The sequence below is a fragment of the Klebsiella sp. RHBSTW-00215 genome (assembly GCF_014103785.1).
In the GTDB taxonomy this organism is placed as follows: Bacteria; Pseudomonadota; Gammaproteobacteria; order Enterobacterales; family Enterobacteriaceae; genus Klebsiella.
The window spans coordinates 5,274,773-5,736,145 of record NZ_JABXQS010000001.1; the positions used below are offsets into that span (position 1 = coordinate 5,274,773).

Below are 461,373 nucleotides of genomic sequence, written 5' to 3' on the forward strand. Positions count from 1 at the left end.
CGCCACGCACAGCAACCCAAAACGGATCGGGGTAAAATTGGCGGCTGACTTAATTTTGTTCTTTTGCACCTTAGCTCCATCATTATTTTGCAACCCTCTGATTTAACAGAAAATAGGCAAAAAAGACTGCTAAACAATGCGAATAAGGGTGTTGTTTTGCAACAAAGCACAACGGAGGGGGGAAAATAGAAACGTTTTGCAATAGAGACTAAAAAGCCCCGCACAGGCGAGGCTTTCTTACAAGATTCAGTGGTCTTGAATCAGATAGCAGTTACGTTAACTGCTGCTGGACCTTTCTGGCCGTCCTGAATTTCGAACTCAACGTTCTGGCCTTCAGCCAGAGTTTTGAAGCCGTTACCCTGGATTGCAGAGAAGTGTACGAACACATCTTTGCTGCCATCAGCAGGAGTAATGAAACCAAAACCTTTAGACTCGTTGAACCACTTAACTTGACCTTTAATCTTTGCCATTTGCAAAATTCCTTAGACTGTTTTCTTTCTTCGCCCTTAGGCGCTTACATAGATAAAACTGACACATAACTGCATGAGGCACTAATATAAGGTTCGGCAGAGAAGCGGTATTCAACGACAACGTGTTTACTCAGGACTTCTTTACTGAAAATGCCACACATAAACAGAACTGTACCTCGTTTAACCCGAACGGTGTTATCACATACAACGTAAATAATGGCAAGCCATTTTTAGACGGGTCTCGATCCCTCGCACAGATTATAAGATAATCATTTGATCATCTGCACATTTATGCGTCTTAGCTCCCACAGACGAATCCTTCACTGTCATGCAGTTCTAGTAATAACAGATCCCCCATAACTGCTGCTTTTTCAACATAGCTCAACGACTTCAGAGTGTTGTCGTCGGTTCGCATACGAACTGCCAATTTTAGGGGTATACAAAGAAAACTGCATAATGATGCACATAAAAGTTCATATCGATAGTTGAAAATTCGCGTTAACTATGCGCATTCCATAATAATGAAACGCGTTAATTGAAGTGCTCAAAATATTGTCTACATTGCACGATAATAATGAAGTATTGATGACATGATGTTTGTTCTACAATTGACCCACATCATAATTCTTTTATTTGCGTGTCTAAACAAATCACAGAAGCATGCGGAGGAAATCATATCTTAACAGTTCAGACTGGCGCTGAAAGCGGGTAAATAGATAAGGATTAGTTATAGTCAGCTGATATGCAGGCGCACACCGCAGCGGTGCACACCTGTCAGTCGGATTACCGTTCTGCGACAAGGCGGATGAAGTCGTCGTCGCCTTTTCCCTTCTCGATTGCAGAAGGCTCGGCAACGTCCTCTTTCTCAGGCTCATTGGCTTCACACAGACGGCGGAGCAGCGCATTCTGCCGCTTTTGCTGATCCAGCAAGGCTTGCAGCAGAGCAATCTGCTCATTGGCGCGCGAGCTGGCGCGATTAACAAAAAACCACAACGACAGGCCGACAAGCAACAGCACAACCGACAATGCTACTGACGCCAGATTTACGATCCCAGGATTTAATAACTCACTCATTTCACCACCTCAAAGAGAAGGCGTTCATTCTACCACCCACGCAGCAGAAGAAAATCGGTCATATTAAAAATGTCTTACCAGGGTATAAACTTGTTGATAGTGCAGATGCCGCTGAAGAACTGTACATCCTGATCGCACATTACGTTAAGCATCTGAGTCCATAGCAGTAAACAACCCGCTATGATAACTATCAGCAAAACCCACCGTAATTTTTTCACTCCACTCTCCGCATCAGTATCAGATGTCGCCAGGATAACATGACCTTCTTAAACCGCGGCTAACTGTAATACGAAAGGCAAGTTTAGGAATCATAGACTTGTATCAACTCGTGTTCATGTCAGAATTAACGCAAGGATAATACAAATATTGAGGCAACAATGCGATTGATCATACGTACCATTGTGGTGCTGGCTATCTTGTGGATCGGCGTATTATTAAGCGGTTACGGCGTATTAATGAGCAGCAGTGAGAATGCCGGAGGACTAGGATTGCAATGTAAATATCTTACGGCTCGCGGCATCAGCACCGCACAATATGTTCATTCCAGTAGCGGTATTATCGGCATTACCGATTGCCCTATTCTGCGAAAAAGCGTCACGGTTGTTGATAACGGCTAGTTATGATTCGGGCTACAATGTCAGTAGCCCGAATTCACAACAATGAAGACCTGTCAGAACGGATAATCGTTGTAACCCATCTGCTCAGAAATCTTACGTGCTGCCGTGTGCAGCATCTCAACATACTCGTTCAAACGCTCTTCAGAAAAACGCAGCGTCGGAAAAGAGATACTCAGGCCAGCAATAACCACGCCAAAGCGGTCGAAAACCGGCACGCCAATACAGCGCAACCCTTCTTCCTGCTCTTCGTTATCTTCGCCATAACCCTGTTCACGGACCTTATCCAGAACCGATAACAACTCTTCAGTACTGGTGATGGTGCGGTCAGTGCTGCGCTTGTACTCTACGCCTTCGAGAATCTGCTCAACTTCTGCGCGATCGCGCCACGCCAGCAGAACTTTACCGATAGCGGTACTGTACAGCGGGTTGCGGCGACCAATGCGCGAATACATGCGCAAGTTGTACATTGAGTCGATTTTATGGATGTAGACAATACTGTCTTCGTCCAGAGCACCCAGGTGGACCGTCTCTTTCGTCAGGCGAGAAAGCTCGCGCATCTGAATATCCGCACTACGTACCAGATCAACATTCTGCAATGCCCGCGCGCCCAGTTCGAACAGCTTCAGGGTCAGGGAATATTTCTCAGACTCGCCTTCTTGTGCCACATATCCCAACGATTTCATGGTCTGCAAAAAGCGATAAACGGTGCTTTTTGACATCATGACGCGCTGGGACAGTTCGGTAATGCCGATTTCACGCTCTTCGCCAAGCGCCTGCAAAATGCCAAAAACCTTCAACACCGAAGAGACAGAATCTGGCTGTTTATCCAAATCTGCAACTGCCATTTATCACCTCATCGCAACTGTTTTATAAAAACTAGAACCGGTTTTTATTATAAATTCGCATGCCGATACCCGCAATCGTTCTTCTGCCTATTCGTTACAAATCTGCGACATGCCGCTGAATAATCAATGCTAAAATTATTGTCCAGTAAATAGTTTTCACTAAGACATAGATTTCACATGGATAAAAACACTCCCGATGGGCTGCCATTACCGCAGCGTTACGGCGCAATTCTGACCATTGTATTAGGTTTGACGATGGCGGTACTGGATGGTGCTATCGCCAACGTGGCGCTGCCGACAATCGCCAGCGATTTAAATGCTTCTCCGGCATCGTCTATTTGGATAGTTAATGCCTATCAAATTGCCATCGTTATCGCGTTACTACCGCTCTCTTTTCTCGGCGATATGGTCGGCTACCGACGCATTTATAAGATTGGACTGGTAGTATTTACCTTCACCTCGCTCGCCTGCGCGCTCTCCAGTAGTCTGGAAATGTTGACTCTGGCACGCGTCGCGCAGGGTCTTGGCGGTGCGGCGCTGATGAGCGTCAATACCGCACTGATACGCCTGATTTACCCTCAGCGGTTTCTCGGTCGCGGAATGGGGATCAACTCTTTTGTCGTGGCGGTATCATCCGCAGCAGGGCCGACAATTGCCGCAGCGATTCTCTCCGTTGCCTCCTGGCAATGGTTATTCCTGATTAACATCCCGCTGGGCATCATTTCACTGGTCCTCGCAATGCGCTATCTGCCTGTCAACGCCGGGCGGAGTAAAATTACCCGATTCGATCTGCCCAGCGCAATTATGAATGCGCTGACTTTTGGTCTGCTGATTACTGCCCTCGGCGGCTTTGCCCAGGGCCAGTCGACACAGCTGGTTCTGGCTGAGGTCGTGGCAATGCTGGTCGTTGGATTCTTTTTTGTTCGTCGTCAACTCCAGATGCCGGTCCCCTTGCTACCCGTTGATCTGCTGCGCATTCCGCTGTTTTCGCTTTCGATTTGTACCTCTATCTGCTCCTTCTGTGCCCAGATGCTGGCGATGGTTTCGCTGCCGTTCTTCCTGCAATCCGTGATGGGGCGCAGTGAGGTTGAAACCGGTCTGCTCCTGACGCCGTGGCCGCTGGCCACGATGGTGATGGCACCGCTGGCAGGGTATTTGATTGAGAGAGTCCATGCCGGCCTGTTGGGCGCAATTGGCCTGATTGTGATGGCCTGTGGTCTGTTCGGCCTCGCTTTACTGCCTTCTTCCCCTTCGGACCTTGATATCATCTGGCGAATGGCGCTCTGTGGCGCAGGTTTTGGTCTGTTCCAGTCACCAAACAACCATACGATTGTATCGTCAGCCCCTGCCCATCGCAGCGGCGGCGCGAGTGGGATGTTAGGTACTGCACGCCTGCTGGGGCAGAGCACCGGCGCGGCGCTGGTCGCATTGCTGTTTAACCTGCTGGGGAATAGCGGAACCCACACCGCACTTCTGCTGGCCGGCACGCTTGCCGTTGTCGCTGCCGCCGTCAGCGGCCTTCGCGTCACGCAGCCGCGCGCCAGACTGTAAGCCGCAACCAAAATCAGGCATAAAAAAATCCGCAGCCCGAAGGTTGCGGATTTTTTATTTTTATTACTGAAAACAGATAATTACTTCAGATATTCCCCGCTACGCAGGGCTTCAATACGTTTATCCAGCGGCGGGTGCGTCATAAACAGCTCGCTCATGGATTTTGCTTTGCCGTTGATACAGAAAGCCATCATGCTGCTGGCTTCCTGCGGCTCATAGCTGGTTTTCAAACGTTGCAGGGCAGCAATCATTTTCTCACGCCCAACCAGTTTTGCCGAACCGGCATCCGCATGGAACTCACGATAACGAGAGAACCACATGGTAATGATGCTGGCCAGAATACCAAATACCAGTTCCAGTACGGTTGCAACGGCAAAGTAGATCAATGGGTTGCCGTTGCTGTTCTCCCCCTCATCGCGGTTGCCGCCGAGGAAACCGGCTGCAATCTGTGCGATAACGCGGGAGATGAAAATAACGAAGGTGTTCACAACCCCCTGAATCAGCGTCATGGTGACCATATCACCATTGGCGATGTGGCTGATCTCGTGGGCAATAACAGCTTCCGCTTCATCACGGCTCATGTTTTGCAGCAGCCCGGTGCTGACGGCAACCAGCGAAGCATCTCGACGTGCACCCGTTGCAAAAGCGTTAATATCCGGCGCATGGTAGATAGCCACCTGCGGCATTCCAATACCGGCCTGCCGCGCCTGCTGTGCGACGGTGTTGACTAGCCAGCGTTCCGTTTCATTACGCGGTTGCTCAATGACTTCCCCACCCACTGATTTCAGCGCCATCCATTTCGACATCAACAGCGAAATGATAGAACCACCAAAACCAAACAACAGCGCCATGATCAGCAGCCCGGTCATACTGCTTGACTGAATTCCCGTCAGGCTTAGCACGAGCCCGAATACCACCATCACTGCCAGGTTGGTCAGCAGGAAAAGCGCGATTCGCATCATAATTTTCTTTTAACCTCGATTTAACAAAACGCACTATGCGATTACCCACATGGTGTGGGTAGAACGCCAATTTTCAACCATCATACCCCGCTAAGTCACGAAAAAAACACAACTTTACATTTTGTAGCACCTTGCTGACGCTCATCAAAAACGTTGACATTTTGTTGGATTCAGGCAAAAGCTGGCGGGCGGCAGAAATGAAAACGGGCACAATAACTTGTGCCCGTTGGGTGCTTATTTGCTAGCTGGCGGTTCCACCGCTGGCCTGTCTTTTTCCAGATGGGCCAGGTCGAGCGCGATATGAACCGTTTCATCGAGATACGGGTCCGGCTCCTGGTAATCCTTCGGCAGATCTTCCAGTTTCTTCAGCAGAGGTTTACCTTCGCGTTTCAGGCGATCGTTCACACGAGACAGGCGAATCGCATCATCTTCCTCATTCTCTTTCTCACGCTGCGCGTAGTTCAGGGAAACGATGTTGCGTTTGTCTTTCATCGCGTTGTAACGGGCAATATCCTTCATGATGTACTGGAATTCCGGATCTTTAACGATACGCTCATCGTGACGTTTCAGAATTTCCGCTTCAAATGGCGTCAAATCACCATATTTCACGAAGGTCGCGGCGTTAACGCTATCCCACGGCAGCGCGTTATCTTCATACTGCTCGCCGGTTTCACGCTCTTCGGTACCGGTCGGCATCATGATTTCCGGCGTGACACCTTTACGCTGAGTACTACCGCCGTTAATACGATAGAACTTCTGGATGGTGTACTGCACGGAACCCAGCGCTGGCCAGTCCGGACGCAGCATCTGATCGTAAATGCGGTTCAGCGAACGATACTGCTGGACGGTGCCTTTACCGAAGGTCGGTTCACCAACAATCAGTGCACGACCGTAATCCTGCATGGCGGCAGCGAAAATTTCAGACGCCGAGGCGCTGAAACGATCGACCAGCACTACCAGCGGGCCTTTGTAATACACCACGCCATCGGTATCGCTGTCTTCACGTACCTTGCCGTTGTTATCACGTACCTGAACAACCGGGCCGGATGGGATAAACAGGCCAGAAAGCGAAACAGCTTCGGTTAACGCCCCGCCACCGTTAGTACGCAGGTCTATAATAATGCTGCTGACGTTCTGTTTTTCCAGTTTCTGCAGCTGTACCTTAACGTCATCCGTCAGGCCAACATAGAAGCCAGGAATATCCAGCACGCCGATTTTTTCTTTGCCGACGGTTTTCACTGACATTTTAACCGCGCGGTCTTCAAGACGAATACGCTCGCGGGTCAGAGTAACAATGCGCGTTTTTGCACCTTTGCCAGCAGGTAGAACTTCCAGGCGAACTTTGCTGCCCTTCGGCCCTTTAATCAGCGCCACCACGTCATCAAGACGCCAGCCAATCACATCGACCATGCCTTTACCCGGCTGACCAACGCCAACAATGCGGTCGCCGACGCTGATAGCTTTGCTCTTCGCCGCAGGACCACCCGCGACCAGTGAATTAATCACCGTATAGTCGTCATCCATCTGCAATACCGCGCCAATACCTTCCAGAGACAGACTCATTTCGGTATTAAACTGTTCGGTATTTCGCGGGGAGAGGTAGTTGGTATGCGGGTCGATCTCGCGCGCAAAGGAGGTCATCGCCAGCGAGAAAACGTCTTCGCTGTTAGTTTGTGCCAGACGACGAATCGCAAATTTGTAGCGACGCGTTAAGGTCTCGCGGATCTCTTTGTCATCTTTACCCGTCAGCTTCAGGCTGAGCTGGTCAAATTTCACCTTGGCATCCCACAGCGCGTTCAGCTCGGCCTCATCTTTCGGCCAGGGGGATTTGCTGCGATCAAGGTTGAAGTTGTCATTGCCGGTAAAGTCCATCGGACGTTCAAGCACTTTCAACGCGTATTGATAGCGTTCGAAACGACGTTTCTGCGCCAGGTTATACAGGTCGTAAAAAACGTCCAGTTTCCCACTGCGCAGCTCATCGCCAATTTGATTCTTTTTACTAGCAAACTGCGCCACGTCGCTGGCCAGTAGCACGTTGTGGCTATAGTCCAGCAGATTCAGATAGCGGTCGAAAATTTTTGCCGAAAAGGCGTTGTCGAGATCAAACTGACGGTAATGAGAGCGGGTAAAGCGCGATGTCACGCGCTCGCTCACCGTCGCGTGCTGCGGCTCTTCTTTCAGCACGGGGATTTGATCAATCCGGGTAATATCGTCCACAGCAAAGGCCTGGCCAGCTATTGCTAGCAGGCCCGCAAGCGCGGTGAGCTTAAAGAATTTGTTCATGCCTGGCCCGGCCTCCGTTTCAGAACACCAGGTGTTCTGCGCGTACAATCATTGACATACCAGAAGTCAGCTGTACACGAACGCCATCTTTGGTGATTTCCAGGACGGTGGCGTCCATTGCATTATTGCCCGCTTTCACCTTCAGTGCCTGGCCAACGCTCAGTACAGACACATCCGATACCGGGGTATGACGCTCTTCACGCGGCGCTTTGGCAACGGCTGCCGGACGCGGTTTACGCTGCTCAGTGCCTTCTTTACGACGCACCTGAGGACGCGGCTTACGCTCGCGACGAACCTCCCCTTCCGGCTGACCCGCAGCGGCAGCGGCTTCGCGTTTCTTCGCTTGCTGGGCTGCACGCTGTACCTGAACGCGCGCTTTTGCTTCTTCAAGCTGCTGGCGGGCATGAGTGACGTGCTGTTCTTCCAGTTCACCGCACGGGTTACCGTCGAGGTCAACGCGGATAGCGCCAGGCTTAACGCCATACAAATAACGCCAGCTCGAAGTATAAAGACGTAGAGCGGCTCGAAGTTGGGTTTTACTGAGATTCATCTCTCCACCAACACGCTCAACAAGATCCTGAAAAATACCAATTTTCAGGGGGCGCGCTTCGCCTTCAGCGCTGAAACACTGAGGGAAACGTTCGGCCAGAAACGCGATTACTTCTTTACTGCTATTCAACTTAGGTTGATTTTCCATGAAATTTCCTGATTACAACGGACGTAGCCAACAAGCCGCAGGCATGAACAGGCGTCATTATAATGACGTCATCGCTAAATGCTACGTTATCCGTTGATTATCCTGCGACGTGGGTGAATATTTTTTGATAATCAGTCGCAGCAATGAGTTTTTCCAAATGCACGACCAGCTCAGTCAACCCTTTCTCATCTTCAATAGTGAAGCGAGAGTATGCCGTACTGTCGATGTCCAGAACGCCGATAACCTGATCGTTCACCCGCAATGGAAAGACGATTTCCGAATTGCTGGCGGCATCACAGGCAATGTGTCCGTCAAACGCGTGGACATCTTCCACTCGCTGCAGGCGATTCTCTGCAACAGCAGTACCACATACGCCACGTCCAACCGGAATACGCACGCAGGCCAGCTTGCCCTGGAACGGGCCAAGGACCAGCGTATCGCCTTCCAGCAAATAGAAGCCAGCCCAATTCACTTCAGCCAGGCGCTCAAATAGCAACGCGCTGGTATTAGAGATCATGGCCAGAAAACTGGTTTCGCCTGCCATTAACGCCTGAAAATCGCGATTCAGATCCGCGTAGAATTCTTGTTTGTTCATTTTATAATCACTTAGTTGTCTTACTACCTTACACTTACAGCCTACTAAAATAAGCTTTAAATGCATTCATGCTCAAGATGAATTCATTCCTGGGTTAAGATAGAGAGATACATTCATTTCCGTACGCTATCAATGCCACTAAAAACACCCCGGATTACGCCAGCGAAAAAAATGATCGTACATTCGGTCAGCGCCCCTATTGCGCACGCCCACTATCAACGCTGCCCGCAGTGCGACCTGCTATTCCGCTTACCGGTCCTCAAAAAGAGCCAAAGTGCCTGGTGCCCTCGCTGCAACGCTAAAGTGCGCGATGGTCGCGATTGGTCTCTTACCCGCCTGGGGAGTATGGCTATTACCATGCTGCTACTGATGCCTTTTGCCTGGACTGAACCGCTTCTGCGTTTGCACCTGTTGGGCGTGCGTATCGACGCGAACGTCCTCCAGGGGATCTGGCAAATGACCGGTCAGGGCGATCCATTGACCGCGGCAATGGTGTTATTTTGCGCCGTTGGCGCGCCGACCCTGCTGGTGATCTCTATCGCCTATCTGTGGCTCGGCAACGTGCTGGGGATGAATCTGCGACCGGTTCTGCTGATGCTGGAGCGACTCAAAGAGTGGGTGATGCTGGATATTTACCTGGTCGGCATCGGCGTTGCCTCTATTAAGGTTCAGGATTATGCATTCCTGCAACCCGGCATTGGGTTGATTGCGTTTATCGCGCTCACCCTGCTCAGCATCCTGACGCTTATCCATTTGAACGTTGAGGAGCTATGGGAGCGTTTTTATCCCGAGCGCCCGGCGCTGAGGCCGGATAACAATTTACAGGTTTGCCTGGGCTGCCACTATACCGGACACCGCGATTCACGCGGGCGCTGCCGCCGCTGCCACACCCCCCTGCGCCACCGACGCCGTCAAAGTTTGCAAAAAAGCTGGGCGGCGCTGATTGCGTCGATGATTTTTTTGATTCCCGCGAATCTGTTGCCGATATCAATTATTTACGTCAACGGCGCGCGTCAGGATGACACCATCCTTTCTGGCATTATGTCGCTGGCCAATAGCAACGTTGCCATTGCCGGGGTGGTTTTCATCGCCAGTATTCTGGTTCCATTCACCAAAGTTATTGTGTTATTTACGCTGCTGGTCAGCATACAATTCAAGTGTGAACAGGGGCTACGTACCCGCATCCTGTTACTGCGGCTGATTACCTGGATTGGCCGCTGGTCTATGTTGGATCTTTTTGTCATCGCATTAACCATGTCGCTGATCAACCGCGATCAGCTCCTCGCGTTTACGATGGGGCCCGCCGCGGTCTATTTTGGCGCCGCGGTAATATTAACTATCCTTGCTGTTGAATGGCTGGACAGCCGCTTACTTTGGGACGCACATGAGTCAGGAAACGCCCGCTTCGCCGACTGAGGCCAAAATTAAAACCAAACGCCGCATCTCGCCATTCTGGCTGCTGCCGGTCATTGCGCTGATGATTGCCAGCTGGCTGATCTGGACCAGCTATCAGGATCGCGGTACGACGATTACCATCGATTTCCAGTCGGCCAATGGTATCGTGCCGGGGCGCACGCCTATCCGCTATCAAGGGGTAGAAGTCGGCACCGTAGAAAATATCTCGCTAAGCAAAGACCTGAGTAAGATAGAGGTTTCAGCCAGCGTCAAAGGCGATATGAAAGATGCGCTGCGCAAGGATACGCAGTTCTGGCTGGTGACGCCGAAGGCTTCTCTGGCCGGCGTTTCCGGCCTTGATGCGCTGGTTGGTGGTAACTATATCGGCATGATGCCCGGCCAGGGTGACCCCGAGGATCACTTTGTCGCCCTCGATACTCAGCCGAAATACCACATTAATAATGGTGAGCTGATGATTCACCTCCAGTCAGCGGATTTAGGCTCGTTAACCAGCGGCTCATTGGTCTATTTCCGTAAGATTCCGGTCGGCCGGGTTTATGACTTCGCGCTTAATCCGAACAATCAGGGCGTCACTATCGATGTACTGATCGAGCGGCGATTCACTAATCTGGTCAAAAAAGAGAGCCGCTTCTGGAATGTTTCCGGCATGAAAGCGGACGTCAGCTTAAGCGGAGCAAAAGTCCAGCTCGATAGCCTCTCGGCGCTGGTGAACGGTGCAATTGCCTTTGACTCCCCTGATAATTCGCCAGAAGCTCAGCAAAACACCGATTATCACCTGTATGAAGATCTGGCCCACAGCCAGCGCGGCGTGGTGGTGAAGCTGGAGCTTCCCGACGGTGCCGGCTTAAAAGCGGGCTCCACGCCGCTGATGTATCAGGGCCTGGAGGTTGGTCAGCTCAGCAAGTTGAATCTCAACCCCGATGGCAAAGTGACTGGCGAAATGACCGTCGACCCAAGCGTCGTCAGCCTGCTGCGCGAGAAAACGCTGATCCAGATGAAGAAACCCAGGATTTCTCTGGATAATCCCAGCGTCAGCGCCCTGCTGACCGGTACAACCTTTGAACTGGTGCCCGGAGAAGGCGAACCGCGCAACCAGTTTGCGGTGCTGCCTGCCGATAAATCGCTGCTCGAAGAACCGGATGTCGCCACGGTGACGCTGAGTGCACCGGAAAGCTACGGTGTCGATGCCGGACAGCCGCTGATCCTGCACGGCGTCCAGATTGGCCAGGTCCTGGAGCGCAAGCTGAATGCCGATGGCGTCACCTTCCAGGTGGCGGTCATGCCCGAGTACCGTTCACTGGTTCATGGCGATAGCAAATTCGTGGTCAATAGTCGTATCGATGTCAAAGTCGGCCTCGATGGCGTGCAGTTCCTCGGGGCCAGCGCCAGCGAGTGGGTCAACGGCGGGATCCGCATTATTCCAGGCGAAAAGGGGGCGATGCAAAGCCGCTACCCACTTTACGCTAACCTGGAAAAAGCGTTGGAAAACAGCATGAGCGACTTGCCAACCACTACGCTCAGCCTCTCCGCCGAGACGCTGCCGGACGTACAAGCCGGTTCCGTGGTGTTGTATCGTAAATTTGCGGTGGGTGAAATCATCACCGTTCAGCCGCGCAAAAACGCCTTTGAGATCAACATCCACATCAAACCGGAATATCGCCATTTGCTAACCAGCAACAGCGTGTTCTGGGCCGAGGGAGGTGCGAAAGTACAGCTTAACGGCAGCGGTTTGACGGTCCAGGCCTCTCCGCTTTCCCGGGCGCTGAAAGGCGCAATCAGCTTCGATAACCTGAGTGGGGCCAGCGCCAGCGCACGTATCGACAACAAACGCGTGCTGTATGCGTCCGAAACCACCGCCCGCGCGGTGGGTGGTCAGATAACCCTACATGCGTTTGATGCCGGGAAAATGGCCGAAGGGATGCCAATTCGCTATCTGGGTATCGACATTGGTCAGATTCAGTCACTGAATTTGATTACCGCCAATAACGAAGTGCAGGCAAAAGCGGTGTTGTATCCGGAATACGTCAATACGTTCGCCCGTGCCGGGACGCGTTTCTCGGTGATCACGCCGCAGATTTCCGCAGCCGGCGTCGAACACCTGGATACCCTCTTCCAGGCCTACATCAACGTGGAACCGGGCCGTGGCTCGCCGCGTCGTGATTTCGAAATTCAGGAAACCACGATTAGCGATTCTCGTTATATCGATGGCCTGAGCATTATCGTCGAAGTGCCGGAGGCCGGTTCACTGGGTATTGGTACGCCGGTGCTGTTCCGCGGGCTCGAAGTGGGTACGGTAACTGGTCTGATGCTCGGCTCAATGTCAGACCGCGTGATGGTGCAGCTGCGCATCAGTAAACGTTATCAATATCTGGTGCGTAATAACTCCGTGTTCTGGCTGGCTTCCGGCTATAGCCTCGATTTTGGCCTGATTGGCGGCCTGGTGAAAACCGGTACCTTTAATCAGTTCATTCGCGGCGGTATCGCCTTTGCCACGCCGCCGGGCACGCCGCTGGCGCCAAAAGCGCAGGATGGTAAACATTTCCTGCTGCTGGAAAGCGAACCGAAAGAGTGGCGTGAATGGGGCACTGCCCTGCCGCGTTAAGCGTAAAAACGCTCCGGTGTCCGACGCCGGAGCGTTTATGGTAAACTGCGCACCCTTTTTTGTTGTGGTGCGCTCCCCGTGGCTCAAAACGCTGTCTATCTTCCTGAAGAATTCCTCGCTCAAATGCGTGCGGCCATGCCGATGCATCTCTCTTTCGATGACTTTATTGCCGCCTGCCAACGCCCGCTGCGCCGAAGTATCCGCGTCAATACGTTGAAAATCACCGTCGCTGACTTTTTACAGCTGGTGGCTCCCCACAGCTGGCAGCTGACGCCGATTCCGTGGTGCGAGGAAGGTTTTTGGATCGAGCGCGAAGATGAAGACGCCCTGCCGCTGGGCAGCACTGCTGAACATCTCAGCGGGCTGTTTTATATCCAGGAAGCCAGCTCCATGCTGCCGGTTGCCGCGCTGTTTACCGACGGAGAGATGCCGCAACGGGTGATGGATGTCGCCGCCGCACCGGGTTCAAAAACCACCCAAATCGCCGCTCGCATGGGTAACGAGGGGGGGATCCTGGCGAATGAATACTCTGCCAGCCGGGTCAAAGTCCTGCACGCCAACATCAGCCGCTGCGGGATAAGCAACGTCGCCCTGACCCATTTCGATGGTCGAGTCTTCGGTGCCGCGTTACCAGAGTGTTTTGACGCTATCCTGCTCGACGCCCCCTGCTCCGGCGAAGGGGTAGTGCGTAAAGACCCCGATGCGCTGAAAAACTGGTCGCCTGAAAGTAACCAGGAGATCGCCGTCACTCAACGTGAGCTTATCGACAGCGCCTTCCACGCCCTTCGCCCCGGCGGCACGCTGGTGTACTCCACCTGCACCCTGAATCGCCAGGAAAACGAAGAGGTCGTCAACGGGCTGTTAGCGCGCTATCCGCAGGCAGTAGAGGTGTTACCACTCGGTTCGCTGTTCCCGCAAGCCGGTGAGGCGTTAACCGAAGAGGGATTCCTGCACGTCTTCCCACAGATTTTTGACTGCGAAGGCTTTTTCGTCGCCCGCCTGCGTAAAACCGCGGCCATTGAGTCTTTACCGGCACCGGGTTATAAAGTCGGCAAATTCCCCTTTATGCCGCTGAAAACCCGAGAATCCGCCGCCATCATTGCCGCCGCGGCCGCCGTTGGCTTGCAATGGGATGCAAGCCATACCCTGTGGCAGCGTGATAAAGAGATCTGGCTGTTTCCCCAGGCACTCGAAGGTTTATTCGGTAAAGTTCGCTTTTCACGCATCGGAGTTCGTCTGGCTGAAACCTACAACAAAGGGTATCGCTGGCAGCACGAGGCGGTTATTGCTCTGGCCGCACCAGCCAGGCCTTTCGAACTGACCCCGGCCGAAGCGGAAGAGTGGTATCGTGGGCGCGATGTTTATCCTGAAACGCTCCCGCAACAGGATGATGCCATCATCACTTTCCAGGGCGCGCCGTTAGGTCTGGTGAAAAAAATCGGATCGCGTTTAAAAAACAGCTATCCCCGAGAGCTGGTGCGTGACGGAAAGCTTTTTGCCGACAAGTCGTGACAGAGTGCAAAAAAACAGCATTTTTTAACTGGCGGTTTACGCCCTGTTGTCTACGCTGAAAAATGTCGGCCTTAACTGGTCGTACCACAACTCAGAAGACAAACGGGGTGAATTTATGAGTAAAACCAATGTACGTATTGGCGCGTTTGAAATAGACGACGCCGTGCTGCACGGCGAACAGCAGGGAGAGCGAACGTTAAGCATTCCCTGTAAATCCGATCCGGATTTATGTATGCAACTTGACGCGTGGGATGCTGACACCAGCGTGCCAGCCATTCTTGATGGTGAACATTCCGTCCTCTACCGTAAGCACTACGACCGCCAATCCGATGCCTGGGTCATGCGCCTCGCCTGACTCAAATGAACCCGTCGCCTGAGACGGGTTATTTATTCCCCCCACGCCCTGACATCTCCTACACTTATCAATATGTTTTTCCAGACATGAGGCCAGGATGTTTGCCTTAGTGCTATTTATTTGTTACCTGGATGGGGGTTGCGAGGATATCGTGGTGGATATTTACGATAACGAGCGACAGTGCACGAGAGCGATGGACGACCAGCGGATACGCCATGGGGGCTGCTTTCCGGTAGAAGATTTTATAGATAGCTTCTGGCTTCCTGCCCGCGAATACAGCGACTTTTAATGAGTTAACTGTAGCGCTACCAGCGTTAGCTCCCCGCCAAACACCGCGCCGGTATCAATATAGTGCTGGTTATCGCTGTCATAACGCCGTTTGAGCGGCGTATGGCCAAACCAGAAATGATCCGCCCCGTCGATAGCACCATGACGGCCAGCAAAGTGATCGGTGAGGCGCTGTCGACTCCATAGCACCTGATGCTCATCCACCGACTGCTGCCAACGATAGACCCTTGCGGGATAATCAGCATGAGCAATCACATGTACCTGCTCTGCGCTGTGGAGTTCAATAATCAGCGGCAGGTATCGGCAGCGGGCAATAAGTTCCGCGAGGTGTCGCCGCTGATTCACTGAGCTTTGCGTATACCAGTTGCCGCCGTTCATCCCCCACAACATCATGTCGCTACCCTCGAGTACCTCCAACGCCATCTGTTCATGATTTCCACGCACCGCGTAAAACCACCGACAGCGCAGTAAATCCAGACACTCCGCGCTTTGCGGCCCGCGATCGATCAGGTCACCCACCGAAAGAAGCAGATCCTGATAAGGGTCAAATTTGCGCTCCCGAAGCGCTGCCGTTAGCCGCGCAAAGCAGCCGTGCAGGTCGCCAACTAGCCAGATATTACGCCAGGCGGAACCCTCAATACGCTGATACATAATATCGTCCTCCTGACACAATTATAGGAAAACTCCGCCACTGTTGCGCTCGTGAATTTATACCTCAATCAATTTTAAACGAAAACCAAATATAGTCCGCCGGGGCATTAAGCTCTCTACGATATATCCATAGAATAGAGGCCAGATAATAACGAGGTATTCATCGTGACGGATAACAGCCTGCATTCAGTCAGCGTACTTGAGCAACGTTCAAATCTTATTGCCGATCTGGTGATGGGCCGAATCACTCCTGCGCCAATTTGGCAAAAACGCAATTACCGGCTTAAGTTTTTACTGCGCACGGCCCTATTTTATACACCAACGCGCGACATGCTGGAGAACCTTTCAGCGCGTGCGGATTTCAATCAGCTACTGGCCGCGCAGGTAACGCTGCCGGGCAAAGTCCATCGTCAGTATCTGACGCGCGGCTTGAACGCCAGCCAGCGTGCGCAGGCGATTATCAACCATTATCAATTTATCGACTCGCTGCCCGGATCGCGCCTTGCCGCCGCTATGACTTCAGCAAAAGAGATCCCACTGCTGGCGCTTACAGGCAAAGACGATGCCCTGTTTACGCTTTTCGCTTCCTCTGCGGGCAAAGCCGAGCGTGAAGGCGAGACGACCTTATGGTTACGTGACAGCGATAATAACGTGCTTGCCAGCGCGACCTTTAGCGTCACCCGGCAGCAGGATCAATGGCAGCTAACCATCGGCGGTCTGCAAGGGCCGCGCAGTAACATCTCTCATGAGGTGATCAAACGCGCGACTCGCGCCTGCCATGGGCTGTTTCCCAAACGCCTGTTGCTGGAGTTTATTTGGCTGCTGGCGGCACGTTGTCATATTCACGACATATATGGCGTGAGCGATAACGGCCACGTATTCCGCGCACTGCGCTATCGTCTGAGCAAAGGACGTCACTTTCACGCCAGTTATGATGAGTTCTGGCAGTCCATTGAGGGTGTTGCCGACGGAGCCTGGCGCTGGCGTTTGCCACTACGGCTGGAACGAAAAAGTCTGGAGAGCATTGTCAGTAAAAAACGCGCCGAATACCGCCGTCGTTTCCAGTTGCTGGATGACATGGCCTTCCAGGTGACGACTCTTATGAGTTAATTTTCACGCTAGTTATCTACAAAATTAACGCCGTTTGGCATAGCGGCGTTTGCATCTTCTACTGTGCTTTCGTTACTATCATGGCTTCCTCGCACTCTTCCAGGCAGCTATTGAAGTTATGAGTAAAACAGAAATTTTCCTGCTGGCTATGCTGTTGATTATTTTAGCCGTTGCCGTTTGGTTTATTTTCAGCGATGAAATCTGGGTTTTAGTAAGCACTATCGAGACCTGGCTATACCCTTCCTTTGTGGCACCAGAATAAATATTCTATTGTTATTTTTGGACTAAAAATCGTCTTCTCACCCCCTTCAATCAATAAGTAGAAACAATCCATAACAAATAAAAGCAAATAAATTTTTGCTCATTATTTAATTTGTCATACAAATGTATATAATTAACCACTTCCGATGTAGGCCCGTAAACTTCACCTGCACCATGGGCCTGATTTCGTGCAGGTGTCTTCTCTCTTACCTACGCTAAAGCGATGCGTTCAGAGTCTATTCCTGCTTTTTTGTCCATATTTTTTGTTTCAAAATTTGCGCCTGATTGTGATTTTAGAAAAAATTTTTATTCTCCCCTCCAACATCACCACACAAAGAAAAAAAACAAAACACCAACAATAAATTAACATGCAGCATTTATGTCCAACATATTCAAATATAACAGATTTAAAAACTATAAAAATAAAAAATCCAGCTAATAATGCAATATTACGCTTATCTCGCAGAAGTAGTTATATGTTAATCAACTAAACCGGAGCGCATGTTCGGTGATAAAAGCATAAAGCTCCATCGTTGTTTTTCTTCCGCGGCTTTCCATCAAGAGGTTCTCCATGAACGTCAAAACGATATCGCGCAGTGTCTTAGGCGGCTTATTAAGCGCAATCGTCATCATTCAGCCATCTTTTGCCGCGGGCACGCTAAGCGGTCAGATTGGCGTTCAGCTTACGCTTGGTAGCGGATGCCGGGTGTCGAATGGTTCCAGAGAGGGAGAACTTAACAAATGGGGGAACATCAGTTTTGGCGCCTACGGCGATTTAGCCAACTCCATTGATGCCGGAATGGTCGGCAGCGGCGGAGCCACTGCGGTCTCCATCGCCTGTACTGCGGATCTGCAATCAACGCTGACGCTGGATGGCGGCCAGCAAGGGTCAGGAGATCTTCGTTATATGAAAAATACAACGGGTCCTGCGCTAATTGCCTATCACCTGTACTCCGATGTGGGTCGTAATAGCGAAATCCTGCCAGATGGTAGTATCGCTATCACCGGAACCGGCAGCCCGCAAGAAATCCCTATTTTTGCGCGTATCCGCCCTGAAGACCAGGATGCCCCTACCGCTGGCGACTACAGCGACATCGTCACCGCGACGTTAACCTGGTAACGACATAAGGGAAATGGGCGTCATGCTTCGACCAATGTGGCTTACATTATTTCTGCTTTTTGCCTCGGGCGCCCATGCAGCCACTGCCCAGAAGACGTTAAAAGTCTCCGCACAGATAACCGCAGGCTGTGCGCTTGGCGCCGGAGACGGCTCCCAAACGACGGATTTCGGCACGTTGAATTTCGGCACCATGTCATCGCTCTACAGCAATGTTGATGTCGCCAGTACGCCAGGCGCGGGGTCGATTATCGTGACCTGCACGCCAGGCACTGCTATTTCAATCGCTCTCGACTATGGCGTTAACGGTGGCTCAGCAGCCCAGCGTTATATGTCGAACGGCGGCGGTAATACCCTGGCGTATCAGCTTTATCAGGATAGCAACCGTGCCACCGTATGGGGTAACAGCACGCAGGCTTTGAGCATCGCATCATTTCCGAGCACCACGCAAACCTACACGGTTTATGGCCGCCTTTTTGCCACGAATGGCTTCCCGGCGGTGGGCTCTTATACCGACACGGTCACCGTCACGCTGACCTATTAGATAATGCACAGGTTAACTATGACTCGCTGTAGATTTGCGCTGTTTTTATTCGCTTTATCCGCCCCAGCTTCCGTTCTGGCCGCCAGTTCCGTACTAGTCTGGCCGATATTTCAAACTATCGAAAGCCACGAAAAAGGTTCTGAACTGTGGCTGGAGAATCGCGGCAACACGCCGGTAAATTTACAGCTGCGCGTTTTTTCCTGGGATCAAAAAGCGTCATCCGATGCCTATGCCGATCAAAACGATGTCGTCGCCAGTCCACCCTTCACCACAGTCGCGCCGGGACAGCGTCAGTTGGTACGACTGATGCGCATTGCTCCCGTCGCGAATGGAAAAGAAAAATCCTACCGCATCGTTATTGATGAGATCCCTCCTGCGCAACCGGCAGTGCAAACGGATAAAAACTCCGCAGGACTGAGAATGCGCATGCGCTACGTTCTGCCGCTGTTTACCTATGGGCAAGGCATCACGCCGCTAAAGAACGATGGCTCAGTCGAAGCGGTCAGGACAACGCTGCGCTGGTCACTTTCCCAGCAGAATAGCCGTCAGGCGCTTTGCATCGACAATACCGGCAATCAACACGCCCGACTTAGTTCGGTTTACTGGGCAAACGCCAGCGGTAAGAGTCAAATTTCTCAGGCTAACGGCCTTCTTGGCTACGTACTGGCGCAGAAAAAAAACTGTTTTCCGACCGCAGGCAAATCTGCTGTTCCGTCAGGGATGCATCTGTTTGCTAAATTAACCGATAACGGTCAGGCGGTGGAAATTCCGGCGAACCGTTAACCATGAGAGACCTGAAAAGGGCGACCTATGGGGGGCTGCTGGCGATTGCGTCGGTAACAGCTTACGCCGCAACCTACGATTCGTTGCCTGCGCCAGCGGCATCGTACAGCGAAAAGCAGGAATATGAGCTGTACCTCGGTTTATCGGTCAACGGTAATACCCCTGCGGGTACCGTTCCGGTCAAGGTCATCAATGGTCATTATTGGGTCTCAGCCAGCGTTTTGCAGCAGTCACATATCCCATTGAAGACCAGCGACACGCTGGTGGATATCACCACCCTCCCTTCAGTGAAGGTGGAATATGACCAGACCGGGCAAATGCTCAAACTGCAGGTCCCGGACAACTGGCTTCCTGAGCAGAAAATCGGCGAGGCATCAGGGCAAAATTACCAGGCCGCGATTAGCAGTCCAGGGATTTTATTTAACTACGATGCCTACAACCTTTTTTCATCCGACGGCACGCAAACCACCAGCACCTACAGCGAAACGCGTCTTTTTGGCCCGGCAGGTATCCTCTCCAATAATGCGGTAATCCGACAAAACTGGTCTTCAACAGGTTATGAGCAGCAGGGCTATATGCGCTACGACACCCTGTGGAAGTACAGCGATAGCGAGCGGATGATAAGCTACCAGGCAGGTGATGTGGTGAGCAACGCGCTCACCTGGAGCAGCTCCGTGCGTATGGGTGGACTACGCGTGAGCCGCAATTTCAGCGTTCGCCCGGATCTGGTGACATATCCGCTGCTCAACTTATCCGGCAGCGCGGCGGTCCCTTCAAGTGTCGACCTGTTTATTAATGGTTTTAAAACCAGCTCTTCGCAGATTAATGGCGGCCCCTATACGCTGACCAATGTGCCCTATATCAGCGGCGCGGGTGAAGCTACCGTGGTAACGACCGACGCCCTTGGCCGCCAGGTTTCCACCAATATTCCCTTTTACGTCTCAAATACCCTCCTGCGGGAGGGTCTAAGCGATTTTGATTTCACCGTCGGCGCCCTGCGCAACAATTACGGCATCAAAAATGCCGATTATGGCACCGGCGCAGTAAGCGCGATTTACCGCTATGGGTTAAACAATTGGCTAACCCTCTCAGCGCATAGCGAAGACCGCAAAGGATTAACCAATACCGGGGTTGGCGGCGATATCGGCGTGGGTAATCTGGGGACCCTCAGTCTGTCGACCAGCGCCAGCCGCGGCGAAGGAAATGGTAACCAGTTCACTGCGGGTTACTCCTACTATGGCAATAGCTGGGGGATTAATTACCAGCATATTCAACGCAGCGCTAACTATGACAACCTCAGCACCTACGGCTCGACCAGCATGCTAAGCCGCCAGTCAGACCAGGCCACGCTGAGCCTGAGCCCATGGGGACGCGTATTGGGCTCTTTTAGCATTGGCTACTTCGATATCAAGGCCGAGGATAATTCACGAACGCGCCTGATGAACTTCTCCTGGAGCCGCAGCCTGTGGAAAAGCAGCAGCTTCAGCCTGAGCGTAAACCGCGATCTGCAAGAAAATAGCTACGCCAGCATGCTGCAGGTCATCATCCCGTTCGATTCGCAAAGTTCAGTGCAGTTAAGCGGCCAGCGCTCCAGCTCCGGTCAATGGGGAGAAAATATCAGTGTGAGTCGCTCTGCCCCGGCAGAAGGTGGATTGGGCTGGAATCTCGCCCACTCGGTTGGCGGCGATAATTATAGCCAGGCGGATCTCACCTGGATCAACCGCGTATCAACGCTGAGCGGGGGTTACTACGGCTCACGTGACGATCATCACAGCTGGTTTGAAGCTACTGGTTCGGTGGTGCTGATGGATAACAGTCTGTTCTTCGCCCGGCAAATTAACGACGCCTTTATCGTTGTTTCCACCGGCAACTACCCGAATATTGCGGTTAATTATGAAAATCGTAAGGTCGGCGTGACGGATAAGAACGGTCATCTGCTGATCCCCTGGGCTGCGGCCTGGTACCCGGGAAAAGTCACCCTTGATACGCTTCCTCTGCCAACGGATACCGAAGCCGCCACGGTGGAGAAGCGTATTGCAGTCCGTGAAGGCAGCGGCGCGCTGGTTGATTTTCCGGTGAATCGCGTGCGCTCGGCGACGATTGTCTTCGTCGATGCCCAAGGGCAGCCGCTGCCGGTCGGTACGCCGGTTGAGGAGAAAAACAGTAAACAGCAAGGTCTGGTGGGCTACGACGGCGTGGTTTGGTTCTCGCATCTCACACGCAAAAATGACGTCACGATAAACGCCGGGGGGATGCGATGCCACGTGCAGTTCGAACTCCCGGAATCAACGCCCGTCCCGCAGCGGATCGGCCCGGTTAGCTGCAACTGATGACAACGGAGACAACGTTGAAACACCTTCTATTTTTATGTGTTGCGCTATTTTTGCTGACTCAATCGCTCAGCGCACTGGCTGCCTGCAACATCGTAGCCAGTTCGCCCAAAATCGGCCCGGTCGATTCATTTACGCTCAACAGCGCGCCGCAGGGCGTCCTGGCGGGCGCAGGCTTTTACTGCTCTCCAGAAGTGGCATCACTAAATTCGACCAATACCTTAACCGCCACGCTGTCTTCAACGAATCAGAGCAACAAAATTCCACTACTGCTTAATGGCGCCGGCGATGCGGTCCCATACAGCATCTGCGTTGACTCTTCATGCTCACCGGCCTATCAGGATGGCGGCGTGATTAGCTGGAGCAGAACCACGCTGCTCGATTTATTGGGGTTATTTAACACCAGCGACGGGACCATGCCGCTTTACTTCAGAACCACCCCCGGAGCAAATATCCCTGCCGGTACCTATACCGATACATTAAAAATTACCTGGGTGTATAGATTCTGCTACGTCGGGCTCGACCTGCTGGGCATTAAGATATGTATTCCAAACAACGGAACCCTGGTATCCACGGTGAATGTGTCATTACAGGTGACCAATTTTTGCTATATCGACAGCGCGCCGGAAGTCATATTTACCTCTGCCGCCCTGCCGTCCAGTTTTAGCGACTACAGCGGCCAACTCGCCATCCGCTGTACTAAAAATGCGGCCTATACCGTAAACCTCACCAGCATCACCAACACCAGCGTCGGCGACTGGCGGCGGATGAGCCTACCGCAACAGACGGCCTGGTTGCAGTATCAGTTTTACCAGGCTAACGGCAGCGCATGGACGGAGAGTAATAATCTCAGCGTCACCGGTTCCGGCACGGCACAATCTGCGAACTACACGGTAAAGATTAACCCAACGCAGAGTAACCAGCCTGCAGGTACCTATAGCGACACTATTCTGGTGACCGTCACTTATTGAAGTCCGGCAGGCAATTTTTTTGTAAAAGAAATGTTTGGGAAATTATTGTTGTGGTATAAGAAAAAAGTCCCGAAAAAACCATCCGGGATTTTGCAATGGAATCTGCGGCGTTCTGAATAATAGATAAAAAAAGACCGAACACGATTCCTGTATTCGGTCCAGGGAAATGGCTCTTGGGAGAGAGCCGTGCGCTAAAAGTTGGCATTAATGCAGGCTAAGTCGCCTTGCCTTATAAGAATAGTTTACCGTGTCAGGTTTTCCAGTCCGCGACAAAAGTGGACGAATAATTCCTGTCAAAATTGCGAATGCCAACAAAAAACCGCCACTCCCGGCAAGGGACGATGGCGGTTTTTTTCATGCAAATACAGTTGGATACTAGTACCGATCAGCAGAGTTTCTGCGCACGCTCAATAAATGGCGTCAGGCTCATTTTTTGTCCTGGCTGCTGCGGATCATCGACCTGGATCACAGAAATCGGCTGGGCGTTGGTCTTGCCGTCTTTCATCTGCTGCTCGGCGACTTCATTTAGCGGGTACTGCACCAGGGTGCTGGGGTTAATGGCAAACAGCGCATTGCCGGGACGGCAGGTCAGCATCACCTCTTCACGATTAAACGCCCAGCTCTCCTTACCCACTTCAAAGCGGCTCACGGTAATCACCTTTGGCGCCGCCAGCGCAGCGCCAGAACTTGCCAATAACAACAGTGTCAAAACGATTTTTTTCATGATTTAACCAGTTAATTCAGTAAGGTTCCCAGGTCGCAAACAGGCTGACGGCAAACAGTGCCAGCGCGCCCAATACTATTTCCATCTGCGTGGTTCGCACGATGAGCTGTTCCGCCCGCGTTCCGCTTGCCGAGATGCGTGGCACCAAAACATACCGGTTCACCAGCGCAATTGCCACCATTGCGGCCACCAGGGCACATTTGAACAACAGCATCCGCCCCCAGGGCGAGTCGCTGATGAGCCCTCCCTGGATAAACAGCGCATTCACTATGCCGCTGGCGATGGCTCCGGCCACCGCCAGATGCCCGTAACGCGAAAAACGCATCATGGTGTAAATAGCGGCCTGCCGCCAGCGCCCATGCGCCAGGCGTAAACAATAGATAAACGGCAACAAACCGCCAAACCAGCTGGCGACACAAAACAGATGCACTGCATGGTTTGTCCGTTGCAGTATCCCCTGCCAGCCTTCATTCATCGCGGCATGGCCAACACCTGCCAGCAGCAATAATTGTGCGCAAAGGAGGATCAGCAGCAAGCGGGCCGGATGCCGTGGTTTCAGCCATACCACCACCAGCGCGACCAGGGCCAACAAAATTTGCCACACCCACGCGCTGCCGAACTGCGTCCCGGCAACCGCCTGCCAGATGGCGGGTTGCCAGACATCCGGCCAACCGTTGCCCATTAACCCCCCCTGCGCCATCAGCATCAACAGCGCCGACAACGCGCTCGCCAACAATAAATGGCGCATCAGCGGATAGAAGCGCTGCATCAGCAAACGACGCAAGGTCACCGGCGCCCACCACGCGCCGTAAAGCACGCAGCCGAAGGCGATCATCAGCGAGATAAAATGGATAAAACGTAAGCTGACATAGACTCCGCTAAGCATCGGCTTACTTCACGGTAAAGGTGTATTGTCCTTTGGTCTTATGGCCATCTACGGAGACCACATGCCAGTCAACGGTATATTCACCCGGCGTTAACGCCTGCTCGACGGGCACCGTCAGTTGGGATTTGTTGCTCTCATCACGGGTGGGTTTGCCGAGGGCAACAGTTTTCTGCTGCGGCCCGGTCAGGGTCACGCCGCTAAATTGCGTTTCGATTCCTTCGGAGAAGCTCAGCGTCAGCACCTGCGGGGACGCATTCACCTCAGCGTTAGCTGCCGGAAGCTGCTGTTGCAGGTGTGCGTGGGCAAATGCACCTGCTGCAGTCAGGCTGCAGGCGAGAAATAGAGACAGACGCAGCGCGCGTCCGGCGATGATTGGCATAGTCGTCATTCCTTTTTGTTATGTATGTAGCACAGAGAATAACCCTGTATAATGACACAGTCGAGCTAAGCGTCTGAGACTTGCCTTTTTGCCGTATGCTTAGTACTTTTTGCGGCATTATCAAAGGAGAAACCGATGGAAAAGAACCTGGCTAAAATTTCCCAGGAGGAGATGGACAAAGTGAATGTCGATCTTGCTGCGGCCGGCGTCGCCTTTAAAGAGCGCTACAATATGCCGGTAGTCGCCGATTTAGTCGAAAGAGAGCAGCCAGCGCACCTGCGCGACTGGTTTCGCGAGCGGCTGATTGCCCATCGTCTGGCATCAGTTTCTCTTTCCCGCCTGCCGTATGAGCCGAAACAGAAATAATTCCCGTCCCCTGTGGACATCTGAGTTGGCAAGACCTGCGCATTCTATTACGCTGGTTTCTTTGGCCTGGAGCAAGCCATGCTGCGCGTAATCGATACAGAAACCTGCGGATTGCAGGGGGGCATTGTTGAAATTGCCTCGGTAGATATAGTGGACGGACAAATTACCAATCCGATGAGCCATCTGGTTCGCCCCGACCGCCCCATCAGCCCGCAGGCGATGGCAATTCATCATATTACCGAAGAGATGGTCGCCGATAAGCCGTGGATTGAGGAGATTGTGCCGCTGTACATGGGCAGCCCGTGGTACGTCGCCCACAACGCCAGCTTTGACCGTCGGGTGCTGCCGGAAATGCAGGGCGAGTGGATTTGCACCATGAAGCTGGCGCGCCGCCTGTGGCCGGGAATTAAGTACAGCAACATGGGGTTGTATAAATCGCGCAAGCTCAGCGTTACCACGCCACCGGGGCTGCATCATCACCGGGCGCTGTACGATTGCTATATCACCGCCGCCCTGCTGCTCGACATAATCAAAACTTCCGGCTGGTCGCCGGATGATATGGCCACGATTACCGGCCGCCCGGCGCTGCTATCCACCTTCACCTTCGGCAAATATCGCGGCCAGGCGGTCTCTGAAATAGCGGAAAACGACCCCGGCTATTTGCGTTGGTTATTCAATAACCTGGATCGTATGAGCCCCGAGCTGCGCTTGACGCTTAAACACTATCTCGGGGAGTAACCAGCTCTACGCTTGTGCCCGGCCTGGCAGCGTCCCCTGCGCCAGGCCAATCAGAAACGCGAACTCCAGCGCCACGCCCTCGTAGCTTTTAAAGCGTCCGGATTTACCACCGTGACCGGAATCCATATCGGTACACAGCAACAGCAGGTTGTCGTCGGTTTTCAGCTCGCGCAGTTTTGCCACCCATTTTGCCGGTTCCCAGTATTGCACCTGCGAGTCATGCAAACCCGTAGTCACCAGCATGTGCGGATAGGCCTGCGCCAGGATGCCGTCGTAAGGACTGTAGCTCTTCATATAGTGGTAATACTCTGCATCCTGTGGGTTACCCCACTCTTCAAACTCACCGGTGGTCAGCGGGATCGACTCATCGAGCATCGTCGTCACGACATCAACAAAAGGAACCTGAGCGACCACGCCGTGAAACAGTTCCGGTCGCTGGTTAATCGCCACGCCCATCAGCATACCGCCCGCGCTGCCGCCCATACCGTAGCATAAGTGGGGCGCGCCGTAGCCCTGCGCCAGCAGCGCATCACAGACGTCGAGGTAATCGTTGAAGGTATTTTTCTTGCATAGAAACTTACCGTCTTCATACCACTGCTGGCCCAGTTCGCCGCCGCCGCGAATATGAGCGATAGCAAAAACAAAACCGCGGTCGAGCAGGCTCAGGCGGCTGGCGCTAAAATCCGCATCCATGCTGGCGCCATAGGAACCATAGCCGTATACCAGCAGCGGGCTGGCTCCTTTGCGGAAATGTTCATGCCGGTAGACCAGAGACACCGGAACCTCAACACCGTCACGAGCTTTGATCCACAGGTGCTCGCTGCGGTAATGGCTGGCATCAAAACCTTTTACTTCCTGTTGTTTGAGTACCCGCCGCTCGCCGGTATTCATGTCCAGTTCAAATAGCGTATCCGGCGTGGTCATGGAGGAGTAGCCGTAACGCAGACGGGAAGTTTCTGGCTCCGGGTTATAAGAGAGCCAGGTCACATAGGCCGGATCGTCAAACGCAATGCCCTGTGACTCCCGCGTTTTACGATTGATCTGCCGCAGGCTGGTCAGCCCATGCTGACGTTCTTCGACCACCAACCAGTCGGTAAACAGGGTAAAGCCTTCCAGCATCACCTCGTGGCGGGCAGGAATTAATGTTTCCCACTGTTGCTCATCGCGCAGCGTGCTGCGATAAAGGCCAAAGTTCTTACCTTCACGGTTAGATCGCAGATAAAAGGCATGCTGATAGTGATCGAGACTGTATTCATGATCTTTGCGACGCGGCAGAAAGCAGATCGGCTCGGCATCGGTCATCTCTGCATTCAGCAGCATTACTTCGCTGGTGGTCGCGCTGGCCAGATAAATCACTACAAACTGTTGGGAGGTGGTTTTGTGAACGCTGACGTAGAAGGTGTCGTCCTGCTCTTCATATACCAGGATATCTGAACTGGCCGGGGTACCAAGACGATGGCGCCAGACCTGATACGGCAGCAGCGTGGTCGGGTGTTTACGCACATACCACAGGGTCTGTGAATCGTTACTCCAGGCAAAATCAGGCGAGACGTTTTCCAGCACCTCTGGGTATTCGTTATCGTTGTGCAGAGAGTACAAGCGCAAGCTATATTGCCGCCGTGAAAGATAATCTTCCGCGACCGCCATGATGTGGTTGTCCGGTGAGATCCCTAAGCCGCCGAGGGTATAGAACTCGCTACCGGCCGCCCGTTTGTTACCGTCAAGCAGAACGTCCCACTCATCCCACTCTTCTTTTAGCACCGACTGGCGTTGATAAATAGCGTATTCGCAGCCCGGCTCATAGACCTGACGGTAACGATAGCCATTTTTGCTGTACGGTGCCGATACTTCGCGCGGTGGAATACGATCAATAATTTCCTTCAGTACCCTGTCCTGCAGACTACTTTGCGAAGACATGACTTTTTTCCCGTACTCGTTTTCCTGGCGCAGATAATCAAGCACTTCCGGCAGAGAGCGCTCGTCATCACGCAGCCAGTAGTAATTATCAATTCGGGTATCGCCATGTAAGGTCATGGCATGAGGGATTCGTTTTGCTTTTGGTGGCATCTGCTTCGTCTTCTGCGGCTTATATTATTTATCCTTCAGCATGCCCCAAAGCGTGCTGAAGGATGACAGGTATATAAGGGTGGCAAAAGTCGCCAGCGATGCAAGCGAAACGTGAGGATTTAAGGCGCTATCCCCGTCATACTTCAAGTTGCTGGTGCGTTGGCTGCACTCGTTCGCCCGAATCACTTACTTAAGTAAGCTCATCGGGACTTTCTCACTTGCCGCCTGCCCGCAACTCGAATTATTTAGGGGATATAGCCTGTTTTTGCGCCTGAATATCCTGTTCGATATCTTTGCGAACGTCCTGCGGCAGGTTTAGCGCTTCGCCGAGCGCATTCAGATAGCTGCGCTCCATAAAGTGGTCAATATCAATAACCGCACAGCTGATGTAATACACTTCGAGCGCCTCTTGCTCGTTGCTGATGCCCTGCGCCAGGCGCTGAGGGTCGAGAGGCTGAGACAGCGCCCTGTCGATTAACACCCGCCCCTGCACGTCAATGTTTGCTGCGCGTAGCTGCTCTTCAATGCTGGCCCGTTCGCGTTCGTCAATATGCCCGTCGCTTTTGGCGGCGAAGACCAGCGCCATAATCAGCCGTTCACTGCGGGCGTCGAGCTCGACTTGCGTTGAAGATTGCGCCTGAATGGGCGCGGAGGCTGAAGGTGAGTAAGCCGGTTCTTGTGGCGAGCCTGCACGCATTTTTTGCTGGTATTTATTCCACAACACGCTGCCGGCGATCGCCCCACCGCCGACCAGCAGCGCGCCCGTGCCGTATTTAGCCAACAGTTTACGCGATGATTTGCTGGCAACCAGTAGCCCTGCCAGCCCGCCAAGCGCACCCGGCAACAGCAGATTTTTGCCGCTTGATTGATCGTCAGATGAAGAAGACCGCCCCTGCTGACCCAGCAGAGACTGCAGTTGATTAAGCCAGTTAGCCATACTTTCCCTCGTTGCGCGATAAGCGATACCACCAGCCTAAACGACGCGATGTCAGGAAATGTTATGGACTGCTAAAGAAGCGCAAATTTAGCCTCAGAAAGGGGCTTAACCGAATTTTTGCCGCCAGAGACCCCGGCGGCAGAGAGCACACTCAGGCGGCTTTTACTTTACGCGGTTTAGCCGGAACTTCAGCGGCAGCTTCAGGGACGGCGTCGGCGTCGGCGTCGGCATTATCCTCGACGACCTCCGCCTGGGCGTGTTGTTCATCAGCGCTGCTTTCGGCTTCCGGCAGTTTCCCGGACCGCAGAATATGATTTAAGGTCTCTTTGCGCTCTGCCAGCCACATTGACATGCTATCGCGCTGGGTTTCATCAAGCGTCAGCGGACAGTCAACTAGCCAGTCGTTGAGCACTTCCGCCAGATCGAGCATTTTGTCGTAAGCATCGGCCTCTTTTTTGCTGGCAAAAGACATTTTTTCCTCACCTTCGCGAATCACCACATATTTAATTTCAACCGCCATGATGCAGCCTCTTTATACTGTATTTTTATACAGTATAGCAAATTTTCACGCTGAACTCAAATTACGCATATAAAGACAGACGCAAACGTTTTCGTTTATAATGCGGCGCATGTTTTTTTACTGCGGAAGAGAGTTATGACTGTATTAGGCACGGCGCTGCGCCCTGCGGCAACAAAGGTAATGCTGTTGGGGTCCGGCGAACTGGGTAAAGAAGTGGCTATCGAATGCCAGCGCCTGGGGATTGAAACCATCGCCGTCGACCGTTACCCGGACGCGCCAGCGATGCAGGTAGCGCACCGTTCACATGTCATCAATATGCTGCACGGCGAAACCTTGCAGGCGCTAATCGAACAGGAAAAACCAGACTTCATCGTACCGGAAATTGAAGCTATCGCCACCGATACCCTGGTGGCGCTGGAGCAAGCCGGGCAAAAGGTCGTCCCTACCGCGCGGGCGGCAAAGCTCACCATGAACCGCGAGGGAATCCGTCGCCTGGCTGCCGAAGAGCTGAAGCTACCGACCTCAGCCTATCGTTTTGCCGATAGCGAAGCGGCGTTTCGTGAAGCTGTGGCAGGGATCGGCCTGCCGTGCATCGTCAAGCCGGTGATGAGTTCTTCCGGCAAAGGTCAGAGCTTTATTCGCTCCAGCGAACAGCTGGCTGAAGCCTGGCAGTATGCACAGCAAGGCGGGCGCGCCGGAGCCGGTCGCGTTATCGTTGAAGGCGTGGTGAATTTTGATTTTGAAATTACCCTGCTGACCGTGAGCGCCGTGGATGGCGTACATTTCTGCGCACCGGTCGGTCATCGTCAGGAAGATGGCGACTATCGTGAATCCTGGCAGCCACAGCAGATGAGCGATTTGGCGCTGGAACGTGCGCAGGAAATAGCCCGCGAAGTGGTGCTGGCTCTGGGCGGTCACGGCCTGTTCGGCGTCGAGCTGTTCGTCTGCGGTGATGATGTGATTTTTAGCGAAGTCTCACCACGCCCGCACGACACCGGCATGGTCACGCTGATTTCGCAGGATTTATCAGAGTTCGCCCTGCACGTTCGCGCCTTCCTCGGCCTGCCGATTGGCGCAATCCGCCAGTACGGCCCGGCGGCCTCGGCGGTGATCCTGCCGCAGTTAAGTAGCCAGAACGTCACCTTCAGTAATATCCAGGCGGCGGTTGGCGCAGGTCTGCAACTGCGTCTGTTTGGCAAGCCGGAAATTGACGGTTCGCGTCGACTGGGCGTGACGCTGGCGATAGCAGATAACGTTGATGAAGCGGTTGCGCGCGCCAAAACGGCGGCAGCGGCGGTCGTGGTGACAGGATAAAATATAAAAGCCCGGTAGCTTGCGCAGACCGGGCCTCAGTTTAAAGCGCGAAGATTACTTCGCGCCTTCTACCGCTTCGCGAGCCAGTTTGGTAATACGGTCGTAATCACCGGCTTCCAGCGCATCCGCTGGCACCAGCCATGAACCACCGATGCACATTACGCTGTTCAGCGCCAGATAATCGCGATAGTTAGCCGGAGAAATGCCGCCAGTCGGGCAGAAACGAATGTGCGCGAACGGGCCGCCAATCGCCTGCAGCGCTTTCACGCCGCCGTTAGCTTCAGCCGGGAAGAATTTGAACTCTTTCAGGCCATACTGCATACCCAGCATCAGCTCGGATACGGTGCTGATCCCCGGGATCAGCGGAATGGTGCCTTCGCCGGTTGCCGCTTTCAGCAGGGATTCGGTCAGGCCCGGGCTGATGGCAAACTGCGCGCCAGCTTCGGTGACTTCTTTCAGTTGCTCAACGTTAGTGACGGTACCCGCACCAACAATCGCTTCCGGGACTTCTTTAGCGATCGCGCGGATAGCGTCCATTGCGCAGTCGGTACGCAGAGTCACTTCCAGTACGCGTACGCCGCCTGCAACCAGCGCTTTCGCCATCGGCACAGCGTGTTCCAGTTTTTTCACCACGATTACCGGTACAACCGGGCCGGAGGTGAGGATTGCTTCTGCAGTTGTTTTCCAGTTTTTCATCAGATTTTCTCTCGCCAGATCTATAAATCGAATCGTCTTAAAAATTGATGCAGGTTGCGCCCTGTTCCGCTCCGGAGAGTTTCTCACGCAGCGCAGCAAACATTTCCCGGCCGGTTCCCACACGCGAACCGCTCAGGTCAGGAATATGCGGCTGACGCGCAGCCAGTTCAGCCTCATCCACCAGCAGCGTAAGTTCGCCGGTCTGGCCATTGACGCGGATGATATCGCCATCACGCACCTTCGCCAGCAGACCACCATCGTACGCTTCAGGCGTCACGTGGATTGCTGATGGAACTTTACCTGATGCGCCGGAAAGTCGACCATCGGTCACCAGCGCAATTTTGAAACGGCGGTCCAATAATACACCAAGTGGCGGCATAAGTTTATGTAATTCTGGCATGCCGTTCGCTTTTGGCCCTTGATGACGAACCACTACCACGCAATCTTTGTCCAGCAGCCCAGCTTCAAAGGCTGGCAGCACGTCATGCTGACTCTCAAACACAATCGCCGGCGCTTCAATAATCTGGTTTTCTACCGGTACAGCGGAAGTTTTCATCACCGCGCGACCAAGATTGCCGCTCAGCACTTTAGTGCCGCCATGGCGAGAGAACGGTTTGTCAAAGGTGGCAATAACCTGGTCGTCCAGCGGCGCGGTCGCCCCTTCGCGCCAGTCCAGTTCGCCGTTATTCAGCCACGGTTCCATGGTGTAGCGAGAGAGACCAAAGCCGGCCACGGTGTTAACGTCTTCGTGCAACAGGCCACCTTTCATCAGCTCGCGTACCAATACCGGTACGCCGCCCGCCGCCTGGAAGTGGTTGATATCCGCCGGGCCGTTCGGGTAAAGACGCGCCAGCAGCGGTACCACGTCTGAGAGGTCAGAGAAATCATCCCAGTTGATGATGATCCCCGCCGCACGCGCCATCGCCACCAGGTGCATGGTATGGTTGGTGGAGCCACCGGTCGCCAGTAGCGCCACAATCCCATTGACCACCACTTTTTCGTCAAACATTTTGCCCAGCGGCATCCACTCATTACCGTTACCGGTCAGGCGGGTTACCTGGCGGGCAGCAGCAGCGGTTAATACTTCACGCAGCGGCGCATCCGGATGTACGAATGATGATCCCGGCAATTGCATCCCCATAAACTCAACCACCATCTGGTTGGTATTGGCGGTGCCGTAGAAGGTGCAAGTGCCCGGTGCATGGTAAGAGGCGGCTTCAGACTCCAGCAGCGCCATGCGGTCGACTTTCCCTTCCGCGTACAGTTGGCGGATGCGTACTTTTTCTTTGTTCGCCAGACCGCTGGCCATCGGGCCGGACGGAATAAAGATGGACGGCAAATGACCAAATGCAAGCGCTGCCATGGTCAGGCCAGGGACGATTTTGTCGCAAACCCCCAGGTACAGCGCGCCGTCAAACATATTATGCGACAGGCCGATCGCGGCAGACATGGCGATAACCTCGCGGCTTAGCAGCGACAGCTCCATCCCGTCCTGTCCCTGCGTCACGCCATCGCACATCGCCGGAACGCCACCCGCCACCTGGCCAACCGCATTAGCTGAGTGCAACGCTTTACGGATAATATCCGGATAATATTCATAGGGTTGGTGGGCGGACAGCATGTCGTTATAAGAGGTGATGATGGCGATGTTATTGCGCAGCATGCTTTTCAGCGAAGCTTTATCATCCGCCTGACAGGCGGCAAAGCCGTGTGCCAGGTTACCGCAGGCCAGTTGGGCACGATGGACGGTGTCAGTTTTGGCCTGGTTAATCCGTGCGAGGTAGGCGCTGCGGGTGTCGCGTGACCGTTCGATAATGCGATTTGTTACCCGTAACATTTCAGAATTCATAAAGGCTCCTCAAATTTCATCTGTCCGGCCACAGCGTTCTGACGATGTCTCTTGGTGCTTAAGGCACCAGTACCGGGGCTCAGGGGCAAAATACTGAGTGCAGTGTAATAAAAAAAGCTCCGGGGGTGAATCCTCCCGGAGCTTAAAAGATTAAAAATTACGCGACTTTCTGCGTCAGATCATGTTACCGGTAAAATAACTCAACCGGATTAGCCTGTCGGTTACTCAAACTCGTTCCATGAACGGCCATCGCGGGTGATCATCGCCACGGAGGCGACCGGCCCCCAGGTGCCCGCCTGGTAAGGCTTCGGCGCATCACGATCGGCAGCCCAGGCTTCGGTAATGGAGTCAACCCACTTCCACGCCTCTTCCACTTCATCACGACGCACGAACAACGCCTGAATACCGCGCATGGTTTCCAGCAGCAAACGCTCATAAGCATCTGCCAGATGCGTTTGATTAAAGGTTTCTGAGTAGCTCAGATCCAGCTTGGTAATCTGCAGGTTGTGCTTGTGATCAAGCCCAGGAACCTTGTTCAGTACCTGAATATCGACCCCTTCGTCAGGCTGCAGACGAATGGTCAATTTGTTCTGCGGCAGCTCCTGCCAGGTTTCTTTAAACAGGTTCAGTTCCGGCGTTTTGAAGTAAACCACGACTTCAGAGCACTTGGTCGGCAGACGCTTGCCGGTACGCAGGTAGAACGGCACGCCCGCCCAGCGCCAGTTATCGATATCCACGCGGATAGCCACAAAAGTCTCGGTATGGCTGGCTTTATTCGCGCCTTCTTCTTCAAGGTAGCCCGGCACTTTTTTGCCTTGCGCAAAACCGGCAGAGTACTGGCCGCGTACCGTTTTTTCACGCACATTGGTGCGGTCGATACGGCGCAGAGACTTCAGCACTTTTACTTTCTCATCGCGGATGCTGTCAGCGCTCAGGTCCGACGGCGGCGACATCGCAATCATGCACAGAATTTGCAGCAGGTGGTTCTGGATCATATCGCGCATCTGCCCGGCCTGATCGAAGTAACCCCAGCGGCCTTCAATACCGACCTCTTCCGCCACGGTGATCTCGACGTGATCGATAGTGCGGCTATCCCAGTTATTGACGAATAGCGAGTTGGCGAAACGCAGGGCCAACAGATTCAGCACCGTCTCTTTGCCCAGATAGTGGTCGATACGGTAGACCTGGCACTCTTCGAAAAACTCACCGACCTGATCGTTGATCTCGCGGGAGGTTTCAAGGGAGGTACCCAGCGGTTTCTCCATCACTACCCGCGCCGGTTTGGCATTCAGTTTCGCTTCGCCCAGTCCTTTGCAAATCGCGCCAAACGTGCTTGGCGGCATGGCGAAGTAGTTGATGGTGACCCGCTCTTTCTGGTCGAGCATTTTACCCAGGCGGGTAAATGCTTTGGTGTCGTTGACATCAAGGTTACAAAAGTCCAGACGCCCGCTCAGGGTATCCCACAAACCTTCATCAATTTTTTCCTTCATGAAGGTTTCCATCGCTTCACGTACTACCTTGGTGTAAGCGTCTTTATCCCAGTCGGCACGCCCAACACCGATGATGCGAGTGTCAGGGTGAAGCTGGCCAGCTTTCTCAAGCTGATACAGGGAAGGCAGCAATTTACGTCGCGCCAGGTCACCCTTCGCGCCGAAAATGACCAGATCGCATGCCTGGGCCGTTTGCGTTACCGCCATGTCATTCTCCTTAGTTGATAGACTGGTGCTTGTGCCAGGCTATATTTGTAATTTTCTTTCACTGCATCGTACTGTGTTTACGAATTTCCCGAAACCCTCAGCCCCGGTTCCCGCGGCTAAATCGCACAGGGGGAAAAATAAAGGGCGACATTTTGGGCATACGGCTAATATTGTTCGTTGTTTCGACCGATTCTCAGTTACTAAAATACGACTCTGATCATGTAATGAAAAAAAACAACATTTTTTAAGGTCATTCCTCACCGTTTCCGACTACGGAGAGGTATATTCTTGCTAAAACGCCTGATGATTTCACCCATTAATGAAATCGTTTCCATTGATGAGCGCCTTGTTAATAATGAACATGCTGGAAAAAATCCAGTCCCGACTGGAACACCTTAGCAAATCTGAACGCAAAGTGGCGGAAGTCATCCTTGCAACCCCCGCGCAGGCCATTCATTCGAGCATCGCGGCCCTGGCCCTTGAAGCTGGCGTTAGTGAGCCGACTGTTAACCGTTTTTGCCGCAGCCTAGAAACCCGTGGTTTTCCGGATTTCAAACTGCATCTGGCCCAAAGCCTGGCACACGGGACACTCTATGTTAACCGCAACGTCGACGAAGACGACAGCGTAGAGGCCTACACGGGGAAGATTTTTGAATCGGCAATGGCCAGTTTAGATCAGGTCCACCATTCTCTCGACATGTCGGCCATCAATCGTGCGGTCGATCTGTTAACACAGGCCAAAAAAATCGCCTTTTTTGGCCTCGGCTCTTCAGCCGCCGTCGCCCACGATGCGATGAACAAATTTTTCCGCTTCAACGTACCGGTCATTTACTCCGACGACATTGTTCTGCAACGCATGAGTTGTATGAACTGTAATGACGACGACGTCGTGGTGATTATCTCACACACAGGTCGGACCAAAAGCCTGGTGGAGCTAGCGCAGCTAGCCCGTGAAAACGATGCTATGGTGATCGCTATTACCTCTCCCGGCACGCCGCTCTCTCGCGAGTCAACGTTAGCCATTACGCTGGATGTCCCGGAAGATACCGATATCTATATGCCGATGGTCTCCCGGCTGGCGCAGTTGACGGTGATTGACGTGCTGGCAACCGGCTTTACCCTGCGTCGGGGCGCAAAATTCAGAGATAACTTGAAGAGGGTCAAGGAAGCGCTCAAGGAATCGCGCTTTGATAAAGAGCTCAGTGTACACAGCAATGACCAATAAAAGTAGAAACAAAGCAGTAACCTATTACACCGTCGGTAATGTTCTGGCATAGCAACTTTGCTCGCTGGCGCTACCGAATCCATGTTCACGCAACACCAAAGTTGTTTCAGTCAACGGAGTATTACATGTCCAGAAGGCTTCGCAGAACCAAAATCGTTACCACCTTAGGCCCGGCAACCGATCGCGACAACAACCTTGAGAAGGTTATCGCCGCTGGCGCTAACGTGGTACGTATGAACTTCTCTCACGGTACCGCGGAAGATCACCAAATCCGTGCGGATAAGGTTCGTGAGATTGCGGCAAAACTGGGTCGTCATGTTGCGATTCTCGGAGACCTACAGGGTCCGAAAATCCGCGTATCTACCTTCAAAGAAGGTAAAATCTTCCTCAATATCGGCGATAAATTCCTGCTTGACGCTAACCTGGGTAAAGGTGAAGGCGACAAAGAGAAAGTCGGTATCGATTATAAAGGCCTGCCGGCTGATGTGGTTCCGGGCGATATCTTGCTGCTGGATGATGGTCGCGTACAGCTGAAAGTGCTTGAAGTGCAGGGTCTGAAAGTGTTCACCGAAGTCACCGTTGGTGGGCCGTTGTCCAACAACAAAGGCATCAACAAACTCGGCGGCGGCCTCTCAGCAGAAGCACTGACTGATAAAGACAAAGCCGATATTATTACCGCCGCAAAAATTGGCGTTGATTACCTGGCCGTCTCCTTCCCGCGCTGCGGCGAAGACCTGAACTACGCACGCCGCCTGGCGCGCGATGCCGGCTGCGATGCTAAAATCGTTGCCAAGGTAGAGCGTGCGGAAGCGGTTTGCAGCCAGGACGCAATGGATGATGTGATTCTGGCATCCGACGTCGTGATGGTCGCCCGTGGCGATCTCGGCGTAGAAATTGGCGATCCGGAACTGGTCGGCATTCAGAAAGCATTGATCCGCCGCGCTCGTCAGTTGAACCGTTCAGTCATTACCGCGACTCAGATGATGGAGTCAATGATCACCAACCCGATGCCAACCCGCGCTGAAGTTATGGACGTGGCGAACGCCGTGCTGGATGGGACCGACGCCGTAATGCTGTCAGCAGAAACCGCCGCAGGCCAGTACCCGTCAGAGACCGTTGCCGCGATGGCCCGCGTCTGCGTCGGTGCGGAAAAAATCCCTAGCCTCAACGTTTCTAAACACCGTCTGGACATCCAGTTCGACAATGTGGAAGAAGCCATTGCGATGTCAGCAATGTATGCGGCCAACCACCTGAAAGGCGTCACGGCCATTATCACCATGACCGAATCTGGCCGTACCGCACTGATGACCTCGCGCATCAGCTCCGGCCTGCCGATTTTTGCGCTATCTCGTCATGAACGCACATTGAACCTGACAGCACTGTACCGCGGCGTGACCCCGGTTCATTTCGACAGCGAAAGTGATGGCGTCGCCGCAGCCCATGACGCAGTGAATCTGCTGCGTGATAAAGGCTATCTGGTCACCGGCGACCTGGTTATCGTGACCCAGGGTGATGTAATGAGCACCATCGGTACCACCAACACCACCCGCATCCTGACCGTCGAGTAATTTTCTCTGCCATAAAAAAACCTGCCAGCGTTCGCCGGCAGGTTTTTTTTCGTCCGCAACGCGTAAACGCGGATTACTTCTTTTTCGGATACAGCTCTTTGCGCTTATATGGCTCAATTTCGCCCGGCTTACGGGTTTTCAACAGCTTAAGGATCCAGGTGTATTGCTCGGTATTGGGCTTGACGAAAATTTCGACTTCTTCGTTCATCCGCCGGGCGATAGTGTTATCGTCCGCCTCCAGCAGGTCGTCCATTGGCGGGCGCACCAGCACCGTCAGGCGATGCGTTTTGCCATCATAAACCGGGAACAGCGGCACAACGCGGGCGCGACACACTTTCATTAAACGCCCAATCGCCGGTAGCGTCGCTTTATAAGTGGCAAAGAAATCGACAAACTCGCTGTGCTCAGCACCGTGATCCTGATCCGGCAAGTAGTACCCCCAGTAGCCCTGACGCACCGACTGAATAAACGGCTTTATGCCATCATTGCGCGCATGCATTCGTCCGCCAAAACGACGGCGTACGGTGTTCCAGACGTAGTCAAATACCGGGTTGCCCTGATTATGGAACATCGCCGCCATTTTTTGCCCGCCGGAAGCCATCAGCATCGCTGGAATATCGACACCCCAGGCATGAGGTACCAGAAAGATCACTTTCTCATTATTACGCTGCATCTCGTCGATGATCTCTTTGCCCTGCCAGTCAACGCGGGAAAGAATTCGCTGCGGGTCACGCAGGCCCAGTTCAGCCATCATCACCATCGCCTGCGGCGCAGACGCATACATCTCATCAATAATTTCTTCGCGTTCCTGCTCGCTCTTTTCCGGGAAACAGTACAGCAGATTGATCTGCGCCCGGCGGCGCGAACTCTTTGCGAGGCGACCAACGAAACGGCCCAGCTTGCCCAGAATAGGGTCGCGAAACGAGGCTGGCGTCAGGGCAATACCGGCGAATGCGAAAACCCCCAGCCAGGCGCCCCAATAGCGCGGCAGTAAAAAGGATTTTTCAAACGTTGGAATAAACTCACTATTATTTTTTTTCGTTTCCATGCCCAATCCGCAGAAGTTCCGCTCAATAAAGATAATGGCTTAGTTTAGCGATACGTTGGGTAACGTACAAAAGAAAAAGCCGGCGCACTATGAGCACCGGCTTTAACTGGCGGGTTGTTAGTCAAATCGAAGCTGTGGGATAACCTCTTTTGCCTGCGCCAGATAATCCTTACGGTCGGAACCGCTAAGCCCTTCTGTACGTGGCAGTTTCGCCGTCAACGGGTTAACCGCCTGCTGGTTAATCCACACTTCATAGTGCAGATGCGGGCCGGTAGAACGCCCGGTATTGCCCGATAGCGCAATGCGGTCGCCGCGTTTCACCTTCTGACCGGGTTTCACCAGCAGCTTACGCAAGTGCATATAGCGCGTGGTATAGGTCCGACCGTGACGAACGGCAACGTAGTAACCTGCTGCGCCGCTGCGTTTAGCCACCACCACTTCACCATCACCCACTGACAGCACCGGCGTCCCCTGAGGCATCGCAAAATCGACGCCGCGGTGCGGGGCGACACGGCCAGTAACAGGGTTAAGACGACGCGGGTTAAAGTTCGATGAAACGCGGAACTGACGCGCGGTCGGGAAGCGCATAAAGCCTTTTGCCAGCCCGGTACCGTTGCGGTCATAGAATTTGCCATCTTCGGCGCGAATCGCGAAGTAATCTTTGCCGTCGGAACGCAAACGTACGCCAAGCAGTTGGCTCTGCTCGCGTTTGCCATCAAGCATTTCACGCGACATCAGGACCGAAAATTCATCGCCTTTTTTCAGTTTACGGAAATCCATCTGCCACTGCATGGCTTTGATGACCGCGCTGATTTCGGTGCTGGTGAGGCCTGCATCGCGGGCGCTGGAGACGAAGCTGCCACCAACGGTACCTTTCAGTACATTGTTGACCCAATCGCCTTTTTGCAGTTCGCTGCTCATTTTGAAAGCGTTGGCTACCCGGTCGTAGGTTCGGGTTTCACGGCGCGACATCTCCCAGGTCAGGCTTTGCAAATCGCCATCCGCCGTTAGAGTCCAAGAGAGTTGCTGGCCGATTTTCAGATTACGCAGTTCCTTATCTGCCGAGGAAAGCCGCGCGATATCGCCCATATCAATGCCGTACTGGTTAAGAATGCTGCTGAGCGTGTCGCCTGTGGATACCACGTACTCGTGACCACCAGAATCACTATCCGCTTTATCATCCAGTTCATCTTGTGGGATGGCTTCTTCTTCCTGCGCCGCCTGATCGATGGGTTCTGAGGCTTCCGGCAGCAGTGAGCGAATTTCGCTTTTCTCCAGCTCGATAGTTCTGGCAATAGGTGCGGATTCTGGATGGTGATAGATATAGGGTCGCCAGACGGCGACCGCTAAGGTAAGAACGCTAAGTGACCCCAGCATAACGCGGTGAGGTCGTGGCAGATTGTTAAATGCCTGAGTGACAGCGCGGGCTATCTGTTGCACGTATTCACTTCCTCGTTATTCTCCTTTCAGGCAGCTTGAATACTGATTCGCCATTTGGCTCAGGAATTGCGGATAACTTTCTTTACCCAGCTTAATTCCGATTCCAAGTGGATCCAGGGTTCCCATGCGCACGGATGTTCCCCTGGCGACAGCTTCTATAACCGCTGGCCTGAACTGTGGCTCAGCAAAAACGCAAGTTGCTTTTTGCTCAACCAGCTGTGTTCTGATTTCGTGTAAACGCTGCGCACCAGGCTGTATTTCAGGGTTGACGGTAAAGTGGCCCAATGAGGTCAAACCGTAATGTTTTTCAAAGTAGCCATAGGCATCATGAAAAACGAAATATCCCTTCCCTTTCAGCGGTGCCAGCTCGGTCCCCACCTGTTTGTCGGTTGCGGCTAATTTTGCCTCAAAATCCTTCAGGTTGGCGTCAAATTTGGCTCGACTCTGCGGCATAAGTTCCAATAATTTATCGTGGATTGCAACCGCCGATAGCCGCGCTATCTCTGGGGAAAGCCATAGATGCATGTTATAGATGCCATGATGGTGATCATCGTCACTTTTTTCACCGGCAGCATGATCGTGACCATCATGGTCGTCGTCATCGTCTGCCCCTTTCATGAGCAACGGTTTCACGCCGTCAAGTTGGGCAATCGTCACCTTTTTATTCGACGCAATGCTTTGCGTTGACTTATCCATAAACGCTTCCATCTCAGGACCAATCCAGACAACTAAGTCTGCGTTCTGTAAGCGTTTTGCATCTGATGGACGCAGTGAATAATCATGCTCTGAGGCCCCATCGGGCAGCAAAACCTGGGTATCCGTTACGCCATCGGCGATGGCTGAAGCGATAAAGCCGAGCGGTTTAAGCGAGGTGACAACTGCGGCATTTACCAACGGTGAATGGGCGAACAAAAAAGCGGCGCTAAGTCCAGCGCAAAGAAGCGTATTTTTATGTAACATAATGAGTCTAATCATCGTAATGAATGAGAAAGATGTGATATTATAACATTCACTCGCTTGTGCAACCCTTAATTTGACATGACAAATCTAATAACTCTGGAAAACGTCTCGGTGGTCTTCGGCCAAAGGCGCGTGCTGTCTGACATTTCGCTCTCCTTAAAGCCAGGCAAAATTTTAACCTTGCTGGGCCCTAATGGTGCTGGCAAATCCACCCTTGTGCGAGTTGTTCTTGGTCTGGTAGCACCAACTGACGGTGTTATCAAACAGGATGGTCACCTGCGTATTGGCTATGTCCCGCAAAAGCTTCACCTTGATGCCACCATGCCGCTGACCGTCAGCCGCTTTATGCGCCTGCGTCCGGGTACCCATAAACGGGACATTCTGCCCGCGCTAAAACGCGTTCAGGCAGGCCATCTGATCGACGCTCCAATGCAAAAACTCTCCGGCGGCGAAACGCAGCGCGTCTTGTTGGCTCGCTCTTTACTCAATCAACCGCAACTGTTGGTGCTCGACGAGCCGACCCAGGGCGTGGACGTCAACGGCCAGGTGGCGCTCTATGATCTGATTAACCAACTGCGCCAGGAGCTTAACTGCGCCGTGCTGATGGTTTCCCACGACCTGCATCTGGTAATGGCGAAAACCGATGAAGTATTGTGTTTGAACCAACATATCTGCTGTTCCGGCGCGCCGGAAGTGGTCTCCATGCATCCGGAATTTATCTCAATGTTCGGCCAGCGCGGCGCGGAACAGCTGGGAATTTATCGTCATAATCATAATCACCGCCACGACCTGCAGGGGCGGATTGTACTGCGTCGGGGAAATGACCGCTGATGATTGAATTACTCTTACCCGGTTGGCTGGCTGGCGTTATGCTCGCCTGTGCGGCAGGCCCGCTCGGTTCGTTCGTCGTGTGGCGCCGTATGTCCTACTTCGGCGATACTCTTGCTCACGCTTCTCTGCTCGGAGTCGCTTTTGGTTTACTGCTGAACGTCAACCCTTTCTATGCGGTTATCGTTGTGACGCTGCTGCTGGCGGGCGGCCTGGTATGGCTGGAGAAACGCCCTCATCTGGCAATAGATACTCTGTTGGGGATTATGGCGCACAGCGCGTTGTCGCTGGGTCTGGTGGTCGTCAGCCTGATGTCGAACGTGCGCGTTGACCTGATGGCCTACCTGTTTGGCGATCTGCTGGCAGTGACGCCTGAAGATTTGATTTCAATCGCTATCGGCGTCGTTATCGTGCTGGCGATTCTGTTCTGGCAATGGCGCAACCTGCTGTCGATGACTATCAGCCCGGATCTGGCTTTTGTTGATGGCGTGAAGCTACAGCGGGTGAAGTTGCTTTTAATGCTGGTCACCGCACTGACCATTGGCGTCGCGATGAAGTTTGTTGGGGCGCTGATTATCACTTCGCTGTTGATTATCCCCGCAGCGACGGCGCGTCGCTTTGCCCGCACGCCGGAGCAAATGGCAGGCGTGGCAGTTGGCGTGGGGATAATTGCGGTAACGGGTGGATTGACCTTCTCAGCATTCTACGATACCCCGGCGGGGCCTTCAGTGGTGCTGTGCGCCGCGCTGTTGTTTATTATCAGCATGAGCAAGAAATCCGCAACCTGACCTGCGAGCATTGACGCAAACCCGTTGTCCGGGCATCGCCCGGGCAACGATTACGGCATTTCCGGCGGCGTGATACCAAAGTGATTCCAGGCCCGTACCGTCGCCATCCGCCCGCGCGGTGTACGCTGTAAAAAGCCCTGCTGGATCAGATACGGCTCCAGCACATCTTCAATGGTTTCCCGCTCTTCCCCTATCGCCGCGGCCAGGTTATCCAGCCCCACCGGCCCGCCGAAGAATTTGTCGATTACCGCCAACAGCAGCTTACGGTCCATATAATCGAAGCCCTCAGCATCGACGTTAAGCATATCCAGCGCCTTCGCGGCAATATCTACCGAAATGGTGCCGTCATGCTTCACTTCGGCATAATCGCGTACGCGCCTGAGCAGGCGGTTGGCAATACGCGGCGTACCGCGCGCGCGGCGCGCGACTTCCAGCGCCCCCTCCTCGCTCATTTCCAGCCCCATAAAACGAGCGCTGCGCCCGACGATATATTGCAGGTCAGGCACCTGATAAAACTCCAGACGTTGCACAATACCAAAACGGTCACGTAACGGAGAAGTCAATGAACCGGCGCGGGTGGTAGCGCCGATCAGAGTGAATGGTGGCAGATCGATTTTTATTGAACGAGCCGCAGGTCCTTCGCCAATCATGATATCCAGCTGATAATCTTCCATTGCCGGATATAACACTTCTTCAACGACCGGCGAAAGGCGATGGATCTCATCGATAAACAAGACATCGTGCGGTTCAAGGTTGGTCAGCATCGCCGCCAGATCGCCCGCCTTTTCCAGTACCGGGCCGGAAGTGGTGCGCAGATTTACGCCCATCTCGTTGGCAACAATGTTCGCCAGCGTGGTTTTCCCAAGCCCTGGAGGGCCAAAAATCAGCAGGTGATCGAGCGCGTCACCGCGCAGTTTCGCCGCCTGGATAAAAATCTCCATTTGCGAGCGGACGTGCGGCTGGCCCACATATTCGGCCAGCATTTTAGGACGGATTGCACGGTCAGCCGCTTCTTCAAAACCGGTGCTGTCCGCCGATACCAGCCTGTCAGCTTCAATCATCCCTTACCTCACAGCGCAGCGCGTAGCGCTTCGCGAATTAGCGTTTCACTATTAGCATCCGGACGAACGATTTTGCTTATCATTCGGCTGGCCTCTTGAGGTTTATAGCCCAGCGCCACCAGCGCAGCAACCGCTTCCTGTTCTGCATCATCGTCAGCCGGACCTGCGGGCGATGTCAGTACCAGATCGGCCGCCGGAGTGAACAGATCGCCATGTAACCCTTTAAAGCGGTCCTTCATTTCAACGATCAGTCGTTCCGCAGTTTTCTTACCGATTCCCGGCAGTTTCACCAGCGCTGCCAGCTCTTCGCGTTCAACGGCACTAACAAACTGCTGTGCCGACATGCCAGAGAGGATTGCCAGCGCTAGTTTCGGACCAACGCCGTTGGTCTTAATCAGCTCTTTAAACAGCGTGCGCTCCTGTTTGTTATTGAAACCAAACAGCAGTTGAGCATCTTCACGGACGATAAAATGGGTAAAAATTATCGCCTCGTTGCCCACATCCGGCAGCTCATAAAAGCAGGTCATCGGCATGTGAACCTCATAGCCTACGCCTCCCGTTTCGAGTAAAACCAGCGGGGGTTGTTTTTCGAGAATGATGCCTCTGAGTCTGCCTATCACATGGAGCTCCTGGATTAAGGACTGAAAGTCTAATGCAGTATCATAAAAAAAGGCTGGATAGATATCCAGATGAAAAATGCGTTATCCCCTAACATCTGCTCTCAGCGAACACAGTTAGCGCTTTCCCCCACTCTTTGGGCCGCGCACAAAAAAAGTCGTACAATCAATGACCCCTCTTTTACAACCCGAGCCAATAATTTCCCGATGGCGATCAGTAGCACTAATCCGATAGCCGCTATTGATAAACTTTAGCGCCTCTTGCTCATCCGGCGTTTCCAGCACCAGAGTCCGCTTTTTATTGTAAACGCGAAAGAGAGCCTGAGCAGGCAATTTACTGAAATCGGGATGGCGCTTACGATAGACAAATAGCGTAAAGGAAATAAAAGCAACGCTTGCCCACATTGTAATTAAGCCAGATAACCAACTTGTATTAAAAAAGAAATAGTCGCAAGGCTTACCAATACCAGGCCGCCCCTGAACAATATTTATACAGATTGTTTTCGAGGGCTGTGTATGCTCCTTTTCAACATGATAGATGTAGGGCTTATTTCCCACCCACCAGGTAATGTCATATTCATAAAGCGCAGAGCAATCCGTTCTGCCACGAAATGAGGTACAGGTGTCGCTCGTTCTTCGCTCCGCGCTGCTGGTATATCGTATCGCTGAGACGACACCTGTGGTAACGGTACTGTCGCGGTAGTGCTGATACTCAGTCACCAGAACGTATCCACTCAAGAGGAGCCAAAAGACAAACACTATTTTTTTATTCTTATACAACAGTATCTCTTATATTATTAACAGATAGTTAATATAGTTTATTATTTTCACATGCTACCCGCGTGACAAAAAGTAAGAAAACTCCGCTATACGCAGGCTGTATGAGCCAAGGTAAAATAATAGCTGGCGTGACACAATATTTATCAATTCTTTACTCATGCTTTTCCATCAATGACGAAACGTCGGGATATGATAGCCATACCCCTCTCATTATATAAAGCCAAAGGAATGACAAAATGCTTATTAATTCCTCCGTTAAATATGAAACCGGAGATATTGTTTTCACCTGTATTGGCACGGCATTATTTGGCCAGATATCAACGGCCTCTCAGTGCTGGTGTAACCATGTGGGTATCATTATTGGTCATAATGGTGATGATTACCTGGTGGCGGAAAGTCGGGTCCCACTTTCGGGAGTAACCACCCTAACGCAGTTTATTCACCGCTCAGCCAACCATCGTTACGCTGTTCGCCGTCTGCGCGGCGGTTTAACCACCGAGCAAAAGCTCTCGCTCATGGAACAAGTTCCCTCACGTCTGCATAAGCTTTATCACACCGGGTTTAAATACGATTCATCGCGTCAGTTCTGTTCAAAATTTGTGTTTGATATTTATAAAGATGCGTTATGTATTCCGGTGGGCAATGTCGAAACATTTGAACAACTGCTGCACAGTAACCCGGAAGCAAAATTGCGATTCTGGAAGTTTTGGTTTTTAGGCTCTATTCCGTGGGAACGAAAAACGGTCACTCCGGCCAGCCTCTGGCTGCATCCAAATTTAGAGTTAATTTCAGCTAATGGAGTAGAAACGCCTCAGCCAGCAGTCGCCGAGGCGGTATAGATTAGCGTAACCGTCCACGCGCCAGATTCAGACGGCTTTCGCCTATCTGGGCGACGTTCTGGCTGACGTGGCAGTGGGTAATGGCGATAGCCAAAGCATCTGCCGCATCGGCCTGCGGGTTAGCCGGAAGCTTGAGCAACGTGCGCACCATGTGCTGCACCTGGCTCTTCTCTGCGCTGCCAATACCGACGACGGTTTGCTTCACCTGCCTGGCAGCATACTCAAACACCGGCAGATCCTGATTCGTCGCGGCGACAATTGCCACTCCGCGAGCCTGCCCAAGCTTTAACGCCGAGTCGGCATTCTTCGCCATAAAAACTTGTTCGATGGCGAAATAATCCGGCTGGAACTGAGTAATAATTTCCGTGACGCCCGCGTAAATCAGCTTCAGGCGAGACGGTAAATCATCCACTTTGGTACGAATGCATCCACTGCCCAGATAGCTCAGCTGGCGTCCAACCTGACGGATGACGCCGTAACCAGTGACGCGCGACCCCGGGTCAATACCGAGAATAATAGCCATCACGCGCCTCCGGTTAGTCGTTTAACGGTCGGCAACATTAGAGCGTTGCGGCGACCTCATCAGAGATCTCACCATTATGATAAACTTCCTGCACGTCGTCGCAGTCTTCAAGCATATCGATCAGACGCAGCAGTTTCGGTGCAGTTTCTGCATCCATGTCCGCTTTGGTTGACGGGATCATAGAAACTTCAGCAGCATCTGCTTTCAGGCCAGCAGCTTCCAGCGCATCGCGTACCGCACCCATCTCTTCCCAGGCAGTGTAAACGTCAATCGCACCGTCATCATAGGTCACAACGTCTTCAGCACCCGCTTCCAGCGCCGCTTCCATCACTGCGTCTTCATCGCCAGCTTCGAAGGAGATAACGCCTTTTTTGCTGAACAGATAAGAGACCGAACCGTCAGTTCCGAGGTTGCCACCGGTTTTGGTGAACGCATGACGCACTTCAGCAACGGTACGGTTGCGGTTGTCGCTCAGGCATTCCACCATAACAGCGGTGCCGCCAGGGCCGTAACCTTCATAAATGATGGTTTCCATGTTCGCGTCATCATCACCGCCAACACCGCGTGCGATAGCACGGTTCAGCGTGTCGCGCGTCATGTTGTTAGCCAGCGCTTTATCGATTGCCGCACGCAGACGTGGGTTAGAACCCGCATCGCCGCCGCCCAGACGCGCTGCGGTAACCAGCTCGCGAATGATTTTAGTAAAGATCTTACCGCGCTTGGCATCCTGTGCCGCTTTGCGGTGTTTGGTGTTGGCCCATTTACTATGACCTGCCATAAAATAATATCTCCAAAAAAGCCTTTTTCCGTCGCCTTTTAGCCCTCAGGCGCGTTGGCTACATTGGCCCTCACCCATCACTTACTCAAGTAAGCTCAGGGTGAAGTCCCAACTTGCCGCCTTCCTGATAACTAAAATTCTGGGGAAAATTAGTTGGCGTTAATTACAAATTCTTCAATCGCCTGCCGGTTGCTCCAGGACTTGGTCAACGTGGCGGCTTCCGACGCGTCAACCCAGCGGTAATCCAGATGTTCCGTAAAGACAATCTGGCGTTCATGGGGGAGCGCAAGACGGAACCAAAATTCCGTATTACGCTCGACGCCCGGCGCATAGCGATGACGTAAATGAGAAAATATCTCGAATTCTACCGTGCGCTGACAGTCAACCAAAGCCAGTTGCTCACAAGCAACGTCAATGGCAACCTCTTCCATTACTTCACGCGCGGCAGCCTGCGGCGCGGTTTCACCCTCTTCCAGGCTGCCGGTGACCGACTGCCAGAACGCAGGATCGTCGCGACGCTGCAACATCAGCACCCGCTTCGTATCTTCGGCATAAATCACCACCAGAACGGAAACGGGCAGCTTGAATGACATCTTACTTATTCTCCAGAGACTCTTTTGTCTCTTTCGCCACAACCTGAATACCCAGTTCGCCCAAGGACGCCGGATTCGCGAAACTTGGCGCTTCGGTCATCAGGCAGGCAGCTGCGGTAGTTTTCGGGAAAGCGATAACGTCACGGATATTATCGGTACCCGTCAGCAGCATGGTCAAACGGTCAAGACCAAATGCCAGACCGGCGTGCGGGGGAGTACCGTATTTCAACGCGTCCAGCAGGAAGCCAAACTTCTCGCGCTGCTCTTGTTCGTTAATGCCCAGAATACCGAACACGGTCTGCTGCATTTCACCACTGTGGATACGCACGGAACCGCCGCCAACTTCATAGCCGTTAATGACCATATCGTAGGCGTTAGCAACAGCGTCTTCCGGCGCCGCTTTCAGCTCGGCGGCAGACATATCTTTCGGCGAGGTGAACGGATGGTGCATCGCGGTCAGGCCGCCTTCACCGTCGTCTTCAAACATCGGGAAGTCGATAACCCACAGCGGGGCCCACTTGGCTTCGTCAGTCAGATTCAGGTCTTTACCCAGCTTCAGACGCAGCGCGCCCAGCGCATCGGCAACCACTTTTTTGTTATCTGCGCCGAAGAAGATCATATCGCCATCCTGCGCACCGGTGCGCTCAAGAATGGCTTCAACGATTTCGGCGTTGAGGAATTTAGCTACCGGGCTATTGATGCCTTCGAGGCCTTTCGCCCGCTCGGTCACTTTAATGTAAGCCAGGCCTTTCGCGCCGTAGATCTGCACAAATTTGCCGTATTCATCAATCTGCTTACGCGTCAGCGCGGAACCGCCCGGAACGCGCAGCGCCGCAACGCGGCCTTTGGCATCGTTAGCTGGACCCGCGAAGACCGCGAACTCAACGGATTTGACCAGATCGGCCACGTCCACCAGCTCCATCGGGTTACGCAGGTCTGGTTTGTCTGAACCATAACGGCGTTCGGCTTCAGCGAAAGTCATGATTGGGAAGTCACCCAGCTCCACGCCTTTCACGTCGTTCCACAGACTGCGCACCAGCGCTTCCATCACTTCACGCACCTGCTCGGCGGTCATGAAAGAGGTTTCGACGTCGATCTGGGTGAATTCCGGCTGGCGGTCAGCGCGTAGGTCTTCATCACGGAAGCATTTAACAATCTGATAGTAGCGGTCGAAGCCTGACATCATCAGCAGCTGTTTGAACAGCTGTGGAGACTGCGGCAGCGCGTAGAATTTGCCTTTATGAACGCGAGAAGGCACCAGATAGTCACGCGCACCTTCCGGCGTGGCTTTGGTCAGCATCGGCGTTTCGATATCAAGGAAGCCGTGGTCGTCCATAAAGCGGCGTACGAGGCTGGTGATTTTGGCACGGGTTTTCAGGCGCTGAGCCATTTCCGGGCGACGCAGGTCCAGATAGCGGTATTTCAGACGCGCTTCTTCGGTGTTGACGTGGTTGGAATCCAGCGGCAGCGCTTCGGAGCGGTTGATAATGGTCAGATCGGACGCCAGCACTTCGATTGCGCCAGTTGGCATATCGTTGTTGACGTTTCTTTCGTCACGCGCACGCACGGTGCCGGTTATCTGGATGCAGAACTCATTACGCAGTTCGGAGGCCAGCTTTAATGCATCCGCACGATCCGGATCGAAAAACACCTGCACGATGCCTTCGCGGTCACGCATATCGATAAAGATAAGGCTACCAAGATCACGACGACGGTTGACCCAACCACACAGAGTCACTTGCTGCCCTACGTGGGACAGACGGAGCTGTCCGCAATATTCTGTACGCATGAGATATCCCTTAACTTAGCCGCAGGCGGATTGTTGCCTGCCTTGCAGGCGACGAGGTCGCAGCTTTAGCTGATGTCACAACTGAATGAAAAAAGGCGGCTATTATACTGGAAATTATGCCGTACGATAAGCCCGGCACAGCGTGCTACGTTGCTTTGCCGTGCGCTTATTGCCTGTGCTCACAAAAATTAACAAAATTTGTTACCCTTGAGCAGGATCGGCAACGGTATTGTAGCGGCCAGACAACAAAAGAAGATACGGGGATATCATGTTAGAACTCAATGCAAAAAATACCGCGCTGGTGATCATCGACCTGCAAGAAGGTATTTTACCCTTTGCTGGTGGTCCGCACCGCGCCGATAAAGTGGTTGCCCAGGCGGCACGTCTGGCGCAAAAGTGCCGCCAGCAGGGTTCCCCGGTGGTGATGGTACGCGTTGGCTGGTCGGCTGATTTCGCTGAAGCACTGAAACAACCTGTTGACGCCCAGGCTGGCGCGCACGCATTGCCGGAAAACTGGTGGACCTATCCGCTCGCGCTGGGTAAGCAGGATAGCGATATTGAAGTCACCAAACGCCAGTGGGGCGCGTTTTACGGCACCGACCTTGAATTACAACTCCGCCGTCGCGGTATCAATACCATTATTCTGTGCGGTATTTCGACCAATATCGGCGTCGAATCTACAGCGCGTAACGCCTGGGAACTGGGCTTTAATCTGATTATTGCCGAAGACGCCTGCAGCGCAGCCTCCGCCGACCAGCACCAGGGCAGCATGACGAATATCTTCCCGCGTATCGCCCGCGTGCGCAGCACCGAGGAAGTCCTTTCGGCTTTATGATCTATATTGGGCTTCCCCAGTGGGCGCATCCGAAGTGGGTGCGCCTGGGTATCACCAGCCTTGAAGAATATGCTCGCCACTTTAACTGCGTGGAGGGCAACACCACCCTGTACGCCTTACCGAAAGCCGAGATTGTCCGCCGCTGGTATGAACAAACTCACGATGACTTTCGCTTTTGCTTTAAGTTTCCGGCCACCATTTCGCACCAGGCGGCGCTGCGCAACTGCGACGACTTAAGTCATGAATTTTTCACCCGGCTGGCCCCGCTGGCATCGCGCATCGGTCAATACTGGCTACAACTGCCCGCCACCTTCGGCCCACGAGATCTCCCCGCCCTCTGGCATTTTCTTGATAGCCTGCCACAGACGTTCACTTACGGCGTTGAGGTACGGCATCCAGAGTTTTTCGCTAAAGGCGAAGCGGAACAGCAATTCAATCGCGGACTACATCAGCGTAGCGTCAATCGCGTGATCCTCGATAGCCGCCCGGTTCATAACACCGTCGCCCGAACCCCGGCGATGATCGATGCGCAAAAAAAGAAGCCTAAAGTACCGGTCCATGCGCTGGTGACGGCCCACCACCCGCTGGTGCGTTTTATCGGCAGCGACGATATGGCGCAAAATCGCGATCTCTTTGGCGTCTGGTTGCAAAAATTACCGCAGTGGACGCAGACAACAACGCCGTATTTATTCCTCCACACCCCAGACATTGCCCAGGCTACGGAGCTGGTCGATACTCTGTGGAACGATCTGCGCTCTGCCCTACCGGAAATAGGTGATGCGCCGTCAATTCCGCAGCAAAGCACTCTTTTCTGATATCCTGCTATCCTGAATGGAGCCACCGGACGGAATGAAAGGGAGTTTTTAGTATGGTCAGCGCGCTGTATGCCGTTTTAGGTGCGTTATTGCTTATTAAGTTTTCTTACGACGTTGTCCGCCTGCGAACACAATATCGCGTCGGCTACGGCGACGGCGGTTTCAGCGAGCTGCAGGTTGCTATCCGCGTACATGGAAACGCAGTCGAATATGTTCCCATCGGACTGATTTTGCTACTGTTTATGGAAATGAACGGTGCGCAGATCTGGATGATTCACGTTTGTGGAATTTTACTGATTGCCGGACGCCTGATGCACTCTTACGGTTTTCATCATCGTCTGTATCGCTGGCGTCGTTCCGGCATGAGCGCCACCTGGTGCTCATTGTTGCTGATGGTGCTGGCTAACTTCTGGTATATGCCCTGGGAGTTGGTTTTCTCCGTCCGTTAGCGCACAATACGCCGTTTTCGATTTTTCGGGTTTAACGTTATGTCTCACCGCGATACGCTTTTTTCCGCGCCGATTGCCAGTCTCGGCGACTGGACCTTTGATGAACGGGTTGCTGAAGTCTTCCCGGATATGATCCAGCGTTCTGTTCCCGGCTATTCCAATATTATTTCGATGATCGGCATGCTGGCTGAGCGCTTCGTTCAGCCAGACACCCAGGTCTACGATCTTGGCTGCTCGCTCGGCGCGGCGACGCTGTCTATACGCCGCAACATTGCACATTCTGGATGCAAAATTGTTGCTATCGATAACTCCCCGGCGATGGTCGAGCGCTGCCGTCGTCATATTGACGCCTATAAAGCGCCGACGCCAGTCGACGTTATTGAAGGCGATATCCGCCACGTCACTATTGAGAACGCCTCAATGGTGGTGCTGAATTTCACGATTCAGTTTCTGGAGCCAGGCGAACGCCAGGCCATTCTGGATAAGGTCTATCAGGGGTTGAATCCGGGCGGCGCATTGGTGCTGTCGGAGAAATTCAGCTTCGAAGATGACAATGTCGGCGAGCTGCTGTTTAACATGCACCACGACTTTAAACGCGCCAACGGCTATAGCGAGCTGGAAATCAGCCAAAAGCGCAGCATGCTGGAAAACGTCATGCTCACCGATTCCGTAGAGACCCACAAAGCGCGCCTGCGTAAAGCGGGTTTCGAACATGCTGAACTGTGGTTCCAGTGCTTTAACTTCGGGTCGTTAATCGCCGTAAAATCCGGGGAAGTGGCATGATTGGTTTCAGCAATTTTTATCAGTTGATTGCCAAAAGCCCGCTATCGCACTGGCTGGAGACCCTGCCCGCGCAGGTTGCGACCTGGCAACGCGAAGCGCTGCACGGCAAATATCGTGAGTGGGAACGTGCCGTTGAATTTCTGCCTGAATTTGCGCCGTACCGCCTGGATCTGCTGCACAGCGTGACCGCTGAGAGCGAAAAACCTCTCGGCGAGGGCCACCGACTGCGCATTGAAAATCTGCTTAAGAATTTGATGCCGTGGCGTAAAGGGCCTTATTCGCTTTACGGCGTGAATATCGATACTGAATGGCGTTCCGACTGGAAATGGGAACGCGTGTTGCCGCATCTTTCCGACCTCACCGGGCGCACTATTCTTGATGTCGGCTGCGGCAGTGGCTACCACATGTGGCGCATGATTGGCGCCGGAGCCCATCTGGCGGTCGGCATCGATCCAACGCAGTTATTCCTCTGCCAGTTTGAAGCGGTACGTAAACTGCTGGGCAACGACCAGCGTGCGCATCTGCTGCCGCTGGGCATCGAGCAACTTCCGGCGCTGAACGCCTTTGATACCGTATTTTCAATGGGCGTGCTCTACCATCGCCGCTCCCCGCTCGATCACCTGTGGCAGCTAAAAGATCAGCTGGTTCCCGGCGGTGAGCTGGTACTTGAAACGCTGGTGGTTGAAGGGGACGAAAATACCGTTCTGGTTCCGGGTGACCGCTATGCCCAGATGCGTAACGTCTACTTTATCCCGTCTGCCGCCGCGCTAAAGATGTGGCTGGAGAAGTGCGGGTTTATCGACGTGCGCATTGTTGATGCATGTGTGACCTCAACTGACGAGCAGCGCCGCACCGAGTGGATGACTACCGAATCGCTGGCCGAATTCCTCGACCCGAACGACAGCAGTAAAACGCTTGAAGGCTACCCAGCCCCGCTGCGCGCGGTGATTATTGCGACCAAACCAGAAACGCAGCAGTCGTTAGCGGCGAAAGAAAAAAGCAGGATGATAAGCTAACGCGGATTTTGGATAAAAAAAGGCCCCTGTTTAATGGGCAGGGGCCTGGTACGGGCAATCATCATATTGGGCGACATGATGTGCAGCTAAAAACGATTTAATCTCTTTGCGCGGTAATAATACGCTTCATTTCCGCTACCGCTTCGCCATTCACGGCGTAGCGTAAGTATTCATCAGCGTCGGCATCCGTAGACATCGATAATCCGGGGTTGCGAAAGCGCATCGGCGACGGTAACCACTGGCCTGCCGAGCTGTGTACCTCTTTAACCCCCGCCTGCAAAAACACCGACAGGTTGGCAGCGCGGACTCCTGCACCAGCCATAATGATTGGAGTATCGCTTCGGGAAATAAGTTCCCTGATTAATGAAATTCCTTTTTCGGCGGACGCCTGTTGGCCTGATGTCAGGATACGTTTAATGCCGAGCTCTGACAGCTCAGAGCAGGCCTGGCGCGGGTCGGCGCACATATCAAAGGCACGGTGAAAAGTGACTGCAAGCGTTCCCGCTGCTGCCATAATTTTTTCCATTCGCGTCGTATCAATCTGGCCGTCGGCATCCAGAATACCGACAACCAGCCCGGGAAACCCTAATTCTCGTACAGCGATGACATCATCAAGCATCGCCGCAAACTCGCCTGCGGTGTAGCAAAAGTCACCGCCGCGCGGACGAATAATCGGATGAACGGGGATCGTTACCGTATCACGAACCGATTTAAGAACGCCCAGCGAAGGCGTCAGGCCGCCTTCCTGCGGCGCGGCGCACAGCTCAATGCGATCGGCACCGCTACGCTGCGCTTCTTGCGCGCACTCCATGCTGTAACAGCACACTTCCAGTAAAGTCATTCTTCTCTCCGTTCACATCGCAGGCACGACAGAATGTCACGATTTTTTGCTGCAGACGCCGCGTCACTTCACACTGTCACCGTTCAGATTGTTCGCTGGCGACAATTTGCTCAATCGACCACGGATGGAATTTGATAGTGACCTTACCATCCGTCACCGCCAGCGTCGGGTTCGGCAGTCGCTCGTGCTCCCCTTTCGGTGAGCTGGTTTTCACAAAAATCCCCGGCTGGCTGAGCCCTTCATCAGAAAGCAGCGCCAGCGCACGGGAATTCAGCGATTCAGGCTCACCTGGCAGGACGATTTCGACATGCTCCCAGCCCTCATGCGGATAGCGTTTTTCGCCCGGCCACGGCAGTTCAACGATGCGAAAATGCCAGTGTGCCACGCAAATTGGCTCATCCAGTTTAAATAAACAGATCGGGCGACCGTTGATGATATTCTCCGACAGCAGCGTACCGCATTGTTCAAAACCGCGCCTCCAGCGCTCCGCCGTCGTATTCTGGTGGCAGCGCAGGGAAATATGGTCGGCATCTTGCGGCGCAATATCGAGACCAAGCCGGCTAGCAAGCGCATTTAGCGCCTCGGTGAAACGCGGCAGGTCCGCGGAAATATCGTCCAGTTCATCAATTTGCTGCCAGTTTGCCATTGTAAGCCTCGGTACTCGCTAAAAAGAGCTAATCTAGCGCGTTTCCCCAGCCTGACCAACCCGCAATATTCAGCGACTGGCGCTGGGCAGCTTTTCGGTGAACGGGCCGCCCAATAACATATCCATTCGTAATGCTGACGAATCAAAAGTGTTAGAAAATTAAATTCAACGCGCGCGCAATACTGACCTGACTCGCGGGCGTAAATACAGTACAATTCCGCTCTTATTTGTCCACATTCCAGCGCCGCCCCGTCAGGGTCACGGTGTGTTAAACGTAAGGTATTTCGGTGAATATTCAGGCTCTTCTCTCAGAAAAAGTCAGCCACGCCCTGATCGCGGCAGGTGCGCCCGCCGATTGCGAACCTCAGGTTCGCCAGTCAGCAAAAGTCCAGTTCGGTGACTATCAGGCCAATGGCGTGATGGCCGTTGCTAAAAAACTGGGCATGGCGCCGCGACAACTTGCAGAGCAGGTACTGTCTCATCTTGACCTGAACGGCATTGCCAACAAGGTCGAAATCGCCGGTCCGGGCTTTATCAATATTTTCCTCGATCCGCTATTCCTGGCGGAAAACGTCAGCAATGCGCTGAAATCAGAGCGTCTGGGCGTAGCTCAGCCGCAGGCGCAAACTGTGGTCGTTGACTACTCCGCACCGAACGTGGCGAAAGAGATGCACGTGGGTCACCTGCGCTCAACCATTATTGGCGATGCCGCAGTGCGAACCCTGGAGTTCCTCGGCCATAAAGTGATCCGCGCTAACCACGTTGGCGACTGGGGCACCCAGTTCGGTATGCTGATCGCTTATCTGGAAAAACAACAGCAGGAAAACGCCGGTGAAATGGCGCTGGCGGACCTCGAAGGTTTCTATCGCGAAGCGAAAAAACACTACGACGAAGATGAAGCCTTCGCCGAACGCGCACGTAGCTACGTGGTTAAACTACAGGGCGGCGATGAGTATTTCCGCGAAATGTGGCGCAAGCTCGTTGACATTACTATGTCGCAAAACCAGATAACCTATAACCGCCTGAACGTGACGCTGACCCGTGACGACGTGATGGGTGAAAGCCTGTATAACCCGATGCTGCCGGGTATCGTTGCTGACCTGAAAGCCAAAGGTCTGGCTGTGGAGAGCGAAGGTGCCACCGTGGTGTTCCTTGATGAGTACAAAAACAAGGAAGGCGAACCGATGGGCGTCATCATCCAGAAGAAGGATGGCGGCTACCTCTACACCACCACCGATATCGCCTGCGCAAAATACCGTTACGAGAGTCTGCATGCCGATCGCGTGCTGTATTACATCGATTCACGCCAGCACCAGCACCTGATGCAGGCGTGGACCATCGTACGTAAAGCAGGTTACGTGCCAGATTCCGTGCCGCTGGAGCACCACATGTTCGGCATGATGCTCGGCAAAGATGGCAAACCGTTTAAAACCCGTGCCGGTGGCACCGTGAAGCTTGCCGATCTCCTGGACGAGGCGCTGGAACGCGCCCGCCGTCTGGTGGCCGAGAAAAACCCGGATATGCCTGCCGAAGAGCTGGAAAAACTGGCGAACGCCGTCGGGATTGGCGCGGTGAAATACGCCGATCTGTCGAAAAACCGGACCACCGACTATATCTTCGACTGGGACAACATGCTGGCATTTGAGGGCAACACCGCGCCTTACATGCAGTATGCTTATACCCGCGTGCTCTCGGTATTCCGTAAAGCGGATATTGATGAAAGCGCGCTGGCGGCGGCTCCGGTTATTATCACCGAAGACCGTGAAGCCCAGTTGGCTGCCCGCCTGCTGCAGTTTGAAGAGACGCTAACCGTTGTCGCCCGTGAAGGCACTCCGCATGTGATGTGCTCTTACCTGTACGATCTGGCGGGCCTGTTCTCCGGTTTCTACGAGCACTGCCCGATCCTGAGCGCCGAAAGCGAAGAGACGCGCAACAGCCGCCTGAAGCTGGCGCAGCTGACCGCGAAAACGCTGAAGCAGGGTCTGGATACGCTGGGTATTGAGACCGTAGAGCGTATGTAATTTGCAGGAAAAACCCGGCAAGCGCCGGGTTTGAGACCGATGACAGAGATTGCCCGGCGGCGCTTCGCTTGCACGGGCCTACAGATACTGCGTGTTTTGTAGGCCGGCGTAAGGCGTTAGCCGCCACCCGGCTAAAATGCTAATATCCTTTTCACAGCTCGCCTCCTCCCCGAATTTTCAAAAATATTTCCGTAAGTATTCCGTCAGGCACAGAATTGCCATCGCCTGGCCATACGGCATCGACGTGAGCGGAATTTCACGATAAAAATCGAGATTCGACCCCATCCCGGTACCGAATGAGGTTTGCAGCAATTCCCCTTCAGGGGAGATATTCTGCACGATACCGCGAATCGCTTTCTCCGCCACTTCTGCATATTCCTGGCTCACATAGCACTTGCGCACCGCTTTTAGGATCCCATAGGCAAAACCGGCGGTAGCCGATGCTTCCAGATAGGAGTTTGGGTCATCAAGCAGCGTATGCCACAGGCCGCTATCGTCCTGGCAACGGGACAGCGCCGCGATCTGCGCATTCAGCACCTGCACCAGATAACGGCGAACGGCGCTGCTTTCAGGTAGATCCACCAGCTCAAGGAAATCCGGTATCACAATCGTCAACCAGCTATTGCCGCGTGCCCAGCGAGCCCTGGCAAAATTATGCTGCCCCTGGTAGTTCCAGCCGTGGAACCACAGTCCGGTCTCCCGGTCCATCAGATTCTGTACATGCAGCAGGAACTGATACACCGCTTCCTCTACATATTCCGGGCGGTTGAGCAGTTTGCCGATTTTGGCCAGCGGCAGGACGGTCATCATCAACGTGTCGTCCCACATCTGCTGATGGTTCTCTTCCGCCAGGGTGATGTGCTGCATGCCGCCAAACTCGGTACGCGGCATATCGCGCATCGCCCACTCTGCCCAGCTATCGAGCCAGGGCAGATATGCGCTATTGCCCGTCTCTTCATAGCGGTAAGCCAGGGTCAGAAACGGCGCCATCGTGTTGACGTTTTTGGTGGTTGCTCCTTCAGCAAAGCGATCAGTGAACCAGCTATCGATAATCTCGCGCATCGCGATATCACCAGTCTGCTGGTAATACTGATAGATGCCGTACAGGCCAACCCCGTGGGTCCACTCCCAGCCGTTCCAGCCTTTGGTGTCAATGATGCGCCCATCGTCCAGCCGCAGTAAAAATTTCCCGCTTTCATCCTTAATATTGACCAGGTTGTGCGTTACCTTCTGGATCAGCGCTTGCAGCTCATTACGGGCGATAAAACGCTCTGGCTGACGCAGTAATGGGCTATGTTTGACAGGCCAAACCTTCATATCCTTAACCTCTGTTATATGTCGAATTCAATTCTGAACGTTGCTTCAACGGCGGCGCGGCAGGTTTATTGCGGTTCAGGTAGCCGATATTGTTGTTGCCCCACAGGGATTCGTACGGCATCCCGGCCAGCATCTCCACCACTTCACGATCCTGAGCGGTCGCCGTTTCCGGCTGTGCACGACCAGACTCGCGCATTTTGAGCGTTTCAGTACGCAGAACGCTGTGGGTTTGCAGGTTGAGCTTAAAACGCAGAGAGACAAGAAAACCGCAGGCCAGCACCACTAATGTCCCCACGCTGAGGATCAGCAGGATTGTGTGGCTGACTTCATAAGGCTGGGTTTTCTGTCCGGAGACAAAGCCGGAAAACTGCATAATGATCCCCACCAGCATCACCGCGCCCGCCTGGGAGGCTTTACGGGTTAGAGTCATGATCCCGGCAAAGATCCCTTCACGGCGCTGTCCGGTAATCACTTCATCTACGTCAGCAATATAGGTGTAGGTATTCCATGGTACATAGTTGATACCGCCGCGTCCCAGGCCTGCAACTGCGGAAATCAGCAACAGTAGCGAGTAAACATCGCTGAGTCCGGCGTAATACAGTACCGCGTAGGAGAGCGAGCTCAGACCAAACAGCACCACCACCATCCGGTACGATGGGGCAGGTCCGAAGCGGATGCACAGCGGGATCATGGCGATAACCGCGATAAACTGGAAGATAGCCATGGTGCCGAGCAGGTTAGAAGCCATGGAGGCTTCCTGCATCAGCACAAACACCACATAGTAGGTAAAGACCGCGTTGAACACGTCCTGAGCGATATAGCCTCCCAGATACATGCCCAGATGCTGGCGGAAAATCTTAATCCGCAAGGTGGAGCTTAACTCAATAAACAGGCGGTTAAGGCTCTGGGACAGGGTCAGGTTTTGCTTCTCCTCTTCTGCCCGTAGCGCCGCTTCCGTCCACTCTTCTCGCGGGCGCTCCCAGGTAAAGAACCAGACAAAGGTCAGCATCATTGCGCACAGTACCGAAAACACCAGACTCGCATAGAAGAAAGAGACCGCATTATCCTTACCGAAGATAGTCAGCAGGACGCCCGGCAGGAAGGAAGCCAGAATCGCCGACATCTGCGCCATCGAAATACGCGCGCCGGAGAATTTGGTTTTCTGTTTAAAGTCATCGGTCATTTCCGGCACCAACGTTTCATACGGCACCAGAATCATGGTGTAGACAATATCAAACAGCAGATAAGTCAGCAGGTAGTACCAGAAGCCCATGTCCCCTACCCACATAATGGAGTAGCTAAAGACGAGCGGGATACCCAGTAGGATAAAGAACTTACGTCTGCCAAAACGTTTACCCAGCCAGGTCGAACCGAAGTTATCCGTCAGGAAGCCCATCAGCGGACTGATCACTGCATCCAGAACCCTGGCAGTGGCAAAGATAAGCGTCGCCTCAATCGGGGAAAGACCGCAAAAGGTGGTGTAGAAGTAGAGCAGCCATGCTGCAGTCAGTGCTGTGGTCCCCGCACCGAGGAAATCGCCCGATCCGTAGGCAAGGTAGTTAACCAAACCGATTTTACGTGTTTTCATCGCCGTAAATCCTGTGTCTTTTTTTAGAGAACTCCGACAATCCTTTTGGCGACTTCAGCCAAAAATGGAGTTGATATAGGACTACAGTAAGAGCATGGAAACGGCGTTACCTTTTCATTTTTGCCAGCCAAAAGCGTTCGATGGCAAAAATACAAAGAGTAGAGGAACACGCTTCACTTATTTATAAAACAACGTTTCTTTTAATGCAAAAGATCGGACCATTAATGAAAAATAGCTCTTTTGCAGATGAAACATAGCTCTTTTTTCCGCTGCTGATAAACCTTGCGAAAGCTAAGGAATCGGAGTAAAGACAATATACCCGTCATACTTCAAGTTGCATGGGCGTTGGCTGCTTTCGTTCACCCCAGTCACTTACCTGAGTAAGCTCCTGGGGATTCGCTCACTTGCCGCCTTCCTGCAACTCGAATTATTTAGGGTATAGAAAAGGGTTATTTTGCGTATCTCAAGGAGGCTTGATGCCCTACTCACATCTGTTAGTCGCCGTTGCGCCGACCCCGGAAAGCCGGGTGCTGATTCAAAAAGCCGTTTCTATCGCCCGTCCGGTCAATGCCAAAGTTAGCCTGATCACGCTGGCGACGGACCCGGAGCTGTATAACCAGTTTGCAGCGCCGATGATGGAAAACTTACGGGAAATAATGCAGGAAGAGACGCGCGGTTTTCTGGCCGAACTCGCTCACCACGCCGATTACCCTATCGAGAAGACGATTATCGCCAGCGGCGGGTTAGGTCATCACGTGAAGGATTTTTGCCAGCAGCATCGCGTTGACCTGGTGATTTGCGGTAACCACAACCAAAGCCTGTTTTCGCGCGCTACCTGCTCAGCGAAGGATATCGTCGGCAGCAGCGGCGTTGACGTGCTGCTGGTTTGTCTTGAAAAGGGCTAGCGCCGGGGAGGCGCCAGCCGTTCAGCCTCTAGGCGAGTTTGGGGAAGGTCGCCACCTTGCGTTCTAAGCGGCTCTCCTCGCTCCTTGGCTCAATCTGCTTTAGATCGGCAATAAACCGCGCCTGCCAGTGGTGAATATCGTTCTCTTTAATCACCGCTAACATAGCCGAATGGCGCGTGATGCGTTCTGCCAGCGGCATGGTTAATGCCCGGTCCAGCGCGGCAGCGACCTCATCACGATCGTAAGGATTGACGATTAACGCTGTAGGCAGTTCATTCGCCGCGCCGGCAAACTGCGACAACACCAGCACGCCCGGGTTTTGCGGATCCTGGGCGGCCACATACTCTTTCGCCACCAGATTCATGCCATCGCGCAGCGGCGTGACCAGGCCAACGTCTGAATAGCGGAAGATTTTCATCAACAGCTTGCGTTCAAAATGCTGGTTCAGGTAATAGAGCGGCGTCCAGCCCAACTGACCATACTGACCGTTAATCCGTCCGGCTGCGGTTTCCAACTGATGACGAATATCCTGATAGGCCTGAACATCACCGCGCGAAGTCGGCGCAATTTGGGTATAGCGAATCTTGCCGTGATGCTGCGGATAGTTCTCCAGCAGCGCCTCATAGGCCAGAAAACGTTCCGGTAACCCTTTCGAATAGTCCAGCCGTTCAACGGAAAAGATATTTTGTACGCCCTTAAGTTCGCTTTTCAGTTGCGCCAGTTTTGGCGGTAACGGCCCTTTTGCGCTGCGCGCAATTTCATCGGGATCGATGCCTATCGGATAAACTTCTGTGTGGAAAGGCTTGCCCCACGCGAGATGCTTTTTCCCACCGCACGTCGTCACGCGGGTCTGCATTGATACGCTGTCGAGAAACGCCAGCCGGTCACTCTCGGTCTGGAATCCCAGCAGGTCGTAATCGCAAAGTCCCTCAAGCAGTTCAGCATGCGGCGGCAACGCATTAAAAATTTCGGGCGTCGGAAACGGGATATGCAAAAAGAAGCCAATGCGATTATTTACCCCGCGCTGACGCAGTTCACTGGCCAATGGCAGTAAGTGATAATCATGGATCCAGACGGTGTCGTCAGGTTCAATTAGCGGCAGCAGCTTATCAGCCAGCGTGGAGTTCACCCGCTGATACCCTTCCCAGGCCTCGCGCTGAAAATTCACTAAATCAAGGCGATAGTGAAACGCGGGCCACAATACGGCATTGGAAAAACGATTGTAATATTCGTCGTGATCCTGCTCGCTAAGGTTGAAAGAGGCCCAGGTAATATTCCCCTGAGTCACCTTTTTCAGCGGCTGCTGGTCGTCACCAATTTCCCCGCTCCAGCCGAACCACAATCCTCCCGCTGCTTTTAACGCCCCCATAATCCCCACGGCCAGGCCACCGGCGCTGGCCTTTTTATCATCCGGCGGGGCAATACGATTAGATACTACGACTAAGCGACCCATAGCCATCTCTCCTGTCGGTTAGCGCGTCTGGTTGTTGCCCATTATTCGCGATGTTATTTATCCAAAGATGTACTGCAGCCACGTCCGGCAGGCGCCAGCGCGCCTGCGTTTCGCCACCCGCCACTTTGACCGATACACCACCCAATTGATTGACGACGCCAAAACCCGCTTCATCGGTTAAGTCATCACCGACGAATACCGGTTTACGTCCCTTGAATGGCGCTTCCTGCATAAAAGCGGCAATCGCCTCACCCTTATTCACTCCGCGCGGTTTGATCTCCACCACGCATTTACCTGGCTGCAGCGCCAAAATAGGATGGTGCTGCACGATTTCTTGTGCCAGCGCTAGCACCGCGCTTTGCTGCTGCGGCGCCTGGCGATAGTGCAACGCGAAAGCCATCCCCTTACTTTCCAGCTCGCAACCCGGTAGTGCACCCATCGCCGTTGTCAGCTGTGTTGAAAGGGTCTTGAGGAGTGAGTCAGGCAGTGTGACGATATGTGTTTCACCATTGATGTCACGGCGCTCAGCCCCGTGGACGCCGGCAAGCGGCAGTCGGAAAGGATGGGTAAGCTCATCGAGCTCAGCCATTGAGCGCCCTGAAATCAATGCCACCGCTCCATTTTGCTGCTGCACAAGCTGGCGCAACGTTTGTAGAACATCAGCAGGAATAACCACCTGATCGGGATGAGGTTTGATACCGGCAAGCGTGCCGTCGAGGTCAAAGAAAAAAGCGTAGTTTCCGGTTAACGCAGGCGGTACGGAAATCTGGTCAGCCACCCTGGTTCCTCCTTATCATGGCCAGCACAATGCTGGGTGTTAACTAAATGTTAGCCATGTAAGTATAGACAGTGTGACCAGCCTCGCCATTTTTGATAGTCATTGCCAGCACAGCGGGCGCTGGCAATGGTTTAGGATTAGACTGAAAGGTTGGGGATAATCAAACCGTACGTTTCGCTTTTTGTTTGTAGCGGTCAAAGATTACCGCCGCCAGCAGAATCACGCCGCGCACCACATACTGCGAGAACGGCGAGATGTTCAGCAAGTTCATCGCATTTTCCACGGTCCCGAGGATCAGGATCCCGGCAACCACGTAGGAAATCTTACCAATCCCGCCTTTTAACGACACGCCGCCCAGCACGCAGGCCGAAATCACAATCAGCTCATAGCCAATCGAGGTCATCGGCTGACCGCTGGTCATACGCGAGGCCAGAATAATCCCTGCCGCTGCGGAAACCAGGCCGGAGAGGACAAAAATGATAATCTTGGTCCGCACCACCGGGACGCCTGCCAGACGCGCGGCTTCTTCGTTGCCGCCAATTGCCAGGGTATTACGGCCAAAGGTGGTTTTATTCAACAGCAGGCCAAAGATAATCAGGCAGCCAACCGTCAGCCAGATTGGCGCAGGCAGACCAAACCAGTTGGCATAGCCCAGGGTAAAGAAGCGCTCATCCTCAATCCCGACCGCTTTACCGTCAGAAATAATATAGGCCAAGCCGCGGACGATCTGCATCGTCGCAAGCGTTGTAATCAGGGCGTTGATCTTTAAGCGCGCAATAACAAAACCGTTCACCAGGCCGCTCAGTGCGCCCAGCAGCAGGCCAGCCGTAATGCCAATCCACATGCTTTCGGTCAGGTTAATCACCACCGCCGTGGTGACCCCCGCACAGGCGATAACCGAAGCAACCGACAGGTCAAAGTCACCGGATGCCAGGCAAAATAGCATCCCACAGGCCACCATCCCGGACATCGAGATAGCCAGCCCCAGACCTTTCATATTGATAAATGAGGCAAAATTGGGCACAAAAATCACGCAGCCGATAAACAGCACGGCGAAAACAACCAGCATGCCAAACTGATCCCAGATGCGGGAGAAGCTGAAAGCCGACCGGGAAGTACCTGAAGAGGTAACTGATGACATCATAAACTCCTTACTCAGGCGACCGCCTGGCTCACTTTGGGCATCGCAAGGCTCAATGCCTGCTGTTCATTCGCATGTTCATGCAACAATTCACCGGCGATTTCGCCCTCGCGCATCACCACGATACGGTCCGCGACGCCGAGAACTTCGGGTAAATCGCTGGAGGCAAAGACCACCGCGACGCCTGATGCCGCTAATGCGTAAATAACGTTGTAAATTTCATGCTTAGCGCCGACATCAATGCCGCGCGTCGGCTCATCGAGCAGGATCACTTTCATCTCTTCCGATAACCAACGGCCAAGAATGGCTTTCTGCTGATTGCCGCCAGAGAGATTCATAATCAGCTGCTCCGGGCCCGGCGTTTTGATGTTGAGCGATTTAATATGCTGGTCAGCGTTTTCCGCTTCCCAGGCGTTGTTAATCACGCATCCTGCAAGAATATGCTTACGACGTGCGCTGATATTGATGTTGTCGCGCACCGAGTGAACCGGAATAATCCCTTCGGCTTTGCGGTCTTCCGGACAGAGCATCATTCCAGCCTGAATCGCCTGCGCGGGTTTGCGGATGTCGATAGCCTGGCCGTCAATGTAGACCTGGCCACTGGTTATCCTGCTGCCGCCAAATAAGCCTTTCATCAGCTCGCTGCGCCCGGCCCCAACCAGCCCGAACAGGCCAACGATTTCACCGCTGCGCACCGACAGGCTGATCGGCTGACGCACGCCCGGTGCCTTCACCTGCTCCAGACGCAAGCGTTCGTTGCCGTATTCACGCGGTTGCCAGCCGTAGATATCGCCCAGTTCACGGCCCACCATCGCCTGCACCAGGGCGTCGTGGTTAACCTCTTGCATATTGTCAAATGTGCGCACGTAGCGACCATCTTTGAACACGGTGATGGCATCACTTAATGCAAAAATCTCTTCCATACGGTGAGAGACATAAATAATGACCCTCCCCTCCTCGCGCAGTTCGCGAATAACCCGGAACAGGTTTTCGATTTCCCGCGCAGACAGGGAGCTGGTTGGCTCATCAAAGGCGATGATTTTGGCGTTACGCGCCAGCGCTTTAGCAATCTCCACCATTTGCCACTGACCGATAGAGAGATATTTGAGCGGTGTTTCCGGGTCGATATCGAGTCCCAGATGCTCAAGCTGTAAGCGGGCTTCATAATTAAGTAGCGAGCGGTTAACGATCCCGCCCTTGTGTGGAAGTTGTCCGAGGTAGATATTTTCCGCCACGGTCATTTCCGGGATCAGATGCAGTTCCTGATAAATAATCGCCACTCCGGCATTCAAGGCTTCGGTGGTGTGGTTAAACGCCATCTGCTGGCCGCTGATTTGCAGGCTGCCGGCCGTCGGTATGTAGTTGCCGCTGAGCACTTTCAGCAGCGTAGATTTCCCGGCGCCGTTTTCTCCCATCAGGGCGTGAACCTGTCCGGCATAGCAGTCAAAGCTAATATCGGACAGCGCTTTAACGCCCGGGAAAGTCATGGTGATGCCGTGGAATGAGAGATAAGGGGTAGACTGTTGCATAACGACTCCGCTTTTCTGGACTGAGCCTCCCACTTAATACGAGAGGCCCGGTCAACCAGGCCTTACAGCCCTTTTTTCGCCAGCTCTTCTTTAAAGTTGTCGCGGGTAATCAGCACCACGTCGGTAACCGCAGTGAATTTCGGCGGTTCGACGTCCTTCGTTACCCAGTTGTAGAGCATTTCGCTGGTTTTATAACCGTGAATGTCCGGGCTCGGCAGCAGAGAACCATAGAAACCGGTGGCCTGCGCTTTGGAGAGTTCATTGACTGCATCCACGCCGTTAATGCCGATACCGATGACGTCAGCGGCTTTAAAACTCTGGCCCTCGGTCGCACGCACGCCACCCAGTACGGTGTTGTCGTTCATGCCGACAATTAACCAATGTTTAACCTGCGGATGTTGAACCAGCATGGAGTTACCGGCATCGAACGCGCCGGGGATATCGTTAGATTTGGTTGGCACGCGATAGATCTGATTTTCCGGGAAGCCAGCGGCTTTCAGCGCATCCATCGAGCCGGTGGTACGGCGACGGGCAGTGTCGAGCTCATCAGAGGTGATCGCCATGACCGCGGTATCTTTCACGTCCCACCCGCGTTTCTGCATCTCTTTGTACAGCTCCTGCCCCTGACGGGCGCCGATTTCGCTGGCAGCCATCATCACCAGCGGAACGCTGTCCATTGGTTTGCCTTTGGCGTTAACGAGCTGGTCGTCGACGGTGATCACTTTCATATCATAGCCGCGCGCTTTGGCGACAATAGCAGCCCCCAGTTTCGGGTCCGGGGTGCAGATAACGAAACCTTTAGCTCCGCTGGCTGCCAGGCTATCAATAGCATTCAGGGTTTTCTCGCCGTCAGGTACGGCAATTTTAATCACATCAAAACCTAAATCTTTACCGGCCTTATCGGCAAATTTCCACTCAGTTTGAAACCACGGTTCTTCGGGCTGTTTCACCAGAAAACCAAGCTTAAGCGTCTCAGCCATAGCTGATTGTGACATAACTGCGGCGAGACCAATCGCCGCCAGCGCTTTAGTAAATTTGTGCATGGTAAACTCCAGCTTTAATTCGCTTTTATGTAGGGAATAATAAGACTTAAATTTTTAATCGGACGTAAAACAAGGCATTAGGAAAATCTGATTCATTGCTGCCGTTGTTAAAATAGTATTAACCGGAAATTATTTCTCCATACGAGAGCGCTATCACATCGCGGAATTACAGTAATTGCGTGCATAAAAACAGCGAAAAAAGACATAAAAAAAACGCTAATTGTCAGACAATTAGCGCTCGCATTAGCAATATTATCTATATCACCAGCAGACTTATCCTTGTTTAGGGTATAGATTCAGATTCTCCATCACCAGCGGCAATAAATATGCTCGGCATGATTGCGCACGGGGGCTTCATCGCCCAACAAGCGTGCCGCAACGGTGAAAGAGAAATCAAAAACGTAACCAAAGCCTTTACCGCTGATCAGGTTGCCGTCTTCCACTACCGGCGCATCAACGTATTCTCCCCCGCTCACGTTCTGCCAGAGATCCCCGGAGCAGACATAGCGACGCCCCTTCAGCAAACCGTTGCCGCCCAATACCCGCGCCGCCGCCGAACAAATTGGGCAGATCAGCTTTCCGGCGGTGTCGTGAGCCGCAATAAACGCCACCACTTCCTGGCTGGCAGCAAGATTCACGCTTCCTTGCGGGCCGCCAGGCAGAACCACCGCGTCATAAAGCGTCTGTGCTCGTTCTGTTAACGTGCTGTCTGCGACCATAGGAATATCGTGATAGCTCACCACCGCGCGCGATTCGGCGCAGGACAGTAGTTCTACATTGATGTGCAAGCGACGAAGAATATCAATAATCACAATCGCTTCACCTTCCTCGAAACCAGGTGCCAACAGCACCGCTACTTTATTCATTTCTGACTCCTTCAGATAGCCAAATAACAATCATGTGTTTACAAAAGCAGTATTTTTTTAAATTATCGTTATACCTTGTTTATAAAATCACAAAAAACATGATCTAACGCAATTTACACCTTTTACGAAGAACAGATTAACACACAAACAAAACATCAATCCAATATAAATGAAACTCAATTTCACATACCCATTTAGAACTACTACAAACCAATGATAAAAACAATAAATATCAATTAAAATCATATAGATAAAAACAAAAATGACTTAATGAAAGTAGTTACCATTACATAAACACACTTAAATAAAGTTAATTACGGATGGTGTAACGAAACGTAAATAACATCATATGAGAGTTTCCTTAATCACCAAGTGGCGCTATTCTACATTCATCGGTAATCGCAATTTAATTACCCCTCATATATTTGAAGTACAGATAATTATTATTCTGGTACTTTACCTGCACGTCATGTGTCCCGAATTAAGACTCTCTAAGGAAGATGATTCAGGATGTAGCCAGGACTCCTTTACAGGTTAATAAGGATATTTTTATGATCGTCCCAGGAATGGTTAAGAAACTGAATAACCAAATGAATCTTGAATTCCATGCGTCAAACTTATATCTACATTTAAGTGAGTGGTGTACTCAGCAGCGGTTAAACGGTACCGCAACGTTTTTGCGCAGCAGGGCACAATCCAGGGTAACCCAGATGATGCGAGTTTTTGATTTTATGAAAAAAACCGGCGCCGTGCCGGTGGTGAAATCTGAAGGTTCCAGCCAACCAGAGTGTGCTTCCCTCGAAGATCTTTTTGCTACCACCGTTGCTGATTATCAGCAGCGCAGCAGCATATTGATCGACCTGACGGAAGAAGCTAAAGCGAAAAGCGACGATGCCACCTGACGTTTTTTAACTCTGCTGGAAAAAGAACAGCGCCAGGACGGTATCCTGCTGGAAACCATTCTCGATGAAGTGCGCAATGCGGATAAGGATGGAACGTGCGTGCAACAAACCGACCTTCGTTTGTTAGATCTGGTCAGCAACCAACATAATTAACGCTCGCAGCGAATGGTGTATCGCTGATAAATGCCCAAAAACCATATATTAATATCATCAATGTCCTTATAGACAATTCTCACCAACCTATCTTTTTCGGCGCTTCGGCGCCGTTTTTATTCCTAAAAAGCATTAAAAACTTTTAACTGGATCTCATTAATGCTCAGGCATGGGATTTAGCCGGTTTTTAGTGATGTAGATCACGTTCAAACCCATCACTTAAGAATATAAAAACGGTGTTTCAAAAATTTAAAACACGGAGTTTATTTTAATGGCAAGATACGCGGCTTCAGCCCCTCAGGGGCTGCAGGGAAGACCGATTTTGTTACGCCATCAGTTAGCCTACGGCGGCGGGAATTTACTGGGAAGCGGCGCGCTGGCGATCAGTGGCGCGTGGCTGCTTTATTTTTATACAACATTTTGTGGGCTGACGCTGATCGAGGCTTCGCTCATTTTCTCCGTCGCCAGTATTATCGACGCGATCAGTAATCCTCTTATGGGTTATCTCACCGATAATTTTGGTAAAACGCGTCTCGGCAAACGCTTCGGACGCCGCCGCTTCTTTTTATTAATCGGTATTCCGCTCATGATGTTCTACCCGCTACTTTGGGTAGAAGGTCTTGGGTTCTGGTACTACCTATGCACTTATGTAGTCTTTGAAATCATTTATACCTCGATCATGGTCCCTTATGAAACATTGGCGACCGAAATGACCGACGATTTTTCACTACGCTCAAAGCTTACTGGCTACAAAGCGATCTTCGGTAAACTGGCTAACTTCCTGGCAGCATTTATTCCAGGTCAGTTCATCCTGCTTTACGGCAAAGAATCCGCGACCCCATTTTTCCTGACCGGCCTGACCTATGGGGTCATTCTCATCGTTGCGATCTCCTGCTTGTGGTACTGCAGCTGGGAACGTCCGCGCGAAGAGGAAGTCAGCAATAGTGAGAAAAAAGGCTTACTCAATACTCTGCTTATGCTGGCGAAGGATATGCGTTCTACCTTCTATCTTCGCGTGTTCCGTAAACATCTGGGCATGTACCTCTGTGGTTTCGGCGCAGAATGGCTGTTTGCGTCTATCTTTACCTACTTTGTTATTTTCGTCCTGCAGCACGATCCGGCGATGGTCGCCGGGCTAAATAGCCTGAACTCCATCCTGCAACTGGTCTCTACGGCGCTGTTTATCGGCCTGTGCGTGAAAAAAGGGTTTAGTAAGCCCTACATTCTGGCGCTGAGCGTGGTTATTTTTGCCGTGCTGCTTTATACCTCGCTGTGGTTCTTCCATTTGCCTGCACATCTGGCAACCATCCTGATGTTTGGTATCACCGTCCTGTTCGGACTGGGCACGGGCGGCGTGTACTACATCCCCTGGACCGTATATACCTTTTTAGCCGACGTTGACGAGATCTATACTGGCCGTCGTCGTGAAGGTATCTATGCTGGCGCAATGACCTTTTCCGGGAAAATCCTACGCTCTATCATCGTCTTCACAATGGGCGCTATCCTCAGCTTCTACGGCTTCCAGTCAAAAGCGCATACGCAACCTGAAAGCGCGGTAACCGCTATTGCGGTCGTGTTCTGTGCGGGCGTGGTCCTGCTGGCTTTGGCGGCGATCGTCTTCAGTAAGCAGATGAAGCTGGATCGCAAAGCGCATATGGTGGTCTTGCAGGAAGTCGCGCGGATTAAAGCTGGCGGCAAAATTGCCGACATCACACCGGATGTGCGCCTCATCGTTGAAGATTTAGTCGGTCACCGCTACGAAGAGTGCTGGGGCAACAGCAAGTTATTTAGCAATACTCAGGAGACGCCGGCCCGTACCGCCGTTTCCCACTAACCACATAACGACGCCCCGCCATCACCTGATGGCGGGGCTATGTATTTAGTGTGCCTCACCTTGCGGGGTGAACTTCAGTTCAATTAAAGCAATGGCTTTTTGTACCGCCCGCAGCGTAACCGGATCGGCCGATGCAGGATGACTGGCAAAATCGATGGCTTTTAACTGAGTGGTCATTTTCTCGCGCACTTCGACAGGGGCGATGATATCAATAACGTCGAGAATCTGTTTGATGACCAGTTGGCAGGCAACCACGTCGGAAACCAGCTCGTCATTTTCGGTGAGATGTTGAGACATTTTTTACTCCTTTTTTCAGGAGCGTAATAGTAACCTAAATCTTAAGAGATAAAAAAACCTGCCGCAGCAGGTTTTTTTATCAGAACATACCGCCAGGGGGTACGTCTTTGAAGGTTTTGCAGTAGTTTTCAAACATGCTTTTGAGGATTTTGCGCAGCTTCATGGATTGACTCCGTTTTTGTTATGCAGGTGTTAATGTCTACAGGGCTATAATATGACTTACATCACAAAAATCAATATAAACATGCGTCAAATCACACTATTTTTACAAAAATAATTTAAATATTAAACAAAAATGAGCTAAATCGAACAGTTAGAGCAACATGCTCTGCGTCGAGTTTGGCCCCTCTTTGCTATGGCAGCGACACGACAATGAGCACAAACATCTCTTCCAGGGACGATCGTTCTTTTTCAGCACCCGCACTGCTGGTGGCTGGCGCGTTTTTTATGGAGTTCCTCGACGGCACGGTGATCGCCACTGCCCTGCCGGACATGGCGAAAGACTTTGGCGTCACAGCGGTCGATCTCAATATCGGTATCAGCGCCTATCTCATTACGCTGGCCGTGCTGATACCGGCCAGCGGCTGGATAGCCGATCGCTTCGGCGCACGCAAAATCTTCACTCTCGCGCTGGCGATTTTCACGCTGGCTTCTGTTTTTTGCGGGTTATCAACCAACGTCGACATCTTCGTGGCGATGCGAATTCTGCAAGGAATAGGCGGCGCGCTGATGGTTCCAGTAGGCCGACTGGCAGTTTTGCGAACGACACCGAAGCATCAGCTCATTAAGGCGATTGCTACCCTGACCTGGCCGGCATTAGTGGCCCCCATTATCGGCCCGCCGCTGGGCGGATTTATCACCAGCTATGCCAGTTGGCACTGGATTTTCTTTATTAACGTGCCCCTTGGGCTCATCGCTATGGCCCTGTCTTTGCGCATCATCCCAAACATTCGTGAAGATGAACCACGGCCTTTTGACCTTCCCGGCTTCCTTGCCACTTCAATCGCCATGATTAGCCTGGTCACCGCCATGGAATTTCTCGGCGATCGTCAACCTTTGAGTTGGCAAACTCCGGCGCTGCTGGTATTAGGCCTTGGCAGCATGTTGTTCTCACTGCGCCATTTCCGTCGCGCAGCCTGGCCGATGGTGCGCCTCGATGCGCTGCAAATACCGACCTTCAAGGTCACTATGTACGGCGGCTCGCTGTTCCGTGCCTCAATTAGCGCCGTCCCTTTCCTGCTGCCGCTGCTGTTTCAGGTCGGGTTTGGTATGGACCCATTCCACTCAGGGTTGCTGGTGCTGGCCGTTTTCGTTGGTAATTTAACCATCAAGCCCGCGACAACGCCGTTAATTCGCTGTCTGGGTTTTCGCCGCCTGCTGCTGATCAATGGTGCGCTGAATGTACTCTCGCTGCTGGCCTGCGCTTTTTTAACACCACAAACGCCAGTCTGGCTGATTTTCGTGATTCTCTATCTCGGCGGGGTATTCCGTTCTATTCAATTTACCGGCGTCAGCACCCTTGCTTTTGCCGATGTGCCTTCGGCGCAAATGAGCTATGCCAATACGTTGTTCAGCACCGCTTCGCAGCTGGCCGTTGGGCTTGGGATTACGCTCGGGGCGATCGGTATTCGTATTGGGGAGAAGTTCAGTGAATGGTTTAATCTCACAAGTCTGCCGGGGATCAGCTTCCGTCTGTCGTTTATTTTTATTGCGTTGATTTGTCTGGTGGGAATGATTGATAGCCTGCACCTGGCAAAAGATGCCGGTAGCAGCGTGTCGAACAAAAAGAAATAGCCCAAAAGAAAAGGCCAGCAGCGCTGGCCCTGGATATTTGCAGGAGATTAACCGACGATCTGGCGAACGAACGCTTCGATCTCTTTATCCTGGCAATTTTCGAAGAAGCACTGCTGGAAGCGCGGGCCAGACACGGCAGTTTTCACCAGCTCCGGGTCGATAGCACGCAGCGTATCCAGATAGTTATCTTTCACTACTGCGGCCTTAACGGTGTTCAGGATACCAGCGTTACGTACCTGAGGCTCTTTACGCTCCGGCGGATACCCTTCGCCATTACTCCCTGTGAACGCTTTCTCGAAAATAAAGCGTACGTTCAGCTCTGCGCCCCAGCCAAAACCTTTCGCGAATGGCAGAGAAAGCGCGTTACCGTTGTTGATCTGCGCAAACAGGAACGCATCAGCAGGATCAATACAGTAGCCACAAACTACGCCCGGATGGATGTTCAGAGACATCATTGCACCCTGGCCGGTACCGCAGCCGGTGATCACGAAGTCTACCGCTTTAGAGTTCAGCAGGATGCTGGCCATGATACCCAGATGGATATAGGTCAGGTGGTGATCGTTTTCATCGCTCATGCCGACGTTGTAAACCGGAAAACCTTTCTCGTCTGCAACAGCGTTTAACTCGTTGAGGATGATGGCGTTTTTGTTCGCCTGGCTGTTTTCCATCATCAGTGCGATTTTCATGCTTTACTCTCCTGAATGCTGTGCGGGTTTTCCCGCGATAGTTCGTTAACGTTGTGAAGAACAATACTACCTTACGAACATACTTTCAAATTTTATGAAAAGTTGTTTTATAAATTGCATATCGCCTCACACTTTCACCTCCCACAGCATCCGGGCGTTGCTTTCTTACCCCCACCCTTTCCTCACCAGGCTAACCTAAGCGCTCATAGCCACTCGAAGTCGCGCGTCCCCTTTTCAAGAATAAGTCGGACCCATAATTAATATTGATAATATTAAATTAAAACCATTCTCATTATTTATTAAATTGCCAATGCGTGTTATTCCCATTTGCATTAGTAATAAATGAATTTATTAATTTACTTTTTGCAAATAAATTAATAACAAATTATAGTGACGACACAATCACCTTTGACTTTATTTGCGGAGCAAGCCAGATGCTGAAAACTGAAATGATCGACAAGCTTAATGCACAGATGAACCTTGAACTTTATTCTTCTCTGCTTTATCAGCAAATGAGCGCGTGGTGCAGCTACCACAGCTTTGAAGGTGCCGCCGCGTTTCTTCGCCGCCATGCGCAAGAAGAGATGACCCATATGCAGCGTCTGTTCGACTACCTGACCGATACCGGTAGCCTGCCGTGCATCAATGCCATCGCCTCACCGTTTGCCGAATATACTTCACTGGACGACCTGTTCCGCGTCACCTACGAACACGAACAACTCATTACGCAGAAAATTAACGAACTGGCTCATGCGGCAATGTCCAGCCAGGATTATCCGACCTTTAATTTCCTGCAATGGTATGTTGCTGAGCAACATGAAGAAGAGAAACTGTTTAAATCCGTTATTGATAAACTGACCCTCGCAGGCAAAAGCGGCGAAGGCCTGTACTTTATTGATAAAGAGCTGGCAACGCTCGATACCCAAAATTAATGAAGACGGCGGCGACGCTTAGCGATCGCCGCCCTATTAATGGCGACAAATTTTACTTTCGTGCGTATTAAACCCTTCCTCTGCGGCAATAAATTTGCCCTTTTTCTGTAAGAATGCCACTAACTCCGCCGCACTCAGGTTTTCCGCCGAACAGGTATGGAATCGTGCATCCGTCCCGAAACGACTGGTAATCGCCGCTTCCAGACTGGCCACGGTGTAAGGTTCGCCTGAAGCGATCATCATCTGTAGAACTTCATGACCATGAATTGATTGCATAATATCCCCCATAAAACGCACAGGATAACCCTGCTTATTATTCCGATTCTTGCGCCAGCGCAGGCTTAGCGTAAACGCTCAAAATCGTAAACTTATTATTACACACACTGTAACCTGCATTTGACGAAATCACTGATTTCACATACTCTGCGCGGCATAATTCATTGTATAATCCGTCATGGATAGAGAAAAGCGTGAAGAACCGCACTCTTGGTAGTATTTTAATCGTCGCTGGCACCACCATCGGCGCAGGGATGTTGGCGATGCCTTTGGCATCAGCAGGCGTAGGCTTCGGCGTAACGTTAGTTTTGCTGATCGCCCTGTGGGCGCTGATGTGTTACACCGCGTTATTGTTGCTTGAAGTTTATCAGCACGTTCCGGCTGACACGGGGCTGGGCTCCCTGGCGGCGCGCTATCTGGGGCGTTACGGGCAGTGGGCCACCGGTGTTTGCATGCTGTTCTTACTGTACGCACTTACCGCTGCCTATATTAGCGGTGCCGGTGAACTGCTGGCTTCAAGTCTCAATCAATGGCTGGGCTGGACGCTACCACCTGCGGTTGGAGTACTGCTGTTTACAGGCATCGGCGGGACGGTGGTTTGTATCGGTACGTCACTGGTTGATCTCTTTAACCGCTTTCTGTTCAGCGCCAAAATCATTTTCCTCGCTATTATGCTGGCGCTTCTGCTACCGCACATTCATCAGATAAACTTGTTGACCCTGCCGCTACAGCAAGGGCTGGCGCTGTCGGCGATTCCAGTAATTTTTACCTCGTTTGGTTTTCACGGCAGCATACCCAGCGTCGTCAGCTATCTGAACGGGGATATACGCAAGCTGCGTCGGGTATTTGTCATCGGAAGCTTTATTCCACTGGTTGCCTATATTTTCTGGCAACTGGCAACCCTGGGCAGTATTGATTCTCCAACTTTTACCGCTCTGCTGGCACAAAATGCCGGACTCAACGGGCTGCTAGAAGCGATCCGTGAAGTCGTTGCCTCGTCGCACGTTGAGCTAGCGGTTCATCTTTTTGCAGACCTGGCGCTGGCGACTTCATTTCTCGGCGTCGCGCTTGGCCTGTTTGACTACCTGGCCGATTTGTTTCAACGTAAAAATGGTCCGGCCGGGCGTATACAGAGTGGTGTAATCACCTTTTTACCCCCTCTGGCGTTCGCCCTATTCTATCCACGCGGTTTCGTGATGGCCTTAGGTTATGCAGGGGTCGCGCTGGCGGTATTGGCGCTAATGCTACCTTCGTTATTAGTGATGAAAAGCCGTAAACAGCATCCTGACGCCGCCTGGCGAGTCGCTGGGGGGTCACCCGCGCTGTGGTTGGTTCTGCTGTGCGGAATCGGAATTGTGGCCATTCAGTTTGCTATCGTCGCAGGATTGCTGCCTGCGGTGGGATAAAAAATCAGGGGCCAAATTGGCCCCTTTACTTATTTTGCTAAGCAGCACTGCTTATATTTCTTACCGCTACCGCAAGGGCAAGGATCGTTACGCCCAATTTTCGCCTCATTTCGTATTGGCTGCTGGACGTCAGCCGGCTGAGCATGCTCAGTCCAGTAGTTGTAAAGCGCCAGAGCCGCCGGACGAATACGCTCTACGCTGGCAATGAACTCTTCAGCGGATAATTCATCAAGCGCTTCAAATCGTTCCTCGGTGCCGTGCAGGGCGATGGCATCCAGTTCAGCTTGTAGCTCAGTTGGTAAAGCAGACCAGTCACTGAGGCCGACGCCGCGCATATAACCGAAGCACCACTCTTCTACGATGGTTAACTCCTGTCCTTCCTCTTCACGGCAGCCAAACATGGGCTCGAACTGCTCAGGATAATCGCTTAAGCGCTCAGCAGTATCGCTCATATGTTGCAGCGTCAGGTTCACAAAGCGATCGCGTTCGCGATCGTTGGCCCAACGCGGTACTTTATCCGCCCCGCCCCAGATAGCCAACAACCACTGCGCAGGTTCAATTTCTGTCGGCCCGGAGAGAATTGCCGTCAGCAATCCATCAAGTTCGGCAACATCCATGATGGTGCCTTCATCTGCATATTTCGACAGGATCTCATCCAGCCATTCAACTTCGCTTTCGTTCAGGGGTCCGGTTTTCATAAACAGTCTCGTGGTCGTAGAAAAATGGCGCTTACAGTAGCGGAAATAGCGAGAGAAAACCACCTGACATCACCCATTCAGGAGAGTTAATCTTTTTAATAATAGACTGGGGACAAAAACAAAAAAACCACCCGGAGGTGGTTTCACGACACTGCTTATTGCTTTGATTATTCTGCTATATCCCAATGGTACCCGGAGCGGGACTTGAACCCGCACAGCGCGAACGCCGAGGGATTTTAAATCCCTTGTGTCTACCGATTCCACCACCCGGGCTCGGGATAGTAATTGGAGGCGCGTTCCGGAGTCGAACCGGACTAGACGGATTTGCAATCCGCTACATAACCGCTTTGCTAACGCGCCTTAATACTGCAACACCCGCAATTGCCGATGTTTTTATATTGGAGCGGGAAACGAGACTCGAACTCGCGACCCCGACCTTGGCAAGGTCGTGCTCTACCAACTGAGCTATTCCCGCATCATCAAGCTAAATTGCTAATCGCTTGATTTTGTTATCGTCTGGAAGACCGTGCTGCCGTTCGATGCGTTGCATTCTACTTACCTGGCGCAATGAGTCAACGTTATTTTTTAAAACCTTGTGTTGTTTGCTGAAAATTGCGCCGAAACGATCACTGATCAAGCAAATCGCCGCGTGCAGCGTTCAAATATTGCAGCATTGACCACAGCGTCAGCACCGCCGCTACGAGGAACAGGCCAATACCCGCCCATTCAACCCAGATATTTGGCCGCCACAGCATCCACACCAGTGCCGCCATCTGTGCCGTTGTTTTCACTTTACCGATCCACGAAACAGCCACGCTGCTGCGTTTACCCAGCTCAGCCATCCACTCACGCAAGGCGGAGATAATAATTTCACGGGCAATCATCGTTGCGGCCGGTAGCGTCACCCACCAGGTGTGATAATGCTCAGCGACCAGCACCATCGCGATCGCAACCATGACTTTATCCGCAACCGGATCCAGGAAGGCACCAAAGCGTGTGCTCTGATTCCAGCGACGCGCCAGATAGCCATCAAACCAGTCGGTTACGGCAGCGACAAAGAAAATCAGCGCGCAAGCAAAGGGAGCCCAAACAAACGGCAGGTAAAATGCCAGTACAAAGAAAGGGATAAGAATGACACGAAACAGAGTAAGCAACGTAGGGATATTAAATCGCATAGTAACGGGTAACTATCTGTTGTAAGTAAAAATTAGCCCTATGTTGCTACAGAGCCCCTAATGTTTCAACGAGTAGAAGATCTTTTCTGCCAGACCGTGAGATATACCCGGCACTTTAGCAATTTCTTCAACGCTGGCTTTCTGTAGCCCCTGCAGACCGCCCATATATTTCAACAACATCTGCCGGCGCTTTGGCCCCACCCCTTCGATGGTTTCCAGCGTACTGGTACTTTTCACTTTCGCCCGTTTTTTACGGTGACCAGTGATGGCATGATCGTGTGATTCATCGCGAATATGCTGGATGACATGCAACGCTGGTGAATCCGGCGGAAGACTAAAGCCCTCCCCTTCAGGTTCGAAGAATAACGTCTCCAGCCCTGCTTTACGATCGCTGCCTTTTGCTACGCCCAATAGCAGAGGGTGGTTTTTATCCCACGGCACATCCAGCTCGGCAAAGACCATTTTCGCCTGTCCGAGCTGCCCTTTACCACCATCTATCAGGATAACATCAGGAATTTTACTCTCTTCGATTGCCTTGCCGTAACGACGGCGCAGAACCTGGTTCATCGCGGCATAATCATCACCCGGAGTGATACCGGTAATATTATAGCGACGATATTCCGCCCGCAGCGGCCCATTGCTGTCAAAAACGACGCACGACGCGACCGTTTGTTCCCCCATCGTGTGGCTGATATCAAAGCACTCCATCCGATTGATGGCGGGGAGCTTAAGCAACGTCGTCAGTGCCTGTAAGCGTTGGGTAATAGTCGAATGCTGAGAGAGCTTGGTCGTCAACGCCGTGGCGGCATTGGTTCGCGCCAGTTTCAAATAGCGTGCACGATCGCCACGAGGCTTGGTCTGTACGTTAACACGGCGTCCGGCCAGTTCTGAGAGCGAATCAGCCAGTAGGGTTTTGTCGCCCAGGTTGAAATCCAGCAGGATCTCACCCGGTAGCGTTCGCATCTGGCTACCCTGTAAATAGAACTGACCGACAAAAGTTTCCACCACTTCCCCAAGCTCGGTTCCGCTGGGTACCTTCGGGAAATAGCTGCGGCTGCCCAGCACCTTACCCTGACGAATAAACAGCACGTGCACACAGGCCATTCCGGCCTCAAAAGCTACGCCGATGACATCAAGATCGTCACCGTTGTTAGAAACAAACTGCTTCTCCGTGACCCGGCGTACCGCCTGAATCTGGTCACGGATCCGTGCAGCTTCTTCAAACTCTAGCGACTGGCTGGCTTTCTCCATGCGAGCGATCAACTGCGTTAACACCTGATCGTCCTTACCCGCAAGGAACAAGCGCACGTAATCAACCTGCTGAGCGTACTCTTCCTCGCTGACCAACCCGGCGACACACGGCCCCAGACAGCGACCAATCTGGTACTGCAGGCATGGACGCGAGCGGTTGCGGTACACGCTGTTCTCACATTGACGGATTGGGAAAATTTTTTGCAGCAGAGCTAAAGTTTCACGAACCGCATAGCCGTTTGGAAATGGGCCAAAATACTCGCCTTTAGCGTGCTTTGCACCGCGATGCGTGGCCAGCCGGGGATGGGTATCACCGCTAAGGAAAATGAAAGGGTAGGATTTATCATCTCGCAGCAGCACGTTATAACGCGGCTGATACAGCTTAATGTAATTATGCTCGAGCAGCAGCGCTTCCGTTTCAGTATGCGTGACGGTGACATCAATTTGCGCGATAAGCGCCACCAACGCTTCGGTTTTACGCGAAGCCAGGTTGCTGCGAAAATAGCTACTGAGCCGCTTTTTCAGATCTTTTGCTTTACCCACATAGATGACAGTACCGCCAGCATCATACATACGATAGACGCCCGGCTGGCTGGTCACTGTCTTCAGGAAAGCTTTTGCGTCAAAAACATCACTCACTGACTTGCTAACGACTCCGCATTACACAGGCCATGGCGGATTGCCAGGTGCGTCAGCTCCACATCGCCATGAATATTCAGTTTGCTGAACATTCGGTAACGGTAGCTGTTCACCGTCTTAGGACTCAGATTTAACTGTTCTGAGATCTCATTGACCTTCTGACCTTTAGTGATCATCAGCATAATCTGCAATTCACGCTCAGACAAACTGGCAAACGGCGATTCTGCCTTTTCAGGCTCAATCTGGCTGAGCGCCATCTGCTGGGCGATATCTGAAGCTATATAGCGCTGGCCTGATGCCACAGAGCGAATCGCATTCACGACCTCTTGCGGTGCAGCACCTTTACTAAGGTAACCAGCCGCACCGGCCTGCATCACTTTCGCCGGAAGCGGGTTTTCGGTATGAACAGTGAGCATAATCACTTTGGCATCAGCCACGGAACGGGCAATTTTGCGGGTAGCCTCAAGCCCCCCGATACCCGGCATATTCATATCCATCAGGACAACATCGACGGGATTAGCGCGACACCATTTCACAGCGTCCTCACCACAGCACGCTTCACCGACAACTTTAATTCCTTTTATATCTTCCAGAATGCGTCGTATCCCTGCGCGCACTAGTTCGTGATCATCAACAAGAAGGACGTTGATCAAAGGAATAATCTCCAGAATTAGGGATAACGCTACTGATAGCTTATCGCATACATATTACCGGGTTTTATCGTAACTTTAAAAGCCAAACAATGTCCTATGAAGGATTTCTTACTGACTTATGGAAATCTGCCTGCACACTAAGTGGAAAGTCATACATAACAGTGATTTGCATTATGTAAATTTTTTAACATTCATCATACAGATTATGCAAGAACACAACACATCTCGCAGATGATAAATACGAAACAAGATATGTAACAATTATTAACGATAGAGTACTGGTGTAGAAAATTAACGCGCTTAGATCTCATGAATACGTATTATTCAGTGAATTAAATCATTCACAGCTTAGATGAAAGAACAGAAACCAAGCACTCCTTTTTTTCCCTTTGCTTGTGCTATACTTCGCCGCCTTCACTTTTAGTAATGCGCATTTGCGCAGAGAGCAAACGAGGATATCGATGAGCACACCAGATTTTTCCACTGCAGAAAATAATCAAGAACTGGCACAGGAAGTTTCCTGCCTGAAAGCGCTGTTAACGCTGATGCTTCAAGCCATGGGCCAGGCGGATGCAGGTCGCGTGATGATTAAAATGGAAAGGCAAATTGCGCAGATGGAAGATGAGGCTCAGGCCGCCGTATTCTCCAGCACCGTCAAGCAAATTAAGCAGGCATATCGTCAGTAACTATTCACCGGCTGAAAGTATTACTGACAGCCGGTATCACGTCTGGCACGCAGAACAAAGGATTAGCTCAAATTAACCCCGTTGCCACGGCATAGCAGGCAATCTGCGTTTTGTTTGGCGCATTGAATTTCCGTTGCATATTCTTTTGATGGAAATTGACGGTATTTTCTGAGATAGACAGAATCATAGCGACCTCAGCCGAGGTTTTTCCTTCCGCTGTCCATTTCAAAATCTCCAGTTCGCGTCGGCTAAATTTCATTTCCGGCGGCATGACCATCTCATCTTCCAGCCGTAATAGCGTCAATAAACTCAACTCAATCAGCGTTCTTAAGCGCATCTCCAGTTCATCTTCCGCCAGGGGGCCCGGACTGCGACTTTCGCCCGAAACGGATAAGAATCCCTGGGCATGGTTCGGTAGCGTCAGACACTGTGTCACGCCTTTTCGCAACCCATGATCGCGAGCACCGTTCCATAACTCAGGCGTATCATGGAATAATTTGTCGTCCCATGGCAAATGCCCGCGAAGGAAATTTTCGCTGCGTAGTACCGGGTCGATAGCAAAGTAATTCTCGGCTTGATAGTGCGACATCCAGGCCTGCGGATAAGTCGACTTCAGGGTCACCCGGGGGCGAGTAAAGGGCACGGGATGCCGTACGCAGAGCGCGAAGTAGTCATATTCCAGTTCTTCTGATTGCTGTTGAAGAAGATTATAAACGCTCTCTCCCGCAGCAACGGACTGGAATTGTTGCAGCATTTCCCGCCGCCAGCTGAAAAAATCATTGTCCCTCATAACTGACCAAATAACTCCTGATTGATAATCATTATTATAAATACATAAAGCTAACACATAAATCTTATTTATATGTATAAAATATCGTAGCCATCGCACTTATTAGATTGCAGTTGTCGCGACGGGAGGATTCTGTCGGAAAGTATGCCGACTGATGCCACTGGAATCTTTGATGTGCATAACAGGTCTGACTTCTTAGCGGTGCGAAAGCATTCAACTTTCTGATGAAAAGAAAAATGGGCAGAAACGTCGATAATCTGTCAGCGCCCGACCGTTTTTTTCCAGTCGTGACGCTGCCAGCGGATTAGGGGCTACTGCATCAGGAATTTTTCAAGAAACTGACGGGTACGTGACTGTTGAGGATTGGAAAATAGCGATTTTGCCTCACCCTGTTCAACAATACGCCCCTGATCCATAAAGATGGCTCGATCAGCCACATCGCGGGCGAAGCTCATCTCATGGGTCACGATAACCATGGTACGTTTCTCCTGCGCGAGTTGACGAATGGTATTCAACACCTCCCCCACCAGCTCAGGATCTAACGCCGATGTCGGCTCATCAAACAAAATCACATCGGGCCGCATCGCCAGCGCTCTGGCAATGGCCACACGCTGCTGCTGGCCACCGGACAAACGACGCGGATAGCTGTTTTCCTTCCCCGTCAGGCCCACTTTCGCCAGCAATTCACGTGCGCGGGTGATGGATTCATTTTTATCCTCCCCTTTCACGATGACCGGCCCTTCAATAATGTTTTCCATCACCGTGCGATGCGGAAACAGATTAAAGCTCTGGAACACAAAGCCTACATGCTGGCGCAGGCGGCGAATGGCCGTTTTTTGCTGACTGATGCTGCGCGCAGTATCAATAGTCACATCGCCAACACGAATCGTCCCGCTTTCCGGCTGTTCCAGCAGGTTAATGCTGCGCAGCAACGTGGTTTTACCCGAGCCGCTGGGACCGATGATCGCCACGACCTCACCTTCCTGTACTTCAAGATCGATACCGTGAAGCACTGTTTGACCATGGAACTGTTTCACCAGGTTTTTAACTTCGATGGCACTCATTTCGGATCACGCTCCTGGCGGTTCAGCTGGTTTTCAAAATAGTTCTGTAGCGTCGACAGCACCGTCGCCATCACCCAGTAGATCAGCGAAGCAGCCAGGTACATAGTGAAAACTTCCAGCGTACGCGAGGTAATCAGCTGGGCCTGACGGAATAGCTCAGGGACCTGGATGGTTGCCGCCAGCGAGGTATCTTTCACCAGGCTGATAAAACTATTAGAGAGCGGCGGCAGCGCCACGCGCGCAGCCTGCGGCAAAATGGCACGACGCATCGCCTGCCAGGGCGTCATACCGATACTTGCCGCCGCTTCCCACTGCCCTTTATCAATAGAGGCAATCGCCGCACGCAGCGTTTCTGCCGCGTAAGCTGCAGTATTGAGCGACAAGCCAATCATCGCCGCTGGAATAGGATCCAGTTCAATACCAAATTGCGGCAGACCGTAATAGATCATAAACAGCTGCGCAATCAATGGCGTGCCGCGAAAAATTGAGATGTACATCCGCGCCAGCCATTTGATTGGCCAGACGGGTGACATACGCATAAGCGCCAGAATAAACCCCAGTACCAGGCCGAAAAACATCCCGCCAAGACTGAGCTGTAGCGTAAATACCGCACCTTTCAGCAGAAAAGGTGCGGAATCAATAACCAGTTGGATACTCTCTTGCATTCTATTTGTTCTGCATTAGATATGAGGATGATAGGCGAACAGCGCGGGCGCACCGCCAGTATGAATAAACAAAATCGGCCCTTCATCCTTAAAGCGGTTTTGGTTGATACCATCAATAAGCCCGGCCATCGCCTTTCCGGTATATACCGGGTCCAGCAAAATACCTTCAAGCTGCGCCAGCAATCTTACCGCGTCCATCCCTTCATCGTTTGGCGTGCCGTAGCCAGGTGCAAAATAATCATCCCACAGCTGGATCCCTGCCCTGGCTTCCAGCTCCAGGCTGTTTGCCACCGCTTGCTGCAACGCAATCACTTTTGGCAGTTGGTCAGCAACTTTGCGCGAGACGGTCACACCGATCAATTCAGCATTCGGCATCAGTTGTTCAAGACCCACGGCCAGGCCGGCATGAGTGCCTGCGCTACCGGATGCAACAACCACAGAAGACAGCTCAACCGCCCCTTCACACTGCTGAGCAATTTCCAGCGCGCTTTCGACATAACCCAGTGCGCCAAGGGCATTAGAACCCCCAACCGGGATCACATACGGGCGATAGCCCTGGGCTTCAATTCGGGTCGCCAGTTCTTCCAACTGGGCATTAGGATCGGTCAGCGCATCACACATCTCAACCTGCGTATTAAACAGATCAAGCAGCAGGCGATTGCCGTTCGTCAGATAGTTTTCGGCGCGGGTCCCAATCGGGTTTTCCAGCAGCGCTACGCAGTGCAGGCCTAGTTTGGCCGCTACCGCCGCCGTCTGGCGAACATGGTTTGACTGGATTGCCCCTGCGGTAATCAGCGTATCCGCGCCCTCTCGCAGCGCATCTGCCGCCAGAAACTCAAGCTTACGCAGCTTATTGCCGCCCATCGCCAGTGGCGTAACATCATCGCGCTTGATAAAGATTTCACGCCCCAGGTGATCGGACAAACGCGGCAGATATTCCAGCGGCGTTGGCGCGCCAATCAGTTCCAGACGCGGGAAAAGGGTTAAATTTTGCAGTGACATAAGACCTCCAGACTGAGTTATCCCTAATTATGCACGCAGATACGCGCGAAATAAAAAAAGGCGCTATCAAGAGCGCCTTTTTTCACCGCTGGTCGTTATTTCGTCACGTCAGCGCCAAACCATTTTTCCGACAAAGCTTTGAGGCTACCGTCTTTTTGCATATCCGCAATGGCGCCATCAACCGCTTTCAGCAGGTCTTCGTTACCTTTACGCAGCGCAACGCCAGACTCCTGCCGGGAGAAAGCTTCACCGGTGACCGCCAGGGTATTGTTGGTTTTCTTCACCAGATCGAGCGCCGCCAGACGGTCAACCAGGATGGCGTCGATACGACCTACGCGCAGATCCTGGTATTTCGTCGGGTCATCATCATAAGTACGGATATCGACACCCTGTACATTCTGGCGCAGCCACTCTTCATAGTTGGTGCCCAGGCCAACGCCAACTTTCTTACCTTTCAGGTCGGCTGCGGTTTTAATCACGCCTTCGTTACCCTTTTTCACCAGCGCCTGAATACCGGATACGGTGTAGGGGGTAGAGAAGTCATATTTTTTCTTGCGCTGATCGGAAATGGTGACCTGATTAATCACCACATCAATACGTTTGGAATCCAGCGATGCCAGCATGCCGTCCCATTTTGTTGGCTTGAGATCGGCCTTCACGCCAAGATGCTTCGCCAGCTCATTAGCAAAATCCACTTCGAAACCGGTAAGTTTCCCATCATCACCCTGATAGCTGAATGGCGGATAAGTGCCTTCCAGACCTACACGCAGGGTGCCACGCTCTTTAACCTGATTGAGCAAATTTTCAGCAGCAAACGTTTTTGTGCTGACGCCAGCCATTAAAAAGACGGCCATCGCGCCCATCAGCGCCTGGCGACCCAGAAGTGCTAATTTCATAGAGACTCCTAACAGAGTGATATTTTGCTCTAGTGTAAGGCGTTTAGCCTCAGCTACCAACATCGATAAGCTACATCTTATTCCAAATAATTATATATGATGCCTTTTAGTACATAGTGAAAACGAAGCGTAAATTCCTCCATTTTGCTGGATATCTCTCATACTGCAATGGTCAGCTTGATGACGTCTGGAGCATGGAAGATGAAAAACCCCACGTTATTGCAGTGTTTTCACTGGTACTACCCGACCGGCGGTGAACTATGGCGTGAAGTCGAAGCCCTGGCACCAAATTTGAATGAAATCGGCATCAATATGATTTGGCTGCCACCTGCTTACAAAGGCGCCTCCGGCGGTTACTCCGTCGGCTACGACAGTTACGATCTTTTTGACCTCGGCGAGTTCGATCAAAAAGGCTCTGTTGCGACCAAGTATGGCGATAAATCCCAACTGCTGGCCGCCATTGCGGCTCTACGCCAGCACGATATCGCCATCCTGCTCGATGTGGTGGTCAATCACAAAATGGGAGCCGATGAAAAAGAGGCCGTGCGCATCCAACGTGTCGATGAGCAAGACCGCACGCAAATTTCGGAGGAGATAGTGGAGTGCGAAGCCTGGACGCGCTACACCTTCCCCGTTCGCGCAGGGCAATACTCTGAATTTATCTGGGACTACAAATGCTTTAGCGGAATCGACCATATTGAAAATCCGGATGAAGACGGCGTGTTTAAAATCGTCAACGACTACACCGGCGAAGGTTGGAACGATCAGGTCGATGATGAGATGGGTAATTTCGACTACCTGATGGGCGAAAATATCGATTATCGCAATCGGGCAGTAACCGAGGAGATTAAGTACTGGGCGCGCTGGGTCATGGAGCAGACCGGGTGTGATGGTTTCCGCCTTGACGCGGTTAAACACATTCCAGCCTGGTTTTATAAAGAGTGGATCGACCACGTCCAGGAAGTGGCGACAAAACCGCTGTTTATCGTTGCAGAATACTGGTCCCACGAGGTGGATAAGCTTCAGCAATATATCGCGCTGGTCGACGGTAAAACATTGCTGTTTGATGCGCCCCTGCAGATGAAATTCCACGAGGCATCGCGCCAGGGTCGTGACTATGACATGAGCCAGATTTTTAGCGGTACGCTGGTCGAAGCTGATCCTTTCCATGCCGTAACGCTGGTGACTAATCATGATACGCAGCCGCTTCAGGCGCTTGAAGCGCCAGTAGAACCGTGGTTTAAACCATTGGCGTACGCGTTGATTCTGCTACGCGAAAATGGGGTGCCATCGGTTTTTTATGCCGACCTCTTCGGTGCCAGCTATGAAGATACCGGAGGTGACGGCCAGACCTACGCCATTGAAATGCCGGTTATCGAGCAGTTACACGAACTGATCGATGCCCGTCAGCAATTTGCTCACGGTGTTCAAACGCTATGGTTCGATCATCCAAACTGTATCGCCTTCAGCCGCAGCGGCACCGAGGAAGATCCGGGCTGCGTCGTCGTACTTTCAAATGGCGATGATGGAGAGAAATCACTCCCTCTCGGCGCAAACTATGGCAATAAGCGCTGGCGGGATTTTCTTAACAACCGCGAGGAAGTGATTGAAACCGATGATGAAGGCAACGGAGTTTTCACCTGTAACGGCGGCAGCGTTAGCGTTTGGGTAATTGAAGAAGTGCTCTAGCAGAAAGGAAAATCGCGGGCTGAAAATGGAATCAGCCCGCTAATCAGCTATTGTTCGTTTTTATCCGTCACGGCCTTTTTCCACGCCACTTCGCACTCTGGAGTGAGGCGATCGACCCGCTTTAGCGTCATACGATCGTAACGTAACGTATTGCCTTCGCGTTCGACAGGATAAACATCCAAAGCAGAGGTCACGTTGTAGACCGCGTCATCGCGTTTCATTAATTTACCCGGCACGGTAATCACCCGCTGCCATTGTCGGCAGTCAAGGGTATCGCCATCTTTGGTCACAATCAGGCTAGCAATTGCATCAGGACTCATCATTTCACTCTGCGGACCCGCCGATTGCCAGTATCCTTCCAGCCCTGCGGGCGCTGGCGCCTTAACGACATCGCTATAGTTATCAACCTGAACGCATCCGGTCAGAGCCAACAACGCGCCAGCAAACACAATCTTTTTCATCATTCATCCCACAAACCGATAAAAAAGCATTGTGGCATTAAAGCGTTAAGCCCGCCACTCTTCCTGGGAGGAGGTGAATGAAGCAAGATCGTCGTACATAACAAGCAAGTGACATCAACATTCCATAGGCATATGTTAAATTATTCTTACCCATCAATTTCAACTCATCATTTACAAGGTGATAATTTAAGCACTCAATATAAGGATAATCCTATTTTAAAATAATCCAAAAATGGCAACCTTATATGTCACGGGTATTTATTGTTTTTAAATCTTCCACATAGCGATTCACAGCCTTTACTTTGAGAATATTCCTGGCAGATTATAGGCATTATTTCAAAATAGTTCAGACTGCTTAATGGTTCCAGCATAGCAGCTGTTTGTTTATGACTAACTAAAATGGACTTCATCGCGCTTGTTGGCGAAGGATAAATTATCGTTACGTGTTGATTGAGGATGGGCCATGTCAACGATTATTATGGATTTGTGCAGTTTTACCCGGTTGGGATTAACCGGGTATCTGGCTAGCCGGGGGATAAAGAAGCGCGATATCACTGAGGTACATAACGCCGCTAGCCTGAAAGCACTCTGCGAGGCGTGCCGCCCGACAGTGGTATTTATCAATGAAGATTGCTTTATTCACCAGCAAGAGAGTAACCAGCTTATCCGGCAAATCATCAATCAGAATCCAGGTACGCTTTTTTTTATCTTTATGTCGCTGGCGAATATTCATTTCGAACACTATCTGCTGGTACGCAAAAACTTGCTTATTAGCTCAAAATCACTGACTGCAAAAGACCTTGACGATATTCTGGCCAATCGCCTGAAGTATGAGAATTATCGCACTGCACGGATTAATATCCCAACGCTTACCCTAAGCCAGACTGAATCAAATATGTTACAAATGTGGATGGCCGGATATGGGACCACCCACATCTCCGCACAGATGAACATTAAGGCTAAAACCGTTTCATCGCACAAAGGCAATATTAAAAAGAAAATTCAGACTCACAATAAGCAGGTGATTTATCACATTGTGCGGCTGGCCGAGAACATTACTTCCGGGATCCACGTCAATGTACGTTGAAGAGTACTGGCGGCAGAAGCCGCCAGCGTGCCTGATTGAGCATTAATCTTCTTTTTCAACAAATACGCCGTCAGAATGCCCTATCTCGTTGAAAAACCAGATCCCCAGGGGATAGTCTTCCAGCGACACCAGATACATTACCCCCTCGCTAAACGACTCTATTGCCAGCACAACTCCCGATCGACGTGGGCCACCATCGGTCTTTACCGTGACACGATCGTTTACCTGCATAACTCATCTCCTCTATTTTTGAGCCAGTGTAGAACAAAACGGACGATCGCGCAGCGCTCACCCCCATAACTGATGTTTTTGTAAACCATCTATACTTAAACAGCGTATCCGGGTTAAGCGAGGTAGCCAGAATGAATACCGCCAAACAGAGCAAGGGCGGGGAAAGTGTCGATGTTGACGCCCTGCTGGCAGCGATTAATGAAATCAGTGAAAGTGAGGTACAGCGAGCGCGGGACGATCCGCATCATGTAAGCATTGATGGTCGTGATTATCACACCTGGCGCGAGCTGGCTGAAGCCTTTGAACTTGATGTTCATGACTTCAGCGTGACTGAAATCAATCGCTAATTCCAGGCGAAAAAAATCCCGACTCGCACGAGTCGGGATGAAACTTGCTAATGCAAGAAGCACTTGAAAATTCGTTACACCAGGAAATCCGATGCGTTGAAAACATTACCCTCAATTATTTTGCATGACAATAGTCATTCATGGAGTAAATTATTGAGAAATATCCCTAATATCACCATCACCGCTGGCAAGGCTTACCAGGCAAGGGATTGAGCGGTTCGTTCTTCTACGAACGGCGGTTCATAAGGAAATATTTTTTAAGATAAATCTCATCAAAGTAACTATCACAGATGACCTGGCGAACAATTCATCCACCATACAAATGTAACATTATCCTTCAGCACAGACCTGATTACGCCCATTTTGCTTAGCCAGGTACAGCCGATGATCGGCAATCGACTGCAAGTTTTCAAAGTTGAACTCATTTGAATCGTCACTACTACTTACGCCAAAGGAGGCACTAATACGCAGACTCGACCTGTTTCGCAGTAAAATCTCGCGGCCATTGATGCGAACTCGAATCCGTTCTGCAATGGCTGCCGCTTCATGTAGCGTCGTATTCGGCATCACAATACAAAACTCTTCTCCGCCGACCCGACCAGCAAGGTCGCCCTCGCGAATATGACTCGCGATAGTACTGCCCACCAGCGACAATACGCGATCGCCGGCCTGATGCCCGTGTCGATCGTTAACGCCTTTGAAATAGTCCAGATCGAGTTGAATCACCGCGATCGGTCGTTTCAGACGCTCGCTTAAGGTGGTCGCCTCGCTAGCGCGTTCGAACAGCGCACCTCGGTTTAACAAACGCGTCAGCGCATCATGCCAAGCTCGCCACTCAAGAGACGTTTGCAACACGCTCATATTGCGCACCATTCGGCGAATAACCAGCCAGGAGATCATCAGCATCAGGGTGAACATAAGCCACATCAGCATCAAAGCAATGGTGATGCGGCCAAAATCATCGCGAACACCTTCTTTAAGCGAGTGAATACGCAGCAGCACTCCGTCGAAGTTACGTAGTTTTTCCCAGCTGATATAACGGGTTAATAAACGAATCCCCCCCTGATTGCCATGGGAAAAAACGCTCCGCAGCTGTTCTTGTTCCTGCGGTGATAACAGGGTTAACACGTTATCAGATGCGGAAGACGCAATTAAATTGAGGTGATTATCATAAAGTTGATATTCACCTTCCTGGCCATTCTTTACTGCGTTAACAAGGAAGGTCCTCATTTCGCGTACGGAGAAATCCATCGCCAGTACGCCTAGCCAGTAGCGTTGATAATCAAGAGGGATAGAGGCCGTCACCACCTGCGCTTCGCGCTGCGGTTCATCACCAGGAAAAGTTTGCCAGACAATACCGCGAGCCGGGTTATTACGCTGCGTTTGCTGAATAAACCACGAAGCGCTAATTGCCCGTGAATACAGCCCCAGCGCTTGAGTCGAATTCTTCGGCGGTTCCGTAGTGATAAAAAAACCGCTGCGCGAAACGTACAGCATACGCTCGGTAAAGCCCCGGTTGTTATTGGCCAGGCGCAACAAATACCCGAGTTCAAGGCTCGCCATCAGCTCATTACCGGAAAAAGGAGTATCGCGAGAAAGAAGATCGTCACTATCGACAAAAGCATCGGCTACACCATACACGGGAAGCGTCCGCCGGTTATGTATCTCGACGGACCATATTGGCTCATGCCGCTTTTCTAAATAATCCTGCTCGGCCTTTCGCAGCACCGCAAAATCCAACGGAGTTCCCAGCGCCGACTGCATGCCGTTGCGAAAAAAGATCATTCTGTCGATATTGAACTGCAGCAGGCCATCCAGTTCATGGGTGACGTTTTCAAGATTGTTGCGCTGATTTGCAACGTACGCTTCTTCCAGGATCTTGACCTCACGCCATATCAGCAGCGTGGAAAAGCAGAAAACGATAAAAAAGCAGAGATTAACTACATATCCGGGGCTTAACACACGGCGAAGTTTTTTCACCCACATCGGCTTATCCATCGTTCTCTCGCAGCACGGTCAAAGAAGCAAAGGTCATCAACGTCCCATATTAGTCAGGTACTCAATCATATAAAAAACGCCCGACTCATGTCGGGCGCTTATCAGGTTCAGGAATGATTCGGCTTCCCTCCCCCTCCGCGGATTAATTCATCCTCGCGAAATGCTTCGCGCTTAACACCATGACCGTCATACCAACGACACTCAACCATACCGCTGGCGAAACCGGTCACGACCATGCGTGGGCCGCCATTTTTCCGCCTTACTTCATCACTGACCAACAAGACCATTTTTTGCCTCCGGTATCAGGAAGAAACAAACTTACCTTAGACGAAGCTGAGCCACTTTGCACAACCTGGAGCTAATTTACTCCGCAGGGCGACGCAAACTGGCGATGGCTTTCACGCCAGCCAGCACCACGGCACCAACGATGAACCCCAGTACCAGGTTCGCTACCATCGGCAGCAGCGAAGCAATCATACTATTCTGCCCCAGAGCCAGATTTTCGATGGCCAGGTACAAAGGGTGAATTCCATGAACCACAATGCCGCCGCCAACCAGAAACATCGCCAGCGTCCCTACTACAGAAAGGGTTTTCATCAGGCGCGGTGCAATAGCCAGCAGGGCTTTACCCAACCACTGCGCCAACGTACTGGTTTTCTCCACCAGCCAGTAACCCATATCATCGAGCTTAACAATGACCCCTACCAGTCCATACACACCCACGGTCACCAGCAGAGCGATACCAGACAGGATGAGAATCTGATTTAACAACGGCGCTTCGGCCACAATACCAAGGGTAATCGCGACAATTTCAGCTGAAAGGATAAAATCAGTGCGAATTGCCCCTTTCACTTTATCCCGCTCAAAGGCCATTGGGTCCTGGTTTGCCAGAGCCTCAAGCCGCTGTTGGCGAACCTGCGGATCTTCTTTATGTTTACGGGCCTGCAAGGTATGCAGCACCTTCTCAACGCCTTCAAAGCATAGAAACGCGCCGCCCAGCATGAGTAACGGCGTAATGGCCCAAGGAATAAACGCGCTGATTAATAACGCCAGCGGTACCAGAATCACTTTATTAATAAATGAACCTTTGGCAACTCCCCAAACTACCGGCAGTTCACGATTAGCCCGCACGCCAGTAACCTGCTGAGCATTAAGCGATAAATCGTCACCCAGCACGCCTGCCGTCTTTTTCGCCGCCAGTTTTCCCATGACAGAAATATCGTCAAGTAAAGTTGCGATATCATCCAATAAGGTTAAAAGACTACTTCCCGCCAAAATTGCATTCCTTCATTTATGGTTATTCCTCCTGAAGTATGAAGCAAAAGCGCTTTTTCGCCCACAGGTGTCTAGAGTCAACAAAAATTTAACCATAGCAGACGAATTAAAGCGCTCGCCAGCACGATAGTTTTCACGTTTACTATGTGTCCCCTTTCTATCTCTGCACCATCGTGAGGAAGTATGTCTACCCGTCAGCTGTTACCGCTCATCGGGGCGTTGTTTGCGCTGTATATCATTTGGGGCTCCACCTATTTTGCCATTGCTATTGGCGTGGCCAGTTGGCCTCCGCTGATGATGGCCGGTGTGCGCTTTCTTTCCGCAGGCGCGGTGCTGACCGCATGGCTGCTGGCAACCGGGCATAAGCTTCCTGCGCGAAAACCGCTGCTCAACGCAGCGCTGATTGGTATTTTACTGCTGGCCGTCGGTAACGGCTTTGTCACCCTCGCCGAGCACCAGCACGTACCATCCGGGATTGCAGCGGTGATGGTCGCGACGGTACCGCTATTCACGCTATGTTTTAGCCGCTTTTTTGGTATTGCGACTCGCAAGCTGGAGTGGTTAGGTATCGCCATTGGCCTCGCGGGGATTGTGCTGCTCAACAGCGGTGGCAACCTTAACGGCAACCCGTGGGGTGCGCTGCTGATTCTTATCGGCTCGATGAGCTGGGCCTTTGGTTCCGTCTACGGTTCGCGAGTTGAGCTGCCGACGGGGATGATGGCGGGTGCTATTGAGATGCTGGCGGCAGGAATTGTTCTGATGGTTGCCTCCGTGCTGACTGGCGAAAAATTAACCCAGATGCCATCCTGGTCCGGCATATTGGCCGTCGCCTACCTGGCTATATTTGGCTCTCTTATTGCTATTAATGCCTATATGTATCTGATTCGTAACGTGACGCCAGCCGTTGCAACCAGTTATGCCTACGTTAACCCGGTGGTCGCCGTACTGCTCGGCACCAGTTTCGCCGGGGAGAGCCTGTCGCCGGTCGAGTGGCTGGCGCTCGGGGTTATTATCTTTGCAGTGGTGCTGGTGACGCTCGGGAAGTACCTGTTCCCTGCACGCAGCGAAATTACCTCTTGTAAGGCAGAGAAGTAATCTTCAGCAAGCCAATGCCTTGAGTGTCGATCTGCGCGCTGTCGCCACCGCCGCAGATCCACTCTTCCAGACGCTCACCAAGCGCTTCATCACTTAACTTCTGCCGCCCACGTAGCGCGCACTCCCAAACCACCAGCACCCGCCATCCCTGCTCTGACAGCAGCCCAATATCGCGACCATCGCGCGTCACGTTCTTGCCGATCTTATCCAGCCAGAACCCAGTGCGCGTCGCGGGGACTTTAAACAGATAGCAATCATGATGATGCCAGAAACAGCCGTGGGTAAAGATAACGCACCGATAGTCGGTCACCACAAAATCCGGACGCCCCGGTAGCGCGGCATCCTGGACGGTAAAGGAAAACCCAGAGTGGGCCAGCAGCCCCGCCAGCCGTTTTTCAATCGCGGTATCGCGGGTGCCGATCGCGCGCATATTTTTGCTGCGGGTGGCTTTATCGTGGACGTCGGCCATGGTTATCCTCGCGCTCGCGCCAGGCCACCGCCAGCGCAATACGCGACTCCAGCAACTTCGCCACCGCGGCAAACACAGGCACCACAACCGAGTTGCCAAACTGGCGATAGGCCTGGGTATCCGATACCGGAATGCGAAAATGGTACCCCTGCGGCGTCTCAAACCCCATCAGACGCGCGCATTCGCGAGGCGTCAGCCTGCGTGGACGACGAAGCTGGTTTTCAGGGTCATCAAAATGCTTTTCACCCAGAGGACGATCCCAGCCGCGATCGATGAGGATCTCCGCACCATCTTTGTAGTAGCGCGCCGACAGCGTACGCGCCACGCTGTGCGGATTCATAGGGTCAACTAATCCGTAACCAAAGCCGTTACCCCGCTCCTGGTGCTTACGCGCATAGCGATAGAGATACTTCCACAGCACCTGGGTGAGAATAAATTTAGCATCCACCGCGGGCTCCAGCAGCTCGCCAAATGTCAGGCGCTTAGCCGGATAGAGCGTGGAGATATCACGTAGGGTAAACCCTTCATGCAGTTGCAAATCGCGACGGAAGCCAACCAGCACAATACGCTCGCGGTGCTGAGGTAAAAAATGGCGTCCATCGATGACCTTCGGATCGTCCGCTCCGGTATGATCGGCATCGGCGACTTCATAGCCCAGCTCGTCCAGCGTCTGCATAATGATGCGAAACGTCCGCCCTTTGTCGTGACTCTTTAGGTTTTTGACGTTTTCCAGCACAAAAATAGCGGGTTGCCTGGCGGCAATAATCCTGACAACGTCAAAAAACAGCGTCCCTTGCGTTTCGCAGGCAAAACCATGCGCCCGACCAAGAGCATTCTTCTTTGATACGCCAGCCAAAGAAAAAGGTTGGCAAGGAAAACCAGCCAGCAGAACATCATGCTGCGGGATAGCCTCGCGAATATGCTGTGCCGCTTCCTCATCGCTCACATCCTGACGATGGCTAAGGGTAATATCGCGAATATCCTCATTAAAACGATGCTGCTCGGGGTCGCAGTACCAGTTGGCTTTATAGGTACGCACCGCATGCTTATTCCACTCGCTGGTGAAAACGCATTGCCCGCCAATCGCCTCGAAACCATTACGAATACCGCCGATACCGGCAAACAGATCGACAAAGCGGAATCCGTAGTGCGGATGATGCGCTGGCGGCTGCGGCAGGAGAGTCAACAGATGGGCTCTCTCCTGTGCGTTTAAACGATTTGCTGCATGAGGCACCGTCGCTACGCGCTTCAGGATGGCCGGGCTCCAGTGCTGCTCACCAACAGAGATTAACTGTGCCACCAGCGTTTTTACATCGTATATCGCCATCATTTGACGCAACAACGCCTGGGCATCCTCTCCGTTATGCTCGGCCTTCAAAGATGGGGGACTTTCCTTGGATAAATTTTGCGCCATAACCTCAACCAGCCCGACTATTTTTGCAGAGGTTACCATAAATAGCGCAAGCCGTTTTATGCCAGTGGTTCAAAGCGCTGTAAAACCGCTTCATCAAGGGCCAGAGGGTCTCCGCAAAGCTCCGCACTTAACTTAGCCATAAACTGCACCAGAAAACGCGCATTGTGCACCGCCATTGTCCTGCCCTTTTCGGTTTGCATGGTTTCAGGCAAGCGCAACAACTTGCACTGGAAATGATCCAGCGCGTACTTCTTGTCATTTAATTCGCGTCTATCGGCAAAGGGATCGTCGGCATCAAACAAAATATTGTTGAGCGCGCCGGACACGGCAAAAACGCGCGCCAGGCCAATCGCCCCCAATGCTTCGAGTCGGTCGGCATCCTGGACAATCTTTGCTTCTTCACTCTGCGGGGGAATTGCAGCGCTAAAACTGTGCGCTTCTATAGCATGCAAGACCGCCGGATAGCGGTCTGCGGGGAAGTCAGGAAAAGATGACTGCAGGATGGCCAGCGTTTTTTCCGCCGCCATCGCCGAGGAGCGACTTCGTTCAGGATGATTTTTCGCCAGACTGATGATGTCATGAAAATAGCAGGCGGTCAGGATCACCAGCCGATCAACATCAGTATCTTTGGCCAACTGCTGAGCCGTTGCCCAAACCCGGCGAAAGTGTGAAATATCGTGAGCAGAATCCTCTTGCGAGTGATGCCCGATTAACCAGGATTCAAACCGTTGCTGCCAGCCAACAAGTTCCATGCGCGTTCCTTTGTGATAAGGCCAGAAACGAGCATAGCAACTTTAATCGTGATGTTCATACATCTGCGGATTAGGTCGCGTGTACCAGGCGATCGCACCGAGAACGACGCCAACGATACCCAACACCAAAAAACCCAGCAGCGCACCGATCCATTTACCTGCCGTAGAACCTAACTCGCCGTCAATCGTCACGCCTGGTACACTCTGGATCTGCCCAACAACCCACCAGTAGCGCGCCATCGCCCAGAGGAAGTAACCGCAAAAGACGTAAAATGCCCACAGCGCAAGTTTACCTCCAGGACTCCTTTTCGCTTTATCTTCCATTAGCTTACTCCCCATTTACTCAACAACAGATACCGCCGACGGCAGTCAAAAATAGTGACATTCGTCACATTATATAATAAAAATGCTTTCCAGACAGCAGATCTCTCTATCCTCTTTGAGCCTGGGTCTCGCTCCATGCGGCCTACTGCCAGCCGCCATATATTTTCAATGAATTCTATCTTATTTTAAATAATGCAAATTGATGAAAGCAGGTGAGAATTTCCCTGCACTTTCTGCTGATTCCATCTAAACAAGATTAATACCCTAAGTTTATTCCCCGTAAAGTCTCATCACCCCATCATTTTGAAATGGCGCATGCAAAAAACGAATTTACCCGTGGACATTAGTCACAAAAATATAAATTACAAAATCATTTAAATTGTAAATTTCATCAGTAATACAAATTGCTTATAAAAACACATAACTTCATGTTATTGAAAAACATAAACACAAGAAATAAATTAAAACGAATTAATTGATTTTAAATATAAAGAATCACCAAGAAACATTTTGTAATATTAGATATAATTTACTTACATCTTTCATTTAAAGAAAAATGAACTTAATCGCTAGTATCAAATAGTCTCCCCGGAGGGAATGACAACATTCATATTAATTATGATTAAAAGGGAATATATATAATGAAAAGAAAAGTACTGGCAATTCTGGTTCCAGCTTTATTAGTCGCTGGTGCCGCTAACGCAGCAGAAATCTATAATAAGAACGGCAACAAACTGGATTTCTACGGCAAAATGGTTGGCGAACACATCATGACCCATGATGGCGACAACAACAACTCTGACGATACCTCTTATGCACGTTTTGGTGTCAAAGGCGAAACTCAGATTAGCAGCGAACTGACCGGTTACGGCCAGTTTGAATACAACATCAAAGCGGACAAACCAGAAGGCCAGCAGGCTGATGATACTCGTCTGGCGTTTGCAGGCCTGAAATTCGCTGAATACGGCTCATTTGACTACGGCCGTAACTACGGCGTTGTTTATGACGCAGCGGGTTACACCGATATGCTGGTTGAGTGGGGCGGCGACGGCCTGGTCTACACCGACAACTTCATGACCGGTCGTACCAACGGCGTTGCTACCTATCGTAATACCGACTTCTTCGGCATGGTTGATGGCCTGAACTTTGCCCTGCAGTATCAGGGTAAAAACAACGACACTGATGCGAAAAAAGCCAACGGCGACGGTTTCGGTTTCTCTGTTAACTACAACATCGACGGCTTCGGCTTAGTAGGTGCTTATAGCAACGCTGACCGTATTGACGAGCAAGCTGCGGACGGTAAAGGTGAAACAGCAGAAGTTTGGGATCTGGCTGCCAAATATGATGCAAACAATGTTTACGCATCAGTTATGTATGGTGAATCCCATAACATGACCCCAATGGAAAAAGGTGGTTTCGCCAACAAGACTCAGAACATTGAAGCCGTTGTTCAGTATCAGTTCGACTTCGGTCTGCGTCCGTCTCTGGGCTATGTCTATGCGAAAGGCAAAGATCTGGGTCCAAGACAAGATACCAATGCTGATATCATGAACTACGTTGAACTGGGTACCTGGTACTACTTCAATAAAAACTTCAACGTATACACTGCATACAAATTCAACCTGATGGATGACGAAGATGCAGCTGTTACTGGCGCGTCTACCGACGACCAGTTCGCTGTAGGTATCACCTACCAGTTCTAAGTTTGTTAATTAATCTCAAGCCCGCCTCGTGCGGGCTTTTTTTGTTTTTGGCAACTCTGGAAGAGATGCTGGAAAAACTCTCTTCTGTCGCTGAAGATTGTCGTAAGGAAGAAAGTACCGTCCGTAAAGAACAAGAAGAACGTCAGGCTAAATTACAAGCCTTCCGCCAGAAACTGTTAGAAGATGGTATTGATCCTGCTGAACTATTCGCAGCGGTTGGTTTATCTCATCCTAAAACCAAATCGGCACGCACTCCACGCCCTGCTAAATACAAATATACAGATGCATTGGTGCTTTAGCATACCCGTTTGCATATTACGCTTTAGAAGTATCAGCACAGAGGATAGTGTCAAAAAAATCCTGGGACAGACATTTTGGTGATTTAGGTTCATCAAGGGGGTTGTTCTTGTCCATTTATATATTTTGTATATTATTTATCACTCCTCTCCTTACATTATATTTTTTCATATCAAATAAACACCAAAATATATTATAAGTTAAAATTAATTCAAATCACGACAACATAGCTTACCATTTTAAACGCTTTAAATTATTTTCATAACGATCGTAACCTTCCTTATTCCCATTCTTACATGCTAATCCAAACAATGTTCTTGATTGATCTGTGTAGATATTTTCTCCTTCACCCCGCTCATCCATCACACAACTATCGAACTGTGCCTGTGCATCGTTTTACACCTACCGCCTTTTCATACCAAGCATTTACCTGTAGATAATTCTGACTTAACCTTCCGCCATTTTCATATCTTACACCAAGGTTGTATTGGGCACTGGCACCTGGAGGTTTGCAGGTTATAGGCGCATAAAATATGATAACCATCACATTCATGATAAAGGTGCCAATTTTTGATATAGATGGTTTTTACTTTTTGCTACAGATGATAATGCACCCTAAAAAAGGAATTAACCATGAAAATGACAATAATATACACACTGATATCTGTAATTTTTGGAGTATATGGAACCACAGCCATTGCCGGTAACACAAATCGAGTATCACAAAATTTAGCAACCGTAGTTTCCCAAGAAAAGCAATCAGTTATAGGCAATTGGGACGAGTTCAACTCGAGAAAAATTGATAGACTAATTCAAGAGGCAAAGCAGAAGCCTGCACACTCTTTATATGCTGTTTTTGATTTTGACAACACGACAGCTTTTCTAGATATCGAAGAGGCAACTCTTATATATCAACTGGAAAACCTTAGATTTGCTATGAAACCTGAGATATTGAAAGAGATAATTTACAAAGATATACCGACCTCTAGCTTTAACTCTGATTATAATAATAAAAACAATCAAGCGGTTAATATAAATCTCATTGGTCAAGATATTGTTGATAGCTACACATGGCTATACCATAATTACAATGGATTTGAGGGTAATAAAACGATTGATGAAATTAAAACAAATCCTAATTATATGAATTTTATAGTAAAAATGAGATATTTATATGATGCAATAGGTGGATCATTCGACCATGAGGTATCTTATCCATGGGTAACGTATCTTTTTTCTGGTATGTCCAAAAAAGAAATATCTGATTTAGTAGACGATACTATTGAGTGGCAAAATAAACAGCCTATCACAAAGGTAACATGGGTAAGCCCAGCAGATATGGCAGGCCGGGCTGGTATGGTATCAGTAACATGGAAAAATGGATTTAGGCTGTTTCCAGAAATGCAGACATTATACAAAAACCTACAGGAGGCAGGGGTTGATGTTTATGTAATTTCCGCTTCTGCTTTAGACGTTATAAAAAGTATCGTTACTATAGATAAATATGGCTTTTCTGTTCCTGAATCTCATGTCTATGCAATGCATCCCTTATACGATAAAGAAGGTAAATTGACTCATAGCCTCGATCCGTACTATCCTCAAACGCAAGGAAAAGGTAAAACCGAAACCATAAAGAAATTTATACAACAACGTTACAAAAATACAGGGCCAATATTCGTTGCTGGCGATAGTGAAGGAGATCAAAACATGATGTCCGACTTTAATGACACAAAGTTAGTTCTCATTATTAACCGGCTACGTTCATCTGACACCATTATTGGTAAATTATCAGCTAAAGCTGTTCGTGACTATAATAAAAATGATGCAAAAATATTATTGCAGGGACGAGATGAAAATAAAGGAGAATTTTTACCATCACAGAGTAGCATACTAATGGGTACTAATAACGAAATATCTTTACCATAGTTGTCGATTTACAGCAATGTCTCTTTTCCAATTAAGAGGCATTGCTACCGAAAGGATATTAAATATTATATTTATAATAACGTCTCACTCCGATATTTCTTTACTTTTTCAACAAATATTCCTGACGTTTACAACCGTCCTTATGCCCATTCTTGCATGCTAGCCCAAACCAAGTTATCGCTTGCCCTGTGTTGATATTTCCCCCTTCACCACGTTCATTCATCACACCAAGATCGAACTGTGCCTGAGCATCATTTTGGACCGCTGTCTTTTCATACCAAGCCCTTGCCTGATAATAATCCTGGCTTACACCGAGACCATCGTCATACATCTCACCAAGCAAAAATTGCCCGTCTACATCATTTTGAACCGAAGCTTTGTCATATCAGGATTTTGCCAGTTGATAATCCTGATTCACCCCAAGACCATTTGCATACATCACACCGATTTTGACCTGCGCACGCGGATCATTTTGGGCAGCAGCTTTTTCATACCAAATCTTTGCCTGCTGATAATCAACATCCAGTATTTCTCCATATAAATACATGAGACCTAAGGCATACTGAGCTTCTACATCTCCATTTTCACCTGCCGCTTTTAACTTAGAAAGCTGAGAGTCCCTCTCACTGGTCGTGTAAGCACACCCTTTTTAGTTCCACGCACTTTTTGAGATTTCCGTGTTTTTGGCCATCAGCCTGTATTCTTCCAACGCTTTCCTGATTTCACTTCTTTTCATCCATACCCCAACAAACCATTCCCTTTAGACACCCTTACAGGTATCCGTATGAAACACATGTAGTTCAACAATTTTGTTATCCGAGATGCGAGATGGGCTAAGTTGTTGTTTAAGAGTGTGAGCTTGTGAACTAAAGAAGATAAAAGTGGATGCCCTACAAGGAGCAACATGGTAAAAATGACAGCGTTAGAGGTGAGAAAACAGAGCGATAGCAAGAAATTTTAATGCAGGGATTTATGCAGGGCAAAATCAAAAAATCTTCGCAAATTATTGATTTATTTTAATAATTGGCGGAGAGAGGGGGATTTGAACCCCCGGTAGAGTTGCCCCTACTCCGGTTTTCGAGACCGGTCCATTCAGCCGCTCTGGCATCTCTCCGCTGTTGAGGTTGCTATAATGCCAGGTTCTTTGGCATTTTAATAGTTCCTGTCTCTTTAATTCAGTTCAAGTGACGACTTTGCGAGCAATATGATGTTTAAATGGCCCTGGAAAGTAGATGAAGAGTCTGGCAACGCAGAAATCCCCTGGGAACAGGCGCTTGCCATTCCAGTTTTAGCCAATCTCTCCGAGCAGGAGCAGCGGCAACTTGCACAAATGGCAAACCGTTTTTTACAGCAGAAGCGTCTCGTTGCGTTACAAGGACTTGAGCTTACCCCCCTTCATAGCGCCCGTATCGCACTACTGTTTTGCCTGCCGGTTCTCGAAATTGGGATCGAATGGTTAGACGGCTTCCACGAAGTGCTCATCTACCCTGCCCCGTTTGTCGTCGATGATGAATGGGAGGATGATATCGGCCTGGTGCATAACCAACGAATCGTGCAATCCGGGCAAAGCTGGCAGCAAGGCCCCATTGTTCTCAACTGGCTCGACATCCAGGACTCCTTCGACGCCTCCGGTTTTAACCTTATCGTCCACGAAGTTGCGCATAAGCTGGATACCCGCAATGGCGATCGCGCAAGTGGTGTGCCATTCATTCCTCTCCGCGAAGTCGCAGGTTGGGAGCACGATCTTCACGCAGCGATGAACAATATTCAGGATGAGATCGATCTGGTCGGCGAAAGCGCCGCAAGCGTTGATGCCTATGCCGCTACCGATCCTGCCGAATGTTTTGCCGTGCTCTCTGAATATTTCTTCAGTGCCCCTGAGCTCTTTGCCCCGCGTTTTCCTGCACTTTGGCAACGTTTCTGCCACTTCTATCGCCAGGACCCGCTGGAGAGATTACGTGAAAATAACCCACAGAATGAAGGTGATAACCCAGCAGTACACTAAAACAACGGTTTGCACTAAATTTAACCATTTGAATCAGCAAGTTAAATTTAGTGTTGACACAAAAATACGAGGCCAGTAGTATTCGCCTCGTTCACACGATTCCTCTGTAGTTCAGTCGGTAGAACGGCGGACTGTTAATCCGTATGTCACTGGTTCGAGTCCAGTCAGAGGAGCCAAATTTAAAAAAGCCTGCTTAGGAAACTAAGCAGGCTTTTTGTTTTTCAACGTCATAACAACTCGCCCCCTTGTCCAACCCCTCCGTCAAACATTTCTCTGATTGAACCAGACGCCCTCCCCCACAGCCCGCATTCTGAATACAAACCGCGAAACTCCGTTTAATGAATTATGCTCATAGCGCCTATTTATTGAACGTAATTATTTTAGCCGCCAACTCCGTTACTCTGAACGCAGAGAAACGGCCAACCTCCTGATGAAGCTGGCCTTACGACTTAAATATTGCTATCGAAGAAGTTATCGAGCTTGCTCATGGCCTGGTCGACATAACGCGGCACCCAGTAGGTCTCGATATGCGTCGCTCCGTCGATAAGGAACAGCTCTTTATTTGCGGTACCGGTGGCCTTTTTAAACGCGCTTTCGGTCATATACAGCGAATCTGCTTTGGTACCGGCCATCATCAGCAGCGGCTGGTTGATAAGGTCCATATTGCTTTGCGCATCAAAGCGCATTAAATCGAGCAGGCTGCTGGTGGTATAGCGAAAGGTTGAGTTCGGATGAGCATGGGTTTTCCAGTAGTACTCGTAGCCCTGGCGATACAGATCAAATGGGAGTTTGGCGATTTGTTCATCGGTCAGGTTAGCATCACCGGAATAGCCGACCTCACCTGTAGTGACTTCTTTGGTACGCGCGTCGGTTGCCTGCTTCAGACGTTCCTGGATAGTGGAAATCTGTGAATCCTGATAGCCATTGCGGCGCACCAGCCCGGAGTCAAACATGCTGAGCGTCGCCAGCGCTTTAAAACGTTTATCGGTCTGCGCCGCTTTTAGCGAATAGCCGCCACCGCCGCAGATGCCCAGTAGGCCAATACGGGCGGTATCAACGCCGGGATACTGGCTGAGATAGTCAGCCATGCCGTGAATATCCTCAATGCGATTGGCTGGTTTATCCACGCTGCGCGGCATACCGCCGCTGGCTCCCTGATAAGCCGCATCGGCGGTAATTGTAATATATCCATGCTCCGCCAGGCGCTGAGCATATAACCCGGCAACCTGCTCTTTCACGCCACCATTAGGATGGGCAACAACCACCGCCGGATATTTTTTAGCCGGATCGTAATTGGCCGGGGTGTATACATTGGCGGCAATCTGGATGCCGTGCAGATCATATTTTACCGGGTGAATGTTGACCTTGCCTTTGACATTTTCAGTTATCGCTCCGTCATACACCAGAGTAAAAGGATTTTGTTTGTAATCAGCGGCATGCACCGATGAAACACTCATCATGGCCGTCAGTAAAACGGTATTTAAAAGCGTAATTTTCATGATCTCTCCCGAATAAATAATGGCCTGAATTCACCAGGCTGGCGATGGCAAATAACGTATTCAGATTAGGAAGAGAGAACTGTCAGCATCATGACGAATGAATAACAATTTTGTCAGAAATATCTTGCACAGGATTCTGACAACGCTGTCAGGAAACGGTCAGCTTTATGTTGGCAAACGGGAGTCAGAATAAGCGCAGGCCAAACTACCGAGAAAAGGAGCCTTTCATGAGCAATAAACAACGATTCACCGACGACGCAGACGTCCCTTCTATGCCAGCACGGCGTAAATTGCTGATTGCAGGGGCCGGGGTCGCTGCAGCCTCGCTGGTCTCTCACGTTTACGCGACAGAAAAAACCGCTAGCGCCGGAGGTCAAAGCAACCTGCATTCTGCCGCACCGGATAAACGCAAACTGGGCAACCTCGAAGTGTCCGCTATCGGTCTGGGCGTACAGAACATGAGCCGTAAATACGACACTTCCGTGCCCTGGCGTCCGGAGATGGTGAATATCATTCGCCAGGCCTTCGATCGCGGCATCACGCTATTTGATGCGGCGGAAGCCTACGGTCCGTTTGAAGTTGAAAAAATCCTCGGCGAAGGTGTGGCCCCTTTTCGCGACAAAATTGTTATCGCCACCAAGTTTGGCTGGAACATCGATCAGCAGACCGGCAAGCGCCTTCCTGGCCTAAACAGTCGCCCGGAGCATATCAAACAAGTCGTCGAAAACATGCTTAAACGCCTGCGAACCGATCGCATCGACCTGCTGTATCAGCATCGGGTCGATCCACAGATCCCGATTGAGGACGTCGCGGGCGCCGTAAAAGACCTAATGGATCAAGGAAAGGTACTGCACTGGGGATTATCGGAAATGGGGGTTAATACGCTAAGACGCGCCCACGCGGCATTACCGGTAACCGCAGTCCAAAGCGAATACTCGATGCTCTGGCGCGGCCCGGAAAAAAGCGCGCTGCCGGTATGCAAAGAGTTAGGGATTGGTTTCGTGCCGTGGAGCCCGCTGGGCGTGCAGTTTTTAACTGGCTGGATAGATGCCAATACCCGATTTGCTCCCGGCGATTTCCGCGCCACGGAATCTCGTTTTGCTCCGGATAATCTGGCGCACAATCTCCAGCTCGTCGAGTTACTAAAAAGCTGGGCGCTAAGAAAAAATGCCGCGCCGGGCCAAATTGCGCTGGCGTGGCTGCTGGCAAGCAAACCCTGGATTGTGCCAATTCCCGGCACCACCAACCGCGACCATATGCTGCAAAACACTGCCGCAGCAGCCATCAAGCTGACAAACGCTGAAATGACCGAGCTCACCCGTTCACTGGATGCCATAACCATCAGAGGCCAAAGGCTACCCGATGCGGTACAGGTTTATTCCGATGTCGAAGCCCCCTTAAAAAACGGATAAGGACAGGATTGCTATGCGCCTGCTGTTAGTGGAAGACGAAGAAAAAACATCAAGCTACCTGACGCGCGCGCTGGGCGAATCGGGGTTCACGGTCGATGTCTCTGCCGATGGAGCCGAAGGCCTGCACTACGCGCAGGAGTTCGACTACGACGCGATAATCCTTGATGTCATGCTGCCGGGCATGGACGGTTACCGGGTACTGGAAAACCTTCGCACCAGTAAACAAACCCCAGTACTCATGCTATCCGCCCGGGGGTCCGTCGATGAGCGAGTTAAAGGCCTGCGCCTGGGGGCCGATGATTATCTGCCCAAACCCTTTTCCCTGATTGAACTGGTGGCGCGCATTCAGGCGCTAGTGCGTCGCCGCTCAGCCGACGGTGCAGATATTACGCAGTTGCAAATACACGATCTGCACCTGGATCTGCTGGCTCGCCGGGTATTGCGCGCCGGAACGCGCCTGGAGCTGACCGCCAAAGAGTTTTCCCTGCTCAGCCTGCTGGCCCGTCACCAGGGAGAGATCCTGTCCAAAATGATGATCGCCGAGCAGGTCTGGGATATGAATTTCGACAGCGACGCGAACGTTGTGGAAGTCGCCATCAAACGCCTGCGTGCCAAAGTTGATGCACCGTTCGGGATCAAGCTGCTGCATACCGTGCGCGGCATGGGCTATGTTCTTGAAGTCAGGCCTGAAGAAGTGATGGAAAAACATGTTTAAGCGCGCCATCTCGGTACACCTGGCGTTGATGTTCGCGTTGTCCGCCCTACTGATCGTCTCGACCATCGGCATTTTGCTGCGAAGCTCGCTGCATGACTCACTGCAAAAACAGATGCATAACGAGCTACTGTTTCGCGAATCATTAATGAGCCCGCGGATCGTATCGCGCACCTCCGCCGACGGCTGGTCTACGCTTGCCAGTAAATTTACCGTTCTGGCCAACTCTGAAGGCGAGCGGGTTCGCTACTGGATAGTCAGCGATAACCCTCATTTTAACGTGGGCGGAGCGCCCCCCTTCGGGGTTCAGTGGTCTTCGCTGACGGAGGGTTTCAATAAAATGCCCGGCGCTTCGCAAGGCGCATGTTCGCTTTTTCTACTGGTCAAAACGATCCCCGCCAACGGTGAAAGACCGGCGCTACGCTATGTGGTCGCCATCGATTCCACACCATATATGGGCACGCTGGAGGCATTCACGCGCACGCTGCTGATTATTACCGCACTGGGCGTGGTTATTGTCGCGCTGCTGGGATACATGGTCGCCAGAATTGGCCTGCGCCCGGTTAGCGCCCTAAGCCAGCAGGCGCAGCATCTGGCACCGGGCGATCATGGTCAGCGGCTCGATAGCACCGCGCTGCCTGAGGAGTTGCAGCAGCTGGCACGGTCATTTAATGGTGTGCTGGAACGTCAGGAAATTGCCTGGCGGCAACTTGAAAGCTTTAACGCCGACGTGGCCCACGAGCTTCGTACCCCACTCACCAACCTGATTGGTCAAACACAGCTCGGACTATCGCGCCGACGCTCGCATGATGAACTTGAAGAACTGCTGGGTTCAAACCTCGAAGAACTTGAGCGGATGACGTCAATCGTTAACGACATGCTGTTCCTGTCACATGCCCACGCCGGTGTTCATGCCGCGCAGTTAAGCCGCGTCTCGCTACGTGAAGAGACGCTGAAAACGGCAGAATACGTGGAACCCTCCTTCGCTGAAAAACAGCTCACGCTGGAGATCGAAGGCGATGTCTCCGCCCATATCGACCGGCGGTTGTTCCACCGTTCACTGGCTAATCTGCTGGAAAACAGCGCAAGGCACGCGCCACTATGCAGTACGATTATCGTCCGCTTAAGCGAAAGTCAAAATCAGGCTTGTGTTGCGGTGTCGAACCCCGGCGAGCCGATCGCCTCTGCCCATTTACATCGCCTTTTTGAACGTTTTTATCGCGTTGACGCTTCTCGCGCCAAGAGCGATACCCATCACGGACTGGGGCTCTCAATCGTTCATGCCGTGGCCATTATGCATCGGGGCGAGGTTTTTGCGCGCAGCGAAGGGGGCCACAATACCTTTGGCCTCACCTTCGCCCTCGCACCGCCAACTGACAATAATGTCAGCCAACCGTCAGCCTGACGACATGGAACGCCCATTAGAATTATCGCAACGCAGTACCCCCTTCATTGACATAAAAGGACGCCCTGCATGATTGGAAAATTAGGTTATCTCGCGCTGTTACTACCGTTTATCGCTTTCTCTTCATTGGCCGAGGGGCAAAACGCCTCGGTGCAGATTACGCCCGCCGGGAGCCAAAGCGCGATGGCAGGCCCCGCTGAAAACTTCACCGGACGCGTGCGGGTCGACCCGTTGTTCAGCGCCGACAAAGACATCAGCGCCTCCGGCGCATACGTTACCTTTGAGCCCGGTGCGCGTTCTGCCTGGCACACCCATCCTGCCGGTCAAAGGCTAATCGTGACCTCCGGCGTCGGCCTGACTCAGGAGGAAGGACAACCCGTGCAAACCATCCGCCCCGGCGATGTCGTGGTATGCCCGCCAGGGGTTAAGCACTGGCATGGGGCCGCGCCCGGCAGCGCGATGACGCATCTGGCTGTAACGGGTACGGTCGCGGGTAAAAACGTTGAATGGATGGAGAAAGTGACGGATGAACAATACCACGCGCATTAAAACGCTAACGGCAGCGGCATTGCTGATTTTTGGTTGTAACCTTTCGGTAAATGCGGCCCCGACGACGCAAGGAGCCTCTACGATAGAGAACCAACAAACCGCCTCCACTACGCTATCTGCTCGCCAGCAGGCGATCCCACTGATCGCCGCATCAATGGCCAGCAGCCAGATGGACAAGCTGAACGCAGCGCTAAATCAGGGTCTGGATGCCGGGCTCACGATTAACGAAACCAAAGAAATCCTCGTCCAGCTCTATGCCTACACCGGCTTCCCTCGTAGCCTTAACGGATTGAATGAATTGATGAAGGTGGTTGAAACGCGTAAACAACGCGGCATCAATGACATCGAAGGAAAAGAGCCAGCCAGTCCGATTCCCGTCGGCGCGGAGCTGCGCGCCGTGGGTACCGCAAACCAGACCAAAATCTCAGGCGCACCGGTACAGGGGCCGCTTTTTGAATTTGTCCCGGTGATTAATCAGTTCCTGCAAACGCATCTATTTGGCGATATCTTTGCCCGCGACAACCTCGACTGGCAAAGCCGAGAGCTCGCAACGGTTGGCGCACTCGCCGCCACGCCGGGCGTGGAATCGCAGCTGCTGTCGCACACGCGGGCCAGTCTGCGGGTTGGACTCACTGCCGAGCAGCTACGCCAGTTGGCGCAGGTGCTACGAGAAAATGGCGAAAGCGAAGCGGCTATGCGTGCTGACCATGCGCTACAGCAGGCGCTGTCCAGCTGATCAAGCCCGTCGGTGCCAGCGCAAAGCGTCAACCACCAGCGTAAACGCCGCCGGGAGATGCTGGCGACCAGGGTAATACAGATAGTACCCCGGAAAATGCGGGCACCAGTCGGCAAGCAAGGGTATCAGCGATTTAGTGGCGATATCTTTCGCCACTAAATCGCGGGGCACATAGGCGATACCGGCCCCGTCCAGCGCAGCCTGAATCATCAAAAAGGTATTGTTAAAAACGGTTTGCCCATCGACCCGAACGTTAATTTTTTGACTGCCCTTTTCAAACTCCCAGGCATACAGCGCGCCGTGGGTGGGCAACCGCAGATTGATGCAGTTATGTGCCATCAGCTCTTCAGGGCGCGTCACCGCCGCCCTGCCGGAAAGATAATCGGGTGCTGCAACCACCGCCATCGGCACATCGGGGGTAATGCGCACCGCAATCATGTCTTTGTCAACCTGATCGCCCATCCGCACCCCGGCATCAAAGCGTTGGGCCGCAATATCGGTCAGTTCATAGCCGACGCTGAATTCAATGTTGATATCGGGGTATTCATTTAATAAAGGCTGAAGTCGGGGCCAGAGCACGGTGACGATGGCATGATCGTTGGCGGTAATACGCACCGTTCCGGCAGGCTTGTCACGTGAAGCACGCAGCGAGATCAATTCCGTCTCAATCTCATCCAGGCGCGGTGCGAGCACGGCCAGCAAGCGGTTTCCGGCATCGGTTGGCGAGACGCTACGCGTGGTACGGATTAATAATCGCACCCCCAGGCGCTCTTCCAGCCCCAGCAGCGTATGGCTCAGCGCCGAACGCGAGATGCCCAATACCGCCGCCGCTCGGGTAAAACTACGCTCCTGGGCCACCGTCACAAAAGCCTGTAAATCGTTTAATTTTTCTTTGCTCATAATTGGTGAATTTTTTGCACCAGTGTATTCACATTTGAGCATCTTATCATTTAATCAGGCTTTCACTACACTTTACACAGTGGATCCCGATGGACAACGTCGGGACGCTTAAATTAAAACGCGGAGACAACATGAACGAACAATTTGACGGTAACGGTATCTTCCCTAAAGGGGAGAAAAACGAAGCCTATGCGCAGTATTTTCAGGGCACCAGCTACCTGAGCATGCTCTCCACGGAAGGGGTTAATATCGGTAACGTGGTCTTTGAGCCAGGTTGTCGTAACCACTGGCATATTCACCATAAGGGCGGACAAATCCTGCTGGTGACCGGCGGACGCGGCTGGTATCAGGAGTGGAACCAACCGGCGCGTGAGCTGACCGCCGGGGATGTGGTCAATATCCCTGCGGGCGTCAAACACTGGCACGGCGCGGCCGCCGATAGCTGGTTTGCCCACCTTGCCGTGGCGGTTCCCGCTGAAGGTGCATCCAACGAATGGCTGGAGCCGGTGGCCGACGAAGAGTACCGTCAGTTGCCTTAAGAGCCTATCTCATTAGGGCTATTTTGCTTGCCACTTTGAACCTGGGCAGTGCTCAGAATCCTCACGTACTACGTGTACGCTCCGGTTCTTGCGCGCTGTCCGTGTTCAAACTGTCTGCGCCAATAACGCCTACTGGGATAGGCTCTAAGTTTCCCAATAGCAGGGTTCGCCAATTTATGAATCCTGCTAATTAACCCTAGAAAATTACGCCCTCTAATCGAATAAATCACTCTGCGCTATGCTTCTCTGACACAAAAGAGGAAGGATAACGTCATGCAAACGGTAACACTGAACAACGGTATTGAAATGCCCCTGCTGGGCTTTGGCGTCTTTCAGATGACGGATGCCGCAGAGTGCGAGCGCGCCGTTGTCGAGGCGATTGAAACGGGCTACCGCCTGATTGATACCGCCGCCTCCTATCTGAACGAAACTCAGGTCGGCAATGCGCTCAAGCAGAGCGGCATTGCGCGCGATGAGCTTTTCGTCACCACCAAACTGTGGATGCAGGACGCCAGCTACGAAGGCGCCAAAGCGCAGTTTGAGCGTTCGATAAATCGCCTGCAGTTGGATTACGTCGATCTCTATTTGATTCATCAGCCTTACGGCGACGTTCACGGTGCATGGCGCGCCATGGAGGAGCTACAGCAGGCCGGGAAAATTCGCGCTATTGGCGTGAGCAACTTCCACCCGGATCGCCTCGCTGACCTGATCGCCTTCAATAAAGTGGTACCGGCTGTTAACCAAATTGAGGTGAACCCGTTTAATCAGCAGCTCCACGCCGTGCCGTGGATGCTGACCCGCGGCATTCAGCCTGAAGCGTGGGCACCTTTTGCTGAAGGCAAAAACGGTCTGTTCCAGCATCCGGAGTTAACCGCCATTGGTGAAAAATATGGCAAAAGCGTCGGCCAGGTCGTCCTGCGCTGGATCCTACAGCGCGGCATCGTTTCGCTTGCGAAAACCGTACGTAAAGAGCGCATGGCCGAAAATATCAACGTGCTGGACTTCGAGCTGAGCGCCAACGAAATGCTGCACATTACCGCCATCGACACCGCCACCAGCGCCTTTTTCTCGCATCGCGACCCCGCCCGAGTGGAATGGCTCGCCGGTCGTAAGCTGGACGTTTAATCAGAAACCCACGGAGATGTAACGTAATGCAAAAACGTTTTCTTGGTCAGTCCGGGCTTGAAGTCTCGGCACTCGGCCTGGGCTGTATGGGCCTGAGCCACGGCTACGGCCCGGCGACCGATACCCGTCAGGCCATCGAACTGATTCGTGCCGCCGTTGAGCGCGGCGTAACCTTCTTCGATACCGCCGAAGTGTACGGTCCGTATCTGAACGAAGAGGTGGTCGGCGAAGCGTTAAAACCGTTCCGCGACCAAGTCGTTATCGCCACTAAATTTGGCTTTACCTTCGGCGATGACAACAAGCAGCAGATTTTAAACAGCCGCCCGGAGCATATCCGCGAAGCCGTCGAAGGCTCGCTGCGTCGTCTGAAAACCGACGTCATCGACCTGCTGTACCAGCACCGCGTTGACCCCGACGTGCCGATCGAAGACGTCGCCGGCGTGGTGAAAGAGCTGATTGCCGAAGGCAAGGTTAAACACTTCGGCCTTTCCGAAGCAGGCGTGCAAACCATTCGCCGCGCCCATGCCGTGCAGCCGGTTGCCGCGCTGCAAAGCGAATACTCAATGTGGTGGCGCGAGCCTGAGCAGGCGATCCTACCGGTACTGGAAGAGCTGGGGATTGGCTTTGTGCCGTTCAGTCCGCTGGGCAAAGGCTTTTTAACCGGCGCAATCAAAGCCGGTACCACGTTCGGTGAAGATGATTTCAGAAGCAAAGTGCCACGTTTTGCCGCCGAGGCTATTGCAGCCAATGTACAACTGGTCACCCTGCTTGGCGAGCTTGCTGCCGAAAAAGGCGTAACTCCGGCGCAGATTGCGCTGGCCTGGCTGCTGGCGCAAAAACCGTGGATTGTGCCGATCCCCGGCACCACTAAACTGCATCGACTGGAAGAGAATCTGGGCGCTGCTGAACTCGTCCTTTCAGCGGAGGATTTGCGTAAAATCACCCAGGCGCTGGAAACGGTGAAAATCGTCGGCGAGCGCTACCCTGCCGCCTTAATGGCCCGCGTCGGGCGTTAAGGTTAAATTCGGTCTGCGGGTTGCCGCAGGCCGTTTACTCAGAATAACGCAGCGCATCAATCAGCAGGGCAAAGGCCGGTGGGTGCTGTTTACGGCTGGGATAATAAAGGTAATATCCCGGAAAAGAGGGGCACCACTCATCGAGAACCTGAATCAGATCTCCTGATTTCACCAGACCCTCAATCGTATCCTCCGGCACGCAGGCAATACCGAACCCGGACAGGGCCGCGTCAATTCTTTCCGATAGCAGATTGAACGTCAGCTGCCCCTCCACCCTGACGCGCAGCGGCTTTCCGTCTCGCTCAAACTCCCAGTGATAGAGTCCCCCGGCGGTCGGCAGGCGCATGTTGATACAGCGATGATTTTGTAGTTCATGCGGGGTTTGGGGAATTTTATGTTCCGCGAAATAGCCGGGTGAACCCACCAGCGCCATGCGCATATCCGGGCCGATTTTCACGGCGATCATATCTTTATCGACGCTTTCGCCAAGGCGGATACCGGCGTCAAAACGCCCCTCCACAATATTCACAAAGCCATTATCCGCCACCAGCTCAACGTTGATTTCCGGATACTCCTTGAGAAAAGGCTTAAGCTTCGGCCATACCAGACTGCGCGCGGAGTGCTCGCCTGCCGAGAGCCGAATATTGCCAGATGGCGCGCGATTGAGCTGAATAACGGCTTCCAGCTCCTGTTCCAGATCGGCAATGCGCGGCTCCAGGCAGGCAATAATGCGCTCACCGGCTTCGGTCGGTGCGACGCTACGGGTGGTTCGGGTCAAAAGACGGATGTCTAAACGCTCCTCCAGGCCCTTTATGGCGTGGCTGAGCGCCGACTGCGAAACGCCAAGCTTACCCGCCGCTTTGGTAAAGCTTCGCTCCCTCGCAACGATCAGAAAGATCTGCAGTTCGTTGAAGTTCTCTTTAAGCATCGGTGGGCTCCTTCGTTAACTTGATTGCCCGCACGCAGAACTTATGAAGGCGATTCATAGACGCAATCATTTTAGCCTCGTTACTCTGCATAATGGCAATTGATATCCTGTTTTTAACCTATTTATCTCTGAATTGAACCCAGGATTACTCATGAAAATACTCCTTGCTGGCGCGACGGGCAGTATCGGTCTTCACGTCGTTGAAACCGCGATCGAAATGGGCCATCAGCCCATAGCGTTGGTCAGAAATCGGCGCAAAGTCAAACTGCTCCCCCGCGACGCGCAGGTTGTCTACGGCGATGTCTCCATGCCGGAGACCTTAACGGATGTGGTGAAAGATATTGATGCCGTCATCTTCACCCTTGGCTCCGATGGTCAGGGACGTATTGGCGCGCGGGCGATAGACTACGGCGGCGTGCGCAATATCCTGAAGCTGCTTAAATCAACCCAGGTACGAATTGCGCTGATGACCACCATCGGCGTCACCGAGCGGCTCAGTTCATTTAACCAGCGCACGGAAGTGCATGACTGGAAGCGTCGGGCCGAGCGCCTGCTGAGGGCCAGCGGTCATCTCTACACCATCGTCAGACCGGGCTGGTTCGATTACAACCATGAGAATGAGCACAAGTTACTGATGCTACAGGGCGATCGCCGCCATGCCGGCACCCCGGACGATGGCGTAATCTCGCGAAAACAAATTGCCAAAGTTCTGGTTTCAGCCCTGACCAACGACGCGGCAATCAATAAAACCTTTGAGCTGGTAGCCGAGCGCGGCCCGGAGCAACCTGACTTCACGCCATTATTTTCCGCATTGCAGTCTGATAATTCGCAAAAATTAGACGCCATTGCGGATATGGACAATATGCCGCTGGTCGATGAACCCGAGTGTATCGTCAGAGAATTAAATACGTTTTTGAAGAAACGTATTTAAACGCAGAGCCAACTCAGTACGGGACACGGCGGGAACAGGCTCTTCCCGCCCCATCATACAGACCATCACATTCTCCTCATTAACCTCATCACTCACCTAATATTCCTCACTAATTAAACAGTGCGGGATATTCGTTATCATATTAAATCAGCGTGCCTCATTTTATCGATAATACGCATGCACTCTTATTTCGACTCATTTATAACTAAAAGCGCTTGAGCACTGAATTATACCAACACCAGACGAATTCAGCCGGGATGGCAATTAACATATGGTCCTTTGATCATGCATATTTTCATGGAGATAAAAAATGCAATTAGATTTCACACTTAATATTAGTAACGACACCTGGTACCCGACAACCGATATTAGTGGGTTCAAATCCGCTACCGGCGCCAGCGTTGATATTAAAGAAAAAATGATCCTGACTTTTAGCGCACCAGGTAAAATTACCGCCGGGGATATTAACGTATCTACAAACCCATGGTGTCTAATAAATACAAATATTGAATCAAGCGAAGTGTCCAGCGGCATCTTTGATATTAAGCTGACGATAACTGCCGCCGATGGTTCTGCCTTAGGTAACTCTATTTCCAATATTCATATGGGCGTCAACGCGTCCTCCGATACCGTGCCAAAATGGGAGACTTTCCGCAGCACCTTCACCGCTGCCGCTGATGAAGAAGCGGACGTTGCCGGTGAACTGGCCGTAACCTGTGCCGCCTTCCCGGCCGGACTGGAAAACGCCGCTCTTACGCTGGTTTTGCTTCGCGGTGAGAAAAGCGAAACGCTTCTTCCGAAAGCGGGCATGACCAATTTTGATATCGACGCAGGCGTTTACACGGTCAGCGCGGCAGAGTTGCGCACCGCAGAAGGTACCGTTCGCGCGGCAGTACAATTAAGCGCAACGGAGCTGACCATCACTAAAGGCCAGCGCACCCCACTTGATATTACCTTTGCCCAGGCTGAACGCAGCACCACTCTGGACGTGACGGTAAATTTACCGGCCACCCACGCGCTGTATAACGAAGATTTGAACGTTGTTTATCTGGAAAACGGCGTTGCCAAACAGCGCTTCACCATGCGCGCAGGTCAAAAACAGCGCCTGGATCGTCTACCGATCGCCGGGACTTATTCCGTTTGCATCGATGACATCAAACTGAACAATATTCATTACAGCTTTGATGCGGCGAAGGGCGCGCTGGACAACCAGCTTCACGATATCGCCTTCACCAGCGCTAACCAGCGCGACGAGTCTCAGTCCGCCTCTGCGAAATTAACCCTCAAAGTTGTTGCCGAAAAAACGGTTGCCGATACTTTCGCTCTGCGTCTGCTTGATGGCAGCGAAGTTCCGCGTCAGTACTCTTTCGCCGATCTGGCGATGCAAACCGGCAGCATTACGCCGTCGATTGCGCTGGCACCGGGCGTTTATCAGGTTGAATCCGCAACCGTTATCCATAACGGCGTTGTGTACTATATCGATGTCGCCACGCAGACGCTGAACGTTGAGAAAAACACCCCGCTGACGCTGGTCATCGCGATCGTTGAAGGGGCCAACCTGTGCGTAAAAGGCTTCCCTGAATTCCTGAGCTTTGGCGGCTGCGCCAATATGTCACCGAGCAACGTGGATGACCTGGCCGAAGCGCGCGTCTCTTCCCTGTTCAAATACTCCGGTGATGACGGCATGGGCGATGCGTCCGGGTATCTGGATCCGGCGAAAGAGCCGACGACCAAAATCATTCAGATGGCTCGTGATGTTTCCGCGAAAACTGGCGACAGCGTGCTGCCGATGATGGTCTCCTACACCTGCAACCTGTCGCTGGGTGACGTGGAAAACATTATTGACGATCCTAAGCGTCATCAATTCAGCTTTGCCAACTTCATTCAGGCGCTGCAAATGGCGCAGGCGATGAAAGATGACGAGCATCCGGTTCCGGGCGGCTTTATCGTCAACCCTGATTACCTTGGCGAATGTCAGAAGTACGGTTTCTCTCCCGACTATGTGATTCCGGTTCGCAAGCCGCTGGCGGAAGCTCTGGCACACCATGGCGTGAATATCGCCGTTCCTGCCGCGATTACCGATACCCTGAAAGGCTATATCAAAGGCGTCAACTGGCTGGTGCGCGCAGTGGCTCCGGATGTAGTGCTGGGCTGGCAGGTGAACCTGTGGAGCGTCGGCGGTTCACAGTGGGTTTATAATGATTTCACCTATGACGATGTGTTTGATGCCGTAGACGGCACCAGGAAAAAAATGACCATCGACCCGACTCTGGCAGGCAAGCTTACCGCCGAATACGCGCTGCTGGTCGGCGTATTTGAGGATATCGAATACACCGACGCTAACGGAGTCACTATCGTTGCTAAAGGCGCAGACTTTATGGCCGCAGACCGCTATGAAGCCGACGACTTTACCGCTCGCGCCTACAAAAACGGCTACTGCTACTCACCGTTTGAATGGGATCGCACCTTCGAATTCTGCGCGGCGCTGAGCCGTTATCTGCACCAGCCGGTGCTGCCATGGCAGGTTCCGGCCAGCCGTCTGGCCACCGCTTCCGAGCAAGTTGGGGCGTTAGAAGAGAAATTCTGGGGCACCGGCGGCAGCTACCTGATGGGCCATGCGGAAATCGGCAGTTCTATGGAGGCCATTAACGCTGACCTGTTGGACATCGAGTTCCTTGATGTTCATGCCAGCATGATGGGCAAAAATCCGCGCGAGCTGTTCAAGCGTCATGAGTGGGATTTCACTGAGCCAAAATATGTGGATTTCCCGTCACGCGGTATTTTCCATGTGCAGGTCGGCGGCGGTGCCACCACCGGCGTGGTGAGCGCGGTCAATAACAACAGCAGCAGCTGGATGCGCGCGAAGCTGGCGGCCTATCGTAATAACCCGGTTAAACTCAAAGATTGATCGATTAAGATCGTGTTCTTTGTCTGAAACGGAAAAGCCGACGCGTTATGCGTCGGCTTTTGTTTTTTGGTTTTCCCCGGTGGCGGCGCACTGCGTCTGTCCGGGCTACCGATTATGCGGCTGTCTGGTAGCCCGGACAGGTGCGCAGCACCGCCTCCGGGAATGACTCAGGCCGTGCGCCACTTGCGCGTCAGCGGCTTCTCAATTTCCACAATCAGGAACATCACAAAACCGATAATAAAGGTGATCACCCAGTAGCGGAACGGCAGCGCTTCGGTACCGAACAGCATCTGCATAAACGGCGCGTAGATAATCAGCAGTTGCAGCACCAGCAACACGCCGCTGACAATCCAGATACCCCGGTTCGCCAGCAGCCCTTTGCTCAGTGAGAAACCATCCGCCACCCGGCAGTTGAGCATATAAAACCACTGCGCGGTGACCAGCGTCTGCAACAGTACGGTGCGGATAAACTCAGGTGAGTAGCCTCGCGGCTGTAGCCAGGCCTCCAGCACAAAGGCGCTCACGGCGATCATCGAACCGACAAAAATTACCCGCCAGATGGCAAAGCCGTCCATCACATGCAGCTTAGGATCGCGCGGCGGACGGCGCATGATGTTCTTTTCACCGGCTTCGAACGCCAGACCAAACGACAGCGTAGCCGACGTCGCCATGTTCATCCACAAAATCAACACCGGCGTCAGCGGAATCAAATTCCCCGCCAGCAGCGCGATAATGATTAACAACCCCTGCGCCAGGTTGGTTGGCATAATGAACAAGATCGTTTTCTTCAGGTTATCGTAAACCCGCCGCCCTTCCCTGACTGCACTGGCGATGGTGGCGAAGTTATCATCGGTCAGCACCATATCTGCGGCCTCTTTGGTCACTTCGGTGCCCTTGATGCCCATCGCGATACCAACATCGGCCTGCTTCAGCGCCGGGGCGTCGTTCACCCCATCACCGGTCATCCCGACCACCTCTTTCCTGCTTTGCAGCGCCTGGACCAGACGGAACTTATCTTCCGGACTGGTACGGGCAAAAATATCGAATTTCTGCGCCGCTTCACTCAGTTGGATATCGTCCATCACCTCCAGCTCGCGCCCGGTAATGGCGTTCCCGGCGTTGCCGATCCCCAGCATCTTGCCGATACTCATCGCCGTTTGCGGGTGGTCCCCGGTGATCATCTTCACGCGGATCCCCGCCTGCAGGCAGTCGCCGATAGCGGTAATGGCCTCCGGTCTCGGCGGGTCCATCATCCCGGCGATCCCTAACAGAATGACGCCCTGCTGCAAATCCTGATGGGTGAGTTCGGTTTGCCCGTCAGCCGCCGGTTTCCACGCTGCCGCCACCATGCGCAGCCCTTCCCGCGCGTACTCTTCAATTTTCGCTTCCCAATACGGCTGGTCCAGCGGCTCCAGCCCATGGTCGGTTTGCTGATGCTGGCACAGGCGGAACAGCACATCTGGCGCACCGGTAATTAAAATCGTCTCTTCATTGCCGATGCGGTACAGCGTCGACATATATTTGTATTGCGAATCAAAGGGGATCTTACTGCGCAATTCGGTGCTCGCCGGTGGAAGCGTCACTTTCGCCGCTAGCACCTTCAGCGCGCCTTCAGTAGGGCCGCCAGTGATTTTCCACAACCCGCTTTCATCTTTGATTAGCTGGCTGTCGTTACACAGGTCGATGGTGCGCAGATAACGCTCCAGCAGCGTGCCCGGCGCGACGGTTATCGGGTCCGGCTCATCGATCGGGTGAATATTCCCCACCGGCTCGTAGCTGTCCCCTTCCACCCGATAGACTTTATCGGCGGTGATAACGGCCTTAACCGTCATCTCGTTCATGGTCAGCGTCCCGGTTTTATCCGAGCAAATAACCGTCATCGCCCCGAGGGTTTCGACCGTCGGCAGCTTGCGGATAATCGCCTTCTGCCGGGCCATGGTTTGCACGCCAAGCGAGAGGATAATCGAGATAATCGCCGGCAGCCCTTCCGGTACCGACGCCACCGCCAGGCTAATCAGCGACAGCATCAGTTCAGAAACCGGCATATCGCGGAACAGCAGGCTAAAGACGAATAGCGCAGCCATCATCACCAAAATGATGATAAAGATGGCTTTGCCGAGCTTATCCATCTGCACCAACAGCGGAGTACGGTGTTTCTCGATATCCGCCATCATCTGGTTAATGTGGCCCAGCTCGGTATCGCCACCGGTTGCCACCACCAGGCCTTTGCCACCGCCGGAGCTTACCGTGGTGCCTGAGAACAACAGGTTCGTCCGGTCACCCAACGGCAGTTCGCCGCTAAGCGCTTCGGTACTTTTCTCCACCACCGTTGATTCACCGGTCAGAATCGCCTCTTCCACCCGTAGGTTATGCGCTTCGATAACCCGCAGGTCTGCTGGAATGCGGTCGCCGGCGCGGATCACCACGATATCGCCGGGAACCAGCGCCGTGGTCGGAATGGTTTCATGATTCCCCTGACGAACCACCACCGCTTCGCTGGAGAGCATATTGCGAATGCTCTGGAGCGATTTTTCGGCGTTACTCTCCTGAATATGACCAATCAGGGCGTTGATCACCGCCACGCCGAGGATCACCAGAGTATCGACCCAGTGGCCCATCACCGCCGTCAGCAGCGCCGCCGCCAGCAAGACGTAAATCAGCACATCATTAAAATGCGCCAGAAAACGCAGCCATGCCGGTTTACCCGCTTTTTGCGGTAGCGCATTTTCACCGTACTGCTGTAAGCGCGCCGTCGCTTCAGCGCTGCTGATGCCATCGGGAGTGCTGTTGGTGCTGGTCAGGGTTTCATCCACGGAGAGCTGATAAAACGGGCCGCCCGGTTTTTCTGTATTCATAGTTATCTCCTCACTCCTGTAACGGAAATCAGGACAGCCTCAGGCTGCCCTTAGCGCACCACAAAAACCGGCACATGGGCATAACGCACGATACTTGCCGCCTCTGAACCCAACAGATGGGTTTGAATATTGGGATTGCGTGAGCCAATGATCACCACATCCGCCTTCAGTTCATCTGCCAGTTTCGTCACTTCATCGCGGACGTTGCCGCTGCGAATATGAATCTGGACATCGCTTTCCTTCAGAGAGAGTTTATTGATGAGTTCAGCGAGTTTTTCTTTTGAATTATTAACCAGATAGTCTTCCATTTTTCGCGCATCGGAAATAAATCCGCGCGTCAGTGCAGGAGAAAATGTCGGGATGACGTTGAGTAAATGAATCTGCCCGGAGGAGCTTTGCGCGAGGAATTGAGCATGGGACAAAGCCTTGTCCGCAAGGCCGGTTTCAAACACATCAACCGGGACGAGGATATTTTTATACATAGAGACAATCCTTTTATTACCTATAAAAAAAGGTGGTGAAAACAGCGCAGACAATGGCGCTGAGGAAGAAATCTCGATTCGAAGTATGATGGGTATAATTAAACGTAGCACACGGCGATTAACATTATTAAGATGCCAATTAATATATTGAAAAATATCACAGACTCAGTCGACCTCAGACAATTCAACTGAAAACCCAGCAAAATCGTCAACATTACCGCAAATTTTACTCTTTTTAACATTTCCTTTTTTCAACGACTATGCTCATTATCAGAGGCCTGCGCGCCTCTAAAAACCATTCAACAATTATGTAGATAAGAATCTACTTAGCACAAGGTTGATACCAGAGGAGGAGCAATGTTCGGCTACAGCCTGTTTCGCCTGAGCCTGTTTATTGCCCTGGCAATAATCGCCTGTACGGCTTCCGGGTTATTTACCTATTTAGTGGTCTCAGCGCTGGCTGAATAAAGCCGGCATTTGTGAAAAATATGTAAAATAAAACCTTTAGCACCGAGGGGAATACAGTGAACCGTTATTTTTCTCTCATTCCCGTTGTTATTTTAATAACAACGGCTTGCGATCAGAAAGCACCGCAAGTTACCCCGCTGCCGCGGATGGTAAAAGTTGCGGATGTCGTCGCCATTGGTGATTCACAGCAGCGCATTTTTCCTGCCCGTATTGAATCCGGGGATTCTACCGATCTGTCGTTCAAGCGCGGCGGACAGATTGAATCCCTTGATGTGCGTCAGGGAGCCAGTATCTCTCAGGGGCAAACGCTCGCCCGGCTCAACGCCCGGGAAGCGCAGCAACGCGTCAACGAACGGCAGACCGCTGCAACCCTCGCTCAGCGGCAGTTCGACCGCTTCCAGACGCTGGCCGGTCGCCAGGCCATTTCAAAAGCGGAAATGGATATCCAGCGGGCCAACCGTGATTCCGCCAACGCCGCGCTCAAAATCGCCCGCGAAGAGCTAAGCCAAATGACGCTCACCGCGCCGTTTAGCGGTATTGCCGCCAGCGTCCCGATCCGTAATCACCAGGTTGTCGCCGCCGGACAGCCGATCGTCACCCTGACGCGAACCGATCTGCTCGACGTGGTGTTCAGCATTCCGGAGAATCTTTTTACGACTATTGATATCCGCAATGCGCAGTATCGTCCGGTGGTGAAAATCAACTCCATGCCGGACCGTCAGTTCACCGCCGAATATAAAGAACATATCGGTAGCAGCGACAGCAACACTCTGACCTGGCAGATCATTTTAACCATGCCGCGCCCGGCCGATTTTCCGTCAGTGGGCGGCGTGAGTGGGACCGTGACGGTCAATCTGGCAAACCTGCCCGCCAGCGCGGGCGATAAAGCCGTCGTGGTGCCGGTTGAAGCGGTATTTAATCCGGATAATCGCCAGCGCAATGAGCCCCACGTCTGGGTAGTTAAAGGCGAAGGCGAACAGCTACAGCTTGAGGACAGAAAAGTTGGCGTCGGCCAGGTCACCTCTCAGGGAGTGGTCATTACCGAAGGGCTCAGCGTCGGCGAGCGCGTCGTGGCGGCAGGCGTCAGTGAACTGCATGCGCAGCAACCGGTTCGAATCTGGACGCGTGAACGAGGTTTGTAATGGATATCTCTCGTCAGTTTATTAACAACCCGATTCGCGTCTGGCTGACTATTTTACTGCTGGGCATCGGGGGTATTTTCGCCCTGCTGAATATCGGTCGCCTGGAAGACCCGGCGTTTACCATCAAGACCGCCGTGGTCATCACCCACTATCCGGGAGCCTCGGCGCAGCAGGTTGAGGAAGAAGTCACCCTGCCGCTGGAGAACGCGCTGCAACAGCTGCCCTATCTGGACAACGTCAGCTCAATTTCCTCCAATGGTCTGTCGCAAATCACCGTCAATATCGCCTCGAATTATCACTCCAGCGAGCTGCCGCAAATCTGGGATGAGCTGCGCCGTCGGGTAGGAGACGCCGCCCGGATGTTCCCGCCCGGCGTGGCCTCCCCCTTTGTGAACGACGATTTTGGCGATGTCTTTGGCTTCTTCTTTGCTATCTCCGGCGAGAGCTTTACCAACCCTGAGCTGGTCCGCTACGCCGAGCAGCTCAGGCGCGAACTGGTGCTGGTTCCCGGCGTTGGCAAAGTCGCTATCGGCGGTGCGATCCCACAACAAATCAATATCGATATCTCGCTGGCAAAAATGACCGCCCGCGGTATCACGCTCAACCAACTGGCGGCAATCCTCAGCCGCTTGAACGTAGTGTCTAACGCCGGTGAGATTAAATCCGGCAGCGAGTCAATTCGCCTGCATCCAACGGGGGAGTTTGAAAATCTCGACGAGCTGGGCGATTTGTTAATCAGCCCGCACGGCTCAGGTTCAGCGACGCGATTGCGCGATATTGCCACGCTATCGCGCGGACTCAGCGAATCTCCTTCCAGCATTTATCACGCTAATGGCCGCCAGGCGGTCACTATGGGGGTGTCGTTTATCCCCGGCGTCAACGTCATTGACGTTGGTCGCGCGCTGGAAAGCAAACTGGATCAGATGTCGGCGGAAAAACCGGCAGGGATCAAAATTGACCTGTTCTACGACCAGGCTGCAGAAGTGGCTCACTCGGTGAACGGCTTTATCACTAACTTCCTGATGGCACTGGCCATTGTCGTCGGCGTGCTGCTGATCTTTATGGGCGTGCGCAGCGGTATCATTATTGCCCTGTCGTTAGCGCTTAACGTGCTCGGTACGCTGCTGATTATGTATCTGTGGGGCATCGAGCTACAGCGTATCTCGCTGGGGGCGCTGATTATCGCCCTGAGTATGCTGGTCGATAATGCCATCGTCATCGTCGAAGGGGTACTCATTGCCCGCCAGCAGGGGTCGACGCTGCTCACGGCGATTAATTATGTGATTCGCCGCTCGGCGCTGCCGCTGCTGGGGGCGACGGTGATTGCTATTCTCGCCTTTGCGCCGATTGGCCTGTCGCAGGACTCCACCGGAGAATACTGCAAATCACTGTTCCAGGTGCTGCTGATTTCACTCATGCTGAGCTGGTTCTCAGCGTTAACCATCACGCCAGTACTGATTAAATGGTGGCTGTTCAAAGGGCAACAGCCGCCTGCTGAAACCTCGGATACCGCCCCCTACAGCGGGCGCTTTTATCGCATTTATCAGCAGATTCTGCACACCCTACTGATGCGCAAAGCGATCACCCTGACCGTCATGGCGGCGCTGCTGGCAGCTTCAATATGGGGATTCGGCTCGGTGCGGCAGAACTTTTTCCCCTCATCGAACACGCCTATCTTCTTTGTTGACCTCTGGCTTCCCTATGGCACTGATATTGCGACAACCGAAAAGATGGCCAGCGATATTGAAACCTCGATTAACGGCCAGCCGGGCGTTGTCACCACCATCGCCACCGTTGGTCAGGGCAGCATGCGTTTTATCCTCACCTACAGCGGGCAACGGCAATACAGCAACTACGCGCAGATCATGGTGCGCATGGACGACCAGCGCAGTATTAACGCTCTGACGCAGCATGTTGACAGCTATATTGCGCGCAACTATCCGCAGGTTAATGCCAGCAGCAAACGCGTGATGTTCGGCCCTTCCGGCGATAGCGCCATTGAAGTGCGCATCAAAGGCCCGGATCCCGACCGCCTGCGCCTGCTCGCCAGCCAGGTGGGCGATATTCTCTCCGCAGACCCGGCCACCGACGGCGTGCGTAACGACTGGCAGAACCGCAGCAAGGTTATCCGCCCACAATATTCCGCTAGCTTAGGCCGCGAACTGGGAGTAGATAAACAGGATATCGATAACGCGCTGGAGATGAATTTCTCCGGTAGTCGTGCGGGACTCTATCGCGAAGGGGCTGACTTGCTGCCGGTGGTGGTTCGCCCACCAGCCGTCGAGCGCCAGGATGCTAACCACCTGAATAATGTGCTGGTCTGGAGCCAAAACCGCCAGCAGTATATCCCGCTCAGTAACGTGGTCAGCGGCTTTAATCTCGAGTGGGAAGATCCTTTGATCCTGCGCCGCGACCGCAGCCGCGTACTGACCGTGCAGACCGACCCCGATCCGCTGAGCAATCAAACCTCAGGCGATATTCTGGCGCGCGTGAAGCCGCAAATCGATGCCCTCGCCCTGCCGCACGGCTACAGCATTGAGTGGGGCGGCGATGCTGAGAATTCCCGCGAAGCGCAGCAGGGGTTGTTCACCACCCTGCCGCTGGGCTATCTGGTGATGTTTGTTATCACTGTGCTGATGTTTAGTTCACTGAAAAACGCGGTCGCCATCTGGCTGACGGTGCCGCTGGCGCTGATTGGCGTGACGCCGGGCTTTTTACTGACCGGGATACCCTTTGGCTTTATGGCGTTGATAGGCTTGCTTAGCCTGAGCGGGATGCTGATCCGTAACGGCATCGTGCTGGTTGAGGAAATTGAGCAGCAGAAGCAGGAAAAAGCGCAGCAGGAAGCCATTATTTATGCCGCCACCTCGCGTCTGCGCCCTATTCTGCTGACCGCCTTCACCACCGTTCTCGGTCTGGCTCCTTTATTATTGGATGTCTTCTTCCAGAGTATGGCGGTGGTTATTATGTTTGGTCTGGGTTTTGCTACTATTCTGACGCTGCTGGTTCTGCCAGTGATTTACGCCTGTTTCCATAATAAGAGCCTATCCCAGTAGGCGTATATTGTTGCAGCCAGTTTGGGCACGGACAGCGCGCAACAACCGAAGCGTACACGCAGTACGTGAGGCTTGTGAGCACTGCCCAGGACCAAAATGGCAAATAAAATAGCCTAATGGGATAGGCTCTAAGGATATGAAGCCACAATAATGAACAGTACCGGATTAAATATTATTAAAACGCTGGGATGCATGACGGCGGTGACCTTCTTCACCATTTATAACACCTGGGATCACTATGATTACGACTATCACTGGATCCTCGGTTTTCTGACGTTTATTTCGACCATAGCCACGCCGCTGTTTTTTGTGGTGGCGGGCTATCTGGATTCGCAGTCACGGCACGATGCGCAGTGGCAAATGGGTAAAATCAAAAGCGTAGTTATCGTCTTCCTGTTCTGGATGACAGTGTACTATCTCTGGGAACCCTACCAGCGCGGTTATCTTATCCAGCCGTGGTTTGTTTTTGCCTTTATTGTGATTTACACCTTTCATCCGCTTATCGAGTGGCTCAGCCAGCGACGCAAGCTATTTTTCGGCGTGGTATTTGCGCTGCTGTTGCTCTCATATGGCTACGATCTGCTGTCCGCGCTATATCCTGATGTTCATGCGCTGAGCCTGGCCCCGCAGTACCGTTTGTGGACCTGGCTGCTGTTTTACCTGACCGGCCAGCTGTTCAGCGATCCGCTGGTCGCCAGTTGGCTGACCCGCGAGAGAGTGGTGAAAGGCGCGATGATCGCCATTCCGTTTATTTATCTCTTCACCTGGTTTTACGAGCGCCATTTCTTCTTCGCCCTGTTTAAGGCTGACAGAAATGCGTTCATTCTTACCGGATCACAAATTTATATTTTAGTGGTAGCGCTGGTGATTGCCGCCAACGGCGTGCGGTTTCGTAAAAACAGCGAGTTTAAAGAGACCATTCTGGCGACTATCAGCAAAACGATGACAGGCGTATATATTCTTCACTACTCCGTTTTTCATCTGCTGACCGCGCTTATCCCAATTAGCTCGCTGGGGACCAAGTTAATGCTGATTGTCCTGACGTTCATCGCCTCGGTGTTAATTTCAATGCTGGCGCTGTCCAATTCGCTGGTGAAAAAGGTGATTACGATTTGATGGTTTCTGATTGTTGGTAACGTGCGTTTTGTGGGATTGCCCGGTGGCGGCTAACGCCTTACCGGGCCTACGGGAAGTGCATAACGTGATGATATTGTTGGTTTTGTAGGTCGGGTAAGGCGTTAGCCGCCACCCGACAAGAAGCCAGCACAATGCCTAAGAACAATACCTGATACAGATTTTCATCTACCTCAGGCCATCCCCCCTCAATAACCTGTCGCCTCATTTAAAAACCGTAGCGCAGCCACGCAAACAACACGTTGCCGTTATTGTAGGTGCCAGGAATATAGGTGAACTGCACGCTCAGGCGGCGATAGCTGGCGGAAAAGAGCGGCAAAATAATCGGTAGCGGTACGTAGTTGGCGAAGTCTTCTCGGGCGGTGATCCCGGCGGTCACCCCAAGCCCCAGGCGAAAATCGCGACTACTGTCCAGATACCAACCCTTCTCCCAGCCGTAGCCGATAATCGGCTGCCACTCGTTGTGCGAATCCTTAAACATCATCGCGTAGAGCGAGCTCCAGTTACCTTCTTCGTTATATCTTGAGACACCAAATCCCCCGCCCCACGGCATCTCATTGTAGTTATCGGTTTTCTCTTTATCGTACATAAAGCGGTTGTGCCAGCTGAGAAATGGCAGATACAGGTCGTAGTTTTGCGGCTGATTCCAGGTTTGCGAGACATCGTCTTTTAGCCAGTTCCACCAGCCACTGACGCGCTGTTCGCCATAAACCTTGGTTTCCGCCTGTACCGCAAAGGCGAAAATAAACAGAGTTCCCCACACTATCCGCAGACAACGTCGCATTGTTTTATCCTTAAAGAAAAGAAAGTCGCCCGGTGTTAATTCAGTTTGGGAACAAAAAACAGGCTTTGCAAATATCAGAGGGCAAATTTTCCACACCCGGCGGCGCTAATTGCAAGTCCAGTTCGCAACCCTTTTCAGGACAGAGAGAGCCTTCACGGCGATTTCATTTCCTCCCCTCTGGGATTATGATGGCGCTAATTATCCTTTCTGTCCGCAGTGATTGAGAAATAGATGGATTTCATCAGCATTATTATGTCGGCGGGAAAAACCTCCGTCGACGTGGCGCTTTATACGCTGCTGCCGATCATGGTTGTCATGCTCATCGTGATGAAATATCTGGAAGTGCGCGGGGTCCTGGACGTTATCGTTCGCTGGCTCGCCCCGCTGCTCAAGCCGTTTGGCCTGACCGGAATGAGCGCTTTCGCGCTGATCCAAATGAATTTTGTCAGCTTTGCCGCCCCGCTGGCAACGTTAGCCATCATGGACAAACGCGGCGCTTCTGACCGACAAATGGCCGCCACCCTGGCGATGCTCTTCGCCATGGGACAAGGCAACGTTTTCTATCCGTTAACGCCCTTTGGTTTGCACTGGCTGGCCTCGATAGTCATTTCGATTGTTGGCGGGCTATGTGCTGCGGCGGTTACCTGGCATATCACTGGCCGCAGGCTGTCTATTGTTGAGAATGCGCGGGCCGAAGATCTGCCGAATGCCGAGCAGAATAATCAGGGAATTATCGCGGTTATCAATAGCGCCGGCGCCGATGCCATTCGCCTGGCGCTCGGCGCGGTACCGATGCTGATCCTGTCGCTGGCTATCGTCGGGTTTATGCAGGCGGCGGGACTCATTGAGATGCTCCAGCGCCTCCTGTTACCGCTGCTGCTGTGGCTGAATATTCCGGTTAACTTCGTGCTCCCGGCACTGGTCAAATGTGTTGCGGGCGGTACGGCCTATTTCGGTGTGGTTTCTGAACTCGTACAGCAGGGCAAGGTAACGGTTAGCCAGATTAACGCTTCCGCAGGTCTGTTAATCCAGACTTTTGACCTTCCCGGTATCGGCATCTTTTTAGGCGTCAGTTCCCGTTTCGTACGCCTGTTCCGCTTCGCCGCCACCGGAGCTATCGCCGGGATCGCCATACGTACCATTATGCACGTGACGCTATTCTGAAGCCGCAGCCTCCGGGCGAAGGCAGGCGGCCACATCGGCCTGCTCGCTACAGGCAATATGATGGTCAATTCTCACCATCATCCACGGATAAAACGGGTTGGAGGTGACGCGCATCAGCGTATCCAGCCCGACGCTCAGCGTTGAGGTTTCACCGCGCAGCGAAATTGTGCCAATGCTAATCCCGTAGCGATTCTTCTCTGCCGGTTCACGACCATACAGCGAGTCGGTCAGCGGGAACGGCACCGCCACGTGCGACAGCGAATACATATCCTGCGGCCAGGCAATATGCAGCGGCGTGACGGTTTCCGTTCGGGTTCCGGCAAGCGTTGTACGGGCTACCGTTTCGTAGGTGTCGGGAGCGGCATTAGTAATCACCGTAGTGCCGTAGGGGCGCGGCGCGGGCGGCAATAACGTATTCACCGCCGAGTATAACGAGGGCCGGAACAGCGCACGTAAATTCGCCGCCTGGTTAATATCGAAAATCACCAGTTCGCTGCCGTTATCGGGTAAATACCGATAAAGTGAATCCACCACCGCCCGCGTGCTCACCGTTGAGTCCATCACCGACTGAAAAGTTAATACTGGCGCTAATTCCCCCAGCCGCTGACTTTGCGCTTCCTGGACGATTTGCTGTTGCAGCGCCTGTGATAACAGCCACGACTGCCTGGCCGCCTTAACCGGGAACGAATTGTATTTATAGGGATTAAATTCCGGGACGACGTTCAGCCATGCCGCGCGGGCGAAAGCCGGAAATATCGCGGGTAAACCGGCCAGCCCGGCAAAACGGGCAAACGCGGTGACGCCAATCATCGGTGACAGCAGGATTATTTGCTGCGGCCGACGCAGCGATTTATCTTCCAGACTATCAAGAGCATATTTGAGCGCCAGCGCCCCGCCGTTAGAGTAGCCAATCACGTGCAGCGGCACGTCTGGCCCCGCCAGCCGCGTTGCTTCACGCACCGCCAGACGCGTGGTGGCAATCCACTCATCCCGATCGACACCGGTCAACGCGCCCGGTGCGGTACCGTGTCCCGGTAACCTCGGCGCAACGGCGATAAACCCCTGCTGCTGATAGCGTTGTGCCAGATAGTGCACGCTGTAGGGGGAATCCGTCAGGCCGTGGAGCAATACCGCAGCACCGCGCGGTTTGCCCTGCGGCAACAAAATAAAGGAGCGGTTCCAGTCGGGCTGAAACTTATCCGGATAAACCAGGCTTTGTGCGTAAAAACGGTTAATTGCCGTTTTTTCATCGTCGCTCAGCGTATCGGTCACTTTGCTTTTCATATCGCGGAAAATAGCCTCTTCCCGCGCCTGGTATTGGGCAAACGTGGCATGGTCTATCTCGCTGGCAGTCATTTCATCCGCCGTCCAGGTATGCCAGCGGTGCAGCGCCGGACCGCGTTGGGATTCGTAAATACGGCCAATAAAAAAGACAATCACTACTACCACCAGGCCAATCGCCGCCTTCTTTGCCAAAGAGACCATTGTTAAGCCAGACTTATTCAAAAGCCGGGTAAAACGCACCATTGCCATATTTCTGTCCGAATTATCTCTTTGCACGCCAGGGAGGGGTTATTACGCAGACCGAATCAGATCCTGCGATTCTCTTTTTAAACATAGACTAAACCAAGCGGCTATTCTTATTGCCAGAAGAGGAGCAAACATTAATTATCGCCCAAATGTAACAGTTCAGGGATAAAAAATGGAATGGTGGGTTAAGAAAGTACGCAAGGAATCGGCGTCAGCGCACACCACAGTGGTCTTACAAAGCGGCCAGTTAATGATTATTGCCGAAATCACCCTCTGCCGCCGCCGTTTGCAGGAAGGTGACAAGCTAACGCCGCTGGCGAACGCGTTGTATTGCATTAATGGTGATAAGGCTTTAACGGTAAAAGTACTCAATGCCACGCACTTTAGCGCTGAACGTTGGGCTAACATCGGTAATATTGTCGCGAATTAATCAGCGCATACCATCATCAACTGGTTCTAATCTCAGTACTTTCTTATCTAAAAGGGTGAAATTCTCCTACGCATATTCCAGTCTGTGACATACTAAGCAAAACGTCAGCAGAGCAGAAACAAGGAGTAAGTCATGAACCAGCAAGCCGCCAGGCTGACCCCAGAACAGGCGCTTACGCAACTCGAAGCGCTGTATGAAAAATCGGTCACTGCGCTGCGTAAAGCCATCGGCGAATATATCAACCATAATACTCTGCCCGATAATAACGCCCGCGCCGCAGGGTTATTCGTTTACCCGCAGCTGTCGGTTTCATGGGACGGTGCCGAGCATAAAGCCTTAAAAACTCGCGCCTGGGGCCGCTTCACCCATAGCGGTTGCTATACCACCACCATTACCAACCCTAAACTGTTTCGCTCCTATCTGCTGGAACAGCTCACCATGCTGTATCAGGACTACGATGCCTGTATCTCCGTCGAGCTATCGCAGCATGAAATTCCCTATCCGTACGTCATCGATGGCTCTGAATTAACGCTCGACCGCTCGATGAGCGCCGGTCTGACCCGTTTTTTCCCAACCACCGAGCTGTCGCAGATTGGCGATGAAACCGCCGATGGTCTGTTCCATTCGACCGAGTACTACCCGCTTTCACACTTCGACGCTCGCCGCGTTGATTTCTCGCTGGCGCGCCTGCGCCACTACACCGGTACGCCGGTTGACCATTTCCAGCCGTATATGCTGTTTACCAACTACACCCGCTATGTCGATGAGTTCGTGCGCTGGGGTTGTAGCCAGATCCTTGACCCCGATAGCCCATATATCGCCCTCTCCTGCGCGGGCGGGATCTGGATAACGGCGGATACGCAAGCCCCGGAAGAGGCGATTTCCGATCTGGCGTGGAAAAAGCACCAGATGCCGGCCTGGCACCTGATCACCAAAGACGGACAGGGGATCACGCTGATTAATATTGGTGTAGGCCCGGCGAATGCTAAAAATATCTGCGATCATTTAGCGGTGCTGCGCCCGGACGTCTGGCTGATGATTGGCCACTGTGGCGGCCTGCGCGAAAGCCAGACCATTGGCGACTATGTGCTTGCCCATGCCTATCTGCGCGACGACCATGTGCTGGATGCGGTACTGCCGCCGGATATCCCTATTCCGAGCATCGCCGAAGTCCAGCGCGCGCTCTACGACGCCACTAAACAGGTCAGCGGGATGCCCGGTGAAGAGGTTAAGCAACGTCTGCGTACCGGAACGGTGGTCACCACTGACGATCGTAACTGGGAGCTGCGCTACTCGGCCTCCGCGCTGCGCTTTAACCTCAGTCGTGCGGTGGCTATCGATATGGAAAGCGCCACTATCGCCGCGCAGGGTTACCGCTTCCGCGTCCCCTACGGCACCCTGCTTTGCGTGTCCGATAAACCGCTTCACGGCGAGATTAAGTTACCAGGTCAGGCCAACCGCTTCTATGAAGGGGCGATTTCCGAGCATTTGCAGATTGGTATTCGAGCGATTGACCTGCTGCGTGCCGAAGGCGATCATATGCACTCGCGTAAGCTAAGAACCTTCAACGAACCGCCGTTCCGTTAATTTCATTTCTCCCTGTCCGGCAGCGCCGCACGGGGAGAATTCTCATCAATAGCACATAAGCAAAAAGCCCGCTTAAGTTTCCTTAAGCGGGCTTTTCTAAATATGGCTCCTCTGACTGGACTCGAACCAGTGACATACGGATTAACAGTCCGCCGTTCTACCGACTGAACTACAGAGGAATCGTGTGAACGGGGCGAATATTAACGATCGCGCCCAACCTTGTCAAAGGCTGTTTTCCACATTTCAAACCGTTTGTCGAATTATTCCCCACTTTGGGCAAAAAGTACCGTTTTGCCTACATTGAGTTTACGTTTCTTCAGTTTGCGCCTTGCGTCGCGGATACTTCCACAACCAACGCCCACTGACCATTCGGCAATAAAACAGCACGCCACGGACTGCCCAATCGAGCACCATTCCCAACCAAACCCCTACCACGCCCATCCCGAGCACAATCCCCAGCGTGTAGCCCGCCACCACGCGACAGCCCCACATGCCCAGCATCGATACCCACATGGTATAGCGCACGTCACGCGCACCTTTAAAAGCACACGGCAGCGTCCAGGCCATCGCCCAAATCGGCATAAAGAAGGCGTTCAGCCACAATAGTTCTTTGACTACGACTTTGACATCGTCTTCGCTGGTATAGAACGAGGCGATCAGGCTGGCAAATGGCGCGGTCCCCCAGGCAATCAGCGTCAGGATAATCGTTGACAACCAAAAGACGTGCCACGCCTGACGCTCTGCTTGCCCTATTTGCCCTTTTCCAAGACGTTTACCGGTAATAATCGTTGATGCCGAACCGAGGGCGTTCCCCGGCAGGTTGATCAATGCCGCCACCGAGAAAGCGATAAAGTTACCGGCAATCACATTTGTTCCCATACCAGCAACGAACATCTGCGTCAGCAGTTTGCCGCCATTGAACAAAACGGACTCAATACTGGCGGGAATGCCAATCCCCATCACTTCCCAGATAATGGCGAAGTTAAACGGCTTAAAATAGCTCTTCAGCGAAATCCGCAGAGCCGGGTTAAAACCGATCATTAATACCCAAATGGTTGCCACGGCACCAATATAGCGGGCAATGGTTAGCCCAAGACCTGCGCCGACGAATCCCAGACCTGGCCAGGAAAAAATGCCGTAAATCAGGATACTGCTGATGATGATATTGAGAATGTTCATCCCGCCGTTAATTATCAGCGGAATTTTGGTTGTCCCTGCTCCGCGCAGCGCGCCGCTGCCGATAAGGGCAATTGCCGCCGCCGGGTAACTCAACACCGTCAGCTCAAGGTAGGTCAGGGCCAGCCCTTTTACCTGTTCTGTGGCATCCCCGGCGACAACATTAATAATCTGCTCACCAAAGGCGTGTATCACCACCGCCAGAATGATAGAAAACAGCGTCATGATGGCCAGCGACTGTCGCGCGGCTGCTCTTGCTCGTTTTCGGTCACGTTTGCCCAGACTAAACGCCACCACCACCGTCGTCCCCAGGTCGATCGCGGCAAAGAATGAGAGGATCACCATATTGAAGCTATCAGCCAGGCCCACACCCGCCATCGCTTCTTTACCCAGCCAGCTGACCAAAAAGGTACTCAGTACGCCCATCAGCAAAACGCAGGCGTTTTCCAGCAGAATCGGTACCGCAAGAGGGCTGATTTCACGCCAGTAAAGGACGCGGTAGCTCTTGCGTTTTTTGAACCAGGACGTACGTTCGACAGCCTGGCGTAATGCGGAGGTGACGTTCAAGGGAGACCTTAGTGAGAAAAGTTGAAACTACATTTCAAATGATGATAGAGAAAAGCTAATCCTGCAAAGCATTTTTCCCGATGAATTGTCGGTAATTACGACAAATTGTTGATGGATACGCCAGTTGAAAGGCGGATGGCGAATTGATGTTTGACAAAAGTTTTTTCGCCGCTAAGATACCACTCCACAACGATTCCTCTGTAGTTCAGTCGGTAGAACGGCGGACTGTTAATCCGTATGTCACTGGTTCGAGTCCAGTCAGAGGAGCCATACATAGAAAAGCCTGCTTTTGAGCAGGCTTTTTGCTTTTCAGATAATGCTGTTACCCGCCGGGCTTAATACATTTGCCAGAAGACTTCTCTCCTGACTGGATGACATGGAAATGTGGGCCAGAGCCAGTATTTACAGTACAAACCCGTAATGCGACCCATCCGGCAGCTCAACATTGAGGCTTAGCTTACCGCCCGCCGCTTCAACGTAACGTTTGAGCGTGGAGAGCTTAAGGTCGCGGCCCGGTTTTTCCATTCCCGCGACGGTAGGCTGCTTGATACCTAATTCCTGCGCCATTTCCACCTGCGTTTTCTGCACCCTCTCACGCAACTCAGCAAGATGAATATTGAGCAAAATATCCTTAGCCATAGCCTGGGCTTCGGCCACAACTTCAGGTTTTTCATCCGCAATAAGCTGTTCCAGCGTTCTGCCCATCGCGTTACTCCTTCTCTTTTAATGTGTTCAGCCAGTTCGTGTATTCCCGGTCAGTATCGTTGAGCAAAGTAAACCAGCGATCAAACGTATCCGTTGTTTTAATCGTCCACACGAGAACTCCTTATAAAATATAGCTCATATACTATATAGGTTTAAAGCTATAAAGGAGTGTGCCGCAGAGATATGAGGGATGCATGCGCCTCTGATCAAAAGCTGAAGGCGCATTCGAATATTTCAGTGAACAACGTGCAAGGTATTCACCATCTTACGACCGGGGCCGAAAAAACAGCTCAGGGAATTTTCACCTACCCGCGTTTTCACGCGCTATCTGCAGAAATGCCTGCACGGCGCCATTATTCACCTTCCGCCTGCTGATAAGCATCAGATTCGCCGACAGTTCCGACGCATCCAGTGGCCGGTATACCAACCCCGGGATACTCACATGTTTCAGCGGATCGGGCACCAGCGCCAGCCCCTGCCCGGCGGCGGCGAGCGCCAGCACGCTAAGGGTGCTGGCGGTGCAATGAGCAATACGCGGCGCATGGCCCATAATCGTGGTGAGCGCCGTATAAAGCGGCTCATCAGCACCATGGGTGTCATAGAAAATGAGTGGTTCCTCAACCAGCATCGCTATCGTCAGAGCCGCCTGACTGGCCAGCGGATGATCATCAGCCATCGCGACCTGGCGGTGCCAGAGACCAACCTCTTCCGCCATTAGCGCTGAATCATGGATCTTGCTGTGATCGGGGGTATAACCAACGTCGAGCTGACCCGCCAGGATGGCATCGGCTTGCAGTAGAGGTGCGACTTCACTCACTACCAAATCAGCATCAGGATAGGTTCTGCGAAAAGCGCGCAGATCGTTGGTTAATCTGCCGCTAAATACAGCATTACCCGCAAAGCCAACGCGCACATGGCCCGTTTCGCCGCGTATCGACCGCTGTACGGTTAGTCGGGTGTGTTCGGCCTGTTCCAGCGTCCGCCGTGCTTCGGTCTGCAATAGCAGCCCGGCTTCGGTTAGCTCAACTTTGCGGCTGGTGCGCACAAACAGCGGGCCGCCCAGTTCCTCTTCCAGCGCTTTGATTTGCATACTCAGCGCAGGCTGGACGATATGCAGGCGTTGGGCAGCGCGGCCGAAATGGCCTTCTTCGGCAACGGCCAGAAAGTAGCGCATGTGGCGTAGACCCATGCGTCAGCTCCATCATCAAATAAAATGATTAATCAGTCATATCTATCTATTTGAGTTTATCGCTATTCACGACGAAACTGAAACCCGTCAACTAACCGGAGTACATGTTATGCACAATCTTCTCGACGATCGCCTGCAAATCACCGACCTTCTCACCGGCTGGATGCACCGCGATCTGGGTGAATGGGACCAACTGCGCAATCTGTTTCACCCGGACGGCACCATTGAAATCACCTGGTTTGAGGGGCTCGCCAGCGATTTTGTTGACGGCTCAATGCGGATGGGAGCGTCGGATGTGCGCACCAAACACCTGATCGGTACGCCGGTGGTGACCTTCAATGCCGAGGCGACAAGGGCGATTGTTGAAACCAACGCGATGATTATCGGCGAGAACGTTAAGCTGAATCTGGGCTGCATTGGTCATAACCGCTTCTATGATATGGCGGAAAAGCGCGCTGGCGTATGGAAACTGTTTCACCGCCAGAGTATTTACGATATGGCCAGCTTCACTTTTCCGCTCGGCGTGGTCCCGGTTGACCAAAGCACAGTGGAGAAATATCCGCGCGAATACGCAGCGCTGGCTTACCTGCTGGAAAAAAGCGGCTTTCCGGTTCAGCGCGTATTTGCCACGCGCGGTAGTATTCTTGAACAACAAATGAAAGCCGACGGGAAACGCTGGCTGTCCGGGCAGCCGCTCTGATCGGCCGCCAACATCCCCTCATTAATATCAGCAACGCAAAGGAAATGTATGCAACCCAATAAGCCAATCGGAAAACATCTGGCAATCCTGCTCGCCGCCCTGCTGCTGCCCACCGCAGCTTCGGCCGCGCAAACCCTGACCTACAGCGACCATGAACCGCTGGGAGGAATGCGCACCCGCTTTATCGATGATGTGCTCTTCCCCGCCATTGAGAAGGAATCTGACGGGCGGCTGAAAATAGAGGCGCATTGGGGAGGCGAACTCAGTAACGGCTACGATGCGTTACGCAACGTCGGCAAAGAAAGGAAGGCGGATATGGCAATTGTCGTGCCCGAGTATGCCTCCGACGCGCTGCCGCTAAACCAGATCTTTAAAAGCTTTCCCGTCGGCCCTGCCGGTGAGCAACAGGTGGCCTTCTTTCGCCGCGTTTACGCTGATATCCCGGCATTCCCGGCAGAGCTTGAGAAAAACAACGTGGTGGGCATTTTTCTCGCTACCGGTTACCCGCTGTCCTTTTTCAGCGCTAAGCCAATGGCGACGCTGAACGACATTAAAGGGGGTACATGGCGCTCCGCCAGCTTCTGGCAGCGGGACTTTTTGCAAAGCGCCGGGGCTAAACCGGTGACCATGCCTTGGGGTGAAGAAACCTACAACGCGCTGAAAAGCGGCGCTATCGACGGCATGATGCTGAACGTAGACAGCGGCTACGAGCTAAAGGCGTACCAGTTCGCACCCAACGTGCTGATCTCCAAAGATCTGTGGCTGGGGCATCTCTATATTTTGACGATGAACAAACAGACCTGGAACACGCTTTCTCCTGAAGATCGGGCCGCCATTGAACGTGCTGCGCAAACGGCATATCAATCCCTGGGGTCGGTGATGGACAGCAGCTTTAACACCCAGATAGAGGACTTACGCAAAGCCGGCGCAACGGTGCGCGTTCTGCAACCGCAAGAGGTCGCACAATGGGAAACCGCTACCCACTACCGGTCAGGGCAAGATAAGTGGGTAAAAGAGCAGGAAGCGAAAGGCGTCAAAGATGCAGGAATGGTGATGGAACAGGTCAACGCCATCATGGATGAAACGATGCCGAAAAAAGCGCCCTGATACTGGCAGGCCCCCTTCATCAATATCAAGGGGGCCTACGAATCCAACTCACGCATCTATTCCAGGTTGGCGTGACGTCCGAACATCGTATCGCTTGTCTGATGCACACGAAGCATTAACGTCATAATCATCGCGTCATAGACCACAAGGGATAACTGTTCAAAGCCTGAGCCCATTGGCTGAATGCTTGCGCGCTGCGGCTCACCTGCCAGGACTTTCGGCGAAGCGCCAGGCAGCACGCAAACCGCATCGGCCAGATTCGCAATAGTTGAACCCGGAGCCATGGTAATAAGCGCAACGTTGAGATGATTGTTTTTCGCTTTTTGCGACATTGCGACCAGGCTCTGCGTTTCACCCGAGCCCGAACCAATAATTAACAGGTCCCCTTCCTTCGCAAAGGTGGTGGTCACATCGCCAATAACCTGAACATTAAAGCCCAGATGCATCAGACGGTTGGCGAATGCGCGGATGACCAGCCCGGAACGACCTGCGCCCGCGAGGAAAATACGCCTGGCCGCCACGATTTCATCCAGAAATGAGTTAAACCCTTCGGCTTCAATCAAATCAGCATTACGCGTCAGCTCACCAAGAATCTCCTTTACGTTCTCGATTACGTCGCTCATTGCGCAGCCTCCTTTAAAGCCCCGGCAATCAGCCGTGCTTCTCGCTCGGGATCCTGAGCATTGAGGATACCGCTGCCAACAATCACGATATCCGGACGAAACGCCAGGTAGCTTTTAATGGTTTTACTGCTGATGCCACCGGCAACGGCAATTTGTGTTTTTTTAACATGACGACGCAGTTCCGCCAGATCCTGTAAAGGCGTCCGACCGCTTGCCTGCTGATCGGCTCCGGTGTGTACGGCGATAACATCCACGCCCAGCGCTTCCAGCGTCGGGACACGGGAAGCAAAGTCAGTCACGCAAATCATATCGACCAGTACTTTCTTACCCTGTTTTTTAGCCTGGTCTACACAGCCCTTAATAGTCAGATCGTCCGTAACGGCCAGAACGGTGACGTAATCTGCACCAACATCATAGGCCAGCTTTGCCTCATAACCACCCGCATCCATAATTTTGGCATCGCACAGTACTTCTTTATCAGGAAATGTATTTTTTAACTGTTTTACGGCTTCACGCCCGGCATCAATAAGAAACGGCGTCCCTACTTCAATAATATCGATATATTTTTCTAATGTTTTCACTGCGGATAATGCCTGAGCAAGGTTCAGCTCATCAATAGCGAGTTGTAGTTTCATGGAGATGTTCCTTTGATATATTATTCGTTTTCATAGCTGGCAATAAAACAATCCATTCCCCCCTGAAAAAAGAGATCGCCAAAGCTATCGGGGACAAAAATTGTTTCGCCTTTTTTAATCTCTACGCCATTAATATAACCATCACCTTCAACTACGGTAATAAAAGAAAAACGAGGCTGTGAATAGTGACCGGCGGTTACGGTTTTCAGGCGAGTTAACGTGTACAGACCCGGTTCATTCCAGTAGCGAGTTAATATACAACCGGCTTCCTCAGTGCTATCAAACCACTGAAAGTTTTTGCTATCGTCTGGCACAACGACATTATCGATAACCTTATTAATATGTAATTCACGTTCATGTCCCGTGGTGGGATCGATGCGATGGTAGGTAATGACTCCAACTTAATGATAGTGTTTTATGTTCAGATAATGCCCGATGACCTTGTCATGCAGCTCCACCGATTTTGAGAACGACAGTGACTTCCGTCCCAGCCTTGCCAGATGTTGTCTCAGATTCAGGTTATGTCGCTCAATGCGCTGAGTGTAACGCTTGCTGATAACGTGCAGCTTTCCCTTCAGGCGGGATTCATACAGCGGCCAGCCATCCGTCATCCATACCACGACCTCAAAGGCCGACAGCAGGCTCAGAAGACGCTCCAGTGTGGCCAGAGTGCGTTCACCGAATACGTGCGCCACAACCGTCTTCCGGAGCCTGTCATACGCGTAAAACAGCCAGCGCTGGCGCGATTTAGCCCCGACGTATCCCCACTGTTCGTCCATTTCCGCGCAGACGATGACGTCACTGCCCGGCTGTATGCGCGAGGTTACCGACTGCGGCCTGAGTTTTTTAAATGGCGGAAAATCGTGTTGAGGCCAACGCCCATAATGCGGGCGGTTGCCCGGCATCCAACGCCATTCATGGCCATATCAATGATTTTCTGGTGCGTACCGGGTTGAGAAGCGGTGTAAGTGAACTGCAGTTGCCATGTTTTACGGCAGTGAGAGCAGAGATAGCGCTGATGTCCGGCGGTGCTTTTGCCGTTACGCACCACCCCGTCAGTAGCTGAACAGGAGGGACAGCTGATAGAAACAGAAGCCACTGGAGCACCTCAAAAACACCATCATACACTAAATCAGTAAGTTGGCAGCATCACCGCGATGGTAGTCAAATAAGCGATAGGTCAGGTCCGCATTGCGCGAAATATTATAAGTCAGAACATCTTTGCCAATAGCGTGCAGCGTCCCGGCAGGAATATCCAGGTACCAGTCTTTTTTGGCCGGGATATAACGAACCAGCTTATCGAACGCGTGGCTTTCGCTCAGTTGCTTAAACTCTTCCCGAGATTTGGCATAATGCCCAAAGGCGATACGACCATCAGCAGGCGTATCCAGAATGACCCACGCCTCCGGCTTACCGCGAGAACTATCGTACTGCAACGCGTAGGCATCGTCCGGGTGAAGTTGTCCGGACAGATCGTCCAGCGGATCGAGAATATTGACGCGAATCGGAAGCTGGGCGGTAATACAAGCGGATGAAATTTATAGGAGATTAAGATTTTATTTTCCTGAATTGCAGGTTTCGCCCAAAAAACGATGAGTTTTGTTCAGCGGGAGGGAACATTGCGGTTTAGGGTCTACCGTGTTAGGTAAATCACCCTGACAGCCAATAGCGCCCAACAACAAAGGGCGCTTTCTTTAGGGAAGGTGCGAATAAGCGGGGAAATTCTTCTCGGCTGACTCAGTCATTTCATTTCTTCATGTTTGAGCCGATTTTTTCTCCCGTAAATGCCTTGAATCAGCCTATTTAGACCGTTTCTTCGCCATTTAAGGCGTTATCCCCAGTTTTTAGTGAGATCTCTCCCACTGACGTATCATTTGGTCCGCCCGAAACAGGTTGGCCAGCGTGAATAACATCGCCAGTTGGTTATCGTTTTTCAGCAACCCCTTGTATCTGGCTTTCACGAAGCCGAACTGTCGCTTGATGATGCGAAATGGGTGCTCCACCTTGGCCCGGATGCTGGCTTTCATGTATTCGATGTTGATGGCCGTTTTGTTCTTGCGTGGATGCTGTTTCAAGGTTCTTACCTTGCCGGGGCGCTCGGCGATCAGCCAGTCCACATCCACCTCGGCCAGCTCCTCGCGCTGTGGCGCCCCTTGGTAGCCGGCATCGGCTGAGACAAATTGCTCCTCTCCATGCAGCAGATTACCCAGCTGATTGAGGTCATGCTCGTTGGCCGCGGTGGTGACTAGGCTGTGGGTCAGGCCACTCTTGGCATCGACACCAATGTGGGCCTTCATGCCAAAGTGCCACTGATTGCCTTTCTTGGTCTGATGCATCTCCGGATCGCGTTGCTGCTCTTTGTTCTTGGTCGAGCTGGGTGCCTCAATGATGGTGGCATCGACCAAGGTGCCTTGAGTCATCATGACGCCTGCTTCGGCCAGCCAGCGATTGATGGTCTTGAACAATTGGCGGGCCAGTTGATGCTGCTCCAGCAGGTGGCGGAAATTCATGATGGTGGTGCGGTCAGGCAAGGCGCTATCCAGGGATAACCGGGCAAACCGACGCATGGAGGCGATTTCGTACAGAGCATCTTCCATCGCGCCATCGCTCAGGTTGTACCAATGCTGCATGCAGTGAATGCGTAGCATGGTTTCCAGCGGATAAGGTCGCCGGCCATTACCAGCCTTGGGGTAAAACGGCTCGATGACTTCCACCATGTTTTGCCATGGCAGAATCTGCTCCATACGGGACAAGAAAATCTCTTTTCTGGTCTGACGGCGCTTACTGCTGAATTCACTGTCGGCGAAGGTAAGTTGATGACTCATGATGAACCCTGTTCCATGGCTCCAGATGACAAACATGATCTCATATCAGGGACTTGTTCGCACCTTCCTTAGACTATTGACTCAGTTCAGCTTCTGGGAAAGGTTAAAAATGACTACCGGTATGGGTAGAAGACGTCGCGATCTCCACCGGCATACCAGAACGACGCTCAAGCGCCTGCTCCGCGCGATTCATATCAACCCCCTCACCTTTCACAAAAGCCTGAATAGCGGTCGTCGTCGGTAGCGGAACCTTTCTGTCGGATTCATATTCCGCGCGATTACGCGACAATGGCTCATGGACTTCAACCCAACGGCTACCATCCGGTTCGGTGGTGTATTTCACCGGCTGATCGATTATTTGCACGCGGGTCCCCACCGGCACGGTGTCAAACAGGTATTTAATATCATCGTTACGCAGGCGGATGCAGCCCTGGCTCACGCGCAGACCAATACCGAAATTGGCATTGGTGCCGTGAATGGCGTAGAGCCTGCCGATATAAATTGCGTACAGCCCCATCGGGTTATCCGGACCAGCCGGAACAAACGCGGGCAAACTTTCTCCTCGACTGGCGTATTCACGACGGGTATTGGCAGTCGGCGTCCATGACGGCGCTTCCTGCTTGCGTTCGACCGTAGTCACCCAGTTGCGCGGCGTTTCTCGCCCTGCCTGGCCAATACCAATCGGCAGAATTTCAACCGTTGCGCCATCGGGCGGGTAGTAATAGAGGCGCATTTCAGCAACGTTGATCACAATGCCGTTGCGTACCGTGGCGGGTAGAATAACCTGCTGTGGTATCACCAGCGTGGACCCCGATTTCGGCAGGAACACATCGACGCCAGGGTTGGCCTCAAGCATGTTGCTCAGGCCCTGACCGTACTGAGCGGCAAACGCCTCCAGCGGCTGGGTATTGCTTTGCGGAACAGTGATGGTCAGCGGGCTGCCCACCAGACGGCTTCCTTCCGGCGGTAACGGGTAGCTCACCGCCAGAGCGCTCTGGCTGGTGAGGATCATAATAAGAGAACAAAGCAGTTTCATACGCCGCACAATTTCCCTTCCTCTGTGGCGACAATCGTGAATGAATTATAGCTTTGTTTACTACCTCATACCCTGATTATCAGCCAGCTAAATTTGATAATCGATCGCCGCCTCTTCCGGCTCCATCGCCTGGCGTTTAATTTCATCCAGAGACAGGCCCGCATTGCACAGCTCGATAAAGCGCCAGACGTAGTTACGCTGCAGCTGTCCGCGCTTGAGGCCTAACCAGACGGTGTTGGCATCAAACAAATGGCGGGTTTCCAGACGGGTAAAGGTATCAGACTCGCGGGTATCGCCCGACTGCTCTGCGACCAGCCCTACCCCGAGACCGAGCTCAACGTAGGTTTTAATCACATCGGAGTCCTGCGCGCTCAACACGATATCCGGCACAAGGCCTTTACGGTTGAAGGCTTCATCAATACGCGAGCGCCCGGTAATTCCCTGACGGTAGGTGATCAGCGGCCAGCGGGAAATAGCTTCCAGCGTTAAGGGCGTAACCTGAGTTAGCGGGTGATCTTTTGGCACCAGCAGGCTGTGGTGCCAACGGAACCAGGGGAAAGCCACCAGCGTAGGATCGTTGCTCAAGCGCTCGCTGGCGATACCGATATCCGCGCCGCCGTTGTGCAGCAGCGTCTCAATTTCCTGCGGTGTCCCCTGAACCAGCTCAAGACGCACGTCAGAAAAGAGTTCACGAAAAGCTTTAATCACCGGCGGCAGGCTATAGCGCGCCTGCGTGTGCGTCGTTGCGATGGTTAAGACGCCGGACGCATCGTTGGTAAACAGGTCAGCCAGACGACGGACGTTGCTGGCTTCGTTGAGAATACGCTCAGCAATTGATAGCAGCGCCTTGCCCGGCTCCGTCATCCCCAGCAGACGTTTACCGCGGCGGATAAAGATCTCGATCCCCAGCTCTTCTTCCAGTTCACGAATATGACGGCTGACGCCCGATTGCGATGTATAGAGCATATTGGCGACCTCCGTCAGGTTGTAATCCTGACGGGCCGCTTCACGAATAATTTTAAGTTGCTGGAAATTCACCCTTTCCTCCGGGCTATCAGACATAACATATGCTCTATTGTTAAAGTCTGTTGTCCTTGCTAACAAATAATAAAAACCAGCAACTTATTCCTTTAAGGAATATACCCGTCATACTTCAAGTTGCTTATGTGTTGGCTGCGCTCGCTCACCCCGGTCACATAGTTATCTATGCTCCCGGGAACTCACTCCCTTGCCGCCTTTAAGCAACTCGAATTATTTAGGGTATAGACTAACTCACTAACAGCAATTCACGGTTTTCAAGCGACGGACGGCTCACAAGCGACATCAAAATCTCCTTCACGGCCTGTGCCTGCGGCGACAAACTACCACGCGCTGACATATTCAATGAGAGTGAGAGACTCATTGACGGCGTACTGATACGCGCCATCCAGCCATTAGCCGCACCACACAGTGAACGCGCAGCAGACTCCGGTAATACGGTCACACCCATTCCGCTGGCAATCGCCGCCGTCAAGGTGGTGATTGATTCAATTTCACCAATAATTTTTGCTGAGAGACGACGTAGAGTGAAGGCCTCAGTGACCCGCGCACGCACAGCACTGTAATCGCGCGGCAGGAACAGATTCATCTCTGCGACGGCGGTCAGATCGATACTTTGACCCGGGCAGTCTCGGGTGCCGACCAGGTAAAGATCTTCTTTCAACAACGGCTGGCTGATGATCCCGGCGACCGGAGAACGTTCGTAGAGCACCGCCATATCCAGTTGCCCTTCAATCAGCTTGTCATTGAGGATAGTGCCGCTGCTTTCCTGCAAATAGACCATCACTTCCGGAAGTTCGTTGCGCACCGTCTGCAACAGAGGCATGGTAATTGCCGAAGCCGCCGTTCCCGGAGCGAGGCCAATTGACACCTGACCGCTCAGGGTCTGTCCGACATTGTTGACCGCCAGTTGAGCCTGTTCACACTGGCGTAGAATGGTACGGGCATGGGTATAGAGGATCTTGCCCGCTTCGGTCGGTGTGACGCCGCGCTTGGTACGGATCAACAGTTGCTGATCCAGTTCGCCTTCCAGGGTCGCAACCTGCTGACTCAACGCCGGTTGTGCGATGTGCAAGACTTCAGCGGCCTGGGTCAGACTGCCGATATCGACGATTTTTACAAAATACTTCAGTCGTCTTAAGTTCATTTTGCCTCCTGTAAGGAACACCAGTGCCAACGCTGGCTGTTTAGATACAGAAGGTTTTGCAATTTGCTTGCCAGTTTTTTATACCCGGTGCAAACGCCGCTGTGAGCCGCGTAATAAGGGATACTGATAGCAAGCCACGATTTTGTTGCCCGGTAAGCGGATTGCGATATGCCCCATTAGGGGTATAAATGCACTACGACAGTGCAGATTGCCATGCACAGTGGCAAAAATGGGCTTATTGCTGAAATAGTCAGCAAACGAACGGACTTTGGCGATTCAGGCTTTGACAAGGTGGGTGGTCATCGTTACTATGCGCCCCGTTCACACGATTCCTCTGTAGTTCAGTCGGTAGAACGGCGGACTGTTAATCCGTATGTCACTGGTTCGAGTCCAGTCAGAGGAGCCATATTTAAGAAGCCTGCTTAGGAAACTAAGCAGGCTTTTTGCTTTTCTGTATCTATCTGTCACTTCAAAAACATCAGCTCAGAATGGCTTCCAGCCTGGCCAGCACTTCATTCACGATAGCTTCAGGTATTCGCTCCAGACGCTTGCCGTTCCGGGCTTCCATATCAATGGTTCTGGGCTGGTCACAGCGAATGATGCCCGTTGTTTTCGTTCCTGCCCCGTCAAGCGGTACGGCAAAACCCGCTGTACGGGCAAAATCTCCGCCGCTGGTGACGGGTACAACTACAGGTAGCCGGGTGAATTGATTAAACGATGCCTTCGATACGATCAACACTGGACGCCTCCCGCTTTGTTCATGTCCGGCAATCGGATCCAGTGAGACGAGCCAGATTTCCCCTCTGTCCATTTACAGGATCTCCTTACCCACCGCAGACGCATCAAGCCATTCCCGATCCTCTTCGCCCATTTCGGCGTGCGGATCGCACTGTGCCAGCAGTTCTTCCAGAGAATATCGAGGCCGTTTCTGGGGTTCAATAATCAGGCGGCCATTATCAATGGTCATGCCCACTTCGCTGTCCGCCGACAGCGCCAGCGTTTTCAGCACGGCAGGTGGAACCGCCAGCATGACGGATCCGCCAACCTTTTTTAGGCGGGTAATGTACATAGAATACCTCCAAATATTATATTTAAATATAACATCAGGGGTTGGTAATGCATAGTTTTTAGTCAATTCCATTGCGGGTGATTTCCTTAGCGTAACGAAGCCTGATAATAGAAAACTGTTTTTGCGTTTCAAAGGATTATGGCGAATCAGATAAACAAAATGCGGCGCAGCTTCCGGATGTGAGCTGCGCCGAAATATTCGCGATATCACGAGAACCAATCAGGGCCGTATCATGCTTTGCTCTCGATACCATCAATAAACTTCACGCCTTCAACTGTACGCAACCAGCGAGGCGCTTTCATTTGTGCAGCAAAATAGTTAATCAGGTCGTACAGCAGCCAACTAAGGCATTTCTCCACTTCTGAGGAGAATCCCCGCCCTGCCAGCATCTGCGTCAAGGCAATACAGTAGCGGCAAAGATCCGTGCATTCAGGATCAAAACGCGGAGAACTGACAGGAAATGTGTCAACAGTCAGGCTTTCAACAAGATGGGGAGGTATAGGCTCTAAAAGAGTGGGCTGTAGCAATGCCAACCTTCCAGTCTCCATAGCACGTTCTTCAGTACCAGCAGAGGAATATAAGTAAAATATATCAATTAGATACGCATATAAACGACGGTGAATACAGGTTTTGCACCACGTAGGTATTTTTCATTTTCTGGATTTTGATATACCGTCCGGAATCTGGATCAGGGCTAAAGAAGACCTTCTGCATCACCCCTTCAATCATGTTGTCCGCGTCTCTCTTTGAGAGGGAGGTTTTGACCAGGTGGTAAATATTATTTTCTTTCACTTCATAATCAAAATGATATGACCTTTCAACGGTGTATCTCACATCGTTGATCATCACCTTGCCAGACACATCAAAGTATCCAGAATGATTTCCCCGCATAAGCAAGAAAGTCTTAAAGCTTGCATCAAAGCCGGATGAACCTGATTCAATTCGCATATTGGCCGAGCAATCAAAACCACTCTTATGATGGTATGAGTACATCAACAGGCCAAAAGCCAAAATGATACAGAGGATGAAAGAGGCAATGTAAACATTCGCTCTTGGGAGTTTACTTAGTAATTGCATAATCTGCCCTGTAATAGTTCTCACATGAGTAAAAGTTGTCCTTTTTTGTATTTGAATATATGCAGTGAGCTAAAAATCCCCTTCCCTCATTCCCTTTTAATACTGACTCTGAGACGCTAAAGTAAAAAACACTGTTATCTAAGCAGCGCATCCCCTCTTTTACGATAAGCTGCCGGGCCAGATCAATAAGCTGTTTTCTATGTTCCACCGGAACTGAGCTAAGGAAGGTGCGAATAAGCGGGGAAATTCTTCTCGGCTGACTCAGTCATTTCATTTCTTCATGTTTGAGCCGATTTTTTCTCCCGTAAATGCCTTGAATCAGCCTATTTAGACCGTTTCTTCGCCATTTAAGGCGTTATCCCCAGTTTTTAGTGAGATCTCTCCCACTGACGTATCATTTGGTCCGCCCGAAACAGGTTGGCCAGCGTGAATAACATCGCCAGTTGGTTATCGTTTTTCAGCAACCCCTTGTATCTGGCTTTCACGAAGCCGAACTGTCGCTTGATGATGCGAAATGGGTGCTCCACCTTGGCCCGGATGCTGGCTTTCATGTATTCGATGTTGATGGCCGTTTTGTTCTTGCGTGGATGCTGTTTCAAGGTTCTTACCTTGCCGGGGCGCTCGGCGATCAGCCAGTCCACATCCACCTCGGCCAGCTCCTCGCGCTGTGGCGCCCCTTGGTAGCCGGCATCGGCTGAGACAAATTGCTCCTCTCCATGCAGCAGATTACCCAGCTGATTGAGGTCATGCTCGTTGGCCGCGGTGGTGACTAGGCTGTGGGTCAGGCCACTCTTGGCATCGACACCAATGTGGGCCTTCATGCCAAAGTGCCACTGATTGCCTTTCTTGGTCTGATGCATCTCCGGATCGCGTTGCTGCTCTTTGTTCTTGGTCGAGCTGGGTGCCTCAATGATGGTGGCATCGACCAAGGTGCCTTGAGTCATCATGACGCCTGCTTCGGCCAGCCAGCGATTGATGGTCTTGAACAATTGGCGGGCCAGTTGATGCTGCTCCAGCAGGTGGCGGAAATTCATGATGGTGGTGCGGTCAGGCAAGGCGCTATCCAGGGATAACCGGGCAAACCGACGCATGGAGGCGATTTCGTACAGAGCATCTTCCATCGCGCCATCGCTCAGGTTGTACCAATGCTGCATGCAGTGAATGCGTAGCATGGTTTCCAGCGGATAAGGTCGCCGGCCATTACCAGCCTTGGGGTAAAACGGCTCGATGACTTCCACCATGTTTTGCCATGGCAGAATCTGCTCCATACGGGACAAGAAAATCTCTTTTCTGGTCTGACGGCGCTTACTGCTGAATTCACTGTCGGCGAAGGTAAGTTGATGACTCATGATGAACCCTGTTCCATGGCTCCAGATGACAAACATGATCTCATATCAGGGACTTGTTCGCACCTTCCCTAAAACTCCGAACCGGGCAAGTATCGATATCACCTAAATAATAGATATCATCCTTCTCAGCCCAAAAATGCAGATGAAAGAAATCATTTTTGAAGCCCACAAACAGCAGCGTTAAAGTGAGCAGCGCAAGACATGCATAAGAGACGTTCTTGATAACAGAGCTTGATGATCTATTTTGTTGATTGCCGGCTTTGCTTTCACGACTCTCTTCAACGTCTCTTTCAATATGACTTCCAACGCCATTTAGACTGCGGGCATCGTTTTCTGGGCGGTCAATTATCTCTATCGCAATGCTTTCAGATACCCTGAACCCAATTTTGGGCACGGTAACGATAACCTCTTCAGTGCACCCCATATTCCTGAATACGGCTCTCAGGTCCGAAATATACTTATTGAGACTATGGCTGGAAGTCCGTAGCCCATGCGCATCCCAGACTTTTTCAAGGATCTCATCCCGATAAACCACACGCTCTCTATGGTCTAAAAGGAATTTAAGCAGGCGACTTGTTGTGGCTGTTAGCGTGACGTTAGAGTCATCATCGAGCCATACCAGCCCGTCATCACTCCTGAAATGAATCGTACCTTGAATTTTGTAGATCATATACTAGCCTTTCAAATAATCCTCAGACGCACACAATCCGCATAGATTTGGCACAAACAGCATCTTATGCTGAATTCCATTATAATTTTCTTATAAATTAGATTATAACATCTAAAAATCGAAAAAACAAAATACATATAACCAATGAAAAATTCAATGGTATTATTGTCCCCATCGAAACAAGGGGGCTGCCTGACTCATCGGAGCTTACCTTCCACTGGAGACAACATGGCCACGCTGCGGTAAGCAGAGATAAAGAAACCTGATGCTGCGGTAGAGATTAAGAGACAAATACATAAGCATAAAATAATAACGCCATGTAATTAATTGCATGGAAAAACATAGCATCTATGGTGGTATTTCCTCTTCAGGATTAGATACCCGGAGCGGAATATGCAGATATTTTATATGAGTATAAAAGAACAAAAATATGCTTTTAGCGTACTAATGATAAGAAACACTGGAAATCAGGGAAGAATATTCCCTAAGAAAATTCCAATATAAAGAGTACGCCTATTGTTTTACGTAAAATGATAACTAAATCCTATCATTTTATTTATATAAAAGTCGTTACGGACATTGAAATTTGAAATTTTAAACCACCAGGCAGCCAGTTTGGCAACATATGACCCTGCAACCTGTGTGTTTAATAGCTATTAAATCCTTTAACTTATCAGCTGCGTGTCTCATAACGATATGCGATGGTAGATTACTCCTAATTCGCTGAATGGTTTTAATAACGATGAGTTAAAGGTCAACCCAAGGATGAGATTGCGTTCAGATATGAATCTATCAACTAATATTTTATCTAAGGATAAATATTTTACCCGGGGCCTTATTGAACTGCTTGGGGTAGAGTTTATTGACAATTTCTTTTTGATTATAGACCTGGACTCCAACGATCTTTCAGGCTCGGAGTGGGTTTATTTTACGAATAAGAACATAGTTGCCTTTGCATCCAGCGACTTAGCCTTTTATAAGTCGGAGCTGTTTGAAAAAATAACAGTACTAAATAGCTGCGCCTAATACCGCTACACTTTTGCCTGACCATGTTTTCCTCCGGGGAATGGGCTGGCGGTTTCCATAAAATGGCGGACCTTTTTCAGTAACTGCCACATTGAGCGGCACTGATGATTACGGGTTATCGTGTCATGAAGTGCCTGCCATAGCCGTTCCACATGATTCACCCACGGCGAGTAAACCGGCTGGTAAATTACCCTGAACTTGGGATTTGCTTTCAACCAGCGCTGTGTTTCGCGGCTTTTATGGATAATGTAGTTATCAACGATCAGCGTGATTGTTTTCGCCCGCCGGTAAGTGGCTTTCAGGTGCTTCAGCAGAGCGATAAACAGCGCTGAACTTTTGCTGTTGCCGCCCACGTAGCTGACTTTACCCGTGCCACTGTGCAGTGCGCCGGCCAGATAGTATTTTTCGTTCTGCCCCGGCGTCACTACCCGTTTCTGCTGTCCGCGCAACTGCCAGTCCGCACCGATTTTAGGATTAAGGTGGATATCCACTTCATCTTCATAAAATACCGGATGCTCTGCGCTGCATTCATCCAGCGCTTTGTGGATTACCGCCATCTTTTCATCTTTATGTGGGTCACGGATACGCAGAGTTGGCGCGGCCCTGCGCCATACAAGCCCCGCAGATGGCAACCAGCGGCGAACGGTTCCTGCATGTAACTGGCAACCGGTTATCTCATTGATTTTTAATGCCAGTAATTCGGTGCTCCAGCGTGAACGTTGATAACCAAAATCGCCGGGAGAATGCTTTATCAGCTCACGTAACAGGGTGCAGATATGTTCAAAAGGCCAGCGTCGGGAGCGCCCTGCGGGTAAGGATTTCAGGCCTTCAATACCTGAGTGCGTAAACCAGTTAATCCAGCGACCAACGGATGAACGAGCACAACAGAGAGTTCTGGCAACATCGCTGACCCGTTCACCCCGATGAAGCATCAGCATGGCCGTGAGTCTGCGGGCATGATTTTTATCGCGCGTTTTATGAATAGCTTTCTGCATCAGGCGTCGTTCGCCACGGGGTATTGGTGCTATGATCGGCATCGCTCAGTCCGGTTGGTGGTTTTGGTTGGTTTGGCGATTGATCAGATCGCACAATCCGGGCTGAGTTCCCTTTCAGTGATCTACTATTCCGCGCATCTATTTAGACAAAAAGAGTAACACCAAGAGCATCCTGAATTTCTTCTTAAAGAAAGAGATGTCGGGAAACTATCATACTAAATTCCATCTGAGTCTGCGCGAAAAGCAGATATTAAGTATGTTAAGCAGAGGGGAAAGCAACCAGGAAATAGCAGAAGAATTTGGCGTGAAACTTAAGACTATTTATACGCATCGCCGCAACCTGATGAATAAACTGGGTTGCAGAAATAGGATTACGTTTCAAAAATTATTTTTTAACAACAAATGTTTTTTTAAGTGAAGCACCGCTTCAGGATTATTTAATCAACAGGAGATTTACCATGAACAAATTAGCACTCATCGTTATTTCAGCATTGTCCCTGAGCTCTGCAGCGGCCCTGGCAGCGGATGCCACGGTGAACGGCGGTACGGTGCATTTCAAAGGTGAAGTGGTTAACGCAGCCTGTGCAGTTGATGCCGGTTCTATCGACCAGACCGTTCAGTTAGGCCAGGTTCGTTCAGCACGTCTCGCTACCGCGGGCAGCACCAGCTCTGCAGTCGGCTTTAACATCCAGCTGAATGATTGTGACACCACCGTTTCCGAAAAAGCGGCTATCGCTTTCACCGGCACGGCGATTGACAGCACCAACCCAACCGTACTGGCACTGCAGAACTCCGCTGCGGGCGGCGCGACTAACGTCGGCGTGCAGATCCTTGACCGTACCGGTGTTCCACTGGCGCTGGATGGCGCAACCTTCGGCGCGCAAACCACTCTGAACGATGGCACCAACGTCATCCCGTTCCAGGCTCGCTACTTCGCGACAGGTGCAGCCACAGCGGGTACTGCTAACGCTGACGCCACCTTTAAAGTGCAGTACGAGTAATTTCTTCATCAGGCAGGGAAGCACATCGGGCCAGGATGGCCCGTTATCCGAATTAAGACTGGGGTGATAACGATGCAAAGGATGAAGTCAGGTCTGTTGATATTTTTGCTCCCACCGCTGGCGCTGGCCGGTAACCAATGGGACATCATGCTGCCCGGTGGAGGCATGCGTTTCCAGGGGCTTGTCATTGCCGAGTCATGCCGCGTTGAAGCGGGCGATCGGCAGATGACGGTCAAGATGGGGCAAATCAGCAGCAATCGGTTTCATTCTGCGGGCGAGGATACCAATCCCGTCCCCTTCGATATTCACCTGCAGGAATGCAGTACCGCCGTGAGCCAGCGCGTTGGCGTGGCATTTCACGGCGTCGCGGACGGTAAAAACCCGGACGTGCTCTCGGTGGGCGAAGGACCGGGGATCGCCACCGGCATTGGCGTGGCCCTGTTTGATAAAACAGGCAATCTGATCCCACTCAATGCGCCACCAGCATCATGGACACAACTGCACACGGGTCCAACTACCCTGCATTTTGTCGCCAAATATCGTTCCACCGGGAATCAGGTCACCGGAGGAGCAGCAAATGCTCAGGCCTGGTTCTCCCTGACCTACCAGTAATCAGTACCGGTAACAGGAAATAACAGTGAGTAAGAAAGAGGTAAGCATGAAAAATACACTGGGTGCTATGCGCGGGATGCGCGGTTTACTGGCAGGACTTTTACTGATCGCCACCACCGGTTTCGCCGCGCAGGCGCAAGCTGGGGTCGCGCTGGGTGCAACTCGCGTCATTTATCCGTCCGGGCAGAAGCAAGTTCAGTTGGCTGTGACCAATAACGACGAGAACACCTATCTGATCCAGTCCTGGGTAGAAAATGCCGATGGCGTGAAAGACGGACGTTTTGTTATCACTCCGCCGCTGTTTGCCATGCAGGGGAAAAAAGAGAACACCCTGCGCATCCTTGATGCCACCAATAACCAGCTGCCACAGGACCGGGAAACCCTGTTCTGGATGAACGTCAAAGCGATCCCGTCGATGGACAAATCGAAACTCAGCGACAACACCCTGCAGCTGGCGATTATCAGCCGCATCAAGCTCTATTATCGCCCGGCAAAGCTGGCGCTGCCGCCGGATCAGGCTCCGGAAAAGCTGAAGTTTCGTCGCAGCGCGGGCTCGCTCACGCTGATTAATCCGACGCCTTATTTTCAGACGGTTACCGAGCTCAATGCCGGAACCCGCATTCTGAAAAATGCGCTGGTCCCGCCGATGGGCGAAACCACCGTCCAGTTACCCTCCGATGCAGGTAGCGAAATTACCTATCGGACGATCAACGACTACGGCGCACTGACTCCGCGTATGAAAGGCGCTATGCAGTAACTGAACGGGGAGCCGCGCTCTCCCCCCTGAACTAAAAATATACCGATTGCCGGGCGACTTTGGACCGGAGGGACTATGTCACATCTGAAATATGGACTCGACCGTTTGGATACCCGGCGCATTGCTCCAGGATCGGCGCGCATATTCGCGCAGATCCCTCTTGCCTTTTTACTCGCCTCACCAGCCTTTTATGCACAGGCGGAACTCTATTTTAACCCGCGTTTTCTGGCGGACGATCCCGCGGCCGTAGCGGATCTTTCAGGTTTTGAAAAAGGCCAGGAGTTGCCGCCAGGTACCTATCGCGCAGATATCTATCTGAATGACGGGTATATGACCACCCGCGATGTCACCTTTAATGTCGACGAAAAAAGCCACGAGCTGGCCCCCTGCCTGACGCGTGGGCAGCTTGCCAGCATGGGCGTGAATACTTCAGCAATTGCCGGAATCGACGTACTGGCAGCGGACGCCTGCGTGCCGTTGACCGAGATGATAAAAGACGCCACTACCCGCTTTGATGCCGGGCAGCAGCGGCTCTGGATAACCGTTCCCCAGGCATTTATGGGCAACCGCGCCCGCGGCTATATTCCGCCTGAACTCTGGGACCATGGGATTAACGCCGGGTTACTGAACTACAATTTCACCGGCAACAACGTCCACAACGACGTGGGCGGCAGCAGCAACTACGCCTACCTGAACCTGCAAAGCGGCCTGAATCTGGGCGCCTGGCGCCTGCGTGATAACACCACCTGGAGCTACAGCAGCAGCGGTAGCTCGTCGATCAGTGAAAACAAATGGCAGCACGTTAACACCTGGCTGGAGCGTGACATCACGCTGCTGCGCTCGCGCCTGACGCTTGGCGACAGCTATACCAACGGTGATGTCTTCGACGGCATTAACTTCCGCGGCGTGCAGTTGGCGTCCGACGATAACATGCTGCCGGATAGCCAGAAGGGCTTTGCCCCGGTAATCCACGGGATTGCCCGCGGCACGGCCCAGGTCTCGGTGAAGCAGAACGGCTATGAGATCTACCAAAGTACGGTACCGCCTGGTCCGTTCACTATTAACGATCTCTATGCCGCAGGCAACGGCGGCGATCTGCAGGTGACCATCAAAGAGGCCGACGGCAGCAGCCAGGTCATCAGCGTCCCCTACTCGTCGGTCCCGGTGCTCCAGCGCGAAGGCCATACCCGCTATGCCGTCACTACCGGTGAATACCGCAGCGGCAGCACCCAGCAGGAAAAACCGAAATTCTTCCAGGGCACCCTACTGCACGGGCTTCCGGCTGGCTGGACGCTGTACGGCGGCACCCAGCTGGCGGACCGCTATCGCGCCTTTAACCTCGGAGTGGGGAAAAACATGGGAGAACTGGGCGCCCTGTCGCTGGATATCACCCAGGCCAACGCCACCCTGCCCGATGACAGCGATCATCAGGGGCAATCAATCCGCTTTCTGTATAACAAATCGCTCACGGATACCGGCACCAATATCCAGCTGGTGGGGTATCGCTACTCCACGCGCGGCTATTTCAGCTTCGCCGATACCACCTACAACAGGATGAGCGGCTACAACGTCGAAACGCAGGATGGCGTGGTTGAAGTGAAACCGAAGTTCACCGACTACTACAACCTCGCTTACAACAAGCGCGGCAAGGTACAGCTCAGCGTCACCCAACAATTGGGTCGTACCGCCACCCTCTATCTGAGCGGTAGCCATCAAACCTACTGGGGCACCGGCAAGGCCGATCAGCAGCTACAGGCCGGACTGAACGCCGCCGTCGACGATATTAACTGGACGCTGAGCTACAGCCTGACCAAAAACGCATGGCAGCAGGGGCGCGATCAGATGCTGGCGGTTAACGTCAATATTCCGTTCAGCCACTGGATGCGCTCGGACAGCAAATCCGCCTGGCGACACGCCAGCGCCAGCTACAGCATGTCTAACGATCTGAATGGTCGAACCACCAGCCTCGCAGGCCTGTACGGCACGCTGCTGGAAGATAACAACCTGAGCTACAGCGTGCAGACCGGCTACGCGGGCGGCGGCGAAGGCAACAGCGGCGCGACCGGTTACACCGCGCTGAACTACCGCGGCGGCTATGGCAATGCCAACATCGGCTATAGCCGCAGCGACGGCATCAAGCAGCTTTATTACGGTCTGAGCGGCGGCGTACTGGCCCACGCCGATGGCGTCACCCTGAGCCAGCCAATGAACGACACCGTGGTGCTGATTAAGGCCCCCGGCGCCGACAATGTGAAAGTGGAAAACCAGACCGGAGTTCAGACCGACTGGCGCGGTTACGCCGTACTGCCTTACGCCACCGAATACCGGGAAAACCGGGTGGCGCTGAATACCAACAGCCTCGCCGATAACGTCGATCTGGACGATGCGGTGGCCAGCGTGGTCCCGACCCACGGGGCGATTGTCCGCGCTGAATTTAAAGCTCATGTCGGGCTCAAGCTACTGATGTCGCTTATCTATAACGGCAAACCGGTCCCCTTCGGCGCGCTGGTCACCTCGGACAGCAACCAGGGCAGCAGCATCGTCGCCGACAACGGCCAGGTTTATCTGAGCGGGATGCCGCTGGTCGGCAAAGTGCAGGCGAAATGGGGTGAAGGCCCGAACGCCAGCTGCGAAGCCGACTATAGCCTGTCGCCGGAAAGCCAGAACCAGATGCTGAGCCAGCTATCAGCCGAGTGCCGCTAAGGAAACCATGATGATGAGAAAAACCCTTTATCTGCTGTGCGCCGCCCTGTCGCTGGTGGTTGCCAACGCCAGCGCGGCGGACAGCACCATCACCATCAGCGGTTACGTTCGCGATAACGCCTGCGCCGTCGCGGGCGAATCCAAAGATTTTACCGTCGACCTGCTGGATAACGCCGCAAAACAGTTCCATGCGGTCGGGGCCACCACGCCTTTGGTGCCCTTTCGCATCGTACTGTCGCCCTGCGGCAGCTCGGTCACAGCGGTGAAAATCGGTTTTGTTGGTATTGCCGATAGCATCAATACCGACTTGCTAAAACTCGACGGCGGGGCGACAGCCGCAGCGGGCATGGGCGTGCAAATCCTTGACGCACAGCAGACGATGCTACCGCTTAACGCCGCGTCAGCCACGATCCCATGGACCACGCTGAGCCCCGGTCAGACCAATACGCTGAACTTTTATGCCCGGCTGATGGCCACTCAGGTACCGGTGACCGCCGGACACGTAAATGCAACCGCAACATTCACTCTCGAATTTCAGTAACCGGAGGCGCTGATGAAATTTACCCACACCGGGTGGCTTCTGGCCGCGATGCTGGCAGCGACCTCCCCAACGCTACAGGCCGCCGACGTGACCATTACCGTTAACGGCAAAGTGGTGGCCAAACCCTGTACGGTGTCCACCGTCAACGCCACCGTCGATCTTGGCGATCTTTACACCTTTAGCCTGGTCTCGGCTGGCTCCTCTTCGCCCTGGCACAGCGTGGCGCTCAACCTGAGTAACTGCCCTGTTGGCACCTCACGAGTCACCGCCAGCTTCAGCGGCACGGCGGATGCCACTGGATACTACAAAAACCAGGGCACCGCAGGAAATATCCAGCTTGAGCTGCAAGATGACGGCGGCGTCACCCTGAACACCGGCGCGACAAAAGGGGTTCAGGTGGATGATGCGACCCAATCCGCCAGCTTCCCACTACAGGTCCGCGCACTGTCAGTCAACGGCGGAGCTACCCAGGGAACCATTCAGGCAGTAATTAGCGTCACCTACACCTACGCCTGATTCAGGAGAATATGTTAATGAGAAAGATGATAACCCTGTTGATGACGCTGCTGTTGGCGGGTTGGTCGCTCAACGCCTGGTCCTTCGCCTGTAGAACTGCTGGCGGCACCACCATCCCCATCGGCGGCGGCACGGCGAACGTTTACGTGAACCTCGCCCCGGCGGTCAGCGTCGGGCAGAACCTGGTCGTTGACCTGTCAACGCAGATTTTTTGTCATAACGATTTCCCGGATACGATGGTCGACTACGTAACGCTGCAGCGTGGATCGGCCTACGGCGGTGTGTTGTCGAGTTTTTCGGGCACTGTCAGGTACAACGGCACCAGCTACCAGTTTCCGACCACCAGCGAAACAGCGCGGGTGGAATACAACTCAATAGTCGATAAACCCTGGCCTACCCTGCTCTATCTGACGCCCATCAGCACCGCAGGCGGGGTGGCGATTTCCGCCGGGTCATTAATCGCCGTGCTGATCTTGCGCCAGACCAATAACAAGGACAATGACGACTTCCAGTTCGTGTGGAACATTTACGCTAACAACGATGTGGTGGTTCCAACCGGCGGCTGCGACGTTTCTGCTCGCGATGTGACGGTGACGCTGCCGGAATATCCAGCTTCAGCGGTAGTACCGCTGACAGTTTACTGCGCGCAAAGCCAGAATCTGGGCTATTACCTCTCCGGGACCACAGAAGATGCTGGCAACTCAATATTCACGAATACCGCATCGGCCTCTCCGGCGCAGGGGATTGGCGTTCAGCTAACGCGTAACGGTAGCGCGGTTCCCACCAATAGTACGGTGTCCTTAGGCAACGTGAGTACTTCGGCGGTGAACCTGGGCTTAACGGCTAACTACGCGCGCACCAGCGGACAAGTGACGGCGGGCAACGTGCAGTCAATTATCGGGGTGACTTTTGTTTACGAATAATTCGCCCATACCAGACAGCGAGTCGGGGGTGGATTATATCTTGTCTCCCTGCTCGCTGGCCGCCACGGGGCTAGTCGCCATGATGATTGAAGGCGGGATGCCGCCCGTAGTGCTGTCCTCGGACACCCCGGTGATACCCGTCAACACCCACGTTCACCGTATCGTGGTATTTTTGCCCGACTCGCCAGGCAAGCTCCTTAGCACACTACGGCAAGCCGCAGACCTGCTGGAGCACTCCAACGTGCCGCTGCCGATGCTGCTTCTCAGCCGCAGCCCGGCGAACTGGCTATGGCACACGCTGTTGCATCAGGTTGCAGACCGGCGTCTGCTTTCTGAGGTGCGTGCCGCCGCCTCCGATCTCCCCGTCTCCTGTCTGTCAGCACTGCTTCAGGATCACGTTCTGGAGAGCTATCCTTTACTTGAGCAATTATCAGACGAAGAGGCACAAGTTCGTGGAAAACGCCCCGGCGGGCTAACCAGGCCGGAGCTCAACGCCATTCTCGGTTTATTCAGCGGATACAGCGCTATCGTCCAGGCAAAACGCCGCGGCATCAGCCATAAAACCCTCTACAACCAAAGAACTGCAGGACTGAAAAAGATGGTGGAACACCACCCTCAGCTGGCCGCGTGTTTTCCCGGCGGTCAGCTCAAAGGAACGACAAATAAAGCCCTCGACGCGCTGTCCACTTTTGAGCGCGAGTTTGTGCATGCTATTTACAGTCGGCAAATTTTCCCGGTTTTCCAGCCCATCACCGATGAGCATCTGCAGGTTCGGGGAATAGAGATCCTTTCCCGCTGGCGTCGGAATGGCGACGTACTGCTTGCTGGCGATTTTTTGCCGCAGGTACATTCTGAGTACGCGTGGCTGGTACTGACCGCGTTTGTGCTCCAGGAGGCGGTACAGAATATTAATCAGCATCCTGGCGAGTGTTATTTCTCGGTGAATATTCCCGCCGCTATCGCCAACAATGAAAACCTGATCCGAATGATGGAAACGGCGCGCCAGCAGCTACGTCATCCCCGAATGTCTGACCGACTGGTGCTGGAGTTTGCCGAAACCATAGATCCTCATCATCATGGAAAAATAGCTGAAAATATCGCCCGGCTGCGCAAACGCGGTTTTCGCATCGTGCTGGATGACTGCTTTTCACAAAGCAGCGTGATGTTTCCGGTGCGCACGGTCATATTCGACGCATATAAGCTGGATATGAGTATTGTGAACGATATGCAGTGCGACCTGCACGCGCTGACTCTGATAAAGAGTCTGGTCTATTATTGCCAGCTTACCGGTAGCCGCTGCATTGCCGAAGGCGTAGACAGCCAGGAAAAATTCAACCGATTGCAAGCGCTGGGAATCGATCGCTTTCAGGGATATTTCCTCTCGCCGCCGGTGGAAAAAGATAACGTGGCTGAGCTGATTTTGCAGCTTTCGCATGGGATGGAAGGTCGGTTCGACGATGCACCTAACGTTCAGGTAAAGCATGCAATCCATTCTTAGCATTTCCAATAAAAACACAACTTCAGTTAATTAAAATATATTTTAAAAATTTAATTGAACTACCCTTCGCTTTTGATAAAGTACTTCTGAAGCCAGAACCATGAGAAAGCACTCATATCTTTTTCAGGAGCTAAAAATGCAAATTAAGGTTCAAGATGAACTGTATGTTGCTTACGTCAGCAATATGTTGTGTATTCCCGAAATCGCCAAATATTGTATCGATGCACAAAAAACAATAGAGTCAGAATTAAAAAAACAGAATATTAAAGTAGATAATAAATGGATTTTCATCTCTTACAACTTGCCTAAAAATGGCAAAACAAAATATAAAATAGATTTTTGCTTAATCGTTGATGAGCGAGCTCAGGCTGCCGGCGCGGTGTCGGTTAAAAAACTGAATAAAGTCTCTTGTGTCTCCTCTTGTTACACTGGCCCTTTACGTTCGCTGTTCACCCAAGGATATGCGCCGCTGCTGAAAGATATTGTTGCGGAAAAAATTATGCTGACCAATGAAAGTCGGGAGGTTTATCACTTCTGGAATGGACCTTTAGCCAAAGATAATCAAATCGAGATCCAGTTTATACTGGCGGACTAGTTATCTTTCCAATAGCATTGGTGCTGTCAGAAAAAACTTTGAATTTGCCTGATCATCAGTTGGATTCGCCGTCGTACGCCACAGGCAGTTCATCGTCAGCTGACCATCGACGGCAGCTGACGGTTCTGCTTTAACAAACCCACTACCAGCCGCAGACGTTGGTCTCTTCATCAGACTCGTAGCCGCGCACGATGTTGATCAGGTCTTTAACCGCATCAGCGGCGATGGTCGGATCCTGCAACTCAGCCAGGGTAGCGAATTCATTGTCTACCGATACACCATTATTATTGTTGGTGACCGTCAATATAAACCCTTTTCCTCCGGTATTATCCGCGGACAGCGTAGAAATAAGCTCAGATACGGCCTGGACGGCGATATCAGGAACATAAAGGGCCATCGGCTTAAGATAGACTTTCTCTTTTTTATCTTTATTGTTGCCGTTAATCACCGCTAACGAGTACCCCAGATTTTCACTGTTCATCATCTTCCTTAGCCCTCAATCAGAATTTTGGGATCGACATAAAAATCGACATTAAAAACTGTATCTTCAGTTAATGCTTCAATGCAGTGCCATTTCTCTGGAGGAAAAACGCCAAATTCACCTTCGGCAATAGTTAACGTTTCAACCGGATCGGGGCTGGTCTCGTCAGCAAATCCCAGATAGCGTATCGCCCCTCTCATAACCGACAGGCGCGGATAGACGCCCTGCCGGGTCCCGGCATCAAGATGTCGTTTCCAGATTGACGCCGGAGCGGTCTCTTTGGTCCACAGCGGCGTACTGCGGGTCTGGACATAGTGGGTCGGGATAATGATTCGCTGCATGATTCTGCCTCTCTTTACACACTATCAGTGCGATCGGGAACGGGAAAATATATTGCATATCATATACCCCTTTGAATCACTGAGGCCATTATTTTTTGGCAAACGTTGCACCTACCCCTATTTATACCCACCAGGAGTTAGATACTCACTAAAATAGATACGGGCGATTCTATAAAATCGAAATCGCCCGCCAAAAAACAAGATAAGCTAATTATTCCCAGATGAGTTCAGCGGCCCGGGCTTACCTATTAAATATCCTTGCACCAGATCGCATCCTAATTTCTGCAACGACTTCAGCTGCTCTTCTGTTTCAACACCTTCGGCAACGATGCGCATATGCAAGCTTTTACCCATACTAATAATCAAGCGGACGATATCGAGATCATCTTTCTGACCCGGGATATTAATCACAAATGAACGATCGATTTTTATCTTATCAAAAGGGAAATAACTCAAGCGCGATAGCGATGAATACCCGGTTCCAAAATCATCAATAGAAATTTGAACGCCCAGTTCGCGCAGTTGGCTGAGGATCTCTAAGGAACGGGTGTTTTCGTTAAATACATCCGACTCGGTAATCTCCAGATCGAGTCGGTGCGGATCGAGCCCAGTACTTTTCAGTATCGAAATGACGGTATCGGTCAGCGAACTGTTAATAAGCTGAATGGGCGAAACGTTAACCGACACCTTGAGCGGCGATGACCAGCTGGCGGCCTCCCGGCAGGCGGTTCTGAGTACCCACTCACCCAACGGGTTAATCAGGCCGATTTTCTCGGCAACCGGGATAAATTCGCTCGGCGGTACGCTACCGCGCAGCGGATGAAACCAACGGACCAGCGCTTCATAACCGTAGATTTCACCGTTAATCGTATCGGCAATGGGCTGGTAGTAAACCCTGAACTCACCTTTATCCAGCGCCTGCAGCAGATCGTCTTCAAAGGATTTATTCTCCTGCAAACGCTCAAGCATATCGGGACGGAATATCTGTACTTTACCGGAACCCTCTTTTTTCGCTTCGTACAGCGCCAGATCGGCACACTTGTATAAATAATCGGTACGGCTCTCGCCATCAGAAATAACAATCCCGATGCAAGCGCCGATATGGATCAGCGAATCATAAATCTGATACGGCTGACTGATTTTTTCGCGAATGACATTCGCCCGCTCCAGCGCCATCTCCTCGCTTAAATCGTGCGAAACAAGCGCAAACTCATCGCCCCCCAACCGATACAGCGTCTCTGACGTTTTGCGAAAAAAGGAGAGACGGCTAGCTAAATCCTGCAGTAGCTTATCCCCGGCATCGTGGCCCTGGGTATCATTCACATCTTTAAAATTGTCGAGATCGAACAGCATCACCACCGCCGAGCCGTTATAGGGCCGGACCTGGTTAACTATCTCCTGCAACCGTTGCCAGAAAGAGAGTCGGTTGGGCATACCGGTCAGCGAATCATGATAGGCGTCGTACTGCAGCCGACGGTTCTGCACTTGCAGTTTCTCTTTTGATGTCTGCAGATCGTTGGCCAGTAATTTCATCCGCACATGTGCACGACGCAGCGTATTATTTTGCCGCAGCATCAGCAGACCCAACGTGATACAGAGGGTAATCAACAGGATAGAAATGGCTGAATAGATATAATACAGGTTCTGTATTTTATCGTGGGTCAGGTTAACAATATTGATGTCCTGAGCAAGCGAGGTTGACGCTATTGAGGTCATAGGTCCGTCCAGCGTGCTCATTTCGCGCAGTAGCGGTTTTAACTGCGCGGTCGTCATGGTATCCAGTTGCTTATCCAACTGATTCAGGATACGCACCAGGCGGGCAACCGTCGCCTTACGCTGCGCATCTTTACCAATAAACTTTCCCAGATCGCCCTGCTGTAGCAGCGCAATCTGGCTCATCATAATTTCCAGGCGTAGGCGCACCTCATCGCGATCGCTCCCCTCAACGCCCATCCCCATCGCACTCAGCCGCGCTTCAAGGCGCATGTATTCGGAGACTATTTGCGAGACTGACCACGAATCGGTGTAACGCGTTAATTTTTGCAGCTCACTTTGTCGCTCATGTACCAGATAGGTAATGTATCCGGTAACAATGAAAAGCGACAAAATAATGGCAGTGAGTATTCGATTCAAGATCAAACCCTTACTCAATTATAATCTTCGAAACCTGCCATGCTGAACGAGAATAATAGATTTGATTCTGCAATTCCGGGCTGCTGTCATAAGGGTAAACAATAAATAAAGGCCCTTTATCGCGAATGCGCATATATTCGCCATTCATTTTTAAAGCCAAAATAACAGGGAATTTTTGAAAATCATCAAGCGGAACGATGGTGGTATAATCATTTAGCGCCAGCACCCTGGCTGACTTTCCTTTAGCACCGACTAAATCCATGAGCTTACTAAGGGAAACCCCGTCAAAGCGGACTTTTCCGGAATACCATGGCGTCGTGGTCACTGTCGTTTCCATGCCCAGTTTTTCTAACGCTGCGACATCAAAAACAGCCTTATCGCCTTCATTCGTATTCCCAATCAGTCCGGAAATAGTTAAAACGGGTTTCCCCACAGGCATCGGCAGTTTTTCTGCAAAAGCGGAAGGCAAAACCATGACACAAAATAAAGCTGCAAAAAATAAACGCATTTAACTCACCATTCCGAAATTGGAGACATGTTAATTGTAAACCATTTGCGTGAATTCTTAAAAGATGTCCCCATCGAGACTAAAAAATAAATTAAAGACAATAAGCCAACTCTGAAGCTCACATTCTGAGCGACCGGGAAGCCGCTGTCCTTACCCCTCTTCAGACGCTAAATGCCTTTCAGGACAAAGCCCAAGTAAAAATCTTTTCTCTTTTCCATCAGCGCGGTAGTCTCAATAGAACGCTAATCAGGAAAGCGTCTCATTCCAAAAATTATAAATTCAGCAACAGACAGGACAAGTATGGACTCAACGCTCATTTCTAATCGCCCCGGCAAGGAGGCAAACTCACTCAATCGCGCCCGCAGGGCGGCCTGGGGCAGCTTCGCCGGGGCCGTGGTCGACTGGTACGATTTTCTCCTCTATGGCATTACCGCCGCGCTGGTTTTTAACCGGGAGTTCTTTCCGCAGGTCAGCCCGGCGATGGGCACCCTGGCCGCCTTCGCCACTTTCGGCGTAGGCTTCCTCTTCCGCCCGCTCGGCGGCATTATCTTCGGCCACTTCGGCGATCGCCTTGGGCGCAAGCGTATGCTGATGATGACCGTCTGGATGATGGGGATCGCCACCGCCTGCATTGGCCTGCTGCCTTCGTTCAATCAGATTGGCTGGTGGGCACCAGCTCTGCTGGTTCTGCTGCGTGCCGTGCAGGGTTTTGCGGTAGGCGGTGAATGGGGCGGCGCGGCGCTGCTGGCGGTAGAAAGTGCGCCAAAAAATAAAAAAGCGTTCTACAGCAGCGGCGTGCAGGTGGGCTACGGCGTCGGCCTGCTGCTCTCTACCGGCCTGGTGTCGCTGATAAGCTCTTGCACTACTGATGAACAGTTCCTGAGCTGGGGCTGGCGTCTGCCGTTCTTGTTTAGCGTGGTGCTGGTGCTGGCGGCGCTGTGGATCCGTAACGGCATGGCAGAATCGGCTGAATTCGAACAGCAGCAACGTGATCAGCAGAGCCAACCGAAGAAAAAGCGTCTGCCGGTGGTAGAAGCTCTGCTCCGCCATCCGGGCGCTTTTTTAATGATCATCGGTCTGCGCCTGTGCGAACTGCTGACGATGTACATCGTCACCGCCTTCGCACTGAACTACTCCACGCAGAATCTCGGCCTGCCGCGCGAACTGTTCCTCAATATTGGCCTGTTAGTCGGCGCCATCAGCTGCCTGACCATTCCCTGCTTCGCATGGCTGGCGGATCGCTTCGGGCGACGTCGGGTGTACATCACCGGGGCGCTGATCGGTACGCTTAGCGGTTTCCCATTTTTTATGGCGCTCGAAAGCCAGTCCTATTTCTGGATCCTGTTCTTCGCGCTGATGCTGGCGAACATCGCCCACGATATGGTGGTTTGCGTCCAGCAGCCGATGTTTACCGAGATGTTTGGCGCCAGCTACCGCTATAGCGGGGCCGGGGTGGGATATCAGGTCGCCAGCGTGGTTGGCGGCGGCTTTACACCGTTTATCGCCGCCGCGCTGGTCACCTTCTCAGGGGGGTCATGGCATAGCGTCGCTATCTATTTGACCGCAGGCTGCCTGCTCTCCGCCCTGACGGCGATGTTGATGAAGCCCAGTCGCCACGCTGAATAGTCTTTAAGGAGACAAAATGACTCAGGACTATCGCGGCGAGGCATGCTGGCCGACGCGTTTTAATCATCAGCTTCTTCCGATTCAATATTGCCCCGACCCGACGCTGGCGGAGCAGCCGCTGTTTGATCGGGCTATTAACGGGGAAGCCGTCGCTCAGCTCTGGCAGGCTCCGCAGGGGTTTGTGGTCCCCGGAAGCTACCGAAAATTCACGGAACTGGCGGCGGTAAGTGAGCAGTTTGCCCACCAGGGTTGGCCGGTCTGGCTACGCCGCTCCGGCGGCGGGCTGGTGCCGCAGGGGCCGGGGATTATCAATCTCAGCCTCGCCTGGCCGGTTTACCAACCGCTGGGCGACGCGGCAGAGCCGATTTATCTGTTCCTCTGCGGCCTGCTTCAGCGCACGCTGGCAACTTTTAACGTCGCCAGCCACTTCCAGGCGGTGAGCGGTTCGTTTTGCGATGGTCGCTACAATCTGGCCTGCGGTGAAGGCGAGCAGGTGCGTAAAATCGCCGGTACGGCGCAGTACTGGCGACCAATGGCTGGGGGCAAAGGCCATGTGGTTCTCGCCCACGCGGTGATATTGCTGGACGCCGATCTCCATGCAGCGCATCAGGCGGCGAATGCCTTTGAAGCGCATCTGGGCAGCGGTCGAATCTACCGCACCGATAAAACCGTGGCCCTGGCGGAGCTTATCCCTGAAGAGGCTGATTTGCTTCCCCGCTTTCACGAGGCGCTGGTGCAAGTGCTGCAAAACATCAGCTAAAAGTGGTCTTCAGATAGCGGCTAAAGGTCTCTACCGCCCGCGATACGCGCGGCGTGTAGGGGCGAATGACGTAAAGATTTTCCGCAAACACATCCACCGGCTGCCAGCCCGGCAACAGTTCCTGTACCAACCCACGGCCAATCGCCTCTCTGGCGCTAAAATCCGGCAGTAATGCAATTCCCAGCCCAGCCAGCACCGCATCGCGCAGGGATTCACTGTTGTTGGTCGAAAATGGCCCCTGCACTTTCACGCTGACTCGTTCATTGCCGCATTCGAAGGTCCAGTGCGGGCTTTGCGGCCCACGCGGATAGGTCAGGCAGTGATGCTGACGCAGCGCGTCTGGCGAGTCGGGGCGACCAAAGCGGCGAATATAATCCGCCGAGGCAACAACCAGGGTTGCCGTCTGACAGAGTGGCCAGGCCACATGGGTCTGTGGCAGCAGTTCGCGACGGCAGTGGCGAATGGCAAGATCGAATCCTTCGCTAGCCAGCGACACCAGCCGGTCGGTGACTTCCAGTTGAAGATGAAGCTGTGGATGCTCGTGCAAAAAGGGCGTGATAGCCGGGACCAGCTGCTGGCGCGAAAAGGCCACCGGTGCGGTTAGCCGCAGCGTTCCGCGCAGTGGCCCGCCTTCATCATCGCAGGTGCCGGTGAAGATCTCGCGGATCTGGCCGAAAGGCTCGTTAAGCTCCGCCACCAGCCGCAACCCATCTTCGCTTAACGTGACGCTGCGAGTGGTTCGGTGCACCAGCGACTTGCCGGTCACCCGCTCCAGTTCGCTGATCTTCTGACTAATGGCGGACTTACTCACCGCCAGCTTTTCAGCCGCACGGGTGTAGCTTTTTTGCTCCTCCAGTACCGTTAGCCAGTACAGGTGAGTCCAGTATATTTCCGGGCGGATTTCGTTCATGTCGATTGTTCACGTAGGAAAACAATGAGTTCAAATATAGCGGTTTTTGCCCGCATCAGCATGGGTTAGCATCACATTCATCGCTCGTTAATCCAACAATAAGGACCATCTGCCATGCCGTTACTAACGTTTGATATTATTGAAGGCCGTAGTGAAAGCGAGATCAAAACCCTGCTGGATGCGGCTCACCGCGCCGTGGTGCAGGCATTCAAAGTACCCGAGCGCGACCGTTACCAGATTGTTCACGAAAACAAAGCTCACCATATGGTGATTGAAGATACCGGACTGGAACTAACGCGCAGCAAAGAGGTGGTCGTGGTGAGAGTTTATACCAGCCCGCGCAGTGAACAGCAGAAGCAGCTTTTCTATGCCACTCTGCAAGCTCAATTACAGGAGCACTGCGGGCTGAGCGGCGATGACCTGATGATCTCGGTGATAAGCAACCACAAAGGCGACTGGAGTTTTGGCCGCGGCGTCGCACAGTATATGACCGGCGAGCTTTAGCCCTGGTGGCGATGAGACTGGCGCACGATCAGTTCCCCGGAGCGCCACGCCGCCGGCAAGCCTTCAGTTGCGTCGATCAGTCGATTCAGTGCCTCTTCAACCAGCCGCTCGCGCCGTTGATCGTAAGTGGTCAGCTGCCACTCCGGCGCTGCCGCTTCGTCGATATTATCGAAACCGACAATACTCATGGTTAAATCCCGCTCGCGCAGTGCCTGTAACGCGCCAATGGCCAGAATATCGTTTTCGCAGAACAGAGCATCGACTCGCTCGGCTTCAGGCGTAGCGTCAAGATAGTCGCTCATCGCAGCATATCCCCGAGTGCGCAGATACTGCCCAGCCACCAGCAACGTATCAAGTCGACAACCGCCCTTCTCCAGCGCCGCCTGATACCCTTCCATTCGCAGTAAATGATGCGACGGGGTGTCAGGCCCTTTCATATAACCAAATGTACGATGCCCCTGCCCCAGCAGCAGTTCAGCGATCTGCTTGCCAGCAAGCCAGCCGTCGATATTCACCACCTGGATTTCCGGATTCTCGGTATTACGACCAATCTGCACCAGCGGTACCCGGTGAATTTCAGTGGCGATCGCAATAAGCTCCGGCGTCAGTACCGTTGCCATAAACAGAATGCCGTCAACCTGGAGCTGGTAAGCCAGCGCCATCGCCGTGCGGTTGCTTTCCTGATCGGCGACGTTAATTACCAATGCCATATAGCCGCGATTTTGTAGCTGGCGAGTCACTTCATTGAGCAACAGCACCATATTGGGATTGCGCAGTTCGTCTACCGCCACGCCGATGATGTGGGTTTGCTTTTGCGTCAGGCTGCGCGCCAGCAAATTAGGCCGATACCCCAGGGTATTGGCGGCCTTCATGACATCTTCTCGCGTTTTCGCCTGGATAGATGCCCCGGGAGTAAACGCCCGGGAAACGGTCCACTTTGAGACGCCCGCCAGTAACGCAACATCGCTGGCGGTCGCTTTTTGTCGTTTAGAGGCGCTCATTCTCGGTTTTAACGTTCCTGATGATTAACATCCAATAGAACGTAAAATACAGCAAGATAGAATCCGCTCAACAAAAAACGCACCGCGTTCTCCCGCCCCCCGGTGGAAGAACGCGGCCCGTTATCACTGACTTAAGGTTGCGTTAAGGGCATCAATCGACGTCCGTAGCCCCGCTTCAACGCTCATCGTCAGGTCCTCCATCTCCAGTGATACATAACCGTTGTAACCGGTCATGCGCAGCACTGAGAAGAACTCCTTCCACCATTTCAAATCCTGTCCGCAGCCAACCGCCACGTAGTTCCAGGTCCGGGTTTTGGTTTCAGTCACCGGTTGATACTCCAGCAGACCGTCAACGTCCGCCAGCCCGCGCTCAATACGCGCATCTTTACCGTGAACGTGATAAATCACTCCTTCCAGCTTCCGGGCAGCGGCAATGGGCTCAGCCCCCATGGCAATCAGGTGCGACGGGTCGAGATTCATGCCGATGATGTCACCCACCGCATCGCGCAGGCGTAGCAACGTGCTCGGGTTGTACACCAGCTGGCTGGGGAACTCTTCGAGGGCAATCTGTTCGATCCCGTGTTCAGCCGCATGGCGGGCAAAAGCCTGCCACCACGGTATCGCCACCTCGTTCCACTGGTAATCAATCACTCCTGGCATATAGTCGGGCCAGGAAACCGTTGAGGTTATCCAGTTAGGGATTTTGTCGTCCGGGCCGCCGCCGGGCAGACCGCTCATCATGACGATTTTTTTCACGCCGAGCTTCGCCGCCAGCTCAACGGTGCGGTAGCTGCTGGCGGTATGCTTTTCGCCCAGCGCGCCGGGTGCCAGCGGATTACCCGAACAGTTCAGGGCAACGATTTCCATGCCGCGTTTTTCCAGTTCCCCGCAAAACGCCGCGAGCTTCGCTGGGGAAGCCAGCAGCTCTTCGGTTTTCACATGCGGACAAGGCGACCAGCCGCCTGCGGTCATCTCCACGCCCTTAATGCCATACTGCTTCACGCGGTCGAGCATTTCAGGGAAAGCCAGGTCGGCGAGAACATCAGTACAGAGTGCCAGTTTCATATTCTATCCTTCTTAAATGAGTGACCTTCGAGGATCTGCATAAACGCGTCTTTGCTGTCGGCGCTGGCGAGCAGCGTCGTTTTCACTTCGTCATCAAGCAGGTCTGCCAGATCCGCGATAACATCAATGTGTTCATTATTTTTTGCCGCCACGGCGACCACCAGGAAAGCCACTCTGCCTTCCCCCCAGCCCACGCCATCCGGAAACTGAAACAGCTGGAAGCCAGTTTGCCGCACCAAATCAATGCCCTCTTTGCTGCAATGAGGCATCGCCACGCCCGCCCCGAGCCAGGTAGAGAGCGCCTTTTCGCGATCTACCATTGATTCAAAAAAACCGTCGCTGACGTAACCGCTGGCCTGCAGGGAATCCGCAGCAATGCGCAGCGCCCTCTTCTTTGAATTCGCCCGGCAGCCAATAAAAATATCTTCTTGTTTGAGGGTTAACATGCGCCTCTCCCGTGCGTTAAAGGGTTAGCGATACAGCGCCGGGCATTCCGGCAGAGAGACGGCGTGCTTCTCGCCATCCTTCAGCGAAGCCAGCCCGGCATCGCACACCATCGCCACGACATACCCATCCCACGAAGATGGCCCGGTCATTTCACTGCCTTCATTCACGCGGTCAACAAAGTTCTGCACTTCACGATCGTAGGCGGTGGCGAAACGTTCCATGCAGGTCTGCGGGATCGCCCGGCTATAGCCTTTCGTTGAACGAGTGGTGGTGAGCGCCTGCTCGGTCAGCGCGCTGATGGCGTTTTCACCGATCACTTCACAACGGATGTCGTAGCCGTAATCACAGTTCACAAACAGTTCATCATCGATGCGCACGCCGGATTCGGTTTCAAAAATCACGATCAGCGGATCCTGCAGGTGCGCACAGGCTCTGTGGGTCTTCTTACGCGGTTTGTCGACGCGCACCGACACGATATTTTCGTTGAGCAGATAACGAATAATGTCTATTTCGTGGGTCGCGGAATCGTTAATCGCCATTTCCAGGGTGTAGCTTTCCGGGACCGAGGCATTGCGGTGGGCGCAATGAATCAACAAAATTTCGCCCAGTTCACCGCCGTCCAAAGTGGCTTTAAGCTGGTTGTACCCGGGGTCGAAGCGACGCATAAACCCCAGTTGCAACATGCGTTTGCCGCACGCCACTTCAGCATCAATAATCGCCCTCGCTTCATTAGCGGTTGGGGTCAGCGGTTTTTCGCAAAATACCGGCTTGCCCGCTTTAATCGCTGCCAATATTTGCTCTTTGTGAACCGGGCCGATTGAGCAAATAAAAACGGCATCTACGTCGTCTGATTGAATCATCTCCACCGCATCGTAATAAGCCTGCGCGCCATATTCACGAGCTATGGAGTCGGTCACGTTGTGATTAATATCACAAACAGCGCTGACTCTGGCGTTCTGAATAACCGACTGGAAACGCTGTAAATGGTCGCGCCCAATCATGCCCAAACCAATTAAACCGATATTGACTGTCATATGTTCCTCCACATTTCTAAATCAGAATCTGAATTTTTGTTCAATTTGCTCAAGGGTTAATCCGCGGGTTTCCGGAAGATATTTCACCAGCAGAATCAACATAATGACGTTGGTACCGGCGAAGAAACCGAAGGTCATTCCACCGCCATAGTTGTTAAGTAAAATCGGGAACACGGACTGGATGATGAAGTCAAAAATCCATAGCCCGAATACCGCAAAGCCCATTCCCAGGCCGCGCATCCGCAGCGGGTAAATTTCCGCGAGCATTAGCCAGAACACCGGGGCAATCCACCCCTGCATAAAGGTGAGGAACACCAGCATCAGGGCGAGAATGATGTAGCTGGCACCGGCAAAGTTGGCCTGCAGCCCGCTAACGCCATCAACGGTTTCCATGTGGAAGAAGAGTTTGAAAGAGAGGCCGATCAGCACCAGGCTTAACGTGACGCCTATCTGCCCGGTGAAGAACATTTTCCGCCGCGAGTGTCTGCCAATCAGCAGCATCCCTAATAGAGTCGCGAGGATAGAAACCACGCCGTTGGCCACCGCGCCGGTCACCGCCGCCGCATCGCCAAGACCGGTGGATTTCAGCACCGTCGGGGCGTAGTACATAATGGTATTAACCCCGGTGACCCGCGTCGCCAGCACAATCATCAGGCCAATTAAAATCAGCTGTAGCACCCATTTCTTTTTCAGTTCATCGATAAACCGACCATGGATAGCGCCAGCCTGGCTTACCTGCTGAATATCGCGGATCTCCTGCTCCACTTCTTCCGGGCGGCGAATCGTTTTCAACACCGCAACCGCTTTGTCGATTTGCCCCTTACGCACAAAGAAACGTGGAGACTCCGGCATCACCAGCATGCCGATCCACAGCAGCGCACCGGGCAGCGCCGGGATTGCCAGCATCAAGCGCCAGTTGTGTGACATATCGGGAAAGAAATTGACGATGGCGGCGTTGACCGAATAGGCGAGAAACTGCCCGGTGACGATCATCAGCTCGTTGACCGTGACCAGCCGTTCGCGCTGTGAGGGCCGCGCCAGTTCGGAGATATAAATCGGTACCGTCACCGACGCGCAGCCCACCGCCAGGCCAAGGATAAAGCGGGCGATAATCATCGACGACATATCCCACGCTACGGCGGTACCGAGCGCGCCGAAGATAAAGATAATCGCCACCCAAAGGATATTTTTCCGCCTGCCCTGCCGGTCCGACAGCCAGCCGCCACCAACGGAGCCGATTGCAGCGCCGAATAATAAGAACGATGTCACCAGCCCTTCCTGCAACGGGCTGAGGCCAAGGTCGTTCTTCATAAAAATCAGTGCGCCGGAAATAACCCCGGTGTCATAGCCAAAGCACAAACCGCCGATGGTGGAGACGAGGGTTATTAATCTGATTTTCTTATCATTATCTGTTTTACGACTTTCAGTTATCACATGATCGGTCATTTTGTTGTCCTGTCAGGGATGAGCGTTCTATCGTTTTGTTTTTATGAATAAAAAGATCACATTGCCAATGCAGAGACAGCAGGTTCTGGCATCGTAAATCAGTTGCAAACCTCTTTGCACCCGGGTGCATAATTTAACAACTTGTTATACGCTTACGAATTAAAAAATCCATATCAATTTATTTTGGAATTTTCATTTCGTTAAGGGCGTCAACTTTTTGCTCATCAAATGGACGATTTTCTCGATCGCAATCACGATCCAGAGAGTTTTGTACGTACGGGGCGTGAAGAATTGCCTGACTCGGCTATTGGTCGGGAGGAAGTACAATAAAAAAGGGAACGCGAGGTAAATTCACGTTCCCCCGGTAGCAGGAAAGAAAATCAGGATCGTTGCGTGCTGGCGATCCGCAGCCTGGCTTTCTGCTCGATATTTTCCAGCAGTTCCTGCACGTCATCTTCATCAATATCGAGAAACTGACCGTCGAGCAGCGCCGCGTGGATATCGTCACGCGTCACTGCGATGCCCAGCGGCACCGATTTCGCCTTCACTTCTTCCGCCGCCAGCGGGTGCGGATAGCGGCGTCCAACCAGATTATTGAAGACAATGGCCAGCAGCGCCAGCATTAAGGAGTTGAGTAATACCGGAGTTAAAACAAAGTGATAGCCTTCACTCTGCACGCCAGCGCCGCCAAGGATCGCGGTTAACGCCACCGCCCCGCCCGGCGGATGCAGGCAACGCAGGAAATACATTCCGGCGATCGCCAGCCCTGCCGCCACACCGCAAGCCAGCGCGAGATCGGGGACCAGTATCCCCACCGTCACCCCGATGAGCGCCGATAATACGTTGCCGCCGACAATCGACCACGGTTGGGCTAGCGGACTGCTCGGCACGCCAAACAGCAACACCGCCGATGCGCCCATTGGCGCGATAAACCAGAGGTTGACTTCGCCCAGCAACCAGTGGCTGAACATGCTGGTTACCGCCAGCCCCGTCCCGGCACCGATCGACGCCAAAACAATGTGTTTTCTGGCGACCGGCAAAGCATGTGGTTTCAAACGGCCAAGGAAGATACGGATCCGTGAAAAGAACGATCCGGGTAAAACGCTTAACATCGTACAACTCGCTTACGTCATAATAAGAACTTATATTTCATTTTCTTTTTTTAACCATAATTTAACAACCATGTCTTTATCGTGGCTTTACAGTATTCATTTTGTGAATATAAAAAATTTACACGCTACGTTAAAATCACTCTCCCCGTCGGGATATATACCCTAAATAATTCAAGTTGCAGGAAGCCAACGCACATGCAACTTAAAGTATGACGGGTATACCCACTCTATGGATTGAAGGTCAACCACATTGAATAACAAAACAAATTTAGAGAAAGAAGTGGCATGGGCCAGTCAGAATATGCCGCGCACCCTGCGCCAGGTTGCCGCCCTGCCCGATCTCAGCCAGGTCCGCCTGGCCTGCTGCATGCATCTTGATATGAAAATGATCCCGCTGGTACAGGGGATCCTGGAGAAAGGCGCGAAGGTTTTCCTCACCACCTGTAACCCAACGACGGTGCAAGATGACGTTGTCGCCTGGTTGGTGGAACGCGGCGCAGAAGCCTGTGCATGGCGCGATATGAGCGATGCCGACTGGCAGCAATCCTGGGAAAAAGCGATTGCCTGGCAGCCGACGCATCTGTGTGAAATGGGCGCGGATATTACCACGCTGCTGCATCAGCGCGGCGAGTTCGGCAACATCGTGGCTGGGCTTGAAGCGACGGGTTCCGGCGTCAGTCGTTTGGGCGATATCCGTCCCGGCTATCCGATTTTTAACTGGGATGATTTACCGGTTAAAGAGGGGCTGCACAACCGCCATATGGTCGGTTTGACCGCCTGGCACACCTTCTTCCAGACCACCCATCTCACCCTGCATGAGAAAAAAGTACTGGTGATCGGTTATGGTCTGGTTGGTCAGGGCGTAGCGGCGGCAGCAAAAGCCTTCGGCGGCCAGGTGATGGTGGCGGAAATCGATCCGGCCCGTCGACTCCAGGCGGCCTACGACGGCTGGCACGTGGTTGAATTGCAGGAAGCGATTGCCTCAGCAGACGTTGTTGCCACGGCGACCGGTGGTAAAAAAGTGGTCAATAGACAGGCGCTGGATAAGGCCAAAGATGGCGTGTTTATCCTTAACGTCGGCCACGTGGCGGAAGAGATTGACTGCGAGTACCTGCGCCAGTTCAGCCATGAAGAGGTGATGCCGTATATCAACGCCTATCGGATGGGCGATAAAACCGTGTATCTGATGGCTAATGGTTCAATGCTCAACCTGACCGCCGGTTTTGGCGATAGCCTGAACGCCTTCGACGTCACCCTGGCGGTGATGACCAGCGGCATTCAGCATATCGTGACCGACGGAATGAACGCGCCAGCGGACGTTTATCTGCTACCGCAGAGCGTGTGGCAAAAAGCGCTGTAGGCGTATGCGCTGAGTAATTTCCCGGAGGCGGCGCGATGCGCCTGTCCGGGCTACCCAGCATGCAGACTGTACTACCCGTAGCCCGGTCATACACAGCGCCACCGGGAAGAAAGCAATTCCTATAGCAGCGCCAGCAGAAATATCACTTCCCCCAGCTCAATCGCTGCGCCTAATGTATCGCCTGTTTGCCCACCCAGGGTACGCTTCAGCGCCTGACCCAACGCCCAGACCAGCACCACCGTGATGAGTGCCGCTCGCAAACCGTTGACTCCGAGCAGCAGCGTCGCCAGCACCAGAGCTATCCCCATGGTAATCAGCGTCTGACGCAGCGTAATCTTGCCGATAAACAGATTACCCAACCCCTCCTCGCGGGCGTAGCGCTGGCGATACATCAGCAGCACCGCCATCCCGCGACCCACGGCGCAGGCAGCCGCCAGCGCAGCAATTGCCGACGTCCCGCGTAGCGCGACTTCGCTCACCACCAGCACCTTAGCGAGCAGCACGAAGATCAGCGCCAGACCCCCATGGGTTCCTAGCCGACTGTCGCGCATGATTTCCAGCATCCGCTCACGGCGACGGGCGGAAAAGATGCCATCGCAGGTATCCGCCAGACCATCAAGATGAAAACCGCCAGTCAACAGCGCCAGCGCCAGCACGCCGAGCAGCGCGGCAAGCGGGCCACCGCACCACGGCTGGAATAGCATCACCACCGCGCCGCCGATAGCCCCCAGCAAAAGCCCGACGAATGGAAACGTGACGATACTGCGTTGATATTGTTCTATCTCCAGCCCCTGGGACAAACGCGCCGGGACCGGCAGGCGGCTGATAAACGATAATGCGGCAAAAAAAGACTTAATCATTGAAGTGAGACTCCTGTCGATAAAACCCACGGTCAGCGGTGATTTATCGCCGACCGCTACCCGATTTATCCGCGTAGCTATTTTGCAAAAAATGCCTGACATCCATCTTCCAGACGCCAGTGAGCCAGCCGGGTATCACGGTGGTGTTGGATGCGAGCGGTTACTTGATTGTCGGAAATCCAGGAGGTGATGATGTAGGCAGCCGAAACGAAGGTGTTGAGTATAGATTCGGCATCACGGCATTGGTCGCTATGCGCGCCACCGGCAATCAGTATCATCGCGGCGGCACCTGTTGCAGGGACAGCATGAGATAAACCCTTCCGATATCAATATGTTTACGGCGGGAGTATACCAAATTATAGGGGGTTGGATCAGCGTTGCGCGGGCTGTTTTGCTGAGGATTTGAGAGATAACGCAGATTTGGGGAAAGATGACCCCGGCGGCGAGAACCGCCACCGGAGTGCTAAACCGGGGATTACTCGCCCGCTTTCTCTTCGACTTTCGCTTCGCCCATCACTTTCAGCTTTTTAGAGATATCGCGACGTTCTTTAGAGATCTCAGCATTTTTGATGATGTAATCGTCAACACGATCTTCGTAATCGCTTTTCATGCTGGCAATGATGCCCTGAATAGCTTCAACGCTCATGCCCGGCTTGATGTAGTCGCTGAGGTTGTCCAGCAGCAGTACGCGCTTCTGGTTATCACGGATCTTTTTCTCAACGTCCTGAATTTCACGCTGCAGCTTGTTCTTACGACGGTACAGGCGAACAAACTCCAGTACGTCCTGGAAAGAAGGCTTAATTGTTTCCATTTTTACACCCCTGATATTTGAGATTCGGATTCGCTAAAGCGACTGCTACATAGGGTTAACATAACTGTTAGCAGCCGCTGATGACAATGTTTTTTCCTTTGCCCCAATCATAACCCTAAACGCTGCTGAATCGAAGCAAGCGATGGGCAAACCGCGCGTATCTGGTCTTTATTTACGCAACGCCCGGCAGATTAAATGCGACAGCAGTTCAAGCTGGCGCGCCAGCTCTATGGTTAACCAAACATAACCATGAATCGGCGTTTCGGAGAAATTCTCATCCTGCTGCTCTTTGATAAGCAGACGCAGCTCGGCAACGATTTCATTCAGCTTTTCATTATTGGCGAGAATTGGCTGCGGGTTACCTTCGTAGAGTGCATGAGCGATGGTCAGCAACGTTTGCTGAGTCATTTGCTGGGTTTCACGCAGCGTATGGGCATTAAGCATCACGAAGTGACCGGGCCTTGAGGCCCAGTAAGCATTGATTTGCAGCTCCAGCATACAGACCAGATTGCGGCTGACGGTCTGGATCGCCTCGAAGATGGATTTCTGGATGTGCGTCTCTTTGCTGGCCGGGGTGATCAAACCACGCATTTTCACCACGTCGTTGAGCACTTTTTGCAGATGTTTTTCCAGACGCGGACGTTCAACGAGATTCGGCGAAAAGCCCGCCTGATAGAGCCGGTTAAAAGTGGTGACGTAGCTAGCCATCTGGATACGCCAGTGCAGAAACGCCCGCTGCGGCCAGATACCGGTAAACAGCATCGCCAGCAGGGAACCAAAGATAACGTCGCCGCTTCGCCACAACGCAGTATTCATGTCTCCCGGCGGCGCACCGACAACCACCGCCAGCGTAATGCCAATCAGCAGCGCCTGATAGGGCTTTTTGCCCAATGCCAACCAGCCACAGAGGAACATTGCCGCCGCGCACCACAGCAGCATAATGGGCAGCGAGATAAGCTCCAGCTTGAGCGCCACCAGCCCGAGAGCCGAACCAAGAATGGTGCCGCCGATGCGCTGAAACGCACGCGGCACCACGTTTCCCCAAAAGGAGATGGGCCCCATCACCACCACAAGGGTGATGAGTGGCCAGGTCCCTTCCGGAACCTTAAGCAAGCGCACCAGCAGAAAGGTGAGCACAAAGGCCAATGCTATTCGCACACCATGAACTATGCGGTAATGGCGATACAGCCGAATTTCAAATGGCTTAAGTGATTTATCCGCGCGCACAACCGACTCCGACACAACGAAAACGCCAATTGTAACTGCTTTTTCGCCGCAAGCATCACGCGAATGTAAGAAACCTTGTCCACTGAGGGGACAAAGCCTTATTTCACCGAGGGCTCGACCGCAATGTACATCTCGATATCCCAGTAGCCATCCTTATCACCGTCGTTAAGATAGACTTCAAAGCAGGGATCCATCGTCATCTGATACTCTTTGCTTTGCATCAGGCTGTCGAAGAACTGACACCACGGCGTCTTGAAATCGAAATTTTCGACTCTGGCGCGGGCGACGGCATAATCTCCGGCGGCGATTTCGGTCATCATCACACCTTCGCTGTTAGCGGGGAGCTCGTAGTCTTCCGCCACCGTGACGGCAGTATCGCAGCGCAGTTTTTCCGCCGGGACTTCATCAGGGTTGTCGTAATAGACAGCGACCCACTCCTGTGCCGGAACCTGGCTGTTATCAACCCACATCATCAGCTGTTCAAAGCCCTGTTTTACCGTCTGCTCCCAGGGACCGACCAGATGAAACCCGGCGATCTTTCTTTTGCCCACGGATTTAACGTTATAGTCCATGCTACCTCCATTGTTGATAAAATACTGTATGAATATACATATAATCTAACAGTACTATCCCCCATAGTATGTGCGGTAATTCACAAAAATTGCGTGTAAAAAAGCCTAAAAAACATTCGCCATTCGATTACAAACTGAACGGCAGTTCGAGACCGATACTGGCCCCAAGGTCATCGCTGGCGCTATGGTTAGCATCGGTGTACCACACGGAGGTACTCAGGCGTACCGTCGGCATGACATCTCCGCTCCAGCCTAACTGCACGCCTTTGAGCGTGTCGGCGTGCGGGAAGGCTTTGTTGATCCGTTGATTCTTCGGATTCACCTCGGCGTACACCAGACGCGCGCTCCAGCGCTGGTTCTCTTCGGTCACCAGCTCCACCTTCCCGGCATACAAGCGTCCGTCGCCCCCCATAGCATCACCCAGCGGATATCCCTGCTGGTAGTAGCCATCTTTGTAGATAAAGTGGTTATAGATATAGTTGGTGCGTCCCATATTCGAACGGGTATCGTGGGCTTCCAGATACCAGTTAACCGCGTTGCTGTTCCATTGATGATGCCCTTCTACGCCGCCAAGATAGAGGTGCGCCGAGGGTAAATACCCGGCTTCATCTTCGCCGATCATCTGACCGTAAACGCTCACCGGCCAGCCCAGCGTTGGCGCCAGCTTCAGTTTGAAATCAAAACCAGCCAGCTGATTGCCGGGATCGTCGGCTGATTCGCCAGTGTTGTCATTGCCGGTCAGGCCGTCCCAGAAGCTGCTAAACGAGGAAGGACGCCCTTCTCCCCCCCACTGCATAATGCGCGAAGCCCCCAGCTCCAGCGAGGTAAACGGCGAAAAGGTCAAGCGACCGCCGAAGATTTTGGTATGCGGAACGGCAGCGTACTGGCTCATTTGGCTGGCAGAGAGTTGATACTGCCATGGGCCAATCCAGCTTAGCCATGACGTCTGCGGCGCGCTCTGCTCGGCACGCTGTAGCAGAAAACCGGTCATCGGTCGCGCGGCATCGGAACGAATCAGGCTGCCCTCATAACCCGGCCCCCACCACTGTGGGATCTGCCCGAACGCCAGCCACTGGTTCCACAACTTTACCGCGCCGTATGCGCCATTAGCGTTAACGTTTGAACCGTTGCTAATGCGCTTGTCCCCTTCAACGTTGCCCTGTAAGTGCAGGTCCCACCATTCGCCGCTGTTATTCAGCGCGATAGAGAGCGACTGATCAGCGGGATAAGACTGGGCGAAGCCCTGCGGCGTTCCTGGTTTGTCAGTGGAGCTGTAGCCGGTAAGGCGCACGTCGGCCTTTAGCGATCTTAATCGCTGATTCACCCGGCTCAGCACCACCCGCTCTGCGGATGTTGTCGGATGGGCATTCGCCAGCGCACGGTTAATCTCCTCCTCGCTCAGGGGCCAGGTCGACAAACTTAAAGAGAGGGTTCCACGATCGGATAACCAGGCTAAATCATTGCGGAATTCGTTATCGGCCAGAACCAGGCCAGAGGCAAAGCAAGAGGTGCTAAAAACGGCGAACAATCCCAGAGAAAGCGCACTACGCGCAAAATATTTCATCTTCCCAGCTCCGTGTTTGGCGCAGAAGCGCCAGGTTATTTCCTGACGGTGACCGGGTAAGGTAATGGATTGAAACTAAACGAAGCGCCAACCAAAGTGGCATAATAATCAAACAGCTACTAGGTGCCGCTCCAGAACGGAGCGGCCGGAGAGTTACAGCTTCTGATGCAGATAATCGCTAAAGCGCGAGAAAACACCGCCCTTGCCGACGCTTTCCAGTGTCACCAGCGGCCAGTGGGCCACCACTTTATCGCCGTCATAAAGCGAAATTTCACCGACCCGCTGATGGGCGGCAATCGGCGCTTCCAGTACTTTTTTATCCAACACATATTTTGCTTTAATGCGCGACACTTCCGACTTCGGCAATGCCAGCCAGAAGTCCTGATCGGTGCCCAGCGTAATCTGCTCTTTATCACCATACCAAATACGCTCAACCCCGACCTGTTTGCCGTCCTGCAAAACCTGTACGGTGTCGAAATTTTGCTGACCCCAGTGCAGCAGCTTCGCCGCCTGTTGTTCCCGCCCTTTCGGGCTTTCAGCTCCCATTACTACCGCAATCAGACGGCGCTGACCATCCACCGCCGACGCGATCAGGTTAAATCCCGCCCCGGAAGTATGGCCGGTTTTCAGGCCATCGACGTTCATGGTTTTATCCCATAGCAGGCCATTGCGGTTCTGCTGGGTAATGCCGTTCCAGGTCAGGCTTTTCTGGCTGTACATATGATACACGTCCGGCGAGCCGTGAATTATCGCCCGCGAGAGCACGGCCAAATCGTAGGCCGAACTGTGTTGCCCCGGAGCGTCCAGGCCGTGAACGGTTTCGAAGTGGGTATCCTTTAAGTGCAGTTTCTCTACGTAGCTATTCATCAGCGCGACAAACTGTGGCTGACCGCCCGCAACGTAGTCCGCTAACGCCACGCAGGCGTCGTTACCAGAGTCAACAATTAGCCCGCGGCTCAAATCACGCACGCTAAGGCGGTCGCCAGGCTTGAGGAACATCAGGGAAGAACCGTCGAATACCGGATTACCCTTGGCCCAGGCATCTTTGCCAACGGTGACGATATCGTCAAAGGTGATACGGTGGCTGTCGATGGCGCGGTCAACCACATAGCCGGTCATGAGTTTGGTCAAACTCGCGGGATTGCGCTGCTGATGCTCGTTACCCGCAGTCAGGATCTGACCGGTGGTGTAATCCATCAGCACCCAGGAACCGGCCTGAATGGAAGGCGGCGTCACGTTGACGGGAAAATCATTGGCGGCAAATGCGCAGGAAACGCTCGCAGCGAGCAAAGTTACAGCAATAAACAAACGGCCTTTCAACGGCATATCCTCTAAATTGACAGATTCGCCGTCCTTTTTACGGAACTTCTCGTTTCATATCAGGGTTTAATTGCAAGAAAATATGACATCTCAGACGATGGGCAAAGCCGATGCCCTTCTGATGGCCCGGTAAATCGTTTACCATGATGGCTGCTCGCCACCAGGGATAATGAACAGATTATGCAAGATAGCGCCAACCAGCCCGGATTTTTGTTTCACGATTACGAGACTTTCGGCACCAGCCCTTCGCTCGACCGACCGTCGCAGTTTGCCGCCATTCGCACCGATGAAGATCTGAACGTTGTCGGTGAACCAGAGGTCTTCTACTGCAAGCTCGCCGATGACTATCTGCCTCAGCCGCAGGCGGTAATGATAACCGGAATAACGCCGCAGGAAGCTATCGCCAAAGGCGACAACGAAGCCGCCTTTGCCCGCCGCATTCACGATCTGTTCACGGTGCCGAAAACCTGTATCGTCGGCTACAACAACGTGCGCTTCGATGACGAAGTGACGCGCAATATCTTTTATCGCAATTTTTACGATCCTTACGCCTGGAGCTGGCAGCACGATAACTCTCGTTGGGATTTGCTGGACGTGATGCGCGCCTGCTATGCACTACGCCCTGAAGGGATCAACTGGCCGGAAAATGAAGATGGCCTGCCAAGCTTTCGTCTGGAGCATCTGACCGTCGCCAACGGTATCGAGCACAGCAACGCCCACGACGCGATGGCCGACGTTTACGCCACCATTGCGATGGCAAAACTGGTGAAAACCCAGCAGCCGCGCCTGTTTGACTATCTATATAGCTATCGCAACAAACGCAAGCTGGCGACGTTGATTGACGTTCCGCAGATCAAACCGCTGGTGCATGTTTCCGGCATGTTTGGCGCGGCTCGCGGCAATACCAGCCTGGTGGCTCCGCTGGCGTGGCATCCGGATAATCGTAATGCGGTGATTATGGTCGACCTGGCCGGGGATATCTCTCCACTGCTGGAGCTGGATACCGATACCCTGCGCGAGCGGCTGTATACGCCGAAAAGCGAGTTGGGCGATCTGGCCGCAGTACCGATTAAGCTGGTGCATCTCAATAAGTGCCCGGTGCTGGCGCAGCAAAACACTTTGCGTCCGCAGGATGCCGACCGGTTGGGGATCAATATCCAGCGCTGTCTGGATAACGCCCAGCAGCTACGGGCTAATCCCCAGGTGCGCGAAAAAGTGGTGGCGATTTTTGCCGAAGCGGAGCCTTTTGTGCCGTCCGATAACGTCGATGCCCAGCTGTATAACGGCTTTTTCAGCGATGCCGATCGCGCGGCAATGAAAATCGTGCTTGAGACCGAGCCGCATAACCTGCCGGCGCTGGATATCACCTTCGCCGATAAGCGTATTGAGCGTCTGTTGTTCAACTATCGTGCACGCAATTTCCCAGGCACGCTGGATGAAGCCGAGCAGCAGCGCTGGCTGGAGCATCGTCGTGAGGTGTTTACGCCAGAGTTTTTACAGGCCTATGCCGATGAGCTGCAGATGCTGTATCAACAGCATGCGGATGATAAAGAGAAGCTGGCGCAGCTGAAGGCGCTGTGGCAGTACGCGCAGGAGATTGTTTGATTGGAGAAATTCCCGGAGGCGGCGCTTGACGCGCCTGTCCGGGCTACTCGTCTGATAGATGGTAGCCCGGACAGATGCGCAGCATCGCCTCCGGGAAGGTTACTTAGCCTTTAGCGCGACTGGCGATAATCGCCTCTGCCACGTTGTGCGGGGCTTGTGCGTAGTGGTGGAACTCCATGCTGTAAGTCGCCCGGCCCTGAGACATCGAACGCAGCGTGGTGGAATAACCAAACATTTCGGCGAGCGGCACGTCGGCGCGGATAATCTGGCTGCCGAACCGCTCTTCCATCCCCTGCACCATCCCGCGACGGGAAGAGAGATCGCCCATAATGTTACCGGCGTAATCTTCCGGCGTTTCCACTTCCACATGCATCACCGGTTCAAGAATCACCGGATCCGCTCTGCGCGCCCCTTCCTTGAAGCCGAAAATCGCCGCCATGCGGAAGGCCATTTCCGAAGAGTCGACATCATGATACGAACCAAAGGTCAGAGTCGCTTTGATATCCACCACCGGATAGCCCGCCAGCACGCCGGAGCCCAGCGCTTCACGCAGCCCTTTTTCCACTGAAGGGATATACTCACGCGGCACCACGCCGCCTTTGGTGGCGTCTTCAAACACAAAACCGCTACCCGGCTCCAGCGGCTCAAGGGTTAGTACCACATGACCGTACTGCCCTTTCCCACCGGACTGGCGGACGAACTTACCCTCCACCTCTTTAACCGTTTTGCGGATCGTTTCGCGATACGTTACCTGCGGACGACCGATATTCGCCTCAACGCCAAACTCACGCTTCATACGGTCGACGATGATCTCCAGATGCAGCTCGCCCATTCCGGAAATAATTGTCTGCCCGGACTCTTCGTCAGTATGCAGACGGAACGACGGATCCTCCGCCGCCAGCCGCTGCAGGGCGATGCCCATTTTCTCCTGATCGGCTTTGGTTTTCGGTTCAATCGCCAGCGAAATCACCGGCTCCGGAAACTCCATTCGTTCCAGAGTAATCACCGCGTTCGGGTCGCACAGCGTGTCGCCGGTAGTGACATCCTTCAGGCCGACGCAGGCGGCAATATCCCCGGCATGCAGCTCATCGACCTCATGGCGATCGTTGGCCTGCATCAGCACGATTCGTCCGATACGCTCTTTCTTCTCTTTCACCGGGTTCCACACCGCATCACCTTTTTTCAAGGTTCCGGAATAGACGCGAATAAAGGTTAGCTGTCCGACATAGGGGTCGGTCATTAGCTTGAAGGCCAGCGCCGAGAACGGCTCATCATCGCTCGGGTGACGTTCAGCAGGCTGACCTTTCTCATCAATGCCCTGAATCGCCGGAATATCCAGCGGCGACGGCATCAGCTCAACCACCGCGTCGAGCATCCGCTGCACGCCTTTGTTTTTAAACGCGCTACCGCACAGTACCGCCTGAATTTCGCCTTTCACGGTGCGCTGACGCAGCCCGGCGATGATTTCAGTCTCGCTCAAATCGCCGGTTTCCAGATACTTATCCATCAGCTCGTCACGGGCTTCCGCCGCCGCCGAGACCATTTTCTCCCGCCATACGCGGGCGGTTTCCAGCAGGTCGTCAGGCACCGGCGCATAGCTGAAGGTCATGCCCTGGGTGGCGTCATCCCACAGAATGGCGCGCATCTTGATAAGATCCACCACGCCGGTGAAGTGCTCTTCCGCGCCAACAGGAATGACGACAGGCACCGGGTTCGCCTTCAGGCGGTCGGTCATCATCTGCACCACGCGGAAGAAATCCGCACCGGGGCGGTCCATCTTGTTGACGAAAGCCAGCCGGGGGACATGGTATTTATTCGCCTGACGCCAGACGGTTTCTGACTGCGGCTGTACGCCGCCAACGGAGTCGTAAATCATCACCGCGCCGTCCAGTACGCGCATGGATCGTTCCACTTCGATGGTGAAATCCACGTGCCCGGGGGTGTCGATAATGTTAATCCGGTGCGGCTCGAAGCTGCGGTCCATACCGGGCCAGAAGCAACTCACCGCCGCAGAAGTAATGGTTATCCCGCGCTCCTGCTCCTGCGCCATCCAGTCGGTGGTTGCCGCGCCATCGTGTACTTCCCCCAGCTTGTGGCTCATCCCGGTATAAAACAGGATACGCTCGGTGGTGGTGGTTTTGCCGGCATCGATATGCGCGGAGATACCGATGTTGCGATAACGTTCGAGGGGGATGGGTCGGGGCATGATGCGTCCTTAGTCATTTTGACTGTCAGTAAGCGGCCGGAATTGGCCGCGATTCATTTAACGCCATCTATCATAGTACAACTGTACGAGTATATTCGAACTATTTTTGCTATCGTTACTATTGGTGAAGCTGCGACGACGCGCGTGGCTTTAAAAAAGCAGTTTGGGTATATTACCGGCCAGCCGCCGATACGGGCTGCTGCTCGCGGAGCAGCACAACCGCCGACACAGGAATATTATGATCGCCAATCACCCCGAACGTGAACAAATCCGCCTGGAAAATGTCCTTTTTGCCCTCGGTAACCCGCTACGACTTGAGATTATCCGCATCCTTGCCGACGGCAGCGAACAGAGCTGTAACGCACTGCGCCATGAAGATGTGGCCAAGTCGACCATGACCCACCACTGGCGCGTCCTGCGCGACAGCGGTGTGATTTGGCAACGCCCTCAAGGGCGGGAGAATTTGATTTCGCTGCGCCGGGAAGATTTAGACGCGCGCTTTCCTGGATTGCTGGATACGCTGCTTAAGGTGATGCAGCAAGAGAAGTAAACCGTCCGCATTTCTGCCGTATCTCCCGGAGGCGATGCTGCGCATCTGTCCGGGCTACCAGACCGCAGAAACCCGTAGCCCCGGTAAGGCGCCAGCCGCCACCGGGGAATCAGCGAATGCCAGATACAAAAAAGCCGGAGGTTTCCCTCCGGCTTTTCTCATCACATTGTGTGATTAAGCAACGTCTTCGTACTGCGGTACCGGGTTGCGGAAGCTTTTAGTTACGCAGGCCAGGTAGAGCAGACCAATACCGCCCCAGATCAGGCCGAGAACCATTGAGCTCTCTTCCAGGTTGATCCACAGTGCGCCAACGGTCAACGCGCCGCACACCGGCAGGAACAGGTAGTTAAAGTGGTCTTTCAGCGTCTTGTTGCGTTTTTCACGGATCCAGAACTGTGAGATCACCGACAGGTTAACGAAGGTGAACGCCACCAGCGCACCAAAGTTAATCAGCGCCGTCGCCGTCACCAGGTCGAATTTAATCGCCAGCAGGGCAATCACGCCAACCAGCAGTACGTTCCATGCCGGGGTACGCCATTTCGGATGAACATAACCGAAGAAACGGCTTGGGAACACGCCATCGCGGCCCATCACGTACATCAGACGAGAAACGCCCGCGTGCGCGGCCATGCCGGATGCCAGTACGGTGACGCTGGAGAAAATCAGCACGCCCCACTGGAATGTTTTGCCCGCCACGTACAGCATGATTTCTGGCTGCGACGCATCCGGATCTTTAAAGCGCGAGATATCCGGGAAGTACAGTTGCAGGAAGTAGGACGCCCCGATAAAGATCAGGCCGCCAATCAGCGCGGTCAGGAAGATAGCTTTCGGGATCACGCGCTCTGCATCTTTGGTTTCTTCAGACAGAGAAGAGATACCGTCAAAGCCGAGGAACGAGAAGCACAGGATCGTCGCACCGGTAATCATCGGCACCACGTGCGCGCCTTCAGACCAGAACGGACGGGTGCTGGTCAGCGTCCCCGCGCCTTCGCCGTGCGCAACACCGTAGATAATCATCCCAACAATCACCGCCACGATACCCATCTGCAGGATAACGATCAGCGTGTTGAAGTTCGCCACGGTCTTAATGCTGCGCAGGTTCGAAGCGGTCATAAAAGCCACCAGCGCGACAACGAAGATCCACGATGGTACGGAAGGCACCAGCGCTTCAAAGTAAATTTTCGCCAGCAGAATGTTGATCATCGGCATGAACAGGTAGTCCAGCAGCGATGACCAGCCAACCATAAAGCCGACAGCCGGGCTGATGGATTTCTGTGCGTAGGTGTAAGCGGAACCCGCTGACGGGAAACGGCGAACCAGTTTACCGTAGCTCAGTGCCGTGAAGAGAATGGCGATCAGCGCGAAGGCGTAGGCCGTCGCAACGTGACCATCAGTCAATCCAGAGACGATACCAAACGTATCGAACAGCGTCATTGGCTGCATATAGGCCAAGCCCATCATAACAACCGGAATCAACGTAAGCGTTTTACGTAATTCCACGCGAGAGGTTTTTGGAGTAGCGTTATGCGACATAGTTATCCCCTTTTACGGCGAATGCCAGCGCGTAAGCAAAAAATTGCCCCATTTCTTTGTATTCCTCAGCGACAACCACTGTCGGTTTTTAGTAAATATCTATCCGGTACGAAGCCCGGCCTCTTGGTATTGAATGATGTGTCTTTCAACCAAAAAAATAACCGACACTTTAAAAAAGCGTCGGCCAGTTTCTGATTTTCAGGACGCGTATTTTGCAACAACTACTGGCACGATGACAAGATGTTGCAAGGCCAAAAAATGGCGGCAATTATTTAAAAGCCTAATATTCATACGATTTTAGTATTATAGATGTTACGGATAGCACTATTTGCTAATACCTCGTTTCGCCACCATTCGCCTGCAGGTCCACAGGCATCTTCATTCCAGCCAATCCAGGCACGATTTAAAGGCCCAGGAACCGTCGCTGTTATTATCTTTAGCTCGCCGCTCTCTAATAACGCCTGTACCTGAAATAGCGGCAAATAGCCCCATCCCAGTCCAGAGCAAAGTAAGGCCAGCTGACTGGCGATATCGAAAACCGTCAGGCTGTCCGGACTATCCCCTTGTGGCCAGGGGTTAACGGTCACAATAGCGCGATGGCGTCGCAGCGTCCGCCAGCTCAACGGTTCAGGGGTATGGGCAAGCGGATGCAGTGGTGAAACGACAAACACCTGTTCCAGCGTCCCTAGCGGGCTAAAGCCGTAACCGCTTAACGCCGGCGGTTCGCTCAGCGCGCCGAGCACCAGATCCGCCTCTCCGTCCACCAGCGTTTGCCAGGCCGACGAGGCTATGTCACGGCGAAAATGCAGGCGAGTGACGTTATGCAGGCGGTAAAACGAGGTGATTAGCGGGGCCAGTAGAAAGAAAGGAAAGGCGTTATCGACGGCCAGCACCAGCGCATTTTCCCAGCCCTGATGCAGCTTAATAGCCTGTTTTTCCAGTTCACGGGCGGTATGCAGCACGTCGCGCCCCTTTTCCAGCAGCATCTGTCCGGTTCGGGTAAAACGCGCCCGGTGGCCGCTGCGGTCAAGGAGCTGAATATTGAGGTCGCTTTCCAGCTTATGGATGGTGTAGCTCAATGCCGAGGGCGTTTTATAGAGCTTTGCCGAGGCTGCGGCAAAGCTGCCCTCTTTTTCGAGGGCATCAAGAATGACGAGCACATCCAGCAGTGGTTTCATCGTCGTCCCCCTTACGGTACGCGATTCGCCGCTGGCGGATTACTCCATCGGCATTACCAGCGGGTCGGGGTACTGGTATTCAAACCCCAGTTCGTAGCAAATACGGTTACCATCAACGATCTTGCCTGCGCCGTTTTCCGGATTATCACTAAATACAGGCTCAGGAAGCCCCAGCTCACGGGCCATTTGCGGGTAAAAAACGCCGCGCGCAGGGTGCTTAGGCGCACATATATTATAGATGTGCCCGCCCTTCGGGGCCTGCAATAACAGCTCAATGGCGGCAATCACATCCTGGAGATGCACCAGATTGACGCCGTGCTGGCCGTCCGGCGCGGATTTCCCGGCAAAGAAGCGCCCCGGATGACGGGACGGCCCCACCAGCCCGGCGAGGCGTAAAATATCCACCGAGGTGCCGGGAAGATTATGCAGCCAGTCCTCCAGCTCTTTCAGCACCCTGCCGCTGGCGGTTTGCGGGTTGCGCGGGGAGCTCTCTTTCAGCGTGCCGCTGGCGTTGCCATAAACAGAGGTTGAGCTGGTAAAAATGATCCGCGGCACGTGATGGGCCAGCGCGGTATCGACGATTTCCTGTACCGCCTGAAGGTAAAAATCCTCCCCCGGCCCAGTGCGGCGCGCCGGTAAGGTGATCACCAGCGCATCAACATTCATTAGTGCATCCAGGTCGTCGGTATCGCAGACCAGCTGCGGTTCCAGACGTAACGGATAGCCGTCGATGCCGCACATCCGCGCCGCCTCCACGCCATCTTGCGTGGTCTTACTGCCGGTCACCTGCCATCCACGCGACATCAACGACAGCGCAAGCGGCATACCCAGCCATCCCAAACCTACGATCGCGACCTTTTTCATCCCCTTGCTCCTGACTTTTCGCTGTACTGACTTAAGGCTACGCCAGCCGATGGCAACTGACAATTTCTTCGGTCAATATGAAATGAATTAATGATAGAAAAAAGCCCTTGCTTTATGCGAGTAAAGTGGTTTAGGTTAAAGGCATCAAATGCATAGTCATTCACAGAGAATTTTATGAACAGCGTTCAATTTAAAAACCACCATCATCACCATCATCCTGACTAGTCTTTCAGGCGATGTGTGCTGGAAGACGTTTGGATCTTCCAGTGGTGCATGAACGCAAAGAGAGCCCCCGGAAGATTCACTTCCGGGGGCTTTTTTTTGGACCGAATTCGGACAGATTCAGACAAGGTTACAGAGGAAAATAAGAATGTTAGACAACAGCCGTTTACGCATAGCTATTCAGAAATCAGGGCGTTTAAGTGAAGATTCACGCGAATTACTCAGCCGCTGCGGCATCAAAGTGAATTTGCACACCCAGCGCCTGATTGCGATGGCGGAAAATATGCCAATCGACATTCTGCGCGTGCGTGATGACGATATCCCGGGCCTTATCATGGATGGCGTGGTCGATTTGGGGATTATCGGCGAAAACGTGCTGGAAGAAGAGCTGCTGAGCCGCCGCGCTCAGGGCGAAGATCCGCGCTACTTCACCCTGCGCCGTCTCGATTTCGGCGGCTGCCGCCTGTCACTGGCGACTCCGGCAGATGAAAAATGGGACGGCCCGGCTGCGCTTGACGGTAAACGCATCGCCACCTCCTACCCGCACCTGCTGAAGCGTTACCTTGACCAAAAAGGCATCTCGTTCAAATCCTGCCTGCTGAACGGCTCGGTTGAAGTGGCCCCGCGCGCTGGCCTCGCCGACGCCATTTGCGACCTGGTGTCTACCGGCGCGACCCTCGAAGCGAACGGCCTGCGTGAAGTGGAAGTCATGTTCCGCTCCAAAGCCTGTCTGATCCAGCGCGACGGCGAGATGGCAGATAGCAAACAGCAGCTGATTGACCGCCTGCTGACTCGTATTCAGGGCGTAATTCAGGCCCGCGAGTCGAAATACATCATGATGCACGCCCCGACCGAGCGTCTGGAAGAAGTGGTGGCCCTGCTGCCGGGCGCCGAACGTCCAACTATTCTGCCGCTGGCTGGCGACAAGCAGCGCGTGGCAATGCACATGGTAAGCAGCGAAACCCTGTTCTGGGAAACCATGGAAAAACTGAAAGCGCTGGGTGCCAGCTCCATTCTGGTGCTGCCGATTGAGAAGATGATGGAGTAATCCGACAGGTCGGTAATGGGACAAACAGGGGAAACAATCATGAGCTTCAACACAATCATCGACTGGAACGGCCGTAGCGCAGAACAACAGCAACAACTCTTAATGCGCCCGGCGATTTCCGCCTCCGAAAGCATCAGCAAAACGGTGTCGGAGATCCTTAGCAATGTGAAAAGCAACGGCGATGCGGCCCTGCGCGAGTACAGCGCAAAGTTCGATAAGACCGATGTCAAGGCGCTGAAGGTCAGTGAAGAAGAGATTGCCGCCGCCGGCGCGCGCCTGAGCGACGAGCTCAAGCAGGCGATGGCCGTGGCAGTTAAGAACGTCGAAACCTTTCATAACGCGCAAAAAATTCAGGCCGTTGATGTCGAAACCATGCCGGGCGTACGCTGCCAGCAGGTGACCCGCCCTATCGCCTCCGTCGGCTTATATATTCCCGGTGGCTCTGCGCCGCTGTTTTCAACGGTACTGATGCTGGCGACGCCTGCGCGCATCGCCGGTTGCCAGCAAGTTGTTCTGTGCTCGCCGCCGCCGATTGCCGATGAAATCCTCTATGCCGCCCAGCTGTGCGGCGTGCGCAATATCTTTAACGTCGGCGGCGCGCAGGCGATTGCCGCCCTGGCCTTCGGCACCGAGTCGGTCGCCAAAGTCGATAAAATCTTTGGTCCAGGCAACGCCTTCGTTACCGAAGCCAAGCGCCAGGTGAGCCAGCGTCTTGACGGCGCGGCGATCGACATGCCCGCCGGACCGTCGGAAGTGCTGGTGATCGCCGATAGCGGCGCCACCCCGGATTTTGTCGCCTCTGACCTGCTTTCGCAGGCGGAGCACGGCCCGGATTCGCAGGTGATTCTGCTGACGCCGGACGCCGATATGGGCACCCGCGTTGCACAAGCCGTCGAGCGCCAGTTGGCTGCGCTACCGCGTGCGGAAACTGCCCGTGAAGCGCTCTCTGCCAGCCGGATTATCGTGGCTCGCGATATCGCCCAGTGCGTTGAGATTTCCAACCAGTACGGTCCGGAACACCTGATTATTCAGACCCGCAACGCCCGTGAGCTGGTCGACAGTATCACCAGCGCTGGTTCCGTGTTCCTTGGTGACTGGTCGCCGGAATCCGCAGGCGATTACGCCTCCGGTACCAACCACGTATTGCCGACCTACGGCTACACCGCGACCTGCTCCAGCCTTGGCCTTGCGGATTTCCAGAAACGCATGACCGTGCAGGAGCTGTCGCGCGAAGGGTTTGCCGCCCTCGCCGCCGCCATTGAGACTCTGGCCGCCGCCGAGCGCCTGGACGCCCACAAAAACGCCGTTACGCTGCGCGTTGCAGCCCTTAAGGAGCAAGCATGAGCATCGAAGATTTAGCCCGCGCCAACGTCCGCGCGCTGACGCCGTATCAATCTGCTCGCCGTCTGGGCGGAAAAGGCGATGTCTGGCTGAACGCCAACGAATTCCCCACGGCGGTAGAGTTTCAGCTAACCGAGCAAACGCTGAACCGCTACCCGGAACCGCAACCGAAAGCAGTGATTGAACGCTACGCACAGTACGCGGGCGTGAAGCCGGAACAGGTGCTGGTCAGCCGTGGCGCAGATGAAGGTATCGAACTGCTGATCCGCGCGTTCTGCGAGCCGGGCCAGGATGCGGTACTCTACTGCCCGCCGACCTACGGTATGTATAGCGTCAGCGCGGAAACCATCGGCGTGACCTGCCGCACGGTGCCGACGCTCGCCGACTGGCAGCTGGATCTGCCGGGTATCGCGGCAAATCTCGACGGTGTGAAAGTGGTGTTTGTTTGCAGCCCAAACAACCCAACCGGGCAGATTATCAACCCGAAAGATTTCCGCACCCTGCTGGAGATGGCGCGTGGTAAAGCTATCGTGGTGGCGGATGAAGCCTATATTGAGTTCTGCCCGCAAGCGACGCTGGCAACCTGGCTAAACGAAAATCCGCACCTGGTGGTCCTGCGCACGCTGTCCAAAGCATTCGCGCTGGCTGGACTGCGCTGTGGCTTTACCCTCGCCAACGCCGAAGTGATTAACGTGCTGATGAAGGTGATCGCCCCCTATCCGCTCTCCACGCCGGTCGCCGATATCGCCGCCCAGGCGCTCAGCGCCGAAGGAATTGCCGCAATGCGGGCACGCGTGGCGCAGATCCTCGACGAGCGCGATTATCTGGTCAGCCAGTTGCGCAACATCGCCTGCGTTGAAGAAGTGTTCGACTCCGAGACTAACTACGTTCTGGCGCGGATCACCGCCTCCAGCGCGGTGTTTAAATCTTTGTGGGCTCAGGGCATTATCTTACGTGACCAGAATAAACAACCTTCATTAAGCGGCTGTTTGCGTATCACTATCGGTACCCGTGCAGAGAGCCAGCGCGTCATTGACGCTTTGACTGCGGAGAATGTATGACCCAGAAGTTTCTCTTTATTGACCGTGACGGTACGCTGATTTCCGAGCCACCGGTTGATTTCCAGGTAGATCGCTTTGATAAGCTGGCCTTTGAGCCGCAGGTAATCCCGGCCCTGCTGAAGCTGCAGCAGGAAGGCTACAAGCTGGTGATGATCACCAACCAGGACGGTCTGGGGACCGCCAGCCTGCCGCAGGACGAGTTCGACGGTCCGCACAACCTGATGATGCAGATTTTCACCTCGCAGGGCGTCAACTTTGGCGAAGTGCTGATTTGTCCGCACCTGCCGGCCGATAACTGCGACTGCCGCAAGCCGAAAACTAAGCTGGTGCTGCCGTGGCTAGCAGAAGGCGTGATGGATACCGCCCACAGCTACGTGATCGGCGACCGCGAGACCGATATCCAGCTGGCGGATAATATGGGCATTATCGGCCTGCGCTATGACCGCGAAAAGCTGGATTGGTCAACCATTTGCGAACAGCTGACCCGCCGCGACCGCTATGCCCACGTCGAGCGCAACACCAAGGAGACGCAGGTTGATGTGAAAGTGTGGCTGGACCGCGAAGGCGGCAGCAAAATTCACACCGGCGTCGGCTTCTTCGATCATATGCTCGATCAAATCGCCACCCACGGCGGATTCCGCCTGGAAATCAACGTTGGCGGCGACCTCTATATCGACGATCACCATACCGTGGAAGATACTGGCCTCGCGCTGGGCGAAGCGCTGAAGCTGGCGCTGGGTGACAAACGCGGCATCGGTCGTTTCGGTTTTGTGCTGCCGATGGACGAATGCCTGGCCCGCTGCGCGCTGGATATCTCCGGTCGCCCGCATCTTGAATACCGCGCCGACTTTACCTATCAGCGCGTTGGTGATTTGAGCACCGAGATGGTTGAACACTTCTTCCGCTCGCTCTCCTACACCATGGCGGTCACCCTGCACCTGAAAACCAAGGGTAAAAACGACCATCACCGCGTGGAGAGCCTGTTTAAAGCCTTTGGCCGCACGCTGCGCCAGGCGATTCGCGTCCAGGGCGACACGCTGCCGTCTTCGAAAGGGGTATTGTGATGAACGTGGTGATCCTCGATACCGGCTGCGCCAACCTCAATTCGGTGAAATCGGCGGTAAGTCGCCACGGCTATGAGCCGCTGGTCAGCCGCGACCCGGATGTGGTGCTGCGCGCCGATAAACTGTTCCTTCCCGGCGTCGGTACTGCTCAGGCGGCGATGGACCAGCTGCGCGAGCGCGATTTAATCGAACTTATCAAAGCCTGCACTCAGCCGGTGCTGGGGATCTGCCTCGGCATGCAGCTGCTGGGTACACGCAGCGAAGAGAATAACGGCGTCGATTTGTTGGGCATCATCGAGCAGGATGTGCCGAAAATGACCGACCATGGCCTGCCGCTGCCGCATATGGGCTGGAACCAGGTGTATGCCAAAGCAGGCGACCGTCTGTTTCGCGGTATTGAGGACGGGGCATATTTCTATTTCGTCCACAGTTATGCGATGCCGGTTAACGCCAATACCATCGCCCAGTGCAGCTACGGCGAGGCCTTCACCGCGGCAGTGCAGAAAGATAACTTTTTTGGTGTGCAGTTCCACCCAGAACGCTCCGGCAGCGCCGGGGCGCAGCTGCTGAAAAACTTCCTGGAGATGTGATGATCATTCCTGCGTTAGATTTAATTGACGGCACGGTTGTCCGTCTCCATCAGGGCGATTACGGCCAGCAGCGCGACTACGGTAACGATCCGCTGCCGCGCCTGCAATCCTATGCGGCGCAAGGGGCCGAAGTGTTGCACCTGGTCGACCTGACCGGTGCAAAAGATCCGGCGAAGCGCCAGATCTCCTTACTGAAAACGTTAGTTGCCGGAGTCAACGTACCGGTGCAAGTTGGCGGCGGCGTGCGCACGGAAGAAGACGTGGCCGCCCTGCTTGAAGCGGGCGTGGCGCGCGTGGTGGTAGGCTCGACGGCGGTGAAATCGCCGGAAGTGGTCAAAGGCTGGTTTAAACGTTTTGGCCCACAGCACCTGGTGCTGGCGCTGGACGTGCGCATCGACGCCGAAGGTAATAAGCAGGTGGCGGTTAGCGGCTGGCAGGAAAATTCCGGCGTCACGCTGGAAGAGCTGGTGGAAAGCTATCAATCCGTCGGCCTGCAGCACGTCCTGTGTACCGATATTTCCCGCGACGGCACCCTGGCCGGGTCAAACGTCTCGCTGTATGAAGAAGTTTGCGCTCGCTACCCACAGGTGGCGTTTCAGTCCTCCGGCGGCATTGGCGATCTCAATGATATCGCCGCGCTGCGCGGTACCGGAGTGCGCGGGGTGATTGTCGGCCGCGCGCTGCTGGAAGGTAAATTCAACGTAACGGAGGCCATTCAATGCTGGCAAAACGGATAATCCCCTGCCTCGACGTTCGCGATGGCCAGGTAGTGAAAGGCGTGCAGTTCCGTAATCACGAAATCATCGGCGATATCGTCCCGCTGGCGAAACGCTATGCCGACGAGGGCGCAGATGAGCTGGTGTTCTACGATATCACCGCCTCCAGCGATGGCCGCGTGGTGGACAAAAGCTGGGTGTCGCGGGTCGCGGAAGTGATCGACATCCCGTTCTGCGTGGCGGGCGGCATTAAGTCGCTGGAAGAGGCGGCACAAATCCTCTCCTTCGGCGCGGATAAAATCTCTATCAACTCACCTGCCCTCGCGGATCCGACGTTGATTACCCGCCTCGCCGACCGTTTCGGCGTGCAGTGTATTGTAGTGGGCATTGATACCTGGTTTGACGCCGATAGCGGTAAGTATCACGTCAATCAGTATACCGGCGATGAGAGCCGCACGCGGGTGACACAGTGGGAAACGCTGGACTGGGTGCAGGAAGTGCAGAAGCGCGGGGCCGGCGAGATTGTCCTCAACATGATGAACCAGGACGGCGTGCGTAACGGCTACGACCTGGAACAGTTAAGCAAGGTACGCGCCGTGTGCCATGTTCCGCTGATAGCTTCCGGCGGCGCGGGCACCATGGAGCACTTCCTGGAAGCCTTCCGCGACGCCAACGTCGACGGTGCGCTGGCCGCCTCGGTGTTCCATAAGCAAATCATCAATATTGGTGAACTGAAAACGTACCTGGCAGCACAGGGCATGGAGATTAGGGTATGTTAACTGAACAACTGGATTGGCAAAAAACCGACGGTCTGATGCCGGTCATCGTGCAGCACGCCGTTTCCGGCGAAGTGCTGATGCTGGGTTATATGAACCAGGAAGCGCTGGCGAAAACCGAAGAAACCGGCAAGGTCACTTTCTATTCACGGACCAAACAGCGTTTGTGGACCAAGGGGGAAACGTCAGGCAATTTCCTTAACGTGGTCAGCATCACCCCGGATTGCGATAACGACACCCTGCTGGTACTGGTGAATCCGATTGGCCCGACCTGCCATAAAGGCACCTCAAGCTGCTTCGGCGATATCGGCCACCAGTGGCTGTTCTTGTATCAGCTGGAGCAGCTGTTGGCGGAACGCAAACATGCTGATCCTGAAAGCTCCTATACCGCGAAGCTCTATGCCAGCGGTACCAAGCGTATTGCGCAGAAAGTGGGAGAAGAAGGTGTGGAAACCGCGCTGGCCGCAACGGTGCATGACAAGTTCGAGCTGAAGAATGAAGCGTCGGATTTGATGTATCACCTGCTGGTGCTGCTGCAGGATCAGGAGTTGAACTTGACGGATGTGGTGGAAAATCTACGTAGTCGACATAAGTAAATGACAACAGGGAGGCAGTTAGCCGCCTCCCTATAATATGGCTCGATTGGTACTGTGTGTATTTCAACCCACTTTTGCAATAAAGCGCTTTAGTAGTCGGTACAGTGGATAGTCAATAAACCGGGCGTAGATATAGGCAATAAAGATAGCCGCTGCTGCGGCAATAGAAACTGATGTCCAACCGTTTTGTGGATCAAATATAAATCCCGAGACAATGATCAGCTCATGTAAGAGATAGAGCGGGAAACTGATATAGCCTAAAAATAAAAACACGCTGGAGGTAAACACTTTCTTAATGAGTTGTTCATCTTCCAGATAGTCGATAAACAAGACTGGAATAAACACGAGAAAAAGAAAATAATCCAGTCGACTATGATTCAGGGCATACACGCCAATAATACAGGCAACAGCAGAGACAGTAATAAACAGTGCTGAAAATTTCTCTTTCATGATACGGCTAAAAGCAGCCGTCTGCGCTAGGGAAAAGCATAACGATCCCACTAGCATTGAAAGTGCCGCTGTAAGCATTGATGCTGGGACGCCAGATGAATAATAACCCCACATAAAAACGAATATCACTACGGCAATAACAAATCGAACCAGAACACCTAACTTAATGAAAATTAAGGGTATTAGTAGTGAACACCAAAATTCAAGGCTAATACTCCATGAAGGTTCATTAATCAACTGAAATTTATACCAATATATACCGTGAAGAAATAGAATGTTTTTTAGGAAATTGACCAGAGAGAAAACCTCTTCGCTGGGTACATAACCACCACTTCTGGCATTATAATAATAAACCAATACCATTAGTACCGCAGAGATAAAATGTAACGGCCATAGTCGGGCCAGGCGAGTTAGCAGATATTTAAAAAAACTGCCTGAAGAGTGTGCGTAAGAGAGAACAAATCCACTCATGATAAAAAAGTAAATCACGCACAGATAAGCACCGCTAAAGGGTCTTACTGGTGTCCATCCCACAAAACTGCCTATCATATGGCTAAGCATGACCATAACAGCCAATATGCCACGAATTCCATCAATGGCATTAAACCTGTTGACGTTCAATTGATATTCCTTTGACCCATGAGTATATTATAAGCACTAGCAAAATTATCCGCACATGGAATAATAATATTTAAAATTTAATACTATTCAGTAAAACCTGGCACCCTCCGCAAGACATCTATAAAACATCTCCTTTATAATACTCAACAATTAGACTGCCCCCAGTCTTAATTATGAGGTCATAAAGAATACATATACGAAACATTTATAACTTGTAACATTTTTAAAAGATACGGAAAAATTGTCAATATGTTAATTCCGTCGTAAAAATAATATATTTTTATACTCTTTAATTGATTTTTATAAATGAACATAAAAAAGGCCTGTCTGCACGACAGCAGACAGGCCGATAAATAATGTTAAAGAAAAAAACCTGCAAAAAGTTAGATCATTTTTTCTTCACAATAAATTCGTTGATAACTCTAAATGGTTTTGTCATTTTCCAGGATAAAGACGAAACGATACTCGCATGGTGCTGAGTTACACGATGCAGTTCGTTTCTAATCTTTAATAGTTCCTGCTGCTGATTTTGATATTTACCCTCTAAACTCATGTTCAAATCTTCGAACTGCTGGATACGTGTTTCTTGTTCTTTTATATGTTCACTAAACTCAATCATCTGCTTATTGAGTCCGTCAACTTCATTCTGCATAGTTGACGTTAACTGCTTGAGAGAGTTGTTCTCCAGTTGCAGTTGCGTCGCATTCATATGCGCATGTTCCAGTTCCCGTAAGACCCGATCCTTTAAAGAAAAGATATACTCTTCAGCTGATTGATTAACTATTCGGTAATACGCAGCTTTAATAAAATCATCGAAAAAATCGCTGTCATTAACGTTTAGCGATACTACGAATGATTTAACATCATTGAATAAAGAATTAAAGATTGGATCTGAAATCGTATTCAAATTCCACTCAAGAAAAACAACAACATAGTTATTAAAATCCTGAGTTCTCAAGGGTACAAACCCATGGGATTGCATAAAATTATGCAGTGCAGTCAATGCATCCAGGGCACAGTGCCAGGAATGAGCTCGGGTTGCTGAAAGTGACTCTGAGCGATTGACGGTATGAGATATAAGAATTTCATCCAGCAAAGAGACTCGCTTTGCCATGAGCATAAAAGAGCTCACAAAAAACAGATCATTGGTCGTTCTGAGAGGCTGAAACTGAAGTCCGAGGTCAAGAATTGCTTGTCGTCTGAACAATTTATCCCACGGCCACCAAATGAATGCTCTAAAAAAGTCGTGAGTTATTTCCTGAGAGGAGAAAACCTCTCTTTCAGGCAGTAAGTCTTCTCGTACAGATGATGGCATGGGTACATATGAAAGTGTTTGTAGATCATATGACTGGCACCGACAGACAACAACATCAGCTTGAGTTGCAATTGCCCGATCGGACATTTGCTTTAACATATCTTGATTAGCAAAATCATCATCATCAAGGAAAATAATGTATTCGCCTGTGGCTAATTTTAGTCCACGATTCCTGGATGCACCGCCACCAATGTTGCTCAAATTATTAATAATTTGAACTCGAGGATCAGTATCAGCAATATATTTGATAATATCTAAGGTATCATCTGATGAATTATCATTAACAATGATAATTTCTATCTCTTTCAGCGATTGCGATAAGATTGTATCTAACGTTTCTACAATGTATTCAGCTGCATTATGCACAGGGATGACAACAGAGACAATTGCTTTCATAGATTTTTCAGACATTCAAGCACCTTTCATAATGGGAGAAACGCATATGGTTATTATTAATAGAGCGCGTTTAAGGTGTGATTTATTAAAGTCGGATACAACCAGCAGGTATTAAATTTTGTAGGTAGAGATAAGTAAATGAACAAGGTTAGATTTTAATTATTATCCTTCAACAACATCATGATATGTTTTCAAAGTTTTGCTAATAATCATCCCGCTAGAGAATTTATCCTGAATGCGCTTGCGTCCTTTAATTCCCATTTCAACTCGTGCTTTCGGATTGCCTAATAAAAAGTCGAGTTTATCAGCTAATTCCTCCGGAGAATTACTTTTCACAATGATGCCATTATCATTATCAATAATAAGACTATCGCAACCTCCAACATCGTAGGCAATGCATGCCCGTCCAACCGAAGAAGCCTCAAGCAGTATACGCGGGACCCCTTCAGAGTAGACCGATGGTAAAGCCACTATATTTGACTCTTCAATCAGATCACACACATTAGAACAGTGGCCGAGCCAGTTAATCAGTCCCTCATTATGCCAGCGCTGAATAACATCCAGAGAAATAGCATCCTTGTCATTTTCAACAAGAATGCCTGCTACATTCAAAGTAAAATAGATGTTTCTCTTTTCGAGAATTTTTTTGGCCTCAATCAGGTCACCTAATCCTTTACTCCATAGCATGCGGCTGGCGAAAAGTACAACCGGGATATCACGTTCTTGCTCAATCGAGTATTTATAAATATCAGGGTTGATGCCCGCACCATCGATAACAATCGTCTGTTGGGAGTCAATGCCAACAAAACCGATTAGCTTTTTGCGGTCTTTATCATGTTCAAACATAAAAATACTACGCTTATTACTGGCGATATATTTATATGCAGAAATAGTTAAATTACGCAATAACTTCAGCAGTCTGGATTCACACGAAAAAACACGTCCTAACCCCACAAAACTCACAATGACAGGACGATTAGCCCTTTTCGATAAAAGACCACCGATAAGACATGGCTTTATTGTGATGCAGTGAAGAAGATCAGGATTAATTTCTTTAATAATTTTCCGAGCACTAAAGAAAGCGCGGAAAAAAGTTGCGACATTAAATGACTGAGCTTCAAGAGGAACGCTATGGCATTTAAAACCGAATGTCTTAAATTTATTTTCCACTCTGTCATCAACGAAATGGCTAATGATGTGAATCTCATAACCAGCATCCCGGGCGGCGATTGCACGATCTATCCAGTGCAAATCAAAGTACCAATCCGAGTTTATGAAATAACACAATTTTTTCATTGACATATCCAATTAATGATACTTACCGCTGATTCCCTTTATGCCATGGATAATTCCACGAGACAGAAAACGTAAATACAACCATTTACTGTGCTGCCATGGCAATATAGAAATATATTTAACCAAGCGTAAAAGAATCGAGAGACTGCTGAAAACCTCAACTCTCGGGAATATTTTCTTAGCTAAAATAAGATTTCGGCAAAGATAATAAACTTTCCATTCCGGTGTAATGCTTTTCCCTTGAATACTCACATCATGCGAAAAAATAAGCTCAGGAGAATAGCGAATTTTTTCCCCACTCAGCGTCAATCGATAACCAAAGTAGAGATCGTCAAAATATAAAAATAGCTCTTCATGAATACTATCAATATGATTAGAGAGCAAATCTTTCGCTATAATCATACCGACAAACGAAACAGTTTGGACAATCTCTGGTCTATAAACAGACGGAATAAACCTGGCTGGATTTTTAATATAACGTAAAGTATCTGACAATGTCGATGGCACCTTAGAAAATGGCATATTCATTGCGCAGGGTTTCCCCTGAAGATCCTTTACTAACCCAGCAAAAACCCGTGAATCATCTTTTTCTAATTGAGAAAATTTTTCCAGAATATCGCTTTCAGGATAAGCATCGTCATCGTAAAAGAATATCCAGTCAGTATCGATATGGCTGCATATAAATTGACTTCCCTCCTTAAAGCCACCAGCACCACCGGTATTGAATGGCAAATTAAGTACGGTAATCCGCGGGTCGGTAACCCGGTCGAGCCAAGTTTGGGTACCATCCGTAGACCCATTATTAACAATAACAACCGTTGAAAAATTAAGCCTTACAGTCTCAAACACTGTTTTTTTCAATTTTTCCAAACGGTTGTAGGTGACTATTAGCGCAGTACAATTCATCGTACAGAGACCGTAAATACCGGCATTTCCTCATTATTACTCAGCGTTGATAAATACTTATCAGCCGTTTTCAATGCTTCGGCAATGGTAACATCCATATCGAGGTAGCGATAAGTTCCCAGGCGTCCAACGAAAGTAATATTTTGCTCACTCTCCGCAAGAGATAAATACTTTTCCAGCAATGCCATCTCACCCATCTGACGAATAGGGTAATAAGGAATATCGTTTTCTCCACATGCACGACTGTATTCTTTATAACATATAGAACCTTCGTGGTTTTCCCAAGGAGAGAAATATTTGTGCTCTGTAATACGGGTGTACGGTACATCAATGGAGCAGTAATTCATCACTGCACAGCCTTGATAATCCCCCTGATAACTAAATTTCTCAAAATCAAGGGTACGATAGCCAAGGCGGCCATATTGGTATGAATAAAATGCATCCAGAGGCCCACTATAGAATACGTGATCGTAACTTTCACGCTCTTGCGCATCAAAGGATTGCTGAAGCTCAATGGTAATATTTTCATGATTGGCAATTGACTCAATCATTTTTGTATAACCTAGTTTCGGCATCCCCTGAAATTTATGGTTAAAGTAATTATCATCATAGTTAAATCGCACCGGCAAACGCTTGAGAATCGATGCAGGAAGCTCCGAGGGCTGCATCCCCCACTGCTTGATAGTGTAGCCTTTAAAGAAAGCTTCATAGAGTTCTTTACCGATAAACCGCAAAGCCTGCTCTTCAAAGGTTCGTGGTTCCAGAATCGAGCTATCCCCTTTTTCAGCAATTAATGCTCGAGCCTCATCCGGAGAACATGTTTTAGCAAAAAACTGGTTAATCGTATGCAGGTTAATCGGTAGTGAGAAGACCTGATTGTTAACGGTTGCTTTCACCCGATTTATATAAGGCATCATCTCGGCGTGCTGAGTTACATAGTCCCATACGGTTTCATTGTCGGTATGGAAAATATGTGGGCCATAAACGTGAACCATCACGTCGGTCTGCGGATCGCGAGCATCGTAGGAGTTGCCGCCAATATGATCACGTTGATCAATTATTCTAATACGATGCCCATGCTCTGCGAGCTGGCGCGCGATGACAGCACCGGAGAATCCAGCACCCACGATTAATATATTTTTAGTTTTCATTGCTTATCTCCAAACAGTCTTAACCAAGAATCGAGCGTCTAACTTTATAATAATATTTAGTAATCGTATTTCGCCTCGGTGAGCCGATGGGAGCATATTTATTCAGATAAGGCATCAGTACTCTTTTTATTTTTGTCTGGAACAAAATTTGTTGTTGCGCAGGAATAGATGAAATGCTGGGTGAATGCATCACAGGTAATTGACGAAAATAGACTTCTTTCTCCCATGGAGTATTGATGACGTTTTCAAAGAAATCATCATAAAAATCCACTTTATCTGTATTCCATGGCTTATTTTCACCAGCATAATGAATCATATTTGGATTCATTCTGGCCTTCAAAAAACGCATATAGGTTGCAAACTGCAAATTCGGGAAGAAGTCCTCTGTGTTACCATTACCATGATAAACATTCCACTCCAGGGGTAGAAACTCGACCCTGCCGTAGAAAACTTTATTCATGATATCCTGATCAAGAAACCAGTATTTCTTCTCTTTAAGTGTCTTAATCAGCTCCGCAAAAGTATTTTCCTGTACCATTTGTGCGACATTGAAAACAATAATACCGGCCTGGAAATACTCATCAGGATTAGTCATTTTCAGCGTTTTTTGCAGATATTCCCCGGCAGGCATTACGCCATCTGCCGATTCCGACATAGCACCAAACTTAACAAAACCTTCCATGACAATATCTTTGACCGCTGCGACCAGATTACTACCAAGATCGACTTGCAACAAAGCCGCCAGGTCGGCCTTCACAACGGTATCTGAATCAATAAACACCACTTTTTCATAGTCGCGGAAAAGCTGTGGGATAAACAAGCGGGCATAAGTCGATGCGCTGAAATGTGCACGAGTATGCACACCGTTCATTTCTGTAAACGCATTGACATCAAAAAATCGTAGTGAAATATTTTGGTAACCTGCAACCAGGTTGACTAGCCTCTGTTTATTAAGATTGCTGACTTTATTTTCTAACACCACTATGTCGTAGTTGGAATTTTTATTTGAGTGGCGAACGATGGAGTTGATTAAAGCACCGCCGCTTAAAGCATAATTATCATCAAAGCTAATAACAATGGGGGTCGCAGTAGCAAAAACAGGCTTCAGTTTGCCATTAAACGTTTCGTTAGTAACAAACGTACGCTGTAATTCTTTAATCTTCAGATCTTTGTTTTGCTGCTGCTTGATAATGTAAATATTAAAAAGCCGCTCTGCAATATGTCCGATAACGCGTTTCTCCTGAGCATTGTAATTATTCATGGAGATACGACCTTCCAGATTAGACAAAATGGCGAAAAGCCACTCTGAGTAATCAACGAACATCTCTTTGCGCATCACAAACATGTTCGTATAGTAGCCATCCGTTGCATTATTAAATTGCTGAACAGCTGACTGATAATCAGGATATAGATCAGCAACCACCTCTAGCGCTGCCTGATAATCTTTTAAGTGTAAAAAATCACCCTTCTCATAATGGTCAAGGTTGTTTTTACTGCCAGCGGAGAGAACCGACCATTTTTTGGGTAGCAGTAAATCATAAGCTTCAATGCATTGTTGGATCGAGGTATCGTTCAACCCAAATTGATTTTCATACTCTGAATCAATAATCGGCGAATTTACCACTCCCCAGTTATCTTCTGGAAAATCCTGTTGTTCTGAAAAATTTAAATGCCGGCGATAATGCATGAACCCGACATAATCCGGTAGAGATTCATTTTTCCAGACCCAGTAATGTGCAGTCAACTCACAATAGAACGGGTTTTTAAACGAAATACTCTCTCCGGTATCATCACCGACACAACCAATATCGTTGTAAGAGTTGGCTTTACCTACATGCAGTGGTTTTATAATCGAGGCATTCAGAAATGCACTGGGTTTATGATGACAGGTGTAAATTTTAATACTATTCATTTTATTACCAGACTTAGGCCATTGCTTGTTTGTAAAGTTCAATGATTCTTTCTGCCGAACCAATTTCCCGGAGACGATGATTTTCTATCCAAACGACCCGATCACAAATTTTTTCCACATCACTCATATTGTGACTAACAAATAAGATCGTTACTCCACGACTTTTGAATTCTTTAATGGTTTTGATACACTTAGCCTGAAAGGCTATATCACCAACGGCAAGTACTTCATCAATGATCAATATGTCAGGTTCGACCTGACTTATAACCGAAAACCCTAATTTAGCTAGCATACCACTTGAATAAACACGAATAGGCTCATCAATAAACTCGCCTAACTCGGAAAACTCGATAATACGCTCCATCCGCTGCTGAACTTCTTTACGGCGTAAACCAAGAAGGGTGGCATTCAGAAAAATATTCTCTCGACCTGTCAGTTCAGGATGAAAGCCACCACCTAACTCCAGCATTGAAGCGACCCGCCCATGGGTTGTCACGGAACCTTTAGTCGGTTTAATTACGCCAGCCACTAACCCCAGAGAGGTGCTCTTGCCCGCGCCATTACGTCCAATAAGAGCGACGGCTTCTCCTTTACCAACGGTAAAAGAAACATCCTGGATAGCAAGGTATTTACGCCCCTTCAATAACTGGAACGCCCTTTTAGGGTGAAATACTAAATCTTTAATTCCTGAGCCAATATGATGGTAAAGTGGATATTCTTTTGTAACGTTGTTGAAATTAATTACTGGTTCCATCACAAGATCTCTGCAAATCGATATTTTAATTTATTAAAAATACTCAATCCCACAACCGTCAGGATAATACCTGTCATGTACAAAACGGATATATGTTCATAGTTTAATACACCATCCATAAACAACTGACGCCAGCTAAGAATCATACTGGCGAGAGGATTATAGGTGATTACCCAACTATATGTTTCAGGGATCATGTCCGATGCGTAGAGAATGGGTGTACAGTAAAACATCAGCATAATGCCTAGGGTGACAAATCTTTCTAAATCCCTAAAAAAGAGGTTCAATGTAGAAAATATGATTGATACACCGAACGTAAAAATGACTTGTCCAATAGCAATCAACGGTATCCCCCAAAGCCATGAAATAGAAGGACTCATTCCATAAACATAAAGAAATGCAATAATAACCGGGATTGTGCACAAGAAATGCAAGCCCTCCATCATGACATTACTTAATGGAATGACTGAACGCGGAAATACGGTTTTTTTAATAATTTGTGCATTGGCAATAAATGAAAATAATGAATTGGTTGCTGAACTTGCAAACCACTGCCAAGGGAAAAGACCGGTTATCAGGAAAATGGTATAATTAGGTATCTGCACTCGCATGATAAGTTTGAAAATAAAATAATATATCATGGCAAAAAGCAAGGGATTGGCAATGGACCATAAATAACCGAAGACGCTACTTTTATAACGTACCTTAAGATCTTTATTAGTAATAACAACAAGAAGATCAAATAGATAGCCTAGATTATACTTCATTTTTATACTCATATTTACTCTATGATATTTAACGCAAACCACTCATACACAATAGATTTAGAATTACAGCGTAGAATACTAAATTTGCCTTGAAATGCAGAGTCTCTGAAAAAACAAATCCGTTAGATGACTTAGTCAGTCATATTCACACATGTAACAAGGAAAATGCAAAATACAAGTTTAAATGAATTCTTTCAGAATTATTAGTTTGCTTTACTCGTCGTAGCGATAAGGAATCGACCATTTTCACACGTCATAAAGCTATTTAATCTCTCAGATAGAGAGTATCGATAAACAAGGTAGCCATCAACAACGTACTTGTCTCCCCCTAGATTTTCGACCTTGCTCTCGTATAGGAAGGCTTTCCAACACCAACAAACCTAAAACATAAAACATAAAACATAAAACATAAAACATAAAAGTCTTATTTTTTAATTAGTTATAAAAAAACCATCCAACCTATCTCGCATTGAAGCACGCTACCGCCATTGGCTGTCGCAACCAAACTGCGTAACGCTTCCGTTTTCTGGTTATGAGATAAATCTGTAGCAACTACTCTTACTACAGCAATATCAAATCACTGAGCCGCCCCCCCCTGCTCTACAGACCTCAATCTCATAGGATACAGCGCTAAAAGATTTGCAGCCCCTAGCACTTGCGCTCTTCGGATGAAAAGCAAGTCAGTCAGGCCTCACTCTCTCTGTTTTCCGGTACTCTAACCATCAGGATTTTCTCAATTCTTGCCTCTAAAATGGCTCATTGCTTAACTGGCATTCCTTGTAAACCCCGAGCATGTAACTTTACGATGAGTTCCAAGAACTCTCTTGCACGGGTCACTGCGTTCCTGCCTTTGCAAAGGCACCATAATGTAACTCATTCTCAGTTTAGTGTCTTATTTCCTAATAAACATAAAATTGACGCTCATTCGAACAATACGATCGCCAAACAAATGAATCGTCGCGCATTATAGCTCTGGTCCGCAAGAATAAAAATAAAAAAGCGCAGATAATCAATTCACCAAACAAATTAATTGCGTTACAAATATTTACTTAATAAAAATGAAATCACATGTAACATCATGATTTAAAAGAAATAACAACCTAACACACTAATTTTAATTTGATTAAACTGAATGATCAACCAAAAAATGATCGAGAATACATACTAAAAATCAATTTTAAGGTATAAATTTTTTTCAATTCCTTTGACAACTCCCCGCCTGTTATCCTTCTCTGATCATATATATATCATTATGAAATTATTAATAAGCTAACCATACTTAATGGTAATGATTTTTATTTACAGAGGAACTGATGCATACTTTGCAGGAATTCCGACGATATCGCGCTCATCTCTCGGATTGCAGCGCGCCACGGCGACAGGGAAAGCAGGTGATCCGCACGGCAAGCCAGTGTAAAATCGATGATTATATTGAGCGGGGCACAGCAAACCCGGAGGATAAATATGAAGTTTTTAGTGACTGGAGCCGCAGGATTCATCGGCTTTCACGCGTGCAAGCGCCTTCTGGAGGCGGGTCATGAGGTTGTTGGTATCGACAATATGAACGACTACTACGACGTCAATCTTAAACAGTCTCGCCTGGACTTACTGCAATCTCCCCTGTTCAGTTTTCACAAAATTGATCTGGCCGATCGTGAAGGTATGGCTCAACTTTTCGCTAGTGAGAAGTTTAATCGAGTGATCCATCTCGCCGCCCAGGCTGGCGTGCGTTATTCCCTGGAAAACCCGTTCGCTTACGCTGATTCCAACCTGATTGGTTATCTGAACATACTGGAAGGTTGCCGACATAACAAAGTCGAACATCTGTTATATGCCTCATCCAGCTCGGTCTATGGTTTAAACCGCAAGATGCCATTCTCAACCGACGATTCGGTTGATCACCCGGTTTCACTGTATGCGGCCACCAAGAAAGCAAACGAACTGATGGCGCATACCTACTCTCACCTTTACGGGATCCCAACAACCGGACTGCGATTCTTTACCGTTTACGGCCCATGGGGTCGGCCGGACATGGCGCTGTTCAAGTTCACGAAGGCTATGCTGGAAGGGAAGAGTATTGATGTATACAACTATGGGAAAATGAAGCGCGACTTCACCTATATTGACGATATCGTCGAGGCGATAGTGCGCATGCAGGATATCATTCCACAACCCAATCCTGAGTGGACGGTTGAGACGGGTTCGCCAGCGGACAGCTCAGCCCCGTATCGTGTTTATAACATCGGTAATAGTTCACCCGTTGAGCTAATGGATTACATCACTGCGCTGGAAGAGGCTTTAGGGATGAAGGCTGAGAAGAATATGATGCCGATTCAACCCGGAGATGTACTGGAAACCAGTGCCGACACCAAACCGCTGTATGACATGGTTGGATTCAGACCGCAGACAACGGTCAGACAGGGAGTGAAGAATTTCGTTGATTGGTATAAGGCATATTACAAAGCGTAATATCCGTAGATAGCAAACGATAAGCCGCAGTGTCTACATTGCGGCTTTTTTACGCCGGGGGGAAACGTCATTCAAAGGCCTTGTTTAGTTAGTCTCACTGATCGGACTCGACTTATGTGCAATGTTCATAAAACCGACTAAATCTTGCCAAAGTCAACCAAGAATAAACTAATTGGAAATATTTTTATCGTAACCCCATATTCCCCCCTCTCTTCTGTCACCTCTCATGCAGCCTATAATCTCACAAAATCTGTAAAAGACAGGTTTTTAATCCATAAAAATAATGACTACGGGTTCAGGATTCAGTAAAAATCATAGAAAAAGCGTTATATTCTTTCCTGATAAATACCACTCACAGCATATAGGAATTTTCTTAAACTTAGGTTATGTTAATCAAGCTAAAGCAAACTTTAGCAGATGTATCATAAGTGCTCAGGCAAATGGACTTATAACATTACTCCCAATCTGGTATGTATCATGGAAAATATTTTTTTCTTGGTCGTTGCTGCCATACTACTGATTGTTTCAGTTTTCTTTCTGATTTCTTATCTCAAAGATCAGAAAAAAACCAAACTAACATTTAACAAGCGCAAGTGGTGAAACGAAAAAATAATATAATTATAATGCTGGCATAGGAAATAATAATATAAGAATAAAACACTGCCAGCGGTGGGGAGCTGTACGGTCTTTATCAGCTGGCATTGGGAAATTGGTAGTGGTGATAACCTTAAGTTATTCAGTATCGGAAATCGATATTATGCATTAAGACATCAATAATACATCTCTATACCCTAAATAATTCGAGTTGCAGGCAGGCAGCAAGAGAGTGAATCCCGATGAGCTTACTCTGGTAAGTGACTCCGGTGAACGAGCGCAGCCAACGCACATGCAACTTGAAGTATGACGGGTATATGACTACAGGTGCATTATAAGCCACTAATATCGCAGCTTCCCACCACGACCCCTGCCCACCTACCGAGCAAACATTAACCGGGAGTGCATCGCACGACTGGGAGTTGCAGCTTCCAGAATCCCTGGATTCAGAAATAACAAAAGCCTGCAAGCAGGCTCTGTTTTACCTTCCGGCGCTTATCTCCAGCATCTACATCTCAGTGACGGTAGCTCTCCACAAGGTAGATTTAACATATCCGACCTCAATGATTGGCACAAGATGATCGATTGAAGAATACAAGCGGGGTCACGTTTTTTGGGTGTTTAGCCAGGGAAGAAAAACGGGATGATTTGCCAGACGAATAGCTGAACAGCTGAGGGAGGAGAAAGGACTGGTGAAAATTTCTGACCGGCAGCGAAAACCACCGGTCAGAGGGGAGATTAGTCACTACCAAACAAATCGCGGGTATACACTTTATCTGCAACGTCCGACAGCTCTTCAGCCATGCGGTTTGAGACAATCACATCAGCCTCTTGTTTGAACGCTTCGAAATCGCGAACCACGCGGGAATTGAAGAACTCATCTTCCTGCATGACCGGTTCGTAAATAATAACCGGGATACCTTTGGCCTTGATGCGCTTCATGATGCCCTGAATAGAAGAAGCACGGAAGTTATCAGAACCACTCTTCATTATCAGACGATAGACACCAACGACTTTAGGCTTACGCGCCAGGATAGAGTCGGCGATAAAATCTTTGCGTGTGCGGTTGGCATCAACAATCGCGCCAATGATGTTGTTCGGCACAGATTCATAGTTTGCCAGCAGTTGCTTAGCATCCTTCGGTAAGCAGTAGCCGCCATAGCCAAAGGATGGATTGTTATAGTGATTACCAATGCGCGGATCGAGACACACACCTTCAATAATCTGCTTACTGTTCAGACCCTGACTCTCAGCGTAGCTATCCAGTTCATTGAAGTAAGCTACGCGCAGCGCCAGGTAGGTGTTGGCAAATAACTTAATGGCTTCAGCTTCTGTAGAGTCCGTAAACAGCGTCGGAATGTCCTGTTTGATCGCCCCTTCTTTCAGGAGGTTAGCAAAACGTTCTGCGCGTTCTGAACGCTCACCAATAACGATGCGGGATGGATGCAGGTTGTCGTATAACGCACGGCCTTCACGCAGGAACTCTGGAGAGAAAATAACATTATCAATCCCCAGACGCTCTTTAATATCACGCGTAAAACCGACGGGAATTGTTGATTTAATAACCATTACCGCATTAGGGTTAATTTCCGTGACATCACGAATAACGGCTTCAACGGTTGAGGTATTAAAGTAATTTGTTTTTGGGTCGTAATCAGTCGGCGTGGCGATAATGACATAATCAGCATTACGATAGGCATCATGCTTGTCAGTTGTCGCACGAAAATTCAACGGTTTTTCCGCCAGATATTCCTGGATCTCCTTATCGACGATCGGGGAGATCTTTTGGTTAATCATATCAACTTTAGATTGAATGATATCCAGCGCAACCACCTCGTGGTTCTGCGCAATCAGGATGCCATTCGACAAACCAACATAACCGGTACCGGCAATAGTAATTATCATTCGATCACACTTTAATCAGTTAACTGGACGGCGGCATATTTGCCACCCTGGTAATCAACACTTGTGGCGGTTTTACTCCGTGGCAGTAAGTATGTCAAGAACAGACCTTACACACGACAGAGTAATAGGCAAATTTTTAATGAGGAAGCGCACACTCGTTACAGGAGTGTTATTGTCTGGAATATATCAGTAAAAAAACACCTGCATATCAGGTGGCATTGATTGCGCCCCAGAGCGACGTACTTAGTTCAGACTCTAAGAGCCTTCACTTCACACCTCTTTTAGCGGAAGCTGGCTCTCTTCCATCTCATGCTTTTCCTGATATTTCACATACTTTCTCATTCACACCTACGGTGTCCACGAAATAACCCCGCGCCCAACAGTGATTGCCCCATAAGTTGTTCTTTACCAAATAGGGAAATTTACTGAACAGGCGCAACGCCGTTTTCCCTTCAGATGTCCTATCACATGCGAAATTGAAAGTTGAGGCGGGATCTTCACCAGCAAATGGACATGGTCCACCTGAACATTCAGCTCTACCACTTCTATCTCGAGCTGCTCACTTGAGATCCTTATCTGCTTGTAGACCTCTTTGCCAACATTGTTCCTAAGGATGCGAAATCGGTACTTGGGTGTTCATACAATACGATATTGACAACACCAGAGCATATGAGATGCTTTCTGGAAGCTGACTACCTCCATAGGAGGTGTTTGGATGCGTATAAAAAATCCCGGTGAGTGAATACCGGGATTTTACCTGAACTAACTAAATGGAAATTAATCCAGCCATTCAGTGTGGAATATGCCTTCTTTATCGGTACGCTTATAGGTATGAGCACCGAAATAGTCACGCTGTGCCTGAATCAGATTCGCAGGCAGAACAGCGGAACGATAACTATCATAATAAGCGATAGCTGCAGAGAAAGTCGGAACTGGAATGCCATTCTGAACGGCATGTGCAACTACATCGCGAAGCGCTTGCTGGTAGTCATCAGCAATTTGCTTGAAGTAAGGTGCCAGCAGCAGGTTGGCAATGCCAGCATTTTGCTCATAGGCATCAGTGATCTTCTGCAGGAACTGAGCGCGGATGATACAACCGGCACGGAAGATTTTAGCGATCTCACCGTAGTTCAGATCCCAATTGTATTCATCAGATGCTGCGCGCAACTGTGAGAAACCCTGCGCGTAAGAGACGATTTTACCCAGATACAATGCGCGACGAACTTTCTCGATAAACTCTGCTTTATCTCCTGCAGTCTTCGCTTGCGGCCCGGTAAGGACTTTTGAGGCTGCTACGCGCTGCTCTTTCAAAGAAGAGATATAGCGAGCAAATACGGATTCGGTAATCAGGGATAATGGTTCACCCAGGTCCAGAGAACTCTGGCTGGTCCATTTACCAGTGCCTTTGTTTGCGGCTTCATCCAGAATCACGTCGACCAGGTATTTACCTTCTTCATCTTTTTTGGTGAAGATGTTCTTAGTGATGTCTATTAGATAGCTGCTCAGCTCACCTTCATTCCACTCGGTGAAGGTATGTGCCAATTCTTCGTTAGAAAGTGCAAGTCCATCTTTCAGTAAAGAGTAGGCTTCAGCAATAAGCTGCATATCGCCGTATTCAATACCGTTGTGCACCATTTTGACATAATGACCAGCACCATCCGCACCAATATAGGTTACGCACGGCTCACCATCTTCTGCGACAGCAGCAATCTGCTTAAGAATTGGAGCAACCAGCTCGTAAGCTTCTTTCTGCCCACCAGGCATAATAGAAGGACCTTTCAGAGCGCCCTCTTCCCCGCCGGACACACCAGTGCCGATAAAGTTAAAGCCTTCTGCTGACAGCTCACGATTACGACGAATGGTATCCTGAAAGAAGGTATTGCCACCATCAATGATGATGTCCCCTTTGTCCAGGTATGGCTTCAGGGAGTCGATGGCACTATCAGTGCCTGCTCCAGCTTTCACCATTAACAGGATACGGCGAGGAGTTTCGAGCGATTCCACAAACTCTTGCACTGTATAATGTGGGACCAGTTTCTTGCCTGGATTCTCGGCAATCACTTCTTCGGTCTTTTCACGGGAGCGGTTGAAAACGGAGACGGTATAACCACGGCTTTCGATGTTAAGCGCAAGGTTACGCCCCATCACTGCCATACCGACAACTCCGATCTGTTGCTTGGACATTACATACTCCTGTCAGGTGTAGTCACTGCGACATGCTCGCAACTTAAGTGTGAAGATTATGTTAGCGTAAAGCTGGTAAGGAGCATAGGGTAAAATGAGTTATTCACAACCAAATAATAAAAACAATAATTAATACATTAAATCTTATACCATTAGTAGGCAGATTTATTTATAAACCCTTTAAAAACAGTCAGAAAGATAATCTTAAAGTCCAACCATATACTCCATCCCCGAATATATAATAAGTCATATTCAATACGTTTCTCCATTTTTTCTAAAGTGTCAGTCTCACCTCGCCATCCATTAATCTGAGCCAAACCTGTTATACCCGGTTTAACCTTATGCCTCAACATATATCCTTTGATCAATAGTCGATATTGTTCATTATGAGAAACTGCATGAGGACGGGGACCAACTACAGACATTTGGCCACAAAGCACATTAAAAAACTGGGGTAACTCATCGAGTGATGTACTTCTGAGAATTCTACCGACATTTGTTATTCTTGTATCATTTTTTTTAGCCTGTATGACATTATCACCATTTTCCATTACTGTCATTGAACGAAACTTCCAAACTTTAATGGGTTTACCGTCCATACCATATCTTATTTGTCTAAATAAAATTGGACCAGGCGAAGAAACCTTAACTGCTAATGCAATAAGAGCCAGAACAGGAGATATTAAAATCAAGATCACGGATGAAACAATAATATCCTCAATCCGTTTGAAAACCATGTTAATACCACTTAGTGGCGTATCAAATAAAGGAACAACAGGGACACCATTTATCTCTTCGATTCTTGACTGGAGTATATTAAACGTAAACACATCAGGAATCAAAAGAACAGAACAGGTGGTATCAGTCAACTGAATAACAATATCTCTCAATTGGGATTCGTCTTTCATACTCATTGCAATATAGATACGATCTAATACACCATTTTTTGCATCAGCTATAAGATTAGAAAAATCTCCAGCGTACGGAACATCTGCATTAAAAATACGCTTATCAGAATATATACCTTTAACATTAAAGCCCATCCATGGTTCGGACATAAAACCTTTCAATAAATTTATGCCGGCTGGCAATTCACCAACGACAGCAACACTACGAGTATTATACCCTAACTTACGCATCCCCCCTAAAAACAGACGGATAAAGCTTCGACACAAAATAAAGCCGAAACATACAATCACATACCATAACAAAAATACAGCACTATTTTTTTGAAATTCCACGACAAAATCAAAAAAAGAAAATAAAGCAAAACAAATCAGCAAACCTAACGTCCAATTCTTTAAGATTAGCTTTAATTCGGAAACCAATTTAACACCACGCCATGAACGATAAAAATCAGATATACCACCGATCATTTGGAATATTACCAAGGATGTAAGAAAATACAGCCATGGAATGTAATCGAAACTCAAGTCATATATTGAAAAAGTTAGAAACAAACCTATAAAAATTATAGATATATCTGAAAACCGCTGAACCATAGAAATTAATGATGCATTCGAATTATAATTCGTTCTGTGTTCAAAAGGCTGCATAACTAAGGTGCTCCTAAAACTTGATATCTTTCTACACTGGAATATTATTTCTGTAGCGCAACAAATTTTACATATTTAACGGCCATATCTTTACCAGCTGGATTTCTAGATGTTTTACCGGCAAAAGGCGTCAAAGCAGTAGATAAACGTATTTTAGATTTGTCAATAACCAGTGATGAAGTATCAAATGTACCAACAATACTATCATTAACCGAAAAAATCATTTTTTCCGGAAGCCAAAGAACTGCATACCGATTAAAATCAGAGCTTAAATTTTTGGAAAGATAAATGTTATATCCAAAAGCTTTATGCGCATTTCCACGCCAATCATGGATTGTAATATGAATATTATTAGGATAATGCACTTCAGCAATATCAACCTCAATATCGTTTGAGGACATGAGCCAAAAAGCATTATTTATCCCTGAAGCATTAGTAATTTTAATAGATGATTCAATATATCCGTAGTGGATAAAATCTTTAGACTCTATATATCCAGTAGACCATGCGCGATTTAATTTACAAGAGTGTTCACTCAATGTTTTAAATAGCAAGAGATTTTTATGATATTCAATATTACCAAATCGACGACATGAATATATATCTTTACTATCATCTGATTTAACTATCCAATAATCATTAAAAGTATCTTGGTTTAAGAGATTTGCTTTTGCTGCGGCTAATCGAGTGTACTTCTTAAGCATATCCGAATCTGAACTTTCACTTTCTCTCTTTAGAGAAAGAAGTTGATCTGTTTTATTCCAATCCACACTATTAAGAATAAAACGTTCACTTTCTGCCGAAACACTAACAGAATGTAAAAACAATCCACAAAAAATCACTAACTGCGGAATTTTTTTTAACATAAAACACCCTGCCTCCTAAATATAAATACGTCATCATTTACAAGATTACTAATGCCGAAATTTATCCAAAAGAAAGTATAGTGGGAATTTTAGTCCTGCGATAATATATCGTTTTCTCGTATGAGGTTCTTTTAGCATACGATACAGAAAACGTATATTTAGTCTATTTACTAATGCAGGATAATAATTTGCATCACCTAAAGCTAACTGATGAATGAAACCTCCGCAGGTAAAGGCGAGTCGGTCATAACCATTCTCTTTAAGCTTTAACAAAAACTTTTCTTGCCGAGGCGCTCCCATACCAACAATTACTATATCTGTTTTGAGATCAATAATTTTTAAAACTGAGCTTAATATCTCAGCATCATTTGTAAAAAAACCATCTCTATAACCAACGATGTTAATTGAAGGGTAAGACTGAATAATTTTTTGATATGAAATTTTTATGAGATCAGATTCTGAACCAATTAGAAAAACACGTTTATTTTCTTTTAGAGAAAAATTAAAAACAACTGGTGCACATGATGTCATATCAAAACTACATCTGTTAATTGACTTTGAATAAAAAAAATTAATGAATTTTACCAACAAAGAACCGTCAGAAAAAATACCGTCTAAATTTTTATAAACACAATAATTATCCCTTGCAATAAGATAAGATACCGGATTTAAAAAACTATACACCCCCCTCCCTGAATATAATATATCAACAATCCCTTTTTCCGAAGTATTTACAATTTTATTTACAATTTCTTTCATTTTTTTAAACCGTCATATAAATCAAATTGGGTTTTGAGATTATTAGATTCCCTCCACCTCTTAGTTTGCTCATAAAAGTAAGCACGGTATTTTTTATTATATAAGCCGTTATAAAGTAGAAATGCCAAATCTGCAACTAAAGCATCAGAGTGCTCAAGTGCAATAAATTTTGACCATGATGATTTTTCAGAAAAAATCTCCTCAGGTATAGCTTTCTCTGTACCGACAAAAGGAATATTAAGAGCACATGCTTCAGCTATTACTATTGGAAATCCTTCATATAGACTTGATAAGCAAAAAAGAGAGGCTTCCGCGAAATATGGATATGGGTTGCTGTTAAATGGTAAAAAGAAAACTGTATCCTGGATATTTAAACTACTAATTTTTTGTCTTAACTCTCTTTCCTTCTCTCCTTCTCCCATAATAACCAGGTTAGCATTAAAATCAGGATAATGTTTTAAACAATACTCATAAGCTTCAATTAATCTATGTTGTGCTTTCTGCTCACTGAATCGACCTAATGAAAAAATGAATTCCTTCTCTTTGAGAAAAGATGGAATATCCTTCTTACTTTTCGAAAATATTTTTATTGCATCAATATCAACACAGTTATTAATTACATCAACATTGTCCTGTGTGATGGAAAATGCACTAATCAAATCATCTTTAACTTGTTTGGATACAGCAACTACACTATTTTTTCGTCTACAATAAACAAACTGTAGAGTTTTATATAATAGAAATTTTACTAATTTACTAGTAACTTTATTGTATTGTATTGACAACACATTGTGAACAGTTAATATACATTTAACATTCAGTCCCAGTGTCGATATATATGTCAAAACATTGCTTTTTTCAAGAAACGAAAAAACAATATCCGATTTATTTTGTTTTATTTTATTTCTCAATTTGAAAACTGCTTTAAATAATGTATACAGAGTGCGGGGGGTCCCCCCCCCCTCCTTGTTATCACAATATTCAATACTCAGACCATCAATATTAAAACCTTCCTTTGCAGGTTTCTTAATAGAGAAAATAGCGACTTCATTGCCTGCTTTCAATAAATAATTGTAATAATCAAGCAAAATTTTTTCAGCGCCGCCAGATCTAATCTGGTCAATTACAAGAATATATCTACTCATCCTCAGATATTCTCAAAGATGTTATTTAAATATTGAATTTGACGATCTTGATATATATGCAAGTCGGTTGCTTTTGTTAATTCTTTTGTTACACCCTGCAAATTTACATTATCAAAAAGAGCTAAGCGCTTGCTATCAGAATAAATGCGACAAACACCACCAAAAGATAATGTTGGTATACATGAATGAACTCGGTCTGAATGAACTTCTTTTGCGTTAGCTAGTAAAGTTAGATAATCGATTGGGCTATCAGAAACAAAAACATTATTTACCAATAAATTTTTAACATAAGAAAGTGGAAATGGTTTATTATTTGTTTTAACAGCATTTGCATGCTTCCCTTCTAGTTCTTTAGATAATTGCTCATTCTTGGGGTGATCGAAATTCAATACAACGTAATCATTTTTCGCAATTCCCTTCGGAATATAGGTACGGTTAACAAAAAAAGCATTGTCCATGCCATTATATGTATTTTCAGAAAAATCCTTATAATGGGAATGTGCAATATGATCTCTAAACATCAACGCAGACGGTTTCAATCTTTGAAGACAGGCTTTAACATAGTTAACCTCATAATCAGTGTAATAGTTTCCACTAGCTCCTAAGAAAATAATTTTGACTCCATTATCGCTTAGATGCTGTAATTCTTTTTCATAAATTTTAAAAAATGGAACAGTCAGAACACACCCAGGAATAACCAAGGCATCTAATGAAACAAAATCCATTAAATTAATAGTTTTCTTAGATGATAATGCAGAATACATTTTGTCATGCAATTTTGAAGCATGATTCTTCATCACACTTCTCCATATAGCACGTAGAACTTTAGATTCTCTTAAAGCCATACCTGAACTCATTGTATTAATGAAACTTTGAAACTGACTGACTTTAACTAATTGAGCATTGCTTGGCAAGGCAGCTTCAATGGTAGCCTGCGCGCCAATGTCAATAAAAGCATTACCAATATTATTAAAATAAACAGATGTAAATAAGCCGATATTTTTCATATAAAACCGCCGAATTAATTAACGCTATTTTTAACTGAAAGAGAAGAAGACAATTTCTTAATAAATTGAGGCATTAAAAACCATTTTATTTTTCGCAAAAGAAATATTAGAACACCTATTTTTTCAATATAATTTCCTTTTTTAATAAAACGACCACATATGGAAAAGATTCGATATCTAATCCAAAATTCTAGATCAACTTGGCCCTGTTGGCTCACTGGGATTTTATTTAGAATAAATTTTTTATACGCGGTCAGTTCATTATACGTACTATAAAGAATAGATGAAGAGTATGATTTATTCTCGCCCAATAAATTCCACAAAACGGCATCACTAATACCGCTAAAACCACAAAAGACAAGATGCTGTTGGCATATAACAAACATACGTTCATGCTGAATTTTAGATTTGGTTCTATTAATACCATCAGTACTTAGTCTATAGTATAAAAGCACTTTTTCAATAGTATAACACATATGACCATCAGTTAACATTCTTAGCCATATATCATAATCTTCAATATATTCAACCGATTCAACATCCCTATAAAGGTACGATTTCATTAGATCAGTCTTGACCATTACCCCTGGGTGAGAAATCATATTTTTGAAACATTGGATTAATCGAATAGCTTCAAAACCAACTTGTATTGTACTTCTATTATCACTTATTTTTGTTCCAGAATCATCAATTAATAACGTCTTAACATTGACAATATCAATACCAATATAAGTTCTAAATACTTCAAGTTGCTCTTTAAATCTGTTAGGCAAAGAAATATCATCTGAATCCATTCGAGCAATGAACTCTCCACGAGCTAGTTCGATGCCCTTATTTAAGCTTTTAATCAAACCTAAGTTTGTTTCATTCTTTATATATCTAATCCTAGAATCGACATAGGATAGAATTATTTCTTCAGAATTATCAGAACTTCCATCATTAATTAATATCAGTTCAAAATTACTTTCGCTTTGGTTTAATACACTATCGATGGCCTCTTTTAAATATAAAGACGCATTATAAACCGGCATTAACACTGAAATTAATGGCTTGCACATAAAAATCCCTTAAAGGCTATTAGCATAATATTGAATATAATAAATACAATTTACTACATAATATTTTCTTCTTAATTTTAGATTTTATGCCGTGCGGTTTAAATAATCCATACAAAATCCAATCTGAATCAGTTATTGTTTTTAACATTTCGACTCGCTTATAAATACTCTTCTCCAATTTTATACTTCTAGTAGCCCTTAAAAAGAGATTCCCTGAAATTTTCCATTTAACATCATTTATTGAGGCAATTGATAAATCCTTACCAAATAGATCATCTAAATAATTATTCCATAATTGAAAAGCTTCATACTCTGATACAAAAGAATTCATTCTATGCGATAGTGACGTAGGAATGATTTTCCGAAAATAATTAATTTTAGGCGAGATATTCATCGTAGTAACATATTTATAGTACTGAGCTAAAAAAATACCATCCTCCCCCATATGTATTCCTGTCGGAAATCTAATATTTTTATTAATAATAATACGTCGGTCAAATAACTTGGAATAAGGCTCAGAAAAAAGTAGGATATCTGTGCTGAGCAAACTATCAATAACATTTTTTTTTGAATTGACTATGATACTCGGCAAACTACGTGTACCTATGTATCCACTAAAACTATTGACAACGATTCCACAGGAATCAATACCCAGAATAATTCTATCATCGTATAATTCTTGCAAATAATTTTCATTAACAGAATCATCAACGTCAACGAAACAGATATAATCACCTGTAGCTAGTTCAATTCCATAATTTCTTGCCGTACTTACTCCGCCATTTTTCTTCTGAAATAATTTTATTCTATTGTCATTCAATGCAAAACCCTTGCAAATCTCCTCTGTTTGATCGGTACTGCCATCATCGATAATAATTAATTCAAAATTCATTAATCGCTGTTTTAACAATGCCCTAACACAATTACTGATATACTCTTGCCCATTAAAGACAGGCAGTATTACGCTAACAGAAGGTTTAATATTCATGAGTTTAATCAAAAGCAGTAGTATAGGGGATAACATCGTTAGCATTGTTAATAATACCCCTAGTAAAGAAAACCAAACTAAAGCATAACAACGCTAACCCAAATATCAATTTAATGTTTCTATTATTCAAACTATAATATACGTTTACAAAATAAATACATGAAACAATTTCATATAAGAAATAGACTCTTCCTAGCATCGGTACCATAGGAACAAATACAATCCTAAAAATAACACTAATAAAATAGATATAAAAAAATAAATTTCTTTTATCCTCTACTACCAGAATCACTATCAAACACAAACTTGCAACCATTAACATTTCAATCGAAGAATATGATGCATTTTCATATAACCCCCATCGAATATAATTTGCATAGCGATCTGAAAGAAACTCAGTAGCCCAAACAAGAATGTTAATTAAATAACTTTTAAAATAAAAAAAGCAAACAGCCATCAATAAAATTAAAACAAGTATTTTTTTTGATATTACCCTATTTGTTAAAAATAGATGAATAAACGGTAATATTGTAAAGGTCAGTAGGGATATATGTATATTGATTGCTGTAAAAACAACAGCAACTTCATAAAATATTAAATTAAACCATCTTCGCTCTATATATAAATAGAGGTATACCAAGCAAAATACAAGCGCTAAATACTGACGCATATAATTAAACAATGAGAAATAATAGAATAATGAATATAACAAAAACAAAGAGTAGATAGGTCTAACTGAACATTTATATATAAAGAAAGACAATAACGAAAATGTAATTACAAACAAGAAACTATAAAAGACGTAATAGTCATTCGTTATATACTCCTTAAAAAAGGCCATCAGCAAATTAAAACCGGGTTCAAAAGGAGTATAAACGTTCCATGTGATTTCATTAAATGTAATTGGCGCGAAATTTCTATAATACACCAATATATCAGTACCTACTGTTGAACCTCGAAATGCACCTACTATTAACAATATACAAAACGCGAGTGGATATGTTAATTTATCTGTATTTTTTGGCAGGAAAATGAAAAACGTTAACGTCACGTATAATAATAAATATACTTCCATACCCCTCGAGCATCCTTTTAATGGTCTATTATTCGTATAGGTATTAATTGGAAAATAAATTCTGTGGGAATGATGAATAAAGCCCATTCTTCAGAGAATCAATACCTGATGCTTTTTCAACGCAATTAAGTTTCAGCGCATCCTCAATATTGTCAACAATATTGTACGTTTTCCTACCTGTACTTTCATAATAATCATTATATTTAAATTTATCGTATTCGATATCGTTTAACATTATAGCAGGTATTCCATATGCTTCAGCTAAGATAATACCATGTAATGATGAACTAATTACAAGTTTACTATTTACAAGTTGTTCAATAAAATCTCGCCAATCTGTTGTTAAAGTAGATATCACATTGCTAAATTTCTGGTAATTTTTTTCTCTTGTAAAATGAGGGACTATAACAAAATCTTTTATTTTTTTTGCTCCCGGTGAAAAAAAATCAGGAAGCAATATACCTGGGTCACCATAAACTTCAGGAACACTATATCCGTACCTTTCAAGAACCCGCTTTGTTTCTGGGCCTCTGACCGCTCTAATATCTAGTTTTGCAGCTCTATTCAGTTCATTAATGTGTGATGCTGTTAATAAGCCACTACCCCAAATACATGTATCTCTTTGTATTGTTTGAATAACTGAACCAATTGCCGTCATTCTATATGTTTTATTTAACCAACTATTTTTAAGATTATATTCCGCAAGCATAAAATCAAATACCACTTTTGAAAGCAAATCCCCTACGTTATCTTTACCACTTCGTGTTTTCCAATAGATTAAATTTACTTTTTTCGGAAGTATAGGCCTCCGTATATCACCAAATATACAGTTATCATTTTTCAATTTCTTTAATTTCTGATATAACATTATTAATTACCTATTTTTTAGCAAGGATTTTTTGTTTGATGATATTAAAAATAATAATTTTCTCATCTTTATCAAGATAAATATAATAAATAGAGAAAAAGCTAATGAAATAAAATGCTAAAGACGTATATATAAATCTTTCCCATCCATCCTCTATAAATTTGGTCATACAATAAGGCACAATAGACACAACAACCGAAAATATAATCGCACGCCCAACAATTTTAATAAAATATTTTCTTAAGGATATCGATACCATGTTTCTAACAAATAGAAGACGTATTATTTGAGCTAATATAGTAACTATAACTTGGACATAAAATACACTTATAGGTGAAGAAGTTATCTGCGCAACTGCATAGGATATCGGAATTATTAATAACAAAACCCCACCAACGGTCAACTGATATTTTTTGATATTACCAGTAGCCTGCGCAGATATGATTAATGGATTCGATGTTGCCTCAACTATAGATATTAATAATGCTATACGACAAAATTCAGTTGCATAGTCAGGTAGTTGTCCAAGCCAGAGCACTAACACAAATTTCGTTTCAATTAATATAGGAAATGATAATAAAAAAATCAAAAGAAATGATAACTTTGAACTTATGAAAATAAGAGAATGCATTTCATCTAATTTTCCTGATGAATATGTTTTTGTTATCTGGGGATTGATCGCCATTTGAAAACTGGAACTGAAACCAATGATTGCTGTTTGTACCTGCAGAGCAAGCGCTCGAGCAGCATTTACTGGTGAACCAAACAAGACATTTAGTAAAATATTGATCCCTTGAGTATATGTAACTACGGCTAAATTTCCGACTAAATTCCAACTAGCAAATCTAGTCAATTCCCAAACAAATTCCTTACTATATTGATTACTGCTCCTAATTTCTACTATAAAAAACTTACAGTACAATGCGTATACAAAACGGATCATTAAAGAAAAGATAAATAACATTACAGCATAATAAACCAATTTATTTACTGAGAGAAAGATAAGTATAAAAGCTGCTAGTAATTTTAAAAGTGCATCAAGTATTGATATGTATGAAAAAACACTCATACGCTCAAATGCAATAATTAAAGCGTTATAAGGTATACTTATCACGCTGATTACTACTGTTAATAAAGAAAATTGAAACACAATATTTGCTGCATAAAACATCCCTTGAGGAATTTTCAGCAAATAATTAACCATCCATAAGCCAATTAACTCACCAAATACAAAAACAATTAACGCAATCACTAGATGAACATGTAAGCACGCTTTAAAAACTGCTCCAACATTTGAATCAATTAACTTCCCAAGTTCATAACTTAAAAAGCGCTGAGTTGCCGCAGTCATTGCTCCATTCAGAAAAGAAAATAATAGAACTACTCCGCCGATGACATTATACAACCCAAAATCAATAATCCCGAGCTCTTTCAAAACGATTCTTGATGAGTACAATGTAATTAACATCATAAAAATCATTCTGATATATAAAAAAACGGTATTTTTTGCTAACCGTTTCCCTGAACTGATGGACATATATTTCCTATAATTTAAAGAATTTTATAATAAAACTTTATAAGCCATAACACGCTGAATATAACACCACATTAAACTTTATTATTAAAAAATCACAGAAGCGGAGTATATAATAATATATTCCGCTTACTCTTAATATTTATTTTTCTTCTTCTTTATACGAATATCCATAATTACTATATCCATAACTGTAATAGCTACTTGCTTTTTTAATTACTCCGTTCAGTATACAACCCTTAACATGAACTCCACTTTGTTCAAATCGTTTAACACTAATCTCAATTTCTTTCGCTGTATTTGCTTCAAACCGAGCCACTAACAGAGTTGTTCCCGCATAGTTACCAATTATGGCAGCATCTGTAACAGCCAGAATTGGAGGTGTATCCAACACGATTAAATCATACATCCCACATGCCCACGTAATAAAGTCAGAAAAGCGTTTATGCATCAATAATTCTGCTGGATTCGGAGGTACGGCACCACGAGAAATATAATCAAACTTGGCTTGAGGTATTGTCTTAACTACCTTGTTTAATTCTATAGAACCAGACAAATAATCTGACAATCCTTTGGTATTAGGGACATTAAAAAGTTTATGTGTATACCCTTTCCTCATGTCAGTGTCGACGAAAAGAACCTTTTTACCTGTTTGTGCAATAATTTCAGCAAGATTAGAACTAATGAATGTCTTGCCTGCATTAGGGCTAGCGCCAGAGATCATCAGTACATTATTATGAGCCTCCATCATGGCAAAATGAAGGCTCGTTCTTAATCCCCTTATTGCCTCAATAGCCAAGTCGGCAGGATTTTCAAGGGCCAAAAAGCTATAGGATTCTTGTTTCGTACGACCAGTATTTTTTTTCTTCGCAAATACATCTGATACCGGTACACTTGCATAAACATTAATACCCAATTCTTCAAGTTGCTCTGGTGATTCTATACCCTTTCGTAGAAATACTCGTAACAGTATCAAACAGGTTGAAAAAATAACCCCAAGGATAATCCCTCCGATTACAATTATCGTCTTTTTAGGTTTAACGGGTTTTGGTAATGTTATTGCTTTATCAACGATTCTGACATTACCAATTGCACTTGACTTTGCAATGCTCAATTCCTGTTGTCGGTTTAACAATTGCATATAGACTGCACGACCAGATTCTACATCACGACTCAAACGTAAGATTTCCTGCTGAGTTTGAGGCATTGCAGAAACCTTTTTATTGAGTTTAGTTTTCTCATCCTGCAACGTCTTTCTTTTTTCAAGAAGAGCTTTATAGGTTGGATGTTCTTTCGTATATAGTTGAGAAATTTCTGATTCTTTAAATGTCAGCTCATTAATTTGGTTATCGACATTTACAATCTGATCCAAAACTGATTTAGCTTCAAGTGATAGATCAACTGAGTCATTCTGTTTTCTATAATGATTTAATTTATCCTCAGCAATATCTAAATCATTTCTTACAATTGGTAGCTGTTTATTCAAAAAATCTAAGCTTTTGGCATCTTGAGCAGCTTGTCGTGCGATGTTTTGTGTAAGATAATTATTGCTTATATTATCCAATATCCTAGATATTAATTCAGGTTCTTCTCCTGTTAAAGTAAGCTCCAACATTCCAGTATCTTTACCCTGGTCCGCAACAGTAAGATCTTTTTGCAAATCAGTGATAGCTTTTAAGCGTGTCTTATATGAAATTATGAATTCTGTTCCGACCTCAGCTTTGATATCATCAATTTTCAATGCCAAATGCTGGTTTTTAAGCAATTTACCAATTATTCCATCAAAAGTGAATTCATCACCCTCTATAGTATATTTTCCATCGCCGTTATAAGTAAGGGTTAGATCATTACTATCATTATCAAGTGAGTTTAGTTCTAAATCTGACACCGATACGTTTCCAGATTTGTTACCTAACAGTCTAGCAAGGCCCTCTCCAAATACAGGAAAGTATTTTTGTTTAACTCTAACTTGTAAGTTAAGGTCATCTACTGTTTTTCCTAGTATCATTCTTGATTGTAGAAGAGCAATTTCAGGTGCTGATTCAGGTTGAGTGTCTGGTAATACCTGACTCAAACTGCTAAGTATTGCATTCCCCTGTTTTTGCTCGATCTGAATTAATGCATCAGATTGATAAATTGGCGTAGAGAATAACGCATACGTTAATGCAATTAAAACGCATACAGACGTAATCGAAATAATTAATTTGTGATGATCAATTACTTCACCGATCAATCGACCAAAATCAAATTCATCAATATCTTTTTTTACTGATATATTCTTTACCGATGTCATTAATATATTCCTAATTACTTTTCACGTAGCTTTTCAGCCCAACACTGTCCAGCAAGCTCAATCAACTGATATACTGAAATGAAAGCTTCTTCACTTTTCCGATAAGGATCAGGTATATCGCGATGGTTGATCCAATGACCAAACAACATTGTTTTACCCCTTGCTTCAGGAGCAAGACGACCAATTTGCTCCATATGTTCTTTTTCCATTACTAAAATTAACTCATATTCACGAGCCATCCTCGCTGTGAACTGCCTTCCTTTATGACCATCAAGAGAAAGATTATAGCGAGAAGCCACTTTTATTGCACTAGCATCTGCATTGTGATCGACCAAGGCACCTGTGCCAGCAGAGTCAATTCGCTTAGTTGGTAATTCTTTGCGTAAGTACCGTTCTCCTAAAGGAGAACGGCATATGTTGCCAGTACAGACAACTAGAATAGAGTTGAACATAATTAATTCCAATTTCTAATATATCGAACAGCCTCAGTCATATCATGAACACCAGTAATTGTTGGCACCAATTGTGATATAACTCTATTCCATCTAACTAACGGGGCTGCAGTAACATATACAATATCATATGGTTCTAATTGAAACTCAGTGCCTAATACCATAGCTGATGCATCTTGCGCATTTAATTGATATATATTTGCTATTTTCCCTTCTTTATTGCTTTTAACTTGGCGAATAACAAAAATACCAGTTGCATCGCTCATTGTTTGAGATATACCATCAGAATTGCCTAAAGCTTCAGCAAGAGTCATTCCGCTTCTATCCATCTTCAAAGTACTTTGTTTACCAACTTCACCCATTACAAATACTTTCAAATCGTCGTTCCTAGGTACGAAAAGAATGTCCCCAGGATATAACAAATGGTTTTGAGTTAAATCTCCCTTCTGCATTAATGCATATAAGGATATTTTTAAATCTTTACCATTATGGGTTAAAATAACATTTCGCCAATCTGCATCTGGAGCAAGACCACCAGCAGTATTGATCGCATCCATAACGGTTAAAGGAATATTTGTTATAGGCTGCTGACCAGACTTGGTTACTTCTCCTGTCACATATACTTTTTGTGAGCGGAAAGCAGCAATGCTTACATCGACTTGGGGGCTTTCAATATATGTTGTTAAGCGATTACTAATCTCTTGGCGAACTTGACTTAATGTCTTGCCTACAACACTGACCTTACCGATGTATGGGTAAAAAATAGTACCATCTGAATTAACCCAATTGCCAGTATCGCTGGCACTACGATATTGCCCGGCAGGGGTCGTTAATTCAGGATGGTCCCATACTGTAACCATCAAAACATCGCCAATGCCTATTCTATATTCGTAATTTTTCAATAGGCTATCTAATTGAGGATTAGGGCGTGCAAGTATCGAGTCTGGTCTAAGTTTATCCACCAGGCTTGGTGTCATAGGATAGACATTCACTAATTTGTCCCAGTCATAGTCGCTCTCAGGTAATTCAACGACATTTTTTCGTAAACTATTTAGGCCCTGTCCAGGAATCACGGTGCAACCGGATAAAATTCCAATTGCTAACGCCAATGCCGAAAATCTAACAATTTTTTTCTTCATAATGTCACATCATCAGTAAACCAAAAGTTTCTAATCCCCTAACAACAGTCTATTTACAAAAGCTGCGTTAAGGCTATAAATTAAAAGGGATTTCTATTCCAGCACTGGCACCAACATCATCACTATCGCTATTATCAGCATCGGTATACCAGAGTGAAGTGTTTAGCCGTACTGATTTATACACATCACCACTCCACCCCAACTGCACACCTTTCAAAGTATCTGAGCGAGGAAACGCTTTATTTATTGACTGATTTTCAGGATTAACCTTCGCATATGCCAAGCGAGCGCTCCAGCGCTGGTTATTCTCTGTCACCAGTTCAACTTTGCCAGCAAAGAGTTGACCATCCCCACCCATTGCATCTCCCAGTGGATACCCTTGCTGATAGTAACCCCCTTTATAAATATGGTGGGTATAAATATAATCAGTGCGACTCATATTTGAACGCGTATCATGGGCTTCAAGATACCAGTTAACAGCATCTTTACCCCAGCCATGGTGACCTTCAACTCCCCCTAAGAAAGTATTAGCCGAAGGTAAAAAGCCAGCCTCGTCTTCACCAACCATTTGTCCATAGAAGCTAACAGGCCAACCTAGCGTCGGCTCTATCTTAAATTTAAAGTCAAAACCAGCAAGCTGGTTACCAGGCTCATTATTTGTACCTGTATTATCATGCCCAGTGAAACCATCCCAGAAACTACTGAACGATTGAGGTCTCCCCTCCCCTCCCCACTGCATAATGCGCGAGGCACCTAGCTCAAGTGACTGGAAGGGCGAAAATGTCAGACGACCACCAATGATCTTGGTATGCGGAACGGCGGTATATTGATTCATTTGGCTGGCGGAGATCTGATACTGCCATGGGCCAATCCAGCGCAGCCACCAGGTTTCCGGTGCAGCCTGTTCAGCACGCTGCATCAAAAAGCCGGTCATTGGGCGCGCGGCGTCACCGCGAATCAGGCTGCCTTCGTATCCCGGCCCCCACCATTGCGGCATCTGGCCAAATGAGAGCCACTGGTTCCAGAATTTCACTGCACCGTACGCGCCGTTGGCATTAAAACGCGAACCGTTGCTTATGCGCTCATCACCTTCAACGTTACCCTGCAGGTGAACATCCCACCACTCGCCGCTATTATTAAAAGCTAATGATAATGAGTTATCTGCGGGCTGGTTCTGACCAAACCCTTGCGGAGTCCCAGGCTTATCCGTTGAGGTATAGCCGCTCACGCGAAAATCGGCTTTCAAAGAAGAAAGTCGCTGGTTAATTCGTGCCAGAACAACCTGTTCAGAAGAGTAGGATGGTTTAGCTTTTTTGACCGCTCGATTGATCTCTTCCTGACTCAGAGGCCATGTAGACAGGCTGAGATGAATGACTCCGCGATCGGACAACCAAGCCAGATCGTTACGGAGTTCGTTATCATTCATTACCAGACCAGAGGCATAGGCAAGTGAGCAGGCAGAAGTAAGCAGCCCTAATGCGAGTGCGATTCGCGCAATTTTTATCATTGTACAAGATCCATTTTAAGCCCCGTTTCCGCAAGCTGGCGCGACATGGGGAACACTGTTAGATGCAGCGCCCTCTGACGCCAACCTTAAGTATGATTGTCCTACAGGTTCTGGCCTGGCCACACGAAAGTGTAGGCCTGGTTGTATCCCCAGGCCATCGCCAGCTTTCAACTTTAGAGCAACCTGCAGTACACAATGTATGCGAAATTGTTATTGAAGGCCATTCCATCGCGCTTCATACCTGCGGTTTTCTATCATTCACCCAAAGTGGGCAAACGCTAGTTTGCTGACAAACTCGCTAGTATATACAGGTTGAGAGGATAATCACCTGTGGGGAACCTACTTTAGGAATTTCGGTCGCATGAAATGAGATGTGATTGAAAGAAAACGCCAGCTCGCAGGTACGCTACCGCCCTTGGCTTAACAGCTACCAATGCACTGGACTTCTTCCATTCTTAATTTAATCACCATTTTTGAGAAATCGGTGATTAATCCATCAAAGCAATCAATTTCGCGGCACAAGTTTACGAGATTCTGCTCACAATTGGGAGTCTAATCTCGAATTATTAGCCACTCGGTTGATAGCACGCACAGGTCATGCAATAACATTATTATTTATCAACGAGCGATTATAAACACGACGAACTCATGCTACAGACCAAATCTCAACAGCATGATTTTACTGACTTTTCACCACACCAACCATACTGGTTTACTTTCAAAACAATTAAAGCCAGTCAACTACAAAAATTAATAGTTAAAAGAGTTATGCCAGATTGTTGTTATCATTAATAAATTCGATGTTAAGTTAAAAATACTATTTAGGATACATCCTGGCAGTTTATCATTGTGCTGAATATCGTACATAATGCAGCATCACTAATTTATTTCATGAATATGAATTTCAACATGAACCATCACTTCAGCCTGAACGCTTCATAATGTGTAATATGTGAACTGCTTTTGCCATAACACTGCTGCTGTCGTCATGAGCATCAATAAAAACGCTTATGCAGATCGGCCCGAGTAAACGGTTTTTCCAGTGGTCCCAGCTTCACTGCTATCTCGCCCAGCAGAGACTGAGTTGGCGCTTTAGCACCAGTATTCAATAACATCAGCGGGATGATAACAACGCTTGCCAACCCTCCCCATGAGAGTTGCGCGACATGAGCGCTTTCACCACGCGACTGCATCAGTAAGAACAGTGCACTTCCCGCGGCCCCCAGAAGTAAACCGGCAATGACTTCCGAAGTTGAATGCGCGTGAATCACCAATCGCGAGTAACCAACTAACCCAGCCAATGCATAACCTAACAGAACAGAAATACGACGAATTGCTGGTGCTGCACGTGCGCACAGCAGCCATAAGAGAATTGGCCAAAAAGCGGTAGATAATGCAGTGTGTCCGCTAAAGCCTGTGAAATCCAGCTCGCGAATGCCTATCCCCCACCCCATAAATGCCAGTTTTGATGCGCACACTATCGCGCCAGTGATACCGAACAGCAGCGCCCAATCCCAGGCAACCTGCTTTGAGTCTTTTCGCAGCAGAAGGACTATAAACAACACGGCCGCACTGGGTAACAGCACAGTACTATCGCCAAAAAATGTGACAACCTGCCAGTTCATTTACCTTTCATCCTTTAACGATCTCTCCTGTCTGGAACGCCATTTCCACGATATCTTTGTGGACATGCCCATTTCGTAACTTCACATTTTTATGCATGCATAACCGTTGTTTAATGCGCAAACATGATCTCAGTCAAGTTTTATTTTTATATTGTGATCTTATTAACGACCACTTTATTAAGAAAAATCTTAGTAAGTAATTATTAGCTAAGATTAAATTTCACTCACCTACTCATTGCATCATGATACATCCAGTCTGACTACCAGAAGTCTCCGAACCTAATTTGCGTCCCTAAATGATACAACATAACAGGGCACCGCCTAATCCATTGTATTTTAACGTCAATCAGGTTCAAAGCCGACCATACCCTCAGTCAGTGAACGACTGCAGTCTCTGATACTTATCTTAATATTGCCGCAGACCGTTCACGTTCATAAACCTGAAAGACTATGTTCACGAATTACGCTAACAGCTTTTTAATGCTCTCGCGGAATTTAGCGCCTTCTTTATGGTTACGCAGTCCGTAGTTTACAAAAGCCTGCATATAACCCATTTTTTTACCGCAATCGTAGCTTTCGCCAGTCATCAACATGGCATCAACAGATTGTTTCTTCGCCAGTTCAGCGATGGCATCGGTTAACTGAATACGACCCCAGGCACCTGGCTCGGTACGTTCCAGTTCAGACCACACCTCTGCAGAAAGTACATAGCGGCCTACCGCCATCAGATCAGAATCCAGCGTTTGCGGTTCATCAGGTTTTTCGATGAACTCAACGATACGCGCAACCTGTCCTGCTGATTCCAGCGTATCTTTGGTCTGGATAACAGAGTACTCAGCGAGATCGCCTTCCATACGTTTTGCCAGAACCTGGCTGCGGCCAGTTTCCTTAAAGCGAGCGACCATAGCTGCAAGGTTATAGCGCAGCGGATCGGCACTGGCGTCGTCAAGAATGATATCCGGCAATACAACCACAAATGGGTTATCGCCAATTAACGGACGCGCACAAAGGATAGAGTGCCCTAATCCGAGCTGCTGACCCTGACGCACGTTCATAATAGTTACGCCCGGTGGACAAATAGCCTGCACTTCCGCCAGCAGCTGACGCTTCACACGTTGCTCGAGCAAAGCTTCCAGCTCGTAGGAGGTGTCAAAATGGTTTTCAACAGCATTCTTAGATGAATGGGTGACCAGCACAATTTCCTTGATACCAGCAGCTACGATTTCGTCAACAATGTACTGCACCATTGGCTTGTCGACGATCGGCAGCATCTCTTTCGGAATGGCCTTGGTGGCGGGTAACATATGCATCCCTAGTCCTGCTACCGGTATAACTGCTTTCAAACTCACCATTATCATTTCCACCCGTATGGTTATAAATCTCTCGATTCCTGTCAGATTGTATGTATCACTGGCAATTATCCATGATGATACACGGTTGCAGTCTGTCCTACTGTCCGTCAAATTCCGAAATTACACGAATAGTTTAAGAATACACGTAAAGCGTGTAGACCAATAGACAGACTTAAGAAAATTCTTATGCATGATTGTTCATACGAACTTACTACTATTTACAATGACTTATCATAGCTAACTATCTGTTTTAATTTGTAAGAGATAGCACTGACATTCATCTTTTCGCCATCTACACCCTTTGATACTCTGTTATCTTTCAGCTTGAGTTGATACAGAACAAGTGACCATAAAAAAATAGAAAATCAGCCAAAATAATCGCTTATAGTGATAATAAAATTATTTGTACGTATAAAAGCGACTAAATTTCAGCAACATCTCTTTCATTGTCTATTTTCAGCAGGACCTCAGGCTTATCCAGTCAATGAACTGGGATACCTTACTCTCTGCTAATGCCCTTCACCTCTGATTTTATTACTATTTATCTCCACATAACGCTGACAATATCGTCTAGCAAAATTTTTTCTCCGGCAAGCCACGATATTAAGTAGTATAAAAATCCAAATTATACAAAAACGATGTTATATACATCAAATCTATTGATGGGGTTTTGTTACTACGCGGACGATGCATCAGCGGCTGGCTATCCTTCAGGAGCGATTGAACTATTTTCAGCCCATGAATTTGATCGGAAATCAGACGCCCCTCCGACATTGATGAAAATTAGCACAACCATGAATAAGTAAAATCCTGGACGCAGGAACTTAATAGGTTACATCGTTGACAACTGGCTATTTTGCTTTCTGGTATGACAAGGACCTGAATTTTGACCATCAGGCAAATTACGGCTGAAAATATTGCATTTTATCTATGCCTTATCCATGATCGGTACATGGCACTCTTAGGTTGTAAAGGTTTTAACTGATTATGGAATGGATTGCCGACCCTTCGATCTGGGCCGGACTCATAACTCTTGTCGTTATTGAGCTGGTTCTCGGTATTGATAATCTGGTCTTTATCGCAATTCTCGCGGAAAAACTTCCCCCGGCGCAAAGAGACCGTGCGCGGGTAACGGGCCTGCTGCTGGCAATGCTGATGCGTTTGCTATTGCTGGCTTCTATCTCCTGGCTGGTCACCCTAACTAAACCACTGATTATCTGGCACGATCTGAGCTTTAGCGCCCGCGACCTGATCATGTTATTCGGGGGATTATTTTTGCTCTTTAAAGCCACTGTCGAGCTCAATGAACGGCTGGAAGGGAAAGATAGCGATAATCCCAGTCAGCGCAAAGGGGCAAAATTCTGGGGAGTCGTGGCGCAAATTGTAGTACTTGATGCCATCTTTTCCCTAGACTCCGTCGTTACGGCGGTCGGAATGGTTGATCATCTGGCCGTCATGATGGCAGCGGTAGTTATTGCCATTAGTCTGATGCTAATGGCCAGTAAAGCTTTAACCCGTTTTGTTAACAGCCACCCGACGATCGTTATTTTGTGCCTGAGCTTCTTGCTCATGATTGGCTTTAGCCTGATAGCCGAAGGTTTTGGTTTCCCGATCCCGAAAGGCTATTTGTATGCCGCAATCGGCTTCTCGATAATGATTGAATCCTTTAACCAATTGGCGATGTTCAACCGTCACCGTTTTCTTTCGGCCAATCTGACCCTGCGTCAGAGAACAACTGAGGCGGTCATGAGCCTGCTGAGTGGCCACAAAGAAAAAGCCGAACTCGATAGTGATGGTTCCTCGCTTATCGCTGACCATGACGACAATCCGCTCTTTAATCCCCAGGAACGAAGAATGATTGAGCGGGTCCTCAATCTTAACCAACGCACCGTCAGCAGCATCATGACCTCGCGTCATGACATTGAACATATCGATCTGAGTGCGCCGGAAGATGAGATTCGTGCATTACTCGATAAAAATCAGCATACGCGCGTGGTGGTCACCGGTGGTAATGATGACGACGATATGCTCGGGGTCGTGCACGTTATCGACCTACTGCAACAGTCGCTGCGTAACGAGCCGCTCGATTTACACGTTCTTATCCGCCAGCCGCTGGTATTTCCGGAGGCGCTGCCGCTGCTTTCTGCTCTGGAACAGTTCCGCAACGCCAGGACCCACTTTGCCTTTGTTGTTGACGAGTTTGGTTCCGTAGAAGGAATTGTTACGCTCAGCGACGTGATGGAAACTATTGCAGGTAATCTGCCTAATGAAGTCGAAGAGACCGATGCCCGCCATGATATTCACAAGAACAGTGACGACACCTGGACAGTCAATGGTCATATGCCGCTGGAAGATTTGGTGCAGTACGTTCCTTTACCGCTGGATGAGAAACGTGAATATCACACTATTGCCGGTTTACTGATGGAGTACCTGCAGCATGTCCCGCAAGAGGGCGAGGAAGTGGAAATTGCCGGGTATACATTGCGCACTTTGCAGGTGGAAAGCCATCGGGTACAAAAAGTACAGATAGTGCCGCCAGTACATGAAGAAGATGAACTGGATTATGAAGTGTAACGCCTTCATATGTGAACAGGGTGAAGGGTGGTAAATCAGTTGTAGAAAGTGCGCTAATGTTTATGTCGGGTGGGGGCTAACGCCTTACCCGACCTACAAAACCTGCACTCGTATTCACGCCAGGTGCCAGCTTACGCCCTTCCCGCCCGACAAAAAATGTACTCGTATTAACGCCGGGTGGCGACTGGCGCCTTACCCGGCTAATAAAACCCGCACACTCTTAGCCTGTAGGCCCGCGCAAGCGAAGCGCCGCCGGGCGATTTCACAACAGAGCATATTGCCAGCAATTCGGGCACGAGACGCTTCTTCTGCTTTTCCAGGCCAAACTCACAGCTTATCGAGCAGCTTCTTCACATCCTTCCCGTCCTGGGAGTTTTTATTGCGATCCGCCCAGTCATTCAGGCGTTTTCTGGCTTCATCTTGCAGCTGTTTACGCAGAATCTGGTCCACCTGCAGGCTATAGCTCAACGTCTGCCAGTTACCATAAATACGCAGCGGAATTGCGGTTTGCTTGAGTCTGTCAATGAGCTTGCTCTCGCCCTTCCAGCCACCCAATACTCTGACGTTAAAACGCATATCGCAGTCTTCTTTCAGCAGGTTAAGCTCACCTTGTCCGGTGAGCGCCATCAGTTCAGATTGCCCCTGCATTCGCCTTAACGTCACCAAGCCATTATCCAGCTCCAGCGCACTGCTGACAGAATCGAGCCGGGTGGCGTTATCGTAGTTTTCCTGCGCCTGCACATTGGTGCTGCGCTCAACGGCCTGCTGCACGAGCTGCTGGAAATTGAGTCCTTCAGTACGCGTATCCGTCATCTGGATTTGCGCCTGCCCTTGCCAGTTACGACGGAAATCATCGGCATCTATTTTTTCGCCGGAGAAGTCCCCGCTCAGCGACAGCTTACCTGTGAGATTTAACGAATAGTTAAAGGCTTTCAGAATCGAGCCGATCTCAATATTGTCGAGTTTCGGCTGGAACGAGGCCTGCGGCGTATCGCTCCGGGCGTCCAGCGAACCTGGCAGCGAGAGGTTGCCGCCATCCAGATTTCCCTGCAGCTGATTGATCGTCAACAGCCCCTGCTGATTACTGATATCACTTTTAACCTGGGTAAAATTCATTCCTCGCCACTGAAGCTGGTCAGCCGTTAGCGTCATTTGCGCATTAAAAGCGCGCAGAGCGTTGTAATCTTGCTGAATATCGCTATTGGCGATAACTGGACGCAACTGGCGAGTCTGACTCTGCCCTTGCTGGTTGGCTCCGTTATCAGCGGCAGGTGAAGCATGAGTCAGTAAGCTGTCCAGGTTCAGCGTGCTCGCCTGAAGATTCAGCGTCCAGTCAGGTTGTTCGCCTAACACCACGCTGGCATTGCCGGTAATAGCGCTGCCGTTGGCGCTTAAATTTAGTTTGTCAAAACTGAGTTTTTTCGCGTCTTCAAACCAGCTTGCCTGCAGGCTGCCCTGACCACTGATCCCCGCAGCAGGAAGTTCAGCGCCACGAAGCTGCCAGTTCAATTGTGAAATTTCCGCCTTCAGGGAGTGAGGATAGTCGCCGCCCTGCACTTGAGCGGAGAGCGAAAGCGCCAGGTCTCGCTGATCGCGGTTAATCCGGCCAGAAAAATCGAGCGTCGCATGATGATGCTCATCCTGTTCCATCTGCAGATGAATATCGCGCACCGTGACCTGTTCGCCGTCTTCATGCTGGAAGAAAAGCACGCTATCGGCGATCTGTAGCTGCCGGACATCATACGACCAGCCGCGATCTTCAGACACCTGCGGCAGCGTATTATCATGTGGAACCACCGGCGCATTTTGACTACGCACGGCTTCGGTTTTGGAGGTTAGTTGGATAACAGCGCCTTTCAACATCACCTGCTTTACCTGCAACTGATGAGAAATCAGCGGCATCAGCGCAACGTCCAGGCGCATATTGTCGGCACGAATCACCGGTTCGGCAGCGCCAGGCGCGGTCAACGTCATGCGACCAGAGAGAATACTGAGCTGCGGCCAGACGTGCCAACGCAGCGGACCGTCGAGCTCAAGCTGATAGCCGCTACGATCCGCGACCTCTTTGACCATATAGGCGCGAAAATCGTTGGGATTGACCAGCAATACCAGTGCGGTAAGACCGGCGACAACCACCGCCAGCAAGATCATCAGCGTCGTCAGAATTCGTCTCATGGCTTCCTCAGCAAACCGCTTAAATTATCAGTCCTTGTCGATTCGACTCGCCACCGCACCCTGCTGGTCACGATATTTGGCATCTTCACGACGGTTATAAGGCCGCGCTGCCGGGCCAGATAACGGTTCAAAGCTTAGCGCCCCGATAGGCATTCCCGGACGCAACGCCAGCGGCAGTTTGCCGGAATTATAGAACTCAAGCACGATGCAGCCGGACCAGCCCGGATCGATACGGTGTGCGGTGACGTGAACCATCAACCCAAGACGCGCCAGCGAAGAACGCCCGTCGAGCCAGCCAACCAGGTCTGCAGGCAACGTCACGGATTCATACGTTACCGCCAGCGCCAGCTCACCAGGATGCAGGAAAAACGCCTCTCCTTCCGCCAGCACAATCTCCTCGCTCATCACGCGATCCAGCGCTGCGCTGACTTCCGCTTTTGGCCCGCTCAGGTCAATAAAACCCGCGGTGTGGCCGCGAAATGTGCGGAATTTATTCCCCAGGCGGACATCAACCGTCGCGCCATTAATCCGTTCTACAGGTGGACGTGGATTAATGGCCAACCGCCCCTCATCCAACCAGGCTTCTATATCTCGGTCGCACAGACGCATGAACGTTCTCCTTTAAGGCATCGCGCCCTTACGCCTTCCGGGGATAAGGGCAATTTGGCTTCTCTTTGCACGTTACACAATTCGTTCGTGTTATTCAAAGAACTGACTGATTTTGGCCTTCAGAATATCGATGGCGATGCGGTTTTTACCGCCGCGAGGCACAATAATGTCGGCATACTGCTTGGAAGGGTCGATAAACTGCAGGAACATCGGGCGAACGGTTTTCTGATACTGCGCCATCACAGAATCCATTGAACGCCCACGCTCGTTCACATCACGCTTAATGCGGCGCATCAGGCAGATATCCAGCGGGGTATCAACGAAAATAGAGAAACTGAGTTCATTACGCAGGCGAACGTCAGTCAGTAGTAAGATCCCTTCAAGGATGATCACTTTCTTCGGTTCAATATGAATTGTTTCCGGCATGCGAGTGTGCTCGACATAGCTGTAAACCGGTAACTCAATCGGCTGGCCGCTTCTCAGCATCTGTAGATGCTGAAACAGCAAACTATGATCCATCGAACTTGGGTGGTCATAGTTGGTTTTTACACGCTCTTCCATCGACAGATGACTTTGATCCTTGTAATAGCTGTCTTCCGGAATAACGCCGATATGCTCATCGCCGACTTGTTCACGTAGTTCACGATAAAGCGTGCTGGCGATGAGGCTTTTGCCCGAAGCCGATGCGCCGGCGATGCCTATAATGACGCACTGATGAGACGTATCAGTCATAAATTTTTGCGACCTGATTAACCTGGGAATGTAGGAAGGGTGGCGGTTGAACGCCAAACTCGGCAATTATAGGGATTTCAGGCCTGCGATACTAGTGCTAAGCGCCCTGCCCGGCTATTCCTCATCCGGCGACCAGCCTTGCGTATACCATATGTGCAATAACGCATACGATCGCCACGGCTGCCAGCGGCTGGCGTAACGCGCAATACGCGTCGGCGTCATTCCGGGGAAGCGCTGTTTAATCAGGTAGTCATCCGGCAGAAAGATATCCTGCGCCTGCCAGCCGCGAAGCGCAAAATAGCTGGCGGTCCAGCGGCCAATGCCGGGCAGCGTCTGCAACTGCTTCATTCCGGCTTCTATATTATCTGGCGCAACTAAGGGCAGCTCGCCGCTGATTGCCGCCTGAGCTAAATGAATCAGGGCTTCTGCACGCCGAAGCGGCATTCCCAGCGCCTTTAACGCTTGCGGGTCAGCCAGTGCCAACTGGTGCGCGGTGGGGAAAAGGTAAAACTCCGGCGCATCGGCGAGCGGTTCCCCCCACGCAGCAGCGACTTTTCCGGCCAGTTTCGCCGCCATGGCCACGCTGACCAGTTGCCCCAGCACCGCACGTACCGCTTGTTCAAAGGCGTCAAGGGAACCCGGCAGGCGTAAACCCGGCCTCGGCTGCGCCAGCTCCCCCAGCGCCAAAGCGACCTGCTGCGGGTCACAGGATAAATCAAACAGTCGCGCAATACGGGCCAGGCACTCATCTGCCACCGGCTCCAGCCCGGGGGAAAGCGTGACTTGCATTCCTTGTGCCGCTTCGTCCGGCGTGACGGTTATCAGACCGGCATGGCCCGCCAGCGCAAAACTGCGGATATAGCGCCCGTCAACGAAGGTTTCAACCCCCTGCACCGCACGAGCGCCAAGAAAACTAAACATCCACTCCCAGTCATAGGGAGGGTGCCAGGCTAACAGCGTCATCATTTCTCCTTTTTCAGCGCTTCAATCATAGCTGCGGAACGTCGCATGCGCCTTGCTTTTAAATTCCAGTTGTCGCGATGGCATCAATCCGCTAAAGTCGCCCCCCTTCTTCACTGGCATGGGGATTTTGCAGGCTATGTTTATTGGTTTTGACTACGGTACCGCTAACTGTTCAGTCGCGGTGATGCGCGACAATATTCCGCAATTGCTAACGCTGGAAAACGGCAGTTCACTGCTGCCATCAATGCTTTCAGCGCCCACTCGCGAAGCGGTCAGCGAATGGCTCTACCGCCATCATGAAGTCCCGACCAGCAGTGATGAAAACCAGGCGCTGCTGCGGCGCGCCATCAACTACAACCGCGATGAAGATATCGATGTGTTACGCAATAGCGTGCAGTTTGGCCTCGCCTCGCTGCATCAATACGTCGACGATCCGGAAGAAGTCTACTTTGTGAAATCGCCGAAATCGTTCCTCGGCGCCAGCGGACTCAAGCCGCAGCAGGTTGCGCTATTTGAAGATTTAGTCTGTGCCATGATGCTGCATATTAAGCAGCAGGCACAAGCGCAGTTGCCGGAAACCATCGACCAGGCAGTGATTGGGCGACCGATTAACTTCCAGGGGCTCGGCGGCGATGAGGCCAACGCCCAGGCGCAGGGAATTCTGGAACGTGCGGCAAAACGCGCAGGCTTTCGCGACGTAGTATTTCAGTTTGAGCCGGTTGCGGCAGGGCTGGATTTCGAAGCGACACTCAGCGAGGAAAAACGCGTTCTGGTTGTTGATATCGGCGGCGGTACCACTGACTGTTCACTGCTGCTGATGGGGCCACAATGGCGAGAAAAAGCCGATCGTCAGCAAAGTCTGCTCGGGCACAGCGGTTGTCGTGTCGGCGGTAACGATCTGGACATCGCGCTTGCCTTTAAATGCCTGATGCCGCTGCTGGGCATGGGCGGCGATACTGAAAAAGGCATCGCCCTGCCGATTTTGCCGTGGTGGAATGCGGTAGCAATTAACGACGTTCCCGCACAGACTGATTTTTACAGCACCGCCAACGGCCGTCTGCTGAACGACTTACTGCGCAGCGCCCGCGATAGCGAGAAGGTTGCTTTGTTGCTGAAAGTCTGGCGTCAGCGTCTGAGCTATCGTCTGGTTCGCAGCGCGGAAGAGAGCAAGATCGCCCTTTCCGCACAGTCGAGCGTCACGACCGGGCTACCGTTTATCAGCGACGAGCTGGCGACGGCTATCAGCCAGCAGGGTCTGGAAGCGGCTTTAGATCAGCCGTTAACCCGCATTATGGAACAGGTGCAGCTGGCGCTGGATAACAGCAACGATAAACCGGATGTGATTTACCTGACCGGCGGCAGCGCTCGCTCGCCGTTGATTAAAAAAGCGCTGGCGGCTCATCTGCCGGGCATTCCAATTGCCGGTGGCGATGATTTTGGCTCGGTAACGGCAGGATTGGCCCGCTGGGCGCAGGTGGTGTTTCGTTAATCATTGATTGTTTCCCCGGATGATCGGGGTTTCGTAGGCCGGGCAAGGCGTCAGCCGCCGCCCGGCAACAATACGAACACAATATTAAAACCGTGCTCTGTTATTTCCCTTCACGACGCGAAACGTAATCTCGCATCTCTTCTCCGGTATAAATCTGTCGCGGGCGATAAATGTTCAGCGGCGCTTCATGCATTTCGTTCCAGTGCGCCACCCAACCGAGCGTTCTGCCTACGGCGGTAATCACCACAAACATCGACGCAGGCAACCCCATTGCTTTGAGGATCACGGCCGTATAAAAGTCGACGCTCGGCGACAGGCCATTCTCAACAAAATACGGGTCGGTCAGCGCCACCTCTTCAAGCGCCATCGCCACCTGCAATGGCATATCGCACATGCCCAGCTCTTCCAGTACCCGGTGACAGGTCTCACGCAATATAGCCGCTCTAGGGTCAAGATTACGGTAGCGAGAGTTACCAAAACCCAAGCGACGGAATGCCTGCGGATCGCGTTTTGCTCTACTCAGGAAGGCGGGGATTTGGTCAACGGTCTCAATCTCTTCCAGCATTCGCATGCTGGCTTCGTTAGCCCCGCCGTGTGCTGGCCCCCACAGGGACGCAAGCCCCGCGGCAACGCTGGCGAATAAGTTTGCTCCGGAAGAGCCCGCTGCCCGCACAGTCGTGGTCGACGCGCACTGGCCGTGGTCAGCATGCAGCACCAGAATCTGATTCATGGCCTGCTCAATCACCGGGTTAAGTTGATATTTTTCTGCCGGGATCGCAAACAGCATATGCAGGAAATTACCCGCATAAGAGAGATCATTACGTGGATACTGCGCCGGCTGTTCAATGGAAAACTTATAGCTCATCGCCGCCAGGGTTGGCATTTTCGACAGTAAACGCGTCGCGGCCAGTGCGCGGTGTTCCGGGTTTTCGACGTCCAGCACATCGTGATAAAACGCTGCCAGGGTCCCTACCAAAGCACACATTAATGCCATCGGATGGGAGTCGCGACGAAAACTGCTGCACATGCGGGCAATCTGCTCGTGCACCAGGCTATGGCGGGTAATTGTTTCGTTGAAAACCTGATAGCTGGCTTCGTCTGGCGCATCGCCACGCAGCAGAATATAAGCGACCTCAAGGAAGTCACACTGACGAGCGAGTTGATCCACCGGGTACCCGCGATGCAGCAGAACGCTATTTTCGGTATCAATCCAGGAGATGGCTGACGTACAGCCTGCGGTGTTGCTAAAACCGGGGTCAAAACTGCATATCCCTAAAGGCGCTAACGGGCGTATATCCATGCCAACGTGGCCGAGAGTCCCGGTGACCGTACTCAAAGGAATTGACCGTTGTTCATCCAAAGAAAGCATTAACGATTTCGTCGTCATCCTGTAAGGTCCCCCTGTACAACATAATGAATAATTTGCCTGGCCATTTCTCCAGGCGGAATTGCCAACATAACCAGAGTCGCCCAGGGATTCTTTGATATGAATAACCAAAACATTCACAAAGGCGCATTATTATTCGTCGTTTTAGTGAAACTTCGCCACACTCCCCATCGAATAAAATAATGAACAACCGATCATTTGCATGACTTAAATCCTGCGATTTTATGCATAAAGGATGATTTTATTTTACATTCGATAGCCAATCGTGGTTCCTCATTTTATTCAGCATTTACTCCCACATCATTACCCAATGATATCAATCCCTGGCCCCCCAATAGCGACAGGAGGGTCTACACGCGAGACTGCAGGTTCGATCGTTGATACCGTTCGACGGTGGTGCTTTTTCAGACTCCCTCGTAACATACCAATAAATAAAAAATTAATTAAAGTGTAATATCTGCGACTATCAGTAGCCGTCGTTATTAAATAAGCTATTGCAAATTTTATATATCTATACCAATGGCCCACTGGCTAATATCAAAAACGCCTATGCTTTGACGGAATTTTTAGCTTGCATATCCTCCCTTTCTCCCCATACGTTAACCTGACATGAGAATTTACCCAAGGCAGGTCTGGCCAGTTGCCCGACATGCAAATAACGCTGGAATAATATCTTTGACAACAGCAGAATGCTGCGTCGTCCAACCCTACGAGTTTATTTCCCGGATTCCGGGGGATTGCCTGTGCCAGCAGCAGGCTTCATCGCCGTTCATATCGTACTGGTTTTATTAATCCATACCGCAAGGGGTCGTGATTGAATCGTGTGTGCGCAGTTTTTGATATTGTTTGCCGATGCAACAGACTTCATTTCTGGGCATGGAGTGGCGTATTTTTTGCTCTACAGATGTTGGCCCCGGCTCGCGCGGAAGTCCGTCAACTGGGTATCGATATTCCTGTATACTGGTACGCCGACGCCAGCGACAAAATGACGTTAGATGCCTTTCTTTCTCTGCCGGAAGATGCGCTGAAAACGGCACCGCTGATTCCCTCGTTTGGCTATTCGCCAAAGACCTTCTGGTTGCGTACCACGCTTCCTGCGGCATACTTCGCCGGTGAACAACGCTGGCTGCAGCTGGGCCCGTCATTTGTTGATCATCTAAGCGTATTTTATCGTCCTTACGGCAGCGATAGCCCGTGGATACGAAAAGAGTTTGGCGATCATGCTCCCGCTCGGGATAACGATCTCGACTATCGGGAGAGCGTGCTGATTTTACCGCCGCCTCCCACCGTTGAGGGCTACGAGATAGCATTCCGTCTCCAGAGCAGCAGCACACTCATTCTGTTGGCAACCCTCTCTTCCCCACAGGAGTTTGTGCGCTCTGCGACTCTCGACACGGCCTTCTGGAGCTTTTATTTTGGTCTGGCTGTGATTGCCAGCGGCATCGCACTGTGGCTCGCCGTTGCGCTGCGCCGCCGTTTACTGTGGGGGATCTGCTTGTTCTCCCTCAACTATCCGCTGGTGGCGGCACTGCACGGTTATCCTGAATGGCTCTTTGGCGACGTGATGTTGCCGGTGCAGGATTACATGATCAGCTGTTTGTCGCTGGTGAGCTACGCCACTGCCCTGTGGATGCACAGCGAGGTTTTTGATCTTAAAAAGAATATGCCGCGACTGCATAAACTGCTGCTGGCGGCTATCGGGTTAAATATTATCTTGCAAATCAGTATCCCGTTGGGCTTCTATGGCCTGGCGATGCAGATAGAAGCGGGGATATTCTTCGTCGCCGCCCCTATTCTGCTGATAACGTCCTGGACGCTGTGGCGGCGTAAAGCGATTGACCTGAATACGCTACTGCTGGGGCTGCTGCCGCCGGTATACGTGGTATCCGCCGCGCTGGTTTTGCTCTCCATCCATGGCGTCATTCCCTTTCATAATATGGTTTATTCAACCTGGCAGTACGCGCTGATTATCCATATCGTCACCGTATTGATTATCGCCGTGCTGCGCGTTCGCGCGGAAAACCGCAAGTTAATGAAGAAACAGCAGCTGGCGCGGGAGCTACAGATTGAGCGCGAAGCTAGTTTCCATCAGCGCCAGTTTATGGGCATGGTGGCGCATGAGTTCAGAACACCGCTGGCAATTATTCAGGCCGCGCTGGAAAACTTACGCCTGTGCTCTTCAACCTCTGTGCAGGAACCGCGCCTCGACAGGATGCAGCGGGCGACGACCCGGCTGGTGCAGTTAACCGATAACTGTCTGGCCGACGCCCGCCTGTCGTCCTATGCCCTCCGGGCTGATAAGCAAGATTCAGAACTGCTACCGGTCATTCAGATGGCCGCGACGGTCGTCGATCTTTCGCTGAATCATTATTTAACTGTCACCCTTGATGGGCAAACTACCAGCCCGGAATCGTCCTCCCCGGTGCTATTTATTGACGGCGGGTTGCTATGTATTGCGCTCGCCAATCTGCTCGATAATTCGGTCAAGTATTCCGCTTCAGGTGAGATTTGTATCGAAATTCATCAACAGAAAACGCCGTTCGAAATACGGATTAGCGATCGCGGGCCCGGTATTCCGGGTGAACAGGTTGAGCTGATTTTTGAGCGCTATCGCCGCGGTGAGACGCATACGACAACGCCTACCGGAACTGGCCTCGGATTGTATGTTGCCCGACAAATCGTACAAGCCCACGGTGGAGACTTGTGGTTAGCCAAAAACACCCCTGCCGGATGCGAATTTGCGCTCACTCTCCCACAGACCGGACAGCAGAAGGAAAAATCATGACATTACGTGTGGCTATCATCGAAGATAGCGCTGATTTACTCGATGAACTGCTGGCCTTTTTACGCCATCGCGGATTCGACGCCTGGGGCGTGCGCAGCGCAGAAGCATTCTGGCGTCAGCTGCATCGCGATCCGGTTGATATCGTACTCATCGACATCGGCTTACCGGGAGAAGATGGATTTAGCGTGCTAGACTATCTGCACGAAATTGGTCAGTTTGGACTGGTCGTCATCACCGCCAGAGGGCATGAGCAGGACCGGCTCCAGGCGTTAAATTCAGGTGCTGACCTCTACCTCATCAAACCGGTGAATTTTTCCGATCTCGCCGATAGCATTAATGCGCTTGGCTCCCGGCTTCGGCAGCAAAAACCGCCAGTTAACGCTCCCCAGGCAGTATCAGCGGAACAGTCAGCGTCGTCGCCCTGGACGCTGCAAGTTGAGCAGCTTGTCGCACCTTCGGGGCTGACCCTACCGCTGACGCAACAAGAGTATCGGCTGCTGGAGGTCTTAATGCGTAATCGTAATGAAGTCTGTAACAAAGTTGCCCTGCACGACTGCTTGTTCACCGATGAAGGCGAACCGGAGCTGCACCGAATCGACGTGGTCATCAGTCGTTTACGGCACAAGGCCCGCCTGCACGGCATTACCCTGCCTATTCGCGCCATTTTTGGCAAAGGTCTGGCGTTTATTTCCTGATATCTCTCGCCCCGGCAGTCACCAGTCTGCCGGCTTAGTCCGTCCTTTCTGTACTGTTTCATTACTATTACGTTATGAATTCGGCTTTTCTTGTTAACTTTTTTTCATTTTTTGAGAGGAATGAGAGAAATGAGACTGACAGCATATTAAGAATTTTCCTACATTGACATGGTGTCGTGAGCGAACCACGTCAAAGCGTCATTAAGATAATGGACTGTCGATAAATTCAGCAACCTCTGAATTCCGGCCGTTTGCCACACGCTTTGCTCCCACGATCGCCAGTACGATTTTGAAGAAGAGTATAAAAATATTCTCGTGCGTACGATGTACTGTTTTAACACCTAAAATTAAGTTAAAGGATATCAATCATGGCCATGCAAACATGGTTAGCCTTATTGCTGTGTATATTTTGCCTTTGCGTTTCCGTCTATAGTCTTGTTTCTTATATCAGAGACAGGAGAAAACAGAAGTTTCCGTTTTCAACGAAAAACTCTTCGCGCAGAAGATAATTAAAGCCACAGCAATAATAAAAAATCTGCACAGCAACAATCACCGCATACGCCCGGAGGATTGATCACAACATGGCGTTATGTTGATTTATCAGGAAAATAACGCCATGAAAAGAATAAACATCGCAATAAATACTAAAAATACGTTTCTCAGAGAATCTTTGGTTTCAATGGTCAATGAACTGACCGGCAACAACGATAATCTCGCTGCCAGTTTTTCTTATAAGCATAATGACTTTTTAGATAAGGATATCATTATTGCTGAAGTTCTCCCTGGAGAGATCTATCTGTGCAATACCAGCATAAAGAATCGCAAGAAAAACAGCTCAGTGATCATATTACATAGTTATGACAAGCTCCCGGAAAAAGAGTTAATCGTTAACTGCCTGAAAGGCGTTATCTTTGTCTCAATAAAATCGGTCAACATTGATAAAATGTTTGAAATTATTGCCCTGGAACTAAAAAGGTGTGAACGCCTGACGCTGGCGCAGGTTACAGATTCAACGCTAATCTGCGCTAACTGCCCGCATAAAATGCTATCACGATCGCAGATCGCCGTCGCCAATGGCATTATTCATGGCTTTGACATCAGTAAGATTTCGGCCCTCAACAAGGTCAGTATCAAAACCACCACCTGGCACAAAAGTAAAATCATGGAAAAATATAGTCTTAATAACAATTATGACTTTTTCCAGTTTATTAATTTGTTAAGAGAGCGGTGGTAACCTGTCTCATATGCCAATCATTGATAACATTAGAGCATTGAAAATTAGGAATTTGACGGCTTGTACAGGAAGATATTCCGAAAAAATATCACCCGGTAAAAAAGGTCTACTCTGACACCATAAGCAGCAGGTAGTATTGTTCGATTCCTTGGTATAAAGATACAGCTGTGTATTTTTATACAATAAGAAAAATGTCTCTATCGAGGAATATGTCACTTCGTCACATTGCCCCTTGCGTGCCTGTTAGGGGCCTCTTTTTCATCTCATGCAGCAAAACGCCCCCATCAGAGAGGGCGGATGGCCATCAGGCTTCGACCTGCTGAGGTTCAACCTCAGACTCAGGCTCTTCTTCCCGTAATAAACCTTCATTTTTCGACAGCATCGCCGTGGCGATACCGTTACCCAGTACGTTAATCGCCGAACGCCCCATATCAAGGAAATGGTCAATACCCATCAGCAGCAGAATACCGGCAACGGGAATATTGAAGCTTGGGATAGTCGCAGCCAGCACCACCAGCGCGGAACGGGGTACCCCGGCAATCCCTTTTGACGCCAGCATCAGGGTCAACATCATGACGGTGATTTCGCTAAAGCTCAGCTGAATATTGTAAGCCTGGGCGATAAACATGGCGGCAAAAGAGCAGTACACCATCGATCCAACCAGGTTAAAGGAGTAACCGATCGGCAGAACAAACGACACGATATTGCGCGAGCAACCGAATTTAACCAGCCGTTCCAGGGTCTTTGGATAGGCAGCTTCGGAGCTACTGGTCGTGAACGCTACCAGCACCGGGTCTTTGAGCATGTTCAGCAGGCGGAAAACCTCTTTTTTCAGTACCACGTAGCCTACCGCCAGCAGCACCGCGCTGGTCAGTAAAATAGCGACATAGTAACCGCCAATAAAAGAAGCATAGTTAAGCAGGATGCCCAACCCTTGCGAGGCAATAACCGAGGAGATCGCGGCGAAAATTGCCAGCGGCGCGACATACATTACATACCCGGTCACCTTCAGCATAATGTGGGAAACCACATTCAATGCCGCGACCAAAGGCGCATTGAATTTTTCCCCCAGCGACGCGCCGCCAATGCCAAAGAACATAGAAAACACTACGATTTGCAGGATTTCATTGTTGGCCATCGCCTCGGTAATGCTGGTCGGTATGGTGTGGGTCAAGAAGCCTTTTAAGCTCATGCCGCTCACCGCCAGCCCCGTCTCAACGGACTCTTTAGGGATCGTCAGATTTAAGCCGGTACCCGGATGCTCAATGCTTACAATCACCAGCCCGACCAGGATGGACAGGATTGACGAAGTGATAAACCACAGCATCGCTTTGCCGCCAACCCGCCCGATTGTGGCCGTCTCGCCAAGGCGCATGATGCCGACCGTCAAGGTACTGAAGACCAATGGCGCAATCACCATCTTAATGAGGCGCAGAAACACATCGGTCAGCAGCGTAATGTTTTCAGACCATGCGGTAATGGTCGTTTGCGCGGCATATGCGTGTATCGCCGCGCCGGAGAGGATCCCCAACAGCATGAAAATGATGATGAATAGCGTGAGTTTGTTTGCACTTGCCACAAAAATTAACCCCTGATTTATTTAACATGTTGATCTTAATGCTCATGTATTTTATTTATTGGAGAGCATTAAACATTCACCATACAAATTTAATAAAAGCAGGAGAAGTTACAACTGTTTTTTAGTTTTTATAGTAAAAGTTAATGTGCGCGTTGATGTGCATCAAGCCGCAGAGAGCCTCAGCAAACCGTCCGGTTCTTACATCGCCAGCCCGCCACCGCCGCTAAACGGCTGCTCTCCGGCGATTTTCATCACTTCCGCCCCGAGAGTCACAAACGGCGCACGACGGCTGGCATAGATCAGGCCGCCCGCTTTCGGCCGTACCGCTTTGACCATATCAGTAAGCGGATCGATGATTTCCGCAACAACATCGTCGCGGCTGACCCACTCACCAGGCTGTTTTAGCTGAACTAAAATTCCGGTTGCCGGGGCAGTGACAATCTCTCCGGCGGCAAACGGCAACATTACCGTTTCCTGCTGCGGCACCTCAGGCTTATCGCCCGCCAGCACGCCGCGATATTGCAGATAGCGGTAAATTCGTTCGGCGTCCTCACACGCGGTGGCGTGATTCACATCCTGCTGCCCGCGCAGCTCGACGGTCACCGCCATACAGCCAGGACGGTATTGCTGCCACTGTGGATACTGCACGGCCAGACGTCGCCATGGTAAACCACAGGCTTCATCAAACGAGTTGCCGCCGCTCTCCTGCGACAGCAGCACCGCGCCAATGCCGAGAAACGCCGCCATAACGCCTGCTTCCTCCTGCCAGTCCGGGTCGGCGTACAAATGCAACATGGCCTGGTCGTCACAGTGCAGATCCAGGACCAGATCGGCATCGCAGGCCAGACTCAATAGATGATGACGCAGGGCCTGAACTTCACTCTCGCTGGGAAGTGCCGCTAATGCGACCTGCATTGCGCCGCGCACTCGTTGCAAGTAATGCATACGGGAAACAGGCAATTCCGCATCGATATGCGGTCGCGCCAGTAAGGCCAGGTCGGGGAAGTCACGATTAAAATTGCGCCCGCTAGCCAGATCAAAACGGCCAATACCACTATTGAGCAGCACCTGAGCCAGCCCCGGCGGGTTCGCCACCGGCACGAGAATGATTTCACCGCGCAGCTCACCGCGTCGCTCCGCCTGACTCAGCAATCTTTTAAGATAGTGCAAAACCAACATGCCCGGGATTTCATCGGCGTGCAGCCCCGCCTGCAGATAGACTTTTTCCCCGGCTCCGGGCTCGCCAAAGTTAAAATGGCTTAATTGCCTCTGCCCACTGAGCGCATGTTCAGGTAACGTATGGTGTTTAATGTTCATTGGACGTCCTGGTTGTGGAAAAGAAAGCCCGGCTTGACCGTATTGATCATAAGATCCTTGAAATCCTGCGCCGGGATGGCCGCATTTCTTATCAAAAGCTCTCGGAGCAGGTAAACCTCACCGCGCGTCCCTGCCTGGAACGCGTGCGCGGCCTTGAGCGCGACGGCATTATTCGCGGCTACAGCGCGATCATTGAACTGCCCGAGCCGGAACACGCTTTTGTGGTGCAGGCGCAAATCGCGCTGGCCGATCACGGTCGCTCGCAGCCGGTATTTGAACAGGAGATGCGCCAGACGCCTGAAGTACTGGACTGCTGGCTGGTCAGCGGCAGCTTTGATTTTCTGGTGCGCATCGGTTGTCGCAGCATGGCCCACTACTGCCAACTGGCGGATAGCTGGCTGACCAGTAAAAAATTTCATGTTGATAAAATCGTCACCCTGACCGAACTGCAATCCATTAAGCGATCCTGATTAGCCGCGACGAATAAATGCCAGCCAGCGCCTCTCGGCACGTGAAAAGGCAAAAATCAGCAAAAAAGTGCAGAGCAGATACAGCGCGGCGGCCATCAGAAACGGAATGAACGGCGAATAGGTCATGGCGTAGAAGGCGCGCGCCACGCCGGTGACATCCAGCAATGTGACGGTACTGGCCAACGATGTGGCGTGCAGTAAAAAGACCATTTCGTTGTTCAGCGCCGGAATTCCCCGTCTGAGAGTCGCGGGCAGAACCAGACGGCGGATAATCTGCCATTTGCCCATTCCATAGGCTTCCCCGGCAACCCACTCCTGACGCGGAAAAGTCACCATCATCCCCGCCAACAATTCCGCGACGTAAGCAGAAGTGTTCAGCACCAGCGCAAGCGCCGCGCAAAAGGTGGCATCGCGAAACAGCAGCCAGAACGGCTGGTCGTTCATCCAACCCGTCTGCACGATGTCGAACTGCGACAAGCCGTAGTAAATCAGCATCAGTTGCAGATAAAGCGGCGTACTGCGGAAAAAATAAGTAAATGCGCGAATGGGCAGCGCCAGCGCCCGAGGGCCGTAAACCTGCCCCACCGCCATCAGTACCGCCAGCACCATGCCCGGGATGATCGAGAGTAAAAACAGCTCTGCCGTCACCGCCAGCCCGCTCGCTGCTCCGTTGCCGTCGCTCCACAAATAGCTGGGAAGCGCGTCAATAAAGGTTTGTACATTCATAGCGTCGCTCCCGCCGTTGAAGAGCGCAGCGCGTAACGTTTTGCCAGGCGACTAAACAGCCAGCTGGAGAGCGCGGTGATGACCATATAAATCAGCGAGACCAGGAAATAAAACAAGAAGGGCTTTTGTGTGGCGCGCCCGGCCTGTTCAGCCAGCCATACCATATCCTCCAGGCCGAGGATCGAGACCAGCGCCGACGCTTTCATCAGCCCCAGCCAGTTATTGTTAATGCCCGGAATCGCAAAGCTCAGCATCTGCGGTAGCATCACCCGACGGAACACCGTCCACGGGCGCATCCCATAAGCCTGCGCCGCCTCTGTTTGCCCGCTATCAACGGTAAGAAACGCGCCGCGAAAGGTCTCGGTGTAGTAGGCCCCGAAAACAAAACCAATCGCCAGTACGCCGGAAATAAAAGTGTTGAAGCGAACGGGACCCAGCCCAACCAGCCCCAACAGCAGATTCACCAGCATTTCGCCGCCGAAAAACAGCAGCAGCATAATCACCAGCTCCGGGATACCGCGCACTAACGTGGTGTAGGCGGTGGAAAACAGGCGCAGCCACGGCGGGCCAAACAGCTTAATCAGTGAATTGACCAGTCCCAGCAGCAGGGCCACCAGCAGCGAAGCCAGCATCACGCACAGCGAGAGCGCCGCGCCGCGTAACAGTAACGGTAAATAATCTGCGACCATGTTCAGCCTTCCGCTTGTACCCTAACGGGGCGCAAATCATCGACTGCGCCCTCCCCCTCCAGCTTATTTGCCGTAGATATCAAAGCTGAAATATTTTTTCTGAATGGTGTCGTAGGTGCCGTCGGCACGAATCGCTTTAATCGCGCCGTTTAGCGCGTCACGCAGCGCCGGATTGTCTTTATTGACTGCGATCCCAACGTCAGAGGAGATGCCGCCGTCCTGGATAACCGGACCGGCAAAGGCAAACTTCTGCCCGCGTGGGGTATCGATAAAACCAGTCGCCGCCTGAATATTATCCTGCAAAGCGGCGTCGATACGACCGGAAAGCAGGTCGAGATAGACGTTATCCTGGTTTGCGTAACCGACGATTTTCACGCCGTGATTAGCCCAGTTGGCCTTAGCAAAAGCCTCATGAGTGGAGCCTGTCTGGACGCCAACGGTCTTGCCTTTCAGCGTCGCAACATCCGGCAGCAGCGGACTGCCTTTACGTGCCACCAGCTGCGCCGCGCTGCGATAGTAGCGGTCGGTAAAATCCACTTCCTTCTTGCGCTCATCGGTAATGTTCAGCGAGGCGATAATGGCATCGAATTTATGCGCATTCAGCGCGGCGATCATGCTTTCGAACGGCTGCTTAACGAAAACGCATTTCGCTTTTAGCTGCGTACAGAGCGCATTGGCGATATCAATATCAAAACCGGTAATTTCACCGCTGGGTGCCAAGACATCGAAAGGCGGATAGCCGCCATCGACGCCAAAACTGATGGTGTCAAACTGCTGGGCGGCCAGCGGCGCGCTGAGCGCCATACAGGCCAGTAATGCGGCGATGCGTGTTTTCATTTCGGTTTCCCCGGTGTCGGCGCGGTAATTAAAAACGCAGTGAGAGGCAGGTCAGCCCGCCATCCATTTTCTTAAATTCGCTGGTGTCGAGCTGCACAATGGGCATTCCCAGCTTGCTGATTTCGCCCAGGGTATGGGGGTAACCCTGCGGCGTAATTAAGGTATCGTTAATCCACAGCGTATTACCAGCGTAGGACTCTTCTTCAGGGATAACAATGCTGTTAAAACCGTTAAACGCCGGGTGGTTAACGTAGCCTTCCGTCAGCAGCAGCGTATTGCGGCCAACGTAGTTAACAATTGATTTCAGATGCAGACCGGCGCTCACTTCAATCGCCGTCACCTGATAGCCGTGTGGCTCAACGGCGGCGGCAAACTCGCGAATGCCCTGCTCATCGGTACGCGCCGTCAGGCCGATAAAAAACTGCTTGTCCACCAGCAGCACATCGCCGCCGTCCATATGCCCACGCTCGCTCATCTGCACCAGCGGACGAAAACCCGCCAGCACCGGCGCGATGGTGTCAACTTCGCCCTGGCGGCTCGGTGCGCCCGGATGGGTAATCACCGCCAGTTCCGGCATCACCACGGCGGTATCTTCAACAAAGTGCGCATCCGGATAATCTGCCGCCGCAGGCAGCACGGTCACTTTGAGACCGAGCTTAAGCAAAGTTTCGACATAAGCGAGAAACTGGCGAGTGGTGCTGGCAACATCCGGTGCGCCTAGCTGTGCGGTAGTTTGGCCCGCACCGCAGGTAGCGGCCGGTAGACGAGCGATGGCTTGGGTAAAATGCATAAAGAACCCTCTGGTATTGGTCGCTTTGATAAAGGCAAAATAATGAGTGAATTTGATTATCAAACAGATACGACCGCCAATCAGGTTGAATCGCATCCAGCGGCTGCTTATTCACGCTGTATATCAGTTCAGATTCGACGCAATCCGCTGTTGGTATCAAGAAACAACGGATACCGATAAATAAATATCGGCGTTCGCAAGATCGGTGGGTAAAAATCGATAAGCGTAAATTACGCGTAAATATTCACCGTAAGCCTCTCAGCAAAAAGCGTTTTATCCAGACATATCTCAACAGTCTTTTCATAATTCCTCCATTTTTAAGCAGCGTTCACTGACTAAACTAGTATCATTCCGTGAAACGTTTCAGGATGAGATAGCAAATTAATGAAAGGTAGCAAGAAAAGCCGTTGGGTAGCCGTGCTGGTAGTCGCGATCGTCGCGGGTGCAGCGTACTGGTTTTGGCAGGGTCGCGAAGCGGCAAACAGCACCTCTGTAACGGCAGCAGGCCCGGGCCAGCAGGGTCCAGGGCCAGGTGGGCCACGCCACGGTCGTTTTGGCGCAGCCCTTGCGCCGGTGCAGGCGGCAACGGCCACCAGTGAATCGGTCCCTCGCTATCTCTCCGGCCTTGGTACGGTAACGGCGGCGAACACCGTCACCGTGCGCAGCCGCGTTGACGGTCAGCTTTTGGCTATCCACTTCACGGAAGGCCAACAGGTAAAGGCGGGCGACCTGCTCGCCGAAATCGACCCCAGCCAGTTTAAAGTCGCCCTCGCCCAGGCTCAGGGCCAGCTGGCAAAAGATCAGGCCACCCTGGCCAACGCTCGTCGCGATTTGGCGCGCTACCAGCAATTGGTCAAAACCAACCTGGTTTCACGCCAGGAGCTGGATACTCAACAATCGCTGGTCAGCGAATCTCAGGGCACGATTAAAGCTGATGAAGCCGCCGTCGCCAGCGCCCAATTACAGCTGAACTGGAGCCGCATCACCGCGCCGATTGATGGTCGGGTCGGCTTAAAGCAGGTTGATATCGGCAACCAGATCTCTAGCGGCGACACCACCGGGATTGTGGTGCTGACGCAAACTCACCCTATCGACCTGGTCTTTACGCTGCCGGAAAACCAAATCGCCACGGTGGTTCAGGCGCAAAAGGCGGGCAAAAACCTGGTCGTCGAAGCCTGGGACCGTACCAACAAACAGAAGATCAGCGAAGGTTCTCTGCTGAGCCTCGATAACCAGATTGATGCCACCACCGGCACCATCAAGCTTAAAGCACGCTTTAATAATCAGGACGACGCCCTGTTCCCGAATCAGTTCGTCAACGCCCGGATGCTGGTGGATACCGAGCAAAACGCGGTGGTTATTCCGACCGCAGCACTGCAAATGGGCAACGAGGGTCATTTCGTCTGGGTGCTGAACGATGAAAACAAAGTCAGCAAGCACACGGTGACGCCTGGGATTCAGGACAGCCTGAAAGTGGTGATTAACGCCGGGCTTTCCGCCGGGGATCGTGTGGTGACCGACGGCATCGACCGCCTGACGGAAGGCGCGAAGGTCGAAGTGGTTGAGGCTCACGACGCCACCACCGCAGCCGAACCGGCAAAAGCCACCAGCCGTGAATACGGTAAAAAAGGAGCGCGCTCCTGATGCAAGTGTTACCGCCGAGCAGTACGGGTGGCCCTTCCCGTCTGTTTATCATGCGCCCGGTAGCGACGACGCTGTTAATGGTGGCCATTATGCTGGCCGGGATTATCGGCTATCGTTTTCTGCCCGTTTCGGCGCTGCCGGAAGTGGATTATCCGACGATTCAGGTGGTGACGCTCTATCCCGGCGCCAGCCCGGACGTCGTGACCTCGTCGATTACCGCCCCGCTGGAGCGCCAGTTTGGCCAGATGTCCGGGCTTAAGCAGATGTCGTCCCAGAGTTCAGGCGGCGCATCGGTGGTCACGCTCCAGTTCCAGCTCACGCTGCCGCTGGACGTTGCCGAACAGGAAGTACAGGCGGCCATCAACGCCGCCACTAACCTACTGCCGTCAGATCTGCCTAACCCGCCGGTCTACAGCAAAGTGAACCCCGCTGACCCGCCGATTATGACCCTCGCGGTCACCTCTTCCGCCATTCCGATGACTCAGGTCGAAGATATGGTGGAAACTCGCGTGGCGCAGAAAATCTCCCAGGTTTCCGGCGTCGGGCTGGTGACCCTGGCGGGCGGTCAACGCCCGGCGGTGCGCGTGAAGCTGAATGCCCAGGCTATTGCCGCCCTCGGGTTGACCAGCGAAACGGTCCGCACTGCGATTACCAGCGCCAACGTTAACTCGGCAAAAGGTAGCCTCGACGGTCCGTCCCGTGCGGTTACGCTTTCAGCTAACGATCAGATGCAATCGGCGGAAGATTACCGCCGCCTGATAATCGCCTATCAGAACGGTGCGGCGATTCGCCTCGGCGATGTCGCAACAGTTGAACAGGGGGCGGAAAACAGCTGGCTCGGGGCATGGGCCAATAACCAGCGGGCGATCGTGATGAACGTTCAGCGCCAGCCGGGGGCCAACATCATTTCCACCGCTGACAGCATTCGCGAGATGCTGCCACAGCTAACCGAAAGCCTGCCTAAATCGGTCAAAGTGCAGGTGCTTTCTGACCGCACCACCAATATTCGCGCCTCGGTCAGCGACACTCAGTTTGAGCTGATGCTGGCGATCGCCCTGGTGGTGATGATTATTTACGTGTTTCTGCGCAACGTCCCGGCAACCATTATTCCCGGCATCGCCGTGCCGCTGTCGCTGGTCGGCACCTTCGCGGTAATGGTGTTCCTCGACTTCTCGATTAACAACCTGACGCTGATGGCCCTGACCATCGCCACCGGGTTTGTGGTCGATGACGCCATCGTGGTTATCGAAAACATCTCGCGCTATATCGAGAAAGGCGAAAAACCGCTGACCGCTGCCCTGAAAGGCGCGGGTGAGATCGGCTTTACCATTATCTCCCTGACCTTCTCGCTGATCGCGGTGCTGATCCCGCTGCTGTTTATGGGCGATATCGTGGGCCGCCTGTTCCGCGAGTTCGCCGTCACCCTGGCGGTGGCGATCCTTATCTCGGCAGTGGTGTCGCTGACTCTGACGCCGATGATGTGCGCACGCATGTTAAGCCACGAGTCGCTGCGCAAGCAAAACCGCTTCTCCCGCGCCAGCGAACGCTTCTTTGAGCGGGTGATCGCCGTCTATGGCCGCTGGCTGAGCCGGGTACTGAACCATCCGTGGCTGACGCTGAGCGTGGCCCTTAGCACGCTGGCGCTGTCGATTATGCTATGGGTGTTTATTCCAAAAGGCTTCTTCCCAACGCAGGACAACGGTATTATCCAGGGCACGCTACAGGCCCCGCAGTCGGTATCGTTTGCCAGCATGGCCGAGCGCCAGCAGCAGGTTTCCGCGGTCATTCTTAAAGATCCGGCGGTGGAAAGCCTGACGTCATACGTTGGGGTTGACGGCACCAACCCGGCGCTGAACAGCGCCCGCCTGCAAATCAACCTCAAGCCGCTGGACGAGCGTGACGATCGCGTACAAACGGTCATCGCCCGCCTGCAAAACGCGGTGGACGGCATTCCCGGTATCGAACTTTATCTGCAGCCAACCCAGGACCTGACGATTGACACTACCGTCAGCCGCACCCAGTACCAGTTCACGCTTCAGGCCAACTCGCTTGATGCGCTGAGCAACTGGGTACCGCAGCTGCTGACCCGCCTGCAGGCATTGCCGCAGCTCTCCGACGTCAGCAGCGACTGGCAGGATAAAGGCCTGGCGGCGTATATCAACGTTGATCGCGATAGCGCCAGCCGTCTCGGCATCAGCATGTCCGATATCGATAACGCCCTGTACAACGCCTTCGGTCAGCGCCTGATTTCCACTATTTATACTCAGGCGAACCAGTACCGCGTGGTGCTGGAGCATGATACCCAGGCGACGCCGGGGCTGGCAACGCTGGATAACATCCGCCTGACCAGCAGCGACGGCGGGATCGTGCCGCTTACGGCGATCGCCAAAGTGGAGCAGCGCTTTGCCCCACTGTCGATTAACCATCTCGATCAATTCCCGGTCACCACGATCTCGTTTAACGTCCCAGGCAACTATTCGCTGGGCGATGCGGTCGAGGCGATTCTTGGCGCCGAGCAGGCACTGGAGTTCCCGAGCGATATTCGTACCCAGTTCCAGGGCAGTTCTCTGGCCTTCCAGTCGGCGCTCGGCAGCACCGTCTGGCTGGTGGTTGCCGCCGTGGTGGCAATGTATATCGTGCTCGGCGTGCTGTATGAGAGCTTTATTCATCCAATCACCATCCTGTCTACGCTGCCAACGGCCGGCGTCGGCGCGCTGCTGGCGCTGTGGCTGGCCGGTAGCGAGCTGGATGTTATCGCCATTATCGGCATCATTCTGCTTATCGGTATCGTTAAGAAAAACGCCATCATGATGATCGACTTCGCGCTGGCCGCCGAACGCGAACAAGGCATGCCGCCGCGCGAGGCGATTTATCAGGCCTGTCTGTTGCGTTTTCGTCCGATCCTGATGACCACGCTGGCGGCCCTGTTCGGCGCGCTGCCGCTGATGTTGAGCACCGGCGTTGGCGCGGAACTACGTCGTCCGCTGGGGATCGGTATGGTTGGCGGCCTGATGCTCAGCCAGGTGCTGACCCTGTTCACTACTCCGGTCATCTATCTGCTGTTCGACCGCCTGTCGCTGTATATGAAGAGCCGGTTCCCACGGCGTGAGGAGGAGGCGTAAGTGAAGTTTTTCGCCCTCTTCATTTATCGCCCGGTGGCGACGATTCTGATTTCGCTCGCCATCACCCTGTGCGGCGTACTCGGTTTCCGCCTGCTGCCGGTCGCGCCGCTGCCGCAGGTGGATTTTCCGGTCATTATGATCAGCGCCTCGCTGCCCGGCGCCTCGCCGGAAACCATGGCCTCTTCGGTGGCGACGCCGCTGGAGCGCTCCCTGGGGCGGATTGCAGGGGTAAACGAGATGACCTCCTCCAGTTCGCTTGGCAGCACGCGAATCATTATGGAGTTCAACTTCGATCGCGATATCAACGGCGCCGCGCGCGACGTACAGGCGGCGATTAACGCCGCGCAAAGCCTGCTGCCGAGCGGCATGCCGAGCCGCCCGACCTATCGCAAGGCCAACCCGTCCGACGCGCCGATCATGATCCTCACCCTCACCTCAGATACCTACTCCCAGGGTGAGCTGTACGATTTCGCCTCCACCCAGCTGGCGCAGACTATTGCGCAGATTGACGGCGTCGGCGACGTTGACGTCGGCGGCAGCTCCCTGCCCGCCGTGCGCGTTGATCTCAACCCGCAGGCGCTGTTTAACCAGGGCGTGTCGCTGGATGCGGTACGCACCGCCATCAGCGACGCCAACGTGCGTAAACCGCAGGGAGCGCTGGAAGACGCCTCCCACCGCTGGCAGGTGGAAACCAACGACGAGCTAAAAACCGCCGCCGAATATCAACCATTAATCGTGCACTACAATAACGGCGCGGCGGTGCGGTTAGGTGATGTCGCCAACGTCACCGACTCGGTACAGGATGTGCGCAACGCCGGGATGACCAACGCTAAACCGGCAATTTTGCTGATGATCCGCAAGCTGCCGGAAGCCAATATCATTGAAACTGTGGACAGCATTCGCGCCCGCCTGCCGGATCTGCAGCGCACGATCCCGGCATCTATCGACCTGCAAATCGCCCAGGACCGGTCGCCAACCATCCGCGCCTCGCTGGAAGAAGTCGAGCAAACGCTGGTGATTTCGGTTGGTCTGGTGATCCTCGTGGTGTTCCTGTTCCTGCGCTCGGGACGAGCAACGCTGATCCCGGCGGTGGCGGTTCCGGTCTCGTTGATTGGCACCTTTGCGGCGATGTACCTGTGCGGCTTCAGCCTGAATAACCTGTCACTGATGGCGCTAACCATCGCCACAGGATTTGTCGTCGATGACGCCATCGTGGTGCTGGAGAACATCTCCCGCCATCTCGAAGCGGGTATGAAGCCGCTACAGGCAGCACTTCAAGGGAGTCGGGAGGTCGGTTTCACCGTGCTGTCGATGAGCGTGTCGCTGGTCGCCGTCTTCCTGCCGCTGCTGCTGATGGGCGGCCTCCCGGGGAGGTTACTGCGCGAATTTGCCGTCACCCTGTCGGTGGCGATCGGTATTTCGCTAGCGGTGTCGCTGACCCTGACGCCGATGATGTGCGGCTGGCTGCTGAAAAGCGGCAAACCCAACGAGCCAACGCGCAAGCGTGGTTTTGGTCGTCTGCTGGTGGCGATTCAGGGCGGATACGGCAAGTCGCTGAAATGGGTACTGAAGCACAGCCGCTTAACCGGCCTGGTACTGCTCGGCACCATCGCGCTCAGCATCTGGCTCTATATCTCGATTCCGAAAACCTTCTTCCCGGAGCAGGACACCGGGGTACTGATGGGCGGCATTCAGGCCGACCAGAGCATTTCGTTCCAGGCAATGCGCGGTAAGCTGCAGGACTTTATGAAGATCATCCGTGAAGACCCGGCGGTGGATAACGTCACTGGCTTTACCGGCGGCTCACGGGTCAACAGCGGGATGATGTTTATCACCCTGAAATCGCGCGATGAACGCCACGAAACGGCGCAGCAAATTATTGACCGGCTGCGTAAAAAACTGGCGAAAGAGCCGGGGGCCAACCTGTTCCTGATGGCGGTACAGGATATTCGCGTAGGCGGACGTCAGGCTAATGCCAGCTACCAGTACACCCTGCTGTCGGACGATCTTGCGGCGCTGCGCGAGTGGGAGCCAAAAATCCGCAAAGCGCTGGCGGCGCTGCCGGAACTGGCGGACGTTAACTCGGATCAGCAGGATAACGGTGCGGAGATGGATCTGATCTACGATCGCGATACCATGTCGCGTCTGGGGATCAGCGTGCAGGACGCCAACAACCTGCTCAACAACGCCTTCGGTCAACGGCAGATCTCAACCATTTATCAGCCCTTGAATCAGTATAAAGTGGTGATGCAGGTTGACCCGGTTTACACCCAGGACGTCAGCGCGCTGGATAAAATGTTTGTAATCAACAGCGAAGATAAGCCGATCCCGCTCTCTTATTTCGCCAAATGGCAACCGGCCAACGCCCCGCTGTCAGTGAACCATCAAGGGCTGTCGGCGGCGTCGACCATCTCCTTTAACCTGCCGACCGGCAAGTCGCTGTCGGAAGCCAGCGATGCGATTAACCGGGCAATGACCCAGCTTGGCGTGCCGTCAAGCGTGCGCGGCTCGTTCGCCGGGACCGCGCAGGTATTCCAGGAGACCATGAACTCGCAGGTGATTCTGATTCTGGCGGCAATCGCCACGGTCTATATCGTGCTGGGGATCCTCTACGAGAGCTACGTTCATCCGCTGACTATCCTTTCGACCATTCCTTCCGCTGGCGTCGGCGCGCTGCTGGCGCTGGAGCTTTTCGATGCCCCGTTCAGCCTAATCGCGCTAATCGGGATTATGCTATTAATTGGCATCGTGAAGAAAAACGCCATCATGATGGTCGATTTTGCCCTTGAGGCGCAGCGTAACGGCAACCTGCCGCCGGAAGAAGCCATCTTCCAGGCTTGCCTGTTGCGTTTTCGCCCGATAATGATGACCACCCTGGCAGCGCTGTTCGGCGCGCTGCCGCTGGTTATCTCCAGTGGTGATGGCTCCGAACTGCGCCAGCCGCTGGGGATTACCATCGTCGGCGGTCTGGTGATGAGTCAGCTGTTGACCCTGTACACCACGCCGGTGGTCTATCTGTTCTTCGACCGTCTACGGCTGCGTTTTTCGCGAAAACTCCATCAACCGGTAAGCGAATAACATGACCGATCTCCCCGCCAGCGTGCGCTGGCAGCTATGGATAGTGGCCTTCGGCTTCTTTATGCAGGCGCTGGATACCACTATCGTCAACACCGCCCTCCCCTCAATGGCGAAAAGCCTTGGGGAGAGCCCACTGCATATGCATATGGTGATCGTCTCCTATGTGCTAACGGTGGCGGTGATGCTGCCCGGCAGCGGCTGGCTGGCGGATCGGGTGGGCGTACGTAATATCTTTTTTAGCGCCATTATTCTGTTTACCGCCGGTTCGCTGTTCTGCGCTCAGGCCACGACCCTCGACCAGTTAATACTCGCCCGCGTATTGCAGGGCGTTGGCGGCGCGATGATGGTTCCCGTCGGTCGTCTGACGGTGATGAAAATCGTCCCGCGCAGTCAATATATGGCGGCAATGACCTTCGTCACCCTGCCCGGCCAGGTCGGCCCGCTACTCGGACCAGCGCTCGGCGGCATCCTGGTAGAATACGCGTCGTGGCATTGGATCTTCCTGATCAACATTCCAGTCGGCATTGTCGGAGCCATTGCCACGCTCTGGCTGATGCCCAACTACACTCTACAAACCCGGCGCTTTGATATCTTCGGCTTTATTCTGCTGGCGGCGGGAATGGCCACGCTGACCCTGGCGCTCGACGGTAAAAAAGGGCTCGGTATCTCTGTGCTGTGGCTGGCGGTGCTGGTGACAGTCGGTATCGCCTCGATTTTGCTGTATCTGTGGCACGCGCGCGGCAACCTCAACGCCCTGTTCAGCCTGAAGCTGTTCAGCAACCGCACCTTCTCTCTCGGCCTCGGCGGCAGCTTCGCCGGGCGCATCGGCAGCGGCATGCTGCCGTTTATGACGCCGGTATTTTTGCAGATTGGCCTCGGCTTTACGCCGTTCCACGCCGGGCTGATGATGATCCCGATGGTGCTCGGCAGCATGGGCATGAAGCGTATCGTGGTCCAGGTGGTCAACCGCTTCGGCTATCGTCGGGTGCTGGTGGCCTCAACCATCGGCCTGGCGCTGGTCAGCCTGCTGTTTATGGCGGTCGCTCTCGCTGGCTGGTACTGGCTGCTGCCGGTGGTGCTATTCCTGCAAGGGATGATCAACTCCAGCCGCTTTTCGTCAATGAACACGCTGACTCTGAAAGACCTGCCCGATGACCTCGCCAGCAGCGGCAACAGCATGCTGTCAATGGTCATGCAGCTGTCGATGAGTATCGGCGTCACCATCGCCGGCATGCTGCTGGGTCTCTATGGTCAGCAGCATATCAGCGCCGATGCGGCGACCACTCATCAGGTCTTTCTTTATACCTACTTAAGCATGGCAGTGATTATCGCGCTACCCGCGCTGATTTTTTCCCGCGTACCGGACGACACCACCACCAACACCGTGATTGGTCGTCGCAAAAGGAGTGAATCTTGAAGTTCTGGCGTCCCGGCATTACCGGCAAGCTATTTATCGCGATCCTCGCCACCTGCATCGTGCTGTTAATCAGCATGCACTGGGCGGTGCGCATCAGCTTTGAGCGCGGGTTTATCGACTATATCAAGCGCGGAAACGAGCAGCGGCTGACCATGCTCGGGGACGCCCTGAGCGAACAGTATGCCCAGCACGGTAGCTGGAAGTTCCTGCGCAATAATGATCGGTTTATTTTCCAGTTGCTGAAAACATTTGAGCGCGACAACGACGACCACTCGCCGCAGGGGCGCGGTATGAGACCTGAGCCAATGGATGAGCCTGGACCGGGTCCCGGCCCCGGGGAGATGCCGCCGGACGCCGCGCCAGACCGACCGCTCGATGGCCCACGCGGCGATCGAGGTCCCGGCCCGGACATTCCGCCGCACGGCTGGCGCACTATGTTCTGGGTAGTTGACCAAAAAGGCCGCGTGCTGGTAGGGCCTCGCGAACGCGTACCGAAGGACGGTACCCGCCGCAGCATTATGGTTAACGGCGTGGAGGTCGGCGCGGTGATTGCGTCGCCGGTTGAACGTCTGACGCGCAACACCGATATCAACTTTGACCGCCAACAAAAACGCACCAGTTGGCTGATTGTCGCCCTCGCTACGCTGCTAGCGGCGCTCGCCACCTTCCCGCTGGCGCGTGGCCTGCTTGCGCCGGTCAAACGACTGGTTGAGGGCACGCATCGCCTGGCTGCCGGAGATTTCTCAACCCGCGTCACCGCCACCAGCAGCGATGAACTGGGGCGTCTGGCACGGGACTTTAACCAGCTAGCCAGCACCCTTGAGCGCAACCAGCAGATGCGCCGGGACCTGATGGCTGATATTTCCCACGAACTGCGCACGCCGCTGGCAGTGCTGCGCGGCGAGCTGGAAGCGATTCAGGACGGCATCAGGAAATTCACTCCGGATTCCATCACCTCTCTACAGGCCGAGGTCGCCACTCTCACCAAACTGGTTGACGATTTACATCAGCTATCGATGTCCGATGAAGGTGCGCTCTCCTACCAGAAAACCTCGGTGGATATCATCAACTTGCTGGAAGTCGCCGCTGGCGCGTTCCGCGAACGTTTCGCCAGCCGCGGACTGTCGATCGGCGTTTCGCTACCGGAAAGCGCGACGATTTTCGGCGACCGGGATCGCCTGATGCAGCTTTTCAATAACCTGCTGGAAAACAGCCTGCGCTATACCGATAGCGGCGGGGCTCTGCAAATTAGCGCCAGCCAAAATGGCCGCATGCTGGTTCTCGACTTTGCCGATAGCGCCCCCGGCGTCACCGACGAACAGCTGGAGCGGCTGGTTGAGCGCTTTTACCGTACCGAAGGATCGCGTAATCGTGCCAGCGGCGGCTCTGGTTTAGGACTGGCGATTTGCCTTAACATTGTGGCGGCCCACGGTGGCACTTTGCGTGCCGGTCATTCGCCTTTGGGCGGGGTTAGCATTAAAGTAGAGTTACCTCTGGAACGTAATTTATCGAGAGACGTATGACTGAATTACCTGTTGATGAAAACACACCACGCATTCTGATCGTGGAAGATGAACCCAAGCTGGGTCAGTTGCTGATCGATTATCTTCAGGCGGCGGGCTATGCGCCGACGCTGATTAATCACGGCGATCAGGTTTTACCGTACGTTCGCCAGACGCCGCCGCATCTGATCCTGCTAGATCTGATGCTGCCCGGCACCGACGGACTCACCTTATGCCGCGAAATCCGCCGCTTCTCCGAAGTTCCGGTGGTGATGGTGACGGCGAAAATCGAAGAGATAGACCGTCTGCTCGGGCTGGAAATCGGTGCCGACGACTATATTTGTAAGCCCTACAGCCCGCGTGAAGTGGTCGCTCGCGTGAAGACCATTCTTCGCCGCTGCAAGCCGCAGCGCGATCTGCAGGCGCTGGATGCGCAAAGCCCGCTGATCGTTGACGAAGGCCGCTTCCAGGCCTCCTGGCGCGATAAACTGCTGGACCTCACACCCGCTGAGTTCCGCCTGCTGAAAACCCTCTCCCAGGAGCCGGGTAAAGTCTTCTCGCGCGAACAGCTGCTGAATCATCTGTACGATGATTACCGCGTGGTGACCGACCGAACCATCGATAGCCATATCAAGAATCTACGGCGCAAGCTGGAGTCGCTGGACGCCGAGCAGTCGTTTATCCGCGCCGTTTACGGCGTAGGCTATCGTTGGGAAGCCGACGCCTGCCGGCTGGCCTGACCGTAGCGCCAACTAATAAGGGAGGCCTAAGATTGTGCCTCCCCATCAGTGCCCGGATAATAACCCGGTCGCATTTTCAAAACGATTCCAGTTGGCCGCTTTACAACATCAAAAGAACACAAATAAGTACGATCCAACGACATATTTTACGAAAATGCCCCCATACTCGCTAAGCACCATATTCATGATGAAAGTTTAGTTAGCATTGTACATTCCACATCTTTAACGCATTGAACTAGCTATTTATTTTAACTTCACATCTTCTTCAGACCTTGATTTATCGAATATATGTGATAGATTTATCTCAATCTATCTTTAAAGCTAAAGGACGAAGATCAACTGCAGATGTGTTATTATTATAAAAGCGTCAGGATTGCAGTAACCAACGGACTTAAGTAGATAATAACGGTAATGAACATGAGATTTTATGGTATAGATTATTTGCAAACGCAGTCTGCTTTGAATGATTATCTAAAATATATCATTATCTTTAGCACGCTATTTATATTACTTGCGGTTTTCAGCATGTATATGCGTCATCGCCTGCAGACCAAATACAGAGACCTCACAATCATTGTCTTTCTGTTTTTACTTTTTCTTTCTGGCGTTCAGTATTCAGATTATACCAATAGCCAAAATGTCCATTCTCAGTCATCACAGATGGTTAACTTTGTTAAACTATTAGCGCATGAAAAAAATATAAGCGTCAACAATATCTACTCCAATTCAGTACAATTATCAGATGGCGTAATAGTTAAAATTAATGATGATTATTACCGGGTTAACTTGAGTACCGATCAAAACACCTATAGATTAGAGCAAACGTGGTTAACCAACCCGGCCATTAATATTTTAAAAAAATAAGGAAACGAAGATGGCTATTTATACGCCTATTATAATAAAACTCGGCCTGGGCATTCTCTGCCTGATAATCCAGATCAACCTAATGGGAAAAGGCAATCTAGCGCCCTCATCAGCAATGGACCAGATCCAAAACTACGTCCTTGGTGGTATTATTGGTGGCGTAATCTATAATGAATCAATTACGGTGTTGCAATTTGTTCTCGTATTGATCATCTGGACGCTACTCGTCTTTATTCTTAAGTTTTCCAAAGAACATAATCACCTGATTAAACGCATCGTGGATGGTAAACCTATTACTCTTGTGCATAATGGTAGTGTTGACGTGAAAGAGTGTTTGAGAAATGGTATCTCCGCAAATGATTTAATGTTTAAACTAAGGTCCAACGGCGTATATGAAGTTGAAAAATTAAAACGAGTTATCCTCGAGCAAAATGGGCAATTAACGATAATTGAAAGCGGTGATGAAAATATTCGCTATCCAATTATTGTCGATGGGCAGGCAAATCGCGATGTGTTGGAAATAATTGACAAGGACGATCAATGGTTAGAATCAAAAATTAAAGAACAAGGCTTTAACAAAATCAGTGAAGTCTATTTAGGCGAGTATTTATCCGGTAGGCTCAACCTCTATGGCTATAATCGTTAAACAGGAGGGGGTATGATAACGGGCCCCTTTCATCTAATGAGCAGCAAAAATTACCGAAACTAAAAAATCTGTTGAAGTCCTGTCAATATCACGGATAACCGAAGCCACTCGTCTACTACAGTACATTGTGCTCCAGTGCCCGACAAATCTTCGCAAAGCATATACTCACGTATCTTCCATACTTTACCCCCTATGGATACCCCTATGATATTTACTCCCCTCTCCTACAGCGCTACAATGCCCGCCCTTAATGTGGGGGCACTCCCCAACTCGTCGCACCGGGTGCGGCGAATCTGACCTGTCATCAGAACGAGAAAATCATGTTTAAACCGGAACTCCTTTCCCCGGCGGGAACGCTGAAAAATATGCGTTACGCTTTCGCTTACGGCGCAGATGCAGTTTATGCGGGTCAACCGCGTTACTCCTTGCGCGTGCGCAATAACGAATTCAATCACGAAAACCTGCAGCTCGGCATCAACGAAGCCCATGCGCTGGGCAAAAAATTCTATGTGGTCGTCAACATTGCGCCGCATAACGCCAAGCTGAAAACGTTTATTCGCGATCTGAAGCCGGTAGTGGAAATGGGTCCGGATGCGCTGATTATGTCCGACCCGGGTTTAATCATGCTGGTGCGGGAAAACTTCCCCGAAATGGCGATTCACCTGTCAGTACAGGCTAACGCCGTTAACTGGGCGACGGTCAAATTCTGGCAGCAAATGGGGCTCACCCGCGTGATCCTCTCCCGCGAACTGTCGCTGGATGAAATCGCCGAAATTCGCAGCCAGGTGCCGGAAATGGAAATCGAAATTTTCGTTCACGGTGCGCTGTGTATGGCCTACTCCGGCCGCTGCCTGCTCTCCGGCTATATCAACAAGCGCGACCCGAACCAGGGCACCTGCACCAATGCCTGCCGCTGGGAATATAACGTCCAGGAAGGCAAAGAGGACGACGTCGGCAATATCGTGCATAAGCATGAGCCGATCCCGGTGCAGAACGTCGAACCGACGCTGGGTATTGGCGCGCCGACCAACCAGGTCTTTATGATTGAAGAAGCTAAACGTCCGGGCGAGTACATGACCGCCTTTGAAGACGAGCACGGCACCTACATCATGAACTCAAAAGATCTGCGCGCGGTTGCCCACGTTGAGCGTCTGACCCAAATGGGCGTCCACTCGCTGAAAATCGAAGGACGCACCAAATCACATTACTACTGTGCGCGTACCGCCCAGGTTTACCGCAAAGCCATTGACGATGCGGCGGCGGGCAAACCGTTCGATACCAATCTGCTGGAAACCCTGGAAAACCTCGCTCACCGTGGCTACACCGAAGGCTTCCTGCGTCGCCATACTCATGAAGATTACCAGAATTACGAATATGGCTACTCCATCTCCGAGCGCCAGCAGTTTGTCGGTGAATTTACCGGCGAGCGCAACGGCCAGCTCGCCGCAGTAGCGGTGAAGAATAAATTCTCCGTCGGCGATAGCCTTGAGCTGATGACCCCGCAGGGTAACGTCAACTTTACGCTCGAACATATGGAAAACGGCAAAGGCGAAATCATGCCGGTCGCGCCGGGCGATGGTCACACAGTATGGTTGCCTGTTCCGGAAGATATGGTCCTGCAATATGCGCTGCTGATGCGCAACTTTACGGATCAGACAACCCGAAACCCGCATAGTAACTAGTTATACCCGTCATACTTCAAGTTGCATGTGCGTTGGCCGCGTTCGTTCACCCCGGTCTCTTACCAGAGTAAGTTCCCGGGGATTCGCTCACTTGCCGCGTTACTCGGCCTGTGGCCTCGCCCCTCCGGGGCCAGCGCAAGCGCTGTTCAAGGCACAAGTGCCTTGTCCTGCAACTCGAATTATTTAGGGTATAAATTTGGTTAATTTTTCGCGATGTAAAGATATTAGAAACGGATCACATACCGTTTCGTTCAAAGCAGATATCATCCATTTCGCTGAAAAACATAACCCATAAATGCTAGCTGTACCAGGAACCACCTCCTTAGCCTGCGTAATCTCCCTTACGCGGGCTTATTTTTTATCTATCTCCCCGGCCTTCGCTTCCTGCATGCGGTACACTTTATGCATTACTGTGCAATAAAGGTCCCCTTGATGATGTCAACATTTCCAGCCAGCTTACTAATCCTGAATGGCAAAGGCGCCAATGAACCGCAGCTGCGCGAAGCGGTTAAACTGTTGCGCGACGAAGGTATCGACATTCACGTCCGTGTCACCTGGGAAAAAGGTGATGCCGTGCGCTTTGTCGATGAAGCCCTCGAGCTGGGCGTAGAAACGGTCATTGCTGGCGGCGGTGATGGCACCATCAACGAGGTCGCCACAGCATTGGTCGAGCGCGATGGCAAGATGGCGTTGGGGATTTTACCGTTGGGTACGGCGAACGACTTTGCCACCAGCGTCGGCATTCCTCAGGATCTGGCCAGCGCCCTGAAACTGGCGATTGTCGGGCGCGATGTGGCTATCGATATTGCACGAGTCAACGACCAGAGCGGATTTATTAATATGGCTACCGGTGGTTTCGGCACCCGTATTACCACTGAAACGCCGGAGAAACTGAAATCCGCCCTCGGTGGCGTCTCCTATCTGATCCACGGCCTGATGCGCATGGATACCCTTAAGCCAGACCGCTGTGAAATCCGCGGTGAGAATTTTCACTGGCAGGGCGATGCGCTGGTGATAGGTATCGGTAACGGACGCCAGGCCGGTGGCGGCCAGCAACTTTGCCCGGAGGCGTTAATCAACGACGGCCTGCTGCATCTGCGCATTTTTACCGGCGAAGAGCTGATCCCGGCGCTGTTCAGTACCCTGGCAAACCCGGAAACCTCGCCGAATATCATCGATGGCGTCTCCTCATGGTTTGAGATAACCGCCCCCCACGAGATGACGTTTAACCTTGATGGCGAGCCGCTGAGCGGCAAAACCTTCCGCATGGAAATTTTGCCGGCAGCGCTACGCTGCCGACTGCCGCCAGACTGCGTGCTGTTACGTTAATTCAAGTCTCGCAAAGCAAAGAGGGTGCCCGGCTGGTATACAGCAGCCGGGTACGTTCGTTCAAGCGCTGGATATTCAGGTAAAACGGCACCTGCGGCTGGATGAAGAAGGTCGGCAGAATGGATTTGATCTGCTCTTCTTCCTCAAGCTTACCGATACTGGCAGAGACCGTTTCGGAACGCAGGAAGTAGTGCTGACCATCGCGGGTAAAGCTAAACCAGATGTTCTGATTGATAGTGAACGGCTTACCCTGCGGCGGCGTAATTTCCCCACGGACGATCGCCAGACCGCGCTCATCATCAAATATGTAGCGTACAGAAATATCTCCCTGAAAACCCGAGCTAAATAAACTCAACTCACCGCTGCACTGAAAATGATTTCGTTGCCAATATTGCCAGGATTTTATTGCTAATGCCGTTAGTACACAGATAAATATGATTGCTATTAACCATTTAATTTCACTTCTGCGCATTCAGTACCTCCTTAATATAATAATTGGTGAGGCATTGATTATCACGCCATTGACTAAATTGCTGACGGCAGCTTATCACCGAGACGCGGGCCTGGCCGGGATAGAGTGTCAAATAGACCCAAGGGTATTTTTCACATTCAAATTCCCTTCGGTTGATGAATTGTTCATGTCGCTTGTGCTCAACCACATCGCTATTGGCAAAGAAGTGACATTGTTGCGAATATTTTACATTAATGGGCAAATAGTTTTGCAAATAAGATTCGAATTCAGCTTGCCAGGTAACAACCCCAACGACCAGACAGCTCAGTAATGCTGCGATGCCCCATAAAGCGGGACGCCGTAGCCGTAACCGCTTTTTTTCTGCAAACTTCGCAGCAGCGACCTCCTCTGCCACGGGCTTTACGATGGGTTCTGTAATCGGCGCGGCTTCTGACTCAGCTGGTTGGGATTCAATTACGGATAATGTTGCCTCCAGCCTGACGCCGACTCTGGGCACCGTTACAATAATTTCTTCGTCAACACCCAGTTCCTTAAAGGCCCGACGTAATAAAGAAATATTTTGATAAAAACCGTTGCTGGTCACCTGTGAGCCATGCTTTATCCATACTTCCTGAAAAAAGGTTTCACGAGCAACCGTTGCACCATGCTGCTGAATAAGGAGCATCAGGCAACGGCTAACGGGAATATTTAATGATACATTCTTCGTATCATCAGCAATAAGTAACAAAACGCTACACTGAGGAATAAAATTAATTTTTCCGTTGATGATATATGTTTTTTCCATGCTGTTCCCTGAGTATTGTAACCATTTGGATGAGAGCGGCATGAAAACCAGGCTGTAATTTAGATAACTCGCCTTACGTAGACCACATCTTAGGATTATTCGCCAGCGAGTTTACTCTATTACGGAGAGGATCTGGAGGTGCAATACACAGTTTTTCCTTGCTATATGCAAGGTTTAACTGAGTTTACATTTTTGGATATCTGGAAAACGAAACAGTAAATAGTGATTTATTTCATTTTCAATCATACATGCGAATTATAATTTCATAACAATTGGTTAGATGCAGTATATATTTCTGTTTTAGATCTAAGCACCATCTTTACACTAAAAGACAACATTTATAGCTATAAATACATTTCCCCTCACTGTTTTATATAAAAAATGGCGCATCTCTCGAAAGAGAATGCGCCGTATAGACTAGTACGCTGCCACTTCTCGCGCCATTTCACGCGTATATTGCTGGCTGGCGTTGACCAACATCTGCGTATAGGCCGTTTGCGCCTCGCCGTTCACCAGCGCATCCACGGTCAGGGTTTCGAGGATCTTACCGTACTGCATCACCGCGACCTTCTGGCATAAGTGGGCGATAACGCCCAGATCGTGGGTCACCATCAGGTAAGTCAGCTTAGCTTCTTTCTGCAATTCCGCCAGAAGATTGAGGATCTCCGCCTGCACAGACACATCCAACGCTGAGGTTGGCTCATCCAGCAGCAGCACCTGGGGTTCGAGAATTAGCGCTCTGGCAATCGCCACACGCTGGCGCTGACCACCGGAGAGCTGGTGCGGATAACGTTCGCGAAAGGCACGGTTCAGGCCGACCTTGTCCAGTAGCGCATTGATCCGCCGGTCGCGATCGTTAATGTTATGGATCTGCAGCGGTTCTTCCAGAATGTCGCCGATGGTATGCCGCGGGTGCAGAGAGCCGTAAGGGTCCTGAAACACCATCTGTACCTGACGGCAGCGTTCGCGACTGATCTCGTGAGCCAACTGTTGTCCATCTATCGCCAGCTCGCCCTTCCAGTGGGTAAATAGCCCGGCGAGGCACTTCAGCACCGTGGTTTTGCCGGAACCAGATTCCCCCACCAGACCGTAGATTTCGCCTGGCTTAACGTGAAAATTCACGTCATACAGCACCTGGTTGCGCTTCTCTCCTTCGCCAAACGCCAGGTTGAAGTTTTTGACTTCAATCATCATGCACTCCTTAGTCCGTCAACCAGCTGGTCTGGCGCTGCAATACCGGTAAAACCGGGCGACGATGCTGCATATCCGGCAGCGAGTTAATCAGTCCCTGAGTATAGGGATGACGGGCGTTATCGAGGTCTTTAGCAGCAATGGACTCCACCACCCGTCCGGCGTACATCACCAGCACGCGGTCACAGAAGCTGCGCACCAGGTTGATATCGTGGCTAATAAAAATCAGCCCCAGACCGCGCGATTTCACCAGGTCATCCAGCAGACCCAGCACCTGCAGGCGCACCGACACGTCCAGCGCCGAGGTCGGTTCATCGGCAATCACCAGCTCCGGGTCGGTGATCAGCATCATCGCAATCATGATGCGCTGCCCCTGACCACCGGAAATCTCATGCGGATAGAGCTGATACACGCGCTCCGGCTGGCGAATGCGCACCACTTCCAGCATCTCCAGCGCCTTTTCTTTAGCCTCATCTTTACGCCCCGGATGATGCGTGAGCCAGGCCTCCGCTATCTGATTACCGACGCAAACCACCGGGTTCAGCGAGTATTTCGGGTCCTGCATAATCATTGAGATGCGTTTACCGCGTACGCCGCGCATTTGTGCCTCGCTGAGATGCAGTAAATCAAGGTCAGCAAACTGCATCCGACTGGCGGTGACGCGGGCCTTTTTCGGATGCAGCTGCAACAGCGCGCGTCCGACGGTGGATTTACCCGAGCCAGACTCGCCAACAATCGCCAGTTTTTCCTGCCCCAACTGGAAGGAGACGCCGCGCACGGCATGGGTCACCGCGCTACCGTTAACAAAGTCGACGCACAGGTCGCGCACGTCGAGCAGTGGAGCATTATTCGCTGCGAGGATCGAGGATGTCACGTAAGCCATCTCCTAAGAAGTTGAACGCTAAGCTGTTGATCAAAATCGCCAGCCCCGGAATCGTTACTACCCACCAGCACTCCATCATATAAGTGCGTCCACTGGAGATCATCGCCCCCCACTCCGGCTCTGGCGGCTGTGCGCCAAGGCCAAGAAAGCCCAGACCGGCGGCGGTCAGAATGATCCCCGCCATATTCATGGTGATACGAATGATGACCGAAGGCAGGCACAGCGGGACAATATGCCGCCACAGTACGCGAGCCGGAGACGCGCCTTGTAAACGCACGGCGGAGATAAAATCAGCCTGACGCAGTGACAGCGTTTCAGCACGCGCCAGACGAGCAATCGGGGGCCAGGCAGTCAGCGTAATGGCGATAACCACGTGCTCCAGCCCCGGGCCTAAAGCAGCGACGAACGCCAACGCCAGCACCAGGCTTGGGAAGGAAATGAAGATATCGGTGACGCGCATCAGCACCATATCCACCTTGCCACCAAAATATCCGGCGCTGACGCCGAGCAGCAGCCCAAGCGGGCCGACGGTGACCGACACCAGCAGCACGATGTACAGCGTGATACGCGAGCCGTACACCAGACGACTAAAAATATCGCGGCCAAACTCATCGGTACCAAACCAGTGCTGGGCGTTCGGTGCCACCAATGCGCTGTTCAGGTCCTGTACCAGCGGGTTATAAGGCGCGATCAGCGGCGCAAATACTGCCACGACGATCAACAGGAAGATAATCCCACCGCCGATAGCCGTTAGCGGGTTGTGCACCATTTTGCCGATAAACCCGGCAGCCCGTGTCGCCGCACGTTGCAGCCGCTGGCGGCCTTCGCCCGCCCCGCCCGAAAGCGACGTATCCAGAGAAACGGTCATGATTTTGTCCTCGGGTCAAAGAATTGATACAGCATGTCGGAGAGCAGGTTGAGCATCACGAAGATAACCCCGACGAGTAGCACGCAGCCCATCACCGCATTCATATCACCCAGCAGCAGGCTGCCGGTGAGGTAAGAGCCAAAACCCGGCCAGGAGAAGACGGTTTCAATCAGTACCGCCCCTTCCAACAGCGCGCCGTAGGCCAGCGCCACTACCGTCAGCAGCTGCACCAGGATGTTACGAAACGCGTGGTTCCAGATAACCTGACGCTCGGTCAGACCTTTGACGCGCGCCGTGATGATGAACTCTTGCGACAGCTGGGCCAGCATAAAGCTACGGGTCATACGGCTGATGTAAGCCAGCGAGTGAAAACCGAGCAGCGAGGCCGGTAAAATCAGGTGGTTAATGGCATTCCAGAACACCTGGCTGTTACCTGCCAGCAGCGCATCGACGGTCATCAGGCCGGTGCGACGTGGCACAATACCGTCCAGACCAAGGTCTACCCGTCCAGCACCGCCAACCCAACCAAGCCAGGCGTAAAACACCAGCAGCCCCATCATCCCAACCCAGAAAATCGGCGTTGAATAGCCGGCGAGGCTGATAATACGCACCACATAATCGGAGAGGCTGTTACGTCGCGCCGCCGCCAGCACGCCCAGCGGAATACCAAGGCCTGCGCCGACGATAATCGCCATCGTCGCCAGCTCCATGGTGGCCGGGAAGACGCGAATAATGTCGTCTACCACCGGTTTCCCGGTCAGCAATGCATTACCCAAATCGCCATGCAACAAGTTGACAAAATAGATGCCAAACTGGGTGACCAACGACTGGTCAAACCCCAGTTGCTGATAAACCTGCTGATAAGTGCTCTGGTCGGCGTCCGGCCCAACAATCGCCAGTACCGGGTCGATGGGCATCACGCGCCCAATGGTGAAGGTCAGCAGTAGCAGGCCGAACAGCGTAATCGCCACCTGCAGCAGTCGTTTTGATAAGCGCCGGGTGCGGGAGCCGGGCGCAAGGATTGCCGTACTCATCCTTTCTCTCCTTCGCGGGTTTTATAGACTTCACGCAGAAAAGTGGTGGCGGAGGGGTGCGGCTGATAATCCTGCACCTCGTTGCGTACCACGACGGAATCGACCATTTGCGACAGCGGAATTAACGCCGGGATCAGCTGGTCATAGCGCTGCTGAATCGCCTGATAGCTCGCTACCTGTTGCTGCGGGTTACGCTCCAGCAGAGCGTGGTCAATCATGGAGTTCAGCTGCGGGTCGTAAAAACCGGTACGCCATCCCTGGAAGTTGGTCAGGCGAGCTTCAGCGCTATTATCCGGGTTATAGACCAGCGCACGCAGGCTGGAGTGCGGGTGAGGTTCCATTCCGCTCCCGCCGCGCCCGACCAGCAGATCAAACTTACGTTCGCGCATCGCGCCGTAAATCTGGTTGCCGGTGCCGGTGATGATTTTGGCGTTAATCCCCGCCTGCATCAGCGTCGACTGCACGGCAATGGCGATATTGAGGAACGGCTGATCGGAGAGCACCCGCAGCGTGGTATCAAATCCGTTGGGATAGCCAGCTTCCGCCAGCAGCTTTTTCGCCCGCGCCACGTCGAGCGTATAGCCCGGGTCAGGCAGCGTGGACGGCATGCCGGCTTTGATCGGCCGCTGATGCAGCACGCCATAGCCCGGCATCAGCGCTTTATTGATGCCCTGGTAATCAATCAAATAGCGTACCGCTTCGCGCACTTTCGGATTGGCAAAATGATCTTCATTCATGCTCATGGCGACGTAGTACATAGTCCCACGCTGCACCGCATCGACGGTCAGCTGCGGATCGCTGCGCAGGGCATTGATATCGGAGACCGCCATGTTGTTAGCAATATCGAGATCGCCTTTCGCTACCATCAGACGCAGAGTTTGCGACTCCTGGAAGTGGCGCAGTACCACGCGGCTCATTTTCGCCTCACCGCGCCAGTAGTCAGGATTGCGCTTCATGCGCAGGACATCTTTCGCCTGCCAGGTTTCGAGGGTAAACGGCCCGGAACCGGCTTCATGGGTGGTCAGCCAGCGGTTGCCCCAGTCCTTATCCTGCTCGTGGCTCTGCACCGTTTTACTGTCGAGCACACCGAGGTTGCCCAGCGCCGCCAGCGAGTAAATCACCAGCTGCGGGTCGTTATCTTTCGGTAACACGATTTGTACCGTCACGTCGTCCGGAGCGCTCACCTGGTTATCAATATTTTTCTTACTGAAGCCGTAGGATTTCCACACCGATGCCTGGGCGAGGTTGAGATGCAAAATACGCAGCATTGACCACACCACATCGGCGGCGGTCAGCGGATTGCCAGAGTGAAATTTCACGTCATCGCGCAAATGGAACGTCAGGGTTTTACCATCCGGGCTGATATCCCAGGATTTCGCCAGCGCGGGCCTGACGTTGGTTAGCTGTTTAGGATCAAGCTCCACCAGCGAGTCATAGAGATTGACCACAATCCCGACGACTTCGTTACCGGTCATCGCTGCCGGGTCAAGCGTCAGAAGGTTGTTCATATTCATGCCGATGATCAGCTGGTCGGGCGGCGTTTTCGCTATTGCCGCCCCACTCCCCATCGACACGGCGAGCGCGAGTAAGCACGCTCCCAGTAAAGAGTTTTTTTTCATATCTATCGCCTGTAGGGTACACGCCCGTCATCATTCGCGCCGCAGCTACGTTGGCTTCATCTCCTCACCCCGGTCACTTACCTGATGTAAGCTCCCGGAGATTCGTTGATTTGCCGCCTTGCTGCAATACGACTGATTTAGGGCCTGGTTTATATTTTTTATCCGTTCGCCCAAACCCAATAAGCCTTAAGCCTTTGGAATTTTTATTAATTAGTCGTGGCTAACGGTATTGGCTTCGATATACGCAAAATTAATGTCTTCACCGAGACCTGGTCGTTGTGACAAATGCACTAATCCCTGGTCATCCATCGGGTCGACAATGCTGTTGAGATACGCGGCTGGCTCATCGTAATCGAGGAACGGGTGCAGCAGGCCGCGCTCGTACCAGCGACAGTTACGGATCGCGCCGACCACTGCCAGGCTCGCCGCGCCGTTACCATGGACTTCACAATCCATACCAAACGACTCCGCCAGCGCCGCCACCTTCATCGTTGGCGTAATACCGCCAACGCCGTTGGATCCGGCGCGCAGGATGTCGCAGGCTCCGGCTTTCACCCATTCGGCGCGCATATGGTGTTTGCCGCCGAAGCTCTCCGGTCCGACGATGGGAATCGACAGGTTTTCCGCCAGCCATGCGTAAGAAGACATCGAGTCCTCTTCCATCGGCTCTTCAAACCAGGCGAAATTCAGTTTTTCCAGCTCTTTGCCAATCCACAGCGCTTCGGCACGGCTGTACCAGTGATAGCCATCAATCATCAGGTCGATATCCGGCCCTACCGCTTCACGCACCGCCGCGCAGGCTTTGATGTCCATTTTCGGATTTGGCGCAAAAGAGATCGGCGGCATCCAGGTGTGCAGCTTGATGGCCTTGTAGCCACGGGCCACCAGCGTTTCAGCAAATGACGCATACTCATCCGGGGTCGACAGTCCGCCAGGCAGATCGTCGCCGCACATGGTACTGCCATAGGCCGGAACCGTATCGCGATAGCCGCCAAGTAGTTTGTAAACCGGCATATTGAGTTTGCGACCAATCAGATCCCACAGCGCCTGCTCGACAAACGACAGCGCACGTTCGGTCAACTGATGGGCGCTACCGCGCTGCCAGTGATTAAGATCCTGCCAGATACGCTCGCGGTTAAACGGGTCCTGCCCCACCATCACCTTGCGGAAAAAAGTGTTCACCACAAACGGACGCACCACTTCCGGCGGCGCAAACGAAAAACCCTGGGTGCCATCATCGGCAGTAATGGTCAGCATCGCCATTTTTGCCATGCTTTCGGCTCCCGGATGGGAGTGCCCGGCGCTGTCGGAAACCCGACGAGTGGGATACTGGAAAACGGTGACATTTACAGATTCAATTTTCATTCTCAGTCCTTATCGCAGCCAAACCCGATCTATAGACGCAAATCGGCAAAGTGGTTTCACATTATTGAAAAAACGTTTCAATATCTAATCTAAGCACAATTACGCAGCAGTGCCTCGGACAATCACCGCTAAGCAAGAGATTAAATTTGGGCATTGGCACGACGGGGCGTGATTGTTTTCACAAAAGAAGGGCGAAATGTGAGGGCGATCGGCATGATAAAAAGAGGAGCGTGAGCGCAGAAAAGAGATTAACCGACCGGGTACATCCTGAAACTTTCTGCGCTCACAAATTACTGACTTATACCGCCGCCTCAGGCTCTGCAGAAAGAGCTTCCAGCAGTTCAGGTAACGCCCGATAGCGACCCGCGGCGGCTTGAAAACGACCATGCTGGCAATCTTCGGCGATAACGATAGTGGGGATGTTTGCTGCCTGAGCGGCGCTAAAACCGTTAAAGCTGTCTTCAATCACCAGGCACTGACTGGCGTTGAGGTTGAGCTTGCGCAGCGTTGACAAGTAAACCGCCGGATGAGGTTTGCCGCATTCCTCATCGTCCGCGCTGGAAACCACATCAAAATAGTGCCAAAGGGAGAGTTTGTTCAGTACTGCGGAAATAACCTGATGGGATGATGAGGTTGCCAACGCAATTTTATACCCGACATGGCGGAAATAGCTTAACGCCTCGCGCACGCCGTTCATCGGCTCACCTTCGGCAGATATCAGGCCAGTGATGCGCTGCAGTATAGCTTCTTCAAGCCGCTGTGGCGCAACATCAAGTCGACAATGCTGGCACCAGGTGCGCGCAATGTCGTCAAGGCGTTTACCTTTGGTCAGCGTTTCACACTCATCGATACTTACCGTTGCCCCCCATTGCGCCAGCGCTTCTATTTGCGCCTGTCGCCACAGGATTTCGGAATCAATAATCACACCATCCATGTCAAAAATGACTGCTTTAATACTCATCATCCACCTCAATAAGGCTGGCATGAATCTCATGCCAGCCGCACAACGTTAAGAAAACTCAACCTGCTCGCTGGCGGGCGCTTCCTTGTGGGAAAATCCCGGCTGCTCGACGCGAATAAATGCGCAAAGGAAAAATGCCACCACGTACAGCGCCGTATAGGCGATAACCACCCCAATGGTGCTGAAGAACGGCAGCAATATCACCGCAATCGCCGGGGCGAGAAAGTTCGACATCCCCGCAGACAGGTTATACACCGAAATCGCCGCACCTTTGTGCTTCGGCTCCAGCGCCGGGAATACGGCAGCCAGCGGCACGAAAGCGGCGACAAAGATCCCCAGAGCAACGGCCGGAATCATCGCCATGGCGAAGTTGTGCCCGAAGTGCTGCGGGATGTAATAAAACGCCAGGCTGGAGAGCGCCATACCGACGCAGCCAAACCAGCGCACCACTTTAATCCAGCCCAGTTTTTCGCCCAGAATCCCCCACAGTACGTTGGAGAAAATGGTGGTAAAGAAGAAGACGGCCCACACCTGCAACCATTCAGAAGTGGTGAAACCCAGTTCATCGACAAACATCATCGGCATGATTACCGCAAAGCCAAACAATGACAGCGTATTGATGATACGCACCATGCTGGACAACATAATATTGCGGTTGGTATAGAGCAGCGTCGCCGCGCGTCCCAGTTCGGAAAATTTCTCTCGAGTGGTCAAATTTCGCATATGGTGCGGAGTTTGAATGTTACGCAACGAGGCCAGCGCAATGATCCCACCGGTCACGCAGAAAGCCAGCGCCAGCCACAATGTCCCCAGCTCGCCGATATGCGGGATGGTGAAACTCGGAATATAGCTGCCGAAAACGCCGATACCGACAGAGTAAACCGCCCAGAACCAACCGATGGCCGAACTGGCGCTATCGCTTTTGACGTTATGGATAATGGCGACGATGAACGAGTAGAGGAACAGCGGATACGCGAAGCCGCGGATACCGTAGAAAATCAAGATCAGCGCATAGTTGGCGTGTCCAAGGCCGAAAACCAGGAACAGTACGTGGAATACGCACCACAGCACGAAGCCAATCATCATGGTTTTTAGCGGGGTGATAATTTCCGCTACGACGCCGGAAATCCACGCCGACAGCGCGGCGGCCAGTCCGTACAGGGTAAAGGCAAATGAGGCCTGCGCCGGGGTGAAACCAAGCTCTTTAATGTAGTGCGACAGGAATGCCAGTTCGAAACCGTCACCGGTCATAAACACGGCAATGGCGACATATCCCCATATCAGATTCAGGGGTAAACCGAGCCACTGTTTATTATTTACGGACATAATGACCTCGTATTTAGGGTACAGGAGGCCGCTCCGGCGATTTCACCGGAGGGCCATTCTACCCGTCATAATTCAAACCGCAGCTGTGTTGCCTTCCTCGTTCACTCCAGTCACTTACTTATGTAAGCTCCTGGAGATTCACTGCGTCGCCGCCTTGCTGCAACTCGAATTATTTAGGGTATGTTTTTAAAATTAGTGTTTACGGAAGTTCAGGTCGTTTAAATACAAAGCGTTAAACTGCGCGTAGCGTTGCATCAGGGTTTGATGACGAACCGGGTCCGCCTGCCAGGTCTGCCAGATTTCCGGTTTTTCACACACCGCCGCAAGCGGTTTACCCGCCGCCAGACAGGCCAGCCGCGCCGCGCCCAGTGCGCCACCGGTCTCCCCGCCTTTGTGGGTCACCACCGGCATATCGAGGATATCGGCCAGCAGTTGCGCCCAGAATGGACTGCGGGCACCACCGCCAACCAGCGAGCATTGATCGATCTGCGTACCGCTCTCTTTCAGCACCCGCAGGCCATCGTTGATACCAAAACTCACCCCTTCAAGCACCGCGTAACCAAGCTGGGCGCGCAGGCTGGAATGGGTCATTCCCCAGAACATTCCGCGCGCTTCAGGGTCGTTATGCGGCGTGCGTTCCCCGGAGAGATAAGGCAAGAAGAACGGCGCATTGGCTTTCTCTTCGTCACTTAATTCAGCAATCTCCTCCAGCAGCGCCACTTCCGTAGTGCCGGTCAGGCGACAGAACCACTGCAAACAGCTGGCAGCACTGAGCATCACGCTCATCTGATGCCACAGATTCGGCAGCACGTGACAGAAAGCATGTACCGCCGACTGCGGGGCCGGACGATAGGCGTCGGTCACCACAAACAGTACTCCGGATGTGCCGAGCGAAATAAACGCATCGCCCGGCGAGACCGCGCCAACACCAATGGCGCTGACCGCGTTATCTCCGCCGCCACCGGCGACCACCACCGAGGCGTTCAGCCCCCAGCGCTCCGCTACCTGCGGGTCAAGCGTGGCGGAAACCTCGCAGCCCTCAACCAACGTTGGCATATGGCCACGCGACAATCCGCATTTATCCAGCAGCGAATCAGACCAGTCGCGTTTCGCCACGTCCAGCCACAGCGTCCCGGCGGCGTCTGACATATCGGAGACTTTCTTGCCGGTCATCTGGTAGCGCAGATAATCCTTCGGCAGCAGCACCGTCGCGGTACGTTTAAAGTTTTGCGGCTCATGACGACGAACCCACAGCAGCTTCGGTGCAGTGAAGCCCGGCATTGCCAGATTTCCTGCCACCTGATGCAGCTCCGGTGCCATCTCTTCCAGCTCTTCGCACTCCTCGGCGCAGCGGGTGTCATTCCACAGAATCGCCGGGCGAATCACCTCCCCCGACGCGTCCAGCAGCACCGCGCCGTGCATCTGCCCGGAAAGGCCAATGGCTTTGATTGCTGGCCAGTGCTGTGCGCATTTTTCCCGTAGCGTGGTCATCAGATATTCCGTCGCCTCCCACCAGGATTGCGGCGATTGTTCTGACCAGTGCGGATGGGGCCGCTGAATACTCAGCGGCGCGCTATGGCTGGCGATAACCTCATTGTTCTCATCAATGACCAGCGCTTTGACTTCCGACGTGCCGAGATCGATACCCAGATACATAGCCACCTCTTATTTAATCAGTGCATAAACGGCGGCGATCTTCTCGCGCATCAGCGCCAGGAAATCAGCGTTGTCGGCCAGTTCGCCAAATAGCGCTTTATCGCGAGCATAGACGGCTACCGGGTCGCTGGCTTCAAACATTTCATGTACCGCCTGAGCGTCGAGGATCCCGTCCTGGTATTCATATGGCAGGGTTCCTTTATGCCACTGCTCCATAAAGACGAAGAACAGTGCGGGCAGCATGGCGGTTGCTTCCGGGCGAGCGCCGCGGCGATAGCACTCTTGCAGAGTCGGCGCGATCATCGCCGGAATTTTCGAGAAACCATCGGCAGCGACGCGCTGGTTGGTATCCTGGATGTACGGGTTGGTAAAGCGCTTCAGGACCACATCGCGATAGGTCGGTAAATCAATGCCGTTATCGCCTAGGCATGGGATCACATCTTCTGTGACGTAGCGGTCGGCAATAGCGTAGATGAAATCCGTTAGCGTACTTTCATGAATATACTGCTGGCCGATTAAGGTGCCCGCCCACGCAATGCAGCTATGGGAAGAGTTGAGAATGCGGATTTTCGCTTCTTCATAAGGGATAACCGACTCCACCATCTCCACGCCGACCGCTTCCAGGTTCGGGCGTTCGTCGCGGAAGTTATTTTCCACTACCCACTGGATAAAGGTTTCACCCATCACCGGCGCTTTGTCATCAATGCCGGTTTGCGCTTTGATGCGTGCCGGTAGTTCAGCCGCCGGACGCGGGGTAATGCGGTCCACCATGGTGTTCGGGCAGGTGGTGTTGGCTGCCATCCAGTCAATCACTGCCTGTTTGCCGGTCAGCGCTAGGAATTCAACCATACCATCGTGGAACCGCTCGCCGTTGTGACGCACGTTGTCGCAGTTCAGCAAGGTTAACGGCCCGGCGTTATCGGCCATACGTTTTTCCAGAATCCGCGCGATAGTGCCGTAAATGGTTTTGCAATCGCCCTTAAGGTCGGCGATCAAATCGGGGTTGTTGGTTTCCAGTTTATGGCTGGTGTTCAGGTAGTAACCCCCTTCCGTTACGGTAAAGGCGATAACTTTAGTTTGCGGATTTGCCCCTTCGTTAATCAGCGGCTGCAACCCTGCCTGCCACGGCAGCAGTTTCTGAATAGAGGTGATCTCTTCATATTCACTCTCCCCTTCCGGGCTGACGGTTTCCAGCACGTAACGCCCACCCTGCGCCGCCAGCGCCTGGACCACCTGCTCGGCATCGTTGCGAATATTCCCCGCCGCGATGTGCCAACGCTTATCACCAGAAACAATCAGACGATGCAGATACCACGCCTGATGTGCGCGATGAAAAGAACCCAGACCAATGTGAAGCCATGTGAATTGATTGTTCATGTTCTGCTCTCCTTGAGTTGATGGGCTCACTGTAATTGATCATTTGACCTAAATAAGAGCGATGGATCACAAAAGAACAATTACCCAATTAAATTACAAATGACCAGTAAAGAGCAAAAGCTTGCCAGTTATCCCGACCGCAGCCAGAATGCGGTTATTCGCCAGGCGAATTTATCGCTGTGGCCAGAAACTTAGGGCAGGAAACCATGAGTAAAGAAGATGATATCCGGCTGGATCAGAAGGTCCGCGCCGCATGGATGTACTACATCGCCGGACAAAACCAGAGCGAAATCGCCAGTCAGCTTGGTACTTCAAGGCCAGTGGTGCAGCGGTTGATTGCGGCGGCGAAAGAAGAAGGGATCGTATCGATTAGTTTGCACCATCCGGTAGCAAACTGCCTCGATTACGCGCAATTATTGCAGGAAAAGTACCAACTTATCGAATGCAATATCGTGCCCGCCTTTAGCGAAGAAAGCACGCTGGATAGCGTGTCGTTTGGCTGCTACCAGCTGATGGCTCGCTATTTACAGGATGATAAAGAGAAAATCATCGGCCTCGGTTCCGGCCTGACCTTGAAAAAAACCCTTCAGCGTATCGATTTCGATAGCCTGAATACCCGTTGCGTGGCGCTCATAAGCGCCATGGACGCCGACGGCCAGTGTAACTATTACGATGATGTTCCTCTGTTGCTGACCAGCAAAATCAAAGCGAAGTACTATCAATGGCCCGCTCCGCGCTATGCGCAGACCCAGGAGGAGTACGATATGTGGTGCACCAGCCGACTGTTCCGCAACGTTTCTGCCGTCGCCCGCCAGGCGGACGTTATCTTCGTGGGGATTGGGCCATTAGGCCCGCAAAGCCCGATATTTAAAGACGGTTTTATCAATCAGGCGCAAATGGACGAGGTGACCGCGCAAGGCGGGATCGGCGAGATCATGGGGCGCTTTATCAATGCCGAAGGCGGCGTGGTCGACAGCGAAATCAACAGAATGATCACCAGCTACGACATTCGCCAGAACCAGTGTCCACGGATCGCGGTGGCGTGCGGAGAGTACAAGCGTCCGGCCATTCTGGCGGCGCTTAAAGGCGGTTGGGTCAACGGCCTGGTGACCGATGAACACACCGCCCGCTGGCTGCTGACGCGTTAACGTCAACAGCCGAATCAGCGGCTGCTCATCAACAGCGGCGGGATCTCAATCCGCTGCTGGCTGGCATCGCCGGAGTCGATGATACTAAATACCGCCTCCAGCATCGCCGGGACGTTCTGCTGCACCATATCAATATCGTGTCCCAGCAGATAGACAAACGGGTCCCAGTCAAAGCAGCCCATTGGCGGCTGACCGCTACCGGTGAGCCCCGCCTGCGACAACCATCGCACCACGCCTTCCAGAGAAATGGTTGAGTTAACGAACAGCCCCTGCAGATGAATATCAGTCGGACCAAACCGCTCTTGCAGGCAAGCCTCGACTTTTCCTTTTGAATAGCCTGGAGCCAGAATATTTGCTTCAGGCACGCTCAGCCCCAGCTCCTGATGAGCATCATGAAAACCGCGTAAACGCTCGATGGTGTTATGGTCGCTACTGCGCCCGCCGATAAAGGTCAACGGAGCCTGCTCCCCCCAGCGCCTGGCGCTGTTGTCGAGGATCTTGTGGGTCAGCGCTTTGGCACCGCCGTAGTTATCCGAAATCACTGATGGCGCAAGAGAACCGGGTAAGTCGAGATTAACCGTCGGCACCCCCGCCTGCTGGCATAACGCGGTAATCTTGTCCGGGTTGGTCGCCCCGGTCGCTACCACCCAATCCACCTGCCAGGAGAGCATCGCTTTTACCGCTTCGATTTCCAGTTCCGGGCTACGACGTGTGCAGGTAATAATCGGCAGCAGGCCGCGCTCGCGGGCCATCTCCTCAAAACGCTCGGCAACCGATCCGAAATAGCGGTTATCGTATTTGGGGACAATCATGCCGATCACGTGTGATTTTTTACTGCGCAACATGCTGGCCTGGCGATTAACCGCATAGCCCTGCTCCTCAGCAATCAGCGTCACCTTTTCGGCAAGCTTCGCGCTAATACGCCGCTTCTTCCAGTTGCCGTTAAGGATGGCGCTCACTGCGCTTGCCGACACGCCGGATAGCTCCGCCAGGTCGTAAATCGTGATTTTCTTCATTTTCCCAACTTGCGTCACAAATTCATTTCGCTGTTAATTTCCCCACTTGCTCAATCGATGAAGCTAGCGCAACATGAGCTTCATCGATTGAGCATCCATTTCACGCTACGAAGTATTAGCGCATACAGCGTTAACATTCCAGCAAACCTGAATAAATGATGCTGATATTCAATATATTACCAGGTTTTAGTCCATAGCCTCGAACGTGACGCTCTCGCGTTCGATAGTTTCAACCAGACTCTGCAAAGGATTATAAAATGAACCACTCTGTCTCCTCTATGAATACTTCTCTTGCTGGCAAAGTCGCCGCCGTCACCGGCGCGGCATCCGGTATCGGCCTCGAATGCGCTAAAACCCTGCTGGGGGCTGGCGCAAAAGTGGTGCTTATCGACCGCGAAGGCGAAAAGCTCAACAAAATCGTCGCCGAGCTGGGCGAAAACGCCTTTGCTCTACAGGTTGATCTGATGCAAGCCGACCAGGTCGATAATATTCTGACGGGTATCGTTAACCTCGCCGGTGGTCTTGATATTTTCCACGCCAACGCCGGAGCCTACATCGGCGGGCCGGTCGCCGAGGGAGATCCGGATGTATGGGATCGCGTGCTGCATCTCAATATCAACGCCGCTTTCCGCTGCGTGCGTAGCGTCCTGCCGCATCTGATCGCGCAAAAATCCGGCGATATTATTTTCACCAGTTCTATTGCCGGCGTGGTGCCGGTTATCTGGGAACCTATCTATACCGCGTCGAAATTTGCCGTCCAGGCATTTGTCCACACCACCCGTCGCCAGGTTTCTCAGCACGGCGTGCGCGTCGGTGCCGTGCTGCCGGGTCCGGTGGTTACTGCCCTGCTGGACGACTGGCCAAAAGCCAAAATGGACGAAGCGCTGGCCAACGGTAGCCTGATGCAACCCATTGAAGTAGCCGAGTCAGTGCTGTTTATGGTGACACGTTCGAAAAACGTCACCGTACGCGACATTGTTATCCTGCCTAACAGTGTGGATCTCTAACCGTCAACCAGACTGCTAAAGAGGATTTTATGCAAAGCAATACTCAAAATATTATTGGCGTGGATGTTGGTTCAGGCAGCGTTCGCGCGGGCGTATTCAATCTGCAGGGCGAGCTGCTGGCCCATGCCACCCGAGAAATCACCCTGTTCCGCAGCGCCGGAAGCGTGGTTGAACAGTCGAGCCGCGAGATCTGGCAGGCGGTGTGCTACTGCATTAAAACGGCGGTAGCCAACGCCGGTGTTGAGCCGTCGTCAATAGCCGGTATCGGCTTCGACGCCACCTGCTCGCTGGTGGTGATTGGCGAAAACAACGCGCCGCTGGCGGTGGGTCCTTCAGAAGATCCTGATCGCAACATCATCGTCTGGATGGATCACCGTGCTACCGGGCAAGCAGAAAAGATCAACGCCACGGGCCACGCGGTGTTGCAGTACGTCGGCGGTAAAATTTCGCCGGAGATGGAAACGCCGAAGATCCTGTGGCTGAAGGAGAATCGTCCACAAATCTATCAACAGGCGCGCCACTTCTTTGACCTCGCGGATTATCTTACCTGGCGCTCAACCGGCGATTTAGCCCGCTCGGTGTGTACCGTCACCTGTAAATGGACCTATCTGGCGCATGAAAAACGCTGGGATGCCGGTTACTTCCGCCAGATTGGTCTTGAAGAACTGGCGGATGAAGATTTTGTCCGCATCGGCCAGCGTATTGTCGATCCGGGAACGCCCTGCGAGGGCGGTCTGTGCGCAACAGCAGCAGATGAGATGGGCCTGCCCGTCGGCACGCCGGTGGCGGTCGGCATGATTGACGCCCACGCGGGCGGGATTGGTACCGTTGGCGTGCTTAACGGCGCGGTCAATAATATGGCCTACGTATTCGGCACGTCTTCCTGCACCATGACCACCACCCAGGATGCCGTCTTTGTGCCCGGCGTGTGGGGGCCTTACTATTCCGCCATGGTGCCGGGATTCTGGTTAAGCGAAGGCGGCCAGAGCGCGGCCGGTGCGGCTATCGACCAGCTATTGAGTTTTCATCCCGCCGCCACAGAGGCTAAAGCGCTGGCAAAAGAAGCCGGTGTCCCGCTACCGGTGTATCTTGCCGATAGAGTGCTGGCGCAGGTGGATAATCCTTCCGAAGCAGTCAAGCTCGCTGCCGGTCTGCACGTGGTGCCGGAGTTTTTAGGCAACCGTGCGCCGCTGGCGGACCCGAACGCGAAAGCGATTATCGCCGGGCTGGGGATGGAGCGGGATCTGGAAAACCTGATTGCGCTGTACGTCGCGGGATTGTGCGGTATCGGCTACGGTCTGCGGCAGATTATCGATGCGCAGAAAAATTGCGGGATTGATAGCGAAAATATCGTCATCAGCGGCGGCGCAGGTCAACATCCTTTAGTTCGCCAGCTGTTGGCAGACGCTTGCGGCATTAACGTGGTCAGTACCGAGTCCAGCGAACCGGTGCTGTTAGGTTCGGCGATTCTCGGTGCCGTGGCGGGTAAAATTGCCCCTTCGCTGCCAGAAGCCATGAAGCAGTTTACCCGAGTGGATAAAACTTACCGCTGCGAAGAGCAATTTAGCGCCGATCATCAGCGTCGTTACGAAGCGTATAAAACGCTCCAGCACACGGCGCGGCTGATTCGCGATTAAGCAAGACCCGGGTCGCGGCGTAAACGCCTTACCCGGGCTACGGGTTCACAGCCTTCTGCGGACCGGTAGCCCGGACAAGGCGCGTCAAGCGCCGCCTCCGGGAAACAACGCGCAACGCAGCTTCAGCTGACGCCGGTGCTTATCAGGCGATGGTGACTTTGCTATCCAGATAAACGTCCTGCACGGCGTTAATCAGCTTCACGCCGTCGGCCATCGATTTTTTAAACGCCTTACGGCCCAGAATCAACCCCATGCCACCCGCACGTTTATTGATAACCGCCGTACGTACGGCGTCGCTCAGATCGGTTTCGCCACCCGCCGCACCGCCGGAGTTAATCAACCCTGCGCGGCCCATATAGCAGTTCGCCAGCTGATAACGCACCAAATCAATCGGGTTCTCAGTGGTTAATTTGCTGTAAACCCGATCATCGGTATAGCCGAAGTTCACCGCCTTATAGCCGCCGTTATTCTCCGCCATCTTCTGCTTCACAATATCCGCGCCGATAGTGGCCGCCAGATGGTTGGCCTGGCCGGTTAAGTCGGCGGAAACGTGATAATCGACACCATCTTTCTTGAACGCCGGATTGCGCAGATAGGCCCACAGCACGGTCACCAGGCCCAGCTCATGCGCGCGCTCAAAGGCCACAGAAATCTCCTCAAGCTGGCGACGAGATTGTTCAGAACCGAAATAGATCGTCGCCCCTACCGCCACGGCTCCCATATTGAACGCCTGCTCAACGCTGGCGTACAGCGTCTGGTCGTATTCAGTCGGGTAGCTCAGCGTTTCGTTATGGTTCAGTTTGACCAGGAAGGGGATGCGGTGCGCGTAGCGGCGTGACACCGAGGCCAGCACGCCATAGGTGGAGGCCACGCAGTTACAACCGGCTTCAATAGCCAGTTCGACGATATTTTTCGGATCAAAGTACAGCGGGTTGGCGGCAAAAGAAGCGCCAGCAGAATGCTCTACGCCCTGGTCAACCGGCAGGATAGACAGATATCCGGTTCCCGCCAGGCGTCCGGTGTTATACAGGGTTTGCATATTACGCAGCACCGCCGGTGGACGATTGTTATCAACCATCACCCGATCGACGTAGTCCGAACCCGGCAAATAGAGTTGGTCGGCTGGAATAGTCATACAACGGTGCTGTAAAAGCGTGTCGGCATCTTTGCCAAGTAACTGCGTAATATCAGTCATAGCGATCTCCCGTAAGTGCCGGTCGAAACCGGCATGCATTTTCCCAACCCAATTATTTTGGGCAGGTTAAGCCTGGTACCGACTCAGCATATTTTCCAGCCGGGAGCGTATTTTTTCAGCACAGTCTGCTGGCACGTTGTCGTGCCGTTTACCACCAGGCGTGGAAGTGATGCACCGGACCTATCCCGTGCCCGACCTCCAGCGAGTCCGCCTGCGCCAGCGCCGCAGAGAGCCAGCCTTTAGCCTCCGCTACCGTTTGCCCCCAATCATCGTAACGAGGACGCAGCGCCGCCAGCGCCGCCGCTTCCGGCAGGTTCGGGGTGATTAGCGACACCTGCGGCAGCAGGCGCTGACGCAGCGTTTGCACTGCGCTGAGCGAAAGCAACGGATCGCCGCTTTTCGCCAGCATCACGGTATCCAGCACCACGTTTTTAATCTGGTACCGCGCCAGTCGCTCCGCCACCGCTTCGACGATATCCGTTTCCGCCAGCATGCCAATTTTAGTGGTATCGATTCGCACATCGCTGAACACCGAATCCAGTTGCGCGGCGACAAAATCAGGTTCAATACGGTACACCGACTGCACGCCTCGGGTGTTTTGCGCCACCAGCGCAGTGATGACCGAGCAGCCGTAAGCGCCCAGCGCTGAGAAGGTTTTGAGATCCGCCTGGATCCCCGCACCGCCGCTCGGGTCGGTTCCGGCGATGGTTAAAGCATTAATTCGTTTCACAGGCCGCCCTCCGTGTACAGCGCATCGAGAAACGCCGGAGTAAAGCTGCCAGGGCCGCCCTGCTGCGCCGCTTTTCCACCCGCCAGTTTCATCAAGCTGCAGGCGGCGGCGACGTTTTCCAGACGGTCGCCGGGCATCGCCGTGCTGGCGGCAACCACCGCCGACAGCGCGCAGCCGGTACCCACCACCCGAGTCATTAGCAGATCGCCGCCGGTCACCATGCGCGTACGCTGACCATCGGTGACGTAATCGACCTCTCCGGTTACTGCGACCACGGTATTCAACTGGCGAGCTAACGCCTGAGCCGCAGGCAGCGCGGCAGCAGCGGTATCAGTAGTATCAACGCCGCGTCCGCCGCCGCTCATCCCGGCGAGAGCCATAATTTCCGAGGCATTACCGCGAATAGCGGCAGGCTGTAGCGCCAGAAGCTCCCGACAAAATTCAGTGCGCAGAGTCAACGCGCCGACCGCCACCGGGTCCAGCACCCACGGTTTGCCCGCCTGCTTTGCGCTATGCGCCGCCGCCCGCATCGCCGTCGCGCGCTCAACGGTCAGCGTGCCAACGTTAATCAGCAGCGCATCGGCAATCGCAGCAAACTGACTGGCTTCATCGGGGTCGATAACCATCGCTGGTGATGCACCAATCGACAGCAGCACGTTGGCGGTAAAGGTCTGCACCACGTCGTTAGTCATGCAGTGAACAAGGGGGGAATGGCGGCGAAAAAGATGCCGCAGATGGGCAATATGCGCGGGGTTTAGCAGGTCAGACATCGTTTGCTCCCGCCAGGCGATGAAGAAGCGACGACCCTGCGGTCTCTGACTTCCCTACGCTGGCATTATCCAGATCAGGTGGTACGGGTATTTCTCAGCCTTCACAAAGAAGGGCACCCCGAGTCAAATAAAATCAAAATCAACTACTTGCGATTAACGTCCCGTTAATCCCTGATCAGGATAATGCCAGCGGAAAGTCCAACAAACAAGATTTAAAATCTGTACAAATCCCGCAATGTATCCCAGCTTGTGTCCCAAGTTATTAATGAAACGAGGTGGAAAAGATGCAAAAAAGCCGGGTTATTCCCGGCTGTAATTTGCATTCGCAGGCAAGCGATCAAGCTGCACTTCGTAACCGAGCATAGTGCAAACCAACCTCCTCAATGAGTGGCTGCAAGTTTTTGCTACCTCTTACGGTGAACATAGTTGCTGGCTGATCGTCTTTGATGCATTTATTGATATTGAATGGGCAAGGAAGGCGTATTGGTGGCCTCATTGTTATAGGCATCAAAGTTGTTAATCTCACAAGATTATCCTCTGTATATTCTAATATCGGAGGTTGATGGTGAACCTTTATCTTCCCGCAAGATGTGAGCAACTCTTTGACCTTACACCATTCGCCTGACTTAACCCAAGTGCGTACTTTTTCACGTTCATCGACAGTCAAGTTGAAAATTTCTGAATGTGTTGGCTCGCTCCGTCGTGACAATATGGCGTGATGATATATAGCGTTTGATGCACACCTCAGCACTTTTGTCATACGCTCCGTGTTTCGTTTGGAAGGGACTGACTCATCACCTTGCGAGATATTGTAGCCCCACATCTGCTGAAACACCGTGGGAGTATCAATGTAATCAAGCTGATTTAAGATCGCGACTATTCGTTCTCTACTATAACCCTGCGATTCCTTTTCCTGCCCCATCGCCCCCCATATGCAATCATCCACAATCTGAGGTAACTCAGCTAACGATCTATGCATTAACAAAAATGCTCGCACGGCTTTGTTATCCACACCCTTTGCCACTGCACCTTTCGTTCTCGCCATTTGTGTTCTCCTTTTAAATTGGTATATGAAATCCTCCGCTATCGCTGGTAGCGATCAGGATATGTGGCCTTCCTTGGTGGATGGCATTTCGTTTTGGGTTACTGTATTTCCAGTAATTTGATAAATCTGGCCTTGCACCAGATGGTGTAACACTCTGGCAGATATAATGGTTGAAATGCGATTGGTAGAGGCGCTGTCAACGCCGCCTACAATCAACCACATTGTTATACGGACTACAGTTCCAAACACATGCTGGCACATGCTGGGATGTAAACATCACCAACAAATTCCACACACAGTGTAAATGCAGCCCAGTGCAACCATCGGGTTACCTGAGTCCACGACTGGGACATGCCAAACTAAGACAGGTCATGAGACCTGTTGAAGTTGTGGTATGTAGCAGAGTGGTAAACGAAGGTTATGGTATGGACAGACGAGTCAGTTTACGTCTGATACAAACCATTACCTTGAGGTTTTCTAAAGAGGCGTAGCCGTCATGTCACGTAGTGACGATAGTAAATAAACTAAACAACCCACAGATGACACCAGTCATCTCGTCGTTTTCTTTTAATGTGTAGTTGTTTCGACAATACTGGTGTTGGTAATTAATTGTTTTAATTATGTCGAAACAGGATTTCAGAGACCGTAGCCCGAATGGGTGAGTGTTGTGAGTTTTCTTTCCTGGCTAAGGAATGAAAATGAACAAAAGCGCGGTCTCTTTATATTGTGGCGTTTTATTCTGTCACTGTTGGTCAGAAAATCACTTCACAAAGAAGCACGCTACCTTATTCAGGAAGCAAAAGCCTCCGAAGAATTGAAAAACGACATTCTGCAATCTACCTGAACCATCATCCTCAAATGCCCATGATTGTCAAGAAACTCTTTGCTTCAAACAGAGTGAGAACGATTCCAATTCTTGCGAATTTATGATAAAATACCATAAACATCAATGCATTACAAAGAGGAAACTTTGTGTCATAAACAGACGACAGTCCCCTTTTCTTCACCCACAGCCGTTGAACGCATCACTCTGACGACAACCCTGAATAACACCGACCTTCGTGCAACATGGGCCCGGATTGAAGTCCTTCACTTTCTGAATATCACAGATGTTCCGGTTACTGCCGAAACGGTTAGCCGCTGCGTCGATTTGCCGTTGTCCACGACGTATCGGGCACTTTCAGCTTTGGAAGAACACCGACTGGCGGGGGTGACTTTTAGTAGGGGCAATGTCACCCGGTGGTTTCGATTCACACCGGATAAATCACAGCACTGTCCCGCATGTGGACAGAGGTTCCATATCGAGTACGCATAAGCCGTACACACAAACACCGATGAGATGACCGCATATTACGGTCACATCAAATGACGCTCACCAGAGAGCGCCAGCGGGCTTTTACGCCCTTTATTCAACGATTACAGAGGATTACCTAATGACAAAGAAGACCGCTCAGAGAGCCGCAGACAGCGATTTACAGGCGTTTCTGAGAGAAGCCGCCGACAGGTTCAAACCGGATGCCGCCGTGCTGGCAGCGCGTATCGATACCGCCGTCCATAGGCACACAGCCACCAGCACCACGCAGAAATTTAGCGCCCCGGCACCACTAGCATTACAGCAGCTACAGGAATGGATATTGGAAGGATGGCGGTACGATATCGGCATCCCTCAGTCGGTCTACGTTGCTGGTACAGGAAACATGAGTATCACACTACGCAAACCGATGGAGCTGGTGGAGAAGGAGATTGCCGACCTGAAACGACAAGTCGAGGACGCTTACCACAACGAACTCGCCGCAGCGCTGGAACGCGAGGTTGATAAACTGATTCAGGACGCCGCCAACGAGGCACAGCGCCGTGCAGAGGAAGCCGCAGCAGCAGAGCGTGATGCTATGCGCCAACGCATGAGAGATATGCTACTAACCAGGGCGGCTGTATGACCGTCAGCAAGAAGGGGCCGCAATGCCCCGCTTACATCGACCCAGATGCACTGGAGCGAGCTATAGCCGCCGCACGCCAAATCAAAGAGGCCAACCCGGATCTCTACAAACCGCTACCCGTCCAACCGGAAGTTAAACGATGAAATTTTATGACATCACGGTGACTGAATAACTGCCGACTGGCTCACCGCCACACGTGGAAATATATCTCTGCCAGCATTCGTCCGTAATACGTAAGCTGCTGACTGAAATCGCCAGCAATCGGAAAAAATAAAGATCTAACTAAAACCACCAATGCCTCATTGGGAGAGAAAGCCACAGAACAAGAAAAAAACGGATATGGACTAGCGCGGCGCTCACTGGTGGAAGGATGCATATGCAATTCTGGTACGTCATTAAGATTTCTAATCGTTAAACAATGTTCACCCCATCAAGCCAGCCATACGCATAAGAAAATTATTGAGAGCCATATTCTCACGGCAGATTCGTAGCCAGCAGGCGCACCAATGCCCGCAGCGATCCACACGACGCCGCTTTTCTCAGATTAAATTATGAATAACTATATGTAATTTAAAAAATTAATCCTCGCAAACGGGCGAGGCTGTAGGAACAACGAAGGGAGTTACGGTAGTGGCTTATGTCTATTAGCTCAAACTCAATCTGGTAGTATTACTGCATTGAGCTTAACCTAAGCTGACAGGCAACTTTGTGCCAAAAGCGGAATTTGCTATATCAGTCTATGTTAATCAACGGGGAGCAGGTCAAACCTTTCAGTATTGACTGATATCTGGCCTGCAATAGCAGACCAGATTCATGAGCTGGAAATATTTAACGGGGGCTTGGATAAACTAAACAGTGATCAGCTCTGCAATTTTTGTTGCAACAACTGCCAATGTATCTTCTCCCGTGTCGAGGCCGCTTCGGGATGCAAGCAAGGGACTGACATTACGGAGAGCTTCATACGTCGTGTTATGCACGATGGGAACGAGTTGGTTGCCTGCCAGTAAAGCGGAAAGTTCTTTATCAGCAACGCCTTCTTTAGGAAGACGGTTTAACAATGCAGGTGTCACTAAAACCAAGCCGATTCGAGAGTTTGCTAATCCTTTATCAATGGCACGCATCATCGGAACGCCAAGGGCAAGGTCCTTTTCGCTGAACCATACTTTGACACCTGCCGCTTCGAGCAAATCGTGTAACTCTTTGGCAATACCTTGTCGGTCATCCCAAGCATGGCAAAGAAAGACATCACGCAGATCAGGTTGCTCAATGGCAAGTTTCTCTACCGCTTGTCGAATTGGCGTGAGTGATTGTACTTGGGCTGTTGTGTAAGAAACGGAAGACCCTGATTTTGACCAACGTGGCTTCGCGCTGCTGCTGGAACCACCGCTACTGCCTCCATAACTTCCGCCACCGCTAGAGCCTGATGATGAGTAAGAAGGGTAACTATCATAACTGTAGCTACTGCGGCGATAACCACTGCGATTACGACATGCGGGACAGGCAGCAGCAGCTGCTGCTGAGCTATGTCCACGTACAGGAGCTGTACATCTTGCCATACTCTTGTTTCCCCTTAATAATCTGAAAGATAACTGCTGCACCATTAAAGCCAGATAGTAATGGGGGCTTTTGAGTGTAAAACAACTGGCGTATTTTCAGAAACTTGCCCCTTATCACACTGTCAGATTTAATTTTTAGCTCAAAAGTCCAAAAAGAGCAGGGCTAGTGGTTGAAGTGGCAGCACTGATGACTTAAGCGGTATTGTCTTTGTATACCAGATGAAGGCCTGCTCCTCGCTCAAAGCCGCCCATCAGAACTGGTTTTGCTTTATCCGCGAAGACAGTCAGTTCAAGTCTGGTTTATCCAGATTTACTCTTCTTTGATGTTCCAGTTACGCTTAATTGTAGGCAGGCTCAAACCCACTTCTAGCGCCGCTTTGGACTGGCTCAGTCCCTTTGCTTTGGCTTCCTGTACTCGCTTAAAGGTATCCGTTGCCGCCGGACGGCCTAACTTTTTACCCTCAGCCTTTGCCCTTGCCAGACCTTCTTTGGTGCGCTCAATGATGCGGGACTTTTCGAACTCCGCAAAAGCTGAAAACATTTGCAGCATCAGCTTTCCTTCCGCACTGGCAAGATTACGCACGGGCAGATCAAGCGAGACAACGTCAACCCCCTTATCCACCAGCATCGCTATAGTTTGCTGCACATCGATGTTGTCACGCCCCAGCCTGTCCAGCTTGAGCACTACCAGCCGATCGCCGTCTTCCAGTTTGTGGGTCACCATATCTGCAAAGGCTTTGCGTTGCATCGCCTGCACACCACCGGATACGGTTTCGGATACGACACGATTGTCTGGAACGTCATAACCGGCCTGACGGATGGCTACAATTTGGTTTTCGGTCGTCTGTTCACTGGTCGAAACGCGGCAGTATGCAAAGGTGCGGCTCATAATATCCCCTCGTCTGGTATCAAAAACGGTATCATAATCCATGACTGGTATCATTATGTCAATATGCTATTTTATTGATACCAGTTTTACAGGGTATTTTGCGGTGTCACAAAACGACCGATTGTTGATACCGCCAGGGGCAATAAGGCCAGCAACGGGATAAAGATATTTTGAAAAGATCGGCGGTAAATCTTGACGGGGAAGAACATCCGCCTAACACCTCAGACCATGCGACAGCAGCACAATCACCGGCAGGATATTTCCACGAGCCGATTTATATAGTGGTGGGGTATTGGTGAATCGCTTCCGGGGGGCGAAGGTTTGGGGTAGAAAGTAGCGTCTACCCCGAGTGGAATTTTAGCGGAATTGATTCATCGTGAATCTATACGAAATGTCATCAGAATTACCGTATGCCTCAGTTATCACTAACACGTTATCCTTGATGGTGAACTCGACATTGAATGCAACACTCCCCGATCCGTTCCAACGGTTGGAAGTCTGCCCCGACTCAGTCCATATCACATTGTTGCCGGATAGTTTGCAGTCGAACGAGTACTGACTACCATCAGACGGACGACGATAAGAGATTTTAAACACGCCCGCCTGATTCGCTTTTGCAGCTTTGATTGTATTCACTTCATACCCGAACATTCCGCTGATTGCAGCCTTGCAAACCTGAGAAGTAGTAAATGGTGCCGTTGAAGCCGGAGCCTGATTTACGGGAGCAGCAGTTTTAAGACGAATTTCTCCTATTGAGGCCGAACCGCTTTCCGTGGATAGCTGATTGCTGCCTGACGATTTGTCATCAGTAAACGCCATCCACCCAGTCCATCCAATTACTGCCAGCAAAAAGACGCCTTTGAGGGGTGAAATATAGGGCTTTTTTACTCCACAGGATGGGCACACCTTCGCGCTGCTTGAAACACTATGCCCACATTCACGGCACTTTTTCATTGCCATATCCGGCCCTCAATCGTTGACTTCAACAGTCCAGCGACCGCCGCGATCCTTGATTGTGTACTCATATACATCATCGCAGAAGACGTTAAATGAACGGCTGAATTGAGCGGGATATACGCCGTTGACCTTATTGCACTGATACCCTGCCCCCTGAATCAACACCTTCGCTTCTGCCTTCATCTCAGACGAACCGTCATCTGCATAAGCATTACTCACCAGCAATCCCAGTACAACCAGAAGTATTTTTCTCAAAATCAGCTCCTTGAACAAATTTACACAATGAAAACCAAGATTCATCTTAACCACTTTGATCAATTAATTCGATCTTAAAGATCAGTATTTTCGATCGATTGAGATGATAAACTTCACGTATAAATTGTGAGCAGAAAAAAGTTGCCCGAGAGGAGCAGATTGAAATGAAGGCGCTTTGTTTGATTTTTTGCGGTTTGTTGGTGTCATTCAGCGCCGTCGCAGGACGGATCACCATGAATGCACCAGAGCAGTCAACGACGGAGAGCGGACAAACATTGTGTATCTACAGCAGCTCGAGCTACACGTTTACATACGTCACCAAGTCAAAACATTGTCCCTACAGCAAGACGTTCGATACTGAGGATGCCGAGTAAGTCAGGTACGATTACTTGATGCAAAGGCGGGCTTTAACAGGGATACAGTGCGTGATACATGACTGATGCGGCGCTTGATTGCATCAGTATATTGTTAGAACGAGCCGACTTAACAGTCATCTAATGAATAAAACCCTGTTGATACAGGGTTTTTAATTTTGTTCAATTTCATCACATTCAGCCTAAAGCTATTGCTCACCGTGATGCAATAACATGTAATCTTTGATTAGAAATTCATCATATTTAGCAGGTAATAAAGCCACTTCCCCCCATCCAAGCTGAGGTGTCATATATCCCATCCCAACCCCATCGACTTGGCTATAAAAAACGACTATCCGACCGAGGTTATTTTCATTGAAAAATCCTCTCCCATCAGCAGTATCGTTAGTAATTCGTATCCTGAAATCTTTAAATGATGTTCCTGGGCTGATCTTTAACCAGACATTGCTATGACCTGAAAACCTTTCAATCTTCCAAAACTTACCAAAGTAGAATGCTGGCTCAGGGAGATCACCTGTTATATCGTTTATTTCTTTAAGAGAGTCACACAACCTATAACGCTTAGGGAAGGTGCGAACAAGTCCCTGATATGAGATCATGTTTGTCATCTGGAGCCATGGAACAGGGTTCATCATGAGTCATCAACTTACCTTCGCCGACAGTGAATTCAGCAGTAAGCGCCGTCAGACCAGAAAAGAGATTTTCTTGTCCCGTATGGAGCAGATTCTGCCATGGCAAAACATGGTGGAAGTCATCGAGCCGTTTTACCCCAAGGCTGGTAATGGCCGGCGACCTTATCCGCTGGAAACCATGCTACGCATTCACTGCATGCAGCATTGGTACAACCTGAGCGATGGCGCGATGGAAGATGCTCTGTACGAAATCGCCTCCATGCGTCGGTTTGCCCGGTTATCCCTGGATAGCGCCTTGCCTGACCGCACCACCATCATGAATTTCCGCCACCTGCTGGAGCAGCATCAACTGGCCCGCCAATTGTTCAAGACCATCAATCGCTGGCTGGCCGAAGCAGGCGTCATGATGACTCAAGGCACCTTGGTCGATGCCACCATCATTGAGGCACCCAGCTCGACCAAGAACAAAGAGCAGCAACGCGATCCGGAGATGCATCAGACCAAGAAAGGCAATCAGTGGCACTTTGGCATGAAGGCCCACATTGGTGTCGATGCCAAGAGTGGCCTGACCCACAGCCTAGTCACCACCGCGGCCAACGAGCATGACCTCAATCAGCTGGGTAATCTGCTGCATGGAGAGGAGCAATTTGTCTCAGCCGATGCCGGCTACCAAGGGGCGCCACAGCGCGAGGAGCTGGCCGAGGTGGATGTGGACTGGCTGATCGCCGAGCGCCCCGGCAAGGTAAGAACCTTGAAACAGCATCCACGCAAGAACAAAACGGCCATCAACATCGAATACATGAAAGCCAGCATCCGGGCCAAGGTGGAGCACCCATTTCGCATCATCAAGCGACAGTTCGGCTTCGTGAAAGCCAGATACAAGGGGTTGCTGAAAAACGATAACCAACTGGCGATGTTATTCACGCTGGCCAACCTGTTTCGGGCGGACCAAATGATACGTCAGTGGGAGAGATCTCACTAAAAACTGGGGATAACGCCTTAAATGGCGAAGAAACGGTCTAAATAGGCTGATTCAAGGCATTTACGGGAGAAAAAATCGGCTCAAACATGAAGAAATGAAATGACTGAGTCAGCCGAGAAGAATTTCCCCGCTTATTCGCACCTTCCTTAGCTCTACCATCTTCACCAACAAGATAAATCTCACGGTAATAATTGTGATCGAAATTAACGCATAGAGATTGAACACTTGTTACTTGACTGGGAACCTTGAAAGATTCGCCATGATGGCGGGAAATGGGTAATGAAACCTCTTTGCCATTTTTCCTCTCGAAGTGCGAATCCACAGGTGCTTCATCACCCTCAGAGCCTATCCTGGGATTATTGTTTGGACGAGACTCAAGAAAACCGCTTATGACAATGAGCTCCTCATCTTCAACTGCTTTTTTTGCATCTTCCTGAGAGGAGTATTTTTTGTACTGAATGGGGCCACATCTCAGGCTACAGAAAGGTGCATTGTCATCTTTAAGATGTTTGTAATAGGCAGGAACCTCGTTCGTAGTCATTCCCTTATCGGGATCAGCAGGTACTCGGGTTATATGTTCATAGCAAGAAGGACAGAAAATATTTCCTTTCATGTGCAATGAGTAATCCAAGGGTTCCACAGTATTTCTTTTGAGAGCAAGAAGCGTATGCTCGCCTTTTATCCAGTCAGGATCATAATATGCATAAGCGATTCTTCGAATTGCCATCTTATCTCCTTGATAAACATGACATTAAAACTTATTTATTCCAATATGACGATGAGATACCGTCAAGATAACCTTGAGCATAGGCAGCATGCGGACTCTTATGCCGAACATTTCCTGCTTGGCTCTCTGGAAGAGAATCTAAGTTAATATGAAGGGTTTCATCTCTTCTTGTTCCCGCCTGATATCCTCTTTCATAAGCACAACCACAACACTTGTGTCTTCCAATTCCCCCTTGATCATCAGGAAGTTGTTCAAAAAAACCCCAGTAACGATGTTCATCTTTACAATTAGCCATGACACCCCTTTCCTTCTGCCAAGTAAGTATTAAAACTATATGAATACCGCCCCCTACTTTTTCAAGATAAATCCTAAAGACTTCTTGATCCTAATCACAAAAATGATGAAAATTAATGTGTTATTACTTCCAACACAATCCGTCAATTACGTAGCAAACTGAATTTAGCGGGAACGTATGCAGATAGCGTCTCGTAATTCCCGACCCGCTTTTCTCATGACCGACCACCTGTTGTAAGTGTGACAAGTTCCCAACCCAGCCAGCTAAACAGGTCGAGATCATTGTGTGCCGGAAACTATGCACCAGCCGCCGTTGTCCATAATCATCAAGGTACGGGATACCAAGCTGATCGCGGATATCAGCTAAAACCTTGCCAATCTTCGGCATATTCTTACCCGCCACTGGAGAAAATATTTTCTCTTTCCACTGACGATTCACAAAATCGATGAAGCCCCACTCGATCAAGTCAGGATGAATTGCTACTTGGCGTGTAGCGTTTTCAGTTTTGCCCTGTCCACCTTCGGCAATCAGAAGGTAATGACGCTGGCTGTCTTCATCATATTTGATTTGCGATTTTTCCAGCTTGGCTATCTCACCTCTCCTGGCTCCAGTGTAAGCCAATAATAACGTAATCCATTTCTGCCAGCCGTCAGGCTGCTTGAGCGCCCAACCCACAAATTTTCTCATCTCCGTCGCGCTGTACGCACCAAACCGTGCTTTCGATGGTGCCGCCACTACGCCATCAGTCGGAGATTTATCCAGAATCTCTTTGCTATCAGTAAGAAAGGTCTTGAACAGCGATTTATAAATTTTGAGATGTTTATGAATTGCCTCGGCCCCCACCAAATCATCTGGTGGAACATCATCACATTCGATCAGTTGCTGAATAGTCATTGAGCGATACGGCTGAACAACACGCTTAGGCAGGTTTTCTACAACTTCCATCACCTGCTTAATATCTTGCCTGGTGACTGCCTTTACGTCCGTTGATGCACCCAAAACTACGAGCAGTACTTCCATAAAACGCTCATTGGCCTGGGCGATTGCTTTAGTCCAGCTTCGCCCCTTCTCGCTTCGGTACATGTTCCATGCACCAGCCAGAGTTAAAGCGTTTTCTGGCTCGGTTAGCTCTTTTTGGTCCGCAACTACAGCAGGAGCGACAGCATCTCGATATTCATGCGCTGTTATCGGCTGAGTTTGGACTTCACGCCGCTCATCATTGAGGAATTGTTGTGCTAACCAGTGGTCAGCCTGTTGTTTCAAGCGACTGGTGATCGCAGAAAGGCGAGCGGAAAATTGATCGGGCTTGATAGCCCCGCATTGCACTAAGTGAATGACAGGAGAGGCAAAAGACATTACCGAGTGCGCTTGGGCGTAGCTGTCTGTTTCCAGCGACTTACGGAAATATTTTTTGCCGGACAGACGAAAGCGAACGTAGTAGATCCCGTTACGTCTAGTGGTATGACGAATGGTTTTGTGTCCCATTTGATGAGCCTCAATGTGTTACGGCTGAACAAAACAGGACGAAAAATAGAAGTAATTGTTTGATTTTTATCAGAATAATTGCCATGGCTACGCTGGCATTATCCAGATCAGGTGGTACGGGTTTTTCTCAGCCTTCACAAAGAAGGGCACCCCGAGTCATTGAGAAATAAAACGTTCTCAGCGGGCAGGTTACGGGAAGTCACCGGACAACGCAAGCTGGCCTGAGGACCTCTCCTGACTCCAACCAACAATAAAAAACATTTCATTAACAAAACAAACACTTTTTCAGATACGCGATTATAGTTTGAGGAGTCATTACAGGATGTAACCCAACGTCATATCGAAATTAGTGAGTAAATCAGCATAAATACCTCGAGGATCTCAATGAAATTAACCCCGATAATGAAAGGATTGGCCCTGGCTGGAATATTCTCTACCCTCCCCCTGACAAGCTGGGCGGAGACCTCCCCTAAAGAAGCGACAGCGGCAACCAAACAAGCGAACGACGCGCTGTACAAACAGCTTCCCTTTTCCGATAACACCGACTTTACCAACGCGCATAAAGGCTTTATCGCCGCTCTCCCCACTGAGGTAATTAAAGGCGAACAGGGCAATGTTATCTGGAACCCGCAGCAGTATGACTTTATTAAAGAGGGTGAAAAAGCACCGGATACCGTCAACCCCAGCCTCTGGCGTCAGTCTCAGTTAATTAATATTAGCGGCCTGTTTGAAGTGACCGAAGGCGTGTACCAGATTCGCAACCTCGATCTCTCCAATATGACCATTATCGAAGGCAAAGAAGGCATTACCGTTGTCGATCCGCTGGTGTCGGCGGAAACCGCCAAAGTCGGTATGGATCTGTATTACAAAAATCGCGGCAATAAGCCGGTGGTTGCGGTGATTTACACCCACAGCCACGTTGACCATTACGGCGGTGTGCGCGGCGTAGTCGATGAAGCCGATGTGAAATCCGGCAAAGTCAAAGTCTATGCACCTGCTGGCTTTATGGAGGCAGCCGTTGCGGAAAACATCATGGCTGGTAACGTGATGAGCCGCCGCGCCAGCTATATGTACGGTAACCTGCTGAAGCCGGAAGCCACCGGTCAGGTTGGTGCAGGGCTGGGTACGACGACCTCTGCCGGTACCGTCACCCTGATTGCCCCGACCAACATCATTGAGAAAGATGGCCAAAAAGAGACTATCGACGGCCTGACCTATGACTTTATGCTGGCTCCGGGATCGGAAGCACCGTCAGAAATGCTGTGGTATATCGAAGAGAAGAAGCTGATCGAATCCGCAGAAGATGTCACCCATACCCTGCATAACACTTACTCTCTGCGTGGCGCGAAAATTCGCGAGCCGCTGCCATGGTCGAAATATATCAACGCCGCCATCGTGCGTTGGGGCGACAAAGCCGAAATCATCATGGCGCAACACCACTGGCCGACCTGGGGCAATGAGAACGTTGTTAACCTGCTGAAAAGCCAACGCGACCTGTATCGTTACATCAACGACCAGACCCTGCGCATGGCTAACGAAGGCCTGACTCGCGATGAAATCGCCGCCAAATTCAAGCTGCCGGACAGCCTGGCAAACACCTGGGCCAACCGCGGTTACTACGGTTCCGTCAGCCATGATGTAAAGGCAACCTACGTGCTGTATCTCGGCTGGTTCGACGGCAACCCGGCAACCCTGGATGAACTGCCGCCAGAAGAAGCGGCGAAGAAATTCGTTGATTATATGGGCGGTGCCGATGCCATCCTTAAGAAAGCAAAAGAGGATTACGGCCAGGGTAACTACCGCTGGGTGGCTCAGGTCGTGAGCAAAATCGTCTTCGCCGACCCAGGTAATCTTGAGGCGCGTAATCTGGAAGCCGATGCTCTGGAACAACTGGGCTATCAGGCAGAATCAGGGCCATGGCGTAACTTCTACCTGACCGGCGCGCAGGAGCTGCGTAACGGCGTGGTGAAAGGCCCGACGCCGAACACTGCCAGCCCGGATACCGTGCGGGCAATGACGCCTGAGATGTTCTTCGACTATCTGGCGGTACATATCAACGGCGAGAAAGCCGGTACGGCTAAATCGGTGTTCAATATCGACCTCGGCAACGATGGCGGTAAATATAAGCTGGAGCTGGAAAACGGCGTGTTAAACCACACGGCCGATTCCGAGGCGAAAGACGCCGATGCCACCATTACGCTGGATCGCGCTACGCTGAACAAAATCATTCTGAAAGAGGAAACGCTCAAGCAGGCGCAGGATAAGGGTGAAGTGAAAGTGACCGGCGACGGCGCGAAGCTGGACGAAATGCTGGGTTATATGGATAAGTTTGAGTTCTGGTTCAATATTGTGACGCCGTAAATAAGTCACCCCGCGGCAGTCGGTCGCGGGGTCTTAATCTGCCTATTGTCCGATTTGCTTTCCCCTCATGGCGGGCACAGAATGATATCAAGGTGCCGTCTTGTGTTGAGGTCTCGTTATGCCCGTTTATCACCATGTCCTGGTGCTGATCAACAGCAGCCAGGATGGCGTTCCGCTGCTACAGCACGCTGCGAAAATGGCGGAAGAAAGCGCTATGCGCATTACCATTGCCCATATCAGTACCGACTACCGGGCACTGAATTACGTCTCCGATAGCCTGCTGGATGATGACGTTTCGCAGGAGGTGATTCAGGCAAAAGCGCTGCTTAATGAGCTGGCAACAACGGTATCTCTACCCGTGCAGACGCTATCGCTGGTGACCGCTCGCCGTTTTGCCGATGTTGAAGAGTGTGTGCGCCAGAGAAATATCGATTTGATTATCGCCGGACATCACAACCGGTTGCTGGGCGTCCTCGCTTCCCACTCTCTGGAGTATATTAATCATCTCACCGTCGATGTGCTGATTAAGCATCTCCCTTAGCAAGTTCTCCCCGGAGGCGGCGCTGGCGCGCCTTGTCCGGGCTACCCTACCCACACAGCATGGGCTTCCAGCCCGGTCGACATTACGCTAATAAGAGACTTTCGGCGATTGCATAGCGCGGTTGTTAGTTGATTAATTATCCCCGTTGCCGTGGGGAACGTACTAAATATATCTTTTTGTTTTATAATAAATTTTTTCATTCAAAAACAATCTACCGACATTTTTGCAACAAATTGATTTTATTAAAGAGCGATAACCCTTTGATTTTAATAGATACGATAAAGTATTTCGTTAGCTCTTTCACTTTCACTGAAATGAACCGCGATAATGGCATCCTATAGATTAACTTCCCGCAGCGAACTCAATAGTAAAGCAAAACACGCTTCAATCAGCGGCGGCAAAGGCTGTGGCCCGCGCATCAGCGCCACGGTCCGCGTTAAGGCAGGTTGCTGAAGCTGGGCAATCTTCAACACAGGATCCTGAAGATGGGTGGTATAAAGCGCAGGCAGAATCGCCACTGCCAGCCGGGAACGCACCAGACCATAGAGCGTTTCAATATAATCAACCTGATAGCGCGTATTAAGCGTCAGGCGATGACTCTCTGCCAGCGCGCCGACCAGACGCTGAATATTGCCCTTTGAGAACACCGCGATATCGCGCCCGGCCAGTAGCTTCCACGGCAGATGCGGCTGCCCGGCCAGCGGATCGTCACAATGCAGCACCGCAACGAACGGATCTTCGCGCAGAGGATAAACCAGCAGTTCCGGCGGCAAAGAACGATCAATTGCGCCAATGGCAAAATCTATTTTCCCCGACTGCAGCTCGCAAAACAGGGCATCGTTGGTCTGATCGTGAAACTCCACCCTCAGGCGCGGAAAAGCCTGAGCCAACGTCTGCGGCAGCAGCGGAAACAGCAGCGAGCTCACCGATGGCACCAGGCCAATGCGCACCGTGCCATCGCCGCCGGCCTCGACAATCTGCTGCATATCCTGAAACGCCAGTTGCGCCACGCTCAACACCCGCCGGGCATGGGGCAAAATGGCAGACCCCAACTCGGTCAACGTCACTGACGACGCCGTGCGGTTAACCAGCTTACCGCCCAGTACGGCCTCAATTTGCCGCAGCGCGCTGCTTAGCGCCGGTTGGCTGATAGCCAGCCGATTAGCGGTATCGGTGAAATGGCGTAGCTGGGCCAGGGTCACAAAATACTGGAGCTGTTTAAGCGAAAGTGCAGGCAGACGCTGCCAGGGTTCAGTCATAGTGTTTTTCGTCAACGGTCATTACGCAGAATAACCCGAGGTTATCGGGCGATAAATTTATTCATCTGGGCAAACGTTTGCTCTGCCCCTAGAGTATCTGCATTATCCTTGTGCCGGAGTTGTTATGTCCAGCAGTGCTGAAACCCGCCGCCGCGCCGTCCAGGCCGCACGCGGCGAATCCCCGTTCGATCTATTACTGACCGACGCACAGATCGTCGACATGGCGAGCGGCGAGATCCGCGAGGCCGATGTCGGCATCGTTGGCGAAATGATCGCCAGCGTGCACCCGCGCGGTAGCCGATCCGATGCCCACGAACGCCGCTCTCTGGCGGGTTATTTTTTGTCACCAGGGCTGATGGATACACACGTTCACCTCGAAAGCTCCCACCTGCCGCCCGAGCGTTATGCCGAAATCGTCCTGACTCAGGGCACTACGGCGGTGTTCTGGGATCCGCACGAGCTGGCCAACGTGCTGGGCGTTGAAGGTGTGCGCTATGCCGTCGCCGCCAGCCGCGATCTGCCGTTACAGGTAATGGTCGCCGCGCCCTCCAGCGTGCCGTCCACGCCGGGGCTGGAGATGTCCGGCGCGGATTTTGCCGGTGCGGAAATGGAAACCATGCTGGCGTGGCCGGAAGTACGCGGCGTCGCCGAAGTCATGGACATGCACGGCGTGTTGCACGGCAGCGAGCGGATGCAGGAGATTGTCCAGGCCGGTCTGAACAGCGGCAAGTTGATTGAAGGCCACGCGCGCGGTTTAAGCGGCGCGGACCTCCAGGCCTATCTCGCCGCCGGGGTGACATCCGATCACGAGCTGACTTCTGCGGAAGATGCACTGGAAAAACTGCGCGCCGGGCTGACCGTCGAAATTCGCGGCTCGCACCCTTACCTGCTGCCAGATATCGTCAAGGCGCTGAAAACGCTACCGCATCTCTCCTCGCAGATCACCGTCTGCACCGATGATGTCCCGCCGGATATGCTGCTGGAAAAAGGCGGCATCATTGCCCTGCTCAACCTGCTGATTGAGCATGGTCTGGCGGCGACCGACGTATTACGCTTCGCCACCTTAAACGCGGCGATCCGTCTACAGCGTAACGATCTGGGGCTAATTGCCGCCGGACGTCGCGCCGATCTTGTCGTTTTCGATTCATTAGAAAAGCTCAAAGCGCAGGAAGTCTACGTCGCCGGGAAGCTGATTGCCCGCAAAGGGACTCTGCTCCAACCTGTTTCAGCGGCGGCTGGCGTGACGCCACCGCGCAATACGCTTCAGCTGACACCGCTAAATCCTGACGATTTTATCCTCCGCGTCGAAGATATCCGCCACGGCGTCGCCCGCCTGCGGCATATTCGCGGTGCGCGTTTTACCCAGTGGGGCGAAGTGGAGGTGCAAGTCCGCGACGGCAAAGTGCAAATCCCGGACGGGTTTAGCCTGATTTGGGTTAAGCATCGCCACGGCCGCCACGAAGCGAAGCCGCAAATTGCGCTGCTGGAAGGCTGGGGTGAGCTGCGCGGTGCGATCGCCACCAGCTATTCGCACGACTCACACAATCTGGTGGTGCTGGGTCGAGATGCCGACGACATGGCGCTGGCAGCAAACCAGCTTGTCGCATCAGGCGGTGGTATGGCGCTGGCGCAGCAGGGCAAAATCCTCGCTCACGTGGCAATGCCGATTGCCGGGATGCTTTCCGATTTACCAGCCCCGGAGCTGGCGCAACAGTTCCGCCAGCTGCGAGACCTGAGCGCAGAAGTTGCCGACTGGGAGCCACCGTACCGCGTGTTTAAGGCTATTGAAGGCACCTGCCTCGCCTGTAACGCCGGACCGCATTTGACCGATTTGGGTTTGACCGACGGCAGTACCCGCCAGATTGTCGACCCGCTGATAGACTGCCGGGAAATCCCGGAATACATAAAACACACAGAGCACAACAATAAACATCAGGGAGCCTAAGCATGGCCGACAACACCCTTCATTCATCCGCGCAAGGAAGCTGGCTGGAGCGCCGTTTTGCCTTGTATTCGCGCGGCAGCACGTTGCGTACCGAGTGCCTGGCCGGGATCACCGGCTTTCTTGCCGCCGCCTATCTGCTGGTGGTTATCCCCGGACTGCTGGCGGTGGGCGGGATGGATAAAGGCGCAGCGACCACCGGCACGATTCTGGTATTCGTCGGCGGCACCCTGCTGATGGCGTTTTACGCCAATCTGCCGTTTATCGTTGGGCCGGGCATCGGTGGCTCGGTGCTGGTTGGCGTGACGCTTGCAGGCAGCGAGGGTATTGGCTGGCAGGTCGGCCTCGGTATCGCCTGCTGGTCAGGGATCCTGTTTTTCCTGCTGACAAAATTCGGCCTGCGCGAAGTGGTCACCCGCTCGGTGCCACAATCTATTAAACTCGGGCTAACCGCCTCGATCGGCCTGTTCGTTGCGGTACTGGGCTTTCGTAACGCCGGGCTGGTGCTGGCAAATGCCAAAACCAATGCCCTGATGCTCGGGGATTTCCTTTCACCGGGCGCACTGGTCGCGCTCTGCGGGCTGTTTCTGGCGATTGCCCTACAGGCACGAAAGATCCCCGGTTCTATTCTATGGGCCATCCTGGTCGCTACCCTGATCGGTATCCCCATGGGCGTCACTAAACTGCCGGGCAGCATTATCGATATGCCGCATTCGCTGACGCCGGTGCTGGGGCAAATCGATATGCTGGGGGCGTTGAATATCGCTTTCCTGCCGTTCCTGTTCGTCTTTTTCGCCTCAGAGTTCTTTTCCACGATGGGCACCACGCTGGCGGTGGGCGGCGAAGCGGGCCTGCTGGATGAAGAAGGCAATATGCCGCATATCAATCGCCCGTTTATGGTCGATTCCATCGCGGCGGCTATCGGCCCGTGGCTGGGTATTCCGGCAGCGACCGCGCTGATTGAATCTTCGGCGGCAGCGGAAGCTGGCGGCAAAACCGGGTTAACTGCGCTGTCGGCGGCGGTAATGTTCCTGCTGATGCTGCTGTTTACGCCGGTGGCGTTGATGATCCCGAAAGAAGCCACCGCGCCAGCGCTAATTCTGATCGGCCTGAATATGTTCAGCGGCCTGCGCAAAGTAGATTTAGGCAATTTCACCGACGGATTGCCGGTATTGATGATGGTGATGATTACGCTGATTGCCAACAGCTTCGGTACCGGAATTGCCGGTGGACTGCTGTTTTATGTGGTGATTAAGACTATTGCTGGCAAGTGGCGAGAAATCCCGATTGGCCTGTGGATCCTCGCCATTCCTCTGGTGTACTACTTTGCTACGCTGGTGAAGCATTAAGGTTCATGCCAATAATTGCCCCAGAGGCGGCGCTTGACGCGCCTGTCCGGGCTACCGGTCCGCAGACGGTGGTGGACCCGTAGCCCGGCCAGGCGAAGCGCCGCCGGGAATGACACCAGCGTTAGAGCCTATACTTTCTCGCACTCCGCTTTAACCGCCTCATACAGTAGCCGCACCGCAGGAGAAAGCTGTTTGCGGTGCGGGCAAATCATATTTAGCGGCACGACATCACCCTGATACTGCGGCAACAGCACCTGTAGCCGCCCTTCGCGAATGTCATCGCTCACGTCCAGCGTGGATTTATACGCAATCCCCTCCCCGGCAACCGCCAGGCGGCGAATAACTTCAGCGTCATCACTCACAATCGTGCCGGAAACCTGCACATGGTGAACGTCTCCCCCAACGCTAAGCGGCCAGCGATCGAACGGCCTGCCGCGCAGCACGTAGGTCAGCGCATTATGCCGCGCTAAATCATCCAGCGTCTGCGGTTCACCGTGCTCGGCTATCCAGCCGGGCGAGGCCACCAGCACGCGCCGGTTCTCGGGCGCAACCGGCAGGGAAATAAACGAGGCGTCGTCGTTATCGCCATAGCGAAATGCCACGTCCACCGGGTCTTTAAACACATCGGTCCGATGATCGGAAAACAGGATCCGTAAACTCAGCGCGGGATGGCGCAGACGAAAAGCGCGAAACACGCGCAGGAGCAAGTTACGCCCCAGATCGGACGGCACGGCAATTTGTAACGTACCGCGAACTTCGTCATCGGGAGCCTGGATTTTTTGCAGTCCGGCGTGCAGCGTATCCAGCATCTGCGTGGCATAGGGCAACCAGGTCTCCCCTTCAGGGGTCAGACGCAAACTACGCGTTGAACGGGCAAAAAGACGAATGTTCAACGTCGTTTCCAGGCGTTTTATCGCCGCACTCACCTGCGCGGGCTGCTGCCCTGCCTCTCGCGCCGCCTCGCTAAAGTTGCTTAATGCCGCGGCGCGGACAAACAATGCCAGATCTTCCAGCCTGAACATAGTAGCTCCCGAATCAGGATTATTCTCAAAACCGACGCGATCCGCCGAAAAACGTCATAGCATCACTGTTTGCTTACACTTTTAACCAAACCAACACTTGCCATTTCCTTGATGTATCAGGAATGATACGAGGCTGCGATTTTGTGTCCAGGATAATAATGAGGAAATTATGCGTAAAACAAAAATGATGCTTCTGGGCGTACTGTTGGCCTGTTCCAGCGGAGCGTGGGCTGCTGGCGGCGCTATACAGAAATATGAGCTGGATGGTGTTACCGCAGACTTCAAACAATTCCACATCGGCGATACCGTACCGCCGCTGTACCTCACGCCAGAATACAACATTAAGCAGTGGCAGCAGCGCAATCTGCCCGCACCGGACGCCGGTACTCACTGGACCTATATGGGTGGGAGCTACGTTCTGATTACCGATACTGAGGGGAAAATCCTCAAAATCTACGATGGCGAGATTTTCTACCATCGTTAAAAGCCGAACGCCAGCGCGCTACCTGCCGCTGGCGTTTCTCGTTTCTATTCGTTAAAACGGTTTTGCTTTTGCATAAATTCCTCGACGGCAATATATGAAGCAATTTGCTCATATAACATCAGAATACTTAATATCAGATCGCCGCCGCTTCGCAGTAAATCATCTGGCGCAGTGCGGCTTTGATCACCTGATAAAAAAGTGATTTGTTCGAAAATTTCATTATATTCACCATAAGCGCCAATCGGAACCTCAGTTAGCGGGATGTTTTCCTGACAATAACGCAACGCATCGTCTGCTTTCTCCGGCAAAGAGCGCTTATGCATAAAAATAACCAGTAGTTCTCGTAACTTAACGATTAGAGCAATATTATTCATCATTCACTCCGAAAATGTATTACGGATATTTTATTCCTTACCTCGTTTTTATCTACGTATGACTAATGATGACAACTTCCCGCCCAAAAAAAATTAGATGAGGAAAATAAATTCCTGTAAAAAAACACCTCATCCTGGCGAATAAAAAATATTTCACTTCTATGTTAATGAAGCTCTCACAATTGCCGGAAGAATACAATGTTAATAATATGTTTTATTGATAAATCTCAACACGCCTGAATGTGAATAAAAATAAGTAATAGTTAACACCAATGATATTCATTTGGTGATTAACTTATAAGGCAGAAAAGCGCAGTTATCTGCAGACATAAAAAAACCGCGCGACGTAAAACGCCGCACGGCTTAGCCTGGAAAGGTGATTACACCGCCCGGAAGGCAATCTCGCCGGGGATCACTTCGCCCTGCCAGTACAGCTGCGCCGCGACGCGGTCCGCTAGCTGGCGGTAAGTCTCGGTAAACTCGCTTCCCGGACGCGCGACCACCGTCGGGGTACCTTTATCGAGGTCTTCACGCAGCGTGATATGCAGCGGCAGCTGGCCCAGTAACTGAGTATGGTATTTATCCGCCAGCTTTTGCGCGCCACCGGTACCGAAGATAGGTTCGTGGTGCCCACAATTGCTGCAAATATGCATACTCATGTTTTCCACAATCCCCAGTACCGGCACTTCCACTTTTTCAAACATCACGATGCCTTTTTTGGCGTCGATCAGCGCAATATCCTGCGGCGTAGTGACCACTACCGCGCCGGTTACCGGAATGTTCTGCGCCAGCGTCAGCTGAATATCGCCGGTGCCTGGCGGCATATCCAGTACCAGATAATCGAGATCCGGCCACAACGTTTCCTGCAGCATTTGCATCAGCGCTTTGCTGGCCATCGGGCCGCGCCATACCATGGCGTTATCGTCAGTCACCAGATAGCCGATGGAGTTGGTTGCCAGACCGAATTTCATAATCGGCGCCATGTGAGTGCCATCCGGTGACGTCGGACGCTGGTCTTCCGCGCCGAGCATGGTCGGAATCGACGGGCCGTAAATATCGGCATCGAGAATACCCACTTTCGCCCCTTCCGCCGCCAGCGCCAGCGCCAGGTTAACCGCCGTAGACGATTTCCCCACCCCACCTTTGCCGGAGCTGATGGCGATAATGTTTTTTACGCCGTTAATACCGGGCTGATTTTTTACCCGCTGAAGCGTGGCGATGCTGTGCGTCAGCTTCCAGTCAATGGCTTTAGCGCCGGTAATGCGCAACAGCTCGGCGCTGCACTGCTCTTTTAACACCTCAAACGCGCTATGCCACACGAACGGCATCTGAATTTCGATGTGCACGGTCTCGTCCAGCCAGGCGACGTGGTGCAGCGCCTTCAGCGTGGTGAGGTTATGTTTCAGGGTTGGGTGCTGGAAATTAGCCAGGGTCCCGGCAACCATCGCACGTAGGCGCTCGGGGGATTTGGCCTGGGATTGCGAACTCATCCCGACTCCTTTGTTATTGTGAGTTGAATCTTGTCCGTTAAGTTTACCTTAAAGGGAATAATTCCCCCACAATAAGCTTTGGGCTTACCAAATTATTGCCTTTGCGGTAACATCGAAAGCCCTTTTTACAATAGAAGATGTAATGCCCACTATGACTCAAGTCGCGAAGAAAATTCTGGTAACGTGCGCGCTGCCGTACGCAAACGGCTCAATCCACCTCGGCCACATGCTGGAGCACATCCAGGCTGATGTCTGGGTCCGTTACCAGCGAATGCGCGGCCACGAAGTCAACTTCATCTGCGCCGACGACGCCCACGGCACCCCGATCATGCTGAAAGCGCAGCAGCTCGGGATCACTCCGGAACAGATGATTGGCGAAATGAGTCAGGAGCATCAGACCGATTTTGCTGGCTTCGGCATCAGCTACGATAACTATCACTCCACGCACAGTGACGAAAACCGTGAGCTGTCGGAGCTTATCTATGGCCGCCTGAAAGAGAACGGTTTTATTAAAAATCGCACTATTTCTCAGCTTTACGATCCGGAAAAAGGCATGTTCCTGCCGGACCGTTTCGTAAAAGGCACTTGTCCGAAGTGTAAATCACCGGATCAGTACGGCGATAACTGCGAAGTGTGCGGCGCGACCTACAGCCCGACCGAGCTTATCGAGCCGAAATCGGTGGTTTCCGGCGCGACGCCAGTGATGCGCGAGTCTGAGCACTTCTTCTTTGATCTGCCGTCATTTAGCGAAATGCTGCAAGCGTGGACCCGTAGCGGCGCGCTGCAGGAGCAGGTGGCGAACAAAATGCAGGAGTGGTTTGAATCCGGCCTGCAGCAGTGGGATATTTCCCGCGATGCGCCGTACTTTGGCTTCGAAATCCCCAACGCGCCGGGCAAATATTTTTACGTCTGGCTGGATGCGCCAATTGGCTACATGGGCTCTTTCAAGAACCTGTGTGACAAGCGCGGCGACACTATCAGCTTTGACGAATACTGGAAAAAAGACTCTACCGCCGAGCTGTATCACTTTATCGGCAAAGATATCGTCTACTTCCACAGCCTGTTCTGGCCTGCGATGCTTGAAGGCAGCAACTTCCGCAAACCAACCAACCTGTTCGTTCACGGCTACGTGACGGTCAACGGTGCGAAGATGTCCAAGTCACGCGGTACCTTTATTAAGGCCAGCACCTGGCTGAAGCATTTTGATGCCGACAGCCTGCGCTACTACTACACCGCCAAGCTCTCTTCACGCATCGATGATATCGACCTGAGCCTGGAAGATTTCGTGCAGCGCGTGAATGCCGACATCGTCAACAAAGTAGTGAACCTGGCGTCCCGGAATGCGGGCTTTATCGCCAAGCGCTTCGACGGTGTGCTGTCCGCTGAGCTGGCTGACCCGGTGCTGTACAAAACCTTCACCGATGCAGCTGCAAGCATTGGCGAAGCATGGGACAGCCGCGAATTCGGCAAAGCCATCCGCGAAATCATGGCGCTGGCTGACGTCGCGAACCGCTACGTTGATGAGCAGGCTCCATGGGTTGTGGCAAAACAGGAAGGCCGCGACGCCGACCTGCAGGCTATCTGTACCATGGGCCTGAACATGTTCCGCGTGCTGATGACCTGGCTGAAGCCGGTTCTGCCGGAGCTTTCTGCGCGTGCGGAAGCCTTCCTTAACAGTGAACTGAGCTGGGATGCCATTCAGCAGCCGCTGCTCGCTCACAAGGTCAATAATTTCAAAGCGCTGTATAACCGCATTGAGATGAAGCAAGTTGAAGCGCTGGTTGAAGCGTCGAAAGAAGAGGTGAAAGCGCTGTCAGCACCGGTCACCGGTCCGCTGGCGGATGACCCGATTCAGGAAACCATCACTTTTGATGACTTCGCCAAAGTCGATATGCGTATCGCGCTTGTCGAAAACGCCGAGTTCGTTGACGGTTCAGACAAGCTGCTGCGCCTGACGCTGGATCTCGGCGGCGAGAAACGCAACGTCTTCTCTGGCATCCGCTCCGCCTATCCAGATCCGCAGGCGCTGATTGGTCGCCTGACGGTAATGGTCGCCAACCTGGCGCCGCGAAAAATGCGCTTCGGCATCTCGGAAGGCATGGTGATGGCCGCCGGTCCCGGCGGGAAGGATATCTTCCTGTTAAGCCCGGACAGCGGCGCTCAGCCGGGCCAGCAGGTCAAGTAACCCCGCATAAAGCGCTGCTCCGGCAGCGCTTTTTTTTATAAACTCTGAAATATCCCGCCTTACCTCGTAGACCCCTTTTTAATCTGACAATAACTGTTAGCATCAACGTAAAACTGGATAAAACAACAGGGACGCCGATGAAAACATTTATTTATCATGATGAAAAATCACATAAATTTTGGGCAGTAGAGCAGCAGGACAACGAGCTGCATCTGAGCTGGGGTAAGGTCGGCACCAGCGGTCAGAGTCAGATTAAAACCTTTGCCGATAGCGTCGCCGCCAGCAAGGCCGAACTGAAGCTGATTAACGAAAAAACCAAAAAAGGCTATGTTGAAGATACCGCCGCAGTGCAACCCACCGTTGCCAGCCAGCCTTCTGAGCCAGTCGCCACGACAGCATCCCCACAGCCGGAGCGCGTTCCCACGCCTGTTGACGTTACCCGCCCGTGGCTGGCGGACGATGCCGAATTGCCGTTGTCGGATGAACTCCTTGCGCAAGCGCTCCCTTCGCGCCTCTTCCCCGGCGAACCGATTGCTGCGCCTGAGGACAGTAAACTGATGGACCTCGGCAAAGAGATCCACAAACAATCCGGTAAAACCGTCACCTTCAATAGCGCCGGCTGCTCCGCATACTGGCAGCAAGTCATCAATGAAGCTCTCACCGATGGCCAGCTATCACCAGCCGCGCTGGCGGTTCAGGTCGCCGTGGCAACTCGCCGTGGCTGGCGCAGCGGTGATAATCCCGAACTGATGGACGAAATTGTTTACGTCTACGGGCTGGAATATGCCGTTGAAATGTTTATCGCCCTACAGCACATTGAATTTGAATATAATTATCAAACCGTTCAGGTCACCTTTCTCGCAGAACCAGTCTCGGCTCGTGGAGCGAATATGTTCGATGTTCGCCTGCGTGCGCATCTGGCCCTTGCTGATGAGCCGCTGTGGCAGCGCTGCGTGGATAAACTCATTGCCGCATTGCCGGATATGCCTGTCGGCCAGCAACCGCTGGTCGCGTTATTGCTGCCGGAGCGCCAGGATGTTGTTAACGACATCGCCTGCCGGGTGCTGGCGCACAAAAATGTCAGAACGGCAGAATGGCTGAAGCTGGTTGCCCGCGACCCGCAGGTCGTCAAAGCGCTGGAGCCCTACCTGGCGGAAAACCTGTTCAACGATTACTACAACGGCAGCGTCTGGAACGCGACGGTGATGCGCGAGCAGGGAGTCGCCGGAATCTCCCGCTTTGCGCCCTACGTTCACGATGACCTGTGCGGCGAGCTGATAAGCTACGTTAATCATCCGCAGGCCCTGACGCAGCTGATCCGCGTGAGCGAACAAGGAAAACGCTGCCATGAACGGATGACTCAAGCCTGCACCCGTTTCCCACATGCGGCGCTGGCGGCATTGGCTGAGCTACTGGTGCATAAAGAAGAGAAACGCTGGCGCATTATGCTAATGACCCAGTTGAGCACCCGACCGGAACGGGTCGCGCAGATCGCGCCATGGATCTCTTCACAGGCCGCGGCGCTGCTGGAAACCTGCCAGCAGCAACTCAATCAGCAGACCGACTGCGCCAGTGACGATATGCTGCCATTGGTGCTGGTTTCCCCGCCGTGGGCGACGAAAAAGAAAAAATCGCCGATTCCCCAACTGGATTTATCACCGCTGGCCTTAGACCCGGTCTGTATGCTGACGGAAGAGGCGGGCAAGCAGCTTCTCGAACAACGTAGCTGGTATGCCCACCAGGTGGAAATGGGCAGAGGAAAGGATGAAAAAAATTTCCTGATGCGCTTAGGCTTTCGGCGCTGGAATGGTAATCTTTCTGACAACGCCCCCGACTCCGTACCGAGCGCCTGGCAACGGCAGGATTATCCCGCGCTGATCGCGAAGTTTAAGTCCCTCCAGGGTTCTTCACGCGAATGGGCGGTTTATATGCTCACCGCGCTGCCCACAGAGCAGGCAATCGTGGCCTGGAACGCTCTGAGCAAAGAGCCGCACACCGGCGCGGAATACGTAATGACGTATCTGCGTCTTGCCGGACTGCCGGGCTTTATACATTCTCTCTCACGTTACCCGCAAGAGAACTTATCCGTCGCAATCTGGTTTGCCGCCAGCGAACTGGCCCCGATGGTCGCCCGCGCCTTTAACAAACTTAAAACGCTGCGCGATGTTGCCCGCGAGTGGCTGCTGGCCTATCCGGAGCATGCCATTACCGGCCTGCTGCCCGCAGCCTTTGGTAAAGCAGGCGAAGCGCAGGACAGTGCACGTCTGGCGCTACGTCTGCTGATAGATAACGGCCATCAGCGTCTGCTTGAGCAGGTCGCACAGCGCTACAATCAGCCGGAGGTGATGGAGGCCATTAACGCCCTGCTCTCACTCGATCCGCTGGATAACCATCCGACCAAAATTCCAGCCCTGCCTGCGTTTTACCAACCCGCATTCTGGACGCGCCCGCAGCTGCGAGAAAACGGCCAGGCACTCCCGGACGCAGCATTAAAATCGCTCGGCGAAATGCTGCGCTTCCCGGCAGAAGAAGGCCTTTACCCCGGCTTACAGCAGGTGAAAGATCTCTGCACTGCCGAGTCACTCGCCGCCTTCGCCTGGGACCTGTTCAGCGCCTGGCAAACCGCCGGAGCGCCATCCAAAGAGGGCTGGGCCTTTAGCGCGCTGGGAATTTTCGGCAACGACGACACCGCGCGAGCGCTAACGCCGCTGATCCGCGTCTGGCCGGGTGAATCCCAGCATAAACGCGCCACGGTCGGGTTAGATATTCTCGCCGCGATCGGCACGGATATCGCTCTGATGCAGCTTAACGGCATCGCCCAGAAGCTGAAATTCAAAGCCTTACAAGAGCGCGCACGGGAAAAAATCGGCGATATTGCCGAGAGTCGCGAACTGACCGTTGCCGAGCTGGAAGACCGCCTCGCTCCGGATCTCGGATTGAACGATGATGGAACGTTAACCCTCGATTTTGGCCCGCGGCGCTTTATCGTTAGCTTTGATGAGGCGCTCAAGCCGTTCGTGCGCGATGAAAACGGCAGTCGGCTGAAAGACCTGCTAAAACCCAATAAGAGTGACGATGACACGCTGGCAACAGAGTCGGTTAATCGCTACAAAGCCCTGAAAAAAGACGCCCGCACCATCGCCGCCCAACAAATCGCGCGGCTGGAATCCGCCATGTGCCAGCGCCGACGCTGGACGCCGGAGAACTTCCACCTGTTCCTGGTGAGCCATCCTCTGGTGCGCCATCTTACCCGTCGCCTGGTATGGGGTGTCTATGGTGCGGACAACAAACTGCTGGCCTGCTTCCGCGTTGCCGAAGACAACAGTTACAGCACCGCCGATGACGATCTCTTTACCCTGCCGGACGGCGAGATCCGCATCGGTATTCCGCACGTGCTGGAAATGCCTGCGGGAGACGCCGCCGCCTTCGGTCAACTGTTCGCCGATTACGAACTGCTGCCACCGTTCCGTCAGCTCGATCGCAATTGCTACACCCTGACGCCCGCTGAACTTTCTGCCTCAGAGCTGACCCGCTGGGCCAGGCGCAAGTGTCCAAGCGGCCGGGTAATGGGGCTGGCGAATAAAGGCTGGCTGCGCGGCGACCCACAGGATGCAGGCTGGATTGGCTGGATGCTCAAACCGCTGGGACAGTGGACGTTAGTAATGGAAATCGACGAAGGCTTCGCCGTGGGCATGTCACCGGACGAACTGAGCGCCGAGCAGCTGTTAAGCAAAATCTGGCTATGGGAAGGCAAAGCGCACCAGTACGGCTGGGGCAGCAATGGTCCGCAAACAGCAACGTTTTCCGTACTGGATAGCGTCACCATCAGCGAACTGATTAACGATATTGACGCGCTATTTGAATAGAACAAGGAACGTTTATGCACAACGCAGTAACCCCACCGTGGCTGGCGGATGATGCACAGCTGGAGTTGACCTTTAAAAAGGGTAAAGAACCGTTAAGCCATCGCCGTTGGCCGGGCGAGCCGGTGCCACTGGTTGAAGAGGGGCGGATTCAGCAGTTGGCGAACGATATTCCCGCCCGCTATCGCTCCCTCACCTGGGGCTATGAAAAATGTACGCCGGAGTGGCAACAGGCAATTGCTCTGGCAATTTCTTATGTGGGTAAGGCAAAACCCGCCATGCCCGCCCCCACCATGGCGACGTTAACCCGCCTGACGGAAGACGACACCCCCGAGCTGCTGGATGAGATCGTTCAGTTGTATGGCGTCGAGTACGCCACCGAGGTAGTCATTGCCCGCCAGAGTATTGCTATGGCATATAACAAATACGAACAGCCTAATATCGTGTTTTGCTACCCGGATAAGAAGAGAAAATACGGTTTTCGCGCCGAAACCTACGATGCCTTCGACCTACGCCTGCGCAAACACCTGTCGCTGGCGGAGGAAGAGATCTGGCAACGTTGCACTGACAAACTCGCCACTGCGCTTGCAGACGTGCCGCTATACCGCCAACCGTTTATTGCCCTGTTGCTGCCAGAATGGCCAGATATCGCCAATAAAGTTTATGTTACTCACGGTCAGGAAAGCTATAGATCATCAAAAGAGTGGCTAAAAGCCGTCGCCACGACTCCCGAAGCGCAGGCTGAGCTGGAGGAGTATTGGGCGCGCGATATCTTTACCGATCGCGAAGGTAGCGATATGTATTACGAGAACCGCTATGGCTACGCCGCCTGTGCCGCCGTTCTGCGCGAGCAGGGGCTGGCGGCGGTTCCTCGAATGGCGGTCTACGCACACAAAGACGACTGCGGCAGCCTGCTGGTGCAAATCAACCATCCGCAGGTTATCCGGCTATTGCTGCTGGTGGCGGACAAAAACAAACCCAGCCAGGAGCGCGTCGCGAAGTTTGCCAAAAAATTCCCCGCCTCGACGCTGGCGGCGCTGGCGGAACTGCTGGCGCTGCCGGTACCGCCCGCTCGCCCCGGATATCCTCATATCGAAGAGAAAAAGCTCCCGCAACAGCAGAAAAAACGCGCTGAGGGCTGGCGCATGCTGCTTCAGGCGTTGCTAAATACGCATCCGCAGCTGGCTGAAGAAGTCAGTCCCTGGCTAAGCTCGCAGGCGCTGGCCCTGCTGGCAAGCTGTCAACAATTGCCTTCTTCAGGCGTAACGACAACCACCGATAACGCCAGCCTGCCGGAAATCCTGCTCTCGCCGCCGTGGCGCGGCAAAAAGAAAAAAGCCGCCGGCCCACGCTTTGAGCTTCCCGTACTCCAGGTTGCTCCGCAGGAATACTGGCAACAGGGGGAAAGAGAGGCGCTGGCTACCAGCAAGCCAGCCAGCTTCTTTAACGACCTGCCGCTGCCTGAGCGCCTTAGCCGTAAAGGGGGCGTTGTATTACAAGAGCTGGGCTTTGAGGACATGGATTATCTGTTCCATCAATATACGTTGAATGGCCGGCAAGGGCATTTGGGATCATCGTATAGCGTCTACAGTAATAAAACGGGATGGTGTGAAGCTGCCGTTAAGGCGCTGCACAGCGGTAATAGCGAGGTGCTGCTGCAGGCCTGGCGAGACTATCTTGACGAAGGCTATAAACCCAACGACTGCTGGAATCTTTATCTGCTGATGCAGTTGCCCCGCGAGCAGGCTGTGACGCTGTGGCAGCGCATCAATGAAGAGAACTTCAAATTCGTTGGGGCCGAATATATGTTGAGCATTCTCGGGACGGATGCCCTGCCCGGCCTGCAGCTGGCGCTTCAGCACCGGCCAAAAGAGATCTTTCCGCTGCTGATTCATATCGGTGCAACGGAACTGGCGCTACCGGTCGCCCGCCTCTGGCGACGTTTCCAGGCGCAGAGCAACCTCGCCCGCGAGTGGCTACTGCAATGGCCGGAACACGCCGCCACCGCGCTAATCCCGCAGGCGTTCGACAAAGCGGGCGATAACCGCGAGGCGGCGATTAACGCCCTGCGCCTTCTGCATCAGGAAGGCCACAGCGAGCGGCTAAAAACGGTGGCACAACGCTGGAACGAACCGGCGCTATGGTTAGCGCTCGAACAGTTGCTGGCGCAGGACCCGCTGGACAACTACCCGACCCGGACGCCGAAAGCACCAGACTTCTGGCAGCCCGCGCTCTGGCGCAGGCCACGACTGATTGGCAACGACCAGCCGCTAACCGACGAGGCGCTGGAGATCCTTGGCGAGATGCTGCGCTTCGCCCAGGGTGGCCATCATTACTGCGGACTGGATATTGTCAAAGCCGCCTGTCAGCCCCAGTCGCTGGCCACTTTTGCCTGGGATCTGTTTAACGCCTGGCAAAGCGCAGGGGCTCCCGCCAAAGAGAACTGGGCATTTCAGACGCTGGGTATCTTCGGTGATGAAAGCACCGTACGCTGTCTGACTGCGTTAATCCTCGCCTGGCCGCAGGAGGGGAAATCGGCACGCGCCGCCAGCGGGCTGCATCTCCTCACCCGCATCGGCAGCGATATGTCATTACTCCAGCTGCACCATGTTTCACTGCGCGCCAAATCGCGCCCGCTGCGCGAGAGCGCGGAACAGTATCTTAAAGAAGTTGCCGAAGCGCGCGACCTGAGCGAAGAGCAACTGCAAGACCGGCTGACGCCGACGCTGGGGCTGGACGACGCCAGTGCGCTGACCTTTGACTTTGGTACCCGTAGCTTTAGCGTGCGCTTTGATGAAAACCTGCTGCCGGTGATATACGACCAGCAGGGAGCGCGGCAAAAAAGTATTCCGCGCCTGCGCGCCGAGGATGAGCAGACCAAAGCCGAAGAAGCGCTGGTCCGACTGAAAGGCCTGAAAAAAGATGCGACCCAGGTAGCCAAACGCCTGCTGCCACACCTGGAAAGTGCGCTACGGCTGGCGCGGCGCTGGAGCCGGGCTGAGTTTCAGGCGCTGTTTGTCGACCACCCACTGACCAGCCATCTGACCCGGCGCTTAGTGTGGGGAGTTTACGCAGCGAATGAACCGCGACGTCTGCTCAACGCCTTTCGCGTCGCAGCGGAGGGCGAATTCTGCGATAGCCAGGATGAATCCATCACGCTGCCGGAGAATGCCGTGTTCGGCATCGCCCATCCACTGGAAATGGGTGATGAAACGCGCGCGGCGTTCGAACAAATCCTCAACGACTACCTGCTGTTGCAGCCCTTCCGTCAGCTAGCGCGCCGGACGGTGCTGCTGTGTGAGGAAGAAGCAACGCGAAGCAAGCTAACTCGCTGGCAGGGCAAATCAACCACCTGCGGACAGCTGTTGGGGATTCGCAGCCGGGGCTGGTGGCAAGGTAGCGAAAGCTATTTCTGTTACGATGTTGCTCAGCATCGGCTGATACTGGAAATCACGCCGGGGTTTGTTCACTACAGCATAGACGCTAAAGCCCCTCAGCAGTTTGGCGCGATAACGCTCTATTACGGCGAACAACCCGTTGCATTCTCCCGGCTCGATCCTCAGGATCTCAGCGAAGCGCTAAACACAATAGAGATTATTTCCCGCTAGTGTGACAAACGTGGTGAGTCAATTAGCAACAATATTCGACTCACCACATGAGTCGAATATTGACTTTTTAGCTCCACTTACCGAACGCGCCTTTGTGACCTCAGAATACGCAGGGAGATATTGCGCTAAATATAACTCTTTAAGGAAGAAATATGTCACCACAGGAAAAACATCTTCAGCGCCCGCCAGCTGCCGTACTGTATGCCGACGAACTCGCACGGCTTAAGCAGGATGACTCGCTCCCTTGCCCGCCCGGCTGGCAGTTGAGCCTGCCGGCGGCGCGGGCTTTTATCCTTGGCGATAGCGCTCGCAATATTAGCCGCAAGGTGGTTATCAGTCCCGCCGCCGTCGAACGGATGCTGGTAACCCTGGCGACCGGGCGCGGCCTGATGCTGGTGGGCGAACCGGGAACCGCGAAATCACTGCTCTCCGAGCTGCTGGCCACCGCCGTTTGCGGCGACGCCGGGCTCACTATCCAGGGCGGCGCGGCCATTACGGAAGATCAAATCAAATACGCGTGGAACTATGCATTACTGATAAACCAGGGGCCGTCGACACAGGCGCTGGTGCCCGCCCCGCTGTATCAGGGAATGCGCGACGGTAAAATCGTTCGCTTTGAAGAGATCACCCGCACCCCGCTGGAGGTTCAGGACTGCCTGCTGGGGATGCTTTCCGATCGCGTAATGGCGATCCCGGAACTGACTGGCGCTGACAGCCAGCTGTACGCCCGCGCCGGATTTAATATTATCGCCACCGCCAACACCCGCGATCGCGGAGTTAACGAAATGAGCGCGGCGCTGAAACGCCGCTTCGACTTCGAAACCGTCTTTCCGATTATGGATTTTCAGCAGGAGCTGGAGCTGGTGGCCAGCGCCTCGGCCCGGCTGCTGGAGCATAGCGGCATCCCGCATAAAGTGCCCGACGCCGTGCTGGAGCTACTGGTGCATACCTTCCGCGATCTGCGCGCCGACGGTGGCAAGAAAACGTCAATGGATACCCTCAACGCCATTATGTCCACCGCCGAAGCGGTTAACGTCGCCCACGCCGTCGGGGTGCGGGCGTGGTTTTTAGCCAGCCGTGCCGGGGAGCCCGCCGATCTGGTGGATTGCATCGCCGGGACCATCATTAAAGATAATGAAGATGACCGCGCCCGCCTGCGTCGCTATTTTGAACAACGCGTCGGCACGCATAAAGAAGCCCACTGGCAGGCCTATTATCAGGCCCGTCACCGCCTGCCGTGAGGGAACACGCATGCCTGAGCAGCCGTTAATTATCGGCGTTCGTCATCACAGCCCGGCTTGCGCCAGGCTGGTGAAGGAACAGATTGAACAAAAGCGTCCGCGCTACGTATTGATTGAAGGCCCGGCGGATTTTAATCATCGGCTGGATGAGCTGTTTTTACCTCATCAGTTGCCCATCGCCATCTACAGCTACTGCCAGCATCAGGACGGCGGCACGGCTGGGCGCGGTGCCTGGACGCCGTTCGCTGAATTTTCTCCGGAATGGCAGGCGTTGCTGGCCGCTCGCGCAACCGGGGCGCACGTCCGATTTATCGACCTGCCGGTGTGGGCGCAGAGTGAGGACGATGAAGAAGTTCCTGACGCTCGCCGCGCCGATGACCAGCAGCGCCTGCTTCAGGCCAGCGGGATGGAGAATACCGATACCCTGTGGGATCACCTGTTTGAAGACGAAACCCAGCGCGCTGACCTGAAGCAGGCGCTGGAGACTTACTTTATCCGCCTGCGCGGCGACGAAAGCGGTGGTGAAAACAACCACCAGCGCGAAGTCTTTATGGCCCGCTGGCTGGCATGGGCTATGGGGCAAAATGACGGCCCGGTAGTGGTGGTGTGCGGCGGCTGGCATGCCCCGGCGCTGGCCACGCAATGGCGAAACTGCCCGGCGCAAACGCAGGAGCCTGAATGCCCGCCTTCGCCGACGCCCGAGGCCATCACCGGCTGCTATCTGACGCCCTATAGCGAAAAGCGCCTGGATGTGCTGGCAGGTTATCTTTCCGGGATGCCCGCGCCGGTGTGGCAGAAATGGTGCTGGCAGCTCGGCCAGCAGCAGGCTGGTGAACAGCTGCTGAAAACCCTTCTCACCCGTTTACGCCAGCGTCGCCTGCCCGCCTCCACGGCCGATCTCGCCGCCGCCCATCTACGCGCCATGGCGCTGGCGCAGCTTCGCGGTCACGCCCAACCGCTACGTTGCGACTGGCTTGATGCGCTGGCGGGGTCGCTGATTAGAGAAGCGCTGAACGCCCGGCTGCCATGGAGCTATCGCGGCGTGATTCATCCGGATACCGACCCGATCCTGCTGACAATGGTCGATGCGCTGGCAGGTTCTGGCTTCGGCAAGCTGGCGTCGGGAACACCGCAGCCCCCGCTGCCGCTGGATGTGGAGCGCGAACTGGCCCGGGTCGGTATTACCCTGTCCGGTAGCCTGACCCTCAACCGCTTTGAACCCGGCGAGCTTGCGAAAAGTCAGGTACTGCATCGGCTGGCCATCCTCGATATTCCAGGGATCCAGCGGCGACAGGGCAGCGCAATGACGCTTTCCGGCGACGGCGAAGAGTGCTGGTCGCTTTTTCGTCCGCTGGAACAGCATGCCGCGCTGATTGAAGCCGCCTGCTACGGTGCCTCCCTGGCAGAGGCCGCGCGCCAGCGGCTTGAGGTAGACATGCTGGATTCCATCGGCATCCGTGGCCTGGCCGCCAGCCTGAACCAGGCGGCACTGGCGGGGCTATCTACCTTCAGCCAGCAGATGCTGGATCAGTTGGCGCAGCTTATCGCCGGGGAGAGCCAGTTCGCCGAAATGGGCCCGGCGCTGGAGGTGCTTTACGCGCTGTGGCGTCTGGACGATATCAGCGGTATGCAAGATGCCGTGGTGCTGCAAACTACGCTCTGCGCGGCGCTTGACAGGACGCTATGGCTCTGCGAGTCCAGCGGCGTTGCCGAAGAGGCGCAGTTTCATGCCCATCTACATAGCTGGCAGACGCTGTGCCATATTCTGCGCGATATGCAAAACGGCAGCGTTTTACCCGGGGTGTCGCTCAGTGCCGCCCTGGCCTTATTTGAACGGCGTATGAGAGCGTTCGATGCCGCCCCGCTCGACCGCGGCGCGGCGCTCGGCGCACTGCTTCGCCTTGAGTATCCCGCAGCAACTGCTGAAGCGGCCCTGACGTTATTGGCGCAGTTGCCGTCGCAGCGGCTGGGGGAAGCTGTGCACGGCATGCTGGCGCTAGCCCGCCATCAGTTGGCCTGCCAGTCCGCGTTTATCGCCGGATTCAGCGGATTGCTTGCCCAACTGGCGGAGGATGAGTTCATTCTCGCCCTGCCGGATTTACGCGCGGCGATGGCCTGGCTGCCACCACGCGAACGCGGTGCGCTGGCGCGTCAGGTACTCGATCACTATCACATGACCATGCTGCCGACGCAGGTGCTTCAGGCACCGATCCCCTGTTCGCCGGAACGCTTTACTCGTCATCGGCAGCTAGAACAGCAGGCGCTGGCAGCACTGCAGCACTGGGGAATTCGCTAATGCATACGCTATCCGATCTTCTGACCACCCGTGAACTCCAGCGCTGGCGGCTGATTTTAGGCGAAGCCGCCGAAAACAGCCTTGGCGGGCTTGATGAACGCGCCTGCCAAATGGACCAGGCGCTGGAGTGGCTATATGGCCGCGACCCTGAACGCCTACAGCGCGGCGAACGCCAGGGCGGGCTGGAGGGCTCGAACCTGACGACGCCTGAGTGGATCAACGCCATCCATACGCTTTTCCCGCAACAGGTCATCGAACGACTCGAGAGTGATGCGGTGCTGCGCTACGGCATTGATGAGGTGGTGACTAATCTGGAGGTGCTGGAACGCATCGAACCTTCCGAAAGCCTGCTGCGTGCGGTGCTGCATACCAAACATTTGATGAACCCGGATGTACTGAACGCCGCCCGCAAGCTGGTGCGCCAGGTGGTCGAGCAAATCATGGCCCGGCTGGCAAAAGAGGTTCGCCAGGCCTTTTCCGGCGTACGCGACCGTCAGCGTCCCTCGCGCATCCCGCTGGCGCGCAATTTCGACTTCAAAAACACCCTGCGCGCTAACCTGAAGCACTGGGACCCGCAGCGCAGCAAACTGTACATTGAATCACCGAAGTTTATCAGCCGCATTAAGCGCCATAGCGAACAATGGCAGTTGGTTTTGCTGGTCGATCAGAGCGGTTCGATGGTGGATTCCGTTATTCATTCCGCCGTCATGGCGGCCTGTTTGTGGCAACTACCGGGTATCCGCACTCACCTGGTGGCCTTTGATACCAGCGTGGTAGATCTCACCGCCGACGTCGCCGACCCGGTCGAGTTGCTGATGAAAGTCCAGCTTGGCGGCGGTACCAACATCGCCCAGGCGATAGAGTATGCCCGGCAGCTCATTGAACAGCCGCAAAAAAGCGTCATCGTGCTGGTGAGCGATTTTTTTGAAGGCGGTGCGACATCCCTGTTGATTCACCAGGTGAAGCAGAGCGTACAAAGCGGTATCAAAGTCCTCGGGCTGGCGGCCTTAGACAATACGGCATCGCCCTGTTATGACCACGAGATGGCTCAGTCTCTGGTTAATGTTGGGGCGCAAATCGCCGCGATGACCCCCGGTGAACTGGCTGCCTGGCTGGCGGAGAATTTGCAATCATGATGCCTTTACGCCCTGAATTACTCGAGCTTACGCAGCAGGCGCTGATGGCGCTGAGCAATGCCGGATTCGTTAAACGCAGTATCAAAGAGCTGGATAGCGGTAATATTCCCGAGCTGGAGCAGGATGATGCTGGTGCGCTCACCGCTCTGTTTAACGATGGAGTCCGCACCCGACTGGCAAAGGACCAGGCGCTGAAAGAGTCCAGCTGCACCTGCGGCGCCAGCAGCATGTGCCGCCATCGCGTGATGCTGGTGCTGAGCTATCAGCGCGCCAATGTCAGCGACGACGTACCCGAAGAGGCGGCGGAAAATACCGAGCGCTGGCATCCTGGATTGTGGCAGGAAGAGCTGGCGACCCTACCCGACGCCGTCCGTAAGCGGGCGCAGCAGTTAGCGGATAAAGGGTTAGCTGTGGAGCTGTTTTGCTTACCTGGCGAAATGCCTTCGGCAAAGCTGCCGATGAGCGATGTGCGTTTTTACTCCCGCAGCAGCATCCGCTTTGCCCGCTGCGATTGTGTGGAAGGATCGCTATGCGAACATGTGGCGCTTGCGGTACAGGCATTTACCGACGCCGAAGCCCAGCAGCCCGGCTTTACTCATCTGGTCTGGCAAACCCGCAGCCGCAAGGTCGCCGCCAGCGGGGGGCCGTTTGATACCCCGGAGGGCGAAGCCTGCCGGCATAGCCTCCAGCAGCTAAGCCACCTTCTGTGGCAAGGCGGTATCAGCCAGCCGCCGATTAATCTAGACGCCGCGTTTACCCGCGCACAGCGTACAGCGCATGCGGCTAACTGGCGCTGGGTCGTCGGGGCGCTTGACGAGGTTCGCCAGAGCGTCGATGCGTTCCAGCAGCGTGCCAGCTATTATCACCCCGCGCAGCTACTCGCTCAGCTCGCCGGTCTTAACGCCCGCCTTGAGAGCGCCGGGCACATGGCGCAACTTGCCGTTCCGCCTCTGCCGTGGCGCACCATCGTCGGTCTGGGCGTTGCCGGTGAGGCACAGCTCGACCACGTGCGGCTTATCTCTTTAGGCATGCGCAGCTGGCAGGATAATCGCCAGTATGGTTTACGCATCTGGTTTAGCGATCCGGACACCGGCAGCATCCTGCATTTATCGCGCAGCTGGCCGCTGGCTGAACGGGTGCAAAGCCCGGCATGGCAGCGTCGCCTGTTTACTTTTCAGGCTGGGGCGCTGGCGGGCGGGCAAATCATTTCCCAATCTGCGCGGCGTAATGCCAATGGCGAACTGCTGCTGGGCACACGCCACCGCCTGAGCAGCAACGTTCCGCTCACCCCGGACGCCTGGCTTATGCTCAATGCGCCACTGCGCCAGCCGGGCGTGGCGGCGCTGCGCGAATATCTGCACCAGCGCGCCCCGGCCTGCGTACGTCCGCTCAACCAGGTGGATAATTTATTTATTTTGCCGATTGAGGCGTGCCTTACCGTGGGCTGGGATGCGGCGCGGCAAACGCTGGATGCGCAGGTTATCAGCGGCGAGGGGCAAGATAATCTTCTGCATCTGTCGCTCCCCGCTTCCGCCAGCGCGCCTTATGCCGTTGAGCGAATGGCGGTGCTGCTGGGGCAAGAAGACGATCCGGTGGTGATGGTTTCCGGGATGGTCACGTTTAGTCATGGACAGCTCACCCTGGAACCACTGGTGATGATGACCCGCTCGCGGGCATGGGCGCTGGATGCCGAACCGCACCCCGCAGGGCCGTTGCCCGCCGCCGATTTATCCCCGGCGGTATCTCAGACGGGATTGCTTTTACAGCGTTGCCAGGAGGTGTTAATCCAACTTCTGCATAATGGTCTACGCTACCAACAACAGAACCTTTTTCGCGAAGCGAGTACGCTGGCCGATGAACTGGCGGAGCAAGGCTTTAACCAGCTGGCTCGTTTGCTGCGCCAGTTGCATGAGAATAAATCAGCCACATCAGACAACACATTGAATACGTTAGTTTTACTCTATCTACAGCTGCAAATGGCACAATATTAAACAAAGGGAATCGTTATGCAATTCAACCGTAAGATCGGCACTATCCTGAGCGCAACCGTGTTGCTGGCGGCGCTGGTCGGCTGCGATAACAAAAAAGACGAGGTTAAAGCCTTTAGCAACACCATGAACGGCGTTGAGCTGACGTTCACCTATCACTACAAAGGGGACATCGTGACGCGTCAGGATGCGGACAACACCATTCCTTATAAATCACTCGGGGTGACTAACGAAGAGCAGGCGCGCAAGATTATCGACCCCATCGGTGCGGCTTACGGCAGCATTAAAGGCGTCACGCACAAGGTGGACTATAAGGAGAGCTACGCACAGGAGCATCTCTCTATCGACTTTAATCAGGTCAAAATTAGCGATCTGTGCAAACTGCCGGGTGCCAGTTTTACCGATTGCGCGCAAAAGTTTATTTCGCTTAGCGAGTCGGAAAAAATGCTGACGTCGCAGGGATTTAAAGAGGTGAAATAACGTCAATTCCCGGCTTGCGGTGGGCTGTGCCTTCGGGTAGCCCGGCTAAGGCGTTTACGCCGCAAGCCGGGGAAGCATATCAGGATTTCGCGTGCGCGCGTTCGGTCAGGCCGCGCAGGAAGTAACGCAGGAACTGGTCACCGCATTCGCGGTAGTTTTTATGGTCCGGCGCGCGCATCATGGCGGTGATCTCCGGCATTGAAACGCGGAATTTCTGCTGGGTAAGGATAGCGAGAATGTCATCAGTCTTCAGGGAGAAGGCGATACGCAGTTTTTTCAGCACGATGTTATTATTTACCCGGCGCTCAACCGCCAGCGGCGGTGCGGATTCATCTTTACCGCGTTTGTCGTAAATCAGGCCATTGAGGAAGTTCGCCAGCACGATGTCCGGGCAGCGCGCAAACCCTTCTTCGTCTTCTTTTTTCAGCCACGGTACCAGTTGCTCTGCACTCACCGGTGCATCTGCCAGAGTAAAAATGCGCACCAGGCCGTTATTGTTGGTTTTCAGGATGTAGCGCAGGCTACGTAAGATATCGTTACTGATCATAATGCCTTCATGATGAAAAATTCTGGCGCTAAGTCTACCACGATTCCGCCGTTTTACAGCCCAATCGCCTCTTTCAGGCTTTTCAGATAGCGGCGGCTGACCGGCACCGTTTGCCCGGCGCGCATCAGCAGTTCCGCCTGCCCGTTCTCCTCCAGGCGGATCTCCTTAAGGTGGGCCATATTGACCAGATACTGGCGATGACAGCGCAGCAGCGGCGTTCGGCTCTCCAGCGTGCGCAAAGTCAGCTCGGTAAATCCCTCTTTCCCTTCGCTATCGGTGACGTAAATACCGCTCATTCGGCTGCTGACAAACGCCACGTCTTCCATTTGTAATAACCAGATCCGGCTGTGGCCGGTGCAGGGGATATATTTTAGCGCCTGCTGGGTATCGTCGAGGACGGTCATATCCTGCAGGCTGCGCTCATGGCGCAGTCGGGCCAGCGTTTTCTCAAGCCTCGTGGACTCAATCGGCTTGAGCAAATAATCAAACGCGTGCTCTTCGAACGCTTTCACCGCGTACTCATCAAAAGCAGTCAGGAAGACGATATAAGGCCGATGTTCCGGGTCGAGCATGCCGACCATTTCGATGCCGCTGATCCGCGGCATCTGGATATCCAGAAATAGCACGTCCGGGTGCAGTTTATGCACCGCGCCAATTGCCTCTACGGCATTCCCGCACTCGCCGACGATCTCAATATCAGGCTGGGTCTCCAGCAAGATACGCAGATTTTCACGCGCCAGCGGCTCGTCGTCGACAATTAAAACTTTTAACATGCGTTCTCCTCCAGAGGCAGTCGCAGCGTAACGCGGGTAAAACACTCCGGTTCGCAGGTGACGGTTATTCCGCAGTCGGCACCGAAGCGCGCCCGCAGTCGTCGGTCAACCAGGTTCATTCCCAGCCCGCTGGCGCTGGGTTTATCCTGGTAAAGCCCGGCGTTATCTTCAATATCCAGCTGCAGCCAGCGCTCATATTGGCTCGCGCGAATGGTGATTTCGCCGACGCCAAGGTGCTGCGAAGTGCCGTGTTTAATCGCATTTTCGACTATCGGTTGCAGGGTAAAAGCCGGAAGATGATGCTGCGCCAGCGCCTCTGGCACCAGCATTTGAATCTGTAAATTGGCCTGAAAACGCGCTTTCTCAATCTGCAAATAGGCGTTCACATGTTCAATTTCATCTGCCAGAGTGACGATTTCCGCTGGCCGTTTCAGGTTTTTGCGAAAAAAAGTCGACAGATATTGCACCAGCTGTCCGGCCTGGTCGCTGTCGCGGCGAATCACCGCCTTTAACGTATTCAGCGCGTTAAACAGGAAGTGCGGGTTCACCTGAGCATGCAGCAGCTTAATCTCCGATTGGGTCAGCAGCGCCTTTTGCCGCTCATACTGACCGGCCAGAATCTGCGCTGACAGCAGCTGCGCAATCCCCTCCCCCAGCGTGCGGTTGATAGAGCTAAACAGCCGGTTTTTCGCTTCATACAGCTTAATGGTGCCGATGATCCGCTGATTCTCACCGCGCAGCGGAATAACCAGCGTGGATCCCAGCTTACAGTTGGGATGAATCGAGCAGCGATAAGGCACTTCATTGCCATCGGCATAGACCACTTCGCCAGTATCAATCGCCTTCTGGGTATACAGGGAAGAGATCGGTTTACCGGGCAGATGGTGATCGTCGCCGATCCCGGTAAACGCCAGCAGCTTGTCGCGATCGGTGATGGCCACCGCGCCGATATCCAGCTCCTGAATAAGCACCTGCGCCACCTTCATGCTGTTCTCTTCGTTAAATCCCTGGCGCAGTATCCCTTCCGTAGAGGCGGCAACCTTCAGCGCCGTAGCCGAGAACGCAGAGGTGTATTTCTCAAACATCGCCCGCTTATCCAGCAGGATGCGCATAAACAGCGCCGCGCCGACGGTATTGGTGACCATCATCGGCGCGGCGATGCTCTGCACCAGATGCAGGGCATCCTGAAACGGACGGGCGATCAGCAGGATAATCAGCATCTGCACCATTTCGGCAACGAAGGTGATAGCGCCAGCGGTCAGCGGGCTGAAGACTTTATCCGGCCGCCCGCGTTTCACCAGAATGCTGTGTACCAGGCCGCCAAGTAGCCCTTCAACAATGGTGGACACCATACAGCTTAATGCCGTCATGCCGCCCATCGAGTAGCGGTGGAGCCCGCCGGTCAGCCCCACCAGACCGCCGACAACCGGGCCGCCGAGCAGGCCGCCCATCACCGCACCGATGGCACGCGTATTGGCGATCGAGTCTTCGATATGCAGGCCGAAATAGGTGCCCAGAATGCAGAAAATAGAGAAGGTAACGTAGCACAACAGTTTGTGCGGCAGGCGAACGGTGACCTGCATTAAGGGGATGAACAGTCGCGTTTTGCTCATCAACCAGGCGATGACCAAAAACACGCACATCTGCTGAAGCAGCAGCAACACCAGATCAAACTCGTACATACCCGCAGACCACACTTCACTTGAAAGCGCGTAACATACACTGCCTGCTTATAACTTTCTTTGAAGCAATACAAGAAAATGATAATTCACGGGCGAGATCACACTTCTTGCCGTTACGCTCGGCAGAGTCTGTATAAAAAAAGAGCAATATTTTCCCCTTCAGCAAACTGCTTCTACAGTTAATAGAGGAGAACACGACGGGAGGAGAGAATGGCGCTTTATACAATTGGTGAGGTCGCGCAGCTTTGTGACATCAATCCCGTGACTTTACGCGCCTGGCAACGGCGCTACGGATTACTCAAACCCCAGCGTACCGACGGCGGGCACCGATTATTTAATGAGTTCGAGATAGACCGTATTCGCGAGATTAAGCGCTGGATTGACTCTGGCGTGCAGGTGGGGAAAGTCAAAACGCTGTTGATGGATAACGAGCAGGAGATCGCCGATGGTTGGCGCGAGCAGCAGGAGATCCTGCTAGGGTTTCTACAAAATGGTAGCTATCACCGTTTGCGCCTGTGGCTTAAAGAGCGCAGCCGCAGCGAATCTGCGCACATCCTGATCAAGCACCTGATTAATCCCCTACGCCAGCGCCTGTTGAGCCCGCAACCAACGCTGCTGGCGCTACGAGGTATTCTTGACGGCATTCTTATCAATCATGTCGCCCGAAGCCTGTCATCTGCTGCCAAACAGCTGGGTAGCCATGCGCTGGTGATTGGCTGGAATATTAACGATCTTACCCGGCTTTGGCTGGAAGGCTGGATAGCCTGCGAGCAGGGCTGGCAGGTTGATATCCTCGCTCATTCGTTGACCCAGATTCGCCCGGAGCTTTTCCCCGACAGCACGTTGATGGTCTGGTGTGGTGATGTTCCCGCCAGCTCCCAGCAAGAGCAAATGCGTCTTTGGGAGCAGCAGGGCCAGGTTATCTGGCTCAATAACTCTGCGGCATCATAGGCGCATATTTTCCCGGAGGCGGCGCTTGACGCGCCTTGTCCGGGCTACCAAACCCAGACCGCACGCAGTAGCACGCTTTCGATTGAGCACGGACCCGTAGCCCGGTCAGCGCAGCGCCACCGGGAGGGATAATCTCAGAGGATTGAGAGCAGCGGAAATCCCGGAGGCGGCGCTCGACGCGCCTTGTCCGGGCTACCCAATCCAGGCCGCACGAACGGGTAGCCTGGCTAAGCGCAGCGCGAGCCGGGGTTATTGTCGTAGCTAAAAAGCAATTAATGTTTCATTAACACCTGCGCTTCACCGTATAATCTCTCCGTTAACATCAGGAGCCTATTATGAAGCCAGCGAAAATTGCGGTTATTACCCTATTCTTATTTATGGCGATCAGTGGGATCGGCGGCGTGATGCTGGCCGGTTACTCGTTTATTGTTCGCGGCGGTGTCGGCTGATTCGTCGGTTCAGCCGTTCAAAACCGCGGTCGACGATAATCGCCGCCAGCGCCACCAGCAGCGCCCCCTGAATAACATAAGCGGTATTAAACCCGCTCAGACCGATAACAATTGGCGTGCCGAGCGTGTTCGCTCCCACCGTTGAGGCGATGGTTGCCGTACCAATATTGACGATGGTCGACGTGCGGATACCGGCCAACATCACCGGCGCCGCCAGCGGCAGCTCGACTTTTATCAACCTCTGCCAGCCGCTCATCCCCATCCCCTGGGCGATCGTTAATACCCCTGATGGCACCGCCCCGAGCCCGGCCAGCGTCCCCTGCAAAACCGGCAATATGCCGTATAGCGCCAGCGCAATCAGCGCGGGCTGCCAGCCAAATCCCATCACCGGCACCGCAATCGCCAGCACCGCCACCGGAGGAAATGTTTGCCCCATTGCAGCAATCGTCTCCACCAGCGGGCGAAACTCCTGGCCCGCCGGACGCGTCACCGCAATCCCGGCCCCGACGCCAATAACCGTCGCCGCCAGGCTGGAGAGCGCCACCAGCCAAAAGTGCGCCAGGGTCAGCGAAACAAAACTCTCCTGCTGATAGACCGGACGCGGTAGCTCGGGAAACAACGTGCTGAACAGCGGCGCGCTGTAGGGCAGCACCAGCAACAGCGCGATAAACATTCCCGTTAGCCACAGCAGCGGATCACGCAGAACTTTCACGCCGGACCTCCTCGCGCAGCAGGTCGGCAAAATGCAGCGTCCCGCAGGCCTGCCCCTGCTCATCAACCACCGGCAGCACCTCGCGGCGATGGGCAACAAACTGCGACAGCGCCTCGCGCAGGGTCATCGCTACATTTAGCGCATCGCCCGCCAGGCGCTCATCCCGGCGCAGATAATCACCGACGCCGCGCAGCGACAACAGGCGCACGCCCAGTTCGCTGCGGCCAAAGAAGGTCTGCACAAAGGCATTTTTCGGCTCGAGCAGCATCTGCAACGGTTCGCCCTGCTGCACGACTTCGCCGCCGTCCATCAGCACCAGATGATCCGCCAGCCGCAGGGCTTCGTCGATATCGTGGGTCACCAGCACAATCGTGCGCCCCAGCAGGCGGTGAATGCGGATCATCTCCTGCTGTAGCGCTTCGCGCGTCACCGGGTCGAGCGCGCCAAAAGGTTCATCCATCAGCAACACTTCCGGATTGGCCGCCAGGGCGCGCGCCACGCCGACGCGCTGCTGCTGACCGCCGGAAAGCTGGTGTGGATAGCGCTCGCGCAGACCAGGCTCCAGCCCCAGCAGCGCCATCAGCTCATCAACCCGCGCCTGTGTTTTCTGCCGAGACCACTTTTGCAACTGCGGAACGGTGGCAATGTTCTGCGCCACCGTCCAGTGGGGAAACAAACCAATAGACTGGATGGCGTAGCCCATCCTGCGGCGCAGCGCCAGAACCGGCTGCTGGCGAATATCCTGCCCGGCGAAACGGATCGTGCCGCTATCATGCTCCACCAGCCGATTGATCATCTTCAGCGTGGTCGATTTACCCGAGCCGGAGGTGCCAATCAGCACCGAAAATGCCCCTTCGCGCAGATGCAGATTGAGGTTTTTAACCGCAGGCTGTCCGGCAAAGGCTTTGTTGACGCCGTCGAACTCAATCACGGGCCTCTCCTTTCAGTAATGCGCCCCACAGCGCGAATAGCGCATCCACCACCACCGCCAGCGCGATGGTCGGGATCACCCCTAACAGTACCAGGTCCAGCGCGCTGCTCAGCAATCCCTGGAAGACCAGCGCGCCAAAGCCGCCCGCGCCAATTAACGCCGCCACCACCGCCATGCCGACGGTTTGCACACTCACTACCCGCAGGCTGCGCAATAATACGGGCAGCGCCAGCGGCAGCTGCACCAGGCGAAAACGCTGACCGCTGCTCATCCCCATCGCCACAGCGCTTTCCAGCGCTTCGCGCGGCACCTGTTGCAATCCGGTCACCACTCCGCGCACCAGCGGCAAGAGCGCATACAGCACCAGCGCAATCAAAGCAGGCGTCATGCCGGTGCCGGAAACGCCAAGCTGCGCCATCCACGGGAAATGGCTGGCTAATCCGGCAAGCGGCGCGATCAGCAGGCCGAACAGCGCCACCGAGGGAACGGTTTGAATCACGTTGAGAACGGCAAAAATCGGCGATTGCCAGCGGGGATGCCGCCAGACCCAAATGCCAATGGGCAGCCCAATCAGCAGCCCTGGCAGCAGGGTGCCAAACAGCAGCGTGAGATGCTGATACAGAGCATCGTCAAAAACATCCTGGCGGTTGAAGTACTCTTTGAGTAGCGACAGGCCGTCCAGTGCGCCCAGCCACAGCAGCAGTCCGGGCAGCAGCCAGATTTGCGCATTCAGCAGCCAGCGCCAAAGCGTGCGCGGCGTCAGGCGGCGAACGGCGTCACTGGCGATCAGCAGACAGAGCGCCAGCGCCAGCCACAGACCGCTTCCGGGTGAAGTTCGGGCTAACGGTGAACCGCTACGCGCCAGTTCAACCGCCGCCTGACCTGCGCCCCATAGCAAAAGCGGCAGCAGCAGATCCGCCAGCAGAAAGATAAACAGCAGAGGGAGACGTCCAGGACGCCAGCACAGGAAAGAAATCGACAGCGCCGCCGCCACTTGCACACCCGCCAGTGACGGCCAGACCTGCCACAGCCAGCGCCCCTCGCCGGATAACAGCCGGTTAGGGGCATAATTGATAAACGGCAGCGCCATCACCAGCAGCAGTAAAAACGACAGCAGCAACGCAACGCGGTTATAACAACGAATCGTCACGCGAGTTCTACTTCAGCAGCCCTTTATGTTGCAGATAGTCGGCAGCGACTTTCTTCGCATCCAGGCCCTCCACCGCAATACTTGCATTCAGCTGCTGTAGCGTTTTTTCATCAAGGCTGGCGAATACCGGCTGTAACCATTCGGCTATCTGCGGATACTCCTTTAACACGGCCTCACGCACGACGGGAGCTGGAGCATAAATCGGCTGCACGCCCTTCGGGTCGCTCAGAGTTTGCAGCCCCAGCGCGGCAACCGGGCCATCGGTACCGTAGGCCATCGCCGCATTTACACCGGAAGTTTGCTGTGCCGCCGCCTTGATGGTGACCGCCGTATCGCCACCCGCCAGCGACAGCAGCTGGTTTTGCTTGAGGTTAAAGTCGTAGGCTTTTTCAAACGCCGGCAGTGCGTCCGGGCGTTCGATAAATTCCGCCGAGGCGGCCAGCTTAAACTCGCCACCCTTTTGCAGGTAGCTGGCAAGGTCGCTTAATGAGGTGAGGTGATTTTTCTCCGCCAGGTCCTGACGCACGGCGATAGTCCAGGTGTTGTTGGCCGGAGCCGGGGTCAGCCAGATGAGTTTGTTCTTTTCCGCATCCAGCTTTTTGACTTTCTCATAGCCCTGCTGGGCGTTTTTCCACGCCGGATCGTTCTCTAGTTTGAAGAAGAATGCGCCGTTGCCGGTATATTCCGGATAGATATCCAGCTCACCAGCAGTGATTGCCCCGCGCACCACAGGCGTGGTGCCGAGCTGGACTTTGTTGACAGTCTTTACCCCGTGCTTTTCCAGCACCTGCAAAATAATATTGCCGAGCAGCGCCCCTTCGGTGTCTATCTTCGAGCCAACCTTAACCGGCTCCGCCGCCTGCAACGGCAGGCTTATCAGGGCCGTCAGCGCCAGCGCACCTGACCATTTGCTTGCCTTTATCATCCCGCATCCCTCATTAATTTGCGCTCCATTTACAGGAGCTTAAGAGAAAAGCTTAGTTCATTTGAGGCGTCGAGGAAAAAAGAAAAGGCCGATTAATCGGCCTTTAGGATAACGGTCCGCAGATGACGGTGAACCCGTAGCCCGGTCAGCGCAGCGCCACCGGGAAGAAACGGCTCCGATGCATCAACCCGGCACATTCCCCGGAGGCGGCGCTTAACGCGCCTGTCCGGGCTACAAATCGCTGTTACAGCAGCTCAAATTCGCTCTGCTTAACGCGGGCGGAATCGACGCCAACAAAGACGTTGAATTTGCCCGGTTCGGCATCATACTTCATCTGCTGATTCCAGAACTTCAGGGCATCAAGCTCAATCGGGAAGCTGACGGTTTGCGTCTCACCCGGCTTGAGCGTCACCTTCTTAAAGCCGCGCAGCATTTTCACCGGACGACTCATGGAAGCAGTGACGTCCTGCAGATAAAGCTGAATCACCGTTGCCCCTTCGCGCTTGCCGGTGTTGGTCACCTGCACGCTGGCGATCACGCTGCCGTCGCGTTGCATGCTCGGTGCTGACATTTTCACGTCGGAAACGCTAAAGGTGGTATAGCTCAGGCCGTAGCCAAACGGATAGAGCGGGCCGTTAGCCTCGTCAAAATAGCGCGAGGTGTACTTGTTTGGCTTATCGGCATTATAAGGACGACCGGTGTTGAGATGGCTGTAGTAGGTTGGGATCTGTCCGACCGAGCGCGGGAAGGACATCGGCAGCTTGCCCGACGGGTTATAGTCGCCGAACAGCACATCGGCGATCGCATTTCCGCCTTCGGTACCGGCAAACCAGGTTTCCAGCATGGCATCAGCCTGCTGATCTTCTTTCACCAGCGCCAGCGGACGACCGTTCATCAACACCAGCACTAACGGTTTGCCGGTGGCCTTCAGCGCGCTAATCAGGTCACGCTGGCTCTGCGGCAGCGTGATGTCGGTGCGGCTGGAGGCTTCATGGGCCATGCCCTGCGCTTCACCCACCACGGCAACCACCACGTCGGACTGCTTCGCCGCCGCTACCGCTTCATCAATCATCTCCTGAGGCGAACGCGAGTCGACCTGCACCGCTTTCTCATACAGATTGAGGAAGTCGACGATGCCTTTATCGTTGGTGACGTTAGCGCCTTTGGCATAGATAACCTTGCCTTTGTCGCCCAGTGCATTCTGGATGCCGGTCAGCACGGTTACCGACTGGTCGGCAACGCCCGCCGCAGACCAACTGCCCATCATGTCGCGTTTGCTGTCGGCCAGAGTGCCAATCACCGCGATAGTGCCCGATTTTTTCAGCGGCAGCGTGTCGAGACGGTTTTTCAGCAGCACCAGGCTTTCGCGCGCCACTTCACGGGCTTCTTTGCGATGCAGACGGCTTTCAGCATTGGTGTCCTCTGGATCAGACTCTTTCGGCCCCAGATGGCTGTACGGGTCATTGAACAGGCCCATATCATATTTAACGTTCAGCACGTGGCGGGTGGCGTCATCCAGCTCCGCCATTGTTACCTTGCCGGATTTCACCAGCTCTGGCAGGTACTTGCTGTAGTATTCGTCGCTCATACTCATGTTGATGCCGGACTTCAGCGCCACGCGCACCGCGTCTTCCGGGTCGGACGCCACGCCGTGTTTGATAAGTTCCTTGATGGCCCCATGGTCAGACACGGTGATGCCCTTAAAGCCCCACTGGTCGCGCAGCACGTCCTTCAACAGCCAAGCATCGGAGGTCGCCGGGGTGCCATTGAGCGAGTTCAGCGCCACCATTACCGCCCCGCTTCCCGCATCCAGCCCCGCTTTGTACGGCGGCATATAGTCATTGAACAGGCGCTGCGGGCTCATATCGACAGTGTTGTACTCTTTGCCACCCTCAACCGCGCCGTAGGCGGCAAAGTGCTTGACGCTGGTCATCACTGAATACCTGTCCGCCGGGCTTTTCCCCTGCATCGACTCAACCATCGCCCGGCCCATCACGGTGGTCAGGTAGGTATCTTCCCCGAAACCTTCTGAAGCACGGCCCCAGCGCGGGTCGCGGGAGACATCGACCATCGGCGCCCAGGTCATATTCAGGCCATCGTCAGCCGCTTCATAAGCGGATACTCTCCCGACGGTGTTGACCGCATCGAGGTTAAAAGAGGAAGCCAGGCCAAGGCTAATCGGGAAGACGGTGCGCTGACCGTGCAGCACATCATAGGCGAAGAACAGCGGGATTTTCAGGCGGCTCAACGCCATCACCTGATCCTGCATAGTACGAATATCATGGCGGGTGACGGTGTTAAATATCGCCCCCACCTGACTCTCTTTAATCATGTCACGGATGGCTTCTTTCGGGTTATCCGGGCCGACGCTAATCAAGCGCAGCTGACCGATTTTTTCATCCACCGTCATTTTGGTCAGCAGTTCCGTCACAAACGCATCCCTCGCCTGCGGCGTTAAGGGATGATTGCCGAACAATTCATCCGCCAGCGCGGGTTGCAGCGCCAGACTCACAGCGACGCCTACAGTACAGAGCCATTTCATTTTTATCCCTCATTGTTCCAGTCGGATATATCGGCGAAAAGATAGCAAAAACCGAAGTTTGCCATAAACATAAACGAGACGCCTGGAGAAAGCGCGCGTTATTCTCTGATTTTTCGAAACATTGATGCATGAAATTGTCATACAAAGGGCTATTCTTAAAGCTGATTATTTTGTACCACCACAAGGAGTGGAACATGTCATCTGCAACAACAAATAACAACGCCTTTCTGGCAGAACTCACCCGCCTGGTTGGTTCTTCGCATCTGCTGACCGACCCGGCCAAAACGCAGCGCTATCGCAAGGGGTTCCGCTCCGGCCAGGGCGAAGCGCTGGCGGTGGTCTTCCCCGGTACGCTGCTGGAACTGTGGCGCGTGCTGAGCGCTTGTGTCACCGCGGATAAAATTATTCTGATGCAGGCCGCCAATACCGGTCTGACCGAAGGCTCAACCCCGAGCGGCAATGATTATGACCGCGAAATCGTCATTATCAGCACCCTGCGTCTGGATAAACTGCATCTGCTGGATAAAGGCGAGCAGGTGCTGGCTTACCCCGGCACAACTCTTTATTCGCTGGAAAAAGCGCTGAAGCCGTTTGGTCGCGAGCCGCATTCAGTGATTGGCTCTTCATGCATCGGCGCGTCGGTGGTTGGCGGGATTTGTAACAACTCCGGCGGCTCGCTGGTACAGCGCGGCCCGGCCTATACCGAGATGTCGCTGTTTGCCCAGATCGATGAAAACGGCAAGCTCAGCCTGGTCAACCATCTGGGTATCGATCTGGGCACCACGCCGGAGCAGATCCTCAGTTGCCTCGATGACGAACGGGTTAAAGATGAGAACGTGCGCCACGACGGCCGTCATGCTCATGATCATGATTACGTCACCCGCGTACGCGACGTGAATGCCGATACCCCGGCGCGCTACAACGCCGACCCGGATCGCCTGTTTGAATCTTCAGGCTGCGCCGGAAAGCTGGCGGTATTCGCCGTACGCCTGGACACCTTCCCGGCAGAGAAACGCCAGCAGGTGTTTTATATCGGCACTAATCAGCCGGACGTACTCACCGAAATTCGCCGCCATATTCTGGCGGAGTTTAATAACCTGCCGGTGGCGGGCGAGTATATGCACCGCGATATTTACGATATCGCCGAGCAGTACGGCAAAGATACCTTCCTGATGATCGACAAGCTCGGCACCGATAAAATGCCGTTCTTCTTCACCATGAAGGGCCGTACCGATGCGATGCTGGAGAAGGTGTCGTTGTTTAAGCCGCACTTCACCGACCGCTTTATGCAAAAGCTGGGACACGTTTTCCCGGCACACCTGCCGGAGCGGATGAAAACCTGGCGCGATAAATACGAACACCATCTGCTGCTGAAGATGGCAGGCGATGGTATCGAAGAGGCTCAGACCTGGCTTGGCGAATATTTCAAAAACGCCGAGGGTGATTTCTTTGCCTGTACCGCGGAAGAAGGCAGCAAGGCTTTCCTGCACCGCTTCGCCGCAGCGGGCGCGGCAATCCGCTATCAGGCGGTTCATGCCGATGAAGTGGAAGATATTCTGGCGCTGGATATCGCCCTGCGGCGTAACGATAGCGAATGGTTTGAGCACCTTCCCGCCGAGATCGACAGCCAACTGGTTTATAAGCTCTATTACGGTCACTTTATGTGCCACGTTTTCCATCAGGATTACATCGTGAAAAAAGGCGTCGATGCCCACGAGCTGAAAGAGAAAATGCTGGTTCTGCTGAAGGAGCGCGGCGCTCAGTATCCGGCCGAGCATAACGTCGGCCATCTGTATGAAGCGCCGGAAAGCTTAAAACGCTTCTATCGCGAAAACGATCCCACCAACAGTATGAATCCGGGGATCGGTAAAACCAGTAAGCAAAAATACTGGGGCGAAACGCCGGATAACACCGCGAGCGCGACCGAACCGCAATAATCCGCAAGAGGGACTGTTCAGCCGCGGGGCTTCTGTATTACGCTGCACGCCGGAGAAATCCCCTCTCCGGCAACCCCGCTAAAGGAACCCAACATGTCCGCAGTGGATAAGTTACATGACGCTGACTTAGAGATCCGTGAAGCGCTGCCCGATGATGCCCACGCCATCGCCGCGCTGTACGTCTGGCACGTACTGAACGGACGCGCATCCTTTGAAGAGATCCCCCCAACCGTCGATGAGATGCGCAAACGCATCAAAAACGTGCGTGATAACGGGCTGCCGTGGCTGGTTGCTCTGTGGCGCGGGACCATTGTCGGCTACTGCTACGCCACCTTTTATCGCCCCCGTCCGGCCTACCGCTACACGCTTGAAGAGTCGATTTACGTTGAGGCAGGAATGGGGGGGCGCGGTATCGGTAGCGCCCTGCTCTCCCGCCTGATTGAGAAGTGCGAACAGGGGCCGTGGCGACAAATGCTGGCGATTATCGGCGACGGGCACAGCAACGCCGGGTCTATCGCTATTCATAAGAAGTTCGGTTTTAGCGTAGCGGGTCAGCTACGCAGCGTTGGCTATAAGATGGGCGACTGGCGGGATACGTTGATTATGCAGCGCCCTCTCGGCGATGGCGACTGGACGCTGCCGGAGTAAGCCTCACCCTACCACAGAAAATAAAGTCGGGGCGATTTTCTCCCTCTCCCCAAAAGGGAGAGGGAACCGTTCGGAGCCCGGGTATGCGGGTAGCCCGGACAGGCGCGCCAGCGCCGCCTCCGGGGGACGTCAGGTTAATCGTTCTGCGCGGTCTGCGTGCCGCCTTTCAGCATCGCGTCGGCCATTTGCGCTTCACGCTGCTTCTTATAGCTGAGCGCGGAAGCCGGAACCGGCATCACCTTCCCGGTTTCAATCCACGTCCTCAAACGACTGGCATCGGCAAAGTGGGTATATTTTCCGAACGCATCCATGACCACCAGCGCCACCGGACGCCCTTTGATCACCGTACGCATAATCAGGCAGTGGCCCGCCGCGTTGGTAAAACCAGTTTTGGTCAGCTGAATATTCCAGTTATCGCGGTACACCAGATGGTTAGTATTACGGAACGGCAGCGTGTAGGCAGGATGAGCGAAGGTCGCCATATCCTCTTTGGTGGTGCTCAGTTGACCAATCAGCGGATACTGTTCGCTGGCGATCAGCAGCTTGCTCAGATCGCGTGCAGTGGAGACGTTATGAATCGACAGGCCAGTTGGCTCAACGTAACGGGTACGGGTCATTCCCAGCGCCTGCGCTTTGGCATTCATCGCACGAATAAACGCATCGTAGCCACCCGGATAATGGTGCGCCAGGCTGGCGGCAGCGCGGTTTTCTGACGACATCAGCGCCAGCAGCAGCATATTGCGGCGGCTGATTTCGCTGTTCAGGCGCACGCGTGAATAAATACCCTTCATTTCAGGCGTATGGCTGATATCGACGCTCAGCATCTCATCGAGCGGCAGATGGGCATCCAGCACCACCATCGCGGTCATCACCTTGGTGATTGACGCCATCGGGCGAACCAGATCCGGCTGGCTGGCATAAATGATTTTTTTACTGGCAAGATCGACGATCATTGCGCTACCGGAAGCGATATCCGGCTGTGAAGCGGTAACCGCCGCAGGGGTTTTAGCTATCGCCTGGGGCGCAAAAGGCACAGCCAGCAGCAAAGTCAGGCTGAGCAAAGAAACTCGAAATTTGGTCATCGTGAGCATTCTGAAAAGTATTTTTGCACGTTATGAACGTACGCCGCGGCGTTGGGGTGGTAACGCCGCTGGCAAAAATCATCATACCCCGGCAGAACGCTGGCTGGCTAATAAGAATCGTGAACAAATGCTGCATTGCCGACATAAAAACCTATTTATGTCGGCAATGAGTTAATCAAAAGAGTCGATATCCGTAACCCCAGAGAATCACGGTTATGGCGAGCAGCACTTCCAGCACCAGCACCCCAATCGCCAGAGTGGAGCTGGCGAAGCTCAGCCCCTCTTCTTTATTGATACTCAAGAAGGTTGGAATGCCGAGGTACAGCAGATAACCGGTATACAGCAGCGCGACGGTCCCCACGAGCGCGCACAGCCATACCAGCGGATAGAGCGCCACAATCCCGCTCAGGAAGATCGGCGTGGCGACATAACCGGCAAACACCATACAGCGTTTCAGCGAAGGCCGCTGCGGATAGCTTCTTGCCATCCACCAGATAACCCGCCCCATCACCGCTACCCCGGCGAGCATAACGGCATAAAACAGCACCGCCAGCGCCAGCCCGGTCATCAGCGACAGTTTTACCACGGTGCCATCGCCGAAGTTCCAGCCCAGCTGCGTCGTGCCGATAAAGGCGCAGATAACCGGAACCGCCGCCATGACCAGCACGTGGTGCGTATAGTGATGCGAAATGGTCTCGTTTTCACTTTTGATAACGCTCATCTCTTGATTAGGATGAGAGAAGAGTCCCCAGACATGGTTCATAGCGTCCCCCTTGTCACGGCGTGGTACAGCACTGATCCAAGTATAATTCACCTTGTAGATTATTTTGTGTACAACGATAAAAATGCTCTTCCCCGCATTTTTATCATCAGGGTGTATGATTAAGGGACTGACGTGTTAAGGAGTTTATCTTTATATGGATATCAATAACCTGATTTCCCAGTACGGCTACGCGGCGCTGGTCATTGGCAGCATGGCGGAAGGCGAAACCATCACTCTGCTCGGCGGCGTGGCGGCACATCAGGGATTATTGAAGTTCTGGCTGGTGGTTGTCTCGGTCGCCCTCGGTGGGATGATCGGCGACCAGTTGCTTTACTTACTTGGCAGACGCTTTGGCGGGCGCATTCTGCGGCGATTCTCGAGCCAGAAAAAGCGGATTCAGAAAGCCCAACGCATGATTCAGCGACGCCCTTATCTGTTTGTGATTGGCACCCGTTTTATGTACGGCTTTCGGGTTATCGGGCCGCTACTGATTGGCGCCAGCCGTCTGCCGCCAAAGCTGTTTCTGCCGCTGAATATTCTCGGCGCGATTATCTGGGCGTTAATTTTTACCACCCTCGGATATCTCGGCGGTGAAGCGATTGGCCCGTGGTTGCATCATCTGGATGCGCATCTGAAACACTTTATCTGGCTGGTTCTGGTGGTCGTTCTGGTGGTTGCGGCGCACTGGTGGCTCAAGCGCCGCGAGGCGAAAAGGAAAGAGTGAAGACCAACCTAAAGTCTCAAAATCAACCCCTGATACACTTTCAGGAGTTGATTTTGGGTCAGTCTATTAATGTAGAAAGTCAGTGTTATAACTTTTCACGTTTTATCAATAAATCTTGCGTAATGCGTTGCCCCGTTTTGGTGATACACAATCCCCCCTGACAGGTGCAACGCAGTGTTGCTGGCATTTTCTGTCCGATGTCATACATTGAATGAATAGTTTCATCCAGTGGAATTATTGGGTTAAATCCCCACATCACCATATTCGCAGATAGTGCCGCATTACTGACCGAGCTGACGTTACGGCTTATGCAAGGAATTTCAGTCAAGCCTCCTACCGGATCGCAAATAAGACCAAGCATATTTTGCATCGCCATTGATGCAGCCTGAAAAGCTTGTTCGATGTTACCGCCTAATAGTTGAACAATACCGCCAGCCGCCATTGCGCTTGCTGACCCATTCTCAGCCTGGCAAGCAGCAACTTCGGCACCAAAAGAAGCGTTGTTTGAAATAAACGATCCAATTAAGCCACTGACCAGTAACCCTTTGATGATATCTTCTCTTGGTAAATTCAGGCTTTCACCAATAATGATGATACTAGCAGGAATGACGCCACTGGACCCTGCCGTTGGCGCGGCCACGACGATATTATGCGCACAGCTATTTTCCATGACTGAAATCGCAGCCAAAGCAGCATCATTTAATACCCCTGATGGTATTGAATTCGTGCTTTTAATAGCCTGTTTCATTTCCTGAGCTTTGTAGGGTAAAAAACCATACAACGGCGTTGAGGCCGGATCTGGCGCAATCGTTGACTGTTTCATCACATCATAGGTATGTTCCGCCAGCTGCCATATCTCTTCTTCGGTTGTTTTACCAATCGAAACCTCATAGTCCAGGGCAATCTCCCACATCGATTTCCCTGTTGCTTTCGCATAGGATAATGCGCCTTCAGCATTAGAAAAAAGTACCGTCGGTTTTTTTTTCATTTCAACCGGCATAATTGCAGGGGCATATTTCACCCATAGCACATCAGGTTGCTTATCAAACGCCAGTACTTTTTCTTTTGTTTGCCCATTAAAACCCGACACCGCATACAACACGTTGTCATTTTTCATCGATTTCTTTATTGAAACATGTAATTTATTAAGTACATCAACCAAATGGGTGGCATTAGCCAGGGAACAACAAATAAAAATCTGTTCCTGAGTACCATCGATAAAAACAGGAAAACCATTTAACTCTACAATCTCAAACATCCCGCCGCCGGTTGAAAATGTTAAAACGGAAAGTTCGATTTCATCATTTTCATTATAGACATTAATCAATGCCTCATTCGGATGTCGTGATGAGATTTTTTGCTTAGAGAACCATATGTTCTTGCCCATACTTTTAGCAATTTCTACCGCATCTTTGACTTGCGCATTGTCTGTTTTAAAACCAAGCAATCCGCCGGTAAATCCGAAGTTTGAACCTTGCCCAATATAAGTTTCAGGATAAGAACCGCTTTCATCAAAAATAATATTTGCTTTATTTATCTCTCGTCCAAACAATAAACGAGATTCTAAACCTATCCTTGCACAACCCGCTGAATGTGAGCTGGAAGGGCCGCACATAATCGGCCCCAACACATCATTGAAAATACTATGAACCATCATACAGCCTCATTATTACGGTTTTTTGCTAAATAGATACGGATAAATTTTACGACCATCAGGACAACAATCAGCGAACCAACATATCCACTCATGATATAAACTGCATTGATAATGACATCAAATGGCATTGCAATGGCACCAAGTAGTGCAATGAGAGAAACACCCCAAACGATAGCTTTATGTTTCTTCGTGCCTTCCTCAGAGAATTTAATCGCAATAATATGAAGCAATGGCGTTGAAATGGTATAGATAGCAAAAAATATTAATGCGCCAAATGCAATACCAAGCGGGGCCCAAATTTCTTTCGCAAGGAAGAAATTGATAATTTGTTTATTTGCTACTTGTTCAATATTAGAGGTGATGGCGTAAGAAGCAACCACATCAAGCAGTGCATAGATAATCAACCCAATACTTTGACCAATCACCAATGGTTTAAAATCAAACTTCGTGGCTAAATCTGCAGAGAATGCGGCCAGAAACAGCACCATTAAACCAACTAAAGATATACCAGAAAGGAACCAGTTTGGTGCGACCTTTAATAGTTCAAATTCATTCGCCTCGATACGAACCGCATTTACATCAATGTTGCTCCCGTTCATAACCAGTGTTGCGATACTCACAATAACCACAAAGGCAGTTAAGAACGGCATAATTATACCCAGAGATTTAAGGATAGAATTTAAACCGATAGTAACAGTCCCGGCGGTGATAACCGCAGTAATAATTGCACCGATGATTAGAGGTAAACCATATTGCTCAAATAATATTGAGCCACCGGCGGCGATCTCTGCAATAAACATGGTAAAACAGAATAGCAGCGAAAACCATTCGATCACTTTACCAATAATCGGCCCACAGAAGAATGTAAATACCTCAGTTCCTTTACTACAACCGCCATATTTACCTGCGTAAATGAATCCTATATTGACAAAAATAATCACCAGACTGAACACAATCCCGACGCCAACAGCGTGATGGCCGAATGGGACAAAAAACTGAATGGTTTCCTGGCCGCTCATAAAACCGCCGCCGATTAGATAGCCCAGGCTAGAGGCAACGAAAATATAGACCTGGCTTAAAAATAGTTTATTCACACATCCTCCTCGATCAGATTTGAAAATCCTTAAACCCCATGAACATCACCATTATTAAAAAATATAATTATTTTTTCATGATCATGAAAACAAGCTATCATGAACATCCTCCCTCATCACGTTGTTTTTTCCATAATTATGATTATAAATTCACAATTGTGAATTCGATCTGATTTTTAAGAGTACGAATCAGTACTAAGGAAGGAAGAGAGATCAGAGTTCCATCGGGTTGAAATATAAAGTTAAGATATTGAAAACAATAACAAATTAGCCCATTCAATCAATCCATTCGAAGATCACAGGAGTGTTTTGTACATTGTTAGAAGTGAGCGTAAGCGATGAGATCGCCCATGAGTGACACTCTATGAATCCCATCATCATCTCCGCTGGGGCCCGTAAAACCTACACCAGATTTGAGGGCAGGTTTACTGACAAACGTGTTGATTCAAAATGTGATTTATTCAACACCGTATCGCTTGTATTATACTCCCTAGGCGCGGTTAGTTTTCGAGATAACCTCTATCAGATCAGTGAATTACAGCAAGGTGTAACGAGCCAATGAATGAAGATTTTTCGAATTGTAATGTCGGACAAAGAATAAAAGAAATCAGAAAACAACAAAGTAAGACATTACAACAGTTATCAGCTGAGAGCGGCTTATCTAGCGGTTATTTGAGTAACTTAGAGAGAAACGTGATCAGCCCGACAATCTATCAGTTGCAAAAGGTATGTTTTGCCTTAAACGTGAACATCACCGATGTGCTAACCGTGCATGATACCCCTGTGAGCCCTGTGGTTCGGGCAGATGAAAGAGACGTGTTTTTTGCTGAGAAAGGAAAAGTAAAATACGAAATGCTCAGTCCTGGGGAAAATGACATCGAAGCCATCTGTATCACGGTGGAAAAAGGGATTACCTATGAACGCACTTCCTGGGGTCATGATTATGATGAAATAGCGATCATTACTCAGGGAAGCCTATGCATCGAAATGTTAGATCAAGAGTTTGTTATTAATGCTGGTGATACCATCTATATTAAGAAAAATACCTTGCATACCTTTAAAAATATTGGGGATTCTACCTGCGTCAGTTACTGGTTCTACAAGAAAAAATAGATAATCTGTGCCGATAAGAATGCAAAATGATCCCTACCTGGTGACTCCGTCGTGGTTACGTCTTTCGAGATTCTCAGATTAGCCCCAGAGCCTTTGTTGACTCCTGGACCGCAGAGATACGTCTCCCCGATAACCACCAACGCCACCGGGGAAACAGAGCTACTTCGCCGCCTGATGGTACCCGCCACCCAGCGCGGAAGTCAGTTGGATACTGGCATCAAGCCATTGACCGTGCAGTCGTAGTGCGGTGACTCGCTCCTGCAATGCGGGCAGCTTCGCCAGGCTGACGCGTGAACCGGAGAGTATCCCGGCATTCATCCGCGCTTGCGCCAGAGCGACTATCCGCTGAGTATCTTTCTCTACCTGCTGTTGCTGCTGATTTTTTGCCATCAGCGTCTCAACCTGGCTGGCCGTTTTCGCTACCTGATTAACCGCATCAACTACCGCTTTATTGTACTTCGCCACCGACAGGCTATTCTGCGCGCTGGCGATATCCAGATTTGCGTTCAGGCGACCGCTATCAAAAATAGGCAGCGTCAGACCGGCGGTCACGCCCATCTGCTGTGCGGAGTGGCGGAACAGATCGCTGAGGTGCAGCGCATCCTGTTGCAGGAAAGCCATCAGGTTGATATCCGGATAAAACGCCGCTTTGGCGGCATCGATTTCGCTCAGAGAAGCTTCGATATACCAGTGCGCAACCTGTAAATCCGGACGCCGCGCCAGCAGCTCGTAGCCTAGCTCCGTTGGCATCTGCGCGCTAACAGCAGGCAGTTCGGTCGGATGCAGGTTTAGCGCCTGACTCTGGTTGTTGGTCAGCGCCATCAGCCGGGCCTCAATCTCTTTCATGTTGCCCGCAACATCCGCGAGCTGCTGATCGGTTTTGCTGACGTTAATATCACTCTCCGCCCCTTCGGCCGAGTTGGTGATCCCACGCTGATACAGCGCCGTATCCACGGTCACGATATTATTCTGCTCACTCTTCACCTGGGTCAGCACGTTGTTAATGGCGGCTTCGGTTTGCCATTGCCAGTAAAGACGGGCGACGCTGCTGGCCAGCAGTTCGCGAGTCTGCGCCTCTTCAGCAACCTGAGCTTTAACTTCACCGATGCGTGCTTTTAGCAAAGCGCGATTTTTACCCCATAGATCCAGATCCCAACCCGCCGTCAGGCCAAAGGTTCCGTTGGTATACCACGGCCCGGTGTTGCCATCAGTATCGGTAGCAAACGGTCCCATCAGGCCTTCAGAGGACATTTTTTGCCGTTCAACGTCGGCGGAAAAATCCAGACTCGGCCCCAGGTTAGACTGCGACATCCGCGCCTGCGCTTCCGCCAGCCTGATACGCTGTTCAGCAATCTGCATATCCGGAGCGTTGGCTAACGCGCGCTGAATCAGGCTATTGAGCTGCGGGTCGTGGTAATCCTGCCACCAGTTGCTCTGCGGCCAGCCGTTTTTTACGGCTGCGGGCAGTTCCATTGAAACGTGGGATGCCGGGGTTTGCTGCTGCACCGGGTTGCTAATATCGTGCGATGGCGCACAGCCAGCCAGCGCGATGGCCAATGGCAGGCTGGCCAGGACGCGTTTGCTCAAGTTCAGGTTCATGAAATCGGTCTGATGACTAAATAAGGTTGGATATAATAAGCTAATTGTATAAGTACCGTTTAGTAAAGCGTGTGCCGAAACTATTAGCAGGCTAAAAATAAACCATACCCAAAATAATTCGAGTTGTATGAAAGGTATATTCACGGAGTGAAAATGAGTCAGAACATCTATGACGATCCCGCTTTTTTTGCCGGATACGCCACCCTCGATCGCTCGGTAAAAGGGCTGGAAGGCGCACCTGAGTGGTCAACCATTCAGCAGATGCTTCCGCCATTATCGGGGTTACGCGTCGTTGACCTCGGCTGCGGCTACGGCTGGTTTTGCCGCTGGGCCCGCGAGCAGGGTGCAACACAAGTAGAAGGACTGGATATCTCCAGCCGGATGCTCGATCGCGCCCGCGAGATGACCGATGGCGAAGGGATTAGCTATCGCTGCGAAGATCTACAGACCCTCACCCTGCCCGCCAATAGCTGCGAGCTGGTTTATAGCTCGCTGGCGCTACACTATCTGCCCGACATCGCGCCGCTGTTCACCACCATTTACCGGGCATTGACCCCCGGCGGTACGCTGCTGTTTTCCGCCGAACATCCGATTTACACCGCCCCGCCGCATCAGAGCTGGCAGGAAGATGAGAACGGGCAGAAGAGCTGGCCGGTGAGCCACTATCAGCAAGAAGGCGAGCGCATCAGCAACTGGTTTGCCGATGGTGTCAAAAAGCAGCATCGCAAGCTTTCCAGTTGGATAAACCTGCTGGTCGCCGCCGGTTTTGTTATTGAGCATCTGGATGAATGGGGGCCGACGGCGGAGCAAATTGCCGCCCAGCCCGCGCTGGATGAAGAAAAAGAGCGACCGATGATTTTTCTGTTGCGCGCGCGCAAACCGGGATAATAAGCAAAATGGCCCGGAGGTTATCCGGGCCGTGGGTCGAGAGTTTTAGCTGCGGTGCGCGCATTTCTGCCGGGTGGCGGCTAGCGCCTTACCCAGCCTACACAACCTCCAGCAGATTACTCTTTTAAGCTGCCGCCGTTAGTGGCAATCACTTTTTTATACCAGTTGAAGCTTTTCTTGCGGCTGCGCGCCAGGGTGCCGTTGCCCTGGTCATCACGATCGACGTAGATAAAACCGTAGCGCTTGGACATCTCTGCCTTCGACGCACTCACCAGGTCGATTGGCCCCCAGCTGGTGTAGCCCATTAACTCAACGCCATCTTCAATCGCCTCGCGCGCCTGCACCAGGTGATCGTTGAGGTAGCTGATGCGGTAGTCATCGTTGATGCTGCCATCGGCTTCGACTTTATCCTTCGCGCCAAGACCGTTTTCAACGATAAACAGCGGTTTCTGATAGCGATCCCACAGCACGTTCAGCAACGTACGCAGGCCCAGCGGGTCAATCTGCCAGCCCCACTCCGAGCTTGCCAGGTGCGGGTTAGGCACCATGCTGAGAATATTGCCGCGCGCTTTTTTGTTCAGCTCTTCATCGGCGGTAACGCAGCCGGTCATATAGTAGCTAAAGGAGATGAAATCGACGGTCTCTTTCAGGGCTTCGCGATCGGCATCGGTGATCTCAATATTAATGCCGTTATCGCGGAAATAGCGCAGCATATAGCCAGGGTAGGCGCCGCGACACTGGACATCGCCAAAGAACTGCCAGCTGCGGTTCTGCTGCAGGGTTTCAAAAATATCTTCCGGTTTGCAGCTGAGCGGGTACATCAGGCCGCCGAGCAGCATGTTGCCGATTTTGCCCTCCGCGACGATCTCATGGCAGGCCTTCGTCGCCAGCGCGCTCGCCACCAACTGATGGTGAATCGCCTGATAAACTTCGGCTTTGCTGCTGTCTGACGGCAGGCCGACGCCGGTCATCGGTGCGTGCAGGGACATATTGATTTCGTTGAAGGTCAGCCACAGCTTGACCTTCGCCTGATAGCGCGCAAACACCGTACGGGCATAGCGTTCAAAGAAACCAATGACCTTGCGATTGCCCCAACCGCCGTAATTTTTCACCAGCGCCCAAGGCATCTCGTAGTGCGACAGGGTCACCAGCGGCGTGATGTTGTGCTTCGCCATTTCATCAAACAGCTTATCGTAATAAGCCAGTCCCGCTTCGTTTGGCTGAGCATCATCGCCGTTAGGGAAAATACGCGTCCAGGCAATCGATACGCGCAGGCAGTTAAAGCCCATTTCAGCAAACAGGCTGATATCTTCCGGGTAACGATGGTAGAAATCGATGGCGACATCTTTAATACTGCTATCGCCCGGTACGCGTTCCACAACCTCACTAAAAATACCGCCGTTTGGCTGGATATCAGAAGTCGACAGTCCTTTGCCATCCTCCAGATAAGCGCCTTCGACCTGATTTGCCGCGGTCGCGCCGCCCCATAAAAACGCCTGTGGGAATGTCTTCATTGATCTCTCTCCTGTGATTAATGGCTTACGGACAACAGCGGCTGACCGGCATCCACCGTGCTGGCGGAGACAATATCGAGAGCACGATAATCGTCGCTGTTGCTGATAATAATGGGCGTTGCCAGGTCATAACCGGCATCCAGAATCGCCTGGCGGTCAAACTCCAGCAGCAGATCGCCCGCTTTCACTTTGTCGCCCTCTTTAACATGAGCAGTAAACGGCGCGCCATCGAGCTTCACGGTATCGATGCCGACGTGGATAAGCAGTTCGATACCGCTATCGCTTAGCAGGCCGATGGCATGTTTGGTTTGAAAAATTGAGGCAACTTCACCTGAGAACGGGGCGATAACCTTACCCACGGACGGAATAATCGCTACGCCCTGGCCGAGCAAACCGCTGGCGAAGGTGCTGTCAGGAACCTTGTCCAGCGCCAGTACGCTACCGGTCATCGGCGCCAAAATATCGTTTTCTGTGGCAGGGGCGACGACGACAGCAGTCTGCTCAGCGGTGCTGCGCGGCAGCCCAGCGATAAAGGTCAGTACGCAGGCGATAACCAGCGCCACCACCATACCGACCACACCGCCCCAGACGCTGGTATCGACGCCGCCTGGCGGGATCATCAGCGCAGGTAAAAAGATATTAGGGAAGCCGAAAGAGTAGATGCTGGTATTAAAGAATGCGGTAATCGCGCCACCAATCGCCCCGGCCACGCAGCCAAAGATAAACGGACGGCGCAGCGGCAGCGTCAGACCATAAATTGCTGGTTCGGTGATACCAAAAATCCCGGCGGAAAAAGCAGAACCGGCCAGCACTTTCTGGCGGGTATCGCGAGTACGCAAGAAGATACCCAACACTGCGCCGACCTGCCCCATCACCGCAGGCAGCACCATCGGCCCCATGGTATCGTGGCCCAGTACAGCCAGATTGTTAATCATCAGCGGTACCAGCCCCCAGTGCAGACCAAAAATCACGCACACCTGCCACAGCGCGCCCAGCGCGGCGCCCGCCAGCCACGGAGCGACGGCGTAAATTATCTGGTAACCCTGCGCCAGCAGTTGGCTTAGCCAGGTGGCTACCGGACCGATCGCCAGGAAGGTCAGGGGAACAACCACGCCCAGGCAAATCGCCGGCGTGAAGAAGTTTTTCATGGCCGATGGTAGCAGCGCATTGCTTCTGCGCTCCAGCCAGCAGCTCACCCAGGAGGCGAGAATAATCGGGATTACCGATGAGCTGTAGTTAATAAACGTCACCGGAATACCAATGAAATGCTCGACCGGTGCGCCCGGCGCCTGAGCGGCCTCAAAGGCCTGAATCATCAACGGATGCGTTAGCGCGCCGCCAATCGCCATGGTGATAAACGGATTACCACCGAATTTCACCCCGGCGGTATAGCCGAGGAAAAGCGGGAAGAAGAAGAACAGCGCATCGCTGGCGGCAAACCAGATTTTATAGGTCGCATCGCCAGTATTGAGCCAGCCGCAAACTACCGCCAGCGCCAGAAAACCTTTAAGCAAACCGGTGGCCGCCAGTACGCCGATAAACGGGGTGAAAATACCGGAAACGATATCGATAAGCTGGCCAAGCAAAGACGTTTTCTCGCCCTTTTCCGCGACCGGCTGACTCTCGTCCGTCAGGCCCGCTTCGCTACGCACCGCTTGCCAGACATCATGCACATGGTTACCAATGACCACCTGGAACTGGCCGCCGCTTTCCACCACCATAATGACGCCCGGATTAGCTTTTAGCCCTTCAGCATCCGTCTTTTTGCTATCTTTGAGCTTAAAACGCAGTCGTGTAGCGCAGTGAACCAGACTCACAATATTCTCTTTGCCGCCTACCCGGCTGAGAATATCCTGCGCGAGTGCTTTATATTCCATGCTGTTTTCCTTACTTCCGCTGCCCGCAGGCATCGTTAACTGAGTATTAAAAAATAAAAAAACCCGAGAACAACGCCGGGTTTGGCGTTGCGCTCAGGTTTTGCCTGCGTAATGCAGTAACAATCCAATTTTAATGAAGGTGCTCAGAGCCAGGCCCGATAAGCGCTTAGCGTCCCTCTTTTCTCACCCGTTCAATATGAATGGCGAGAAACATAATTTCTTCCGTCGTTAGCGCCCGCTGATAGCTCTTTTGCAAATGCCGGGCAACGGTTTCCGCACACTTCCACGCCTTAGGGTAGTTATCCTTTACCGCGCTGTGCAGCGTCACATCGTCATCTTCAACCACCGTTCGCGTCAGCATCCGCTGGGCGAAAAACTTAAGATGCGTGACAAAGCGCTGATAGCTCAACGACTCTTCGTCGTAGTTGAGCGTCAGCTGATACTTCACTAGTTGCAGAATTTCCTGCATCACCCGGGTAACGTGCATCACCTCCGGCATTTCGCTGTTAAGCTGCGCCGTGACCAGATGCAGGGCGATAAACCCGGCTTCATCTTCGGCAAGCTCAACCCCGAGCCGTTTGGCGATAATCGCCCGCGCTTCCTGCCCTAACTCAAATTCCTTCGGATACAGCCGCTTAATTTCCCACAGCAGGACATTACGAATCGCCATGCCGTTCTTTTGCCGCTCAATCGCAAAGTGGCAGTGATCGGTCAGGGTAATGTACAAACTGTCCTGTAACTTACCGAGACGACCGCGCGCCAGATCGATAATCCGATCGCAGGTGGTCATCACTTCTAACGGTATCTGACTGAGTAATTCGCCTAAACGGCCAACCAGTTCATCGCTCTGCAGCGCGAAGACCTTTTCAATTTTACTTTCATCAAGAGAGTCACCAACGCGTTTTTGAAAGGCAAGTCCTCGGCCCATGACCACCTGTTCGCGCTGCTGCTCATCTACAACCACCACTACATTATTATTAAGTACTTTGGCGATTTGCATATGAACCCCAAAAACAAAAAAACCTGACCCCGACAGATGCCAGGAAATCAGGTTTTGCCTGCCGGAGCAGTAACAATCAGGGCTGAGTATTTCACTGTCCGCTGGGTAATCTCAATGGGACAAGCAGAAAAATGTGATGCAGGTCAGATAGTTTAACTACGCCAGTCGTTAATTGTGCGTGCAATGCTCTTTGAATCCTGCAGAGCGCGTACTGCGCTAAAAAGCTCAGAGGCTTCCAGGTATTCTTTGCGCAAATAACCCAACCATTGTTTGATACGCGCAACGTGATAAAGGCCGGTGTCCCCCTGTTTTTCCAGGTGAGCGTATTTTTTCAGTAGCCCGACCACTTCAGGCCATGGCATGCGCGGTTCGTTATATTTGATCACCCGGCTTAAATTCGGCACGTTCAGCGCGCCGCGGCCAATCATCACTGAGTCGCAGCCGGTCACGGCCATGCAATCCTGAGCGCTCTGCCAGTCCCAGATCTCGCCATTGGCGACCACCGGGATGGTCAGGCGCTGACGAATTTCGCCGATGGCCTGCCAGTTGATGCGCTCCGCTTTATAACCGTCCTCTTTGGTGCGCCCGTGAACCACCAGCTCGCTGGCCCCCGCCTGCTGAACCGCATCGGCGATTTCAAATTGCCGCTCGCCGCTATCCCAACCAAGACGTACTTTGACCGTCACCGGTAGATGATCCGGCACAACCTCGCGCATCGCCTTCGCGCCGCGATAGATAAGTTCGGGGTCTTTGAGCAACATCGCCCCGCCGCCGCTACCGTTAACCAGCTTTGACGGACAGCCACAGTTGAGGTCAACGCCCCAGGAGCCAAGCTCGACCGCGCGGGCAGCGTTTTCCGCCAGCCATTGCGGATACTGCCCGAGCAACTGAATGCGCACGCGAGTACCGGACGGCGTCAGGCTATTGTTGTGCAATTCCGGACACAACTTATAGAACGATTTTACCGGCAGGAGCTGATCCACCACGCGCAAAAATTCGGTGATGCAGAGATCGTAATCATTCACTTCGGTCAGCAGCTCGCGTACCAGCGAATCGAGCACACCTTCCATCGGCGCCAGTAATACACGCATATTGTTTATCATTGCCCGGAAAAAAAGAGGCGCTATGGTAGCGCCTCCCGGGGCGGGTTGAAAGGGGCGATGTCGGTTTTCCCGGAGGCGGCGCTGCTTCCCGGCTTGCGCTGTACTTAGCCGGGCTACAAGGTCACCGCTGTATGCGAGTCGGTAACCCGGGTAAGGCGTTAGCCGCGACCCGGGAAATGCACTGCGGGTTAACGAGCTTCCAGGCAGTTATCCTCTTTCCAGCCGTACAACCACTCGATACCGCGATAAAACTCACTCTGGGTTTTACCTTTCCACAGCAGGTTGCGCACCTGGCGCTCGACCCCGGCCGCATGATAAACCCGCCCCATTTCGCGGGTTGACCAGACGATACGCGCGGTGCGCGGAATGCGAACAGATTCATAAAGCGCAAACGCGCGGGCCGCATCGCCGTCGCACTGCGCCAGCGCTTTGCCCAGCGTCACCGCATCTTCCAGCGCCATGCAGGCCCCCTGGGCCATATACTGCGCTACCGGGTGGGCCGCATCGCCGACTAACGTAATGCGATCGTTACCCCATTTATCTACCGGCTCGCGATCGGCGGTAGACCAGCGTCGCCAGGAGGTTGGCTTATCCAGCATCTGCCGGGGGCGCGGATGGATACCTTTGAAATATGAAAGCACCTCTTCCTTGCTGCCGTCGCGCACGCCCCACTCTTCTTTTTCGCGGCTATGGAAGGTTACCACCAGGTTGTACTGCTTGCCGCCGCGTAGCGGGTAATGCACAAGGTGGCAGTGCGGCCCGGCCCACAGCACCGGGGCGTTAATACGTAAATCTTCCGGCATATCGGTAGCGTCAACCACCGCGCGATAAACCACGTGGCCGGTCACTCTTGGCGCATCGCCGAGCAGGCTCTGACGCACCACTGACTTTCCACCGTCGCAGCCGATCAGCACATCGGCTGTCCAGCTGTTGCCTTTATCATCGAAAACCGTCACGTCATTGGCGGTCTGACGAATATCCACCACCTGCGTTGAGGTGCGATATTCCACGCTGGGATGGGTCAGCACCGCTTCCCAGACGGTGGCGTGGATGTCCACCCGATGGATCACCGCATAGGGGCCGCCGAAGTGGTCGCGGAAGGCCTGCCCGGTCTCAATGCACACCACCTCTTCACCGTTTACTGCATCCATCATGGTGATGTGATCGGTAAATACCGCACGTTGACGGGCGATTTCGCCAACACCCAGGCTATCCAGTGCCGAGAACGCATTTGGGCCAAGCTGGATCCCCGCGCCGATTTCGCCAATTTCATGGGCCTTTTCTAATAGCATCACCTTGATGCCCTGGCGTGCCAGAGAGAGCGCCGTTGCCGCCCCGCCGATGCCGCCGCCGACAATAATTGCTCGCATCACTTTTGCCATGTTGCCTCCTAAGCCGGGATCTTATCTTGTTGGTTTTCCGGCGCTGCGGCGATAAACGCCGGCAGCCGGGTACAGGCGTCATAGACCGCCTGGCAGCGTGGGTAGTGGCTCAGATCGCAGCCCATTCGCAAAGCGTTAGCCCACTGCGGCACCAGGCAGCAGTCGGCCAGAGTTGGCGTATCACCCACGCAGAAATTGCCGGATTTGGCGTGGCGCAACAGCTGCTCCACGGCGCTAAATCCCTGTTGGATCCAGTGCGCATACCAGCGTTTTTTATCTTCTTCACTCACCTTCAGCTCGTCGCCAAGGTAGCGCAAAACGCGCATGTTATTAATCGGGTGGATATCGCAGGCGATGGCATAAACAATCTCCAGCACCCGCATGCGTGCGGTATCCTCCTGCGGTAGCAGCAGCGGCTGCGGATAGTGACGGTCAAGCCAATCCGCAATCGCCAGCGACTGACCGAGAGATTCACCCTCGTCGGTGGTAAGCGTTGGCACCAGGCCAACCGGATTCAGCCGCCGATACTCCAGCGCATTCTGCTGGCCGATGCGGATGTTGACCCCCACGCTCTGGTAGTCAATGCCCTTCAGCGCCAGCGCAATCCGCACGCGATATGATGCCGAGCTATTAAAAAAACTGTACAGCTTCATCATTCACCTCACACCACGCGAACCGCGATTGGCGTCAGACCCTCTACGTTGCCGGTGATCACATCGCCTTTCACCACCGCGCCCACGCCTTCCGGGGTACCGGTGAAAATCAGGTCGCCGGGCTGAAGTTCGAAGAAACCAGACAGGTAGCTGATGGTTTCATTGACCGACCAGATCAGATGGCGGATATCGCTGCGCTGGTGATCTTCGCCGTTAACCTGTAACCAGATCCCGGCGTGATTCACATCTGCGGTATCGGCTTTATGCAGCGGCGCAATCGGCGCGGAGAGGTCGAAGGCTTTACCGATTTCCCACGGACGGCCCATCTGGCGCATCTCCATTTGGCGGTCGCGGCGGGTCATATCCAGGCCGGTGGCGTAACCCCAGATATACTCATGGGCCTGCTCCAGCGGAATATCGCTGCCCTTCTTACCAATCGCCACCACCAGCTCAATTTCATAGTGGTAGTTATCGGTTTGCGACGGGTACGGCAGGTTCAGCGTTTCCCCTGCGGCAACCGGCACCACCGCATCTGCGGGTTTGCAGAAAAAGAACGGCGGTTCGCGATCCGGGTCGAAACCCATTTCGCGGGCGTGTGCGGCATAGTTACGCCCCACACAGTAAACGCGGCGTACCGGGAACTGCTCGTCGCTGCCAACAACCGGAACGCTAATCGGGGCCTGGGGTGCAAAAACGTATTGAGTCATGATTCGTTTCCTTATTTTTAATTTTTAATAACGCGCTTCGCGGAACAGGCCGAGAGCTTCCTGCACGGGACGATCCGAAAAGCTGAATAACACGGTATCTTCGGCGGAAATAAATGAGACGGCGTGCCAGGTCGGCACCACGAAGATATCTTTTGCCTGGAAAGAGAAAGTCTGCTCGCCGATAGTGACCTGACCGCTACCTTCCACTACGTGATAGATAGTGCTGTCGGTGGTCTTCGCCGCTCGCGAAGTAAACCCTTTTGGCAGCAGTTGCAGGAACGCCCCCATCGACGGCATCGGGTAGCCGCCGGTGACCGGATTGACGTAGCGCATCTTGTAGCCGTCCCACTCATCAACATCCCCCATACGAGTGAGATCGTGCAGCGCCTCGCGGCTGCGGTCATAGCGATAGTTAAAGATGGGTGAAGAGTTACCGACCTGATGGCGCAGCGGCAGCATATTGGCGGCGTAGCGCGGCAGATAATCCCCCTCTTTACGGGTCACCGGTTGCTGATCTTCCGGGTAATCCTCAGCAAACCCGCAGCCCAGATAGTTCACCAGCGGCAGGTCTAAACCATCCAGCCAGATAACCGGCTCATTGCCGGGGTTGCCGTGGTCGTGCCAGCGCCACTGCGGGGTCAGGATAAAGTCGCCAGCGCGCATTTGCGTGCGTTCGCCGTCAACGGCGGTGAACGCCCCTTCACCTTCAACGATAAAACGTAACGCCGACTGGTTATGGCGATGGCTCGGCGCGACTTCGCCGGGCATAATCAGCTGTAAACCGGCGTACAGAGAGGACGTAATCGACGACTGCCCGCGCAGCGCCGGGTTTTCCAGCACCAGTACGCGACGCACCGCTTCTTTCGCGCCAATCAGCTGGCCGCTTTCCAGCAACAGCGGGCGAATCTCCTGATAGTTCCAGTAAGCCGGCGCGCAGGTGGCATTCGGCGTTTTCGGCACCAGATGGTGCAATGACTCCCAAAGCGGCGTCAGGTTTTGCCCGGAAATATGCTGGTAAAACTGCTGACGACCGTTGTTTGCTTGCGTGGTGGATTGAGACATTATTCTTCTCCTTATTTATTCACGATGCCTGCAGAAGGCAGCGCGGCAGGTACAGATGTCGGGTTGCGGACGGCAAGCGTCAGCAGAATAAGCATCACGGCGCTGACAACGGCCGGTACGGCGATAACAAAAAACAGGGTGTCGAAAGAGAAATTCATCGCCATCATCATGCCGCCGGAGAGCGAGCCGACGATGGCCCCACAGCGGCCCACGGCGTTTGACCAGCTCACGCCAGTGGCGCGGCTTTGGGTGGGATAGAGCGTTGCGGTCAGCGCATTCAGCCCGACCTGCGAACCGCTGATGCCGATACCGGTACCGAAAATCGCCAGCGCCATCAGCCACAGACCGTTCTCGCTCAGACCAATCATCACGATGCAGACCGCGCCCAGGGCATAGCTCAGCGCCAGCACCCGGAAAGGGTTGAAACGGTCTATCAGTACCCCGAGCAGCAGCGCGCCAAAGGTGCCGCCAATCTGGAAAGCGGCGGTAACCCACGATGCATGCTGTAAATCAATGCCGCGATGGTTGAGCAGCGTCGGCATCCAACTGGAGAGCAGATAGATAATCAGCAGGCTCATAAAGAACACCACCCATAACATCAACGTAATGGGTAACTGGCGGCCCACAAACAGCTGACTGATGCTGCCCTTTGCGCCTGCTGCGGGTTCATCGAGCCAGAAATGGGTGTCGTCATAGCGCTCGCCGGTAATTGCGCTGACGGTTTTAGCGATAGTCGCCTGCGGTAACTGGCGACGGATCTGCCAGCGTGGGGATTCGGGAAGCAGCGGCACCAGCGCCACCGCCAGCATCAGCGGTAAAACACCGCCGAGTACCAGAATGCCGTGCCAGCCAATCAGCGGTACCAGTTGGGCGCTGACTACGCCACCGAATGCCGAGCCGAGGGTGAATCCGCAAAACATCAGGGTCACCAGCGCGCCCCGCCGCCGGGCAGGCAGATATTCCGACGTCATGGTAATGGTATTGGGCATCGCACCGCCGAGGCCGAGGCCGGTCAGAAAGCGCAGAATGACCAACATTTGCAGGTCAGGCGCAAACGCCGAAAGCAGGCTAAACAAGCCAAATAGCGCGACGCAAAATTCAATCACCCGTTTACGACCAATGCGGTCGGAAAGCGGGCCGCAGAGCAGCGCCCCGGCGGTTAAGCCCAGCAATCCGGCACCAAACAGCGGTGCGAGGTCGCTGGCAGTGAGCTGCCAGTGGCTACGAATATCCGGTGCGATAAAACCAATAGCAGCGGTATCGAAGCCGTCCAGCATGACGACCAGGAAACAGCAGATAATCAGGCGCCACTGACGGGCACCGACCGGTGCGCTATCCAGCAGCTTTTGCAATTCATGTCGTTGAGTCATGGCTATGCCTCGGTGCAGGTAGAGGAAGATGTTGTATTTATTTCTTTTATGTTGCGATTTTGTAACTCGAGCAATGAAATGTACAATGGTATTTCGGGCATAGACATAACCTAGAGGTTATCGCTGATGGCAAACTGGACGCAGAAACTGAAGCTGCATCATCTGCAGATGCTGGTGGCGCTGGGAGAGCAAGGCAATCTCACGCAAGTGGCGAAAATGATGAATATTACGCAACCTGCACTTTCCAAATGGCTCAGCCAATTTGAAGGCGAAGTCGGTATGCCCTTGTTCGAGCGCCACAGCAAAGGCCTGCGTCCCTCAGAAGGCGGAAAACTGCTGATACAGCATGCCCAGCGGCTGATTAACGATATGTCGCGATCGCAGTATGAAATCGAGCGTTTCAAGCAGGGCGGCCAGGTAGGCAGTCTGATGATCGGCTGTTCGCCAGTGGCGACCGACTGCGTCTCGCAGGCTATTCTTGAGCTGCTTAAAGAGATGCCAACTCTGCACCTGAATATCGAAGAGAAAGTGATGACGCCGCTGCTCAACGATCTGCTCGCTGGAGTGGTTGATGTGGTGGTGGGCCGGGTCGGCGGGCGAGCGCTCGAGCTGCCGCTGAGCTACCGGGTGCTCTACACCGAGCCGGTGTGCTTCGTCGCCCGTCCCGACCACCCGCTGGCGGAAAAACCGCGGTTAAGTTGGGCCGACCTCGCCCACTGGCGCTGGATTGTCTGGCCGACCGGCACCCCGATTCGCCTGAGTATTGATAATGCGCTGGTGGATAATGGCGTAATGTTGCCGGAAAACACCATCGAATCGGCATCGATGAACGTCACCACCAACCTGCTACAAAGCAGCGATATGGTATCGATTCTTTCATTGCGCCTGGCCCAGCGCTACGCCGCGCAGCACCAGTTGGTGATTCTTAATTTGCCGCGCATTGAACAAAAAGGTAGCGTTGGCGTGTTCTGGCGAAAAAGTGAAGCGCCATCACTTGCACTTAACCGCTTTCTTCATTATCTATCCCTGCAGCCGTCGCCCTGAAATCAGTATGGTCAAGTGTTCCAGATCTCTATCTCAGGTATGCGTAGAATTCATGATGTGATCGGTAGCACATTTTTGGGTTTAATTGTATGATGAATGTGGTTCATCAAGGGTTATTACCATGAGTCAATCACTGATTATTGTCTGGCAGTATCTGCGCGCTTTCGTGCTGATATATGCTTGTTTATATGCCGGTATTTTTATCTCCTCCCTGCTGCCGATAACGATCCCTGGCAGCATTATTGGCATGTTGATTTTGTTCTTTTTGCTGGCGTTGCAAATCATGCCCGCGCAGTGGGTTAACCCCGGCTGCAATGTTCTGATCCGCTATATGGCATTGCTGTTTGTGCCCATCGGCGTAGGCGTTATGCAATATTGGGATTTACTACGCGCGCAGTTCGGCCCGGTAGTGGTCTCCTGTGCGATAAGCACGCTGGTGGTCTTTTTGGTGGTCAGCTGGAGCTCGCACCTGGTTCACGGGGAGCGCAAAGTGGTCGGACAAAAAGGACGTGACAAATGATCCATGAAATCTGGTGGTCACTGCCGCTAACCCTGGCCGTCTTTTTCCTCGCCCGCAAGCTGGCGGCGCGGTTTAAATTTCCGCTGCTCAACCCGCTGCTGGTAGCGATGGTAGTGCTGATTCCTTTTCTGCTGATAACCGGTATCTCATACGAGCGCTATTTCCTCGGCAGTAAAATTCTTAACGACCTGCTGCAGCCGGCGGTAGTTGCTCTAGCCTTTCCTTTGTATGAACAACTGCACCAGATCCGCGCCCGCTGGAAGTCCATCATTACCATCTGCTTTATTGGTAGCGTGGTGGCGATGGTCACCGGCACCACCGTCGCATTGCTGATGGGTGCGACTCCGCAGATTGCCGCTTCTATTTTGCCTAAATCGGTCACCACGCCGATTGCCATGGCGGTGAGCAGCAGCATTGGCGGTATTCCGGCGATCAGCGCCGTGTGCGTTATTTTCGTCGGTATTCTCGGGGCGGTGTTCGGTCACACCCTACTGAACCTGATGCGTATCCGCACCAAAGCCTCCCGCGGGCTGTCGATGGGTACCGCATCCCACGCATTAGGGACCGCTCGCTGTGCAGAGCTCGACTATCAGGAAGGGGCATTCAGCTCGTTGGCGCTGGTACTTTGCGGGATTATCACCTCGCTGATTGCACCGTTTTTGTTTCCGGTAATTTTGGCGATAGTTGGTTAAATGTGATTTAAATCACATTATTCAATGCAACACCAATGAGTTGCACAAACAATGAGATGTTTATCACATATACAGGTTACAACCACCCGTACACTAGATTTCCATTACATTGTTATGAGGCAACGCTATGCACCCACGTTTTCAAGCTGTTCTTCCCCAACTGGCGGCGGATCTGCAAGCGGCCATCGCCCCGATGCTGGCCGACCCGCATTTTCCGGCGATGCTCAGCGCCGGGCAAGTTGCAGCGCTGCAAAGCGCAACGGGTCTGGATGAAGACGCGCTGGCCTTTGCTCTGCTGCCGCTAGCGGCGGCCTGCGCCCGCGCTGACCTTTCTCACTTTAACGTTGGCGCGGTGGCTCGCGGCGTCAGCGGAACCTGGTATTTCGGCGGTAACATGGAGTTTCTCGGTGCTACCATGCAGCAGACCGTGCACGCCGAGCAGAGCGCCATTAGCCATGCCTGGCTGCGCGGCGAAAAGTCTCTGCAGGCGATTACCGTTAACTACACCCCTTGCGGTCACTGCCGTCAGTTTATGAACGAACTAAACAGCGGGCTGGCGCTGCGTATTCATTTGCCGGGTCGCCAGGCTCATTCGCTCCAGCACTATCTGCCAGATGCTTTCGGACCGAAAGATCTGGAAATCAAAACCCTGCTGATGGATGAGCAAGATCACGGCTTCCCGCTCAGCGGCGACGCGCTGACTCAGGCGGCGATTCAGGCGGCTAACCGCTGCCATATGCCTTACAGCAAGGCCCCGTCCGGCGTGGCGCTGGAGTTGAAAGACGGAACTATTTTCACCGGCAGCTATGCCGAAAATGCGGCCTTTAACCCGACTCTGCCGCCGTTACAGGGCGCGCTCAATCTGCTGAGCCTCAACGGCTATGATTACCCGGATATCCAACGTGCTATTCTCGCCGAGAAGGCCGATGCGACACTGATTCAATGGGATGCGACCGTAGCGACGCTGAAAGCGCTGGGCTGCCATAATATCGATCGCGTACTGTTAGGCTAATCACAGACTGCGGGCCAAACGGCCCGCATTGTTGAAAATCCCCGCAATTAAACGACGGTTTCTTGCGCTTGCCCGGCGGGTAAAGTAGCCTGAAGGCTCCCTCGTTCACTATTGAGCCAAGTCCATGTTAAAGCGTGTGTTATACAGCCTGTTAGTCCTGTTCGGCTTGCTGCTGTTAACCGTGCTGGGCCTCGACCGCTGGATGAGTTGGAAGACCTCTCCCTATATCTACGATGAGCTACAGGACCTGCCCTATCGCCAGGTTGGCGTAGTGTTGGGCACCGCCAAGTACTACCGCACCGGCGTCATCAATCAATATTATCGCTACCGAATTCAGGGCGCGCTGAACGCCTACAACAGCGGCAAGGTGAACTATCTGCTGCTGAGCGGCGATAACGCGTTGCAGAGCTATAACGAGCCGATGACCATGCGCCGCGATTTGATTAAAGCAGGCGTCGATCCGGCGGATATCGTGCTGGATTACGCCGGTTTCCGCACGCTCGATTCGATTGTGCGCACCCGTAAAGTCTTCGACACTAACGACTTTATTATTATTACTCAGCGTTTCCACTGCGAGCGGGCGCTGTTTATCGCCCTGCATATGGGGATTCAGGCGCAGTGCTATGCGGTGCCATCACCGAAAGATATGTGGAGTGTGCGACTGCGCGAGTTCGGCGCTCGCTTCGGCGCGCTGGCGGACCTCTATCTTTTTAAACGCGAACCGCGCTTTTTAGGCCCGCTGATCCCCATTCCCGCGCAGCAGGAAGTCCCGGAAGATGCGCAGTCTTATCCGGCGGTAACGCCGCAGCAGCTGCTGGAATTGCAGAAAAAAGAGAAGTGATGTCGAAATTGATGAGTGATATAACTATCATTAAATCAAAGAAAGCTCATTAATGAGTGATATAAGTTACGTAATTGCCAAATCGCTTTACCCCAAAATGAGCGTGAGGACTGACGTCCCACTAGCCCTGAATACGTTTCTGATTACGCGATTGAGTGTCTTGATCCAAGCAACCACCTGCTGTACCCATCACTACATTCCGACACATAATGCAAAAGGCAGACGTCTTGAGTGACGTCTGCCTTAACCCAACAACGCTTACTTCTTCCGCGCGTACTTCAGTGAATCCAGCGCCACGGCGAAGATAATAATCGCCCCTTTAATAATGTACTGCCAGTACGGGTTGACGCCGATATAGGTCAGACCGTAGTTGATGACGGTGAAGATGATGACCCCGGTCACCACGCCGAATACGGTGCCGACACCGCCGCTGAACGAAACACCGCCCACCACGCAGGCCGCAATCGCGTCCAGTTCGTACATAAAGCCGAGGTTGTTGGTGGCCGAGCCGATGCGTCCTGCCTCCAGTAATCCGCCGAATGCGTAGAATACACCGGACAGAGCATAAATCATCAGCAGGTTCAGGGCGACGTTAACACCGGAAACCTTCGCTGCTTCCGGGTTGCCGCCAATAGCAAAGATGTTTTTACCAAAGCGGGTCTTGTTCCACAGGATCCACACGAAGAAAACGGCAATCAACGCATAGAAGGTGATATACGACAGGCGGAAGGTCCCTAACGCGACAAACCCTTGGGCAAACTGTGAGAAGTGGCTATCGAAACCAGAAATCGGCGACGCGCCAACGAAGTCGTAATACAGCGAGTTGATGCCGTAAACGATGATCATCGTGCCGAGGGTAGTGATAAACGGCGTTACGTTCAGATACGCAATAATAATGCCGTTGATAAGGCCAATCACTGCGCCAATCGCGCAGACCAGCAGGATAACCAGCGGAATCGGCATGGTGGCCATTTCCGGGAACACCTTGTTAGCATTGTCCACCGCCTGCAGCATCGTGGCGGCGATAACCGCCGCCAGCCCAACCTGACGCCCTGCAGAAAGGTCTGTCCCCTGGGTCACAATAAGCCCGGCAACGCCGAGGGCAATAATTATACGCACCGAAGACTGAGTCAGAATATTACTTAAGTTCAGCAGACTTAAGAAAGTCGGATCCTGGAAAATAATAATAGCCAGTAACACCAAAAGAACCACATAAATCCCGCCATCTTTCAGATAGGTGAGAAAACTCTTTTTATTTAACGCACTCATGGGAAGCCCCTGATCTTAAAGATGCAACGACGCAAGACGGAGAATTTCGTTTTGCGTAGTGGTTTTAGTCTCAACAATTCCGGCAACAAGACCATTGCTCATTACCAGAATACGGTCAGTAATACCCAGCAGCTCCGGCATCTCGGAGGAAATAATAATGATCCCTTTTTCTTTTTTTGCCAGCTCAGCGATCAGCTGATAAATCTCGAACTTCGCCCCAACATCAATTCCGCGCGTCGGCTCATCGAGCATCAGAATTTCCGGCTGAGTTAATAGCCAGCGACCGATAATCACCTTTTGTTGGTTACCACCGGACAACGAACCAATTTGCGTATGCTGCCCTGGGGTTTTCACTCGCATCGAGTCAATAACCCACTGGGTATCGCTTTTCATGCGCGAGTTATCCAGTAGTCCGACCTTATTTTTATATTTTTTAATATTGGAGATCAGCGAGTTAAAACCGATATCCAAATAGGCGTAAATTCCCGTTGAACGGCGTTCTTCGGTAACCAACGCAAAACCATGGTTAATCGCTTCATTGGCGCTATGGTTATTAATTTTCTTGCCGTGCAGTTTAATGGTGCCGCTGGCTTTCTCGCGAATACCAAATAAGGTCTCAACGATATCGGTACGCTTAGCGCCGACCAGTCCGGCGATACCCAGAATTTCGCCTTTGTGCAGGTCGAAAGAGATATCACGGATTGACGGCTGGCGTAGCGAGGTCAAATTACGCACCTCGAGAATCACCTCACCCGGCGTATTCTCACGGCTCGGGAAGCGCTGGTTCAGGGAGCGACCAACCATCATGGCGATGATCTTATCCATATCCAGCCCTTCCAGCGGCTGGGTGGCGATCCACTGACCATCGCGCAGAATAGTAATTTCATCGCACAGCTGAAAAATTTCTTCCATCTTGTGGGAAATATAAACTATACCGCAGCCGCGATCTTTCAGCTTACGGATAATTTTAAACAGATGATTGACCTCTTTTTCGGTCAGCGAAGACGTCGGCTCGTCCATAATTACGATTTTAGCGTTATAGGAAAACGCCTTCGCAATTTCAATCATCTGCATTTGTGATACTGATAATGTCCCCACGCGCGCCCGCGGGTCGATATCAATATCCAGTTCATCAAAGATAGCCTTGGTATCGCGATACATTTTGTCCTGATCGACAAACATACCTTTGGTGGGATAGCGCCCCAGCCACATGTTATCCATCACCGAACGTTGCAATACCAGGTTTAATTCCTGGTGAACCATTGAAATCCCGTTTTCCAGGGCTTCTTTCGCCGAATGGAAATCGATCTCTTTTCCCTGAAAAAGAATACTACCGGAATCTTTTTGGTAGATCCCAAAAAGGCATTTTAATAATGTGGATTTGCCCGCGCCGTTCTCCCCCATTAATGCATGAATAGAGTGGGGACGAACCTTGAGGTTCACATTATCGAGCGCCTTGACGCCAGGAAACGATTTGTTGATGTCGCTCATTTCCAACAAATATTCGCCTGACCGTTCGCTATTATTGCTGACCATAGTTATACCTGGCTGCGTGCGTGCATACCCCAGCCGACGAATTAACGGCGCGCAGGGACGAGTTCTGTATCAGGAATAATCGGGCGTACAACACGTACGCCCGCAATTTATTAATCTACTATTTGCTGGTGAATTCGCTCAGATTATCTTTATCAACACCGACGTACGGTACGCGGACAATCTTATTCTCAATTTTCCAGTTAGTACCAGCAGCCGGTTCTTTACCGTCCGCCAGGTTTTTCGCCAGATCGAAGGTTGCTTTCGCCTGGTTGTTAGCATCGTTCAGCACGGTACCGGCCATCGCGCCAGATTTAACCAGTGCCAGCGCTTCAGGCAGCGCATCGACGCCGAATACCGGAATGCTGCTCTTATTGTGGGCTTTCAGCGCTTCTACCGCGCCCATCGCCATCGCATCGTTGTTGGCGATAACGACTTCAATTTTGTTAGCATTCGGGCCAGACAGCCAGGCATCCATCTTATCTTTGGCCTGAGCGGTGTCCCACATTGCGGTATCTAACGCCAGTTGCTGAGTTTTAAAGCCCTTGTCGTTCAGCTCTTTAATCACGTAGGTGGTACGCGCTTCAGCATCCGGGTGGCCCGGCTCGCCTTTCAGCAGAACAAACTGAATCTGACCGTCTTTATTCAGATCCCAATTCGGATTTGCTTTCCAGTGTTTAGCAATCAGGTCGCCCTGAATCACGCCGGACTCTTTTGAGTCGGTACCGACGTAATACGCTTTATCGTAGCTATCCAGAGCCTTGCGGGAAGGTTCTTTGTTAAAGAATACCACCGGCACGTTCTGGCCACGGGCTTTATCAATAACCGTGCCCGCTGCTGCCGGGTCAACCAGGTTAATAGCCAGCGCTTTCACGCCTTTTGCCAGCAGGACATCAATCTGATCGTTCTGTTTGGACTGGTCGTTTTGCGAGTCATTCATCAGTAGCTGGACGTCTGGCGCTGATTTGCCGTCTTTTTCGATTGCCTTACGCACCACCGACATAAAGTTGTCGTCATATTTATAAATCGTCACGCCGATACGGGTATCTGCTGCGTGTGCCGCGGCGCCAAATAACATGCTAGCCATTACAGCAGACAGGGTTAACACCTTCTTATTCATGGAATCTCCGGTTTTATTATGCAGGGTCTTTGGTGTGAAAATGGCTGGCGGGAGTGTTACATTGATGTTACCGCACAGCGACATTCACGACTGTAATTCGGTCTTCCGTGTAGGGTAACGCTCCTGAAAAACGGCTTTATCTATCGTTTAACTGCCGATGACTACTGTAAAAGTGATTAATCACCGTGACATAGTATGTTCAGACTCGTAAACGCAGCAATCATAGTCAGCTTAATGTTAACAAACTGTGAAATCACTCACAGATTGAAAGCGGTTACATCAGGCAGATAATTAGTTAGTGATCGAACCCACAATTTGCCTCTGCGCCACCGAATGTCGACGCACCAACGTCGGCATAAAGCAGTGGCTAGCCTCACGATCAAGCTTTCCAGCCGCACCCTGGAGCGCCAGCTCGGTCGCCAGTTTCGCCATCGACATAATGGGGTAGCGCACCGTCGTCAGCTGCGGGTCGGTGTAACGGGAAATCGGGATATCATCAAAACCGATCAGCGAGAGATGCTGCGGCACAGCAATGCCATTGTCTTTCAGGGTAGTCAATGCACCAGCCGCCATGCTGTCGTTGTAGGCAAAGACGGCGGTCAAACCAAGATTACGCCCCAGCAGTTCAACCATTGCGGCCTCTCCGCCCTGCATATCCGGCGACCCCGAACCGACCCAGCTATCGGGAGCGGTAATGCCCTGCTCATGTAACGCCCTGAGCCACCCTTCCCGACGCATATCATCATCTTCAATACCGTGATTGGAAGAGAGGTAGCCAATGCGCTGGTGACCATGATTGAGCAGCATTCGGGTTGCCATCAACGCGCCGCTAACGTTATCCAGCCCGACGCAGCGATGGGCATATCCCGGCACAATGCGGTTAATCAGCACCATTCCCGGCATATGTTCCATAAAATCACCCAGTTCCGCGTCGCTCAGCGCTTTGGAGTGGACAATCAGCGCCGAGCAGCGCTGGCGAATCAGCACTTCAATGGCGTTGCGCTCTTTTTCCGCTTCATGGTAGCTATTGCCGATCAGCACATATTTCTGATGCTGCTGGGCGACGGTATCCACGGCTTTGACCAGTGCGCCAAAAAAGGCATCCGATACGTCCATTACCACCACGCCGATGGTATCGCTGACCTGCGTCGCCAGCGCCTGAGCGTTGGCATTGGGCCGATAACCCAACTGCGTGACCGCTTTCATTACCGCTTCTCGCGTATCCGGACTCACCAGCGCACTGTTATTGAGCACACGCGAGACCGTCGCGACGGAAACACCCGCCTGACGGGCGACATCACGAATGGTGATCATACTCACCGACCTTTAGAGAATTGCAGTACGTCACACTCACCTCCTGTGTTCAGCAAGGTGGCTATTCTGGCAGCGACGCGCTGCACGCTACGTGAGTGATGTCACAAGGATGGAAACGGTTACATCCATTTTGTTAATGATTGTGATCCAGATCGTTATCTTGATGTATCTTTTAATGATGTCCCTGACGCACGCAGGGTTAATTGACGCCATAGCCACTCAACGGGGCCCTGACGGAAATGACGCAGCCAAAGCCACGAGAAGATAAGATTTACCGCCCACACCGGCGGCACGAAGGCTAACAGCTGTAAGCGGTCAAACTTCATAAACAGGCCGAAGCGGTAAAACAGCGTAGTGCAAATCAGCGTTTGCAAAAGGTAATTGGTGAGCGCCATGCGCCCAACGCAGGCTATTGCCCCCACCAGCCGCAGTTTACACAGCTGCGGCCAAAAGCCCCAGGCCAGCGCCGCGTAGCCAATGGTTTGCAGCGGCGCACTCAGCTCGCGAGGCGCCTGTAACAAGAATGCACACCAGCGGTAGTCCCAGCCAAGATGCCACTGGGCAAGAATAGAGGGCAAATTGACCGTCATTCCGGCAACAATCAACAACGCGCCAGTACGACGGTAGTGACGAAGGCTGAACTGCCCTTTGAGCCAGCCGCTGCGCATCAGCGCCGCCCCCATCAGCATCATTCCCGCCAATTGCCAGCCGTACTGCGCCCCCAGCGCCAGCAGGTTGTCCGACAGCATATCCGCACGGTTGCTCACCGCTTCAAAACCGCCCTTCAGCTTCCAGAACTGCTCATACTGCAAATTCGCGGCATCGGGCATCCACGAACGATTGGGCGTATTGCCGGAAATCAGTCCCAGCAGCAGAAGCACCGCAATGCCGATGACGTACAGCACCACGCCTGTATTAAAGAGGGATTTAACATCATGGGCGTCGCGCACCATCCGCCAGCTCACCAGTCCCACCAAAGCGTAAGCCAGCAGAATATCGCCGTCCCAGAAAAATAGACCATGGATGAAGCCGAGCAGCGCCAGCAGCGTCAGGCGCGATTGGATCCAGCGCTTGCCGCGCGGCAGCAGAAGCTGAAGACCTGCGCCAAATAGCAGTGCGAACAGAGTCAGAAATTTAACCTGCGCAAACAGATCGAGAATTGCCCAGGTCCAGGCGTCGCTAGCAGAAATGCTCCCGGACCACGCCGGGTTGAGGTAAGCGGCCTTCGGCAAACCGAAGGCGCTAATATTCAGTAGCAGGATACCGAGGATGGCGACGCCGCGGACAAAGTCCAGCGTGACATTTCTCTCCATGTACCCTGCTCCGTTTTAGTTGTGGTGGCGTACGGCGCGCAGGAACTCCTGGCGGGTATTCTGGCTGGATTTAAACAGGCCGCCCAGCGATGTGGTGGTGGTGGCGCTGGTCGCGTCGCGGATACCGCGCGCTTTTACACAGTAGTGAACCGCATCGATCGAGACCGCGACGTTGCTGGTGCCCAACAGCGTTTGCAGCGCGGTGAGGATCTGCTGCGTCAGTCGCTCCTGCACCTGCGGGCGCTGGGAGAAAAACTGCACAATACGGTTGATTTTCGACAGGCCAATCACCGAATCTTTCGGTATATAGGCCACCGTCGCTTTACCGTCAATCGTCACAAAATGGTGTTCACAGGTACTGGTCAGGGTGATATCACGCACGGTCACCATTTCATCAACCTGCATCTTATTTTCGATGACGGTGATTTTGGGAAAGCGGGCGTAATCCAGGCCGGAGAAGATCTCATCAACGTACATTTTTGCGATGCGATGCGGCGTCTCCATCAGGCTGTCATCACTTAGATCAAGGTTTAACAGCTGCATAATCTCGGTCATGTGTCCGGCGATCAGACGTTTACGAGTTTCATTATCAATTTCTTGCACTGGCGGACGCAGCGGCGTCTCCAGCCCACGAGCGACCAGCGCTTCATGAACGAGTACGGCTTCTTTACTCAGTGATGACATTTTTGTTCTCCTGCAGGTGTGGCGCTCTTTGCTCTTCTGAGGGCAAAGTTTGTATTCATTGTGCGTGAGGTGACGCACAGAATCCAGTAGCCGCATCGATAATTGTTGAAATTGGCGTCACCTCTCGTTCCACGCCGCCAGACCGGCGTATTCCGATGCGTCACGCAACGCCTTACTCCCATTGCCGCAACCAACACAATACCAGGCACATAGCGCAATTCCTGACGCGATGGCAACTTCAGTATGTTGGTTAAAAGTTGCATTAATGATGCAATACGTTCCGAAAAGGAGAAAGTGAAAGTTACTCACGGGCGAATGAAATATCTGTATTATGGAAAATTACGCGCAAAACCCATAAGGAGCCCTGCATGGAACTGCTCGAAGAGCACCGCTGTTATGAAGGTCGGCAGCAACGCTGGCGGCACGACTCCACGACGCTGAACTGCGCCATGACGTTCAGCATCTTTCTCCCCCCATCTCGCACAGATACGCCGCCGCCGGTTCTCTACTGGCTTTCCGGGCTGACCTGTAACGATGAAAACTTTACCACCAAAGCGGGCGCACAGCGGGTCGCCGCCGAACTGGGCATTGCGCTGGTGATGCCGGATACCAGCCCGCGTGGCGATAGCGTTGCTGACGATAGCACCTACGATCTGGGCAAAGGCGCAGGCTTTTATCTCAATGCCACCCAGGCGCCGTGGTCCGCACATTTTCGCATGTACGATTATCTTCGCGACGAACTGCCGCAACTTATCGCCAGCGAGTTCAAAGTCAGCGAGCGCTGCGCTATCAGCGGGCATTCGATGGGTGGTCACGGCGCGCTGGTTATGGCGTTGAAAAATCCGGGTCGTTTCACCAGCGTGTCGGCTTTCGCGCCAATCGTTAACCCGACTCAGGTTCCATGGGGTAAAAAAGCGTTTACCGCTTATCTGGGAACCAATGAAGCAACGTGGCAGGCGTGGGATAGCTGCGCCTTAATGCGAGCCAGCCAGGAAGAGAATGCTATCCCAACACTGATTGACCAGGGCGATAGCGATTCATTCCTCGCTGAGCAGTTACAACCGGCGGTGCTGGCGGAAACCGCGCGGCAGAAAAGCTGGCCGTTAACCCTGCGTATTCAGCCCGGTTACGATCACAGCTACTATTTTATTGCCTCATTTATTGAGGATCACCTGCGCTTTCATGCCCAACACCTCTTTAAATAATCTTTTCAATACGCCGTGAAGAACGTTCGCGGCGCATTCACATACAAAATCCCTCACCATCAAATAGTCATAAAAACTAATATATACAGAGAGATAGTGTATTTTCTGGCTTCGAGGCGTATGATTTTTAGCGGCGCTTGAGGCTTTCGCCTCATGGCAATATTGAGCTTTATCGCTGTACTGAGGCAGAAAGAAGAAAGCCCCGAAGGTAATATACTCACCCACGAGGCTATCTGCATGCTTAGACAACATCAGGTTAGTCTCTTACCCGCCGAAAGGCAAGGAGAACAAGCCATGAAGGTGCCACACAACGCCCTGATCTGGTGTCTGCTAATCGTGTGTATCACGCTATTAGTTTTCACCCTGATGGTAAGAAAATCGCTCTGCGAAATTCGCTACCGTGATACGAACAGGGAAGTGGCTGCTTTTATGGCTTACGAACCCGGTAAGTAGCAACCTGGAGCGGTGGGATTTCCCACCGCTTTTCAGGCCTGAAGCTGTCAGGCTTCGCCACAAGCGCCTTTAGCGAGGGCTGACAGGGAAACCTGCCAGCCCTCTTTTATTGGCCTAATCAGAAGCGGTAATCGACGGCCATAAAGTAACGGCGGCCTTCTTCGGTGTAACTGTAATCGTCTCTGTTCAGATCTTTATCGCCGACGTTAAGCACGCCGGAACGCAGTTTGACGTTTTTAGTCACGTTCCACGCCGCACCGATATCAAACATAGTGTAGCCACCCGGCGTTTTGCCCGTAGAGCTGACCGCACGCTGCTCGCCGGTATAGTTGGCGGTCACGTAGAAGGACCAGTCGTCCAGCGGTTTCCAGTCGAGGGTGCCGTTGGCAGTATGGAACGGCAGCGTTTGCAGCGGTTTATCGCCGCCGTTACTCAGGTCGCGACCATCGTTATAGGTGTAGTTCACCGTCAGCTTCCATTCGTCACCGAACGGCACTTTCACTTCGGTTTCAACCCCTTTGATACGGGCCTTATTGACGTTGAAGTAGCGGAAGACCGGCACCCGCTTGCCGTTGACCGTTTTCCAGCCGACAAAGTTCGGGTAGCCCGGCGCTTCGCTAGCGCTGGAGGTACGCAGGATATCAATCATATCATCAACGTTGTTCTGGAAAGTCGTGACGCTCCCTTCTACACCTTCCAGCAAGCCCTCTTCGCCACGGTAATAAAGACCGAGCTCGAAGCTTTCGCTGGTTTCCGGTTTCAGATCCGGGTTACCGATAATACTGCATGAACCACGGCAGGAGTTGGTGGTCCAGTCTGGATTCAACTGCAGCAGGGATGGCGCTTTGAATGCCGTCGCCCAGCCGCCCTTCACGGTCACGGTGTCTGTGGCGGTATAGACCAGGTAAGCACGCGGGCTCCAGTGATCGCCATAAGTCTGGTGATCGTCCATACGAATACCGGTGGTTAACGCCAGCGGCTCGATGATTCGCCATTCATCTTCAAGGAACAGTGCGTACTGGCTGGCGGAGGTAGATTTACCGCCGCTGCTCAGGTTAACCGGATCTTTGAGCTTGTCATGACGCCATTCACCACCGAAGGTCAGGAGCTGGTTAATCATTCCTAGCGGCAGGACGTATTTACCATCTACGGAGTTGCTTTCAGAAGTGATCGTCCCGGCCTGGCCTGGGTTTTTATTATCGACTTTCTCACCGTAGAATTTCAGCTCGCTGTTGCCAACATCCCAGCGGCCATTGTGGCTTAGGGAGTAGTTCTGCCGCTCAAGGCGGTTACGGTCAAGAGAGTCAGAGTCACGATCCTGGCGATCGAAACCGTAGCCCGCGGTAATATCCTGATTGTCCGTTGGGGTCCAGGCAAATTCGACGTTACCGTCGCGGCTGGTGAAGCCTTCAATGCGCGGCGTTTCGCCTGCAGCATTGCTGGAAGCCTGCTGATCGTCTTTGGCGCGTTTCGCCAGGCTGCCGTAAGCTTTCATACCCAGCACGCCGTCAATTAGCGGGCCGCTGGTGAAGAACTGACCGTTATAAGTATCACCGCGATCGCGATGTTCCTGAATGGTGGTGTCAGCGCTCAGGGTACCGGTCCACTGTTGGCCGACTTTTTTGGTGATGATGTTCACCACGCCGCCAAGGGCATCGGAGCCATAAAGTGAAGACATCGGTCCGCGCACAACTTCGATACGTTCAATCGCATCAACCGGGATCCAGTTGAGGTCGAAATCGTTGTGGCGGAACACGGCGTTGCGCGAGTTAACGCGTTTACCGTCAATGAGGATCAGCGTATAGCTGCTATCAAGACCGCGGATACTGACGCCTTTGCGGTTATCCCCTTCGTTAGTAAGCTGCACGCCGGGAACATCTCGCAGAACATCCTTCAGATTCTGAACCGGTTTACGCTGCAAATCCTGTTGGGTGATAACGCTAATACTGGCAGGAGCATCTTTTACGCTCTGTTCAGTTGCCGCAGCGGTGACGACCAGCGTTTCTTCGTTAACGGCGGCAAGCGCCGGAAACGCCAGTGATACGACGGACGCGCATAATCCGGCCCGGACAAAAGGGTTTAACCTGAACATTCCATATCTCCATGAGGTGTACTACAAAACAAACAAAAGGGTGCTGCTCACAGGTACTGTCGGCCTATCGCTCTATCGGCGATATGCGCGTAATTTTTTACAGTAGATGTGGCTGGTCGCCCCTTGTCAGTCTGACCGTCTGCAAGATATGGGGATTGGCTTCATCCTGAATTTGGTGTAAATGATAAGGATAATGATTCCAATTATCAATACAATTATGGAGAAATGTATCAATTTGTAATGGATTCAGACATAAAAAAACCCTCTTAAAAAGAGGGTTTTAACTATTATGGTCGCTCGCCTTAGCCCTTGAAACGCTCCGGGAACTTCATTTCGCTGTAGCGGACAAAACGCGTCCCCTTCGCCAGCTTGTAACCAAACCAGATAACCAGGAACAGCGGAATACCAATATAGGTTGCCGCGACGCCGCCCCAGTCGATGGTGTCTTTAAGGAACGCTTCATAGTTCTGGCCAAGCGTAATAATCAGGCACAGAACAAAGGCGAAGATCGGTCCCAGCGGGAAGAAGCCTGAACGATACGGCAGATTATTCAGATCATGCCCTTGCAGCACGTAACCACGACGGAAACGATAGTGGCTAATGGCAATCCCCAGCCAGGCAATAAAACCGGTCATCCCGGAGGTGTTCAGCAACCACAGGTAAACGGTCTGATTACCGAACATCGAGCTCAGGAAACACAGTGCCGCAATCACGGTTGTGGCATACAGTGCATTACGCGGCACGCCGCCTTTTGACAACTTAGAGAAAATGCGCGGCGCTTTGCCATCACAGGCCAGGGTGTAGAGCATACGCGTGGAGGCATACATCCCGGAGTTACCCGCTGACAGCACCGCCGTCAAAATAACCGCGTTCATAATCGCCGCCGCCGACAGCAGACCCGCATGCTGGAACACCAGCGTAAACGGACTCACGGAAATATCTTTCACGTCGTTACGCAGCAGGCTCGGATCGGTATACGGAATGATCAGGCTGATAATCAGAATCGCAAACACATAGAACAGCAAGATACGCCAGAACACCTGACGCACGGCGCGTGGAATATTCTTCTCCGGGTTTTCTGACTCGCCCGCCGCAATACCGATAAGCTCGGTTCCCTGGAACGAGAAGCCGACAATCATCGCCACGCCAATCATCGCCGCAAAGCCACCAGCGAACGGCGCATCATCGACAACCCAGTTGCTCCAGCCTGCGGGCTGTGCGCCTTTAAAGATACCGAAGATCATCATCACACCGACGATAATAAAGATAATGACGGTGGCAACTTTAATCAGGGAGAACCAGTATTCCGCTTCACCGAACCCTTTTACCGAGATCCAGTTCAGCAGGAACATGATACCCAGGAACAACGCGCTCCAGATCCAGCCGGGCGCATCAGGGAACCAGTAGGTCATCACCAACTGTGAGGCGACGAGGTCAACGGCGATGGTTACCGCCCAGTTGTACCAGTAGTTCCAGCCCAGCGCGAAGCCGAAGCCTTCCTCAACATAATTTTGCCCATAGGTGGCAAAAGAGCCGGATACCGGCATAAAAGCCGCCAGCTCGCCGAGGCTGGTCATCAGGAAGTAGACCATCAGACCAATAAGAATATAAGAAAGCAGCGCGCCGCCTGGGCCCGCCTGAGATATGGTTGCGCCAGAGGCAACAAAAAGACCTGTACCGATGGAACCGCCAATAGCGATCATGGTCAAGTGGCGCGCCTTCAGTTCACGGCGTAAACCGGGCGCTTCTGTGGTTTTAGTATCCGAAACCATGTGAAAATGCTATCCATCCAAAAAACGAGGCGAGATTGTAGCAGAGTGTCTGTGATCCATCCGATACAATTGCAAAGTTATAAGAGAGCTTCATGATCGAGCATGGATTATTAGTAAAGCATGAAATCCCGGAAATGCCAGCCCTGGTTCTACACTTCGCAATAATGCAGAAAACGTTGTAATGCCTTAGAAATATGCTTCTGTCGGTGATGAATACGCCACAACGTTCGGGTCAGGCGCGGTAATGGGATAGACAGTTCCACCAGCGATCCCACCTCAAGCTGTTCCGCCACCACTCTTCGTGACAGGCAGCTAATCCCTAAACCATGACGCACCGCATGCTTAATGGCTTCAGAGTTGCCCAACTCCATCCCCAGATGAAACGCCGGTAAATGCGACAATAATAAGTAGTCGACAATTTCTCGGGTTCCGGATCCGTGTTCACGCAAGATCCACGGCGCTTCCGCCAGCCGTTGCAACGTCACCTCCCCCTCAAGGAGCGGTGAATCTGGCGGTGCGAAGACCACCAGTTCATCTTCCAGCCACGGCTCGGCAATGATATCTGCTGCGTGACAAGGGCCTTCAATCAGCCCGATATCCACTCGCAGGTCAGCCACCGCATTAATGACGTCCTGGCTATTCCCCACGCTTAGTTCCAGCGGTAAATCCGGGAGATCACGTCGGTAGCGCGCAATGATTTCCGGCAGAATATAGTTGCCGATGGTGCTGCTGGCGTAGACGCGAATCGCGCCGTTGTCGCCGCGAAACAGCTGTTCTATCTCCAGCGCGCGCTCCAGCAGCGCCAGCGCTCGCGGATAAAGCAGCCTGCCATGTTCATTAACTACCAGTCGCTTGCCGACACGATCAAACAACTGCACGCCCAACTGGCCTTCCAGATCGGTCAACGCCGCGCTGACTGCCGATTGCGAAAGCGCCAGCATTTGCGATGCCTGTGTTGTAGAGCCACTCTTTAAAACTTCAGCAAAAACTTCCAGCTGTCGTAGCGTGATATGCATAGCCTTTCCTGCCTTCATTTATATACAGCGTGGCTCTCCGATAGCTCGATGTTTGTGGAACAACGCCCAAAACCACGAAACAGCTCGTATACCACTTATTTCGATTAATTATAAATATATAATCAATTTTATATTTAAACCAGCGAGTCGTATGCTTTTCCCAGACAAAGGAGAAGGTTATGACAGCACTCACTTTACCGACTAAACATCGCCCATTGTGGCACTTTGCACCTGGACTGGCGCTGACTGCCGTATTAACTGGCGCTGCACTGTGGGCCGGTAGTTTTCCGGCAATCTCTGGCGCAGGCTTCAGCGCACTCACGCTGGCTATTCTGTTCGGCATGGTGATCGGTAATACGATTTACCCCAAAATATGGCAGTCCTGCGACGGCGGCGTAATCTTTGCCAAACAGCATCTGCTGCGTCTGGGCATTATTTTATACGGCTTTCGCCTGACGTTCGCCCAGATTGCCGATGTTGGCGTGAGCGGTATCGTCATTGACGTTCTGACGCTTTCCAGCACCTTTTTTATCGCCTGTTTTTTAGGGCAAAAGGTTTTCGGCCTGGATAAGCATACCAGTTGGCTGATTGGTGCCGGCAGCAGTATCTGCGGCGCAGCAGCGGTACTTGCCACCGAACCGGTGGTGAAAGCGGAAGCCAGTAAAGTCACGGTAGCCGTCGCGACAGTGGTGATTTTCGGGACCATTGCTATCTTCCTCTACCCGGCAATCTACCCTTTCCTGGCGCACTGGTTTACCCCGGAAGCCTACGGCATCTATATGGGTTCCACCATGCATGAAGTTGCCCAGGTAGTGGCAGCCGGTCATGCCGTCAGCCCGGATGCGGAAAACGCAGCGGTCATCGCCAAAATGCTGCGCGTCATGATGCTGGCTCCGTTCCTGCTGTTCCTGGCCGCTCGCGTTAAGCAGTTAACTCCGGCGGGAAGCGGTGAAAAAAGCAAAATCACCATTCCGTGGTTTGCGATCCTGTTTATTGTGGTGGCGGTGTTTAACTCTTTCCACCTGCTGCCGAAAGCGGTTGTCGATATGCTGGTGACTCTGGATACCGTGCTGCTGGCAATGGCGATGGCTGCCCTGGGCCTGACCACTCACGTCAGCGCGCTGAAAAAAGCCGGTGCCAAACCGCTGCTGATGGCGCTAATGCTCTTCGTCTGGCTGATTGTCGGCGGCGGTGCGATTAACCTGGCCATTCACAGCCTGCTGGCCTGACTCCCACTCAATACCGAAGCTTTATTAAGGATGATGTAACTCTCCGGCTAAGCCGCTATCATTACCCTCCAACCAGCGGCTTAACTGGAGTTTTTTTATGAAATATATTGGAGCGCACGTCAGCGCCTCCGGCGGAGTGGCCAATGCCGCCATTCGCGCCGCCGAAATCGGCGCGACCGCCTTCGCCCTCTTTACCAAAAACCAGCGCCAGTGGCGCGCCGCTCCGCTGAGCGACGAGACCATTGCTGAATTTAAAGCCGCCTGCGAAAAGTATCATTTCGGACCCGGACAAATTCTGCCCCACGACAGCTATCTGATAAACCTCGGCCACCCGGTTGAGGACGCGCTGGAAAAATCCCGCGATGCCTTTATTGATGAACTCTCCCGCTGTCAGCAGTTGGGCCTGACGTTGCTCAATTTCCATCCGGGTAGTCATTTACAGCAGATCCCCGAAGACCAGTGCCTGGCGCGCATCGCTGAATCCATCAATATCGCGTTGGCAAAAACCGAAGGCGTGACGGCAGTGATTGAAAATACCGCCGGTCAGGGCAGCAATCTGGGCTTTAAGTTTGAGCATCTGGCCGCCATCATCGACGGAGTGGAAGATAAGTCCCGCGTTGGCGTGTGCATTGATACCTGCCACGCTTTTGCCGCTGGTTACGACCTGCGTAGCGCCGAAGAGTGTGAGAAAACCTTCGCAGATTTCGAACGCATTGTCGGTTTTCAGTATCTGCGCGGTATGCACCTGAACGATGCAAAAAGCACCTTCGGCAGCCGCGTTGACCGTCACCATAGCCTGGGCGAAGGTAATATCGGCCACGATGCTTTCCGCTGGATAATGCAGGATCCCCGTTTTGACGGCATTCCGCTGATTCTGGAAACCGTTAACCCGGATATCTGGGCAGAAGAAATCGCCTGGCTGCGGGCCCAGCAAACAGAAGAGGCCGTGGTCTGATATGAACGATAGGGAAAAGCAGATCCTTAAAATGTTGCGGCGTAACCCGCTCATTCAGCAGCACGAGATTGCCGACATTCTGCAGATTAGTCGTTCCCGCGTAGCCGCACACATCATGGATCTTACGCGCAAAGGGGCTATTAAGGGAAAAGGCTACATCCTGACCGAGCAGGAGTATTGCGTCTCTCTGGGTGCGGTCAATATGGATATTCGCGGGATTGCCGATATTCATTATCCGCAGCCGGTTTCAAACCCGGGTAATATCCAGTGTTCCGCTGGCGGCGTAGCGCGCAATATTGCACATAATCTGGCGCTGCTGGGCCGCGATGTGCATTTGATTTCCGCCGTTGGCAGCGATTTTTACGGTGAAACGTTGCTGGAACAAACCCGCCAGGCCGGGGTTAACGTGCAGAGTTGCATCCGCCTTCACGGTCATAATACCGCCACCTATTTATCCATCGCTAATCCACAGGAAGAGACGGTTCTGGCGATCAATGATACCCATATTTTACAGTCGCTTACCCCACAGCTACTCAATCAGTACCGGGATCTGCTGACCCATTCAGGCGTGGTTCTGGTGGACTGTAATTTAACGGAACAGGCGCTGGAGTGGGTATTTACTCTGGCCAACGCTATTCCGGTATTTGTTGATACGGTGTCGGAGTTTAAAGCGCACCGTATTCGCCCGTGGTTGGCAAAGATCCACACGCTAAAGCCAACGTTACGCGAATTACAGATCCTCTGGGGACAGACGATCGCCAGCGATGCGGATCGCGATCGTGCGCTGTCATGGCTGCACGAACAGGGTACCCAGCGCGTGGTGCTCTGCGCGGATGACGACTCTATTTTCTGTAGTGAGACCGGAGGTGAACGCTTCCAGATGAGTCTACCGAACCATACGATGGTCGACAGTTTCGGGGCCGATGATGGGTTAATGGCCGGGCTGCTGTATAGCTATCTTGATGGTAGCGATTTTAAAGAGAGCGCCGCTTTTGCCATGGCTTGCACCGCCCTCACCCGCGCCAGCGACAGTATCAACAACCCTTCTTTATCCGTCGATAACGCACTCAATTTACTTTCAGGCGTATAACACCGTGCACCGCAGAGGCGATGCACGGTTAACGCTACGCGAGTCCAATAAAGAATCCGGCGATGGTCGCGCTCATCAGGTTAGAGAGCGTTGCCGCCGCCAGGGCGCGCATTCCGAGCTGAGCAATTTCTGGCGCACGCTGCGGGGAAATGGCGGAGAACGCTCCGACCACCACGCCAATTGATCCAAAGTTAGCAAACCCGCACAGCGCAAACGAGATAATCGCGATGGTTTTCACATCCAGCGTGCCGCCTGTTTGCAGGTAGGGCGAGAAGTTGAGATAGGCGACGAATTCGTTGATCGCCAGTTTCTGCCCAATCAGACTGCCTGCCAGGGTCGCATCGCTCCAGTCAACGCCCATAATCCACGCCAGAGGCGCAAGGATATAACCGAAGATCCCCTCCAGAGTGGCGTGACCAAAACCAAACCAACCGCCGATTCCACCGATAATGCCGTTCAACAAGGCGATAATCGCCACAAACGCCATGACTACCGTTGCTACGCCAGCGGCAATTTTCAGCCCGGTCATCGCCCCGGATGCTGCCGCTTCGATAATGCTTTTCGGCGGCGTTTCGGTGAAAGAGAGGTTATCAAAAGTCACCTGCGATGCTTCGGTTGCCGGGCTGAGCATACGAGCAAACAGGATCCCACCGGGAATAGCCATCAACGACGCAGCCAACAAGTAGTCGATCGGTACGCCCATACCGGCATAACCAATCATCATCGATCCGGCGATTGAGGCCATCCCGCTACAAATCGCGGTAAACAGTTCGTTGCGGTTAAGCTTGTCGATAAACGGTTTGACGATCGCCGGGATCTCGTTCTGCCCCAGAAAAATGGTGGTTACAGCAACAAACGATTCAATTTTGCTGATATTCAGCGCTTTCTGGAAGATACCGCCCAAAATGCGAATCAGCAGTCCCATCACGCCGAGATAGTAAAGGAGGCTTATCAGCGCGGTAACGAAAATAATGGCCGGCAGAACGCGAAAGGCAAACACAAACCCCGCACCGTCAAACAGCACATCCATTTTCGGGCCAACTAGCGAGCCAAAAATAAACGCGCTCCCGGCATCGCTATAGGACATAACTTTATGCACCCCAAGCGCCGCCTGTTCGACCAGCCATTTGCCCGGCGGAAAATAGAGCATCACCCCGCCGATGACGATTTGCAGCAACAGCGCGGCGCCTACGGTTCTGATACTGATGCGTTTTTTATTCACTGACAGCACAAAGGCAATGGCCAGTAACACCACCATCCCCAAAAGACTTCTCATGATGTCCATAATGATATCCTTACCTGGTGGAAAACCCGGCCTCAGGCCAGGTTTTCGGTACATTTGATATCGGGGCGGGCAACCGCAAACAGCCCGCAGTTATCGTTACGCGATCTGCTGATACTCTTTGGCAATCTCGCAGGCCAGGATAGCGTTGTTAAAGACCAGCTGAATATTGGATTTCAGGCTGTCTCCACCGGTCAGTTCCGCGACGCGGGCCAACAGGAATGGCGTACTCTCTTTGCCCACCACGCCCTGTTCTTCAGCTTCTCTCACCGCCTGATCAATGGCGGCGTTGATTTTCGCTTCCGGCATCGCGAACTGCTCAGGGATAGGATTCGCTACCACCATGCCGCCCTTCAGGCTCGACTGCCATTTCACCGCCATCGCTTTGGCGATTTCTTTGGCGCTGTTAAGCCGAATGCTGACGTCAAACGGGCTGGTACGGCAGAAGAATGCCGGGAGCGCCGAGGTTTGATAACCAATAAGCGGAACACCGAAAGTTTCTAAATATTCGGTCGTCAGGCCCAGGTCGAGAATAGATTTCGCACCGGCACAAACTACGGTGACATTCGTATTCGCCAGTTCCTGAAGATCGGCGGAAATATCAAATGTTTGCTCCGCTCCACGATGCACACCACCAATACCACCGGTGGCAAAGACTTTAATTCCGGCCATCGCCGCGATGATCATGGTGGACGCTACGGTGGTCGCACCATTTAATCCCGCAGCAACCACAAACGGTAAGTCCCGACGGCTAACTTTAGTGACATTATGCCCTTCACGGCCAAGAAGTTCTATTTCCTCTCGACTTAAACCGACCTTCATTACCCCATGGATAATCGCAATCGTTGCCGGAACGGCCCCCTGCCGACGAATAGTTTCTTCCACTTCCAGCGCCGTTTGCGCATTTTCAGGGAATGGCATGCCGTGAGAAATAATGGTTGATTCAAGCGCCACGATTGGCTGGTTATTTTTCAATGCTTGCTGTACTTCCGCAGAGATCTGTAATAATTCAGAGGAAATATTTAATTCAGACATAATCTTTCTCCACTAATTTTTTTACGTTTGCGTAAGATAATTCAGGATTATTGGTAAATTCCGATGAGAGCGCGAGGGAAGAGCACCCTTGAGCGAACTGCACCGCTTGAGAAAATGAACAACCGTCCAGCCAACAGGATGCAAGACCGGCCATCATGGCATCACCCGCGCCAGTCACATTCACAACCTGGGTTTTTAGCGGTGCCGACCAGCCGTGTTCGCCATCCTTTTCGCTGTAGTAAACGCCATCTCCACCCATGCTCAGTACCAGGCGCTTCAGGCCATGCTGGTGAAACCAGTCGGCAACGCGAGCCACATCATCGGTGCCGGACAGCGAGATTCCGCTGAGGGTTTCCGCCTCGATGCGATTCGGTTTCAGGGTATGGATTCGCCCCAGATGTTGGCGAACTTTCACGCATTTCCAGGCGGAAACCGGGTCAACGAAAATGGGTGTTGAACCAGTATTTTCCATCAACCAGGCCAGCGCTGCCTCACTGATATTACAATCAACAACAATCACCGTGGCTTCACAGATAAAGGCCTGATGTTGGCTTAGAAATTCCGCCGTAATATGCTCAGTAATGCTCATATCATTTATCGCCACCAGCATTTCACCGGTATTATCAAGCAACGATAAATAGCTGGATGTACCCTCGCCTTTGATGACCTGACATTTATCGACATGTACCCCCGATTGTGCAGTCTGAGCCAGCAAAGAATGGCCATAAAAATCATCGCCAACGACGGATAATAACCATGAAGATTTATTCAATAAGGCAATGTTTTGCGCTATGTTCCTACCTACCCCACCGGGCGTATACTTTATTTTCCCAGGATTTGAATCAGCATAGTTCAGCGACGTATTAGAATAACCAGCAACATCCATATTTGCCGAACCAATAATCACAACATAATCATTTTCAGGCATATAAATACCTCCAGCACAGAATGCTGTAAAAATAGAATTATTTAATACAAAGAAGTAGGTCGTCCTCTATTCAGATCAACCTAACAAAACAAATGTTTGGTTATGAACATGTGTTTATAATAAGCAATGAACTTTCAAAGTAAAGGGGATGTAAATAGGATTTTCATATGAACATGAACCCAATCACAGATTTCGGCCAGTATGGTTTTTAAACAGTTAAAAAATGCGAAGGAGAGCACATATGACGAGATTGACGCAAGGTCCCGGCTGTATACAGGAACGCTAACCGTTCACGCTATGAGGGGATTTTCTGATGAGAAAGGACCTGGGCTTAATTATTCTGCACTCCAAAGGTTGTCATTCGTTCCTGATGAGCGAGTAATCGCTTGCTTATAGCCCTGCGCCGCATCGCTATTATTTGGCTCCAGCCGCCAGGCGTTGGCATACGCCTGAGTCGCCATATCGACATTTCCTGATGCCATCCCGAGTCGACCAAGAATAACCCAGCCTTCTACACTACCAGGATCGCTATGCAAACGTGTACGTAAACCCAGGGCCAGGCGCGCCATCTCCTCTTGATTGAGCGGTTTTTCTTTCGGATACAGGACTCGTTTCAATAGCGTTGGCAGCTGCGCCGTCGCCTGCTGCCAGATTTTTACTTGCTTGTAGCTACCGGTCTGGTAATAGCTGAGGGTCGCGACGACCAGCGCAATAGCGATCCCCGGAATATAAATGGCAACTCCACCCTGTTTACCCTCCGTGTGAATGTCGTCAGGAAATGCTTCCTGCTTCAGCCGCACGCGGCGGTGCGAACGGGCAAAAATAATCCAGCCGCCAGTGGCGACAGCGGCAATCGGTAGCACCCACAGCAGAATAGTCAGCGGGGTTAATGGCGGGTCGTAGGTGACGAAGTTGCCGTAGCGCGCCACCATATAATCGATGATCTCCTGCTTACTTTTTCCCTCCAGCATCAGCTCATAAACCTTCTGCCGCAGGTCAGTGGCAATCATCGAGTTGGAATCGGCGATACTGTTGTTCTGGCATTTCGGGCAGCGCAGCTGTTCAGTAAGCTGGCGGAACCGCTGCTCCTGAGCTTCATCCTTAAACGGCATGACGTCGATGGCGGCCAGCGCCGACCCGGAAACAATCAGCATCAGCACGCCCAGTAACACCCTCATTGCGCAGCCTTCCTGCTGTATTGCTCCCAAAGTGACCTGAATTCACACTCCCACACCCGCTCGTTGAGATCGCCCGCATGGCGATAACGAATAAATCCTTTTCCATCGATCAGGAAGGTTTCCGGTGCGCCGGAAACCCCCAGATCCAGTCCCATCCTCCCATCGCCATCAAACAGGCTCAACGCGTAAGGATTTCCCAATACTTTCAGCCAGGTCATCGCTTTCTGCCGCTCGTCTTTATAGTTCATCCCCACCACGCGGATCCCCTGCACCGCGAGCTGATTCAGATACTGATGCTCGGCGCGGCAGGTCGGGCACCAGGTCGCCCAGACGTTGAGCAGCAGCGGTTTGCCTTGGATTAGCGCATCTGCCTGATAGTACTGCCCGGGATTCTCCAGCGACTCAAGACGAAAGGTCGGCACCGGTTTACCGATCAACGCCGACTCCAGGATGATCGGATCATCCCCTTCAGCATTGCGCGCCAGCTGCCACAGCATCAGCGCGGCGATGACCACAAAGATCATCAACGGGATCAATCGTAAACTGTGCTTCATGCGGCCTCCGGCACGGGCTGGCGATAGCGTGGATCGCACAGACACAGCAGCCCGCCCAGCGCCATTAATAAACCACCCGCCCAAATCCAGCGAATAAACGGTTTGTAATACAGCCGCACGGCCCACGCGCCGTTGTCCAGCTCTTCGCCAAGGGCAGCATACAGATCACGAGTGAATCCACCGTCAACCGCCGCTTCGGTCATCACTGAGCGGGTACTGTTATAAAAACGTTTTTCTGCATGCAGTACCGCTTCCGCTTTGCCATTTCGCGTGACGCCAATCATGGCCACGCCGCCGCGATAGTTCGGCCCGGTCACCTCTTTGACTTCACGGAAGATGAAGCGATAATTATGAATTTCGATACTATCGCCAGCCTTCATTCGCACATTGCGCTCCACGCTGTAGTTCTGGCTGAAAGCAATACCGACAACCGTCACTGCCACACCGACATGACCGGCGACCATCCCCCAGTAGCTGAGGGTCATCTTTGCGCCGCGTGAAATACGCAAAGCGACTTCCGCCATCGCCAGTACAAAGACCCAGCAGGCCATCGCCAGCCCGACCACCGTCATGGCGACAACCTTGCTTTCAAATAGCCACGGCAGGAGCAGAGACAGCGCCAGGGTGCTCCCCAGGGCGATAATCAGTAGACGCTGCAGCTTGCGTGGACGATCGCGTCCCCAGCGCACCAACGGGCCGATGCCCAGCAGTAGCGCAAACGGTGCCATCAGCCAGCTGAACATGGTATTAAAGAACGGCTCACCAATGGAAATGCTGCCCATCCCCAACTGTTTATGCACCAGCGGCAGCAGCGTCCCCAACAGCACTACCAGCATGGCGGTAACCAACAGGACGTTGTTACCGAGGAGCAGCGACTCCCGTGACCAGAGAGCGTTATTCACTCGCGATCGCACCCTGTGCCCGCGGATAGCGAACAACAACAGCGAGCCACCGATAACTAACACCATAAACGCAAGAATAAACATCCCGCGCGACGGGTCAGAAGCAAAAGCGTGAACCGAAACCAGCACGCCGGAACGCACGAGGAAGGTGCCCAGCAGGCACAGAGAAAATGTACAGATGGCGAGCAATAGCGTCCACGCTTTAAAACTGGCACGCTGCTCCGTTACAGCCAACGAATGCACCAGCGCGGTACCGACCAGCCACGGCATCAACGAGGCGTTTTCCACGGGATCCCAGAACCACCAGCCGCCCCAGCCCAGCTCGTAATAGGCCCACACCGAACCCAACACAATGCCCAGCGTCAGAAAGGCCCACGCCGCCAGCGTCCAGGGACGGGAAAAACGCACAAAGGTGCTGTCCAGCCGCCCGCTCAGCAGGGCGGCAATCGCAAAGGCAAAAACCACCGAGAAGCCGACATAACCCATATACAGCAGCGGCGGATGGAAAATCAGTCCCGGATCTTGCAACAGCGGATTCAGGTCGCGTCCTTCAATCGGGAACTCCGGCAGCGTGCGGGTAAACGGGTTGGAGGTAAACAGGATAAACAGCAGGAAGCCGACGCTTATCATCCCCATTATCGCCAGCACGCGGGCGACGATATCGAGCGGCATGCGCTGACTGAACAGCGCCACGGCGAACGTCCAGCCGCTCATCAACAGCATCCACAGCAGTAACGACCCTTCATGCGCGCCCCAGGTTGCCGCCACGCGATACCACACCGGTAACTGGGTGTGAGAATTGCTGGTAACGTAATTCAGCGTAAAGTCGTTCACCACGAAGGCGTTGATCAGCACCATAAAAGCGCCCATTACGAGGAAAAACAACAGCCAGGAGAAGAGCCGGGAAGATGCCATCATTCGCCTATCGCCACGCACAACGCCCCACAGCGGGTAGATGGAGAGCAATAGCGCGATGCCGAGCGCCATGCACAGCAGTCCGTTACCGATTTCAGGCATCATGATGACTTGCTCTCCGGGCGACGATGGTGCTCCTGAATCGCTTTTTTCACTTCCGGCGGGGTGTAGTTTTCATCATGCTTAGCGAGTACTTCTTTCGCCAGCAGATGATTTTTCTCGCCCAGTTCCCCCTGCACCACCACGCCCTGCCCTTCGCGGAACAGATCCGGCAGAATGCCTTCATAACTGACGTCCACCGAGCCTTCAGCGTCGTAGATGCTGAAATTAACCTTCAGTGAATTTGGGTCGCGCCTGACGCTGCCGGGCATCACCATTCCACCAACGCGCAGGCGCTGGCCCACCACCGGCCGTTGCTGTGTTTCACGCTTGCCATAAAGGATTTCACCTGGCGTATAAAACAGGTCGATGTTAGAGCGCAGCGCGTAGAGCACCAGCGTGATGGTCAGCGTTAACCCCGCCAGTATCGCGAGGGCCACCCACAGACGGTTGTTAAGCCGAATATTCATACTGCCTCCCGCGCCGCGCGCATGCGGGCTTCGCGGGCTTGCTGTTGCGCCACGCTACGTAAAATCGAACGATGTTGTCTCGCCGTGTGTAGAACCAGCACCGCCAGCGGGATAACCGTCATCACTACCGCCAGCCAGATGTAAAAGGCATAACCGCCCATGGCGAAGAAATCACCCCAGGTTGCAAATGCATTGCTCATCGGCGACCTCTGTTTAAAATCAGCTCACCCACCCACGGGCGACGTTTTTCCATTAGCAAAATCAGGTTGCGCATGCGCATCAGCGCCAGCGAAATAAACAGCAGCAGGTAGCCAATAATCGCCAGGCGCAGCGGCGTACGCATCGCCGGGTCAATGCTTTGCTGCATGTTGGTTGATCCCTGATGCAGAGTGTTCCACCACTCCACCGAGTAGTGAATAATCGGCAGGTTAACCACACCTATCAGCACCAGAATGCCCACCGCACGCCCGGCCAGACACCGATCGTTAAAGCCGTGCCACAGGGCAATCACGCCGACGTAAAGAAACAGCAGCACCAGTTCGGAAGTCAGCCTGGCGTCCCACACCCACCAGGTACCCCACATTGGTTTCCCCCACGCGGAACCGGTCGCCAGCGCAATAAAGGTAAAAACCGCGCCAACCGGTGCCATCGCCATCAGTGCCAGGTTGGCCATTTTCATCTGCCAGACCAGGCCTATAAACGCCGCAATTGCCATCAGCGCATAAATCCCCATCGACCACATCGCAGCCGGTACGTGCAGATAGATAATGCGGTAGCTGTCTCCCTGCTGGTAATCCGCAGGCGCAAAGCCGAATCCCCAGACCCAGCCCACAGTCAGCAACAGCGCACTGGCAATGCCCAGCCACGGGACCAGCCTGCCGCAGAGCAGATAAAGCTGCGGGGGATTCGCTAGTTGATAGAGTGTTTTCCACATAATTGAGTCACCAGAGCAGAAAATAATGAGTGCGTTGATAAAACTTTTACCGGATGGCGGCGCAAACGCCTTATCCGGCCTGCAAGCTGATACGTAGCGCAGCCGCCGTCGCAAAGGGGCTCAACGTTGCGCTGCCCGCCAGCAACGCGCCCAGAATCGCCATGTAATCCTTAACAGGCAGATGCATAGCAGCCGCCTCCATCGCGGCGGTCGCAAAAATCAGTAACGGAATGGTCAGCGGCAGCACCAGCACGCTCAGTAGCACGCCTCCGCGCTTTAGCCCGATGGTCAACCCAACGCCCGGCGCGCCGAGAAAACTCAGCGTCGGCGTTCCCAGCAGCAGGGTCAGTGCCATGATTTGCCAGCCGTAAACGTCCATTCCTAACAGCAGCGCCACCAGTGGTGAGAGGATAAGCAGCGGCAGGCCGGTCACCACCCAGTGGGCCATTACCTTCGCCAGCACCACCGCTGATAACGGCAGCGGCAGCAGCATCAGCTGTTCGAGGCTTCCGTCCTGTAAGTCGTCGCGAAACAGGCGCTCCAGCGCCAGCAGCGAGGAAAGCAGCGCGGCGACCCAGATAATCCCGGGGGCGATGCGCGCCAAAAGCTGCGGCTCAGAGCCAACACTCAGTGGGAACAACGTAATAACAATCAGGAAGAACCACAGCGGATTGGCGATTTCCGCACGATGGCGAAACGCCACCCGCAGCTCAAGACGAAAAATCCGCCACATCATCACCCAGCCTCCTCGCCGCTCAACGCAATGCGGCGAATCTTATCGGTCGCCATGTTTATGGGCTGATGGGTGGTGAGAATGACAATGCCGCCCCGCTCGGTGTGCTGCGCCATTCGTTGCGTCAGGCGCTCCACGCCGTTCATATCAATGGCGGTAAAAGGTTCGTCGAGGATCCAGAGCGTAGCGCGCGTCAGCCAGAGTCGCGCCAGGGCAACCCGGCGCTGCTGCCCGGCGGAGAGTTGATTAACGGGAATATCTTCGTATCCGGCAAGACCCGCCTGAGCCAGCGCGTTCATACATTGAGCTGCGTCACCGTCATGATGGAAAAAACGCAGGTTCTCTAGCGCCGAAAGCCGGGTTTTAATCCCTGGCTGATGGCCAATCCACAGCAGGTTTTGTTGATAGCTGTCGCGCACACGGTGCAGCGGCTGCGCCTGCCAGTACACTCCCCCGACGTCAGGGCGAGCCAGTCCACTGAGCAACCGTAGCAAAGTCGTTTTCCCCACGCCGTTGCCCCCGGTAATTTGTATCCACTCCCCCGCTTTCACCAAGAATGATAAATCGCTAAACAAGATTCGTTCATCTCGCTCGCAGCGGAGCTGTCTGGCTTCAAGCATATTACCCACTCTCTCTCGCTTATTTCGGCGAACGTCTCTTCATTAGTCGTAAAACCCATAGCAATCCCAGCATCACGGAGAGGTAGCCCATGACGTAAATTCCCTGCTTTTTTCGCGCCCAGAGATCCGGGTCCGCAGCCCATGCCAGAAAGGCGGTGACATCCTGAGCATACTGCTCTTCTGTTTCGGCTATCTGCGACGCCGTTTGCCAATGAATTTCGCCATCCGTAAGCGGCTTTGGCATATTAATCACGCCACCAGGAAAGTAGCGATTAGCCTTCATTTCAGGATCATCGGGCCGGTAACCGGTTAATAGTGCGAAGACATAATCCGCTCCCTGATCCGTGTAGGGTAAAAAGGCATCAAACAGGAATTGTGGGAATCCGCGATCATATGATCGGGCCCGGACGATATAGCTCAGGTCAACGGGTTCAGTACCATTGTTAAGGTATCGCGCTTCCTGAACGTTAAGATATGGCGATATAAAACTGTCATTTAGCGTACCGTCCCGCTCGCCAACCTGGCCGTCATCCTGTATGTCAGGGAACTGATAGCCGCTGGCGATACTTTTTGCTTCTTCGAGCGTGAGTTCCGGGCCGCCGGGTCTGGTCAGGGTGCGAAAAGTGAGGTATTTCATACCGTGACAGGCGCGACACTTCTCTTCATAAACCTGCATGCCGCGCCGAAGCTGATCTTTATCATACTGGCCCGTGATGCCGCTAAAGCTCCAGTCCTGCCGCACAGGCGTGGGCTCTTTCGCCCAAGTAGAACCCAGCTCTAAAAGTGACAGACACAAAACGCTGAATTTCAATAATCGCGTCATCTTCAGTCCTGTTTTTCCAGAAAACGGCGGCAGGGCAGCACGATTAAAAACCAGGCAAACCAGATCAGCGTTGAAAGCTGCGACGCCGCGCGGATCCAGCCCTCTTGATTGCGGAAACCGTCAATAAGGTCAGGTCCCACCAGCGCTTTTGTTCCCAGCCAGCCTAAAAAGCAGGCATTGATAACCCACAGCCAAAAGCCGCACTTAACCAGCTTGCTGTAGTGGCGAAAACGGGCCCGAGAGGAATCAAGCCAGGGCAAGAAATAGAAAATCAATACCGAGCCGCACATCGCGACTAACCCGGCGAATTCATTCGGAAAACATCGAAGCATCGAGAAGAAAGGAAGAAAGTACCATTCAGGTGCCACAATCGCTGGCGTAATCGTTGGATCAGCTGGGATAAAGTTATCTGCGCTGCTCAGGTAGTGCGGCGCGAAGAATAAAAACCAGGCGAAGAGCATCAAAAACAAGGTGATTTTGATGGCATCAAGATCGGTGATTTTATAATCAAACAAAAGCTTTCTGGACTCTTTCTCACTAAAGGTCTTCTTCATCGCCTGCGCAAAAGCAGACTGGACACTACGAACGTGGAAGATCGTCGCGACAACAATTGCGAAGGGAAGCATAAAGTGCAGAACAAAAAAACGGCCAAGCATCGGGGTACCTGGCGTATAGCCGCCGACCAGAAACGCATACAACGTATCGCCCACCAGCGGGATGGCCTGTGCAAAACGAGTAATGACGGTTGCCGCCCAGTAGCTTTTTTGCCCCCAGATGAGGCTATAGCCAAGAAGTGCGGTAATCATCAGCAAGACGTATAGCGTTACGCTAATCATCCACATTGCAACCCACGGCTTGCGATATACGTTGTAGTACATGCCGCGAAAAATATGTAGATAGCAGGCGAAGAAAAAAAGCGATGCGCCAGTGGCGTGCAGATTACGCAGCAGTTCTCCGTGGCTTACCGTGCGCATAATATGCATGATGGAATCAAATGCCAGCTCAGCCGTCGGCACGTAAAACATCGCCAGTACAATACCGGTAAGGATCTGCACGCCGAGCATGACCAGCAGAATAGCGCCGATAGCAAATACCCAGAGTCCGGCAACCGTTCGGGGAAAAGGGATACGCCAACGGAGCGAATAAGCGCGCGCAGTCGTCATCTCAGACTTCCTTAGCGCCGATGCGCACGGTCAGACCATCGGGATGAAAAGTAAAGTCGGGAACGGCCAGATTCGCGGTCGCCGGTCCGCGGGTAACGCGTCCAGAGGCATCGAATTCAGACCCGTGGCACGGACAAACCCAGCCCTGTCCGCCAGCTCTGGCGTTTGGCACGCACCCGGCATGAGGGCAATATCCCTGAACAACAAGCCATTGGGGATAATCGGCATTAACCCTTTCGTTGTCTGCCTGTGGGTCAATGAGTTTATGGCTTTCGACATCCCGGGCGGCAGCTATCTCATCTGCAGTCCGATGGTGAATAAGAATGAGCTTGCCTTGCCAGACACGCCTAACGGTTTGACCGACAGCCACACCAGCAAGGGAGACATCGATCGGTTCATTTTCTCCGGCCGTCTTTTCATCCGGGCCCAGAGCGGATACCAGCGGCCAGACGGCAGCGGCAACGCCTGCAGCGCCAACGAATTTTGTCAGCCTGCACAAGCAGTCGCGGCGCTGCTCCTGAATTTCATCACCGGTATGTTTGTTATCCGCCACAGCACAATTCTCCCTGAGTGTCGCGAGCTACTGCTTGTCGATACGTGAGTAGATATCCTGGAAGCGTTTATCGGCAATTCCCGGTGCTTTAAACGCGCGATAGCTGTCCGGCAGAGTGGCATCACCAACCTTAATCAACATCACCATGCCCTGCGCGTAGTGTGGTGTGCATTTGACGCCGTAAAATCCGGCATTGTCATATTTCACTTCGATCTCTTCATCGATTTTGCCCATAAACCCCGGATAATCCGCCGGAGACAGTTCCGCGATGGAGGCCGCGTTATGGCTTTTATGCTTACGGATAAACTTCACCGTATCACCAGGTTGGATCTCCAGGTAATCCGGCTCATAGATCATTGGCCCTGCCGTCCCGCGATTTTTCATTAATACTTCATGAGTTTGCGCGAAGACTGAAGAAGTGAAGGCCAGTAAACATAAAACTTTCAGGCTCTGTTTGAGGTATTTCATCGATTCTTCCTTAGAATTCATCAGGTCTCTGATAACGAATAAAGCAGCTTGTACCGCCTGGTTCGCGTTCAACAATGGCGTCAATGCCAAACCAGGTGCTGAGGTGTTCCCGGGTAAAAATGGTGCCTGGAGCGCCCTGCATCACCATGCGTCCAGACTTCATCACGATGATGCGATCGCAAAACATCGCGGCATGATTCAGGTCGTGCAGGGCGGCAATTACCGTGAGCTTTTCACGTTTAACCAGGCTAAGCAGGCCAATCTGATGTTGAATGTCGAGGTGGTTGGTAGGTTCATCCATTAGCAACAACTGCGGCTGCTGTGCCAGCGCCCGGGCGATATGCAGGCGCTGTTTCTCTCCCCCAGAAAAGGTATGCCAGCAACGGTGCTGTAATTCGCGGAGATCGACCTTCCTCAGCATCGTTTGCACGATATCGTCATCTTTAGCGGACCAGGGCGAGAGCAGGCTAAGCCAGGGGGTCCGTCCCAGCGAAACGGCCTGCAAAGCGGTAATACGTTCACCTGTCTCAGCCTGTTGTTCGACCAGCGCCACCTGCTGTGCAAGATGGCGACGTGAGTAATGATGGAGTGCTTTGTGCTGTAGCGTGATGCGTCCAGACGTGGGTTTCAACAAACCTGCTAACAACGAAATGAGTGATGTTTTACCCGACCCGTTGGGGCCAATAATTCCGACAAACTCGCCGGGAGCCACCCTGAGCGAGACATCATCAACGATCACTTTGCCTTTTACCTTCCAGCGCAGGTTACACGCCTCGATAACGACTTCAGCCGAGGCTAAAGGAGGCAGTACAAGATTGACGGTCATTTGGCCTTATTTCCTCTGATCAGGATGATTGAAAACGCGGGCGCGCCGACCAGAGCCGTGATCACACCTATAGGTAATACCTGTCCGGGCAGTAATGTGCGGGAGATAACATCGGCAATGATGAGAAAAATCGCCCCAATCAGTGCGCTAACTGGCAACAGGCGATGGTGTTGGTTACCAACCAACATACGGGCAGCGTGGGGGATAACCAGACCAACAAAGCCAATGGCACCGACGATGGAGACCATAATCGCCGTCATACCGGTGACAGCGGCAATAAGTACCGCACGGGTGCGTTTGACAGGAATTCCTAACGATGCCGCAGACTCAGCGCCAAAGGAAAAAGCATCGAGATGGCGGGCATAACAGAAGCACAGCGCGACACCGACCAGGGCAGTAGGAATGGCTAATACAACATCGGGCCAGCGCACGCCGCTCAGGTTACCCAACAGCCAGAACATAATACCGCGCGCCTGTTCGGCGTTTGCTGAGCGGGTGATGATCAGTGAAGTAATAGCGTTGAATAGCTGCGAACTGGCGATCCCAGCAAGAATGATTTGGGTTGTGATGCCACCACCTTGCCTGCCGCCTGCAGCCATCGCCAGCAGAGCGACGAACAGAAATGCCGTCAGCGCACCAATGAAAGCGCCAAATGACATACTGATGATCCCAGCCCCCAGACCGGTGAGCGCAACCAGTACTGCACCGGTAGAAGCCCCGGCGGAAATGCCCAGCAGATAGGGCTCAGCAAGCGCATTACGCAGTATCGACTGTAGCACTACCCCGGACACCGCGAGGCACGCGCCGCAGCAGGCAGAAACCAGGGCTCGCGTCAGGCGATAGTTCCAGATGATCCCGGCATCCAGCGCATCGACTGGATAGTCAGTATCAAGCAGACGATTTGCCAGCGTACTGAGTACATGCTGCCAGGGGATAAGCGTTTCGCCAATGGAGATCCCCGCCAGCAGTACGCAGCACATCAGCACACTAACCCAAATGGCATGTCCACCAACTCTTACCGCAAGCTGACCAACAGCGCGACGCATCCTGCGAGAATCACTCATGATTATATCTGCGTTCCTGAGTAACGGAGATGCGCTATGCCGGGCAAGGACATAGCGCAAAACGTAGATTAATGAGAGGCCTGTGGATGCGCTAAGCCATATTCAACCAGGGCATCAGCCAGTTTTTCTAGCCCATCAATAGTTCTGATGCCGGCGTTCATTGTTTGTACGTCAATGACAGGCAGATGATTTTCCTTCACCGCAGGAAGTAGTTTGGCGACTGGGTCGGACTTGAGGTAATCCATCTTGACCTGCCAGTCATCGGCCGGGAAGCGGCGACGACTCATCTCACCGAGTACAATGACCGAAGGATTGGCTTTGGCAATGGTCTCCCAACCTACCGTTGGCCACTCTTCGGCTGAATCAATAACGTTTTTCACGCCTAGCTTCTGAGCAATCCATGCGGCTGGACCAAACTTCCCTGCCACGTATGGATCAAGCTGCAGGTCGGCGCTGGAGAACCAGAATACTGCTGAGACATTTTTATCCATGCCGGAAATTTTATTTATCGCTGCTGCTTCACGTGCTTTAAGACTGGCAATCAGCGCATCGCCTTTATCCTGAACGTCGAAGATTTTTGCCAGATCAGCGACTTCCTGATACACCATGGCAATATCAAACATACCTTTACGGACGCCATCACCGCCATCTTCGTTATCTTTCGCGCAGTCGGCAGGTGCGGTGTAGACCGGAACGTTCAGTTCACTAAACTGCTCGTAAGAGGCAACCGTACCCGCAGGACCGATTTGCCACTCAAACTGGCTGGCAACCAGCTCCGGTTTTTTAGCAATAATCCCTTCAAAGCTGGGAATATTTTGCGCAATGACGTCCACTTTCTCGTTTGCCGCTTTATACGCATCAGGTACAGGGCCAAACCACAGCGAAGTACCCACTACGCGATCGGCAAGCCCGAGCGAATAGAGAATTTCAGTGCTGTTCTGACCCACCGTCGCCACACGTTTAGGGGCCTGATTGAAGGTGATGTCGCGGCCGCAGTTTTTAATCGTTAAGGGATATTCAGTTTTTGCCGCACTGGCGACACTGGAGTTGAGTAGTAGAGTTGCGCCTGCAATAATCAGAAGCGTTTTTTTAGAAGTGAAAGAAGTAAAATTAGCGTGCATTATCATCGTCCCGTTGATGCCAGATCTGAAGGTCTGGTCATGGCTCATTTCGTTCCATATATCGGGAGGAGACATGAAGATAGATGACATTGAATCGTGAAATTTAAGAATAAAGATATGCAAAAAATGCAAATAAGCCTTACTTAGCCAAAATTTTATTCATAAATACACTACTGTCTGCGTCAAATAATTCATCCCATGGACCATCCCGTCCACTCAATGGTATACAACATTATTGACAGCAGGTCTCCTGACTCACGGTAACCAGAATATCAGCCTTCCCATAAAGACAAACTTTACAGTGACCAGCGGTTAATTAACCGCACAAGGATATTCTGCATCCGCCTACAGTTGCGGGGGCAGTTATGGCATTGAATTTAACAATTCGCACCATATTCCTATTCAAATACAAAAATGTAATGAAATGCTGTCGAAAGCGACTCTAGCGGCAATTGTAAACAAGGTCAACCGTATGACGAAACGATTAAAACGTCACACTAATATAAAAATAGCAATAAAATACAATCAGTTACAACAAAATCACTTACCAGAAAGTTATGCTTGAAAATAATCACAAAAAGCTAAATGAGAATTAATTGACACTGATCAAACTATATACTCGGTTTGCTTACCTCAAATTAAATATATTGATCGCTATCAACAATGCGTCCAATTAGCGTTGGGTTCATTTATTAATGTGATCTCTCCATATGAACCAACTGCCATTTATCCTGCATATCCATCACAACGCTAAAATGATTACGCAACCAGAAATGATAGCCTCCAGGCAAAAAATGATGCGTGTGAAGATATAAGGTTTTATATTGTTGCTGCCGACAGAATTCCTCAGCAAAAGCGATCAACTGACTACCAATGCCCTGTCTGCGATAGCGCTTATCCACATAACAGCGGCAAATTTCTGCGGTTTCAGACAAATTATAACGCCCGCGCAACTCAGCGAGCCTGTCATCATATTGACATACTGCCAGTGTAGCGATTAACTCCTGTTTTTCATCCCATGCACAAAGCAGCAAATTCCTTTCCTGCGAAATATACTGCTGTTCGAGATTAAAAATATCCTCATCGGCAGAAGGTATTGATCTACCAGCGTTGAAGAACAGATTGAGGTGCTGAACAAGGAACGACTGAACTGCGGGAATATCAGCGTGAGTCATTTCACGAAGCGTAAATGGAAACATAGTATGGCTGGCCCAAACTAGACAAGGAAAAAGAATAATAACAATTCAGGCAGGGAAAACCACTAGCGTCAGAAACAATAAAAAAGGGCAGAGAAAACTCTGCCCTTAATGAAGATATTACAAGGTCTATCAGGCTGCTTTTTCTTCCACCTGAACTTCAGGACGTTTCAGCACCGCGTAGGAGAGACCTGCGACCAGCGTACCGACAACAATCGCCATCAGGTAGCCGAGAACCGGCGTAATCGCACCAGGAATCAGCAGAACAAACAGACCGCCATGCGGTGCCATCAATTTGGCGCCAACCCACATGGACATCGCGCCGGTCACCGCACCACCAACGATACAGCAAGGCAGGACGCGCATCGGGTCACGAGCAGCGAATGGAATCGCCCCTTCAGTGATAAAGCACAGACCGAGGACCAGCGCGGCTTTGCCACCTTCTTGCTGCGCTTTGTCGAACTTTTTACGCGCAACCAGCGTTGCCAGACCCAGCGCCAGCGGTGGAACCATACCCGCCGCCATAATCGCCGCCATCGGCGCATAGGTTTGGGTACTCAGCAGGCCAACACCAAACGCATAGGCTGCTTTATTCACCGGACCGCCCATATCGGTACACATCATACCGCCGAGGATCGCGCCGAGCAGAACCGCATTCGCCGTACCCATGGTTTGCAGCCAGTGGGTCAGACCTTCGAGGATCCCGGCAACAGGTTTACCAATCAGGTAAATCATCGCCAGACCGACGATCAGACTGGAAACCAGCGGAATGATCAGAATCGGTTTCAGCGCTTCCATACTTTGCGGCAATTTCAGCTTCGTACTAATCGCTTTCGCCACATAACCTGCAAGGAAACCAGCGATAATACCGCCGATAAACCCAGACCCGGTGCTCACTGCCAGCATACCGCCGATAAGACCAGGGGTCAGGCCCGGACGGTCAGCAATTGAGAAGGCAATGAAGCCCGCCAGCACCGGAACCATCAGCGCAAAGGCTGAGCCACCGCCGATTTGCATCAGCGCCGCTGCCAGAGTATCCGGGACTTCAAAAGCTTTAATACCAAAGGCAAAGGAGAGCGCAATACACAGGCCGCCCGCAACAACCATTGGCAGCATGTATGAAACGCCGGTCAGCAGGTGACGGTATGCCCCCGCAGACTCTTTTTTCCCCTCCGTTGCCGCCTGGGATTTACCCGAAGGCTGGTACGGTTTCGCCTCAACGACAGCTTTATCCAGCTCCTGAGCGGTTTTCTTCAGCGCCAGGCCGGTGGTGGTGCGATACATCGGCTTACCAGCGAATTTCGCCAGATCGACTTCGATATCAGCAGCAACCACCACCAGATCCGCTTGTTCCACTTCTTCCGGGGTGATCGCGTTGCCCGCGCCCACGGAGCCACGAGTTTCAACTTTCACCCACCAGCCGCGTTTTTTGGCTTCGGTTTCAATCGCTTCCGCCGCCATAAACGTATGCGCTACGCCAGTCGGACAAGCGGTTACCGCCACAATGCGTTTCGGGCCGTTGGTCGCAGCCGGTAAAGCAACCGCCGCCGGAGCGGTGTAAGGCGTCGCGTGGCTTTTGGCTTCACTGAGGAACAGTTCCGGGTGAGCCACGGCGCGGTTAATGTCGCCGAGATAAACCTTCTTGCCGTTCAGCGCGCTATCAGCAGGCAGCGTCGCGCCCAGCACGATCGCCAGTTCAGCGTCGTTCGGGTTATCAATCAGTTCGAGTTGCGCTTTTTGCGCCGCAGTGCTCAACAGGGTCTTCGCCATATAGGCGCGAGCCTGTCCAAGCCCGGCATCAATAATCAGCAGCGTTTTCATTATGCCTCTCCTGCTGTTAATTAAAGGGTTGTAAGTCGACGCGCGCCATCATTGCGGCCAACTGGGTACGATCGGTAATACCGACATTGCTTTGACTCACCGCCAGCGCGGCAACCGCCGTCGCCAGACGCAGCGTATGCTCGCTGGACTCGCGCATTAGCAGACCGTAAATCAGGCCGCCAACCATAGAGTCCCCCGCACCAACGGTGCTAATCACTTCGACTGAAGGCGGCTTAGCAATCCACTCTCCGGATGCGTTAACCCACAGAGCACCTTCTTCGCCAAGGGAGATAACCACGTGGGCAATCCCCTGTTCACGCAGCGCGTGGGCTGCTTCAATCACATCTTTCATTTCAGGCAGCTTACGACCCGCCCAGATTTCCAGCTCGCGACGGTTAGGTTTCACCAACCATGGCGCCGCTTTCAGGCCAGCAACCAGTGCTTCGCGGCTGCTGTCAAAAATGATGCACGGGCACTGACTACGCAGACGGGTCATCCAGTCGGTGAACGCTTCCGGGCTCACACCGGATGGCAAGCTACCGCTCACGCAAACCATATCGAACTGACCTAACCAGCTCAGGGAATCATTAACAAAACGTTCCCAGTCGCCAGGCGTCACTTCAAAGCCAGAGAAGTTGAAATCGGTCACTTCACTGTCTTTTTCCGTCAGTTTGACGTTGATACGAGTACGACCCTGCACAACCTGAAAACGGTTCGCGATGCCCAGTTCACTGAACAGCTGCTGAAATCCATCCTGGTTGTCTTTACCCAGGAAGCCACCCACGGTGACGTCGATGCCGAGATCTTTCAGCACTTTTGCAACGTTGATCCCTTTCCCGGCAGCATGTAAGCCGGTGGTACGCACGAGGTTAACCTCACCGCGTTCAATTTCCGGGGTAAACCCCACCAGGTCATAGGCCGGGTTTAAAGTAATCGTTGCGACACGTCTGCTCATTTATGCGCCCTCCCCAAGGCCTGCGGCGATAGCTTCGCCAATCGCATCCAGCGCCTGTTGCGCATCCTCACCTTGCGCGGTAAAGCGCAGACGGTGACCTTTCTTCACACCCAGCGCCACGACTTTCATCAGGCTGCGACCATTGGCCGGTTTACCCGAACCATCAAGGTTGGTGACGGTAATGTCGCTGGAGAATTGTTTAATGGTATTAACCAGCATAGTGCCTGGACGCGCGTGCAGCCCGTGCTCATTGCGGATCACATATTCAGCGCTCAGCACGTCTTCAGCGATGGCATCATCGCTGGTCAGCAACGCCAGCAGCGTAGCGCCATCAGCTTTCAGCAAACGGTCAGCTTTTTTGTCGAGCAGTAAATTGGTCAGGCGATTAAGTACCGCTGTCGGCTGGTCATCAGCCATCGCTACGGTAATCAGCAGGGAAACCGGCTGCTCATCGCGGATAAAAGCGGTTGCTGCACGGCTGACCGCAACGGCGCTGCGCAGGTTACCTTCAGTGCTGTCGTTCAGCCAGATGCCCTGACCGAGGTTCAGCGGTTGTTCATTAATCGTTTTGCTGACAAAGGAAGCATCAACGGCACCAGCTTCTTTCAATCGCGCGGCGTTCAGCGCCTGCAGAGTCAGCAGATCGCTGGCGACAACGTCCAGGCTCAGCGTGTCGTTGTCCAGCTTCAGCACTTCACTCTGCTTTTCACCCATCAGCAGAGCACGCAGTTCTTCAGCAGTAGTCGCGGATTTAAGCTGTTCAGCAACGGAATCATCGCTCAGTACATGGGTCAGCTGACGCAGCAGTCCCAGATGTTCATCCGAGCTGGCGGCGATACCGATGGCGACGTAAGCGGTCTGCCCTTCGCCCCAGGTCACGCCCTGCGGGAACTGATAAACCTGAACGCCGGTTTTCAGCACCTGGTCGCGGGTGTCGGTAGTGCCGTGCGGAATGGCAATGCCGTTACCCAGGAAAGTGGAGGTTTGCTGCTCGCGAGCCAGCATCCCGTTAATGTAGCCATCCGCCACGTTGCCCGCACTGACCAGCGCGGAAGCAACCTGACGAATTGCCTCTTCTTTATTACCGGCCTGCTGACCGGGATGAATATCTTGCACAGATAACTGGAACATGGTTCTCCTCTCCTGCTGAATTGAATCGTTTCAGCTACTTTGAGAAAAAATGCGTCATCTACCTGCTGGAGAATCTCCCGATGACGCTGAAACGTTTCAAGGAGTCTGTACCTTTATTAGTCATCGCGCAAGAAAACTTAGCAACCTGATAACAGAAGTTAGAGATACTGCACACTTTTGCTGAAGTGCAGGTGACGAATACCTTTCTGGTTCAGCTTTTTGCTGAAGTTGAAAATTTGAAACGTCTTTTTGATTTATTCGTGCCATGCCACTGTTCATTTTCTGACTGGCGGCGTAAACTCCGCGATTCCTGAAACCACAGAACATCGACATGCAAAACAGTAGCGCCGCCTTCCCACGACGCGGGTTTGATTTAACCTCCTCCGCCTTCCTGATCGTCGCCTTCCTGACGGGCATTGCCGGGGCGCTGCAAACGCCTACCCTGAGCCTGTTTTTAACTAACGAAGTGCATGTGCGACCGGCGATGGTCGGCTTCTTTTTTACTGGTAGCGCGGTGATCGGCATTCTGGTGAGCCAGTTTCTTGCCGGACGTTCGGATCGCAAAGGCGACCGCAAACAGCTGATTGTCTTTTGCTGTCTGATGGGCGTGCTGGCCTGCGTGCTATTCGCCTGGAACCGTAACTACTTTATTTTGCTGTTTGTCGGCGTGTTTCTAAGCAGCTTTGGTTCCACTGCGAACCCGCAAATGTTCGCCCTCGCCCGCGAACATGCGGACAAAACGGGCCGCGAGGCGGTCATGTTTAGCTCGATTCTGCGCGCACAGGTTTCACTGGCGTGGGTTATCGGGCCACCGTTGGCTTATGCGTTAGCGATGGGATTTGGCTTTACGGTGATGTATCTCAGCGCGGCGATTGCCTTCGTGGTCTGCGGCGCGATGGTCTGGTTTTTCCTTCCCAGCATGCGTAAAGAGCCAAAAACGGCTACAGGCCATCTTCAAGCACCGCGAACCAACCGTCGCGATGCGCTGCTGCTGTTTATCATCTGTACGCTAATGTGGGGAATCAACAGCCTGTACATCATTAATATGCCGCTGTTTATTATTAATGAGCTGCATTTACCCGAGAAACTGGCTGGATTAATGATGGGGACCGCCGCCGGGCTGGAAATCCCGACCATGCTGATTGCAGGCTACTACGCCAAACGCTTTGGCAAGCGTTTCCTGATGCAGATCTCTGCAATTGCCGGAGTGCTGTTTTATGTCGGCATGCTAACCGTACACACCCCCGTGCTGCTGCTGGCCCTGCAGGTGCTGAATGCTATTTTTATCGGTATTCTGGCCGGTATCGGTATGCTCTATTTTCAGGACCTGATGCCAGGCCAGGCCGGGGCGGCCACGACCCTCTATACCAATACCATTCGCGTCGGCTGGATTATTGCCGGTTCGCTGGCGGGTGTTGTTGCAGAAGTCTGGAGCTATCACGCCGTATTCTGGATTGCGCTAGTCATGGGCGTGGCTACCCAGGCCTGCCTGTGGCGTATTAAAGACGTGTAAAGCAGCGGTGTGCCGCATCAGCGGCACACCAGAGTATTACGCCAGGCCAATAAAAAACCCGGCAATTGTTGCGCTCATTAAGTTTGACAGCGTTGCCGCAGCCAGCGCCCTCATCCCCAGTTGGGCAATTTCAGACGCGCGCTGGGGTGCAATTGCCGAGAATGCGCCAACTACCACGCCAATGGAACCAAAGTTGGCGAAACCGCATAGCGCAAACGAAATAATGGCGATAGTTTTCACATCCAGCGATCCCGGCGTTTGCAGGAACGGCGAGAAGTTGAGGTAGGCCACGAACTCGTTTATCGCCAGCTTCTGGCCAATCAGGCTGCCCGCCAGCGTCGCATCACTCCAGTCAACGCCCATTAACCATGCCAGCGGTGCCAGGACATAACCGAAAATCCCCTCCAGGGTCGCGTGACCAAAACCGAACCAACCGCCGATACCGCCAATCACGCCGTTGATCAGAGCAATAATTGCCACAAACGCCATCACTACCGTCGCCACGCCCACGGCAATTTTCACCCCAGCCATCGCGCCGCTAGCCGCAGCTTCAATAAAACTTTTCGGCGGCGTTTCGGTGAAGGAGAGGTTTTCGAAAGTCACCTGCGATGCTTCAGTCGCCGGGCTAAGAAGACGGGCAAACAGAATACCGCCGGGAATCGCCATCAACGATGCCGCCAGCAGATAATCAATCGGCACGCCCAGCCCGGCATAGCCAATCATCGTCGACCCGGCGATAGAAGCCATCCCGCTGCAAATCGCGGTAAATAACTCATTACGATTTAGCTTGTTAATAAAGGGCTTAACGATCGCCGGGATCTCATTTTGCCCAAGGAAAATGGTGGTAACGGCAACAAATGACTCAATCTTGCTAATATTCAGCGCTTTCTGGAAAATTCCGCCAAGAATTCGGATCAGTATTCCCATTACGCCAATATAATAAAGCAGGCTGACCAATGCGGTGATAAAAATAATGGCAGGCAATACCCGAAAAGCGAAAATAAAACCAGAACCATCGAATAAGAGATCCATTTTTGGCCCGACCAGTGAACCAAAAATAAATGCGCTACCGGCATCGCTGTAGGTCATCACTTTATGTACGCCGAAAGCCGCCTGCTCCGCCAACCATTTTCCTGGCGGAAAATAGAGCATAACGCCGCCAATGGCAATTTGCAGTACCAGCGCCGCGCCAACCGTGCGCAGACTAATTCTTTTTTTATTTACTGACAGCAGAAAAGCGATTGCCAGTAATACCACCATACCCAAAACACTTCTCATTATATCCATAATGATTATCTCTTGATGCCAGCAAACCCGGCATTACGCCAGGTTTTGGTATGTCTGATATTATTGCGGGCGACCGCTTACTGCCCGCCTGTTTCTATACCCAATGGATTTCAAGTTGCTTCGAGGCGGCAAGAGAGAGAAGCCCCAGGAGCTTACTCAAGTAAGTGACTGGGGTGAACGAACGTAGCCAACAAAGAAGCCGCTTGAAAGACGACGGGTATATCAGGCGATGAGGGATATCCCACACGCCTGGCATAAAGTGATTAACGGTACATCCGCACGCACTCTTCAACTAAACCCCAAAACCAATCGGTATCAATGGTGATGCCGACTTTGGTATTCGGCGCTTTACCGAGCACGCCCAGTTCGTCGCAGACCGTACGGCCATAGCAGGGGCCGCTGTTAACATCCACCTCAACGTACATATCCTGTGTTTTGATGCCCTGAGGATTAATCAGATAGCCGATGCAGGTGGCATCATGCACCGGGCCACCCGCTAAGCCGTAGTTTTCAAACTGCGTTTTGAGGGTGAAATTCATGATATCGCTAAACAACTGTCCCGCCGGACCGCCGGCTTTTTCCATGCGTGCAATAACGTCAGCGGTGCAGACCGTCTGATTCGTCAAATCCAGGCCCATCATGACCAGAGGGACGCCCGAGCTGAATACCACGCGAGCGGCTTCAGGGTCGGCATAAATATTAAACTCTGCCGATGGCGTAAAGTTTCCGGTACCATAAGCACCGCCCATTAATACAATCTCGCGAATTTTCGGCAGGATTTCCGGCTGCATTCGCATGGCGACGGCAATATTGGTCAGTGGGCCAACGGGGACCAGCGTGATGTCACCCTCACTGGCCATGAGCGTGTCAATAATATATTTAACCGCATGCGTTTCTTCTGCCTGACGAGTTAACGGTGAAAATACCGGCCCATCGAGTCCGGTTTCACCATGAATATTATCAGCGACAATTTGCTGGCGCATAATTGGCTGTGGCATCCCGGCATAAATCGGCACATTGATATCTAAGTGCTGGCAAACATTTAATCCATTGACTAACGTTTTATCCAGCGTTTGGTTACCCGCAACAATCGTTATCCCTAATAAATCAATTGCCGGATGTCTGGCCGCCATCATTATCGCAATAGCATCATCGTGACCTGGATCGCAGTCGAGTATAATTTTTCTTTTTTCCATTTTTATTTCCTCTTTTCGCTTTTACGCCATTTTTATGTTATTACAGCAGGATTAAACAGGTATCGGATTAACGTTTGCAGCATACCAGGCGAAAACTGATACTGAATATGAGAAATCTCATACCGGGAAGCGACCGTGAAAGAAATCCAAAATGAAAATCTCAAGCAGCAATTGATAAGCGACTCGGGGTACCTGGAAAAATTTTCCGTCGATGTTGTGCGGGATACACGATTGTTCCACGTAGTGGCAGGGGATTATATTGTCAAAGAGGGGGCTCAACCCGCGCACCTTTTTTACCTCGCACGCGGCCGGGCTAAGCTTTACACCACATCAGCTAATGGTCGTGTCTCGCTGATCGACTTCTTTGGCGCGCCCTGCTTTATCGGCGAGATAGAACTCATTGATAAACATCACGATCCGCGTGGCGTTCAGGCCATCGAAGAGTGCTGGTGCCTGGCGCTGCCCATTGCTTCATTCCGCCCGTTGTTGCTGAACGACGTCATTTTCCTGCGTAATCTCTGTATCGCGTTAAGCCAAAAAAACTATCGCAACATCGTTTCGCTCACCCAAAATCAATCTTTTCCGCTGGTGAATCGTCTGGCAGCATTTATTTTATTAACTCAGCATTGTGATATTTATCACGAAAAACATACCCCGGCGGCGGAATATATGGGCGTGTCGTATCGTCATTTATTATATGTGATCGCACAATTCTGCCAGGAAGGCCTGCTGGTTAAACAGAAATCCGGATACGCTCTTGGTAATAAGAAGAAACTGATCGCCCTCGCGCGGGAGATGGATCCTGAGCATAATTTTTCTGATTTATTGTATTAAGCAGTTCGTGGCTTCAGGAAGTGCTCTGTTCAAGATGAATAAGCCAGGTCATCGCGTCATCGCGATTCGTCGCGCACATCTCTACTTCAGGCTTCAGGCTGCCACACACTTTAGGCCTTAACGGCGAGCCAAAAATATTGCACAGGTTGCTGTCTGATAGCTGTATGCATCGGGTGTTTGCGGGCTTGCCCTGCGGCATACCCGGAATGGGGCTGGAGATAGAAGGAGCGATACAGCAAGCTCCGCAGTCGGGGCGGCATTCCATAATCGACTCTTCTGATAACGCTTTTGGCGGCCCAGACTAAACGTTTTACCTGAAGATAGCAAAACACACGAATTCCACTTGCCTGAAAGGCCCGGCGCGAGTAGTTTTACGCGATATTTTTGACCCTTTATGTGACAGGATTACCGCAATGCCAAGAGCGAATGAAATTAAAAAAGGTATGGTGCTGAATTACAACGGCAAACTGCTGATTGTTAAAAACATTGATATTCAGTCACCCAGCGCCCGTGGCGCCGCAACGCTGTACAAAATGCGTTTCTCTGACGTACGTACCGGCCTGAAAGTGGAAGAGCGCTTTAAAGGCGATGATATCGTCGATACCGTGACCCTGACCCGTCGTTTCGTTGACTTCTCCTATATTGATGGCAACGAATACGTCTTTATGGATAAAGAAGACTACACCCCGTATATCTTTACTAAAGAGCAGATTGAAGAAGAACTGCTGTTTATTCCTGAAGGCGGGATGCCGGACATGCAGGTTCTGACCTGGGACGGTCAGCTGCTGGCCCTTGAACTACCGCAGACCGTTGACCTGGAAATCGTCGAAACGGCGCCGGGCATCAAAGGTGCATCCGCAAGCGCCCGTAACAAACCGGCGACCCTGAGCACCGGCCTGGTGGTTCAGGTTCCTGAATACCTGAGCGCAGGCGAGCGCATTCGTATCCATATCGAAGAGAGCCGCTATATGGGCCGCGCGGACTAAGTCCTGCTTTTTCTGCCAAAATGAAACACAGAGGACAGCGCCAGGCTGTCCTTTTTTGTTCGTACCTTATCCTTATCTGGTATCGCAGGTCATTTGGTTCATACCAACTCAAGGTTACAACCGTCGCGCTCCTCGCCAAAGTTATTATACCAATAATGTGTTATTTACTGCTACGCTATGGTCATCGCTCTCAAGCCTGACGAGATAGAACGCTTGGCTGATTGATCAAGTTCACACAAAGTGGATAAATTCGGCTCACCAATTTAATTTGTTGTCATATAACTTTACACTAATGAATGTTAATCGTCAGTTAATCAGGTGTATGAATAATGACTACCATTGCTACAGCTACGCTGCCGGAAGGCGTGCAGCTCCCTCAGTACGATCGCAACCAACTGCGTTCGCGTATTGTGCATTTCGGTTTCGGCGCGTTTCATCGCGCGCACCAGGCCCTACTCACCGACAGGGTGCTCAACGCCAGCGGTGGGGACTGGGGAATTTGCGAGATTAGCCTGTTCAGCGGCGATCGGCTTATGAGCCAGCTTCGCCAACAAGATCATCTGTTTACCGTGCTGGAGAAAGGGGCCGAGGGTAATCAGCCGCTCGTTGTCGGCGCAGTGCATGAATGTCTGAACGCCAAACTTGATTCGCTGGCTGCCATTATTGAGAAATTTTGCGAACCGCAGGTCGCCATTGTTTCTCTAACCATTACCGAGAAAGGCTACTGCATTGACCCTGCCGGCGGCCTGCTGGACATGACGCAGCCACGCATTATTCATGACCTGGAAAACCCCACGCAGCCGCAATCGGTGCCCGGTATTCTGGTCGAAACGCTGGCGCGCCGCCGCCAACGTGGACTGCCGCCGTTTACCGTTCTCTCCTGCGATAATATTCCCAACAATGGGCATGTGGTGAAAAACGCCGTGCTGGGAATGGCTGAAAAACGCGATTCGGAGCTGGCGCAGTGGATTGCTGAACACGTCAGCTTTCCCGGCACGATGGTGGACCGCATTGTGCCAGCCGCCACCGATGAGTCGCTGGCGGAGATTAGCGCCGTGCTGGGAGTGGAAGACCCCTGCGCGATTAGCTGCGAGCCGTTTATTCAATGGGTTGTCGAAGATAACTTTGTTGCCGGTCGCCCGGACTGGGAAGCGGCTGGCGTACAGATGACGGATGATGTACTGCCGTGGGAACAGATGAAGCTGCGGATGCTCAACGGCAGCCATTCGTTTCTCGCCTGGCTGGGCTATCTGGCGGGCCACGAACATGTCAGCGACTGTATGCAGGACCCGGTTTTCCGTAGCGCCGCTTACCGTTTGATGCTTGATGAACAAGCACCAACACTCTCAATCACCGGTGTCGACCTGACGGCCTATGCTGACAGCCTGATCGAGCGTTTCAGCAACCCCTCGCTGAAGCATCGCACCTGGCAAATTGCTATGGACGGTAGCCAGAAGCTGCCGCAGCGTATGCTTGACGGTATCCGTATCCACCTTGCTCGCGGCAGCCAGTGGCCGCTGCTGGCGCTGGGCGTAGCGGGCTGGATGCGCTATGTCAGCGGCATTGACGACGCTGGAAATAAGATTGATATCCGCGACCCTCTGGCGGATAAAATTGGAAAAATTGTATCCGCCAGCAATGAACAACAGCGCGTTAGCGCCCTACTCTCCCTGGAAGAAATTTTTGGCTGCGATCTTTTGCAAAACCCGCAGTTCGTCGCCAACATCACCGCCGCGTGGCATCAACTTGTGACCGCTGGCACTCGCCAGGCGATTAACGCCGCACTGAATTCTTAACAATTTCTGCCTTTAAGCGGACAGAGCACCTTTCTGTCCGCGGTAAGGCTTCTCTTTTCACTTTTTTTTCGTCAGGATAGTCTCAACTGTTACAACATTACATTTATCCTGGAGAAAAGGTGACCAAAACTAACTTGATCACGGGATTTCTCGGCAGCGGCAAAACGACCTCGATTTTGCATCTGCTGGCCCATAAGCCCGCGGATGAAAAATGGGCCGTGCTGGTCAACGAATTTGGCGAAGTGGGCATCGACGGCGCACTGCTGGCCGAGAGCGGAGCCCTGCTTAAAGAAATCCCCGGCGGCTGCATGTGCTGCGTCAACGGCCTGCCAATGCAGGTTGGGCTCAATACGCTGCTGCGCCAGGGAAAACCTGACCGCTTGTTAATAGAGCCAACCGGTCTTGGCCATCCCAAACAGATCCTCGATATTCTGACCGCTGCGGTATACGAGCCGTGGATCGACCTGCGCGCGACGCTATGCGTGCTGGACCCGCGTCAGTTGCTCGACGAAAAGGTGGTGACCAACGAAAACTTTCGCGACCAGTTAGCCGCCGCCGATATTGTCATCACCAATAAAGCGGACCGCGCGACCAGCGAAAGCCAACTGGCCTTTGCAACATGGTGGCAGACCTATGCCGGAGAGCGTCAGCACGTCAGCGCCACCCAGGGCAATATTGACCCGGTATGGCTTGATTTGCCGCGCCGCAACGTCACGCCGCTACCTGAAAGCGCTGAACACGCGCATAGCCACGGGAAAAAACCAGGTCTAGCGGCGCTTAATCTCCCTACCCACCAGCGCTGGCGCCGCAGTCTTAATAGCGGTCAGGGCTATCAGGCCTGCGGTTGGATTTTTGACGCCGAGACCATTTTTGATACCGTTGGCCTGCTCGAATGGGCGCGACTGGCGCCGGTCGGGCGCGTTAAAGGCGTGATGCGTATTGCCGAAGGACTGGTGCGTATCAATCGCCAGCAGCTTGACCTGCATATTGAGACGCAGAACGTTGCGCCGCCGGATAGCCGCATTGAGCTGATCGCTGATTCCGATACCGACTGGAACGCGCTACAGGCCTCCTTGTTGAAGCTTCGTTTAAGTTAAGACGGCTATGGTTGCCGTCGTTTTACACAACACGCGATAATTATGATTAAAAATCGAATTCCCCTTATCCTGCTGCTGAACGCGGCGGGTATAGCGCTATTTTGCTCGTGGTACTTTCCTGTTAACCATGGTTTCTGGAATCCGCTGGATTCCGCTATCTTCTATTTCTTTAACCACCTGGTTGGAGTGAGCCCTGCTTACACCTGGCTGCTGGCAATTATCAACAACCGCGCATTCGACGCCTGCTCGCTGCTGGCAATGGGCAGCCTGATGCTGAGCTTCTGGTTTAAAGAACAGAGCGCCGGACGCCGCCGGGTGATTATCATCGGCCTGGTAATGCTGCTCGCCGCCGTCGTCATCAATCAGTTGGCTCAGCATCTGATGCCGGTCAAACGCGCCAGCCCCTCGCTCTCTTTCACCGACATTACTAAAGTGAGTGATGTGATCTCATTTCCCACTAAAGATGCCTCTAAGGATAGCTTCCCGGGCGATCACGGCATGATGCTGCTGATTTTTGCCGCCTTTATGTGGCGCTATTTTGGTCATCGCGCGTTGGCTATTGCGCTGGTCATATTTGTGGTCTTCGCGTTCCCGCGCGTAATGATTGGCGCTCACTGGTTTACCGATATTGCCGTCGGTTCATTAACTGCCGTATTGATTGGCGCGCCCTGGGTGTTGATGACCCCACTGAGCGATCAAGTGATATCTTTATTTGAACGTTATCTACCCGGCGGAAAAACAAAAAATTAAACTCCGTCTTACAAATGATTAATATCATTCATAAGGGATCGTTCTGGGTCCCTTTTCTCTCAGCTCCTTTTTTCTCATCCCTCCATCATCTTCCCGTCACATTAATCATTATAGAAATGAGTGGATTGCATATTTTTTACCCACAATTGACGCTATTTTACCCTTTCCCGATGATTCACTTTTTGTCGCAAAAATACTTATAAGAAATTGCGCAAAACCGCTCGCCATCCCTTGTTTGATCGGGTAATCTCGATCTCGTTTTGCCTTTCCAGCGACATCAATTCAGAGAATGAATAAATTTGTGCGTTAGGCCACAATTTTATGCTTACGGAATTGTCTCATTGCGACCAGGTAATTAGGCTCTAACACGTTTGGCATTTTTTATAACGACATTGTCGTTAAGGACAACAAGGGATAACACACAGCATGGTCAAATCTCAGCCGATTTTGAGATATATCTTGCGGGTCGCCCCCGCGATTGCAGTTGCGGTTCTGCTTTCCGCGTGTAGTTCAAATAGTACCGCCAGAAATATGCATTCTGAGACGCTTGCTGTGGGTAGTGGCGATTTATCATCACTGCAAGCCTCTCAGGATGAATTTGAAACAATGGTTCGCAATCTGGATGTTAAGTCCCGTTTGATGGATCAATATGCCAGCTGGAAGGGTGTGCGTTACCGCCTCGGCGGCAGCACTCGTAAAGGCATTGATTGTTCTGCCTTTGTGCAACGTACTTTCCGTGAACAGTTTGGTCTGGAACTGCCGCGCTCAACTTCTGAGCAGCAGGATTCAGGTAAATCCATTACGCGTTCTCAACTGCGTACTGGTGATTTAGTTCTGTTCCGTGCAGGTTCTACAGGTCGACATGTTGGCATCTATATCGGCAACAACCAGTTTGTTCATGCATCCACCAGCAGCGGTGTGACGATTTCAAGCATGGATGAGCCGTACTGGAAAAAGCGCTATAACGAAGCGCGACGAGTTCTGAGCCGCTCGTAAACTCTTCTGATATTGGTTATCCCTTGGCCAATGCCAGAAAAAGGAAAACACTGCCGAGGCAGTGTTTTTTTTTGCTCGTCAGCGAATGAACCTGCCAATATAAGCTATGTCTTTAAGTGGGGATGGAAAAAACGACTTCTATGACCCCCTGGCGCAAATCAATAACACGGACTGATATAGCCTATGCCTACCCGTCACTTCTCTCCTCGGCGTAAAATCTGGCTAACCAGCTTATGTATCGGAATCGCCGTCGCCCTGCTGGCCGGTAGCATTCAGTTTATGGTGATTTATCACAATCGGGCAGAGCGTTTCGACGTCATCATTGATAATGTTCATGCATATCTAAAGAGCTACTTCCACGATTTAAATCAGACCATTGATGGCCTGCAACCACTAGTCGATCAGCCCTGTGAAAATGTCGATTCTGGATTAACCGCCCATGCTGCATTCAGCCCAAACGTGCGTGCGCTCCTGCTGGTTAAAAATGGTTTCGCGTTTTGTTCTTCCGCCACCGGGGCAATGAATACGCCTTTAACCCAGCTCATCCCCCAGCTCGATATCTCTAAAGCGGTCGATATGGCCATTCTGCCCGGGACGCCCATGATGCCGCAAAGCGCCGCGCTGGCGATGTGGGTCCGCAGTCCGCACGGTGGAGAAGACGGTGTTTTTGTCTCGATTAATGCCAACCTGACACCCTATATTCTCTACTCTGCCCGGCAGAACGATTTCAGCGGACTTGCCCTGGCCATTAACCACACTGCCATCTCCACCTTCAGCAATAAACTTATCGACCCGCAAACGCTACTCTCGCCACCAATCCGCCAGGTGCAGATTGACGGTTTACCGCTCAAAGTTTATCTCTACGCCAACAGCTGGCTGGCAGAAAATACCCAATTTGCCCTGCTGCTTGGCGTGGTATGCGGCCTGCTGGCAGGGTTTTTGAGCTATTACGTCCTGACTATCAAATCTGACCCGCGCAAAGAACTGCTGTTGGCGATCAAAAACGATCAGTTTTACGTGGTTTACCAACCGGTAGTGAAATCCGACACGCTGCAAATTAGCGGTATTGAGGTACTGATGCGCTGGCGGCACCCGACCGCCGGGGAGATCCCTCCCGACGTGTTTATCACCCTGGCTGAAGCCCAGCAGATGATTATCCCTCTCACCCGCCATCTGTTAAAACTGATAGCCCATGATGCGGTGACTCTGCAAAGCCTTCTGCCCGCCGGTAGCAAGCTTGGGATAAATATTTCACCCGCCCACCTGCATGCCGACAGTTTTCAGCAGGATCTTCAACATTTCGCGACAACTATGCCTTCTGACCATTTTAGCGTGGTGCTGGAGATTACCGAGCGCGCGATGATCGATAAAAACCGATCGTTGGAGAATTTCGACTGGCTACATGAGCAAGGCTTTGAAATTGCGATTGATGATTTTGGCACCGGGCATAGTGCGCTTATCTATCTGGAGCGCTATAACTTTGACTATCTGAAGATTGACCGCGGCTTCGTGCAAGCTATCGGTACCGAAACCGTGACATCACCGGTTCTGGATGCCGTGATCTCGCTGAGCCGCCGTCTGAAGCTCACCACCGTCGCCGAAGGTGTGGAAACGCAGGAACAGGCCGAATGGCTATGCCAGCACGGAGTGAACTATCTGCAGGGTTACTGGTTAAGCCGACCGCTGACCCTGGAAGCGCTGGTCGCCGCCCACAATGAACCCGCGAAATATTTCACAACCCGCTGAGTCTCCTTTATCATTCGCTATCAGAGGTCAGGCCACTTCAGGCCTGTCATTGGAGGACGATATCCTGGTTATGTTTGTACGCATCAGCCTGATACTGCTGACCTTATTTAGCCTGCAGAGCCAGGCGCAAGCGATTAAAGAGAGCAATACGTTCGCCATTATCGGCGAGCCTAAATACGTCGCTGGCTTTGACCACTACGATTATGCCAACCCCTCCGCGCCGAAAGGCGGTGCGATTACCCTTGCGGCCATTGGCACCTTTGATAACTTCAATCGCTACGCACTGCGCGGCAACCCGGGCATACGTACCGAAACGCTGTATGACTCCTTGTTTACCACCTCTGATGACGAACCCGGCAGCTACTATCCGCTGATTGCCGAAAGCGCTCGCTATGACGAAGCATTTTCGTGGATGGAGATAACCCTCAATCCACACGCCCGCTACCATGACGGCAGCTCAATAACCGCCAGCGATGTCGCGTTTACTTTTCAAAAGTTTATGACCGAAGGGGTGCCGCAATTTCGCCTCTATTATAAAGGCACCACCGTTAAAGCGATCGCCCCGCTAACGGTTCGCATTGAGCTGGCAAAACCGGGCAAAGAGAATATGCTCAGCCTGTTCTCCCTGCCAGTGATGCCGGAAAAATTCTGGCGTAACCATAAGCTCAGCGACCCGCTCTCTTCACCACCGTTAGCTAGCGGTCCGTACCGCGTGACCGCCTGGCGTATGGGTCAGTACATCACCTACTCGCGAGTAAAAGACTACTGGGCCGCTGATTTACCGGTTAATCGTGGGCGCTGGAATTTCGACACCTTGCGCTACGATTACTATCTGGATGACAACGTCGCCTTTGAAGCCTTCAAAGCCGGAGCCGTTGACCGACGCGAAGAGAATATCGCCAAGAACTGGGCCACCCGCTATGTGGGGCGCAATTTTACCCATGGCTACATCGTCAAAGATGAATATACCAACACCTCAGCGCAGAATACCCAGTGGCTGGCTTTTAACATCCAGCGCCCGGTATTTACCGACCGGCGGGTACGCGAAGCCATAACTCTCGCGTTTGATTTTGAATGGATGAATAAGGCGCTGTTTTATAACTCTTACAGCCGCGCCAATAGCTTCTTTCAGAATACCGAATACGCGGCGCGTGATTATCCAGATGCCGAAGAGCTTGCTCTACTGACGCCGCTGAAAAAAGAGATCCCAGCCGAAGTTTTCACGCAGCTCTACCTGCCCCCGGTCTCCAGCGGCGACGGTTTCGAGCGCGCAAACCTGCTCAAAGCAGATGCCATCCTTAACCAGGCGGGATGGGTGGTGAAAAACCAGCGGCGAGTTAACACGAAAAGCGGCAAACCGTTACGTTTTGAGCTGCTACTTCCTTCCGGGAGCAGCGATCGCTGGGTTCTGCCCTTTCAGCACAATCTTCAGCGGCTCGGGATTGCGATGGATATTCGCCAGGTCGACAACTCCCAGTACAGCAACCGCAAGCGCAGCCGCGATTACGACATGATGCCCAACGTCTGGCGCGCCACGCCCTGGCCCGGTACTGACCTGCAAATCTCCTGGGACTCTGAATATATTGACTCCAGCTACAACGCTTCCGGTGTACAAAGCCCGGCCGTCGACCAGCTGATTGCCCAAATTATTCGCTGGCAGGGCAATAAGGAGAAGCTGCTGCCGCTGGGCCGGGCTCTCGACCGCGTGCTGACGTGGAACTATTACATGCTGCCGATGTGGTATATGGCGCAGGACCGAACCGCATACTGGGATAAATTCTCTTTCCCGCAGACCCGCGCGGTCTACTCTTCTGGTTTTGAAAACTGGTGGTACGACGCAGGCAAAGCCGCCAGGCTCCCCGCGGACAGACGTTAAGGAATTAAGATGGGTACATATCTGCTCCGCCGACTACTGCTGATCATCCCAACGCTATGGGCGATCATCACCATTAACTTTTTTATTGTGCAAATTGCGCCCGGCGGCCCGGTCGATCAGGCGATTGCAGCCATTGAGTTTGGCGATCGCGGCAGTTTGCCCGGGGCCGGAGAAAGCGGAATGAGCGCCAGCCATGCGCGTACCGGCGTCAGTAACATTAGCGACGGACACTATCGCGGCGGGCGCGGGCTCGACCCGGAGGTCATAGCTGAAATAACCCACCGCTACGGCTTTGATAAACCGCTGCACGAGCGCTATTTTAAAATGCTCGGCGATTATCTACGCTTTGATTTTGGCGATAGCCTGTTCCGCAGCTCGTCAGTACTACAGCTGATTAAAGACAGCCTGCCGGTCTCCATCACCCTCGGTTTGTGGAGCACGTTGATTATTTATCTGGTGTCGATTCCATTGGGGATCCGCAAAGCTGTCAGCAACGGCAGCCATTTTGACGTCTGGAGCAGCACGCTGATTATTATCGGCTATGCGATCCCGGCATTCCTGTTCGCGATTTTGCTGATCGTTATCTTTGCCGGGGGGAGCTATTTCGATCTCTTCCCGCTACGCGGGCTGGTTTCCGCCAACTTCGATAGCCTGCCGTGGTATCAAAAAATCCTCGACTATCTCTGGCACATTACGCTCCCCGCCCTGGCGACGGTGATCGGCGGTTTCGCGGCCCTCACCATGCTGACCAAAAACAGCTTTCTTGATGAGATCCGCAAGCAGTACGTGGTCACTGCCCGTGCCAAAGGAGTGAGTGAAAAGCAGATCCTCTGGGGTCATATTTTTCGCAACGCCATGCTGCTGGTGATTGCTGGCTTTCCGGCCACCTTTATCAGCATGTTCTTTACCGGCTCACTGCTCATTGAGGTGATGTTCTCGCTAAACGGACTGGGGCTGCTGGGCTATGAAGCCACCGTTTCCCGCGATTACCCGGTGATGTTCGGCACGCTGTATATTTTTACCCTGATTGGCCTGCTGCTGAATATCATCAGCGATATCAGCTATACGCTGGTCGATCCGCGTATCGATTTTGAGGGCCGCTAATGTCATTTTTTAGTCCCGTCAATCAGGCCCGCTGGGCGCGCTTTCGCCACAACCGTCGCGGCTACTGGTCCCTGTGGATCTTTTTGGTGCTTTTCGCCTGTAGTCTGTGCGCCGAGCTTATCGCCAACGATAAACCTCTGCTGGTGCAGTACCGCGGCAGCCTCTACATTCCACTATTAAAAAACTACAGTGAGACCACCTTCGGCGGCAGCTTTGCTACCGCCGCCGACTATCAGGATCCGTGGCTGCAAAAGCAGCTGGACGATAACGGCTGGGCCCTGTGGGCGCCGGTACGTTTTGGTGCGACGACCATTAACTTCGCCAGCGACAGCCCCTTTCCGTCTCCACCGTCAAAGCTGAACTGGCTGGGTACCGATGCTAACGGCGGTGATGTGCTGGCGCGAATCCTCTATGGGACGCGAATTTCTATTCTCTTCGGTCTGTTGCTGACCTTCTTCTCCAGCGTGCTGGGGGTAATGGCTGGCGCAATCCAGGGGTATTACGGCGGAAAAGTCGACCTCTGGGGACAGCGATTCATCGAAGTGTGGTCAGGGATGCCAACTCTGTTTCTGATTATCCTGCTCTCAAGCGTGGTCCAGGCCAATTTCTGGTGGCTGCTGGCGATTACCGTACTGTTCGGCTGGATGACGCTGGTGGGCGTCGTCCGCGCTGAATTCCTGCGCACCCGCAACTATGACTATATTCGCGCCGCGCAGGCGCTCGGCGTTAGCGATCGGGCGATTATTCTGCGCCATATGCTGCCAAATGCTATGGTCGCCACCCTCACCTTCTTGCCGTTTATTTTGTGTAGTTCAATAACCACTCTGACCTCGCTGGATTTTCTCGGCTTCGGTCTGCCGCTGGGCTCCCCGTCTTTGGGCGAGCTGCTGTTGCAGGGGAAAAACAACCTTCAGGCTCCGTGGCTGGGCATCGCCGCTTTTCTGTCGGTGGCAGTGCTGCTGACGTTGTTGATTTTTATCGGTGAAGCGGTTCGCGACGCCTTCGACCCAAGCAAGGCGGTGTAGCATGACGCAACCTCTGTTAGATATCGATAACCTCTCCATCGCCTTCCGCCAGCAGGGTGAAACCACCACCGTCGTCAGCGAGCTGTCGCTGCAAATCGCGGCGGGCGAAACCCTGGCGCTGGTGGGCGAATCCGGTTCCGGCAAAAGCGTTTCGGCGCTGTCGGTGCTACGCCTGCTGCCCTCTCCGCCGGTCAGCTATCCCAGCGGCGATATCCGTTTTCACGGTCAATCGCTGCTGCACGCTGATGAACACACCTTACGCGGCGTGCGCGGTAACCGCATCGCGATGATCTTTCAGGAGCCGATGGTTTCGCTAAACCCGTTACATAACCTCGAAAAGCAGCTGTACGAAGTGCTCTCTTTGCACCGCGGTATGCGTAAAGAGGCGGCGCGCGGGGAGATCCTCGACTGTCTTGATCGCGTGGGGATCCGCAATGCGCCGCGGCGACTAGGCGATTATCCGCATCAGCTTTCCGGTGGCGAGCGCCAGCGGGTGATGATAGCCATGGCGCTGCTGACGCGCCCGGAGTTGCTTATTGCCGATGAACCCACTACCGCGCTGGATGTGTCGGTTCAAGCGCAAATCCTCGCGCTGCTGCGCGAACTCAAGCAAGAGCTCAACATGGGGCTGCTATTTATCACCCATAACCTGAGTATCGTGCGTCAGCTCGCCGATCGCGTGGCGGTGATGCAAAACGGCCGCTGCGTCGAGCAAAATAGCTGTCAGGCGCTATTCTCTGCGCCTGAGCATCCTTATACTCGCCGCCTGCTGGATAGCGAGCCGTCGGGCGATCCGGTGCCGCTGGCTCCCGATGCGCCGGAGCTGCTGCGGGCGGAAAACTTGAGTATCTCTTTTCCTATACGCAAGGGGCTCCTGCGCCGGGTCGTCGATCATAATCGGGTGGTTAACGCCCTCAGCTTTCATTTACGCGCCGGAGAAACCCTTGGTCTGGTCGGCGAATCTGGCTCTGGTAAAAGCACCACCGGGCTGGCGCTTCTGCGCCTGATTCACTCTGAGGGAACGATTAATTTTGATGGTGAGGCACTTCAGGGGCGCAATCGTCGTCAGATGCTACCGCTACGCCGTCGTATGCAGGTTGTTTTTCAGGACCCTAACTCATCGCTGAATCCACGGCTCAATGTCCTGCAAATCATTGAAGAAGGGTTGCGCGTGCATCAGCCGACGCTCACCCCTGCCGAGAGGGAGCAGGCGGTGATACAGGCGATGCAGGAGGTAGGACTGGACCCGCAATCTCGTCATCGCTATCCAGCCGCCTTTTCCGGTGGTCAGCGTCAGCGCATCGCTATCGCCAGGGCATTAGTCGTTAAGCCTCAGCTCATCGTGCTGGATGAGCCGACCTCATCGCTGGATAAGACCGTACAGGCGCAAATTCTGGCCTTGCTGAAGGCGTTACAGCAAAAGCATCAGTTGGCCTATATTTTTATCAGCCACGACTTACGCGTAGTGCGGGCACTGTGTCATCAAGTCATGGTACTGCGGCAGGGAGAGGTTATCGAGCAGGGGGAGTGCGAGCGCGTTTTTACCGCTCCGCAACAGGAGTATACCCGCCAGCTGCTGGCGCTAAGCTGACGGTCAGAATGGATTATTACCAGAGAAAGGTTCAGCAATCGCCACGCCGAAATTTTTCAGGCGACAGGTTGCAGCAAACTCGTCCTGGCGATTAACAAACAGGCACGGTTCCCCTTCGCATTCAACAATAGAGCTATCTACTTCGATGTCGCTGAGCGCCTGGCTAAGCTTATGCATGACCGACCATGCATTTTGGCCATCCGGACTCAGCAATTTCAAAGCAACAAGGCTGTTTTCACTCTGCGCGCCGTTTTGCGGAATCGGTTCAACTCTTGAACCTGCAAAACCGGCCAGCCAGCGATAGCTCTGCGGCAGACGGTGTACGATAGAGAGTTGCAGTGTATTCACGTGTTTTCCCCGGAAGCAAAATACTTCACAATAATTTCACATCAATGCTAACACATTATTGACAAATAGTCCTGATTCCGCACGGAAAACGCTTACACCGGTATAATATCTGTGTTATTGGGTTGTAATGTAAAAGTTTAAAATCGTGCAGATGGAACATCTTCGGGCTATATGTACCCGTTTCTGTGATCTAAAACAACTTTTTTATCGCAACAATGCGACTTTTTAAGCGATCTGATTTTACATAAAAGAAACAAATTGCTAAACCGAGAAGCGAGTTTCGGTTGATATGCATCAAAAAAGGGGCGAAATCGCCCCCTCGATGTAACTCAACGTGCGGCTTTTCGCCGTCGGCTGGCATAGAGATAAAAGAGAATGGAGCTGCTGGCACAGACGGCGATAGAAATCAGCATCGGCCAGGCGGTGGTAAAGGTCGCCATTGAGAGGAGTGCACCGACAATCGCCCCAATCCCGAAGCGGAAGGTTCCCGCCAGCGAAGAGGCCGTCCCTGCCATATGCGGAAATTCATCAAGAATAACCGCCATCGCGTTTGAAGAAACCATGGAAACGCAGCCGATAAACGCGGCAACGCCAAACACTAACGCCCAAAAACCAACATCAAACAGCGCACAGACCACCATCCATACGGCCATTGCGAACTGGATCCACAGCCCGGCGCGGAACATATTTACCGCCCCAACCCGCCGCACAAACCGGCTATTGATAATGGTCATAACGAACAGGAAAACGACGTTCAGCGCAAAATAGTAGCCAAAGTGCTGCGGCGAAACGTGGTTGATATTGATATAGACAAACGGACCCGCACTCAAAAACGAGAACATCCCGGCAAAGCTAAAACCGCTCGCCAGCATATAGCTCAGCACTCGTTTGTGGCGGAACAGGGTAGCAAAATTGCCAAGCGTAGTGCGGATATGAAACTTTTGTCGCCGCTCTGGCGGCAGGGTTTCGCTAATGAAGAAAGCGATCATCGCCGACGCTAATAGCGCCGCCACCGCCAGGATCCAGAAAATCGCATGCCAACTGAACCACACCAGCACCGCCCCGCCAACCATCGGCGCCACCAGCGGTGCAACGGTGGTTACCAGCATGACGAACGACATCATCCGCGAGAACTCTTCTTTTGGATAGATATCGCGCATCAGGGCGTTAATCACCACGCTTGCCGCCGCAGCCGCCAGGCCGTGGAAGAAGCGCATCGTAATCAACATATCGATAGTCTGCGACAGCGCGCAGGCCACCGCCGCCGCCGCGAAAACCAGCGTTCCGCCGAGAATAACCGGTTTACGCCCGATACTGTCAGCCATCGGGCCATATAAAAGCTGACCCACAGCAAAGCCCAGAATATAGGTGCTGAGCGTCATCTGCGCGCTGCCATCAGGCACATTGAACTGCGCCGAAATCACCGGCAGCGCCGGGAGATACATATCAATCGACAGCGGCATCAACATGGCCAGCAGGCCAAGAATAAACACAATTCCTAATGACGAATTCTTCTTTGCCGTCACGTTTTACTCCGCGCATGTTGGCCGCCGACGCTGGCTATTTCAGCTTCCGTCAGCGGACGATATTCACCAGGGGCCAGCGACTCATCAAGGGCAATGTCGCCAATACGTTCGCGGTGTAACTCCACTACGTGGTTACCGACAGCGGCAAACATCCGCTTAACCTGATGGTAACGCCCTTCGCTAATGGTCAGGCGGACTTCGGTCGGTGTTACCACTTCCAGCACCGCTGGTTTGGTCAGTTCTTTCTCATTGTGCAGTTGAACGCCTTTAGCAAACTGCTCGGCGGTGGTTTCATCAACCGGGTTTTCCAGCTCCACCAGATAGGTTTTTTCACAATGATGGCGCGGGGAAGTAATGCGGTGGGACCACTGACCATCATCGGTCATCAGCACCAGGCCGGTGGTGTCGATATCCAGACGTCCTGCCGCGTGCAGCTTGTGGGCCACCGGCTCATCGAGGAAATAGAGTACCGTCGGATGATCCGGATCGTCGGTAGAACAAACGTACCCCTGCGGCTTGTTGAGCATAAAGTAGCGCGGGCCGTTTTGTTGAGTCAGCGTATTGCCGTCATACTCGACATCATGCTCCGGTAGAAGCTTGAAGGAAGAGTCTTTTACAATTTCGCCGTCCACGGTAACGCGGCTGCCGCGGATTTCACGCCCGGCAATAGCCCGACTAACGCCAAGTTGCTGAGCGATAAACTTATCAAGTCGCATGAGATTTTTTTAGCCTGTAAAGAGTGCTGGAGCGGGCAACTTGCCCGAAAAAGAAGAATATCACGGGTTAGTATAACGAGCTCTTAACACCACTCAAGGGAAAAGATTCGTGGCATACTATTCGCGAGTTAATTAACCGCCATAAATTCATGACTTTTACATTACGCCCCTACCAAAAAGAGGCGGTCGACGCCACGCTCGCCTGGTTTCGCCGCCACCATGAACCTGCCGCCATCGTCTTACCGACCGGCGCAGGTAAAAGCCTGGTCATCGCCGAACTGGCGCGGCTGGCGCGCGGTCGCGTTCTAGTACTCGCACACGTCAAAGAGCTGGTGGCGCAGAACCACGCAAAGTATCGCGCACTCGGCCTGGAAGCGGATATCTTCGCCGCAGGCCTGAAGCGTAAAGAGAGCCACGGAAAAGTGGTGTTTGGCAGCGTGCAATCGGTGGCCCGCAATCTTGACCAGTTTCAGGGCGAGTTTTCGTTGCTGATCGTCGATGAGTGCCACCGCATCAGCGACGACGATGACAGCCAGTATCAGCAGATCATCAGCCACCTTCAGCAGGTCAATCCGCATCTACGTCTGCTCGGGTTAACCGCCACCCCTTTTCGTCTTGGTAAAGGCTGGATTTACCAGTTTCATTATCACGGCATGGTACGTGGCGATGAAAAAGCGCTGTTTCGCGACTGCATCTACGAGCTGCCGCTGCGCTATATGATTAAGAACGGCTACCTGACGCCACCAGAGCGGCTGGATATGCCGGTGGTGCAGTATGACTTCAGCCGCCTCCAGGCACAAAGTAACGGCCTGTTTAGCGAGGCCGACCTGAACGTTGAGCTGAAAAAACAGCAGCGCGTCACGCCGCATATCGTCAGCCAAATCGTTGAATTTGCCCAAACGCGCAAAGGGGTGATGATTTTCGCCGCCACCGTCGAACATGCAAGCGAAGTGACTGGCTTGCTCCCGAGCGGTGAAGCAGCATTGATCACCGGCGAAACGCCGGGACCGGAGCGTGACCGAATTATTGAAGCGTTTAAGGCCCAGCAGTATCGCTATCTGGTCAACGTCGCGGTCCTGACCACCGGCTTTGATGCGCCGCATGTCGATCTGATCGCCATTCTGCGCCCTACCGAGTCGGTGAGTCTTTACCAACAAATCGTCGGTCGCGGCCTGCGCCTGTCGCCGGGCAAAACCGACTGTCTGATTCTCGACTACGCTGGTAACCCGCATGACCTGTACGCGCCGGAAGTGGGCGCGCCTAAAGGGAAAAGCGATAACGTGCCGGTGCAAGTTTTCTGCCCAGCCTGTGGTTTCGCTAATACCTTCTGGGGAAAAACCACCGCCGATGGCACGCTGATTGAGCACTTTGGCCGCCGCTGCCAGGGCTGGTTTGAGGATGACGAAGGCCATCGCGAACAGTGCGACTTTCGCTTCCGCTTTAAAAATTGCCCGCAGTGTAATGCGGAAAACGATATCGCCGCCCGCCGCTGCCGCGAATGCGACACTATCCTGGTCGATCCGGATGACATGCTCAAAGCGGCGCTGAAGCTGAAGGATGCGCTGGTATTGCGCTGTAGCGGTATGGACCTTCAGCATGGAGCGGATGACAAAGGCGCGTGGTTGAAAATCACCTATCATGACGAGGATGGCGCGGACGTAAGTGAGCGCTTCCGTCTGCATACACCCGCCCAGCGCATGGCCTTTGAACAGTTATTTATCCGCCCACACACCCGCACGCCTGGCGTGCCGCTGCGCTGGATAACGCCTGCTGACATCCTCACCCAGCAAGCACTTCTGCGCCATCCGGATTTTGTTGTGGCGCGTATGAAGGGGCAATACTGGCAGGTACGGGAAAAAGTATTCGATTATCAAGGCCGCTTTCGCCGGGCCAACGAGCTGCGCTAATCGCCCCAATGGCTGAGGTTTTCATTGCCGTAAAAGCGTTTGACGGCTATAATGCCGCCCGCTTTTGTATTCGCAAAAGCAGATAATCTGCCTGCTGCTGGGTCGCCTGTTGCAGGATTTATATATAGAGAGACGTCAATGTTTACTATCAACGCAGAAGTACGTAAAGAGCAGGGTAAGGGTGCGAGCCGCCGCCTGCGTGCAGCTAACAAATTCCCGGCCATCATCTATGGCGGCGAAGCTGCGCCAGTTGCAATTGAACTGGAACAAGACAAAGTGTGGAACATGCAGACCAATGCTGAGTTCTACAGCGAAGTCCTGACCATCGTTGTTGATGGCAAAGAAGAGAAAGTTAAAGCTCAGGCTGTTCAGCGTCACCCGTTCAAGCCAAAACTGTCTCACATCGACTTCGTTCGCGCTTAATCGCCGACTGAACGTTGTATGGCAAACGCCCCGGCCCGCAAGGTCCGGGGCGTTTTGTTATAGGGCTAACAGCGTTGACGCATTCAGCGCCAGATGCTGCAACAGCATAATCGTTTTCGCATCGACGATCTCACCATTGCGGATAGCCTCCAGAGCCTGCTCAAGCGGCCACTCCAGCACCTCAATATCCTCCCCTTCCGCAGCCAGTCCCCCACCATCGCTACGCCTGTCGTCCGAGGAGTATTCCGCAATAAAAAAGTAGAGCTTTTCCGTCACCGACCCGGGGCTCATATAGGCCGTAAATACCGGTTCAATACGCGTGACGCAAAAACCGGTCTCCTCTTCAGCCTCGGCGATGATCCGCTCCTCTGGCGAGACATTATCCAGCAGTCCGGCGGCAGCTTCGATCAAAAAACCGTCATGACCGTTAATCCACACTGGAAAGCGAAACTGACGAACCAGCACCACCGTTTGCTTTTCCCGATTGTAGAGCAAAATCACCGCGCCATTACCGCGGTCGTAAGCTTCCCGACTCTGCTCCTGCCAGCGTCCGTCCCGGCGCAATAATTCAAACGTGTAGGTTTTCAGCGTGTACCAGTTGTCCGATAATAGCGTTTCGCGGATATGGCGAACGCACGGCGCATCAGCGTGCATGTTTTTCCCCTTTTAGGTGACAGCGAGCACCATAGCATGCATAATCGTGCACAAACAAGATCACTCATGAAGGTATTTTCGATGCTTGCCAGCCAGAGAAAACAGCAGATTTTGCATATCCTCGCCGAGGAAAAACAGGTGATGTCAGGCGATCTCAGCCAGCGTTTTAGCGTTTCAGAGGACTCTATTCGCCGGGATCTGCGAGAACTGGCTGCGGAAGGTAAATTGCAGCGGGTGCACGGCGGCGCGCTGCCGGTTTCCGCGGCAATCGCGCCTATTGAAACAAGAAAAAACGTGCAAATTCCTTCAAAGCAGGTAATCGCTCAACGCGCAGTGGAGCTTATTCAACCCGGTCAGGTGGTGATTATCGACGGCGGAACCACGACCGGAGAGATGGCGCGCCTGCTGCCGAATGACCTGGCGTGTACAGTGGTGACTCATAGCCCGGGGATCGCCGTCGAACTGGTGGAAAAACCGCTGATAGAAGTGATTTTGATTGGCGGTCGGCTATTCAAACATTCGGTAGTCAGCGTGGGCGCAAACGCACTGGAAAGTATTTCCCGCATCAATGCCGACCTGTTTTTTATGGGCGTCACAGGCGTACATCATCGAACCGGATTAACCACGGGTGACTATGAAGAAGCGGGGATTAAGCGCGCGCTCGCGGCACGAGCAGCCGAAACGGTGGTGATGGCATCACAAGAAAAGCTCAACTCCGCTTCGGCCTTTACCATCGGCGAATTGAGCCTCGCTAGCACACTGATTGTGGATACGCCGTTAGATGATGTACTACGCCAGCAATTAGCCATTGATGGAGTAGAAATCCTTTACACCTTCTAGTTGACCGCTTTCAGGCCAGAGTCCTGAAGTAAAAATCCCGACTCTGCGCCGGGATTTTTGTCATTTACTTTCCGCCAGAGGTTCGGCGCTGCAGCTGATCGCGCAAGTTTGGCGGGGTGCCTTTAATGGTTAAGGTATCCGTTGCCGGATCCCAGAACACACGCTCACCCAGCAACATGGCATCAAAGTTGATGGTTAACCCGCCGCCGCTGCCAGCAAACTTAGTTAACTGACGTAAAGTGCTGCGGTCTGCCGGGAAGCTCTCTTCCAGTTCATAGCCTTGTTCGGCGGTAAACTCCTGGAAGGTCTTCTCGCTGACGCCCGCCAACTCTTTGGACAGCGACTCCAGCTCGATTTCCTCACCGGCCTGCAGCTGTTCGTTGCAATAGCTATATACCTGCTGGCGCACATTCTGGCGCTCAGATTTATCCAGTTGCGCATCGGCGGCGAAATCATCCAGCGCCTGCAGCAAGCCACGGTTCTGCGCTTTTGCGTTCAACCCTTCGCTGGCACCGAGGAAATCCATAAAGAAGTCGGCAACTTTACGCCCTACCCGGCCTTTTAAGAAGGTCAGATAACGGGTGGACTCCGGATTAGTTTCCCATTCGGTTAAATCAATACGCGCAACGATATCGGCGTGATTGATATCCAGATAGTGGGTGGAACTAATATCGAGCTCTTCATTAACGCGCATGCTACTTAAGTTATTCAGCACGGCTACCAGCAAATATTCGACCGCCAGATAACGATACTGACAAAACAGGACAATACCGCCTTCAGCAAAAGGATATTTCGCTAATTCGTCACGCAGGCGACCGGTAGCCGCTCGGCTAAATGGCAGAAACTCCTCTTCACCCTGACGCTGCTGGCGCAGGGACTGAGCCAACTCGCTCTCTTCGGTGAACAAACCGTAGGCTTTATTTTTTGCGCTGTAGACACGATGCAGTTCGGCCATCATCTCCACAACCGTCGCAGTCGGTTCCAGCAATGACTCGCGCAGCACCAGTTCCAGATTTTGTTCATCACGTTTGATTAACTGATGCAGGGCAATCTGGTCGATATCCAGACTCATGTTAAACTCTCCTTTTAGACTGGGAAGTATTCAACCACTGCAGGGACGACGACGCAACCAGCACGTCGCTCTTTACGAGCGAAGCCGCGCGCTTTTACGCCATGGTGAAAAAATGCGGAAAAAAAGCCGCTGCTACGGTAATATGTTGCCCTTTCACGAACAGACAGATTTTGAGTTTATGCCGCAAATATCCCGCTATAGCGATGAACAAGTCGAACAGCTGCTCAGCGAGCTGACGAGTGTTCTGGAAACACACAAAGCCCCCGTTGACCTTTCACTGATGGTGCTGGGCAATATGGTGACCAACCTGATCAATAGTAGCGTCGCGCCGGCGCAGCGTCAGGCTATCGCCCGTTCTTTTGCCCAGGCGTTGCAGTCATCTATCAACGACGATCCGGCGCACTAAGGATAACGAACAACAGTATATGGTGACTCTACGTCAGCCCTACCGAGAAAAAGTCTCCCAGATGGTCAGTTGGGGACACTGGTTCGCCCTGTTCAACATGTTGTTGGCAATGGCGCTCGGCAGTCGCTATCTTTTTGTCGCCGACTGGCCAACGACGCTTGCTGGACGTATTTTCTCGTACGTCAGCCTTGTTGGTCACTTCAGCTTTCTGGTTTTTACCAGCTATGTACTGATTCTTTTCCCACTGACTTTTATCGTCATCTCGCAGCGTTTAATGCGTTTTATCTCGGTCATTCTGGCGACCGCAGGCATGACGCTGCTGCTGATCGATAGCGAAGTTTTCACCCGCTTCCACCTGCATCTCAACCCCTTTGTCTGGGAACTGGTGATTAACCCCGATCAGAACGAGATGGCCCGCGACTGGCAGCTAATGTTTATCAGCGTGCCCGTTATCTTCCTGCTGGAAATGCTCTTTGCAACCTGGAGCTGGCAGAAGCTACGCAGCCTGACGCGCCGCCGCCACTACGCCCGTCCGGTTGCCTGGTTCTTCTTTATCTCTTTTATTAGCAGCCATCTGGTCTATATCTGGGCGGATGCGAATTTCTATCGCCCGATAACCATGCAGCGGGCGAATCTGCCGCTTTCCTATCCGATGACGGCCCGCCGCTTCCTGGAAAAACACGGTTTACTTGACGCACAGGACTATCAGCGCCGTCTGGTAGAGCAAGGCGCACCGGAAGCGGTCTCGGTACAGTATCCGCTGAGCGATCTGCATTATCGCGATCTCGGCACCGGTTATAACGTGTTGCTTATCACCGTTGATAACCTTAACTACTCCCGCTTTGAGAAAAACATGCCAGTGCTGGCCGGTTTCGCGAAAGAGAGCGTCAACTTCACCCAGCATATGAGCTCTGGTAACACCGCCGACAGCGGCTTCTTTGGCCTGTTCTACGGGATTTCTCCAGGCTATATGGATGGCGTATTGTCAGCCCGTATCCCTGCGGCGCTGATTACCTCACTGAATCAGCAGGGCTATCAGTTGGGGCTGTTCTCGTCAGACGGTTTTAGCAGCCCGCTTTATCGTCAGGCGCTGCTCTCAGACTTCTCGCTGCCGGTCGCGAAAACGCAAAGCGATGAGCAAACAGCAAGCCAGTGGATTAACTGGCTGGATCGCTACGCCCAGGATGAAAACCGCTGGTTCTCATGGGTTTCGCTCAATGGCACCACCTTCGATAACGGCCAGCAGCAAAACTTTGTTCGCCGCTACAGCCGCGCCGCTGGCGATGTCGACACGCAAATTGGCCGGGTACTGAACGCGCTGCGCGAATCAGGCAAGCTGAACAACACGGTGGTTATCGTGACGGCAGGTCATGGTATGCCGCTGAATCCTCAGCATGAACAGTTTGGCTGGTCTCGAGAACAACTGCAGGTTCCATTAGTGATTCACTGGCCCGGCACTCCGGCACAGGAAATTACTACGTTGACGGATAACAAAGACGTGATGACGACGTTGATGCAACGTCTGCTGCACGTTTCCACCCCGGCAAACGAGTATTCCCAGGGGGAAGACCTGTTTAGCGCCGCCCGTCGTCGTGCCTGGGTGACCGCAGCCAATAGTGATACGCTGGCAATTACTACGCCAAGAGTCACCGTCGTGCTCAATCACAACGGGACTTACAATACCTGGAACAGCGAAGGTGAGAAGGTTAAGGCTCAAAAACCGCAGCTCAGCTTACTGCTGCAGGTGCTGACCGATGAAAAACGCTTCATCGCTAACTGATTGATTATTTATGAATCAATCAGTCATATCCCGGCTTGCATTCAGTTGGGGAACGGGTAATATTGTTCCCCACAAATCGGCACGTAGCGCAGCCTGGTAGCGCATCGTCATGGGGTGGCGAGGGTCGAGAGTTCGAATCTCTCCGTGCCGACCAAATCATTCATCGGTAAGTTGTTTCAACGACCGGTCCCCCTTAAGAACCCGCATTCTCTTTGAGTTTGCGGGTTTTTTAATGCTCAATGATCCCATCTGTTTTATCAAGAAACCGCCACCACTCCGATTGTAAATCGAGGAAAAACTTCTATTATTTTATGGTATACACCCTAAATAATTCGAGTTGCTTAAAGGCGGCAAGGGAGTGAGTCCCCAGGAGCATAGATAACTATGTGACTGGGGTGAGCGAGCGTAGCCAACACATAAGCAACTTGAAGTATGACGGGTACACATCATTTCCCTGAAGGATTTACATGAGAGTTAATGGACTTACAAAAGGATTTTTCATCCTGATTCTGCTGATCGTCACCCTCGCGTTTTTCGACGTTCTTTCCCCTTATTATTCAGCTATTTTATGGGCGGCGATTCTGGCGGTCATCTTCAACCCCGTTAAGAACAAACTGCGTAGCCGCCTGAATGAGCGCAACGGGCTGGCGTCACTGCTTACCGTCGTCATTATTTGTCTGATCGTCTTCACCCCTCTGGCGATTATTCTCTCGTCGCTGGCCTTTGAATTGAATGTGGTTTACACCAAGCTACAGCACAACGACACTCAGTTTCCGACGGTAGTCGCCAGCCTGTTTGCCCACCTGCCGGAATGGGCCCGCAGCTTCCTCTCTGAGCATAACCTGGATAGCGCCGACCAAATTCAGCAGCAGCTTTCTGACGTTGCCCTAAAAGGGGGTCAGTATCTTGCCGGAAGCGCATTCCTGATTGGCAAAGGGACCTTCGGTTTTACCGTCAGCTTCGGCATCATGCTCTATTTACTGTTTTTCCTGCTGAAAGATGGTCCGCAGCTGGTGAGGCAAATTCTTGAGTCTTTGCCACTGTCAAATCACGTTAAACAGCACCTGTTCGCCAAATTTGCCGCCGTCGCGCGGGCAACGGTAAAAGGAACCGTCGCGGTGGCGATTGCCCAGGGCGCGCTTGGCGGACTGGCATTCTGGATTGTCGGTATTGATGGCAGCATCTTGTGGGGTGCGCTGATGGCATTTCTGTCGCTTATCCCCGCGGTGGGCTCCGCGATTATCTGGGTCCCGGCGGCTATCTATCTTTTTGCCACCGGACAGATATGGCAAGGTGCCTTTATCGTTGGCTTCTTCGTGATAGTGATAGGTCTGGTGGATAACATCCTCCGCCCTCTGCTGGTGGGCAAAGATACCAAAATGCCGGACTATCTGATCCTGATATCTACCCTTGGTGGGATGGAAATCTATGGTATCAATGGCTTTGTTATCGGCCCGTTGATTGCCGCGCTGTTTATCGCTTGCTGGAACCTTCTCTCCGGGCGCGATCACGCCGGGAATATCGATGAGATCGATGAGGATTTTTTGGAAGAGGGAAAAAACCGCGAGGAGTAGCGAACGCCCCTCAACAAATAGAGAGAAATTTCCCCTGAGGGATCCCCAGAAACATAGTGTTGGCTCGTTGTGCTCCCTCTCCCTTTTTAAGGAAGAGGGTTGGGGTGAGGGTTAATACTCTGTAATTAAAAAGTGTTCTGGTCTAATAATCGGTGACACCGACTTAAGGGGATATAATCCCTGAAACGGAGGTGCCTATGACCAGAACTACACGCAAAAATTACAGCAAAGAATTCAAGATCGAAGCCGCCAAACTTGTTTGTGAACAAGGGTTTTCATGTGTTGAAGTTGCCCGTCAGCTCAACGTCGCCGATCAGAATATCAGTCGTTGGGTCGTTGCTTATGAGCAATCCCTGCAAACTGAGCTATCGGGGGAAAGACCTCGCAGCGAACTTGAAGCCGAATTACGTCGGCTGCGCGCTGAAAATGAAGAGCTCAGGCAGCAGAAGGAAATCCTAAAAAAGGCCACTGTAGATTCAATCTGTCAACGCAACACCCCTTTCAATTATCTCTTTCGGTGTTTTGAACTTCAGCGTCTTTCTTGGTCTGTTGTTTAGCTGAGCTGCAACCTGATCCAGCTCATGTTGAGTATATTGGGCAAGGCATGTCTTTTTGGGAAAGTACTGTCTAATTAGCCCATTAGTGTTCTCGTTTGTTCCCCGCTGCCAGGGACTCTGAGGATCGCAGAAGTAAACTTTAACTCCGGTGCTGCCAGTAAATTCCAGATGCCTGGCCAGCTCCATTCCTCTGTCCCATGTCAGTGATTGCCGGAGTTCAGGCGGCAAGCTCAGGAATTTGTCGGTAAGAGCCTGATTCACTGAGAAAGAATCTTTGCCCCTGAGTCTAAGAATGATCGTATAACGTGATTTTCGGTCTACAAGTGTGGCTATATGCGAGTTTTTTGTGCCTGATACTAAATCGCCTTCCCAGTGCCCCAGAGAGCGTCTGTTATCGATATGCCGGGAGCGTTCGTGAATTGGCGTTCCGTTCACTATGTTGATCGTACCTCTTTCACCTTTGCGGGTATGGCGTCTGCCATGACGAAGGCTATGCGACCGGCGCAGATGCTGTACATTCAGGTGGTGTAGCGCTTCACGGCTACGAAAGTACAGCGTTTTATAAATTGTCTCAGGTGATATTCGCAGTGTTTTTTGACGCGGCTTCGTTCGCCTTAACCATCCTGATATTTGCTCAGGAGACCACTTCATCTCCAGCTTTTCCAGAACAAGCTCTCGCAACGGTAAATTCTGATCCAGTAAGCACGGTTTTGGTCTTTTCGCCATCCTGTTGGCCCGGTTATTAGCATCAACAGCTTTGTAATAGCGCCTACCTCGATTACGCTGAACTTCACGTGAGATCGTCGAAGGACTACGATTTAGCGCAGTAGCTATCGCACGAATGCTCATTTTGGCTGACAAACCGGCTCGTATTTCCTCGCGCTCAGACAGCGTCAGGTGAGCTACAGCCCGCTTGCGCTCATTGGGTTTTATGCCGCCAGTATCTCTTAACATAGTGAAGATTGTTCCTGGTTTCGAACCCAGGATATTAGCTATTTCACTGAAGCCTGTTCCGTTCTTCCACAGTTCAAAAACAGATGCTTTTTCCTTTGCTGTAAATGTCCGTCTCATTCAAAAATCCTCCGCAACCCCATGTTTTCACATGACTGTTGCGTTGACCAATTGAATCTACAACAGCCTTCTTTGCAAAAGAGCAACGCTGAGGTTCGCTTTTATCGATGAGCAGCGCCTCACCTGGTCAGTGGCGCTGCTTTGTCGAACCATGTCGGTGAGCCGCAACGGATTTTATCGCTGGCTTCAGGCAAAGCATCGTCCTGAGACATCATCAAATGCCGAACGGGATGCCTATGCGTTAGCCTGCTGGAAGGCGAGTCGCGGCAGTCTTGGGAGCAGAACACTGAGCATGGTGTTACGCAAAGAAGGCTTTAATCTCGGACGATATGCGACCCGTAGTCTGATGAAAAAGCTGGGGCTATCGAGCCGCCAGCGCCGACGTAAGTATTTATATGCCTGCGATATAAGCGCCGCAATGCCTAACCATCTCGGTCGGGAATTTAGCGTTGAAGCACCAAATAAAAAATGGGTGACTGACATTACTTATATCCCGACACGTCAGGGCTGGTGCTATCTGGCTGCAGTTGTCGATCTTTACTCGCGTAAAGTCGTGGGTTGGGATGTAGCAAAAACAATGACGGCGGGGTTAGCGCTGAGGGCATTGCACCTGGCGAAACTGTTGCGACAACCGAAAGGCAGCGTGTTGGTTCATTCAGATCAGGGGAGGCAATATACCAGCAGCGAGTGGCGGGCTTATGCTGCAAGTAATGGTGTGGAACTAAGCCAAAGTCGGCGTGGAAATTGCTGGGATAATGCAGTTATGGAACGTTTTTTTGGCAGTCTGAAATCAGAGTGGGTGAAAGAGCGCTGCTATCAGGATGCGGAAAGTGCCAGGCGGGACATCAGTAAATACATCATTGAATACTACAATATGTGGCGACCTCATACCCATCTTGGTGGTCTTTCGCCAAACGAATATGAGGTTGCCGCTTAAAGGGGTGTCAACTTTTACTAGACCAGAACAAAGAATTTTCTGCCTTTTTATATCCTGCCAGCCCCTCACCCTAGCCCTCTCCCCAAAGGGGCGAGGGAATCGTACGGTGCCGTTTGCTCTTACCGCGCAACGAATTAGCATCTTTATTGAACCAGCAAAGTTTACTCGAGGTTCCTCAAGATATTTCGCTCTGTTTGACGCCATGGCTTAACTGATTACTTGGCATAGCCCTTAAACACGCCATCCTGAGTCACAGCGATCTTACCATTGGCGTAGACGATAAAATTATAAAGCCCCTGCTGATAAACGGTTGCGTCTTTATTCTTCTCGATAACTGCCGCCGGTTTACCATCAATGCTCAAGCCAGTACTGGTACCTTTGATCTCCATACCGGCAAAATGCTTCGTTTTCGCCTTCGCGCTTTGGCCATGCTGCACCGCAGCGGCGGCGTTTTCTAACGCCTGCTTTTCATAGGCCGCATTCATAGTAGCCTGACGGTTTTGTTCCGCTAAATAGCAGCTGTCTTTGGAAATACCTTTGGCTTCGCAGTTTGCCAGCCGCTGAGACTCGGAGGTACACCCCATCAAGACCGAAGAGACACCCAGCACGACAACCAGTAAAACTTTATTCACTTTCATCTACCATCACTCATATCAATTAGTCACATAAAATAACAATTCCGTTTTTATTAATTCCATTTATGAATCATTTTAGTTTATTGCCGAGGAAAATATCGAATGAAATAATTTCATAGGTTAATTAATTCATTTTTTGACTACAATCAACGTAAAAATCCCACTCATCAATAATGGCTTCAACGCATGGAGTCCAGAGTGCTAAAAATAGTGTGGTACGCCCACGAAACCAAAGCAGAATTTATAACTAGTAATTATGAAAATTTTGGTAAATAACACTTACCATTCAGCGCAGTGATGCTACTCTTATCCCGTTGAGGATTGATAACAAAGGATTACTCACGTGAAAAAAATCACTACGTTCGCCGTTTCCCTGCTGGCCGTTGCCTGCATTTCCACCAGCGCCCTGGCCGCAGAACAGCCGCTGGAAAAAATCGCCCCTTACCCGCAGGCTGAAAAAGGGATGAAGCGTCAGGTGATTCAGCTCCCGCAACAGCAGGATGAATCGGTGTTGAAAGTTGAGCTGATGATTGGCCAAACGCTGGAAGTCGACTGCAATCGTCACCGCCTGGGCGGTCAACTAGAAAGCAAAACCCTTGAAGGCTGGGGCTACGACTACTACGTATTTGATAAAGTGACCTCGCCGATCTCAACAATGATGGCCTGCCCGGACGGTAAAAAAGAGCAGCAATTTGTGACCGCAGGGCTGGGTGATGCAGGAATGCTGCGCTACAACAGCAAACTGCCTATCGTGGTGTATACCCCGGCTAACATTGAAGTGAAATATCGTATCTGGAGAGCGGACGAGACCATCGGCAATGCCGTAGAACGTTAATGCCTGAGGATAGAATCCGGCGGCCTGAGCCGCCGGACAATGGGTTACAACGCAATATCAGCAATAGGTTTGCCTTCCGGCAGCGGCTTCAGCTCCGCCTGCGGAACATCATCAGCCACGGTAATCGGCTCATAGTGTAGCTCCAGCACTTCACTGGTCCACGCCAGCGCCTTTTCGATTTCTGCCGCATTGCCATCCAGACGCGTACCGTAGCTCGGCACTATCTCTTTCAGCTTCGCCTGCCAGGCTGCTGAATCGACTTTGTCCTTAAAGACTTTTTCCATCAGCTGCAGCATAATCGGCGCGGCGGTAGAAGCCCCTGGCGATGCCCCCAGCAGCGCTGCCACCGTCCCTTCATCATCGCTGACCACTTCGGTTCCGAGACGCAGAACGCCGCCTATCTTCTTATCGCGTTTGATAATCTGCACGCGCTGACCTGCCTGCCATAAGCGCCAATCTTCTTTACGCGCCTCAGGATAGTACTCGCACAGCGCCGCATGGCGATCTTTGTCTTTTTGCAGCACCTGGCTAATCAGGTATTTCACCAGATCGAAGTTATCCAGGCCCACGTTGAGCATCGGCATGATGTTCGAGGTATTAGTGGAGGCCAGCAGATCCCACAGTGAGCCGTTTTTCAGGAAACGCGTTGAGAAGGTGGCAAACGGCCCAAACAACACCACGCGCTTACCGTCGATAATACGGGTGTCGATATGCGGAACCGACATCGGCGGCGCGCCCACCTCTGCCTGACCATAGACTTTCGCCAGGTGATGCTCGACCACTTCCGGGTTCTCGCACACCAGGAACTGCCCGCCGACTGGGAAGCCCGCATACTCTTTGGCCTGCGCAATACCGGTTTCCTGCAACAGGGTCAGGGCCGCACCACCAGCACCGATAAAGATAAATTTGGCTTTGATGACGCGTTTCTGATGACGATTGTTGGCATCCGCCAGCGTCACGGTCCAGCTCTTGTCGGCATTGCGCTTAAAGCGGCGCACCACCGTACCCAGTTGCAGAGAGAAATTTTCATGAGTTTTCAGCCCGGCAATCAGCTGACGGGTAATTTCACCGTAGTTGACGTCGGTACCCATTTCCGTACGGGTGGCGGCCACTTTCTGCTGCGGATCGCGCCCTTCCATCACCAGCGGAGCCCACTGTTTAATTTGTTGATGATCTTCAGAGTAGCGAATGCCGCGGAACAGTTCGCTTTGCTGCAAAGCCGCGTAGCGAGCGCGCAGGAAGTTGACGTTATCCTCTCCCCACACAAAGCTCATGTGCGGCACGCTGTTAATAAAGGATTTCGGCTTATTGAGAATGCCGCGCGTCACCTGGTGGGCCCAAAACTGACGAGAAATCTGGAAGGATTCGTTGATATCAACCGCTTTATCGATATTAATTCCGTTAGCAGTTTGCGGCGTATAGTTCAGCTCCATCAGCGCGGCATGTCCGGTCCCCGCGTTGTTCCAGCCGTTTGAGCTCTCTTCCGCGACGCTGGACATCTGCTCGACCATGGTAATAGACCAATCTGGTTCCAGTTCCTGGAGCCAGGTTCCCAACGTGGCGCTCATGATGCCGCCGCCGATCAACAATACATCCGTCTCTTGCTCATGGCGGGTGTTGGTCCGAGTGTTATTGGAACCAACCGCCTGTGAGCTGGGTACGGCCATCTTTTTCTTCATCGAATTTGAGCCTTACTTTTACTCGCTTTTGTTATATAGCGCAGGTGAAACGATTCTCGGCTTCAAAGGTAACACTGAAGAAAAAAAATTTAAATATTGTTTAAATTTTAAGTTTAGCTTTGAGATCTGTTATAAAAATGTTTAATAAATGTGTACCACAAATCACATTTTGTACTGGTGTGAAGTCTGTTTCCGCGCTATCATCCCCGGTTTTGTGACAGACCGCACGAAAGCATCGGCTGATACCACATCTGTTTTTTTATAATCTGCGAACTTTTTTTATGCCCCCTGTTTCTGATTCCGCTACCATCGGCAACGCTGGCACATTAAGCCAGATACTGCGTTCGCCCGCGCTACTGACGCGCGAAACCCTGGCAGGCGTGCTGACCGCACTAGCCCTGATCCCCGAGGTTATCTCCTTTTCCGTTATTGCTGGCGTTGACCCAAAAGTTAGCCTGGTCGCTTCTGTGGTGCTGTGTCTGGCGATGTCGGTACTGGGCGGTAGACCGGCCATGGTCACCGCCGCTGCCGGTTCAGTCGCGCTGGTCATCGGGCCAATGGTGCACCAACATGGCGTTGGCTATATTCTGCCTGCGGTGATTCTTGCGGGGATGATTCAAATTTTGTTTGGTGTATGCGGTATGGCGCGCCTGATGCGCTTTATTCCGCAGGCGGTGATGACCGGTTTCGTCAATGCGCTAGGGATCCTGATTTTTTTCGCCCAGGTACCGCATTTCTGGAGCAAGCAGCCGCTGATTATCGGCTTGTTTGTTTTAACGCTGTTGATTGTGCTGTGGGCACCGCGCTACATCAAGGCCATCCCCTCGCCGCTGATTGCTATCGTTCTGCTGACTCTGTTTACCGTTTTCAGCGGCCAGCTGCTGCCTACCGTTGGCGATGAGGGTCCGATGGGTGGCGGATTACCCGGATTGACCAGCCTGATAGTGCCGCTGGACTTAACAACGCTGCAAATTATCTGGCCCTGTGCGCTCAGTATCGCCTTTGTCGGCCTGATGGAGTCGCTGCTGACGGCTAAATTAGTCGATGACCTGACCCATACCCCTTCCAGTAAATCGCGTGAGAGCGCTGGTCTGGGGATTGCCAATATTCTTGCCGGGTTTTATGGCGGCATTGCCGGATGCGCGATGATCGGCCAGACCATTGTTAACGTCGAAATGGGCAAAGCCCGCAGCCGCGTCTCCACGATTGCCGCTGCCCTGGTGCTATTGCTGTTAGTGACCGCATTAAGCGAAGTGATGGCAAAAATTCCGATGGCCGTTCTCGCCGGGGTGATGGTGATTGTGGCGGTGAAAACCTTTAGCTGGCACAGTATTCGTCCGACTGAGCTGGCGCATAATCCGTGGCCGGAAACGCTGGTGATGCTGGTGACCGTCGGCGCGACCGTCGGCACCAGCAATCTGGCGATTGGCGTTCTGGCGGGTCTGGTCTCAATGGCCTTGATTCCCCGCCGCCTGCGCAATAAACCGCAGGCTACATCAGAAAAATCGTCGCCAGCCCAAGAAAAATAAAGAATCCACCGGTGTCGGTGATAGCGGTAATCATTACGCTAGAGCCGACCGCCGGATCGCGTCCCAGCTTGACCATCACCATCGGGATAATCACACCCATCATCGCCGCCATCAGCAGGTTCAGCATCATTGCCAGCGTCATCACGCCACCAAGCTGCGGATCGTCGTACAGCCACCAGGTTATGGCGCCCATGATCCCGCCCCAGACGATACCGTTGATCAGCGCAACGCCCATTTCGCGCAGAATCAGAAAGGTGAAACTTCCCGGCTGAATGTGCTGCAACGCCATCGCACGGACGATCATGGTGATTGTCTGATTACCGGTGTTGCCGCCGATCCCAGCGACAATTGGCATCAGCGAGGCCAGAGCGACCAATTGCGAAATAGTATGTTCAAAACCATCAATGACGCGGGAGGCGATAAACGCGGTGCACAAATTCACCGCCAGCCAGGCCCAGCGGGTTTTCACCGCTTTGCTCACCGGGGCAAACACGTCGTCATCGTTACTCAAACCACCCATTCGGCGTAAATCGTTGTCGGTCTCTTCGTAGACCACATCGACGATCTCATCGATGGTCAAACGCCCCATTAACTTGCCGTCAGCATCAATAACGGCGGCGCTAAGTAAGTCATCACGTTCAAACGTTCGCGCCACTTTTTCTGCATCTTCATGCGGCTGGAAGGTGACCGGATCGCCCTCCATCACTTCCCCTACCCGCTTCTGCGCATTGTTAAGCAGGATGGTTTGTAATTCCAGTTCGCCCAGCAGCAGCTTGTTGCGGGTGGTCACAAACAGCTTATCGGTGTTTTCCGGCATTTTGCCTAGCCGCCGCAGGTAGCGCTGTACCGCCGCAAGTGTCGCTTCCGGGCGAACGGTGATGACCTCGAATTCCATGATCGCGCCGACGGTATTATCGGCGTAGCGCATCATCTGGCGAATACGTGCACGCTTATCCGCAGGCAGCGTCGCCAGCAGGCGTCCGGTCAGATCACGCGGTAAGTGTTGCAGCAGGTAGACCTGTTCATCAATATCGAGATTTTGCAGCGCAAACAGCAGGTCATGGTCGCTCATCTCTTCGATGAGATCGCCCCAGACGCTTTCCGAAGCTTCGAGCAGCACCTCGCCGCGTTTATCATCGGCTACCAGCCGCCAGAGCGCGTTACGTGCGTCGTAAGGCAACGCTTCGAGCGCATCGGCAAGGTCCGGAGGCGGAAGGTGAGAAACCAGCACTTCCACTTCGGCCAGATCATCAGCCAACGTGCCTTCATCGTAGCGTTCAGCCAGGGTTAATTTACCCAGCAATGAGGAAGTGACGGCTTTATCGGTGCTCAGCAACCAAATGAGACGGGCGCGCTCTTCGTCGCGCAATCTGGCGCTTTTTTTATGCAAAACGGACATCGGTCAGTCAATCCTTGTAACGATATTTGGCCGACCAGCAGGCCGGAAGCCTTAAGCATAGCGCGAGGAGGCGGAAATAATAACCGCTATGAATTCAGTCGATGGAAAAAACAGCAGTTGGTGGGATTCCCGGAGGTCGGCGAGCGCCTCCGGGATAGATCTCAATCAGGCGGTACGAGCGACCGCATCGCGGGTTGCCAGCACGCGATCTTCTCCCGTCAGCTCCGATAGCTGGCCGCCGCGCATTTCCAGGAGCCTGTCGGCATGCTGGAAATAGTGATCATCGTGGCTGATGGCGAAAACGGTTTTTCCCATTTGCTGCATGAGCGGCAGCAACACCTGGTAGAATTCACGGCGGAAATGTGGATCCTGATCCGCCGCCCACTCATCCAGCATGATGATATCTCGCTCTTCCGCCAGCGCCAGCAGCAGCGCTACGCGCTTTTTCTGCCCCTTCGACAGCTTCAGGTCGAGAATTTTACCGTTATCCAGCTCAAGCTTGTGACTCATTTTCAGATAACCCAGCCACTTGTCTACCAGCGCTGAATCCGCCGTTTTCCCTTCCGGGCCCAGCAGCCTGTCGAACAGCCAGACATCGGTAAATACCGCCGAAAACAGCTTACGATAATCTTCCGGTTTATCTGCCGCCATGGGCTGACCGTCGAGCAGGATCTGCCCGGAAACTGGCTGATATAAACCGGTCAGCAACATGGCCAACGTCGATTTGCCACTGCCGTTACCGCCAATCAGGAACACCAGTTCACCGCGCTTGAGGGTCATATTAATCGGTCCCACGGCAAAGCTGTTATCAGGATAATGAAACGCGACATCGCGCAATTCCAGAGTCTGCCAGTGGGGGTGCGCCTGGGGCTGGGGGAATTCAGCGCGATACGGCGCAAGGGAAAACTTATGCAGCTTATTGAAGGCAACCTGGGCGCTGAGCAGCGTTGGCAGCGCGCCAACCGCGGAAAGCAGCGGCGTGCGCAGAAATAACAGCGTCAGAGAGTAGGTTGCCGCCACGGCGGTATCGGCCCACCCGAGGCTATTAGCCATCCAGAAGACCAGGCCAATTGCGCCCAGCATCATAATATTCGACCAGTTCACCGCGCTCAGGTGGAAGGTGTCGGCGCGAACAATATGGTGGCGATATTCACGCGCATCCGGAAGATACAGCTGGTTAAACACATATTCAGCGCGTTCGCGATTAAGGGTCAGCTCTTTACGCCCCTCGAGAACCGTCTGGTAATCGTGATACAGCTTGTCTTCGGTTTCACGCAGCGAGGCCATATGTTTATAGACCCGTGACACCAGCATAAAGCCGCCCCAGATGGTTAACGCCATCCACAGCGCAGTGATCAGCATCATTTTTCCCGACAGCCAGGCCAGGTAAGCGGCGGAACCGAAGGTCAGAATAATCCCCTGCACCAGCTCTGGCAGGCGCACAAAAGCAATAGTGATATTGCGAATATCGCTGGTTAAACCGGCCAGCAGCGACGCGCTGCCGATTTTCTCAATCTTCTCAATTTGGGTATCAAGAATACGTTTAATAAATTCGCCGCGCAGACGATAGACGAAGTGGTGCCCAAGCGTCGTCAACGCCAGTTGTGAGCCAAGCGTGACCGCCATCAGCAGCAACAGTAGGCCCAAAAATTCCGGCAACACCGTCAGCGAGGTATCGGCAATGGTCATCAGGCGCAAGTTTATAAAGGCAATGAGCCCGATCCCTAGCGCCGCGCTGAGCAGACTTAAAGCAATGACGGAGATAAACGGCCAACGATACTGACGCCAGACAAGAAGAAGAAGTTCCATAAGACAACCCGGGCAAGCAAAAACAGCCAGCAGTTTAAACTGCTCGCCGATGACAGCAAGAATAATTCTTATTTTTATTCTTTATTGCCTGCCAGACGAAAAGTGAGATTATAGCGGCAGCTACCGGTGTCGGGATGAGTCCCCTCTTTCAGCGGCTGAATACCGTGGTAAAACAGCCGTGATTCACCGCCCCAAACCACCACATCGCCGTGCTCCAGCAGCATCCGCCGGAGCGGATCGTTACGCTGTTTACCGCCAAACTGAAACACTGCCGGGAGCCCCAGTGAGACAGAGACAATAGGCGCGCGCAGATCGTGCTCGTCTTTATCCTGATGCAGCGACAGCTTCGCCCCCGGTTGATAACGGTTAATAAGACAAGCATCAGGCGCAAATCTCTCATAACCGCACGCAGAAGCGGCCTCTGTGGCCAGCTCGCGCAATAGCGGCGGCATCGGCGGCCAGCATTTGCCCGTCAGCGGATCCTCGGGAGAGTAAAGATAGCCGTGCTGATTGGTAGTCCAGCCCAATTCGCCGCAGTTAGTCATCGCGACCGACATCGTATAGCCGCCGGGCGTCACCATCTGACGAAAAGGCGAACGGCTGGCAATATCAGTAATGGCCAGCAACAAGGCCGGGGCGCGTTCGCGAGCATAGCGGCGTAAAATTACCGCCCCCGGTGCCAGCGGCTCTTGCCAGGGCGGCGTATCGGCAAAAAGATCGAGCATCAGTTCTCCTCAGTTTGCGCTTCGCGCGCTAGCAGTAATGCTTTACGCGCGATTCCCCAACGATAGCCGGACAGAGCCCCGCCCTCGCGAACCACCCGATGGCACGGGATAACCATTACCAGCTTGTTGGCGGCACAGGCGCTTGCCACCGCCCTGACCGCGCGGGGACGGTCAATACTTTGCGCAACCTGACGATAGCTACGCGTTTCTCCCGCCGGGATCTGCCGCAGAGCCTGCCAGACCTGAAGCTGAAAAGCGGTGCCGCGAAGATCCAGCGGCAAAGAGATTAGCTGGCGATGGTCGTTAAGATGCGCAAATACCTGAGCGACTCGCTGATGAAAAACGTCATCGCCAGGCTGCAGATGTGCATTGGGAAATATTTTGCCTAATTCCTCAAGTAGCGACGTATCGTCATCACCCGGCAGCACGGCGCATATACCTCGTTCACTTTCAGCCACCAGGCAGCGTCCCAGCGGGCCGTCGTCACATACCCAGGTAATATCGGTATCATCGCCGCCGCGGCGAAACTGGCTGGCGGTCATTCCCAGCGCGGCATCAGCCTGCTGATAGTAGCTACTGGTATCCGGAAAACCGGCCGCCAAAGCAGCGTCCGTAACCGTCCGCCCCTGACCCAACGCCTCGCGTAAACGGCGCGCGCGCCAGGCCTGTTGCCAGGCTTTGGGCGTCATTCCGGTAACGGATTTAAAGAGACGGTGAAAATGAAAGGGGCTGACCGCAAGTTCACGGGACAGCACTTCGAGGGTTATCGGCGTTTCTTGCTCCAGCAGACGACAGGCCGCGGCCACTTTTTCCACTTTCTGCTGCTGTGGATCGGTTTTATCCGGCTGGCAGCGTTTGCACGGGCGAAACCCTGCCGCCAGCGCGGCTTCAACGGTGGGGTAAAAACGCACATTCTCCCGCAGCGCCCGCCGTGAACGGCAGGACGGACGACAGCAAATGCCGGTGGTCAGCACGGCAAAAATGAACTGCCCATCAGCACGAACATCGCGCTCGCATACAGCCTGCCAGCGACGCTCATCGGTATTGATCATCATCAGTTTCATAACGGACTCCTGCAGTAAGTGTATCTTCAGTCTGGGCCGAAGTCCGTTAGCAAAAACCCGAAATCTTGCGGTTTAATTTTTCTCGCCGACGAGGAACGCGCGGAACTGCGGCGACATCCAGGTTTTAAACCCTTCACCTTCTTTGATAATCATATACACTGCCAGTCCCTGTTCACGCACCACGTCCTGCGCCCTCTTCGGTCCTAACACCATCAGTCCGGTATCCCAGCCGTCGGCTTCCAGCGCCGTTGGGGCGATAACTGTCACCGAAACCAGCTTATGATCGATCGGTCGCCCGGTTTGCGGATCGATAACGTGCGAGATGCGCTTACCGTCCAGCTCATAGTAGTTGCGGTAGCTGCCGGAGGTGCTGATACCGTGGCCGTTAATATCAACGATCGCCTGAACGGCGTTTTCGCGGTCGGTCGGCTTCTGGATCGCCACCCGCCACGGCTGTTCTTCGGCATTCATTCCGCGACTCACCAGCGCGCCACCTACGGAAACCAGGTAACGCGAGATCCCTTCTTGTTCCATCAGGCGCGCTAAGTGATCGGCTGCGTATCCTTCACCTACGGTGGAAAGATCGACAAACAGATCAGGAATATCTTTTTGCAAAAACTGCTTGTCAGCCTGGTTAATGACCGTCAGGTGCTGTAACCCACTGCGCGCTTTTGCCGCGGCAATTTGCTGCGTATCCGGCGTTTTTACCGGCTGTTTATCCGGGCCAAAACCCCATAAATTGACCAATGGCCCGACGGTAATATCCATCGCGCCATGGGTTTTAGCGCCAATGCGCAGCGATAGGGTGACGATATCCGCCATCGCTTCGCTGACCGGCCAGGGGGTGGTGCCTAGTGAATGGTTGAAACGCATCAGCGCAGAATCGTTTTTCCATGTTGAGAGCAGACGATCGTCGGCATCCAGCTGAGCCTGCACCTTCTGGCGCAGCTCCTGGGCCTTTGCTTCATCAACATTGATCACGCTGACTCGCCAGAACGTGCCCATGGTTTTACCATCCAGCACGGTCGCAGCGGATTTTGGTGACTCTGGAGTGGTGGCTGAGTCACAGCCCGAGAGTAATACGCAAATCCCGAACAGGGCGGTGCGGAAAAAAGTGATATCCATAAAAATTGGCTTCCTCTTGCTAAGGCCCAAAGAGTACACCAGCAAGAGTAAACGGGGCATAAAAAAAGGCGCCATCGGCGCCTTTTTCGAAACTTCAGCGTGCTTAGAACTGGTAAACCAGACCCAGAGCAACGATGTCGTCGGTAGAGATGCTAGCATCTTTGGTGAATTTGTTGTCGTCCAGCAGGTTGATTTTGTAATCAACGTAGGTAGACATATTTTTGTTGAAGTAGTAGGTCGCGCCCACATCAACATATTTCAGGATATCCTGATCACCATATCGGCCGAGGTCCTTACCTTTAGACTGCAGGTAAGCCACGGACGGACGCAGACCGAAGTCGAACTGGTACTGAGCAACAACTTCAAAGTTCTGCGCTTTATTTGCAAAACCGATGTTACCAGTACGAGTTGCGTTATAGGTCTGGGAGTACTGAGTTGCCAGGTAGATATTGTTGGCGTCATATTTCAGGCCACCGGTGTAGGTTTCAGCGTTGTCACCTTCACCCAGAATGCGGCGAGAAATGTTGTCAGAGTCAGTATATCTGGTGTTGATGCTGTTCTGCTCAGAGGTACGTTTGGAGTGAGAGTACGCGAAACCAGCGCTGATACCTTCCCAGATATCATAAGTTACAGCGGTGCCGTAACCGTCGCCATTCTGTTTGTTCCAGCCACGACCATTGTTAGTCGCGCCTTCACCACTTACGCTGCCGTTTTTACCCTGGTACTGCAGAGCAAAGTTCAGACCGTCAACCAGACCGAAGAAGTCTGAGTTACGGTAGGTTGCCACGCCGTTAGCACGGGACTGCAGGAAGTTGTCAGAACCGTAGGTGTCGCCGCCGAATTCCGGCAGAACGTCAGTCCAGGAAGTTACGTCGTAAACAACGCCGTAGTTACGACCGTAGTCGAAAGAACCCGCGTCGCCGAATTTCAGACCTGCAAATGCCAGACGAGTCCATGCCTGATCGCTGGAGCTTTCAGTGTTGTTCGCCTGAACGTTGTATTCCCACTGGCCGTAACCGGTCAGCTGGTCGTTGATCTGAGTTTCGCCTTTGATGCCCAGACGCATGTAGGTCTGGTCGCCATCGGAAGATTTGTCGTCAGAGAAATAGTGCAGACCGTCGATTTTACCGTACAGGTCTAATTTGTTGCCATCTTTGTTATAGACTTCAGCCGCATTTGCTGCGCCCGCTACCAGCAGAGCTGGTACCAGGAGGGACAGTACTTTAACTTTCATGTTATTAACCCTCTGTTTGTTATATGCCTTTTATTATTGCCACTGCTTACTGATTACCCTTCTAATCAGTCGGCTATTTCATTGTGCTGCAAAATACAGAATAATCCAACAAGAATATGATACTAAAACTTCTAAAATGTTTCCAAATGCGCACAAGATGTTTCAATTTGTAAATTAGAGGGAACTTTTTTTATCTCCATACAGACCATTTAAATAAGCACTAATAATCAAAAAATTAAAATTATCAATCAATATCAATACGTTATGAAGTTACACTCCTATAGCACTGAATGGTAAAACAAAAATCTCAACTGAGACTAAAATTAATCCCGCTATCATCATTAACTTTATTTATTACCGTCATTCAGTTCTGAATGTCTGTTTACCCCTATTTCTACCGGATGCCTCGCATCCGGTTTTTTTTACCCTTCTTTACACATCTTTAATTATTCCCTTCCTGGCACAACAAAAAATAACGGTTATTAATCAAACAACTTACGCGCAGAATTAAGGTTATTCGCACAATTTCTTGTTAATTAGTGCTATTTAATTTGAAAAATCGGTAAGTAATTGTACAAAAACAATCGCACTGTTCATGTTTGTCTGCCGCCACGGTTCTAAGATGAATCTTAAGGCAAATAAAACAATGTATGATATTCAGTTGTATGGATTTACGGCATTAGCCTTTATACTGGCTATAGCATCCGTCCTGCTCCCAGTTACCCGGGCGCAACATTCCGTTTACAAACACTGATGAGTCATACTCTCACACGATGACCCCGAAAAAATTTTCCCTGATCCCCGGCAACATTACCCGTTTCTTCATTTTAATGGTCATCGTCCTGCTGGCGACGATGGGGGTCATGATTCAAAGCGCCGTCAACGCATGGCTGAAAGACAAAAGTTATCAGGTTGTCGATGTCAGCTATGACTTGCATAAGCGTATTGATACCTGGCGCTACGCCACCTGGCAAATATATGACAACATCGCGGCAACCTCTCCCGGCACAACCGGAGAGAGCGGTTTACAAGAAACGCGTTTGAAACAGGATGTTTACTACCTGGAGAAACCCAGGCGCAAAACAGAAGCGCTGATTTTTGGCTCTCATGACAGCTCAACGCTGGAAATGACGCAAAAAATCACCAACTATCTCGACATCTTATGGGGCGCGGAGACCATTCCCTGGTCGATGTATTACCTTAACGGACTCGATAACAGCCTTATTTTAGTTTCAACGCTGCCGTTAAAAGATCTCTCCTCCAGCTTTAAAGAGTCAACTATCAGCAGCGTCGTGGAGTCCCGACGGGCCGAAATGTTGCTCCAGGCAAATACATTAGATGAACGTGAGACATTTTCGTCACTGCGTCATCTCGCATGGCAGAACGGTTACTACTTTACTTTACGCACCACTTTTAACCAGCCGGGCCACCTGGCGACCGTTGTGGCTTTCGATCTCCCCATTAACGATCTCATTCCTCCCAGCATGTCGCTGGAGAGCTTCCGTCTTGAACCCGATCCGTCGCAAAGCATCAGCAACAATCCGGACAAAGAAGCCGCCGATATCGTCAGCATCAACTTTAATGGCCCGCGGATTGAAATTACCACCACCATTAATACCACCGGTATGCGGCTGGTTTGGATGGTGCCCTTCAGCGAGCTGATCCTGGAGTCCTTACAGAATATTTTGCTGCCGCTGCTGTTGAATATCGGCCTGCTGGCGCTGACGCTGTTCGGTTTCACGACCTTTCGCCACTACAGCGGACGTAAAAACGTGGTCAGCACAGCGGTATCTTCGGCTGCCAATAGCGAATTACGCGCCCAACGCGCAATCCATGAAGAGATAGTCTCGCTGCTGCCATTGGGGCTGTTGGTTCATGACCAGGAGGCTAATCGTACGATAATCAGCAATCCTATCGCCGATCATCTGCTGCCGCATTTGAACCTGCAGAATATTATCAATATGGCCGATCAGCACCAGGGCGTCATTCAGGCCACGGTGAATAATGAATTGTATGAAATCCGCCAGTTCCGCAGCCAGGTCTCACCGCGTACGCAAATCTTCATCATTCGCGATCAGGATCGTGAAGTTCTGGTCGCCAGGAAACTCAAACAGGCTCAACGTCTGTACGAGAAAAACCAGCAAGGCCGCGCTGCCTTTATGCAGCATATCGGCGCTGCGCTAAAACAACCTGCGCAAACGCTGGCAGAAGAAGCGGCGGCGCTCGGTATTGCTGAAAGCCATAAGCTGGCCCAGCATGCAGATGAACTGGTACAGCTGGTGGATGAGATTCAACTGGCAAACCTCCTTGAGAGCGACAGCTGGAAAAGCGCCCAGGGCCTGTTCTCCATTCAGGAACTCATAGATGAAGTGGTACCTGAAGTCTTACCGATCATCAAACGCAAAGGGCTGCAGCTACTGATTAACAATGCACTACCGGCAAATGAGCAACGTTACGGCGATCGTGATGCGTTGCGGCGCACGCTTTTACTGTTAATTCAGTACTCGGTCACCACAACTCAGATTGGCAAAATCACTCTGGAAGTGAGTAAAGATGAGTCGGCAGACGATCGCCTGACCTTCCGTATTCTTGACACCGGTAATGGAGTTTCCAGTGACGAAATCGATAATATGCACTTCCCGTTCCTCAACGAGACGCAGTCAGACCTCTATGGTAAAGCTAACGCCCTTACCTTCTGGCTCTGCGATCGCCTGACCCGCAAGCTCGGTGGACAGTTGAATATTAAAGCCCGCGAGTCGCTGGGTACCCGCTATTCCCTGCATCTTAAAATGGCGGCCAGTGAAGAAGAGAGTGATTCAGGGGAACATCTACTGGATGATGTTGTGGTATTGCTTGATGTTACCTCTAATGAGGTGCGCCGTATCGTTACGCGCCAGCTCGAAAGCTGGGGCGCGACCTGCATCTCGCCGGATGATAGAATAACAAGTCAACAATATGATCTCTTTTTAACGGATAATCCGTCTAATCTTACTGCTTCAGGCTTGCTTTTAAGCGATGATGAAGTCGGGATTCATAAGATTAGTCCAGGTCAGCTCCGCGTCAATTTTAATATCAGCACCGCGATGCAGGAAGCTATTCTTCAGCTGATAGAGCAGCAACTGGCTGATGAAGAGGGGCAGCCCTCTCCCCGTGAAAGCGTGAGTAACGCCGAACTGCATGCCAGCGGCTATTACGCGCTGTTTGCCGACACGGTACCAGATGATGTTAAGAGGCTGTATAATGAACTGGCAACGAGCGATTTAGCCGCGCTGGCGCAAACCGCTCACCGCCTCAAAGGGGCGTTTGCTATGCTTAATCTGGTACCCGGCAAGCAATTATGTGAAACGCTTGAGCATCTGATTCGTGAAAAAGATACTCAAGGCATAGAAAAATATATCAGCGACATTGACGTCTACGTCAAGAGCTTGCTGTAGCAAGGTAGCCTAATACATGAACAATATGAACGTAATTATTGCCGATGACCATCCGATCGTACTGTTCGGTATTCGTAAGTCACTTGAGCAAATCGAGTGGGTGAACGTTGTTGGCGAGTTTGAAGACTCCACGGCATTAATCAACAATCTTCCTAAGCTGGACGCTCACGTCCTGATTAGCGACCTATCCATGCCCGGCGACAAGTACGGTGATGGGATTACGCTTATCAAATACATCAAGCGGCATTTCCCGGATCTGTCGATCATTGTTCTCACGATGAATAACAACCCGGCGATCCTGAGCGCGGTACTGGATCTGGATATCGAAGGGATCGTACTGAAGCAGGGCGCACCGACCGATCTGCCGAAAGCGCTGGCCGCATTGCAGAAAGGCAAGAAATTCACCCCGGAAAGCGTTTCGCGTCTGCTGGAAAAAATCAGCGCCGGTGGTTACGGTGACAAACGCCTGTCGCCAAAAGAGAGTGAAGTATTGCGCCTGTTCGCCGAAGGCTTCCTGGTTACCGAGATTGCCAAAAAGCTGAACCGCAGTATCAAAACCATCAGTAGCCAGAAAAAATCGGCGATGATGAAACTCGGCGTGGAAAACGATATCGCCCTGCTGAACTACCTCTCTTCCGTTTCTCTGAGTTCTACGGACAAAGACTAACCTCTCTCTTCCCGGATAGCGCCGCGCTATCCGGGAGAATCCCTTACGCCCTTCCCTTGCGCACCCGCGTGGCATAGACCGTCAATGTTTGTTTGATAATATCGAGGGTTACCGGCTTGGATAAACAGCTATCCATACCGGACTCCAGACAGCGCTGCTTCTCTTCGGCCAGCGCATTAGCGGTCACGCCAATTACCGGCAACGTCAATCCCAGTTGACGAATGCGCTGAGTCAGTCGATAACCATCCATATTCGGCATGTTGACGTCACTGAGCACAATATCAATATGCTGTTTACTCAGTACGTTAAGCGCATCGACCCCGTCGTTTGCGGTGATGCACTGATAGCCCAGAGATCCCAGCTGATCGGCCAAAAGACGCCGGTTGATTGGATGATCATCCACCACCAGAATCATCATGTCATCATTGTCGGCAGTTTGCGTTTCTGGCGCGGATAGCACAGGGCCGTTTTCCGCGCTATCGACGGCGATATGGAAGATGCGTCCGAGCAGCGGCAGCAGTTCATGCGGCGTCGTGACGCTATGCAACCACTCACCCGGCGCTCGCTCCAGCGGAATACCGATATGCCGACGGCAGAAGATAATCACGGCGCTTCCTGGCCACGCCGCATTGGTCTCGCTATCGGTCAGCAAAATATCATCCGCTCCCGGCGCTTGCCCTTCAAAACGACGGGCAGGAATACCGCGGTATTTCAGCAACGACTCGACAAACAGCGCCAAAGAGGTGTTATCAATCGCCAGCCAACAGCATTTGTCAGACAGGCTATCAACAATCAGCGACGGTGTATCTTGTACGCCATACAGTGGAATTCGAATAGTGAACCGGCTACCCATGCCCGGTTCCGTTTCGACGGCGATATCGCCATCCATCATGCTGATAAGCTTTTCACAAATCGCCAGACCGAGACCGGTTCCCTGGAAGTTACGCTGCACGCCGGTGCCGACCTGGAAGAACGGGTCGAACAGACGCACGACTTCTTTTGCCGGGATGCCCTCGCCGGTGTCGCGCACGCTAATTTGTAGGTAGTCGCCCGCCCGCTCTACATGCAGGATAATGCAGCCGGTATCAGTAAACTTAATCGCGTTACTCAGCAGGTTTGAAATAACCTGCTGCAAGCGCATCGGATCGCCGGACATCAGCTGCGGCACGTCGGGTTCAATAAAGCAGTACAGCCCAAGCTGTTTGCGCACCACCAACGGCAGGTAGTTAGCGGAAATGTGGTTCATCACTTCACGGGGCGAAAACTCCCGCGGTTCAATTTTGAGCTGCTCGGACTCAATTTTCGAGAAATCGAGGATGTCGCTGATAATTTTCAGCAGCAGGCTGGAGGAGTTATTCATCGCCGTCACCAAGCGATCAACGCCCTTCGGCAGCTCTTTCGTCTGCAGCAAATCGAGATTGCCGATAATCCCGTACAACGGCGTGCGCAGTTCGTGACTAACGGTGGCAAGGAACATCGATTTCGACTGGCTGGCCTGTTCTGCGGCCTGGGCCATCTCCTGCAGCGACTCCTCCATTTTGACGCGCGCCGAGACATCCACCAGCACGCAAATCGCCACGTTTTCGTTACGATAGCGCGAGTGAACGAAGCTGATTTGCAGATTGGTATTATTACTGGTCAGCACGTCAACAAAGTTCACCTGCTGACCGCAGATGATCTGCGTTAACCGCTGCCGGTCCTCATGCGTCAACATGTTGAGATAGTTATGCGCCAGCTCGTTACTCAAGATATTAGTGCCGTCGAGCGTACGTAAAATACAGATCCCTACCGGCGCGGAAGCCACAATTTTTCGGTTGAACTGCTCATGCTCTTCCAGGCGTTGGGCGTCATTTTCTGCCGGAATAAAAATCCGCCGCTCATACATCCGGGCCAGCGCAAAAAGGATAACCCCGGTCAGGATATTGAGCACAATGGCGTTAAGGATCAGCATCCGGATGCGTTCTAACACCTGTTCCACCGACACTGAATAGACGATGCTCAAAGATGACGGTGGCAGGCTTTTTTTCATCGCCAGTTCGCGAAAGCCCGAGGTATAGCCAAACCATAACCGTTCCTGCATCCACTTCGCGTCAGGTTTAATATTGCTGTCTGACCCGGCGAGCGAAATGAGTGACTGACCGTTATCGTCAAGAATAGTGACGTTCATCGGCAAACTACCCGGAGTAAAGAAACTTTCCATGCGGATAGTTTGTTCCACGCCAAGCATCGCCTGCAGCCGGTTAGCCATATATATCGGCGTCAGCGCGTAAAAATACCCAACGCCTGGACGCACGCCCTGGCTTATCCAGAACAGGTTGTTGCCACGTTCGTTTTGTGGAGCATTATGATATTGCTCGATACGTTGATGTAAAACTTTAAGCGCCTGATCTCGCTCCAGCGGCACATCCCGCAGGCCGAAGTTAGCCATACAGAGATTATCACTGCCAATCAAAAAGATACGGTTGAGATCATACGCCGTAGAGAAGTTGTCGCGCCAATAGCGCATGAACCACGCCAGCGACTGCAGAGAGTTACGCCAGGTAGTGCTCATTAGCGCGCAGTCGGAATCAGGGTATAGCGGTTCAAAAGTAGGGATCGCAATATCGCCACTCTGTACTGGCGCATCACCGCCTTCACTGCCGTTCATTGGCCGATTACCCGCGACGTATTTCAGCTCTTTGATAACGTCTGCCGTACGCTGAATATAACGCTGCGCCTGATCGGCATTCAGATTAAATTCCTGACGAATTTCCGATTCCCGATCATGCAGGGCATTAACGATGTAAAACACCGAGACAAAAGCGATCAGCATCCACAGCAGTACCGCCAGCGCTCTGAACAGGTAGCGTGAAACCTTTAACGTCGTATGGAAAGAAGCTAGATATTTCAATGTGGCGATGCTCGGCCGTCAGGGACTCAACAGAATGGGGTTAAGGTAACGATAAAATAACAGTCCCGCAACGGGGAAACAAAAAGGGCCGGGGATAACCCCGACCCTTTCAGAACAATTACCGCAGAGAATTACTCTTCATCTTCGGCGATATCATCGTCAGTGTCCGCTTCCGGCGCGATATCCTCATCGCCTTCCGCTACGCTGCCGTCGATGGCATCCAGTTCTTCATCATCAACCGGCTCAGCAACACGCTGCAGGCCCACCACGTTTTCATCTTCCGCGGTGCGGATGAGGATAACGCCCTGGGTGTTACGCCCTACCACGCTGACTTCCGATACGCGGGTTCGCACCAGCGTGCCCGCATCGGTGATCATCATGATCTGGTCGGTATCAGTTACCTGCACCGCGCCCACCACGGAACCGTTACGCTCGGTCACTTTGATCGAGATAACGCCCTGCGTCGCACGAGATTTGGTCGGATACTCTTCAGCCGCAGTACGTTTACCGTAGCCATTCTGCGTCACGGTCAGGATAGCCCCTTCGCCGCGCGGAATAATCAGCGAAACGACTTTGTCCTCGCCTGCGAGTTTGATACCGCGCACGCCGGTCGCGGTACGACCCATCGCACGAACAGCATCTTCTTTAAAGCGCACAACTTTACCGGCAGCAGAGAACAGCATGACTTCATCCTGACCCGAGGTCAGATCGACGCCAATCAGCTCATCGCCTTCGTTGAGGTTAACCGCAATAATACCGGCTGAACGCGGACGGCTGAACTCGGTCAGCGCCGTTTTCTTCACGGTACCGCTGGCGGTGGCCATAAAGACGTTCACGCCCTCTTCGTACTCGCGCACCGGCAGAATAGCGGTGATACGTTCGTTGGCTTCCAGCGGCAGCAGGTTGACGATCGGACGGCCACGCGCGCCACGGCTCGCTTCCGGCAGCTGATAAACCTTCATCCAGTACAGACGACCACGGCTGGAGAAGCACAGGATCGTGTCATGGGTGTTGGCCACCAGCAGACGATCGATAAAGTCTTCTTCTTTAATACGTGCCGCAGATTTACCTTTACCACCACGACGCTGAGCTTCGTAATCGGTTAACGGCTGATACTTCACGTAGCCCTGATGGGACAGAGTCACCACAACATCTTCCTGGTTGATCAGGTCTTCGATGTTGATATCGGCGCTGTTGGCAGTGATTTCAGTACGGCGCGCATCGCCAAACTGTTCACGAACCAGCTCCAGCTCTTCACGGATGACTTCCATCAGGCGATCGGCGCTGCCCAGAATGTGCAGCAGTTCAGCGATCTGTTCCAGCAGCTCTTTGTATTCGTCGAGCAGTTTTTCGTGCTCAAGACCGGTCAGTTTCTGCAAACGCAGATCCAGAATCGCCTGGGCCTGCTGTTCGGTTAGGTAGTACTGACCGTCGCGTACGCCGAATTCAGGCTCCAGCCATTCCGGACGCGCGGCGTCATCACCGGCACGTTCCAGCATCGCGGAAACGTTGCCCAGATCCCATGAACGCGCGATTAAGCCAGCTTTCGCTTCCGCCGGGGTCGGCGCACGGCGGATCAGCTCGATAATCGGGTCGATGTTGGCCAGAGCAATCGCCAGCGCTTCAAGGATATGTGCGCGGTCACGCGCTTTACGCAGTTCGAAAATAGTACGACGCGTCACCACTTCACGGCGGTGGCGCACAAACGCAGCAATAATTTCTTTCAGATTCATGATCTTCGGCTGACCATGGTGCAATGCAACCATGTTGATACCGAAGGAGACCTGCAGCTGGGTCTGGGAGTAGAGGTTGTTGAGAACCACTTCACCCACCGCGTCGCGTTTCACTTCAATCACGATGCGCATACCGTCTTTATCAGACTCGTCACGCAGCGCGCTAATGCCTTCAACGCGTTTGTCTTTTACCAGCTCGGCGATTTTCTCAATCAGGCGCGCTTTGTTCACCTGATACGGAATTTCGTGGACGATAATAGTTTCACGACCGGTTTTCGCGTCAGCTTCCACTTCCGCGCGGGCGCGAATGTACACTTTGCCGCGACCGGTGCGGTAGGCTTCTTCAATGCCACGACGACCGTTGATGATCGCAGCGGTCGGGAAGTCCGGACCAGGAATGTGTTCCATCAGCCCTTCAATGCTGATGTCTTCGTTGTCAACGTAGGCCAGGCAACCGTTGATCACTTCGGTCAGGTTGTGCGGCGGAATGTTAGTCGCCATACCCACCGCGATGCCGGACGAACCGTTAACTAACAGGTTCGGGATCTTAGTCGGCATAACATCTGGAATTCTTTCGGTGCCGTCGTAGTTATCGACGAAATCTACCGTCTCTTTTTCCAGGTCGGCCATCAGCTCGTGGGCGATCTTCGACATACGGATTTCCGTATAACGCATCGCTGCGGCGGAGTCCCCATCGACAGAACCAAAGTTACCCTGGCCATCTACCAGCATGTAACGCAAGGAGAATGGCTGCGCCATACGAACAATGGTGTCATAAACGGCGATATCACCATGCGGGTGGTATTTACCGATGACGTCACCCACGACACGGGCAGATTTTTTATAGGCTTTGTTCCAGTCATTGCCCAATACGTTCATGGCGTATAGTACGCGACGGTGTACCGGCTTAAGGCCATCTCGGACGTCCGGAAGTGCGCGGCCAACAATGACCGACATCGCATAATCCAGATACGAGCTCTTCAGCTCTTCCTCAATGTTGACCGGTGTAATTTCTCTCGCAAGGTCGCTCATCTAACCGCTATCCCTCTACTGTATCCCGGATTCAAAGGTCGCAAATTATAACACAGCCGCGGTAAGAGAGGTAAACCAATACGGTTTATTCATAGCGGTCTGCTGATATACTCGCGGGTCTGAACTGAAAAGGAGTAAAAGCGCCCATGAATGCCGAAAAACCGTCGGTGGCCCCCAACGTTGATCATAATGAAATCGCCAAATTTGAAGCTGTCGCATCGCGCTGGTGGGATTTAGAGGGCGAGTTCAAGCCATTACATCGCATCAACCCCCTGCGCCTGGGCTATATAGCAGAGCGTTCCGGCGGCCTGTTCGGCAAAAAAGTGCTCGATGTCGGCTGCGGTGGCGGCATCCTTGCGGAGAGCATGGCGCGCGAAGGCGCAACGGTGACCGGCCTGGATATGGGTTTTGAACCGCTACAGGTCGCCAAACTGCATGCGCTGGAGAGCGGAATTCAGGTCACCTATGTCCAGGAAACGGTTGAAGAGCACGCGGCGAAGCACGCTCAGCAGTATGACGTCGTCACCTGTATGGAGATGCTGGAGCATGTCCCTGATCCGCAATCCGTAGTTCACGCCTGCGCGCGATTAGTAAAACCAGGTGGCCAGGTCTTCTTCTCCACGATTAACCGTAACGGTAAAGCGTGGCTAATGGCGGTGGTGGGGGCTGAGTACGTTATGAAGATGGTGCCAAAAGGGACCCATGACGTGAAGAAATTCATTAAACCTGCGGAGCTAATTGGTTGGATTGATCAGACTACTCTGAAAGAGCAGCATATTACCGGCCTGCATTACAATCCACTGATCAACACCTTCAAGCTGGCACCCGGCGTTGATGTTAACTATATGTTGCATACAACAGCCAAAAGCGCATAACGTCAGCTGCTTTTCTTATGATGATTGCGCGGCATCAAGCCGCGTGATTTTTTCTTGCGATGAAGAAATCAGCACTCGATCAAATTTTCATTTTTTTTTCTGATTTATTGACATCTCTTCCAGGCCTTATGTGGCGTGGACTTAGCGATCATTACGCTTCCGCAACCTCAATTTAACCTCAAAATCAACTCTTGTACTCAAAAGAATCCTTACTAGAATACTCACCATATAGCGTTTCTTTTATCGACCACCCCCTACATATAGTATTTATCCACAGAGTTAGTCACAACGGCTATCTGTGGATAAGTGGGGGATATTTTCTTTCACGGACAGGTATAATCCACATGAATCAGAGTCTGCTGGTGACAAAGCGTGACGGTAGCACCGAGCGCATCAATCTCGACAAAATCCACCGCGTGCTGGATTGGGCGGCAGAAGGACTGAATAACGTTTCGATTTCTCAGGTAGAACTGCGTTCACACATTCAGTTCTATGACGGCATCAAAACCGCCGATATTCACGAAACTATTATTAAAGCCGCTGCGGACCTTATCTCCCGCGAGGCACCGGATTACCAGTATCTCGCCGCGCGTCTGGCGATTTTCCATCTGCGTAAAAAAGCCTACGGCCAGTTTGAGCCGCCAGCGCTGTTCGATCACGTGTCAAAGATGGTGAAAAACGGCAAATACGATACTCATCTGCTGGAAGACTACACGGAAGAAGAGTTCAAGCAGATGGATTCGTTCATCGAGCACGATCGTGACATGACCTTCTCCTATGCTGCAGTTAAGCAACTGGAAGGGAAATACCTGGTGCAGAACCGCGTCACCGGCGAGATCTACGAAAGCGCGCAGTTCCTGTACATTCTGGTCGCCGCGTGCCTGTTCTCTAACTATCCGCGCGCAACCCGTCTGGACTACGTGAAGCGTTTCTATGATGCGGTGTCGACCTTTAAAATCTCGCTGCCGACGCCGATTATGTCCGGCGTGCGCACCCCAACTCGCCAGTTCAGCTCCTGCGTTCTGATCGAGTGCGGTGACAGCCTGGATTCCATCAATGCCACCTCCAGCGCGATTGTGAAATACGTTTCTCAGCGTGCGGGTATCGGTATTAACGCTGGCCGCATTCGTGCGTTAGGCAGCCCGATCCGCGGCGGCGAAGCGTTCCACACCGGTTGTATCCCATTCTATAAACACTTCCAGACGGCAGTGAAATCCTGCTCTCAGGGCGGCGTGCGCGGCGGTGCGGCAACCCTCTTCTACCCGATGTGGCATCTGGAAGTCGAAAGCCTGCTGGTACTGAAAAATAACCGTGGTACCGACGCTAACCGCGTTCGTCACATGGACTACGGCGTGCAGATCAACAAACTGATGTACACCCGCTTGCTGAAAGGCGGAGATATCACCCTGTTCAGCCCATCCGACGTTCCGGGTCTGTACGACGCGTTCTTCGCCGATCAGGACGAGTTCGAGCGCCTGTACACCCAATATGAACAAGATGCCAGCATCCGCAAACAGCGGATCAAAGCCGTTGAACTGTTCTCACTGATGATGCAGGAACGTGCTTCTACTGGCCGTATCTATATTCAGAACGTTGATCACTGCAACACCCATAGCCCATTTGATCCGACTGTCGCGCCGGTGCGTCAATCCAACCTGTGCCTGGAAATCGCTCTGCCGACCAAACCGCTGGAAGACGTTAACGACGAAAATGGCGAAATCGCGCTGTGCACCCTGTCCGCTTTCAACCTTGGCGTAATTGATAGCCTCGATGAGCTGGAAGATCTGGCGGTGCTGGCGGTTCGCGCCCTGGATGCCCTGCTTGATTATCAGGACTACCCGATCCCGGCAGCCAAACGCGGCGCCATGGGTCGTCGTACGCTGGGCATTGGCGTGATTAACTTCGCCTACTATCTGGCGAAGCACGGCAAACGCTATTCCGACGGCAGCGCCAACAACCTGACGCACAAAACGTTCGAAGCCATTCAGTATTACCTGCTGAAAGCTTCTAACGAGCTGGCTATCGAGCAAGGCGCATGTCCGTGGTTTAACGAAACCACCTATGCGAAAGGCATTCTGCCGATCGATACCTATAAAAAAGATCTCGATGCTATCGTCAGCGAATCCCTGCACTACGACTGGGAAGCCCTGCGCGAATCAATCAAAACACACGGCCTGCGTAACTCCACGCTCTCCGCGCTGATGCCGTCCGAGACCTCTTCGCAGATCTCCAACGCCACTAACGGCATTGAACCGCCGCGCGGCCACGTCAGCATCAAAGCGTCAAAAGACGGTATCCTGCGTCAGGTGGTGCCGGACTACGAAAAATTGCAGAACGGCTACGAGCTGCTCTGGGAAATGCCGGGCAACGATGGTTATTTACAGCTGGTGGGTATCATGCAGAAGTTTATCGACCAGTCGATTTCTGCCAACACCAACTACGACCCGACGCGTTTCCCATCCGGGAAAGTGCCAATGCAGCAGTTGCTGAAAGACTTGCTCAATGCCTATAAATTCGGCGTGAAAACTCTGTACTATCACAACACCCGTGATGGCGCGGAAGATGCCCAGGATGACCTGGCGCCGTCCATTCAGGACGATGGCTGCGAAAGCGGCGCATGTAAGATCTAAGTTATTTTGCCGGGTGGCGCTATGCTTACCCGGCATACGGTTTTGTAGGCCCGGCAAACGAAGTGCCGCCGGGCCATACAATCTCAACAGGACTCACTTTAATGGCATATACCACTTTCTCACAGACTAAAAACGATCAGCTGCTTGAGCCGA

The 461,373-nt window shown here is 52.1% G+C and carries 412 protein-coding genes, 9 tRNA genes, 10 pseudogenes, 3 riboswitches and 1 other annotated feature (2 of these 435 only partly in view); of the genes and pseudogenes, 173 read left to right on the plus strand and 258 right to left on the minus strand.

All coding sequences use genetic code 11. The annotated features are described in order from the left end of the window. From ftsI to mgrB, 5 genes are all read right to left on the minus strand, one after another. Positions 1-69 carry the 5' end (the start) of a peptidoglycan glycosyltransferase FtsI gene (gene ftsI, locus HV127_RS25130; protein WP_182239563.1) on the minus strand. It extends 1,677 nt beyond the left edge of the window, so the window shows 69 of its 1,746 coding nt (coding positions 1-69); its start codon is at positions 67-69; its stop codon lies beyond the left edge, outside the window. A gap of 191 nt (positions 70-260) precedes the next feature. Further along, a complete protein-coding gene (cspE, locus tag HV127_RS25135) occupies positions 261-470 on the minus strand; it encodes a transcription antiterminator/RNA stability regulator CspE (protein ID WP_001062678.1) in 210 nt (69 codons plus the stop codon). A gap of 44 nt (positions 471-514) precedes the next feature. Beyond that, a complete protein-coding gene (locus HV127_RS25140) occupies positions 515-631 on the minus strand; it encodes a DUF2627 domain-containing protein (protein ID WP_071530300.1) in 117 nt (38 codons plus the stop codon). A 622-nt stretch (positions 632-1,253) separates the two neighbouring features. After that, positions 1,254-1,544 (minus strand): YebO family protein, encoded by a 291-nt coding sequence (locus HV127_RS25145; protein WP_182239565.1) that lies wholly within the window; start codon positions 1,542-1,544, stop codon positions 1,254-1,256. A gap of 74 nt (positions 1,545-1,618) precedes the next feature. Then, complete coding sequence (mgrB, locus tag HV127_RS25150) at positions 1,619-1,762, minus strand: PhoP/PhoQ regulator MgrB (protein ID WP_002911375.1); 144 nt, start codon at positions 1,760-1,762, stop codon at positions 1,619-1,621. 159 nt (positions 1,763-1,921) lie between these two features. On the opposite strand from mgrB, the gene HV127_RS25155 reads away from it, so the two are divergent. Further along, on the plus strand, positions 1,922-2,161 hold the full coding sequence (locus HV127_RS25155; RefSeq protein WP_182239567.1) for a YobH family protein: 240 nt from the start codon (positions 1,922-1,924) through the stop codon (positions 2,159-2,161). Positions 2,162-2,214: 53 nt separating this feature from the next. Here HV127_RS25155 and kdgR read toward each other — a convergent pair whose 3' ends face one another. After that, complete coding sequence (gene kdgR, locus HV127_RS25160) at positions 2,215-3,006, minus strand: DNA-binding transcriptional regulator KdgR (RefSeq protein ID WP_110274273.1); 792 nt, start codon at positions 3,004-3,006, stop codon at positions 2,215-2,217. A gap of 177 nt (positions 3,007-3,183) precedes the next feature. Here kdgR and HV127_RS25165 point away from each other — a divergent pair, with 177 nt between their 5' ends. Beyond that, the gene (locus HV127_RS25165) at positions 3,184-4,557 is read left to right on the plus strand and encodes an MFS transporter (protein WP_182239569.1); all 1,374 of its coding nucleotides are present in this window, start codon (positions 3,184-3,186) and stop codon (positions 4,555-4,557) included. An 80-nt stretch (positions 4,558-4,637) separates the two neighbouring features. On the opposite strand, the gene htpX is transcribed toward HV127_RS25165, so the two are convergent. The 4 genes and pseudogenes from htpX to HV127_RS25185 all read right to left on the minus strand — a co-directional run bounded on the left by htpX (position 4,638) and on the right by HV127_RS25185 (position 9,094). Continuing rightward, on the minus strand, positions 4,638-5,519 hold the full coding sequence (gene htpX, locus HV127_RS25170) for a protease HtpX (protein WP_110274275.1): 882 nt from the start codon (positions 5,517-5,519) through the stop codon (positions 4,638-4,640). A 234-nt stretch (positions 5,520-5,753) separates the two neighbouring features. Beyond that, complete coding sequence (gene prc, locus HV127_RS25175; RefSeq protein WP_110274276.1) at positions 5,754-7,802, minus strand: carboxy terminal-processing peptidase; 2,049 nt, start codon at positions 7,800-7,802, stop codon at positions 5,754-5,756. A gap of 19 nt (positions 7,803-7,821) precedes the next feature. Next, positions 7,822-8,499 (minus strand): RNA chaperone ProQ, encoded by a 678-nt coding sequence (gene proQ / locus HV127_RS25180; RefSeq protein ID WP_110274277.1) that lies wholly within the window; start codon positions 8,497-8,499, stop codon positions 7,822-7,824. 81 nt (positions 8,500-8,580) lie between these two features. Then, positions 8,581-9,094 (minus strand): annotated as a pseudogene (locus HV127_RS25185) (GAF domain-containing protein). A 132-nt stretch (positions 9,095-9,226) separates the two neighbouring features. On the opposite strand from HV127_RS25185, the gene yebS reads away from it, so the two are divergent. The 5 genes from yebS (at position 9,227) to HV127_RS25210 (ending at position 15,268) form a co-directional block, all read left to right on the plus strand. Next, a complete protein-coding gene (gene yebS, locus HV127_RS25190) occupies positions 9,227-10,510 on the plus strand; it encodes a membrane integrity lipid transport subunit YebS (protein WP_182239573.1) in 1,284 nt (427 codons plus the stop codon). Next, the gene (locus tag HV127_RS25195) at positions 10,479-13,112 is read left to right on the plus strand and encodes a PqiB family protein (RefSeq protein WP_182239575.1); all 2,634 of its coding nucleotides are present in this window, start codon (positions 10,479-10,481) and stop codon (positions 13,110-13,112) included. Before yebS ends, HV127_RS25195 begins: the two co-directional genes overlap by 32 nt. 78 nt (positions 13,113-13,190) lie before the next feature. Further along, positions 13,191-14,624: a 16S rRNA (cytosine(1407)-C(5))-methyltransferase RsmF gene (gene rsmF, locus HV127_RS25200; RefSeq protein WP_182239577.1), complete on the plus strand. Its 1,434-nt coding sequence runs from the start codon at positions 13,191-13,193 to the stop codon at positions 14,622-14,624. Positions 14,625-14,739: 115 nt separating this feature from the next. Continuing rightward, positions 14,740-14,979: a YebV family protein gene (locus HV127_RS25205; protein ID WP_110274282.1), complete on the plus strand. Its 240-nt coding sequence runs from the start codon at positions 14,740-14,742 to the stop codon at positions 14,977-14,979. Between the two features lie 97 nt (positions 14,980-15,076). Beyond that, positions 15,077-15,268: a YebW family protein gene (locus tag HV127_RS25210; RefSeq protein WP_110274283.1), complete on the plus strand. Its 192-nt coding sequence runs from the start codon at positions 15,077-15,079 to the stop codon at positions 15,266-15,268. Here HV127_RS25210 and pphA read toward each other — a convergent pair. Then, entirely contained in the window at positions 15,265-15,918 is a 654-nt protein-coding gene (gene pphA / locus HV127_RS25215; RefSeq protein WP_182239579.1) for a protein-serine/threonine phosphatase, read from the minus strand. The genes HV127_RS25210 and pphA overlap by 4 nt on opposite strands. 165 nt (positions 15,919-16,083) lie before the next feature. Here pphA and HV127_RS25220 point away from each other — a divergent pair, with 165 nt between their 5' ends. The 7 genes from HV127_RS25220 to HV127_RS25250 all read left to right on the plus strand — a co-directional run bounded on the left by HV127_RS25220 (position 16,084) and on the right by HV127_RS25250 (position 23,034). Beyond that, the gene (locus tag HV127_RS25220) at positions 16,084-17,028 is read left to right on the plus strand and encodes a VirK/YbjX family protein (RefSeq protein ID WP_182239581.1); all 945 of its coding nucleotides are present in this window, start codon (positions 16,084-16,086) and stop codon (positions 17,026-17,028) included. Between the two features lie 118 nt (positions 17,029-17,146). Then, the gene (locus HV127_RS25225; protein WP_142514101.1) at positions 17,147-17,290 is read left to right on the plus strand and encodes an Ecr family regulatory small membrane protein; all 144 of its coding nucleotides are present in this window, start codon (positions 17,147-17,149) and stop codon (positions 17,288-17,290) included. A 570-nt stretch (positions 17,291-17,860) separates the two neighbouring features. Further along, positions 17,861-18,409, plus strand: coding sequence for a spore coat U domain-containing protein (locus tag HV127_RS25230; RefSeq protein WP_182239583.1), 549 nt, complete (start codon positions 17,861-17,863; stop codon positions 18,407-18,409). Positions 18,410-18,431: 22 nt separating this feature from the next. Beyond that, positions 18,432-18,950 carry a spore coat U domain-containing protein gene (locus HV127_RS25235; protein WP_182239585.1) on the plus strand — a complete coding sequence of 173 codons (519 nt, stop codon included), beginning with the start codon at positions 18,432-18,434 and terminating at the stop codon, positions 18,948-18,950. An 18-nt stretch (positions 18,951-18,968) separates the two neighbouring features. Continuing rightward, the gene (locus tag HV127_RS25240; protein ID WP_182239587.1) at positions 18,969-19,733 is read left to right on the plus strand and encodes a molecular chaperone; all 765 of its coding nucleotides are present in this window, start codon (positions 18,969-18,971) and stop codon (positions 19,731-19,733) included. A 2-nt stretch (positions 19,734-19,735) separates the two neighbouring features. Beyond that, positions 19,736-22,063 (plus strand): fimbria/pilus outer membrane usher protein, encoded by a 2,328-nt coding sequence (locus HV127_RS25245; protein WP_182239589.1) that lies wholly within the window; start codon positions 19,736-19,738, stop codon positions 22,061-22,063. Beyond that, positions 22,063-23,034 carry a spore coat protein U domain-containing protein gene (locus tag HV127_RS25250; protein WP_182239591.1) on the plus strand — a complete coding sequence of 324 codons (972 nt, stop codon included), beginning with the start codon at positions 22,063-22,065 and terminating at the stop codon, positions 23,032-23,034. The genes HV127_RS25245 and HV127_RS25250 overlap by 1 nt, the downstream gene beginning before the upstream one ends. Before the next feature lie 385 nt (positions 23,035-23,419). Here the strand turns inward: HV127_RS25250 and HV127_RS25255 are convergent, their stop codons facing one another. From HV127_RS25255 to yobA, 3 genes are read right to left on the minus strand one after another with little or no spacing between them, the layout of a single operon-like run. Then, positions 23,420-23,758, minus strand: coding sequence for a YebY family protein (locus HV127_RS25255; protein WP_167492753.1), 339 nt, complete (start codon positions 23,756-23,758; stop codon positions 23,420-23,422). A 16-nt stretch (positions 23,759-23,774) separates the two neighbouring features. Beyond that, positions 23,775-24,644, minus strand: coding sequence for a copper homeostasis membrane protein CopD (copD, locus tag HV127_RS25260; protein ID WP_182239593.1), 870 nt, complete (start codon positions 24,642-24,644; stop codon positions 23,775-23,777). Between the two features lie 4 nt (positions 24,645-24,648). Then, entirely contained in the window at positions 24,649-25,023 is a 375-nt protein-coding gene (yobA, locus tag HV127_RS25265; RefSeq protein WP_182239595.1) for a CopC domain-containing protein YobA, read from the minus strand. A gap of 135 nt (positions 25,024-25,158) precedes the next feature. Here yobA and HV127_RS25270 point away from each other — a divergent pair, with 135 nt between their 5' ends. Together HV127_RS25270 and exoX are read left to right on the plus strand one after the other, a co-directional pair. Next, positions 25,159-25,389 carry a DNA polymerase III subunit theta gene (locus HV127_RS25270; protein WP_110274295.1) on the plus strand — a complete coding sequence of 77 codons (231 nt, stop codon included), beginning with the start codon at positions 25,159-25,161 and terminating at the stop codon, positions 25,387-25,389. Between the two features lie 78 nt (positions 25,390-25,467). Beyond that, positions 25,468-26,127, plus strand: coding sequence for an exodeoxyribonuclease X (gene exoX, locus HV127_RS25275; protein ID WP_182239597.1), 660 nt, complete (start codon positions 25,468-25,470; stop codon positions 26,125-26,127). 6 nt (positions 26,128-26,133) lie between these two features. Here the strand turns inward: exoX and ptrB are convergent, their stop codons facing one another. From ptrB to HV127_RS25290, 3 genes are all read right to left on the minus strand, one after another. Then, positions 26,134-28,194, minus strand: a complete 2,061-nt coding sequence (gene ptrB, locus HV127_RS25280; protein WP_182239599.1) for an oligopeptidase B — start codon at positions 28,192-28,194, stop codon at positions 26,134-26,136. A gap of 241 nt (positions 28,195-28,435) precedes the next feature. Then, a complete protein-coding gene (locus tag HV127_RS25285) occupies positions 28,436-29,131 on the minus strand; it encodes a DUF533 domain-containing protein (RefSeq protein WP_182239601.1) in 696 nt (231 codons plus the stop codon). Positions 29,132-29,282: 151 nt separating this feature from the next. Next, positions 29,283-29,651 carry a YebG family protein gene (locus HV127_RS25290; protein ID WP_182239603.1) on the minus strand — a complete coding sequence of 123 codons (369 nt, stop codon included), beginning with the start codon at positions 29,649-29,651 and terminating at the stop codon, positions 29,283-29,285. Positions 29,652-29,786: 135 nt separating this feature from the next. Here HV127_RS25290 and purT point away from each other — a divergent pair, with 135 nt between their 5' ends. Next, positions 29,787-30,965, plus strand: coding sequence for a formate-dependent phosphoribosylglycinamide formyltransferase (purT, locus tag HV127_RS25295; protein WP_182239604.1), 1,179 nt, complete (start codon positions 29,787-29,789; stop codon positions 30,963-30,965). A 54-nt stretch (positions 30,966-31,019) separates the two neighbouring features. Here the strand turns inward: purT and HV127_RS25300 are convergent, their stop codons facing one another. The 3 genes from HV127_RS25300 to zwf form a co-directional block, all read right to left on the minus strand. Next, positions 31,020-31,661 (minus strand): bifunctional 4-hydroxy-2-oxoglutarate aldolase/2-dehydro-3-deoxy-phosphogluconate aldolase, encoded by a 642-nt coding sequence (locus tag HV127_RS25300; protein WP_182239606.1) that lies wholly within the window; start codon positions 31,659-31,661, stop codon positions 31,020-31,022. A gap of 37 nt (positions 31,662-31,698) precedes the next feature. Further along, positions 31,699-33,510, minus strand: a complete 1,812-nt coding sequence (gene edd, locus HV127_RS25305; protein ID WP_142514106.1) for a phosphogluconate dehydratase — start codon at positions 33,508-33,510, stop codon at positions 31,699-31,701. A 221-nt stretch (positions 33,511-33,731) separates the two neighbouring features. Continuing rightward, entirely contained in the window at positions 33,732-35,207 is a 1,476-nt protein-coding gene (gene zwf, locus HV127_RS25310) for a glucose-6-phosphate dehydrogenase (protein WP_110274303.1), read from the minus strand. Between the two features lie 319 nt (positions 35,208-35,526). Between zwf and HV127_RS25315 the strand changes: the two genes are divergently transcribed. Together HV127_RS25315 and pyk are read left to right on the plus strand one after the other, a co-directional pair. After that, positions 35,527-36,432, plus strand: a complete 906-nt coding sequence (locus HV127_RS25315; protein ID WP_167492752.1) for a MurR/RpiR family transcriptional regulator — start codon at positions 35,527-35,529, stop codon at positions 36,430-36,432. A 125-nt stretch (positions 36,433-36,557) separates the two neighbouring features. After that, complete coding sequence (pyk, locus tag HV127_RS25320) at positions 36,558-38,000, plus strand: pyruvate kinase (RefSeq protein WP_110274305.1); 1,443 nt, start codon at positions 36,558-36,560, stop codon at positions 37,998-38,000. 73 nt (positions 38,001-38,073) lie between these two features. Here pyk and lpxM read toward each other — a convergent pair whose 3' ends face one another. The 3 genes from lpxM to znuA all read right to left on the minus strand — a co-directional run bounded on the left by lpxM (position 38,074) and on the right by znuA (position 41,448). Beyond that, a complete protein-coding gene (gene lpxM, locus HV127_RS25325) occupies positions 38,074-39,048 on the minus strand; it encodes a lauroyl-Kdo(2)-lipid IV(A) myristoyltransferase (protein WP_110274306.1) in 975 nt (324 codons plus the stop codon). Between the two features lie 117 nt (positions 39,049-39,165). Further along, the gene (mepM, locus tag HV127_RS25330) at positions 39,166-40,488 is read right to left on the minus strand and encodes a murein DD-endopeptidase MepM (protein ID WP_181485785.1); all 1,323 of its coding nucleotides are present in this window, start codon (positions 40,486-40,488) and stop codon (positions 39,166-39,168) included. Positions 40,489-40,503: 15 nt separating this feature from the next. Then, positions 40,504-41,448, minus strand: a complete 945-nt coding sequence (znuA, locus tag HV127_RS25335) for a zinc ABC transporter substrate-binding protein ZnuA (protein ID WP_182239608.1) — start codon at positions 41,446-41,448, stop codon at positions 40,504-40,506. A gap of 78 nt (positions 41,449-41,526) precedes the next feature. Here znuA and znuC point away from each other — a divergent pair, with 78 nt between their 5' ends. Further along, positions 41,527-42,279, plus strand: coding sequence for a zinc ABC transporter ATP-binding protein ZnuC (gene znuC / locus HV127_RS25340; protein WP_181485783.1), 753 nt, complete (start codon positions 41,527-41,529; stop codon positions 42,277-42,279). Beyond that, a complete protein-coding gene (gene znuB / locus HV127_RS25345) occupies positions 42,279-43,064 on the plus strand; it encodes a zinc ABC transporter permease subunit ZnuB (protein WP_182239610.1) in 786 nt (261 codons plus the stop codon). The genes znuC and znuB overlap by 1 nt, the downstream gene beginning before the upstream one ends. A 50-nt stretch (positions 43,065-43,114) precedes the next feature. On the opposite strand, the gene ruvB is transcribed toward znuB, so the two are convergent. The 3 genes from ruvB to HV127_RS25360 all read right to left on the minus strand — a co-directional run bounded on the left by ruvB (position 43,115) and on the right by HV127_RS25360 (position 45,462). Then, positions 43,115-44,125, minus strand: a complete 1,011-nt coding sequence (gene ruvB, locus HV127_RS25350; protein WP_182239612.1) for a Holliday junction branch migration DNA helicase RuvB — start codon at positions 44,123-44,125, stop codon at positions 43,115-43,117. Between the two features lie 8 nt (positions 44,126-44,133). After that, positions 44,134-44,745, minus strand: a complete 612-nt coding sequence (ruvA, locus tag HV127_RS25355) for a Holliday junction branch migration protein RuvA (RefSeq protein ID WP_182239614.1) — start codon at positions 44,743-44,745, stop codon at positions 44,134-44,136. Between the two features lie 114 nt (positions 44,746-44,859). Further along, positions 44,860-45,462 (minus strand): hypothetical protein, encoded by a 603-nt coding sequence (locus HV127_RS25360; protein WP_228727500.1) that lies wholly within the window; start codon positions 45,460-45,462, stop codon positions 44,860-44,862. A gap of 296 nt (positions 45,463-45,758) precedes the next feature. Here HV127_RS25360 and HV127_RS25365 point away from each other — a divergent pair, with 296 nt between their 5' ends. Next, a complete protein-coding gene (locus tag HV127_RS25365; RefSeq protein ID WP_182239616.1) occupies positions 45,759-46,361 on the plus strand; it encodes a YebB family permuted papain-like enzyme in 603 nt (200 codons plus the stop codon). A gap of 1 nt (position 46,362) precedes the next feature. Here HV127_RS25365 and ruvC read toward each other — a convergent pair whose 3' ends face one another. The 4 genes from ruvC to aspS form a co-directional block, all read right to left on the minus strand. Beyond that, entirely contained in the window at positions 46,363-46,884 is a 522-nt protein-coding gene (gene ruvC / locus HV127_RS25370) for a crossover junction endodeoxyribonuclease RuvC (protein WP_110274314.1), read from the minus strand. Between the two features lie 37 nt (positions 46,885-46,921). After that, positions 46,922-47,662, minus strand: coding sequence for a YebC/PmpR family DNA-binding transcriptional regulator (locus tag HV127_RS25375; RefSeq protein WP_182239618.1), 741 nt, complete (start codon positions 47,660-47,662; stop codon positions 46,922-46,924). Positions 47,663-47,811: 149 nt separating this feature from the next. After that, complete coding sequence (gene nudB / locus HV127_RS25380) at positions 47,812-48,255, minus strand: dihydroneopterin triphosphate diphosphatase (protein WP_181485778.1); 444 nt, start codon at positions 48,253-48,255, stop codon at positions 47,812-47,814. Position 48,256: 1 nt separating this feature from the next. Then, positions 48,257-50,044, minus strand: a complete 1,788-nt coding sequence (gene aspS / locus HV127_RS25385; protein WP_182239620.1) for an aspartate--tRNA ligase — start codon at positions 50,042-50,044, stop codon at positions 48,257-48,259. A 268-nt stretch (positions 50,045-50,312) separates the two neighbouring features. Here aspS and HV127_RS25390 point away from each other — a divergent pair, with 268 nt between their 5' ends. Genes HV127_RS25390 through cmoB form a run of 5 tightly spaced genes read left to right on the plus strand, consistent with a single transcriptional unit; the run spans position 50,313 to position 53,942 of the window. Continuing rightward, positions 50,313-50,879 (plus strand): hydrolase, encoded by a 567-nt coding sequence (locus HV127_RS25390; protein ID WP_182239622.1) that lies wholly within the window; start codon positions 50,313-50,315, stop codon positions 50,877-50,879. Next, positions 50,876-51,694: a DUF72 domain-containing protein gene (locus HV127_RS25395; protein ID WP_182239624.1), complete on the plus strand. Its 819-nt coding sequence runs from the start codon at positions 50,876-50,878 to the stop codon at positions 51,692-51,694. The genes HV127_RS25390 and HV127_RS25395 overlap by 4 nt, the downstream gene beginning before the upstream one ends. A gap of 53 nt (positions 51,695-51,747) precedes the next feature. Further along, positions 51,748-52,143: an MAPEG family protein gene (locus tag HV127_RS25400; protein ID WP_110274320.1), complete on the plus strand. Its 396-nt coding sequence runs from the start codon at positions 51,748-51,750 to the stop codon at positions 52,141-52,143. 39 nt (positions 52,144-52,182) lie between these two features. Continuing rightward, the gene (gene cmoA / locus HV127_RS25405; RefSeq protein WP_182239626.1) at positions 52,183-52,926 is read left to right on the plus strand and encodes a carboxy-S-adenosyl-L-methionine synthase CmoA; all 744 of its coding nucleotides are present in this window, start codon (positions 52,183-52,185) and stop codon (positions 52,924-52,926) included. After that, on the plus strand, positions 52,923-53,942 hold the full coding sequence (cmoB, locus tag HV127_RS25410) for a tRNA 5-methoxyuridine(34)/uridine 5-oxyacetic acid(34) synthase CmoB (RefSeq protein ID WP_182239628.1): 1,020 nt from the start codon (positions 52,923-52,925) through the stop codon (positions 53,940-53,942). The genes cmoA and cmoB overlap by 4 nt, the downstream gene beginning before the upstream one ends. Positions 53,943-54,039: 97 nt before the next feature. Here the strand turns inward: cmoB and cutC are convergent, their stop codons facing one another. Together cutC and HV127_RS25420 are read right to left on the minus strand one after the other, a co-directional pair. Then, on the minus strand, positions 54,040-54,783 hold the full coding sequence (cutC, locus tag HV127_RS25415) for a copper homeostasis protein CutC (RefSeq protein WP_182239630.1): 744 nt from the start codon (positions 54,781-54,783) through the stop codon (positions 54,040-54,042). Positions 54,784-54,859: 76 nt separating this feature from the next. Beyond that, on the minus strand, positions 54,860-55,429 hold the full coding sequence (locus HV127_RS25420; RefSeq protein ID WP_182239632.1) for a VOC family protein: 570 nt from the start codon (positions 55,427-55,429) through the stop codon (positions 54,860-54,862). A 287-nt stretch (positions 55,430-55,716) separates the two neighbouring features. Between HV127_RS25420 and argS the strand changes: the two genes are divergently transcribed. Further along, positions 55,717-57,450, plus strand: coding sequence for an arginine--tRNA ligase (argS, locus tag HV127_RS25425; RefSeq protein ID WP_182239634.1), 1,734 nt, complete (start codon positions 55,717-55,719; stop codon positions 57,448-57,450). A gap of 177 nt (positions 57,451-57,627) precedes the next feature. On the opposite strand, the gene HV127_RS25430 is transcribed toward argS, so the two are convergent. Together HV127_RS25430 and HV127_RS25435 are read right to left on the minus strand one after the other, a co-directional pair. After that, positions 57,628-58,767 carry a glycoside hydrolase family 105 protein gene (locus HV127_RS25430; RefSeq protein WP_182239636.1) on the minus strand — a complete coding sequence of 380 codons (1,140 nt, stop codon included), beginning with the start codon at positions 58,765-58,767 and terminating at the stop codon, positions 57,628-57,630. Between the two features lie 4 nt (positions 58,768-58,771). Next, the gene (locus tag HV127_RS25435) at positions 58,772-60,355 is read right to left on the minus strand and encodes an MFS transporter (RefSeq protein WP_182239638.1); all 1,584 of its coding nucleotides are present in this window, start codon (positions 60,353-60,355) and stop codon (positions 58,772-58,774) included. A gap of 476 nt (positions 60,356-60,831) precedes the next feature. Here HV127_RS25435 and uspC point away from each other — a divergent pair, with 476 nt between their 5' ends. Continuing rightward, complete coding sequence (gene uspC / locus HV127_RS25440; RefSeq protein WP_182239640.1) at positions 60,832-61,260, plus strand: universal stress protein UspC; 429 nt, start codon at positions 60,832-60,834, stop codon at positions 61,258-61,260. 28 nt (positions 61,261-61,288) lie between these two features. On the opposite strand, the gene otsA is transcribed toward uspC, so the two are convergent. From otsA to HV127_RS25470, 6 genes are all read right to left on the minus strand, one after another. Then, positions 61,289-62,713: an alpha,alpha-trehalose-phosphate synthase gene (gene otsA, locus HV127_RS25445; protein ID WP_182239642.1), complete on the minus strand. Its 1,425-nt coding sequence runs from the start codon at positions 62,711-62,713 to the stop codon at positions 61,289-61,291. Beyond that, on the minus strand, positions 62,688-63,491 hold the full coding sequence (otsB, locus tag HV127_RS25450; protein ID WP_182239644.1) for a trehalose-phosphatase: 804 nt from the start codon (positions 63,489-63,491) through the stop codon (positions 62,688-62,690). Before otsB ends, otsA begins: the two co-directional genes overlap by 26 nt. Positions 63,492-63,651: 160 nt before the next feature. After that, entirely contained in the window at positions 63,652-64,632 is a 981-nt protein-coding gene (gene araH / locus HV127_RS25455; protein WP_110274331.1) for an L-arabinose ABC transporter permease AraH, read from the minus strand. 14 nt (positions 64,633-64,646) lie between these two features. After that, positions 64,647-66,161, minus strand: coding sequence for an L-arabinose ABC transporter ATP-binding protein AraG (gene araG / locus HV127_RS25460; protein WP_182239646.1), 1,515 nt, complete (start codon positions 66,159-66,161; stop codon positions 64,647-64,649). A gap of 62 nt (positions 66,162-66,223) precedes the next feature. Then, positions 66,224-67,204: an arabinose ABC transporter substrate-binding protein gene (locus tag HV127_RS25465; protein WP_110274333.1), complete on the minus strand. Its 981-nt coding sequence runs from the start codon at positions 67,202-67,204 to the stop codon at positions 66,224-66,226. Between the two features lie 308 nt (positions 67,205-67,512). Continuing rightward, on the minus strand, positions 67,513-68,070 hold the full coding sequence (locus HV127_RS25470) for a DJ-1/PfpI family protein (protein WP_182239648.1): 558 nt from the start codon (positions 68,068-68,070) through the stop codon (positions 67,513-67,515). Between the two features lie 551 nt (positions 68,071-68,621). Between HV127_RS25470 and HV127_RS25475 the strand changes: the two are divergent. Together HV127_RS25475 and HV127_RS25480 are read left to right on the plus strand one after the other, a co-directional pair. Then, positions 68,622-69,125: pseudogene (locus tag HV127_RS25475) on the plus strand (non-heme ferritin-like protein). Between the two features lie 322 nt (positions 69,126-69,447). Next, on the plus strand, positions 69,448-70,959 hold the full coding sequence (locus HV127_RS25480) for an MFS transporter (RefSeq protein WP_182240830.1): 1,512 nt from the start codon (positions 69,448-69,450) through the stop codon (positions 70,957-70,959). A 45-nt stretch (positions 70,960-71,004) separates the two neighbouring features. On the opposite strand, the gene HV127_RS25485 is transcribed toward HV127_RS25480, so the two are convergent. Next, complete coding sequence (locus HV127_RS25485; protein WP_110274338.1) at positions 71,005-71,256, minus strand: DUF2766 family protein; 252 nt, start codon at positions 71,254-71,256, stop codon at positions 71,005-71,007. Between the two features lie 79 nt (positions 71,257-71,335). Then, entirely contained in the window at positions 71,336-71,419 is an 84-nt protein-coding gene (gene azuC / locus HV127_RS25490; protein ID WP_004136622.1) for a stress response protein AzuC, read from the minus strand. Between the two features lie 209 nt (positions 71,420-71,628). Between azuC and HV127_RS25495 the strand changes: the two genes are divergently transcribed. Beyond that, positions 71,629-73,050: an MFS transporter gene (locus tag HV127_RS25495; RefSeq protein ID WP_182239650.1), complete on the plus strand. Its 1,422-nt coding sequence runs from the start codon at positions 71,629-71,631 to the stop codon at positions 73,048-73,050. Positions 73,051-73,097: 47 nt separating this feature from the next. Here HV127_RS25495 and HV127_RS25500 read toward each other — a convergent pair whose 3' ends face one another. After that, the gene (locus HV127_RS25500; RefSeq protein ID WP_182239652.1) at positions 73,098-73,736 is read right to left on the minus strand and encodes an RpiB/LacA/LacB family sugar-phosphate isomerase; all 639 of its coding nucleotides are present in this window, start codon (positions 73,734-73,736) and stop codon (positions 73,098-73,100) included. A gap of 434 nt (positions 73,737-74,170) precedes the next feature. Here HV127_RS25500 and ftnA point away from each other — a divergent pair, with 434 nt between their 5' ends. Continuing rightward, entirely contained in the window at positions 74,171-74,668 is a 498-nt protein-coding gene (gene ftnA / locus HV127_RS25505; protein ID WP_110274389.1) for a non-heme ferritin, read from the plus strand. Positions 74,669-74,704: 36 nt separating this feature from the next. Here the strand turns inward: ftnA and HV127_RS25510 are convergent, their stop codons facing one another. Next, entirely contained in the window at positions 74,705-74,944 is a 240-nt protein-coding gene (locus HV127_RS25510; protein ID WP_110274341.1) for a YecH family metal-binding protein, read from the minus strand. Positions 74,945-75,138: 194 nt separating this feature from the next. On the opposite strand from HV127_RS25510, the gene tyrP reads away from it, so the two are divergent. Then, entirely contained in the window at positions 75,139-76,350 is a 1,212-nt protein-coding gene (gene tyrP, locus HV127_RS25515) for a tyrosine transporter TyrP (protein WP_182239653.1), read from the plus strand. Positions 76,351-76,379: 29 nt separating this feature from the next. Here tyrP and HV127_RS25520 read toward each other — a convergent pair whose 3' ends face one another. From HV127_RS25520 to uvrY, 7 genes are all read right to left on the minus strand, one after another. Continuing rightward, the gene (locus tag HV127_RS25520; RefSeq protein WP_182239655.1) at positions 76,380-77,048 is read right to left on the minus strand and encodes a YecA family protein; all 669 of its coding nucleotides are present in this window, start codon (positions 77,046-77,048) and stop codon (positions 76,380-76,382) included. Positions 77,049-77,234: 186 nt separating this feature from the next. Further along, positions 77,235-77,321 (minus strand) — tRNA-Leu (locus tag HV127_RS25525). Between the two features lie 13 nt (positions 77,322-77,334). Then, positions 77,335-77,408 (minus strand) — tRNA-Cys (locus HV127_RS25530). Between the two features lie 39 nt (positions 77,409-77,447). Further along, positions 77,448-77,523: transfer RNA gene (locus HV127_RS25535), tRNA-Gly, on the minus strand. Between the two features lie 151 nt (positions 77,524-77,674). Beyond that, complete coding sequence (gene pgsA / locus HV127_RS25540) at positions 77,675-78,223, minus strand: CDP-diacylglycerol--glycerol-3-phosphate 3-phosphatidyltransferase (RefSeq protein ID WP_112213254.1); 549 nt, start codon at positions 78,221-78,223, stop codon at positions 77,675-77,677. A gap of 57 nt (positions 78,224-78,280) precedes the next feature. Then, positions 78,281-80,113: an excinuclease ABC subunit UvrC gene (gene uvrC, locus HV127_RS25545; RefSeq protein WP_181485757.1), complete on the minus strand. Its 1,833-nt coding sequence runs from the start codon at positions 80,111-80,113 to the stop codon at positions 78,281-78,283. Beyond that, a complete protein-coding gene (gene uvrY / locus HV127_RS25550) occupies positions 80,110-80,766 on the minus strand; it encodes a UvrY/SirA/GacA family response regulator transcription factor (protein WP_182239657.1) in 657 nt (218 codons plus the stop codon). The genes uvrC and uvrY overlap by 4 nt, the downstream gene beginning before the upstream one ends. Before the next feature lie 461 nt (positions 80,767-81,227). On the opposite strand from uvrY, the gene HV127_RS25555 reads away from it, so the two are divergent. Next, complete coding sequence (locus tag HV127_RS25555) at positions 81,228-81,452, plus strand: DUF2594 family protein (RefSeq protein ID WP_110274347.1); 225 nt, start codon at positions 81,228-81,230, stop codon at positions 81,450-81,452. A gap of 67 nt (positions 81,453-81,519) precedes the next feature. Here the strand turns inward: HV127_RS25555 and sdiA are convergent, their stop codons facing one another. From sdiA to tcyJ, 5 genes are all read right to left on the minus strand, one after another. Then, positions 81,520-82,242 (minus strand): transcriptional regulator SdiA, encoded by a 723-nt coding sequence (sdiA, locus tag HV127_RS25560; RefSeq protein WP_182239660.1) that lies wholly within the window; start codon positions 82,240-82,242, stop codon positions 81,520-81,522. Between the two features lie 311 nt (positions 82,243-82,553). Next, complete coding sequence (gene tcyN, locus HV127_RS25565) at positions 82,554-83,306, minus strand: L-cystine ABC transporter ATP-binding protein TcyN (RefSeq protein ID WP_182239662.1); 753 nt, start codon at positions 83,304-83,306, stop codon at positions 82,554-82,556. Continuing rightward, the gene (gene tcyL / locus HV127_RS25570) at positions 83,303-83,971 is read right to left on the minus strand and encodes a cystine ABC transporter permease (RefSeq protein WP_110274350.1); all 669 of its coding nucleotides are present in this window, start codon (positions 83,969-83,971) and stop codon (positions 83,303-83,305) included. The genes tcyN and tcyL overlap by 4 nt, the downstream gene beginning before the upstream one ends. Before the next feature lie 15 nt (positions 83,972-83,986). Beyond that, positions 83,987-84,973 (minus strand): D-cysteine desulfhydrase, encoded by a 987-nt coding sequence (gene dcyD, locus HV127_RS25575; RefSeq protein ID WP_182239664.1) that lies wholly within the window; start codon positions 84,971-84,973, stop codon positions 83,987-83,989. A 95-nt stretch (positions 84,974-85,068) separates the two neighbouring features. Further along, positions 85,069-85,869 (minus strand): cystine ABC transporter substrate-binding protein, encoded by an 801-nt coding sequence (gene tcyJ / locus HV127_RS25580; RefSeq protein WP_182239666.1) that lies wholly within the window; start codon positions 85,867-85,869, stop codon positions 85,069-85,071. Between the two features lie 201 nt (positions 85,870-86,070). Between tcyJ and amyA the strand changes: the two genes are divergently transcribed. Then, on the plus strand, positions 86,071-87,558 hold the full coding sequence (gene amyA, locus HV127_RS25585) for an alpha-amylase (protein WP_182239668.1): 1,488 nt from the start codon (positions 86,071-86,073) through the stop codon (positions 87,556-87,558). 47 nt (positions 87,559-87,605) lie between these two features. Here the strand turns inward: amyA and yedD are convergent, their stop codons facing one another. Further along, entirely contained in the window at positions 87,606-88,022 is a 417-nt protein-coding gene (gene yedD / locus HV127_RS25590; protein ID WP_181485751.1) for a lipoprotein YedD, read from the minus strand. Positions 88,023-88,482: 460 nt separating this feature from the next. Between yedD and rcsA the strand changes: the two genes are divergently transcribed. Beyond that, the gene (rcsA, locus tag HV127_RS25595) at positions 88,483-89,106 is read left to right on the plus strand and encodes a transcriptional regulator RcsA (RefSeq protein ID WP_182239670.1); all 624 of its coding nucleotides are present in this window, start codon (positions 88,483-88,485) and stop codon (positions 89,104-89,106) included. A 42-nt stretch (positions 89,107-89,148) separates the two neighbouring features. Here the strand turns inward: rcsA and dsrB are convergent, their stop codons facing one another. Beyond that, entirely contained in the window at positions 89,149-89,337 is a 189-nt protein-coding gene (gene dsrB / locus HV127_RS25600; RefSeq protein WP_112213245.1) for a protein DsrB, read from the minus strand. Between the two features lie 131 nt (positions 89,338-89,468). On the opposite strand from dsrB, the gene yodD reads away from it, so the two are divergent. Further along, entirely contained in the window at positions 89,469-89,684 is a 216-nt protein-coding gene (gene yodD, locus HV127_RS25605) for a YodD family peroxide/acid resistance protein (protein WP_112213244.1), read from the plus strand. 330 nt (positions 89,685-90,014) lie between these two features. Here yodD and dgcQ read toward each other — a convergent pair whose 3' ends face one another. The 3 genes from dgcQ to HV127_RS25620 all read right to left on the minus strand — a co-directional run bounded on the left by dgcQ (position 90,015) and on the right by HV127_RS25620 (position 92,957). After that, on the minus strand, positions 90,015-91,682 hold the full coding sequence (gene dgcQ, locus HV127_RS25610) for a cellulose biosynthesis regulator diguanylate cyclase DgcQ (protein WP_182239673.1): 1,668 nt from the start codon (positions 91,680-91,682) through the stop codon (positions 90,015-90,017). Between the two features lie 107 nt (positions 91,683-91,789). Beyond that, positions 91,790-91,969 carry a DUF2158 domain-containing protein gene (locus HV127_RS25615; RefSeq protein ID WP_110274359.1) on the minus strand — a complete coding sequence of 60 codons (180 nt, stop codon included), beginning with the start codon at positions 91,967-91,969 and terminating at the stop codon, positions 91,790-91,792. Between the two features lie 76 nt (positions 91,970-92,045). After that, on the minus strand, positions 92,046-92,957 hold the full coding sequence (locus tag HV127_RS25620) for a DUF808 domain-containing protein (protein ID WP_182239675.1): 912 nt from the start codon (positions 92,955-92,957) through the stop codon (positions 92,046-92,048). Between the two features lie 183 nt (positions 92,958-93,140). On the opposite strand from HV127_RS25620, the gene yedA reads away from it, so the two are divergent. After that, complete coding sequence (gene yedA / locus HV127_RS25625; protein WP_182239677.1) at positions 93,141-94,052, plus strand: drug/metabolite exporter YedA; 912 nt, start codon at positions 93,141-93,143, stop codon at positions 94,050-94,052. Here the strand turns inward: yedA and HV127_RS25630 are convergent. From HV127_RS25630 to drpB, 4 genes are read right to left on the minus strand one after another with little or no spacing between them, the layout of a single operon-like run. Next, positions 94,027-94,521, minus strand: a complete 495-nt coding sequence (locus HV127_RS25630; protein ID WP_182239679.1) for a very short patch repair endonuclease — start codon at positions 94,519-94,521, stop codon at positions 94,027-94,029. The genes yedA and HV127_RS25630 overlap by 26 nt on opposite strands. Beyond that, positions 94,502-95,935: a DNA cytosine methyltransferase gene (locus tag HV127_RS25635; protein ID WP_182239681.1), complete on the minus strand. Its 1,434-nt coding sequence runs from the start codon at positions 95,933-95,935 to the stop codon at positions 94,502-94,504. The genes HV127_RS25630 and HV127_RS25635 overlap by 20 nt, the downstream gene beginning before the upstream one ends. Before the next feature lie 56 nt (positions 95,936-95,991). Continuing rightward, on the minus strand, positions 95,992-96,687 hold the full coding sequence (locus HV127_RS25640) for a phosphohydrolase (protein WP_182239683.1): 696 nt from the start codon (positions 96,685-96,687) through the stop codon (positions 95,992-95,994). Positions 96,688-96,729: 42 nt separating this feature from the next. Then, positions 96,730-97,011: a cell division protein DrpB gene (gene drpB, locus HV127_RS25645; RefSeq protein ID WP_182239685.1), complete on the minus strand. Its 282-nt coding sequence runs from the start codon at positions 97,009-97,011 to the stop codon at positions 96,730-96,732. A 641-nt stretch (positions 97,012-97,652) separates the two neighbouring features. Between drpB and HV127_RS25650 the strand changes: the two genes are divergently transcribed. From HV127_RS25650 to HV127_RS25660, 3 genes and pseudogenes are all read left to right on the plus strand, one after another. Next, positions 97,653-98,714 (plus strand): porin, encoded by a 1,062-nt coding sequence (locus HV127_RS25650; RefSeq protein WP_182239687.1) that lies wholly within the window; start codon positions 97,653-97,655, stop codon positions 98,712-98,714. Positions 98,715-98,761: 47 nt separating this feature from the next. Further along, positions 98,762-98,998 (plus strand): annotated as a pseudogene (locus HV127_RS25655) (H-NS family nucleoid-associated regulatory protein); the annotation flags it as partial. Positions 98,999-99,644: 646 nt separating this feature from the next. Next, entirely contained in the window at positions 99,645-100,937 is a 1,293-nt protein-coding gene (locus HV127_RS25660; protein WP_182239691.1) for a haloacid dehalogenase-like hydrolase, read from the plus strand. Positions 100,938-101,037: 100 nt separating this feature from the next. On the opposite strand, the gene HV127_RS31845 is transcribed toward HV127_RS25660, so the two are convergent. From HV127_RS31845 to HV127_RS25670, 4 genes and pseudogenes are all read right to left on the minus strand, one after another. After that, entirely contained in the window at positions 101,038-101,280 is a 243-nt protein-coding gene (locus HV127_RS31845; RefSeq protein ID WP_249421902.1) for a tetratricopeptide repeat protein, read from the minus strand. Between the two features lie 42 nt (positions 101,281-101,322). Further along, positions 101,323-101,436 (minus strand): hypothetical protein, encoded by a 114-nt coding sequence (locus tag HV127_RS31850; RefSeq protein ID WP_275944528.1) that lies wholly within the window; start codon positions 101,434-101,436, stop codon positions 101,323-101,325. Further along, positions 101,416-101,496 (minus strand): annotated as a pseudogene (locus tag HV127_RS32055) (SEL1-like repeat protein); the annotation flags it as partial. The gene HV127_RS31850 and the pseudogene HV127_RS32055, both read right to left, overlap by 21 nt. A gap of 465 nt (positions 101,497-101,961) precedes the next feature. Next, positions 101,962-102,051: transfer RNA gene (locus HV127_RS25670), tRNA-Ser, on the minus strand. A gap of 90 nt (positions 102,052-102,141) precedes the next feature. On the opposite strand from HV127_RS25670, the gene mtfA reads away from it, so the two are divergent. Both mtfA and HV127_RS25680 read left to right on the plus strand, forming a co-directional pair. After that, the gene (mtfA, locus tag HV127_RS25675; protein WP_182239693.1) at positions 102,142-102,942 is read left to right on the plus strand and encodes a DgsA anti-repressor MtfA; all 801 of its coding nucleotides are present in this window, start codon (positions 102,142-102,144) and stop codon (positions 102,940-102,942) included. A 100-nt stretch (positions 102,943-103,042) separates the two neighbouring features. Further along, positions 103,043-103,118, plus strand: a tRNA-Asn gene (locus HV127_RS25680). A gap of 273 nt (positions 103,119-103,391) precedes the next feature. Here HV127_RS25680 and HV127_RS25685 read toward each other — a convergent pair. After that, a complete protein-coding gene (locus tag HV127_RS25685) occupies positions 103,392-104,441 on the minus strand; it encodes an alpha/beta hydrolase (RefSeq protein WP_182239695.1) in 1,050 nt (349 codons plus the stop codon). A 227-nt stretch (positions 104,442-104,668) separates the two neighbouring features. Between HV127_RS25685 and HV127_RS25690 the strand changes: the two genes are divergently transcribed. The 5 genes from HV127_RS25690 to HV127_RS25710 all read left to right on the plus strand — a co-directional run bounded on the left by HV127_RS25690 (position 104,669) and on the right by HV127_RS25710 (position 109,255). After that, positions 104,669-105,853 (plus strand): aldo/keto reductase, encoded by a 1,185-nt coding sequence (locus HV127_RS25690; RefSeq protein WP_228727501.1) that lies wholly within the window; start codon positions 104,669-104,671, stop codon positions 105,851-105,853. 13 nt (positions 105,854-105,866) lie between these two features. Beyond that, positions 105,867-106,568, plus strand: a complete 702-nt coding sequence (locus HV127_RS25695; RefSeq protein ID WP_181485738.1) for a heavy metal response regulator transcription factor — start codon at positions 105,867-105,869, stop codon at positions 106,566-106,568. Beyond that, on the plus strand, positions 106,561-107,970 hold the full coding sequence (locus HV127_RS25700; protein WP_182239698.1) for a heavy metal sensor histidine kinase: 1,410 nt from the start codon (positions 106,561-106,563) through the stop codon (positions 107,968-107,970). The genes HV127_RS25695 and HV127_RS25700 overlap by 8 nt, the downstream gene beginning before the upstream one ends. Before the next feature lie 69 nt (positions 107,971-108,039). After that, positions 108,040-108,519 (plus strand): cupin domain-containing protein, encoded by a 480-nt coding sequence (locus HV127_RS25705; RefSeq protein WP_182239700.1) that lies wholly within the window; start codon positions 108,040-108,042, stop codon positions 108,517-108,519. Next, entirely contained in the window at positions 108,497-109,255 is a 759-nt protein-coding gene (locus tag HV127_RS25710) for a carboxymuconolactone decarboxylase family protein (RefSeq protein WP_182239703.1), read from the plus strand. The genes HV127_RS25705 and HV127_RS25710 overlap by 23 nt, the downstream gene beginning before the upstream one ends. Here the strand turns inward: HV127_RS25710 and HV127_RS25715 are convergent, their stop codons facing one another. Further along, positions 109,256-110,158 carry a LysR family transcriptional regulator gene (locus HV127_RS25715; RefSeq protein ID WP_182240834.1) on the minus strand — a complete coding sequence of 301 codons (903 nt, stop codon included), beginning with the start codon at positions 110,156-110,158 and terminating at the stop codon, positions 109,256-109,258. A gap of 128 nt (positions 110,159-110,286) precedes the next feature. On the opposite strand from HV127_RS25715, the gene HV127_RS25720 reads away from it, so the two are divergent. The 3 genes from HV127_RS25720 (at position 110,287) to HV127_RS25730 (ending at position 112,835) form a co-directional block, all read left to right on the plus strand. Further along, positions 110,287-110,694: a cupin domain-containing protein gene (locus tag HV127_RS25720; protein WP_181485734.1), complete on the plus strand. Its 408-nt coding sequence runs from the start codon at positions 110,287-110,289 to the stop codon at positions 110,692-110,694. A 273-nt stretch (positions 110,695-110,967) separates the two neighbouring features. After that, the gene (locus HV127_RS25725; RefSeq protein WP_182239705.1) at positions 110,968-111,819 is read left to right on the plus strand and encodes an aldo/keto reductase; all 852 of its coding nucleotides are present in this window, start codon (positions 110,968-110,970) and stop codon (positions 111,817-111,819) included. A 26-nt stretch (positions 111,820-111,845) separates the two neighbouring features. Further along, complete coding sequence (locus HV127_RS25730; protein ID WP_182239707.1) at positions 111,846-112,835, plus strand: aldo/keto reductase; 990 nt, start codon at positions 111,846-111,848, stop codon at positions 112,833-112,835. A gap of 34 nt (positions 112,836-112,869) precedes the next feature. Here the strand turns inward: HV127_RS25730 and HV127_RS25735 are convergent, their stop codons facing one another. Beyond that, the gene (locus tag HV127_RS25735) at positions 112,870-113,763 is read right to left on the minus strand and encodes a LysR family transcriptional regulator (protein WP_182239710.1); all 894 of its coding nucleotides are present in this window, start codon (positions 113,761-113,763) and stop codon (positions 112,870-112,872) included. A 151-nt stretch (positions 113,764-113,914) separates the two neighbouring features. On the opposite strand from HV127_RS25735, the gene HV127_RS25740 reads away from it, so the two are divergent. Continuing rightward, the gene (locus tag HV127_RS25740; RefSeq protein WP_182239712.1) at positions 113,915-114,694 is read left to right on the plus strand and encodes an SDR family oxidoreductase; all 780 of its coding nucleotides are present in this window, start codon (positions 113,915-113,917) and stop codon (positions 114,692-114,694) included. 310 nt (positions 114,695-115,004) lie between these two features. Beyond that, complete coding sequence (locus tag HV127_RS25745) at positions 115,005-117,602, plus strand: hypothetical protein (RefSeq protein ID WP_182239714.1); 2,598 nt, start codon at positions 115,005-115,007, stop codon at positions 117,600-117,602. 167 nt (positions 117,603-117,769) lie between these two features. Here HV127_RS25745 and HV127_RS25750 read toward each other — a convergent pair whose 3' ends face one another. Together HV127_RS25750 and HV127_RS25755 are read right to left on the minus strand one after the other, a co-directional pair. After that, complete coding sequence (locus HV127_RS25750; RefSeq protein WP_182239716.1) at positions 117,770-120,457, minus strand: cation-transporting P-type ATPase; 2,688 nt, start codon at positions 120,455-120,457, stop codon at positions 117,770-117,772. 50 nt (positions 120,458-120,507) lie between these two features. Then, positions 120,508-120,939, minus strand: a complete 432-nt coding sequence (locus HV127_RS25755) for a universal stress protein (RefSeq protein WP_016241528.1) — start codon at positions 120,937-120,939, stop codon at positions 120,508-120,510. A gap of 524 nt (positions 120,940-121,463) precedes the next feature. Here HV127_RS25755 and HV127_RS25760 point away from each other — a divergent pair. The 3 genes from HV127_RS25760 (at position 121,464) to HV127_RS25770 (ending at position 126,721) form a co-directional block, all read left to right on the plus strand. Beyond that, positions 121,464-122,549: an efflux RND transporter periplasmic adaptor subunit gene (locus HV127_RS25760; protein WP_182239718.1), complete on the plus strand. Its 1,086-nt coding sequence runs from the start codon at positions 121,464-121,466 to the stop codon at positions 122,547-122,549. Continuing rightward, positions 122,549-125,605: an efflux RND transporter permease subunit gene (locus HV127_RS25765; protein WP_182239720.1), complete on the plus strand. Its 3,057-nt coding sequence runs from the start codon at positions 122,549-122,551 to the stop codon at positions 125,603-125,605. The genes HV127_RS25760 and HV127_RS25765 overlap by 1 nt, the downstream gene beginning before the upstream one ends. A 192-nt stretch (positions 125,606-125,797) precedes the next feature. Continuing rightward, on the plus strand, positions 125,798-126,721 hold the full coding sequence (locus HV127_RS25770; protein ID WP_182240836.1) for an acyltransferase family protein: 924 nt from the start codon (positions 125,798-125,800) through the stop codon (positions 126,719-126,721). A 67-nt stretch (positions 126,722-126,788) separates the two neighbouring features. Here HV127_RS25770 and HV127_RS25775 read toward each other — a convergent pair whose 3' ends face one another. Together HV127_RS25775 and pagP are read right to left on the minus strand one after the other, a co-directional pair. Next, positions 126,789-126,947 carry a hypothetical protein gene (locus tag HV127_RS25775; protein ID WP_182239722.1) on the minus strand — a complete coding sequence of 53 codons (159 nt, stop codon included), beginning with the start codon at positions 126,945-126,947 and terminating at the stop codon, positions 126,789-126,791. Further along, on the minus strand, positions 126,948-127,523 hold the full coding sequence (gene pagP, locus HV127_RS25780) for a lipid IV(A) palmitoyltransferase PagP (RefSeq protein WP_045270086.1): 576 nt from the start codon (positions 127,521-127,523) through the stop codon (positions 126,948-126,950). It lies immediately after the preceding gene. Positions 127,524-127,754: 231 nt separating this feature from the next. Here pagP and HV127_RS25785 point away from each other — a divergent pair, with 231 nt between their 5' ends. After that, positions 127,755-128,687, plus strand: a complete 933-nt coding sequence (locus HV127_RS25785) for a nucleoside recognition domain-containing protein (protein ID WP_182239725.1) — start codon at positions 127,755-127,757, stop codon at positions 128,685-128,687. Here the strand turns inward: HV127_RS25785 and HV127_RS25790 are convergent. Beyond that, positions 128,679-130,214 (minus strand): alpha/beta hydrolase, encoded by a 1,536-nt coding sequence (locus HV127_RS25790; protein ID WP_182240838.1) that lies wholly within the window; start codon positions 130,212-130,214, stop codon positions 128,679-128,681. The genes HV127_RS25785 and HV127_RS25790 overlap by 9 nt on opposite strands. A 175-nt stretch (positions 130,215-130,389) precedes the next feature. On the opposite strand from HV127_RS25790, the gene HV127_RS25795 reads away from it, so the two are divergent. Together HV127_RS25795 and HV127_RS25800 are read left to right on the plus strand one after the other, a co-directional pair. Next, complete coding sequence (locus tag HV127_RS25795; protein ID WP_182239727.1) at positions 130,390-130,647, plus strand: histidine kinase; 258 nt, start codon at positions 130,390-130,392, stop codon at positions 130,645-130,647. A gap of 132 nt (positions 130,648-130,779) precedes the next feature. Continuing rightward, complete coding sequence (locus HV127_RS25800) at positions 130,780-132,234, plus strand: AMP nucleosidase (protein ID WP_182239729.1); 1,455 nt, start codon at positions 130,780-130,782, stop codon at positions 132,232-132,234. 103 nt (positions 132,235-132,337) lie between these two features. On the opposite strand, the gene HV127_RS25805 is transcribed toward HV127_RS25800, so the two are convergent. Both HV127_RS25805 and HV127_RS25810 read right to left on the minus strand, forming a co-directional pair. Then, positions 132,338-132,413 (minus strand) — tRNA-Asn (locus HV127_RS25805). A gap of 127 nt (positions 132,414-132,540) precedes the next feature. After that, positions 132,541-133,977: an EmmdR/YeeO family multidrug/toxin efflux MATE transporter gene (locus HV127_RS25810; protein WP_181485718.1), complete on the minus strand. Its 1,437-nt coding sequence runs from the start codon at positions 133,975-133,977 to the stop codon at positions 132,541-132,543. Positions 133,978-134,171: 194 nt separating this feature from the next. Here HV127_RS25810 and HV127_RS25815 point away from each other — a divergent pair. Then, positions 134,172-134,247 (plus strand) — tRNA-Asn (locus tag HV127_RS25815). A gap of 132 nt (positions 134,248-134,379) precedes the next feature. On the opposite strand, the gene HV127_RS25820 is transcribed toward HV127_RS25815, so the two are convergent. Then, positions 134,380-134,682 carry a helix-turn-helix domain-containing protein gene (locus HV127_RS25820; protein WP_182239731.1) on the minus strand — a complete coding sequence of 101 codons (303 nt, stop codon included), beginning with the start codon at positions 134,680-134,682 and terminating at the stop codon, positions 134,380-134,382. 301 nt (positions 134,683-134,983) lie between these two features. After that, positions 134,984-135,871, minus strand: coding sequence for a LysR substrate-binding domain-containing protein (locus HV127_RS25825; protein ID WP_182239732.1), 888 nt, complete (start codon positions 135,869-135,871; stop codon positions 134,984-134,986). Between the two features lie 109 nt (positions 135,872-135,980). Between HV127_RS25825 and HV127_RS25830 the strand changes: the two genes are divergently transcribed. Then, the gene (locus HV127_RS25830) at positions 135,981-136,571 is read left to right on the plus strand and encodes a nuclear transport factor 2 family protein (protein ID WP_182239734.1); all 591 of its coding nucleotides are present in this window, start codon (positions 135,981-135,983) and stop codon (positions 136,569-136,571) included. Between the two features lie 48 nt (positions 136,572-136,619). Beyond that, positions 136,620-137,678: a TRAP transporter substrate-binding protein DctP gene (dctP, locus tag HV127_RS25835; RefSeq protein WP_182239736.1), complete on the plus strand. Its 1,059-nt coding sequence runs from the start codon at positions 136,620-136,622 to the stop codon at positions 137,676-137,678. Positions 137,679-137,734: 56 nt separating this feature from the next. Here dctP and hxlB read toward each other — a convergent pair whose 3' ends face one another. The 9 genes from hxlB to nac form a co-directional block, all read right to left on the minus strand. Continuing rightward, on the minus strand, positions 137,735-138,301 hold the full coding sequence (gene hxlB, locus HV127_RS25840; RefSeq protein ID WP_182239738.1) for a 6-phospho-3-hexuloisomerase: 567 nt from the start codon (positions 138,299-138,301) through the stop codon (positions 137,735-137,737). Next, a complete protein-coding gene (hxlA, locus tag HV127_RS25845; protein ID WP_182239740.1) occupies positions 138,298-138,936 on the minus strand; it encodes a 3-hexulose-6-phosphate synthase in 639 nt (212 codons plus the stop codon). Before hxlA ends, hxlB begins: the two co-directional genes overlap by 4 nt. Before the next feature lie 20 nt (positions 138,937-138,956). Beyond that, positions 138,957-139,250, minus strand: a complete 294-nt coding sequence (locus tag HV127_RS25850) for a hypothetical protein (RefSeq protein ID WP_182239742.1) — start codon at positions 139,248-139,250, stop codon at positions 138,957-138,959. Positions 139,251-139,337: 87 nt separating this feature from the next. Next, a protein-coding gene (locus tag HV127_RS25855; RefSeq protein WP_223335778.1) for an IS1 family transposase occupies positions 139,338-140,035 on the minus strand; the annotation gives its coding sequence in 2 pieces (ribosomal slippage) (positions 139,338-139,786 and positions 139,786-140,035; 699 coding nt in all). A gap of 28 nt (positions 140,036-140,063) precedes the next feature. Then, positions 140,064-140,372: a hypothetical protein gene (locus HV127_RS25860; RefSeq protein WP_220471433.1), complete on the minus strand. Its 309-nt coding sequence runs from the start codon at positions 140,370-140,372 to the stop codon at positions 140,064-140,066. Positions 140,373-140,780: 408 nt separating this feature from the next. Then, complete coding sequence (locus HV127_RS25865; protein ID WP_042934497.1) at positions 140,781-141,761, minus strand: IS5-like element IS5 family transposase; 981 nt, start codon at positions 141,759-141,761, stop codon at positions 140,781-140,783. A 103-nt stretch (positions 141,762-141,864) separates the two neighbouring features. Continuing rightward, positions 141,865-142,809 carry a L,D-transpeptidase gene (gene ldtA / locus HV127_RS25870; RefSeq protein ID WP_182240840.1) on the minus strand — a complete coding sequence of 315 codons (945 nt, stop codon included), beginning with the start codon at positions 142,807-142,809 and terminating at the stop codon, positions 141,865-141,867. Between the two features lie 75 nt (positions 142,810-142,884). Next, positions 142,885-143,835: an HTH-type transcriptional regulator Cbl gene (gene cbl, locus HV127_RS25875; protein WP_182239744.1), complete on the minus strand. Its 951-nt coding sequence runs from the start codon at positions 143,833-143,835 to the stop codon at positions 142,885-142,887. 229 nt (positions 143,836-144,064) lie between these two features. Then, positions 144,065-144,982: a nitrogen assimilation transcriptional regulator NAC gene (nac, locus tag HV127_RS25880; protein ID WP_110277387.1), complete on the minus strand. Its 918-nt coding sequence runs from the start codon at positions 144,980-144,982 to the stop codon at positions 144,065-144,067. A 330-nt stretch (positions 144,983-145,312) separates the two neighbouring features. On the opposite strand from nac, the gene HV127_RS25885 reads away from it, so the two are divergent. Further along, positions 145,313-145,388 (plus strand) — tRNA-Asn (locus HV127_RS25885). 72 nt (positions 145,389-145,460) lie between these two features. On the opposite strand, the gene HV127_RS25890 is transcribed toward HV127_RS25885, so the two are convergent. The 6 genes and pseudogenes from HV127_RS25890 to HV127_RS25915 all read right to left on the minus strand — a co-directional run bounded on the left by HV127_RS25890 (position 145,461) and on the right by HV127_RS25915 (position 149,147). Then, positions 145,461-145,793 (minus strand): type II toxin-antitoxin system PemK/MazF family toxin, encoded by a 333-nt coding sequence (locus HV127_RS25890; RefSeq protein ID WP_182239746.1) that lies wholly within the window; start codon positions 145,791-145,793, stop codon positions 145,461-145,463. After that, the gene (locus HV127_RS25895) at positions 145,794-146,051 is read right to left on the minus strand and encodes an antitoxin (protein ID WP_182239748.1); all 258 of its coding nucleotides are present in this window, start codon (positions 146,049-146,051) and stop codon (positions 145,794-145,796) included. Between the two features lie 230 nt (positions 146,052-146,281). Then, a pseudogene (locus HV127_RS25900) lies at positions 146,282-146,578 on the minus strand (hypothetical protein); the annotation flags it as partial. A 64-nt stretch (positions 146,579-146,642) separates the two neighbouring features. Then, positions 146,643-147,128, minus strand: a complete 486-nt coding sequence (locus HV127_RS25905; protein WP_182239750.1) for a hypothetical protein — start codon at positions 147,126-147,128, stop codon at positions 146,643-146,645. Between the two features lie 368 nt (positions 147,129-147,496). Then, entirely contained in the window at positions 147,497-148,477 is a 981-nt protein-coding gene (locus HV127_RS25910) for an IS5-like element IS5 family transposase (protein ID WP_042934497.1), read from the minus strand. 40 nt (positions 148,478-148,517) lie between these two features. Next, positions 148,518-149,147, minus strand: coding sequence for a winged helix-turn-helix domain-containing protein (locus HV127_RS25915; RefSeq protein WP_182239752.1), 630 nt, complete (start codon positions 149,145-149,147; stop codon positions 148,518-148,520). A 783-nt stretch (positions 149,148-149,930) separates the two neighbouring features. On the opposite strand from HV127_RS25915, the pseudogene HV127_RS32115 reads away from it, so the two are divergent. Further along, positions 149,931-150,161 (plus strand): annotated as a pseudogene (locus HV127_RS32115) (LuxR family transcriptional regulator); the annotation flags it as partial. Positions 150,162-150,178: 17 nt separating this feature from the next. Here HV127_RS32115 and HV127_RS25920 read toward each other — a convergent pair. Further along, the gene (locus HV127_RS25920) at positions 150,179-151,210 is read right to left on the minus strand and encodes an IS630-like element ISEc33 family transposase (RefSeq protein WP_032425611.1); all 1,032 of its coding nucleotides are present in this window, start codon (positions 151,208-151,210) and stop codon (positions 150,179-150,181) included. A 100-nt stretch (positions 151,211-151,310) separates the two neighbouring features. On the opposite strand from HV127_RS25920, the pseudogene HV127_RS25925 reads away from it, so the two are divergent. From HV127_RS25925 to HV127_RS25970, 10 genes and pseudogenes are all read left to right on the plus strand, one after another. Next, positions 151,311-151,586 (plus strand): annotated as a pseudogene (locus HV127_RS25925) (helix-turn-helix transcriptional regulator); the annotation flags it as partial. A 40-nt stretch (positions 151,587-151,626) separates the two neighbouring features. Beyond that, complete coding sequence (gene fimA, locus HV127_RS25930; RefSeq protein WP_110275408.1) at positions 151,627-152,169, plus strand: type 1 fimbrial major subunit FimA; 543 nt, start codon at positions 151,627-151,629, stop codon at positions 152,167-152,169. A 72-nt stretch (positions 152,170-152,241) separates the two neighbouring features. Then, positions 152,242-152,781: a fimbrial protein gene (locus HV127_RS25935; RefSeq protein WP_130624362.1), complete on the plus strand. Its 540-nt coding sequence runs from the start codon at positions 152,242-152,244 to the stop codon at positions 152,779-152,781. A gap of 76 nt (positions 152,782-152,857) precedes the next feature. Next, positions 152,858-153,538, plus strand: coding sequence for a fimbria/pilus periplasmic chaperone (locus HV127_RS25940; protein ID WP_227016013.1), 681 nt, complete (start codon positions 152,858-152,860; stop codon positions 153,536-153,538). Positions 153,539-153,613: 75 nt separating this feature from the next. Continuing rightward, complete coding sequence (locus HV127_RS25945; protein WP_182239757.1) at positions 153,614-156,241, plus strand: fimbrial biogenesis usher protein; 2,628 nt, start codon at positions 153,614-153,616, stop codon at positions 156,239-156,241. Between the two features lie 13 nt (positions 156,242-156,254). After that, positions 156,255-156,782, plus strand: a complete 528-nt coding sequence (locus HV127_RS25950) for a fimbrial protein (protein WP_182240842.1) — start codon at positions 156,255-156,257, stop codon at positions 156,780-156,782. A 12-nt stretch (positions 156,783-156,794) separates the two neighbouring features. Continuing rightward, positions 156,795-157,298 (plus strand): fimbrial protein, encoded by a 504-nt coding sequence (locus tag HV127_RS25955; RefSeq protein WP_181485707.1) that lies wholly within the window; start codon positions 156,795-156,797, stop codon positions 157,296-157,298. A 17-nt stretch (positions 157,299-157,315) separates the two neighbouring features. Beyond that, complete coding sequence (locus HV127_RS25960) at positions 157,316-158,221, plus strand: fimbrial protein (RefSeq protein WP_182239759.1); 906 nt, start codon at positions 157,316-157,318, stop codon at positions 158,219-158,221. Positions 158,222-158,249: 28 nt separating this feature from the next. Further along, positions 158,250-159,719: an EAL domain-containing protein gene (locus tag HV127_RS25965; RefSeq protein ID WP_182239761.1), complete on the plus strand. Its 1,470-nt coding sequence runs from the start codon at positions 158,250-158,252 to the stop codon at positions 159,717-159,719. A 136-nt stretch (positions 159,720-159,855) separates the two neighbouring features. Continuing rightward, a complete protein-coding gene (locus HV127_RS25970; RefSeq protein WP_182239763.1) occupies positions 159,856-160,314 on the plus strand; it encodes a hypothetical protein in 459 nt (152 codons plus the stop codon). Positions 160,315-160,456: 142 nt separating this feature from the next. On the opposite strand, the gene HV127_RS25975 is transcribed toward HV127_RS25970, so the two are convergent. From HV127_RS25975 to HV127_RS25990, 4 genes are all read right to left on the minus strand, one after another. Beyond that, entirely contained in the window at positions 160,457-160,795 is a 339-nt protein-coding gene (locus tag HV127_RS25975; protein ID WP_182240844.1) for a DUF1869 domain-containing protein, read from the minus strand. An 8-nt stretch (positions 160,796-160,803) separates the two neighbouring features. Then, a complete protein-coding gene (locus HV127_RS25980) occupies positions 160,804-161,136 on the minus strand; it encodes a DUF1971 domain-containing protein (RefSeq protein WP_181485703.1) in 333 nt (110 codons plus the stop codon). Positions 161,137-161,343: 207 nt separating this feature from the next. Continuing rightward, positions 161,344-163,269, minus strand: a complete 1,926-nt coding sequence (locus tag HV127_RS25985; RefSeq protein WP_182239765.1) for an EAL domain-containing protein — start codon at positions 163,267-163,269, stop codon at positions 161,344-161,346. 10 nt (positions 163,270-163,279) lie between these two features. Further along, a complete protein-coding gene (locus HV127_RS25990; protein ID WP_182239768.1) occupies positions 163,280-163,777 on the minus strand; it encodes a molybdopterin-dependent oxidoreductase in 498 nt (165 codons plus the stop codon). A 300-nt stretch (positions 163,778-164,077) separates the two neighbouring features. Here HV127_RS25990 and shiA point away from each other — a divergent pair, with 300 nt between their 5' ends. Together shiA and HV127_RS26000 are read left to right on the plus strand one after the other, a co-directional pair. After that, on the plus strand, positions 164,078-165,403 hold the full coding sequence (gene shiA / locus HV127_RS25995; protein WP_182239770.1) for a shikimate transporter: 1,326 nt from the start codon (positions 164,078-164,080) through the stop codon (positions 165,401-165,403). Positions 165,404-165,419: 16 nt separating this feature from the next. After that, positions 165,420-166,163, plus strand: coding sequence for a lipoate--protein ligase family protein (locus HV127_RS26000; protein WP_182239772.1), 744 nt, complete (start codon positions 165,420-165,422; stop codon positions 166,161-166,163). Here the strand turns inward: HV127_RS26000 and HV127_RS26005 are convergent. Beyond that, positions 166,156-167,073, minus strand: coding sequence for a LysR family transcriptional regulator (locus HV127_RS26005; protein ID WP_182239774.1), 918 nt, complete (start codon positions 167,071-167,073; stop codon positions 166,156-166,158). The genes HV127_RS26000 and HV127_RS26005 overlap by 8 nt on opposite strands. 114 nt (positions 167,074-167,187) lie before the next feature. Here HV127_RS26005 and HV127_RS26010 point away from each other — a divergent pair, with 114 nt between their 5' ends. Continuing rightward, entirely contained in the window at positions 167,188-167,577 is a 390-nt protein-coding gene (locus HV127_RS26010; RefSeq protein ID WP_142512891.1) for a tautomerase family protein, read from the plus strand. Here HV127_RS26010 and HV127_RS26015 read toward each other — a convergent pair. From HV127_RS26015 to HV127_RS26040, 6 genes are all read right to left on the minus strand, one after another. Further along, complete coding sequence (locus HV127_RS26015; protein ID WP_182239776.1) at positions 167,574-168,578, minus strand: LacI family DNA-binding transcriptional regulator; 1,005 nt, start codon at positions 168,576-168,578, stop codon at positions 167,574-167,576. The two genes, HV127_RS26010 and HV127_RS26015, sit on opposite strands and share 4 nt — an antisense overlap. A 123-nt stretch (positions 168,579-168,701) precedes the next feature. Next, positions 168,702-169,643 carry a sugar phosphate isomerase/epimerase gene (locus HV127_RS26020; protein ID WP_182239778.1) on the minus strand — a complete coding sequence of 314 codons (942 nt, stop codon included), beginning with the start codon at positions 169,641-169,643 and terminating at the stop codon, positions 168,702-168,704. After that, complete coding sequence (locus HV127_RS26025; RefSeq protein WP_182239780.1) at positions 169,640-170,089, minus strand: PTS sugar transporter subunit IIA; 450 nt, start codon at positions 170,087-170,089, stop codon at positions 169,640-169,642. Before HV127_RS26025 ends, HV127_RS26020 begins: the two co-directional genes overlap by 4 nt. Positions 170,090-170,113: 24 nt before the next feature. Further along, positions 170,114-171,124 (minus strand): Gfo/Idh/MocA family oxidoreductase, encoded by a 1,011-nt coding sequence (locus HV127_RS26030; RefSeq protein ID WP_182239782.1) that lies wholly within the window; start codon positions 171,122-171,124, stop codon positions 170,114-170,116. Positions 171,125-171,145: 21 nt separating this feature from the next. Continuing rightward, positions 171,146-172,570: a sugar porter family MFS transporter gene (locus tag HV127_RS26035; RefSeq protein WP_182239784.1), complete on the minus strand. Its 1,425-nt coding sequence runs from the start codon at positions 172,568-172,570 to the stop codon at positions 171,146-171,148. A 380-nt stretch (positions 172,571-172,950) separates the two neighbouring features. Then, positions 172,951-173,682, minus strand: coding sequence for an HPP family protein (locus tag HV127_RS26040; protein WP_182207270.1), 732 nt, complete (start codon positions 173,680-173,682; stop codon positions 172,951-172,953). A 250-nt stretch (positions 173,683-173,932) separates the two neighbouring features. On the opposite strand from HV127_RS26040, the gene HV127_RS26045 reads away from it, so the two are divergent. After that, positions 173,933-175,042 carry an adenosylhomocysteinase gene (locus tag HV127_RS26045; protein WP_182207271.1) on the plus strand — a complete coding sequence of 370 codons (1,110 nt, stop codon included), beginning with the start codon at positions 173,933-173,935 and terminating at the stop codon, positions 175,040-175,042. Positions 175,043-175,161: 119 nt separating this feature from the next. On the opposite strand, the gene cobS is transcribed toward HV127_RS26045, so the two are convergent. From cobS to dacD, 7 genes are all read right to left on the minus strand, one after another. Beyond that, positions 175,162-175,902, minus strand: coding sequence for an adenosylcobinamide-GDP ribazoletransferase (gene cobS / locus HV127_RS26050; protein WP_182239786.1), 741 nt, complete (start codon positions 175,900-175,902; stop codon positions 175,162-175,164). Between the two features lie 77 nt (positions 175,903-175,979). Then, complete coding sequence (locus tag HV127_RS26055; RefSeq protein ID WP_182207272.1) at positions 175,980-176,180, minus strand: bifunctional adenosylcobinamide kinase/adenosylcobinamide-phosphate guanylyltransferase; 201 nt, start codon at positions 176,178-176,180, stop codon at positions 175,980-175,982. A gap of 197 nt (positions 176,181-176,377) precedes the next feature. Beyond that, on the minus strand, positions 176,378-176,713 hold the full coding sequence (locus tag HV127_RS26060; protein WP_110275437.1) for a DUF496 family protein: 336 nt from the start codon (positions 176,711-176,713) through the stop codon (positions 176,378-176,380). A gap of 168 nt (positions 176,714-176,881) precedes the next feature. Next, positions 176,882-177,940 (minus strand): FUSC family protein, encoded by a 1,059-nt coding sequence (locus HV127_RS26065; protein WP_142514892.1) that lies wholly within the window; start codon positions 177,938-177,940, stop codon positions 176,882-176,884. Between the two features lie 98 nt (positions 177,941-178,038). After that, positions 178,039-178,512, minus strand: coding sequence for a DNA gyrase inhibitor SbmC (gene sbmC, locus HV127_RS26070; RefSeq protein ID WP_182207273.1), 474 nt, complete (start codon positions 178,510-178,512; stop codon positions 178,039-178,041). Positions 178,513-178,639: 127 nt separating this feature from the next. Continuing rightward, the gene (locus HV127_RS26075; RefSeq protein WP_182239788.1) at positions 178,640-180,076 is read right to left on the minus strand and encodes a capsule assembly Wzi family protein; all 1,437 of its coding nucleotides are present in this window, start codon (positions 180,074-180,076) and stop codon (positions 178,640-178,642) included. A gap of 153 nt (positions 180,077-180,229) precedes the next feature. Continuing rightward, on the minus strand, positions 180,230-181,396 hold the full coding sequence (gene dacD, locus HV127_RS26080; protein WP_182207275.1) for a serine-type D-Ala-D-Ala carboxypeptidase DacD: 1,167 nt from the start codon (positions 181,394-181,396) through the stop codon (positions 180,230-180,232). A 180-nt stretch (positions 181,397-181,576) separates the two neighbouring features. On the opposite strand from dacD, the gene sbcB reads away from it, so the two are divergent. After that, complete coding sequence (sbcB, locus tag HV127_RS26085) at positions 181,577-183,001, plus strand: exodeoxyribonuclease I (protein WP_182239790.1); 1,425 nt, start codon at positions 181,577-181,579, stop codon at positions 182,999-183,001. 103 nt (positions 183,002-183,104) lie between these two features. Here the strand turns inward: sbcB and fusA are convergent, their stop codons facing one another. Continuing rightward, positions 183,105-185,207, minus strand: coding sequence for an elongation factor G (fusA, locus tag HV127_RS26090; protein WP_182239792.1), 2,103 nt, complete (start codon positions 185,205-185,207; stop codon positions 183,105-183,107). 238 nt (positions 185,208-185,445) lie between these two features. Between fusA and HV127_RS26095 the strand changes: the two genes are divergently transcribed. Beyond that, a complete protein-coding gene (locus HV127_RS26095; protein ID WP_004103633.1) occupies positions 185,446-185,757 on the plus strand; it encodes a helix-turn-helix domain-containing protein in 312 nt (103 codons plus the stop codon). Between the two features lie 174 nt (positions 185,758-185,931). Here HV127_RS26095 and HV127_RS26100 read toward each other — a convergent pair whose 3' ends face one another. The 3 genes from HV127_RS26100 to HV127_RS26115 all read right to left on the minus strand — a co-directional run bounded on the left by HV127_RS26100 (position 185,932) and on the right by HV127_RS26115 (position 189,332). Then, positions 185,932-187,290: an APC family permease gene (locus HV127_RS26100; RefSeq protein WP_182207278.1), complete on the minus strand. Its 1,359-nt coding sequence runs from the start codon at positions 187,288-187,290 to the stop codon at positions 185,932-185,934. A gap of 287 nt (positions 187,291-187,577) precedes the next feature. Next, on the minus strand, positions 187,578-188,468 hold the full coding sequence (locus HV127_RS26110; protein WP_182239794.1) for a LysR substrate-binding domain-containing protein: 891 nt from the start codon (positions 188,466-188,468) through the stop codon (positions 187,578-187,580). Between the two features lie 39 nt (positions 188,469-188,507). Continuing rightward, positions 188,508-189,332 (minus strand): SDR family oxidoreductase, encoded by an 825-nt coding sequence (locus HV127_RS26115; RefSeq protein ID WP_182239796.1) that lies wholly within the window; start codon positions 189,330-189,332, stop codon positions 188,508-188,510. A 174-nt stretch (positions 189,333-189,506) separates the two neighbouring features. On the opposite strand from HV127_RS26115, the gene hisL reads away from it, so the two are divergent. The 9 genes from hisL (at position 189,507) to hisIE (ending at position 196,746) form a co-directional block, all read left to right on the plus strand. Next, positions 189,507-189,557 (plus strand): his operon leader peptide, encoded by a 51-nt coding sequence (gene hisL / locus HV127_RS26120; protein WP_009654477.1) that lies wholly within the window; start codon positions 189,507-189,509, stop codon positions 189,555-189,557. Then, positions 189,533-189,655 (plus strand) — a sequence feature (His leader region). It overlaps the preceding gene by 25 nt. 47 nt (positions 189,656-189,702) lie before the next feature. Continuing rightward, positions 189,703-190,602: an ATP phosphoribosyltransferase gene (hisG, locus tag HV127_RS26125; RefSeq protein WP_110275568.1), complete on the plus strand. Its 900-nt coding sequence runs from the start codon at positions 189,703-189,705 to the stop codon at positions 190,600-190,602. 39 nt (positions 190,603-190,641) lie between these two features. Then, positions 190,642-191,946: a histidinol dehydrogenase gene (gene hisD / locus HV127_RS26130; protein WP_182239798.1), complete on the plus strand. Its 1,305-nt coding sequence runs from the start codon at positions 190,642-190,644 to the stop codon at positions 191,944-191,946. Next, positions 191,943-193,004 (plus strand): histidinol-phosphate transaminase, encoded by a 1,062-nt coding sequence (gene hisC / locus HV127_RS26135; RefSeq protein WP_182239800.1) that lies wholly within the window; start codon positions 191,943-191,945, stop codon positions 193,002-193,004. The genes hisD and hisC overlap by 4 nt, the downstream gene beginning before the upstream one ends. Next, positions 193,001-194,068 (plus strand): bifunctional histidinol-phosphatase/imidazoleglycerol-phosphate dehydratase HisB, encoded by a 1,068-nt coding sequence (gene hisB / locus HV127_RS26140; protein WP_182239802.1) that lies wholly within the window; start codon positions 193,001-193,003, stop codon positions 194,066-194,068. The genes hisC and hisB overlap by 4 nt, the downstream gene beginning before the upstream one ends. After that, entirely contained in the window at positions 194,068-194,658 is a 591-nt protein-coding gene (gene hisH, locus HV127_RS26145) for an imidazole glycerol phosphate synthase subunit HisH (RefSeq protein WP_182207284.1), read from the plus strand. Before hisB ends, hisH begins: the two co-directional genes overlap by 1 nt. Continuing rightward, positions 194,658-195,395, plus strand: a complete 738-nt coding sequence (gene hisA, locus HV127_RS26150) for a 1-(5-phosphoribosyl)-5-[(5-phosphoribosylamino)methylideneamino]imidazole-4-carboxamide isomerase (protein WP_182239804.1) — start codon at positions 194,658-194,660, stop codon at positions 195,393-195,395. Before hisH ends, hisA begins: the two co-directional genes overlap by 1 nt. Continuing rightward, positions 195,377-196,153: an imidazole glycerol phosphate synthase subunit HisF gene (hisF, locus tag HV127_RS26155; protein ID WP_182239807.1), complete on the plus strand. Its 777-nt coding sequence runs from the start codon at positions 195,377-195,379 to the stop codon at positions 196,151-196,153. The genes hisA and hisF overlap by 19 nt, the downstream gene beginning before the upstream one ends. Next, the gene (gene hisIE, locus HV127_RS26160; RefSeq protein ID WP_182239809.1) at positions 196,147-196,746 is read left to right on the plus strand and encodes a bifunctional phosphoribosyl-AMP cyclohydrolase/phosphoribosyl-ATP diphosphatase HisIE; all 600 of its coding nucleotides are present in this window, start codon (positions 196,147-196,149) and stop codon (positions 196,744-196,746) included. The genes hisF and hisIE overlap by 7 nt, the downstream gene beginning before the upstream one ends. Before the next feature lie 63 nt (positions 196,747-196,809). Here hisIE and HV127_RS26165 read toward each other — a convergent pair whose 3' ends face one another. From HV127_RS26165 to HV127_RS26200, 8 genes are all read right to left on the minus strand, one after another. Next, entirely contained in the window at positions 196,810-197,817 is a 1,008-nt protein-coding gene (locus HV127_RS26165; protein WP_228727503.1) for an acyltransferase, read from the minus strand. A gap of 388 nt (positions 197,818-198,205) precedes the next feature. Further along, positions 198,206-199,543: a glycosyltransferase gene (locus tag HV127_RS26170; RefSeq protein ID WP_182239811.1), complete on the minus strand. Its 1,338-nt coding sequence runs from the start codon at positions 199,541-199,543 to the stop codon at positions 198,206-198,208. A 147-nt stretch (positions 199,544-199,690) separates the two neighbouring features. After that, on the minus strand, positions 199,691-200,836 hold the full coding sequence (locus HV127_RS26175; RefSeq protein ID WP_182239813.1) for a glycosyltransferase family 4 protein: 1,146 nt from the start codon (positions 200,834-200,836) through the stop codon (positions 199,691-199,693). Further along, a complete protein-coding gene (locus HV127_RS26180) occupies positions 200,837-201,730 on the minus strand; it encodes a glycosyltransferase (RefSeq protein WP_182239815.1) in 894 nt (297 codons plus the stop codon). It lies immediately after the preceding gene. Beyond that, positions 201,727-202,881 carry a UDP-galactopyranose mutase gene (gene glf, locus HV127_RS26185; protein WP_182239817.1) on the minus strand — a complete coding sequence of 385 codons (1,155 nt, stop codon included), beginning with the start codon at positions 202,879-202,881 and terminating at the stop codon, positions 201,727-201,729. The genes HV127_RS26180 and glf overlap by 4 nt, the downstream gene beginning before the upstream one ends. A gap of 19 nt (positions 202,882-202,900) precedes the next feature. After that, positions 202,901-204,793: a DUF4422 domain-containing protein gene (locus HV127_RS26190; RefSeq protein ID WP_182239819.1), complete on the minus strand. Its 1,893-nt coding sequence runs from the start codon at positions 204,791-204,793 to the stop codon at positions 202,901-202,903. Between the two features lie 13 nt (positions 204,794-204,806). After that, positions 204,807-205,547, minus strand: coding sequence for an O-antigen export ABC transporter ATP-binding protein RfbB (gene rfbB / locus HV127_RS26195; RefSeq protein WP_182239821.1), 741 nt, complete (start codon positions 205,545-205,547; stop codon positions 204,807-204,809). Continuing rightward, positions 205,547-206,314 carry an ABC transporter permease gene (locus HV127_RS26200; RefSeq protein ID WP_182240848.1) on the minus strand — a complete coding sequence of 256 codons (768 nt, stop codon included), beginning with the start codon at positions 206,312-206,314 and terminating at the stop codon, positions 205,547-205,549. Before HV127_RS26200 ends, rfbB begins: the two co-directional genes overlap by 1 nt. Positions 206,315-207,778: 1,464 nt before the next feature. Here HV127_RS26200 and HV127_RS26205 point away from each other — a divergent pair. Both HV127_RS26205 and HV127_RS26210 read left to right on the plus strand, forming a co-directional pair. Beyond that, complete coding sequence (locus HV127_RS26205; protein ID WP_182207293.1) at positions 207,779-208,783, plus strand: NAD-dependent epimerase; 1,005 nt, start codon at positions 207,779-207,781, stop codon at positions 208,781-208,783. Between the two features lie 477 nt (positions 208,784-209,260). Next, entirely contained in the window at positions 209,261-209,383 is a 123-nt protein-coding gene (locus tag HV127_RS26210) for a small membrane protein (RefSeq protein WP_142512903.1), read from the plus strand. A gap of 732 nt (positions 209,384-210,115) precedes the next feature. On the opposite strand, the gene ugd is transcribed toward HV127_RS26210, so the two are convergent. The 19 genes and pseudogenes from ugd to galF form a co-directional block, all read right to left on the minus strand. Beyond that, entirely contained in the window at positions 210,116-211,282 is a 1,167-nt protein-coding gene (ugd, locus tag HV127_RS26215; protein ID WP_182239823.1) for a UDP-glucose 6-dehydrogenase, read from the minus strand. A gap of 270 nt (positions 211,283-211,552) precedes the next feature. Next, positions 211,553-211,984 (minus strand): annotated as a pseudogene (gene tnpA / locus HV127_RS26220) (IS200/IS605 family transposase). A gap of 75 nt (positions 211,985-212,059) precedes the next feature. Beyond that, a complete protein-coding gene (gene gndA, locus HV127_RS26225; RefSeq protein ID WP_182239825.1) occupies positions 212,060-213,466 on the minus strand; it encodes an NADP-dependent phosphogluconate dehydrogenase in 1,407 nt (468 codons plus the stop codon). Between the two features lie 152 nt (positions 213,467-213,618). Beyond that, positions 213,619-215,022, minus strand: a complete 1,404-nt coding sequence (gene wcaJ / locus HV127_RS26230) for an undecaprenyl-phosphate glucose phosphotransferase (protein WP_182239827.1) — start codon at positions 215,020-215,022, stop codon at positions 213,619-213,621. Between the two features lie 44 nt (positions 215,023-215,066). Beyond that, complete coding sequence (locus HV127_RS26235; protein WP_182239829.1) at positions 215,067-215,888, minus strand: glycoside hydrolase family 16 protein; 822 nt, start codon at positions 215,886-215,888, stop codon at positions 215,067-215,069. 48 nt (positions 215,889-215,936) lie between these two features. Then, positions 215,937-216,647, minus strand: a complete 711-nt coding sequence (locus tag HV127_RS26240) for a WecB/TagA/CpsF family glycosyltransferase (RefSeq protein WP_182239831.1) — start codon at positions 216,645-216,647, stop codon at positions 215,937-215,939. Beyond that, positions 216,644-217,792, minus strand: a complete 1,149-nt coding sequence (locus tag HV127_RS26245) for a glycosyltransferase (protein WP_182239833.1) — start codon at positions 217,790-217,792, stop codon at positions 216,644-216,646. Before HV127_RS26245 ends, HV127_RS26240 begins: the two co-directional genes overlap by 4 nt. A 2-nt stretch (positions 217,793-217,794) precedes the next feature. Next, a complete protein-coding gene (locus HV127_RS26250) occupies positions 217,795-218,799 on the minus strand; it encodes a hypothetical protein (protein WP_142462781.1) in 1,005 nt (334 codons plus the stop codon). A gap of 14 nt (positions 218,800-218,813) precedes the next feature. Continuing rightward, positions 218,814-219,857: a glycosyltransferase gene (locus HV127_RS26255; RefSeq protein ID WP_142462782.1), complete on the minus strand. Its 1,044-nt coding sequence runs from the start codon at positions 219,855-219,857 to the stop codon at positions 218,814-218,816. 19 nt (positions 219,858-219,876) lie between these two features. After that, on the minus strand, positions 219,877-220,845 hold the full coding sequence (locus tag HV127_RS26260) for a glycosyltransferase family 2 protein (RefSeq protein ID WP_182239835.1): 969 nt from the start codon (positions 220,843-220,845) through the stop codon (positions 219,877-219,879). A gap of 4 nt (positions 220,846-220,849) precedes the next feature. Then, a complete protein-coding gene (locus HV127_RS26265; protein WP_345944674.1) occupies positions 220,850-222,007 on the minus strand; it encodes an EpsG family protein in 1,158 nt (385 codons plus the stop codon). Then, the gene (locus HV127_RS26270; protein ID WP_182239838.1) at positions 221,964-222,788 is read right to left on the minus strand and encodes a polysaccharide pyruvyl transferase family protein; all 825 of its coding nucleotides are present in this window, start codon (positions 222,786-222,788) and stop codon (positions 221,964-221,966) included. Before HV127_RS26270 ends, HV127_RS26265 begins: the two co-directional genes overlap by 44 nt. A 10-nt stretch (positions 222,789-222,798) precedes the next feature. Next, a complete protein-coding gene (locus HV127_RS26275; protein ID WP_182239840.1) occupies positions 222,799-224,325 on the minus strand; it encodes a lipopolysaccharide biosynthesis protein in 1,527 nt (508 codons plus the stop codon). A gap of 139 nt (positions 224,326-224,464) precedes the next feature. Further along, positions 224,465-226,615, minus strand: a complete 2,151-nt coding sequence (locus tag HV127_RS26280) for a polysaccharide biosynthesis tyrosine autokinase (RefSeq protein WP_182239842.1) — start codon at positions 226,613-226,615, stop codon at positions 224,465-224,467. Between the two features lie 14 nt (positions 226,616-226,629). Then, on the minus strand, positions 226,630-227,067 hold the full coding sequence (locus HV127_RS26285) for a protein tyrosine phosphatase (protein WP_142462788.1): 438 nt from the start codon (positions 227,065-227,067) through the stop codon (positions 226,630-226,632). Between the two features lie 2 nt (positions 227,068-227,069). Further along, a complete protein-coding gene (locus tag HV127_RS26290; protein WP_142462789.1) occupies positions 227,070-228,206 on the minus strand; it encodes a polysaccharide export protein in 1,137 nt (378 codons plus the stop codon). Positions 228,207-228,279: 73 nt separating this feature from the next. Then, positions 228,280-229,713 carry a capsule assembly Wzi family protein gene (locus HV127_RS26295; protein ID WP_182239844.1) on the minus strand — a complete coding sequence of 478 codons (1,434 nt, stop codon included), beginning with the start codon at positions 229,711-229,713 and terminating at the stop codon, positions 228,280-228,282. Between the two features lie 995 nt (positions 229,714-230,708). Then, on the minus strand, positions 230,709-231,338 hold the full coding sequence (locus HV127_RS26300; RefSeq protein ID WP_182239846.1) for a phosphatase PAP2 family protein: 630 nt from the start codon (positions 231,336-231,338) through the stop codon (positions 230,709-230,711). A 461-nt stretch (positions 231,339-231,799) separates the two neighbouring features. Beyond that, positions 231,800-232,696: a UTP--glucose-1-phosphate uridylyltransferase GalF gene (galF, locus tag HV127_RS26305; RefSeq protein WP_182239848.1), complete on the minus strand. Its 897-nt coding sequence runs from the start codon at positions 232,694-232,696 to the stop codon at positions 231,800-231,802. A 981-nt stretch (positions 232,697-233,677) separates the two neighbouring features. Between galF and HV127_RS26310 the strand changes: the two genes are divergently transcribed. After that, positions 233,678-235,264 (plus strand): TerC family protein, encoded by a 1,587-nt coding sequence (locus tag HV127_RS26310; protein WP_182207315.1) that lies wholly within the window; start codon positions 233,678-233,680, stop codon positions 235,262-235,264. A gap of 327 nt (positions 235,265-235,591) precedes the next feature. Here the strand turns inward: HV127_RS26310 and asmA are convergent, their stop codons facing one another. The 4 genes from asmA to alkA all read right to left on the minus strand — a co-directional run bounded on the left by asmA (position 235,592) and on the right by alkA (position 239,743). Further along, complete coding sequence (gene asmA / locus HV127_RS26315; protein WP_182239850.1) at positions 235,592-237,439, minus strand: outer membrane assembly protein AsmA; 1,848 nt, start codon at positions 237,437-237,439, stop codon at positions 235,592-235,594. Positions 237,440-237,466: 27 nt separating this feature from the next. After that, positions 237,467-238,048, minus strand: coding sequence for a dCTP deaminase (gene dcd / locus HV127_RS26320; protein ID WP_110275488.1), 582 nt, complete (start codon positions 238,046-238,048; stop codon positions 237,467-237,469). A 90-nt stretch (positions 238,049-238,138) separates the two neighbouring features. Next, entirely contained in the window at positions 238,139-238,780 is a 642-nt protein-coding gene (gene udk / locus HV127_RS26325; RefSeq protein WP_110275489.1) for a uridine kinase, read from the minus strand. Positions 238,781-238,894: 114 nt separating this feature from the next. Continuing rightward, positions 238,895-239,743, minus strand: coding sequence for a DNA-3-methyladenine glycosylase 2 (gene alkA / locus HV127_RS26330; RefSeq protein WP_182240850.1), 849 nt, complete (start codon positions 239,741-239,743; stop codon positions 238,895-238,897). A gap of 136 nt (positions 239,744-239,879) precedes the next feature. Here alkA and yegD point away from each other — a divergent pair, with 136 nt between their 5' ends. Next, the gene (gene yegD, locus HV127_RS26335; protein WP_182239852.1) at positions 239,880-241,232 is read left to right on the plus strand and encodes a molecular chaperone; all 1,353 of its coding nucleotides are present in this window, start codon (positions 239,880-239,882) and stop codon (positions 241,230-241,232) included. A gap of 100 nt (positions 241,233-241,332) precedes the next feature. Here the strand turns inward: yegD and HV127_RS26340 are convergent, their stop codons facing one another. Then, entirely contained in the window at positions 241,333-242,619 is a 1,287-nt protein-coding gene (locus HV127_RS26340) for a citrate synthase (protein ID WP_182207318.1), read from the minus strand. A gap of 904 nt (positions 242,620-243,523) precedes the next feature. Between HV127_RS26340 and HV127_RS26345 the strand changes: the two genes are divergently transcribed. From HV127_RS26345 to HV127_RS26360, 4 genes are all read left to right on the plus strand, one after another. Then, positions 243,524-245,404 (plus strand): sensor histidine kinase, encoded by a 1,881-nt coding sequence (locus HV127_RS26345; RefSeq protein ID WP_228727504.1) that lies wholly within the window; start codon positions 243,524-243,526, stop codon positions 245,402-245,404. After that, entirely contained in the window at positions 245,401-246,099 is a 699-nt protein-coding gene (locus HV127_RS26350; protein WP_182239856.1) for a response regulator transcription factor, read from the plus strand. The genes HV127_RS26345 and HV127_RS26350 overlap by 4 nt, the downstream gene beginning before the upstream one ends. Before the next feature lie 368 nt (positions 246,100-246,467). Then, positions 246,468-246,608: a small membrane protein gene (locus HV127_RS26355; protein WP_142462796.1), complete on the plus strand. Its 141-nt coding sequence runs from the start codon at positions 246,468-246,470 to the stop codon at positions 246,606-246,608. A gap of 107 nt (positions 246,609-246,715) precedes the next feature. Next, positions 246,716-247,333: a transcriptional regulator gene (locus HV127_RS26360; RefSeq protein ID WP_182239858.1), complete on the plus strand. Its 618-nt coding sequence runs from the start codon at positions 246,716-246,718 to the stop codon at positions 247,331-247,333. 304 nt (positions 247,334-247,637) lie between these two features. Here HV127_RS26360 and HV127_RS26365 read toward each other — a convergent pair whose 3' ends face one another. Both HV127_RS26365 and HV127_RS26370 read right to left on the minus strand, forming a co-directional pair. Next, positions 247,638-248,912, minus strand: a complete 1,275-nt coding sequence (locus HV127_RS26365) for a dicarboxylate/amino acid:cation symporter (protein ID WP_182207321.1) — start codon at positions 248,910-248,912, stop codon at positions 247,638-247,640. A 198-nt stretch (positions 248,913-249,110) separates the two neighbouring features. Continuing rightward, on the minus strand, positions 249,111-250,229 hold the full coding sequence (locus HV127_RS26370) for a succinylglutamate desuccinylase/aspartoacylase family protein (protein WP_182239860.1): 1,119 nt from the start codon (positions 250,227-250,229) through the stop codon (positions 249,111-249,113). 14 nt (positions 250,230-250,243) lie between these two features. Between HV127_RS26370 and HV127_RS26375 the strand changes: the two genes are divergently transcribed. After that, positions 250,244-250,699: an Lrp/AsnC family transcriptional regulator gene (locus HV127_RS26375; protein ID WP_182207648.1), complete on the plus strand. Its 456-nt coding sequence runs from the start codon at positions 250,244-250,246 to the stop codon at positions 250,697-250,699. Here the strand turns inward: HV127_RS26375 and HV127_RS26380 are convergent, their stop codons facing one another. From HV127_RS26380 to HV127_RS26395, 4 genes are all read right to left on the minus strand, one after another. Next, positions 250,700-251,425 (minus strand): ABC transporter permease subunit, encoded by a 726-nt coding sequence (locus HV127_RS26380; protein WP_182207323.1) that lies wholly within the window; start codon positions 251,423-251,425, stop codon positions 250,700-250,702. Then, positions 251,422-252,114, minus strand: a complete 693-nt coding sequence (locus HV127_RS26385; protein ID WP_182207324.1) for an ABC transporter permease subunit — start codon at positions 252,112-252,114, stop codon at positions 251,422-251,424. The genes HV127_RS26380 and HV127_RS26385 overlap by 4 nt, the downstream gene beginning before the upstream one ends. 63 nt (positions 252,115-252,177) lie before the next feature. Continuing rightward, on the minus strand, positions 252,178-252,951 hold the full coding sequence (locus tag HV127_RS26390; protein WP_182207325.1) for an ABC transporter substrate-binding protein: 774 nt from the start codon (positions 252,949-252,951) through the stop codon (positions 252,178-252,180). Between the two features lie 28 nt (positions 252,952-252,979). Next, entirely contained in the window at positions 252,980-253,741 is a 762-nt protein-coding gene (locus tag HV127_RS26395; protein ID WP_181485656.1) for an arginine deiminase family protein, read from the minus strand. Positions 253,742-254,125: 384 nt separating this feature from the next. Here HV127_RS26395 and HV127_RS26400 point away from each other — a divergent pair, with 384 nt between their 5' ends. The 10 genes from HV127_RS26400 (at position 254,126) to yegS (ending at position 269,765) form a co-directional block, all read left to right on the plus strand. Then, a complete protein-coding gene (locus HV127_RS26400) occupies positions 254,126-255,385 on the plus strand; it encodes an MdtA/MuxA family multidrug efflux RND transporter periplasmic adaptor subunit (RefSeq protein ID WP_181485655.1) in 1,260 nt (419 codons plus the stop codon). Then, positions 255,385-258,507 (plus strand): MdtB/MuxB family multidrug efflux RND transporter permease subunit, encoded by a 3,123-nt coding sequence (locus HV127_RS26405; RefSeq protein ID WP_182239862.1) that lies wholly within the window; start codon positions 255,385-255,387, stop codon positions 258,505-258,507. Before HV127_RS26400 ends, HV127_RS26405 begins: the two co-directional genes overlap by 1 nt. Beyond that, positions 258,508-261,585: a multidrug efflux RND transporter permease subunit MdtC gene (gene mdtC / locus HV127_RS26410; protein WP_182239864.1), complete on the plus strand. Its 3,078-nt coding sequence runs from the start codon at positions 258,508-258,510 to the stop codon at positions 261,583-261,585. A gap of 1 nt (position 261,586) precedes the next feature. Continuing rightward, complete coding sequence (locus HV127_RS26415; RefSeq protein WP_182239866.1) at positions 261,587-263,002, plus strand: MFS transporter; 1,416 nt, start codon at positions 261,587-261,589, stop codon at positions 263,000-263,002. Next, complete coding sequence (gene baeS / locus HV127_RS26420) at positions 262,999-264,525, plus strand: two-component system sensor histidine kinase BaeS (protein WP_182239868.1); 1,527 nt, start codon at positions 262,999-263,001, stop codon at positions 264,523-264,525. Before HV127_RS26415 ends, baeS begins: the two co-directional genes overlap by 4 nt. Further along, positions 264,522-265,244 (plus strand): two-component system response regulator BaeR, encoded by a 723-nt coding sequence (gene baeR, locus HV127_RS26425; RefSeq protein WP_112213159.1) that lies wholly within the window; start codon positions 264,522-264,524, stop codon positions 265,242-265,244. The genes baeS and baeR overlap by 4 nt, the downstream gene beginning before the upstream one ends. Positions 265,245-265,661: 417 nt before the next feature. Beyond that, positions 265,662-266,108, plus strand: coding sequence for a DUF3290 domain-containing protein (locus tag HV127_RS26430; RefSeq protein ID WP_182239870.1), 447 nt, complete (start codon positions 265,662-265,664; stop codon positions 266,106-266,108). A 10-nt stretch (positions 266,109-266,118) separates the two neighbouring features. Continuing rightward, complete coding sequence (locus HV127_RS26435) at positions 266,119-266,754, plus strand: DUF421 domain-containing protein (protein ID WP_182207332.1); 636 nt, start codon at positions 266,119-266,121, stop codon at positions 266,752-266,754. Positions 266,755-267,074: 320 nt separating this feature from the next. Then, a complete protein-coding gene (yegQ, locus tag HV127_RS26440; RefSeq protein ID WP_181485647.1) occupies positions 267,075-268,436 on the plus strand; it encodes a tRNA 5-hydroxyuridine modification protein YegQ in 1,362 nt (453 codons plus the stop codon). A 432-nt stretch (positions 268,437-268,868) separates the two neighbouring features. After that, positions 268,869-269,765, plus strand: coding sequence for a lipid kinase YegS (gene yegS, locus HV127_RS26445; protein ID WP_182239872.1), 897 nt, complete (start codon positions 268,869-268,871; stop codon positions 269,763-269,765). Position 269,766: 1 nt separating this feature from the next. On the opposite strand, the gene HV127_RS26450 is transcribed toward yegS, so the two are convergent. From HV127_RS26450 to dalD, 12 genes are all read right to left on the minus strand, one after another. Continuing rightward, entirely contained in the window at positions 269,767-270,120 is a 354-nt protein-coding gene (locus HV127_RS26450; protein WP_228288601.1) for a hypothetical protein, read from the minus strand. Positions 270,121-270,223: 103 nt separating this feature from the next. Then, a complete protein-coding gene (locus HV127_RS26455; protein ID WP_182239874.1) occupies positions 270,224-271,021 on the minus strand; it encodes a winged helix-turn-helix domain-containing protein in 798 nt (265 codons plus the stop codon). A gap of 417 nt (positions 271,022-271,438) precedes the next feature. Beyond that, on the minus strand, positions 271,439-272,212 hold the full coding sequence (locus tag HV127_RS26460; RefSeq protein ID WP_182240853.1) for an ABC transporter ATP-binding protein: 774 nt from the start codon (positions 272,210-272,212) through the stop codon (positions 271,439-271,441). A 10-nt stretch (positions 272,213-272,222) separates the two neighbouring features. Next, positions 272,223-273,086: an ABC transporter ATP-binding protein gene (locus HV127_RS26465; RefSeq protein WP_182207650.1), complete on the minus strand. Its 864-nt coding sequence runs from the start codon at positions 273,084-273,086 to the stop codon at positions 272,223-272,225. Then, a complete protein-coding gene (locus tag HV127_RS26470) occupies positions 273,058-273,963 on the minus strand; it encodes an ABC transporter permease (RefSeq protein WP_182239876.1) in 906 nt (301 codons plus the stop codon). Before HV127_RS26470 ends, HV127_RS26465 begins: the two co-directional genes overlap by 29 nt. After that, positions 273,960-274,997, minus strand: a complete 1,038-nt coding sequence (locus HV127_RS26475) for an ABC transporter permease (RefSeq protein ID WP_112213149.1) — start codon at positions 274,995-274,997, stop codon at positions 273,960-273,962. The genes HV127_RS26470 and HV127_RS26475 overlap by 4 nt, the downstream gene beginning before the upstream one ends. After that, on the minus strand, positions 274,994-276,616 hold the full coding sequence (locus tag HV127_RS26480; RefSeq protein WP_182239878.1) for an ABC transporter substrate-binding protein: 1,623 nt from the start codon (positions 276,614-276,616) through the stop codon (positions 274,994-274,996). The genes HV127_RS26475 and HV127_RS26480 overlap by 4 nt, the downstream gene beginning before the upstream one ends. Before the next feature lie 210 nt (positions 276,617-276,826). Beyond that, a complete protein-coding gene (locus tag HV127_RS26485) occupies positions 276,827-277,981 on the minus strand; it encodes a mandelate racemase family protein (RefSeq protein WP_181485641.1) in 1,155 nt (384 codons plus the stop codon). Positions 277,982-278,279: 298 nt separating this feature from the next. After that, positions 278,280-278,942, minus strand: coding sequence for a hexitol phosphatase HxpB (gene hxpB / locus HV127_RS26490; RefSeq protein WP_182240855.1), 663 nt, complete (start codon positions 278,940-278,942; stop codon positions 278,280-278,282). A 48-nt stretch (positions 278,943-278,990) separates the two neighbouring features. Beyond that, positions 278,991-280,268 (minus strand): RbtT/DalT/CsbX family MFS transporter, encoded by a 1,278-nt coding sequence (locus HV127_RS26495; protein WP_182207338.1) that lies wholly within the window; start codon positions 280,266-280,268, stop codon positions 278,991-278,993. Between the two features lie 192 nt (positions 280,269-280,460). After that, a complete protein-coding gene (xylB, locus tag HV127_RS26500) occupies positions 280,461-281,924 on the minus strand; it encodes a xylulokinase (RefSeq protein ID WP_182239880.1) in 1,464 nt (487 codons plus the stop codon). A gap of 9 nt (positions 281,925-281,933) precedes the next feature. Then, a complete protein-coding gene (dalD, locus tag HV127_RS26505; protein ID WP_182239882.1) occupies positions 281,934-283,301 on the minus strand; it encodes a D-arabinitol 4-dehydrogenase in 1,368 nt (455 codons plus the stop codon). Between the two features lie 206 nt (positions 283,302-283,507). On the opposite strand from dalD, the gene HV127_RS26510 reads away from it, so the two are divergent. Continuing rightward, positions 283,508-284,449: a sugar-binding domain-containing protein gene (locus HV127_RS26510; protein ID WP_182239884.1), complete on the plus strand. Its 942-nt coding sequence runs from the start codon at positions 283,508-283,510 to the stop codon at positions 284,447-284,449. A gap of 14 nt (positions 284,450-284,463) precedes the next feature. On the opposite strand, the gene HV127_RS26515 is transcribed toward HV127_RS26510, so the two are convergent. Beyond that, the gene (locus HV127_RS26515) at positions 284,464-285,465 is read right to left on the minus strand and encodes a LacI family DNA-binding transcriptional regulator (RefSeq protein WP_182207341.1); all 1,002 of its coding nucleotides are present in this window, start codon (positions 285,463-285,465) and stop codon (positions 284,464-284,466) included. A gap of 257 nt (positions 285,466-285,722) precedes the next feature. Between HV127_RS26515 and HV127_RS26520 the strand changes: the two genes are divergently transcribed. Together HV127_RS26520 and HV127_RS26525 are read left to right on the plus strand one after the other, a co-directional pair. Continuing rightward, positions 285,723-286,472: an SDR family oxidoreductase gene (locus HV127_RS26520; protein ID WP_181485635.1), complete on the plus strand. Its 750-nt coding sequence runs from the start codon at positions 285,723-285,725 to the stop codon at positions 286,470-286,472. Between the two features lie 29 nt (positions 286,473-286,501). Further along, on the plus strand, positions 286,502-288,109 hold the full coding sequence (locus HV127_RS26525) for an FGGY-family carbohydrate kinase (RefSeq protein WP_182239886.1): 1,608 nt from the start codon (positions 286,502-286,504) through the stop codon (positions 288,107-288,109). Between the two features lie 142 nt (positions 288,110-288,251). Here HV127_RS26525 and fbaB read toward each other — a convergent pair whose 3' ends face one another. The 4 genes from fbaB to HV127_RS26545 form a co-directional block, all read right to left on the minus strand. Next, on the minus strand, positions 288,252-289,304 hold the full coding sequence (gene fbaB / locus HV127_RS26530; RefSeq protein ID WP_112213138.1) for a class I fructose-bisphosphate aldolase: 1,053 nt from the start codon (positions 289,302-289,304) through the stop codon (positions 288,252-288,254). A gap of 148 nt (positions 289,305-289,452) precedes the next feature. Then, positions 289,453-290,034 carry a bifunctional hydroxymethylpyrimidine kinase/phosphomethylpyrimidine kinase gene (gene thiD, locus HV127_RS26535; RefSeq protein WP_182239888.1) on the minus strand — a complete coding sequence of 194 codons (582 nt, stop codon included), beginning with the start codon at positions 290,032-290,034 and terminating at the stop codon, positions 289,453-289,455. Then, positions 290,031-290,804 carry a hydroxyethylthiazole kinase gene (thiM, locus tag HV127_RS26540; RefSeq protein ID WP_182239890.1) on the minus strand — a complete coding sequence of 258 codons (774 nt, stop codon included), beginning with the start codon at positions 290,802-290,804 and terminating at the stop codon, positions 290,031-290,033. The genes thiD and thiM overlap by 4 nt, the downstream gene beginning before the upstream one ends. A 34-nt stretch (positions 290,805-290,838) precedes the next feature. Next, positions 290,839-290,935: riboswitch (TPP riboswitch) on the minus strand. Between the two features lie 206 nt (positions 290,936-291,141). Then, entirely contained in the window at positions 291,142-291,849 is a 708-nt protein-coding gene (locus HV127_RS26545) for a hypothetical protein (RefSeq protein ID WP_064173404.1), read from the minus strand. A 1,433-nt stretch (positions 291,850-293,282) separates the two neighbouring features. On the opposite strand from HV127_RS26545, the gene HV127_RS26550 reads away from it, so the two are divergent. Next, on the plus strand, positions 293,283-293,786 hold the full coding sequence (locus tag HV127_RS26550; protein WP_014839027.1) for a hypothetical protein: 504 nt from the start codon (positions 293,283-293,285) through the stop codon (positions 293,784-293,786). Positions 293,787-294,634: 848 nt separating this feature from the next. Here HV127_RS26550 and HV127_RS26555 read toward each other — a convergent pair. The 4 genes from HV127_RS26555 to HV127_RS26570 form a co-directional block, all read right to left on the minus strand. Then, positions 294,635-295,342, minus strand: a complete 708-nt coding sequence (locus HV127_RS26555) for a toll/interleukin-1 receptor domain-containing protein (RefSeq protein ID WP_064173405.1) — start codon at positions 295,340-295,342, stop codon at positions 294,635-294,637. A 310-nt stretch (positions 295,343-295,652) separates the two neighbouring features. Continuing rightward, a complete protein-coding gene (locus tag HV127_RS26560; RefSeq protein WP_064173410.1) occupies positions 295,653-296,231 on the minus strand; it encodes a recombinase family protein in 579 nt (192 codons plus the stop codon). Between the two features lie 357 nt (positions 296,232-296,588). Beyond that, the gene (locus HV127_RS26565; protein WP_228727505.1) at positions 296,589-297,191 is read right to left on the minus strand and encodes a zinc ribbon domain-containing protein; all 603 of its coding nucleotides are present in this window, start codon (positions 297,189-297,191) and stop codon (positions 296,589-296,591) included. A 9-nt stretch (positions 297,192-297,200) separates the two neighbouring features. Continuing rightward, on the minus strand, positions 297,201-297,443 hold the full coding sequence (locus HV127_RS26570) for a hypothetical protein (RefSeq protein WP_064173509.1): 243 nt from the start codon (positions 297,441-297,443) through the stop codon (positions 297,201-297,203). A 164-nt stretch (positions 297,444-297,607) separates the two neighbouring features. Here HV127_RS26570 and HV127_RS31855 point away from each other — a divergent pair, with 164 nt between their 5' ends. Continuing rightward, positions 297,608-297,817: a hypothetical protein gene (locus HV127_RS31855; protein ID WP_064173512.1), complete on the plus strand. Its 210-nt coding sequence runs from the start codon at positions 297,608-297,610 to the stop codon at positions 297,815-297,817. Between the two features lie 188 nt (positions 297,818-298,005). Here the strand turns inward: HV127_RS31855 and HV127_RS26575 are convergent, their stop codons facing one another. Further along, positions 298,006-298,452, minus strand: a complete 447-nt coding sequence (locus HV127_RS26575) for a hypothetical protein (protein ID WP_228727506.1) — start codon at positions 298,450-298,452, stop codon at positions 298,006-298,008. Here HV127_RS26575 and HV127_RS26580 point away from each other — a divergent pair. Beyond that, positions 298,451-299,431, plus strand: a complete 981-nt coding sequence (locus HV127_RS26580) for an IS5-like element IS5 family transposase (protein WP_042934497.1) — start codon at positions 298,451-298,453, stop codon at positions 299,429-299,431. The genes HV127_RS26575 and HV127_RS26580 overlap by 2 nt on opposite strands. 37 nt (positions 299,432-299,468) lie before the next feature. Here the strand turns inward: HV127_RS26580 and HV127_RS26585 are convergent, their stop codons facing one another. The 3 genes from HV127_RS26585 to HV127_RS26595 all read right to left on the minus strand — a co-directional run bounded on the left by HV127_RS26585 (position 299,469) and on the right by HV127_RS26595 (position 301,938). Further along, positions 299,469-300,158 (minus strand): hypothetical protein, encoded by a 690-nt coding sequence (locus HV127_RS26585; protein WP_228727507.1) that lies wholly within the window; start codon positions 300,156-300,158, stop codon positions 299,469-299,471. A 31-nt stretch (positions 300,159-300,189) separates the two neighbouring features. Next, positions 300,190-300,453, minus strand: coding sequence for a hypothetical protein (locus tag HV127_RS26590; protein WP_071598686.1), 264 nt, complete (start codon positions 300,451-300,453; stop codon positions 300,190-300,192). A gap of 123 nt (positions 300,454-300,576) precedes the next feature. Next, positions 300,577-301,938 (minus strand): hypothetical protein, encoded by a 1,362-nt coding sequence (locus HV127_RS26595; protein WP_064173516.1) that lies wholly within the window; start codon positions 301,936-301,938, stop codon positions 300,577-300,579. A gap of 67 nt (positions 301,939-302,005) precedes the next feature. Beyond that, positions 302,006-302,102, minus strand: a riboswitch (TPP riboswitch). Positions 302,103-302,322: 220 nt separating this feature from the next. Here HV127_RS26595 and HV127_RS26600 point away from each other — a divergent pair. Next, positions 302,323-304,299 carry an alkyl sulfatase dimerization domain-containing protein gene (locus HV127_RS26600; RefSeq protein WP_182239892.1) on the plus strand — a complete coding sequence of 659 codons (1,977 nt, stop codon included), beginning with the start codon at positions 302,323-302,325 and terminating at the stop codon, positions 304,297-304,299. Positions 304,300-304,417: 118 nt separating this feature from the next. Continuing rightward, on the plus strand, positions 304,418-304,840 hold the full coding sequence (locus HV127_RS26605) for a universal stress protein (protein ID WP_182239894.1): 423 nt from the start codon (positions 304,418-304,420) through the stop codon (positions 304,838-304,840). A gap of 335 nt (positions 304,841-305,175) precedes the next feature. On the opposite strand, the gene HV127_RS26610 is transcribed toward HV127_RS26605, so the two are convergent. Continuing rightward, positions 305,176-306,099, minus strand: coding sequence for a LysR family transcriptional regulator (locus HV127_RS26610; RefSeq protein ID WP_182207348.1), 924 nt, complete (start codon positions 306,097-306,099; stop codon positions 305,176-305,178). A 124-nt stretch (positions 306,100-306,223) separates the two neighbouring features. Between HV127_RS26610 and HV127_RS26615 the strand changes: the two genes are divergently transcribed. Further along, a complete protein-coding gene (locus HV127_RS26615) occupies positions 306,224-308,044 on the plus strand; it encodes an adenine deaminase C-terminal domain-containing protein (RefSeq protein ID WP_182239896.1) in 1,821 nt (606 codons plus the stop codon). A gap of 2 nt (positions 308,045-308,046) precedes the next feature. Continuing rightward, positions 308,047-309,390 (plus strand): NCS2 family permease, encoded by a 1,344-nt coding sequence (locus HV127_RS26620; protein ID WP_182239898.1) that lies wholly within the window; start codon positions 308,047-308,049, stop codon positions 309,388-309,390. A 128-nt stretch (positions 309,391-309,518) separates the two neighbouring features. Here the strand turns inward: HV127_RS26620 and HV127_RS26625 are convergent, their stop codons facing one another. Further along, positions 309,519-310,412, minus strand: coding sequence for a LysR family transcriptional regulator (locus tag HV127_RS26625; protein WP_182239900.1), 894 nt, complete (start codon positions 310,410-310,412; stop codon positions 309,519-309,521). 169 nt (positions 310,413-310,581) lie between these two features. Here HV127_RS26625 and HV127_RS26630 point away from each other — a divergent pair, with 169 nt between their 5' ends. Further along, positions 310,582-310,896 (plus strand): RcnB family protein, encoded by a 315-nt coding sequence (locus tag HV127_RS26630; protein ID WP_110277442.1) that lies wholly within the window; start codon positions 310,582-310,584, stop codon positions 310,894-310,896. A gap of 44 nt (positions 310,897-310,940) precedes the next feature. Here the strand turns inward: HV127_RS26630 and HV127_RS26635 are convergent, their stop codons facing one another. Together HV127_RS26635 and apbC are read right to left on the minus strand one after the other, a co-directional pair. Continuing rightward, positions 310,941-311,270, minus strand: a complete 330-nt coding sequence (locus HV127_RS26635; RefSeq protein ID WP_182240857.1) for a hypothetical protein — start codon at positions 311,268-311,270, stop codon at positions 310,941-310,943. Between the two features lie 380 nt (positions 311,271-311,650). Beyond that, complete coding sequence (gene apbC / locus HV127_RS26640) at positions 311,651-312,760, minus strand: iron-sulfur cluster carrier protein ApbC (RefSeq protein WP_182239902.1); 1,110 nt, start codon at positions 312,758-312,760, stop codon at positions 311,651-311,653. A 151-nt stretch (positions 312,761-312,911) separates the two neighbouring features. Between apbC and metG the strand changes: the two genes are divergently transcribed. The 8 genes from metG to HV127_RS26680 all read left to right on the plus strand — a co-directional run bounded on the left by metG (position 312,912) and on the right by HV127_RS26680 (position 329,557). Then, positions 312,912-314,945, plus strand: coding sequence for a methionine--tRNA ligase (metG, locus tag HV127_RS26645; RefSeq protein WP_182240859.1), 2,034 nt, complete (start codon positions 312,912-312,914; stop codon positions 314,943-314,945). Between the two features lie 137 nt (positions 314,946-315,082). Further along, on the plus strand, positions 315,083-318,811 hold the full coding sequence (locus HV127_RS26650; protein ID WP_182239904.1) for a WGR and DUF4132 domain-containing protein: 3,729 nt from the start codon (positions 315,083-315,085) through the stop codon (positions 318,809-318,811). A 14-nt stretch (positions 318,812-318,825) separates the two neighbouring features. Next, complete coding sequence (locus HV127_RS26655) at positions 318,826-322,416, plus strand: DUF4132 domain-containing protein (protein ID WP_182239906.1); 3,591 nt, start codon at positions 318,826-318,828, stop codon at positions 322,414-322,416. A 152-nt stretch (positions 322,417-322,568) separates the two neighbouring features. Further along, entirely contained in the window at positions 322,569-323,657 is a 1,089-nt protein-coding gene (locus HV127_RS26660; protein WP_182239908.1) for a MoxR family ATPase, read from the plus strand. Between the two features lie 10 nt (positions 323,658-323,667). Continuing rightward, a complete protein-coding gene (locus tag HV127_RS26665) occupies positions 323,668-325,953 on the plus strand; it encodes a DUF5682 family protein (protein ID WP_182239910.1) in 2,286 nt (761 codons plus the stop codon). Then, positions 325,953-327,089: a VWA domain-containing protein gene (locus HV127_RS26670; RefSeq protein WP_182239912.1), complete on the plus strand. Its 1,137-nt coding sequence runs from the start codon at positions 325,953-325,955 to the stop codon at positions 327,087-327,089. The genes HV127_RS26665 and HV127_RS26670 overlap by 1 nt, the downstream gene beginning before the upstream one ends. Beyond that, positions 327,086-329,080, plus strand: coding sequence for an SWIM zinc finger family protein (locus tag HV127_RS26675; protein ID WP_182239914.1), 1,995 nt, complete (start codon positions 327,086-327,088; stop codon positions 329,078-329,080). The genes HV127_RS26670 and HV127_RS26675 overlap by 4 nt, the downstream gene beginning before the upstream one ends. A 15-nt stretch (positions 329,081-329,095) precedes the next feature. Further along, positions 329,096-329,557, plus strand: coding sequence for a YehR family lipoprotein (locus HV127_RS26680; protein ID WP_182207357.1), 462 nt, complete (start codon positions 329,096-329,098; stop codon positions 329,555-329,557). Positions 329,558-329,636: 79 nt separating this feature from the next. On the opposite strand, the gene HV127_RS26685 is transcribed toward HV127_RS26680, so the two are convergent. Genes HV127_RS26685 through HV127_RS26695 form a run of 3 tightly spaced genes read right to left on the minus strand, consistent with a single transcriptional unit; the run spans position 329,637 to position 332,559 of the window. Then, positions 329,637-330,104: a DUF1456 family protein gene (locus tag HV127_RS26685; RefSeq protein WP_110277433.1), complete on the minus strand. Its 468-nt coding sequence runs from the start codon at positions 330,102-330,104 to the stop codon at positions 329,637-329,639. A gap of 53 nt (positions 330,105-330,157) precedes the next feature. Continuing rightward, complete coding sequence (gene btsR / locus HV127_RS26690) at positions 330,158-330,877, minus strand: two-component system response regulator BtsR (protein WP_182239916.1); 720 nt, start codon at positions 330,875-330,877, stop codon at positions 330,158-330,160. Beyond that, positions 330,871-332,559, minus strand: coding sequence for a sensor histidine kinase (locus HV127_RS26695; protein ID WP_182239918.1), 1,689 nt, complete (start codon positions 332,557-332,559; stop codon positions 330,871-330,873). Before HV127_RS26695 ends, btsR begins: the two co-directional genes overlap by 7 nt. A 210-nt stretch (positions 332,560-332,769) precedes the next feature. Between HV127_RS26695 and HV127_RS26700 the strand changes: the two genes are divergently transcribed. Both HV127_RS26700 and HV127_RS26705 read left to right on the plus strand, forming a co-directional pair. After that, a complete protein-coding gene (locus HV127_RS26700) occupies positions 332,770-333,510 on the plus strand; it encodes a MerR family transcriptional regulator (protein WP_182207360.1) in 741 nt (246 codons plus the stop codon). A 335-nt stretch (positions 333,511-333,845) separates the two neighbouring features. Next, the gene (locus HV127_RS26705) at positions 333,846-333,959 is read left to right on the plus strand and encodes a protein YohO (RefSeq protein ID WP_004103838.1); all 114 of its coding nucleotides are present in this window, start codon (positions 333,846-333,848) and stop codon (positions 333,957-333,959) included. On the opposite strand, the gene HV127_RS26710 is transcribed toward HV127_RS26705, so the two are convergent. From HV127_RS26710 to bglX, 5 genes are all read right to left on the minus strand, one after another. Then, complete coding sequence (locus HV127_RS26710) at positions 333,934-334,671, minus strand: ABC transporter permease (RefSeq protein WP_182239920.1); 738 nt, start codon at positions 334,669-334,671, stop codon at positions 333,934-333,936. The two genes, HV127_RS26705 and HV127_RS26710, sit on opposite strands and share 26 nt — an antisense overlap. Then, entirely contained in the window at positions 334,655-335,602 is a 948-nt protein-coding gene (locus HV127_RS26715; RefSeq protein WP_182207362.1) for an ABC transporter ATP-binding protein, read from the minus strand. The genes HV127_RS26710 and HV127_RS26715 overlap by 17 nt, the downstream gene beginning before the upstream one ends. Further along, positions 335,595-336,752 carry an ABC transporter permease gene (locus HV127_RS26720; RefSeq protein WP_182239923.1) on the minus strand — a complete coding sequence of 386 codons (1,158 nt, stop codon included), beginning with the start codon at positions 336,750-336,752 and terminating at the stop codon, positions 335,595-335,597. Before HV127_RS26720 ends, HV127_RS26715 begins: the two co-directional genes overlap by 8 nt. A 7-nt stretch (positions 336,753-336,759) precedes the next feature. After that, the gene (locus HV127_RS26725; protein ID WP_182239925.1) at positions 336,760-337,677 is read right to left on the minus strand and encodes an ABC transporter substrate-binding protein; all 918 of its coding nucleotides are present in this window, start codon (positions 337,675-337,677) and stop codon (positions 336,760-336,762) included. A gap of 244 nt (positions 337,678-337,921) precedes the next feature. Further along, complete coding sequence (gene bglX / locus HV127_RS26730; protein WP_182239927.1) at positions 337,922-340,219, minus strand: beta-glucosidase BglX; 2,298 nt, start codon at positions 340,217-340,219, stop codon at positions 337,922-337,924. Positions 340,220-340,413: 194 nt separating this feature from the next. Between bglX and dld the strand changes: the two genes are divergently transcribed. After that, on the plus strand, positions 340,414-342,156 hold the full coding sequence (gene dld / locus HV127_RS26735; RefSeq protein ID WP_182239929.1) for a D-lactate dehydrogenase: 1,743 nt from the start codon (positions 340,414-340,416) through the stop codon (positions 342,154-342,156). Positions 342,157-342,249: 93 nt separating this feature from the next. Beyond that, complete coding sequence (locus tag HV127_RS26740; protein WP_182207367.1) at positions 342,250-342,804, plus strand: GNAT family N-acetyltransferase; 555 nt, start codon at positions 342,250-342,252, stop codon at positions 342,802-342,804. 134 nt (positions 342,805-342,938) lie between these two features. Here the strand turns inward: HV127_RS26740 and pbpG are convergent, their stop codons facing one another. Both pbpG and HV127_RS26750 read right to left on the minus strand, forming a co-directional pair. Continuing rightward, positions 342,939-343,886, minus strand: a complete 948-nt coding sequence (gene pbpG, locus HV127_RS26745) for a D-alanyl-D-alanine endopeptidase (protein ID WP_182239931.1) — start codon at positions 343,884-343,886, stop codon at positions 342,939-342,941. A gap of 175 nt (positions 343,887-344,061) precedes the next feature. After that, positions 344,062-344,649, minus strand: a complete 588-nt coding sequence (locus tag HV127_RS26750) for a Yip1 family protein (protein WP_110272418.1) — start codon at positions 344,647-344,649, stop codon at positions 344,062-344,064. A 154-nt stretch (positions 344,650-344,803) separates the two neighbouring features. Here HV127_RS26750 and HV127_RS26755 point away from each other — a divergent pair, with 154 nt between their 5' ends. Next, entirely contained in the window at positions 344,804-345,373 is a 570-nt protein-coding gene (locus HV127_RS26755) for a DedA family protein (protein ID WP_182239933.1), read from the plus strand. 85 nt (positions 345,374-345,458) lie between these two features. Here HV127_RS26755 and sdaAA read toward each other — a convergent pair whose 3' ends face one another. Next, a complete protein-coding gene (gene sdaAA / locus HV127_RS26760) occupies positions 345,459-347,030 on the minus strand; it encodes an L-serine ammonia-lyase, iron-sulfur-dependent, subunit alpha (RefSeq protein ID WP_182239935.1) in 1,572 nt (523 codons plus the stop codon). Continuing rightward, positions 347,027-348,124, minus strand: coding sequence for a hypothetical protein (locus HV127_RS26765; RefSeq protein ID WP_181485595.1), 1,098 nt, complete (start codon positions 348,122-348,124; stop codon positions 347,027-347,029). Before HV127_RS26765 ends, sdaAA begins: the two co-directional genes overlap by 4 nt. Positions 348,125-348,682: 558 nt before the next feature. Here HV127_RS26765 and HV127_RS26770 point away from each other — a divergent pair. Next, entirely contained in the window at positions 348,683-349,237 is a 555-nt protein-coding gene (locus tag HV127_RS26770; protein ID WP_182239937.1) for an XRE family transcriptional regulator, read from the plus strand. 159 nt (positions 349,238-349,396) lie between these two features. Here the strand turns inward: HV127_RS26770 and mdtQ are convergent, their stop codons facing one another. Beyond that, a complete protein-coding gene (mdtQ, locus tag HV127_RS26775) occupies positions 349,397-350,836 on the minus strand; it encodes a multidrug resistance outer membrane protein MdtQ (RefSeq protein ID WP_182239939.1) in 1,440 nt (479 codons plus the stop codon). Positions 350,837-350,989: 153 nt separating this feature from the next. Here mdtQ and HV127_RS26780 point away from each other — a divergent pair, with 153 nt between their 5' ends. Further along, positions 350,990-351,724: a class I SAM-dependent methyltransferase gene (locus HV127_RS26780; RefSeq protein ID WP_182239941.1), complete on the plus strand. Its 735-nt coding sequence runs from the start codon at positions 350,990-350,992 to the stop codon at positions 351,722-351,724. Positions 351,725-351,840: 116 nt separating this feature from the next. Here HV127_RS26780 and ascB read toward each other — a convergent pair whose 3' ends face one another. The 9 genes and pseudogenes from ascB to HV127_RS26825 all read right to left on the minus strand — a co-directional run bounded on the left by ascB (position 351,841) and on the right by HV127_RS26825 (position 362,392). Beyond that, positions 351,841-353,238: a 6-phospho-beta-glucosidase gene (gene ascB, locus HV127_RS26785; protein WP_182239943.1), complete on the minus strand. Its 1,398-nt coding sequence runs from the start codon at positions 353,236-353,238 to the stop codon at positions 351,841-351,843. Between the two features lie 17 nt (positions 353,239-353,255). Next, positions 353,256-355,228, minus strand: a pseudogene (bglF, locus tag HV127_RS26790) (PTS beta-glucoside transporter subunit IIABC). A gap of 53 nt (positions 355,229-355,281) precedes the next feature. Continuing rightward, the gene (gene bglG / locus HV127_RS26795) at positions 355,282-356,115 is read right to left on the minus strand and encodes a transcriptional antiterminator BglG (protein WP_110272412.1); all 834 of its coding nucleotides are present in this window, start codon (positions 356,113-356,115) and stop codon (positions 355,282-355,284) included. Between the two features lie 152 nt (positions 356,116-356,267). Then, positions 356,268-357,206, minus strand: coding sequence for a tRNA dihydrouridine(16) synthase DusC (gene dusC / locus HV127_RS26800; protein WP_182239947.1), 939 nt, complete (start codon positions 357,204-357,206; stop codon positions 356,268-356,270). Between the two features lie 200 nt (positions 357,207-357,406). Continuing rightward, positions 357,407-358,600: a 3-hydroxybenzoate 6-monooxygenase gene (locus HV127_RS26805; RefSeq protein ID WP_182207375.1), complete on the minus strand. Its 1,194-nt coding sequence runs from the start codon at positions 358,598-358,600 to the stop codon at positions 357,407-357,409. An 8-nt stretch (positions 358,601-358,608) separates the two neighbouring features. Next, on the minus strand, positions 358,609-359,253 hold the full coding sequence (gene maiA, locus HV127_RS26810; RefSeq protein WP_182207654.1) for a maleylacetoacetate isomerase: 645 nt from the start codon (positions 359,251-359,253) through the stop codon (positions 358,609-358,611). A gap of 8 nt (positions 359,254-359,261) precedes the next feature. Continuing rightward, positions 359,262-359,960 carry a fumarylacetoacetate hydrolase family protein gene (locus tag HV127_RS26815; RefSeq protein WP_182207376.1) on the minus strand — a complete coding sequence of 233 codons (699 nt, stop codon included), beginning with the start codon at positions 359,958-359,960 and terminating at the stop codon, positions 359,262-359,264. A 24-nt stretch (positions 359,961-359,984) separates the two neighbouring features. Further along, entirely contained in the window at positions 359,985-361,022 is a 1,038-nt protein-coding gene (gene gtdA / locus HV127_RS26820) for a gentisate 1,2-dioxygenase (protein ID WP_182239949.1), read from the minus strand. Positions 361,023-361,033: 11 nt separating this feature from the next. Further along, a complete protein-coding gene (locus tag HV127_RS26825) occupies positions 361,034-362,392 on the minus strand; it encodes an aromatic acid/H+ symport family MFS transporter (protein WP_182239951.1) in 1,359 nt (452 codons plus the stop codon). Between the two features lie 126 nt (positions 362,393-362,518). Here HV127_RS26825 and HV127_RS26830 point away from each other — a divergent pair, with 126 nt between their 5' ends. The 5 genes from HV127_RS26830 (at position 362,519) to sanA (ending at position 366,501) form a co-directional block, all read left to right on the plus strand. Further along, positions 362,519-363,436: a LysR family transcriptional regulator gene (locus HV127_RS26830; protein ID WP_182239953.1), complete on the plus strand. Its 918-nt coding sequence runs from the start codon at positions 362,519-362,521 to the stop codon at positions 363,434-363,436. 121 nt (positions 363,437-363,557) lie between these two features. After that, on the plus strand, positions 363,558-363,956 hold the full coding sequence (locus HV127_RS26835) for a CidA/LrgA family protein (RefSeq protein WP_112213099.1): 399 nt from the start codon (positions 363,558-363,560) through the stop codon (positions 363,954-363,956). Next, complete coding sequence (locus HV127_RS26840; protein ID WP_110272403.1) at positions 363,953-364,648, plus strand: CidB/LrgB family autolysis modulator; 696 nt, start codon at positions 363,953-363,955, stop codon at positions 364,646-364,648. The genes HV127_RS26835 and HV127_RS26840 overlap by 4 nt, the downstream gene beginning before the upstream one ends. A gap of 127 nt (positions 364,649-364,775) precedes the next feature. Next, complete coding sequence (gene cdd / locus HV127_RS26845) at positions 364,776-365,660, plus strand: cytidine deaminase (RefSeq protein ID WP_182239955.1); 885 nt, start codon at positions 364,776-364,778, stop codon at positions 365,658-365,660. 124 nt (positions 365,661-365,784) lie between these two features. Next, complete coding sequence (gene sanA, locus HV127_RS26850; RefSeq protein ID WP_182239957.1) at positions 365,785-366,501, plus strand: outer membrane permeability protein SanA; 717 nt, start codon at positions 365,785-365,787, stop codon at positions 366,499-366,501. Positions 366,502-366,759: 258 nt separating this feature from the next. Here sanA and mglC read toward each other — a convergent pair whose 3' ends face one another. The 6 genes from mglC to folE all read right to left on the minus strand — a co-directional run bounded on the left by mglC (position 366,760) and on the right by folE (position 373,734). Further along, complete coding sequence (mglC, locus tag HV127_RS26855) at positions 366,760-367,770, minus strand: galactose/methyl galactoside ABC transporter permease MglC (protein WP_110272400.1); 1,011 nt, start codon at positions 367,768-367,770, stop codon at positions 366,760-366,762. Between the two features lie 15 nt (positions 367,771-367,785). Then, positions 367,786-369,306 (minus strand): galactose/methyl galactoside ABC transporter ATP-binding protein MglA, encoded by a 1,521-nt coding sequence (gene mglA / locus HV127_RS26860; RefSeq protein ID WP_110272399.1) that lies wholly within the window; start codon positions 369,304-369,306, stop codon positions 367,786-367,788. Positions 369,307-369,424: 118 nt separating this feature from the next. Next, entirely contained in the window at positions 369,425-370,423 is a 999-nt protein-coding gene (mglB, locus tag HV127_RS26865; RefSeq protein ID WP_110272398.1) for a galactose/glucose ABC transporter substrate-binding protein MglB, read from the minus strand. 291 nt (positions 370,424-370,714) lie between these two features. Next, positions 370,715-371,737 (minus strand): HTH-type transcriptional regulator GalS, encoded by a 1,023-nt coding sequence (gene galS / locus HV127_RS26870; protein ID WP_112213092.1) that lies wholly within the window; start codon positions 371,735-371,737, stop codon positions 370,715-370,717. A gap of 155 nt (positions 371,738-371,892) precedes the next feature. Beyond that, the gene (gene yeiB / locus HV127_RS26875; RefSeq protein ID WP_182239959.1) at positions 371,893-373,050 is read right to left on the minus strand and encodes a DUF418 domain-containing protein YeiB; all 1,158 of its coding nucleotides are present in this window, start codon (positions 373,048-373,050) and stop codon (positions 371,893-371,895) included. A gap of 15 nt (positions 373,051-373,065) precedes the next feature. After that, entirely contained in the window at positions 373,066-373,734 is a 669-nt protein-coding gene (gene folE / locus HV127_RS26880) for a GTP cyclohydrolase I FolE (RefSeq protein ID WP_110272395.1), read from the minus strand. A gap of 368 nt (positions 373,735-374,102) precedes the next feature. Between folE and fghA the strand changes: the two genes are divergently transcribed. Continuing rightward, positions 374,103-374,939 carry an S-formylglutathione hydrolase gene (gene fghA / locus HV127_RS26885; protein WP_182239961.1) on the plus strand — a complete coding sequence of 279 codons (837 nt, stop codon included), beginning with the start codon at positions 374,103-374,105 and terminating at the stop codon, positions 374,937-374,939. Positions 374,940-375,233: 294 nt separating this feature from the next. Continuing rightward, positions 375,234-375,392 (plus strand): type I toxin-antitoxin system Hok family toxin, encoded by a 159-nt coding sequence (locus tag HV127_RS26890; protein ID WP_182239963.1) that lies wholly within the window; start codon positions 375,234-375,236, stop codon positions 375,390-375,392. Positions 375,393-375,510: 118 nt separating this feature from the next. On the opposite strand, the gene cirA is transcribed toward HV127_RS26890, so the two are convergent. The 3 genes from cirA to yieE form a co-directional block, all read right to left on the minus strand. Next, positions 375,511-377,484, minus strand: coding sequence for a catecholate siderophore receptor CirA (gene cirA, locus HV127_RS26895; RefSeq protein ID WP_182239965.1), 1,974 nt, complete (start codon positions 377,482-377,484; stop codon positions 375,511-375,513). A gap of 302 nt (positions 377,485-377,786) precedes the next feature. After that, the gene (locus HV127_RS26900; protein WP_182239968.1) at positions 377,787-379,256 is read right to left on the minus strand and encodes an amino acid permease; all 1,470 of its coding nucleotides are present in this window, start codon (positions 379,254-379,256) and stop codon (positions 377,787-377,789) included. Positions 379,257-379,405: 149 nt separating this feature from the next. Then, positions 379,406-380,272 carry a DNA-binding transcriptional regulator YeiE gene (gene yieE, locus HV127_RS26905; RefSeq protein ID WP_181485571.1) on the minus strand — a complete coding sequence of 289 codons (867 nt, stop codon included), beginning with the start codon at positions 380,270-380,272 and terminating at the stop codon, positions 379,406-379,408. Positions 380,273-380,451: 179 nt separating this feature from the next. On the opposite strand from yieE, the gene HV127_RS26910 reads away from it, so the two are divergent. The 3 genes from HV127_RS26910 (at position 380,452) to HV127_RS26920 (ending at position 383,546) form a co-directional block, all read left to right on the plus strand. Further along, the gene (locus HV127_RS26910; RefSeq protein ID WP_182239970.1) at positions 380,452-381,501 is read left to right on the plus strand and encodes a YeiH family protein; all 1,050 of its coding nucleotides are present in this window, start codon (positions 380,452-380,454) and stop codon (positions 381,499-381,501) included. 97 nt (positions 381,502-381,598) lie between these two features. After that, positions 381,599-382,456: a deoxyribonuclease IV gene (gene nfo / locus HV127_RS26915; RefSeq protein WP_182239972.1), complete on the plus strand. Its 858-nt coding sequence runs from the start codon at positions 381,599-381,601 to the stop codon at positions 382,454-382,456. Between the two features lies 1 nt (position 382,457). Beyond that, positions 382,458-383,546, plus strand: a complete 1,089-nt coding sequence (locus HV127_RS26920) for a sugar kinase (RefSeq protein WP_182239974.1) — start codon at positions 382,458-382,460, stop codon at positions 383,544-383,546. A gap of 34 nt (positions 383,547-383,580) precedes the next feature. On the opposite strand, the gene HV127_RS26925 is transcribed toward HV127_RS26920, so the two are convergent. The 22 genes and pseudogenes from HV127_RS26925 to fruB all read right to left on the minus strand — a co-directional run bounded on the left by HV127_RS26925 (position 383,581) and on the right by fruB (position 404,317). Beyond that, a complete protein-coding gene (locus HV127_RS26925) occupies positions 383,581-384,831 on the minus strand; it encodes a NupC/NupG family nucleoside CNT transporter (protein ID WP_181485568.1) in 1,251 nt (416 codons plus the stop codon). 96 nt (positions 384,832-384,927) lie between these two features. Next, positions 384,928-385,863 (minus strand): pseudouridine-5'-phosphate glycosidase, encoded by a 936-nt coding sequence (locus tag HV127_RS26930; RefSeq protein WP_182239976.1) that lies wholly within the window; start codon positions 385,861-385,863, stop codon positions 384,928-384,930. Continuing rightward, entirely contained in the window at positions 385,856-386,791 is a 936-nt protein-coding gene (locus HV127_RS26935) for a pseudouridine kinase (RefSeq protein WP_182239977.1), read from the minus strand. Before HV127_RS26935 ends, HV127_RS26930 begins: the two co-directional genes overlap by 8 nt. Before the next feature lie 353 nt (positions 386,792-387,144). Continuing rightward, positions 387,145-387,969: pseudogene (locus HV127_RS26940) on the minus strand (cytochrome c-type biogenesis protein CcmH); the annotation flags it as partial. After that, entirely contained in the window at positions 387,966-388,523 is a 558-nt protein-coding gene (locus HV127_RS26945; protein WP_182239981.1) for a DsbE family thiol:disulfide interchange protein, read from the minus strand. The pseudogene HV127_RS26940 and the gene HV127_RS26945, both read right to left, overlap by 4 nt. Further along, a complete protein-coding gene (locus HV127_RS26950) occupies positions 388,520-390,445 on the minus strand; it encodes a heme lyase CcmF/NrfE family subunit (RefSeq protein WP_182239983.1) in 1,926 nt (641 codons plus the stop codon). Before HV127_RS26950 ends, HV127_RS26945 begins: the two co-directional genes overlap by 4 nt. Next, positions 390,442-390,909, minus strand: a complete 468-nt coding sequence (gene ccmE, locus HV127_RS26955; RefSeq protein ID WP_181485562.1) for a cytochrome c maturation protein CcmE — start codon at positions 390,907-390,909, stop codon at positions 390,442-390,444. The genes HV127_RS26950 and ccmE overlap by 4 nt, the downstream gene beginning before the upstream one ends. Beyond that, positions 390,906-391,109, minus strand: a complete 204-nt coding sequence (gene ccmD / locus HV127_RS26960; protein ID WP_139536631.1) for a heme exporter protein CcmD — start codon at positions 391,107-391,109, stop codon at positions 390,906-390,908. The genes ccmE and ccmD overlap by 4 nt, the downstream gene beginning before the upstream one ends. Beyond that, positions 391,106-391,843 (minus strand): heme ABC transporter permease, encoded by a 738-nt coding sequence (locus tag HV127_RS26965; RefSeq protein ID WP_182239985.1) that lies wholly within the window; start codon positions 391,841-391,843, stop codon positions 391,106-391,108. The genes ccmD and HV127_RS26965 overlap by 4 nt, the downstream gene beginning before the upstream one ends. A 70-nt stretch (positions 391,844-391,913) precedes the next feature. Then, the gene (ccmB, locus tag HV127_RS26970; RefSeq protein WP_112213073.1) at positions 391,914-392,582 is read right to left on the minus strand and encodes a heme exporter protein CcmB; all 669 of its coding nucleotides are present in this window, start codon (positions 392,580-392,582) and stop codon (positions 391,914-391,916) included. Continuing rightward, positions 392,579-393,196, minus strand: coding sequence for a cytochrome c biogenesis heme-transporting ATPase CcmA (gene ccmA, locus HV127_RS26975; protein WP_182239987.1), 618 nt, complete (start codon positions 393,194-393,196; stop codon positions 392,579-392,581). The genes ccmB and ccmA overlap by 4 nt, the downstream gene beginning before the upstream one ends. A gap of 19 nt (positions 393,197-393,215) precedes the next feature. Continuing rightward, positions 393,216-394,019 carry a cytochrome c1 gene (locus HV127_RS26980; protein ID WP_181485558.1) on the minus strand — a complete coding sequence of 268 codons (804 nt, stop codon included), beginning with the start codon at positions 394,017-394,019 and terminating at the stop codon, positions 393,216-393,218. A gap of 2 nt (positions 394,020-394,021) precedes the next feature. Beyond that, positions 394,022-395,182 carry a cytochrome b N-terminal domain-containing protein gene (locus HV127_RS26985; RefSeq protein WP_182239989.1) on the minus strand — a complete coding sequence of 387 codons (1,161 nt, stop codon included), beginning with the start codon at positions 395,180-395,182 and terminating at the stop codon, positions 394,022-394,024. 1 nt (position 395,183) lies between these two features. Beyond that, positions 395,184-395,735 carry a ubiquinol-cytochrome c reductase iron-sulfur subunit gene (petA, locus tag HV127_RS26990; protein ID WP_110272367.1) on the minus strand — a complete coding sequence of 184 codons (552 nt, stop codon included), beginning with the start codon at positions 395,733-395,735 and terminating at the stop codon, positions 395,184-395,186. 27 nt (positions 395,736-395,762) lie between these two features. After that, positions 395,763-396,203: a pseudoazurin gene (locus HV127_RS26995; RefSeq protein WP_110272366.1), complete on the minus strand. Its 441-nt coding sequence runs from the start codon at positions 396,201-396,203 to the stop codon at positions 395,763-395,765. Between the two features lie 10 nt (positions 396,204-396,213). Continuing rightward, positions 396,214-397,029 (minus strand): ABC transporter ATP-binding protein, encoded by an 816-nt coding sequence (locus tag HV127_RS27000; protein ID WP_182239991.1) that lies wholly within the window; start codon positions 397,027-397,029, stop codon positions 396,214-396,216. Further along, the gene (locus HV127_RS27005) at positions 397,026-398,093 is read right to left on the minus strand and encodes an iron ABC transporter permease (RefSeq protein ID WP_110272364.1); all 1,068 of its coding nucleotides are present in this window, start codon (positions 398,091-398,093) and stop codon (positions 397,026-397,028) included. Before HV127_RS27005 ends, HV127_RS27000 begins: the two co-directional genes overlap by 4 nt. A 68-nt stretch (positions 398,094-398,161) precedes the next feature. Further along, positions 398,162-399,214 carry an ABC transporter substrate-binding protein gene (locus HV127_RS27010; RefSeq protein WP_110272439.1) on the minus strand — a complete coding sequence of 351 codons (1,053 nt, stop codon included), beginning with the start codon at positions 399,212-399,214 and terminating at the stop codon, positions 398,162-398,164. A gap of 222 nt (positions 399,215-399,436) precedes the next feature. After that, positions 399,437-399,661: riboswitch (cobalamin riboswitch) on the minus strand. Between the two features lie 245 nt (positions 399,662-399,906). Then, positions 399,907-400,389, minus strand: coding sequence for a GNAT family N-acetyltransferase (locus HV127_RS27015; RefSeq protein ID WP_110272438.1), 483 nt, complete (start codon positions 400,387-400,389; stop codon positions 399,907-399,909). 153 nt (positions 400,390-400,542) lie between these two features. Further along, entirely contained in the window at positions 400,543-402,231 is a 1,689-nt protein-coding gene (fruA, locus tag HV127_RS27020; protein ID WP_182239993.1) for a PTS fructose transporter subunit IIBC, read from the minus strand. A 16-nt stretch (positions 402,232-402,247) separates the two neighbouring features. Next, positions 402,248-403,186 (minus strand): 1-phosphofructokinase, encoded by a 939-nt coding sequence (gene fruK / locus HV127_RS27025; protein WP_110272362.1) that lies wholly within the window; start codon positions 403,184-403,186, stop codon positions 402,248-402,250. Beyond that, a complete protein-coding gene (gene fruB, locus HV127_RS27030) occupies positions 403,187-404,317 on the minus strand; it encodes a fused PTS fructose transporter subunit IIA/HPr protein (protein WP_142512989.1) in 1,131 nt (376 codons plus the stop codon). A 331-nt stretch (positions 404,318-404,648) separates the two neighbouring features. Here fruB and setB point away from each other — a divergent pair, with 331 nt between their 5' ends. Further along, complete coding sequence (gene setB / locus HV127_RS27035; RefSeq protein WP_182239995.1) at positions 404,649-405,830, plus strand: sugar efflux transporter SetB; 1,182 nt, start codon at positions 404,649-404,651, stop codon at positions 405,828-405,830. A gap of 36 nt (positions 405,831-405,866) precedes the next feature. On the opposite strand, the gene HV127_RS27040 is transcribed toward setB, so the two are convergent. Together HV127_RS27040 and rihB are read right to left on the minus strand one after the other, a co-directional pair. Further along, positions 405,867-407,117 (minus strand): NupC/NupG family nucleoside CNT transporter, encoded by a 1,251-nt coding sequence (locus HV127_RS27040; protein ID WP_112213062.1) that lies wholly within the window; start codon positions 407,115-407,117, stop codon positions 405,867-405,869. A 263-nt stretch (positions 407,118-407,380) separates the two neighbouring features. Then, positions 407,381-408,313, minus strand: coding sequence for a ribosylpyrimidine nucleosidase (gene rihB / locus HV127_RS27045; protein WP_182239997.1), 933 nt, complete (start codon positions 408,311-408,313; stop codon positions 407,381-407,383). Between the two features lie 135 nt (positions 408,314-408,448). Here rihB and HV127_RS27050 point away from each other — a divergent pair, with 135 nt between their 5' ends. Next, positions 408,449-409,147: a transcriptional regulator YeiL gene (locus HV127_RS27050; protein WP_182239999.1), complete on the plus strand. Its 699-nt coding sequence runs from the start codon at positions 408,449-408,451 to the stop codon at positions 409,145-409,147. Positions 409,148-409,160: 13 nt separating this feature from the next. Here HV127_RS27050 and HV127_RS27055 read toward each other — a convergent pair whose 3' ends face one another. Then, a complete protein-coding gene (locus HV127_RS27055; RefSeq protein WP_182240001.1) occupies positions 409,161-409,412 on the minus strand; it encodes a YkgJ family cysteine cluster protein in 252 nt (83 codons plus the stop codon). Positions 409,413-409,560: 148 nt separating this feature from the next. Between HV127_RS27055 and yeiP the strand changes: the two genes are divergently transcribed. From yeiP to yejF, 10 genes are all read left to right on the plus strand, one after another. After that, a complete protein-coding gene (gene yeiP / locus HV127_RS27060) occupies positions 409,561-410,133 on the plus strand; it encodes an elongation factor P-like protein YeiP (protein ID WP_112213059.1) in 573 nt (190 codons plus the stop codon). Between the two features lie 329 nt (positions 410,134-410,462). Further along, complete coding sequence (locus HV127_RS27065; RefSeq protein ID WP_182240003.1) at positions 410,463-411,929, plus strand: fructuronate reductase; 1,467 nt, start codon at positions 410,463-410,465, stop codon at positions 411,927-411,929. Between the two features lie 119 nt (positions 411,930-412,048). Further along, entirely contained in the window at positions 412,049-413,026 is a 978-nt protein-coding gene (locus HV127_RS27070) for a GTP-binding protein (protein WP_182240006.1), read from the plus strand. 36 nt (positions 413,027-413,062) lie between these two features. After that, positions 413,063-413,776, plus strand: a complete 714-nt coding sequence (locus tag HV127_RS27075; protein WP_182240861.1) for a phosphatase PAP2 family protein — start codon at positions 413,063-413,065, stop codon at positions 413,774-413,776. A 426-nt stretch (positions 413,777-414,202) separates the two neighbouring features. Then, positions 414,203-414,772, plus strand: coding sequence for a bifunctional murein DD-endopeptidase/murein LD-carboxypeptidase (mepS, locus tag HV127_RS27080; protein WP_110272352.1), 570 nt, complete (start codon positions 414,203-414,205; stop codon positions 414,770-414,772). Positions 414,773-414,955: 183 nt separating this feature from the next. Beyond that, positions 414,956-416,518 carry a cyclic di-GMP phosphodiesterase gene (locus tag HV127_RS27085; protein WP_182240008.1) on the plus strand — a complete coding sequence of 521 codons (1,563 nt, stop codon included), beginning with the start codon at positions 414,956-414,958 and terminating at the stop codon, positions 416,516-416,518. 70 nt (positions 416,519-416,588) lie between these two features. Continuing rightward, a complete protein-coding gene (locus HV127_RS27090; protein WP_182240010.1) occupies positions 416,589-418,394 on the plus strand; it encodes an extracellular solute-binding protein in 1,806 nt (601 codons plus the stop codon). A 9-nt stretch (positions 418,395-418,403) separates the two neighbouring features. Continuing rightward, positions 418,404-419,498 carry a microcin C ABC transporter permease YejB gene (locus tag HV127_RS27095; protein WP_182240012.1) on the plus strand — a complete coding sequence of 365 codons (1,095 nt, stop codon included), beginning with the start codon at positions 418,404-418,406 and terminating at the stop codon, positions 419,496-419,498. Then, the gene (locus HV127_RS27100; RefSeq protein ID WP_182240014.1) at positions 419,498-420,523 is read left to right on the plus strand and encodes a microcin C ABC transporter permease; all 1,026 of its coding nucleotides are present in this window, start codon (positions 419,498-419,500) and stop codon (positions 420,521-420,523) included. The genes HV127_RS27095 and HV127_RS27100 overlap by 1 nt, the downstream gene beginning before the upstream one ends. Position 420,524: 1 nt before the next feature. Then, on the plus strand, positions 420,525-422,114 hold the full coding sequence (gene yejF, locus HV127_RS27105) for a microcin C ABC transporter ATP-binding protein YejF (RefSeq protein WP_182240016.1): 1,590 nt from the start codon (positions 420,525-420,527) through the stop codon (positions 422,112-422,114). A 3-nt stretch (positions 422,115-422,117) separates the two neighbouring features. On the opposite strand, the gene HV127_RS27110 is transcribed toward yejF, so the two are convergent. The 3 genes from HV127_RS27110 to rsuA all read right to left on the minus strand — a co-directional run bounded on the left by HV127_RS27110 (position 422,118) and on the right by rsuA (position 424,704). Next, complete coding sequence (locus HV127_RS27110; RefSeq protein WP_182240018.1) at positions 422,118-422,462, minus strand: YejG family protein; 345 nt, start codon at positions 422,460-422,462, stop codon at positions 422,118-422,120. 329 nt (positions 422,463-422,791) lie between these two features. Continuing rightward, the gene (locus HV127_RS27115; protein WP_182240020.1) at positions 422,792-423,988 is read right to left on the minus strand and encodes a Bcr/CflA family multidrug efflux MFS transporter; all 1,197 of its coding nucleotides are present in this window, start codon (positions 423,986-423,988) and stop codon (positions 422,792-422,794) included. After that, complete coding sequence (gene rsuA / locus HV127_RS27120; protein ID WP_110272344.1) at positions 423,985-424,704, minus strand: 16S rRNA pseudouridine(516) synthase RsuA; 720 nt, start codon at positions 424,702-424,704, stop codon at positions 423,985-423,987. Before rsuA ends, HV127_RS27115 begins: the two co-directional genes overlap by 4 nt. A gap of 149 nt (positions 424,705-424,853) precedes the next feature. Between rsuA and HV127_RS27125 the strand changes: the two genes are divergently transcribed. Beyond that, a complete protein-coding gene (locus HV127_RS27125) occupies positions 424,854-426,611 on the plus strand; it encodes a DEAD/DEAH box helicase (RefSeq protein WP_110272343.1) in 1,758 nt (585 codons plus the stop codon). A 138-nt stretch (positions 426,612-426,749) separates the two neighbouring features. Then, complete coding sequence (gene rplY / locus HV127_RS27130) at positions 426,750-427,034, plus strand: 50S ribosomal protein L25 (RefSeq protein WP_181485536.1); 285 nt, start codon at positions 426,750-426,752, stop codon at positions 427,032-427,034. Between the two features lie 57 nt (positions 427,035-427,091). Here the strand turns inward: rplY and HV127_RS27135 are convergent, their stop codons facing one another. Next, positions 427,092-427,688, minus strand: a complete 597-nt coding sequence (locus HV127_RS27135) for an NUDIX domain-containing protein (RefSeq protein WP_182240022.1) — start codon at positions 427,686-427,688, stop codon at positions 427,092-427,094. An 81-nt stretch (positions 427,689-427,769) separates the two neighbouring features. Here HV127_RS27135 and HV127_RS27140 point away from each other — a divergent pair, with 81 nt between their 5' ends. Beyond that, complete coding sequence (locus HV127_RS27140) at positions 427,770-428,528, plus strand: DeoR/GlpR family DNA-binding transcription regulator (protein ID WP_182240863.1); 759 nt, start codon at positions 427,770-427,772, stop codon at positions 428,526-428,528. 64 nt (positions 428,529-428,592) lie between these two features. On the opposite strand, the gene yejK is transcribed toward HV127_RS27140, so the two are convergent. Next, positions 428,593-429,600 (minus strand): nucleoid-associated protein YejK, encoded by a 1,008-nt coding sequence (yejK, locus tag HV127_RS27145; protein ID WP_112213043.1) that lies wholly within the window; start codon positions 429,598-429,600, stop codon positions 428,593-428,595. 178 nt (positions 429,601-429,778) lie between these two features. On the opposite strand from yejK, the gene HV127_RS27150 reads away from it, so the two are divergent. The 5 genes from HV127_RS27150 to HV127_RS27170 all read left to right on the plus strand — a co-directional run bounded on the left by HV127_RS27150 (position 429,779) and on the right by HV127_RS27170 (position 433,917). Continuing rightward, the gene (locus HV127_RS27150; protein WP_112213214.1) at positions 429,779-430,006 is read left to right on the plus strand and encodes a YejL family protein; all 228 of its coding nucleotides are present in this window, start codon (positions 429,779-429,781) and stop codon (positions 430,004-430,006) included. A 19-nt stretch (positions 430,007-430,025) separates the two neighbouring features. Then, the gene (gene yejM / locus HV127_RS27155; RefSeq protein ID WP_182240024.1) at positions 430,026-431,786 is read left to right on the plus strand and encodes an LPS biosynthesis-modulating metalloenzyme YejM; all 1,761 of its coding nucleotides are present in this window, start codon (positions 430,026-430,028) and stop codon (positions 431,784-431,786) included. A gap of 77 nt (positions 431,787-431,863) precedes the next feature. Then, positions 431,864-431,940, plus strand: a tRNA-Pro gene (locus HV127_RS27160). Positions 431,941-432,253: 313 nt separating this feature from the next. Next, the gene (locus HV127_RS27165; protein WP_182240026.1) at positions 432,254-433,360 is read left to right on the plus strand and encodes an AI-2E family transporter; all 1,107 of its coding nucleotides are present in this window, start codon (positions 432,254-432,256) and stop codon (positions 433,358-433,360) included. 197 nt (positions 433,361-433,557) lie between these two features. Further along, on the plus strand, positions 433,558-433,917 hold the full coding sequence (locus HV127_RS27170; RefSeq protein ID WP_182240028.1) for a transposase: 360 nt from the start codon (positions 433,558-433,560) through the stop codon (positions 433,915-433,917). Here the strand turns inward: HV127_RS27170 and HV127_RS27175 are convergent. Beyond that, entirely contained in the window at positions 433,837-434,988 is a 1,152-nt protein-coding gene (locus HV127_RS27175; RefSeq protein WP_064562008.1) for an IS30 family transposase, read from the minus strand. The genes HV127_RS27170 and HV127_RS27175 overlap by 81 nt on opposite strands. An 88-nt stretch (positions 434,989-435,076) precedes the next feature. Between HV127_RS27175 and HV127_RS27180 the strand changes: the two genes are divergently transcribed. Continuing rightward, positions 435,077-435,925 (plus strand): IS3 family transposase, encoded by an 849-nt coding sequence (locus tag HV127_RS27180; RefSeq protein ID WP_228727538.1) that lies wholly within the window; start codon positions 435,077-435,079, stop codon positions 435,923-435,925. Positions 435,926-436,140: 215 nt separating this feature from the next. Here HV127_RS27180 and HV127_RS27185 read toward each other — a convergent pair whose 3' ends face one another. Beyond that, positions 436,141-436,563, minus strand: a complete 423-nt coding sequence (locus HV127_RS27185) for a hypothetical protein (protein ID WP_182207411.1) — start codon at positions 436,561-436,563, stop codon at positions 436,141-436,143. Between the two features lie 340 nt (positions 436,564-436,903). On the opposite strand from HV127_RS27185, the gene eco reads away from it, so the two are divergent. Next, a complete protein-coding gene (gene eco / locus HV127_RS27190; RefSeq protein WP_182240030.1) occupies positions 436,904-437,395 on the plus strand; it encodes a serine protease inhibitor ecotin in 492 nt (163 codons plus the stop codon). Between the two features lie 44 nt (positions 437,396-437,439). Here the strand turns inward: eco and mqo are convergent, their stop codons facing one another. Next, entirely contained in the window at positions 437,440-439,074 is a 1,635-nt protein-coding gene (mqo, locus tag HV127_RS27195; RefSeq protein WP_182240032.1) for a malate dehydrogenase (quinone), read from the minus strand. A gap of 281 nt (positions 439,075-439,355) precedes the next feature. Here mqo and HV127_RS27200 point away from each other — a divergent pair, with 281 nt between their 5' ends. Then, positions 439,356-440,603, plus strand: a complete 1,248-nt coding sequence (locus HV127_RS27200) for a SulP family inorganic anion transporter (RefSeq protein ID WP_142512997.1) — start codon at positions 439,356-439,358, stop codon at positions 440,601-440,603. On the opposite strand, the gene mgtE is transcribed toward HV127_RS27200, so the two are convergent. From mgtE to HV127_RS27230, 6 genes are all read right to left on the minus strand, one after another. Beyond that, on the minus strand, positions 440,566-442,002 hold the full coding sequence (gene mgtE, locus HV127_RS27205; RefSeq protein WP_110272333.1) for a magnesium transporter: 1,437 nt from the start codon (positions 442,000-442,002) through the stop codon (positions 440,566-440,568). The genes HV127_RS27200 and mgtE overlap by 38 nt on opposite strands. 165 nt (positions 442,003-442,167) lie before the next feature. After that, the gene (locus HV127_RS27210) at positions 442,168-443,811 is read right to left on the minus strand and encodes a multidrug ABC transporter permease/ATP-binding protein (protein ID WP_182240034.1); all 1,644 of its coding nucleotides are present in this window, start codon (positions 443,809-443,811) and stop codon (positions 442,168-442,170) included. A gap of 74 nt (positions 443,812-443,885) precedes the next feature. Then, a complete protein-coding gene (alkB, locus tag HV127_RS27215; RefSeq protein ID WP_182240036.1) occupies positions 443,886-444,536 on the minus strand; it encodes a DNA oxidative demethylase AlkB in 651 nt (216 codons plus the stop codon). Continuing rightward, positions 444,536-445,600 carry a bifunctional DNA-binding transcriptional regulator/O6-methylguanine-DNA methyltransferase Ada gene (gene ada, locus HV127_RS27220; RefSeq protein ID WP_182240038.1) on the minus strand — a complete coding sequence of 355 codons (1,065 nt, stop codon included), beginning with the start codon at positions 445,598-445,600 and terminating at the stop codon, positions 444,536-444,538. Before ada ends, alkB begins: the two co-directional genes overlap by 1 nt. 72 nt (positions 445,601-445,672) lie before the next feature. Next, on the minus strand, positions 445,673-446,725 hold the full coding sequence (apbE, locus tag HV127_RS27225; RefSeq protein ID WP_182240040.1) for an FAD:protein FMN transferase ApbE: 1,053 nt from the start codon (positions 446,723-446,725) through the stop codon (positions 445,673-445,675). Positions 446,726-446,828: 103 nt separating this feature from the next. Continuing rightward, entirely contained in the window at positions 446,829-447,959 is a 1,131-nt protein-coding gene (locus HV127_RS27230; protein WP_182240041.1) for a porin OmpC, read from the minus strand. 773 nt (positions 447,960-448,732) lie between these two features. Between HV127_RS27230 and rcsD the strand changes: the two genes are divergently transcribed. Both rcsD and rcsB read left to right on the plus strand, forming a co-directional pair. Beyond that, complete coding sequence (gene rcsD, locus HV127_RS27235) at positions 448,733-451,393, plus strand: phosphotransferase RcsD (RefSeq protein ID WP_182240042.1); 2,661 nt, start codon at positions 448,733-448,735, stop codon at positions 451,391-451,393. A gap of 16 nt (positions 451,394-451,409) precedes the next feature. Then, positions 451,410-452,060 carry a response regulator transcription factor RcsB gene (gene rcsB, locus HV127_RS27240; RefSeq protein WP_110272326.1) on the plus strand — a complete coding sequence of 217 codons (651 nt, stop codon included), beginning with the start codon at positions 451,410-451,412 and terminating at the stop codon, positions 452,058-452,060. Between the two features lie 43 nt (positions 452,061-452,103). On the opposite strand, the gene rcsC is transcribed toward rcsB, so the two are convergent. Continuing rightward, on the minus strand, positions 452,104-454,950 hold the full coding sequence (rcsC, locus tag HV127_RS27245) for a two-component system sensor histidine kinase RcsC (protein WP_182240043.1): 2,847 nt from the start codon (positions 454,948-454,950) through the stop codon (positions 452,104-452,106). A gap of 131 nt (positions 454,951-455,081) precedes the next feature. Then, on the minus strand, positions 455,082-457,715 hold the full coding sequence (gene gyrA / locus HV127_RS27250) for a DNA topoisomerase (ATP-hydrolyzing) subunit A (RefSeq protein WP_182240044.1): 2,634 nt from the start codon (positions 457,713-457,715) through the stop codon (positions 455,082-455,084). Between the two features lie 146 nt (positions 457,716-457,861). Between gyrA and ubiG the strand changes: the two genes are divergently transcribed. The 3 genes from ubiG to nrdB all read left to right on the plus strand — a co-directional run. Next, positions 457,862-458,590, plus strand: a complete 729-nt coding sequence (gene ubiG, locus HV127_RS27255) for a bifunctional 2-polyprenyl-6-hydroxyphenol methylase/3-demethylubiquinol 3-O-methyltransferase UbiG (protein ID WP_182240045.1) — start codon at positions 457,862-457,864, stop codon at positions 458,588-458,590. A 344-nt stretch (positions 458,591-458,934) separates the two neighbouring features. Further along, positions 458,935-461,220 (plus strand): class 1a ribonucleoside-diphosphate reductase subunit alpha, encoded by a 2,286-nt coding sequence (gene nrdA, locus HV127_RS27260; protein WP_182240046.1) that lies wholly within the window; start codon positions 458,935-458,937, stop codon positions 461,218-461,220. A gap of 101 nt (positions 461,221-461,321) precedes the next feature. Next, on the plus strand, positions 461,322-461,373 hold the start of the coding sequence (nrdB, locus tag HV127_RS27265; RefSeq protein WP_110272321.1) for a class Ia ribonucleoside-diphosphate reductase subunit beta. It continues 1,079 nt past the right edge of the window; only the first 52 of its 1,131 coding nucleotides appear in the window; it begins with the start codon at positions 461,322-461,324; its stop codon lies off the right edge, out of view.

Coding starts and splice junctions, on each gene's coding strand:
- HV127_RS26275 (WP_182239840.1), bottom strand. CDS start 224,325: ATGTCCATCAGTTCAGGGAAACGGTTAGCAAAAAATACCGTTTTTTTA.
- HV127_RS26260 (WP_182239835.1), bottom strand. CDS start 220,845: ATGAATATTAAACCTTCTGTTAGCGTAATACTGCCTGTCTTTAATGGG.
- HV127_RS26475 (WP_112213149.1), bottom strand. CDS start 274,997: ATGAGTACGGCAATCCTTGCGCCCGGCTCCCGCACCCGGCGCTTATCA.
- HV127_RS26580 (WP_042934497.1), top strand. CDS start 298,451: ATGAGTCATCAACTTACCTTCGCCGACAGTGAATTCAGCAGTAAGCGC.
- HV127_RS25690 (WP_228727501.1), top strand. CDS start 104,669: ATGAGCAATAAACAACGATTCACCGACGACGCAGACGTCCCTTCTATG.
- HV127_RS25795 (WP_182239727.1), top strand. CDS start 130,390: ATGGAATGGTGGGTTAAGAAAGTACGCAAGGAATCGGCGTCAGCGCAC.
- HV127_RS26360 (WP_182239858.1), top strand. CDS start 246,716: ATGAAAAGAATAAACATCGCAATAAATACTAAAAATACGTTTCTCAGA.
- gndA (WP_182239825.1), bottom strand. CDS start 213,466: ATGTCCAAGCAACAGATCGGAGTTGTCGGTATGGCAGTGATGGGGCGT.
- HV127_RS27140 (WP_182240863.1), top strand. CDS start 427,770: ATGCTTGCCAGCCAGAGAAAACAGCAGATTTTGCATATCCTCGCCGAG.
- HV127_RS25470 (WP_182239648.1), bottom strand. CDS start 68,070: ATGAATAAAGTAGCGGTGCTGTTGGCACCTGGTTTCGAGGAAGGTGAA.
- HV127_RS25800 (WP_182239729.1), top strand. CDS start 130,780: ATGAACCAGCAAGCCGCCAGGCTGACCCCAGAACAGGCGCTTACGCAA.
- HV127_RS26285 (WP_142462788.1), bottom strand. CDS start 227,067: ATGTTCAACTCTATTCTAGTTGTCTGTACTGGCAACATATGCCGTTCT.
- HV127_RS25950 (WP_182240842.1), top strand. CDS start 156,255: ATGAGAAAAACCCTTTATCTGCTGTGCGCCGCCCTGTCGCTGGTGGTT.
- HV127_RS25145 (WP_182239565.1), bottom strand. CDS start 1,544: ATGAGTGAGTTATTAAATCCTGGGATCGTAAATCTGGCGTCAGTAGCA.
- HV127_RS27185 (WP_182207411.1), bottom strand. CDS start 436,563: ATGAAAGTGAATAAAGTTTTACTGGTTGTCGTGCTGGGTGTCTCTTCG.
- HV127_RS25745 (WP_182239714.1), top strand. CDS start 115,005: ATGCAATTAGATTTCACACTTAATATTAGTAACGACACCTGGTACCCG.
- HV127_RS25365 (WP_182239616.1), top strand. CDS start 45,759: ATGCTTATTAATTCCTCCGTTAAATATGAAACCGGAGATATTGTTTTC.
- alkA (WP_182240850.1), bottom strand. CDS start 239,743: ATGACGCTGTTAGCCTGGCACCCTCCCTATGACTGGGAGTGGATGTTT.
- ruvB (WP_182239612.1), bottom strand. CDS start 44,125: ATGATTGAAGCTGACAGGCTGGTATCGGCGGACAGCACCGGTTTTGAA.
- azuC (WP_004136622.1), bottom strand. CDS start 71,419: ATGAAGCTGCGCAAAATCCTCAAAAGCATGTTTGAAAACTACTGCAAA.
- HV127_RS26395 (WP_181485656.1), bottom strand. CDS start 253,741: ATGCATTTTACCCAAGCCATCGCTCGTCTACCGGCCGCTACCTGCGGT.
- glf (WP_182239817.1), bottom strand. CDS start 202,881: ATGAAAACTAAAAATATATTAATCGTGGGTGCTGGATTCTCCGGTGCT.
- HV127_RS26345 (WP_228727504.1), top strand. CDS start 243,524: ATGTTGGCCCCGGCTCGCGCGGAAGTCCGTCAACTGGGTATCGATATT.
- hxlA (WP_182239740.1), bottom strand. CDS start 138,936: ATGAAACTACAACTCGCTATTGATGAGCTGAACCTTGCTCAGGCATTA.
- HV127_RS25765 (WP_182239720.1), top strand. CDS start 122,549: ATGGATATCTCTCGTCAGTTTATTAACAACCCGATTCGCGTCTGGCTG.
- pbpG (WP_182239931.1), bottom strand. CDS start 343,886: ATGACCAAATTTCGAGTTTCTTTGCTCAGCCTGACTTTGCTGCTGGCT.
- HV127_RS26055 (WP_182207272.1), bottom strand. CDS start 176,180: ATGATACTGATTGCCGGTGGCGCGCATAGCGACCAATGCCGTGATGCC.
- HV127_RS26825 (WP_182239951.1), bottom strand. CDS start 362,392: ATGACTCAACGACATGAATTGCAAAAGCTGCTGGATAGCGCACCGGTC.
- udk (WP_110275489.1), bottom strand. CDS start 238,780: ATGACTGATACGTCTCATCAGTGCGTCATTATAGGCATCGCCGGCGCA.
- shiA (WP_182239770.1), top strand. CDS start 164,078: ATGGACTCAACGCTCATTTCTAATCGCCCCGGCAAGGAGGCAAACTCA.
- HV127_RS26010 (WP_142512891.1), top strand. CDS start 167,188: ATGCCGTTACTAACGTTTGATATTATTGAAGGCCGTAGTGAAAGCGAG.
- mtfA (WP_182239693.1), top strand. CDS start 102,142: ATGATGTTTAAATGGCCCTGGAAAGTAGATGAAGAGTCTGGCAACGCA.
- HV127_RS26670 (WP_182239912.1), top strand. CDS start 325,953: ATGCATACGCTATCCGATCTTCTGACCACCCGTGAACTCCAGCGCTGG.
- hisA (WP_182239804.1), top strand. CDS start 194,658: ATGATCATTCCTGCGTTAGATTTAATTGACGGCACGGTTGTCCGTCTC.
- HV127_RS26750 (WP_110272418.1), bottom strand. CDS start 344,649: ATGAACCATGTCTGGGGACTCTTCTCTCATCCTAATCAAGAGATGAGC.
- yedA (WP_182239677.1), top strand. CDS start 93,141: ATGTCTACCCGTCAGCTGTTACCGCTCATCGGGGCGTTGTTTGCGCTG.
- mepS (WP_110272352.1), top strand. CDS start 414,203: ATGGTCAAATCTCAGCCGATTTTGAGATATATCTTGCGGGTCGCCCCC.
- HV127_RS25910 (WP_042934497.1), bottom strand. CDS start 148,477: ATGAGTCATCAACTTACCTTCGCCGACAGTGAATTCAGCAGTAAGCGC.
- ruvC (WP_110274314.1), bottom strand. CDS start 46,884: ATGGCTATTATTCTCGGTATTGACCCGGGGTCGCGCGTCACTGGTTAC.
- yegQ (WP_181485647.1), top strand. CDS start 267,075: ATGTTTAAACCGGAACTCCTTTCCCCGGCGGGAACGCTGAAAAATATG.
- HV127_RS26495 (WP_182207338.1), bottom strand. CDS start 280,268: ATGTCCGTAAATAATAAACAGTGGCTCGGTTTACCCCTGAATCTGATA.
- HV127_RS25970 (WP_182239763.1), top strand. CDS start 159,856: ATGCAAATTAAGGTTCAAGATGAACTGTATGTTGCTTACGTCAGCAAT.
- cspE (WP_001062678.1), bottom strand. CDS start 470: ATGGCAAAGATTAAAGGTCAAGTTAAGTGGTTCAACGAGTCTAAAGGT.
- yegS (WP_182239872.1), top strand. CDS start 268,869: ATGATGTCAACATTTCCAGCCAGCTTACTAATCCTGAATGGCAAAGGC.
- HV127_RS26610 (WP_182207348.1), bottom strand. CDS start 306,099: ATGACTGAACCCTGGCAGCGTCTGCCTGCACTTTCGCTTAAACAGCTC.
- HV127_RS27000 (WP_182239991.1), bottom strand. CDS start 397,029: ATGACCGTCAATCTTGTACTGCCTCCTTTAGCCTCGGCTGAAGTCGTT.
- HV127_RS26035 (WP_182239784.1), bottom strand. CDS start 172,570: ATGACCGATCATGTGATAACTGAAAGTCGTAAAACAGATAATGATAAG.
- HV127_RS27010 (WP_110272439.1), bottom strand. CDS start 399,214: ATGCACGCTAATTTTACTTCTTTCACTTCTAAAAAAACGCTTCTGATT.
- HV127_RS26205 (WP_182207293.1), top strand. CDS start 207,779: ATGAAGTTTTTAGTGACTGGAGCCGCAGGATTCATCGGCTTTCACGCG.
- HV127_RS26910 (WP_182239970.1), top strand. CDS start 380,452: ATGACAGCACTCACTTTACCGACTAAACATCGCCCATTGTGGCACTTT.
- dld (WP_182239929.1), top strand. CDS start 340,414: ATGTCATCTGCAACAACAAATAACAACGCCTTTCTGGCAGAACTCACC.
- HV127_RS26935 (WP_182239977.1), bottom strand. CDS start 386,791: ATGCCTGAAAATGATTATGTTGTGATTATTGGTTCGGCAAATATGGAT.
- yejF (WP_182240016.1), top strand. CDS start 420,525: ATGACGCAACCTCTGTTAGATATCGATAACCTCTCCATCGCCTTCCGC.
- hisH (WP_182207284.1), top strand. CDS start 194,068: ATGAACGTGGTGATCCTCGATACCGGCTGCGCCAACCTCAATTCGGTG.
- HV127_RS25420 (WP_182239632.1), bottom strand. CDS start 55,429: ATGGCAAACTGGCAGCAAATTGATGAACTGGACGATATTTCCGCGGAC.
- ada (WP_182240038.1), bottom strand. CDS start 445,600: ATGAAACTGATGATGATCAATACCGATGAGCGTCGCTGGCAGGCTGTA.
- cirA (WP_182239965.1), bottom strand. CDS start 377,484: ATGTTCAGGTTAAACCCTTTTGTCCGGGCCGGATTATGCGCGTCCGTC.
- fimA (WP_110275408.1), top strand. CDS start 151,627: ATGAACAAATTAGCACTCATCGTTATTTCAGCATTGTCCCTGAGCTCT.
- HV127_RS26415 (WP_182239866.1), top strand. CDS start 261,587: ATGACCGATCTCCCCGCCAGCGTGCGCTGGCAGCTATGGATAGTGGCC.
- HV127_RS25435 (WP_182239638.1), bottom strand. CDS start 60,355: ATGAAAACACGTAAAATCGGTTTGGTTAACTACCTTGCCTACGGATCG.
- HV127_RS25640 (WP_182239683.1), bottom strand. CDS start 96,687: ATGGAACTTGTTGGCTGGCAGCAACGGTTTGAATCCTGGTTAATCGGG.
- araG (WP_182239646.1), bottom strand. CDS start 66,161: ATGCAACAGTCTACCCCTTATCTCTCATTCCACGGCATCACCATGACT.
- setB (WP_182239995.1), top strand. CDS start 404,649: ATGCAAAACAGTAGCGCCGCCTTCCCACGACGCGGGTTTGATTTAACC.
- HV127_RS26555 (WP_064173405.1), bottom strand. CDS start 295,342: ATGGCAAGATGTACAGCTCCTGTACGTGGACATAGCTCAGCAGCAGCT.
- HV127_RS25945 (WP_182239757.1), top strand. CDS start 153,614: ATGTCACATCTGAAATATGGACTCGACCGTTTGGATACCCGGCGCATT.
- HV127_RS26740 (WP_182207367.1), top strand. CDS start 342,250: ATGTCCGCAGTGGATAAGTTACATGACGCTGACTTAGAGATCCGTGAA.
- hisC (WP_182239800.1), top strand. CDS start 191,943: ATGAGCATCGAAGATTTAGCCCGCGCCAACGTCCGCGCGCTGACGCCG.
- HV127_RS26700 (WP_182207360.1), top strand. CDS start 332,770: ATGGCGCTTTATACAATTGGTGAGGTCGCGCAGCTTTGTGACATCAAT.
- HV127_RS26545 (WP_064173404.1), bottom strand. CDS start 291,849: ATGGCGAGAACGAAAGGTGCAGTGGCAAAGGGTGTGGATAACAAAGCC.
- ubiG (WP_182240045.1), top strand. CDS start 457,862: ATGAATGCCGAAAAACCGTCGGTGGCCCCCAACGTTGATCATAATGAA.
- HV127_RS25245 (WP_182239589.1), top strand. CDS start 19,736: ATGAGAGACCTGAAAAGGGCGACCTATGGGGGGCTGCTGGCGATTGCG.
- kdgR (WP_110274273.1), bottom strand. CDS start 3,006: ATGGCAGTTGCAGATTTGGATAAACAGCCAGATTCTGTCTCTTCGGTG.
- yodD (WP_112213244.1), top strand. CDS start 89,469: ATGAATACCGCCAAACAGAGCAAGGGCGGGGAAAGTGTCGATGTTGAC.
- ftnA (WP_110274389.1), top strand. CDS start 74,171: ATGCTGAAAACTGAAATGATCGACAAGCTTAATGCACAGATGAACCTT.
- HV127_RS26625 (WP_182239900.1), bottom strand. CDS start 310,412: ATGTTCAGGCTGGAAGATCTGGCATTGTTTGTCCGCGCCGCGGCATTA.
- HV127_RS26805 (WP_182207375.1), bottom strand. CDS start 358,600: ATGGCAAAAGTGATGCGAGCAATTATTGTCGGCGGCGGCATCGGCGGG.
- HV127_RS25975 (WP_182240844.1), bottom strand. CDS start 160,795: ATGAACAGTGAAAATCTGGGGTACTCGTTAGCGGTGATTAACGGCAAC.
- HV127_RS26995 (WP_110272366.1), bottom strand. CDS start 396,203: ATGAAATACCTCAAACAGAGCCTGAAAGTTTTATGTTTACTGGCCTTC.
- hisIE (WP_182239809.1), top strand. CDS start 196,147: ATGTTAACTGAACAACTGGATTGGCAAAAAACCGACGGTCTGATGCCG.
- HV127_RS26770 (WP_182239937.1), top strand. CDS start 348,683: ATGAATGAAGATTTTTCGAATTGTAATGTCGGACAAAGAATAAAAGAA.
- HV127_RS26920 (WP_182239974.1), top strand. CDS start 382,458: ATGAACGATAGGGAAAAGCAGATCCTTAAAATGTTGCGGCGTAACCCG.
- ugd (WP_182239823.1), bottom strand. CDS start 211,282: ATGATAATTACTATTGCCGGTACCGGTTATGTTGGTTTGTCGAATGGC.
- HV127_RS26200 (WP_182240848.1), bottom strand. CDS start 206,314: ATGAAGTATAATCTAGGCTATCTATTTGATCTTCTTGTTGTTATTACT.
- fusA (WP_182239792.1), bottom strand. CDS start 185,207: ATGCCCCGACCCATCCCCCTCGAACGTTATCGCAACATCGGTATCTCC.
- apbC (WP_182239902.1), bottom strand. CDS start 312,760: ATGAGTTCGCAATCCCAGGCCAAATCCCCCGAGCGCCTACGTGCGATG.
- HV127_RS26660 (WP_182239908.1), top strand. CDS start 322,569: ATGTCACCACAGGAAAAACATCTTCAGCGCCCGCCAGCTGCCGTACTG.
- pyk (WP_110274305.1), top strand. CDS start 36,558: ATGTCCAGAAGGCTTCGCAGAACCAAAATCGTTACCACCTTAGGCCCG.
- HV127_RS25935 (WP_130624362.1), top strand. CDS start 152,242: ATGCAAAGGATGAAGTCAGGTCTGTTGATATTTTTGCTCCCACCGCTG.
- HV127_RS26030 (WP_182239782.1), bottom strand. CDS start 171,124: ATGACAGTCAATATCGGTTTAATTGGTTTGGGCATGATTGGGCGCGAC.
- sdaAA (WP_182239935.1), bottom strand. CDS start 347,030: ATGATGGTTCATAGTATTTTCAATGATGTGTTGGGGCCGATTATGTGC.
- pagP (WP_045270086.1), bottom strand. CDS start 127,523: ATGCGACGTTGTCTGCGGATAGTGTGGGGAACTCTGTTTATTTTCGCC.
- HV127_RS26470 (WP_182239876.1), bottom strand. CDS start 273,963: ATGACCGTTTCTCTGGATACGTCGCTTTCGGGCGGGGCGGGCGAAGGC.
- yejM (WP_182240024.1), top strand. CDS start 430,026: ATGGTGACTCTACGTCAGCCCTACCGAGAAAAAGTCTCCCAGATGGTC.
- HV127_RS26290 (WP_142462789.1), bottom strand. CDS start 228,206: ATGAAGAAAAAAATTGTTAGATTTTCGGCATTGGCGTTAGCAATTGGA.
- HV127_RS26595 (WP_064173516.1), bottom strand. CDS start 301,938: ATGGGACACAAAACCATTCGTCATACCACTAGACGTAACGGGATCTAC.
- purT (WP_182239604.1), top strand. CDS start 29,787: ATGACTGTATTAGGCACGGCGCTGCGCCCTGCGGCAACAAAGGTAATG.
- aspS (WP_182239620.1), bottom strand. CDS start 50,044: ATGCGTACAGAATATTGCGGACAGCTCCGTCTGTCCCACGTAGGGCAG.
- HV127_RS27210 (WP_182240034.1), bottom strand. CDS start 443,811: ATGGAACTTCTTCTTCTTGTCTGGCGTCAGTATCGTTGGCCGTTTATC.
- HV127_RS26340 (WP_182207318.1), bottom strand. CDS start 242,619: ATGACGACGAAATCGTTAATGCTTTCTTTGGATGAACAACGGTCAATT.
- HV127_RS26300 (WP_182239846.1), bottom strand. CDS start 231,338: ATGAACTGGCAGGTTGTCACATTTTTTGGCGATAGTACTGTGCTGTTA.
- yobA (WP_182239595.1), bottom strand. CDS start 25,023: ATGCCAATCATCGCCGGACGCGCGCTGCGTCTGTCTCTATTTCTCGCC.
- HV127_RS26405 (WP_182239862.1), top strand. CDS start 255,385: ATGCAAGTGTTACCGCCGAGCAGTACGGGTGGCCCTTCCCGTCTGTTT.
- mgtE (WP_110272333.1), bottom strand. CDS start 442,002: ATGTCCGTTTTGCATAAAAAAAGCGCCAGATTGCGCGACGAAGAGCGC.
- HV127_RS26945 (WP_182239981.1), bottom strand. CDS start 388,523: ATGAAGCACAGTTTACGATTGATCCCGTTGATGATCTTTGTGGTCATC.
- dcyD (WP_182239664.1), bottom strand. CDS start 84,973: ATGTCACTGCAAAATTTAACCCTTTTCCCGCGTCTGGAACTGATTGGC.
- znuC (WP_181485783.1), top strand. CDS start 41,527: ATGACAAATCTAATAACTCTGGAAAACGTCTCGGTGGTCTTCGGCCAA.
- HV127_RS25825 (WP_182239732.1), bottom strand. CDS start 135,871: ATGGGTCTACGCCACATGCGCTACTTTCTGGCCGTTGCCGAAGAAGGC.
- sanA (WP_182239957.1), top strand. CDS start 365,785: ATGTTAAAGCGTGTGTTATACAGCCTGTTAGTCCTGTTCGGCTTGCTG.
- yedD (WP_181485751.1), bottom strand. CDS start 88,022: ATGATGAAAAAGATTGTGTTTGCTGGCGCGTTGTTGGCTCTGACCGGA.
- HV127_RS25685 (WP_182239695.1), bottom strand. CDS start 104,441: ATGAAAATTACGCTTTTAAATACCGTTTTACTGACGGCCATGATGAGT.
- HV127_RS27040 (WP_112213062.1), bottom strand. CDS start 407,117: ATGGATATAATGAGAAGTGTTTTGGGTATGGTGGTATTACTGGCAATC.
- HV127_RS26705 (WP_004103838.1), top strand. CDS start 333,846: ATGAAGCCAGCGAAAATTGCGGTTATTACCCTATTCTTATTTATGGCG.
- HV127_RS25830 (WP_182239734.1), top strand. CDS start 135,981: ATGCACAATCTTCTCGACGATCGCCTGCAAATCACCGACCTTCTCACC.
- HV127_RS25735 (WP_182239710.1), bottom strand. CDS start 113,763: ATGCTTAAAGAGAACTTCAACGAACTGCAGATCTTTCTGATCGTTGCG.
- HV127_RS26460 (WP_182240853.1), bottom strand. CDS start 272,212: ATGATTGAAGTCAAAAACTTCAACCTGGCGTTTGGCGAAGGAGAGAAG.
- HV127_RS25775 (WP_182239722.1), bottom strand. CDS start 126,947: ATGAGGCGACAGGTTATTGAGGGGGGATGGCCTGAGGTAGATGAAAAT.
- HV127_RS26100 (WP_182207278.1), bottom strand. CDS start 187,290: ATGTCGCATAACGCTACTCCAAAAACCTCTCGCGTGGAATTACGTAAA.
- hisD (WP_182239798.1), top strand. CDS start 190,642: ATGAGCTTCAACACAATCATCGACTGGAACGGCCGTAGCGCAGAACAA.
- HV127_RS25700 (WP_182239698.1), top strand. CDS start 106,561: ATGTTTAAGCGCGCCATCTCGGTACACCTGGCGTTGATGTTCGCGTTG.
- HV127_RS27170 (WP_182240028.1), top strand. CDS start 433,558: ATGACCAGAACTACACGCAAAAATTACAGCAAAGAATTCAAGATCGAA.
- HV127_RS26510 (WP_182239884.1), top strand. CDS start 283,508: ATGAGTAAAGAAGATGATATCCGGCTGGATCAGAAGGTCCGCGCCGCA.
- HV127_RS26985 (WP_182239989.1), bottom strand. CDS start 395,182: ATGACGACTGCGCGCGCTTATTCGCTCCGTTGGCGTATCCCTTTTCCC.
- HV127_RS25395 (WP_182239624.1), top strand. CDS start 50,876: ATGATCTATATTGGGCTTCCCCAGTGGGCGCATCCGAAGTGGGTGCGC.
- bglG (WP_110272412.1), bottom strand. CDS start 356,115: ATGCAAATCGCCAAAGTACTTAATAATAATGTAGTGGTGGTTGTAGAT.
- HV127_RS25430 (WP_182239636.1), bottom strand. CDS start 58,767: ATGAAGGTTTGGCCTGTCAAACATAGCCCATTACTGCGTCAGCCAGAG.
- thiM (WP_182239890.1), bottom strand. CDS start 290,804: ATGTCTGACCTGCTAAACCCCGCGCATATTGCCCATCTGCGGCATCTT.
- dcd (WP_110275488.1), bottom strand. CDS start 238,048: ATGCGTCTGTGCGACCGAGATATAGAAGCCTGGTTGGATGAGGGGCGG.
- HV127_RS26630 (WP_110277442.1), top strand. CDS start 310,582: ATGCGTAAAACAAAAATGATGCTTCTGGGCGTACTGTTGGCCTGTTCC.
- HV127_RS26190 (WP_182239819.1), bottom strand. CDS start 204,793: ATGAATAGTATTAAAATTTACACCTGTCATCATAAACCCAGTGCATTT.
- HV127_RS27095 (WP_182240012.1), top strand. CDS start 418,404: ATGGGTACATATCTGCTCCGCCGACTACTGCTGATCATCCCAACGCTA.
- HV127_RS26980 (WP_181485558.1), bottom strand. CDS start 394,019: ATGACGCGATTATTGAAATTCAGCGTTTTGTGTCTGTCACTTTTAGAG.
- HV127_RS26585 (WP_228727507.1), bottom strand. CDS start 300,158: ATGGCAATTCGAAGAATCGCTTATGCATATTATGATCCTGACTGGATA.
- proQ (WP_110274277.1), bottom strand. CDS start 8,499: ATGGAAAATCAACCTAAGTTGAATAGCAGTAAAGAAGTAATCGCGTTT.
- mqo (WP_182240032.1), bottom strand. CDS start 439,074: ATGAAGAAAAAGATGGCCGTACCCAGCTCACAGGCGGTTGGTTCCAAT.
- HV127_RS25500 (WP_182239652.1), bottom strand. CDS start 73,736: ATGAAAATCGCACTGATGATGGAAAACAGCCAGGCGAACAAAAACGCC.
- fruK (WP_110272362.1), bottom strand. CDS start 403,186: ATGAGCAGACGTGTCGCAACGATTACTTTAAACCCGGCCTATGACCTG.
- HV127_RS25650 (WP_182239687.1), top strand. CDS start 97,653: ATGAAAAGAAAAGTACTGGCAATTCTGGTTCCAGCTTTATTAGTCGCT.
- tcyN (WP_182239662.1), bottom strand. CDS start 83,306: ATGAGTGCCATCGAAGTTAAAAACCTGGTGAAACAGTTCCATGGTCAA.
- nudB (WP_181485778.1), bottom strand. CDS start 48,255: ATGTCATTCAAGCTGCCCGTTTCCGTTCTGGTGGTGATTTATGCCGAA.
- pphA (WP_182239579.1), bottom strand. CDS start 15,918: ATGTATCAGCGTATTGAGGGTTCCGCCTGGCGTAATATCTGGCTAGTT.
- cdd (WP_182239955.1), top strand. CDS start 364,776: ATGCACCCACGTTTTCAAGCTGTTCTTCCCCAACTGGCGGCGGATCTG.
- HV127_RS26255 (WP_142462782.1), bottom strand. CDS start 219,857: ATGTGCAAGCCATTAATTTCAGTGTTAATGCCGGTTTATAATGCGTCT.
- ascB (WP_182239943.1), bottom strand. CDS start 353,238: ATGAAGACATTCCCACAGGCGTTTTTATGGGGCGGCGCGACCGCGGCA.
- HV127_RS25400 (WP_110274320.1), top strand. CDS start 51,748: ATGGTCAGCGCGCTGTATGCCGTTTTAGGTGCGTTATTGCTTATTAAG.
- HV127_RS27230 (WP_182240041.1), bottom strand. CDS start 447,959: ATGAAAGTTAAAGTACTGTCCCTCCTGGTACCAGCTCTGCTGGTAGCG.
- xylB (WP_182239880.1), bottom strand. CDS start 281,924: ATGTATCTGGGTATCGATCTCGGCACGTCGGAAGTCAAAGCGCTGGTC.
- HV127_RS26605 (WP_182239894.1), top strand. CDS start 304,418: ATGCCCGTTTATCACCATGTCCTGGTGCTGATCAACAGCAGCCAGGAT.
- sdiA (WP_182239660.1), bottom strand. CDS start 82,242: ATGAGGGACAATGATTTTTTCAGCTGGCGGCGGGAAATGCTGCAACAA.
- HV127_RS25865 (WP_042934497.1), bottom strand. CDS start 141,761: ATGAGTCATCAACTTACCTTCGCCGACAGTGAATTCAGCAGTAAGCGC.
- HV127_RS26635 (WP_182240857.1), bottom strand. CDS start 311,270: ATGAATAATATTGCTCTAATCGTTAAGTTACGAGAACTACTGGTTATT.
- otsA (WP_182239642.1), bottom strand. CDS start 62,713: ATGGGTCGCTTAGTCGTAGTATCTAATCGTATTGCCCCGCCGGATGAT.
- mglA (WP_110272399.1), bottom strand. CDS start 369,306: ATGGTCAGCAATAATAGCGAACGGTCAGGCGAATATTTGTTGGAAATG.
- fruB (WP_142512989.1), bottom strand. CDS start 404,317: ATGTTCCAGTTATCTGTGCAAGATATTCATCCCGGTCAGCAGGCCGGT.
- tcyL (WP_110274350.1), bottom strand. CDS start 83,971: ATGCAAGAGAGTATCCAACTGGTTATTGATTCCGCACCTTTTCTGCTG.
- HV127_RS25210 (WP_110274283.1), top strand. CDS start 15,077: ATGTTTGCCTTAGTGCTATTTATTTGTTACCTGGATGGGGGTTGCGAG.
- apbE (WP_182240040.1), bottom strand. CDS start 446,725: ATGGATATCACTTTTTTCCGCACCGCCCTGTTCGGGATTTGCGTATTA.
- HV127_RS26655 (WP_182239906.1), top strand. CDS start 318,826: ATGCACAACGCAGTAACCCCACCGTGGCTGGCGGATGATGCACAGCTG.
- HV127_RS25635 (WP_182239681.1), bottom strand. CDS start 95,935: ATGGCGCAAAATTTATCCAAGGAAAGTCCCCCATCTTTGAAGGCCGAG.
- HV127_RS26950 (WP_182239983.1), bottom strand. CDS start 390,445: ATGATGCCTGAAATCGGTAACGGACTGCTGTGCATGGCGCTCGGCATC.
- copD (WP_182239593.1), bottom strand. CDS start 24,644: ATGCTTAGCGGAGTCTATGTCAGCTTACGTTTTATCCATTTTATCTCG.
- HV127_RS26265 (WP_345944674.1), bottom strand. CDS start 222,007: ATGGGCTTTATTCATCATTCCCACAGAATTTATTTTCCAATTAATACC.
- uspC (WP_182239640.1), top strand. CDS start 60,832: ATGCCCTACTCACATCTGTTAGTCGCCGTTGCGCCGACCCCGGAAAGC.
- HV127_RS26520 (WP_181485635.1), top strand. CDS start 285,723: ATGAACCACTCTGTCTCCTCTATGAATACTTCTCTTGCTGGCAAAGTC.
- HV127_RS26590 (WP_071598686.1), bottom strand. CDS start 300,453: ATGGCTAATTGTAAAGATGAACATCGTTACTGGGGTTTTTTTGAACAA.
- fruA (WP_182239993.1), bottom strand. CDS start 402,231: ATGAAAACGCTGCTGATTATTGATGCCGGGCTTGGACAGGCTCGCGCC.
- HV127_RS26550 (WP_014839027.1), top strand. CDS start 293,283: ATGACAAAGAAGACCGCTCAGAGAGCCGCAGACAGCGATTTACAGGCG.
- rplY (WP_181485536.1), top strand. CDS start 426,750: ATGTTTACTATCAACGCAGAAGTACGTAAAGAGCAGGGTAAGGGTGCG.
- HV127_RS25290 (WP_182239603.1), bottom strand. CDS start 29,651: ATGGCGGTTGAAATTAAATATGTGGTGATTCGCGAAGGTGAGGAAAAA.
- HV127_RS26485 (WP_181485641.1), bottom strand. CDS start 277,981: ATGAAAATTGAATCTGTAAATGTCACCGTTTTCCAGTATCCCACTCGT.
- wcaJ (WP_182239827.1), bottom strand. CDS start 215,022: ATGCAGCCTTTTGAACACAGAACGAATTATAATTCGAATGCATCATTA.
- HV127_RS26925 (WP_181485568.1), bottom strand. CDS start 384,831: ATGGACATCATGAGAAGTCTTTTGGGGATGGTGGTGTTACTGGCCATT.
- drpB (WP_182239685.1), bottom strand. CDS start 97,011: ATGGAAGATAAAGCGAAAAGGAGTCCTGGAGGTAAACTTGCGCTGTGG.
- hxlB (WP_182239738.1), bottom strand. CDS start 138,301: ATGAGCGACGTAATCGAGAACGTAAAGGAGATTCTTGGTGAGCTGACG.
- HV127_RS25300 (WP_182239606.1), bottom strand. CDS start 31,661: ATGAAAAACTGGAAAACAACTGCAGAAGCAATCCTCACCTCCGGCCCG.
- HV127_RS26685 (WP_110277433.1), bottom strand. CDS start 330,104: ATGATCAGTAACGATATCTTACGTAGCCTGCGCTACATCCTGAAAACC.
- HV127_RS26890 (WP_182239963.1), top strand. CDS start 375,234: ATGAAGGTGCCACACAACGCCCTGATCTGGTGTCTGCTAATCGTGTGT.
- HV127_RS26650 (WP_182239904.1), top strand. CDS start 315,083: ATGAAAACATTTATTTATCATGATGAAAAATCACATAAATTTTGGGCA.
- rfbB (WP_182239821.1), bottom strand. CDS start 205,547: ATGGAACCAGTAATTAATTTCAACAACGTTACAAAAGAATATCCACTT.
- HV127_RS26575 (WP_228727506.1), bottom strand. CDS start 298,452: ATGATGAACCCTGTTCCATGGCTCCAGATGACAAACATGATCTCATAT.
- HV127_RS26020 (WP_182239778.1), bottom strand. CDS start 169,643: ATGAAACTGGCACTCTGTACTGATGTTCTCGCCGACCTGGCTTTCCCT.
- HV127_RS27150 (WP_112213214.1), top strand. CDS start 429,779: ATGCCGCAAATATCCCGCTATAGCGATGAACAAGTCGAACAGCTGCTC.
- gtdA (WP_182239949.1), bottom strand. CDS start 361,022: ATGTCTCAATCCACCACGCAAGCAAACAACGGTCGTCAGCAGTTTTAC.
- HV127_RS26180 (WP_182239815.1), bottom strand. CDS start 201,730: ATGAATTGTACTGCGCTAATAGTCACCTACAACCGTTTGGAAAAATTG.
- baeR (WP_112213159.1), top strand. CDS start 264,522: ATGACTGAATTACCTGTTGATGAAAACACACCACGCATTCTGATCGTG.
- rihB (WP_182239997.1), bottom strand. CDS start 408,313: ATGGAAAAAAGAAAAATTATACTCGACTGCGATCCAGGTCACGATGAT.
- hisG (WP_110275568.1), top strand. CDS start 189,703: ATGTTAGACAACAGCCGTTTACGCATAGCTATTCAGAAATCAGGGCGT.
- yegD (WP_182239852.1), top strand. CDS start 239,880: ATGTTTATTGGTTTTGACTACGGTACCGCTAACTGTTCAGTCGCGGTG.
- znuB (WP_182239610.1), top strand. CDS start 42,279: ATGATTGAATTACTCTTACCCGGTTGGCTGGCTGGCGTTATGCTCGCC.
- fbaB (WP_112213138.1), bottom strand. CDS start 289,304: ATGACTGATATTACGCAGTTACTTGGCAAAGATGCCGACACGCTTTTA.
- HV127_RS25940 (WP_227016013.1), top strand. CDS start 152,858: ATGCGCGGTTTACTGGCAGGACTTTTACTGATCGCCACCACCGGTTTC.
- HV127_RS25740 (WP_182239712.1), top strand. CDS start 113,915: ATGAAAATACTCCTTGCTGGCGCGACGGGCAGTATCGGTCTTCACGTC.
- HV127_RS26380 (WP_182207323.1), bottom strand. CDS start 251,425: ATGAATGTACAAACCTTTATTGACGCGCTTCCCAGCTATTTGTGGAGC.
- HV127_RS25905 (WP_182239750.1), bottom strand. CDS start 147,128: ATGCAATTACTAAGTAAACTCCCAAGAGCGAATGTTTACATTGCCTCT.
- HV127_RS26565 (WP_228727505.1), bottom strand. CDS start 297,191: ATGGCAATGAAAAAGTGCCGTGAATGTGGGCATAGTGTTTCAAGCAGC.
- HV127_RS26210 (WP_142512903.1), top strand. CDS start 209,261: ATGGAAAATATTTTTTTCTTGGTCGTTGCTGCCATACTACTGATTGTT.
- HV127_RS26385 (WP_182207324.1), bottom strand. CDS start 252,114: ATGGTCGCAGATTATTTACCGTTACTGTTACGCGGCGCGGCGCTCTCG.
- HV127_RS25230 (WP_182239583.1), top strand. CDS start 17,861: ATGAACGTCAAAACGATATCGCGCAGTGTCTTAGGCGGCTTATTAAGC.
- folE (WP_110272395.1), bottom strand. CDS start 373,734: ATGTCATCACTGAGTAAAGAAGCCGTACTCGTTCATGAAGCGCTGGTC.
- HV127_RS25750 (WP_182239716.1), bottom strand. CDS start 120,457: ATGAATACAGAAAAACCGGGCGGCCCGTTTTATCAGCTCTCCGTGGAT.
- HV127_RS25720 (WP_181485734.1), top strand. CDS start 110,287: ATGAACGAACAATTTGACGGTAACGGTATCTTCCCTAAAGGGGAGAAA.
- HV127_RS26005 (WP_182239774.1), bottom strand. CDS start 167,073: ATGAACGAAATCCGCCCGGAAATATACTGGACTCACCTGTACTGGCTA.
- araH (WP_110274331.1), bottom strand. CDS start 64,632: ATGTCATCAGTTACCTCTTCAGGTACTTCCCGGTCGGCTTTCAGCTTC.
- galF (WP_182239848.1), bottom strand. CDS start 232,696: ATGATAATGGTGAGTTTGAAAGCAGTTATACCGGTAGCAGGACTAGGG.
- dalD (WP_182239882.1), bottom strand. CDS start 283,301: ATGAACAATCAATTCACATGGCTTCACATTGGTCTGGGTTCTTTTCAT.
- HV127_RS27125 (WP_110272343.1), top strand. CDS start 424,854: ATGACTTTTACATTACGCCCCTACCAAAAAGAGGCGGTCGACGCCACG.
- htpX (WP_110274275.1), bottom strand. CDS start 5,519: ATGATGCGAATCGCGCTTTTCCTGCTGACCAACCTGGCAGTGATGGTG.
- dgcQ (WP_182239673.1), bottom strand. CDS start 91,682: ATGGATAAGCCGATGTGGGTGAAAAAACTTCGCCGTGTGTTAAGCCCC.
- HV127_RS26075 (WP_182239788.1), bottom strand. CDS start 180,076: ATGAAATATTTTGCGCGTAGTGCGCTTTCTCTGGGATTGTTCGCCGTT.
- HV127_RS25990 (WP_182239768.1), bottom strand. CDS start 163,777: ATGCGTTTATTTTTTGCAGCTTTATTTTGTGTCATGGTTTTGCCTTCC.
- ccmE (WP_181485562.1), bottom strand. CDS start 390,909: ATGAATATTCGGCTTAACAACCGTCTGTGGGTGGCCCTCGCGATACTG.
- HV127_RS25225 (WP_142514101.1), top strand. CDS start 17,147: ATGAGTAAAACAGAAATTTTCCTGCTGGCTATGCTGTTGATTATTTTA.
- HV127_RS26040 (WP_182207270.1), bottom strand. CDS start 173,682: ATGTTAAGCGTTTTACCCGGATCGTTCTTTTCACGGATCCGTATCTTC.
- HV127_RS25770 (WP_182240836.1), top strand. CDS start 125,798: ATGACGGCGGTGACCTTCTTCACCATTTATAACACCTGGGATCACTAT.
- cmoA (WP_182239626.1), top strand. CDS start 52,183: ATGTCTCACCGCGATACGCTTTTTTCCGCGCCGATTGCCAGTCTCGGC.
- HV127_RS25495 (WP_182239650.1), top strand. CDS start 71,629: ATGAGCACAAACATCTCTTCCAGGGACGATCGTTCTTTTTCAGCACCC.
- HV127_RS26060 (WP_110275437.1), bottom strand. CDS start 176,713: ATGGAAACAATTAAGCCTTCTTTCCAGGACGTACTGGAGTTTGTTCGC.
- HV127_RS26675 (WP_182239914.1), top strand. CDS start 327,086: ATGATGCCTTTACGCCCTGAATTACTCGAGCTTACGCAGCAGGCGCTG.
- HV127_RS26280 (WP_182239842.1), bottom strand. CDS start 226,615: ATGACATCGGTAAAGAATATATCAGTAAAAAAAGATATTGATGAATTT.
- pgsA (WP_112213254.1), bottom strand. CDS start 78,223: ATGCGATTTAATATCCCTACGTTGCTTACTCTGTTTCGTGTCATTCTT.
- HV127_RS25240 (WP_182239587.1), top strand. CDS start 18,969: ATGACTCGCTGTAGATTTGCGCTGTTTTTATTCGCTTTATCCGCCCCA.
- HV127_RS26695 (WP_182239918.1), bottom strand. CDS start 332,559: ATGTACGAGTTTGATCTGGTGTTGCTGCTGCTTCAGCAGATGTGCGTG.
- nfo (WP_182239972.1), top strand. CDS start 381,599: ATGAAATATATTGGAGCGCACGTCAGCGCCTCCGGCGGAGTGGCCAAT.
- HV127_RS26250 (WP_142462781.1), bottom strand. CDS start 218,799: ATGAAAAATATCGGCTTATTTACATCTGTTTATTTTAATAATATTGGT.
- HV127_RS25660 (WP_182239691.1), top strand. CDS start 99,645: ATGAAAATGACAATAATATACACACTGATATCTGTAATTTTTGGAGTA.
- rsuA (WP_110272344.1), bottom strand. CDS start 424,704: ATGCGACTTGATAAGTTTATCGCTCAGCAACTTGGCGTTAGTCGGGCT.
- HV127_RS25920 (WP_032425611.1), bottom strand. CDS start 151,210: ATGCCGATCATAGCACCAATACCCCGTGGCGAACGACGCCTGATGCAG.
- HV127_RS26830 (WP_182239953.1), top strand. CDS start 362,519: ATGGCAAACTGGACGCAGAAACTGAAGCTGCATCATCTGCAGATGCTG.
- alkB (WP_182240036.1), bottom strand. CDS start 444,536: ATGCTCGATCTTTTTGCCGATACGCCGCCCTGGCAAGAGCCGCTGGCA.
- rcsA (WP_182239670.1), top strand. CDS start 88,483: ATGTCAACGATTATTATGGATTTGTGCAGTTTTACCCGGTTGGGATTA.
- maiA (WP_182207654.1), bottom strand. CDS start 359,253: ATGAAGCTGTACAGTTTTTTTAATAGCTCGGCATCATATCGCGTGCGG.
- HV127_RS26725 (WP_182239925.1), bottom strand. CDS start 337,677: ATGATAAAGGCAAGCAAATGGTCAGGTGCGCTGGCGCTGACGGCCCTG.
- HV127_RS26310 (WP_182207315.1), top strand. CDS start 233,678: ATGGAATGGATTGCCGACCCTTCGATCTGGGCCGGACTCATAACTCTT.
- HV127_RS25820 (WP_182239731.1), bottom strand. CDS start 134,682: ATGGGCAGAACGCTGGAACAGCTTATTGCGGATGAAAAACCTGAAGTT.
- mglB (WP_110272398.1), bottom strand. CDS start 370,423: ATGAATAAGAAGGTGTTAACCCTGTCTGCTGTAATGGCTAGCATGTTA.
- HV127_RS25375 (WP_182239618.1), bottom strand. CDS start 47,662: ATGGCAGGTCATAGTAAATGGGCCAACACCAAACACCGCAAAGCGGCA.
- HV127_RS26900 (WP_182239968.1), bottom strand. CDS start 379,256: ATGGTTTCGGATACTAAAACCACAGAAGCGCCCGGTTTACGCCGTGAA.
- ptrB (WP_182239599.1), bottom strand. CDS start 28,194: ATGCCACCAAAAGCAAAACGAATCCCTCATGCCATGACCTTACATGGC.
- HV127_RS27065 (WP_182240003.1), top strand. CDS start 410,463: ATGACTACCATTGCTACAGCTACGCTGCCGGAAGGCGTGCAGCTCCCT.
- HV127_RS26000 (WP_182239772.1), top strand. CDS start 165,420: ATGACTCAGGACTATCGCGGCGAGGCATGCTGGCCGACGCGTTTTAAT.
- HV127_RS25695 (WP_181485738.1), top strand. CDS start 105,867: ATGCGCCTGCTGTTAGTGGAAGACGAAGAAAAAACATCAAGCTACCTG.
- HV127_RS31855 (WP_064173512.1), top strand. CDS start 297,608: ATGAAGGCGCTTTGTTTGATTTTTTGCGGTTTGTTGGTGTCATTCAGC.
- ccmD (WP_139536631.1), bottom strand. CDS start 391,109: ATGAGCAATGCATTTGCAACCTGGGGTGATTTCTTCGCCATGGGCGGT.
- dsrB (WP_112213245.1), bottom strand. CDS start 89,337: ATGCAGGTAAACGATCGTGTCACGGTAAAGACCGATGGTGGCCCACGT.
- HV127_RS26270 (WP_182239838.1), bottom strand. CDS start 222,788: ATGTTATATCAGAAATTAAAGAAATTGAAAAATGATAACTGTATATTT.
- btsR (WP_182239916.1), bottom strand. CDS start 330,877: ATGTTAAAAGTTTTAATTGTCGACGACGAGCCGCTGGCGCGTGAAAAT.
- yeiP (WP_112213059.1), top strand. CDS start 409,561: ATGCCAAGAGCGAATGAAATTAAAAAAGGTATGGTGCTGAATTACAAC.
- nac (WP_110277387.1), bottom strand. CDS start 144,982: ATGAACTTAAGACGACTGAAGTATTTTGTAAAAATCGTCGATATCGGC.
- HV127_RS26370 (WP_182239860.1), bottom strand. CDS start 250,229: ATGAACATTAAACACCATACGTTACCTGAACATGCGCTCAGTGGGCAG.
- HV127_RS26780 (WP_182239941.1), top strand. CDS start 350,990: ATGAGTCAGAACATCTATGACGATCCCGCTTTTTTTGCCGGATACGCC.
- HV127_RS25555 (WP_110274347.1), top strand. CDS start 81,228: ATGAGCACACCAGATTTTTCCACTGCAGAAAATAATCAAGAACTGGCA.
- cobS (WP_182239786.1), bottom strand. CDS start 175,902: ATGATTAAGTCTTTTTTTGCCGCATTATCGTTTATCAGCCGCCTGCCG.
- znuA (WP_182239608.1), bottom strand. CDS start 41,448: ATGTTACATAAAAATACGCTTCTTTGCGCTGGACTTAGCGCCGCTTTT.
- HV127_RS27100 (WP_182240014.1), top strand. CDS start 419,498: ATGTCATTTTTTAGTCCCGTCAATCAGGCCCGCTGGGCGCGCTTTCGC.
- galS (WP_112213092.1), bottom strand. CDS start 371,737: ATGATCACCATTCGTGATGTCGCCCGTCAGGCGGGTGTTTCCGTCGCG.
- HV127_RS26620 (WP_182239898.1), top strand. CDS start 308,047: ATGGCCGACAACACCCTTCATTCATCCGCGCAAGGAAGCTGGCTGGAG.
- bglX (WP_182239927.1), bottom strand. CDS start 340,219: ATGAAATGGCTCTGTACTGTAGGCGTCGCTGTGAGTCTGGCGCTGCAA.
- HV127_RS26665 (WP_182239910.1), top strand. CDS start 323,668: ATGCCTGAGCAGCCGTTAATTATCGGCGTTCGTCATCACAGCCCGGCT.
- HV127_RS26480 (WP_182239878.1), bottom strand. CDS start 276,616: ATGAAAAAAAACTCTTTACTGGGAGCGTGCTTACTCGCGCTCGCCGTG.
- HV127_RS26560 (WP_064173410.1), bottom strand. CDS start 296,231: ATGAGCCGCACCTTTGCATACTGCCGCGTTTCGACCAGTGAACAGACG.
- HV127_RS25785 (WP_182239725.1), top strand. CDS start 127,755: ATGGATTTCATCAGCATTATTATGTCGGCGGGAAAAACCTCCGTCGAC.
- rcsD (WP_182240042.1), top strand. CDS start 448,733: ATGACCCCGAAAAAATTTTCCCTGATCCCCGGCAACATTACCCGTTTC.
- dusC (WP_182239947.1), bottom strand. CDS start 357,206: ATGCGTGTATTACTGGCGCCGATGGAAGGTGTGCTCGATTCGCTGGTA.
- HV127_RS25250 (WP_182239591.1), top strand. CDS start 22,063: ATGACAACGGAGACAACGTTGAAACACCTTCTATTTTTATGTGTTGCG.
- HV127_RS26835 (WP_112213099.1), top strand. CDS start 363,558: ATGAGTCAATCACTGATTATTGTCTGGCAGTATCTGCGCGCTTTCGTG.
- tcyJ (WP_182239666.1), bottom strand. CDS start 85,869: ATGAAATTAGCACTTCTGGGTCGCCAGGCGCTGATGGGCGCGATGGCC.
- HV127_RS25195 (WP_182239575.1), top strand. CDS start 10,479: ATGAGTCAGGAAACGCCCGCTTCGCCGACTGAGGCCAAAATTAAAACC.
- metG (WP_182240859.1), top strand. CDS start 312,912: ATGACTCAAGTCGCGAAGAAAATTCTGGTAACGTGCGCGCTGCCGTAC.
- yeiB (WP_182239959.1), bottom strand. CDS start 373,050: ATGGAGAGAAATGTCACGCTGGACTTTGTCCGCGGCGTCGCCATCCTC.
- HV127_RS25205 (WP_110274282.1), top strand. CDS start 14,740: ATGAGTAAAACCAATGTACGTATTGGCGCGTTTGAAATAGACGACGCC.
- HV127_RS27200 (WP_142512997.1), top strand. CDS start 439,356: ATGCCCCCTGTTTCTGATTCCGCTACCATCGGCAACGCTGGCACATTA.
- HV127_RS25980 (WP_181485703.1), bottom strand. CDS start 161,136: ATGCAGCGAATCATTATCCCGACCCACTATGTCCAGACCCGCAGTACG.
- HV127_RS25705 (WP_182239700.1), top strand. CDS start 108,040: ATGATTGGAAAATTAGGTTATCTCGCGCTGTTACTACCGTTTATCGCT.
- exoX (WP_182239597.1), top strand. CDS start 25,468: ATGCTGCGCGTAATCGATACAGAAACCTGCGGATTGCAGGGGGGCATT.
- HV127_RS26525 (WP_182239886.1), top strand. CDS start 286,502: ATGCAAAGCAATACTCAAAATATTATTGGCGTGGATGTTGGTTCAGGC.
- HV127_RS26615 (WP_182239896.1), top strand. CDS start 306,224: ATGTCCAGCAGTGCTGAAACCCGCCGCCGCGCCGTCCAGGCCGCACGC.
- HV127_RS26115 (WP_182239796.1), bottom strand. CDS start 189,332: ATGAAAAAGGTCGCGATCGTAGGTTTGGGATGGCTGGGTATGCCGCTT.
- amyA (WP_182239668.1), top strand. CDS start 86,071: ATGAAAAACCCCACGTTATTGCAGTGTTTTCACTGGTACTACCCGACC.
- fghA (WP_182239961.1), top strand. CDS start 374,103: ATGGAACTGCTCGAAGAGCACCGCTGTTATGAAGGTCGGCAGCAACGC.
- HV127_RS26025 (WP_182239780.1), bottom strand. CDS start 170,089: ATGTTAACCCTCAAACAAGAAGATATTTTTATTGGCTGCCGGGCGAAT.
- HV127_RS25485 (WP_110274338.1), bottom strand. CDS start 71,256: ATGTCTCAACATCTCACCGAAAATGACGAGCTGGTTTCCGACGTGGTT.
- cmoB (WP_182239628.1), top strand. CDS start 52,923: ATGATTGGTTTCAGCAATTTTTATCAGTTGATTGCCAAAAGCCCGCTA.
- yejK (WP_112213043.1), bottom strand. CDS start 429,600: ATGAGTCTGGATATCGACCAGATTGCCCTGCATCAGTTAATCAAACGT.
- HV127_RS26235 (WP_182239829.1), bottom strand. CDS start 215,888: ATGTTAAAAAAAATTCCGCAGTTAGTGATTTTTTGTGGATTGTTTTTA.
- mdtQ (WP_182239939.1), bottom strand. CDS start 350,836: ATGAACCTGAACTTGAGCAAACGCGTCCTGGCCAGCCTGCCATTGGCC.
- gyrA (WP_182240044.1), bottom strand. CDS start 457,715: ATGAGCGACCTTGCGAGAGAAATTACACCGGTCAACATTGAGGAAGAG.
- dctP (WP_182239736.1), top strand. CDS start 136,620: ATGCAACCCAATAAGCCAATCGGAAAACATCTGGCAATCCTGCTCGCC.
- HV127_RS25315 (WP_167492752.1), top strand. CDS start 35,527: ATGAAATCGTTTCCATTGATGAGCGCCTTGTTAATAATGAACATGCTG.
- HV127_RS25960 (WP_182239759.1), top strand. CDS start 157,316: ATGAGAAAGATGATAACCCTGTTGATGACGCTGCTGTTGGCGGGTTGG.
- HV127_RS25465 (WP_110274333.1), bottom strand. CDS start 67,204: ATGCACAAATTTACTAAAGCGCTGGCGGCGATTGGTCTCGCCGCAGTT.
- HV127_RS26840 (WP_110272403.1), top strand. CDS start 363,953: ATGATCCATGAAATCTGGTGGTCACTGCCGCTAACCCTGGCCGTCTTT.
- asmA (WP_182239850.1), bottom strand. CDS start 237,439: ATGAGACGAATTCTGACGACGCTGATGATCTTGCTGGCGGTGGTTGTC.
- yebS (WP_182239573.1), top strand. CDS start 9,227: ATGCCACTAAAAACACCCCGGATTACGCCAGCGAAAAAAATGATCGTA.
- HV127_RS25155 (WP_182239567.1), top strand. CDS start 1,922: ATGCGATTGATCATACGTACCATTGTGGTGCTGGCTATCTTGTGGATC.
- HV127_RS26350 (WP_182239856.1), top strand. CDS start 245,401: ATGACATTACGTGTGGCTATCATCGAAGATAGCGCTGATTTACTCGAT.
- HV127_RS26400 (WP_181485655.1), top strand. CDS start 254,126: ATGAAAGGTAGCAAGAAAAGCCGTTGGGTAGCCGTGCTGGTAGTCGCG.
- edd (WP_142514106.1), bottom strand. CDS start 33,510: ATGAATTCTGAAATGTTACGGGTAACAAATCGCATTATCGAACGGTCA.
- HV127_RS25710 (WP_182239703.1), top strand. CDS start 108,497: ATGAACAATACCACGCGCATTAAAACGCTAACGGCAGCGGCATTGCTG.
- HV127_RS25255 (WP_167492753.1), bottom strand. CDS start 23,758: ATGAAAAAAATCGTTTTGACACTGTTGTTATTGGCAAGTTCTGGCGCT.
- cutC (WP_182239630.1), bottom strand. CDS start 54,783: ATGACTTTACTGGAAGTGTGCTGTTACAGCATGGAGTGCGCGCAAGAA.
- HV127_RS26390 (WP_182207325.1), bottom strand. CDS start 252,951: ATGAAAACACGCATCGCCGCATTACTGGCCTGTATGGCGCTCAGCGCG.
- HV127_RS25510 (WP_110274341.1), bottom strand. CDS start 74,944: ATGCAATCAATTCATGGTCATGAAGTTCTACAGATGATGATCGCTTCA.
- sbcB (WP_182239790.1), top strand. CDS start 181,577: ATGCAAGATAGCGCCAACCAGCCCGGATTTTTGTTTCACGATTACGAG.
- HV127_RS26170 (WP_182239811.1), bottom strand. CDS start 199,543: ATGTCTGAAAAATCTATGAAAGCAATTGTCTCTGTTGTCATCCCTGTG.
- HV127_RS26965 (WP_182239985.1), bottom strand. CDS start 391,843: ATGTGGAAAACACTCTATCAACTAGCGAATCCCCCGCAGCTTTATCTG.
- rcsB (WP_110272326.1), top strand. CDS start 451,410: ATGAACAATATGAACGTAATTATTGCCGATGACCATCCGATCGTACTG.
- HV127_RS26455 (WP_182239874.1), bottom strand. CDS start 271,021: ATGGAAAAAACATATATCATCAACGGAAAAATTAATTTTATTCCTCAG.
- HV127_RS26110 (WP_182239794.1), bottom strand. CDS start 188,468: ATGAAACCACTGCTGGATGTGCTCGTCATTCTTGATGCCCTCGAAAAA.
- HV127_RS25730 (WP_182239707.1), top strand. CDS start 111,846: ATGCAAAAACGTTTTCTTGGTCAGTCCGGGCTTGAAGTCTCGGCACTC.
- HV127_RS26515 (WP_182207341.1), bottom strand. CDS start 285,465: ATGAAGAAAATCACGATTTACGACCTGGCGGAGCTATCCGGCGTGTCG.
- HV127_RS27085 (WP_182240008.1), top strand. CDS start 414,956: ATGCCTACCCGTCACTTCTCTCCTCGGCGTAAAATCTGGCTAACCAGC.
- HV127_RS27175 (WP_064562008.1), bottom strand. CDS start 434,988: ATGAGACGGACATTTACAGCAAAGGAAAAAGCATCTGTTTTTGAACTG.
- nrdA (WP_182240046.1), top strand. CDS start 458,935: ATGAATCAGAGTCTGCTGGTGACAAAGCGTGACGGTAGCACCGAGCGC.
- HV127_RS26435 (WP_182207332.1), top strand. CDS start 266,119: ATGGCTATTTATACGCCTATTATAATAAAACTCGGCCTGGGCATTCTC.
- hisB (WP_182239802.1), top strand. CDS start 193,001: ATGACCCAGAAGTTTCTCTTTATTGACCGTGACGGTACGCTGATTTCC.
- yieE (WP_181485571.1), bottom strand. CDS start 380,272: ATGCATATCACGCTACGACAGCTGGAAGTTTTTGCTGAAGTTTTAAAG.
- HV127_RS25890 (WP_182239746.1), bottom strand. CDS start 145,793: ATGGACAGAGGGGAAATCTGGCTCGTCTCACTGGATCCGATTGCCGGA.
- HV127_RS25285 (WP_182239601.1), bottom strand. CDS start 29,131: ATGGCTAACTGGCTTAATCAACTGCAGTCTCTGCTGGGTCAGCAGGGG.
- HV127_RS26815 (WP_182207376.1), bottom strand. CDS start 359,960: ATGACTCAATACGTTTTTGCACCCCAGGCCCCGATTAGCGTTCCGGTT.
- HV127_RS26295 (WP_182239844.1), bottom strand. CDS start 229,713: ATGATAAAAATTGCGCGAATCGCACTCGCATTAGGGCTGCTTACTTCT.
- HV127_RS25235 (WP_182239585.1), top strand. CDS start 18,432: ATGCTTCGACCAATGTGGCTTACATTATTTCTGCTTTTTGCCTCGGGC.
- HV127_RS25725 (WP_182239705.1), top strand. CDS start 110,968: ATGCAAACGGTAACACTGAACAACGGTATTGAAATGCCCCTGCTGGGC.
- HV127_RS27005 (WP_110272364.1), bottom strand. CDS start 398,093: ATGAGTGATTCTCGCAGGATGCGTCGCGCTGTTGGTCAGCTTGCGGTA.
- hisF (WP_182239807.1), top strand. CDS start 195,377: ATGCTGGCAAAACGGATAATCCCCTGCCTCGACGTTCGCGATGGCCAG.
- HV127_RS27165 (WP_182240026.1), top strand. CDS start 432,254: ATGAGAGTTAATGGACTTACAAAAGGATTTTTCATCCTGATTCTGCTG.
- HV127_RS26015 (WP_182239776.1), bottom strand. CDS start 168,578: ATGAGCGCCTCTAAACGACAAAAAGCGACCGCCAGCGATGTTGCGTTA.
- HV127_RS27015 (WP_110272438.1), bottom strand. CDS start 400,389: ATGACTCACGCTGATATTCCCGCAGTTCAGTCGTTCCTTGTTCAGCAC.
- HV127_RS26240 (WP_182239831.1), bottom strand. CDS start 216,647: ATGAAAGAAATTGTAAATAAAATTGTAAATACTTCGGAAAAAGGGATT.
- HV127_RS26600 (WP_182239892.1), top strand. CDS start 302,323: ATGAAATTAACCCCGATAATGAAAGGATTGGCCCTGGCTGGAATATTC.
- HV127_RS25390 (WP_182239622.1), top strand. CDS start 50,313: ATGTTAGAACTCAATGCAAAAAATACCGCGCTGGTGATCATCGACCTG.
- HV127_RS26245 (WP_182239833.1), bottom strand. CDS start 217,792: ATGAGTAGATATATTCTTGTAATTGACCAGATTAGATCTGGCGGCGCT.
- HV127_RS25615 (WP_110274359.1), bottom strand. CDS start 91,969: ATGGTCTTGTTGGTCAGTGATGAAGTAAGGCGGAAAAATGGCGGCCCA.
- prc (WP_110274276.1), bottom strand. CDS start 7,802: ATGAACAAATTCTTTAAGCTCACCGCGCTTGCGGGCCTGCTAGCAATA.
- HV127_RS25895 (WP_182239748.1), bottom strand. CDS start 146,051: ATGTACATTACCCGCCTAAAAAAGGTTGGCGGATCCGTCATGCTGGCG.
- HV127_RS26430 (WP_182239870.1), top strand. CDS start 265,662: ATGAGATTTTATGGTATAGATTATTTGCAAACGCAGTCTGCTTTGAAT.
- sbmC (WP_182207273.1), bottom strand. CDS start 178,512: ATGGACTATAACGTTAAATCCGTGGGCAAAAGAAAGATCGCCGGGTTT.
- ccmA (WP_182239987.1), bottom strand. CDS start 393,196: ATGCTTGAAGCCAGACAGCTCCGCTGCGAGCGAGATGAACGAATCTTG.
- HV127_RS25140 (WP_071530300.1), bottom strand. CDS start 631: ATGTGTGGCATTTTCAGTAAAGAAGTCCTGAGTAAACACGTTGTCGTT.
- HV127_RS25755 (WP_016241528.1), bottom strand. CDS start 120,939: ATGTATAAAAATATCCTCGTCCCGGTTGATGTGTTTGAAACCGGCCTT.
- lpxM (WP_110274306.1), bottom strand. CDS start 39,048: ATGGAAACGAAAAAAAATAATAGTGAGTTTATTCCAACGTTTGAAAAA.
- HV127_RS25790 (WP_182240838.1), bottom strand. CDS start 130,214: ATGGTGCGTTTTACCCGGCTTTTGAATAAGTCTGGCTTAACAATGGTC.
- HV127_RS26095 (WP_004103633.1), top strand. CDS start 185,446: ATGATCGCCAATCACCCCGAACGTGAACAAATCCGCCTGGAAAATGTC.
- HV127_RS25915 (WP_182239752.1), bottom strand. CDS start 149,147: ATGATCTACAAAATTCAAGGTACGATTCATTTCAGGAGTGATGACGGG.
- HV127_RS25630 (WP_182239679.1), bottom strand. CDS start 94,521: ATGGCCGACGTCCACGATAAAGCCACCCGCAGCAAAAATATGCGCGCG.
- HV127_RS25165 (WP_182239569.1), top strand. CDS start 3,184: ATGGATAAAAACACTCCCGATGGGCTGCCATTACCGCAGCGTTACGGC.
- HV127_RS26755 (WP_182239933.1), top strand. CDS start 344,804: ATGGATATCAATAACCTGATTTCCCAGTACGGCTACGCGGCGCTGGTC.
- HV127_RS26930 (WP_182239976.1), bottom strand. CDS start 385,863: ATGTCTGAATTAAATATTTCCTCTGAATTATTACAGATCTCTGCGGAA.
- zwf (WP_110274303.1), bottom strand. CDS start 35,207: ATGGCGGTAACGCAAACGGCCCAGGCATGCGATCTGGTCATTTTCGGC.
- HV127_RS27055 (WP_182240001.1), bottom strand. CDS start 409,412: ATGGAATGCCGCCCCGACTGCGGAGCTTGCTGTATCGCTCCTTCTATC.
- HV127_RS25270 (WP_110274295.1), top strand. CDS start 25,159: ATGGAAAAGAACCTGGCTAAAATTTCCCAGGAGGAGATGGACAAAGTG.
- HV127_RS27135 (WP_182240022.1), bottom strand. CDS start 427,688: ATGCACGCTGATGCGCCGTGCGTTCGCCATATCCGCGAAACGCTATTA.
- HV127_RS25955 (WP_181485707.1), top strand. CDS start 156,795: ATGAAATTTACCCACACCGGGTGGCTTCTGGCCGCGATGCTGGCAGCG.
- HV127_RS26680 (WP_182207357.1), top strand. CDS start 329,096: ATGCAATTCAACCGTAAGATCGGCACTATCCTGAGCGCAACCGTGTTG.
- HV127_RS26355 (WP_142462796.1), top strand. CDS start 246,468: ATGGCCATGCAAACATGGTTAGCCTTATTGCTGTGTATATTTTGCCTT.
- hxpB (WP_182240855.1), bottom strand. CDS start 278,942: ATGAGTATTAAAGCAGTCATTTTTGACATGGATGGTGTGATTATTGAT.
- mglC (WP_110272400.1), bottom strand. CDS start 367,770: ATGAGTGCGTTAAATAAAAAGAGTTTTCTCACCTATCTGAAAGATGGC.
- HV127_RS27090 (WP_182240010.1), top strand. CDS start 416,589: ATGTTTGTACGCATCAGCCTGATACTGCTGACCTTATTTAGCCTGCAG.
- HV127_RS25520 (WP_182239655.1), bottom strand. CDS start 77,048: ATGAAAACCGGACCCCTGAACGAAAGCGAAGTTGAATGGCTGGATGAG.